Here is a 461,373-nt window from a genome sequence, read left to right as displayed (position 1 = left end):
GACGGCATACTGCTCCCATTCATTACCATGGCGCAATTTGTGAGTAATAATCTCTTTGGCCACGCGCTCTGATTCATCATCATCGTTGCGGCAGTTAATAATACGAATTTTCTCGCCTTGCCCTTTATCCGACCACAGTGCTTTTTCAAACAAATGCTCGTTGTTCATAATGACGGTGTTGGCAGCATTCAAAATACGGTTGGTCGAGCGGTAGTTTTGCTCAAGCTTAATCACTTTAAGCTTAGGGAAATCCTCTTTTAATAGCGCCATGTTCTCGGGACGGGCGCCGCGCCAAGCATAAATAGATTGGTCATCATCACCCACCACAGTAAATTTGCCAGTTGGGCCGACAATCAGTTTAATCAATTCGTACTGAGCAGTATTGGTATCTTGATACTCATCCACCAGCAGATATCTAATACGGTTCTGCCACTTGTCGCGCAGCTGGGGGTTTTCACGTAAGATTTTGGCTGGCAACACAATCAAGTCATCGAAATCAACGGCGTTATAAGCCCGCAGATTGCGCTCATATAAGGCATAAAGTGTAGCAAAAATCATATCCTCAGGATCATCGAGGGTCTCCATTGCTTTATCCGGCTCAATAAGATCATTCTTCCAGTCCGAAATAAACTTAATTGCTTTGCCGACCAATTCACGACTCTCAGCACCCGATAAGTTATCACGCATCATCAACTCCATCAGCAGCCGCTTACTGTCATCGGCATCCATGATAGAGAAGTTGCCTTTGAGAGGCGTGTGCAGCAGCTCATAACGCAAAAACTGTAACCCAAATTGGTGGAACGTAGACACAGTCAGACCGCGGGTCTTCTCTTTTGGCATCAGTGAGGTGACACGCGCCTTCATTTCACGCGCAGCCTTATTGGTAAAGGTCACTGCAGTAATGCGTTCAGCAGGTATATTGCACTGCTCGATGAGATAAGCAATTTTTCGGGTAATAACCGATGTTTTACCTGAGCCTGCACCCGCTAAAACGAGGAGGGGACCGGACACATAAGTCATGGCCTCTTGTTGTTTGGGGTTAAGCTTACTCATGGTGCACCTTTTTATTGTCTTATCACTAGAGGGGACTGCCGACTCAATGGGCAGACTGGTTATTATAGGGGTTCAATATGAAATCACAACTGCTTTGAGACCCGCTACAACAGCTATCCCCCAAATGTAGAGCAAGGATTTCGGCATTAGCAGGCTAAATACCCTTTTATAAGTTTTAGCAACTACTTTATGAATTTTAGCAACCACTATAAATGTCTAAAAAGCGACTATAAAGTCGAAATTTTTATCAAAATAACCTTACTAGTTATGCGGATATGTAATATAATAAAACCATGACGTTAGAGTGGAGAAACAATCTAACGCTTGGATTTCAATGAAGAGACGCATTGATATATTTAATAAATTGAGCATTTTACCCAGTACTTAAACAACATAAGTTGAGGACACGATGATTAAACGTCAAGCATTACTTTTAGCTGCCCTAGCTGCTACTTTAGGCATGAGCTCTGCAATGGCAGAAACAGCAGGCACTTGGACCGTGGGTGTGGGTGCAGCATATGTAGATCCAGAAAGTAATAATGGTACTCTTTTAAATGGTGCTCTTAAAACTGAAGTAGATACAGACGTACGTCCAACCATCACCGGTGAATACTTTGTCGCCGATAACGTGGGTGTTGAGTTATTAGCTGCTATTCCGTTTCATCATGATATCGATCTAAAAAAGGCAGACGGTAGCGTCATTAAAGCCAAAACTCAGCAGTTACCACCCACGTTATCACTACAGTATCACTTTGATAACTTGAACAGCAATGTTAAGCCTTTTATTGGTGTGGGTGCCAACTACACCACCTTCTTTAAAGAAAGAATTAGTCTGCCAAACGCTGATTTAGAAATTAAAGACAGCTGGGGTGTGGCAGGTCATGTCGGTGTTGATTTTAAACTCAATCCTACTGATGCGGTACGTATCGATGCCCGTTATATTGATCTTGAGCCAGACGTAAAACTAAACAATGATGATATCGGTAAAGTGAAGATCAATCCATGGGTATATGGCATCTCTTACGTACAACGTTTCTAATCTAGCCTGTTAATAAAGTTGGCTTAAAATAAGCCGGCTGAAATAAAAACCCCCGTATCCAATCAGATACGGGGGTTTTTTACATCAAATCAAAACTACTTATTTTAAAGCGTTGAGCTGTTTGGCAGCTTCTAGCGCAAAATAAGTTAAGATGCCATCAGCGCCTGCACGTCTAAAGCCCATTAATGACTCTAAAATAACCGAATCGGTAAGCCAGCCGTTTTGAATGGCTGCCATATGCATCGCATATTCACCCGATACTTGATAAGCGAAAGTAGGGACGCCAAAGGTATCTTTTACCTCACGTATCAAATCTAAATATGGCTGACCGGGTTTAATCATTACCATATCAGCGCCCTCATTGATGTCCATTGCTACTTCATGCAAGGCTTCCGCGCGGTTACCAAAGTCCATTTGATACTGCTTCTTATGACCGCCTTTTAGATTGCCAGCACTGCCTACAGCGTCACGGAAAGGGCCATAATAAGCAGACGCGTATTTGGCAGAATAAGCCATAAGTGCTGTATTCACAAAGCCCTCATCTTCCAATGCTTCACGCATAGCCAGTATACGGCCATCCATCATATCACTTGGTGAGATGATATCTGCACCAGCGCGGGCGTGTGCCAGTGTTTGCTCAACCAGAACCTCCACAGTTTCATCATTGACCACATAGCCTGACTCATCTAATAGGCCATCTTGACCGTGGGTGGTATAAGGGTCTAATGCCACATCGGTCATCACCACCATCTCAGGCACTTCTTTTTTTAGTGCCCGTACGGCACGGCAAGTTAAGCCATCTGGATTAGCCGCTTCACGGCCATCTTCTGTCTTCAAGCTGGCATCGATAACAGGGAAGATATCTACGGTAGTGACTCCCTCTGCCAATAACTCTTTGGCATATTGCACCAGCAGATCAATAGATAAACGATCCACACCTGGCATACTGGCCACAGCTTCACGCTGGTTTTCACCTTCTAAGACGAAAACAGGAGCAATGAGATGTTTGGGATGCAGCTCAACTTCACGAATCATGGCACGCACATTGTCATGGACGCGTAAGCGGCGTAAGCGGGTATGAGGAAAAGTGCGATTAAATGTATAACTCATAATAAGTCCTAATAACTTTAACGAATTAAGAAATGGGAGGGTAGGGTAGACATTAAGTGACCCAAAGTAGGTCTTTAGGGATCAAAAGCAGAACAAGGGTGTTATAGATAGTTGTTATATTTCTTAAATTAGCTATCCCAGTCACTATTATAACGCAGCTGTCGGTATATTTTGGGTTCAAGAAATGATACAAGTTATGACCGAACGTTTATCAGACTATATAATGGGCGCAATTTTGTGAAAATTGAGGGTGTCATGAATAAAAACACGATTTTAGTCACTGTCGATCAATCTGTGCAACAGCACACGGCCAAACGACTAAAAAAGCAAGCTGTGCAAGACCAAGCACAGATACCTGCCAAGCTTAAAGCAGTGGATATACATGCTAAATCTGTTCAGACAGCCCCTTTAAATCGCAGACGTTTTTTGGAAATGACCGCGCTGGGCGGCTTAGGGCTGTTCTCGTATCATGCTAAGGCCGCATTAACCCTGCCACAGGGAGCACTAACAACACAGAGTTTGGATATAGAAGATACATCGACACACAACCGCTTGAGCTGTATTACCCCGACTATTAGTACTCGAATTTTTGCCAGCTCTAATACAGGTGTGGATGAGGCCCGTAATGTCTTGGGTTTACAGCGCTTGACTTGTGCTGGATTTGATATCAAAAATCCTGAAATATTAAGGCGCAGGTATTTGCGGTTCGGCGGTACAGACCAGCAGCGCATCAGCGACTTACAGAACATGGCCACTGGCGCCATTGAAGTACCCAAACTGCTATTGGCAGCCCGAGGCGGCTATGGGGCCATGCGTCTTTTGGAGCAGGTGAATTGGCAAAGCCTGGGTGATCAGATGCGTGAAAAAGGTACGATTTTGGCAGGTTTTAGTGATGTGACCGCCGTGCAATGTGCACTGTTGGCTCAAGGCAAAATGAGCAGCTTGGCGGCACCCATGCTATATAGCGAGTTTGGCAAAAAGCAGCCGGATGTGGTCAGTTGCCAAGGCTTTATTGATGCCATTACCCAGCCAAAGCTCAAAATAAGTTTGCCGCAGCAAGACATTTCAATGCTAAAAGCACCTATGACAGGCACGCTATGGGGCGGCAACTTAAGTGTGGTATCGGCGCTGGCAGGTAGCCCTTATATACCTAATCCTGAAGGCGGAATTGTGTTTTTAGAAGATGTGGGGGAGCAGCCCTATCAAGTAGAGCGTATGCTATATAGCTTATATTTATCGGGTGCCTTTAAACGTCAGCAAGCTATTGTGCTTGGCGCCTTTAGTGGGACAGGGCAGGACAGTTATGATGCCCGCTATGACATGAGTTTGGTTGTTAAACAGTTAAAACAGATAACCCACTTACCTGTATTTACCGGCCTTCCATTTGGCCATGTGGCTCGTAAACAAAGCTTCCCACTGGGCGCGCAATGCCAGTTAAGTGCCTCTGATACTGGTATTGAGCTTGAGTTTAGCGGCTACCCAACCATAGCTGGCGAGTTGATTTATCCTGAAGGATTATGGCGCTAGATCACGGCTAAGAAATATTAACGTATTAGGCATAATACTTTACATTAAAGTACTAAAGATCAGTTTTCATTGAGCTATTATTGGAGGTCAATAAATAATTAAATAATAAGGATAATAAATATGTCAAATTCATCTAATAGCTCTAACGACAAGCAAGACAACAGCATCAATAAAGCTTTGGAGTCTCTTGAGAATACAACAGAAACTACCAGCAATGAAGAAGTTGTGGGTGTAGAAGTTGTGAAAGGCGATAAAATTATTTATGAAGAGGGCGATTTTGAAGAATTTAATAAAGCGCAGGATTTAGACTCTGATTCAGATAATTTGGCACAAGATTCAGCCGATTCTGATAAAGATGATGCCAGTCAAGTATCTAAAAAACAACAGGCCTCATCAGCTAATAAAGATCAAGAGTCTAATGATTCTAAAGAGACTGATTCCAAAAAAGATAATTCAGAGGCTGATGAACAAGACAGTGAATCTGACGACGAGCAAGCTAAAGACGAGCAGTCTGAAGATAACCAAAAAGATTCAGAAAGCAATGACTCTGATCAAGAAGGCTCAGGCAAAGATAAATATACCGCTGCTATCGCCAACCTGTATCAGTGGGCGGCTAAGCTAAAAGATGAGTTCATCACAGACAAAAAATCTGGCTTAGCAGACAGCGCTGAGTCTAAACAAGAATCAGACCCAGCAGATAGCGATAAGCAAGCGGAATCTGATAACTCAGATAACAAAGACAGCTCTGAGAAACAGGATTCTGAACAAGAGGATAAGCACAGCGTCTCAATTGCCAATATCTATCAATGGGCTGCAAAGTTAAAAGAAGATTTTGCCTCTGAAGCTTCTAATGTTACCCATGATGTGTCCGAAAAAGCCCTAGCTATGATGCTCACTAAGCTGCTTAATGCTGCACAGAGCGAGCTTAAAGCGTTTGATGCAAAGCTTGATGGGGCAGAATCGCCTACAGAAAATTCAGAAGAGGAGCGTAGCAAGATTGCAGCCAAGAAAGACAAATATCAGGGTATGATTGATTTACTGCAAGGTGAATAATAAATTATATTATCGTAATTGAGCCGCTCAATCTGATTTTTAATAGTTTAATGACAAGGCCTAAGATGATCTTTTTAGATTGTCTTGGGCTTTTTTTATTGAACCTAGATTGGTGAGTTTCTGTGAATTTCGCTTATAACTCAGTACTTATAGCTTACTTATTTTTATCGTAGGTGGTAGTAAGTCACAAGTGTTGAGATAATAGGCAGCTTAACTTAATCAACGTGTGTTGATAGTCCTAACAACACAGTAAATACACCCCATTAATTATTAAGCTACATAGCGGATAATTTCAGCTAGGTAGGGATTAATGGGATAATATTATGACTATAACAAATACTCAGTCAATCACTGAGAGGCTAAGCTCCAATAGACGTAACCCCAAATCCATAAATAATTTGACCTTAGATCCGCCTCAGAAGGGTCTAATAGCAGGAGCTAGTATCGTCGGTTTAGCATTGCTAGTGTATTTGCTACTGACACAACCTGTGGCCCAGCCAATGCTGCTTATCATTGGTCTACTATTGGGCTATACCTTATTTCATGCAAGGTTTGGTTTTACCTCCGCTTTTAGACGCATGACATCGGTAGGGAATGGTCAAGCATTACGCGCGCACATGCTTATGTTAGCGGTTGCGGTTACTTTATTTGCACCTATATTAGCCTATGGCACGACGTTTTTTGGTGGAGATGTCTCAGGCTATGTTCCTCCATTGGGGGTTAGCCTTATTGTCGGCTCATTCATGTTTGGTATTGGTATGCAATTAGGCGGTGGCTGTGCTTCTGGTACACTTTACGCAGTTGGTGGTGGCCGTTCTGTGATGTTTGTTACCTTACTGTTCTTTATTATTGGGTCAACCATTGGTGCTTGTCACCTCCCATTTTGGACCGAGCAAATGCCTTCATTGGCACCGGTGTCATTGGCAACCTCAACAGGATTAGGTTATGGCAGTGCATGGCTTCTATCATTGGCAATATTTGGGGCGATTGCTTGGATTACTATATTAATAGAGAAGAAAAAGCACCCACCTAGAATGGCCCCATTACCAACAGCTCGTGGCTGGAAACGACTATTTAGAGGGTCATGGCAATTATTTGCAGCAGCCATTGCGTTGGCGGTATTGAATGCGTTGACTTTAATCACACGCGGTCAGCCTTGGGGTATTACGTCTGCGTTTGCTTTATGGGGCTCAAAAGCTGCCAGCCTAATGGGCGTAGACGTTGCCAGTTGGGGCTATTGGCAAGGTGCGAATGCAGCCGCTTTGCAATCTTCAGTGTTTGCTGATTCAACAACCGTATTAAACTTGGGTATTATACTTGGTGCCTTTATTGCCTCAGCAGCAGGCGGACTATTTAAATTCACCCAAATTACTGTGGGTAATTTTGCCGCTTCTGTTATTGGTGGTCTGTTAATGGGCTATGGTGCTCGATTAGCATTTGGCTGTAATATCGGTGCTTATTTTGGGGGTATCGCCTCTTTTAGTTTACATGGTTATATTTGGGGCGTGCTAGCATTGGCAGGTACTTTCTTAGCCTTATACTTACGTCCACTATTTGGATTGTCTGTTCCTAAACCAACCGATAGTTTCTGTTAATTGCAATTAGGATTAATCAATAAATTTAACAATTCACACCTAAGAAAGAGCTGAAAATTTCAGCTCTTTTTTTATGCCTATCAGTTTAGATTAAGGCTGTGTTATCTTTAGAAATCACTGAATACTCATAACTTAGATTGAAACCAAAATAATAACTTACTAATTTTTGGAATAGGGGTATTGATACTTTTGCTGTCATTTCCATTAATTCTTAAATTTGTACTGTCTACGGTGAGTCGTTAACTAAGAGTAAAGTTGATAGTTAATACATAAACGGCTGCAACCTCAATTCGAACCTTGAAATTAAGGAGGTTTTAAAATGATAAGAGCCAAAAATGAACATGGCTATGTATATATATATTCTAAATACACTGTTTCAAGGTTTACTGATAACCAAACTGAAACGCTTTATCTTTGTAGCGCTCCCTATCATGTTGGGCTAATAGTATTAAAAGAAGATGAGATTTTTGACATAGTTGTATTAAAAGATAACTATATTCATTTATCTAAAATAGAGAGTGGATATCGTCAGAATGATATTATGCACCCTGTTTTATATGATATATATAGTGATAATTGGGAAAACTACGAATCGATCGTTGAAGGAGTTCATGATACTTGGCTTCTTTTTGAAGAAAAGCTAGGGCATCGTCCTTAGTAGGCTAGGCTTATAACCATAATTTTCGGGCTCAAAATTTAAAACCAACCCACAAAGAAAAAAGGCTTCCAAGTTATTGGAAGCCTTTTTAATATATGGTACCCGGAGCCGGAACCATATATTAAACATAAGTAAATGATTTACAGGTATTTAATTTATTATTTAAAACCTAGTGTACATGATAGTGTACATCATATGAAATGTTTAAGATATTAATTTTCTGATTCAATCTAATCAATTACTTATCTTTAGCTACTTAGTACTTAATAATTTACAATCAGAAATTTGGAATATATTATCAGAAAGCAATACGAAACACGATTCAGATGGAATTTATTGGAATAAATCTTTTAATAGAATGAATTGAGTTTGAATACAGATTATCGTTTTGCCATAGCACTTAATAGAGCATCTCTTAGACTTGTATGTTTATTAATTTTATCTAGTTTTTTTTCTGAGTCTTTGATGATTTTTTCTGTTTCAGCAGACTCTTCGGATTCGGTAACATCAACAGGCTCAACAGGCTCAACAGGCTCAACAGGCTCAACAGGCTCAACAGGCTCAACAGGCTCAACAGGCTCAACAGGCTCAACAGGCTCAACAGGCTCAACAGGCTCAATAGGCTCGCCTATAACAGCCTTTTCTAATGCTTCCTTTGCTTTAGTAGGCCGTCTGCCGCTAATAAGCTCATTTATTTCCGATACCTCATTTTTGTCCTCTAAGTTAATTTTTTTAATGATTGCCTCTACGACTTTTTTAGGAGTGGCATCCAGTTGATTTGATAGCTCAATAATTATGCTATGAGCATTTTTATTAAGAGTAAGGCTACGGTCTTTTTCTATAGCAGATCTAGCCTTTCTATTCTCCCGTGAAATTCTTGCATTTTTTAATAGTTTGATAATTTCGTATGCACTAAGCCCTGCGAACTTTTTCTTAGTTTTTTTATTGGTATCAACATCTGTAGGCTCATTGGAAGAGCGGAATGGTTTACCGGCATTAGAATTAGCATTACTTTTCAGAGATTTTGTGCTCTGTTTGTCCCAGTGATTATATTGCTGTATATCTAAAGAAGCTTTAATTAGTGCAGTTTTGTCTTTTTTGATCACTGGTTCAAATATACCAACAAGTACAAGTATTTCTTCATCTCTAAACCTTTCAAGAATAGCATCGATTTCATCTAAAGGTAGTTTATTAAGCCAATTCAAATGATGATCGGCAATACGGCTTGAAACGTAACTACCTTGATGATAATTAAATGCAGTTCGATGGCTAACCGGTAAATCAAATTCTTTTTGATTTTGGTCGAGTGCTATTTTAATTATCAGAGCCGTATCTCCTCTGCTCCCACACCCATAAATATCTATCACATGTAGTAAGCGGTTAGTAAATTCAGCTTCAGAAGTAGATCGTAGATATTTCAATAGGTGTTTACGATTTGAACGATCGAAGGCGGCCATAAAATAGCTAAGCCATATTGCAGCTCTCAACTCAGTTTTTATCCATAACAAATCGTTATCACTAATAAGTATTTTATGTACATTACTCCCTATTATTTGAGCAATATCGTTAGGGTTTTTCTTCTTTCTTAGAGTATCCATCAAGCATCTATGCACTTCAGTTTTATCTGGTAAATCTAATATACCAAGGTTTCGTGCAATACTTTCAGTTTCATAAAGCGCAAGAGAATAGTAGAAGACATAAGCTTGTCTCAATGTGAGTTTTTTAACTAAGTGATTCCAAAGAGGATCGCCTTTATACCTACTTCCATACAACTCTTCGATAATATCCATAGAATTACTCATCGTAAAAACTCTATAAAATCGGTTTAAGAACCGTAAAAAAAACGTCGGTTTAAAGTATAAAAAAATAATTAAAAGCGTAATAAAAACGTATTAGAAATAAGTCGTTTTCCTATGAAATATATAGGATGAGATAGTAAATAGTGCTTTTTATTAAGATAACTCTATATCGATAATAAACTTAATTCTTATGTGTGACAATATTTAATCGCAAATAGCTCTTTTTTTATTAAATAAAATTGTTTTGACAGTGCAATAAGCTGTTCTGTCTGATTGTTCATATAACATTACATATCAGGTTCGTTACATTGACTTCTTAATAAATTGATTTTTTATCAACCATTTTTTTGGTTCATGATATTAGTCCGGTGACACTGAATATTTATCAAAGCTGGTGATGGCTGATAGATTCAAAATAACAGTCTAATAGATCTATTTGAAAATCTTTATTTGATAACCTTTAGTTTTGAGTATTAGATGTTAGGCGAGAGCTAACTCCATTTTTTATAATCTGTTCTAAACTCTCGTGTTACCAATATATAAACTGTATATACGAGGAAGTAGACCGAACAGTAGCGCGATTTGCTTAGTGGGATATATATATTATTAATTAATAGTTAATATTTTTTAGTAAAAAAAAACACGTTCCATTGATAGTTATGAACAGCAACCTCAACCTTAAAATCAATGGAGCACACTCATGTCACATTCACTCATTAATCAATCACAACTTATTGCTAGTATTGATAGGCTCGTTAGAGACGTCGTATTTCAATCTGTCAATTTTGACGATATTAGAAATCGTTTGAACGCTTTATATTCGCCCTTCATGCAAATTCTAAATGCTGATTTATTTTACTCGCAAACTATCGACTCATTTGTCTACAGTACCGATGCTATTGTTGGTGATTCATACCCATCCGATGTTATTTGGGACCACGGCAAAACACAGCAGTTCATTAATACCATAGCTTGTTATAAACATAACATTGAGACCGAGGATAACGCTTGGATCTATCAAGAGACCCAGAATAGGAAGAATCTTCAAAGATATGTTAGAAACTTGCTGAACCACTACTCAAGGTTATTATTCGTTCGAGTTGACTTGAAGTATCCGAAAGAAACCAGTCATATGGTGACGATCGAAGATTTCAATCTTCATATGACTAAGCTCAGAGAATTCATAGGAAATAAAAAGACATGCTTTGAGCATTTGCAAGGCAATGCATGGGCATTAGAGCAAGGGCATGAGAATGGCGGTCTACATTGCCACCTACTGCTTATCTATGATGGCTCAGAACGACAAAACGATTGGTATTTGGCTGAAGAGGTAGGTAAAAGATGGCAAAAGATAACCAGTGGTATTGGCGCTTACTATAACGGTCATTACACTGAGAATAAGCAGGAATTCGAGAAAAATGGCACATTAGGTATCGGTATGATCCACCGAGATAACTTTAAGCAGGTAGAAAATGCTGTCTGTACAGCCTTGTACTTAACCAAACCTGACAAGAAAGGGCAACAATTAAAAGTGTGGCTTCCCGGTATGCGCACCTTTGGTCACGGCGTATATCGAACATCTAAACGTCGTGGATTACCGCCCATAACAAACTAATTTCAAATACATACTACATTCATGAGATCTAGCGTTAGTCACTTAACGCTTATCCAATAACCAAACTTATGAGCATCATTTAGGTCTGCAATAGCAGGCCTTTTTTATGCCCTAAACTTAAGGAGCACTTATGAAGCAAGTATGTCCACATTGTCAGTCAGTTGACGTATATGAGATGACTGGCTATAGCGACCTATTGAAAGATGGGATTGCATCCCCTGCAATACTTATTCCGTTAAGTATCAGCCTATGTCGGTCACTTAACATTAACCCTGGTATTGGCGTTGTAGTTGGTAGCGCCTTAGTCGCTGTCATTAAGCAAGTTCGACCAGAGCAATCATCAATCCCTTTATTAAACACATCACAATACCGCTGTAATCATTGTTCGTACGTTTTTCATAGATTCAATTAATCAACTATTTAACTAGCGCATTAGTTATCAACTACTTACTTAAGGAAATAATTTTATGGCACATTTATTAGAAAGCATGGCATACGTTGGCGAAACCCCTTGGCATGGCTTAGGTAATCAGTTACCTAAAAACCAGCCACTTGAGGTGTGGGCTAAAAAAGCAGGTATGGACTGGCGTATTGAGTCCTCAGACGTTAGTTACATGGCAACCAACGATAAAGGCCAAAACCTGATCATGCCGTTTGATAGCAATAAGGTATTGTATCGCAGTGATACCTTAGAGGCATTATCAGTGGTCAGCCAAAGGTATCAAGAGGTTCAGCCTGAGGAGATACTAGAGTTTTATCGTGACTTAACTGAGCAAGCAGACTTTGAGCTTGAAACAGCAGGAGTGCTTAAAGGTGGGCGCAAGCTATGGGCATTAGCCCGTACAGGTCAGTCAGCGACACTTAGAGGCGGTGATGTCAGTCATGGCTATCTGTTACTAGCAACCGCCTGTGATGGCACTCTAGCGACCACAGCGCAGTTCACCAATATTCGAGTGGTATGTAACAACACCTTAGCCATTAGTCTAGCTGATGGTAGTGGTGGTGTGGTAAAAGTGCCACACAGTACTGCATTTGATGGTGAGAAGGTAAAACGTCAGTTGGGTGTGTCTGTTAGTCAATGGGATGAGTTTAACTATGAGATGAAGCAGTTAACCAATCGACGAGTTACCCAAGCAGAAGCTGCCAATTACTTTAACCGTGTATTTAATGATACTGATGATGGCATCATTTTATTCAACACAGCCAAGCAACAAAAAGAGGCTGTGCCTAATGCACGAGCCATGAACCAAGTAATGAGCATGTTCAACGGCCAAGGTCGTGGTGCAGAATTAGCTTCAGCTAAAGATACCGCTTATGGACTGCTATCAGCTATAACTGAATATGTGGATCATGAGCGAAGAGCCATGTCGCAAGATCATAGGCTTGATTCAGCTTGGTTTGGTGCAGGAGCCAAATTAAAAGATAAAGCCAAACATGAAGCATTACGCCTAATTGCCTAAATTTACTTAATATACAACAACACTAAACCACGCCTTAGAGCGTGGTTTTTTTATGCCGTTTATTTTAACAACCATTAAGGAGTCTACAATGACAACACTTGCATTAAATAATCAAAATAAGCTAACAAAAACCCATGCTGTTAAAACCAGTACAACTGCCAAGCGATTGGTTAATACTAAAAACTTAAGTCATGATGACTGGCTTAAGATCCGTAAGCAGGGTATAGGCAGTAGTGATGCCGCTGCTGCTTGTGGCATTCACCCTTATCTATCCATGCTTGAGCTGTGGATGATTAAGACAGGTCGCATTGATTCCAATATAGATGAAGGTAGTGATGGCTATTCACCACTTTACTGGGGTAATCAGCTAGAGCCTTTGGTCGCTAAATATTACAGTGAACATACTGGTAATAAGGTGCATCGAGTGAATGCTATCTTGCAACACCCTGATCATGATAAGCACTTTATGTTAGCCAACTTAGACTATGCCGTAGTTGGTACAGATGAGGTGCAAGTACTTGAGTGTAAGACAGCAGGGGAGCATGGCGCTAGGCTTTGGAAAGATGGCGTGCCATTATACGTCGCTTGCCAAGTACAACATCAATTGGCAGTGACAGGTAAACAGGCGGCTCATATCTGTGTTCTGCTATGTGGCCATGAAACAAAGCTATTTAAAGTTGAGCGTGATGAGCGTCTCATTGCCAGCATCATCGAGCATGAGCGTTTATTCTGGCAATACGTTGAATCAGATACACCGCCTAATCCTGATCACAGCGCATCAGCAGCCAAAGCACTAAAGCTACTTTATCCAATACCTGAACCTGCCAGTAAGCTTGATTTGAGTCAGGATGAAGGTGCTAACAAATTGTTTGATGAGTTGCTAAGTTATCGTGACTATATGAGCGAGCTAGAACAGCGTCATGATCAGGTTAAGCATCAACTGCAAGCATTAATCAAAGACAATGAAGTGGCTGTATTCGATAAAGGCAGCATTTCATGGAAGCGATCAAAAGACAGCACAACCCTTGATAGCAAGGCACTGCTGAAAGCTAAGCCTGAGCTGCTCAAGCAATTTAGTAAAACCCGTCAAGGTAGCCGTCGCTTTTTAGTCAACACCAATACTTAATAAACGCATAGCAAGCCCACCATAAAGGTGGGCTTTTTTATGGCGTTAATTTTTAACAACCACTGCATAAATAAACAATAAACAAATCCAAGGAGTACATCATGATTAAAGGTCTAATTATCACCCCACCAGTTTTAGGGCGTATCAGTATAGGCGGCACCATTGAGAAAAATGGCAAACGCCTGCCTACGAAAGATGACCAGTTCACCATAACTAGCCAAGTACAAGGTAAGGAGGGCTGGATCAATCATCCGCTTGATGCCAAGTTCAGAGAGCAAAGTGACGGTAAGCTACGCAAGATACCAGTACGTATGTTGTTTAATGAGCCTGAGCTAAATCTTAGAGCAGAATACACTTTGTTTGATCGTCAAACAGGTCGCCCTGTTTGTGTCGGTGATGGGGAAAGTTGTAAAAGGCGAACCAAACAAGGTGTTGAAACACATCCTTGTCCATCGCCTGAAATGTGTACATTAGCCAAAGGAGGTGCCTGTAAGCCTTATGGCAGGCTCTATGTCAATATTAGCGAAGACGATGAGTTAGGGAGTTTTGTGTTTAGAACCACAGGCTTTAATAGTATTCGCACATTGGCAGCTAGGCTCAATTACTTCTCAGCGGTATCTAACAACAAGCTGTCTTGCTTACCACTACAACTAACACTGCGAGGTAAAAGCACGACCCAAAGCTATCGAACACCAATTTACTATGTGGATCTCACGCTAGAAGATGGGATCACTATCTTACAAGCCGTAGAGCAAGCACAGACGATGGATAATGAGCTTAAAAGCTATGGCTTTAATCAGCAAGCATTGGATATGGCTGCCAAACAAGGCTATGGCAATTCAGAGTTAGGCTTTGCTGATGAAGATACTATTGGTGTCGTCGATGAGTTTTATCCCGAGCCAATTGAGAATAATGATCTTGATCTTAAGGCTCAAAGCAAAGGGCAGGATGTGGTTCAATTTGCTGATATTGCAAGTGGCTTAAGGCAGAGCGTGTCGAGCGTGAATTAAGATCTGTCGCTTTTAAGAGCATAAAAAAGGAGCTGAAGTTCAGCTCCTTTTTTTGTGTCATACGGAAAAGCAGTATGAGATGCAGTAAAAAAATATGGGACTGCGTAACTGTATGAGCGGAGAAGCTCTTAATCAATTACACAGTAACTAATGGAGTACATTATGAACCAATTAAACAGCGCACAACCTACTGCGACTATGAACCGCCCCGGGATTGTCGGAGACTCAATTTTCTGAGAGAATACGACAATGAAAACACGAAACTATACCCCTGAAATGAAAGAGCGAGCCGTCCGTATGCTAATTGAAGCTAAAGACGACTACCCATCCACCTGGTCAGCCATCAAAGCTATAGCACCAAAGATAGGTTGCACACCTGAGACCCTACGATCATGGCATAAAAAGCACGTAGATAAAACCATTCCTGCAAACATTCAAGCTCAAAGCCAAGCGGAGCGTATCAAAGAGCTTGAACGTGAGAACAGAGAGTTAAAGCAAGCCAATGAGATTATAAAGAAAGCAGCCGCTTTTTTCGCCCAGGCGGAGCTCGACCGCAAACCCAAGTAATGGTTGATTTTATTGACGACCACAAACAACAATATGGAGTCGAGCCAATCTGTAGAGTACTACCGATTGCTCCATCCACATACTATCGTGTTAAAGAGCTAGAAGAAAGTCCTGAAAAGCGTTCACAGCGTAGTCAGCATGACGACTTCTATCTTAATGAGATTAAACGTATTTGGAAGGACAGCAAATGCCGATACGGCGCTCGTAAAGTCTGGAAACAGTTGAAGGCAGAGGGTATACATCCTGCACGTTGCACTGTAGAGCGGTTAATGCGTCAGCATGGTATGCAGGGTATTTGGCGAGGTAAGGGTAAGGTAACCACTAAGTCTCGTGATGATCAAAAGCGTGCTGATGATTTAGTTAATCGTAACTTTAATGCCCATCGCCCTAACCAGCTATGGGTTGCTGACTTTACTTACGTTAAAACATTGAGTGGTTGGGTCTATACTGCCTTTATCATTGATGTGTTTGCTCGCGCTATCGTTGGTTGGAAAGTATCAGATCGAATGAACACGGATATGGTGATGGCAGCGTTAAATCAAGCCATTGCAGACAGAAACCATCCTAAAGATGTCATTCATCATAGTGATCGCGGCGTTCAGTACTTATCCATTCGCTATACGGATAAGATGGCTGATTCTGGCGTTATTGCATCTGTTGGTACAACCGGTGATTCATACGATAATGCGTTAGCTGAAACGGTTAACGGGCTTTATAAAACAGAGGTGATTGAATATTTAAAACAGCAGTGGCGGGATGCGTATGATGTTGAATTAGCAACCCTTGAATGGGTCGATTGGTTTAACAAAACTCGCATTCATAGTACGATTGGTTATGTGTCGCCTTTTGAGTTTGAGAGACGATACTATGATAGCCTTAATGAGTCAGACAAAGCTGCCTGACTCAAGCAATCAACTCTCCGATATAGTCGGGGCGGTTCACTACTCATGAATGCAATCACATTCCGCAGTTGTTAAACATTAAGGATGTGACAAAGCACACAGGTTTAAGTCGCTCAAGCATATACGAGATGCTCAATGAGGACTCAGATCGCTACGATCCAACCTTCCCGAAGAAGGTGCAGTTAAGCAAGGTAAGGGTAGCATGGGTAGCACAGGAGATAGCTGAATGGATTAATAGTAAGATTGATCAGCGTATAGTGTAAGTATTAAACCGTCTTGCTTGAGGGTGGGGCGGTTTATTTTTTTTTGTAACTTGGTGGGTTTTTGGCTGATACGTGATATGACAAGATAATTAAAAAAGGTGAAAAACCTGTTTTTTAGGTAATAGTATGTTTTTCATTTTTTTTGAATGTATATTGACCTGATAGTTAATTAATACCATAAAGAATTAGTAGAACTAATTTTATTTGTTCTTATAGTTTATGACATCAAGTATACTTTTTTATATTAATCTATGAGCTATGCTATGTTTTAAAAATTACATCCGTCTTTTGATTCTTAAATGAATCGACTAAAGTAATATAAAACTATCCTTTTCCTTGAACTAACAGGTTAGGTAAAGGTTGTCTAACTTAATTATTACGCATACCCTTATTACATACCTAAGAGATGATCATGTTAAATGCAATTACTCAATTATCTGAGCTGTTAGACTCTAATGAAGATGAGGTTGTTGAATTTAAAGAAGCGAAAACACAGTACGACTTTAAGAAGTTATGTAAATATTTTTCAGCATTAAGTAATGAGGCGAATCTTAAGGCAAAAAAATATGCATGGCTAGTTTTAGGTGTTAATGATGATAAGCATGTCATTGGAACACAAGCATATCCAGAAAGCTCACATTTAGATAAATTAAAAAAAGATGTAGCTGACCGTATGACAGGGCGAGTCACTTTTACAGATATTTATGAAGTCAGCCATCCTAATGGTAGAGTACTCATGTTTCAGATACCACCTGCACCGCAAGGAATGCCTATTGCATCTGATGGACATTATTATGGTCGAGATGGATCCTCGCTTGGTGCGCTAAATATCAATGAGCTTGAGAGTATACGTGCGCCAATAGAGTCTGATTGGAGCCGGCATATTATTCCTAATGCTGATATTGAAGACCTAGACGTTGATGCCATTGCATTTGCCAGACAAAGGTTTACTGAAAAAAACCCAAAGCTTAGAAATGACATAGAGCATTGGGATGATCGTACATTTTTAGATAAGGCTAAGCTTACATTTAAGGGTCAAATCACTCGCACTGCTATTTTGCTAATTGGTAAAAGTGAATCTGAATATTTTATCAATCCTGCTTCTGCGAAAATAACTTGGATACTTAAGGATAAAGACGGTATTGAAAAGGACTATGAACATTTTACTTGTCCTTTACTTCTGGCAGTCGATAAGGTTTATAGCAAGATTCGTAATCTAAAGTACCGTTATATGCAAGCTAATACCTTGTTTCCAGAGGAAGTTGAGCAATATGATCCGTATCTAATTCGTGAATCACTTAATAATGCGATTGCTCATCAAGATTATGAGCGAGGCGGTCGCATTACAATCGTTGAGTTTGAAGATGGTAAGTTAATAGTAAAAAATGAAGGGCGTTTCATCCCTATCAGTGTTGAAGCTGTTGTGAAGCAAGATGCTCCTGAGCATCGCTATCGCAATAAGTTTTTAGCAGAAGCGATGGTTAATCTAAATATGATAGATACTATTGGCAGTGGAATTAAAAAAATGTTTACGATTCAACGTGACAAGTTCTTTCCGTTACCAGAGTATGATTTAACCAACAATAAAGTAGAGGTGACTATATATGGCAAGGTAATGGATTTGGCTTATGCACAAAAGTTGGCGCAAGCACCTGACTTATCGCTTGAAGATATCATCCTACTCGATAAAGTACAAAAAGGGAAAGCTTTGAGTGATAGTGAAGCAAAATATCTTAGAGATCGTCAACTGATTGAAGGTAGGAAGCCAAACTATCATATTAGTAAACATATCGCAGAACAGACCGATGAGATGGCAAGTTATATTAAGCATAAAGGTCTTAATAACCAGTACTATAAGGATGTTATTTTACAATGTCTTGAAGAGTACGGTGCAGTAAAACGTTCGGTATTTGATGAAGTTCTATTTGATAAGTTACCAGCTGTGTTATCTAAACAGCAGAAAAAAGATAAAGTACGTAACTTGTTACAAGATCTAAGGCGGCAAGATAAAATCGCTGTAGAAGGTAAAACATGGAAGCTAAAAGATTAATTAGTTATTTGATATGTGATTTTAGACATTCAAGTTTAACTCTAGACATTTAGCTTATTTTTTTAGACATTCAAGTCTAGTTTTAGACATTTAGCTTATTTTTTTAGACATTCAAGTCTAGTTTTAGACATTTAGCTTATTTTTTTAGACATTCAAGTCTAGTTTTAGACATTTAGCTTATTTTTTTAGACATTCAAGTCTAGTTTTAGACATTTAGCTTGTTTATTTAGACATTCAAGCCTAATTGTAGATTAATCCTAGACCTTAGAATGTAAAATTTCAGTTCATGAAATGAAAACGTGATCTCGATTAAAGTAGTTTAGATTTGTATCTACTCTTGCGTAAAGCTTCTAAAATCTAAGCTATATCTACATTTTTTGTACCCTGGTGTGTACACCAGTAAAAATTGGTAAGGAGCAAGCCTTTATAACGAAAGGCTTGCTCCTTAATTTTACGGCTCCCCTATAGGGAACTAAGCCAGTAAAGACGCCTGATCTATTTCACTAGGATTTGAGCAAAGGGCTTTAAGTTGATATCTTTTACATATTTTCAGACTTGTTCTTGGTTGGTGGTACTGAGTAGGTTCCCACAACATGGGCAACTAATTCGTCAGATCCATCTGAGTATAAAGAAACCTCACCTACGACTAGACTCCTTCCCACTTTTAGCAGTTTGCACTCAGCAATAATACGTGATTTTGCAGTGGGCTTACGTAAAAAGTTGATAGTTAAACTTGTGGTGACTGCTAACGGTACTATGCCAATTCTACCTAAGATAGCTACATAAAGAGCCACATCAGCAATTCCCATCATTACAGGTCCCGATACAGTACCCCCAGGTCTCAACTCATCTATACCAATATCATGGGATAAAATTGACCCACTGCTATTTACTGCCTCAATCTTGTACTTTGCTTGAGGGAACTCAGACTTCATGAACTCAGCTATCTCTTCCTTGATTGCTGACATAGGGCTTCCTTTAATTTAACTGTTATTGGTACTTCTATTCTATCCTAACTTTTTGCCTCAACGCGACAGAAAAGTCATGGAGCTATTTAGGTTGCTTTCTAAGCCTTACCGTTTACCCCTTTAAACTTATTAACAAAAGCCAATTTTTTCTGAAAAACGCTTTATTTTTTTTGGGTCGAATAACGCTGAAAGTGGCATCTACTAGGGTTTCAAAGCCTTAAGTGGTATTGACCTGACTACTAATGATAAGTTATTTCTCTGGCAGTTTGATATCATATCTATTTAAATTAAGGGGTGGTCTTATATTGCTGGTTAAATTCCTAATTAACCTATTGATTAAATCGTAATAATTGCGATTCTCGGTCACTGTGATTAAAACGCCACTCACACTCCTTTAAGTAGAGATGAAAATGCTCTTTTGGAACGGTATTAAAATTACGTAATAGCATGAACAGGATCTTTAATTATAAAAACTCCTGATATTATTATAAAAGCAACTTTCGAAACAAAATAAAGAGTGACGAAACAGTTATTTAAATCAATTCAAGTTTTTAATAATCGGAATCAATGCACCATAGGAGATATAACCATTAAAAACTATAAGATGTCATACACTGCTGCACCGATATTGCCTAGTGAATGTATATCTCTGGCGAGTGAATATATTAAGCTAGGAGATTGGGACTTAGTTAAAAAATCAGCGATAGAGCAAAACTTAATTCAAGCACGGGCATTGGGCTCTCTAAAGAGGATTGTGCATGAGCTTATCTATCGCTTAAAAAGTTTAGATAAAAAAGAGCTAGAGTGGCTTATAGAAGCTAATCAACAAGAGCAGCTGTATATGCTGTGGCTTACTATTTGTAGAAGCTATCGGTTTATTGCTGAGTTCTCAGATGAGGTGCTAAGGGAGCAGTTCATAACCTTTAACTTAGTGCTTAATCATGAAGATTATGATTTGTTCTTTAGGCACAAAGCTGACTGGCATGCTGAGCTTGATGAATTAAGTGACTTAACGAAGCAAAAAGTTCGACAGGTCTTGTTTAAAATGTTAACAGAAGCGAACCTGATAGACTCTAACAATATGATTCAGCAAGCAAATTTAAGTTTAGAGCTTAAGCAGATGATACTAAATAGAAGACCTGATGAGCTGAGATTCTTCCCAATGTTCAGCGATTAGCTGTCGAATTTATTTCGAAATATAGGTACATTAATAAGGCAATACCCCATGTCAATTACAAACAATCTTAACTCTAGTAAGTCAGTATACGATCATCTATTCGGGATTATCTCTGGTGATAGATTTTTAAGCATGCAAAGCATAGGTAATGAGGTTCCATTTTATATATGCCCTTTTTTACCTGAAGATGCAAGCGAGATGAGTAAAATCCAGAAACAGCTTTCAAATCGTTTGAATAACCAGGGTGTTACGGTCCTAACAATTAACCTATATGATTTATCTATAGAGATTTTAAAAGAAATAGACGTTTGGGACAGATTGTTAGAGATTGAGCAAACGGTTGAAAAAGAACAGCTTAAAGAGCTGTTACAGGGTGTATTAGACCCAGAGACTCATTTGGTCCCCGCTATAGCAAAAAAACTAGAAGAGGCTGCTGGATTTGAAGTACTATTTTTAACTGGGGTGGGTGAGGTTTTCCCATACATTCGCTCTCATAATGTACTGAATAATTTACAAAGTACGGCTAAAGAACGACCAACCGTTATATTTTTTCCAGGGGCCTATACCCACTCGATTGAGTCGGGTGCATCATTAGACTTATTTGATAGGCTGCATGATGATAAGTATTACCGAGCATTTAATATTTTCCACTGCGAAGCATAATAAAAGGGATAAAAATGGATAAGCTAAAAAGTATATTTGCAAAAAAAGTTGATAGATCAATTGAAGGGGTTATTAAAGCTGATGATGAGGCCAGCTTAGGTCTAGAGCTTGATGAATATGTCTTAACTAATGAAGTTGAAAAGCGTCTTGAATACTTTTTGAATGCCTATAACAACTATAGCGGCGCTAATGGGGTTTGGATTTCTGGCTTTTTTGGTTCGGGTAAATCTCACTTACTAAAAATGCTTGCCTTGCTACTAGAAAACAGAGAAGTGCAGTTTGAAGGCGCAACTAAGGCAGCACTAGATTTGTTTTTGCCAAAGTGTGATCACAATGTGATTTTACGCGAAGAGCTACGTAAAGCAGTTGATATGCCGTCACAAAGCATCTTATTTAATATTGACCAAAAAGCGGATGTTATTAGTAAGACTCAGTTTGATGCCTTGTTGGCTGTATTTGTTAAAGTTTTTGATGAGATGTGTGGCTATTATGGCAAGCAAGGTCATATTGCACAGTTCGAGAGAGATCTTGATAGCCGCGAGCTTTATGAAGGCTTTAAACAAGCTTATAGTGAAATGGCGGGTAAGAGCTGGGAGAGAGGTAGAGAGCAAGCGTTGCTTGAAGGTGGCAATATTGCAAAGGCGTACAGTCAGGTAACCGGTGAAGATGAGTCTCTAGCAAAAAACATTTTAGATAAATACCGCAGTGAGTATCGTCTTTCGATTGAAGACTTTGCTGAGCAGGTTAATGACTATATTGAGAAGCAAATCAAGGATAATGATTTAAAAGACTTTCGTCTGAACTTCTTTGTAGACGAGGTCGGTCAATATATCGCCGATAACGTTAAGTTAATGACAAACTTGCAGACGGTGTCAGAAAGCCTAGCAACTAAATGTCAGGGTAGAGCTTGGATTATTGTAACCGCTCAAGAAGACATGGATACGGTGGTTGGTGAGACGGGTAGACAGCAAGGCAATGACTTCTCAAAGATTCAAGACAGATTTAAGAACCGTATGAAGCTCACCAGTAAGGACGTAGCAGAAGTCATTCAAAAGCGCCTTCTGGTAAAAAATGAAGCAGGGGAGTCTGTCTTATCAAAAGTATATGACAAAGAGGCGAACAACTTTAAAACCCTTTTTAGTTTTTCTGAGGGTACTCAGAAGTATCAAAACTTCAAGGATAAAGAGCACTTTGTTGATAGCTATCCCTTTATACCTTACCAATTCCCGCTATTTCAAGCTGCCATAACCAATCTGTCACAGCATAATGCCTTTGAGGGCAAGAGTAGCTCAGTGGGTGAGCGCTCCATGTTGGGCGTGTTTCAGCAAGTGGCTATTAAAATCAGTGATAATCAAATAGGTAAACTGGCTACTTTTGATTTGATGTTCGAAGGTGTTCGCCACACTCTTAAATCAAATATTCAGCGCGCTATTATTAATGCAGAGAATCATTTAGATAATGAGTTTGCGGTACAAGTTTTAAAAGCTTTATTCCTAGTGAAATACATCAAGGAGTTCCAGCCAACGCTACATAACCTTTGTGTATTGATGTTAGACAGCTTTGATAAAGACATATCTGAGCTAAGACGTGAAGTGGAAGAGGCCTTAAACTTATTAGAGAGTCAGACGTATATCAGACGTACCGGTGAGCTTTATGAATATCTGACAGATGAAGAAAAGGATATTGAAGAGGAAATCAAAGCGACAGATGTCGATAGGTCAGCTGTAGCTGAAGAGCTATCAAAAATCATATTTGGTTATGCTATTAAAGATACCAAGATTCGTTATGTGTCAGATAAGTCTGGAAGCTCGGGGCAGGATTATGCCTATGCAAACAAGCTGGATGATGAGCTACATAGCCGTCCTCAGGAGCTATCCATTAATGTCATCAGTCCCTTCCATGAGAATTCAGAGAATTTTGAAAACTTAATTGCCAGCTCTACTTTTAGTAGTGATGATCTGTATGTTGTTCTTCCCTCTGATGCCAGAGTGATGAAAGAGATATTAATGTATAAGCAGACAGACAAGTACATCAAACAAAACTATTCAAGTACCCAGCAGCAGTCAGTTCAGCGTATTTTAACTGAGAAGGGGCAGCAGAATAATGAGCGACGTGCAGAGCTACAAAAACGAGTGGCGAACCTAGTTGGGCAGGCGAGGCTACTTGTGGCAGGCAAAGAAGTAACCTCCAAGTCTAGTGACCCTCAGTCTCGTATTAATGAAGGATTTAATGAGCTGATTACACGAGCATATCCTTATTTACAGATGCTCAATGGGGTGAGCTATAGCGAAGCTGATGTTGCCAAAATTATTGATGCGACTCAGAGTGACCTTTTGAGTGAAGGTGCTAATTTGTCAGAGCCTGAAAATGAAATATTGATAAAAATTAAAGGCAATAAAAATGAAGGCACCCGTTCAACGGTTAAGTCTATTGTTGATCTGTTTGAAAAGAAACCTTACGGCTGGCACCACACGGCAATTCTTTGTACTTTAGCTAAGCTTTATGTGCATGGGAAAGTAGAAGTTAGGTTAGATGGTAACTTGCTTGAAGACAAAAAGTTGGCGAGTGCTTTGGTTAATACCAAAAACCAAATTAATCTAGTATTAGAGCCACAGATTGAGTTTACTTCTTCGCAGGTTCGTAACCTAAAAGACTTCTATCAAGACTTTTTTGATAAGCCGCCTAGCAACCATGAAGCGAAAGCTCTGGCTACTGAGACCATTGATGGTATTCAAGAGAAAATAGCAGGATTAGAGCGACACCTAAGCGAGAGTCAAAGATATCCGTTTATCGCGGCTCTAAATCCAGCTGTCAAGCTGCTGAAGCAAATATCCAAACACTCTTATGACTGGTACCTCACAGAGCTGACAAGAGGTACTGGTGATGAGCTGCTAGATATCAAAGAAGCGACTATAGATCCATTAATAAGATTTATAAATGGCCCTCAAAAGGAGATTTATGACGAAGCTAAAGTTTATTTAGCCCGTCAAGACTCTAACTTTAGTTACTTAAAAGGGGCTGAGCATTCGGTGCTTAGTCGACTGCTAGAAGATGACGATATCTATAAGGGAGGCAGAATCCAAAAAGCCAAAACCTTACTGGATAACCTAAAGCAATCTGTTGACGCTGCTCGCAGTCAGGCTGTTGATGAGTCTATTGAATCTATCAAAGCCTTGCAGTCAAGAATGCAGGAGTCAGATGAGTATAAGAGCCTGCCTGATATTAGACAGCAAGAGTTTGATGAGCCTTATACTAAAGTAATAGAAGACATAAAAGAACAGCACTTGATTGCGGTTATCAAAGAGCGCGAACGTATCTTCACCCAGCAAGCGCATCCGCGTAACCTAAGTAGACTTATTGAGCTGGTTAATAAGTCTAAAAAGGTTGAAACGACTCATGAAGACGTACAGCCAGTGATTCATGAAAATATTAGCACTGATAATAAACAGTCGGCTGATGCTGATTACGCATCAGAGGAGTCCAAAGAGGTGTCTGAGCCTGTGGTTGAGTATGTAACGGCAAGTGAGGTTAGTGTAGATTATAGCCGTGCCTGGTTAGATAACGAAAATGATGTAGATGAGTATCTACAGGCTATGCGACAAGCACTACTTAAACAAATCAAAGACGGCAAGAAGGTGTACGTGTAATGGATACAGCAAGTTTAAAGAGATTTGCCCAGCAAGCGCGCAAGGACTTAATTGAGCAGGTATCTACCAAGCTAAGATTTGTACTAGCTGAGGGCAGTCTAGCTCGGCGTGAGTCTGCAAGCTCAGTGGCCAAGATTGAAGAGATTATTCGGTCACATGGTGAGCAGTACCTGATTGAGCGTGTTGCTTACATCTGGTTTAACCGCTTTAGTGCCCTGCGCTTTATGGATGTCAATCACTACACCCGTATCGGCGTTGTTTCACCAGCAGAAGGTCAAACTCAGCCAGAGATACTTGCCGAAGCCAAGATGGGCCATATAGACGATGCACAAATCCCGTCTGACATCCGAACACAAGTACTTGATCTGCTAAACAACCGCGCATCCAGTGCAGACCCACAAACAGAAGCTTATCGTTTACTGCTAGTGGCAACCTGTAACCACTGGTTTAGCATCATGCCGTTCTTATTTCAAAGAATTGATGACTACACCCAGCTACTCATGCCAGAGAACCTACTCTCTAGCAGCTCAATCTTAGTAGAGATGCATAAGGTCATGACCGCCGAGGTCTGTCAGGATGTCGAAGTTATTGGCTGGTTATATCAGTTTTATATCTCAGATAAAAAAGATGATGTCTTCGCCGGTCTTAAGAAAAACAAAAAGGTCACCCCAGAGAATATACCAGCTGCCACACAGCTGTTTACCCCGCACTGGATTGTCCGCTACTTAGTAGAGAACTCACTGGGTCGACTGTGGCTACTCAACAACCCAGACTCGAATTTAGCAGACAGCATGGAATACTACATTAAGCCTGCTGCAGAAAACGACGAAAGCGACTTCTTAAAAATAAACAGCCCAGAAGAGCTGAAGATATGTGATCCAGCCTGTGGTTCAGGTCATATGCTGACCTATGCCTTCGACTTGCTATACAAGATATATGAAGAAGAGGGCTATGACGCCTCAGAGATTCCGTCGCTTATCCTAAACCACAACCTGTACGGTATTGAGCTTGATGAACGAGCAGGGGAGCTGGCTGCTTTCGCCTTAACCATGAAGGCACGTGCCAAACATCGCCGCTTCTTTAGCAAAAAGGTGCGTCCGAACATCTGTGTGCTTGAGCCGATTAAATTTGAACAAGACGAGCTGACGGAGTACATGGACTTTGTGGGCCGTGACTTATTTACCAAAGACTTTGAGAAGACGCTGACTCAGTTTGAAGAGGCGGATAACTTTGGGTCATTGATACGCCCTGAGCTGACTGATGTTGATGAGATAATCGAGCAGTTAGAACAAAAAGATGTGTCAGGACAGCTGTTCTTAAGTGATACGCATAATAATGTGCTGACGGTACTCAAGCAAGCTAAGTATTTAAGCCCTCGCTATCATGTGGTGGTGGCTAACCCGCCTTATATGGGTAGTAAGGGAATGAATGCCAGATTAAGTGCTTGGTCTAGAAAGGAATATCCTGATAGTAAATCTGATTTATTTGCCATGTTTATAGAGAGAGGCTTGGAGCTTGTACCTAAGTATGGCTATAGTGCCATGGTTACCATGCAGAGCTGGATGTTCTTACTATCATATAAAGAGTTTAGAAAAAAACTTGAAAGTATTGCATCAGTCGAAGGCCTATTACATATGGGCAATATGGTTCTGGGAATAGCGTTTGGAACGGCTGCAACTATTTGGCGGCTGAATTCTGTACAGCAGCCTCTAAGACAGGGGGCGTATTGTTATGTCGATTACAGTGATATAGGTGAAAATGGGAAGCCAACAATTTTCCCGCCTGAGAATATTAGAAATAATAAGCTGGATTCACAGAAACGTCTCAAATATTTACCAGCATCTGAATTTAGTAAAGTGCCAGGTTCTCCAATAACATATTGGATTAGTGAAAAATACAGAGATCTTTTCTTAAAAAACGCTTTATCTGATGTAGGCGAAGCAAAGCAAGGTTTAGCAACGGCCGATAATAATAGGTTTGTTAGAAACTGGCAAGAAGTTAGCTATGAGCGAATAGGCTTCAATATAAATAATGAATTAGACTCTATTCAGAGTCTCTGCTTTTGGTTTCCCTATAATAAAGGGGGAGAAAAGCGCAGGTGGTATGGTAACCAAGACTATTTAGTCAATTGGCATGAAGGTGGTTCTGAGATTAGAAACTTTACAGATGCTAATGGTAAAGTAAGATCTAGACCGCAAAATGTCGAGTATTATTTTCAAGAATCAATTTCTTGGGGGTTAATTAATTCAGGAGGATCTTCATTCAGATACTATCCAACAGGTTTTATTTATGATGTTGGTGGGATGAGCTACTTTCCGAAAGGCGATATTTTCCCTATTTTAGGAATGCTTAATACGAAGCTTTACAGCGATTTAACTAAAATCTTAAATCCTACAGTAAACCTGCAAGTTGGTGATGTAGCATCGCTACCCTATAGTGTGCCTGAGAGTAAAACAGAGGAAATTAGAAGTACTGTATCTAAAAATATCGAAATAGCCAAAAAAGACTGGGATTCATACGAAGACTCATGGGACTTTACAACGCTGCCTTTATTAGAAGACAGCTATCGTAAGCCAACGCTTGAAGATACCTACAAACAGCTACGCAGTCATTGGCAACAAATGACCGATGAGATGCAGCAGCTAGAAGAAGAGAACAACCGCATCTTTATCGATGCTTATGGTCTACAAGACGAGCTCACGCCTGACGTCCCTCTAAAAGAGATTACCCTCACCTGTAATCCGCATTATCGCTATGGCGGAGACAAGACAGACGAAGAGCTTGAAGAGCTACTGTTAGCCGACACCATGCGTGAGTTTATCTCCTATGCCGTGGGCTGTATGTTTGGACGTTATAGCCTAGACAAGCCAGGTCTGATACTGGCCAACCAAGGCGATGACATCGACGACTACCATACTCAAATACCCAGCCCGACCTTTGCACCAGACAAAGACAACGTATTGCCTATCTTAGATGGCAACTGGTTTACAGATGACATCGTAGACAACTTCCGAAAGTTTGTAAAAGTAACCTTCGGTGAAGACCATTATGATGAGAACATGCACTTTATCGAAATGGCACTGGGTAAAAACGGCAAACCAAAAGACATCCGTGACTACTTCTTAAAAGACTTCTATAACGATCACATCAGACGTTATAAGAAGCGGCCTATCTACTGGATGTTCTCAAGTGGTAGCTTTAACGTCCTCATCTACATGCACCGCTATCGCCCAGATACCGTAAGTGTGGTGCTAAACAACTACCTACGCGAGTTTAGAACCAAGCTGGATGCTCAAAAGAGCCGCTTAGAAGCAATAAGCATCAGTAGTAATAGCAGTCAAAGTGAGAAGACCAAAGCTGAAAAAGAGATCTACAAGATAGACAAGACGCTGATGGAGATTGATGCTTATGAGCGTGACACCTTATATCCACTAGCGACTAAGCAGGTAGAAATAGACCTAGATGATGGGGTGAAGCAGAACTATCCAAAACTGGGTGATGCATTGAAAAAAGTGACAGGGCTGAGCTGATGAGCAATAGAATCAAAGCAAACTTAACCAAATTGTTCAAAAGTAATCGTATCGTCTTTTGGTACGATGATAATAAAGACTTGCGAGACGAATTCGAGGCACTTGAGCTTGATGATATAGAAAAAATTGTCTTAGACAATAATGAATTTGGGGTTAAATATAGAATACTTCGGGAAGAGCCGAAGCAGCAGTTCCTGCTTTATCACGAAGGTCCTGAGCCAGATTATTTAGATAACTGGCTGCTGGATGTGCAGTTGGCGCATACCCAGTTTAAGACAGACCAGATATCCATATGGCTATCAGAGCTTGCACTGTCTCCTGATTTTGAAGAAGTATTACGTGCTCATGCTAGCTTCTTTGAGTCTGACAGTCGCATGCAAGCTTTAAAAAGCCTCATAGAGCGAGAGGATACCGTTGCCGACTTAGAGCTAAAAATGCTGGCAGTATGCACAAAGTCAGATCCTATTTTGGACTTGATAATAGAGGCGCTACTGAAAGAATTAGCTGAAGATAAGAACGATAAGCTAATCATGCTACAAAAATATGGTCTAGAAGATGTTTTGTGGAAGAAAGTGAGAGGCATCTATGGCTATCAAAATGATGAGCCAAGCATCAGAGACTTTGCCATTGAGCTGTTCCAATCAAGCTATGAGCTCAGTACAAAAGGTACCTCGAGCTTATTGCCAGATGCTTTGGTTTTCTTTAAACGCTGGAAAGACAATCGTAAGCAAAAAGAGGCCTTTGAAGTCTTATCAGATAAGTGTGCAACGATATTAAGCATCGAGAATGATTTAAATGATCGAGATTTAGACAGTGTTTTAGACGTTGATTACTTTAAGTTAATAGATTTACGGATTATCTCCGACCTCATTAATAAAGTATTAAACAGCGATGTGACGTCAGATAAGGTCTCTGTATGGGTGCGTCAACGTAGACAGAGTCACTGGTACTCAAGCTTTGAGCATATGTATCAAGCCATTGATTATGCGGCACAATTTATCCATCAGCTGAACCAAGTAGACTTGACGATGTCGAGCTTGACCGATGGGGTTGAGTGCTACAGAGACTCGTGGTTCCGAGTAGATCAGCTGTATCGTAAGTATGTCTATCACAAAATCAAAGCGGATCAGCCGACACTTCTAGGTCAGTTAACTGAAAAAGTTCAAGGCTTATACTCCAATAACTACCTGCTACAGCTGGGGAATAATTTCTCTGAAACTATTCATAAGGGTGATGAATGGAGGGCTGACTCGATACCCCTACAAAGCAGCTTCTTTGAGCGCTATGTTCGTCCATTTATTACGAGCAATAAAAAGGTGTATGTCATCATCTCAGATGCGCTCCGATACGAGATTGCTGATGAACTCAAACAGAAGATTCGTCAAGAAGATCGCTTTAGTGCCGAGCTTACACCAATGCTTTCGATGCTACCAAGCTATACACAGTTAGGTATGGCTGCATTACTGCCTCATCAAAAGTTAAGCTTAGCAGAAGATGGAAAGGGCAGTGTGATAATTGACGGTACTAGCACTCAAGGTACTGAGCAAAGGCACAAAATATTGAATAACGCCTTAAATGGTAGAGGGCTTGCCATTCAATCTGACAAATTTAAACAAATGGATCGTCCAGAGAGGCGCGAGTTATTTAAAGATAACGATGTTATCTATTTCTACCACAATAGAATTGACCATACTGGTGATAAGCTTAAATCTGAAGGAGAGGCTTTTGTTGCTGCACAGGATACGGTAGAAGAGCTTATCGATATGATTAAAAAGCTAGCTGCTACCAATGCCTACAATATACTTATTACGGCAGACCATGGCTTTATCTACCAGAATAATGAACTTGATGAAAGTGACTTCTCAATGGCATTACCTGATGGCGATATCATGACATCAGCAAGACGATTTATCTTAGGTAAAGGCCTAGCAGAATCTCCTAGTTTGCACCATTTCACCTCAAGCCAATTGGGGCTGGAGGGAGATATAGAAGTACAAGTGCCTACTTCTATTAATAGACTGAGATTAAAAGGCTCTGGTAGTCGATTTGTACATGGGGGTGCCTCTCTGCAAGAGGTTGTTGTTCCAGTCCTTGCTATCAACAAGGCGCGTGAAAGTGATGTGAGATTAGTTGATATTGAGGTGCTTAAACGTCAAAACTCACTGATTACATCAGGACAGCTGGGTATTATGCTTTATCAAAGTGAACCTGTGACTGATAAAGTACAACCTCGAGTAGTAAGACTGGGTCTCTATACTAAGGAAGGTGAGCTAATCTCAGATACCAGAGAGATTAACTTTGACATACGCTCGGATAATGCTAGAGACCGGGAAGAAAGAGTTCAACTGTTACTGTCACATGAAGCAGATAACTATAATGGAATGGATGTATTTCTGAAACTCGAAGAGAAGGTTCCAGGTACGAGCAAATATAAAGAATATCAATCGTTCACCTATACAATACGCCGCTCTTTTACGAGAGACTTCGACTTCTAATAATTTAGATTGCTTATATTGGGATGTTTTATGAGTCAGTTAGATAACAAAATTAACGAAAGCTTTGCAGGACTAGTTGTACGCAAGGATTTGGTTAAAAAGGTTAAGGGTAACGCCATTGTACCCACGTACGTACTAGAGTATTTATTAGGGCAGTATTGTGCGACTGACGATGACGTCACTATTGAGACCGGTATTGAAACTGTCAAAGAGATTCTCAGAAAGCACTATGTACACCGCAATGAAGCAGGCCTTGTCCGATCTAATATTAAAGAAAAAGGTCGCTATAAAGTTATTGATAAAGTGAGTGTCTCATTAAATGATAAAAATGACGTTTATGAGGCTCAGTTTTCTAACTTGGGAATCAATAAGGTCTTAGTAGACTCTAACACTATAAAGCAGCATCCTAAGCTTTTGGTTAGTGGTGTCTGGTGTATCGCTGATGTTGAATATGAGTTTACAGAAGATAGAAATGTTTCACCTTGGATACTGGAGAGCTTAAAGCCTATTCAGCTTTCTCGCTTTGAGTTTGATAGCTACTTGAGTGCTCGAGAGCAATTTAATACAGAAGAGTGGATTGATCTGCTCATTCAGAGTATTGGTTTTGACCCTGAGCTATTTGGGAAAAGAAACAAATTACAGCAGTTGATTCGGTTAATTCCATTTTGTGAGCGTAATTATAATCTCATTGAACTTGGGCCTAAAGGGACAGGTAAGTCACATATCTACTCAGAGTTTTCACCTCACGGCATTTTGATATCTGGTGGTGAGGTTACTGTACCCAAGTTATTCGTTAATAACTCGTCGGGTAAGATAGGCTTAGTGGGCTACTGGGACTGTGTTGCTTTTGATGAGTTTGCAGGTAAAGAAAAGCGTGTAGACAAGTCCTTAGTCGACATCATGAAAAACTATATGGCTAACAAGTCATTTTCGCGTGGTGTAGAGACCTTAGGTGCTGAAGCTTCAATGGTGTTTGTTGGTAATACTCAGCGTACCGTGCCTTATATGCTTAAACACTCCGACTTGTTTTCTGAGTTACCGCCTAGTTTTTACGACTCAGCATTCTTAGATCGAATTCACTTCTATATTCCTGGCTGGGAGGTAGATATTATTAGAAGTGAGATGTTCTCTTTGGGCTATGGATTTGTGGTTGATTATCTGGCTGAGATTTTACGCTCACTACGTAGCCATGATTATTCTGATAGATACCAGCAGTATTTCACTTTATCTCCGTCTATCTCTACTCGAGATAGAGATGGTATTAATAAGACCTTCTCTGGGTTAATGAAGTTAATTTACCCCAATGGTGAGGCTAGCAAAGAAGAAATCGAAACTTTACTGCAATTTGCAATGGAAGGTCGTAAACGGGTTAAAGACCAAATTATGCGTATCGACTCTACCTATAGTGAGGTCGAATTTATCTATGAAAATGAGTCTGGTGAAACCATACAGGTACGAACCCTGGAAGAAGAAGAATATCCACGTTACTACCATCGATCTATATCTGAAGGTGAAAGTGAGCAGGACAGTATAGTAGAGCAAAAAATGCAGCAATCAAATAGTAGCTCTGCTAATGCATATCAAGAAAAGCCTTTATTGCCAGGGCATGAAATATTTAAAGAAGGTAGACGAGGGATAAGCTACGATAATCTCTTTGGTCCATACCTTAAAGGTGCTTCAAATATACGAGTTATAGATCCTTACATTCGTAAGTTTCATCAAATTAAGAACTTTGTCGAGCTGTTAGAAACCATTATAAAAGTAAAAAGGCTTGATGAAGAGGTAAATGTCCAACTTATAACGGTTGAGGATAACATCCCTGAAGTTGCTGAAAATCAAAAAAAAGAATTGGACCAACTTGAAGGTCAAGCATCCAAAGTGGGGATTAATTTAACGGTAGATTATTTAGAGGAGGGTAAGATACATGCCCGCTCTATTTCAATTGATACAGGCTGGAAAATTTCCTTAGATCGAGGTTTGGATATTTTCCAAAGTTATGGTGGTCACTTGTCTTTTGCAGATAGATTGCAAGAAATGAGGGCATGTAAAGGGTTTGATATAACCTACATACAGACAGATTTCAAAAATAGCTCAGAGCTGATCGAGTAATATTTTTTAGATAATAGTATGTTTCTCAATCAGATTAAAAATGTATATATCGCCTATAGCTTACCTTCAAGCATCTTTAATACCTTTTCCTCACCCAAATTATCAATCAAAGCCTGCAGTTCATCTGCAGGCTTTTTTGCTGTGTGATTATGTATAAACTGATCCGTACTCGTACCATCTCTAAGCGCATCTAAGTAGTCAGCCCATTGTTGCATCATTACGGCTCTATCATCGATATACTCAAATCGCCCGTATGCTGCTCCGTTTGGATCTTTAGTAGTATGACCCAAAGCCATCTCAACAAGCAGTAGAGGATACTTTAAATGCTCTTGTAAGATGGTTTTAGCCGTTGCTCTAAAGCCATGCACACAATGTGTGCCTTGATAGCCTAATTTGTTAAGCTGTTTAGTAGCTGTATTTTCAGAAATGATGTTATGCTTTTTAGCAGTAGGACTATAAAACACATACTCAGTATGACCGTTTAACCTCTGCTGTTCACGTAAAATCTCAACTGCTTGTCTAGGCAAAGGTACAACCATATCCTTAACCATATTTACCTTGCCTTGCCCTTTTAACGGCTTAAGCTTCCATCGACCTTCGATTAAGTCCAAATCATTCCAGCGCATTCGTCTAATATCACCATTACGAACGAACAGCATAGCTAATAGCCTAAGTGAGTTCATAGTATTCATATCTGCATCTAAGGTCTCAATATCCCTTAACAGCTTAGCCAACTCTTTAGGTTTAGTGACTGCTGGTCTGTGACCATAACGAGCAGTGGCTAACTGACTTTTAATTAAGTCCGCTGGATTTGAGTCACAAAAACCACGAGCACCAGCATACACAAATATATCGCTGGCAATACCAGCACATCTTTCAGCCTTATCCGTAGGCTGTCCTTGATTATTAAGCGAGTTGTTTTGAATGTCGAGCAGCACCTCTAGCATTTTTGGCGCTGTTATATCTTTGATAGGCTGATCACCAATATAGTGGCATAGAAGCCCTATACGTCCTTTTTTTCGCAATAATGTATTTGGCTTTTGGACTTGCGCTAAATTGTCAAAATATTCCCAAGCAAAGTGCTTAAAAGTATTGTTAGTATTACTTAGAATTGATTGTTCTTTTTCTTCACGATAGTCTTTAGGATCAATATTTTTACTAATCAGATTTTCATACTCATGCCATATCTCATATGCACGAGAAAGCTTCACATTAGGATAAACGCCTAATGAGATTCTCTTACTTTTTTTAGTGATAGGGGAGTTGTAACGATAAACCCATGACTTCGTACCATTGGGTCTGACCATCAAATAAAGCTTGGGGTGGTTCTTAACAGACACAAGGTATTCTTTATCTTCAGCTGTATGGCTGGAGATACTGCGATCAGAAGAGATGGGTTTGCGTTGTGTCATGGCGGTCTAATCCAATGTACATTTAAATCAGTGTACATCAGAGTGTATATTAAATGCAGGGATTAGTGTAGATTCTACAGGACAGTATAATACACCAAATACAACAAAGCCCTTGATAAACAAGGGCTTGAGAATAGTATAAAACTATATGGAACTATGTAATGGTACCCGGAGCCGGACTTGAACCGGCACGCTATTGCTAGCGAGGGATTTTAAATCCCTTGTGTCTACCAATTTCACCACCCGGGCAAAACTTGTGATAATTGAGTCCTTAGTGGAGAACTCTGTAAGTGCGCGTATATTATCATAAAATTAATATTCGTCAACACTTTTTTTCTTTAACTTGTTAAAAGTTTAAGATCAAAATTGGAGGCTGAGGTCGGAATCGAACCGGCGTCCACGGATTTGCAATCCGCTGCATAACCACTCTGCCACCCAGCCATTTGAGGTGACCTATAATACCAAAAAAAATTAAAAATACAAGCTATGTTGGCCGTATTTTGCAAAAATAGTGATTATTCCGGCACATTTTTGCTATTTGACCTAAAAAAATGGCTTTTAACCAAGCGATATAGGCAATCAGCTGTGTTTAAACCATAAAAAGGGATATGTATGAGCTTATTTTTAATGCCAGAAATAAGCATAAAGCTGAGATAAGCCAACTAATTTTTATTAGTGACTTTAAGGGAAAATTTTATAGGGTTTATGGCAAACTGGGCGGATTATTTGACGCTCATAGGTTACAATATTGCAGAAAGCTGCCCCATACAGGGCTGCTTTTAAAATGATTGATTGTGTCCCTTAAACTACCTCTTAAATTTTGAGATGATGGAGCCAAAAATGAATGATGCTACTGCCACACGCCTTGATGGTAAAGCGCTTGCAAAACAAATTGAGACAGAGTTAAGCCAGCGCGTTGCTGCTGTTATCAAAAAAACTGGCCGCACACCTATCTTAGCCACCATTTTAGTTGGTGATGATCCCGCCTCTGCCACTTATGTACGTATGAAGGGCAATGCTTGTAAGCGTGTGGGTATGGAGTCTATCCGTGTTGAGATGCCAGCGAGTACCACTACCGAGCAGCTATTGGCCAAGATTGATGAGCTAAATAACAACCCTGATGTCCATGGTATTTTGCTTCAGCATCCGGTTCCTGAGCAGATTGATGAGCGTGCTTGTTTCGACGCCATTGACTTAAATAAAGATGTGGATGGCGTAACTTCGCTCGGTTTTGGCCGTATGAGCATGGGTGAGCCTGCTTACGGATCATGTACCCCTCAAGGTATTATGTATTTACTTGAGCGCTATTTCTTAAAAAATGGCATCGAATTTGCAGGTAAAAATGCAGTAGTGGTTGGCCGCAGTGCTATTTTGGGTAAACCAATGGCGCAGATGCTATTGAATGCCAATTGCACCGTCACTATCTGTCATTCAAAAACGCAAAACTTAGAAGAGCATGTGGGTCGTGCAGATATCCTGGTTGGTGCCGTTGGCGTACCAGAGCTGATCAAAAAAGACTGGATCAAGCCTGGTGCCATTGTGGTAGATGCTGGTTTTCATCCGACTGAGGATGGTGGCGTAGGTGACATCGAGCTTAAAGGTATTGAGTCAATTGCAGCAGCCTACACCCCAGTTCCAGGTGGGGTAGGTCCAATGACCATTAATACGTTGATTCGTCAGACAGTTGAAGCGGCTGAAAAAGCAGCTCAGGCCTAATAGAGTTCTGTGGTTTAAGAAAGTTAGGTGAATGGGTAATACTGCCCGTTATACTTGCATGAACCCACGCTAATTGCTGGGATATTCTCAGCAGTTAGCGTTTATTGCTCATATTACCCAGGCTGAAATTATTTTAATAAAGATAAAAGGCTTAAGGAGAGTTTGCCGATGAGTTCCCCGCACCCAGATAACAGCTGGCAGCATAAAGTACAGTCAATAGGTATACTTATGATTGATATCAGTCATTATTTGGCACTATTGGTCATCGGTTTTGTGATTATCTGGGCTGCGGGTGCGGAGTTTGTGAGTATTGTTCAAGGCGGTAAAGCCGATTTAAAAGATATCCTAATGCTATTTATTTATCTTGAGCTGTTGGCTATGATTGGCATTTATTTTAAGACCCATCGTTTGCCGGTGCAATTTTTGATTTATATTGCCATCACGGCCTTATCTCGACATTTGGTGGTCGATGTGCAGGCAGTATCAGATACTTTCCACTTATGGTTACTGTTGACCATTACCGTGTCGATTTTTATTCTAAGTACCGCAGTATTTTTATTGACCTGGACGGCCAGTCAGTATGGTAGACCCGAAGACAATGTGTATAAGCTGACGCAGAAGAAGCCGAATAAGCTAAGTGAGTAAACACAGGGCTTAATTGACTTCCTCCCCTCGCTAAACCGAGGGGATTCCTACAGCTAGACGGTCAAGCCCGACCGCAAGGATGTTCTTAGCGGCATTGATATCTCTATCATGCCATGTGCCACACTCAGCACACCTCCATCCTCTTATTCCAAGACCTGCTCTACCTTTTGGACTACTATCACTTATTTTAAGACAGTGCGAACAGGTTTGGGTAGTGTAACTCTCATTCACTATCTCAAGCTGACAACCTGCATACTTGCATTTATAGTCCAGTTGTCTTTTGAGTTCAAACCATCCTGCATCGTATGTCGATTTAGCGAGCTTGGTCTTTTTATTGGTAAATGAGCGTGATTTAACATCACCAACCACAATTAAGGCGTTGCTCTGCACTAACTGGGTGGTAAATTTATGAATTGCATCTAGTCTTGAGTTTTTGATTTTGGCATGGATTGCCTTTACCCGGCTTTTATTGTTTGCACGCTGGGCGACTGCTAATTTATTCGCCCATTTTTGGGTTTGTTTGGTTGTCAGCTTATCACCGTTTGAGGTGGTAGCAGACTGCTTTAAGCCTAAGTCAATACCAACGCTGCCTTTACCACTTGCTTGTCTAGGAAAATCTTTGATGGTAATACAGGCATACCAACGATTACGGCTGTCTTGCACTATCTCAAGCGTATTAATTTGATACAAAGACAAATTGTAGCTATCGAATACGTCTATGATAAGCTTTTGACCTTTACAGAGCGATAGCTGTATGGTTGATTTCAGTGCTTTTTTACCTGTTTGTCTTGTATGTAGATACTTGATAGCAGACTTTTTAAAAGGTATCCAACCAAGCGATTTGCGTTTGGCATCCACACGGTTGGTTCGCCAATTGAGTTTAGTTTTTTTAAACTGTTTACGAGACTTGGCGTGAGTTTCGTTGATGGCTTGCAAAGTTTGCGAGTGCAAGCCTAAATACTCACCACTGCCTTTGGTGTATTGGCTTAAATCATAGGCCTAAAAGTACTTACCTGTGCGTCTTAAATGCTCAAAGCTTAACGCATTAACATAGTTCCACGCATAGTTAACACTCCCAGCTAGTTTGTTTAGCCGGTTTGCATGTTTGTCTTTGATGCGTAGCTTGAGGGTTTTCATAGGGTTAGTATGGCGAGGTTAATTTTAACTTGCAATACTTTAAATACTGATAACGACAGTGTGTGTCGCCTTATATCCACCCCCTGAAGTGGGTGGTTTTACGGCGACCGGTGATAAAAAATTCGCTATGGGCTTTACTACAAAGTCAGCCTCTTAGGTGTATGGCCTTAGCATAGTGTTGTTTTGAATAATCTGCCTAGAGCCAACCGGATTTACGAAACTGGCGATATAACACCACACAGGTGGTTAAAATAACGGCAAGTACTACAAAGTAAGCATATTGATAATGTAGTTCAGGCATAACATCGAAGTTCATACCGTATATTCCTGCCACGGCTGTCGGTACCGCTAAGATACCGGCCCAAGCTGCCAGTTTACGTACCACCTCATTCTGCCCCATATTGACCATGGCCATATAGGTATCCATCGCCACACTGAGCATCTCATTTAGTCCATTGACCGCATCTATCGCGCGCAGTAGATGATCATTGACATCTCTAAAGTAGGGCTTGGCTATACTGGGGAAAACAGAAACCAGCTCATTTTTTTTATGATTAATAAAGAAGTTACAGATGTCTTGCACCGGCAACATAACGGCTCGCATATGTACCAGCTGCGACTTTAAGATGTATAAGCTTTGCAAAATCTCTTTGCTAAATTTGTAAGAAAAGATATTACGCTCTTGCTCACGTAAGTATTCGCCTAAGCTGTCAGTAATCGGCAGGTAGCTGTCCACCACATAATCCAGTACAGCATGTAGCACAAATACCGGTCCCATAGACATCTTCTCAGGGCGGCGATGGCAGTAGGCACGTACCGGTGCGTACGAGTTTGATGCCCCAGTACGTATGGTAATAATGTAATTGCTGCCCATAAACATGGAGGTGGTGCCATAGTGAATGTGGTTATTGGCAAGATACGCGGTACGCACTACCACAAATAGTGATTCATTACCGTAGGTCTCAATTTTTGCACGTTGGTTTTCATTAAACGCATCTTCTAACGCCAGCTCATGAATATCAAAAGCCTTTTGAACCGCTTCAATGGTTTCAATACTGGGATCATATAAGCCCAACCAAATAAACTGACCCTTATTGGCCAGTGTTCTACTGACCTCATCTAAGTCGATTTTCTCGATAAATAGGCCTGTTTTGCGTGAATAGACACAGCAGTTAACAATCTCATTAATCCCTGAGCGTTCAAAATCTTCCACGCGCTCAGCATCAGGGTCATATACCGGCATAGTGGGGGACATAAAGGCGAGAGCTTGTTGCTCTTCTTTAGTTCTCAGATCTGACATACTACAGTCTCATGGCTGGGTTAACAAAAATGCGGTTTTAATACAGCTGTGGTTTTAATACCGGCAATACTTTATAAGGCATATTTTTTTAAGGTATCTATACTCACCAATTCTAGTAAGCTCTCATGACAGGCCTCAAGCTTAATTTTGGGCGCCATATCATGGTCTAAAGCATCCAGCCAACGTAGTGCACAAAGACACCAATAATCTCCCGGTTTTAATCCTGGAAACCCAAATTCAGGTACAGGTGTGATTAAGTCATTGCCTGTTTTGGCCGAAAAGCTTAAAAATTCTGCGGTCATTTTCGCGCATACGGTGTGCTGGCCAATATCTTGAGGGCCGGTATGACAAAAGCCATTGCGATAATAGCCAGTAATGGGGTCAAAGCAGCAGCTGGCAAGCGCTGTGCCCAGCACATTTCTCTGGTTAAGTTTAGGATCGGGGTGATGTGATGACATATAAGAATCTCAGAGTAATCTTGAGTGGGCACATTATGTGCCTACTCATAAGGCGGCTATGGCTGCACAATGACATAAAGGTATGTAGCAGCCTACGACCAAAAATAATACACAAGGTTTAACATAGGGGGGCTATTGCTGATTATGCCGTTATTATGAGCCTATAAATCAGCAGCTTAGCACAATGAAATAGTAACACATTCAGGGGCCTCAAATCTGTTTAAGCCGTCACAAACCAGCTGCATCTGAGTAAAGCATAGCGCCGCAAAATAAAATGCAGTTAAGATGAGCTGATCTTAGTCAAAGCTCTTGTTAGTAACCATGACCTTAAATATTTATGCTCACAAGCTGTCTAAATGGGTCACTTAGCACCGGACAAAAAAAGACCTATTTTGTTGTGGCTATTTGTGACATTAATTAAGGCTTTGTCTAGGCGAAAGCGGTCAGCTATGCTAGACTTAATAACACAAAAAATCGCCTTATTAGATACTTTAAGCGTCCTAATTATCATAAAAACGTGTTAAAATAACCGCTGTAGTCTGCGTTTAGACCTCTAAAGCGCTCGCATGAGAGTGGCAGAAGTATCCTAATCCTAGGCAGGTCGTATTAGACCCACTTAAAAAAGACATCATAAAAAAGATATAATAACTCACAGCAAAACGGTGTACGCCGTTTAATTGTGTGCTCAGTGAAAAAATGTGCTACATTAAAAACAGCCTTAGTAAAAAGCGTCTAGCAAGATTAAGTGCTATGTTTTCAATGGTTTGTGTTCTCAATATCTCGATTACTAATACACTTTAACTAACGATTTGGTAATGGCTAAACTGCTTAAATGATGAGTGTCGCCTCCAAACAAGGATTACTTGTGTCTGACAGTTCTACAACCTCCAATAACGCTCAACGTCAATCTTCAGATAAATTGTCCCATGTGGCAGACATCGATAACATTTGGTTATTACCAGATGGGGTCAGTGATTTATTGTCTGAAGAGGCACAAAAACAAGAATGGCTGCGTTACAAGTTAACTCGGCTGTTGGTCAGCCGTGGTTATGAGCTGATTTGTCCACCTATGATTGAGTTTACCGAGTCCTTACTGGGTAACGCATCAGAGGACTTAAAGCGTCAAACCTTTAAAATCATTGATCAGCTATCGGGCCGATTGATGGGGGTGCGTGCTGATATTACACCGCAGATTTTGCGTATTGATGCTCACTTAAATAAGATGGGCAAAGCCAATAAAATTGCCAGATACTGCTATGCCGGCCACGTTATACGCACTTTACCAGATGGTTTGTTTGGTTCACGTACACCGCTACAATTAGGGGCAGAAATCTTTGGTAGTGACAGCTTAGATGCTGATATTGAGCTGATTGATGTGCTGTATTGCCTCATTAATAATCTCAATCTAAAAAAACACTTACACATAGACATAGGACATGTGGCTATTTTTGCGCGTTTAAAAGAGCTTGCTGGCTTGTCAGAAAATGACGCTTCGGTACTGATGAATTTATATGCCAATAAAGCTCTGCCTGAATTAAAACAGGTCTGTGCTGAGCTGCCGATGGGCAATGACTTTTATCAATTGGCCGTATATGGCCATGATATGAATGCGCTTAAGCAGGCCTTATCGCAGACGGCAACGCAAGATAAAGCGATTATCAAAGCCGTGCAAGAAGTGCAGGCCATGGTCGCTCATATCAAGAATACGTATCAAAGCAATGTCAGCGTAGACATCACAGAGCTTGGATACCATTATCACACTGGGATTGTTTTTAATGCCTACTTTGAAAACGAGTCACAGGCGGTGGTACGTGGTGGTCGTTTTAATGGTGAAGGCTTTGATGCTACGAGTCAGGCGTCTACAGCTATTGCCGAAGAACTGCCCTCACGTAGTGCCACGGGCTTTAGCTTAGAGGTGACCCGTTTGCAGCGCTTTATTAGCTTAAATGAATCTAAGCTAGTTTTAGTAAGCTTCGCAGATATGCAAGGCGTGCGCAGTGATGACAATGAGAAGTTGGCAAAAGATTTAACGACCAAGATTGCAGAGTTACGTGATCTAGGTCACCGAGTGGTGCGTCCTTTAAGCAGTGAAGATGCTCCCAATAATGTGACACACAAACTAATTTTAGAAGATGGTGAGTGGGTTTTACGGGCCGTATAATTTATCTGCTCTTGCAGCGTAGACGCAGCAGGGCGTAGATAGATTTTGGGTTTTAAACTAAGTGCGCCACAATGACGCAATTTAATTTTTACAGTTCAATACGAGTGGTTAAGGATCAGTTATGGGAAAGAATGTTGTAGTACTAGGTAGCCAATGGGGCGATGAAGGTAAAGGCAAGATTGTTGACTTGCTTACCGAAAAAGCTTCTGCTGTAGCCCGCTTCCAAGGCGGTCACAATGCGGGTCACACTTTGGTGGTAGACGGCAAAAAAACAGTTCTACACTTAATTCCATCAGGTATTTTGCGTGATGACGTGACGTGCTTTATCGGTAATGGCGTGGTGTTGTCACCAGAGGCGCTACTTATCGAGATGAAAGAGCTTGAAGACAATAACGTGCCGGTTCGTGAGCGTCTAAAAATCTCACCAAACTGTCCATTAATCATGCCTTACCACATCGCACTTGACCAAGCGCGTGAAGCTAAGCGTGGTTCTGGTAAAATTGGTACGACAGGTCGTGGTATCGGTCCTGCTTATGAGGACAAAGTGGCACGCCGTGCCATCAAGCTGGCTGATTTGTTCCGCCCAGATTTAGAAGAAAAACTACGCAACTTAATTGAATACCACAATTTCCAATTGACTCAGTACTACAAAGTGGATGGCATCGACTTTGATACCACTTTTGCCCTATGCCAGCAGTGGCGTGATGAGCTAAAAGAGCTGGTTTGTGATGTGACTGAAGCCCTAAATCAATTGCGTATGGCTGGCAAAAACCTAATGTTTGAGGGTGCTCAAGGTACGTTACTTGATATCGACCACGGTACTTATCCGTTCGTAACCAGCTCAAGCGTAACTGCCGGTGGTGTATCGACGGGTACGGGTATTGGTCCTTTATACTTAGACTACGTTTTGGGTATTACCAAGGCTTATACCACTCGTGTGGGTAGTGGTCCATTCCCAACTGAATTGTTCGATGATGTGGGTGCGCATTTGGCCAAAGTGGGTCATGAATTTGGTGCAACGACAGGTCGTGCCCGCCGCTGTGGTTGGTTTGATGCCGAAGCCCTGCGCCGTGCTGTCGTATTAAATTCACTATCAGGTATCTGCTTAACCAAGCTTGATGTGTTAGATGGTTTGGATGAAATCCGTATTGGTGTGGGTTATGATATCCCTGAATCTGAGTTTGCTGCTGCCCATGACGGTGAGTTTTATGAGACGGTAACGCCGAAATATGAGACGTTACCAGGCTGGAAGGGCTCAACTGTAGGCATTACTAACTATGATGATCTACCAGAGGAAGCCAAAGCGTATATCAAGCGTATTGAGCAGTTAATTGATTGCCCTGTCGATATTATCTCAACTGGTCCTGACCGTGATGAAACCATCGTGCTACGCGACCCGTATGATGCCTAAGTCTTGTCTTATTGTGCTCAAACGATAAGATTTATCAAAACTGGCACGTCATAGCTTAATAAAAGACCCTATGTTATTTTAAACATGGGGTTTTTTTATCACCCGAACATTTAAGCAATCATAAGTCATTCGTCATCATTTTGGGGGACAGGTCATGGTACAACAGCTGTATTTAGAGGATTTAAAGGTGGGCGACAAATGGATAAGTGGTGAGGTATCCCTCAGCGAGGCTGAGATTAAAGATTTTGCCAAGGATTATGATCCCCAGCCCTATCATTTAGACAATGAGCGGGCTCGGGATACGTTTTTTGGTACTTTGGTCGCCAGTGGGTGGCAGACCGCTGGGGTTACCATGCGTTTAATGGTGCAGACCATTCCTATTGCTACCGGTTTGATTGGCGCTGGGGCACAGATTAGTTGGCCGGCGCCAACTTATCCGAATGATATCTTGCATATTGAAGCGGAGGTTGTTGACATTAAAGCGTCCAAATCTAAACCAGACCGTGGCATGGTGGTGGTACAAATCAATACCTTTAATCAAAATCAGCAAATAGTGCAGCGCTTTACGTGCACCATGCTGGCCTTTAAACGCACCGCTGGCATACCCCCCTTAAATAATGAGCATCTATTAGGGTCGCAGGTATAGGGTTAATCATGCTACAGTTTACCTTCTTGGGCACCTCGGCAGGCATCCCCACAAAAAAGCGTAATGTCACAGCCTTAGCAATTGAATGCCTCAACCCTTACGCCGCAAACAGTGCGCAACAAAGCGGCAGTAAAAAGCCTTGGATCTTGATAGATTGTGGCGAGGCTACCCAGCATCAATTATTACACACTAAGCTGAGTGTTAGGCACTTAGCGGCTATCTGTATCACCCATGTGCATGGTGATCACTGTTATGGCTTGCCTGGGCTGCTTGCAAGTATGGCGATGTCGGGACGCACAGCACCGCTGACCCTTATTGCTCCTAAGGCTATTTTAACCTTGATACAGGCAGTGCAATCCACCACAGATTTGTATTTGCCCTATGATATTGATTTTGTGGCCATAGAAGATAAGGTGTGCACAGATCAGAGCGTAGCTAACCCCGTTGTCTTACAGTTATCTGCAGCGCATAAGCTTGAGATTGAAATCGTTAAGCTATCACATCGGGTTGCCTCATATGGCTTTGTGATAACTCAAGTGGTGCAGAGCCTTAAACTCAATACTCATAAATTAAAACAGCAGGGCATTGCGGCTACTGCTGCCTGGGGTCAGCTGCAGGCAGGGCAGGATGTGATGTTGGAAGATGGTCGCAAGCTGGTCTCTGTAGAGTATACTTACCGTGAGAGTCAGCAGTTAAAAGTGGTTGTTGGGGGGGATAATGACACCCCAGAATTATTGCAACAAGCAGTACAAGGTGCCAATGTGCTCATCCATGAGGCAACCTATACTCAGAGTGTCAGAGACAAAATCATGTCACGACCTGATGGCTTTGATCCGATGCACACCACAGCTAAGTGTATTGCTCAATTTGCGCAGGCGATGCAGTTGCCGGCATTGATTTTGACACATTTTAGTGCCCGTTATCACAGTTATGATGACCCTGAGAGTAAAGCACCTAATATGGCGGATATCCGCTTAGAGGTGGGGCAGTATTATCAAGGCAAACTGTGGCTGGCGCGTGATTTTATGCGTTTTTTGGTGGACAGTGATGGGGTTCGTCAGCTGCCCACGTAAACAGCTTTAGGATAACTTACCTGGATTTAATAACAGCTTTGATTTAATACTTGCCTTGATTTACTCGTTACCTTGATTTACTCGTTGCCTTGATTTACTCGTTGCCTTGATTTAATAACAGCTGACCTATCCAGTGCCGAGAGAATTGATAAGCCACACGTCCTGAGCGACCACCGCGGCTTGAAGACCATAATAGAGCTTGCCCGCGTATCTCATCTGACCACTCAATGCCCTCAGCTTGCAGATAGTGGGCGACGATATTTAAGTAAGTCTCTTGATTCATTGGATAAAATGACAGCCATAGGCCAAAGCGGTCAGACAAAGAGACAGTTTCATCAATGGTCTCGTAAGGGTTAACCTCATCGGTCTGGCCATCATAGATATTAACATTGTCTTTCATCAGCTGAGGCAGCAAATGGCGGCGGTTACTGGTGGCATAAACCAATAGCTTGTCCTGCTCAGAGTCGAGCGCACCATCAAGCACGCTTTTTAAAGTACGGTAGTTCTCGTCTTGCCCATTAAAAGCTAAGTCATCACAATAAACGATGTAACGGCACGAGGTGTCCTCAGGCAGCTCATTAATGGCCTGACGAATTTTGTCCAGTACTTGTAAATCGTCACGAGAGACTTCAATCATGCGCAGACCTTGGTCTTTAAACTCATTTAGTAGTGCGCGAATTATGGAAGACTTGCCTGCGCCTCGAGTACCTGTCATTAGGACATGGTTGGCGGGATAGCCGGCCAAAAACTGCTTGGTATTTTGGATTATTTTTGTTTTTTGAGTGTCAATACCGATTAAATCATCTAAAGACAGCGCGGAGCTAACCTGGATAGGCTCAAGTCGTCCTGTCATACCACCAACCCAGCGATAAGCCAGTTGGTTTGGATCGATTTCAAGCGAGGGGATAATGTGTTGTTTTAAAAATTCAGTCAGTAAGTGAGTTAAAGTATCATCCAAGGTAAGCGTATTTACAGAATTTGCCATGCTGACTCAGCCCTATCCAATTATCATTATAAGTAACAAGCCTAGAGTCAAAAATAGTGCCAGTAAAGGCTAGTGAATGCAAGCCATAACCCATGACACAGTGAACTTAGCCCGTTATCAATTACTCTTTCATTTAACTGCCAAAACCCATGTCAACTCTGCAAGTTATACCCTTTATCAGCGATAATACAGTACCGCTTATACTACAGCGAGTAGATGGTGAGCTTACCCAGCAAGGATATGTCCCGCTTAAAGCGCGACGTTTGGGTTATGAGGCGTCTGCGTCAGATACGCCTTGCTATCAAGGCATGACTCAGGCTGAGTATAAAAATGGCGTTTATATGATTAAATGGCAGTTGCAGCCGCTATCTACAAGTGCTGACTCGAGTCTAGATGTTGAGATGGCTCATATAAAACAGCTACAGCGGCTAAGTGTATTGAATCAAAGCTTTATGCCCTATCAATTTATAAAAGTATGCACCATTCAGATACAAGATGAGTGGTGGCAGCTTAGCGGTTTGGTTATGCCGTATTTTGAGCAGGGCAGTATAAAAGATTATTTAGTCACTCAGTCGCTAACAGAGCTTCAAAAGCTGCAACTGATTTTAAGTGTGGCAAAAAGTATCGCAAGCTTGCATCAGGCCGGATGGATCCATGGGGATATCAAGCCCAGCAATTTTTTGATGGCTATGCCGAAACACAAAAGACCAGATGCTGCCTCTGACTGGCAGGTTGTCATGATAGACTTGGCCTATGCGCAAGCCATTGATCGGCCGCTTTTTGATGATAGCAGCGTTATTAATAATAGCCTTAATAACAGTGTTAATAACAGTATTAATGATAAGGCTGCACTGAGTGTCATGCAAAATCATCCTAGAGGAACCGCTGCCTATTTAGCCCCAGAATGCTGGCAGGGGCAGCCTGCTTCAGTTCAAAGTGATGTCTATGCTTTTGGGATCATGCTATATGAGATGCTGGTCGGCAGTAGGCCTTTTACCGTTGCTAAGGCTCAAGATCTGCGGCATTCATCGAGGCTGTGGGCTGTGGCACACTGTCAAACACCTGTGCCTTTGCTACCGAGCCAATATCAGCATTGGCAATCTTTAATCGATCGGCTACTTACCAAGCACAGCCAGCAAAGGCCTAACAGTATGGATTGTGTGATTGAGGTATTAGAACAAGCGCAACATGCGCTATAATCGAGCAAATAGATATCTTCTGTCCGTTTGAAAATTAACTTTAAAATAAAATGTCATCCTAAAAAAGGCGCTAATTATGTTCTTGGTCGTACAAAGCGATACTATAAATATTCATGATATCAGCAGATTATCTCGTGAAGGCAGTACCATTATTGTTTACTTTATCAGTGGTAATACACCCGCCACTTACCATTATGAGACAGATAGTGATGCCTCTGAAGTTGAGTATAAAATATTTAAGAGTTTAGAGGAAAAGAAGTTGGTGGTTTAGCTTTATGAGCGGGGCGACGACTGTGCGAATAAGACAATACAATAGCGAGGTAGCGTCGCCCTTATCCCCTTAATCCCCTTATATTAGGTTTAAATTTCAGACAATAAAAAACCCGCTTTAAAAGCGGGTCTTTTATTTAATATTTGGTCTAAGAACAACTAACCGGATAAATGGTGGGGCTGGAGAGACTCGAACTCTCACACCTCTCGGCGCCAGAACCTAAATCTGGTGCGTCTACCAATTCCGCCACAGCCCCATTTATCATCACATTAACTTAAATTAATGCTTACTGGGTTAGTGCTTCTCAGTGGTTGTGTATTATATACATTTAAAATCGCTTGGCAAGTATTTTTTATCAGCCGATATTAAAAAATAATCAATTTTAATCAGATTAATCGACTTGGGCCGACTTGGGCGCTGAGGCCTACGTATAGCCAATAAAAACCGTAGCCAATAAAAAACCCACTTTAAGGCGGGTCTTTTATTTAATATTTGGTCTAAGAACAACTAACCGGATAAATGGTGGGGCTGGAGAGACTCGAACTCTCACACCTCTCGGCGCCAGAACCTAAATCTGGTGCGTCTACCAATTCCGCCACAGCCCCATTTATCATCACATTAACTTAAATTAATGCTTACTGGGTTAGTGCTTCTCAGTGGTTGTGTATTATATACATTTAAAATCGCTTGGCAAGTATTTTTTTTAATTTTTCGACGTTTTTTAAGGTTAAATCGCAAAACAGCGTTAGTTTTTATAGCGTTTATGCGATTTTGGCTTTCAATAAACGCTCTATTAATCATCCTCTAACCCAAGCAGCTTTATCTTGCGAGTTAAGGTATTGCGCCCCCATCCGAGTAGGTCAGCAGCTTCACCTTTTCGACCTTTGCTGTATTCAAGCGCCACGCGAATCAATATTTTTTCAAATGTGGGAGTGGCCTGCTGCAAAATTTCGGTTTGTCCTTGCTGCAAAGCGGTATGGGCCCAATTTTGTAGCTGATCTTGCCAGCTATGGGCGCTGTTCACTAAGGCGGGCGGTGTGATTGTGACTGAGGCGGTGCTGGTTTGTCGGTGCTCATCAGACTGAGCGGTTGCCGCAAAGCTTGGAGAATTGCCTTGTGTATAAGACGCCGCAGATGCAGTGGTGCTGGGTGCGGCAAAATCTGGGCTATTATTTGGCAGGTTGCTGAGAGTTTGCAGGCCTTGACCCTCTAGTGCTTGAGGGTTTGCGGCATGAGCCAGATAGTGCTGTGCAAACTCGGTTAAATCAGGAGGCAAATCCTCCACACCGAGCCTCTCTCCTGTGGCCATCACGGTAATCCAGCGGCAAGCATTTTCAAGTTGACGTACATTTCCTGGCCAATCAAAGGCTTGCATAATATGTAGCGCCTCTGTAGTCAGCTGTTTTTTATCGGTTTTCATCTCAGTGGCCGCTTTGCTCATAAAGAACTCAACCAAATCAGGTATGTCATCGGGGCGCGCTCGTAGCGGCGGTAGCGGCAGTCGAATGACATTTAAGCGATAAAATAAATCTTCACGAAACTTGCCTTCTTTCACCAATTGTTCAAGGTTTTGGTGGGTGGCGGCAATGATGCGCACATCGACAGTAATCGGCTTTTGACCGCCCACTCGAAAGAATTCACCATTGGCTAAGACCCGTAGCAGCCGAGTCTGGGTGCTAAAAGGCATGTCACCGATTTCGTCCAAAAACAGTGTCCCACCATTGGCCTGCTCAAAGCGGCCATGTCGCAAGGTGGTGGCTCCGGTAAATGCCCCTTTTTCATGACCGAACAGCTCAGATTCTATTAACTCATGCGGAATAGCGGCCATATTAAGCGCAATAAAGGGCTTTTTTTGACGCGGTGAGTTTTGATGCAGCGCACCGGCCACCAGCTCCTTGCCCGTGCCTGACTCCCCAGTGATTAAGACAGTAATCGGCGAGGAGGCCAAGCGGCCAATGGCACGAAACACAGTTTGCATTGCTGGGGATTGACCGATGATAGGGGTAGATTCGCTTGCCGCTGAGGCTTTAGTCGCTACAGGGGTACCTTTTTTGGTAGCAGGTTGTTTTTTTATCTCTGATGACGGCGCGGTATTAGGGCGCTGCATAGCCTCTTTTTTATCTGAAGCAGCACTTGGCACCTCTGAGTCTTCTGCCACTATGGCGTTGTCTACTAAGGCCACTGCCGGATTGGTGGTAATGGCTTTTTTAACCACACAGATTGCATGATCTAAATCAAAAGGCTTGGGCAGATATTCAAAAGCACCGGTGTCATAGCTGTCAACTGCGGATTTTAAGTCTGAGTGAGCCGTCATGATAATGACAGGTAGGCTGGGGAAGTTGGTGTGCATCCACTGACTAAAAGACAGTCCATCCATCATCGGCATGCGAATGTCAGTTAATATCACATCAGGCAATATGTCTTTTGGCTCACTGCCATTTAATACACTATTTAACCTAGCCCAGGCCCCTTTGGCATTGCTAAAAGCTTGCACTTGCAAGCCGGCATCACTAAAGGAGTCCTCTAAAATAAGTCTTAAAGCAGGATCATCATCGATTAACCATAAGCTGTGTTTTGTTGTCATTGTCTGAGTTTCCATTGTCGTGAATATTTAGCAAGTAATTGGCAGTTTGCAGAGGATAACTTTTGCAGAGGATAACTAAGGGGCAGGGGGCATCCTCTATTTGCAGCTTTGAGTCCAGCTCATCAGTGAGCATCCGGCGCCGCCTTCGGTGTTAATTGCAGCGGCAAATAAATATTAAACTGGGTATCCCCCGGCTGTGAATGCACCTCAATAGCGCCCTCATGACTATGCAAAATCTCTTGTACTAAGGCCAATCCAAGCCCCGTACCATTAGCACGCCCCGTCACTAAAGGAAAAAATATGCGACCAATTAAATCGCTATTAATGCCGGCGCCATTGTCTTCAATACTCACTTTAATCACTTGACGATGATGCACTGTGCCAATGGTGTATTGATGCTCAATGCGGGTGGTAACTTTAAGCTGTGGCTGATAGTCAGCAGCAAGCAGACTGGTGTCTTGCTCAAGCATCGCCTCACACGCATTGTTAACTAAGTTCAAAAACACTTGAATCAGCTGGTTTTTATCAGCAGTAAGCTCCGGTAGCGATAAGTCATAATCCCTCTGGATGCAGACTTTAGGATACTGAGTCTGTGTTAATAGCAGCACATGCTCTAGCGGCTCGTGGATATTTATTTGCTGCAAATCAGGCAATTGATTGGAGCCCAAGAGCTGTTCAATAAGCTGGGTGAGCCGATCGGTTTCGCTGATGACAATATTGGCATAAGTGGTCAGTTTTTTGGCATCCACTTGCGTCATCTCGCCTAACTGATCTGAGGGCAATTTAGTATGCTGAGTTTGCTTAATTAACAGCTGCGCTGCCCCGCGAATACCCGCCAATGGGTTTTTGACCTCGTGCGCCACTGAGCGTAGCATTTCACGAGATACATCGTGCTGCTCTTGTAGCCGCTGCTCTTTATCTAGCCGGCTTTGGCGATCGCCTTGCCATATCTCAATCAAAAAATAAACCCGATCCTCTTGCTCGATAGGCGTCACGCTATAATGCACATATAAAGGATAAATAACGCCTCGAATATGACGGCTGTATTCAATAAAAGGCTGACGATAATCACAAGCATTGTGAAACTGGGTACGCAGCTTGTCTTGAGCCTCTGCTAATTCGGCTATACTTAGCTCTGCACCACTTTCGTTGGCACTGGGCATCAGTAGCTGCAGTACATTAAGCCCGATAAGACGGGTCTTACTGACCGATAACAACTGCTCGATTTGGCCATTTACCCATTCGATAGTCAGATCATCAGCGACCCAGAGCACACCGGTATAGAGGTTTTGCAGTAATAAAAGGGTATTTGAGGGGGTCATAAATATGCTTTTAATAAGAGTTATGATAAAAGGTGCAAGAATAGTACCAAGTCCTATATCAGCTTAATCCACAACTTGCGCCAAATTGGCTCATCTTACTTAGCCAATCCGCTAAGATTGTGCTCATAAATAGTGCAAATAAGGGTGATATTGATTTATTTTAGTGCATAACTAGTCTTGTTAATGTTGTTTTTTGACTATTTTGCTCTAAATCATAACGTTACTATGACCAAGGGGGTAGCAGGCAAGGTGAGAGGTTATATAGGCTGCTTGATGCCATATCCCGCTGGGTCTAGTAGATGAAAAACATATGAATAACGCATTCGTGCTAGTATAGCGGTGTTAAAATTCGTACAATGCACCACAAAATTTTAGTGTTAGCACACTACCTCAATGTCATGTCAGTTATGTCAGCCTATCTTCTTTCAATCCACTATTCTTAAAAGTATTTGTCTATGCCAAGCAAAAACCCAGCCGATACGGTTTCTATCTATGTGCCAGGTGCGTCCATTAATTCTCAAACAGCGTCAGACAGCACTCAATCTGCTGCCAGTGCTTATCATCACAAAGCCAACCACAATCAAAATCGCAGTATAGAACAAAGTGCTCAGCAAGCCACTGAACAGTCGCTGCATACTGACGAAACTGTGGCACCAAAAGTGGGCTTTGTCTCATTGGGCTGTCCTAAGGCCTTAGTCGATAGTGAGCGCATTATCACTGAGCTGACCCGTGATGGGTACCGTGTTGCCTCAGATTATAATGGTGCCGACTTAGTGGTCGTTAATACCTGTGGTTTTATTGAGTCTGCAGTGCAAGAATCACTCGATGCCATTGGTGAGGCACTTAATAAAAATGGCAAAGTGATTGTCACCGGCTGCTTGGGTAAAGATGCGCAAAAAATCCGCGACATGCACCCTGCCGTACTGGCAGTGACTGGTGCTCACGCTTATGACGAGGTCATTACGGCAGTATCAACACATGCCCCCATGCCTCAGGCTATTCAAGATAAAAAAGCTTATGATCCCAAGATTGATTTGATTGACTTAGCTGGCGTGAAGCTCACGCCAAGTCACTATGCTTATCTTAAAATCTCAGAGGGCTGTAACCACCGCTGTACGTTTTGTATCATTCCAAGCCTACGTGGGGACTTAGTATCACGTCCTATTGAGCAGGTAATGGGTGAGGCGATGGCGCTAAAAAAAGCGGGTGTGAAAGAGATTTTAGTCATCTCACAAGACACCTCAGCTTATGGCGTTGATTTAAAATATAAGACCTCTTTTTGGGACGGTATGCCGCTTAAGTCTAAGTTTTTTGACCTGTGTCAAGCATTGGCAAAAGTAGGTATCTGGGTGCGTCTACATTATGTCTATCCTTATCCGCATGTGGATAAGGTGGTCGAGCTTATGGCCAAGCCTGGCGACCGCGGTGGCTTACTGCCGTATTTGGACATTCCTTTGCAGCATGCCAGTCCAAGCGTTCTAAAAGCCATGAAACGCCCTGCGCACAGTGAAAATACGCTGGCTCGTATTCAAAAATGGCGCGAAATTAATCCCGATATTGTGATTCGCTCTACCTTCGTGGTCGGATTCCCAGGAGAGACAGAAGAAGACTTTGAGTACTTACTTGAGTGGTTAAAACAGGCCAAGCTTGATCGAGTGGGCTGCTTTACTTATTCAGAAATTGAAGGTGCGGTGGCCAATGACTTGCCAAATCCAGTGCCTGAAGCAATAAAACAAGAGCGTTACGAGCGCTTTATGGCCGTACAGCAGCAAATCTCTGAGCAAAAACTGCAAGAAAAAGTGGGCAAAACCATGACCGTATTGGTCGATGAGATTGACACAGAAGAGCAAATTGCCATTTGTCGCAGCTATGCTGATGCCCCTGAGATTGACGGCCATGTATATGTCGATAATATCGTGCAGAACGGCATGATGATGGTTAAGGTTGGTGATATGCTGACGGTCACCATCGATGAGGCCAGTGAGTATGATTTATTTGCCTCTTATGATGCGGTGCAAGCTTTGGCTTAAGGCACTTGTTACCTATTTTTTAGCTGCGAAGCTTTGGCAAAATCAAGCTCAGCAGCCGTTTATCGGGCTATGGACTGCCCCAGTATCAAAATAGCGCTATAAGCAGATAGCGTTTTTTGGTAAACTTTACCGAATTTAGCTTAATTTTTCGTTCGTTTTTTATTTGGCTGAATATTTACTCTTCTATTTAGTTTTTATTTGGCTTTGAGACGGCTTTTAGCCAGCCAAAAATGTCGCAAAAAATGCAAGCCTAATCCATAGTAACTAAATTGGTCCAAACAATATAGCAAGGTGCCTTATGTCTGACAAAAACCCGCAGTATTCACGTATTTTACTTAAGCTATCAGGAGAAGCCTTAGCTGGTGGTCTGGGAATGGGAATTGATACGTCCGTTCTGGACAAAATGAGCCTAGCCATTGCTCATTTGTGCGGTTTGGGGGTGCAAGTAGGTATCGTTGTGGGCGGCGGCAACTTATATCGTGGCAGCCAACTTCAAAAAGAGGGGTTGGTAGGGCGTGTTACAGGCGATCAAATGGGTATGTTGGCGACCGTAATGAATGGTCTGGCCATGCGTGATGCTCTAGAGCGCCGCAATATTAATACCCGTTTGATGTCTGCACTGCCTATCGGTGAGGTGACTGAAAGCTACAGTAGCCGCAATGCCATTCGTTATCTAAAAAATGGGGATGTGTGTATCTTTGTGGCTGGCACCGGCAACCCATTTTTTACCACTGATACCGCCGCTTGCTTACGTGGCATTGAGATTGAAGCGGGCGTTATCCTAAAAGCCACTAAGGTGGATGGCGTATACGATAAAGATCCTAGTGAGCATGCAGATGCCAAGAAGTATGATGCGCTGACCTTTGATGAAGTACTTGAGCAAAAACTTGGGGTTATGGATCTAACGGCCATCGCCTTATGCCGTGAGCACAATGTGCCGCTACAAGTATTTGATATGAATAAGCCTAATTCGTTATTGAACGTAATTATGGGTGAAAATGAAGGCACGCGCGTTTTTCACTAAGTCGCTGATAGCCACCCATTGGTTTTACTGAGTTAAATAATAACCCGGCTACTTTGATCGTTAATGGCTCAAAACCGTTAATGGCTCAAAATAGTCGGACAAGCTTGATTGATAACTGTTTAGCTATAAAGGATAGATTATGATTAATGATATTAAAAAAGACGGTGAAGACCGTATGAAAAAAACCCTAGAAGCATTAGAGAATGCTTTTAGCAAAGTACGTACTGGCCGTGCCCATCCCGGCATGCTATCTGGGGTAATGGTGAGCTACTATGGCGCTGATACGCCGCTAAACCAAGTGGCCAGCGTTAACGTTGAAGACTCACGTACGCTATTGGTTCAGCCTTTTGAACGCTCAATGGTACAAGCTGTAGACAAAGCAATTCGTGAGGCAGACTTGGGTCTAAACCCAATGACAGCCGATGTGATTCGCGTGCCTATGCCTGCATTGACGGAAGAGACCCGCCGTGACATGCAAAAGCTTGCCCGTGGTGAAGCCGAAAACAGCCGTGTGTCTATTCGCAACGTACGCCGCGATATGCTTAATGATATTAAAGAGTTGGCTAAAGAAAAAGAAATCAGTGAAGATGACGAGCGCCGCGCCAGTGACGACATCCAAAAAATCACTGACAAATATATCGCAAGCATCGATAGCAAGCTTGAAGCCAAAGAAAAAGAGCTGATGGAAGTATAAGTCAAGCCATAACACGCAAGCTGTGCCAAGCTAATTGGTGAGACGCTAATGAGCACCGCTGTGGTTGATAATGACCCAAAACAGCACAGCCTTGCAGAAAACCTAGCGGACCGGCTCAAGTGAGTGGTTCGCTAGGTTTGCCTTATTAGGTTGTATTGAGCCTATGTCTTAAGGGCTAGCGCTAGGCAGATGTTATTCCTATTGCTCACTTAGATCTAGGCTAATGCAACCCACATTCACCAAGACAATCAGATAAAGATTATTATGACTGAGCCTGTATCTTCAAATCCCCTAAACCCTGATGATTCCCTGACTGTGCCTGCAGTATTGCCCAAGCACATCGCCATTATTATGGATGGTAACAACCGCTATGCAAAAGCGCATGGCATGGCAAAGGGTCAAGGGCATGTGGCGGGCAAGGAGTCTTTAGATCCGCTGGTCGAGTACTGTGTAAAAATCGGTATTGAGGTCCTGACTGTTTTTGCCTTTTCGAGTGAAAACTGGCAGCGTCCGCCCAGTGAAGTGGCATTGTTAATGCGCTTATTGTCGGCTACCATTACCGAACAGATGCCGCGGATGCAAAAGTATAATATTCGTTTAAGATTTATTGGTGATAGAAGTCAATTAAGCGAAGAGCTGCAAGCACAAATGGCGGATGCAGAAGCAAAAACGGCTGCTCATGACGCGATGACTTTGGTGATTGCGATTAGTTATGGTGGGCAGTGGGACATTGCCAATGCAGCGCATCAGTTAGCGCAGCAAGTGGCCCAAGGGACATTGGCGGCTGAAGATATCACTGTGGCCACTTTGGGTCAAAAGGTGCAACTGGCTGATGTTCCCGACGTGGATATGCTCATTCGTACGGGTGGCGAGTATCGAATTTCTAACTTCTTATTGTGGCAATCAGCTTATGCCGAACTGTTCTTCACCGACACACTCTGGCCTGATTTTGCTGCCAAAGAGCTGAATAGCATGTTGTTTGAATTCTCCCGCCGTCAGCGCCGCTTTGGTAAGACCAGTGAGCAGGTAGAGGGTAGCGTACAAAGCTCAGCAGATACACATGCTAAGTGATGCTCTGGTGATTTATGTGGTAAAAGTCATGTATCAAAATTAAGGGGACTTATCTAGAATCCTTACAGCATGATGCAATCATAATTTGAACCCCAATCATAAAATAAAAAAGGTATCTAGTATGTGGACACGCATTAAGACGGCTATCATCTTGGTCATTATTGTGGGTGTCGCAATATTTACTGATCAGCCCAAAGTCTCTGTTCAGCCCTATTTATTTCTAGGGCTTATGGCAGTTGGCGTGACTATTGCTAGCTATGAGTGGACCAAGCTTATGCCTAAGTGGCATGTGCCGGCACTGTTTGTGGTGTTGGTGTTGGCGATAACCATGGCAACTTTGATGTTGCCAAACTCTTGGCCGGCTTGGTGGAGCGCTTCTACTTTGATTTGGCTGATGTCTTTGTCTTGGGTAACTCAGTTTCCAGCCACCACTGGCTGGTATGGTAAGCAGCTATCTATACTGGGCATGGTGCTGTTAACGGCCGCCATTAGCGCCATGTATTATTTATGGCTGCAGTCACCTTGGTGGCTGATGTATGTGTTTTTGCTGGTGTGGTGCGCAGACAGTGGGGCTTATTTTGTGGGCCGCAAACTTGGTAAGCGCAAAATGTCGCCCAATGTCTCTCCAAATAAGAGTATGGAGGGTCTGGCAGGTGGTCTAGCGACAGGCTTCATAGTGGTTATTGCCATCAGCTTCTTTAAGCTGCAATTGACGACCACTCAGCTTGCCTTATTCGTAGGCTTGTCTTTGGTGACCATACTGGCGTCAGTACTGGGTGATTTGTTTGAATCTATGCTCAAGCGCCAAGCTGGGGTGAAAGACTCTGGCAGTATTTTGCCAGGTCATGGCGGCGTATTAGACCGCATTGATTCGCTACTTTCTGCCACCCCCATCTTTGCTTTGGGCTTTTGGGGCCTGCAATACTCAGGCCTGTTGGCGTTTGGCTAATATTTTTATTACCCACCCCATTTATGTGGCCTGTCTTTAAGGCAACTGTTAAGGCTGTTTGAGATCAGCACTGCTTTGAACTCACAGCCTTATTTTTTAGTATTTTATTTCTTCAGACGTATTAAAGGTACCTTATGACCCAACGCATTGCCGTACTCGGGGCAACCGGCTCCATCGGTGACAGCACTTTGTCTATACTAGCGGCTCACCCTGAACATTATCAAGTTTATGCCTTATCCGGTCATGGCCGTTTAGACAAGTTATTTGAATTGTGTCAGCAGTTTCGTCCTAGCCGTGTGGCAGTACCAGAGAATAAGGTAGATGATTTTGCCACACGTTTAGCCGCCGCTCAGGTAGCTTGTGAGGTGGTGGGCGGACAAGCTGGCCTTGATGATATTGCGCTAGACCCTCAAGTGGATACGGTGGTTGCGGCCATTGTAGGCGCAGCAGGGCTTGCCTCAACTTTGAGTGCGGCCAAAGCTGGTAAACGGGTGCTACTGGCCAATAAAGAGGCGCTAGTGATGGCCGGCAGCTTGATGATGCAAGCCGTACGCGACAATGGCGCTACCTTATTGCCGCTAGATTCTGAGCACAATGCGATCTTTCAATGTCTGCCACCTCAAATACAACAAAACAATACCGCCATTCACGATGCCAGTCATGGGGTAAAAAAACTGTGGTTGACTGCCTCAGGGGGACCGTTTTTAAATAAAACTTGGGAGCAGATGCAGGCGGCCAGCGTGAGCGAAGCGGTCAAGCACCCCAACTGGTCTATGGGGCAAAAGATATCCGTTGATTCAGCCACGATGATGAATAAAGGGCTTGAGCTGATTGAAGCTTGTCATTTATTTGATTTGGCAGAATCACAAATCAATGTGGTTATCCATCCGCAAAGCATCATTCACTCTTTGGTGGAGTACTGTGATGGCAGCTTCTTGGCACAGATGGGCAGCCCTGATATGCGTACGCCTATTGCCCATGCTCTGGCTTATCCCAATCGCATAAGCGCCGGTGTTGAATCTTTAGATTTATATCAGTTGTCGTCTTTAGAATTTATTAAACCAGATTTGAAAAAATTTGCTTGTCTAAAACTGGCCCGTGAGGCCATGCAGTCAGGGCAGGCGGCCAGCATCACACTTAACGCTGCCAATGAAGTGGCGGTAGAGGCATTTATAAAACAGCAAGTTTCATTAACCGACATTGCATTGATTAATGCTCAGGTATTAGACAAGATGCTTGGCAAAGATAAGTCCGTTGCGGGCCATGCTGATATCAGCGTTCGCCAAATAACTGAGTTAAATGATATTTTGATGATAGATAAAATTGCTCGTGAGCAAGCCCAACTAGAGGTTATGGCATGTCGCAATTAATGACCATGTTATTGTTCTTTTTGGCCTTTGTGGCCATATTAGGGCCACTGGTCGCTCTGCACGAGTGGGGGCACTATATTGTGGCACGTATGTGCGGCGTAAAAGTGCTGACTTACTCTATCGGCTTTGGGCCAAAGCTTGCCAGCTGGACCAGCAAAAAAACCGGTATTAATTATCGTCTCTCAGCACTGCCGTTAGGCGGCTATGTGAAGATGCTAGATGAGCGCGAAGGGGCAGTGGCTGAGCATGAAAAGCACTTGGCCTTTAATAATCAGCATCCGCTAAAAAAGATTGCTATTGTGGCGGCGGGGCCCGTGATGAATTTTATCATCGCCATTGCGCTGTTCTCAGTGCTGTTTTTGGTACCAAGTGAGCAGCTTAATACCCGAATAGGCTCAATCTTACCGGATACGCCGGCCGCTACCGTTAACTTGCCCAAAGGCGACAAAATTATTGCCGTTGACGGACACAAGGTTCAAACTTGGGAAGAGATTAATTACCGCTTAGCCGATCGTATGGGTGAAAGCGGTGCCGTGGGGGTTACCTTACAACAAGTCGCGCCAAGCACCGATACCCAGACAGCGGCGCTCTCCTCTGCTGCACGCTCTGAGACGATGCAGGTTGAGATACCCATTAAGAACTTTATGCAGGGCGAAGACTCAGGAAAAGACACGTTAACCAGTCTTGGGGTGATGCCTTGGCAGCCGCACATTGAGCCCATCATCGGTCAATTGACTCAGGATGGTGCCGCCATTCGTCAGGGTATGAAGGTCGGCGATAAGATAGTGGCCATCAATGATCAGCCTATTAATGATTGGCTGGATGCGACCCGTGTTATCCGTGCCAATCCAGAAACCTTGCTAAGCTTCAAGGTGCTACGAAAGGATGCGCAAGGACTTGAAAAACCTGTCATGCTTCAAATTATGCCCCAAGGCAAAAAAGCGACCGCCGGTCAGACATATGGTCAAATTGGGGCAGGCGTGAGCCCGGTTGAGATTGTAGTACCCGATGATTATAAAACGATGGTATCCTACGACCCTATCAGTGCAGTAGGTAAAGCCTTTGCTAAGACCGGTCAGCTGGCGACCATGACCTTAAATTCTATGGGTAAAATGATCACAGGTAAGGTGGGACTTGATAATTTATCCGGCCCAATAACCATTGCCGTTATCAGTAAACAAAGCTTTGAAATCAGTTGGGAGCAAGTGCTGGCCAACGCCGGCCTTATCAGCCTAAGCTTGGCTGTGCTAAATCTGCTACCCATTCCGGTATTAGATGGCGGTCACTTATTATATTACTTAATAGAGCTGATTCGAGGTAAGCCGGTGTCAGAAAGAATGCAAATTATTGGCTTTAATATGGGCTTTTTGTTCTTGCTGGCGTTTATGATATTGGCAATTACCAATGACTTTAGTCGTTATTTTTAATCAAAATTACTGGATTTTATTAATTTTATAGCTTTAAATAGTTTGTTATATTGGGTGTTTTGAACTGAATGTTTCATGACAAACTAAAAAAATTACCTTACCTTTAGCACGTTCTTTGAATTACGGATTGTATGTATGCAAACGTCTTTATTTAAAATGTCTCAACTAATAGCAGTCCCTGCCTTTGCAGCAATAATGGCTGTTTCTGCTCAAGCTGCGGATACGGTAATCACCGATATCCAATTTGAGGGCTTACAGCGTTTAACACCTGAAAGCTTATATCCTCTGCTCAATACCAATGTAGGCGACACAATTAGTGACCAAGATTTGGCGCAAAGCATTGAAGCTTTATATGCCACAGGTGACTTTGCTAACATTCAAGCAAAAACAGAAAATGGCCGCTTAACCTATTATGTGGTAGAGCGTCCTATCGTTGCTGAAATTAATTTTGAGGGTAACAAGCTTATCCCAAAACAAGGCTTAGAAGATGGTCTAAAATACGCCGGCATCGCAGTGGGTGAGGTATTAAAGCAGTCCACAGTACAAAACGTAGCCAACGAACTACAGCAACAGTATATCGGTCAAGGCTATTACAACAGTGATATCGAAGTTGATCAGCAGCTATTAGATGGCAACCGCGTCAAATTGACTGTGCGCTTTATCGAAGGTAAAGCGGCCAAAGTGGTCGATATTAACGTGATTGGTAATAAGTACTTTAGTGATGAAGACATCAAAGATGTGTTTGCGGTAAAAGAGTCCTCATGGACGCGTATGCTGTCGAAATCAGACCGTTATGCCAAAGAAAAGCTGGCAGCAAGCTTAGAGAACCTCAAAGCCATGTATATGAACGAAGGCTTTGTTAACTTTAGCGTAGATAATGCCATTTTAAACATCAATGAAAGCAAAGATAAAGTTTTTATTGAGGTCAGTTTGACAGAAGGTGAGCAGTATAAATTTGGTCAAGCTAACTTTTTAGGTAACCCCACTTACAGCAAAGATCAATTAGACGATAAGATTGCCTTTAAACCCGGAGAGCAGTTTTCACAAGCCAAGCTTGAGCAGTCAACCACAGCCTTAAAGAACTATTATGGCGATGATGGCTACTATTTTGCCCAAATTCGACCCATTACCCGTATTAACGACGAAACAAAAACCGTTGATATTGATTACTTCATTGATCCGGCCCGTCCTGTGTACGTTCGCCGTATTAACTTCAACGGCAATATTAAGACCCAAGATGAAGTGCTGCGCCGTGAAATGCGTCAGTTAGAGGGCAGCTTAGCCTCGAGCGAAAAAATTCAAAGCTCAAGAGTGCGCTTGATGCGTACCGGCTTCTTTAAAGGCGTCAATGTGGATGTCAAACCTGTGCCTAACAGCCCTGATCAAGTGGACGTCAACTTTGTGGTAGAAGAGCAGCCTTCTGGTAGCTCAACCATCGCCGCCGGTTACTCACAAAGTGGCGGTGTGACCTTCCAGCTAGACTTCAGTCAGCGTAACTTTATGGGCACAGGTAACCGAGTAAATGCTGCCTTATCACGCTCACAGACGCGCGACTCATATAGCTTAGGTTTTACTGACCCGTACTTCACTGAGAACGGGGTGTCTCAAGGGGTGAGCGGCTATTATAGAAAGACCAAATATGATGATCGCAACGTCAGTAACTATGTGACAGACTCTTACGGTGGTACGTTAAACTACAGCTATCCTATTGATGAAACCAAGCGCATTAGTGCAGGCTTCAACTATGACAATACGGAAGTTCGTGGTGGCCGCTTTATGGGTATCTCCAATGCCTATGACTTGTTAAAAGAGGGCGGTGAAGCTAAGTCTTATAGCGCCGATAGCGAATCTAATACATCAGGTACCAACTTTAAGAATGACTATAACACCTATAGTTTATTGTTAGGCTGGGACTATAGCACCTTAGATAGACCTGTGTTCCCGACGAAGGGTATGAACCACACCGTGAACCTAGATTTAGGCTTTGGTGATCAAACCTACCAAAAAATCGTCTATAAAGGTAACGTTTACTACCCGCTGGCCAAAGACTTCGTCGCCCGTGGTTATGCAAAACTGGGCTACGGTAACGACTTGCCGTTTTATGAGAACTTCTACGCAGGGGGCTATGGCTCAGTGCGCGGTTATGAGTCTTCAAGCTTAGGTCCACGCTCTCCTTACTTTGCACAAATGGATCGTTATGAGCAAGATTTAGAGACCTTTGGTAAAGGGTATGGCGAAGAGGTGGGTGGTAATGCGCTGGCGACTGTGGGTGCTGAGCTGATTTTGCCGATGCCATTTAAGGGCGACTGGGCAGACCAAGTGCGTCCGGTGCTCTTCGTTGAGGGTGGTCAAGTATTTGATACCACTGACAAAGAAGACAAAAAAGTTAAGTTTGTGGATGGCAAATTTGAAGAGTCTGCAGATGGCGTGCCACTGCTAAGACAAGATAACTCTATGCGTTATAGTGCCGGTGCTGGTGTGACTTGGTACACGCCTATTGGTCCCATCTCTTTAAGCTATGCCAAACCTTTTGGTGATAAAGAGGGCGACAAAACAGAAGAAGTCCAATTCCAGATTGGTAGTACTTTCTAAGCCTGCCTTTATCTGTCATCACTTGCTATTCATAAATTAAAAAGCCATTTCAATTTCACTGATTTGGCTTTTTAGTTTAAAATCACCCTCATTTATTTTACCCGGCCACTTGCTGCTTAAAGATAGCCATAAGGATTGATACTGTCGCTATGAGCCATATAGACTCCATAAGCCCCGCTAAGCCGTCTGTCACACTGGCTGATGTCATTGCTGCCATCACCGTGCGTCAGCCTGTCTTGAACCAGTCGCAGCTAACCGCTGAGCAGTTACAAATAACGCTCACAGGTATCGGCAGCTTAGATGAGGCCAGTACAGCACAGATAAGTTTTTTAAATGACAAAGCCTATGCGTCGGCACTGCCCAGCACACAGGCCGCTGTGGTACTGGTGGCGCAAGACAGTGCCAGTGCGGTGCCAGATCATAGTGTGGCTGTGGTGGTCGCCTCTCCTTATGCGGCCTATGCCAGTATCACGCATCTGTTCGAGCATCAGGCTTTAGATGCGAATGCCGCGACCTTTATTCATCCGACAGCGCAAGTGTCGAGCAGTGCGCTACTGGGTGAGGGCGTGTCTATTGGGCCATTTTGTGTGGTGGGTGAGCAGGTAAAAATTGGCTCAGGTACTCGGCTGCATGCCCAAGTACACATTGAGCCGCACGCCATCATAGGCGATAACTGTGAGCTGTATCCGCAGGTATTTATTGGTCATGATACCCAGATGGGCGATCAAGTTCGCATTCATGCAGGCGCCAGTGTGGGCTCAGAAGGCTTTGGCTTCGCCCCTTTAGGCAATACTGCCGTTCAGGGCTGGGAGCGTATTGTGCAATTAGGACGCGTCGTCATCGGCAACAAAGTACGCATTGGCAGTAACACGTGTATCGACCGTGGGGCTATTGGCGATACCCTCATTGAAGATAATGTCATTATAGATAATTTGGTACAAATTGGTCATAATGTGAAGGTTGGTGCGGGTACTGCCATTGCCGGTAATGCCGGTATTGCTGGTAGCGTTATCATAGGCAAAAGCTGTATGATAGGCGGTGGTGTGGGTATTGCCGGCCACCTACAGATAGCTGATGGCGTGGTATTAACAGGCATGACACTGGTAACAAAATCCATTAAAAAGCCTGGCGTCTACTCTTCAGGCGTGGCTGCTATGCCCGCCATGGATTGGCGCCGTGCTATGGTAAAATTGCGCGCGTTAGGAAAAAAAGATAATTAAATCAATTAAAAAAACATCATTATAATTATATTTTAGGCGAGGATGGCCCATGACAATTAACTGTGACACGATAACCCCAACGGCAGCGGCCACCACTCAAAATGAGTGGCAAATGACTGCAGAAGACCACCAAGCTTTAGCCGACCAAGGGGTCAGCTTACCGCTACGATTCGAGGCGCTAAAACGCTACTTACCACATAGATACCCTTTTATGTTGGTCGATAGAGTCACCGATTGTAGCTCTGGTCAGTGGATAAGCGGCTATAAAAATGTCACTATTAACGAGCCATTTTTTCAAGGGCACTTCCCTGAGCAGCCTATTATGCCTGGGGTATTAATTGTTGAAGCTTTAGCACAAGTCTCTGGTGTCTTGGCGTTTATTAGCCGTGGTATCTCTGCTGCAGATGGTCATTTGTTTTTATTTGCAGGTGTTGATAAAGTGCGATTTAGATGCCCTGTGGTGCCCGGTGACAAGCTGATATTAAAATCTCGGCTATTGACTCAAAAGCGTGATGTGTATAAGTTTGAATGTAAAGCTTATGTTGAGGATACGCTAGCGGCCAGTGCTGAGCTGATGATTATGCGTCAAGACAGTCGCTCAAAATAGGTCTATTTAAGCCCAGCTATAGACCAAATCTCTAAGATAAAACTTTAGATATCGGCGGCTGATAAATTTATTTGCCCTTTTTAACACTTGGCCGCTTTTTGCCCCGCTTAAGCTTTAGTGAGGCGATATGAGGTCCTATAGCTGCGGCTACCCCTTACTTATATTCACTTAAATAACAGGTTGCTTTAATGACACAAATCCATCCCACTGCCATCGTCTCGAGCACAGCGGAGATTCACGAAACAGCTTCGATAGGACCTTACTGTATCGTGGGAGATAATGTCAGTATTGGGGCTGGCACGAAGCTATTGCGTCATGTGGTGGTCACCAAAAACACCCGTATTGGTAAAAATAATGAGATTTTTCAGTTTGCCAGTATCGGTGAAGACTGCCAGGATCTAAAATACAATGGTGAGGAGACTTGGCTTGAGATTGGTGACAACAACTCAATACGTGAAGCTTGTAGCTTCCATAGAGGCACCATTCAAGACAATAGCTTAACTAAGATTGGCAGCAATAATTTATTTATGGTAAATACTCACATTGCCCATGACTGCATCGTTGGTGATGGTAATATTTTGGCCAATAACGTGGGCGTAGCTGGGCATGTGCATATTGGTAACAATGTGATTTTGGGCGGCAATGCTGGGGTGCATCAATTTTGTCAAATCGGTGACTACAGCTTAGTGGGTGGCGGTAGCGTTATCCTAAAAGATGTGGCAGCCATGACGTTGGTTTCAGGCAACCCCGCACAAGCGCACGGTTTGAATATCGAAGGCATGCGCCGTAAGGACTGGTCAAAAGAGACCATTAACACCTTGCGTACCGCTTATAAGCTCATCTTTAAATCCGGAAAAACCACCGAAGAGGTGATAGAGGAGCTGACCCAAGACTTCTTACTGCAAGAGCCAAAAGTTCAACTTTTAATTGATTCATTATTAAGCAGTAAGCGGGGAATTATTCGCTAATTTAAATTTAATTTAAGTAAGTAAAATCAAATAGTTTTCAAAGCCATAACCGAAAGTTATGGCTTTTTTGTTTTATAGTCGCTTGACTTTTAAACGCTGATGAAACAGACTACTTTGTAATTAGTTGTAAATACATATTACTAGAAGCCAGTTGGTGTTAACGGGCGTGACAAATGTCTATCACTGAATACTACTAAATTGGCAAAGATTAAGACTAAGCCTTGGATGGCTGGAGAACGAAGATGTCAAACAAACAAAATCATGCCCAGTGGAGCTCGAAAGTGGGTTTTATTATGGCTGCCGTTGGTTCGGCGGTTGGCTTAGGAAATATTTGGAAATTCCCGTATATGGTAGGCGAAAGTGGGGGTTCTGCTTTCGTATTGGCATATTTGTTGTGTATCGCGCTGATAGGTTTTCCTATCTTAGTGGCTGAATGGATGATTGGCCGCCGCGGACAAAAAAACCCGATGGACTCTTTTTCTGATGTGGCCGCAAGCGAAGGCAAAAGCAGAAACTGGGCCATCGTTGGTGTGGTGGGTATTTTAGGTGCCTTTTTAATTCTATCGTTTTATAGTGTGATCGGTGGCTGGGCCTTGAACTATATGGTTAAGCTAGGTTCTGGCACTTTTACTGGCTTAAATGGTGAAGCGGTAGAGGGCGTGTTTAACGGTATGTTGGCCTCTCCTGGCACCTTGACCATTTGGCACACAATATTTATGGGTGTCACTGCAATTATTGTGGCGCTTGGCGTGACCAGTGGTATCGAAAAAGCTTCAAAAATTATGATTCCTATGTTGGCGCTTTTGCTATTCGTCATCGTAGGCTACAACATTATGAATGGTGGTTTTGCAGAAGCGGTAACTTATTTATTCTCACCTGACTTATCTAAGTTGACCGGTCCTGACTCATCAACCATTATCTTATCAGCGTTAGGTCATGCCTTTTTTACCTTATCTTTGGGTATGGGCATCATGGTCACTTATGGCTCTTACTTGGGTAAAAACATCAGCTTATTGAGCATGGCGCGTACTGTGGTTATCTTGGATACCGTGATTGCTCTTGTAGCAGGTTTGGCGATTTTCCCAATTATCTTTAGTCATGGTATGGATCCTGCTGCAGGCCCTGGCCTTATCTTTGTAAGCTTACCGATTGCCTTTGGTAGTATGACAGCAGGCGCACTTTTGGGTACCTTGTTCTTCTTATTGGTGACCTTTGCAGCGCTGACCTCTTCTATTTCATTGATTGAGCCCTCTATTGAGTTCTTAGAAGAGCGTACGTCAATGAGCCGTACGACCTCGGTTATTGTGGCCACTATCGCCATTTGGTTATTGGGTGTGGCGGCATTATTGTCTTTTAACTTATGGTCAGATGTACTTATCTTCGGCAACAATATCTTTGATTTATTAGATAAGTTGACCAGTAAATTTATGTTGCCATTGGCCGGCTTGGCCGCGATTGTATTTGCCGGCTGGGTCATGAGCCAAGACAGCGTACGTCAAGAGCTGGGGCTTTCAGGCGGTGCTTGGACCTTGTGGCAAATAGTGGCTAAGTTTATTGCGCCAATTGGGGTAATTATTGTCTTTATTAATACTTTGATAAGCTAATGGCAGAGTGTCACAATAAACAATTAAACAGTGAATCAAACAAAAACCCCTAGCATTGCTAGGGGTTTTTGTTTGGGATGAAATGTCAATAATCCAGCCAATCTGTAATGTAGTAGGGCTTAGCCTTGCTGCTGAATGATGTTAAGCATACGGCGTAAAGGCTCTGCAGCACCCCACAGTAGTTGGTCACCAACAGTGAAGGCACCTAGGTACTCAGGTCCCATATTAAGCTTACGTAGACGGCCAAGTGCCACGGTTAATGTACCGGTAACGGCGACAGGCGTCAGACGCTGCATGGTCTGCTCTTTGTCATCTTCTACGAAGTCTAACCATTGATTACCGCTGTTCTTTAATGCCGCTTCAATTTCCTCTAGTGGAATATCTTGTTTTAGCTTAATGGTTAAGCCTTGAGCATGACAACGCATTGAGCCAACACGAACGCATAGGCCATCGATTGGGATAATATCCGCACCTTGGTTGTTTAGAATTTTGTTGGTTTCAACGCCGCCTTTCCATTCTTCACGAGATTGCTTGTTTTCAAGCTGGCTGTCGATATAAGGGATTAAGCTGCCGGCGAGTGGAACACCAAAGTACTGGGTAGGGAAACTGTCGCTGCGCTGAGTTTCGGCAATTTTTTTATCAATGGCCAAGATGGCGCTGGCAGGATTGGCCAACTCGTCAGCGACTGAGTCGCGTAATAAGCCCATGCCGCTGATGAGCTCGCGCATGTTGTTGGCACCTGAGCCACTGGCGGCTTGGTAGGTCATGGCTGATACCCACTCCACCCAGCCACGGTTGAATAACTCGCCAATGGCCATCAGCATCAGTGATACTGTACAGTTACCACCGATAAAGTCTTTGGTACCTTGTTGTAGCGCCTCATCGATAACTGAGCGGTTAACCGGATCTAGGATAATGACGCTGTCTTGCTCCATGCGTAGGCTGCTGGCGGCATCGACCCAATAACCTTGCCAACCTGAATCACGCAGTGGGCCATGTACCGCTTTTGTGTAGTCGCCGCCTTGACAAGTGATAATCACGTCACAGCTGCTGAGCGCTTCGATATCATGAGCATCTTTTAGTGTAGCACTGTCTTCGGTGTGCGTGACGCCCTCAAAGCTTGGTGTATCACCACCGGCGTTACTGGTCGAAAAGAAAATGGGGGTGATATTTGCAAAATCATTTTCCTCTACCATACGCTGCATAAGCACAGAACCTACCATGCCACGCCATCCAACAAGACCTACTTTTAATTGACTCATGAAATACCCCTTGTGTATTCGCCTAAAATGATTTATTTAATGAATAACGCTGTGCTCAGATTTGCTCAATAAGCGGCAGAGCTTGGCTACAAAATACAGTAGCCAAGTTACTTGTTTGCCTTTAATTACAAACGAAATAACTTATACGCAACCGATTACATTGCCTTGATATGATATAAAATGCAAGAGCAGCGGCTTAATTTTTATGCTTTTTTTTATCAAGATTGGTTTTGCGCCGCTTAGCTGTTGTATTGGCAGGTGTTTTTAGCCCAATTTGATACAGCGTGATTGTTGATACCTTTGTTTTTGATACCCTTATTGTGAATACCTTGGTTTTTATTCTCTAACTTTCCACCCACTGGATACTTTATGCTCGATATATTACATACTACGTTTCAAATATTGGCAGGTCTGATTATCTTTGCCAGTGCTTGGGGGCTATTGCCGCTGGATAACTGGTGGGTGAGGGGGGTAGATTTTCCTAGGATTCAGTTTTTGGTTATTGGGGTGGTAAGCTTAATAGGCTTGTTGCTACTAACGCCAGACTGGCAGTGGCCTGAGATTGCATTGATAATAGCCTTGGTACTGGCCATAGGCTTTCAGCTGCGTATGGTATTGCCTTATACTCGGCTATGGAAGCAAGAGGTGCTATTGGCTAAGGCGATGGACAATCCGGTACAAGTGAAGCTGATGGTCTCTAATGTGCTCACGCCCAACAACAATACCCAAGCGTTGGTAGATTTAGTGAGTCAAAAACAGCCCGATATTTTAATCACCTTAGAGTCAGATAAGAAGTGGGAGCGGGCACTTGAAGCCATTGAGCCTGAGTATCCTTATACGGTAAAGGTGCCATTAGATAACTTATATGGCATGCATTTGTACTCCAAGCTTGAGCTGATTGACCCTGAAGTGAAGTATCTGCTCATCGACGATATCCCCTCTATTCATACTCAAGTGCGGCTCAGTAATGATGAGGTGATTTGGCTGTATTGTTTGCATCCTATGCCGCCCAGTCCAACTGAGGCCGATAAGTCCACCACGCGAGATGCAGAGTTATTAATAGTGGGCCGTCATATTAAGGCCAATGACCAGACTGCGATTTTGGCGGGAGACTTAAACGATGTGGCTTGGTCAAAAACCACCTTAATGTTCCAGCGTATCTCGGGGCTGTTAGATCCGCGTATCGGGCGCTTTTTTATCAACACCTTTCATGTCAACTATCCGTTTTTGCGCTGGGCCTTAGACCATATTTTTCATAGTCCCTGCTTTACCTTAGTGAATATTGAGCGCTTGCCCTCTATCGGCTCCGATCATTTTCCAGTATTGACCACATTACAATATGAACATTGCGCTCAAGTGGAGCAAGAGCAAAATGCCACCTCTGCCACGCTTAAAGATAAGCAAGAAACCGCAGAGAAAATTGAAGAGGGCAAAAAAGAGGGGGTGCGTTTATCTGAGGAGCATGCCGAGCAGCAAAATGAGGATAATACGGAAGCGGAGATGACGACCACACCACCACCGCAGAGGCCTTAAGCTTGTAAGCAAATGCTTACGCTAAAATGGGCTTTTGCCTGCTATGCAGCCAAGTGAGTTGAGCATACAATGGGCACATCAACACAAGGATGGCACGGATAGCAGTGTTGATTAAATAACTTAACTGTGCTGTTAGAGATTTCAGCAAGTTTTATTGGTTTATTGCCCTGTAAACTCACTAAAACTTCTCATTTAGGTTATTTATTAGACTAAGGAAGAGTCTAAAAAGGAAATAATAATAATAAATCGCGCCCCAAGACCCAAGTCTCTGCCCTAGACTTGGGTTTTTTCTTATCTACCATTTGTAGTCAGCGTGAACTTTAATAAGCATCGGCTTGTTGACTCAACAGACACTCACATTCAAACTAAGTAGCTGTCTACTCTCCTTCTACTATTCTTCTGCTATCCTTGTCATCGTAAGTTTTGCTGCGCCTTTTTTTTCAGCCGCTTTTTTTCAATAAACGTATCACTGTAGCTGAGCTGGTTGGCATCATATAACGTGCTATACACCTCTAAAGTCTCATCAATCATTTGCTGCATGGTGAATTTATCTGTGATAGAGGGGCGCATCACATTCTCTAATTGGCTGCGAATAACTTTACACAGTGCGTAGGCTGTATTTTCTTTGACCAAACCTTGCGGGTATAAAGGACGCAAAATCTCATTAAAAGCGGCTTTGTTCCAGCCCACTACAGGCGTGCCTAAGTGAATGGCTTGTAAGATATTAATACCAATAGATTCAGGTTGATTGGCAAGGCCCAGCACTAAGTTGGCCGCTGCCAGCCACTCACGCATGTCATTGCGTTTAGAGCCAATGAAGGTGAACTTATCTTGAAGCTCTAACGCATTAACCCGCTGTAAAAATTCATCGTGCACCACACCATGACGCGACTCATCATCCATAATAATAATATGAATATTGGGAAAAGCCTCACCCAAATTACCTACCACATCTATCAGCCACTCTTGTCCATACTCTTGCCCTATGATGGTGGGAAACAGTAGCCACTTTTTGTGCTCAAGCTCAGGATATTCAGCAAAAGTGCGGCGTAGCCAGTACACAGAAGGGTTGTAACGGTAAGGAAAGCTGCGGGTATCGACGCCTCGATAGATACGAGTAATAGAGCGGGGTGGGTTTTTGAGCTCTTTGAGTCCCTGCATCAGATAATCACTGACGCTATCAGAGACGGTAATTAAACGGTCGACATTAAGCAGGGCGCGCGAGTAATTATTAAGTGGATAAAAGCCATACATGGTCGCCACAAGCTTAGGTTTTCGCTTAACCTTGGCGCCTTTTAACGCCCAATGCAATATCCAAGCCGGCGTGCGTGAATGGATATGAATAATATCCGGCTGATGCTTCTCAATAAGCCTGCGAAGCGGCAGCACTTGGCGTAGCGCCAGCCAAGACTTTTTTTCTAAAGACAGCTGATTATAGATGTTACCATCACGCTCAAGGCGCTTGACCAAATCGTGCTCTTTGTCAGCTGAGGAGATAATAATCGAGGTGTGTCCCCGTTTTACCAAGGCGCGGCCAAGATGAAAAATCCCTCGTTCGGATTCATCGTGCTTTAAAGAAGAGAGCAGGCGCATCACTTTCATAAGGGCAACTGAGTCAGTGGAGTAATTGAACGATTGAGTAAACCATATAGGGTTTTAAGGCTTTTGATTGGAGCCCCTTATATGGTGTTTAGAACACTGGGCATTTATTAATGGTACTAAATCAATAATACCCTAAAAACCGAGTCAAAATAAGTGGCGGACGCAATTGAAAGCGTCTAATGAATAGCCGGCCACATTGTCAGTCAAAATGCACCAAAAAACAAGGCTGAGACGACCAATAAAACTTATCAGGCTAACGTGATTCGGACAAATGAGCCGCCGTTGGCAACACTTGTTTTTCAGTGAGGTATTTCCAGTAACGCTGCGGCAAATACTGCTTGTGTAGCCGAGGGTTTTTGCGCTCTTTAATGGTCACATTGGCAAAATAGCCTTGCCAAAACCTTTGATAACGCAGCTCTTGTTCACTGTGAATACTGGCAGGATTGTGTATCACTTGATCATCAAGCTCTGAGACAAGCTGTAAGGGTGCGGGGCCCGCTTGCGTCGATTGGCTTTTGTCATAATAAATACCATAACCACGCACCAAATCATAGATGGCCCAGTTTTGATCTTGATAGCGCTGCCGAAAGTGCTCTCCAATCAGTGGTAGGACATTAAAGTCCGGCTCTACGCGCGAAAAATAAATATCTTCTGTCGTATGCTCAAAGCGTACAAACGCCTCCATTCGGTGTTTTTCACGCCCCACAGATTTTACAATTTTGGACAGCTCAAGTACCGCCATATGCCCCAAATCTTGTAGTACTTGCCGAGCAGGAAAATCTAGCGCATATTTAATCACTTGGAACAATACAGCGCCAATATCGGACTGCTCTGATAAAAACCCCCATAAAATTTGGCGCATACCTGAGTGGCCGAATAAAGCATGGAGCTTAACTAACACCCGCTGTGCCTTATCTTCATCGAAATCAACGTAGTGAGCAGTATCAATAAGTGACAGCTGGTAGCTGCGCTGGTCGGCCCACTGCAAATAAGGCTGATTTTGCAGTCGCTGCTCATACACATAAAAAACTGCGCTAAGCCACCCCTCAAAGCTTGAAGGGTACACAATAATAGGCGCGGTGTTGGTGATGAGGGATTGGGTCATAGGTGTCACCTATCTATTTCATCAAGTGGGCTGTCTAAAATAGCGCCAGTTGGCCACTGCGCTGATCGCCAAACTTGGTTTGGGTTTGCCCCAGCACAAATTGACGGAAGTTATCACGAGTTAAGTGCGCTAGGTGTTCGTTTTTACCTGTGGTGGCAATAAAATACTTGGCGCGATTGACCGCGGCTCCCATTTTTTTTAGATGATCCAAGGTAATCTGATTAAAGCGGCGGGCTTTGATGATTTTTTTGGCAGTTTTTACCCCAATACCAGGCACGCGTAAGATAACTTCATAAGGGGCGGTCTGGATATTGACCGGAAAATGCTCACGGTGACGAATGGCCCAGGCAAGCTTTGGGTCGCAGTCTAAATCTAAAAATGGCGACTGCGGTTCTACAATCTCATGAGCAGCAAAGCCATAAAAGCGCATCAACCAGTCGGCTTGATACAAGCGGTTTTCACGTACTAAGGGCACTGGGGTGCCGATCGCGGGCAGGCGGCTATCGGACAACATAGGCACATAGCCTGAGTAATACACCCGCTTAAGATCATACTTTTTATAAAAGTGGTTTGACAGTTGAATGACTTGCAAGTCGGTCTCTTGACTGGCGCCTACTATCATTTGACTGGTTTGGCCAGCTGGGGTGAATTTGGGAGCGGACTTGTGCTTTTTTCGGCTCTCTTTAATGGTAATGATGTTATCTTTTACCGTCTGCATGGGTGCTTGCAGCTCAGCATGATTCTTTTCAGGTGCCAATAGCGCAAGGCCAGACTTGGTGGGTATCTCGATATTGACACTTAGACGATCAGCATATAGGCCGGCTTGATATAACAGCTCTTTGCTGGCACCGGGTATGGTCTTTAGGTGAATATAGCCATTAAAGCCTTCTCGAGTGCGCAACAGCTTGGCCACTGCTACCAAGCGCTCCATAGTATGGTCGCCACTTTTGAAGATGCCTGAGCTTAAAAATAGCCCTTCTATATAATTACGCCGATAAAACTGCATGGTTAACTCAACCACTTCCTCGACCGTAAAAGCGGCACGCACAGTGTCGTTACTGCGCCTTGAGGTACAATACGCGCAGTCATAAATGCAGTGATTGGTGAGTAGGATTTTGAGTAGACTAACGCAGCGGCCATCTTCGGTATAGCTGTGGCAAATGCCACTTTTTGAGGCGTCTCCCAAAGCGCCGCCTTGGTTTTTTCGATTGCCACCTGAGGAGGAGCAAGACACGTCATACTTGGCCGCATCGGCTAAGATATTTAATTTGGCCTGTAATTTGTCGTAATTAATCGAACCCATAAGCCTCTACTTTACTCGCTGTTATCTAAAGAATACCGCCCCTTTATGATAACAAACTTAACCAGAGACTTAAGGGATTATCGGCCAAAACGCAGTTTTATACGACAGCTAGTGTCGTTATAGACCTTTGCATCAGCGCCCAAAAATAAGCCATTTTAATTACTTGGTATTGTGGGTATATACCGACATTAACAGACCGAAACCTGCCATCAAGGTGATAATGGCCGTGCCGCCGTAACTGATCAGCGGCAGCGGTACCCCAACGATTGGCAAGATACCGCCCACCATACCAATATTGACGAACACATACACAAAAAATGACATACCAATGGCGCCGGCAAGCAGTCTGCCGTAAGTATCGACATGCACAGAGGCGATAAACAGTGAGCGCACCAAAATACAGGCATATAAAAACATCAGCACGCTGACGCCAAGCAGCCCAAACTCTTCTGAAAAAGCAGCAATAATAAAATCAGTATGTCCTTCCGGCAAGAAGTGCAGATGTGATTGAGTCCCCTCTAGATAGCCTTTACCTGTCAGCCCGCCAGCACCGATGGCTGTCTTAGACTGAGTGATGTTCCATCCCGCACCCAGCATATCCGCCTCGGGGTTTAACAGGGTCAATACCCGCTGTTTTTGATAGTCGTGCATAAAGAACATCCAACCGGCCCAGACCAGCGGAATCATCAAACCAATGGCTGAGCCAATCATCCACCAAGGTAGACCGGCTAAAAACAGCACAAAAAAGCCACTGGCGGCAACCAATAGCGAGGTGCCCAAATCTGGCTCTTTAGCAATGAGTAATACTGGCACAACAATAATGGCCAATGTCGAGGCCACTGTTATCAAGTTGGGCGGCAAATCGCGGCGTGACAGATACCAAGCACACATCATAGGTAAGCCAAGCTTCATAAACTCTGAAGGCTGCACGCTACCGAAACCAGGAATGGCAATCCAGCGCTGAGCACCCATACGCACCTCGCCGATGAGGTCGACCAATATCAAAGAGAACAGGCCTATCACATAAAAAAACGGCGTGAAATCACGATACATCCCAGGCGGTATCTGCGCCATACCTATCATCACCGAAAAAGCGATTAGATAGCTGACCATCTGACGGGTTACCATCGCCACATCTTGGGTTGAAGCACTGTATAAAATGGCCAGACCAATAAAACAGACGGTCAAAAGCAGCAACATCAACCAAGGGTCAATGTGTATGCGTTGCCAGATACTAATGTTGTCATCTCGGCCAAAATGATGTGTTTGCCGAGAAAATCGATATTGTTGGTTCTTTGACATAGGGCGGTTTTTTTACTGAAGTTAGTAAAGGGGGCGTGCATCGTAGCGATATTGAGTTAAACCACTCAATTAAGCCATCAATTATCTAGTGTTGCTGCGTTTTTGACAAACCTGACAGCTCAATAGCAAATAATCTAAACACGAGCAATAGTTTGGTAAGAAGTGGGACGCTATAGTTTAGCGTGACTATGGCAAATTTGATAGTATCAATGTACCAACTTTATCTCTAATTTTTTGTATGATGAGCAAACCTGCTTCTTATAAGCACAGCTGCCGATGCGCGCTAATCTGACATAACAATTAAGTAACGACAGATCGATTAACCTGCTATAAATTGCAACGTGCTATCAATTAAAACCTTGATTAATTTATCTTAAGTTTGATACAACCTTTACTGGATACCGCACCACTATGAACAGCCCCTTAAAATTCCCGCTAGGTGTAACCGCTGCCGCCCTCTTATTAGCCACCAGCTGTACGAGTATGGCTGAGACCTCAGGCGCAAGCATTAATGAGCAAAGAAAAATCAGGCCCGTGAGTGCTGGTAATACCCAAACCGATGCGCTAGGCAATCTTATTCGCACTAAAGAGCTGACTATTGAGCAAAGCACCACCATTCGTCCAGCCAATACCAATCATTATCCCAATCAGCCTAATTATAATACTGGATTTGGTGAACAAAATTACAGCTTCACCCAGTGGTTAAATAGCGCCTCTTATCGGGCAGGTGATGTGGGGCAATACCAGCGATACTTAGCCGGTTATGTGGGTAGCAATAGTGTGCCACCGCTTGATCAGTTATTGACCACAGCGCGCAGCTGGGAAAAATGTGGATATGAGCAGTATCAGTTACCGCCGCGTGAGCTGTGGTCGAATATGATACCGACCCTACGGCTATATGATCAGCTCAAAAAACAAGGGGTCATTCCAGCCACCGCTGAGATTCGCTCCACTTATCGTTCACCTGGCTTAAATGCTTGTGCTGGCGGAGCAGGGGCCAGTAAACACATGACCAATGGCGCCATTGATATCTGGGTGCCTGAGTATGAGTCGCAGCCTTGGTATAAGAGCGGTATGCAAGATAAACTGTGTCAGTTTTGGTCAAGTCAAGGTGAGGCCTATAACTTTGGTTTGGGGTTATATTCCACAGGCGCCATACATCTAGATACCCAAGGCTATCGTACCTGGGGCGCTCAGTACTCAGACCCTAACTCTTATTGCCGCTATATAAATTAAGTCAACCGGAATATTGATAATATTCTTATTACTTATGTAAAAATGGTGTATAATATGTACGGTCCTGGTCTTAAGCCCTATCTTAACAAATGAGTTAACACTTGTATCAGGGCTTAATATTATCCTCTGTCAATTTCTTGAATACTCTCTACGCCACACTTCTTTGTGTATGATAATTAGCCTCGGTTTGCCGGATGAACTTTAGGTTCATGCTTTTTGCATAATTAACAGCGCTTAGCGCTGGGTGAACGAAAGTAATAATTATTCATGAGCGGTATAGAGGGTAGACACCATTTGAGGCATAAGCATTGAAAATAACATCATCATCGTATCTGGCAGTGTTAAGCTGTTTTATAATGGCAACGCCTATCGTTGCTTGCAAACCGACAGATACTTTGTTTAGTCAGACCAAGGCCGAAGAGTGGCGAGACATTACGGATACCGGCTTGCCTGCTATCACTCCTATTGGTTTGCATTTAGTCAAAAAATTGAATTGATCGGTGACGAGGCAAATCTATCTCATCAAGACAGCTTCTCGCTGCACAATCTGCCTGAGCCTATTGGTGCTGATAGAACCAAGCTTTCTACTAAGTATGGTCAAGGAGAGTATGGTCAAGGAGACAAAGATCTCTGCCCAAAGCTTGTCGAATCTGAACTTGATGCGGTCCAGATTGAGCGAGATTTCAACGCATCAGCCAGCAACTCTTGTGACTACTATTTATATCCTGACAAAGGTCAAACTCTTTCCGTACATACTGAGCCTAGAAGCATCAAAGCCTATTTGATTTCTCCTATGCAGCATGATTTCGATAATGGTGCGGTGCTTGTGGAACAAGCTGACAAATATGTGGTTCGATTGAAGTTTGCAGGCATGGCTTATCCGTTAGATCAGCAGCAAGGTGAGGTGACTATTAATCTTCAGTAGCCATAAACCCTTTACTGGATTGACCGTCTGAACCTAACAATTTAAGCAGCCTCCCCACAAAAAAAGACACCCACGTAAAGCGGGTGTCTTTTTTTTGCGCTTAGACATATAAAGAGCGCCAATAAAAGGCAGTACTTTACTTAAGCTTTTGTAGTTGTGAGTTTTTTGCAATGTCGGGCTTGCCCACAGTGACGATGATAAATTTATCTGGGGTCAGGGTGTCACGTAGGGCAGTATTGACCTGGTCGATACGTGCACCTTCGACTCTATTGATGTAGTCAGTAATATACGAGTCAGGCAGCTTATTAAAATTAAGCACACCCAGCATACCGTTGATACCGGCATTACTGGCAAAGCCCATCGGATAGCTGTTAATCAGACTCTCTTGGGTCAGTTTAAATTCTTGAGCGGTGATGCCTTGTTTTAAGGTGTCATTGACCGTCTGTAATGTGGCGGCGATGGCCTCATCGGCTTTTTCATTGCGGGTTGAGAAACGGATGGTATAAGGGCCTGGTGCTTGCATCGGGGTCATACTGCCATAAATACCATAGGTATAACCAAGCTCCTTGCGCACTTTACCCATGAGGCGTGAGCTAAAGCCACTACCGGCGAGCACTTCATTACCTATACTAAAGTCAGTGCCACGCTGTATGCCCTTGGCACTAGGGTCTATGCGATAGCCTTGTTGACCGATCATCACTGAGGTTTGGTCGCTGTCATAATCGACATGCACCCACTTGCTTTGTTTAATGGGGGTAGGATTGGGTAATTTGGGCGCCGGCTTACCTTGAGGCAGTGCTTGGGTAATGGCTTCTGCTGCCTGTTTTGCCTGCGATAAGCTTAGATCTCCAGTAAGACTTAAAGTGGCGTTTTGCGCCACAAAGTAGGTGTCATGAAACTTCTGTAAATCATTACGGGTCAAAGCAGGAATGCTTTGCTGCGTGCCATAAGGGGAGTGGGCATAAGGATGCGAGCCGTACAGGGTCTGGCTAAAGGTGGTACTGGCTAAATAGGAGGGGTTTTGCATCATTTGTTTGAGCGCCAGTACTTGCTGGGCCTTACTGCGCTCGAGCACTTGCGCATCAAAGCGCGGCTGGGTGATGATACTGCTCATCAAGGACAAGGCAGGGTCTAGATGCTCAGCGTCAGATAAGCTGCGCAAATTTACCACAAATTGGTCTTTGTAAGCGGCGCTGGATAGCTCAATCCCAAGCTGCTCAGTCGCTTCAGCGAATGCCGTCTCATCAAGATCTTTGGTGCCTTTGGTGAGTAAGTCGGCGACCATGCTGGCCAGCCCAAAGCCTTGTTTGCGAATACTCTCATCACGGGCACTGCCTGCGTTAAAGCGCAAATCCACATCGACAATGGGCAGCTGCTTGGTCTGGACGAATATCACAGGGACACCGTTACTGGTGGTGAAGTGCTGAAACTTGGGAATGGATAGGCTAAGCTTTTGCTCGTTTTTTAAGCTCTCAAGCTTATCGATGGCTTTGATTGGCTGCGTGATGTCCACATCAGCGCTGGCATGCTCACCGCTGGGCATCTCTGTGGCAGCTTGAGCAGAAGCGGCGCCCATGGTGAATGTGGCCAACAAGGCGGTGGTAAGTAAAGCCGGTTTAACAGATAAAAAAGGCGGCACATGTGCTTTCATAACAAAATCCGTAATTAGGTTTTATATTTTTAAAAAGGGTGTTTTATTGGTGGTCAATGGCAATTGGTCTGGCATTTATTGGCGCATAATTAGCGGTTTTATGGTTTAGCTGGCATGGGCTGATCTGGCATAGAATTAGAGGCAGGCAGGCCGCTACGTGTCTCAGCAGGCTCTACATACATCACATTTAAGTTATTATTAACTAAATATTTGCTTGCAGCTGCATTGACATCTGCGCTGGTTACTTTGGCCAACTTATCAGGTAAAGTGGTGACCAAACGATCATCCAAACCGCGTACTTGTAAGCTGCCTATCATATTGGCTTGACCGGCCATACTGTCTTGCGAGAACACAAAACCATTTATTGCGTTGTTGCGAGCCCGCTCAAGTTCTTGCTTGCTGATGGTCTGGGTTTTTAATGTATCCATCTCATCTATAATTGCTTTTTGTGCTTGAGCCAAGCTTACTCCCTCACGAGGAGTGGCTTGCACCATAAACAGCCCATCACCCCGTTCATAAGCATCATAATAAGCCACCACTGAGGCCAGTAAACCTTGCTTGCGCACTAAGTTTTTTTCGAAGCGTGCAGCATAGCCGCCATCCATAATATATTGCAGCATTAACAGCTCATAGACCTCTTTATCAGAGCTGTTAGCGGTTATGGCGCTGGGCAGAGTGGGCACATTAAATGCCATAATTAAGGTGGGAACATTGACCGTTTCTTTTACAGTCTGCTGCTGATATCCGCGAAAAGCTTGCTGCTGTACTGAGGGACGCTGAGGAATGGGTTTGTGCTTGATCGACCCAAAATAATGCTCAACTTTTTTTAGGGTCTCTTTAGGATTGACATCACCCACGATAACCAAGGTGGCGTTGTTTGGGGCATACCAGGTGTCATACCACTGTTGTAAGTCTTTGATATCGGTATTGGCAATCTCATCCATCGGGCCAATGACGGACTCGCCTTTGGGGCTATCAGGCAGGGCCATTTTGCGAAACTTTTCAAAGGCGCGCGCCAAAGGATTGTCATCGGTACGTTGGCGGCGCTCCTCCATCACCACGTTGCGCTCTTGGGCAAATTCTTGGACAAATTCATCACTGTCAAAGCGCAGATTCACCATGCGATCAGACTCAAGCTCTAATGCCAAATCAAGGCGATTTACTGGAAACATCTCATAGTAGCCGGTGTAGTCATAGCTGGTAAAGGCATTATGATCGCCGCCAAACTTGGCAATTAAGCGATCAAAGTCGGCACCTGAGACTTTTTTGGTACCTTTAAACATCATGTGTTCAAGCAGATGTGAGATACCGCCTTTGTCCTTAGGCTCATCGGTTGACCCCACACCATACCAAATTTGAGTCATGGCAACCGGCGCTCTGTGGTCCTCTTTAATGATGACTTTTAACCCATTATCTAGTTGATATTCATGACGGCTATCATCATCAGCAAAGTGTGTGTCCGCTGAGGATACAGCGGGACGGGCAGCCTTGTTATCTGTGTCACTTTGGGCTGCCGGTAAGCTACTGCAAGCGGCCAGCGCTGTGATGGTCATTGCCGCCAATACGCTCAGCTTGAGGCGCTTGATACCCGCATGAGGTGAGGCTTGGGGTGATGAGGCAAGGGTTGGGTGTGAATTTGATGAAGTGTGATGGCCGGTTGCTGGGCAATGGGTTAAAAAATCAGTTTTCATGCAGTCCTCAAGTTATCGGTTTAAAAAGGTGTTATAACCTATAGGCTGTTCAATAGAGCAATAAAATCATTAGTATGGGGTTGATTTTAATTATTATAGCTATAGATAGCATAGGGTAGCGTTATTGGCACCGTTGTCATATGCCTATAATGTGAACTTTTATTACCCAATCTTTATTGTTGGCACGCGATGATGGTATTTTGCGCGGTTTTAGCAGATGGATGTTCTGCTGACGCCTATATCAATACAGTATCAATAGTGATAACCCATACCGTCATAACCCTAATTGTATAGTGGCTTTGGTTTCACTACAGCTGGTGGCTGAATTTTGCTATAATTATCCGTTACCCTATTTTTAGTAAGTTTGAGCTTTTGTGGCGACTGCCACCCGAGTGTCTTTCCCGATTAGTGGGTCTTTTGATGAGGGCAGTGTTATAGCGAATCAAAAAGACCCTCCCTTTTAGTAATGTGCTGGTTAAACAGCAGGCGAGGCGTTTATGTCATCTACTTCCACATCGAATACCGCTGGTATCACTTATCCTAAGGCCTATGACGTTGTTGTCATTGGTGGGGGACATGCCGGTACCGAAGCAGCATTGGCGGCTGCGCGTATGGGCGCACAAACGCTATTGCTGACCCATAATATTGAGACATTAGGACAGATGAGCTGTAACCCAGCCATTGGGGGTATTGGCAAATCGCACTTGGTACGTGAGATTGATGCGTTAGGCGGCGCTATGGCTTTGGCCACTGATAAGGCAGGTATCCAGTTTCGGGTATTAAACAGCCGTAAAGGGGCTGCAGTGCGTGCCACCCGAGCTCAAGCCGATCGTATTTTGTACAAAGCCGCCATTCGCCATACGCTAGAAAATCAGCCTAACTTAGATTTATTTCAGCAAGGCGCTGATGATATTTTGGTCGAAAATGGCAAAGCCTGTGCGGTAGTAACGGCGACGGGTATTATCTTTCGAACCAAGACAGTGGTGCTGACGTCAGGCACTTTCTTAGGCGGTGTGATCCACATTGGCTTAGATAACTCTAAAGGCGGACGTGCCGGCGACCAGCCCTCAATCAAATTGGCTGAGCGTTTGCGTGAATTAAAGCTGCCTGTGGGGCGATTAAAGACAGGGACACCTGCGCGTATCGATGCACGCACGGTAGACTTCAGTGTGATGCAGACGCAGCCAGGGGATACGCCGCTACCTGTCATGAGCTTTATGGGTAATGTGGATATGCATCCTGAGCAGGTGAACTGCTTTATCACCCATACCAATGAAAAGACGCACGACATTATCCGTAAGCATCTAGACCGCTCACCTCTGTTTTCAGGTACTATTGAAGGGGTAGGTCCGCGCTATTGTCCCTCCATTGAGGATAAAATCCACCGTTTTGCGGACAAAAATAGCCATCAGATTTTTATTGAGCCAGAAGGCTTGACCACCCATGAGCTATACCCAAATGGTATCTCAACCAGTCTGCCCTTTGACGTGCAGCTTGAGTTTATTCGTACCATGGCCGGTCTAGAGAATGCACATATTACTCGCCCAGGCTATGCCATCGAGTATGATTACTTTAATCCGCAAAATCTTAAGCCCACGTTAGAAACCAAGTCTATTGATAGCTTATACTTTGCCGGTCAAATTAATGGTACCACAGGCTATGAAGAAGCTGGCGTGCAGGGGTTATTGGCCGGGGTCAACGCCGCCTTATCTACCCAAGACAATCCAGTAATGGACAGCTGGACACCACGCCGTGACCAAGCGTATCTGGGCGTGTTGGTCGATGACTTAATTACCCACGGGACAAAAGAGCCGTATCGTATGTTCACCAGCCGCGCCGAATACCGCCTATTGCTGCGTGAAGACAATGCCGATCAGCGTTTGACTGAAATTGGTCGCAAGCTTGGCTTAGTGGATGACACCCGCTGGCAGGCTTATCAGCAAAAAATGGAATCGATGGCCACTGAATCTGCGCGTCTAAAAGACTTGTGGGCCACACCGCACAACGAGCTTGGCAAAAAATTCACTGAGCAAACCGGTGAAGTGTTGTCAAAAGAGGCCACCGCTTATGACTTATTAAAGCGTCCCAATGTGGGCTTTAACGACATCGCTGCGGTCACGGGTGCACAAGTGGCGGCTGATGTGGGTGAACAGATTGAAATCTCAGTCAAATATGCAGGCTATATCGATCGTCAGCAAGAAGACATTGATCAGATGAAGCGCTTAGAGAATACGCAGCTGCCTGCTGATTTTGATTATAAAGCGGTATCAGGTCTGTCCAATGAGATTGTACAAAAGCTCAATGATATTCGTCCGGCAACTTTGGCCCAGGCCAGCCGCATCAGCGGGGTTACCCCAGCTGCCATTCAGCTTTTGGGTATGACGTTGAAAAAACAGAAAAAAGCCAAAGCGGCGTTAGATATCTAGTAGCCTAGTCGCACTGAGCACTGGCGAGGCTCACTTAGCGCCTAGGCTTACTTAGTGCTAAGTGCTAGACAAAAAATTGTGCGGCAATTATGATGAACTCAACCGCTAGCTATAACCAAGCTTTGAGAGAGCCATGATTGACGCCATTGTCTTTGCTTTAAATATTGTACTGCCCAACCTGATACTGATGGGGTTGGGCTTTTTTATGTATAAACAGGGTCAAATTAGTAAAGCCTTTATTGATCAAGCCTCAAAGCTGGTATTTAACTATGCTTTGCCTTGTTTGCTGTTTTTTAGCGTCATAAAAAGTAAGGTGGACTTTGCTGAGCAGTTAAACCTAATTGCGGCAGGTCTGCTGGTGACGTTAGTGTTATTTTTTGGCTCAGAAATTTATGCTAAGTACTTTATTGAGCGTAATGAAGATAAAGGTGTATTCGTCCAAGGCGTCTTTCGCAGTAACATGGCCATTATTGGCTTGGCCACAGTGGCCAACGCTTATGGCAATGAGGGGCTGAGTATCGGTGCTGTTTATATGGGGGTGATTACTCTGGTATTTAACGTGCTTGCAGTGATTACTTTAACCCGTACCCCAACAGGCGAATCAAAGCCGCAAGCCCGTCAGCGTGGCTACGCCCTTATGCTGGGTAAAAAAATAGTTACCAATCCATTAATTCTCTCCTTATTGGCCGCCTTTGCTTACAAAGCTTTGGCTGCCTCTTTAAACCTTCCTCAACTACCCAATGTGGTGACTCAGACCGGCTCACTTCTGGCTGCATTATCTCTGCCTTTGGCACTGATTTGTGCTGGTGCCACTATTGATATGCGCTCTATGCTTGCCTTATCTGGGCTATCTATGCAGGCCAGTGTGGGCCGTATTGTTATCGCACCTGTCTTAGCAGTATTGGTAGGACTTGCGTTTGGGCTCACTGGGGTGCACTTAGGTGTTTTATTTTTGATGGTTGCATCACCGACAGCCGCAGCCAGCTATGTCATGGCCAAGGCTATGGGAGGCAATGAAGTGCTTGCTGCCAATATCCTAGCTTTTACCACTGTCTTCTCCTTGTTTGGGATGGCAATAGGGGCGGCCATTTTACGTGGGCTTGGGTGGATGTAAGGCTAAAAGACGGATGCCATTAATAACAGCTAACGGCTAGCCAACCTTGTCATTGTGCATTGATAATGTTACAGTTTTGCGCCTGTGGCCTACGCGTCAATTGTTTTAATCCGTATACAGTGAATTTGTGATTATGATCAAAAAAATCAGCACTCAAGTGTGCTGGGTGAGTGCTATGTTAATGGCACTGCCTGCTCAAGCGTTGCCCACCAGTGAAGTGATTTTTGCCAAAGGCAGTGATTGTGGACAGTATCAAGGTGATTTAACCACAGGCCGAATGTTTAGTGTTGAAATGACGGCTAACCAGACGCTAGTTGTGAAGACCGATGGTCATGTACAAAGTGTGACCGATAGCAAAGGGCGGCTGCTTAATGATGAAGGCGGTGCCAATTATCGTTACGTTGCTAAGAGCTCTGGTACACATACTATTAAGCTGGTTGGCCGCGTTGAAAGCCAAGTAGAATTTTGTGTGTTGCAATAAAGTACAGCGCCTTTGAAAAAAGACAGTTAACCATTGTGTGCCCCTAACTTGAGTGCTATATTAATTAATATAAAGGACTGAAATTAACTGTTTAAAAAGTTTCACAGCATTTTATCAAACTATAGTGGGCGACAGGGAGTATGGCACTATGAAATCAAAATGGTTTATCAAAGGCAGCGTATTAGCTTTGGCGGTGTCACTGTCTGTGGCCGCGCAAGCATTGCCCACTACTCAGGTGACTTTTGCCAAAGGCAGCTATTGTGGCAGTTATACCGGTAGCTTACAAAATACGCGTTTATTTAAGATCTTTTTGGGCGCCAATCAAGAGTTGGTGATTAATACTGACGCTGATGTTCGCTCAGTTAGAGACAGTAAAGGCAAAATTTTGCCTGATCAAGGCGAGTATGATTATCGCTATGTCACTCACAATAAGGGTGAACATACCATCAGAGTAGTAGGCTCAGGCTTTCATACGGTAGAGTTTTGTGTTTATTAACATGTGCAGTCTTAAGCCTTACCTATTAAAAAAGCCGATATCTGTAGATATCGGCTTTTTTATTTCTTTGCCTATTATGCTTGATGACTTACGCTTAGGGATTTAAATCGAAAATCTCAAGCTCAGGTACCAAGTCCAAAGAGTGCAGGCGCGCCTGCTGATCATAAATATTAGCAGTGACCATCAGCTCATCAGGCTTATGCTCCTCCAAGAAATGCTGTAATAGAGGACGCACGCGTCCAACACTGCCAATAAAAGATACCGCTAAGGCATCATCGACCATGGCTTTTTCAGGGGCGCTCCAGATACTGTCCATCGACTCTACGGGCGCGGGTACTTGACCACGGCCACCACGGCGTAAGCGCACAAAGCTTTGCTGTGCAGAGGTAAAATGATAGCGAGCCGTGGCATCATCATCTGCAAGTAGCATATTGGCCGCAAGCATCACATACGGCTTATCCAAATACTGTGAGGGTTCAAAGTTTTCGCGATACGTGGTAATGGCCTGCGTCATCATACGCGGCGCAAAATGTGAGGCAAATGAATAAGGCAAGCCAAGCTTAGCCGCTAAGGTGGCACCAAACAGTGAGGAGCCTAAAATCCAAACTGGCACCTTGCTATGAGCACCTGGGAAGGACTGAACCGGACTGTTGTCTGAGTCGCTACCCAAAAAGAACATCAGCTCCTGCACATCTTGTGGAAAGCGATCGGCATCGTGCATCTGACGGCGCAGTGCTCGAAAGGTTGCCCCATCTGTGCCAGGCGCACGGCCCAATCCCAAGTCAATACGATCCCCATATAAAGCATGCAGTGTACCGAACTGCTCAGCTATCACCAATGGCGCGTGGTTTGGCAGCATGACACCACCTGAGCCGATACGGATTTTGTTGGTTTTAGCACCAATATGCGAGAGCAGTACTGACGTTGCGGCACTGGCGATACCAGGCATATTGTGATGTTCTGCCATCCAAAAGCGGTTTAGGCCAATGGCTTCTGCCTTTTGTGCCATATCCACGGTATAAGCCACGCCCTGAGCAGTGGTTTGACCCTCAGGGATAGGGGCTAAGTCTAAAAAAGATAAAGGAGTTGCGCTCATAAGTCATCCATTAGCAGAGTCAATAAAGCCTTAAGCAGAAGCAAAAGAGTTTATTTATTGCTTATTAATAAATTTTTTGATGGTGTGCTAATGGTTGATATGAGCCTTGGCTGCTTAAGTTTCAAGTAGACCGGTTGAATATTAATAAACTAATAACAAGGCTACTTAACACATCAGTGCCATCATTAATCTAGGCTTCATCTTGGGGTATTGTAACAGTACGATCCAAAAAAATAAGGCACCCTAGGGCACCTTATTTTTATATCGTTATTAACCAATTAAATTAACCAAGTAACATTAACCAAGTAAATATGTTGATTGAGCAGGTTTATTTGGCCAGTTTATATGCAATCACATAATCACCAATTTTGGTTCCGACTGAGCCGTGACCACCGGCTACCAATACCACCATCTGCTCACCTTTTGAGTTTAAGTAAGTCATAGGTGTGGCTTGGCCACCTGCCGGTATACGCTGGTTCCAAAGCACATCACCGGTTGCTAAGTCATAAGCTCTGAAGTTGTTTTCAGTTGCAGCTGATAAGAAGGCCACGCCGCCTTTAGTGATGATAGGACCACCAATACCCGGTACACCCAGCTCAAACTTCAATGGTAAAGGCGATAGGTCTTGTACGGTACCGTTTTTGCGCTGATAAGCGATGTCGCCTGTGCTTAAGTTGGCGGCAGCAATCGTGCCCCAAGGTGGCTGCTGGCAAGGCACGCCAAGTGGCGATAAGAAAGGCCCCATCTCTACGGCATAATCGGCGCCTTCGTTGGCGTTAACCCCTTGCTCACCTTTGTTGGTCTCCACGTCACCTAAGCTGTGTTTAGGAATAAGCTTGGAGGTGAAGGCCAAATAAGTGGGCATACCAAACATGACACCACTTTCTGGATCAACCGCCAAGCTGCCCCAGTTAAAGGTACCAAAGTTACCTGGATATACCAACGTCCCATTGAGCGAAGGTGGCGTGTAGCGGCCCTCATAGTTCAGCTTATTAAACTCAATACGACACATCATTTGGTCGATTAAGCTTGCCCCCCACATGTCTTTTTCAGTTAAGCGTTTTGGCTCAAAGCTTAGTGCTGAGTAAGGCTGAGTGGGAGCAGCATGTTCCCCTGCTATCAAGTCACCTTGCGGTGCAGGGCGCTCTTTAATCGGTAAGATAGGCTCACCCGTAGCACGGTTTAACACATAAACATCACCTTGCTTAGTCGGAACCACAAGCGCAGGCTGCACGCCTTTATCGGTTTTTAAGTCCAATAATGTCGGCTGAGCAGGGGTGTCCATATCCCACAAGTCATGGTGTACGAACTGCTGTACCCAGCGTGCTTGTCCGGTTTTTAGATCTAAGGCAACCACAGAGGTGGCATACTTTTCTTCTTCAGAGGTGCGATAAACACCTAACTGATCAGGGGTACGGTTACCCATTGGGAAATAAGCCAAGCCTAACTTTTCATCAGCTGTGGCAATAGACCAAGAGTTGGGTGAACTGGTCTTGTACACTTGATTGGGATCGTTGACATCCAGCGGCGCAGTTTGTTGTGGGTTACCAGAGTCCCAGTTCCACTTAAGCTCACCTGTACGCACATCATAAGCACGGATAACACCAGAAGGTGAGTTAATATCATAGTTGTCATTGACTGCACCGGCTACGATAACCAGGTTACCGGCCACAACAGGTGGTGACGTTGAGTAATAAAAACCGGCTTGTTTAAATGGCATATTGTGCATCAAATCAAGCGCGCCGTTATCGCCAAAGTCTGCACAGCGTTGTCCGGTCTCAGGATTTAGTGCATAAAGCTTAGCATCTGAGGTAGGAATAAAGATGCGAGCATCACACTGCACAGGCGCATTATTAAAGGTATTGCCCTCGATTTTTTGCGCTGTAAGTGTCGTATTGTTAGCCGAGGTGGCGGCTGAAGCTTGAATGGCATTCACTGGCGATTGTGAGCCGGCATAAAAAGAGACGCCGCGACACGTTTGGTGCTGGCGCTTTTGGTTTTCACCCACCTTAGGATCAAAGGTCCATAGACTCTCACCCGTATCCGCATCTAGTGCCATTACCCAGTTGTGAGGGGTACATAGATATAGCGCATTGCCAATCTTCAGTGGTGTGGCTTGATATGTGGTTTCACCGATATCTTTAGGGCCTTTGACATCATCGGTTTGGATCTGCCAAGCCACTTCTAGATTTTTGACGTTTTCGGTATTAATTTGACTCAGGGGTGAATAGCGCTGACCATAATCGGTACGGCCATAAGCACTCCAATCTCCTTCAGGGGTCTGTTGACCGTTCGATAAGGCGTCGCCTAAGTTGGCTGTAGTGTCTGACGTACTGGTATTTAGATCTAAGCGGCCCAATTTGTCAGTGGGATTGTTGGCCATACTACCAAAAGATACCGCAGCACCGGCCACTACTGATGCCAATAAGCCCCAATAATAAAGTGGGTTACCCTTATTATCGGTATCGGCTGGCGCAGAAGTCAGCGGCTGGGATACAGGCGGCTGTACTTGAGCGGCACCTGTGCTTGAGGGGGTATGCAGGGTGTTGCCGGCAGGCGCAGTCAAGATTTTGGATTTATGATCTCCCATCTTCTTAGCGACCCAAGGCAGCAGCATGAGTAGACCGAAGATAAGTGGGAAGCCTAGGCGCGTGGCCAACGCCCACCAATAAAAGCCTGCTTCCCATACCGCCCAAATAACTGAGCCAATGATAAACAGGCTATAGAGGGCATAAGCCCCCCAATGTCTTTTTAGCAGTAGCCATGCGGTCAGTAGCATCATTATGCCCGCGATCACATAATAGGGGCTGCCTCCTAAGGATAGCAAGTAGCCGCCGCCAATAAGCAAGGGCAGCGCAAACAATGCCATCAAAATAGCCAGAAATTTTTGCATGAGAGGTTACCTTATGCGTGAATATGATTAACAAAAATCAAAGTCGGCTTATCGCCTAAGTGATCCTTCTGTCCTTGAAGGCTTAAATTACTTATAAAGCATAGATAGAGGGAAGGGATCTAACAATAAAGTATCTAATGTAAAGATAGCTTGCTTAAAGCTGTTGCTAGTTTATCACGGCGGCTATTAGCAGTTACAAAAAGCAAAAAAACTCTTGCGCCATCAAGGTGCAAGAGTAAAAAGCGTGTATCAATGAAAAGAAAATTAAGGTTGTGAGTCAACGCAAGTTTGATATCAACCGAGGGTTTTCAAAGAGCAGTTAGCTGCTAAATTGCTGTTGGCAAAGCTGAATAAATGCCTGCCCAAAGTGGCGAATCTCAGCGTCATCTCGCACCGCAATCCAACTGGTAAAGCGGCCAAAATGATCAACAGGAATGGCAGTCAGATTCTGGTAATGACCAGGCTCAAAGGCCATTTCAGCAATAATACCCACACCAAGGCCTGCCCCAACATAGGTACTAATCACATCGGCATCGAGAGCAGCAAGGACAATTTCAGGCTCAAGACCGGCATCGTGGAAGGTCTTATCAATGGCACTGCGACCTGTGAAGCCGCCGTGATAGGTGACCAAAGGATAGCTGGCAAGAGTCGGCAAATCAATACTGTCTAATTCTGCCAGTTCATGGTCTTTAGGCACGATAACACGGTGAGACCAATCATAATAACGGTAGCAGCGTAGATAAGAGTTTTGTAGCAGTGCTTCAGTAGCAATACCGATATCGGCTTGACCTCGAATGACCATATTGGCAATCGTTTGCGGATCGGCTTGCTGTAGCACCAGCTGCACCTTAGGGAACTGCTGCTTAAACTGCTTGATAATATCTGGCAGTACATAGCGTGCTTGGGTATGGGTGGTGGCTAGGGTTAGTGTACCAGTCTGTGGGTTGTTGTAATCAAGGCTGATATTCTCAATGGTGCGAATTTCGGTAAAAATTGCCTCAATATGGGGCAGTAGCGCTTCACCGACAGGGGTCAGTCCGGTTAAGCGCTTGCCTTGGCGCACGAAGACTTCGGCTTTTAATTGGTTTTCTAAAGCGGAGATGTGCTTTGACAGGCTTGATTGGCTAGTATGTAGCACTTGCGCCGCTTGGCTTAAGTTATAGCCATTAATTACGGTATGCCATACCGTCTCTAACTGTTTAAGCTGAATTTGTAAATGTCTTTGATTGACGATGACATCAATGGCCATAAATTTTTCCTATATCACTTCAGCAACACTTAAAAAGCTCACTCAAAACACGTCAGTGGCCAAAGCAAATTTAGCCTACTAAACATATAAAGAGCCTGCACAATAAGCCAAAGCTATCAGCTGAATTTATTAACTTAATTTATTATAAAGAGGGCACACCATTTAACCCAAACATTATACCGCTATTTGGTAACATATGCCCAGTTTCAGTGCACCAACTGCCGACTGTATTGTACGCGCAATACGATACGGCTAGTCAAGCCTGCCATTCTAAAGTAACATAACGGTTTTCTGATTTTATAACTATAGGTCTGCTATGTCTGTATCGACCCCTACTAAACGCAGCTCAAAAGCTGAGTTGTCCCCTGCCAAAAAATCTTGGATTGACTCTTTAAAGGCTTTTAAAGACCTGCGCGTCCTTATTATGTTCTTTTTAGGGTTCGCCGCCGGCTTGCCCATTATGCTGATTTTCTCAAGCTTGGGGCTTTGGCTGAATGAAGCAGGTGTGGATCTGAGTATCATCACCATGTTTAGTTGGGCAGGTCTTGGCTATGCGTTTAAATTCATCTGGGCGCCGCTTATTGATGCAATCCCTGTACCAATACTGACCAACTGGTTAGGGCGTCGCCGAGCATGGATGGTGGTCGCGCAGTTGCTGATTATTTTGGCCATTTATTTGATGGCCAGCGTCAACCCTGCTGAGGTCAATGTGCTGCATTTAATGGCAGCAGGATCCGTACTTTTAGGATTCTCCGCAGCAACGCAAGATATCGTCATTGATGCGTACCGTATTGAGCTTGCCCCGCCTGAAATGCAGCCGGTATTGTCCTCTATCTATGTTACCGGCTACCGCATCGGTATGATTGTCGCCGGTGCTGGATCTTTATATCTGGCCGTATACTTTGGCTCTACTGAAACGGCATATAGCTATGAGGCATGGCGTAATACTTACTATGTTATGGCGCTGATCATGACCCTACCTTTACTGACGACCTTTGCCGGCTACGAGCCGACCGCTGAGATTTTACAGATCAAAAAACAACAGCTTAACCTCAAGCTGTTCTCTATTTACTCGGCCATTTTATTGGTACCAGGTACTTTAATTGGGCTGCCGTATTTAATAGAAACCTTGTATAACAGACTGTCAGGTAGCAGTATGGTGTTGGTGCCTAAAACGGTTTATCCGCTACTAAATAACTATTTTGCTGTGGCCATCGCGGCTGCACCTTTGTTATTGCTGTTTTTGTTTATCAATCAGCCAAAAATTATTAATAAAGCGCCCACTGTGACCGAGTCCAAAAACGACTATCTCAGATTGGTATTGGTATTTGTACTATCCGTGGTGGTATTCGTGGCCGGTTATAACCTTATTGGTAAAGTACTTCCTGAGTTCGAAGATGCGCTGGCGGCCTTTTTAATCGCCACACTTCGCTTATTGGCAAGCTTAGGATTGGCAATTATCAGCGGTTTATTGTTGGTAAAAGTGGGCCTGGTCAAAAAAGAAGTGGCGATGGCCACTTGGATTAATCCTATCTTAGATTTTTTCCGCCGCTATGGCAAAAAGGCCTTGCTACTTTTGGCACTAATTGGCCTGTATCGTATCTCAGATATCGTCGCTGGCGTCATCTCAAACGTGTTTTATCAAGAGATGGGCTTTGATAAAACCCAAATCGCCGATGCGGTGAAGTTAGTTGGGGTTATTATGGCGATTGTCGGCGGCTTCTTAGGCGGTATGTTGGCTCAAAGAATGCGCATCATGCAGGTGATGATGCTCGGTGCTATCTTGGCGTCCTCTACCAACTTGTTATTCATCTTACTGACTTACCATCAAGGCAGTGTTGAGTATATGTATTTTGCGGTCATTGTCGATAACTTGGCATCAGGCTTTGCCAGTATGGTGTTTATTGCCTTCTTATCGGCGTTAACCTCGATTAAATTTACGGCGGTTCAGTACGCGATTTTTTCATCGATTATGACCCTAATTCCTAAGGTAATGGGTGGCTATTCAGGCTCTATTGTAGAGGCGACCAGCTGGCCGTTCTTCTTTACCTTTACCTTTGTTATTGGTATTCCGATTTTAGTGCTGATCTATTTGGTAGATAAGTATATCGTGATTGGCGGCAATGATGACATTTATGGCGACGATGTAGCAGCCAGTCAGCTGGCGCTTGATGATACTGCCAACACTCAGCCTGAAAGCAAAAAATAACCCAAGGTAGGATAGCAATGACGGCACAGCAGCGGTTGAGCATCAGCCAAATGAAAAAAAATGATTACGGTGATTTGCCTGAACACTGGGTCGCTGACTGGCTACTATATGTGTTACAAAAGCCTGCCTCATTTTTGATTACTGATGCAGAGTATAAGCTTACTGACGCTGAGCAAGCGCATTTTGAGTCTGGTATCGAGCAGATGCACTTTGGCACACCGCTGGCTTATCTGACTGGCAAGCAAGCATTTTGGTCGCTAGACTTCTTCGTTAATGAGCACACACTCATACCAAGACCAGATACGGAGGTGTTGATAGAGCAGGTATTAGCTTGGATTGATACGCATTATGCCCAAGTTCAGAACGATGATGCCGATGATATCAATGATGCCAACAAGTTGCCCAAGCGGTTATTGGACTTAGGCACAGGCTCAGGCTGTATCGCCATTAGTGTTGCGCATGAGCTGCAAATGTTAGCGCCCAATCATACAGCCAGTCAGTGGCAAGTGACCGCGATTGATTACTCTAACCCTGCTTTAGAGGTTGCTAGACGCAATGCGGCTTTAAATAACATCACCAATATTGAGTTTATCCAAAGCGATTGGTTTAGCGCATTAGAGGCAGATAATACAAATAAAGAGTCGCCACGCTTCGATGTCATCGTCTCCAATCCGCCTTATATCGTTGACAATGATGAGCACCTAGACAAGCTTAAAGCTGAGCCGTTATCGGCTTTGGTTGCGCCTGATAATGGGCTGGCTGATATTAGGCAGATAGCTGAGCAGGCGAGAGGCTATTTGGTAAGTGGCGGTCTGTTAGCGGTTGAGCATGGCTATGACCAAGGCGAGGCGTTGCGTCAAATATTCACTGACTTTGGCTATACACAGGTTAAGACCGTTCAAGATTATGGCGGCAATGATAGAGTGACGATGGGGGTTTATCTTTAACTATCGTAACGCTTATACCGAATCTAAAAATTAACATAGCAAGAAAACCGAGTGAGAACTATACATCTCGTATGTTAAATGATTTTGACAGCGCTAAGTTATTTTTAGGAAAGATATTACTTTATTACCTGAACGGCTTGTTTTATATCCCAAAAAGGTAGTTTTCTTGCTTTATTTTCGCCTGTATCGGCATACTTTTTTATAAAGTAACCGCACAGGCGTTAAGTTATGAATATTTTACCTTATGTGATTATCAGTTTATTAGGTGGCGCTATTGTGCCGCTACAACTCGCCATTGTAAATGCTTTTAGAGAAAGCACCCAAGCTTCACAAATTCAAGCTACTTTCTATTTGTATCTTGGTGGTACAGCTGCCTCGTTAATAATGTCGTATCTTATAAGTGGTGGTATTAAACCTCCAGAGGTCGCAAATGCAAGTTGGTGGATGTGGTCTCCAGGGTTTCTTGGTAGTCTTTATATTTTATTTATGTTTATTGCTGCACCAAAGATAGGATCGGGTAATACGCTATTATGGGTATTTCTTGGACAGATGTATTTTGCGATAATTCTAAGCCAAACAGGTCTGTTTGGGCTTGAAATTAGACAAATTGATGTTTATAAATTATCAGGCCTTTTGTTAGTAACGTTAGGTGGGTTAATTATGATTTATGGTGAATCTAAAAAGTAATAATTAGACAAATTAAAACCCATTTGTGCTATGAATTGATACGCATTTTATTAGGCGTTTGATTGTATGTTTGTTTAAATCGTCTTATAAAGGCAGGTACACTACGATAACCACATTGTTCGGCAATAATAGCGATTGGCAAATCTGTATCTAAGATAAGTCCTAGTGCTTTTTGCATACGTTTTTCGGTAATATAATCATTTGGCAAACATCCCAGTTGGTGCTTAAACACAGCCTTAAATTGGCTAGGACTGAGGCAGGCAACCTCTGCCAAAGATGCAATGCAATGAGGGGCTGCAATATCTTGGTCTATTCTGTTAATGACTTTGGTAATCCGAGAGTCTGGACGGTAAGGCCTATCGAGAGAGCTAATGAGTTCAGTTAATAGTTCAAGCATAAGCGCTTCAATTGTAGTATTGCCAGCAGTGGTTAATTGTTTTTCAATAAACTGTATAAACAACAGTGTCTTCTCATCAAGAGGAATGTGTAAATCACTATTTTTATAGTTATTAGCTTGATAGTTGTCATTGATGCCTTGAGAATTATTTCGTAGGAAATGATTCAGATTGAGCGTTTGAGGTAAGTCCATGACCAGAAAACGAAAATCCTCTTGTGCCTTAAACTGATGGAACATGTGGCTAGGTATAATCACTGCTTCACCATAATGAACGTTAAGCACCTCATCGTTCATTATCATGTTGATGGTGCCGGTGAGAGGAATAGTGATTTGCAGATGGCGGTGACTATGCCCCTTTGGCTGCTGACCATAGGTTCGAATAAATAAGCGCTGTGGCGGAGGTGCGTTACTCATAAAAGTATTCCTAGCGAATCATAGCAATGAGCCTAGAATACATTATTATTAAAACAAATATAATCGCATGAATAACAGATATGGTCATCACAAAGCTAAAGAAGCCCCGCTAGCTAACTAACGGGGCTTTATTTATGTGTAAAGTGCTATCACCAATTTTTAAAGCTTATGACGAATCTCAAAACTGTGGTGAATTGGCTTTTTGGGATTAAAGTCAAAACCAATGGTTTCACTGGTAATCTCAGTGACTTCATAACGATCATACAGCGTTTCATCTAACTCAAACTTAGTAAAGTTATTAGAGAAGTAAATCACACCACCATTAGCCAAACGGTTCATGGCACGGTTAATCAGTGCTGTGTGGTCACGTTGCACATCAAATGTCCCTTGGAACTTCTTTGAGTTTGAGAACGTTGGTGGATCGATAAATATCACATCAAACTGATCGGTATTGTCTTTAATCCAGTCAAAGATATCAGAGGCAATAAACTGATAACGGCTGGTGGTCACATCTAGACCATTTAGCGCAAAGTTTTGTTTGCCCCAGTCCAGATAGTTTTGCGATAAATCGACACTGGTCACTGATTTTGCCCCGCCAAGTGCGGCGTGAACACTGGCAGTACAGGTATAAGCAAATAAGTTTAATACATCCGCACCGCGGCTAGCAGAGCGAATCATACTACGCATATTTCTGTGGTCAATAAACAGGCCGGTATCTAGATAATCGGTGAAGTTAACATAAAAGTAAGCGCCGTCTTCTTGCACCACATGCATTTTACGTTTCTTTTGTGCCAGACGCTGAGCTTCTTGGCGCTTGGCCTCTTCACGGGCTTGCTGAAACTTATTGCCTTTATAGCGATTGCGGTTGTCCTTTTTAAGCTCTGGGGCATTTTTTGACTCTTTAGATTGAGCGCTGGCTTCAGGGTTGCCATATTGAGTGTTACCCACTTGTCGAGCACGGGTCTTGATAAAGATTTGCTCTCGGTTGATGCCAAACACTTCACGGATACCCATGAGCGCAAGATTAAAGCGTTTGCGAGCAGTTTCTGGTGGAATACTCTTCGGCGGAGCCCACTCTTGCACATGGACATAGTCGCCATAAACATCAATGGCCACTTTATAGTCGGGCAAATCTGCATCATAAACACGCAAGTTGGTCACATCTTCTTTGGCAGCCAGTTTTTTTAGATGGTTCACATTCTTTTGAAGACGGTTGACGAAATCTTGCGCTTCATCCACTTTAATTTCGGTTTTCTCAAAGCGGGTGATTAGGCTTTCGCCCTCTTTGCGGATCAGCTGACCATGACGGAAATACACGGTAATGGCGCCATTATGACAGCGCAAAGTTTGCGGGTCTTCAATAGGCAGCACGTCAGCTTGTTCGACATGAGCGGCAAGCAGACCCAGAATAGGTTGATATTTTTGTTTGGCAAAAATCTCTTTTAAAGTCAAACCTAGGCCTTGATACAAGGGCTTAATAAAGTCACTTTCGCCCAAACGCTCGCCATAAGGCGGGTTGGTAATCACCAAAGGACGTTTTAGCTTACGGTCTAATAGCGGTTTGGCCAAAGCTATCTTTAGCTGTGACAGCGGACGCTGCTCTAAGGTCAAATGTGGAATAATCTCAATAAGGCCTGCGGCAATTAAGTTTTTGTGGGTGGCTTTAATCGCGCCAGCATCAGCATCGAAGCCCATAATCGTTGGCAATTTACCTGAGGCGGCTTTTTCTAAGCCCGTATGAAAGCGCTGTTGTGCCTCATTGACACACTGCTGCCACAGCTCAGAGTTGTGCTCATGCCAGTGATAAAAACCAAATTGTGATTCTGCTTTATCGATGCCCACCGCATAGTCGCACTGCATCAGTAGCGCTTCGATAATAAAGGTACCTGAGCCACACATCGGGTCAATGAGAGCGCTGTAGCTGTTTTTGGTTTTATGCCAGCCCACGCTGTACAGTAGGCCTGCAGCTAAGTTCTCTTTTAGCGGTGCATCTGTCATGGCGACACGGTAGCCACGGCGGTGCAAGCTGGTACCCGATAAGTCTAAAAAAATCTCTGCCTGTTTGTCATTCACCGTGGCATAAATCGGAAAATCTGGATGATTGCTGTCAACATCAGGGCGGGCATCGAGCTTCTCGGTGAATGTATCGGCAATGGCATCTTTGATACGCAGCATCGCAAACTGCTGGCTCACTTGAACTCTTTTATCAACGCTCATGCGAATCGCAAAGGTATTATCGAGCCCAAACCACTGGGTCCAATCAATGGTCTTTGCAAGGCCATTTAGCTGCTCAGCAACATCGTATTCTTTATTAATATTACGCTTTTTGAGTGGTAGTAATACCCGTGAGGCGACACGTGACCACAGACATATACGATACACCTGCTCTAACGTGGCCGAGACACTCAGACGCCCCGTACTTTTGATGTCACTGACGATATCCATGTGACTCAGCTCTGTTTGCAAAGGTGCTTCTAAGCCGTCGGCACAAGTGATAACAATATCATAGCGTGTGCTGGATGGAGTATCGTCTGTTGCGTTGGTGGTTAAGGGGGTATTTTCGGATGTAGGGGTGGACATAGGTGGCCTTTACGTTTGTGTTGCTTAGTCATGCACCAGCCCATTCAATGATATTGAATTGACGAGAGGATGCAGATTTAAAGTATGAGTTAAGCTAAGAGGTTGTTATAAGGGGTGTGGTGATTTAAACCAGTATTTATGGTCAGTGATTTTAACACAATCGCTGGCAAGGCACTGCAAATTAATCTGTCCGTTGACATACTTTTCACCCATTTGGGCAAAACCTCCCTGCCTTTATTTAGAGGTCATGACACGTTGTTTTGTACTGATGTGCTGTGCTATTTTTTATCGCTGATATGGGTGGTGACCTCGAAGGGCTTGGTATCAATGGGATAATCCACATCTTTGGGCATTAAGATGCGCATATGCGGATAGGGGATAGCAATATCTGCCGCTTGTAGCTGAGTTTTGATTTGCTCATGTAGCGCCTCTTTAATACGCGGAATACGTGGTACTGCTGCTGGCGTGACCCAAAAACGCACAATAAATACCGCACCAAAATCACTAATATGATCAATGGTAGCAGACGGCTCAGGGCGTTTAAGAATGTTATCCATATCACTGATAACATTAAGAATGACTTGGCGTGCCGCTTCTATATCTGCTTCTAGGGCAATGCGAGCTTGAATATCAAAACGAATAAAGTTTTTGGAGGTTAAGTTAGTCACCTCGGATGAGGCGACTGTCGCATTGGGGATGATAATTGTAATGTTATCCCGGGTTAAAATATGAGTCGTACGCAAGGAGATAACAATCACACGTCCTTCTTTATCACCAAGACTAATCCAGTCACCGACCTGAAAGGACTGTTCAAGCAAGATGGTAATACCTGAAATAAAGTTAGCAATCGTAGACTGCGCCGCAAAACCCACTGCCAAACCGACAATACCTAAACCTGCAACCAAGGAGACAATATCGAAACCAAACTGTGCCATGACGCTGGCCAGACCTAATACCACAATAAGCACAGAAAATACATTTTTAAGCAATTGCTCAATAGAGGCATTGAGGCCGTAATGCTTAAGCACACGGCTAATCACCTGCTCAGAGGAGGTCCATAGCACATAATAGATACCGGCCCAAATACTGGCCTTGGCTGTGGCTTTGACAGTGGATGGCTCAATATTAATCTGACTCATTACCGCTATAAGGCAGCTGACCACCCAAATGTAGCGGATGGTGGAGCGGGCAATACTCATACGCTTGTCGCTAAGCTTTAACCGCTCTTTATTGTGTTTAATCATATAGATAAACAGCCAATATAGACAGCCAAGAATAGCCAGTAGGATAATAATCTTAATGGTGGTACTGGCCAGTTCAGCACCACGTGATGCCCAGTCATGGGTCTCTTCTTCTAGATCACCACCGATGGCAAGATATAAGCTCGAATATAAGTCGTGCATAATTTCTTGAAAAAATGCGCTAATCTTTGAGCCGGTCTCTTTTGCCATTGCACTTCCTATAAATCGTGAGTATTTGGAGCAGTTAGGATTCTTGGTTTTAAAGTAGTAATATACAACAAAATGAGATAAGTTGAGACCATCTTGCGATGCGCTTATGCACTATCTATAAAAACATCCTGCTATACAAAATACCCTGCTATAAAAAAACACCCTATAGTTAGAGTGTCTTTATCACCGGTCGCCTTAAAACCACCTACTTCAGGGGGTGGATATAAGGCGACACACACTGTCGTGATTAGTACTTAAAGTATTGCAAGTTAAAATTAACCTCGCCATACTAACCCTATGAAAACCCTCAAGCTACGCATCAAAGACAAACACGTAAACCAGCTAAACAAACTAGCTGGGAGTGTTAACTATGCGTGGAACTATGTTAATGCGTTAAGCTTTGAGCATTTAAGACGCACAGGTAAGTACTTTTCGGCCTATGATTTAAGCCAATACACCAAAGGCAGTGGTGAGTATTTAGGCTTGCACTCGCAAACTTTGCAAGCCATTAACGAGACTCATGCCAAATCTCGTAAACAATTTAAAAAAGCCAAACTTAATTGGCGCACCAACCGACCCGATGCCAAACGCAAATCGCTTGGTTGGATACCTTTTAAAAAGTCTGCTATCAAGTATCTACATACAAGACAGACAGGCAAAAAGGCACTGAAATCAACCATACAGCTATCGCTCTGTAAAGGTCAAAAGGTAATCATAGACGTATTTGATAGCTACAATTTGTCTTTGTATCAAATTAATACGCTTGAGATAGTGCAAGACAGCCGTCATCGTTGGTATGCCTGTATTACCGTCAAAGACTTTCCTAGACAAGCAAGTGGCAAAGGCAGCGTTGGTATTGACTTAGGCTTAAAGGAATCTGCTACCACCTCAAACGGTGACAAGCTGACAACCAAACAAACGCAAAAGTGGGCTAAAAAGCTTGCAATAGCTCAAAGAGCGAAAAACAAACAGCGGGTGAAAGCAATCCACGCCAAAATCAAAAACTCAAGATTAGATGCCATACACAAATTCACCACCCAATTAGTTAAGGATAATACCTTGATTGTGGTTGGTGATGTTAAATCACGCTCATTCACTAGTAAAAAAACCAACCTAGCTAAATCAACATACGATGCAGGATGGTTTGAACTCAAAAGACAACTGGACTATAAATGCAAGTATGCAGGTTGTCAGCTTGAGATAGTAAATGAGAGTTACACTACCCAAACCTGTTCGCACTGTCTTAAAATAAGTGATAGTAGTCCGAAAGGTAGAGCGGGACTTGGAATAAGAGGATGGAGGTGTGCTGAGTGTGGCACATGGCATGATAGAGATATTAATGCTGCTAAGAACATCCTTGCGGTCGGGCTTGACCGTCTAGCTGTAGGAATCCCCTCGGTTTAGCGAGGGGAGGAAGTCAAGAATAGCACAATACGTGTTTATTATACTAGGCTTGGTAGGCTCTTAGCTTAGCGGCGACATTACGCAGTGCAGTGCGTAGGCCTTCAAGTATCGTGGGGTGGTAGAAGGGGCTGTCTAGTAAGCCATCAATATCTACTTTATTAGTAATGGCGGTCGCCAAAATATGGGCAAGATATTCAGCATCAGGCCCTACCATACTTGCGCCTAATACAAGACCGGTGTTGGCAGCGCTATAAATACGTAATAATCCGCAGTTCACGCCCATCACACGGCTACGACCTTGATTGTCAAAGCTTACCTCTCCCACCACATAAGCTTCGCCAGATTTTTCAATCTCATCTATAGTCTGTCCAACCGACATAATTTGAGGCGAGGTAAATATAACCGACATGGGGGTGGTGACAGTTTGTGATTTATCAGGGGCAATATCATTTAAAAGAGTGCTGTTTTTTGAACTGTCAGGGTCGTGTTCAATGGCATCACTCATACTAACTTTATCTGATAGCCCTGAGATCTTTAGCGCTACCTCTTTGCCAGATAAATAACCTTCATTACTTGAGACATGCAATAAGGGCATATAAGCATTGGCATCGCCAACGATATAAACATTGGTATCTTTGATCCTGCCGGTGATGGTGTCCATGTCTTGCGGACGATTTTTATCATCCAAACGCACCCCTAAGTGCTCGACGCCGAAAGTATCTAACGTATTGTGGCGGCCAGTAGCTACTAGAACTTTTTCACCTTGCCAAGTTTGGCTATTACCTTGGGCATCGGTGTAGTTAATGATGGCCTGAGCGCTATTGGCACTGTCATCACGCGATACGCTCTGGATGTTGGTGGCCAGACGCAAATCCAGCTGTTTTGAAAAGCAGTCTATTGCTTTTTGATTGACAATCTCATCTTTGATACCGCCGACATTTTCGCTGCGATTAAAAACAGCCACCTCAACGCCTAATCGGCTCATGGCTTGTGCCAACTCTAGGCCGATAGCACCGGCACCCACGACCGCCATCGACTTTGGCAAATCGGGTAGCTCAAAAATTGTATCTGAGGTGATAAGGGCATCGCCCAAAGTTAGCTTCCAACCTTCTGGCACAAAAGGTTTGGAGCCAGTGGCAATAATAATATGCTCCGCCTTTATGTATAGCGTCTCGCCGGTTGAGGTATGTGCTTCGATCAGGCCATCTTCTAAGAACACAGCTCGGCCATAGATTTTATTATTCTCATCCCAACTCTCGACATTTTTAAGCGCAAAGCTTGAGAAGCGATCTCTTTCTGACTGCACCCGTTTCATGACTTGTTTGCCATTGATGATAGCTTGGCCTTCAATACCGAATTCTTCTGAATGGTTGGCGTGATGCGCTCTATCTGCAGCTGCAATTAACAGCTTGCTGGGCATACAGCCCATGGTGGTACAAGTTGTTGACCAGATACCTTCGTTAATGATGACCACATTGTCTGTTACCTTGCTAATCTGACGATAAGCATTATGGCCTGCCGTACCTGCACCAATCACAGCAGCATCAACATAACGAATGGATTTTTGAGAGTCTATTGCAGGTTTTGTCATGATAATCCTTGTATTAGGTTATAAATAATTTATGGAGGCTATGCCGCAAACACAGGTAATACCTTAGATTTTTATAAAGACTGCATTGTGCTTAAACAAGGTATTTAAGATAACCATTACGATAAGGTGTCAAGAAGTCTATCGGCATAGTCCTTAGCACGCAAATTACGCTGAGCGTGGGTCAGTGTGCCATTTTTATCAAACACAAAAGCAGAGCGCACCAGGCCTAGAGTTTTTTTGCCATACATATTTTTTTCTTTAATCACATCGAAGTGCTGGCAAAGATTTTCATCTGTATCACTGATGAGCGCAATTTGAAGATGGTGTTTTTCGATAAATTTCTTATGCGATTCAATACTGTCTCTAGACACCCCGATAACCTCGTAGCCAAGCGCATCAAATTCACTAAGTTTGGCGGTAAAGTCAGTCGCCTGAGTGGTACATCCGGGCGTATTATCACGTGGATAGAAGTAAATAATTAAGCCTTTCTCCATATTCTCAACAAACTGATCAAGTACTACTTCGCTCTCTACCATGTCATCATCTATGCTTTGTACCATAGGCATTGGGAAGTTAGGTAGGGTAATCATTTCGTCAGTGGGTTTGGCCATTTTGTTTTCCTTATTTACTTAAATGAATTTATTCATCTACATTTATTAATCTAAAAGGCAGTTATTGTTTTTAGAGTAGTTTACCTAAGATTGAGTAATGACTCAAAGCGTCGCGTGTAAGCGTTAAGTAAACCTTTAAGGTATAAAAAAAGGCTGACATAGGTCAGCCTAATTAAAACAGGTCAATAGTCAAAAAATGATCCACAGCTTAGCTGCGCATTAAAGCCCTAAAGGCTATGCCCATAAAGACTTAGCCTTTAAAGACTACGCTTTTGGTTTTTGAGGGGGATTAAGCTTTAAGCCTTTGGTGCACTGTTGTAATTCATTTTGCATGTTTTTGGCATAAGACAACTTTGAGGGGTCTTTACCACTTTGTGCGTAGCTCTCAATTTCCCACATTTGACCCAAAGTCATTTTACTGCGCACATTGACGGTGCAGCTGCATAATTTTTTGGCTGTGGCATTGTCCGCTACTTTATAACTTACTGTACCTTTGACGCACTGATCAATTTGATCTTGCTTGATATCTAAGGCTTGAGCTGGCGTGATAAACATAGCCGCAGAAGCGCCAAGCGCGAACAGAGGCAATACTTTTTTTGTGATAAACATCATAAACGAAAATCCTTTGAGGGCAACAGGTAGTATTAAAAGAAAGCGCAGTTTTAAGAAAGATTAGCCAGTACAACACCCTCTTTGCTTAAATTTTTATAACATAACTGCAGCATAAAGACCGCAATCCGCTTGGTCTTATGCCTAGCTAATCTAACAGCATACCTTACCAAGCTCATAGTGAGATTGATAATGAATTTTGCTATCCAGTTGCAAATAAATGTTACTAGGCCGTTACATAACGGCCAACGCCAATGCGATAAAGCCATTTTATTAGCCGGCATAACGGGTAGGGTCGGCCAATCCGGCATCACTAAAGCCTCTTTTGCGCAGAGTGCAGCTGTCACAGATACCGCAAGCTCGGCCTTCGCTGTCAGCTTTGTAACACGAAATGGTTTGCGAGTAGTCTACACCCAATGAGTTGCCGAGCTGAATGGTCTGTGCTTTGCTAAGCTTTTGTAGTGGTGTCTGGATGTGTAGTTTGTGGCCGGTCACTCCCGCTTTGGTGGCTAAGTTTGCCATCACTTCAAAGGCTTCGATATATTCAGGGCGACAATCTGGATAGCCTGAATAGTCGACTGAGCTTACGCCAATGACGATGTGGTTGGCATCGGTAACCTCTGCGACAGCTAGCGCGTAGGATAAAAATATGGTGTTGCGCGCAGGGACATAGGTGTTCGGGATGGCTTGGTTGTCGATGTCATCGGTATGCGTTGGGAATTTGTCCGCATCGCCATCTGGAACGGTCATATCATGGTCAGTTAATGAAGAGCCGCCTAACTGCGCAATATCGATATCGATGATTTTATGATTGACGCCAGCTTGGCTAGCGATGCTTTTGGCTGCGACCAATTCACTGTTATGACGTTGACCATAGTTAAAACTCACAGCCGTGACTTTGGCATAGCGCGCTTTTGCCCAGTATAAGCAAGTGACAGAGTCTAGCCCGCCTGAGAGAAGTACCACTGCGTTTTGCTGAGAAGTATCTTGGCTTGCGCCACTGTTAGAGGGTGAGGTTAAAGCATCTGCTGAGGCATCAGTCATAAGGGTGTCCTAAAAGGCTTAAACAATTAAAAATGGCAGTTATTAAAATAACAATGGGGCAATAAAAACCGTCTATTTTAACAAAAATGACGCCGCTGGGGGTGTCTTGTCCGGCAGGGTTTAATCAAAACGGTACATATCCATGCCTAAGCTATGATGTGACATGCTTTCATGAATGACCGAGACCCGTTGGCCGCAGCCCAGCGCAAAAAATAGGGGCAGTAAATGCTCAGCACTGGGGTGAACCTGCTCCACTTGAGCGAACTGCTGCCAATCTAAAGCCGACGGAATGTCCGTCTTTAACTGGTGCAGTAGCCAGACTTTAAAGGCTTTGGCACTGGCATCTTCACTAGAAGCGTTCCAACTTAAGGCCGCCAGATTATGGGTGATACTGCCAGAACCAATTACTAAGATTTGCTCATGGCGAAGCTGCTCAAACAAGATGCCCAATTGATAACAGGCATAAGCGTCGAAGTGCTTGGGTAATGACAGCTGCACAATGGGCACATCAGCTTCTGGATATAGATGAAGAAGTGGTACCCATACCCCGTGATCTAAAGGTCGCAGTGGATTAAGACTGTTGATGACGCCCATTTTATTAAGCTGATTTGATAGCGACTCGGCCAGCTCAGGATGGCCTAAAGCAGGGTATTCAATGCGATTAAGCTCATGACTAAACCCTGAGAAATCATGCCAGGTCTGCGGTGTAGGGTTACTGGCAATCTCAAGGGTTTGAGTGACCCAGTGTGCTGACATAATCACAATAGCTTTGGGTTTGGGTAGGTTTTGCCCAGTACGCGCCAGCGCATTTGTGGTGGCGCTTTTTTCAAGCGCAAAGGTAGGCGCCCCATGCGAAATAAATAGCGCCGGCAATGTGGCCAGCGCTTGCATAGAACGCACTTTTGGCTTGTGACTGTTAGTGACTGGCTCAAAGCTTGTGAGCCTTGTGATGGCAGTCACTGGGCTAAAGGTTGAGCTGTGGGTACGATTTGAATGTGTCATAAGCTAATTATGGGGGCGGGCAGCATTTTTTAAAGTTGAGGTGATGTTTGCCATACATTACCTTGATCGTGCGCTCTTTGAGTGCTAATTACCGCGGTGATAAGGGTGATTGTTATTGATACTCATTGCTCGATAAAGCTGCTCCATCAATACCACACGTACCAAGGGATGGGGCAGGGTTAATGGTGATAATGACCACTTAAAGTCCGCTGCGGCCAGTACCTCAGGTGACACCCCATCAGCACCGCCAATCACCAATGCCACATCGTCACCAACTTGCATCGCTTCACTGAGCTTATCGGCTAACTGTTCGGTCGATAGCATCTTACCCTTAACGTCGAGCACCCAAAGCTTCTCACGTGAGTTACTTTGATGGGTGGCCAAAATGGCTTTTCCTTCCTGCTCACGATACTGCGCTAGATTGGCTTCTGAGGGGTTTTTGGCGCGTTTTGCAGCGGCCAAATCGACCATTTCGGTAGTCAACATCGGCTGAATACGTTTGTGATACTCATTAAACCCAGTATCAATCCATTTAGGCATTTTACTGCCGACACTTAGAATTCGTAATTTCATAAAAAAGCCTTAATTAAGCCTTGTGCTAACACTCAAGCTAACTGGGAGTACTAAACTCCAATATCTGCCATACTGATCAAAACATAACAATGCATGCCAATGCATAGCAATACCTAAAGCCAATTGAAATAATAAAACCTACGGTTTTAAAGGTCAGTTAACCCGCTTTTAATAGCGAGTTAATCATCATTAGCCAATAACGCACAAAGCTGATACGCTGAAAAAAGTCAACCGGACAAACGCTAAAATAGCCAGTTATCCACAGAGAAAAAAAGACCCATGGGTCAAGCTGTGAAACATTAACTTATTTTATACATTTTGCGCCCAAAAAATTTGATTAGAACAGCATAAAAACAATTATCTACATAAGTATTTGATTTTTATGTAAAAAATAACTGTATAAAAAATGAACAATTTTACCTAAAGCCCTAATGGCTCTAGGGTATCAGTTGTCAAACACCCAGTTATCCACAGAGTTATCCACAGCATATGGGGAAAAGTCCGCACGCCCTTGTCTGGCATAGCTTACAAGCAACTTATCAAAGTTTGGAAAAAATGGCATGGCGCTACAAAAAATTAATAAATCTGCCAAAAAATATAAAAAACCAGTATTTTCAAGGCTGTTAAGGACTATTTTTGGCAGATGTTTCACGATGATGACAATACTAAAAGTGAATTGTTTTTTTTGTTTATGGGTTAAAAACGATGGCGTATTAGTCTTTAGTGTAGATCAAATCCCATACCCCATGACCTCTATCGATGCCACGTTTTTCAAATTTGGTCAAAGGACGAAAGTCAGGGCGCGGCGTAAAGTTACCTTCGCCTGCCGTATTGGTCAGCCCCTCAAAGTTATCGAGTACCTCTAACATCCAAAACGCATAATGCTCCCAGTCTGTTGCCGTATGGAACCAGCCACCGGTTTTAAGTACTCGGGTGACAATTTGCATGCGCTTGGGGCTTACAAAGCGGCGTTTATAATGGCGCTTTTTTTGCCATGGATCGGGGAAGTACAGCTGAATACGGTCAATATGATTCTCAGGCAGCTGCTGCATTAGGGCGATGGCATCACCGTTGATAATCTTAAGGTTACTTAGACCTTCCTCGTCAGCGGTAAAGGCACATTTACCGATACCCGGCTCATGCACTTCAATGCCCACGAAGTTACGCGTGGGATCAGCTTTGGCCATCTCAATCAGTGATCCCCCCATACCAAACCCAATCTCAAAGGTCAGCGGTGCATCTGGGCCGTTAGGGGTTTGTTGCGTATCAGCAAATAAAGCGCGCAAGTCTGTGATGTCCTCAATAAGGCCTTGGCCTCTGTCATCCATCGTATTGACGATATACTTGGCATAAACAGGATCAGTTAGGGCTTGCTCGGCATTTTTGTTAAGGTGGGTACGGCGCTTCATAAAGGTTTTGATGAGGCGCGGGTAGGCGGCGTCATTGGCTTCAGAGGTTTGTGAGTTGTCTATATTTGGGGTGTTTGGGGTAGTCTCAGCGCTCATATTAAAAAAATCGTCCACTATTGGCGTTATAAGAGTAAAGATATTAGCAGCAGGCAAAGACGGTTGAAAAACCACAGCCTGGCTAAAAAAATCAGTCATTTTGGCGTATTATAACGGTTATCTCCCTATAAAACGATGCGCAAACCTCGATAGTTTGCGTGTACTTAGCATGATAGATGTTTATACAAGGCTTAGCCGGTATGTTGTTTATTGAAGAGACCTCGCCACCGCCATTTTATCAGCCTAAGCTTAGTGCTGAGCAGCGTACTCAGCTGGATAAATGGTTCATTGGTAAGCGATCGCAAGCTTATTATTTAAAACGCTTTGCTCAGTTTGATGAGCAAGGCTATTTGTCGCCCAAATGGAACTGGGCGGCATTTATTGCCACCTTTGGATGGCTGCTGTATCGCAAGCGCTATTTGGATTGTATCGTATATACCGTAGCGGGCTGGTCTTTTATTCAGCTTAATGTGGTTATTGTGTTGGTTGCCTTTGAATATATGTTTATGCCGCTTGTGGCGCATGGCTATCAGATGGGGGTGCGGGCTTTCATTGCGTTGGCGATTTGGATTTTTTGGTCAGTGATGGTCGCACGCTGGGCCGATGCTTATTATTATCGTATGGCGCGCCGAGAGATTGCGGATGTATTAGAGGATTATCCTCGAGCCCCTGAGCAGCAAAAAGCGCATTTAAAAAAGGAGGGCGGCGTTAGTGTGGTTGGTCTGGCGGCCTCTTTTGGGCTGTTTTTATTCCTAATAACCGTTATCCAGCAGCAGTTTTTGCCCTTATATGCCAAGCCTAAAGCCACAGGCATTATTCAAGAAAGCTTTGGGCTTACCCGAGTCGCCACTGCCCAAGTGGAAGCCGCTTATCAAGCCCAAGGCCAGTGCCCGGTCGGGATGTCTGTTGACAGCATGGCACAAAATATCCGTTTTGAAGTAGTCGCGCAGACCCCGGCCTTGGGTAATAAATCCAGTAGCTGCGTATTGATGGCCAGTCTCACTGGGGTGCCATTTCCCAATCGCAATCTTAATGGGCAGCGCTTTATTATGTATCGTCCCTCAGCCGATAAGCAGGGCAAATGGCAATGCATCAGTACTTTAAATGACAAGCAGCGCCCTGCGATATGTCAAAGCAGCTAAATAAACCCAGTTGAAAATCAGACAACCTGGCCTGCTAAGAGCTGGATTTATGAATGCCCACTGCGGTTTCTATTTCATTTAAGTCCAGCTTTTTGCCCTCTGAATGATCAGAGTCAAATAAGCTTTCAAGCTCCATCATAGAGGACTGTACTGAGGCAATCATCTTGGCCTCATCTTCATAAATGGCCTGCTGCTGTGCCAACAGTTTGTCATCATAATCACGAAAGGCGGTGATGGTCTCGCGCGCTTTTTGAGGAGAAATACCAAGCAGCTCAAGCGACTCACGTGACATATCTAGCGAGGATAAGTAGGTTTCGCGCCAAATGTGAGTAATACCAATCTCTCGCAAACGGTAAAAATGGGCCCGGTTACGCGCACGTACTAGGATTTGAAGATGCGGATAATTGGTATGCAAGTAGCGGGCAGTGGCAATAGAGCGCTCGATATCATCAATGGCAATGATAAACAGGCGTGCCTTCTCAATACCGGCAGTACGCAAGATTTGCGGATTTTGCGGGTTACCATAATAAACTTGGTTACCAAACTTACGCACGAAATCCACTTGGTTGGCTGAGCTTTCAATGGCGGTAAATTCGATATTATGCATGCGCAGTACGCGGCCGATAATTTGTCCGACACGGCCAAAGCCTGCGATAATTACCGGATGCTCATGGTCAGGGATGCTGTCATATTCACGGTCTGGCTGACCTTTATCAAATCTGGGCTCACCGAATTTTTCAAGCAGCATAAATCCAATAGGGGTCAGTGCCATAGAGATGGTCACAATCAAAGTCAGTAGATTGGCATGCTCTGGACGCAGTACGTTTGAATTGGCCGCCGTGCTAAATAACACAAAAGCAAACTCACCGCCTTGAGCCAAAGTCACCCCCAGACGAATACTGGTTGGTAAGCGGTTGCCTAATAAGCGGGCAATAATGGTAATCACCCCAAATTTAATCACCATTAAGGCAATGGCCGCGCCAATGATAAAAGCGGGGTGCGCCAAGATAAGTTTGACGTCGGTGAGCATACCAACGGACATAAAAAATAGACCCAGCAGCAAGCCTTTAAAAGGCTCAATACTGGCTTCAAGCTCATGGCGGTATTCAGAGTCGGCCAGTAGTACACCGGTCAAAAAAGCACCCAATGCCATAGATAAGCCAATCTGCCCCATCAAAATAGACACGCCCATGACAATAAATAGCGCCACGGCGGTCAGCAGCTCATTGGCACCACTTAAGGCCACGAACTTGAAAAAAGGGCGTACAACATAACGGCTGACTAAGAATAAGCCGCCAAACACTGCCACCACTTTACCAAAATAAATTAAGTCATAAGTCTGCTCACGCACCCCAGATAAGAAGGGAATGGCAGCCAGCAGAGGAATAACCGCAATGTCTTGGAACAATAAGATGGTAAAGGCTTCGCGTCCATGGGTGCTCGACAGTTGCTCCTTTTCGGTCAATACTTGTAGCACAAAGGCAGTAGAAGACAACGCCAGACCAAAGCCGACAATAAAGGCGGTGTCTAATTTTAAGCTGCTAAATTCATACAGCAGCCCCATTAACAATAAGCCTGTCACCCCAACTTGCAAGCCCCCGAACACAAAAATCGAGTGACGCAGTGCCCAAAGCCGTGAGGGCTGCAGCTCAAGTCCGATGACGAACAACAGCATGACCACCCCAAACTCAGAAAAGTGCATTAAGCTTTCGGCATCACCGGCCACATCAAACACACTCGGACCCAGCAGCAAGCCAGTAATCAGATAACCCAGTACAGTTGAGATATGCAGCCGCTTGCCCAAAGGTACCAATAACAAGGCGGCACCTAAAAAGATGGTCGCTTGTAACATGAGACTGGGTTGAACAAGGGAGGCTGCAATCATGTAGGATCCTTATTTGTAGAGCAGTGGCGGTAAGCTTAGGGCAAGCAAGTGATAAAATAAGTGATAAAAGAGGTATGTCGCAACAGTGATGGTTACTATTCAAAGCCTCTTAAAACGTAAGCGTGCTTCAAAAATTGAAATAATAGCCACAAACAGTGGGCTATTTTTTGCGATATACTTTCCAAACGCCGTTATCGGCTAGGGGATTACTGTAAGCATCATTGCGTTTTTTTCTGGGTTTTTGACGGCTATCGACAACCTTGAAGTCCGGCAGGGCATGGACAATAAGTCCAGTACGATAAAAACGAATACGCTCAGGATCAAGCAGCTCGCCCTTGTCATTGCGACAAAACACATAAGCACGCAGATCAATAAACTCTCGATGTGCAACCAGCCGCGCCGTTTCATCATTGGCCAAGACTTTTTCTAGACGTAGATACTCATTTTCAGTAAACTCACCGCATTTTTCGATAAGTGCGCCCACCGAGCCAAAGTTTTTGGATTCTTTGGCACGAGTTTTGGTCAAATGTAGCCGCTGCACGTGATAGATAAATTGTGGAATCTCTAAACTTGCAGGCAAAGGCAGATTATCAGGCGGCAAATAGGCTGCCGGATAAAACTGCAATGCTCTTTGTATCAGCGGCTTCCATCGTGCATGATACGCGGCAACTTCGTCTTTATTGCCCTGATAAATGGGCATGTCACGCACTTGAGTTATAATATCTGGCGGAAACTGGTCATGACGAAACGCGGCAATATCTGCCTGCAACCCTGAGAGTAATTCTTTAGCAAGTGATTTACCCTCCTTAGATAAAGGATCTGGGATAATATCTTCGGGAGCGACAAAAGGTGCAGAGCGTCTTGACATAATTGATATAGGTTCATTATTAAGAGGGTTAAAACCATGTTATCATAGCCGAGCAATCTAATTGCGTTTAGTCTGTTATATTATTTTGACGACATACGCTAGATAATAAGCTTTTACCCCGGTTATGGGTGGTGGTGATCTCACAGTAGCCTGTCAGTAGTGGCCAGAAAAACAGCACAATACAGACCAATCAATAAAATTCGACTTAAGCGCGAATGATAGGGTCCATATTATTGGCTTTTTTAACAAACTGGAAATTATTTTAAGAACTATGTTGAGATAACTCAACTTTAATTTTTATAAGAGATGATGCCGCTGTGCAGATTGGCGCTAAGGCGCTAGGTGTCATGATAGCAATTGGCATCGAATCAATTGCCCTAACCCCTAATCAACCCCAATTTAATAATCTATCAAGCACTCTGATTTAACCCTCAATCATTAAAGCCTTGTAAAACCAAGTGAGATAAAAGATGTCCATGAAACCTGTCGTTGCCTTAATAGGTCGCCCAAATGTGGGTAAATCGACAATATTTAACCAAATGACCAAAACCCGTCAAGCCTTAGTCGCTGATCTGTCCGGACTCACCCGTGATAGACAGTATGGTGATGCCACGTATAACAATAAGTCTTTTGTTGTGATTGATACCGGCGGTATTGGCGAGGCTGATGATGGCCGCGGTAGTATTGATGACTATATGTCCGCACAATCGCATACCGCCATCCATGAAGCAGATATTCTCGTGTTTGTGGTTGATGCTCGTGCCGGTATGATTGGCGCTGATGCTGAAATTGGTAAAATGCTGCATACCTTAGGCAAGCCGGTATACCTGGTGGCCAACAAAATTGATGGCGTCCATGATGCTGCGCCCGCTGAGTTTTATGCATTAGGATTGGGTGAGCCATACCCTATGACAGCCAGTCATGGCCGAGGTATTGCCAACTTACTTGATGACTTAACTGCCGATATGCCAGAGGATGTGGAAGAAGAAGATCAAGGGGGGCTGAAGCTTGCAATTATCGGTCGCCCGAACGTGGGTAAATCCACGCTGGTTAACCGCATGCTTGGTGAAGAGCGTGTTGTGGTGTATGACATGCCAGGCACCACCCGTGACAGTATTTATATCCCCTTTGAGCGCAATGGCAAAAACTACGTACTTATTGATACTGCCGGTGTACGTCGCCGTGGCCGTATTGATGAAAAAGTTGAAAAATTCTCAGTAATTAAAGCCCTACAAGCCATTAAAGATGCCAACGTGGTCGTCGCTGTCATTGATGCCCAAGAAGGTATTGTCGATCAAGATTTACATATGCTGGGTTATGCGCTAGATGCTGGCCGGGCTATGGTGGTGGCAATTAACAAATGGGATGGGCTATCAGAAGACAAAAAAGAGATGATACGCATCGAGCTTGATCGCCGATTTAACTTCATTCCGTATGTCAAAGTACACTTCATCTCAGCGCTACATGGTACCAACGTCGGTAACCTATATCCATCGATTCATAAAGCTTATGCCTCATCGATGTTCAAAGTATCGACCAATCGTTTGACTCAGATTCTAGAAGATGCTGTGGCCGCAAACCCGCCACCTATGTCAGGTGGGCGCCGTATTAAGCTACGTTATGCGCATTTGGGTGGTCATAATCCACCGATTATCGTTATCCATGGTAATCAGACAGGCTCCCTGCCTAAAAGCTATCAGCGTTATTTAGAAAATGAGTTTCGTAAGGTGTTTAACCTAGAGGGCACGCCATTAAAGGTTGAATTCAAGCTTAATACCAACCCTTATGCTGGCAAGAAGACCACTTCATCTAAGAAGCTAAGACCTGGGGTCTCCGAAGCCCGCCAAAAGCGCCGCAACATGAAGTACAAAAAAGGCTCGCATAAAAAGTAGCACCCTTGAGCTTTAAAGTATAAAAAAAGGGGCGGTCATAGACCGCCCCTTTTTTGTGCGTTACGCTCTATCTCGCGTTAGAATAAGTTGCTAAACCATTTTACCACATGCTGCCAAGCACGCTTAAAGATACCAGCTTGTTCCACATCTTCAGTGGCAACGATAGGCACAGAGGCCACAGACTTTCCATCTACTACTGCCATCATGCGGCCGATCTCTTGGCCTTTTTTGATGGGGGCTTCTACTTTATCTGAGATGTTTACCACAGTGCTGATTTTATCCGTCTGGGTCTTAGCGATTAATACTTTTAATGCTTCACCAGTGGCTGCTTTTACTGAATCTTGCTTGCCAAAATAAACAGGCACTGAGTCTACAAACTGATTGGCAGGTGCAACGACTTTAGTGTCGAAGTGACCAAAGCCCCAGTTTAATAATTCACGTGACTGATCGGCACGTGCCTGCATGCTTTTGCTGCCCATAATGACAGAAATTAGACGCATGTCATTACGCTTACTTGACGCGGCTAAACAGTAGCCAGCAGCATCGGTATGCCCCGTTTTTAGGCCATCAACAGTGGGGTCGGTACGCAATAGGGCGTTACGGTTACCTTGAGTGATGTTGTTATAAGTGAACTCTTTTTCAGAGTAAAGCTTATAGTAATCACCACCTTGCTTGATAATAGCGCGTGATAATATGGCCAAGTCGCGTGCAGAAGCTCTGTGACCTTCATCTGGCATACCGGTGGCGTTGACAAAATGGGTGTTGGTCATGCCTAAGGCTTTGGCTTCTGCGTTCATGATTTGAGCGAACGCACTTTCGCTACCAGCAATGTGCTCAGCCATAGCCTTTGAGGCATCGTTACCTGACTGGATAATAATACCGCGTAGCATATCAATAGCCGGGGCGCTTTTATTGACCGGCACATACATACAAGACTGATCGCTGGTACCGCGACACCAGGCGCTTTCTGTCATTAATACGGGGTCAGTCTCTTTCATTTCACCCGACATCAGCTTCTTTTCAATGATGTGACTGGTCATCATTTTGGTAAGTGACGCTGGAGGAAGTGGCTGGTCGGCATTTTTTTCTGCCAAAATGACTCCCGTATCATAGTCCATCAAGATATAGGCGGTGTTGTCCATTTCAGGTGGGGGTACCGGAGCCGTCGCTGCTAATGAGGCACTAGATAGCAGCAGCATACTAGAGCCTAAAAATAGAGATTTAGCCGTTGATAAACGGGTTACTGATTGAGTTTTATCTAATATAGGTAACAGCTGGGTTACAGGAGCAGTCATATCTAAGACACCATATTTGGTCATAGGTTATTCAGTGGTAGAGTAGGCCTGTCAATGAACCAATAGCAGACGCAGGCAAGATGTGTGGCTTATTTTTTAAAGCAGAGGCACAGTAGGCGAGCTAGCATAGTGGTATCAGAGGCTTTTGACTACATCTGAATGAATCTAAATTGGAGGTAAAGGTTTACTATGTTAAAAATACCACATAACAGAAGAATCAAAGCGTTAGGTTTGGCCACAGATGCTTTATTAATTAAGTGCCGTTGCAAAAACAGCGCCCATTACTAAAGCTTGAGGTCAAACGAGAGTGTATATTAACAAATTGCACAAATGGGTTAAACAAATAAATTAGCAAATAACCTTTAAATTAAAACCCTTAGGATAGCAGCAAGGTTGTTTTTATGATTTATTATCTTTAGAGCCTCTGTGCTCTAATTTTGGATTCATTATCTTATAAAGCGGATATAAAAATAAAAAAGGGCCGATAATTTATCGACCCTTTTTTTATGTGCTATGTAGTGTTATGTGGCTATGTATTTTAGGTGATTGGCTAAAAGCGAGTATTGGCCAAGTCTTTACAAAGTGCTAAGTTCTCATCACGTGAATAACTCAATGTCCAGTCGCGCATACTTGATAAAATGGCTTTGTAATCTTGCTGCGTAGATAAATATTGGATTGCTGCTTTTGGATTTTTAATAGACGGCAGCATTTGTTTTAATTGGTTGTTATAGGTTCTACGAAAGTTAGTTTGCTGCTGGCGATTTAACATAGGCGGGCACACCTCAGACAATACTTGTAAGACGGCAATTTCATGCTTAGTGGCATTAGCACCGGTTAAATCTACAGGGATAGTGGTTTGAGCCGCTTGAACAAGGGCTGAGGCAAAAAAAGTAGCACTGCCTATTAACGTGGTGAAAATCAGTTTGCGTGCACTATGGGTTAATGTCTTAGATAGAGTGGTAGCACTCAAACATTGGGTCATTAGGTTTTTCATAATCTTCATCATCATCTTATTAAGTGATAAGGCATATGTATCAACTTAAGTGTCAAAAATTGATTGTAGAATAAAGTAAACATTGAAAACAATTGGGTCAAATCTAGCGCGCCACTTAACGTTTATTTTGATAGGTCTATTTTATAGTTTTAGTTTTGATCACGTTATCGCTTTAATGACCAACGGGGCGTCAGCCATAAGACTATCTATAGCTATTATCACACGGTTTAAGGGGGGTGATGTTTAACAAGTGTGACCGTATTTTTTTAAAGCGTAATTTGTATTGCTGCACCGCCAGTGGCTGTAATAATTCAGCTGTGGCTGATGAATTCGCCAACTATATTATGGGAGTTTCTAGTTACCCAAGGCTAATCAAGGCGATTTTATGAGTCGGTTTATGTTCCCCACCTTTTAGCTGACCTACTATAAGGCCTTAATTTATTGTAGCAGATTTAACAGCGCTAACCCTAACCTAGCCTTTACGCTATGTAAAGAATCGTTATATCCTTTGCCGGTATATTGACATAAGCAATCAAGTGATTAGGATACTCATTAGTTAGGTATATAATCAGTTATTATGATAGGGTAATGCTCTATCTAAATCATCATCTGTGGGCTTAGTGTTTGTCACAATGAGCAGGCACTTGCTTGTATTGTACACCTTGTTCTAGTTGTCCGCAGCGATAAGCGTCGGCTAATTTATGGCTGTCGCTTGCTGCTGCTATTGTAAATATTTTATAGGGAGGCAGGCATGTCTAATACCACTTTTATAGACACACGAAAAACCACGCAATCACTAAGTGTTAAACCGGCAGTAAGCTCAGTTAAGTTTAAAGGGCTAACCGTGGCAGTGTTGGGCAGCGTATTGATGTTAGCAGGCTGCGCTACTAAGCCTACCTATCAAGCTTCAGGCCCCAGCGTTCAAGTTAATGCGCGCGGTGTACCCAACTACTATCAAGTGAAATCAGGGGATACGGTCAGTCATATTGCTGCGCGCTATGGTCTAAATTATCGTCAAATTGGGGCTTTAAACCGTTTAGACAGTAAATACACCATCTATGCTGGCCAGTGGTTAAAATTGTGGGAAGGTGGTGCTGCAGCACCTGTGGTGACCAATACTCGAAACAATACCCCAGTCTATAACACGCCTGCACCCGTGACTACACCAACTACCCCAAGCTACAATGCAACCGCTACCTCAACCAAAGGCTATGGCTACCCAAGTAGCAACCCAGTGGTTAAAAACTTCAATGCTACAGCAGGCGATATGGGGATGTGGTTTAGTGGCCGTATAGGAGACCCTGTGTTAGCCAGTAAGGGTGGTCAAGTACTCTATGCAGGTAATGGCTTGCCTGAGTATGGTAATCTTATTATGATTCGACATGATGATCGTTATATCACAGTGTATGCTCATAATAATGAGTTACTGGTAAAAGAGGGTGATCAAGTACAAGCCGGCCAGCGTATTGCTACTATGGGGAATTCTGGCCAGACCAATCAGGTCGGTTTGCAGTTCCAAGTTAGAGAAAATGGCACACCAATTGATCCAAGAGCAGTACTGGGGCTATAGTAGCTGTAGCTAGGCATTTTATATGTCATCAGCACCTAATGTTATTTACGAATAATAAGCCCAAAAAAAACACCCCAAGAGTCAGTGGGGTGTTTTTTATTGTGCTATTTACTGGCCGATTACTTTGGATGTCATGGTAATTACATCCAAATTAGCTCATATCAATGCCCATTAGTCAAAGATCTGAATGTAGGCATTGGCACGCAGCTCTTGTAACCAGTCTTCTTGAGCCTGAGGTGCTAAACGTTGATATAAAGCTTCACGGGCAAGATTGCGTTTGATCGTATCGCTCACATCTTTTTCACGCGTATCTTCAACTTTTAGAATATGCCAGCCGAACTGCGACTTGAAAGGAATGGAGTAATCGCCTTTGGGGGTGCGCTTCATCATCTCTTCAAATTCAGGCACCATTTGACCCTCAGCTACCCAGTCTAAGTCCCCACCACGACCGGCTGAGCCAGGGTCATTTGAGTAAGTTGAGGCCAGCGCTGAGAAGTCGGCATCATGGCGCAGCTGCTCGTATAAGTCATTGATTTTTTGTTCTGCCAGCGCGTCACTGTTTTGTTCATCAGTTTTGATTAAGATATGACGTACTTTCCACTGCGGAATAATCATGTTGTCATTATTGCGCTTGTCGACCAGCTTCACCACATCAATACCTTCTGGGGTGATCTGTGGCTCAGTCACTTGACCGACATTTAATGGCGTGATTTGTTTGGCGATATCTGTGGGTAGGCCAGAGGCTTCATGATAGCCCATATCCCCGCCTTGTACTGGCGCTACGTAGTTTTTGGCAATCCCTGCTGATAGCTCATCTAAGACAGACTGAGCATCATCTGTATTCATTAATAAATTTTTGGCTTGTTGAGCGATTTGCAGTGCCGTTTGTTTTTCGCTTTCGGTAATGCGGTTGTAATCATCGCTAAAGGGAATTCGAACGTGGATGGTACGGTACTCTGCGCTTTGTAACCGCTGAGCTTCTGGGGAGGCCAAAAAGGCATCAATGTCTTGCTCAGTGATACGCACACGGTTGGCAACTTGGCTTTGTTGTAGGGCTTTTAAAGATTCCTCTTCAATGACTTGAGCGCGCAAGCTTGCATAGCTGCCAGGCTGTTTGGCATCTAGTGTTTGCTGTAATTGTGATAAGGAGGTTAGGCCTTGAGACTGTGCAAAACGGGCCAAGCTTTGGTTAACCACATCGGCATCAGGACGGATACCTGCTCTTTTGACCATATCTAGCTGCAACTGGCGTAAAATCAAACTGTTTAATACATCATTTTGTAGACGCTGTGCACTGGGAGCAGGCTGTCCACTGGCTTGAATACGGGCTTGCGCTGTGGCCATCGCTGAAACCAGCTGGCTTTTTAAAATAGGGGTGTCGTTAACCAGGGCAATCATGCCATTGGTGCTTTCACGGACTGAGACAGGGGTGTTGGCTGAGGCAGTACTGGTAGCAATGGCAGCCGTATTTGACTCAGTTGTATCGGTTTTAGCATCGGCCGCCTGCGCAGATAAGCTTAAGGTGCCAAGCGTACCTAGTACGGTCGAAACCATTAACGTATGGGTAAGCTTTTTTAGAGCCACTGAATGCGCCGGAGTTGCTGTGATATTGCGAGCATTTTTAATTGCAAGTCGCGAAGTAGTGAGTACTGTCATAAGGAGCCTGTTTTTAGCCTGAGTATGGGTATTTTACTGTAAAAAATGGATTAACTATCAATAAGGGTTGCACTAGGATATCATTAATTTTAAGCACAAAAGTTTCGCTTTTGTCACCGATTAGATTACTTTTTCCAAAGTGTGTCTACCGGCTCATAACCAAGTATTTTATCGTTTAGGTGCTTACTTAATCGACTGCTTCTATCGCCAAAGCCATTGATTCTAAACTCAGCCATGATAGCGCGTGTCGGCTTGTCATCTAAGTTTAAATCATTATAGTAACTGCGGCCATAAATTGAAAATCCATAGCAGCAGTCCTCATAATCTAAGCCTAAAGTGGCATCGATAAACTTGTTGTTACGGCTGTCGTATTGACCTTGGCCGAGTACGCGCCAACTGTCATTAATAGGCACAATAGCAGCGGCCGTTAAGGCAGAAAGCTCAGATTGGTTGGTGAGGCGATCTTCTTTGCGTTCTATCACCCCAAAATTCACCAAACTATTGGGTGTGGGGTTATAACGCACCTGACTGGCGATATAGTTTAGGTTGTTATTTGAGTCCAGTGCGCCGTTGAAGTCAAACCATAGGTTGCGATAAGGCTGTACACTTGAGCGCCATGCAACCCCAGTTGAGTGTGAGTCATAGCCAGCGTCCTCTAAATCTAGCAAGACTTTTGGCTTACTCAAAAAGAACTGATCACCAATACCACCGTCGAAGCGGGTAACCCCCATCGAGTCGATATAGCGATAATTTAGGCCCACAGCGACGTTATTGTTGTCTGAGATACGGTCATGACCTAAAAACCAACTGTCTGCAAATAATTGATCATAATCAATTGAGGCAAAACGAGTATCAAAGTTAGGAATAGCGCTTTGGTCTTCAAAAGGTGAGTAGCTGTATTTCACCCGAGGGGTTAGCAGCTGATAGCCGCCCATGGTGTTATCAAACCAACCAAAGGGGGAGCCTGCCTGATAAAAATTCAAACCTGAATCTATACTAAATTTAGGCACAAAAGCAGATTGATCGTTATCATCTTTAGACACATTGTTCTCTAGGCGGCTTTCTTCATCAAAAGCGGCGTACAAGTGCTGCAAGCTTACCTTGGGTGTCACATAACCCCAAGTTTTTTCGATCGGGTAGCTGGCATTGATCTCGTTATAAACGCGCACACCACTTTTTTCATTCTCTGAGCCGTCATCAATCGATTTTTTGAAGTAGGCGGAGTCATGCACGCCAGTAATGACAAACTTATCTAAGGCATTATTCAAAGTAGGTAAGCGATAATCCACTGTCAATTGCGGCAGACGAGAATAGGGCTTGTCTTTGTCTTGAATGATATTACCGTTGACATCAGTGGCTTCTAAGCTTTGAAAAGTTTCTACCTTGAGCTGCGCATTAATATAGTCATCATAATAATTGACACGGCCACGTCTGGGCAGGTTAAGACGATTTTCTACCAAACCATAATCATCAAAGTCATTGAGATAATCGGGGTCAGATACATAGCTGTAGACGGCATCAGCAGTTAATATAGGAATGGTTTTTGAAGCCCATTGATGCTGATAAAACACGCCAGTACGGTCTTCATCGTCATACTTTTTATCCTTGGGCATATAAGCGGTGGTCAGCTGACCTTGACCATAATCCTCAGTAAGATAACGAAATTCACCGGTTAACATGGGGTTACGGTTACTGTAAATGTCGGTGGTAACCGTCGCATCATAATTGGGCGCTAAGTTTAGGTAATAGGGCACACTAAGCTTTAGGCCGCTGTCACTATCGATGCGGGCATTCGGGGTTAATAAGCCGCTGCTGCGTCTGTCATCAACTGGGAAGTTAAAGTAAGGCAGATACAACACTGGTACTTTACCTAAGCGGAAAGTGGCGTTATAAGCTTCACCGCGGCCGGTTTCGGTGTTGATATCAATGTTTTGTGCTTCAATCTGCCACTTACGGTTGGCAGGGGGGCAGGTTGAGAACATCACCTTTTCAAGCTCGTAATGCGTATTATCCGGCTTATTGAGTCGCTTGGCATAGCCGTGTGCTTGCATGGGGACGCTGGCAAAAGCCACATCATAGGCTGTGGCGGCACTGTTATTGGTGTTATAAGCCAGCTCATCTGCCACCACTATCATGCCTGAACCATCTGTGGCATTTGCATCTTGATTGATGGCCAGTTTTTCAAGACTGGTGGGCTGATTTTTGGGGTTGCTTGGGCCTGATTCCGCTAATAACACCCCACCTTTGGCACCGGCGATACCGGTATTTAAGTCAAGCGCGATTTGGTCGGCGCTGACCATCTTGCCATCTTGCATCACCTCAACGTTACCGGCCAGCTCCACATAAGTGGTGTTGTCATAGTAAGCATAATCGGACTGAGCATATAAGGGTAGGCCGTTGGCTAAAGACAGCCCATCTTGCTGCTGCGATCTTTGAATGGCCTGTTGGTAATTGGCATCGGCGCCAGCACTACTAGGTGTCACCCAGATGCCCTCACAGCGATACGCTGAAGCGCCGTCAGATTGGCTGTTGAAGATTTGCGGAGCAGCAACGGGTGCCATGGCCTGTGCTTCAATAACACTGCCACTTTGGCCTTGCTCGACGCGCTCACGTAGCTCTTCTGCTTGTAATTGATAAAACTGCGCCAAACGCTCTAAGCTTTTTTGTACGCTGTCGTCTTTGAAGCTTGCTGCCAGATTCTTTGATTCATCTACCCGCTTACCGATACTGGAGGCTTGCTTATTTTTATTGATGGCAGCTTGGCCACTGCTTTGCTTGGCACTATTGGGGGTAGCGCCAGCAGGGGTGCTTGGGACAGTTGGTGCCCGTAGATCAGCGTTAGCTTGGGGCACAGGATTAGTTTTAGGCGCAGAATTATTTGTGGCAGTAGGGAGGCCGTCATCAGCGCTTTTTACTTGAATGTAGTCATCTTCAGAGGAGTTGACCTTGGCGATACTGGCGCTGGCGCTTTGGGTCACCCTCGCTTGATTGGCCTTGGCTTGCTTGGCAACAAAGTCTTTATTGGTCAGTGGCGCTTTATTAAAAAAGGCAGGCTGTGGCTCACTCTCAAGCCCCACGGCTTGCAAAGCTTCAGTACTGGCACTGTTCGCTGCGGCAGTAAGCGGAGCTGCTGGCAAATCTACGCTAGCTTCTGTTACAGCTTTATTGACAGTGGTAGGGCGGACTGCTGCAGAGGTTTGCTTGTTAGCTGCAGTGCCTGTTGTCGTATCTGTTTTCGTATCTAGGCGTTTGTAAGTTTTGGTTGAGGCATCAGTTAAAGTCGCCACTTCTACAAAAGTTGACGCTTGAGATACGCTGGCAGTAGGCACCGCTTTAACCGATTGTACAGACGAGTCGGGCTGGGCCTGCGGGCTAATGATAGCACCGTAAGCACTGGGCACGCTAATCAACAGCGGTAAGCTGAAGGCTAAGCGGGTGGTCGTATGCGGACGGCGTGAAAAATCACGGCAAGCACGCAAAATACTGCTATAGAGTTGCGAGTACAGCAAGAGATTACCTTATTATATTGAGTTAAAAAATATATTTTAGCCTAACCGGTATTTACTAAGCTGCAAATAGGCCAGCAGAATCTATCTTACATCAATTTAGCATTAACCATGTTTATGGTGTAATGTACCAAAACCTGTGGCTATTATATAGGCTTGCGCTGCTATAGTGATGATATAAATTTGCAATATCTTATCATAGTCAAAAAAAGGCAAATCAGCTACACTATATGCTTTAAATTTTGCCATTGATTATCAGCACAGGCTCATTGACTGATTATTCTAGTCACAAGGCCCCAAAAAATACCAGTGAAGACGTGTTAGAAGGCAGCGTATTGTGCCGTCCTTCAGTTCCTTTATTATAGCCATATAGATAAAAGTCGCTTAAATTATGACAAATACCACCCCCCAGCCCGTTCAAGCTAACGCGGCAGAGATTTACCATACCCCCAAGCGCTACGAGCAGTTGAGTCAGTTTATTGCAGCGGCGTTTCCGCAGCACACCTTGCGCATCGAAAGCTTACCAGGGGATGCCAGCTTTCGCCGTTATCATAGAGTGTATTTGCAGCAAAAAGAGCAAGATTTTCAAAATGATGCGCAGCTTGATCCAAGTTATATCGTCATGGATGCACCGCCGCAATTAGAGTCTATCGAAAGCTTTGTACGTATCGATAAATTAATGGCGCCAAAAATCAACGTGCCCACCTTACTGGCTCAAGACATTGAGCAAGGCTTTTTGGTGCTACAAGATTTTGGCAGTACAGAATTTGCCCATTTGATTGCCGAGGCCAAAGTAAAGCAGGACACAGGCCGTATCGACGAGCTGTATCGCTGGGCCATTGACAGCTTATTGCAGCTACAGACTTTGGATGTGGCCAAGGCCAAACAAGACTTTAACGTGGCTGATTATGATGCGGCAACTTTAGCGCGTGAAATGACTTTATTTAGTGACTGGTTCTTACCTTATATAGAGGTGACGTTAGATGAGCCTACACACGCTTTATGGCAGCAGTTTACAGATGGGCTGATTGAGCAGTTACTACAGCATCCTAATGTCGTGGTACACAGAGACTATCACAGCCGCAACCTGATGCAAGATCAGTATCACAGCAAGAATCTTGGGGTGATTGACTTTCAAGATGCTTTAATTGGTAGCTATGCTTATGACTTGGTGTCTTTGGTACGTGATGCCTATGTGGATTGGAGCGAAGAGCAGGTAGCGGGCTGGATTGAATATTATTGGCAGCAGTGCCAGCAGATGGGATTGCCCTGTGCCGCTGAGCTTACCTATTTTACCGCACAAGTAAATTTGATGGGCTTACAGCGCCATCTAAAAGTGCTCGGTATCTTTATTCGCTTGGCTCAGCGTGATGGTAAAACGCGTTATTTATCTGATATTCCTAAAGTTTGGCAAGATTTAGTCGTTGAGCTTGACTGGCTGTCTCAACATGCTGATGCTCAAATTCAAGAAATGGTTGCGCCGTTTGCCACGTGGCTACAGCAACATATCGCGCCTAAATTTAAGCAAAAGTTTGGTGAAAAATAAGTCAAGTTGCGGCAATAAAAAAGCCACTTTTAACACTACCCACAAGTATAAGGTTCACAATGAGTACTGTGCAGATGTCTCAAACTCCTCATATTACCCAAGCTATGATCTTGGCTGCAGGTAAAGGCACTCGGCTGCGTCCTTTAACCTTGACCACGCCTAAACCCTTGGTTGAGGTGGGTGGTCAGCCTTTGATTGTATGGCATATTAAGGCTCTAAAAGCGGCAGGTATCACTGATATTGCCATTAATACCTCTTGGTTATCAGACAAGCTGATGTCAGCTTTGGGCAATGGTGAACAATATGGGGTCACCATTCACTGGTCGGTAGAAGAGGGTGAGCCTTTGGAAACAGCCGGCGGTATCGCCAAAGCGCTAAGAGAGGGAGCGTTACGATCTGAGCCTTTTATCTTGATTAATGGTGATGTGTGGAGTGATTATGACTTATCTGGCCTGACTGAGTATCAGTTGACAGCCGATCAACGCGCACACTTATTGATGATTGATAACCCTGTGCATAATCTTAAAGGTGACTTTGCTATTAATAATGGGTTGGCCGGCGAGCACGCGGTTGAAGGTGCTGATAAGTATACCTTTGCGGGTATCAGCGTGGTTTCGCCGACCTTGGTACAAGGTATCGCTGAAGGTCAGGTGGCAGCATTAGCACCTTTATTAAAAAAAGCCATGCTCGGATTTCAAGTGACTGCTGAGGTGATGCAGGCCAATTGGGTAGATGTGGGCACAGCGGAGCGCTTAGACGATATCAACCAAAATCTACAGATACAAGGCACTACTCATCACCCCGGTCGTCCTTAGTCGCGGCTGGATTTTGCTCAGTTGAACTGAGCTGAATATTTCTGGCTCTAAGATAGGCAGCTTTGCTTGCCTGTTGCTGCGCGTCAATCTCTTTTAGTTTTTGTTCTTTTACCTCATCGACCATCCGGCCTAATTTGTCATTGAGCGCCTCTACTTCTTGAGCGGTACTCTTAAATCCTTTTTCCTCAGCCAAGCCATGGGCTTCTGCTTGTGGCAAATCTCGAGACAATAACAGCTGATCGCTGGCGCTACTGGTATTTTTTTCTAGATAGGGTGGCTCAGAGCTTGCACTGCTATATGTCGCAGTGGTATTGGTATTGGCGTTATCCATTTGAGAGGTTTTGTTGGCTTCAGCTTGAAGCGCAGGGCTGGTAGAGTCTGTGTTTGTATTGCTTGACGCCTTGTCAATATTAGAGGCGCTATTGCCTTGACTTGCGCCAGATTGCTGCGTAGCACTGCCCGTATCTTGGTCGGCTTGCTTATTCTGTGCTTGATCGCCTGCCTTATCAGTGCTCTGTGTGGTCTTTTCAATGATTTTTGTGTCACTTAAAGTGGTTAATACCTCAGTATCATTTAACAGCTCATCGTCATTGATTAAAGCTGCCTCCACATTGGTTGTAGGCGTTGATACTAAGCTGTTATCTGCTGTAATGACAGTTTGTTTTTGGCTATTCATGACCACCGCAATGAGTATCAGATGAATGACAACGGCCAAGCTAAGAGCCGGCAGCCATTTTTTAAACTTATCGAACTTTTTAGCGGACATGAATGGTAAATTCCTTGTGTATGCGAGGGTTTATTCTACCGCATCTTAATGATATTTGACTTAATTTGTCATATGGAGCGCTTTGTCAGCCAACATTGTTAGCCAAAAATAGTAGTCTTTTTGATGTGCTTTGCATAAGTTACTCATAAAAAGACATGTTTGATATTTAACCAGAACCTATGCCATATTAAAATGCAATGCCGCATAAAATCCAATCAAACAAGCGCAAAAACCACCAATTTGATATAATCCCACCTTAAATACAGACAGCGAATAGCGATTGATTATGCAAACTAATTTTTCACAGCCACAAACCTTTAATCCTGCTGATATAACCCGTAATGTTATAGATAACAATCAAGATGACATGGTCGATAGCCTCGATAGTGACGAAGAAGACTTAGATTTAGATTTGGATCTTGAGTTATCCGATGAGCAAGAGATAGCCCATAAAGGGGTAAAGTCTGCACGCTTTAAAAAGCTACAAAAGAAGCTGCGTAAACAAGTCTCTCATGCCATCCGTGACTTCAATATGATCGAAGATGGCGATGTGGTGATGGTGTGTGTGTCAGGTGGTAAAGACAGCTATACACTGCTTGATATCTTGCTGTTTTTAAAGCGTATTGCTCCGATTAACTTCGACGTGGTGGCGGTAAACCTGGACCAAAAACAGCCGGGTTACCCCGAAGAGGTGCTACCAAATTATTTGCAGCAGCAGGGCATCCCGCACTATATTTTAGAAAAAGACACCTATAGCGTGGTAAAAAGTGTGGTGCCAGAGGGCAAGACCTATTGCTCAGCTTGCTCACGTCTGCGCCGCGGCTCTTTATACGGATTTGCCAAACAAATTGGCGCAACTAAAATTGCTTTAGGTCATCATCGTGATGATATTTTGGCTACTTTTTTCTTAAACTTATTCCATGGTGGGTCACTTAAGGCCATGCCACCGAAGCTATTAAGTGATGATAAGCAAAATGTATTGATCCGTCCTTTGGCTTATGTAGAAGAAAAAGACATTATTAAGTATGCGCGCTATAAAGAGTTTCCCATTATTCCATGCAACTTATGTGGTTCTCAGGAAAATCTGCAGCGAGCCATGATTAATGACATGCTGCGTCAATGGGATGACGCGCATCCTCAGCGTTTGGCCTCTATCTTTAAAGCGATGCAAAATGTGGCGCCATCACAGCTTGCAGATAGAGAGCTATTTGACTTTGAGAGCCTAACTCTACAAAGAGATGACTCAAAAAGAGACTTTGAGGGCCATAATATTCAAGTGGGTGTGGCCAATGAGTTGGCTGAAATTGGTCTACCCACTCAGCCTGACATCAAGCCTTTTGAGAGTGCAACAGCCGCCAAAAAAATCCCGACCATTAATCCTATTATCGATTAATAAGTGGCCTGTAGTGACAGAGGACAGGTTTTGAGCGGGTATTCATGAATATGAAAAAAGAGAGCTTGGGCTCTCTTTTTTTTGGCTAAGATTTTTGTGAAAAAACAGGGCTTGGTTATTTTTCATCAAAAGAGTGCAGCGGCTGAAAGCTAATCTCAGCTTGGGGTAATTTGCCGACTTCTCTTAAGCGCCAGTTTAATTTGCCCTCGTTACTGACTTGGACATAGTACTTCGACTCTAGACCATCAAGATCAATGTGCGAGGTATATTTGTTGCCTTGAGTGTGGGTTAGTACACCATCTCTGTCTTTGCTAATGTCGGTAGCATGAGAGATGGATAGGTTGAGTTTTTTGGGATAATAAAGTGGGGTGCCATCATGCAGTTTGCCTGACTTTAGGCTATCACTTGGGTAGTGTAGGGTGAAGGTAACCGTACCATCTTTATCAAAAATCATATCACCACTTAAGTCTAAGTCATGAGCCAGCTTATCGCGAGAGACATCCTGATATAAGGTTTTACCATCCATATACCAGTCATCACGAACCACTGTGTCTTTGATTTGTACTGAGTAATACACAAACCACAAACAGGCCACTACGACAAACAATGGCAAGCCAATCACAAAAACGAGGACCATGTAGTTCTTATACCAAGGCTGAGTATCTTGATGCCCAAACTTGACAGGAGACGTGGATTTTTTCATAGCACAACCTTAATCCATATACATAAAAATAAAGTGCCAACCCATAAGCACAAAGCCTATAAAGCTGGCGATTTTTAGCGACTAGCTCAGCTACTGAGAGCTGAGCGGCGCTGTTTTAATTTAACAATGTTATTGGCTGTCTACTTTTGACCTTGAGAGGTAAAGACGTTAGTGCGCGAAGCATGATAATTACCATCTTTACTATCTACATTAAATACCACAGGGATCTCTTTTTGGTCGAGTACTTTAGGATCGGCCACCACACTGACTGGCATATCATAACTTTCACCGGCATCAAGAGGTAAGCTTGCAAATCGGGTAACTAAGCTTAAGCCTTCAGGGGCATCGATAGAGAGCATGTATTCGTGAGACTGCTGGGTTTTGTTAGTCACTTTAATGATATAGCTATTAACAATTTGCCCTTCAGCATTCATTGAGGATAGCTGGTTACGGTCACCACGTACATCAATTTGTAGTGGAACACGGCCAATAAGTGCATAAGCCATAACACCAACGAGTACAGATAATAACAGTAAATAGGCAAATAGTCTTGGGCGTAAATAGCGACTAGGCTCTTTTTCAACCAATTGACGCTCAGTGGTGTAGCGAATAAGCCCACGAGGATAGCCCACTTTATCCATGACCTCATTACAAGCATCGACACAAGCAGCACATTGAATACATTCGACTTGCAGACCATCGCGGATATCAATACCTGTAGGACATACTTGTACACACATCGTACAGTCGATACAGTCACCTAAGTGCTCAGGATGGGTGCCTTTTTTACGGGTTCCACGCGGTTCACCACGGTTATAATCATACGATACGATAAGCGTGTCTTTATCGAACATAACACTTTGGAAGCGGCCGTAAGGGCAGATGTGGATACACATAAACTCGCGCATATAGGCGGCATTAGCATAAGTGGCAAAGGTAAAGATAAACATCGATACCCAAACCCAACCTGGCCAATCAGGAAAAGGAATGCCCCCTAAAGACTGCCAACTGCTGTACATGACAGAAGTACCGGCCACATAACTGACAAAGGTCGTGGCGGTGAGTACTGACATCAAGAACCAAATCAGATAAATCAGCAGTTTTTTAGAGATTTTACTACCAGAGTTAGGCTCTTTATCGAACTTGATACGCTTGTTTCTATCCCCAATAACCCATTTTTCGACATGCTGAAAAAGGTGAACCCAAATGGTCTGAGGACAAGCATAACCACACCAAACGCGGCCAGCATACACAGTGACCATAAACAGGGTAAAGGCGGCAATAATGAAGAAGGCCGCCACAAAGAAGAAATCTTGTGGAAATAAGGTCAAGCCAAAAATATAGTAATGCTGGCTTGGCACGTCGAACCAGATGGCTTGGCGACCATCGTATTTTAGCCACGGTAAAATTAAAAACAATGCTAATAACGCATACATGCTAATAAGACGTATGCGCTGATAAAAACCATCAGTAAATCTGGGGTGGATGCGTTTTTTTGTGGCATCTACATCATGGACTGGGATTTTTTGGGGGGAGGGGGCTGACATAAATGTACCTCTAATATTTAGAATCATTATGCTGGCAAAAGGTAAGCAACGAGAAAGTGGATATCTCTAGAGCCTTAGATACTATTTTAACATTGATTCATAGGTTTCGCTTAAAAGCCAAATTAACTTGTTGATTGTTAATACATATGGATATAACTGATTGGGCTGGTGTGGCCGACCTTTATTGTTCAGGTGACTATTATATAGTTACTCTGTTCTAAAAATACAATCAAAATGTATGTTTAAGTTGAAGGGGCAACCTATTATTTTTAGTGTCAAAGAGTGTATTAAGTTTTAAAGCGCATAAACCAATAAAGGGGGCTGTATTAACAGCCCCCTTTATGTGTTCGTCTCTGACACCAATTTAACAATTAATAAAATTGACAGCTATTTGCTAGTAGCAGCTGCAGGTGCGTTGGCTACCACGTTATTGTGAGACAGTGAATAAACATAAGCGGCCAATAGCATAATACGCTCGTTACCTAGCTTAGTTTCCCATTCAGGCATCACACCACCACGACCGTGACGGATGGTCTCTTGGATGGTCTCGCGATCACCGCCATACAACCAGATACCGTCGGTTAGGTTAGGAGCACCAGCTGCGATGGTACCTTTAGCATCTGCACCGTGACAGATAAAACATTTTTCATCAAAAATTGCTTTACCTTGAGCCACTTTAACCGGATCAAGCTCACCTTTTTCTTGGTTTTTCGAGATTGATAACACATATTCAGCAGCAGCACGAACCCCTTGTTCACCAAGATCAGCACGCTGAGCTGGCATAGGTAGAGGCTGAGCAGGGTCAAGGTTAACATGCCAACCATTATGTAGGGTTAATAGGATGTTTTCAGGTTTGCCACCATGTAACCAATCATTATCTGTTAAGTTTGGATATCCAGGAGCACCTTGCGCTGTAGAACCATGACATACTGCACAGTTCTGTAAGAACAAACGCTCACCTGCCATTAACGCTTTTTGGTTGCCTGAAAGCTCAGTAACATAAGGCGCTAAAGCCACAATACCTGCATCAATCTGATCGTTAAGCTCAGAGGGACGCTCAGACTTAACCGGAGCTTTTACTTGCAATGCCGCAAGGCTGGCTAATTGCTTTTGGGCAGTCGGGTTAGGCAAAAAGTTAGTGTTAAAGTTGTCGGTAAAGATTTTATTGTTGGCTTCTAAATCACTATAAAGCTCGTTACGTGAGCTCCAAGGCACAGTTTTGCCCTCAACTTCTACGGTTGATAAACCGTGGAAATGGCTTGGGAAAATCGCTGGGAATAGTAGCCAATAGGCTAGTGCCCAAACAATACTACCGAAGAAAATTACCAGCCACCACTTAGGTAGCGGCTTGTCGTATTCTTGAATAACATCATCATAAGTGTGACCGGTGGTGCCGTCTTCTGCAAGATCTGGCTTATTGCGCAGAACGAAAAGGAGCACACCAAGAATGAATAGCCAGCAGCCAAAACTTAAGATGGTAATCCATGAACTCCAAAATATGCTCATTTTTTATCCTTATTGCGTGAATTAGCGGCTAAAGAGCTGACCAGCTCATCATCCAACGCAAGCTGTGCATCTTCTTCAAAACGCTTCTTGTTATTAGGTGAATAGGCCCACCATGCAATACTGATGAAGGCAATAAATGCTGTCACAGTTGCAATAATTTGTAGGTCACTGATACTCATTAGCGTTGACCCTCCATTGCAGTACCAAGCTGCTGTAGATAAGCCACAAGAGCATCAAGCTCTGTTGCACCTAAAACTTGGTCAGGCGCATTCTCGATATCCTTTTCAGTGTAAGGTACACCAAATCGGTCACGGAATAAGCGCATTTTATCTTGTACTTTGCTGCCATCCACTTCTTGCTTAGCAAGCCATGGGAAGCCAGGCATAACTGACTCAGGCACCAATGAACGTGGGTCGATTAAGTGTTTTTTCTGCCAATCGTCAGAGTAACGTTGACCCACACGTGCTAAGTCTGGACCTGTACGCTTAGAGCCCCATAAGAATGGATGGTCCCAAGCAGATTCAGCAGCGCGAGAGTAAGGTCCGTAACGTTCCACTTCTGCACGTAAAGGACGAATCATTTGTGTGTGACACACATGACAGCCTTCACGGATATAAATGTCACGCCCCTCAAGCTCCAACGCTGTCCAAGGTTGCATAGTGGGGAGGGGTTGGTTTACCCCACCTTCTTCACCAGACTTGGTATCAAAAATTAGTGGAACGATCTCTACTAGTGTTGCAAAGCTAATTGCAATAACAATAAAGATGACCAGCAAGCCTGTGTTTTTTTCAATTATTTCATGAGCTGTACCCGCCATGATATCTCCTTAAGCGATTGCTGGTTTACACGTTAACAGGCTGAGTGTCTTCGTCATCATTGACGATGGGGCTATGATTTGTTGGATCGGCTTCATCCACAGGACGAGCACTTGGCATTTTGATCGTCTTATAAGCATTATAAGCCATCACAAACATACCACTGACGTATAACAAACCACCAAAGGCACGACCGATGTACGGATAATGTGAGAACGTTACTGTTTCAATAAAGTTGTAAGCAAGCGTTCCATCTGGGTTTGTTTGACGCCACATCATGCCTTGACCAATACCTGAAATCCACATAGAAACGATGTAGAAAATCGTACCAGCAGTTGCAAGCCAGAAGTGAGTATTAATTAAACTAATAGAGTACATTTTAGGCTTATTAAATATGCGTGGGATTAACACATATAAAGAACCCATGGTAATTAAACCTACCCAACCTAGCGCACCTGAGTGTACGTGACCTACTGTCCAGTCAGTGTTATGCGATAAAGCATTCACAGTTTTGATAGACATCATTGGGCCTTCGAAAGTTGACATCGCGTAGAACGATAAAGCAACAATCAAGAAGCGAATGATAGGGTCAGTACGTAATTTGTCCCAGCTACCGGAAAGCGTTAGTACACCGTTAATCATACCACCCCATGACGGTGCGAATAAGATAACAGAGAAAACCATCGCCAAAGACTGAGTCCAGTCAGGAAGTGCTGAATAGTGTAAATGGTGTCCACCAGCCCACATGTACGAGGCGATAAGCGCCCAGAAGTGTACAATAGATAGACGGTATGAATAAATAGGACGGCCAATCTGTACCGGTACGAAGTAGTACATCATACCCAAGAAGGCTGCCGTTAAGTAGAAGCCTACTGCGTTGTGACCATACCACCACTGAACCATAGCATCGGTAGCACCACCAAATAATGAGTACGACTTAAATAAGCCTAGTGGAATGGCCATGCTGTTTACAATATGAAGTAAAGCAATAGTGATAATGAAAGCAGCAAAGAACCAGTTCGCCACATAGATATGTGAGGTCTTACGTTTAATAAGTGTACCGAAGAAAACGATAGCGTAAGAGATCCAAACAACAGCAATTAAGATGTCAATTGGCCACTCAAGTTCCGCATACTCTTTAGTAGAGGTGATACCTAAAGGTAGGGTGATAACCGCAGACACAATAACGGCTTGCCAACCCCAGAAGGTAAACCACGCTAAATAAGGCGCGAAAAGTCTGGTTTTACAAGTACGCTGTACGATGTAGTAGGAAGTTGCAAATAAAGCAGAACCACCAAACGCAAAAATAACCGCGTTAGTGTGCAGCGGTCTTAAACGGCTAAAAGTTAGCCAGGGGATATCAAAGTTAAGGGCAGGCCAAGCTAACTGTGAGGCGATAAACACCCCAAGACTCATGCCTATAATCCCCCAGACGATTGTCATGATAGTAAAATATCTGACAACAGTGATTTCGTAATCACGATCGACTGGAGAGACTGCTGTGTTATTTATACTCATTGGAATATTTCCTTTACAGCCTTAAGTATCAAAGGTTTCAACCAAAAAGAGCCTGAAAAAGAACTTAATTCTGAATAAGGAGGCAGGAGCAAAACCACGCCTGGTGTAGACACTATTGCAGCAATTAAAGTTAATAATGGCTCAACTTATGAGGGGTAAATGTGACAGTAACCCTCTCATTTGTTTGGCTGTTATACCTGATGTTATCTAAATATGAAGCTATTGTAACGCATAGGATACAAAATATCATCTGACGAAACAGTCAAATACAAAAAAACCCGTAAAATTTTTATGGGTAATCTTCAAGAATCTGTGCAGTAGCCAGGGCTTGATATAAAGATTTATCTAAGATTCGCTTAAGATTGGGTGATGCTATCGATATATTTGTAACAATAAAGTGAGCTGTGCATTTAAAAACACACCGTACCTTTTTTATTTTTTGCTACAATTTCGATGGCTACTTACTTAAGCTTATTTCTTCTATAGCTATTAATTGCTATAGTGATTAAAGCGAGCAATGACAAGTTTGCTCTTAAATAACGGGTATCAATGTTACTGTCCTGACTATATAACTTAATAGATAAATAGTTATATAAAAAGGTCCCATAAGTGATATTTTAACTTTATTTTTAGGTTAACTCTATTTTTTATTTGAAAAGGAAGAATTTTATGGCAGTTTTTTTAACAGATGAATGGTTTAACGAAGTTGATCGTCTAACCAAAGAAGCAGGAGAGTTAAATCTTCCGCCAGCTTTAGCAAACATGAAGCTTAATTTAAAGGTCACGAATACCGCCAATGGCGATGTAGATGCCTCTTTGGTGGACGGTGTCTTAAAAAAAGGTGCGTCAGATGCCAATACCACAATTAATATCGATGAAGAGACTTTAAAAGCAATCGCTTTAAAAGGCGATATGAATGAAGCGATGAATGCCTTCATGTCAGGTAAAATCCGTATTGATGGTGATATGGGCCAGGTCATGGCGCTACAGACCACCAAGCCTTCGGCTGAACAAAAAGAGCTGTTCAAAAAAATCTATTCAATGACCGAGCAAGGCTAATAGCTTTTAAATTAACAGCAAAAAAAAGAGCTTAGGATAATTTCTAAGCTCTTTTTTTGTCAGGATTTTTAATGAGCCACTGTGTCATAAAAATCTCAACAATCAGTGCAGCTGTTGAAACGGCTCAATTAAGCAATAACTAGGCTAAATGCACTAAATAAAACATAAGTAGCATGCCTGAGAGTAAAAAGCTTACTGACATGATGCTAATAGAGTCAGCAACTTTGGCACCAAAGATTAGCTTAATGTGTTGATGAAGATTAGGCTGAGTGGCAAAAATACCATGGGCATGAGTAGGGGCTGATAAAGGCGCATCAGGGTTAGAGACTGAGCCAACCTGAACCTCTTTACTAGAAAAAGCAGCTAACGTAGAGGAGGGCTGTTGAGGTGTTGAATCATTAGAAGCTGATTGGTTACTAGAGTATAAATTTTGAGTGGCCAGCAAGTCTGTATCAGGCGTCTTGGCATACAGTTTGGAGGGTTTGATAGTAACGCAAGGCACTGTTTCTAGAGCTGATGTTTTTAAAGGTGAGGTAACATCTTCTTGAGCAGACATCTTGTCTACCGCTTGCAAGGTGTTACTTTGAAGCACAAGGTTATGGCTCACAGTACTATTACCCATAATACTATGCTCCGCCTTAGCTGAATAAGCAGAAAAAGGTAGGGTTGCGGGCGCCGTAGTAAAGGTTTTGTTTGGCGTAGAGACTTTCATAGGCACACAATTATGAAAGGGATAAGACACGATGACTTATTTTCTTTCATTGTAGAGAAGTTGATTAATACTAACCTGAATTTATTAACATTGTAAACAGCGTCTTTGTTGCAATTATTACAAGGGCAATCTTTTTTGTATCAGAATGTGTTATGAGGCTTTTTTTGGCTAAAATTTTCACCTTATGCTTATCTTTTCATAAAAAAAGCCCAGTGTGTCTACTGAGCTATTTTTATTCAATATCTTAAAGCATTTAAGTTAATCAAACATTAAACTGCATTATTTTGATTTTCATAATAAATGGCCGCTTGAAGCCAAATATTGGCCTGAATGTAATCATTGACTTCAATAGCACTAACTTCAGCTGTAGTGGGTGTTGCCATACGTACCACAAAAGGATCGGCGTCTGGCTCACGCAAAATGGCCACATCAAAAACAGTCAGTGGACGATCATATAACGTCTCTTGCTGCTTGCCTAACACTTGGCCTTGGCACCAAGCCTCATCTTCTTGGCCTAAGGTTTCACCAAATAAGTAGGCACACATATTGCCTAGATTAATCTCAACCGGAGCCAAAGCTTCGTCACTATCAGGTTGCCACTGCTCTATTTGTTGGTCTAAATCTTGGGGAATCACACCATTATTGTTAGCGACAATATCATTATAGGCACGGTGGTAGCGGATGGCTTCTGGATCTTCTACCAAAATGATCTCATCTTTGCTGCTTGGCTTAATCGAGTAAGCCCAAGCGCTAAAGTTCACGAAATACTGCTGATCTTGGCGGTATAAAGACTGGTTCACAGTATACATCTGGTCGAAGGCATAAATCACGCTGCCATCTTCGCTAACTAAGCGCAGTACGGCATCTTGAGTATCCTCATTAGCGATGATGCGCTCAATTTTGCAGGTGAGGCCGTAAGGACTATTAACACAAGGATAGGCGTTAATAAAGTTTTGCGGTTTGCCCTGTTTCATGGCCAGTACCTGATTGATATGGCACATGTGATTACACGACAGCAAAAGGTTTGATAAGCTGTCTTTGGTAAGCGAAGCATGTAAACCTGCAGCAATGGTGGCGTCATCAATAGAGCTTTTTAGCCAGTTGGGCACATCATCCTCTACCTTGTCAGTTAAAATGCGCCAGTGATCGCCATGACCGGCTGTCTGTTCAGCTGTTAAGGCAATAGTCACTGGGCGGGTGTCGGGATGTTGGCTATATTTATAAGTTTGAGTGGTCATAATATGTTTATACTTTTGATGGTTGGCTTTAAGGAGTGGCTACATCTTTGCTAAAGGTCTGTTATTACCTAAGGATATGTGATATCGCCTTAGTATATAAGTTAAATAAGCTAACTAAAAAATAAGATATATCGTGAGCCAAGCAACAGGCTCTTATATTAACTAAATAGGGGCAACTTATTTGAATACAAGATCATAGGGTTAATATAGCCAAGCTTAGATAAAAAAATAATATTTTTTTTGTGTCTAAAATTAAAAACACAGACAGTTATAATAAAGTAACTGCAGCAATCAAGCATAGCCAAGTTAGCGCTGTTTGTGTCAAACTATGGGTTTTTGTTGTGTCCTTCACTTCTCATTTTAGTCATCACCTATTATTTATTACCGAATAGGTTAAGAGCCTGTATTATGTTTCGTCCATTAGCCTTATTTTTAGGATTACGTTATACGCGCGCTGAGCGTAGTAACCGCTTTATCTCATTAATTTCATTAATCTCTATGGTGGGATTGACCCTTGGGGTCGCAGTATTGATTACGGTCTTGTCCGTCATGAACGGTTTTGATCGGGAGCTTAAGACCAGGATTTTGGGTATGGTGCCCCAAGCGACCGTCACTTCAGCGGAGATTATCCCTGATTGGAAAAACCTCGCCAATGAAATTAAAAAAGACCCCGAAGTACATGCAGTGGCGCCCTTTATTGAGCTACAAGGCATGTTAACTTCTAATGGTCAGGTGGCCGGCATTATGGTCACTGGGGTTGAGCCTGAGTATGAAAAAAATGTCTCTATCATCAATGAGCACATGGTTGAGGGCAGCATAGACACCCTAAAAGATGGCGACTTTAGTATTGTGCTTGGTGAGAGTATGGTGGAGGCCTTGGGCCTACAAGTGGGTGATAAGGTGACTTTGGTATTGCCAGAAGCGTCGCCATCGCCTGCAGGCGTTATTCCTCGTTTTAAGCGCTTTACCTTAACGGGCGTGTTTAATATTAGCCGTGAAGTAGATAACCTAGTGGCGTTTATTCCTATGGGTGATGCGGCGACGCTTTTGCGCTTACCTGAGGGTGCGCAAGGCATTCGAATGAAGCTTGATAATATTTTCTTAGCGCCTCAAGTGGCTCAGCGTGCTGCTAAAATCAATCCGCAGCAGCTGTTTCCCAATGACTGGACACGTACTCATGGCAATTTATTTGGTGCAATCCAAATGGAGAAGGCCATGGTGGGGTTATTGCTGTTTTTAATCATCATCGTCGCCGCCTTTAATATTGTCTCAAGTTTGGTGATGCTGGTAACTGATAAAAAAGCGGATATTGCAATTTTAAAGACCTTTGGCGCCTCTCCAAAACTCATTACCCAAGTATTTATGGTACAAGGGCTGGTTATCGGTGTCATTGGTACGGTAGCGGGTACTATCTTGGGGGTGATTTTGGCACTGACCATTGGCGATTTGCTAGGCTGGGTCAACCAAGCATTTAACCTACATCTATTTGATGCGTACTTTATCAATTATCTGCCCACAGAGCTGCGCTGGCTAGATGTGCTGATCATTACCAGCACCTCATTCTTATTGAGCTTTTTGGCGACCATTTATCCCGCTCGCCGAGCAGCCAATATTCAGCCGGCCCAAACCTTACGCTACGAATAAATAAAAATAAGCCGCTGCTCATTGGGTTTATATAAACTCAGAGGTGGCCTTAGAAATAGGTATTGAGAAAACAGTATGTCAGAAATTTTAGTCGCAAAAGATATTAATAAAATCTACGATGAGGGCAATATCCGCACTCAGGTGTTGACCGGGCTTAATTTAACCGTTAAAGCCGGTGAGCGCATTGCCATTGTAGGTACCAGTGGCTCAGGCAAAAGTACGTTGCTGCATTTATTGGGCGGGCTTGATGTACCAAGCTCAGGTGAAGTATGGCTACATGGTCAGTGTTTAAATAATATGAACGAAACTGAGCGCGGTGAGATGCGCAATAAGCACTTAGGTTTTATTTATCAGTTTCACCATCTGTTGCCCGAATTTACCGCTATTGAGAACGTGGCCATGCCGCTATTGCTACGTAAAGAGGTGCCTATTAAAGAGGCGCGCCAGCAGGCCGTGGACTTGCTTGAGCGAGTGGGGCTTGGGCACAGATTAGAGCATCGCCCTGGTGAGTTGTCTGGCGGGGAGCGTCAGCGGGTAGCCATTGCTCGAGCCTTGGTCACCAAGCCCTCGCTCGTCTTAGCGGATGAGCCGACAGGTAACTTAGATTATGACAATGCCCAAAGTATCTTTGCGCTGTTGGCTGAGCTTCAAGACACCATGAAAACGGCACTCCTTATGGTCACTCATGACAGAAATCTGGCGGCCATGGCCGATCGTCAAATGCTGCTAAAAAACGGTAAGTGGGAAGCGTTTTCGGATTAGGCTTTTATGTTAGCTGCCTTATGATTGTTGTACGCTTCTGCTAAGAAAGTCACGATAGACAATAATAAGGATAGGTAGTTGATTTGGCTAATGGCACTTGTGGCACTGGTTTTGATGTTGGCCATTTTGCAGATGACGCCTGATCAGCTGTTATTGATGGGGTATCAACTAGCCCCTGACGTCGGAGCAGAACGTTGGCAGTACGCCAGTTATGTGCAGCTTATCGGTTTAGCGCTGGTGTGGCTACTGCGCTATGGATATATGGCTTGGCATAGGCGCCGGTTGTCTCATTCAATCGGCGTAGCTGCCCAGCCGCAGCTTTTGCCTTTTGCGCCTTATACTCAAGTTGCGTCTTATACTAAAGCGCCCTCTTTGGTTGTGAATCACTCAGTTTATCTGCTTGCGCTCGCCACTACCACTAACTCCTCAGCTTTTGCTAAACCCTCAATTTTACCTTCATTTGTTGCGCTGCCTAAGATTTTTAAAAAGCCAACTGTTTCAGGTATTATGCCCGCTTTATTAACCTTAATTGCTGTGGGTCTGTTTTGGTCAGCTACGTTATATCATAGTGTGGCACAGCGTCTGAGCGCCATTGAGCAGGCGCCGACAAGGCCCCTCTATATCAACGCCTTGGTTACGCCTATTGGCTTAAGTGACAAAAGGCTCACCTTTGAGGCTGCTAAAGCAGTGTCACTGTCCTCTGAGGGGCGCGTAAACCCAAAGTTAAACCCTCAAAAAAAGCAGGTGGCGCAAGGCTATCGCCAATTGGTACGCTTAACCAATATACGCCCGTATCACTCTATGGCTGCCACTGCCTCACAGCAAGGCGTTACTCAATTAGACAATCCATTTTATCTGGCCAATCCCACTCAAAAAATACCGAACAAAAACTCTGTCAGTCAAAACACTTCAAAGACCCAAGCGTTAACCCTTAACGCACCTGCCCAAAGCCGCTTACCCAGTAGTATGACAGTGATGTTACAAAGTTATCGCGGTCAGCAGCAGTGGCTCAATGATCTGGCAGCCAATCAGCAGCTGACCATGTCTTTAGCGCTTACTCCTATTGAATTTAAAGCGCATGATGAGGTAGAGGACTTCGATGAGTATCGTTGGCTAAGTAGCCGCCATGCCACTGCAAAGGCAAAGCTTATCCATGCTGATGTTAAAAAAGCATTCATCAACCCTAAGCTTAGTGTGCCCCAGACAATTAATCAGCAGCGTTTTTTATTGCGTGAGCACTTTTTGGCATTAAGGCAGCAGCGCACGGCACGCGATCCTCAGCAAATAAATCCACAGCAAGGGCTGGCGGTGACTTTAAGCCTGCTCACTGGTGACCGCAGTTTAATCAGTCAAGAGATGAGCGGCTTATATCGCTTTGCAGGGATATCCCATTTATTGGCAATCTCCGGTACCCATGTTTTATTCTTGGCCCTGCTGTGTGCAGGGATAGTTACCACGATAATTACTTGCTTTTGGCCTATCTGGTATGCTCGCATACCGCGGTGGCAGTGGGCGTTTGGTATCGCTGTGGTGGTCGCCTTTGGCTATGCATTATTTGCAGGCTTTGATGTCCCAGCAGTGCGTACGGCGTTTATACTACTTATTGTGGGGGTGCTGCGTTATGTGTTGGCAGCGCCGGCTACCTTAAAAGTGCTGCTGTGGCTAGCAGTGGGCATGGCTTGGGTCGATATTTTTGTATTATGGCAAGCTGGGTTTTGGCTATCTTTTATAGCAGTCGCAGCTTTGGTGGCTTATGGTCAGCGCTGGCAGGTGAGCCCCTCTTCTAGACAGGAGGTGGGTCGTGCTACAAACACCGGCGTCTTGCAGCGTTTAAGGGTGACGCTTAAAGCGCACGTTGTGGCCTTATTTAAACTACAAATGTGGATGTCGGTGGCTTTATTACCGCTGAGTTTATGGCTGTTTGGCAAAGTATCTTTGTGGGGCTTTGTCATTAATTTATTTGCCATTGGTCTATTTGGCTGGGTGATTGTGCCGCTAAATTTGTTAGCAGGTGTGCTGTATGCGGCTTGGCCTAGCAGCTCAGTGTTGCCGGATAAAATCTGGTCCTTTTTATTTTGGCTGCTCGATGGTTTGCATCAGCTGCTTTTTCAGCTACAAACCCGTTTTGAGCAAGTAGGCTGGCTTTATACTGAGCTTGATATCTCACTGCTGTTGTTGCTGTTTATGGTGCTACTGCCATTTTTGTTGCCTAAAGGCGTGCTTAACAGATTGCTTGCGCTAGCGCCATTGAGTCTGATCGCGGCCATGAGTGTTGCTTCAACGACGGCTCAACACCGCTTAGCTGAGTCTCAATCAAGTGCTACAAGCCTTGATACGCAAGCAGTAAACATAAAGGTGCTTGATCTAAATAATTTGCAGTATGCCGCCACCATTATTTATAGTCATTCAGATGCTTGGCTGTTGTTATCGGGCTACCCTAAAGCCTATCTACAGTCGAGCCCGCAACTAACTGATGAGCAAACCAAGCAGATATCAACCGCTTTGTACGATCAGATACAGCGCCAAGATATAAAGCAGCTGACCGGAGTGGTGGTGCAAACAAATACCCCTGAGCTGGCGGCTGTGGTGTCTAAATTAGATGAGTATATTCCACTGTCATATTATTGGCAGGCAGGCCTTAACGCTAATAAGACGATGATACAAGCTCAGATGCAGGGCAGTACACTACTGGCACAAAGCTGTGAGGCCAACCAAAGCTGGCAGACGCAGCACCGCTCTGAGGAGGGGGGCGGCTGGTCATTAACTGCTGTTACCGGCTGGCCACAGCTTAATGACAGACAGCTTTTAGATTGCACGCTTAAGCTTAGCAGCATGCAGACATTTTGGCTGCATGACCAACAAGATCTGCGTGCGCTGACAGCCAAGCCTAAAAGGTATGCTCAGCATAAGGCGGGGGCAAGCTTAGCACCAAGCGCACACAATGCAGTGATTTTTTATAGTAGCCGGCAGGCCAAGCTTGGCAAGTTGTGGCCGCTTATGTGTGAGCAAACAGATCAAGTCTTGGCTCAGCACTGGATTACCCCATCTCAAGCGTATCTGGCTCCGGCTTTAATTGACGTATTTCAGCCCTTAACCTGGCATATTGGTGGTCAAGTATTTAGTAGAACCACTGTGAAGTTAAAAGACAGTCATTTGTACTGGCAGCAGCACTATCTTATGAGTGATGAGTAATATTAAATGGCTTAAAATTGGTGAAACAATTGATCATAAATAGTATCAATATCTCATCGTTTAATCTCATCGCTTAGTGAGAACGTAAGTAAACAATGAGTCAATGACAAAAAGCAAATGACGTCATCGACTACTTAGGCCTAACAATAAGATTTGAATTAATATTTTACAGAATTACCGCTGACAGACATAGGCGTTGTAAGGTATGGTGGCAACTGCTAAAAAAGCGGTATGGTGTCTTATTTACGCCATCAAGTGACGCAATAAAAATTACTGCTTTATCAGCAAAATAAACACATTAATCTAAAAGTAGGATTCACATTTTATATGTCAAACTGGCCGCCAGATCCAAATAAAACTCCCGATAACACCCCCACACCCAACAACTCAGACAATCCATCACCGCGAGTGATGCCGGTAAGCTCTGGGGGCCGAGAGTGGCACTTGCTTGAAAAAACCTTATTGGCAAGCATTGAAGAGCAGCGCCGTGCTCGACGCTGGCGCGTGATTTCTAAAGTATTAAGCTTGCTTACCTTACTGCTATTATTTTTTATGCTCAGCCGCAGTTGTAGTACTGCCGAGAGCATTAGCAGCGTTGATGTGACCAAGCCGCATATTGCTGTGGTGGATTTGCAAGGGGTCATTAGTGCCGATAATACCGCTAATGCCTACGATGTTAGCGCTGCTTTATCTGAAGCATTCGAATCAAAAGGCGCCAAGGCTGTCGTGTTGAATATCAACTCGCCCGGTGGCTCTCCGGTGCAGTCAGATGAGATTTGGCAGACCATGATGTCGCTACGTAAAGAGCATCCCAATAAAAAGCTGTACGCGGTGATCGGTGATATGGGCGCTTCAGGGGCATATTATATTGCTTCTGCGGCTGATGAGATTTACGTTAATCCTTCAAGCTTGGTTGGCTCAATTGGTGTTATTATGCCAGGCTATAACCTAAAAGGCTTGATGGATAAGTACGGTGTAAAAGATGCCACACTGACGGCTGGTGAGTACAAAGATATCCTAAGCATGAGCCGTGATTTAACAGACTTTGAAAAGCAGCACATCAAAGGCGTGTTAGACAATACGCATAAGCATTTTATTGATGCTGTGAAAAAAGGCCGCGGCGACAGACTAAAAAATCCAGAAGACAATAAGCTATTTACTGGGCTGTTCTGGACAGGTGAGCAAGCCATTGCTTTGGGTCTGGCCGATAAAAAGGGCAGCTTAATGAGCTTGGAAAAAGAGCTGGATATTGATAATGTAGTAGATTACACCCCAGTTGATCCGATGCAGATGTTCTTAAATAACTTTGCTCTACAATTGGGCTCTGGTATTGGTTCTTCGGTAGAACTAAAGCTATTGCCAGAGGAACAAACTTCAGCTGAGATGAAATAAATGTCAACACTACCTCGTCCTCTTAACTTAGATTTTTCACGCTTACCTGTGTCAAAGCTGACCGGTAAGCCTGTTATTCATTTTGCCCATGCCAATGGTATGCCAAGCCAAGTCTACCAGCCACTCTTTGAGCAGCTACAGGAGCATTTTATGGTGGAGTATATCCCAGTTCTGGGCTTTGATGAGTTGGGCGAGGTCAGTTATCCCATTGATAATCACTGGAAGAGCTTAACAGATCAAGTGATTGATAGTATTCAAAGCGTGGTCAACAAGCACAAGGTGCCGGTGATAGGGCTTGGCCATTCATTAGGGGCTTTGTGTACCCTACAGGCGATGTACCGTAAGCCTAAGCTATTTATGCAATCGGTATTGATGGATCCACCGCTTATTTATGGCCGTGATAACTTGTTGTGGCATGCCGCTAAGCTATTGTCAGCAAAAACCGTGGATAAGATGTCACCTGCCGGTATCTCTAAGCATCGCCGTGATGTGTGGGATAGTCGTGAGCAGGCGCGTCAGCTTTTGCAACCTAAGACTTTTTTTAAAAACTTCGATCCACGCACCTTTGAGGGCTACATTCAGCATGGTTTGCGCAGTCTACCCGATGGTACAGTGACCCTAACCATTCCAAAAGATGCTGAAGTAGCCGTGTTTCGTACGAATCCCTCTTGGTATTGGTTAAAACCCAATAAACCACCCAAAAAGCCGGTGACTTTAATTATCGGTGATGACAGTCAGTTTTATAAACGCAGCTTTCCGCCCAAGATACGTAAGCGGCTGTCTATCCCCTTTAAGCTACATGCTGGCGGACACATGTTCCCGCTAGAGTATCCTGACTCTGTGGTGTCGCTAATTTTGGCAACCATTGCTGAACAAGGCTAAAAATAAACCATGAGCCATCGGCTATACAGATCTACGGATAAAGCTATTTTAGATGCGCCCCCACCCAAGCTATTTTCTAAAGCTGGCGTGGGGGCGTTGTATATTGGCATTGTGGGTCTGTTTTTGGCACTGCAGCTGCTTGGGGTGTATCTGTTCGCCCCTTATGTGTTTAATGAACAGACGCTGACCGCTGCGCAGCGCTTTGGTATGGGCAGTTATAACGGCACAGTGACCAGCTATGCGATGATATTTACTTTGGTGGTATTGCTGTTGGCAATAGCGGCGCTGATTAAAGTACGGCTACGTCAGGTTACCCTAAACAGTAGCGCCTCACCCGGTTTGTCTCATAACCACAGTGTGGCGGATTATTTGGCAATTAAGCCTTTTGCACTGCGCATAGCTCTGGGTATCTTTGGGCTGTGGCTGCTGTTTATGTTTGCGACTGAGGCGGTGACTTATTGGCTTGAAAAAGACCCCACCGCTTTTGTCGATGAGCTGTATGCCAGTGCAGACCCAAAATGGTTGTTGATAGCAGTCATGGTGGTGGCGGCGCCTATTTATGAAGAGGTGATGTTCCGCGGCATTTTATGGACGGCAACAAAAGAGCAGTTTGAGGGCGAGACTGGGGTATGGGTGGCAAGTTTGGTGACCAGTATTTTGTTTGCCATTATCCACTTACAATATGCGTTTTATGAGATGAGCGTGATATTTTTGCTGGCTTTACTGCTCAGTTACGCCCGTGCCAAATCTGGGTCTTTGATGCTGCCGATACTTATTCATATGATGAATAATGGGTTGGCCATGTGGATGTATCTTAGTACCCAGTAATACAGACAAAAAAAGCTCAGTGCCATCAGCACTGAGCTTTTTTTGTCTGTATTATTGGGCGCCATCACCAACAGGCATGATAGGGCTTAATTGAGCGAATTATCAAGCAAATCATCAGTAGCCGCACGCTCAATGATGGCTAGGGTCGCATCAGCTGCTCGGCGAATATCATCGACACTCATTTGCTGCTTACCGCTTAATGCTTGTCGCCATTTGCGGGCACCGGGCAGACCTTGGAACAACCCCAAGAAGTGACGGGCCAAAGAAGGTAGCGGCTCGCCCTTGGCCACTTGCTGCTCTAAGTAGGGGTACAATTTGGTTAATATCTGTGCGCGACTAGGCGCAGCCTCGCCCCAAAGCGACATTGCTTCGGCCAAGATATAGGGATTGTGGTAGGAAGCACGGCCAATCATGACCCCGTCGACTTGCTGAAGATGGGCTTTGATCTGCTCAATGCTATCAATACCGCCATTAATTTCAATATGTAGCTCAGGAAACGCTTGCTTTAAGCGGTAGACATCCTCATAGCGCAGTGGCGGAATCTCACGGTTTTCTTTAGGGCTTAGTCCGTTTAGCCAAGCGATACGGGCATGAACAATAAAACGCTGACAACCGGCTTCAGCACTGGCACTCACGAAGTCTTGCATAAACTCATAACTGTCATGCTCATCTATGCCAATGCGATGCTTGACAGTCACTGGAATATCAACATGCGCTTGCATATTACGCACCAAGGCGGCTACGGTATCAGGCTCAGCCATCAAGCAGGCACCTATTTTATTGTGCTGGACTCTATCAGAGGGACAGCCCACATTAATATTAACCTCATTAAAGCCGCGCTTTTGTGCTTCAACAGCACACTGGGTCATCTCGCTAATATCGGCACCGCCTAGCTGTAACACCAGTGGATGCTCAAGTGTGTCATAGCGCAGTAAGCGATCGGTTTTGCCTTGTAAAATGGCACTGGTCGAAATCATCTCAGTATATAAGTAAGTGTGCGGATTAAACAGACGCGCAAAAAAACGATAATCTGTCGTAGTCCAGTCGATCATAGGGGCAACTGAGAGTCGCTTATTGTGCATGAGATCGGCAGAATGAGGCGCTGCGGTGACAGCTGAGGCAGTATCAGTCATAACAGGATAAGTACTCTTAGAATAAAAAGGGGAAGACGATAGGGTTTGTAGCAGACAGCTTGAGCAGCAAAAGGCTCAAGTGATCATTATATCATGACCTGCTTGAGCCGATTTTTGGCTTTTGTGTTTATATTAGCTATAGCTTAATAGATGCATCGAGCGACTTAAACTTAGGCAAACGGTAAATATATAGCCCGATAATAAAGGTGACGATACTCACAAAGATAATGTATAACGCCGGCGAGATGCTGACCAAGTTGGTGGCATAGACCAGACCAAAGGGTAGGGATACCCCCACTATCGCATACATAAAGTTATAAGTGAGCGAAACGGCGGCGACTCGAACCTCGGTGGGAAATAACTGCACTAAGATGACGGAGCCTAGGCTAATAATACCCGTACAGAACCCTAAAATGGCGTACATAAATAAGATAAACGCGCCACCGCCGTTTTCTAAGTGGTAATAAAAGGCTAAAGCCTGCAAGGTCAAGGCGATTGAGCCAATCATTAAAGCCTTACCGGTGCTGCTTTTATCTGCGACTAACCCAAAAAATATACAACCAATCATTAAAAACAGTAAGCCCAAATTATTTGAGAAGCTAAGCATAGACTCATCAATACTAAACTTCATAGAAATTAGCCGCGGTAATAGCAAGGCCACAACCATTGTCAAGCTACTCATAATAAAGGTCAGTACTAAGGCTAAGAAAATGGCATTAAAGCGCTTAAATGACGGCCCAATCTCAGATATTTTGGGCATAAACTTCTGTTTGCATTTTTGAGCGGTAAAGATAGGCGTCTCAGGTAAAGTGTGCCACAACATCAAAGACACAAAACTGAGCGTAGCGCCCCAAACAAAAGGAATACGCCAACCACTTTCGATAAGCTCAGTGGGCGTATGGGTGTTGGTAATTACTTCAAATAATAAGTTTGAGCCCAGCTCACCAAGCATAAAGCTGGCGGTAACAAAACTTAAGTAAGTGGCCAGATTACGCTTGTCTACATGCTCAGCAATATACACCCAGCCTAAGGGGGTGTGCGCACCAAAGGCCATGCCCTGAAACATGCGTGCGATAAAGAATAAGATGGGTGCCAAAATGCCTACTTGGGAGTATGTCGGCAGGCAAGCAGTAATAAGTGCCGTCGCAGCAATAAATGAGGTGCTGATTAAAAGCGCAGGTTTGCGGCCTTTGACATCGGCATAACGGCCCAGCAGCAGCGCCCCAATGGGCCGAGTTAAATAACCGGCGATAAATATGGTAAGTGCTTGTAGCTTGGCGAGTAACGGATCATCATTGGCCGGAAAAAAAGTGGCGCTAATGATATCTGCCATAAAAAGATAGATTAGAAAATCAAAATAGGCGACCGCATTACCAAAGCAAATAACCATTAATTGCTTTGGGGACACCGAGCTTTGGGAATCTGATAAGGCAACAAAAGGCATAGTAAAGGTATCGAGTGATTAAAAGTAAAATGAGCATCCTAAGCGTAACGAATAGGACGCGTCTGCTAATCAAATAAGGGGTATAAAACTTACAACAGCCAGTCAATGGGCATCGAGGACATGACATTAATCCATAATGAATCTATTAAGTCTATGTGCGGCTCTTGCTCATAAATAACCAGCTCAGTATTTTCCAAAGTTTGCCACTGCAGTTGACCGGTTGAGGTCAAGATGACCTTGTAAGCTTGCGATAATAACTGGTCACTAATAGCAGCATGCAATTTTTTGGCCAACGCATCATCTTCAATGACCACGCCCATCTCAGTATTAATATTGGCTGATCTGGGGTCGACATTATAGGAGCCGATGAACACATTGTGATCATCGACAGCAAAAGCTTTGGCATGTAGGCTCGTAGATGACTGAGAGCGAGCCCGCCACAGCTTATTTTCTCTATCTTCTTCAGACGCTGTGGCCTTTAATTCATAGATTTCAATACCCGCTCTTAATAGGGCCACACGCCACTGAGCATAACCGGCATGAACTGCCGAAACGTCAGTGGCATTAAAAGAGTTGGTGAGTATTCTAACCTTAACGCCCTGTTTAGCAAGCTCAATTAAAGTATTTACCCCATCTTTGGTGGGCACAAAGTACGAAGAAACGATAGACAGCTGCTTAGTGGGCGTGCCCAGCAGATCTCTAAGCTGTACCACTAAATGGCTTTCAGGATCTGCTTTTTGAACCAGTTTTTCAACATCATCACTCAAAAAAGTCATGGGAGCCCAGCGAAAAGGCACTCTTTTATTTATTAAGTCAGTATCAATGGTAGAGTTGGCCAAGGCACGATTATAAGCATTGAGCGCCTCTTCGGCTGTCTCTGGGTTCTGTGGGTTTATTTTCTCCAAACTGCTGAAAAACTGCTCGGAGCTGGTTTGTTTATCATAGTTTATCGGTTTGTTAGCTTTGCCTTTTACTAAGGTCTCAATATCATAAGACAAACCTGAGTCCCAATACTGATCAAAGCTGTGTGTCACATCGTCGACCACATTGCCTATTAACAGCACATCAAGATCCGCAAATTGAGTATTTTTATCATTACTTAAGTACTCATTGCCCACATTGCGGCCACCAATGATACTGAGTTTGCGATCAAAGGTCATGCTTTTATTGTGCATGCGGTGGTTAATTCGCTTTAGACTGACTAAATAGTTCAGGGTCTGAAACTTACGATGGGTGAGCGGATTGATTAAGCGGACTGCGATATTAGGATGGCTGGCAAAGCGCAGTAAGTGCTTATCTAGCGCAGCATTGTTATTAAAATCATCTAATAAAAAGCGTACGATGACGCCGCGATCTGCCGCTTGCCATAATTTTTTTAATAATAATTGCCCAGCTTGATCGTTGTGCCAGATATAGTACTGCACATCGATACTTTTGCTGGCTCTATCGGTCAAAATACTGCGGGCAGCAAAGGCGTTGGCACCTGTGATGATGGTGTGGTAACCCGATAAATGCGGATGGGCTTCGCTTTGCTGGTCAATTGCGCGTGACAATTGTGCTTTTTTGTCCAGCTCTATCTCGGCATCGGTCGCGTTACTGGGCAAGGCTGGCTGTAAGTGTGTATTGTAATTAGCCTGTAAGCGCTGGGTTAATTGAATGCTTTGATTTAAATGTGGCTGTTTTGGTAAGGTATTACAAGCGCTGAGCAATACCGCTAACATCGCCACGCACAGCAGCTTAGCTAGCCCATAGATACTCAAGTTGGGTAGGTGGGTGGTTAACATTCGTGAGTCGGCCAGTAATACGGACTCAAAAGAGTGGATCACAGGCTGGCTGGATGTCTTGGCTAGCGGACGCTGAGTATTCAAATAATCGCTCAAAATAAGGATACCTTTACCTAAAACTGACCTCAAAGCACTCTGCAATAAGAAGCCAAAGCTGACAGCAGATTAAGCGGCATAAAATTAAACTATTTTACACCCAATTAGTAAGGTTTAAAGTATGTTAAATGTTTACTAAAACAAGACAGGAATAAAACAGCAATAGGACGAATGTAACGCCAATCCATCCTATTGAGGTGACGGTCAACAAAGCGCAGCTTAGTGCATTGCAGAAGATTTTAATGGTTATCTTTTAAAATAATGCCGCTCATCAGCTGATAAAACTTAGCAAACTCTGAAAAATCAGCAGAGCCGGGCTCATATTGATTGCTGGCGGCACGCACTAGGCTTGCTACTTGCGCCATAACCGGAGTAGGCACTTGTTTTTCGGTTTGTAAATCAATGGCAATGCCGCAGTCTTTGGCCATTAAGTCGATGGTAAAGGTCTTAGGATAGGTTTGATTAACAATGCGATCTGGCAAAGTGACGAGAGTGGCAAAACTTTGACCACTGGCTTTATTGATGCAGGCTAAGGCATCACTTGGGTTGACGCCATGCGCCTTTAACACCGATAACCCTTCTACAGCCGCCCAAGCATTAATGGCAAATAAGGTGTTATTGACCGCTTTGACCGCAAAACCGGCCCCCGAGTCACCGACATGGACAATCAGACCGGCAAAGCAGTCGATGGCGCTCTTAGCATAAGCCAACGCTTTGGCTGAGCCGCCGACCATCACCGTCAACGTACCGCTGTCAGCCCCTGAGGTTTGGCCAGAGACAGGCGCATCCAAAAACTCACAGCCCGCAGCATTAAGCTTAGCCTGACTGGCCTTGGCGTTCTCAGGTACACCGCTGGTACAGTCTACCCACACACTGCCAGCGTTAAGATGTGGTAAGGCTTGTTCAATAAGGTCATCGACTACTTGACTGGTGGGCAGGCAGGAGAAAATGACATCGGCGCTCACCGCTTGCTCTAGGCTGACGGCTTGGGTGCCAAACTCTGCGGCGTGCGCAGTGGCCTTGTCAAAATTTCGATTATAGACCATCACTGTATCAAACGAACCGACTAAGTGCTTGGCCATGTGGTGCCCCATAGCACCTAGGCCGATGAAGCTTACTGAGGTAGGGGCAGCACTGCGAGGCGCAAACGTATCAGGGGTAGAGCTCATGTCAAAATCCTTTATATCCAAAATAAGAATAGCGTTACACTACATTAGAACACTAAAGTTACTAAAAAATCATCCATATATTGCTAGAATAGCTTATTTAATAAGCCCTTATTTTAATTAATTTCTTTTAAGTTTACTGGCCAATTTAGCTGATAATACTAGGACTGACAACACCATGACTGATAATACTCTAAGCCTTGATCCCTCAAAAACTGCGCCTACCCCTAGTAAGTCAGGCTCTCAGTTAGATAGTAATTGGAACAACGATGCGCTTGATTTGAGCCAAGACTATGGCATGCAGACCATAGCAGTCAGAGCCGGTCAACATCGTACCGATGAGGGTGAGCACAATGAGCCAATTTTCACCACCAGCTCTTATGTGTATGAGTCAGCGGCTGATGCTGCTGCCCACTTTAATGGTAGCAAAAGCGGTAATGTCTATTCACGCCACACCAATCCCACAGTACGTACCTTTGAGCGTCGATTGGCTGCACTAGAGGGTGGTGAGCGTGCGGTGGCCACAGCCTCTGGTATGGGCGCAATCTTGACCATGTGCCTAGCTTATCTTAAGCAAGGAGATCACATTGTAGCAGCCAAGCAGCTGTTTGGCTCAACGGTCGGTCTGTTTAATAACTTTATGGGTAAGTTTGGTGTCAGCGTCACCTATGTGGACTGCTTTGACAATCAAGCTTGGGCTGATGCCATTGAGCCCAATACCCGCCTGCTATTTTGTGAAACCCCAAGCAATCCTTTGGGTCAAATCGCCGACTTACAGGCCATTAGTGAGATCGCTCACGCTCAAGGCGCACTGTTTGTGGTTGATAACTGTTTTGCGACCCCAGCCATTCAAAAGCCCTTGGATTTTGGTGCCGATGTGGTGATTCATTCAGCCACCAAGTATATCGATGGGCAAGGCCGCGTATTGGGCGGTGCTTTAGTGGGTAGCGATGAGCTAATGCAGCAGGCTTTCGTTGTGGTACGATCAGGCGGGATTAGCATGAGCCCGTTTAATGCTTGGATATTTATCAAAGGTCTTGAAACCTTGAATTTGCGCATGCAGGCACATTGTGACAATGCCAATAAGGTTGCCGCCTTTTTGCAGTCGCATCCCCATGTAGAAAAAGTGCATTTTTCAGGATTAACCAGTCATCCTATGCATGAATTAGCGGTCAAGCAGCATCACCGCGCCAATTGCTTTGGTGCCATTATGGGCTTTGAGGTGAAGGCGGTAGGGGCACATACTGCTCAATCTGCCGCGTGGCATGTTATTGATAGCACGCGCATGGTGTCTATTACCAACAACTTGGGCGATGCCAAAACCACAGTGACCCATCCGGCCACCACCACCCACTTTAGGATTTCGGCTGAGGCAAAAGCTGAGGCGGGCGTCACTGACTCATTAATTCGACTGTCTGTGGGCCTTGAAGATGTCGATGATATTATCAAAGACTTAGCACGCGGATTGGACAGTCTGAGCTAAATTTGACGGTGTTTATCCTATAAAGACATCTGCAGCCTAAAAACAAGGTAAATAAGCCAAGTCACAAGCTTAAAACATAACCCCTTAGACAGTCTGTTCAGTTATCAGTATAATGAGACTAATGGTGACTTAGGGCTGTTAAAAACAATAAAACAGTGACTGATACCTAGCACAAAATTCGATACATTGTGATTACTTATTAGAGGTAAATATGAATATTCAAGCACTTATGCAGCAAGCGCAAGCCATGCAAAAGCAAGTGGAAGCCAACGTAGAAAAAGCAAAAAAAGAGCTGGCAGATAAAGAAGTTCAAGCTGAAGCCGGCAATGGCTTGGTAAAAGTGACCATGACCGGTCGCCATGTGGTAAAACGTCTTTCTATTGATCCAAGCTTATTAGAAGATGAGCCAGATTTAATCGAAGATTTAATCGCTGCTGCCATTAATGCTGCTGTTACCAAAGCTGACGAATTGTCAGAGACGACTTTAGCCAAGGCCACCAGTGGCATGGGGCTACCTCCAGGCATGCAAGGCCTATTTGGTTAATGGCGTTTTAATTGACTGATTAAAAGCTAAAATGGGGTGGTAATGAGTCAATTACCCCCCATTTTTGTTTTAACGCTATTTTTTTAACGCTATTGTTGAGCGACCCTAAAATAGGGTGCTTAATCTAGGGCGCTGAATTTAAGGTGCTTGGCTGATTTTATAGATTCATTGACACAAGTAAAAAAGGTGATTGATTGTTAACCGAAAAATTTGATAATTTGGTTAAGCAGCTGCGTGTGCTGCCAGGTGTGGGTCAAAAGACCGCCCAACGTATGGCGCTGCATCTGCTAAATGGTAGAAGAGGGCAAGGCTCAGCTTTGGCGCAGGCGCTAGATATCGCCATGCACGAAATCATTGAATGTCGTCAATGCCATTCTTTTAGTGATGATGACATCTGTCCTATCTGCCTTGATCCTAGACGTGATGATAGCGTGCTGTGTGTGGTGGAGACCGCCGCTGATGTCATGGCCATCGAGCAAGCAGCAGGCTATAGAGGTCGCTATTTTGTGTTGGGGGGGCATTTATCGCCATTAGACGGTATTAATGCCGATGACCTCAATATAGATCAGCTGGTTAACCGAGTCAAAACCGCACCGGTTGATGAGATTATCCTAGCCACCAGTACCACCGTAGAGGGGCAGACCACCGCGCATTTTATCGCTGAAGCTGTGCGTCGCCATGTGGGCAAGGTCACGCGTATAGCACAAGGTATTCCTATGGGCGGTGAGCTTGAGTATTTAGACAGTATGACCTTATCGCAAGCGCTACAAAACCGCTCTTAGCTTTTATATTTTGTGATTTTATTTGTTTAACTTTTTCGCCAATTTTTAAGAAGACCCCAATGACACAGGTAGCATCCGAGACAACCGCAGCAAAAGCGCAATCTACAGACAAAAAAATTGCCTCTATTTATGACAGCAGCAAGCTACTATATGTTGAGGCTATTGCACGTGAGCGACAAGCGTCAGCAGATTTGCCTGTGCACTGGGTGGCAGATTTTGATGCCCTAGAGGCCTGTTTAGATGATTTAGAGACCTGCGATCGGGTGGCACTAGATACCGAATTCATTAAGCGCAATACTTACTTTCCTATTCTAGCGCTGGTGCAGATTAATACCGGTAAAGCCATCTATTTGATTGATGCACCGAAGCTTGATTTGACGGAGTTTTGGGTGGTATTAGAAGAGATGCCATTGATGATTTGGCATGCTTGCGGTGAGGATCTGGGTATTTTTTATCTGCTATCAGAAAGCCCTGCGCTCACCAATGTGTTTGATACTCAAATTGCTTTGTCTTATCTAACCGGACAGCTACAGATGGGGTATCAGCAAGCACTGAGCCAAGAGCTTGATGTGCATGTCGAAAAAGCAGAGAGCCAATCAGATTGGTTGGCACGTCCGTTGAGCCATGAGCAAGAAAATTATGCCATTGATGATGTGCGTTATTTGCTCAATTTATACGATATATTGCAGCAGCAACTGAGCAAGCAGGGCTTAACTGATAAAGTGGTTGAGGACTGTCAGTTGTATGCCAAAGAGCTGTATGAATCGGCCAATATCGAAGATGACGCCACTTATCTGGCTATGGCAGATTTTCGCTATACCCCAGAGCAGTTGGCGGTATTACAAGCAGTATCTAGCTGGCGCGAGGCATTGGCTCGAGCGACCAATCAGCCCAAGACTTTTGTGCTAAAAAAACAAGCCGTACGTGATTTGGTGGTAGAGATGCCAACCAGTATTAAGCAGCTGACTCAAAAGACCACCATGCACCGCAGTATCGTACGCTTATATGGTGATGAGCTGATCCAAGTGATTAATCAGGCCAAGGCGCTAAGCCCAGAGGAGCAGCCACCACGGATTTTTCCACCCTACCGCTCTAAAGATAAGAGTGTCTCAAAAGCGGTCGATCAGGTGATTAAGCAATATGAGGAACAGACTGGCGTGCCTGCCAATGTGCTGATGCGCAAAAAATGGCTGTCAAGCTTATATGAAATTGTGGCCTATGACTTACCACTTGAGCAGCTGCCTGAGGGTCTAAAAGGTTGGCGCAATGAATGGGTGATGAGCACCTTAATTCCACTTATCACGTCGCACAAAGAAGCACTAAAAGCGGGTATGAGCATGCAAGAGGATGACTAGCGGCGTTTAAAATAACCATGGTCTAAGAAGTAGGCCGTTTGCTCAGCTACTTTTGGGTTAATGAGCATACCGGTGTGTGAGACGGGCATAATAATATGATCTGTTGCCTCATTAAGCTGAGTCTCAAACACATAAACGGTGCCATCGTGGGCAGATTGCGGCTGTGATAAGTTAACCTTTTGGTTGTGATAATTTAGCACCAGTTGCCCTAAGCCATAAGGGGCATCGCCGGCTATCACGCCTAAGCTTATGCTTTTAGGCCAAGGGGCACTTTGGCCATCTAATGCATTTTTAAATGAGTGTCCCACTAAAGGTGCCGCCAATGTACTCATGTATTTGGCGGTGGTACTGCCATTATGTGGTGTGCCTAAGGTAACGCAGCGGCCAATTTTCCAGTGTGGATAACGCGCCACAAAATCTCGAATGACCAGGCCGCCCAAGCTGTGTCCGACCAAATGGATGGCGATGGCAGGATTGTGATGCTCAGTGAGCCACTGATTTAAGCGTTTACTGTGCTGATCAATACGCTCACGCAGGCTGTGATAATTATGCTGATGGGTGGCAAAACCACGGTTTTGTAACTGCTTGGCCAATGGCGTCATAATCCAGTCTTTTTGATGCAGTCCATGGATTAACACCACAAAAGGACGCTCTGAGTCGCCATGGGTCATCAGTTTATGGGATGGTTTATGAGGTTTATCAGGTTTTTTTAGAGGCACAATATTAGGCAGGGGTAGCTTTAACATAAGGTAAGCTCGTTAATATAATCTCATGAGTGAGTCTTATCATAATACACTGCATACAAAAAAACCTTCAAGTCTTGGACCTGAAGGTTTTTTTGTTGTTACTCATTAAGTAATAGCAGCGTATCAATAGCAGCTTAGCTTATTGAAGGCTGACATGCCCATCTAAGCTGTCTGCTACATCCTACCTACATATAATTTTCGATACTTGGGCAGCTACACATTAGGTTTTTATCGCCATACACATCATCAATACGGCCCACAGATGGCCAGAATTTGTGCTCACGGATATAGTCTAATGGGAAGGCTGCGGTATCACGGCTGTATGGGTGTGACCACTCAGCACCAGTAATCACAAAGGCAGTGTGCGGTGCATTGACCAGAGGGTTGTCCTCTAACGTCCAGCCGTCTGTGCCCGCTTTTACTTTCATGGCTTCTTGCTTGATAGATTTTAGCGCAGCAATAAAGCGGTCAAGCTCATGCTTAGCTTCAGACTCAGTAGGCTCAATCATCAAGGTGCCAGCCACAGGGAAGCTCATGGTAGGCGCATGGAAGCCGTAGTCCATAAGACGCTTGGCAATGTCTGCTTCAGTGATGCCGGTTTCTTCTTTGAGCGGGCGAATATCAATAATACACTCGTGCGCCACACGGCCGTTTTTGCCAGTATATAACACAGGGTAATCGTCTTTTAACTGACTGGCCACGTAGTTGGCGTTAAGCAGCGCAGTCTTAGTGGCTGACAGTAGACCATCACGGCCCATCATGGTGATATACATCCATGAGATAGGTAAGATACTTGCTGAGCCATAAGGGGCTGCAGAGACCGCTGTGGTGTCTTTTGGTGCATTAAACACAGGGGTTACGCTGTGGTTGGCTTTAAAAGGTGCAAGATGCGACTTCATGCCAATAGGACCCATGCCTGGACCGCCGCCGCCATGAGGGATACAGAAGGTTTTATGTAAGTTCATGTGTAGCACATCCGCGCCCACTTCAGCTGGCTGCATAATGCCCACCTGAGCGTTCATGTTGGCGCCATCCATATACACTTGACCGCCATGGCTGTGAATTAAGCTACAGATATCACGGATACCCGCTTCAAACACCCCATGCGTTGAGGGATAAGTGATCATCAAGGCACCCAAGTTTGCACTGTGCGCCTCACACTTCGCCTTTAGGTCATCCACATCGACGTTACCGTTTTCGTCGGTATCTACTACCACAACTTTCATGCCCATCATTTGAGCAGTCGCAGGGTTGGTGCCATGGGCAGATTTAGGGATTAAACACACATCACGCTCAGTTTGACCCAATGATTCATGGTAACGGCGGATGGCCAATAGACCTGCGTACTCACCAGAGGCGCCTGAGTTTGGCTGCATAGAGATATCATCAAAGCCGGTGATGGCTTTTAACTGCTCTTGCAGGCTTTCAATCATAGCGATGTAACCGGTAACTTGGTCACGAGGGGCGAAAGGATGCACATTGGCAAACTCATTCCAAGTGATGGGCAACATTTCGCTGGTGGCATTGAGCTTCATGGTACAGCTGCCAAGCGAAATCATGCTACGGTTCATGGCCAAGTCTTTGTCTTCAAGCTTTTTCAAGTAGCGTAGCATTTCGTGTTCGGTGTGATGCGAATTAAACACAGGGTGAGTCAAAATAGCATCGGTACGCAATACCGCTGAATCTAAAGAGACACGAGCATCGCTAGGTAAGGCTTCTGCTTTGTTGGTGAACAGCTGAGTTAAGGTTTCAAAGTCTGCTGCATTACTGGTTTCAGAGAAAGACACCGACAACTTGCTGTCGCCTTCACGCCATAAGTTATAACCTAGGTTTTCAGCGTTCTCATAGATTTGAGTGGCCAGTTTTTCTGAGCCGCAATCGATCAATACCGTATCAAAGATTTGATCATGAACCACTTTTAGCTCATCGCCAGCCGCTTTAATGGCATCGCTAAAGGCAGTTGCCATAGCATGGATGCGAGTGGCAATGCGCTTTAGGCCTTCAGGGCCATGGTATACCGCATACATACCAGCCAAGTTGGCCAATAGCACCTGAGAGGTACAGATGTTTGAGTTGGCTTTTTCGCGGCGAATGTGCTGTTCACGAGTTTGTAGCGCCATACGTAGCGCTGTATTGCCTTGGGCGTCTTTTGATACCCCGATAATACGGCCTGGCGCTGATCGTTTGGCTTTATCTGTGAAGGCAAAGTAGGCCGCATGTGGACCACCAAAGCCCATAGGAATACCAAAACGCTGCGTACTACCCAAAGCCACATCGGCGCCCATAGCAGCGGGTGATTTTAGCAGTACCAAGCTCATGATATCGCTGACCACAAGCGCATACGTTTTGTTCTGTTTAACCGCAGCAATAACCTCAGTTAAATCTACCACGTCGCCTTCTTTACCCACATACTGGAATAGGGCACCGAAGAAGTCGCCAGATTTGGCGGTTTCAAAATCACCGACTACAACGTCCCAGCCGAAGTACTTAGCACGGGTTTTGATAACATCTAGGGTCTGCGGATATACGCGCTCATCAACGAAGAATTGGTTTGATTTGCTTTTGCTGACTCGCTTGGCCATGGCCATACCTTCAGCGGCGGCTGTTGCTTCATCTAATAAAGAGGCGCCGGCCATCTCAAGACCTGTCAAATCGATACAGACTTGTTGGAAGTTTAGCAGTGCTTCTAGACGACCTTGTGAGATTTCAGCTTGATAAGGGGTGTAAGCTGTGTACCAGCCTGGATTTTCTAGTACGTTGCGCTGAATGACCGCAGGCATACGCACAGGAGAATAGCCTTGGCCGATATAGCTTTTGTTGACGGTGATATCGTCTGCCATAGCACGCAATTTGGCTAAGGCATTGTGCTCGCTCATGGCCTTAGGTAGGTCTAATTCGCGGTTCATACGCACAGCTTCTGGCACGGTATCAGCGATAAAACTGTCCATATCCTCATAACCGACTGCTTTTAGCATTTCGGCTTGGTCGTTGGCGCCTGAACCTAAGTGTCTAGCGACAAAACGGGCTTCATCAAACAGCCCATCAAAAGATAAGCCATTACTGGTAGTGGTTGAATTTGCTGAAGTCATGGTTGTCCTTTGTATCAAGTTGAAGGTCAAAATTGAGCTTGATTAAATCACCAATCCGCTAACGTAGGGAATGATGAGGCGGTAATAAAAGTAGGATAAAAAAATAGGTTAAACTTCTTTGACGAATTGATCGTAATCGAAACGGAACTGACTGTGGTATATACCATTATCAGCACGCTCTCCGGCACCAATCATCATAACCACATGATGGTGATTGCCAAGTTTGAGCAGTTTTTTTAGGGCAGGCTCATCAAAGCCACCCATAGCACAGCTGTCAAAGCCGTGAGCACGTAAGGCTAAAATCAAGTTTTCTGCAGCAAGAGCCGTGTTATACATCGCCCAGTTTTTGATGTCTTCATAGGTATAATAAGGTGATTTAACAGGGCCTTTAAATTGACGAACGGCCTTTGTCATGCCCCACTTGGCAATCGAAATAATGCCAGCTGGTCCACGCAAAAAATCTAATGGAACAATTCTTTCGTAATAATCACGCACCTTTTTTGGCGCAGCGCCATCTGGGAACTTGCGAATATTTTGTTTGGCGTTATCGCGCCAAGTGTCCGTTCTTGCCACCACAGCAATAAGCCGATTTGCGGTTCTGGCACCGTTTTGGTTCATACAAATTTTATTGGCCTTAGCACGCTTCTTTGGCGTGTTAATGACATAAAACTCCCAAGGCTGTAAGTTGCTTGAGTTCGGGGCGAGCATGGCCAATCGCAAGCAGTCACGTAGCACGTCATCTGAAATGGGCGTGTCAGTAAATCTTCTTACCGAGCGACGCGACTCCACCACGTTTTTAAAAGCTTCCAGATAAGGGGCTTTTGGGCTGAGCGCCTGCTCATTATTCGCCGCCTCAAGGTTAGCAGCATTCGCGTTACTGTCTTGGTGACTGTTGTCGTTGTTCATACCAGCATATCCTTTGCAAATCATAAGGGGGGACAACTGATAAGGTTTTCCCCAGTTTCATCTCTTTAAATTTAGAGAATCAGCTTAAGACTCTATATTTTAAGCACTATAAAATAAGTCTTAAAACTCAGCATTACCTGATGTCAGAGGCAATGCTGATCTAACACACTGATGGACAATAAAGCGTTACTTATAGTTCAGCTTGGTACTCTTCAGCCGATAATAATGACTCAAAGTCATCAGCATTGTCAGGCTTGATACGATACATCCAACCTTCACCGTATGGGTCGGTATTGATAACTTCAGGATCATCTTCAAGCGCTTCGTTAATCGCCACAACTTCACCAGTAAGCGGGGCATAAACGTCAGAGGCGGCTTTTACAGACTCAACGACAGCCACTTCGTCGTCAACGGCCACAGTGTCACCGACGTCTGGTAGCTCAACATAAACGATATCGCCAAGGGCTTCTTGAGCGTGGTCAGTGATACCAACGGTCACGGTACCGTCGTCTTCCAAACGTAGCCACTCATGGCTGGCAACGTACTTTAGCTCTGATGGAACATTACTCATGTTTTTCTCCTGGGGTTAAAAAATCAAACAATAATAAAATATTAAGTAGTTGAATTAAAAGGTTAAATAAATCCGCTACTGGGGCAAATTCGCTCTTACTATAGCAAACAATTGCAGGGTTTATTAGCGCCTATTTTCGATTACCAAAAAAATAAAAATGCGATAGAAATTTGGTCGAAAATAGGCCTTAAATCAGGGCACAGCTTGGCTAGCAGAGCAATAAATGGCTATTAGTCAAATTGCTTAGCGCCATTACGCACAAAGGGCAGCTTTAACACACGGACATCGACAAATTTACCCTTGCCGCGTAAATCGACTTGTACCGTATCTTCATCGGTGACTGACTCTGGAACACGTGCGATGGCGATAGATTGTTTTAGGGTGGGCGAGAAAGTACCGCTGGTGATAATACCGCTACTTTCTTTATCTGTGCCTTGATTGATGGTAACACTCATGCCTTCACGCAGTACGCCGCGGGTCTCAAGCAATAAGCCCACCTGCTTCATGGCGCTACCTTCTTCTTGTGACTGCTTGCGCTTGGCAACTAAAGCTTCACGGCCCACAAAATCACGGTCATCTTTTAATGCCAAGGTCCAGCCCATGTTGCACTCATAAGGGCTCACTGTATCGTCCATGTCATGGCCGTATAAGTTCATGCCAGCTTCCATACGCAAGGTATCTCGTGCGCCTAGACCAGCTGGCTTGATTTCATGCTCTAATAATAACTTGTAAAAGTCAGAGGCGTGATCACCATGCAAAATAACCTCAACACCATCTTCACCAGTATAGCCGGTACGCGCCACAAACCAGTCATTGCCTTCGATATCGGTTAAATCTGCACCAACAAAAGGTTTAAGAGCATCTAAAGTATCCGCCCAAGCAGGTTTGGCTCGTTTTAATTTGGCCACAGCTTTTGGACCTTGAACGGCTAAGATTGCCAATTCAGGACGTTCTGTTAGGCGCACATCGAAATCTTCGGCCACTTTATTAAACTGAGCCAAGTCTTTATCACGGGTAGCGGCGTTTGAGATAATACGGTATTGGGTTTCATCTTCGTTGATCAAATAGACAATCAAATCGTCAATAACACCGCCGTCTGCGTTTAGCATGCCAGAGTACAGCGCTTTGCCGACAGTCTTTAGTTTGGCCACGTCATTTGCCAACAGCTTTTGTAGCCAAGCTTTTGCCTGAGCGCCTTCAACATCAGTAATCACCATATGTGACACATCAAACATACCGGCATCGGTACGGACTGCTTCGTGCTCATCAATTTGAGATCCGTAATGGATGGGTAGCTCCCAGCCAGAAAAATCAACAATCTTACCGTTATTGTCTAAATGCGACTGATAAAAAGGGGTACGTTGTAAGGTGGTCATGACAAATCCTTATGGTTAGTAATAAAAGCAGTTAATAAAACTTAAGTGAATAACTACTGTATCGTAAATGATGCGGATAGCAAATCATCAAAAAAATCATTAATAAAAATGAAAGCCAAAAATAAAAGGCCTAAAAATGGCATAAAAAAAGGCAAATAAGTCGCCGAGTCATTAGCCTTATCAGCAATCACTGATAAAGTCTCTCGATATACTTATTTGCCCCATCTGTCCTGTGACCTGAGATTTTCGATAGTGGCCTATCACCGCTATCTTTTCCCCTTCGGTGGGTACTTATGCTTGAAGTACCACTCTCCAGATTTGTCATTGTTGTCTCAAAACGCAGGCTATGGCTGTGCTTTGAAGCCCACCTCATTGTCAGCATTTTATAACTATTGCCGTAATGAGTCGTCTGGCCATAAGCTTAATAGGTCAGCTGTGGCGGTGGGCTAATGAGTCATTCAGTCCGGTTACCTGAGCGATTGGCAGGGTGCTTACGCCTTCGGTGGCAGTCTTATTTATTAATGCGGTTCACTCACATGAAGTTAACTTGCCTTAAAAAGCTTACTGCGCTCTCCTGAAAAACGCCCTTATTATGAAAGGTGTGCGCCAAATTTACAAGTGACAAATTCTCAGCGAATTATACAGCACCTTGGATGAGTAAACATTTAGCGAAAATCTACGCCGCAACTTAATAAAAGCCTTGGTAAAATCTTAAACTGGCTTATGCGCTTAGCAAGCCTTGTCCGCCTATATGAGATGGCAAGGCTATGCTTGTGTTGCGTTTGTTAGCATATTCGTTATTATAGCCACCCAAAAGGCGCACGTGTTGTATTATGGTAGCGTGACAAAATTTTGCTTATGACAATAAGCTTGGTCTGCCAAAGCTAGCTTTTTTGATTGTATGGCGCCCTAAATGGATCACTCCTTAATTTTTTTAACTGTAAAGGTAGTATGTAATGCATTGTGATATTTATAAATTTCCCAAACGCAGCGAGATGTATGTCTATATTGCACGCCCTGACTATCCCAATGATACCGATGAAATTAAAGATTGGCTGGGCGTGTTACCCAAGGACTTACGTCAAAGCTTGGGCGAGCCAAAATTCTTAATGCATTTGGACTTAGCAGAAACCAAAAAACTGGCCAGAGTCAATAAAGATGACGTGATTGAAAAATTACAATCACAAGGCTATTTTGTACAAACCCCACCCTCAGATGTGCTATTGGCGCAGGCACAGGCGCGTATGAAAGAGGGTCAAGATAAGCGTTATGATTGATAAATGGATTTAATTTTTCATTTGGTGTAGAAAACATTTAAAATAGGGGTTTATTGGCCAAAAGGCACACTTTTTGGCCAAATTTGCCGCTTAATAACGACTTAAAAGTTTATTAATAGCTGCCGATTAGCTATCAGCCATGGATTTATTATTAGTTAACTCATGGTAGAATATGGCAAATGAAAGACAAGATTTGCTTTGGTCTGACTGGCCTTGGCAATAAGTTTAATTTAACGTTAATTACTTGAAGACTGAGCATTGCATGGAATGGTTACGCAATATTGTTATTAATTTACCGCTGGATGACATCAGCGATGCGGCGAGCCGACTGACGATCTGGTGGAGCCATTTTGTGGCCAATGTGCCGCCTGATATGCTGCCCATGTATGCCTATGTTGGGTTTTCAGTGATGGTGCTGTTGTTGTGGCTTTTGGTGGTTAGAGTGCTGCCCAGTCCCTTTGGTGGTATGAGCTGGCTAGCTGTGTTCGCTATTTTGCTGGCACCTGGATCTGCTGCTGGCGAGACCGGCGATATTGCTCCGGCCAGTATCGGGGTGATTTATGGTATCTTAATGAAAGAACCGGGTGCAGCCATGCGCAGCTTGCTACCTATCTTGGTGGTATTTGCGGTTGGGTTGGTTTTAGGCTTTATTTGGCAAATGATTAAAAATGCCGTTGAGTCCAGTGCTGAACAGGCGCGTCAACAAGCCATCGCTGATGAAAAAGCCAATATGCAATTGGCCTCCGCCAACTATGTTGACTTGGTACAGGGGGATACTGAAGCAAGTCAGGCTGAACTGGTAAAAACCCAAAAGTCTGTGCCTATCGCCAAAGACAGCAATAAAGATAAAAGATAACTGATAACTGATAACAAGTCATACACGTATTAGGCACACGCTATTAAACCCTTAAAAGTAAAGCCGGCCTTAATAACAACAGACAATGAGCAAGGCGGGTGGGTAAACAAGGTATTGTTTGCCTATTACCGGTCTTAGCCCCTCACAATTTAGATTGCGCTAATCTCGCTTAGCCATGATACATGACAGACACATGACAATTGCCGCAATCTTCCTCTTATTCGCTATGGTTAGTGAGCAACTATTTATCAGCAAAATCAGTCAATAAAACACGCAGCCTAATTGAGCTTAGTTAAACCTCATTAAATCCAATTAAGCTTGGTTAACATTAGCGACTGATATGATGTTTAAAATATGCATAAACATGCGCTAAGCTCTAAAAATAGTGCTCAAACCTAATGGCTACCCCTTGTTATTTATTACAACATCCACCTTATCTTTAGTGAGAAGAGACTTATTATGACCCAATCTAATCTTAATCAAACAAAAAATACTCAGTTTACCGGCACCCAAAGCTATATCGCCACTGACGACCTACAGTTGGCCGTGAATGCAGCCATTACTTTGCAAAAGCCACTGCTGATTAAAGGCGAGCCGGGCACAGGTAAGACTTTATTGGCAGAAGAGGTGGCCGCAAGCTTGGGCATGCCGCTTATTACTTGGCATATCAAGTCGACCACCAAGGCTGAGCAGGGGCTGTATGAGTACGATGCGGTATCGCGTCTGCGTGATTCGCAATTGGGCGATGATAGAGTGTATGACATCAATAACTACATTAAACCTGGTAAATTATGGGAAGCCTTTACCTCAGATGAGCGCAGTGTGTTATTAATCGATGAGATTGACAAGGCCGATATTGAGTTCCCAAACGACTTGCTGCATGAGCTAGATAAGATGTCTTTTTATGTTTATGAGACAGGAGAAACCATCACCGCTGATAAACGCCCTGTTGTGATTATCACCTCAAACAACGAAAAAGAACTGCCAGATGCTTTTTTACGTCGCTGCTTTTTCCATTATATTGACTTCCCAGAAGAGCAAACCATGCGTCAAATCATCGATGTGCATTTTCCCAATATTCAAGAAAAGCTGGTCAATGATGCATTAGATATCTTCTATAAGCTGCGCAATCTTCAAGGTCTTAAAAAGCCGCCCTCAACGTCTGAGCTGGTGGACTGGTTGACCTTGTTATTGGCTGATGACATGGCACAAGAAGAGCTTGAGGAAAACTTACGCGGCGAAAAATCAATTCCACCTCTGTATGGCGCCTTGTTAAAAAATGAAGCGGACATTACCTTATTACAGCGCTTCGCCAATATGATGCGCCGCTAATGATGGAAGATGGCGGCTTATGTATAAGCTTAAAAGTATCGAATCGGTGTCATAAAAAAAGGTTAGGCTGATATGTTTGTAAAACTGTTTTATACCTTGCGCACTTATGGGGTGCCGGTCAGTACCCGTGAGCTGCTTGACTTAAATGCGGCGCTTGATAAGGGATTAATGCGTCAGCCGCATCCTGAACTATCTAAACAGTTTCCTGAGGATAAAGACCTGTGGTACTTTGCTAGTCGTGAGGATATGTACCGGCTTATTAAGCTGTGTATGGTCAAAGATGAGCGTCATTTTGATAAATTTGACCGTGCCATGGCCGATTATTTCGAGGGCGTTGATAGTCTGGACATCGATGAGCTGATGGCAAAATTGACCGACATTCCTCAAGAGTGGCTTGATCTTAAGCTTGATCCAAAAAACTTGACCGAAGAGCAGCGACGCCTGCTCAAAAAATACGGCTCGCTTGAGGAGCTGATGAAGGCGTTAGAGGAGCGCTTAAAAGAGCAAAAAGAGCGTCATCAAGGTGGCAGCAAATGGGTCGGCACTGGAGGCAGCTCTCCTTTTGGTGCTTATGGCGACCACCCTGAAGGGGTACGGGTTGGCGGTGAGTCTCGTAAGCGTAGCGCTGTTAAAGTATGGGAGCAGCGCAAATACCGCGACCTTGACGATGATAAGCTGCTGGGTACCCGTCAGTTGCAGATGGCGCTGCGCAATCTGCGTCAATTCGCTCGTACCGGCAGTGCCGATGAGCTAGATATCAAAGAGACCATCAAGCGGACGGCCAAAAAAGGAGTGCTTGATATCCATATGCAGCCGGAGCGCCGTAATAGGGTCAAAGTGCTGATGCTATTCGACGTGGGGGGTAGCATGGACATACACATTGAAGCGCTTGAGAAGCTGTTCTCAGCGGCCAAAAACGAGTTTAAAACCTTAGAGTTTTTCTACTTCCACAACTGTCTTTATGACTATGTATGGAAAAACAATCAGCGCCGGCATGCAGAGCGTACCCCAACCATGGAGCTGCTGCAAAAATATGGCCGCGAATACCGAGTTATCTTCGTTGGCGATGCCTCTATGTCGCCTTATGAGCTGTTTTCTGTTGGCGGTAGTGTGGAGTATATGAATGCTGAGCCGGGTGCAGTTTGGCTCAAAAGAGTGACCGATCACTTTGATAAGGTGGCGTGGCTCAATCCTGAAGATGCTGCCTATTGGGACTACACCCACACCATAGGCGAAATTAAAAAGCTGATGCAAGGTCATATGTACCCCATGAGCCTACACGGGGTAGAGGAGATGACCGAGTATTTGGCGCGGTAATTTTTTAGTCTGAGCAACTGGCGTTTATAAGCGAGCTATTTATTTTTAAACTAAATAAACACTAAAACCATTATTCATCTGACAGCGTATGCAGCGGTGTCATTACTTATTGATATTTTAAGGAGATAAATTGATCAAGTTGTCTATAGACCCGCGTAGGCTGTCTATTAAATCTGTTGCGCTGAGTTTAGTGATGATGGCTTTGGCCACAGGATGTACCAAGGCTAAAGACAGTAAACCGGTTGAACACGGTGCTGATGAGATATTCGCAGGGATGTGCTTTAATGATGCCAGCCCTGAGGATACTGAGGTTAATGAGGACGCTGGCTCATCGATTACCAATCTGGCGATTGAGTCATTAGCCTGTGACGCCGCCCATGACAATGAGGTGTATTATATCCATGCTTTGCCCGCCACTGCTCAGGCCCGCTTAGAGACGCCTGAGTTCTTTGAGGACATGCTAGATATCTGTGAAGATGAGTTTAAGGACTATATCGGTAAAGAGTACCAAAAGTCATTTTATGAGATGTCGGTGTTATTTCCCACATCTGAGAGCTGGGAGCAGGGTCACAAACAGGCGATATGCTATGCGTTTCATCCTGAGGCTGATAAATTAGATTATCCGCTAAAAGGCATCAAAAAATAATTAACCGTTTAAGTTTGAATTTGCAAACTTTGACGGCATATAGTCAGCTTAAGTTATTACTGAGGGGCTTCTCCTCATAGGTCTACTTTTTAACTATTTTTACTTTATTTGGGAAAAAATATGCTTAAAACCCCTTACTATCAAATTGATATTGCTGCCTTGAAGCAAAATCTACAAATTGTACAGCGTCTGTGTGATCTGTCGGGTGCTAAGGCTTTATTGGCTTTAAAATGCTTTGCCACTTGGGGGGTGTTCGATGAGATGACGCCTTATCTACATGGCACCACCTCATCATCTTTAAATGAGGTGCGCTTGGGCAAAGAAGAGTTTGGTGAGGATAAAGAGACGCATGCTTATAGTGTCGCTTATAGTGCAGATGAGATTGATGAGGTGTTAACCTATGCCGACAAAATCATCTTTAACTCATTCAATCAGCTGCATGCCTTTAAAGACAAAGCCAAAGCTCAAAGCATTCCTGTGGGTTTGCGTATTAACCCAAAAACCAGCAATTCTTCATTTATTATTGCCGATCCAGCACGTCCTTTTAGCCGTCTGGGTGAGCATGATATCGAAAAAATCAAGCCGGTTATTGACGACATCACTGGGGTTATGATCCATAATAATTGTGAAAATAACAGCTTTGAGGCGTTTAGTGACAGTCTGGCTGATATTGAAGCTAAGTTTGGGGAGCTGTTTTATCAGCTTGAATGGGTCAGTCTAGGCGGTGGTATTCATTTTATTGCCCCAGATTATCCGCTAGAGAAGTTGGCGCAGCGCTTGAAGAGCTTTAGTGAAAAATACGGCGTACAAGTGTATTTAGAGCCAGGCGAGGCCTGTATTCATAATGCTGCTAAATTGGTTACCACCGTGCTAGATACGCTGCATAATGGTAAGCCACTGGCCGTGGTGGATGCATCTATTGAAGCACATATGCTCGACTTATTGATTTATCGTGAGACTGCGCCTTTGGTACAGATTAACGACGAAGCGTGCCAAATTACCTCGCAGCAAAGCGATGACAGCACCATTATTTATGGTAAATCTTGCTTAGCCGGTGATATCTTTGGTGAATATGCGCTAGATAAGCCGTTAACTATTGGCGATAAGGTATCTTTTGGCAATGCAGCGGGCTACACTATGGTTAAGAAAAACTGGTTTAATGGTGTGGCGATGCCAGCCATTGTTATTTGTGATGAGCAAGGTGAGCTTACAGTCCAAAAAACCTTTGGTTATGAAGACTTTAAAGCCAGTCTATCTTAATCTATCAGCTTATCCATTACCCCAAAACTGCGATGGTCATTTTCGTTAAGACAAGCCTAGTAAGTGAGCTTACTTATTTGTCTATAAATGACGTAAATGACTGTCGCAAATTTAGACATTTGACATTATAATGCTCGGTTTTTAGTACCAGAACTTTTTGGACTGATTATCGCGCTGGGTGTCATTGTAGTAAAGCGTGCTAAGCGCACCAAAAAGTTTGACTAAAGTAATTTCGGGTGCGTGGGTTTTCCCAATTCTTCCTTTTTAATTCACGCACAACACTCACGGCGTCAACACATTAATCATTAAGTTGACCCACTAAGGAGGATTTCCAGATTGACTACTAACACTCAAACCCCCAAACGCAACGTTCTAATCATCGGCGCAGGCGGCGTAGCCCAAGTTGTGGCTCACAAATGTGCCATGCATAATGATGTGCTTGGGGAGTTACATATCGCTTCACGCACCAAACAAAAATGTGATGACATCGCAGCCAGCGTGGTAGAAAAGAACAGCTTTAATCAGCCAGCGACACTGCATACACATGCTGTAGATGCCATGGATTCTGAAGCGGTTGCTGAGTTAATTAACCAAACAGGTGCTCAGATTGTGATTAACGTGGGCTCAGCCTTTGTTAACATGACGGTACTTGAAGCTTGTATTAACACCGGTGCAGCTTATATTGACACGGCCATTCATGAAGACCCTCGCAAGATTTGTGAGACCCCGCCATGGTATGGCAACTACGAGTGGAAGCGCAAAGAGCGCTGTGCAGCCAATAACATTACTGCCATCTTAGGGGCAGGCTTCGATCCAGGTGTGGTCAATGCTTATGCCCGTGCCGGCTACGATATGATGGACAAAGGCTCAGTAACTGATATCGATATCATTGATATCAACGCCGGTAGCCATGGCAAATACTTCGCCACCAACTTTGATCCAGAGATTAACTTCCGTGAGTTTACCGGTACGGTGTATTCTTGGCAAAACAGCCAGTGGCAATCAAATAAAATGTTTGAGGTAAAACGTACCGATGACTTGCCTGTGGTGGGTGAGCAAAACAGTTATTTAAGTGGCCATGACGAAATCCACTCTTTATCTGCCAACCTAGATGTGCCAAACATTCGCTTTTGGATGGGCTTTGGTGACCATTACATTAATGTATTCACCGTACTACAAAACCTAGGTTTGTTATCAGAGCAGCCAGTAGTAACGGCTGAGGGTCAAGAAGTGGTGCCACTTAAAGTGGTAAAAGCTGTTCTGCCTGACCCAAGTTCACTGGCACCAAACTATACAGGCAAAACCTGTATTGGTGATAAAGTGAAGGGTAAAATCAATGGTGTAGACACTGAGATCTTTATCTACAACGTCTCTGATCACAAAGAAGCCTACAACGAAGTGGGTAGCCAAGGTATCTCTTACACCGCAGGCGTGCCACCTGTTGCAGCTGCCATGCTAGTGGCCACTGGTGAGTGGGATGTGGGGCACATGGCAAACGTTGAAGAGCTTGATGTTAAACCCTTTATTAATCTATTGAACAATATTGGTCTGCCAACACGCATTCAAGATGATAAAGGCGACCGTGCTTTAGAGTTTGATATTTAAGCTTTAGTTGCTATCTATACCGTGCTATTAACTAAAAACCCGCCTCAACTTGAGGCGGGTTTTTTAGGTTTGTAACGGCATGAGCTGCTCGTCAGTCGTGAGAAATTAGCTTAAAATCAGGCTGTCATCCTCTACCTTTTCGCCCCGAGTTTGCTCAAACATATCTAATAGATCATGCACAGTCATACCTTGTCGTACATCACCGGAGACATCTAATACCACTTGGCCTTGGTGCAGCATCACGGTGCGATCGCCGTGGGTTAAGGCTTGCTGCATGGAGTGGGTGACCATCATGGTGGTCAGATTGTTGTCTGTGACAATCTTATCGGTCAGCTCCAAGACAAAAGCGGCAGTTTTGGGGTCTAAAGCTGCGGTATGTTCATCAAGTAATAAGATTTTTGAGGGCTGTAATGAGGCCATAAGCAGACTGACTGCTTGACGTTGACCCCCTGATAATAACCCCATTCTATCGGTTAAGCGGTTTTCAAGTCCCAGCTTTAGGATAGACAGCTTTTCACGGAACAAATCACGGTTTTTATTATTAAGCGCAAAGCTTAAACCACGTTTACCACCGCGTTTATAGGCTAACGCAAGGTTTTCTTCAATGGTTAGTGCTTCACAAGTACCGGCCATAGGGTCTTGGAATACCCGAGCCACCCAGTGCGCTCTTTGGTGCGCACTTTTTTTGGTGACATCAACACCGTTTAATAAGATTGAGCCGCTATCAACACGGGTGGTGCCGCTTACTGCGTTCAAAAAGGTAGATTTGCCTGCGCCGTTGGTGCCAATTACGGTCACAAACTCGCCTTCAGCGATGTTTAAGCTAATGCCACGCAGCGCAGGGTTTTCTATCGGAGTACCTCGGTTAAAGGTCAGTCGTAGGTCATTGGCTTGCATCATAAGGCGATATCCTTCTTATTTCAGAGGGTCTGAATTAAATGGTTAATAAAGGTTAGCTGCTACGGCGACCGGACAACAGTTTTGACTTAATGGATGGCAGTTGTAGAGCAATGACCACCAATAACGCTGTGATTAAGTTCAAGTCTTGCGAGCCAAAGCCAATACTGCGTAAGGTACTGCTCGATAAAGCCACCTGAATAAATAGCTTATAGATAACCGCACCTAAAATAACCGCAAGGGTAATTAGCCAAATACGCTTAGCGGGGATAATGGTCTCACCAATAATAACCGCAGCCAGACCAATAACAATGGTACCAATACCAATAGAGATATCAGCGCCGCCTTGGGTCTGCACAAATAGTGCGCCGCCCAAAGCAATCAAGGCGTTGGAGATGGCCATACCAATGACCGTCATCCATGAGGTATTAATACCTTGAGCCTGTGCCATACGTAGGTTTGATCCAGTAGCGCGCATCGAAAGACCGGCTTCTGTACTAAAGAACCAGTCTAGAATTAGCTTGGCCACCAATACCACCGCCCCGATAATCAAGCAGCGCATCCAGTATCCATTTTCATTGGTCACCAAAGTGCTAAATACCGTTTGCTCACCCAGCAAAGGTAGGTTAGGGGCACCCATAATACGTAGGTTGACTGAGTACAAAGCGACCATGACCAAAATACTGGCCAAAAGCTGCAAAATTCCCAACTTCACGTGTAAAAAAGCAGTGACCACACCAGCGGCTGCACCAGCGAGCATACCCAAACCACAAGCAATCCAGGGGTCTATACCAGACACAATAGAGATACCAGCAATCGCGCCACCCAGCGGGAAGCTACCATCTGCTGTCAAATCTGGGAAATCTAGGGTTCGAAAAGAAAGTAGGACACCTAAAGCCACTAAGGCATAGATGAGGCCACTTTCAAGAGCACCAAAAAAAGCAATGAGAGACATAAGAGATTAAGCCACCGCTTAGTGTTCAGCTTGCTACTATTGATTGTGTGAGCTGGCAACACTTAAATAAAATAATATACCAGCACAGTCAATAGACAGTTAGCCAAAGTGGATTTAACAGATTAAATAATCTGCAATTAGGGTAAACCGATGAGTCTTAGGGCTGCGTAATTCTTGAATTGTCAGCAAAACACTCACCAGTAATATAAGACCACTACCTAGGCAATAAATAGTCATCTGGCCAAAAAAGATTTATTCTAGCAAATAACGCCAAATTTAAACAATCTAAAAAGCACATGAAGATCATGTGCCTTTTATTTGACTGACTCAATATTTTTGCCCTAAAACGGTCTATTTAACCACTTCTTTGGCTTGGTCCATCACTTCTTTTGACAGCTCAATGCCTTGCTCTTTAGCGTGAGTGGGGCTGACATATAAGTCTAAAGAAGTTGGGGTATACACAGGAATATCACCTGGTTTTTCACCCTTTAAGATACGGCCGACGATTTTACCAGTTTCACGACCTAAGTCATGATAGTTCACGCCTAAGGCGGCAATGGCGCCACGCTCAACCGAGCTGGTATCAGAGGCGATTAATGGTACTTTGCTTTCTTTGGCCACTTGATATAGCGACTCGTAAGCGGATACAACGTTGTTGTCAGTTGAGGTATAGATAACGTCTACTTTGTCAGCAATACTGCGAGCTGCCATAGCGATGTCATTACTTTTTTGTGCTGGTGCTGAGTGCACAGTGATGCCCATAGGCTGTAGCTGTTCTTGTAGATTCTTTAAGATGACCGTAGAGTTGACTTCACCAGGGCTGTATACGTAGCCGACATTTTTTAGGCTAGGAATAATCTGCTTCATCAAGTCAATTTGCGGCGCGTAGGGTAGGGCATCAGAGGCGCCCGTTACGTTAGTGCCAGAGCCATCCATGCTTTTTAATAGCTTGGCTTCTACAGGATCGGTCACCGCCGAGAATACCAAAGGAATGGTATTGGTTGCTGCGGCCACAGACTGGGCAGATGGGGTTGCAATGGCCACGATAACATCGGGGTTGTCGCCGACAAATTGTTTGGCAATCTGACCGGCGGTGGCGGTGTTGCCTTGGGCACTTTGGAAGTTAATCTCAAGATTTTTGCCTTCCACAAATCCTTCTTCGGCAAGCTCCTCAACAACCCCTTGACGCACAGCATCTAGTGCAGGATGCTCAACAATGGCGGTAATGGCCACGTGCTTGACTTCGCTTGAGGTACCAGCTTTGGTGTCATCGCTGCTTTGCGCGGCGGTATCTGTACTCGGCTGCTGGTTACAACCCGCTAAAATAGCGGTAGCAACACCGCCCCACATAAGGGTCTTAACAAAACGATTGGGGTTGAACATGGGTGTATCTCCTAAAATAAAATGCTCTTATAAAGGTCCATTTATAAGACGTGTTTGCTGGTAAATCTGCTGTTTGCTTCAGCATTGCCTAAATAGTTAAGGGCAATTGTTTATTTATTGGGCTCAGTACTGGGTTTGGTCTCATCCACGTTAACTGCCCCTTTTAAGATAGAGGGATCTAAGCTGACCCCTTGCTGTTGGGCATGTTTTGGGCTGACATACAAAGTTAGCTTGTTCATTACCTCAGGCTTGATATCGGTAATCGCTTCACCGTTTAGCACGCGGTATACCATCTTGCCGGTCACGCGGCCAAAATCATAGTCATTAACACCTAAAGCTGCTGTGGCACCGCGGCGCACACTGAACTCATCTGAGGTAATAACTGGGATTTTCATCTCATTAGCAGCGCCGGCCATGGCTTCAAAAGCACTAATGACATTGTTATCAAGTGAGGTATAAATCACATCGACACGGCCTTGTAAGCTACGGGTTGCCATAGCCACATCATTAGGACGGTTGGCAGTCACCTCTAATATTTTTAGACCCCGAGCCGGTGCGGCAGCTTGTAGCTGCTTTAATACCGTGACTGAGTTGGCCTCCCCAGGGCTGTATACATAACCAATGGTCTTAGCCTGTGGCACAATCTTCTGGATTAAATCCAGCGGTGGCTCGATAGGCAGCTGACTGGATAAACCGGTGACATTCGGCTGGGTCGGTACGTTATTTTCATTAATTAGTTTGGCGGCCAAAGGATCAGAGATGGCGGTATAAATAACCGGAATATTCTTAGTAGAGGCCACCACAGTTTGTGCCGATGGGGTAGAAATGGCCACAATGGCATCTGGCATATCACCGGCGAACTGCTTGGCAATCTGACCGGCGGTGGCGGTATTGCCTTGTGCGCTTTGGAAATTCACCGTTAAGTTTTTACCTTCCACATAATCATTGGCGGCCAACTCTTCAGTAATGCCGCGGCGAATCTCATCAAGTGAGGGATGCTCAACGATTTGAGTAATGGCTATGGTCTTGGCTTCTTTGGCAGGCGCATCAGCGACAGGCTCTTGCTGCGCTTGATCGGCATCCGAGCAGCCACTTAGTGCAGCTAAGCTTAAGCCCATACCCAAAGCCAATAAGCCTTGCCAAACTTTGTTGCTTTTTGGTTGAGCATTAAGAGTGGCAGCAGCGCTGCGATAAGGCAAAGAGGAGGAATAATTTGACTGCATAAGTATTTACGAATCCATTGGGGTTTAACAGTGTAAGGCTATATTACAATAATGTAACATAAGTGGGAAATAAAAAAACTAGCTAAATAAAATATAAATAATATAAAAGCCGATGTTAACAACATCGGCTTTTATGATAAAGAGGCACTTATCTTAAAAAGGCTTAAGCCAATTTATCGCCCACTTTACACTCGTCAGGTAGCGTGATGACCACCAGTCCTGTTTTTGGATCACCTGATGATAAGATCATACCTTCTGACACCCCAAATTTCATTTTGCGCGGGGCAAGATTAGTGACACAGATCACTTTTTTGTTGGCCAGTTGCTCAGGTTCATAGAATTTACGAATGCCACTAAAGACATTAATGGGCTGCTCTTTGCCGATGTCTAATGTGAACTGCAGTAGCTTGTCTGCACCCTCAACATGATTACATTCAAGTACTTGAGCCACCGTCATTTCAACTTTCATAAAGTCATCAAACTCTATGTAGTCGCTGTCTTGCTGATCATTAGTTTCTGACGCTTGAGCTGCTTTAGCTACGTTATCGGCCTGAGCAGTTGGTGTTGCCAACAAGTCTTGTTTGGAGTCTGCCACCATAGCATCAATTTGAGCCTGTTCAATACGCTGCATTAACGGCTTAAACTTATTGATTTTATGACCTAGCAATAACTCATGGCGGCTGGCAAAGCTTAAGTCATCAATATTTAAGAAGGCTTTGGCATTGTCTGTAAGCTCTGGTAACACAGGCGCCAAATACACCATCAATTGACGGAAAATATTGATAGCAACCGTACATACATCCTGAACCTCTTGTTCACGGCCTTCTTCTTTGGCCATTGCCCAAGGCTTTTTGCTGTCGATATATTCGTTAGCCTTGTCTGCGCACTGCATGATCAGGCGCATGGCACGGCTAAACTCACGATTTTCATAAGCCGTAGCAATCTCTTCACCAGCGCGCACAATCTCATTTAATAACTCAGGCTCAGCACAGCTGTCTGAGAGCATGCCATCATATTTTTTGGCAATAAAACCGGCGCTACGGCTGGCAATATTCACCACTTTACCGACCATGTCTGAGTTCACCTTTTGCATAAAATCTGCAAAGTCTAGATTAATGTCTTCAACTTTCTCAGACAGTTTGCTGGCGAAATAATAACGTAGATACTCAGGGTTTAAATGTTTGGCAAAGGTTTCGGCTTGGATAAAGGTGCCGCGAGATTTGCTCATTTTATCGCCATTGACCATTAAGAAGCCGTGAGCGAACACCCCCGTTGGGGTACGGTATTCACTGCCGGCCAGCATGGCGGGCCAAAATAAAGCGTGGAAATAAACAATGTCTTTGCCGATGAAATGATACAGCTCAGTTTTATGCTGATTTTCTTGTAACCAATAATCATCGAAGCTCAATTCTGGTTGTTGTGGATCAGTGGAGCCTTGACGCTGTTTGCATAGGTTTTTAAAACTGGCCATATAGCCCACAGGGGCATCTAGCCACACATAAAAGTATTTATCCGGCTCACCCTCTGGCGTGTCTGGGATTTTGAAGCCGAAATAGGGCGCATCACGTGAGATGTCCCAGCTGGCAAGGCCGGCTTCAAACCACTCCTGAAGCTTGTTAGAAACTGAGGGCTGTAAACGTCCCTCATCTTTGGTCCACTGTTTTAAGAAGCTCTCAAATTCAGGCAGGTTAAAGAAGTAGTGTTTTGAGGTTCTTAATACAGGGGTTGCACCCGATAAGGTCGAATACGGGTTTTTAAGTTCAGTGGCATTGTAAGTGGTGCCGCACACTTCACAGTTATCACCATATTGGTCTTGAGCCCCACATTCTGGGCATTCGCCTTTCACGAAACGGTCGGCTAAAAATAAGCCTTTTTCTGGATCAAATAATTGCTCAACATCTTTGGTTGAGATATGACCTTCACCATTTAGACGGCGATAAATTAACTCAGATAGCTCACGGTTTTCTTCAGAGTGAGTAGAGTGGTAGTTGTCAAAACCAATTAAAAATTTACTAAAATCTGCTTCGTGAGAGGCTTTTACAGTGGCGATTTGCTGCTCTGGCGTGACCCCATTGGCTTCAGCTTTTAGCATAATGGCGGTGCCGTGAGCGTCATCGGCACAAACGTAGGTGACTTGATGGCCTTGAGCCTTCATCGCTCGTACCCAAATGTCAGTTTGAATGTATTCCACCAAATGTCCTAAGTGAATAGGGCCATTGGCATAGGGCAGGGCACTGGTTACGAGTATTTGACGCACAAAATCACCTATTTAAGTTTGTTGATTTTAAGAGGATTATCAGAATATAAAATGTGCGCCTATGATACCGCAAATGGCATAAAAATGGGAATTTACCTCGGGATGAATTTTATATTCACTGGTTTTATCACATACGCTGATGCCTCTATAGTGTTTGTGATTCAAGGGCTGGGCAAAAAACAGCCCCAGTTTTAATAAAAATTATTCTCAATATCTAAAATTTGCGCTACCATACGCCGCCTATTTCTCATAACATTAAGTAGGGATGGACCCCACTATAAGTTCTTATCTTTACTTAGCACAAGGAAGTTAGTCATGTTTCAGATGCTTACCAATGCCAGCGTTCAGCTGGTTAATCGCTATTTACCCTCTCCTTTTGTTTTCTCAATTGTATTAACCCTGATTGCCTTTTTGGGTGGTGTCTTATTGACCGGACAAGATGTGCTGACCATGGCGGGACACTGGGGCGGTGGTCTGTGGTCGTTACACAGCTTTGCTATGCAGATGGCACTGGTGTTGGTTACCGGTTACGCTTTTGCCAATGCGCCCATCATTCAACGTTTTTTAGACAGTCTGGCCTCAAAGGTTACCTCACCGACCACAGCCATTGTCATCTCAACGTTGGTGGGACTGGCAGGCTCATGGATTAACTGGGGTTTTGGTCTGGTGGTCGGGGCTATTTTTGCCAAGTCTTTGGCCAGAAAGGTGCCTAATGTGGATTATCCCTTATTGGTGGCAGCGGCTTATTCTGGTTTTGTGATTTGGCATGGCGGCTTCTCAGGATCTATTCCCTTAACCTTAAGTACAGGCGGCGATAACTTGCAGACGCTCTCAGGTGGGGTATTAACCGAAGCAATTCCTTTATCACAGACGATTTTTGCTTCATATAATCTTATTATTTTGGCCGCTTTAATTGTGGTATTGCCAATAGTCAACCGCATGATGCACCCAAAAAATCCGACCACAGTAGATCCGGCGCTCATTAAAATAGAGGCTTATGTAGCCCCTGAAACTAATACACCGGCTCAAAAATTAGATGACAGCCGCGTGGTGGCCATCATCTTACTGCTGCTAGCACTGATGTATTACATCAATTACTTTTCGACCAATGGCTTTAACTTAGGATTAGATATTGTTATCGGTCTGTTTTTATTTATTGGACTGATGGCGCATGGTACCCTTGAGCGTTATTACCGTGCAGTGAAATCAGGTATTGGGGGTATTGCCGGTATCGTTTTGTTGTTCCCATTCTATGGCGGTATTATGGGGATTATGACGGGTGCCAATGCCGATGGGGTGTCTATCAGTAGTGAAGTGACTGAGTTTTTTGTGAATAATGCCACAGCCGATAGCTTTCCTGTCTTTGCCTTTTTAAGTGCAGGCTTGGTAAACATCTTTGTACCCTCAGGCGGCGGTCAGTTTGCGGTACAAGGGCCAGTGATGATGCCAGCAGGCTTGGCGTTGAATGTCAGTCCAAGTGTGACCGCCATGGCGATTGCTTGGGGCGATGCTTGGACCAATATGATTCAGCCCTTTTGGGCACTGCCACTGCTGGGTATCGCAGGATTAGATGCCAGAGCCATTATGGGCTACTGTCTGATTATCCTAGCGGTCTCAGGCGCTATTATTACGGGGGGTTTTTGGTTATTGGTATAAACGGCTTTAGCCATAACTACCCTCACATAACAAAATCCCCACATAGTCGCTATGTGGGGATTTTTTGGTTTGATAGTTTTTTTCATTCATTAAGAGGGCTTAAGCAGATTATCTTAAAAAGAGCCAAACAAAGTACCTAATACAATCACCACTGTGGTAGCGATCAAAGGAATGCCCATGGTTACCATAGCGATATTGAGATAAGACTGTTTGTGAGTTAATCCACAGATGGCCAATAGGGTGATTACCGCACCACTGTGTGGCAAGGTGTCTAGACCGCCGGCGGCCATAACTGCAACGCGGTGCATCAGCTCGGGGTCAATGCCTGTGGCCAAAGCCATTTTGTAGTAACTCTCACCCAAGGTCGACAGTGCAATACTTAGACCGCCTGAAGAAGAGCCCGTAATACCTGCAAGGGTCGTCATCGCCACTGCTTCAGAGATAAGTGGATTGTCAGGCGTTAGATTCAAAATACTATCGCGAATGATAATAAAGCCTGCCAAAGAAGCAATCACTGCCCCATAGCCGACTTCCGAGGCGGTATTAAAAATAGGCAGCATCGAGTCATAAGTGCCGCGGTTGATGGATTTTTTTAGGTTGTGCCAATGTCCTATGCGCAGTATCACTAACGCGGTACAAGCCACAAGCAAAGCAATAATAATAGACCACAGTCCCAGAGATCCTTGGATATTTAAATCCGGATACTGAGCTTGTAGGGCGCTAAAATCTAAGCTTGGAAAGACCACATAAGTTAATAACGCATTTAAAGCGATAACCAATATGAGCGGAATAATTGCTGTTGTAAAAGAAATTTGATGATCTAGGCTGGTTTGGCTGTGATCAATATCGCCTTTTTGTTCCAAATTATCATCATGTGACCCGTACCCTTCACCAGCAAGCTTGGCTTTATTAGCACGCAACTGTAGCCAATACCAACCCGCAAAAAACATAATTGCGGCGCCTATAGTACCTAAGATAGGTGCAGCAAAGACGTTGGTATTGTAGTAGGGAATGGGGATTGCGTTTTGAATGGCAGGGGTACCAGGCAGTGCGGTCATAGTAAAAGTAAATGACCCTAAAGCAATGGCCGCTGGAATCAAGCGCTTAGGAATGTCTGCCGCTTTAAACAAGTTTTTGGCGATGGGATAAATGGCGAAGGCCACCACGAATAAAGAGACGCCCCCATAAGTCAAAATAGCACAGACCATAATGACCGACAAAATGGCTTTGTCGCTACCCATTTTGTTCACCACGGTATTGGCGATGGCAGTAGCAGCGCCAGAGTCTGCAATAAGCCGACCAAATAAAGCGCCTAATAAAAATATTGGGAAAAATTTTAATAAAAATCCACTAAGGGCTGACATAAATACGTCAGTGTAAGCAGGGATACTGCTTAAGAAGTCACCGGATAATAAAACCGCCAAGACGGCCATGATGGGTGCTAAGATTAAAACTGAGTAGCCACGATAGGCAAAAAACATCAGTAATAATAAAGTGACGATAATCGCAAGTGTGCTAAACATAGGCGCCTTCTCCTTGGCTTAAATATGAATAAAAAAACACCAAGCCCATTAAGCTGCTAAATTAAGCAGACTTAATCGGCTGTGCTACTGATAAGTCCCTATATCAAGTAGGTTGCTATATATAAATGGGGCAGTGATGACACATCAAGATGGGTTATCAGTTGTACACTATATACCAAATGCAGTAAACTAATGGGCTTATTAGCGCTTAATGATACAGCGGGCCTTTTGGCAAACAGGCTTGCTATGCAATGGCGCAAATCAGCATCAGTCTACGAGCAAAAAAATATTATATTCGATTTTGCGAATATATACTATTAATGTCTATACTATTAATGTCTATACCATTTATATATGCCACAATGTGTGCAAGCTTCTGTGGGTATTAAAGTCTTTTATAGGCACAAATAATATAGGTACACATCATCATTTACGTTGATTCAACAGGGAGAGAATAATGAGTCAATCAAAGGTATACGCCAGTGCTGAAGCGGCGTTAGAAGACATCATCCAAGACGGACAAACGTTAGCCATTGGCGGCTTTGGATTGTGCGGCATTCCAGAAAATCTTATTTTGGCATTAAGAGACAGTGGGGCCACAGCGCTCACCTGTATTAGTAATAATGCTGGCGTGGATGACTTTGGGTTGGGCCTGTTATTAAAGACCCGTCAAATCAAAAAAATGATCGCCTCTTATGTGGGTGAAAATAAAGAATTTGAACGTCAGTTCTTAGGCGGTGAGCTCGAAGTTGAATTAACCCCTCAAGGCACTTTGGCTGAAAAGCTACGTGCAGGCGGCGCGGGTATTCCTGCTTTTTATACCGCCACAGGCGTGGGCACACAGGTAGCCGAAGGCAAGGAGTCTCGCGACTTTGATGGCCGCACCTATATTCTAGAGCATTCGCTGACCGCTGATGTGTCACTTATTAAAGCCCAAAAAGCCGACAAAGCAGGCAATCTTATCTTTAATAAAACCGCACGCAACTTTAATCCAGATTGTGCCATGGCGGGCAAAATTACAGTGGCTGAAGTGGAAGAGATCGTTGAAATTGGTGAGCTGGATGCCGATCAGATTCATCTGCCTGGTATTTTTGTACAGCGTCTGGTATTAAATAGTACGCCAGAAAAACGCATCGAAAAAATTACCGTAAAAAAATAGCCACTTAAGTATTAACGAATAATAAGGAGTATCACCATGGCATGGACAAGAGAGCAGATGGCGCAGCGTGCGGCCAAAGAACTACAAGATGGTTTTTATGTTAACTTAGGTATCGGCTTGCCGACTATGGTTGCCAACTATATCCCTGAGGGTATGCATGTTTGGCTACAATCTGAGAACGGCCTACTGGGTATTGGCGAGTTTCCCACAGAAGAGAACGTGGATCCTGACTTGATTAATGCCGGCAAGCAAACCGTTACGGCTAAGCCAGGTGCCAGCTTCTTTGGCAGCTCAGAGTCTTTTGCTATGATACGTGGCGGCCATGTGAACCTAGCTATTTTAGGCGCGATGGAAGTCTCTGAGCAGGGCGATTTGGCCAACTGGATGATTCCAGGAAAAATGGTCAAAGGTATGGGCGGCGCTATGGACTTGGTGGCAGGCGTGCAACGAGTGATTGTGCTTATGGAGCAGATCAATAAGCATGGCGAACCCAAAATCTTAGCTGAGTGTCAGCTGCCACTAACCGGCAAAAAAGTAGTCGATCGTATTATCACAGAATTGGCAGTACTGGATGTCACTGACACCGGCCTTAAGCTAGTTGAGCTGGCTGATGGGGTAAGTTTCGATGAGCTACAAAAAAATACCCCAGTGAAGATTAGCCAATAACCCACTGTTTTATACACAATTTAATGGCGCCAGCTGATGGTGCTGTTCTAAGCACTTAGGAGCAGACAAGGATGACTCAACTCAATCAGGACTTAACCGGCAAAGTGGCTTTAGTAACTGGTGCCGCCAGTGGTATCGGCCGAGACATCGCCGAAACTTATGCTAAGGCAGGCGCAGCGGTCGGTGTAGCAGATATTAATCTTGAAGCTGCACAAAATGTCGTCAAAGATATTGAGGCTGCCGGCGGTAAGGCATTGGCCCTTGCCATGGATGTCTCGTCTGAATCTGCGGTCAATGATGGGGTGAAGGCGTTGGTGGATCACTTTGGTGGTATCGATATTTTAGTGTCTAATGCCGGCATTCAAATTATTGACCCCATTCATAAGCTAAGCTTTAGTGATTGGAAAAAGATGCAGTCTATTCATTTAGATGGGGCATTTTTGACCACCAAAGCGGCGCTACAATACATGTATAGCAATGATAAAGTAGGAACAGTGATTTATACCGGCTCGGTACACTCGCATGAAGCTTCCTTATTTAAAGCCCCTTATGTGACGGCCAAGCATGGGCTGTTAGGATTGTGCCGGGTGTTGGCAAAAGAGGGTGCTCAGTACAATGTGCGCTCGCACGTGATTTGCCCAGGCTTTGTCAAGACGCCTTTGGTTGAAAAACAAATTCCTGAGCAGGCGCGTGAAAAGGGCATTAGCGAAGAAGAAGTGGTCAATGACATTATGCTGGTGAATACCGTGGATAAGGAGTTTACCAGTACTGAAGATATCGCTCAGTTAGCATTGTTCTTGGCTGCATTCCCGACCAATGTATTTACCGGTCAGTCTATTGTGGCAAGCCATGGCTGGTTTATGAATTAAGCGTTTGCTTAACTTAACAGTCAAGGCCTTGCTAATCCTAGCCCAATCGCTTAGCATCACCGGTAACATACTTACCGGTGATGCTAAGCTTTTTTGATTGATACTCATACCGCCGCCGAGCTGATATTCCTATTTTTAGCACAGACCTATACCAGCGCTTGAGTTTTATCCTGCTTACGCTTGAGTAATATTTTTAGTCTGAATCATAAGCCAATATGTTTTTATTGGCTTTTTTGCTTATCTAATTTGTTATCCATCTTCTTATTGACGTTGTTATCTATCCTATACCGTTACTTGCGGCATCCAATGAGCTGCAAGGAGTAAAAACCATGACTCATAAAGACATTGCACAGCTGCTGACCACAGCCATTGAACAACAAAAATTCGATACAGCCATTGGCCAAGTGCATGATTTACGCCCCATTGATACGGCTGATATCTTGGCATTAATCCCCCCTAAATTGTCTTGGCAACTGTTAGACCGTCTACCCAATAGGGCGACTGTTTTTTCTTATTTAGAGGCAGAAGACCAAGTGGCTTTGGCCTATCAATTCCCTAGGGCAAATCTGGCCCGACTGGTGGGCGATATGCCCTCTGATGAGCGTACCGACTTATATAAGCGCTTAGATCAAAGCCAGCGTGATGCGTTATTGCCCGCTTTGGCTCAGGCAGAACGTGAGGATATTCGCCTTTTGTCTGCTTATGCTGAGGGCACAGCTGGGGCTTTAATGACCTCTGACTATGCCACGTTAAAAGCGCAGATGACGGTGGCACAAGCTTTAGCCGCACTGCGTTTAGAAGCGCCAGATGCTGAGACCATTTATCATGCTTATGTGATTGATTCTGAGCGCCAATTAATTGGGGTCATTTCACTGCGCAGTCTAATTTTGGCCTCACCTGAGCAGATCATTGGCGATATTATGCTCACCTCAGTGGTGGCTTCAAATGTCAATGAAGACCAAGAAGATGTGGCAAAAAAGGTCGCCCGTTATGATTTAATTGCGCTGCCTATTATTGATGACAGTGGGGCACTGGTTGGTATTGTGACCCATGATGATGCGATGGATGTGGCAAGTGATGAAGCCACCGATGACTTCCACAAGTCAGGGGGCGTCTCAAGCTTAGTAGGCAGCTTTAAAGACACCAGTATTCGTATTTTGTACCGTAAACGGGTATTTTGGTTGGTATTTTTGGTGTTTGGTAACCTAATATCAGGGGTCGGTATTGCTCACTTTGAAGAGGTGATTGCAGCCAATTTAGTGTTGGTATTCTTCTTACCTTTATTGGTGGACAGTGGCGGTAACGCCGGCTCTCAATCAGCAACACTGATGGTGCGGGCCTTGGCCACAGGAGAAGTGGTGATGCGAGATTGGTTCTCACTGCTTGGGCGTGAAGCTTTAGTGGCCTTATTGCTGGGGATAACTATGGCTGCTGCAATTTCAGTGATTGGCTATGTACGTGGTGATGCAGTGGTGTCCTTAGTGCTGGCGCTAAGTATGGTGTCTGTGGTGATGATTGGTTGTGTGATTGGTATGAGTCTACCTTTTGTGCTTAATAAGCTCGGCTTTGATCCGGCCAGCGCCAGTGCACCATTAATTACCTCGGTGTGTGATGCTTCAGGTGTGGCCATTTATTTGTTTATTGCTTCTAAGTTTTTACCGCTTTAAGTCATCGCGCAAAACAAATGATGTAAGGCCATGTGCCGGACTGTTTGATAAAAATGCGGCGTTGTCAGTGTGGTTTTTTTATCCATCAAAGTCAGCTAAACTAGCTAAAATACTTATAATGTGTGTCATACGTGTCATGCCAAAGCGTGCAATATTAAATTTATAGCCGTAAGGCTTAGGGGCAATCATGTTTAATTTTATAAAAAAATCGATGGCTAAAAACGACAAAAACAGTGAAAAAAGCCTGCAAAGCGAACAGCTGTTTGCGGTAGCCAATCAAGTATTACAAGACCATAGTGCCGGTGGTCAAGATAATAAAGTGACAGCTATTAAACAATACGGCGATTCAGTAACGCTAGATTTGCGCTTAAATGCCGATGCTGATCCTGAAGAGGTACATCGCCAGTTAGGACTTGCCCTACAAAATCATGGTATTAATGAAGTAAACTTAAATGTCAGCTTGCCGGCCAAACCTAAGACAAGCCCATCCTCTCATTCCCATACAACCTCTACTCAGGCCCCCTTTATGACAAGTGATGATATGCCTGCCTTTGCGTCTACCAAAGGCGGTGCGAAGACGTTACCAAAAACAGTCAACGCGGCTGCGCCCAAGTCTCAGACAGATGAGCCGCCTATTACCAAGCGTGCGCCCTTACAGTCAAGCTTACAGCCGCATCCACGTATCAAGCATATTTTGGTGGTGGCCTCAGGCAAAGGCGGCGTCGGTAAATCAACCACGACGGTCAATATCGCCTTAGCCCTACAAAAGCTTGGCAATAAAGTAGGCATATTGGATGCTGATATTTATGGGCCTTCTATGCCCAGTATGCTAGGCGTGGAAGGCGTGAAGCCGCAGTTAGAAAATGAGCAGTTTGTGCCGGTAGAGGCGCATGGTCTGGCTATGCTCTCCATAGGCAGCTTACTAGATGGTGATAATACCCCTGTGGCTTGGCGTGGTCCAAAAGCAACGGGTGCGTTAATGCAGTTGTTCAATCAGACCAACTGGCCAATGCTGGATTACTTAGTGATTGATATGCCGCCAGGTACCGGTGATATTCAGCTTACCTTGGCGCAGCGTATTCCAGTGACAGGGGCGGTCATTGTCACCACGCCGCAGCACATTGCCTTAATGGATGCCCAAAAAGGTATTGAAATGTTTAACAAAACCAGCATTCCAGTGATTGGGGTGGTGGAGAATATGGCGCTACACACCTGCTCGAACTGTGGTCATACCGAAGCCATCTTTGGTGCCGGCGGTGGTGAAACCATATCTGAAGCGTATCAGGTGCCGTTACTAGGACAACTGCCTTTGGCCTCTACTATCCGTGCTCAAGCTGATAAAGGTGAGCCGAGTGTGATTGCCAATCAAGGTGACGGCGATGATTACGCACATTTTTATGTGGAAATTGCTCAAAAAATTGAAGCCAATATCGCCAAATTTGCTAAGCAGCGCAATGATGGACGTATCTTTTAGGCTTTAATGAGCCAGTTGCGGCGCACCACTCAAATCACTCAAAAGGATATTGGGGAATATAAGATGGATAGGCAAAACAATACTATTAAAGCACCGACAAAGACTCGGCGGCCGCGACTGGCACATATTGACCAGCTTATCGTAGACGGTCAGCCGCACTTTGGCGTCTTTGCTGAGGTAGAGCGGATTAATTATCTTGATTACCACAGTCACCTGATTTCCCAAAAGGCAGTATCTCAGCGGCGCAAACAGTTTAAAGCCAATCAGTTTGCCTTTGTTCAGATAGTGCAGCCGCCGTATCGTATTTGTATGGCAATTGCGACCATTAAGCTTGCTAGCACTGTGTTTGCTTATATTTATAATGAACATACTGGCGAGTTTGAGGTGGTTGAAGCCTTGCAGCCTCTCACCCATAACAGCGAGTTTAGTGGTGATCATCGGCAAGGGCGTATGAGCCTTAAGCAAGGCAAACTGTCGCTGGTGCTACAGTTTTCTGAGTCAGGGGTGCAGCTTGACTTGGTCAGTAAGCAGTTTGCAGTATCAGCTCAGTTGGGGCGCAGTGATCAGCCGCTGGCAGTGTGCTCACCTTCAGGCAGAAGGGGCTGGAGCTTCACCCAAAAAGAGCCGCTGACTGTAATAGGGGGTACGCTCACATTTTTTGCCGACTCTAAACATTACCCTAAGCTGGCGGATACCGACTCAGACAATAAGACAGACAATAGGGTAGACAATAAGCTAAGTGGTGACAAAGCACAAACGGGCCTAAGCCATAGCCTGCCACTTAAGCCACATGCTTTGGTTAATTTGGATTGGACGCTTGGCTTTATGCGTCATGAGACCAATTGGTTTTGGAGCTGCATCACCACCGAGTTGCCAGATGGACGGACATTTATGCTGAACCTGTCTATGGGTGTCAATGAGACTGGGGTCAGTGAGAATGCATGCTGGATTGATGGACAGATTTATTATCTGCCGCCGGTATTATTTAGCCGACAGTCAGATTTAACTGGTGGCAAGCAGCCTAAGTGCGGCACAAATCCAGATGAGCCGCGTGCCTGTGCTTGGCAGGTTAGTCATCTTAATTTAGGCTGGAGTGATGTGGAGATTGAGTTAAGCTTTACACCAATAAGTGTCTATAAAAAGACGGATAACTATGGGGTAATAGCCAGCGTGTTTGAGCAGCGGATTGGCACATACTGCGGTCATATAAAACTTAGCGCAGCGCAGGGTGGTCATGTGGTGGCGCTTGATAACGTCATGGGGCTTGCAGAAGACCATTTTGCAAAGTGGTAGGGGCGGCGGGCATGTGGCGTGGGCATTGGGTTAATAGCGATTAAAGAGGGCCAAATAATATTTTAGCCTCTTACACTTTGTCACAGCTGTTACCACAAGATATTGACATAGGGGATGGCGTAAAGCCATTAATAAGCGTAAAATAGCGCCGTTAATGACTCTAATAGAGCAAAAAAAAGCCAATTGGGGCTAAATATTGGGGCGCTTAACTATCGGTTGTATTTAATTATAATCGACCTGTTTTTGAAAAAATTGTGATAAATTAACAGTTTATAATCAAAAAACTGTTTAGAACCAAAAAATAAGGGTGTGAAATGTCAATTAAGTCTGACCGCTGGATTCGTAAAATGGCTGAAGAACATGGCATGATTGAGCCATATGAACCAGGTCAAGTACGGTTTAATGAAGCGGGCGATAAGTTGGTCAGTTATGGCACATCAAGCTATGGTTATGATGTACGCTGTGCTCGTGAATTCAAAGTATTCACTAATGTCCACTCTGCCATAGTAGACCCAAAAAACTTTGATGAAAATAGCTTTATCGATATCGTCGGTGATGAGTGTATTATTCCACCCAACTCGTTTGCCCTAGCGCGCACTGTAGAATACTTTAGAATTCCTCGTGATGTATTGACCATTTGTTTGGGCAAGTCAACTTACGCCCGCTGTGGTATAATTGTCAACGTTACCCCACTTGAGCCTGAGTGGGAAGGTCATGTTACTTTAGAGTTTAGCAACACCACCACGTTGCCTGCGCGTATTTATGCGGGTGAAGGGGTAGCGCAAATGCTATTTTTCCAAAGCGATGCCGATGATATTTGCGAAACCAGCTACAAAGATCGTGGTGGTAAATATCAAGGTCAACGAGGGGTAACACTACCTCGTACTTAGTCTGTACGTACTTCGTCTGTCACTGTATAGACACCAAGCGCTTTAAAACACCAAGTGCTCATGTTCAGATATCCAGATTGGCCAACATAGCCAAATGATACAAGTCAGTGCTTATCAGTGCTTAATGGGATAAGCTGCTGATTTTAAAGTAAATTAATAGAAGGTGTTGCCTTAAAAAGTAACAAATGTCAAGAAGTAGAGCGCGACAGTTCATACCGAACTATGACCCTCTAATTCAGTATTAAATTGGCATTTAGTGCTTAAAAAAAGTATAGTAGCACCTCAATTTTGCCAGCCGATGTATCCTATTTCACCGCTGATTTATGCTATTTATTGAAAATCAGTGTCATCGGGTACTTGCCAGTGAGGAGATTTATAGATGACTTCCGCCTTTAATTGGTCAGCATTAGCCTTTATTTTGGCTGCCATTGGTTTGGTTATATTCATGCTGGTAGTACCACGTTTATTAGGTGGACGCTCGCAAGGTACAGAAAAAGAGGAAGTATTTGAATCGGGCGTTGTCGGAGCAGGCAATGCCCGAATTCGTTTGTCTGCAAAATTCTATTTAGTGGCCATCTTCTTCGTGATCTTCGATTTAGAAGCCCTGTATTTATATGCCTATTCGGTATCGGTGCGGGAAGTGGGCTGGATCGGCTATGCGACAGCCCTTATTTTTGTGGTTGATTTATTAATTGGCCTCATCTACGCGCTAAGTTTAGGGGCGCTCAATTGGGCACCTGCTGACAAACGCCGCAAAAAAGAGCGTTTGAGCGCCGCCCCAGCTGGCTTCAACTTAGCCAGTATCACCAAATTTAATGGCATCGATGAGCTACACACTGACCCTACAGGTAAAGTACCGGCTCAATCATCAGGCCAAGTAAACGTCTCAAACGATATCGAAGCCAACAAGCGCCATCTTGCCAATATCGATCGTATCAACGTCACTGGTAATGTTACCAGTGTAGATTTCTCTACCCAATCTACTAATTCTTTATCCAATAAATCGTCTTCTTAAGGGTTATATCATGAAATATACGCTAACCCGTGCAAATCCTGACGCCGATACTTATCCTGCGCAGACACGCCAAACCGTTAATAATCCCATTGAGGATGAGGTAAATCGTAATGTATTTATGGGTAAGCTTGAGGATATGGTGCATGCCTCAGCTAACTGGGGACGTAAAAACTCACTTTGGCCATTTAACTTTGGTACCTCTTGCTGCTATGTGGAGTATGCCACCACGCTAACAGCAGTACATGACTTGTCACGCTTCGGGGCAGAGGTTATTCGTGCTTCCCCCCGTCAAGCGGATGTGATGATTGTGGCGGGTACTTGCTTTGTGAAGATGGCCCCGGTTATCCAGCGTCTTTATGAACAAATGCTTGAGCCAAAATGGGTCATCTCTATGGGCTCTTGTGCCAACTCAGGCGGCATGTACGACATCTACTCGGTGGTACAAGGCGTGGACAAAATCATTCCAGTGGATGTTTATGTGCCCGGTTGCCCGCCACGTCCCGAAGCGATTATTCAAGGCTTGATGCTGTTGCAACAATCCATTACCAAAGAGCGCCGTCCATTAGGGGCTTATGTTAATGATAAAGGCATCTATCAGCCACAAATGCTGCCTGAGCGTGACCGCAAACAGGCCGATCGTATCGCCGTAAAAAATCTGCGTAGTCCGGACAGCATTTAATAAGCTCAGATATTTTAAGGGCTGAATCGCCTAGCCAGCTTGGCAATAAGCCCAGACAAAACAAAGTATTCATCCTTGCGTATTCGCAACAATTGCAATGACTCTGAGGTAAGCGGTAACCATGGTAACGGATAATAGCAAAGCGACTGACAATAGCGCCAATCCTAATATGACACAGCATGCTGTGCTGCGTGAGCTTGGACATAAGTTTGCAGGTAAATTCACTGAGCAGTTCACCTTTGATGGTATCCCTACCATTTGGGTATCGCGCCAGGATTTACTTGACGTATTGATGTACCTACGCACCCTGCCCAAACCTTATGTAATGTTGCTTGACTTATCAGCAATGGATGAGCGTTTGCGTCAGCACCGTGACGGCTTACCTGCCAGTGATTTTACTGTCTTTTATCACTTGATGTCGCTTGAGCGTAACAGTGATATTCGCGTAAAAGTGGCCTTGTCAGAAGACGATCTAAAGGTTCCAACAGCGACCAAGATTTGGCCAAATGCTAACTGGTACGAGCGTGAAGTGTGGGACATGTTCGGTATCGTCTTTGATGGCCATCCCCATTTAACCCGTATTTTATTACCCAAATACTGGGAGGGTCATCCGCTTCGCAAAGAGTACCATGCGCGCGCTACTGAATTTACCCCGTATTTCCTAAACAATGCCAAGCAGCAGTTTGAGCAAGAAAACCTACGCTTTGTTCCTGAAGAGTGGGGGATGAAGCGCAGTGGCCGAGATGAGGACTTTATGTTCTTAAACTTAGGCCCGAACCACCCCTCAGCGCACGGTGCATTCAGATTGGTACTACAGTTAGACGGTGAAGAAGTCATCGACTGTATCCCAGACATCGGCTACCACCACCGCGGTGCAGAGAAGATGGCTGAGCGTCAAACTTGGCACTCTTATATCCCCTATACCGACCGTATTGACTATCTTGGCGGCGTCATGAATGAGCTGCCTTATGTCATGGCGGTTGAGCAGTTGGCGGGCATCACAGTCCCTGAACGTGCTCAGACCATTCGCGTCATGATGAGTGAATTCTTCCGTATTACCAATAATTTATTGTATTTCGGTACGTTTATTCAGGATGCTGGGGGTATGACGCCAGTATTTTATATGTTTACTGACCGTCAAAAAGCCTATGATGTGATTGAAGCGGTTACCGGCTACCGCATGCACCCAGCTTGGTTCCGTATCGGCGGTACTGCAGCGGATCTACCACGTGGCTGGCAGCGTTTGGTACGTGAGTTCTTAGACTGGATGCCACAACGTTTAGATGAGTACGTCAAAGCCGCAATGGAGAACTCGGTACTTAAAGGACGTACCCAAAACGTGGCGCAATACGATGCCAAACAAGCTTTAGCATGGGGGGTTACTGGGGCAGGTCTACGTGCCACAGGTGTTGAGTTTGACCTACGTAAAGCCCGTCCTTACATGGGTTATGAGAACTATGACTTTGAAATTCCAGTAGGTTATAACGGTGACGCTTATGACCGCTGTATGGTGAAGATTGAAGAGATTCGTCAGTCACTACGCATCATAAGACAGTGTATGGACAACATGCCATCTGGTCCTTATAAGGCGGATCACCCACTGGCTGTACCGCCACCAAAAAACCGTACATTGAACGATATTGAGACCTTGATTAATCACTTTATCTCCGTATCATGGGGACCGGTGATGCCAGCGGGCGAAGCATCTATGATGGTAGAGGCGACCAAAGGTATTAACAGCTACTACATTACCTCAGATCGCTCGACCATGAGTTATCGTACCCGTATTCGTACCCCAACATTTGCACATTTGCAGCAGATGCCTTCTGTAATTAACGGAAGCTTGGTATCGGATTTGATTATCTATTTAGCCTCAATTGATATTGTGATGGCCGATACGGACAGATAAAGATAGCGGATAGTTTTCAATTTTCTAGGGTATCAAGCCAGCAGGCCAAAACATCGACCTGGCTAGCAGTTAAAGAGAAAATAATACAATGATTAAGATTGTGACCGACAAAGCCCCAACCGTAGATGTTGCCAGTATTTTGACGGCTCAAGAGATTGAGGGGATACACGAGTATATCCATCATTATCCTCACGCCCGTGCGGCGTCTCTTGATGCGTTAAAATTGGTTCAAAAGCGTAACGGCTGGGTAAATGATGCGCAAGTTAATGCCATTGCAAACCTATTGGATGTTCCTGTAACTGATATCGAAGGGGTTGCTACTTTCTTTAACCGTATCTACCGTTCCCCAGTAGGTCGCCACGTAATTTTGGTGTGTGATTCTATTGCTTGTTATTTGACCGGCTACGAAGAGCTTGCCGCTGAATTAAAGACAACCTTGGGTATTGAGTTTGGACAGACCACAGCAGATGGTCGTTTTACCTTATTACCTATCTGTTGTTTAGGTAACTGTGACAAAGGGCCTTCGGTACTAATTGACGAAGACACCTTTGGTCCGGTATCTCCTTCTGAGGTTGCCGAATTGTTGGAGTATTATCCATGAGTCACAACGAAGACGTGCTAACGGCACAATCTGATCAACCCAAAAAACTAAGCATTGCCGAGCAGTTTGCTCGCCGCAAGCAAGGTCAAGCCCCCAGTCAATTAAATAGCCAACGTGTACCTATCTATGGCGATAAAGCCACAGCGACTATTGAGACCAAGCCGTTAACTTGGCGTTTGGCACACCATGACGCGATTTTGGATTTGGCCACTTATCAGTCGCTGCGCGGCTTTGAGGGCTTAAAGACTGCTTTAGAAAAGGCCCCAAAAGAAGTGGGCGATATGATCAAAGCGGCTAACGTTCGTGGCCGTGGTGGTGCAGGGTTTAACGCCGGTCTGAAATGGACCTTTATGACCCCACCAGATGGCGGGCCTCGTTACTTAATTTGTAACGCTGATGAAATGGAGCCAGGTACTTTCAAAGACCGCCTGCTTATGGAGCGTCTGCCTTTTCAGCTGATTGAAGGTATGTTAATTACCGCGCATGCTATTGGCGCAACTGATGGTTATATCTTTATCCGTGGCGAGTACATTTTAGCAGCAGAGCGCCTAATGGCAGCCATCGATGAGTGTTTGGCCAATAATCTGATGGGCGATAATATTCTAGGCTCAGAGTTTAGTTTTAACTTACACGTGCACACCGGCGCTGGTCGTTATATCTGCGGTGAAGAGACCGCTTTGATTAACTGTTTAGAGGGTCGTCGTGCCAATCCCCGTACTAAGCCGCCATTCCCTCAGGTATCAGGGGCTTGGGGCCGACCCACTGTTGTCAACAACGTGGAAACGCTAAGCAATATGCCAGCCATTATGATTAATGACGTTGAGTGGTATCAGTCTTTACCAAATGAAAAAGGCAACAGCACCACACCAGGTACAAAAATATTTGGTTGCTCAGGTCTGGTCAATGATCCTGGTCTTTGGGAGCTGCCTTTTGGATATACGGCTCGAGAGATCATTGAAGACTTCGCAGGCGGTATGAAAGATGGTAAACGTCTTAAAGCATGGCTACCTGGCGGGGCATCAACTGACTTTTTGACCACAGAGCATTTAGATGTGGCCATGGATTTTGACAGTATTCAAAAAGCGGGCAGCCGTATGGGTACAGGTCTGATTATGGTAGTGGATGAAAGCCAAGATATGGTGCCTTTGCTTAAAAACCTGGAGATTTTCTTCCAGCGTGAATCTTGCGGCTTTTGTACCCCTTGCCGTGACGGCCTGCCTTGGGGCGTGAAGCTGTTAACGGCCATTGATGATGGCCAAGGTCAGCAAGGTGATGTTGAAAAGCTTGAGGGCTTAACCCGCGACTTATGGTTGGGTAAAACTTTTTGTGCGCACGCACCGGGTGCTATGGAGCCGCTTATGAGTGCGCTTAAGTATTTCCGCCATGAGTTTGACAGCAAAATTGTGGTTCCTGCTATTGAGGTAGACGCTGAGACATCACAGTGGGCGGAGTCAGAAATCAAAAAAGTAATGTCATCTATGGGAAGCGGCAGTCCTGCGGCATCGTCTAATTCAAGCGCAGATACCGGTAGTAACGTTAATTCGGATACAACAGCAGGTGCAGAAGCCGGGCATAAAACCCTAACTTCTAACCCTAGTGATGTGAAGTAGAGGAGTAGAAACAGGCATGGCGGTCATACATATTGACGGTAAGCAGGTCGAGGTAAACGGCGCAGACAACCTATTAGAGGCGTGTTTGTCACTGGGTATCGATGTGCCTTATTTCTGCTATCACCCTGCACTTGGTTCAGTCGGCTCATGTCGTCAGTGCGCGGTAAAGCAGTTTAACAACGCAGAAGACGCAGCAGCAGGTAAAGGTCGATTGGTCATGTCGTGTATGGTAGCACCTACCGATGACATGTACATCTCTGTCGATGATGCTGAGGCCAAAGCATTTCGAAAATCTATTGTTGAATTCTTAATGACCAACCACCCTCACGATTGTCCAACGTGTGAAGAGGGTGGACATTGTCACCTGCAAGACATGACTTATATGTCAGGTCACAATAAGCGTCGTTATCGTTTTACTAAGCGTACTCACCACAACCAAGAGTTAGGGCCTTTTATTGCCCATGAGATGAACCGCTGTATCGCGTGTTATCGCTGTGTGCGTTATTACAAAGATTATGCTGGTGGTGAAGATTTGGGCGTTTATGCCTCAAATAACCGAGTTTATTTTGGCCGTGATAAAGATGGTCAGTTCGAAAGCGAATTCTCAGGTAACCTAACTGAAGTATGCCCAACGGGCGTATTTACAGACAAGACCCACTCAGATCGTTACAACCGTAAATGGGACATGCAGTATGCTCCAAGCATCTGTCACGGTTGTTCAGCGGGCTGTAACATCTCAGCCGGTGAGCGTTATGGCGAGCTACGCCGTATCGAAAACCGTTATAACGGTGAAGTAAACCGCTATTTCTTGTGTGACTTAGGCCGCTTTAGTTATGGCTATGTCAATCGTGAAGACCGTCCGGTACAAGCCATTGAGTATATCAATGATAAGCATGTCAAAATTAATATCGACTATGCTTTAGACGAAACGGTTAAACGCCTAAAAGGCAAAAAGGTCATCGGTATTGGCTCACCTAGAGCCAGCTTAGAGACCAACTTTGCCCTAAAAAAACTAGTGGGCTTTGATAACTTCTCAACCGGTCTTAATAATCATCAGCAAGCCTTAGTCGAAAAATGCATTGAAGTGCTAAATACCCAAGGTATTTATAACCCCACCATGGCCGAAATCGAAGACCATGATGCGGTATTTATCCTAGGCGAAGACATCACTCAGACCAGTGCCCGTGTTGCTTTGGCAGTGCGTCAAGCAGCCAAGAATGAACAGCTTAAAATGGCGGCGGCATTAAAAACTGAATCTTGGCTGGCAGAGCCAGTACAACGTATTGGTCAAAAAGCACTAAGCCCTGTATATATCGCAGATACCGTTCAGACCAAGCTTGATGACATCAGTAAAGTCAGCTGCGTGGCGACACCAGAGGACATTGCAAGCCTAGGCTTTGCGGTAGCTGATGCCATTAAACAGTTCGGTAACGATTTGCAGCAAATACTGGCAAGTGCACCAAGTGAAGAGGGCGATGAGCAAGCCGATGCCATGCAAGCTTTGGCGAAGCAAATTGCTTTTGACTTGGTCACTGCCGATCAGCCTTTGGTTATCTCGGGTACTGGTCAATTTAGTGTGGCCATCATTGAAGCTTCGGCACAGATTGCACAGAACTTAACTGATAAGCGTGCCGATATTAAAGCTCATGAGCGTGAGCAAGTAGATGCACACAATGCCAAAGTACAGGCTCAGCAAGCACTTAATCAGCCTGCTGAGGACAAAGAGTTAGATGCCAAGCCAGATCAAGCGGGTCAATCTAAACAAGCTGACAACCTAGAACGTGATCCCAATGCGCCTGTTTTAGAATTAAAACAGATCAATAATCGCTATCGTCAGCAAGCTGGTTTGTACCTTACTGTACCCAATGCCAACAGCGTGGGTGTGTGCTTATTAGGCGGTAAGCCGGTTGAGCAAATTTTAGCGACAGATTTTGATGCGGTGATTGTGGCCGAAAACCAATTAACCGATGCCTTAGATATCGAAAAATTGGCTCAGCTATTAAGCAACAAAACCGTGATTACCTTGGATCATCAAAACTTGCATTGGCATAAATTTGTGGACATTGTATTGCCTGCTGCAAGCTTCGCTGAAGCAGATGGAACCTTGGTATCTGCTGAAGGCCGTGCTCAGCGTTTCTTCCAAGTATATGACCCAAGCTACTATAGCAACAAAAACTGTATTAAAGAGGGCTGGCGCTGGTTGCATGCGGTTGAAACCAGTCTAAATGAGTTGCCATTAGATTGGACTCAGCTCGATGATGTCATCAATGAGCTGATTAAAACGCATCCTAATTTAGCCGGTATCAAACAAGCGGCGCCTGCAGCAGATTTCCGTATTTCAGGACTAAAAATTGCACGTGAGCCAAGACGTTACTCAGGCCGTACTGCGATGCGTGCCAATGTCTCAGTGCATGAGCCGATGCAGCCAAAAGACTTAGACACAGGTTTGACCTTTTCAATGGAAGGCTATAGCGGTACTCAGACCCCAGGCTCTATGATTCCCTTTGCACAAGCACCTGGCTGGAACTCGCCTCAAGCTTGGAATAAGTATCAAGATGAAATTGGCGGTAGCCTAAAACAAGGTGACCCTGGTGTGCGTTTATTTGACTTAGTAGATGCCGATCGCAAATTAGCCAAACGTGAGTACGTGCGTCCTGAGCCCGCTCAGCCTATTAAGACCAGTATTTTCCAAGGTCAAGCCAAGCTGGTACCGGTACACAATATATATGGTAGCTCACCTATGGCTCATCGTAGCCCTGTGGTGGCAGAGCAGATGCAGGCGCCAGCGTTCCAGATCGGTGTAGAGGATGCTGAGCACTGGCAGGTGAAAACCAATGATTGGCTAGCCATCACAGTAGACGGTCAGCGTGTTGAGTTGCCAGTATTGGTAGTGCCTTACTTAGCTGAAGGCTGCATTGGCTATCCGGTCGGTCAAGTGCCTATCTTGCATGGTCATCTGCCAGCATCGGTTGTGAAAATTGATCCCCCAAAATCAGACAAAACTATCGTGACTACCACTAAACCACACCTAGAGGGTCAGGGAGGCTAATATGGAATCTATTCGAATCATCCCTGAGGTGCCCAGCTTTTTAAATCAAGTCTTGTCCGTTGACGCTTGGAATATTTTATTTTTAGTGGGCCAGGCTTTAGTCATCTTCTTAGTGGTCGTGATTGTAGCGGCATTGATGATTATCTATGAGCGCCGTATGTTGGCCTTGTGGCAAGATCGCTACGGTCCAAACCGTGTGGGTCCTTGGGGCTCATTGCAGCTGGTTGCGGATATGCTAAAAATCTTCTTTAAAGAAGATTGGACGCCTAAGTTTGCTGATAAGTTCATGTTTATTCTAGCGCCTGCTGTGGCGATGTTCACGGCTTTGGCGTCATTTGCCATTATTCCAGTCTCGCCCATGCTTGGGGTCGCTGACTGGAACATCGGTATTTTGTTTTTCTTTGCTATGGCGGGTATGGCGGTATATGCCGTTATGTTCGGTGGCTGGGCCTCACAAAACAAATACTCTTTATTGGGTGGCCTACGTTCAGCGGCGCAAACCATTAGCTACGAAGTGTTTTTGGGCTTATCCTTAATGGGTGTGGTCGCCATGACCGGCTCGTTTAATCTTCGTGATATTGTGGTGGCCCAACAAGGCGGCTTTTGGCACTGGAACATCTTTCCACAGTTTTTAGGCTTTTTAACCTTCGTGGTGGCTGGTGTGGCAGTCACTCACCGTCATCCTTTTGATCAGCCAGAAGCTGAGCAAGAATTGGCCGAAGGCTATCATGTCGAATATTCGGGCATGAAATTTGGTATGTTCTTTATTGGCGAATATGTCAACGTGGTACTCATCTCTGCCTTGATGACTTGTTTGTTTTTTGGGGGCTGGGATGCACCGCTGAATTTAGGCTTTACCATTTTGCCACCTGCTTTTTGGTTTATGATTAAAACCTTATTTTTCATGACTATGTTCGTCTTAGCGCGCGGCTCATTAATGCGTCCAAGATATGACCAAGTTATGAACTTTGGCTGGAAAGTATGCTTGCCAGTGACTTTGATTAACTTGATGATTACCGCAGCACTTATCTTAATTTCAGCCGCGTAGTGTGGGCTAAAAGTAGTCCATCAAACTGGCAACAACATAAGCTGACTGCAGGTAAAAAAATTACTGGGTTTTTAAATCTTTTATTTATCGTGAGATATCCAAGCCGCTTTAGATTGTAAAGTTAGCAAGGTCGCTCACCGATAAGCAATAAGAGAAGTTAACATGTTTAAAACGTTGAAAAATACAGTCGTGGGCATGTTTACCATTGTACGCTCCATGTGGATGGTTAACAGTCATGCGTTTAGACCTCGCGATACCATATTGTATCCAGAACAGCCTGTTCCTGTGCCGCCGCGCTTTCGTGGCCGTATTGTGTTGACCCGCGATCCGGACGGTGATGAGCGCTGTGTGGCCTGTAACTTGTGTGCCGTGGCTTGTCCTGTAGCCTGTATCTCATTACAAAAAGCAGAACGTGAAGATGGTCGCTGGTATCCTGAGTTTTTCCGTATTAACTTCTCGCGCTGTATTTTTTGCGGCATGTGTGAAGAGGCTTGTCCCACCACAGCGATTCAGTTGACACCAGACTTTGAGCTTGGTGAATACGTACGTCAAAACTTAGTGTACGAAAAAGAGCACCTATTAATCTCAGGCCCAGGTAAATACCCTGATTATAACTACTACCGTGTTAGTGGTATGGCGATTAAAGACAAACCAAAAGGTGCTGCCCAAAATGAGGCCCAGCCTGTCGATTTAAGGAGTCTATTGCCATGAGTTGGCTACACTGGTTTGATAATACCCCATTGGTAGGATTTTATGCTTTAGGCTTGGTGGCCATTATTGCCAGCCTTCGTGTGATTATGCTGGCAAATCCTGTCCATGCCATTTTGTCGATGATTGTCTCTTTACTTGCTTTGGCAGGTATATTTTTTATCATTGGCGCGCCTTTCGCTGGCGCATTACAAGTTATTGTTTATGCGGGCGCAATTTTAGTATTGTTCGTATTCGTCATTATGATGTTGAACTTGGGTGTCAAAAATGATGCCCGCGAGAGCCTGTGGTTGTCCTCAGATGTGTGGGCTGTGCCGGCAGCATTAAGCTTCGTTATTGCGGTAGTATTGGGCTATATCCTGTCACTAGGCAATGGTGTTCACAATGCTGATGGTACTGTGGCTCAAGCCATGATAGGCGCCCAAACTATTTCTGCTAAGCAAGTAGGTATCGCCTTATTTACCGAGTATCTGTTGTTGGTAGAAGTCGCTGCAATGCTATTGTTGGCTGCTTTGGTTGCCGCTTATCATTTGGGCAAAAAAGCCTTGGATGATGAGAATGAGAGCCATAATAGCCGCATTTCAAGAGAGTATGCTGAGTCGAATGATGCTTATCAATATCAGCAGATTGATGGCGAAAGCTTTAAACAGACTCATGCGCAACAGGGCGTAAGCTCAAAGCTGCACAATAAGGAGGATCGTTAATGGCAACTGCAACCTCTGAATCAGTAACCGCTGTTGATGGCGCTACTGTCGGCACTGCAAACCAAGAGGCATCTGTGCAATCGATGCACCTAAAGCCTGTTGAAACGGTACAAGACACGCCCACATTTGCGACAGCAGATCCCACCATATTGGGCCCAATTCCTATGGAACATGGCCTGATACTGGCCGCCATTATTTTTGCTATTGGCCTATGTGGTGTTATGGTGCGCCGTAACTTCTTATTTATGCTGATGAGCTTAGAGATTATGATGAGCGCTGCAGGTTTGGCGTTTATAGTCGCGGGCAGTCATTGGTTAAGTGCAGACGGTCAAATTATGTTTATCTTTATCTTAACATTAGCGGCTGCTGAGGCGTCATTGGGTCTGGCAATCTTATTGCAGTTCTACCATCGCCGCGGTCATTTAGATGTTGATTCGGCCAACGAGATGAGAGGTTAAAACTATGAGCTTACTCCCTTTAACCTTTATCTTTCCAGCGATCAGCTTTTTGATTTTGGCATTTATGCGTGATCATTTGCCTGAAGTTTCAGCCAAATGGTTGGGCGTAGGCAGCATGGGGCTATCTGCGTTATGTGCACTGATTGCCTCATACACCTATTTATCACAAAACGATCCAAGCACAGTCATTAATATTCCGCTATGGACTTGGCTACAGGTGGGTGATTTTGCGCCAAACTTTGGCTTAAGCTTTGATGGCTTAGCCTTAACCATGACTGGCGTTATTACCGGTGTGGGCTTTTTGATTCATCTATTTGCCTCTTGGTACATGAAAGGTGATCAAGGCTTCGCCCGCTTTTTTAGCTACATGAACCTATTCGTTGCCAGCATGCTGTTATTGGTCTTAGCAGATAACTTATTGCTATTGTATCTAGGCTGGGAAGGCGTGGGTATTTGTTCTTACCTATTAATTGGCTTTTATTTTGACAATAGAGCCAATGGCCGTGCCGCAATGAAAGCCTTTACGGTAACTCGTGTGGGTGACGTGTTCTTGGCCTTTGGTCTGTTTTTATTGTTCCGTGAGTTTGGCACTTTAAACATTCAAGACATTATTACTCAAGCGCCGCAAATGTTCGCCGCCAACAACTCAACTTTAGTACTGGCAACCATGATGTTGGTGGGCGGTGCTATGGGTAAGTCAGCTCAGATTCCACTACACACGTGGCTTGCTGATGCGATGGCTGGTCCGACGCCAGTTTCTGCACTGATCCACGCAGCGACCATGGTAACAGCAGGGGTTTATCTGATTGCCCGTCTACATCCGCTATTTATCTTAACACCAGGCGTGCTGCTATATTGGGTAGGCGCTGTGGGCGCAATCACCTTAGTAGTCGCAGGTTTTTGTGCTTTGGCACAGACTGATATCAAGCGTATCTTGGCTTACTCAACCATGAGTCAGATCGGTTATATGTTCTTAGCGTTGGGCGTAGGTGCTTGGCAAGGGGCTATTTTTCACCTGATGACGCACGCTTTTTTCAAAGCCTTATTGTTCTTGTCAGCCGGTGCGGTAATTACTGCCGTTCACCACGAGCAAAATATCTTTAAGATGGGCGGTCTGCGTAAGAAGATTCCACTGGTATTTTGGTGCTTCATTATTGGTGGCGGCGCTTTGGCAGCTATTCCTTGGGTTACGGTGGGCTTTTATTCAAAAGAGGCCATTTTGTGGGAAAGCTATGCCACAGGTAACCAAGTCTTGTTCTACATGGGAGTATTTGGTGCGCTATTAACCTCACTTTATACTTTCCGTATGATTTGGTTCACCTTCTTTGGTGAAGAAAAGACTCATGCGCACAAGCTATCCGGTCTGTCTTATCAGATTCCACTTATTGTATTACTGGTACTGTCGACCGCAGTGGGTGCGTTAATTACGCCGCCGCTACAAGGCGTATTGCCTGAAAGCGTGGGTCATGTGTTAGAGATGAATGGTGACGCGCATGCCAAGCACACGGCAGAGTTTATTGCCATGGCAGCGATGGCATCAGGCCTTATTCTTGCCGTGCTACTTTATGTGGTTAATGGTGGTAAGCTTCTCGCTAAATTCAAAGCTTCAAGCTTAGGCGGCGCTATTTATTACTGGTGCTACCATGGTTTAGGCTTCGATGCTTTATATGACTTAATATTTGTAAAACCATTTTTATTCATCGGTAAATTACTTAAAGCGGATCCTGTTGATAAAACATGGAACATCCTACCAGCAATTGCTTCTGCAGGTAATAAAGTGATGGCCATGACACAGACAGGGTCACTTCGAGGATATGCCGCAAGCTTTGGACTGGGGATGGCAGTGTTATTGATACTAGTCATGACGACGGTGATTTAAGATGACAGAATTTCAATTAGCTTGGATGTTGCCAGCATTGATTGCAACCCCGTTCATTGCGGGTACGCTGTGCTGGTTAGTAGAGAAAATTAATAATCGTCTGCCACGCTGGATTGCTTTGATCGGCATGATCATCACCTTTGGCTTAAGCTTGGTTTTATGGCGTGAAGGCGCCTTTGCCGGTATGAGCCAGCAAGTGTTGGCACCGACTGCTCAATTGCCTTGGTTTGCAGAGTTTAGTGTGCCTTGGATTGAGTCATTTGGTATCAGCTTCCACTTAGCGCTTGATGGTATGTCACTGCTTATGGTCTCACTGACTGCCTTCCTAGGTATCATGGCCGTCGGCTGTTCATGGGGTGAAATTCAACGCCGCGTGGGCTTTTTTCATCTGAACCTGTTATGGAGCTTGGGCGGGGTAATCGGGGTGTTTTTGGCCATCGACTTATTCTTGTTCTTCTTCTTCTGGGAGATGATGTTAGTTCCTATCTATTTCCTAATTGCCATCTGGGGCCACAATGCCACCAATGGTAAGACCAAAGAATACGCAGCCACCAAGTTCTTTATTTACACCCAAGCTTCTGGTCTCATTATGTTGATTGGTATCTTATTATTGGTACTGATGAACTACCGCAGCTCCGGCGTATTTAGCTTCAACTACAATGACTTGTTGGGGACACCGCTGGGTGGTTGGGAATATCCCATCATGCTGTGCTTCTTTATCGGTTTTGCAGTTAAGCTGCCTGTTATGCCCTTTCATGGCTGGTTGCCCGATGCGCATGCTCAGGCACCGACAGCAGGTTCTGTGGACTTAGCCGGTATCTTAATTAAGACAGCCGCTTATGGTTTGATCCGCTTTGTATTGCCATTATTCCCAGAAGCCTCACAGCAATTTGCACCTATCGCTATGACCTTAGGGGCCATCGGTATCTTCTATGGCGCTTGGCTTGCCTTTATGCAAACTGATATTAAGCGTTTATTGGCTTATACCAGTGTCTCGCACATGGGCTTTGTTATTTTAGCTATTTATGCCGGTACCTTAATCAGCTTACAAGGCTTGATGGTACAGATGTTGGCGCATGGCTTGTCTTCTGCTGCGCTATTTATCATGGCCGGTCAGTTATACGAGCGTTTACATACCCGCGAGCTGCCTTTAATGGGCGGTATGTGGGGACAGTTCCGCTACTACGCGCCGCTGCTGATGTTCTTTTGTGCCTCACTGCTGGGTATTCCAGGTACAGGCAACTTCATCGGTGAGATCCTAATTTTGTTAGGTGCCTTTGAGCAGCATCCTGTATTTGTTGTCTTAGCGACATTTAGTTTGGTATGGGCAGGTTTATATTCACTACTTATCATTTACCGTGCTTTATTTGGTGAAAAAACCGTACCTGAAACCGCTGTAGCAAAAACCGCTCAGTCTGTTGCTGCTAAGGCGCAACTTGCTAAGGCGACTTATGCGACAGCCACGCCTGCAGGCCATAAGATTAATCACAGTTATGAAGAAGAAGTGCCTGTTGACAAATCAGTTAAGCTACATGATTTAAACAAGCGCGAGCTGACTTTGCTGTTGGTACTGGCAATCGGTCTAGTGTGGTTGGGCTTATACCCACAACCTGTTTTGGACACCTCCAGCCATGCCATGCAGTGGATTAATAATGCCTACACTTATCATGAAGTTGTGAATTTTGATGTCATAGATTCAGTCCAATCAGCAGTTGCCACAGGGGAGGTACGTTAATGAATAATCTTGTAGCAGATGCTTGGCCTGTTTTATTGCCCTTTGCCCCTGTGGGTATCGTTGCCACCACCTTATTGGTGGTAATGATCGCCATTGCGGTAAAGCGTTCACACTTTTTGACAGGCACATTAACCGTCCTTGGCCTAAATACAGGTCTGCTGGTGTTAGTGGGCCAAATGATGGGCTGGTTTGGGGTACCTGAGCAAGTTGTGATCAGCGGTATGTTTATGGTTGATCCTTTTGCTCAGTTCAACATGGTGTTTATTTTCCTAGCCTCACTGGCCTGTTGTACCTTAGCTTATCCGTACTTTAGAACCTTTAAAGATCATAAAGAAGAGCTGTACTTATTATTGTTACTATCGACCATCGGTGCCTTATTGATGGTATCTGCGCATAACTTAGCGTCTTTCTTCATGAGTTTGGAGCTATTATCAGTACCTTTATACGGTATGTTGGCTTATGCCTTCATGCGCAGCCGTTCATTAGAGTCGGGCTTGAAGTATTTGGTCTTATCTGCCACGGCTTCAGCCACGCTACTTATGGGTATGGCCTTTATTTATGCCTCAACCGGTACTTTAAACTTCAAAGAGATTGCTCACTCACTAACTTATGTATTTGAGTCACCTTTGATGATTTTAGGTGCGGCAATGATGACCTTTGGTATTGCCTTTAAACTATCAGCCGCACCTTTTCATATCTGGACCTCAGATGTGTATCAAGGCGCACCTGCACCGGTAGCCACTTACTTAGCTTCAGTGACCAAAGTGGCTATGATGGCTTTGGCCATTCGCTTCTTACTAGATGGCGCTATCTTAGCATTGCCAACAGTAAATACGCTGCTGATGGTTATCGCTACGTTGTCTATTTTAATTGGTAACTTATTGGCGGTACGCCAGACCAATCTTAAGCGCTTATTGGGTTATTCCTCTATTGCGCACATGGGTTATGTGTTGGTTGTTGCGGTCAGTATTGGTCCAGGGGCTTACTCGATCACCAATATGTATATGGCCATATATGCGTTGACTTCACTGGGTCTGTTTGGCGTAATTACCCTAATGTCGAGTACTTATAAGGATGCAGGGGAAGCCTCTGAGCTGTATCATTATCAAGGTCTATTCTGGCGTCGTCCGGTACTGACTGGGGTAATGACCGTTATGCTATTATCTATGGCCGGTATTCCATTGACTGCAGGCTTTATCACTAAGTTCTTCGCGATTGTTTCTGCTGTCGATGGTGATCAGTGGTTCTTAGCGGCTATGATTATCTTAGGTAGTGCCATTGGTTTGTTCTACTACTTACGCGTTATGCTCACCTTGTTCAAGCGTCCTAACAAAACTATCGAATTTGATGCGCTGGGCGACTGGGGTATTCAAGTGGGTGGTATTATGGTGATTTTAGTGACCCTAATTGTGTTATATGTGGGTGTTCTACCGAATGACTTTATTGTTTGGGCCACCAAATCTATTATCTGGTAATGGCGCTAGGCTATAATGAAGCAGATAGCCGCTTGCATCAGATGAGTTAATGGCTATGATATGATATGCTTGTAGGGCAAATTTGCTCTACAAGCATTTTTTTGTTCCCATAAAAGGGGTATAACGTCTTAATAATAAGAAGATATTATGAGTGATTCTGATAACATTCAAACCGTAACGGTTCTCTCAAAAACCACTTGGACGCCGACTTTATTTAGCTTCACAGTTACCCGTCCTAACAGCTTTAAATTCACGGCCGGTCAATTTGTACGCTTAGGGGTCAATCCAAGCCGCTTAACCTATCATTTGCAAAATAACAGCAGTGAGAGCGAGGCACCCAATGAAGATATTTACCGTGCCTATTCTATTGTTTCCTCACCTTATGATGAGGTGTTGGAGTTTTTCTCAATTGTCATTCCAGAAGGGGCTTTTACATCGCAGCTTCAGCATTTGCAAGTAGGCGATGAGCTGTTGTTGAACACCACACCTTTTGGTTTTTTAACGTTAGCACGCTATCAAGAACCTTTGCCAAAAGACTTATGGCTACTGGCTACCGGTACTGGGTTGGCGCCGTTTTTGTCTATGCTACAAGATTTAAAAACGTGGGAAGATTATGAGTATATTATCTTAGCCTACAGTGCCCGTAATGAACAAGAATTGGCATACATTGAGCGCATTAAGCAGCTAGAAGAGGACTTCGGAGGATTGGTCAATAATCCTGCCAAGCTGACCTTTGTGCCAATTGTGACTCGTGAAGAGGTAGCAGGGGCTTTGAGCAAACGCCTGCCTGAGCTGCTATTAAACGGTGAGCTTGAAAGCTTTGTGGGGCATAAGCTTAGCGTGGCACACTCGCATGTTATGCTATGCGGTAACCCTGAGATGGTGGAGGATACCAAAGAGACCTTAAAGCAGATGGGGCTGGTGATGAACCGCCGCGGGGTGGGTAACATTGCAGTAGAGAATTATTGGTAGCGATATCAGCTTAGCACTCACCTTAATCAGCAAAGCCCCTTAATTAGGGGCTTTGTTTTGTCTTTATGGCGTATCTGGCACTATCACAGCCACAGTAATGCAAGGGTTAAGCTTACTGTTCTTGACTTGGGCTAATGGCATCACTGATAGGGTTGGTGGGGCCTTTGAGCAGCTCAGGCTCATCATCTGGGGTGATAATGTCCTCAGAGCTGGTGTTAGACAATAAGTCGCGGACGTTAACTTTGGTTTTTAGTACTAACTGTTCTTCTTCTACCAGACCGTAATTGACTTGAACCTTGTGCAAGGTGCTGATGATTTTTTTATTGCGTTTTAGCCAGCGGTTAATATCTAGGTAGATGATATTATCTTTTGGGCGAGCAATATTAATCTTACTTAAAATAAAGCCAAGTGGGTCTTTTTTTAGCACACTGTGATAAAACCAAATCACAAACTTAATGCCTGTACGCTTTAAAAATGACTCGCAGTTTAACTTGATCACATCGGTATTGGTCTTCTGGGCGAACACAAAGCGCTGCACATCGCGGTCGATTTGAACATGTACTAAGCCAAAGTTACTGGCAATCTCCGCATACACACCAGCCACATCAATGGTACAAAACAGACGAAACCAATCATCATGCAGCTCCACCCGTAGCTCAAGAATTTGACTCACATTATCGGTGACGAACTTTTTTAGTGCCGCATTGACCTGATCTTGGCTAACCGGCAAGGAGAACTCATCATCGACAGAGTTTGCCGCCTTGCCATACACAGCCTTCACTTTGCCAGTAAAGGATGACCACATATCGGAGATACTAAACTTTAAACTCTCATCATAATCTGAATAAAGCTCATCGGTCGTATCACTAATAGGTTGCTGAGTATGTTGCACGTAAAATCCTCTTTGTGTGGGCATGGGGTAAGCGAAAATCTACTAAACGCTGAGCGTTAAACCTGCTGTCAAGATTGACTATTAAAACTCGTACATCACCCCGACGGTGGTGGTGAAGTTAAAACGGTCATCTACCATAGGGCTATCACGCTGCTCATCTGCTAGATAGTTGATGCTTTGACCGACAAAAATATCCCAGTCTTTATTTAAATCATAAGTACCGTTAATGCTTACATAAGGACTAATGCTTGAGTCTGGCTTGTAGGGGTTTAGCCCTGATTTAGCAGACTCTTTTTCGCTAATACCGTAGTAGTATTCATTGTAGTTTTTATCTACCCACTCAAGACCTGCGCTGGGGTAAATGGTCCATTTGCCAGGATTTAGGCGGGCAAGGTACGTTAGACGAGCGACTGTACCTTCGCTGCGGCCAGTAACGTCTGTTGCAATTTGACCACGAAAACCGCCGACTGGTGTTTTACGCATATAGCTGGCACCTACCATGCCTGACCATTTTCTCTCATCTAATTGTGCCATTGCACCATCAGCATCATCGGGATCAAACTGACTGCCACCTGGCTGAATAAAACCGGCCACCTCATTGACATCATCATTAATCAAATAACCACCCAACTGACTGCCACGGGCATAGACTTGACCATTGTCATAAAATAGGCTGGGTAGCACAGAGGTGGTGTTGTCCATGTCATAGGCGCTTTTTTCGGCTCGAAGGTTAATACCCACACTCAAGCCCATTTTTTCGCTGGAAGCTGTGGACGTAGTGGTAGGTGCAGCTTGAGCGGCGGCAGTGGCCAGCATCATCATACCGGCACTTAGCACAGCAGTATTCAGGGCGGTTTGTGTCATCTTTGTCATAACAAGGCTCTTTATATAAAGGAAAGTCGTCTAGGAGTACAGAGGGCTATTCAAAAAATTGGCGCGATTGCCATAATAAATTAACTATAGCCCTATCTGTAGATGTAAGTCTAGCCATAACTGATAAAAAATAATGGTAATAATAGCAAAAATCAGCCAAGGTAACGCCTTAAATAACGGTTTATCTCCCAGTATCGAGTAGCGATACCCCACCATGATTCCCACTGCTAATACAGCACCAGTGAGTGCGCCACCAATATGTCCTGCGTTATCAATACCAGGTACCGCAAAACCATACATCAGGTTAATGCCCATAATCAGCGCCAGGCTTCTTAGCTGAGGGTTTTTGCCATGGCTTGGGAATTTGAGTAGGCTTTTTTTGAGCAGCTCAACCATTAGCAGTGCCATGCCTATGCCCATAATGCCGCCTGAAGCACCTGCTGATATACCTGGTGCGCCGTTATTGTAAAATATCTGCCACCAAGTAACATAGCTATTAAGTAAGTTGCCACCCACGGCCGATAGTAAAAACAGTAATAAAAATTTTATCGAGCCAAAGCTGACTTCTGCAGCTTGGCCAAAGTAGTACATGGCAAAGCAGTTAAATAACAAATGCATCAAGCCGATGTGCAAAAAGGCGCTGCTAATTAACCGCCAAGGCTCATAGCCTACGGTATAGGGTAGGGCATTAGCGCCCCACTTCAGCAAAGACGGTAGGCTTGGCTCATTAATATCGACGCCGGAGGCCACCTGAATGACAAATAAGCCAACGAAGCTTATTAACAATAAGGCAGTGACTGGGGCTCGGCTAAATAAGGTTTTTATAGTCATAATCAAGGCTAGTGGTGCATGGTGCGGCTATTTTAGCATAGGTACATATTCAAGGTAGATATGGTTCAGCGCCGCAGGTGCCACCAAGATTTATGGGCAAAAAAATACCAGTCACTGCATTCGATATGCTCGACGCTTTGACTGGTATGTAATTAATGGCGCTTATTTAACGAAGCTAATGACCGCCGCCATTTAGCCCCAACGAATGGGTGCCACTTGCGGAATAGAGGTCTTAAGATACTCATACGTACCTTTGACCAAGATGTCATCTGTGACGTCGCTGATGTTGGTTCTACCACAAAATGCCATAGTGATATCGCACTCTTTGTATAAAATCTCTAATGCGCGGCGCACACCATCTTCACCATAAGCACCCAAGCCATATAAGAAAGCGCGCCCAACCATGGTGCCCTTAGCGCCTAAAGCAATGGCTTTTAGTACGTCTTGACCTGAGCGGATACCGCTGTCTAGCCACACTTCAATATCGCTTTTCTCAGCTTGTACCGCTTGCACCACTTCAGACAAGCAGGCAATAGAGGAGGGCGCACCATCTAATTGGCGGCCACCGTGGTTTGAGATAACCATAGCATCTGCGCCACTGCGGGCAGCCAAAATGGCATCTTCAGGCTCCATGATGCCCTTGATAATCAGCTTGCCGCCCCACATGTCTTTAATACGGGCAACATCATCCCAGCTTAGGCTAGGATCGAACTGCTCAGCGGTCCAAGAAGACAATGACGACAAGTCGCCGACGCCCTTAGCATGGCCTACGATGTTGCCGAATGTACGGCGCTTGGCGCCCAGCATATTAAAGCACCATTCAGGCTTGGTCATTAGGTTTAAGATATTGGCCAAAGTGGGTTTTGGTGGGGCAGATAGACCATTTTTGATGTCTTTGTGACGCTGACCAAGTACCTGTAAGTCCGCAGTCAAGATTAAGGCTGAACAGTTGGCCTCCTTAGCGCGGCGAATCAGATTGGCCATGAAGTCTTTATCACGCATCACATACAGCTGAAACCAAAAAGGATGGTTGGTGTACTCGGCCACATCTTCAATAGAGTTGATACTCATGGTGGACAGTGAAAAAGGCACCCCAAAGTCTTTGGCGGCTTTAGCGGCATGCATCTCACCATTGGCCCACATCATACCGGTAAAGCCGGTAGGGGCAATGGCAATAGGCATTTTTACGTCTTCACCGATCATCTGAGTTGCTAAGCTGCGGTTGTCCATATCGACCAACACGCGCTGGCGTAATTTGATACGGTCAAAGTCGGTTTCGTTATTACGATAAGTGGTCTGCGTCCATGATCCTGAGTCGACATAATCATAAAACATGCGCGGTACTTTGCGCTCAGCGACTCGGCGCAAGTCTTCAATCTCGGTCATTTTGGTTAAGTCTTTCATATCAGCCCTCTTATTAATGACGGTTTTAAAATACAGTAAATTTTAGTGCTTTTTTATTATTAATTAAGTCATGGCTACTAAGGTTTTATGGATAACAATCCAAGATGAGGTTAATGGCTAAGTATCATCATACTGCTCTTCAGCCAATGTACCCACCCCACATCAAGGCGTCTGTTTTTTAATTTTTACTCAAAACATAATAGTTAGGAAGATAAAGTGCTCAAAGTAGAGCGTCCTTGCATTCTATACTTAGTATTTTTGAATTATAAAATAGGCTGACTTACAGATCTTATTGGCACGTAATGGTTCCCAAAGCCATAAAGGGCGGGCTTTGAGTGATAGCATCTATAACACTAATGAATTAAAGAGTTAGGTGTCTAAAATTAAAGTTTGTAAATCAACAATAGAAAAAGGATATTTTAATTGGTGAGTGGGCGTAAGGATAACCGGAATAATCGTGGCAAACTCTTGCATCAATGCCTCATCTAAATCTGCAATATCTACCTTTTGAACCTTTACCGGAGACACACTCGAAAATAGCCTAAGTGTCTCTTCTGCAACGTCGCATAAATGACAGCCAGATGTGCCCAGTAGCCACCAAGCTTGGCCATCTAAAGGCTGCACATCTGGCAGCTTAGCATTTGAGTCATTAGTGGATAAGGTGACTGTGTGAATTTGCTGTGCAATTTTATGCCGAGTAAGGTTAATCTGAGTCAAAATTGTTATCCTATCGTGGGTCATCTTAGGTGCGCTCATCTTGGGTAACAGTAAAAGACAACTACCCGTAAGCCTTAAGTTAGTTTATCATTGTTTTAATTTTAACCGTTAGCCGAGTCAAAAAACTATGACGGCAGTTTCCACATTTTTTAAGCGTTTGTTTGGGGCCCTGGTATTATTGGCAGTGGCCTTTTATATTTCTGTAGCGGGTCTGCTGATGGTCTGGAAAAGTCAGCCCATTAATAACAGCATGTTTATGATTGCCCACCGCTTAGGGGGTGGCAGCGTGACCCAAACTTGGGTAGAGTATGAAGATATCGCCAAGTCTGCTAAGCGAGCCGCTATTGTCAGTGAAGATTCTCGATTTGCCAGCCACAATGGCTTTGATATGGAAGGTATCGAGGCGGCCATGAAAAAAAATGAAAGCTCAGGCACAGTGGCAGCTGGCGGATCAACCATCACTCAGCAGCTTGCCAAAAACTTATTTTTGACCTCGCACCGCTCATATGTGCGTAAAGGACTTGAGGCAAGTATCACCTTAATGATAGAGGGGATGTGGGACAAACAGCGTATCTTAACCGCTTATTTAAATGTGGCCGAATTTGGCAATGGCATCTATGGCATTGAGGCGGCTGCGCATCACTATTTTAATAAGCCGGCAAGCAAGCTCAATCGAGACGAATCGGCGCTGCTGATTAGCATGCTCACCAATCCCAAGTATTATCAAGGACATATGAGCGATAAGCGTCTGCGCAATAAGCAGCGTATTATCATGCGCCGTATGAACAATGCAGTTTTGCCCTAATTAATTTAAGTATTTGATTTTAATAAACTTGTAAAATGAATCTTATATACTAAGTCTGCGCGATTTTTATTTTGGCGCAGACATAAAGGAGGCATATTTGTCATGACCAGACCCGCTCGTAATCCAAAAAATAGTGCAGCCACTACGTCAGATAATGCATCCAATCATGCGCCAAATAATCAAGACTCCTCCCCAAGCCGGCAAACCAAAGCAGAGCAAACTATGACCGATACCGCCTTAACTTCTCAAGACAACTCTCAAAACAGTCATGTCAATAAAACCAATGACACTACCAAATCTAAGTCCTTAACTGAGCTAGATTGGGAACGCTATGAAGATGGCACTTACTCCTCTAATAGTTATATTAACCGTGAGCTGTCTTGGCTACAGTTCCATCTGCGCGTGCTGGCTCAAGCGACGAATCCTCGTCACCCACTGCTTGAGCGTTTGTTCTTTTTGATTATTTTTTCATCCAATTTAGATGAGTTCTTTGAGATTCGTGTGGCAGGCTTAATGCAGCAGCTCAATCATGGCAATATCTCGCATAAGCCTGACAAGATGCGTCCAAGCGAAGTATTACAAGAGATATCTGATGTGGCGCATCAAGCGATTGAAGAGCAGTACCGTATTTTAAATGAAGATATCTTGCCAGCCTTGGCTCAAGAGGACATTCGCTATCTTAAGCGCAATGAGTTAAATGCGGAGCAGGCGCAGTGGATGAAGGAATATTTCATCGAGCAGGTCATGCCAGTACTGACCCCAATCAGTATTGATCCGGCACACCCGTTCCCACGTCTGGTGAACAAGAGCTTAAACTTCATGGTGAGTCTAGAGGGCAAAGATGCCTTTGGCCGAGATATCAATTTGGCTGTGGTACCCGCGCCGCGCAGCCTACCGCGCGTGATTCGTCTGCCCGACGAGCTGACCGACGGCAAAGAGCACCACATCATGCTCTCAGCGGTGATTCATGAGCATGTCGGTAAGCTGTTCCCGGGTATGAGTGTGACAGGCTGCCATCAGTTCCGCTTAACACGCAATGCTGACTTGGAGCTGGCGGATGATGTAGAGGATATCGCTAAAGCTTTAGAGGGTGAGCTTAATAACCGCCGCTTTGGTGACAAGGTGCGCCTAGAGGTGACCACCAATTGTCCTACTGAAGTCAGCGACTATCTGTTGGAAGAGTTTGGGTTGCACGAAAGTCAGCTGTACCGTGTGAATGGTCCGGTGAACCTCACCCGCTTACTTTTTGACTTTGATATCCCAAGCCTGCGCTTTCAGCCATTTTCACACATGATGCCAAAAGCCTTTAGACGTGAGTCATTCGATAAAGGCGAGAGCATGTTTACGGCCATTCGCCGAGGCGATGTGTTGGTGCATCACCCGTATGAGTCGTTTAACCCCGTGGTTAATATGATTTGGCAAGCCGCTTTAGACCCTAAGGTATTGGCGATTAAACAAACCTTATACCGCTCAGGCAAAAACTCCGAGATTGTCAAAGCCTTAGCAGCTGCGGCAAGAAATGGTAAAGAAGTGACCGCCATTATTGAGCTGCGTGCCCGTTTTGATGAGGCCTCAAATATTGAGGTGGCCAATTTGCTGCAAGAAGCAGGCGCAGTGGTGGTGTATGGTATCGTCGGTTATAAGACTCATGCCAAGTTGATGCTTATTGTGCGCCGTGAAGATAATAAGATTCGTCGTTACGTACACTTAGGTACTGGTAACTATCATGAGGGTAATGCCAAGGCCTATACTGATTATGGACTGTTTACCTCTGACCCTGATATATCAGAGGATGTGCATAAGATTTTCCAAGAGCTGACCGGTATGGGCAAAGCGGCTAACGTCAACAAGCTACTACATGCGCCCTTTACGCTGCACACACAGCTCATGTCATTTATTGATGATGAGATTGCCAATGCCAAAGCGGGCAAAAAGGCGCATATTATCGTCAAATGTAACGCCTTAACGGAGCGTCATTTAATCGATAAGCTGTATGATGCTTCACAAGCGGGCGTGAAGATTGAACTTATTTTGCGTTCAATGAGCTGTATTCGCCCTCAAGTTAAAGGCTTATCTGAGAACATCACAGTTCGTTCGGTGGTGGGGCGTTTCTTAGAGCATACTCGGGTTTATTATTTTTATAATGGTGGTGATGAGCGTCTGTACTGTGGCAGTGCAGATTGGATGAGTCGCAACTTGTTCCACCGCGTAGAAGTGGCTTTTCCAGTAGAAGATCCTAAGCTGTTCAAACGTGTTTATGAAGATGGCTTAATGAGCTACTTAACTGACAACGTGCAGGCGTGGGAGTTAAAAGGCGATGGCAGCTGGAATCAAGTACAGCCGGCCAAAGGTGAGGCAGTCTTTATTGCACAAGATTACTTACTACAAAAGATTAACAAAGTTTCTGATCTAACCTCCCAAAGCAACTAGGCGTTGTCTCAAAGCTTATCATTATTTAAAAGACATCTACATTTAAAAGACATCTACCTGACTCAATAAAAAAGCAACTTTGACTTACAAAGTTGCTTTTTTTTCAACATATCTAAACACAAAGCTACGAGTTACTAATAGTTTATCGGCCATAGCAGGTTATATGATAAGACATATGACTTAAATTGCTCGCAAATAAAAAATTGCTCGCAAATAAAAAAAACACCCAACAAAAAAAAGGATAATGTTATGAGTAATTCAAATCCACAAGCTGATAAAGACTCTGACTTGCAACAAGCAGCCAATCAGGTAAAGCCTGATGAGGTAAAAGAAAACTTAAAGCCCTCAGAGCAAAAAGAGCAGCCAGAGCAGCTGACTGAGCAAGAGCAAACCCCTTTTATTGAAGATGATTTGCGTACAGATAAATAACAAGAGCTCGGCTACAAACAGCCAATCATAAATGATAACTAATTTAACAATAACTAAAATACGATAAGGGAATATTATGTCAATCAATGAATCAGTAACTGTCAAATTACCTCAAGATGTACAAGTCGAAAATGATGCGATAGAAGCTGCCAAGGAGTCTACTGTGTCTACTGAGGATGAACAAGTGGGTGCGGTTGATAAAACCGGAGCAACTTCAGATAAGGGCGCTTTAGAAGTGGGGACGTATGGTGGTAATAAGAACTTACCAGAAATCGATGGCCCACAGCAAGCTTCACAAGAGACCGACGATGTCTATGAAGATACCCGTAAAATGAACTCTGGTCTGCCACCTGCAGGCAAGAATGTGGGCGATTTGAATGCTTTTGATTTAGGACGACATGATAACGACTAGCGTTCTGATAGTTTTCTAATAGTTTTATAGATGACTATATAGTGATGGTAATCAAGCCCAACCACCGACCAGACTTATGTCTTAAAGCTGCTGAGCATGTTAAACATTTAGATCTAAATTCAGACCTAAATTCAAGCAAGCCTAAGTTTAAGTCATAACAGGCGTCATAACAGGCATAGGTGGTTAATACACCGGTTCAGTTCGATATATTTATTTAAATAAATTAAGGAAGTATGATGCAAACTCGAGACCCAAATTTAACCAAAACACCAATCGACGCAGCCACGACTGACGACGCAGTTAACGATAAATCGGGCCGATATGCAGAGTCTTCTGACACTAACGGGACCCAAACCCTAAACAATGATTATGTTCAAAGTGAGCATGTTAACGATGGGGACAACCCCGCTCGCCAACCTGACAGACGAGATCAGCAAGGCGGTACTGCGTTTGATGGTAATATTAATGAGAATACTACCGGTACTGAACAGCCACAAAGTGGTGAAATCACAGATCGTAATCGTTATGCCACTATTGATAATGCCCAAGCTCGTGTCTTAAATGAAGACTTAAAGTAGAGGGTGACACTAATATTAATGCATTAAAAAGGCCTACTTAATTTTAGTAGGCCTTTTTGTACAAGCTGAAAACAACGTTGTCATAAATTCGGTAATAATGGCCTCTTAAGCAGGCGTGCCACTGTGAAAACGTAGCTCTTTATCAGAACTGGTAATTAACTCAGCTTCTATTTGTCTAAAAAAAGCAATACGCTGATCAACATCCATGGTCTGTTGGTCTAAATTTATGCTGCCATTGGTGGCTTGCTGCAATGCCTCAAAGTCAAGCTGAGCTTCTGACTGCTGACGTTTGGGTTCAAGCGAGCGGGCTAGGGTAATATAGTCCTCGTAATGACGACTCTCTGACTTTAGTAGATAGCGATAGTATTTTGCTAAGCGCTCATCATCAATCACTTCGCTTAAGGCTGCAAAGCGTTCACAAGAGCGCGCCTCAATAAAGGCACCAATAATTAAAATATCAATCATAGCTGCCGGCTCATAAGTACGCTTGTGCTTGAGCATGCCTTTAGCATAGCGGCTGGCACTCAAATGTTTCCAGGGCTGGCCACGCTCTCTCATTATCCCCACCACCTGTTCATAGTGCAGCATCTCCTCTCGGATCAGCTGCGCAAGCTTAAGCTGTAAGTCTTGATGGAACTCATAACGAAAAATTAAATTCATCGCTGTGCCAGCGGCTTTTTTTTCGCAATTGGCATGGTCTTGTATCAGCGTGGGAATATCTTGTAAGGCAGCATCTAGCCAAGCCTGCGGTGTGGGCGCACCCAAAAACTGATGAATGTGAGAGATGTCAGTACGGGCAGGCGCGTGAACGGTATTGCTGCTGTCATTAAGAAGATCATCATTCATAGTAGGGCTCATTTATCACTGAGGTATTACCGCTCACTTGATAGGTATTATCAAGTCATAAAGTAAGGACAAGGTTTTATAAAATAATCTGTTGGGCGCTATTTTAACAAATATAGCCTGATGCGTCTGCTTAAGTGACCGCGTTAGAGTCGCCTCAGCAGTTGCCATAAGCGTTTTGTCCTCTTTTAACATAGAGGAAGAGGTCGTAGAGACGATATGGACTGTGATTAACACAGCTTTACTTAATAATGAATGGTGGGTCGCTTGTTAATTTTCAATCACAAATGACTGATTTTATTGGCTTTAAGGGGTATTATCAATTGATTAAAGACTAAATATTTATTTAATAAATGGCTGTTTCTTGTTTATTTATCTGATTGATAGTAGTATAAATACAGAATGGTTTAAGTGATATTACTTAAGCGACATAAAGCCATAAATAGGCACAATAAACACTAAGGTACTAAAGGCACCGATAACCCCATTCACCAACAAAGGATCATATGGTATGAGTAACTCTGTTAATAACAACCAGAACCGTGTTCAAAAAGGCATTCTTGCCATTGATAGCGAACTTTATAATTTTATTGAAAATGATGTGTTACCCCGCGTTGGTGTGGACTCACAAGCTTATTGGTCAAATTTCGAAAAAATCGTAAAGCAGTTTACCCCGCGTAATAAAGAGCTATTGGCCAAGCGTGATGAGCTACAAGCCAAAATTGATCAGTGGCATTTAGACAATCCTGCCAAAGACGGGGAGATTGACTATCCAAAATATAAAGAGTTTTTGACCGACATTGGCTACTTATTGCCAGAAGGCGATGACTTTGAAGTATCTACTGAAAATGTCGATGCCGAAATCGCAACTATTCCTGGTCCACAGCTGGTGGTGCCGGTTCGTAATGCTCGTTATGCATTGAATGCGGCCAACGCACGTTGGGGCAGCTTTTATGATGCCTTGTATGGCACAGATGTGATTGATACTGCCGATGGCAAAGACAAGGGTAGCAGCTACAATCCAAAGCGTGGGGCAGAAGTCGTGGCCTATGCCAAAGCCTTCTTAGATGACAACTTTGCCTTATCTGAAGGCAGCTATACCGATGTGACTGGCTTTAGCGTTGAAGATGGCAAGTTAAACATCGCTCAAGGCGACAGCACAACCTCTTTGGCCAACAGCGCTCAGTTCGCAGGATATGTGGGTGAGGCATCAAGCCCTACCGGCATCTTATTAAAGAACAATAACTTACACGTTGAGATTCAGATTGATGCCAGCCATCCAGTAGGTCAAGATGACCCAGCGCACATAAAAGATGTGTTATTAGAATCGGCAATCACCGCCATTCAAGACTGTGAAGACTCAGTAGCCGCTGTAGATGCGGAAGAAAAAGTAGAAGCTTATCGTAACTGGTTTGGTCTGATGAATGGTGACTTGACTGAGAAGTTTATGAAGGGTGGCAAAGAGCTGACCCGTCAACTCAGCCCAGATCGTGAATACACTACACCTGAGGGCGGCAAGCTGGTACTACCTGGACGTGCGGTATTGTTAATCCGTAACGTGGGTCACTTAATGCAAAACCCAGCTATCTTGGTAGACTTAGGTGAGGGTCAAGAAGAGATCTTCGAGGGTATGATGGATGCGCTTATCACGCCACTATTGACCATCAACGATATTAAAGGCAAGAGTACACGCTCAAACTCTCGTGAAGGCTCTATGTATATTGTAAAACCGAAAATGCATGGCCCTGAAGAAGTGAAATTTGCCAATGACCTATTTGCTGCAGTAGAAGATGCCCTTAATCTTCCTCGCAATACCCTAAAAATGGGGGTTATGGATGAAGAGCGCCGCACCACAGTCAACCTAAAAGAAAGTATCCGCCAAGCTAAAGAGCGCGTTATCTTTATTAATACTGGCTTCTTAGACCGTACAGGTGATGAGATTCATACCAGTATGAATGCAGGTCCCTTTGTACGCAAAGGGGATATGAAGTCGCAAGCTTGGCAGCCTGCTTACGAGCAGTGGAACGTGGATATCGGCATTGAGACCGGCTTAATTGGCCGCGCTCAGATTGGTAAAGGCATGTGGGCTAAGCCTGATGAGATGAAAGAGATGGTTGAGACTAAGATGAACCATCCACAAGCTGGTGCCACGACTGCTTGGGTACCTTCGCCCACAGGTGCTACTTTACATAGCATCCATTATCATCAAAACAATGTACAACAGATTCAAGAGGGCTTTAAGGGCCGTGAGCGTGCCAGCTTAGATGATATCTTAACCATTCCATTGGCCAAAAACACCAACTGGACAGATGAAGAGAAGCGTCAAGAGCTTGAGAACAATGCTCAAGGCATCCTAGGTTACGTAGTACGCTGGGTAGATCAAGGCGTGGGCTGTTCAAAAGTGCCAGACATCAATAACGTAGGCCTAATGGAAGACCGTGCTACCTTACGTATCTCAAGTCAGCACATCGCTAACTGGTTACACCATGGTATCGTAACCGAAGAGCAGGTAATGGATGCCATGAAGCGTATGGCAAAAGTGGTCGATGAGCAAAACCTAGGTGATGCAAGCTATATGCCTATGGCGGATAACTTTGATCATTCTATTGCTTTTAAAGCCGCCTGTGATTTGGTGTTCAAAGGACGCGCGCAGCCAAGTGGCTACACTGAGCCATTACTGCATGCGGCGCGCTTAAAACTAAAAGCCAATGGTTAACAGCTGCTTCCGATGGCTAATAGATGCTTCCGATGGCTAATAGATGCTTGCAATGGCTAATAGATGCTTAAGCTCATAGCCTGTTAGATAACCCTACCGTTGACTCTGCCAAATCTTGAGTTTGGCAGAGTTTTTTTTGCAAAAAATAGCTGTCAATATAAAAGCAAATATGCCAGTCAGCTACTCATCTTGCTCATAAAGCGTAATCTATTGAGGGCGTATCTGACTCAGGGGTCATAAAAAATCATGTAAATGGCTGATTTTTAGATTATTACAGCTTTACTTATATATGTAAATTTATTACATTATTTTCTGTCCAAACTATTGCAGTATGGCTCAGAACACTCGTAATTAGATGACTTATTGGTTAATTTTTTTAAAGTTTCTGGGGTTTGGTATATATAGTACGCAATACACAGCGGTAATAGGTGACCCTAGGCAGATATAATGCTGAGTATGAAAGATAACTAGTAACCTGAGTCAACATACTTAGCCAGTATCATTAGTCTTAATTTATCTAATACAAAAGTAGTCATATTTGTTTTTATCTATACTATATATCACGCTATACTCGGCATAAGCTGGTCATATTTAGAGACATACTTTGTTTATTTATCCTAAAAAATAGTAACCAATAAGTTGTTCAACCCTAAAATAGAACATTTGTAAACCCATATTATGTACAGCTTTAGGCTTATATGACCTGAATTTTAGTCAAAAACTGACCGATTAGAGGTAAAAATAAACCTATACCTAGCTTATAAATACCTGCTTAACAAATTATTTAGGGTTATTATTGTTTTTTATTTCAACAACTTAATTTAATTAGTAGCTAAATTGTGTCAATAAAATCCACAAATAAATGTTGCAAATTATTTCAAAGTTGATATGCTTATAAATGAGGTATGAGTTTGGTGAGTGATGTAACAGAAGCTTATCCGTTGTTAGCTTCTTGAATAGGGAAGTTGCTTAAATAATTAGGACTTAAGTTACTTACTTTAACAGTTTTGTCACACTTTGTTGCCATACTGATATTTAATCCAGTTCTAAACAATGCATTTCCAAATATTGGATACTGTAATTAAGTTAGAAATCTTTGAACATATTGGGCGTTAGCTGACTAGGGCAGCCCATAACTAAAATTGTAAAGTGGAGATTTACCCCATGAAAAAACTACTTTTAGCATCAGCTGTTGCTGCTCTATCTGTATCTGTGGCTAACGCTGCTCCTACCGTTTACGGAAAAATCTTTTTAACAGCTGACTACGTTGATGAAGAACTTAAAGGTGGTAACGAGAAGTATGATGAGAATGGTGTTGAGATCAGCTCGCAAGGTTCACGCGTAGGTTTCAAAGGCTTAGAGCCATTATCTGCTAATACTGACGTGGTATACCAATTAGAATACGGTATTGATGTAGACGGTGATGACCATCAGTCTTTCCAAAACCGTGACACTTACTTAGGTTTAAAAAACAACTCATTTGGTGAGTTCCGTGCCGGTAAAAACCAGTCAACTACTGACTACATCAACAACGTAGTAGTAAACGAAGGTTATTGGGATAACTTAGGTTCTACTAAACTAGGAGAAGAGCAAAAAGTTGCTGCCTTAAATATGGCAGATAGTGGCCGTATCTCAAACTCTATCGTTTGGATGGCACCGAAATTTGATGGCGTACCAGTACAATTTGCTGCTATGTATGCCAATGACGACGACTATGCTGGTGAGAAAAACACTGGTTGGGGTGCTTCATTAATGTTTGACCAAGGTGCTGGTTATACTTTCGGTCTTGCCTATGAAAAAGATTTAAACCTTCGTAGTGATGTTGAGCTGCAAGTATTCAATACTGATGGATCACCTAAAGTGGATGATGAAGGTAATGATGTATACGTAACTAAATTTAACGGTGGTGATTTAATCCGTGGTACCGCTACTTTAGACCTAGCTACTTTCAACTCAGGCTTCCCTGTAACCCTAGGTGCTTTATATCAAGAAGCTGACTATGATTACGGCGATAAGAAAGAAAAAGGTTATGTTGTTAGTGCTCAAATGGGTCTAACCAACTTTGCTAAGCCAGCAACTATCTATGCACAGTATAACAACACCTCTAACCTTTACGGTCAAAACGGATTTGATTCAGATCAAATCGTTGTGGGTGGTAAATACTACTATCAGAAAAACATGATTGCTCATGCTTATATCGGTCAAAACGATGCCGATTATGACAATGTAGATGGTAAAGTATTCGCAGTTGGTGGCGGTCTAGAATACAAATTCTAATGTAAATTAGAATCTTATTCTCAAAAAGCTCATCCTTTCGGGGGTGAGTTTTTTTGTTGTGTGGTGTTGAGCTTAGTGGCCAGAGCTTATCATCAAAGGCGACGTCTTATGAGAGATTCAGCATTATAAATAGATAAAGCTGAGCTGTCCCATTGTGCTATAACAATAAGCCCCCATATAGACAGCTGCTTCTATTTGAATAATAAAAAGCTGATGCTGGATAGGGTCAAATCGCTCTAAGCGTAAACTAAATACAAAGTCAACCCTATAAATTCGCCCTCAAATTTAGTAAAATCTCCTTTTACCAACTGCCGACTGATTCTTATGACTAAATTTATATTTGTGACTGGTGGGGTTGTGTCCTCACTAGGTAAAGGTATTACCGCAGCCTCTTTAGCGGCCGTTTTGGAAGCACGTGGTTTAAAAGTAACCATGACCAAAATGGATCCGTACATCAACGTTGATCCAGGCACCATGAGCCCGTTTCAGCACGGTGAAGTATTCGTTACTGAAGATGGGGCTGAGACTGATTTAGACCTAGGGTATTACGAGCGCTTTTTACGCCACTCAAAAATGAGTAAAACCAATAACTTTACCAGTGGCCGTATCTACCAAACCGTATTAAATAAAGAACGCCGTGGTGACTACCTAGGCGGTACTGTACAGGTTATTCCGCATATTACTGATGAGATTAAACACCGCATTCATGCCAGTGGTGAAGGCCATGATATTGCCATTATCGAGATTGGCGGTACTGTGGGTGATATTGAGTCGCTACCTTTCATGGAAGCGGTACGTCAGATGCAAGTAGAGTTAGGTCGCAACCGTGCTATGCTTATGCACCTAACGTTAGTGCCTTATATCTCAAGTGCTGGTGAAACCAAGACTAAGCCCACTCAGCATTCAGTAAAAGAGCTGCGTTCAATTGGCTTGCAGCCTGATGTGTTGATTTGCCGCTCTGAACATGCGATTGGTGAAGAAAACCGTCGCAAGATTGCACTATTTACCAATGTAGAAGAGCGCGCGGTCATTACTTGTGAAGATGCCGACACCATTTATCAGATTCCTCGCACCTTATATGAGCAAGATTTAGATGACATCATTTGTGAGCGCTTTGGTATTGATGCGCCAGAAGCTGATTTGTCAGATTGGGATAAGGTAGTAGATGGTCTGCTAAATGCCCAAGGCAAAGTGACGGTTGCCATCGTTGGTAAATATGTTGAATTACCAGATGCTTATAAGTCAATTAACGAAGCTTTATTGCATGCAGGTATCACTCACAAAACCCAAGTTGAGATTGATTATGTAGATGCCGAAGCCTTAGAGACGGATGACAGCCTGTTAGCACGTTTGGAGCAAGCAGATTCTATCTTAGTACCAGGCGGCTTTGGTGAGCGTGGCAAATTGGGTAAAATGCGCGCTATTAAATTTGCTCGTGAGAACAAAGTGCCTTATTTGGGCATCTGTCTGGGTATGCAGTTGGCGGTTATCGAATATGCCACCAATGTGCTTGGTCTAGCGGCGGATTCTACAGAGTTTAATCGTAAAGCGGCTGAGCCTATTATTGGTTTAATCACTGAGTGGTTGGATGAAAAAGGTGAGTTGCAAGTTCGCACTGATGATTCAGACTTAGGGGGTACCATGCGTTTGGGTAGCCAAAAAGCTGAGTTGGTAGAGGGTTCAAAGCTACATCAAATCTATGGTGCTAAGTTAATTACTGAGCGTCATCGCCATCGCTATGAGATGAATAATCGATATATTGAGCCGTTAGAGCAGGCAGGTATGAGCATCTCAGGTTATTCTGCCAAGCAGCATTTGGTCGAGTCGGTAGAGATTGCGGATCATCCTTGGTTTATCGGGGTGCAATTCCACCCAGAATTTACCAGCTCGCCACGCGAAGGTCATCCTTTGTTTGCAAGCTTTGTAAAAGCAGCCATTGACCATCAAAATATCTAAGGTAGCGCCAAGCTGGCTATAGCTGACAGTGAGGCTCTAAGCGTTATATAAAAAAAGAGGTTTGGTTATCCCGACCTCTTTTTTATTGGCAGGTATTTTATCACCGGTCGCCGTAAAACCACCCACTTCAGGGGGTGGATATAAGGCGACACACACTGTCGTGATCAGTATTTAAAGTATTGCAAGTTAAAATTAACCTCGCCATACTAACCCTATGAAAACACTCAAGCTACGCATCAAAGACAAACATGCAAACCAGCTAAACAAACTAGCTGGGAGTGTTAACTATGCGTGGAACTATGTTAATGCGTTAAGCTTTGAGCATTTAAGACGCACAGGTAAGTACTTTTCAGCCTATGATTTAAGCCAATACACCAAAGGCAGTGGTGAGTATTTAGGATTGCACTCGCAAACTTTGCAAGCCATCAACGAAACTCATGCCAAATCTCGTAAACAGTTTAAAAAAGCCAAACTTAATTGGCGAACCAATCGTCCTGATGCCAAACGAAAAAGCTTAGGTTGGATACCCTTTAAAAAGTCTGCTATCAAATACCTAAGTACAAGGCAAACAGGTAAAAAAGCACTGAAATCAACCATACAGCTATCGCTCTGTAAAGGTCAAAAGCTTATCATAGACGTATTCGATAGCTACAATTTGTCTTTGTATCAAATCAATACGCTTGAGATAGTGCAAGACAGCCGTAATCGTTGGTATGCCTGTATTACCGTCAAAGATTTTCCTAGACAAGCAAGTGGCAAAGGCAGCGTTGGTATTGACTTAGGCTTAAAGGAATCTGCTACCACATCAAACGGTGATAAGCTGACAACTAAACAAACTCAAAAATGGGCGAATAAATTAGCAGTCGCCCAGCGTGCAAACAATAAAAGCCGGGTAAAGGCAATACACGCCAAAATTAAAAACTCAAGATTAGATGCAATACACAAATTCACCACCCAATTAGTTAAGGATAATGCCTTAATTGTGGTTGGTGATATTAAATCACGCTCATTTACCAATTCGATGACCAACCTAGCTAAATCAACATACGATGCAGGATGGTTTGAACTCAAAAGACAACTGGAATACAAATGCAAGCATGCAGGTTGTCAGCTTGAGATGGTAAATGAGAGTTACACTACCCAGACCTGCTCGTGCTGCCACAAAATAAGTGACAGTAGTCCAAAAGGTAGAGCAGGTCTTGGAATAAGAGGATGGAGGTGTGCTGAGTGTGGCACATGGCATGATAGAGATATCAATGCTGCTAAGAACATCCTTGCGGTCGGGCTTGACCGTCTAGCTGTAGGAATCCCCTCGGTTGAGCGAGGGGAGGAAGTCAAACTTAATTTTATCACCCTTTTTGTATTCAAGGTTTGTATTTGCTACGCTATGGGTAACCTACGCTATGGGGATACCATGCAGCTTGGTAACAACCCTTTATTCGTCCCTTTCATAAAATAAAAAGAGTCCCTTATGACGGCATTAACTCAAGCACAATCGCATCTTCAGTTAAACGACATGACCATTGGCAATGATCAGCCTTTTGTGTTGTTCGGTGGTATGAACGTATTAGAATCCAAGGAGCTGGCCTTTGAAATTGCAGAAGGTTATATCGATATCTGTAATCGTTTGGGTATCGGTTATGTATTCAAAGCCAGCTTCGATAAGGCCAACCGCTCAAGCTTAAACTCTTACCGTGGACCCGGCTTAGAAAAAGGGGTGGACTGGCTGAGTCAAATCAAAGAAAAATACAATGTGCCCATCATCACAGATGTACATGAGCCGTATCAAGCCGAGCCTGTGGCAGAGGTGGCAGATGTTATTCAATTGCCAGCGTTTTTGAGTCGTCAGACTGATTTGGTACAAGCTATGGCCAAAACAGGGGCAATTATTAATATCAAAAAGGCACAGTTCTTAGCCCCTCACGAAATGCGCCATATCATTAATAAGTGTCTAGAAGCAGGTAACGATAAGATTATCTTATGCGAGCGAGGCACAGCTTTTGGTTACAATAACCTAGTAGTAGATATGCTTGGCTTTGATACTATGAAACAGATGGATGTGCCGGTGTTCTTTGATGTGACACACAGCTTACAACAGCCAGGTGCGCGCAGTGACAGTGCCGGTGGACGCCGCGAGCAGATTACCACGCTGGCACGTGCAGGTATGGCCACTGGGCTTGCAGGGCTATTCTTAGAGGCGCATCCTGAGCCTGAAGTGGCCAAATGTGATGGCCCTTGTGCGCTGAGAATGAGCCAATTAGAAGCCTTTTTATCACAGTTAAAACAGATTGATGACTTGGTGAAAGGCTTTAGTGTGTTAGACACTCATTAATCAAACCTATAGCTTTAGGGCGATGTAAAAAAGGATACCGGTTATGGCAAGACAACAGGTGCAGTTTAGTATAAAAAACATCGATGATGACTATGGCATCGACAGTTTGATGACCGCATTAAAAAATATTGATGGGGTAGTGGCCGCTGAGCTATTGCCGGATAGCCAGAGTGGTAGGGTTGAGTTTGAAGATACTAAAACATCCAGTCATGCCATTGAAGCAGCGCTTTCTATGGTAGATTACGTCACTCAGCCTTTCCCCGAAGGGGCGCCGCAAAATCCTGATACCTGATAACAGTTAACTGCTGATAGCCATTAACTAACGATTGGGGTAAAGATAACCATAAAAGGAGTATAAAATGAGTCTAGAGACAACGACTATTCATATCGAGGGCATGACCTGTGGTGGCTGTGTAAAAAGTGTCGAGGGCGCCGTCAGTCAGTTATCGGCTGTGCAAAGCATTGATGTGGATTTGGCAGCCAATCAAGCAGTGGTGAGCTTCGATAATGATGTCACCTCAATTGAGTCGGTGCTAGAAGCCATCGAAGATGCCGGTTTTGATGCCACAGTGGCTAGATAATCCTTGTCATACTTGCTTGCGCCAGATTTTGTTTTGACTGATGCTCGTTACCTAAAAAGTCAGCAGTGATGCTGGCTTTTTTTAATCTCTTATATGATAGTACTGTACGTTATAATCTATATACTAAGGCCATACTAAGATTAAGTGATACCAAACCTCCTTCAGGCTTTAGATAACTGTTTTTAACCAAAATGTGGTACCCCTTATGTCTACTCCGCACGTCCTCGATACGTCTAAATCTACCTCTTCTGTCAATACCGATACCACCCAGAGCCCTATGAATGAGCCGCCAAGGGATGACTTGGCGAAAACACAGTTTCAAATTGAGGGCATGTCATGTCAGGCCTGTGCCACTCGAATTGAAAAGGTGCTAAATAAGAAGCCTGCCATTGAGTCTGCCAGTGTCAGTTTTGCCGGAGAGACTTTAAACGTAGCGTATCACCCCAATCAGGCCAGTATTGATCAAATCACTGAGTGGGTCGGTAAGACCGGATTTACAGCGCGGCCTATGATTGACAATCAGATACCACAGCCCATTGAACAAGCGATGGACTGGCGCTTGCTACTGATTTGGTTGTGCATGATTCCATTTTTGATTGGTATGGCCGGTATGCTAGTAGGTCAAGGCATGCACTGGATGCCGCCTTTGTGGCTGCAATTTGTGCTGGCCACTTTGGTGCAATTTGGGCTGGCAGGGCCGTTTTATCGCAGTGCTTGGGCGTCTATAAAAGGCGGATTGGCCAATATGGATGTGCTGGTAGTGATAGGCACCTTTACCATTTGGGCATATTCGACTTATATCTGGTTTGATAGCTTAGGGGTAAATCTGGCAGATAGCAGCAGCTTTACGCTAAGCTGGGCGGATATTTTGCATTCACATACCGCCCATATTCCCGTGTATTTTGAAGCGGGAGTGATGATTATTGCCTTTGTAAAATTGGGCAAATACTTAGAGCAGCGTACCAAAAAGCACAGCTTAAATAGTATTAATATGCTGCTTGAGCTGACCCCCACCACCGTTGAAAGACGGGTTGGATCAAAGTCACCTGACACAGACACCACTTTTGAGCAAGTAAGCTTAGCGCAGGTGCACAAAGGGGATGTGCTGCGCGCTAAGCAAGGCGCTCGTGTGGCCACCGATGGCATCGTGATATCTGGTGAAGGCTGGTGTGATGAGAGCCATTTAACTGGTGAGTCGGTACCTGTGAGTAAAAAAGTGGGCGATAAGGTGCTGGCAGGTGCCATGATAGATAATGGTAGCTTAAATTATCAGGTGACTGCTACCGGTAGCGAGACCCAATTGAGCGATATGGTCAAGGCATTAAGTGAGGCGCAAGGCAGTAAAGCGGACTTGGCACGTCTTGCCGATAAAGTGGCTGCGGTATTCGTCCCTGTGGTGGTGATGATTGCGCTGGTGACCTTTGGGCTGACTTGGTGGCTGACTGGGGCAATGGATAAGGCAGTTTTGCACGCAGTCTCTGTGCTTGTGATTGCTTGCCCTTGTGCGTTAGGGCTTGCTACACCAGCAGCGATTATGGCGGGTATGGGCGTGGCCGCGCGCAATGGGGTATGGTTCAAAGATGCGCAAAGCTTGGAGGTGGCCGGTAGTATTGACACCGTCGTCTTTGATAAAACGGGGACTTTAACCAAAGGCAAGCCGCATATTGTCGCCTCTATGATGGTTAACAATCAGATTAATAGTGATGATGTGCTGCAACTGGCGGCCAGTGTCGAGGCCCACGCCAGCCACCCCCTTGCGACCGCCGTGGTCAATGCTGCAGCTGAGAGGGGTATCACGCTTTTGGCGGCCAGCCAAGTCGATGTGGTGGCCGGTATGGGTATTCAGGCCAATGTAGAAGGTTTTGGCTTGGTTAAAGTAGGTACGGCTGGATTTACGGGACTAAAACTACCTAAGCAACTGCCCAAAGCGTGGGTGATTGCCAGTACCATAGCAGTAAGTGTGGAGGATATGCCGCTGGGTATATTCGCTTTAGCCGATGAGTTAAAACCTGAGAGCTTAGAGGCGGTACAGACGCTAAAAGCTGATGGGCTAGAGGTGGTGCTATTAAGTGGCGATAAGCCTACTGTTGTCAGTCATGTGGCTGAGCAGCTGGGCATTATGGTGGCACATGGCGATCTTAAACCCCGTGATAAGTCTCAGTGGATTGAGAATTACCAACAGCTTGGTTATAAAGTGGCGATGGTCGGAGATGGGGTAAATGATGCGCCTGCTATGGCCACCGCTTATGCCAGCTTCGCCATGCTGGATGGCACAGAGGTGGCCAAACACAGTGCCTCTGCGCGCTTGATGGGCCACTCTATTATGCAGGTGCATTCTGGGGTAGATATTGCCCAAGCCACCGTGCGTAATATCAAGCAAAATCTGTTTTTTGCCTTTATTTATAATTGTCTAGGTATTCCCTTAGCCGCCTTTGGATTGTTAAACCCTATGATAGCGGCTGCAGCCATGGCGCTCAGCTCAATCTCGGTGCTAATGAATGCGTTACGTTTGACCCGATATAAAGTATAATGAGCGCTGGATAGGCTTTGGCATCCAAGAATTTGCCATTTTATGCTATGATGGCGCAACTTATTTGTTGCAAAAATTGACGTTAAAAATATTGGTGTTTTTAACTGTTTTTGAGACTAGGTTTTGATTCTAAGCGCAGGCAAGTTTGAAGCTATGATGGCTTTTTCTTGCTTATAATTGCCCCGTAATCGGCTCAAAACCTATCTTTTATAACTCAATCAAAGAGGCTTGTAGACGCTATGTACGCAGAAAATATTACTAACGCAGTTGAAATTCAAGACATTCGTGCTCGTGAGATTTTGGATTCACGCGGCAACCCAACTATTGAAGCGGATGTTATTTTGGCAGATGGCTCTATGGGCCGTGCTGCAGCGCCCAGTGGTGCCTCTACAGGCTCTCGTGAAGCTTTAGAATTACGTGATGGTGATAAATCACGTTACTTAGGTAAAGGCGTGACCAAAGCTGTTGCTAATGTGAATAGCCAAATCAGAAGCGCATTACTTGAAAGCGACGCCACAGACCAGCAAGGCATTGATAACATATTAATCGAGCTTGATGGCACAGCCAATAAAGATCATCTAGGCGCTAACGCGATGCTGGCAGTTTCTTTAGCGACAGCGAAAGCGGCGGCCATCTCACAAAACCTACCGCTACATCAGTACATCGCAAACCTTCGTGGCCAAACTTCATTGACCATGCCGGTACCTATGATGAATATCTTAAACGGCGGTGAGCACGCAGACAACACTGTAGATATCCAAGAGTTTATGATTGAGCCGACAGGTTTTAGCAGCTTCTCAGAGGCGCTACGTGCAGGTGTTGAGATTTTCCATAGTCTAAAGTCTGTTCTAAAATCACAAGGCCTAAACACAGCTGTGGGTGATGAAGGTGGCTTTGCACCTAACCTACGCACCAATGAAGAGGCCATCACCGTTATCATGCAGGCCATTGAGCAAGCAGGCTACAAAGCGGGCAAAGACATCCATTTAGCGCTTGACTGTGCTGCCAGTGAGTTTTACAAAAATGGTCAGTACATCTTAGCCGGTGAGGGCAACAAAACCTTTGACAGCCAAGGCTTCTCAGATTACTTAGTAAAATTAACTGAGCAATATCCTATCATCTCAATTGAAGATGGCTTAGATGAGTCAGATTGGGAAGGTTGGGCGTATTTAACCAGCAAGCTTGGCAAAAAAGTACAGCTGGTAGGTGATGATTTATTTGTAACCAACCCAGCCATCTTGCAAGAAGGTATCGATAAACAAATCGCCAATGCCATTTTGATTAAATTCAACCAGATCGGTACGTTGTCAGAAACCTTAGATGCCATCTACCTAGCTAAGAAAAATGGTTATGCGACCGTTATTTCACACCGCTCTGGTGAAACTGAAGACAGCACCATTGCTGATTTAGCAGTCGGTACCGCAGCAGGTCAAATCAAAACCGGTTCACTGTGCCGCTCAGACCGCGTCGCTAAATATAACCAGTTACTGCGTATTGAGCAGCAAGTTCGTGCCAGCTATCGTGGCGGTGAAGAGTTCATCGGCCTACGTGGCTAGTTGCTATCTACCCAGATAACTCAACCAGACTGCTTGGCCTATGATTTAAGGCTGGGCAGTCTGGTTGTTTGGTGTTTTTCAATTATTGCTGGGATGGTTTTTTTTATTAACCTTAGCCCTCTTTTCTTTATTTTTTAGCCAATAGTCGCTATCTTAATGCGTACTATTTTGGAATTAACATAAGTCGTCCTATGAAATATTTTAGCCAATTCATGTTGTTTTTAATTGCAGTGGCCGTATTGCTGGGTTTGCAATATCAATATTGGCTGGGTAAAAGTGGACGCGCTGAATTAGACAAACTGCATGCAGATATACAAGTACAGCAGCAGCTTAATGATCAAAAAGTGGATGAGAACAAGGTACTACTGGCCGATGTAAATGACCTAAAAAATGGTCTTGAAGCCGTAGAAGAGCATGCACGATTAGACTTAGGCCTGATTAAGCCTGGCGAAACCTTCGTGCAGTTATCTACCGCACCCGTGACCCATACCACTCAGCCCACACCGCCTATCAACCCTGATGACGCCATTGAAAGTATTCCTTAGGCAGCTCGATAATGACCGCATCTGACGCTTATCTCGATACCCCCTTAACTGATTCAACCAGCGCTTACTGTGACGCTACACTTAAGAAGCCTAAAGTGTATGGCCTTATTGTGGCTGCGGGAAAGGGGAGCCGGTTTGGCTCTACAATAGCCAAGCAATATACGCCGGTGCATGGCAAGACCATTCTTCAACAAAGCGTATTGGCGCTTAGTCGCAGTGAGCATATAACAGAGGTGTTTTTGGTGATAGCCGCCGATGACACTGTGGCACAAACCCTATCTTTTAGTCTACCCATCACCTTTGCTACAGGGGGCGCTGAGCGTTGGCAATCTGTCCAATCTGGGGTGGAGGCCATTTTTGAAGCAGGCGCTGATTGTGAAGATTTGATCTTAATTCATGATGCGGCTCGCCCTTGTGTCATGGCGCAGCACATAGATGCTGTGATTGCCGCTGCACATAATCACTCTTCTGGCGCTATCTTAGGCGTACCTGTGGCTGATACCATCAAAAAAGTGGGTTTAAACGGCCGTATTGAGGCCACAGTGGACCGCAGTCAGCTATGGCAGGTTCAGACCCCCCAAGTGTTCCGTGCCGGCAAATTACGCGAGGTATTAACGCAGGTGGCCAAACGTGATTTGATGATTACCGATGAAGCCAGTGCTTTTGAGCTGATGGGGCATGCTATCCAGATTGTACAGGGTAACCATCAAAATATAAAACTGACTTATCCTGAAGATTTAAGCTTAATTGAGCGTATATTGGCCAGTCATTAGGCCAATAAAGCGATGAGTCAACCGCTTAAAAACCATTAAAATAACAGCCATAAAAAAAGCCAAACTCTTTCGAGTTTGGCTTTTTGGTGTAAGTATTATCAATCGGATAATGCTTACTAGATATCACAAAATAGTGGTATCCCGTAGGGGATTCGAACCCCTGTTACCGCCGTGAAAGGGCGGGGTCCTAGGCCTCTAGACGAACGGGACACAGACCACTTCGACCGCTTTCACCATTAATGTCGAAGTGGGGCGTATTTTAATGATATCAACTCGATGTGTCAACATGTTTTTTTGAAAATAGCAAAAAAAACCAAAACCAATCACAGGTTATCAAAATGAGCCAACTGGATGGCACAATAACAGCCATAAAAAAAGCCAAACCCTTGCGAGTTTGGCTTTTTGGTGTCAGCATTTATCAACCGGATAATGCTTACTAGATATCACAAAATAGTGGTATCCCGTAGGGGATTCGAACCCCTGTTACCGCCGTGAAAGGGCGGGGTCCTAGGCCTCTAGACGAACGGGACACAGACCACTTCGACCGCTTTCACCGTTAATGTCGAAGTGGAGCGTATTCTAATGATATCACCTCGATGTGTCAACATGTTTTTTAAAAAAAGTATGATTATTTATCGGGTCTTTCTGAAAGCAGACAAAAAGAGCGCACAATCGGCTTATCGGTTAGTAAGCAATAGGTGCTGCGCACCGGTCTGTCTGTCAATAAGCAGTGTGGAAACACGGTGGGACGTCTTAAATGATATCTTATCCATAAACTGGTGATGAACGATATCGTCACTGCTAAGAGCATGTAGCTGACAATAGTTACCCAGATAATTTGAGTTGATTGCATAGTCATTCCTTAACTGTAATCGCCTTAAAGTAAGACAGTCGTTACAGCCACTGTCTTCACATGACAGTTATAGAATTGAATCAGTTACCCTCATTCTAACCATCATCTTTATTAACCAACTCTACTCCTGATTGCTCATCGGTTGTGTTGTCTTCAGGTAAGCTAATGGGCATCATCGAATAATGGTTTAAGATTTTGCAAAAAAGCTCTGCAGTTTTTTGAGTGTCATACAGTGCTGAGTGAGCTTCAGAGCCATCAAATTCAATACCAGCCGCTCTACAGGCGCGCGCCAATACTGTTTGACCAAAGGCAAGCGCTGATAGAGTCACCGTATCGAGTACAGAGAACTGGTGAAAAGGGTTGTGGTTTTTGCTGTTGGTACGCTCAATGGCGGCGTTTAAAAAGGACAGATCAAAGTGAGCATTATGACCCACCAAAATACATTTTAAACAGTCGTTGTCTTTTCGTACCGCTTTTAGCTCTTTAAAAATACGGCGCAGCGCAGGCTGCTCTTCTTCCGCAATGGCTTTACGCATCGGATTATTAGGATCAATACCGGTAAAATCTAATGCCCGCTGCTCTAAGTTTGCACCCTCAAAAGGATTTAGGTGGGCGCTTAGCGGCTCACCTGGGACAAATTTGCCTTCATCATCCATCACAATAGGGATACAGGCAATCTCTAATAACGCATCCGTTGCCGCATTAAAGCCGGCGGTTTCGACATCCACCACCACGGGTAAAAATTTGCGAAAACGCTCCACCATCTTTAATACCGGCTGCTTTGCTAGACCATTGCCATGATCTGAGGTGGCATCCGAGCTGTTTTCATTGGTGGAGGTATTGCTACACGTTCTGGGCTCTGCTTGATTATCGTTCAACCCATTTTGCTCATCATCTGCCAGTACAGTTAAATCAGTCATAAATCAAAAATCACATATTAAGTAAATAAAAAATTAAGCAACTCAAAAATAAGGCCATCTACTCTCTTATCTATTAGCTTTTGATAGACCAAGGTAGGGTCTCACCGGCCATTAAGGGCGTCAGGCTTTGCGTGTCAAGATATGGGTAGCTTTGTGGCACAGTCATGGGCTCATTGACTAAGGTAATGGTGCTGTTATTGAGGGGTAGGCCATAAAACTGGGCACCAAAATGGCAGGCAAATCCCTCTAAACGATCAATTTTGCCAACACTATCAAAGGCGGTCGCATACAAAGGCAGTGCAATAGATGCCGAATAGCAGCCTGCGCAGCCACAAGCATTTTCTTTGGCATTGGTGGCATGCGGCGCTGAGTCTGTACCTAAGAAGAATTTAGGGTTACCACTGGTCGCCACATCAAGCAGTACTTGCTGATGCTGCTGACGCTTTAAGATTGGCAGACAATAAAAATGCGGCTTTACCCCGCCTACCAGCAGATGGTTTCGGTTAAATAACAAATGTTGAGGGGTAATGGTGGCAGCCACCAGTGCACTTTGTGACAGCACAAAGTCTGCTGCATCGCCTGTGGTAATGTGTTCAACCACAATTTTTAATTCAGGAAATTGACGCACCAAGTTGCTCAAAGTGGTATCGACAAACTGCTTTTCACGATCAAAGATGTCGACGTGTGCATCGGTAACCTCGCCATGGATTAATAAAGGCAGTTTGTACTTTTGCATCGCTTCAAATACTGCACTGCGCCCGCCTAAGTTGGTGACACCATCGGCTGAGTTAGTCGTAGCACCTGCAGGATATAACTTAACGGCCTGAATCATGCCTGACTCTGAGGCCTGCTTGATGTCTTCGGCAGTGGTGCTGTCGGTTAAATATAAGGTCATACGTGGATCAAAAGCGCGTTTGGCAGTGTCATCGATATCCGCGTGGGCCAATGCCTGCATGATACGGCTGCGATAAGCCAAGGCTTGCTCAGTATTTTTTACGGGTGGCACAAGGTTTGGCATACAAATAACTCGGCTAAAATTAGCCGCCGCATGGGCCACTGTGGTACTCAGTGATAGTCCATCACGCAGGTGGATGTGCCAATCATCTGGGCGAGTTAGCGTAATGTGACGGACCTCTTGTGTCGCAGCCGCAGTGTCAGAGGTATCCGCAGTGGTGGGGGCAGTATTATGAGTCATAAGTTATCGCCGTCGTTATTTAATAGGGTAGGTAAGCATGCGGCCTGACTTGGCTTTGTCGCCATCATTGGGCTTTTGATAGGCCTAAGCGAATCAGTAAGGTTTTTATACGCCAGTTTTCAAGCCGCATCTGATAGGCTAATGATAACAGGTTTTGCTGATAAATTCGGCCATCAGCACATTTATCCATGACCAAATATGTGCAATATTGCCCCCAAGCTGTTTGAATTAAGTGGTAAATACGGGCCACTCAGCTTTTGTTGCTCAATTAAATAGTGTAAACTGAAATGTTGAATGGGCGCAGTGGTTTAAGGCAGTTTGCGTTGTAGAGCTGCTGATTTAAAATCGGTCATTTAAACAGATATAAAAGCAATAAGCTGCCAGATTTAAGCCTGACCACGCTTTACGGGCTTAGATGATAAGGGCAAATTTGGCTTATACCAAGGTTGGCGATTAGATTTAGCGTTATAAGTGCTAGAGGCACTTAATATTTAATCAATACTCACTTAAAACGTACTCAATAAAGGATGCATTATGTCGATAGAAAACAAAGACAATATTAATAAAATTGTTTTGGCATACTCAGGCGGTCTAGATACTTCGATCATCGCCAAGTGGTTACAAGATACTTATGATGCAGAAGTAATCACATTTACCGCAGACATTGGCCAGGGTGAAGAGGTAGAGCCTGCTCGTGCTAAGGCTGAAGCCATGGGTATTAAGCACATACATATCGAAGATCTGCGAGCTGAGTTTGCGCGTGACTATGTGTTCCCTATGTTTCGTGCCAATGCCATTTATGAAGGCGAATATCTGCTAGGTACTTCTATCGCACGTCCTTTAATTGCCAAGCGCTTGGTTGAGATTGCCAAAGAGCACAATGCCGATGCCATCAGCCATGGTGCTACCGGTAAAGGTAATGATCAGGTGAGATTTGAGCTGGGTGCCATTGCACTGGCGCCTGATGTAAAAACGATTGCCCCTTGGCGTGAGTGGGATTTATCTAGCCGTGAAAGCTTAATGGCCTATGCCAAAGAGCATAACATTCCTATCGACTTTGCCGCCAATAAGAAAAAATCTCCTTATTCAATGGATGCCAACTTACTGCACATCTCTTATGAAGGCGATATCTTAGAAGACCCTTATGCGGAAGCTGAAGAGGATATGTGGCGCTGGTCAGTAAGCCCAGAGCAAGCACCAGATACACCAGAATATCTAGAGCTTGAGTACGAAAAAGGCGACATCGTGGCCATCAATGGCGAAAAATTAGAGCCTTATGAGGTAATGATTAAGTTAAATGAGCTGGGTGGTAAGCATGGTATTGGCCGCCTAGATATCGTAGAAAACCGTTACGTGGGTATGAAGTCTCGCGGCTGTTATGAGACGCCAGCAGGTACCATTATGCTAAAAGCGCACCGTGGTATGGAATCATTGACCCTAGACCGTGAAGCGGCACATTTAAAAGATGAGCTTATGCCTCGTTATGCAAAAATCATTTATAACGGTTACTGGTTTAGCCCAGAGCGTCAAATGCTACAAGCCTTGATCGATAAGTCGCAAGAATATGTGACCGGTACAGTGCGCGTTAAGCTATATAAAGGTAATGTCAGCGTTGTGGGCCGCAAGTCTCCTTATTCTTTATTCGATGAGAAGATTGCGACTTTTGAAGATGATGCAGGCGCGTATGATCAAAAAGATGCAGAGGGCTTCATCCGCCTAAATGGTCTGCGTCTGTCTATCGAAGCCAGCCGTGGTCGTGACTTGTCTTAATCGATTAGTGACGGTTAACACCAAAAAAGCAGAAGTGATATCACTTCTGCTTTTTTTATGGTTATATCATTAATATAAGTAACCAAACAGCCTATGTTGTGCTATTCAGCCTTTGGCATTAATAGACATTTTTCTAAATAATGAATATTTTGGGCACGTGAGGCAAAATCGGGATCTTTTAAAATCAGATCACGGTGCATAGGAATGTTGGTCTTGATGCCTTCGATGATTAGCTCATCAAGGGCATGAAGCGTCTTAGCAATGGCCTGTTCTCGAGTCTGACCATGGCAGATAAGCTTGCCAATAAGTGAGTCATAGTACGAGGGAATCTCATAATTGGGGTACAAATGAGAGTCAAAGCGCACACCGGCCCCACTAGGCGTGAAATACTGAGTAATCTTACCAGGTGAGGGGGCAAAGGTCTTGGGGTCCTCGGCATTTATACGGCATTCAATAGCATGACCATGAACGCTGATATCGCTTTGACGATACGATAGGCCATAGCCTGCAGCAATTCTTAGCTGTTCTACCACCACATCCACACCGGTGACCATTTCAGTAATTGGGTGCTCTACCTGAACCCTGGTGTTCATCTCGATAAAGAAGAATTCACCGTCCTCAAACAAGAATTCAAACGTGCCTGCACCGCGATAGCCAATGGTTTCACACGCCTTAACACACGCCTGTAAAATGGGTTCACGAATGTCATCTGGGATATCTGGAGCAGGGGCTTCCTCTAACACTTTTTGATGACGACGCTGCAGTGAGCAGTCACGGTCATATAAGTGAATAGCATTACCATTGCCATCCCCCAAGACTTGAACTTCGATGTGGCGTGGATTTTGCAGATAACGCTCCATATAGACGCTGTCATCACCAAACCACAGTTCTGCCTCTTGCTTGGCAGCTTGTACTTGTTCATTAAGCTGATCGAAGCGCTCAACAATGCGCATGCCTCGACCACCACCACCGGCAGCTGCTTTAATTAACAATGGAAAGCCGATATTTTTCGCCTGCTCTTCAGCGTTATTTAAAGTGACTGTGCCCACTGAACCTGGCACCGTCGGTACCCCAGCCTGTTTCATGGCATTAATGGCGGAGACTTTATTGCCCATTAAGCGGATGTGATCGGGATGGGGGCCGACAAATATAATGCCCGCATCCTCAATGCTCTCTGCAAATTCAGCATTTTCTGCCAAGAAGCCGTAGCCGGGATGAATGGCATCGCTGCCTGTAATCTCTGCGGCAGTAATAATCGCATTGATATTCAAGTAGCTTTGGTTGGCATTGGGTTTTCCAATACAGATGGCCTCATCCACAAACCGTAAGTGCATCAAATCCTCATCGGCAGTAGAATAAACCCCTACCGTTTTAATGCCCAGCTGTTTGCAGGCACGGACGATGCGTAAAGCAATTTCGCCACGGTTGGCGATAAGCAATTTTTTTATCATCAAGGTGCCTATATATTAGTTTCTATAACGGATTACGGGTTGGCCAAACTGAACCACATCACCATTTTCCACCAAGATGGCATCCACGATACCACTTTGAGTGGCCTCAAGTGGGTTCATAATTTTCATTGCTTCAATGATGCCCAAGGTGTCCCCAGCTTGAACTTTTTGACCAGGGGTCACAAAAGGTGGATCATTTGGGCTTGGTGCGGCATAAAACACGCCTACCATAGGTGAGGTTTCAATACTACCTGAATGCACCACCTCAGGCTGCGATTCTGGCATAAAAGTTGGACTGGCCGCCATCATAGAGGGCATTGGAGTATTATAGTGTCGAGTTAAGCTAACACTGTCATCGCCTGTTTTAATCTCAAGATTAACAAGGTCTTTTTCTTCCATTAGCTCGATGAGCGTACGAATTTTCTGAATTTCCATACGGTTCCCTACCGGTTTTCTTATAATGTAAACTATATTGTAACAAATTTTTTCATGCCTGAAGAGTCACAAATCGTTTATTTCTGCAAAAATTAACAAATTGTGACCAATCTTGTGAATTTTCAGACATATTTTTGTCTATAAGTATTTAAAGCGGGTTGATACAGCCCTTATATTTAAAGGGCTAGCGCGCAGGTATGCTTAAAACTTGGCGCTGACGATAAATTAGCCTTAATGTCAATAACACCGAAGATAGACTCAGGCCAGTGACCAATGCCATCCAAAATCCTTGTGCACCTGTGTCGGTATAACGAACCAAATAGGTTCCTAATGGTAAAGCCACCAGCCAATAACAAAATAAAGTGATCCACATCGGCACTTGTGTGTCTTGCATACCGCGTAAGATACCCGCTATGTTGACCTGCCATCCATCTACCAATTGATAGGCAATGGCAAATAGCAATAAATACATCGCTTGTGCTTTTACGGCCGGATTATCGGTAAAGGCATCGGCTAAGTTCTCACGGAACAACCATACCCCAAGCATACTCACCAACGCGATACCCACGGTCCAAATCAGTCCCGTACGCTGCACCTGCTGTAAGGCCAGCCAGTTTTTCTCGCCATAGCGATTAGAGACCATAATGGTAAGACCCATCGCCACTGACATTGGAATCATAAACAGCTGTGAGGTCACCGCCAGTGCTACTTGGTGAGAGGCCACAGCCACTGCACCCAAGGGGCTAATTACGATAGAGGCCAGACTAAATAAACTTGCCTCAAAAAATATCGAGATGCCAATGGGGACACCTAAGCGAAACAGCTTACCGATTTGCTGACGATCAGGTTTGGCGAAGTTGTAAAAGAAGCGGGTCTCATCAAAGGTTGTGTGCTTAGAGAAAAACAAATAAATAGATAGTAAGATGACATTAATCCACAGCACACAAGCGGTAGCCAGACCACAGCCTGCGCCACCAAGCTCTGGCATGCCAAATAAACCGTGGATAAAGATGTAGTTAATTGGAATATTAATAAATAAGCCAATTAAGCTGATAATAGTGACCGGCTCAGGTCTACCGAGCGCCTCACAATAGCTGCGCAGTACCGCATAGCAGGCAATAGCAGGAAAGCCCCAAGCTACGAAGCGTAGATATTGCGCTGCCTTAGGCTGAATATCGGCCGGCACGCCCATAGGGCCTAGAATATTAGGCGTAAAGGACACCACTACTAGGCCAATGGCCCCAATAAATAATGCTGCCCACAAGGACTGCTGAGTGATATGCGGTACGTGATGGGGCAGTTTTTCCCCCATCTTTTCGCCAATCAGTGGTGTGGTAGCAATCAAAGTCCCTGTGGCTAACAAGAACAAAGGCAGCCAAATACCTGAGCCAATGGACACTGCTGCCAAGTCTAGAGCAGAAACGCCGCCGGCCATCAGCGCATCGACCACGCCTAACGCTGCCTGACAAAACTGAGTAATTAAGATGGGAAGAACTAAGGTGCCTAAGCGTAAACTGTGCTGTTTAAACTCAGAAAAAGATAAATTAGACAACATAACATAACTTCTAAATATAAGGGTGACAGCCCAAAGAGTGAGACAAAAAGAAGACGCTTTTATAGCGATAGCAATGCAGCGCCGCCTTTTATATAGAGTTTTAACATCAGGCAAATAAATAACCTGCCAAAAGGCAGGTCATCTTGGATAATACTTTGAGTCAGTAAAGTGGCTTGAGTGGGGTACTATTTTACCACTGAGTACTTCATTATCAAGACAGCCACTCAATCACTGTATCATCTGCTCAAGGAGCACGTATAATAAGAGTCTTATGGCTAACTGCCTTTATTGGAAGCTCAGCTGCATTTTATGGCCCAAAGCGTGAGTTATAGAATGAGACTTGTTGACAACAATAAAGGCGTGACTATACCACTATCTGCCTGCGAGTATAAGACCTTATCTTTATGTCCTCTTTAATTCATGTTCCTGATATCCCACTAGCTTTATACATTCATATTCCTTGGTGTGTCAAAAAGTGTCCTTACTGCGACTTTAATTCACATACTCTGCCAAGCGTTGACACCAAAGCTTTAGACCGTCAAGGTAATTTAATAGACAGTGATTTATTTGCGCTTTATGTTGATGCGCTGATCAAGGATATCGATGCGCAGCTGCCTTTGCTGCAAAATCGAATCATTCGCTCTATCTTTATTGGGGGCGGGACACCATCTTTGCTGCCCATCACTCAGTATCGGCGCCTATTTGATCACCTTAAGCAGGTGCTGCCTATGAGTGATGATATTGAAGTCACTATGGAGGCCAATCCAGGCACCTTGGAGCATGCTCCCTTTGAGCAGTATTTAGAAGTGGGGATTAATCGGCTGTCTATGGGGGTACAAAGCTTCTCGGATAGTAAGCTTGCGGCTTTAGGACGCATTCACAGTGCCAATCAAGCTCAAAGTGCCACGCAAGCGGCAAAAAAAGCCGGTTTTAAACGCATTAATATCGATCTTATGCATGGTTTACCAGAACAAACCCTTGAGGAAGCTTTGTACGATATTAAAATGGCGCATCAAGCAGGGGCGACACACATCTCATGGTATCAGTTGACCATTGAGCCTAATACTGTGTTTTATCGAGATACCCCGATATTGCCTGATGATGATAGATTGGCAGATATCGAAGAGCAGGGTAGTGCACTGCTCACTGAGCTTGGCTATCGCAATTATGAGGTGTCGGCTTGGGTCAGTGAGGCGGATAGTGGCTCACGTCATAATATCAATTATTGGCAATTCGGAGATTATTTGGCGATTGGGGCCGGTGCTCATGGCAAAGTGACTGTCGGGCAACAAAGCTTTGATCAGCCGGATATCAAGGAGGATATTGAGGTCTTGGGGATCACGCAGCCAGGCATCTACCGCTTTAGTAAGACTCGGCTGCCCAAAGACTATCTAAGTTATGAGGAATATCCCAAAATGGTAGGCTGTGCCCCTATCGCCGCAGATGAGCTCAGCGGCGAGTTTATGCTCAATGTACTGCGCTTAAGCTTAGGTGTGCCTTTAACGCTGTATACAGCCAGAACAGGCTTGGCCGCTATGGATATTGAGCCGATTATCCGCCAGTTAAAGCAACAAGGCTTACTGGTATCCAAAGCCGATTGGATCGAACCGACGGCTTTGGGGCGCCGTTATCTTAACCAGGTTTTACAAGCGTTTTTGTAGCGGTATGTATGAGATAGTGCCTTTCGCTTTACCATTTATATAAAATGATGAGCAAGACACATGTGTTGCGTCTGGCGGATAACAGTTAGACATCCAGTATTATACTTAGGAGAGAGCCCATGGCAGGTTACATTTTAGCATTGGATCAAGGTACCACCTCGAGTCGTGCCATTATATATGATGACCAGGCGCGGCCCATTAAGATATCACAAAAGCCGACCACCCTGCTTACCCCAAAGCTTGGGTATGTCGAGCAAGATGCTATGCAAATTTGGCACACTCAAATTAGCTGTGCTCATGATGCCATCAACCAAGCCGGCTTACTGGCGACAGACATCAGCAGTTTGGCGATTACCAATCAGCGCGAAACCATCGTGATCTGGGACAAGCGTACCGGCAATCCATTGGCCCCAGCCATTGTTTGGCAAGACAGGCGCTCTGATGCTTGGTGTCAGCAGATGCAGCAGCAGCGTGTAGCTAAGCAGGATATGACCATGCAGCAGTACGTGCAGTCAATCACCGGCCTGCGTCTCGATCCTTATTTTAGCGCCAGTAAAATTATATGGATGCTTGATAATCACCCCAATCTAAAAGATAGAGCACAGCGCGGTGAAGTGGCTGTTGGCACCATCGACAGTTGGCTTATGTTTAAATTAACGGGTGGTGAGCATGTGATAGATATTACCAACGCTTCTCGCACCTTGATGTACGATATCAATAAGCTTGAGTGGTCCAATGAGCTACTCTCCAAATTTGGTATTAACAAAAACATCTTACCCAAAGTGCTGCCCTCAGATGGTGACTTTGGCAAGACAAAAAAAGGACTGTTTGCCAAGCAAATCCCAATTCAAGCGGTATTGGGAGATCAGCAGGCAGCGCTGTTTGGTCAAGGCTGTATCTCAACAGGTATGGCCAAAAATACTTATGGTACCGGCTGCTTTATGCTAATGAATATTGGTAGTGAGGTGCAGCTGAGCCAGCATCAGTTGTTGACCACAGTGGGCTGGCAGCGCCGAGTCGATACTGCCGCGCTGCGTACCAATCAAATGGAGCATCCTTCATTATCTAAGCTGGTTAAGTCCGGTCAGCGTATCTTAACCCCTGCCAAGCGTGAGGTAACTTATGCGCTAGAGGGCGGGGTATTTATGGCTGGTGCCATTGTGCAGTGGCTGCGCGACAACTTAGGTTTATTTAACAAGTCAGAAGATGTTGAGCGGTTGGCAAAAGAGGTTGCGAGCAGTGAAGAGGTGGTCTTAGTGCCTGCTTTTACCGGCCTTGGCGCCCCTTATTGGCGATCAGATATTACCGCCAGTATCTCAGGGATGAGCCGTGGTACCACTAAGGCACATATTGCCCGAGCTGCTTTAGAATCCATTGCTTTTCAAACGTATGACGTGCTTAGTGCCATGCAAAAAGACAGCCCCAGTCCATTGACTGAGTTAAGGGTAGATGGCGGTGCTGCTAATAATAATTTGTTGATGCAGTTTCAGTCAGATATGCTTGGGGTGCCAGTATTACGGCCCAAAGATACTGAGATTACCGCCAAAGGGGTGGCGCTGCTGGCAGGTATTACAGCCGGTCTTTATGATGAGACCACCATTGATGACTCTTGGGACTTAGACCATAGCTTTGAGCCGATGATGTCTGCTGATGAGCGTGAGGCGCATCTGGATAAATGGCATAAAGCAATTACCAAGACTCTACAATAATCTGCAACTTATATTACAGGGCACCACAAGACGGCTTACACCCTGTTATGTTATAAAAGAGGAGGGCCACAACCCATAATAAAGCTCGCTTACGACAAGTGACGCAGTGAAATAATAAAAAAAGGATAAAATAAGTATGGCGCCGCATCAAACCCAAAAAGTAGACAAAAGTTTTTATATTGCCACCAGCAATCTGCTTAATTTTGCCCTGCCCAATCGCACTTATTACGCTAATATGGGCGCCTATAGTCAGAGTGAGTATCAGCGTAAGCTTAATGGATTGCATCAGTTATTACGAAATGCCAAAGCAGATATTTATGCATTTCAAGAAGTGTGGGACGAAAAGGCATTACAAGACTTGGCAGTAAAATTAGGATTTGAGCCGTCACAAGTGCTGGCGCCCATGGCAAGTAATGAGCCCTCGAGCCAATTAACCCAAGGCAAAGGGGCACAGGACACACCTGCACTGGGTATTATTTCCAAATTCAACGTGATTGACTGGCAATTGCTCACCGATTTTGATCCTTTGGCTGTGGTGGATATTCCTGACCAAGGCTTGTATAAAAGCTTCAATCGTCCACCTTTGGTCGTGACTTTAGACGTCTACGGTCAACCGATTACGGTCATTACTGCTCATCTAAAAAGTAAGCGTCCACAGTATATCCGTGATGAAGCGGGCGGGCGAGTTGAGGATTACAATGACCCCTTGCTGCGAGTACGGGCTAAGCTTAGAAGCTTATGCATGCGTGCAGCAGAGGCAGCCGCACTTAGATTATTTATGATTGATAAGCTGCACAATACTCGTCATCCCCTCATTTTGTTGGGTGATATGAATGATGTGACTGATAGTGTGACTACTCAGCTACTGGCTGAGACCAGCGAAGTGATTTATGATAAGAGTATGCGTGATGTGGCTTTGTTTGATGCGGCACGCGTACAGACCAGTTATGGCTGGATGCGGGATGTGGCTTATACACATCTATACCAAGGCATGCCAGAGGTAATCGACCAGCTGTTTGTCTCAGAGGAGTTTTTGGTCGATGGTAAGTTTTCACTGGGTGAGGTGGAGCGAGTTGATTACTTTAATGATCATCTCAAGCAAGACTATCAAGACAGGTATTCTGACCACGGTATTGTACGTGCAAAAATAAAACTGCTTTAACAACAATAAATAGCTGTAAATAGTTAGCAACAGTGGAATAGATCCTCATGTCGTATTATTAACGTTATGCTTAATAAGTCATAGTAGGCATTTGTGTGAGTATAAATAGCATAACCCTATATTTACTGGGGTGTTACAATAAAATACACAATGAGAGATTAGTGGTCTTATTCACCTACCAAGAGACTTAGAGCGTGTTATGACAGAAAGAAGTAGCGACTTGATTAAAGATGTCCTCGTTGACTCTGAATTGGCAAAAAATATCGTGCCAAATAAATTTAAGCACACCAGCAAGCAAGGTCGGGCACGCCGGCAAAAACTGCTAATGGCAGCAAAAAAATTGAGTGAAACACGTGATATTCAGGACATCAGCTTAGCCGATGTTTGTGAAAAAGCCGGCATCCCTCGTGCTTCGGCTTACCACTTTTTTCCGAATGTAGAATCTATCTTTTTGGCCCTAAGGTTCTTAAGCTATATAGAAACCTTCAAGGCCTTAGAAAAAATAGAAGTGCATGATTTCAAGCGCTGGGAAGACTATTTGGCTCAAGTTATTAGACAGTCAGGGCAAGTGTTTAATAACGATGTGACTAAGAACAAACTGATGTACGGAGCAAATGCCCCTGAGTTTCAGGACCATGATTATGATGAACGAATCGATATCAACATGGTCGGTATGATTGTGGGCAAATTATCAGACTATTATGATATGTCTAGTTTTGAGGATATAGATGACTTGTTCTTAATCGTTTATGGCATTATTCATAGCATATTTTCCTTATCATTTAAGCAATTTGATGAAATCACGGCTGAGATGTGTGAGGAAACGATAAAGGCTTCAGTGGCTTATTTACGCTGTTACTTACCTGAGCATTTGCCACGCAGATAGCTGTCTTGATTGATATAATGCTTTGACTTCCTCCCCTCGCTAAAGTGAGGGGATTCCTACAACTAGACGGTCAAGCCCGACCGCAAGGATGTTCTTAGCAGCATTGATATCTCTATCATGCCATGTGCCACACTCAGCACACCTCCATCCTCTTATTCCAAGACCTGCTCTACCTTTTGGACTACTATCACTTATTTTAAGGCAGTGCGAACAGGTTTGGGTAGTGTAACTCTCATTCACTATCTCAAACTGACAACCTGCATACTTGCATTTATATTCCAGTTGTCTTTTGAGTTCAAACCATCCTGCATCGTATGTTGATTTAGCTAGGTTGGTCATCGAATTAGTGAATGAGCGTGATTTAACATCACCAACCACAATTAAAGCATTGCTCTGCACTAACTTGGTGGTGAATTTATGAATTAAGTCTAATCTTGTGTTTTTGATTTTGGCGTGGATTGCCTTTACCCGGCTTTTATTGTTTGCTCGTTGAGCAACAGCGAGCTTTTTCGCCCACTTTTGCGTTTGCTTGATTGTCAGCTTGTCACCGTTTGAGGTGGTAGCAGACTGCTTTAAGCCTAAGTCAATACCAACGCTGCCTTTGCCACTTGCTTGTCTAGGATAGTCTTTGACGGTAATACAGGCATACCAGCGATTACGGCTGTCTTGCACTATCTCAAGCGTATTGATTTGATACAAAGACAAATTGTAGCTATCGAATACGTCTATGATTACCTTTTGACCTTTACAGAGCGATAGCTGTATGGTTGATTTCAGTGCCTTTTTGCCTGTCTGTCTTGTATGTAGATACTTGATAGCAGACTTTTTAAAAGGTATCCAACCTAAGCTTTTTCGTTTGGCATCGGGTTGGTTGGTTCGCCAATTAAGTTTGGCTTTTTTAAACTGCTTACGAGATTTGGCATGAGTTTCGTTGATGGCTTGCAAAGTTTGCGAGTGCAAGCCTAAATACTCTCCACTGCCTTTGGTGTATTGGCTTAAATCATAGGCCCAAAAGTACTTACCTGTGCGTCTTAAATGCTCAAAGCTTAACGCATTAACATAGTTCCACGCATAGTTAACACTCCCAGCTAGTTTGTTTAGCTGGTTTGCATGTTTGTCTTTGATGCGTAGCTTGAGGGTTTTCATAGGGTTAGTATGGCGAGGTTAATTTTAACTTGCAATACTTTAAGTACTAATCACGACAGTGTGTGTCGCATTATATCCACCCCCTGAAGTGGGTGGTTTTACGGCGACCGGTGATAAAAAAACCACCCGCTTAAGCGAGTGGTTTTTTTGATAAAAGGGTAACGAGGTGAAAGGGATTATTTCCAGGTGTAGGTTAGTGAGGTAAAGAAGTTGGTGCCGTCTTCATTATAACGAGTCCCATAGGTATCAATTGACGTATACTCTTTATTAAATAAGTTATTAATCTGTGAGTTAATGGTCAAATTAGGGGATACATAATAGTTTGCGCTTAAGTTAACAAGATTAGCATGTTGCATTTTAGTCCCTAGTCTGGTTGGGCCATACCACTCACCATCAAGCGCATAGCGCTTACCAATATGCTGCACTTCTGCACGAACATCAAATTCTGAATTTCTGTAGCCTGCGTATACCAACCCCTTATGCTTTGGGCGAAACTTAATTTGTTCACCTTTGTAATCACCAGAAAGGTTCTTAGCATCTTGGTAGTCGTAGTTCATTCCAAAGATATACTGATTTACGATCCAGTCAGAAACCAGAGTTATGCCTTTAATACGTGCCTTATCAATGTTACCCATTCTCCAGTTATTGCCACCATCATAGTCAATTAGGTCTTCTACATCTGAGTAATAGCCTGTCAAACGAGTTTTGTGATGGTCATCACTCTTCTCAATAAAAACTTCGTAGTTATCAGAGGTCTCTGGCTTTAAGTTAGGGTTACCGCTAAAGTTATCGTACATTGTATCTAAGGACGGCGCTCTAAAACCCGTTGAAAAAGAAGCACCAGCGCGAAGCTCAGGGCTAAATTTATATGCGCCTCCAACATTATAGGTGGTCTCTGACCCAAACTGAGAGTTATCATCATAGCGCACATTAGCTTGTGCATCAAACTGATCGGTATTTAGCAAATAGCCTGTAAAAATACTCTTTATTTTACGTTCATGTGACCCAGCATATAAGCTAGTATCTGCTTCCTGTCTTAACCATTCTGCACCACCAGTCAAAGTGCCCATATTAGTAGGGTAAGTTAACTGCAAGTTAGCTTGTTTATCTTTTGTGTCAAAGAAACTGCCATTAGGTGAGTTTTTATCGAAATTGACTCTTTTGTCCGTACTTTCACCATATTGAAGTTTGGTATTTAAACCCTTATTTTCTATATCTACAAAAGTATTAAATACATAATTTTTATTGTCTTGGTTTGCATCTATAAAAGTAGAACCAGAGTCGTATTCTGTATTTGATTTAGCATATATGCCATTTGCACCAATAGTCACAGCATCGTTAAGCTTATGCTGCATAGATAAGCTGAAATTGTTAGAATTAAAACCATCATCATCTTTATAAGCATCACCGCCTGATTTTATAGCATCAATCCCTTTAGTTTGATTACGGCTAGCTGCTAAGCTTAAGCTACTGCCTTTTTCATTACGCATCTGAGCTGAAGCGCCATACAGATAGTGGTCATTACTACCAGCACCAGCGGTTACCGAGAATTGATTTTGATCAACATTTTGACCTTTGGTAAAGATCTGAATAACACCGCCAACAGCATCCGCACCATAGATACTAGAACCAGAAGCACCATACAAAATCTCTATACGATCGATTTGGTCTACAGGAAATACTTCAAGAGCAGCACGCCCTGTAGAAGCTGCATTGTAGCGAATGCCATCAATCAGTACTAAAATACTTTGGCTATCATAGCCACGCAGATAAAAACTGCTTTTTGTTCCCATGCCACCACTTTGATAGTAACTAAAGCCCGGCTGACGCTTTAAAACATCAAGCACTGTTTGGCCTTTATAAGTACTTAACTCTTGGCTATCAATAACACGAGTTTGGGCAATGGTGTTATTCACAGCAGTCGGTGTGCGGGTTGCAGTAACCGTAATCGCTGGAAAATTTATTCTAGGCTGCTCAGCATCCACATCCCCTTGATTTTGAGCGGCCATAGCAGGCATACAAACTGCAAGAGCAGACACTATAGTCAAAGCTTTTGGGGTCAAGTTAGAAGATGCCAAAGCGGTAACAACACTGCGATACAAAGGGCTGTAAGAGGTTTTCATGTCTGGTTCCAATCGTTTAAATAAAATAACACTTAAGAAATAATGTGGCTATTATCCCGTATCTAATTAAAAAATAAACAACAATTAAGCGATTTTTACTCATGTTTTGATTAGTAATACTCAACTTGTCATTAAAATAGGCGTGTTTACCCGTCATACGGTCTTAATACATTGTCTTTTTTAGTGTTGTTGCCACCTAATTTTATTTAGAAGACACTGACCGTTACTTATCACTGGTTCAGGTCATGTTAAAATTGCCCAAACAATTTTTTATACCTCTATAACTGAGGCCCAAGTATTAGGCTATAAACCATGCTTTTTTTTGAGAAACGTGATATTTCCAGCTCAGCTAACTCAGTCAGCCTGCAGCCTATGAAGCTGCTCAGTGTAACCCTGGGGATAATATTGGCACTTATCCTATCCCTACTGTCGGTGACTGCGACAGCAGCTGATGAAGCCAGTGATACGGCCCCGAGCGCAGAAGAAGTCGTTGACCCTTTTGGTCGACAGACGCCGCGCAGCACAGTGCAAGGCTTCATTAAGTCATTAGCCGAAAACAATGCGTCATTAGCCGCTAATTATCTAAGCTTAGATGCCGGAGAGAACTCGGTAGAGGCCGTGCGTCAGGTAAAGCTTGCATTAGACATGGGGGGACGCCTAGACGCTGAGCTGCAGATTAATAACACCCCTTCGGGTAATTTTGCCGATCAGTTGCCACCGACCTTAGAGAAGGTGGGCACCATTACCGCTCAAGATCAGGTGATTGATATTGTACTGGCAAGAAAGACTTCAGAGCATGGCAATCAGTACTGGCAGATCTCTAATGAGACGTTGCAGGCCATAAAAAAATCAGATATTTCAGCCAATCCCTCAATCATTGATAAGTACACGCTCAAGCCGCTGCAAGATAAAATGATTGGTGGTTATAACTTGGCCGATATCTTTGCGGTGTTTTTGTTGGCGTTATTCTGTATAGCCGCCTCATATGTGTTCTTCGCTGTGTTGTATTTTATTTTTAAAGTTTTCTATCCCAAAGTACGTAATAAGCCACTACCGATAGATATTAAGTTTGTGTTACCACTGGCCTTGGTCATGACCTCGCTGATTTTATATGAGGTGATGGTGTATGCTGGGGTTTCGGTAACAGTGCGAGAGCCGGTGAACCGTATTAAGGATATTGTGGGCTGGTTTGCCTCAACGTGGCTACTGCTCAGAGTGGTCGATGCCATTTTCAGTCGTGCAGAGCGTCAAAGTTATAAGCGCAATCAGACTGAACGCGTATCGATTTTAAGCTTACTGCACAAAATTATTAAGACAGTGCTGTTAATATTAGCCTGTATCTTCATTTTTGGTAATTTAGGTTTTGATTTAACCACTGGGATTGCAGCACTGGGGGTCGGTGGTTTGGCCTTGGCCCTAGGTGCGCAAAAGATGATTGAAAACTTGGTCGGTAGTGTGGTGGTGGTAGCAGACCAGCCAGTGCGTGTCGGTGACTATTGTAAGTTTGGTTCGCTAGAAGGCACGGTCGTAGACATCGGTATTCGCTCCACTCGACTGCGCACCTTAAACCGTACCATTGTGACAGTGCCCAACGGCGAGTTTTCCTCTATGTCGATTGAAAACTTTGCCTCCCGTGATATGTTTCACTTTTTGCATAATATTTATATTAAACGCGATGTGGCGGCCTCCACGTTGGAGAAGTTTTTAAAAGAGATGGAGGAGTTCTTAGTTAACCATGAGGTCACCAACTCTGAATGGACCCAGGTAAGAATTTCAGAGCTGCGTCAGGACTCTATGGTGATAGAATTCCGTGCCTATATTTATGCCAGCGGCGCTGATGAGTTTTATGACAAACAGACTCAGTTGCTAATTGAAATCTTAAAAGAGATAGAAACGTATCCTGTTGAGCATGCGTTAGCCACGCAAAAAATGATTGTAGAGTCCTCTGATGCTAATAAAGATAACGCATCATCTAAAGACAGCCCCACTGCTGCTCTTCAAAGTCATCATGATACAGAAGAGTAGTTGCCAACCACATGGCACAAAAAAAGCCACGATTGTAGATAGTGGCTTTTTTAATGCTTAACATTTGTAGCGTAAAGCGCTAAGGCTGTATGACAAAAAATAGCTTGTTGCTAGAGCGTTAGTCTTGTGATTTATTTTTCTTTAATAACACCAGTACAGCGCCATTGCCACCATCTTTTGGCGGAGCTGAGCAAAAGCCTAGAACTTCGGGTAATTGGCGTAGCCAGCCGTTAACGCAAGTTTTTAGAACCGCATCAGTACCTTTACCATGGACGATTTTTACTACAGATTCATTATTGCTACGTGCCTGCGTAATCAAGGTAGTCATGGCTTCACGCGCCTCATCAATAGTACAGCCGTGCACGTCTACAGCATCATACCAGCGTAATTTGCCTTGTTTTAACTGAGTGAAGACTTTGTTTTGTAGCGTTGGGGTTTTATAAATAAGATAAGAGTCGCTGCTCACAGGGTTTAATAGTGCCTGCATGTCTGACAATCCCGCTTCTAACTTTTCAGAGTCAGCGCCTTGAGCCGCTGCACGCTTTGATAACGTGGCTGCGTCAGGTTTGGTTGATTTGGGCTTGGCCACATCCGATAAGGTGTTGTTGTCTTTGATGGGCTGAACACCTGCCATGGCCTGCATAAACAGCACTTTGTCATCATCGACATGAGCGCTGTCTAATTGCTTAACGGTTTTTTCGACCTGTTTTTTGGTCGGTAGGGTCACAGGATCAGTGGGTTTTTCATTCTCAGGATCGCTAGGAGAGGTAGCACGGCCTTTGCTAAGTTCGCTTTTTAGCTCTTTGAGCTGGTCTTGCATCTCTTTTGAAAATAATGAATTTGCCATAGTAATAGGTACCACTTATATTAAATGAATTTAGAAGGTTATCGCTCTTATAGTGAGCTGAGTAGGGCGGCTAGGGTGTCGCCCGGATGCTCAGTTTTCATAAACTGCTCGCCAATTAAAAAGCAGTTTATGTGATGAGTGAGCATTAGCTGCATATCCTCAGTGCTATGAATGCCACTTTCGGTCACCAACAGCTGAGGTTTGGCTGACTGATTATCAAGGAATTCTTTGAGTTTTATGGAGGTTTGTAGATCAGTATTAAAGGTGTTTAAATCGCGGTTATTGATGCCATAAATATTGTGCTCAGACGCCGGTAGCTTTAGGGCGCGCTCTAGCTCATGAAGGGTATGCACTTCGATAAGGACATCCATGCTAAGCTTGCAGGCCAACTCATGTAGATGATGTAATTGCTTGTCATCTAAGCAGGCAACAATTAACAAAATACAGTCAGCGCCCAGTAGGTAGGACTGATAAATCTGATACTCATCAATCATAAAGTCTTTGCGAAGTACGGGTAAGCCACAAGCGGCTTTGGCCTGTTGTAAGTAGCTGTTATGGCCTTGAAAATACTGCTCATCAGTCAGTACAGACAGACAGGCAGCGCCAGCTTGCTCATATTGCTTAGCGACTCGGCTAGGATCAAAGTTAGGTGAGATAATCCCCTTTGATGGTGACGCCTTTTTGACCTCAGCAATGATGCCTGGCACGCCAGCGCTTTGCTTGGCCAATAACGCTTGGGCAAAACCGCGGCGAGGGGCCTCTTGAGAGGCAGCAAGCTGCTCAGCCTCAGCTCTAATCGCAGGCAGCGCTTGTTGTGCTTTGGCACTGGCCACTTCAGACTCTTTGGTCAGCACAATTTTTTTTAGGATTGAGGGGATGGCATCATGCGTCATATTGGGCTCGTAGGGTTATCAATAATGAATTTAGCAAAAACTAGCGATCAAAGGTTTGGGTATATTCAGCCAATGCCTGCATTTTTTGCAGGGCTTTACCGCTTTGGAGGATGTTTTGGGCTTGATTTACCCCATTAGGGAAGTTACTGGCCAATCCGGCGACATAGATAGCAGCGCCTGCGTTTAAGGCAATCATGTCACGCGCTTTATTGACCTTGTTTTGGGCAATACCAAAGTCATTGGTCTCTTTACCAGATAGCGCGGCTTGTATCAGTTGCAGGCTTTGTTCAGAAGAGTTGACGTCAAGTCCGACTAAGGTCTGAGAGTCAATACCGGCATCTTCTGGGAAGATGTCATACACGGTAACCTCACCGTCTTTTAATTCGGCCACTTTGGTACTGGTTGCCAGGCTGATTTCATCCAGTCTATCTTTTGAGCCGACCACCATCACATGCTTGGCGCCTAAGTTTTTGAATACGTGTGCTAAAGGCTCACACATATTATCAGTAAATACCCCAACCACTAAGTTTTTGACCCCAGCTGGGTTGGTCAGCGGGCCTAGAATATTAAATATGGTTCGTACTTTTAAAGCTCGGCGTACGGGAATGGCATGCTTCATCGCCGTATGGTGATTGGGTGCAAACAAAAAGCCGATGCCTTGAGTCTCAATACATTCGCGCGTTTGCTCTGGGGTGATGTTCAGATTAAGACCTACCTGCTCCAGTAAATCTGAGCTACCAGATTTTGATGATACTCCGCGGTTACCATGTTTGGCGACAGTCGCACCTGCAGCAGCGGCCACGAATGCTGAGGCAGTAGAGACGTTAAATAAGTTACTGCCATCGCCTCCCGTACCAACAATATCGACCATATTTGTGCGGTTTTTTGGTTCAATTTTTTTGGCAAAATCAAGCATCACACTGGCAGAGGCAGTAATCTCATCAATAGACTCACTCTTCATATTAAGCCCTGTAAGTAGGGCGCCTAGCATGGCATCAGGGCAACGACCATCCATAATAATGGTCATAATTTGACGCATCTCTTGTTGCGTTAGATCAATACGTCTGAGTATGCGGGCTAAGGCTGTGGTGAGAATGTCATGAACTTGATCATCAGTCAGCTCAGCGGTAGATAAGGCGGTATTTGGCATAAGTTCGAACACTATGTTGGGATAAGGAATAAAGGGGTGGGTGTTATTTATTATACACAATCAAGCTTATGATGTTAGCTTGGTAATAAATTGTGCTGCATCAAAAAGTTATTAAACAGCTGCAGTCCGGCTTCACTTAAGATAGACTCAGGGTGAAACTGTACCCCCTCGATGGGCAGCTGCGTATGACGAATGGCCATAATCTCACTGATTGGCTCATTAGGGTGTATGCTTTGTGTCCAAGCGCTGACCTTAAGAGTATCAGGCAAGCTGCTTTTGTCAACAATCAGTGAATGATATCGGGTAAAGATGCTAGGATTATCCAAGCCTTCAAATACCCCTTTTTGATCATGATGTACCTGTGAGATACGGCCATGCATCACTTGTGGCGCGTGTATGACACGGGCACCAAAGGCTTGCGCGATGGCCTGATGTCCTAGGCACACCCCAAGTAGGGGCAGCTTATCGGCGAAGTGTTTGATAGACGGCAGTGTAATACCGGCATCATCTGGTGTGCCAGGGCCAGGTCCAAAGACAATTGCTTGCGGCTGTAAAGCATGAATATCAGCCAAACTTACCTGATCGTTTTTACAAACCCTAACCTTGGCGCCTAATTGCTGTAAATACTGAACAATATTATAAGTAAAGCTATCGTAGTTATCTAAAAGCAAAATCATAAATTATTATCACAAAAGTTATCGCGCCTATGAATAACAGATAGGACTGGCAATGATAAACGGAAAAAAGCAGCTGCTTAAGCTAACTGCCTTATACATAGTGCCCAATTATACCCAAACATCACGCCGTGATAAGGGCTTATGTTGCAAATATAAAAGCAAGCTTTAACGCTGGCGTCAATCGGTAATTAAACCTTGAGCTATCGGGTGTGCCCATAAACCTAGATATTGCACCAAAATTATAAAATTTAATATATTATGCACAATAAAGGTGCGTTAATATGCCATATTTTGCCCCAATTTGGTTTATGAATGTTTTTAGACGCACATTTTATGGCGTAAATGCGCTAAACTTGCTTTAAATATAGCGGTTTTTGGGGCATTTTGAGCCAGAACAAAAATATTGCGCCACTTTTTAACCTTTTTTTGAAAATCTGGCATGTCAGTTGCAACAGTTCAGGTGCAACAGTTAGGTCATGAAAGCAGCAATGCTAAAAATGCCAAAATAAAGTGAACACACCAAAAACCAGTTGATCTTTAAATTTTGGCTATGATTTTAAATTACTGTCACCTATACTGAATTTTGATAAAATGAAAATGATGTGCCGCTTGCCTAACTAACTAAAAAAGCTAAGTACAGCATAATAAGTTCAAATCAAGTGCAGCTAATATCACTACCACAACCGAGTTCTTAGTAACCAATTAATGGAGAGACATATAATGTCAAACAAACTATTCGATCTAATCAAAGAGTCTAATGCCAAGTGGGTAGACTTCCGTTTTACTGATACGATCGGTAAAGAGCAGCACATCAGCTATCCTGCCTCAAGCATCGATGAAGATGTTCTTGAAGATGGTAAAATGTTTGATGGATCATCTGTTGCTGGCTGGAAAGGCATTGAAGCTTCTGACATGATTTTGCGTCCTGATCCAGAGACCGCATTTATCGACCCATTCTTTGATGCGACAACCGTTGTGGTAACTTGTGACATCATTGAGCCTACCACCATGCAAGGCTATGACCGTGACCCTCGTTCAATCGCTCGCCGTGCTGAAGAGTATCTAAAATCAACTGGCATCGGTGATACGGCTTTCTTTGGTCCTGAGCCAGAGTTTTTCGTATTTGATGACGTTAAATGGTCTATTGATATGTCAGGCGCGCGCCACCGTATCACAGCAGAAGAAGCAGCTTGGTCAACGGATAATGAATACGATTGGGGCAACATGGGTCACCGTCCACGTGTAAAAGGCGGTTATTTCCCAGTACCTCCAGTAGATAGCTCACAAGACTTGCGCTCAGTGATGTGTCAACGTTTAGAAGACATTATGGGCCCAGACCGTGTTGAGGTTCATCACCATGAAGTGGCCTCTTGCCAATCAGAAATCGGTGTGTCATTTAACACCATGGTTCGTAAAGCGGACGAAGTACAGCAATTCAAATATGTGGTACATAACGTAGCGCACCAGTTTGGTAAAACAGCGACCTTTATGCCAAAACCAATCGTTGGTGATAACGGCTCAGGTATGCACGTGCATATGTCAATCTCTAAAGATGGCGTAAATACTTTTGCTGGTGACGAGTATGCCGGTCTTTCAGAAACAGCGCTTTATTATATCGGTGGTATCATTAAGCATGCTCGCGCCCTTAACGCGATTGTTAACCCATCGACTAACAGCTATAAGCGTCTAGTACCTCATTACGAAGCGCCAATCATGCTTGCTTACTCAGCGCGTAACCGTTCAGCGTCTATCCGTATCCCATACGTCAGCTCACCAAAAGGTGTGCGTGTAGAAGCTCGCTTCCCTGATCCAACCGCTAACCCATATTTAGCATTTGCTGCTTTATTAATGGCCGGCCTTGATGGTATCCAAAATAAAATCCATCCTGGCGATGCTGCGGATAAAAACTTGTATGATTTACCTCCAGAAGAAGAAGGTTCAATCCCAACTGTGGCCGAAAACTTAGAAGTCGCGCTACAAGCACTAAAAGATGACCATGACTTCTTACTAAAAGGTGATGTGTTCACTAAAGATATGCTAGATGCGTTTATCGAGTTAAAGACTGAAGAAGTACGTCGTCTAAATACCACTGTGCATCCAGTAGAATTTGATATGTACTACAGCCTATAATCTTCAAAGATTTAGGTTAAAATAAAAAATCCCAGCACATGTGCTGGGATTTTTTTTGATAAATAAAGCGTCTTAAATATTTATCTCATAAATGGGATAAGCTCAATGGTACCATTGGCAGTAACAGCCACACGTGAGTTGCCGCCCTCAAAGCTTTGAGCAGGCACGCCCGCTTTAGCAGACGCATCACGCATCATCATCATCGGACGCGGGTTATAGCCACTGTTGGTATTAATAGATACGTTAATAACTTGATAGCCACTCATGCCCCACGTTTCTGCCAATGATTTGGCTTGCTCTTTAAATTGTAAAGAAGCTTTTTTGATCAGCTCTTTTTCAAGCTCCTTTTGTTTTTTCTCAGAGACACCAAATTGAAGGTTTTGTACCACTAAGTTTTCTTGTAAGTTAGCCACAAGCTCACTGGTCTTAGCAAAGTCATTGCTCTTTAAATCAACGCTTACAGTGCCTGTCCAGCCAACAATTTTACCGTCATCATTGTACTTTGGATAAGTGTTTTGTTGACCGGTAGTGGCTGTCACTGTGGGGTAGCGCTTAGCAATACTTAGTGCCTGATTGATGGCTGTATTTAGCTGGGTTGCCAATTGCTTAGGGGTGCTTGCTTGAGCCTGTTTATATAAAGTGGCGGTTACTTCATCATTTTCTACTTCTTGATTGGCTTCTACATTAAAGCTAATTTGGTTGTAACCTGTCGGCTCTGCTTGTGCGCCTTGAGCAAAAGCTGCAGCACAGCCAATAATTGATAGTAGGCCTACTTTAGATAATGATTTTGATAGTAAATTAGACATGAATTTATCCTTTTAATTGTGTTTGTTAGTGTTGTTAATATAATTAAGTTTTGATAGGATTTAACAAAGGCTTAGCGCTTTAAATAAGCTTATAGTAGCTAAGATAACTGGATAATATCATGTTACATGTTTGCAGTAAGTGCAATCGATGTGAAAATTGTTACGCAATACTTTGGGTTTAGATAGAGGTGTAAATGCTTTTTTAGCGTCCTTTCGACCTAGATTTCAAATGACAATCTCTTGGGCGAACAATCTGTATTAACAGCAAAGTTTGCTGCGCATAAATTTGTGAATATACTTGAAAATATTGAAAGTTTAGGTATAATACGTGCTTGGTGGCTCCATTGGTAGCCTCGCAACTTTGTACTACGAACCCCGCCAGGACCGGAAGGTAGCAACGGTAGTAGATACAGGGTGTGCCGAGGATGTGCTAGTGGGGCCATCTTTTTTTTGTTCAAAATTTGATAAAGCTTACCAATATTACTAATTGCTTTATACCATAAGGCCTGACACGGTGACGTGTCAGGCTTTTTTTTTATTTTTTATACCGTTTTAGACAAGTGCTCGGGTTTCTTATGCAGTAAGGTAGGCCATAAAAAGCAACCAAGTTTTTCACCCTTGCACGTTATAATACCAACAACAGCTTATGGCGCTCCATTCAACTAAAAATTATAAGGATATCTTTTATGAAAGCAGAAATTATTGCAGTAGGCACAGAGATATTACTTGGCCAAATAGTCAATACCAATGCTCAGTATATGGCTGAAGTACTGGCCGATTTAGGTGTCGATGTATATTTTCAAGGGGTCGTAGGCGATAATATGGCGCGGATCCAAGAGGCGCTAAAAATTGCCAGTGAGCGCTCAGACTTAGTGGTATGCTGCGGTGGTCTAGGTCCCACAGAAGATGATTTAACCAAAGATGCCGTGGCTGAATTTACTGGTGCTAAGCTTGTGATAGATAAAGAGGCTGAAGCAAAAATCATGCAGCTGTTCAAAGACGGCAGTGAGTCGCTCATCACCGCTAATAAAAGACAGGCTAATACCATTGAGGGTAGTCATTTATTAAAAAATGAAGTGGGTCTGGCCGTGGGTTTTGTGCATCAGTACAACGCAACCTATTATGCAGTGATACCAGGGCCACCTCGAGAGATGGCGTATATGTTTGAGCATGAGCTGAAGCCATGGCTCGATCAGTTACTGGGTGAGCGCCGTAAACTGTATTCAAAGTACTTGAAATTTGGCGGTATCGGCGAGTCGGCTGTAGAGGATAGACTCAAGGACTTAATTAGTAGCCAAGGCAAAGTGTCTTTGGCGCCTTATGCGGGCATTGGTGAGATAACCGTGCGTTTGAGTGTGAAGGCTAATAGTGCAGAGGAGGCCGAGCATGACTTTGCGCCTACCGTGCAACGTATAAAACAGCGCTTAGCTGAGCACTTATATAGTGAGCAAAATGAAAGCTTAGAGCAGACATTAAGCCGTCATAACCTCAAAGATTTTGGTGTTTTGGAGGTGAATACCAATGCTTATCTGAGTCATAGGCTACTTAGCTGCGATGATGAGCATGATAATGTGACACTAAGTGTGACCAAGTTTGCTGCACCGCCGTTAACTGAGCCTATGGTAAATGAGCAGTTCATGCAGTTTATTGAGGATCATCAGCTGGCTAATGCCATCGGTTTATTCCACTGCCATGACTTGCCGGCCACGCAAGTTGCCTCAGGTAGAAGTGCTAAGAGGTTTTATATCGCTTTGTGCATTGATGGCAACATATCTATTATTGAACGTGAGCTTATTGGGGACAGACAAGCGGTACATATTAGAGCCGCGAAAACGGCCATATATCTGTTTTTAAAGCACTGGCTATAAATAACTATTATTAAATTAAAATGGCTTGTTTAAATAGTCAGGCAATACCAACCGTGGGTTTTTATACCAACAATAATACCAACATTTATTTTTGAAATCGGCTTACTTTAAATAGGCTCAAAAAAAGCTTGTCACAAATTGGTGGCAAGCTTTTTTATTTAGGGAGCTTATATTTATTAGCCTAATTGAGTTACTATGAAATAAACTATAGTTCCTAAGTAGTTGCCAATAACATAGCCTACAGTTCCTATTACCATGATAGGTCCAACTAGCTTAGTCCATCCTCGGCTTATTGCTAAAGCGGCAGCTGTAGTAGGACCTCCGATATTAGCGTTACAAGCTAAAACTACTTCTTCAATATTAAATTTAAAGATTTTACCAACACCCATAGTTATTATCAGGTTGACTAAAGCAACGATAAGCACGAATACAAATAATAAAGGAGCATTAGTTATAATTAATCCTATAGATGCAGGGATACCAATCACTATAAAAAATAGGTAAATACAGTAAGTCCCCAGCTCCTGACTACCATTTAATTTTTCAAATGAACTTTTACATAAAGATACAATAATAAATGTAATTGTGGTAAGTAATAAGTATTTATCTGTAATTAAGTTTATGATTAAATCCATAAAAATATTATCACTATCTCCTAATAGGACCTTCAAAAAAGCAGAAAATTTAAAAGAAATCAAAACTATTACCATGGATGCAGCCAAGTTAATTGCTATGTCTTTTAAAGAAATTAAGTTGGGTTTCCAATAAGCTTCAGATAGGGTTTGAGATTTTGATGTGCTAAGATCATTTTCTACAGCATCAGTATGGGGGGAACCCCAAACACGCCTTACAAATGGCATACTTGCTATAGCAATTAACACTAAGAAATAGGTAGCCATCATCATGTTATCTGCAACAATCGTTGCAGCATTTATACTTTCTGTTGGCGCTAGTTTAGCAGACATAGCTGCATAGTTGACACCACCTCCACTATAAGAAGCTGAGATCATGCCGCTAATCTTATCTAACTCGGGTATATAATTACGTAATACCAGAAACCCCAATACGGCGCCGACCATTGTCGCCATGGAAGATACTAGAAAAAGTAATAAAAGCTTCCAACTTTCCTTTACTAAGGATTGTAGGTTAGTATTAAATAAGAGAAGAGGAATGGCTAGTGGAACTATATAACCCCAAACGATATCATAAGTGGGGGCATCAGTAGGTATAATATTAAGGTTCGACGCAGCTATCGCGATTAATAGTGCTATAACTGCTCCAGGCACTTTACTAGCCCATTTAAAACGCTGCTCGATGAAAATTGCTGATGTAGCAGCTACCATAACGAATGTCCATAATGCTAAGTGGTCATTCGGATCAATTAAAGTTTGCATATTGTTCCTCCTTAAACATAATCAAACTATCTTAATGTACGGTTTTTAAAATATTTAAATGTTAGCTTTGCTTACACTAGCATAAAAGGCGCTTTTCTGTTTATTGTAACGGGCCCATAATTGGTTACCATAATCAAAGTGCCACCATTCAGAAGGCAGGTTGCTAAATCCAGAGTTAATCATTGCCCAAAAAAGCAGTCGACGATAATAGCAAGCAGGATGGTCAGGTAATTTTTCATAAAAACTAGTATAGGAACGTTCGCTTGGCTCATCAAAACCAGAGCCCATATTAATCCAACTCCCTGTTTCTATATCAAATAAAGTAACATCTATAGAGCCACCAGTTGAATGAGGGCTTATAAAGTCCGGATTTGCAGGAGCCACAAATTTTAGCAAAAGTTCATTACGTTCACTCAAGCTAAGTTGCGGATATTGAAGATCAATAATATTACCAACTTGTCGTTGAAGCTCTAGCTGTACTGCTTTTGGTCTCCAAGCATCCAATACTATAATTCCTAGGTTTTCTGGAAGCAATTGAGCTGCTTGATGTAGTTTTTTTATTACGGAAAAACGTGCAGCACAGAAGTCTATGGAGTTAGGCACTTCTTGATGAAAATAAAAAGGGTAAGTTTTAATCTTTTCATCATTGGAAATAATATGTAAATCCTCGGAACAGTCAATTACATCTACAGACTGTAAATCTTGCCATTCATACTCAGCCATTAAAGGTATAACATCTAACATCATAGCCATTATCCAATGTATATTTGATGAGGAATTAAAACAGTGTAGTTGATATACAGATCCAATTCAATTATCACCGCTATATGGTTTAATTTAGAGCATCATATTAACTTCTTATATTAAATATATTAATGAGCATGTAGTAGGCTTTGCTAGAAGAATATATTTAAATAGGCTCAAAAAAAGCTTGTCACAAATTGGTGGCAAGCTTTTTTTGGGTGCAGATTAATGAGACCACATTTATTGTGATAAGCGGGTTAGCAAGACAGCTTTGTTATTTTAAAGCTTCACAAGCAATGCCATCTTTATCGCGATCCAAGGATTGATAGCCGGGCTTTTTGGCATCAAAATAAGCCTGTGCTTCTCTTTGCGATTTGAAGTCAGAACACTTAACCCGAGCGGCTTGAGCAGGAAGACTGCTGGCAATCAAAACCAGCGAAATAGTGGTCAATAACAATTTTTTCATGATGATCTCCTCATGATAAGAGTAGGTATCTATGTCTATGAGCTCATTTTATCAAAGATAAAAAAATAGGGCATTACTGGTAAGTTATAACCCTATTCCTAAAATGGATATATAAGCTTTAGGCATAAAAAAAACTTGCCACAATGAATGTGACAAGCTTTTCTAGTGTTTGGTGGAGATGGCGGGAGTTGAACCCGCTACGAGCTTATACAGTCTGACGCAATCCGACAAGAAGCCTTGAAACATAAGGCTTTTGATTTTTGGTTGTCAGATTACATCGGACTGTTTGACGTGATAGCACGTCAAAAATCACGTCACAGACTAATCCGTCCTAAGCTTACTCATCTCAATCTTATTTTTATCACCATGAATCCAGCGGCCGTATCTTTTCATAAGCATCTGAATACTGTGGCCTAGTTGATTAGCAACAAACACTGGATTCACTCCGTCCATCAACAGCATAGTAGCATAGGTGTGCCTGGCGTTATATGCTGGGCGCTTTCTAATGCGACACGCTTCCATAGCTCTACTGATTCTTAGTCGTGGCGGTTTCTCGTTAAAGAAAGGCTGGCTAGTTTCCGGACATATCATCACATAGTCATCATCAAGCCTTAATGCCTGTAGTGCTTCAAACGCTGCCTTGCTTCTGTCATTCAGATATACTTCGCGCACAGTATGAGTTTTAGTAACGCTTTTCTCAACACCACGAACCCTCGTTTTATTGATGATAATAGACCCATTAAACCAGTCTATATCTGACCACCTCAGAGCAAGCAATTCACTGGGTCGGCACCCCGTCCAAAACGCTACTTCAAAATACCAATAATAAAAATGATCTTTGCCTTCCAGATTCTTGTCAAGCCAAGTTAATAAAGCATTCATCTCATCTCTGTTGAATGGGTCCGGCAACCCCGTCTGCACTTTCTTGTTATTGATGTCAGACATAGGGTTGTAGCTTTGGTCAATCAACTTCATTTCAACCGCTTTATCAAAAACTCCGCGAAGTGGTACCAAGCAATTATTTAAGGTCTTATCAGTTTTAAAACCCCTGTCGGCAATAGCATCTTTAATCTGGTCACTGGTGATTTCATCAATACGAGACAAGGCAAAGTAGGGCATCCAGTGCTTATTGAGAGCTGATAAGTAATCTTTCTTAGAGTCAGTATTGGCTTCGCAGTGCTTAAGATACTTTTGTGCGACTTCTTGGAAAAGAACGCCGCTAGTAACTATCGATTCAGCTTGATAACCCTTGGCGGCATTGATGTCGGCATCGGTTAAGATGCCCCATTCGGCTTTTGTTGCTAATTCAGCTCTAATTTTAGAGGCTGCAGCGATACCTTCCGCAGTCGGCGGGTGTGGGAGCGTGATGTTGTACCGCTGTTTGCGTCGCTCAAAGTAGATTTGGATACTGCCGGTGCGGATTCGCACTCCTGTTGGCAGTTTTTTGCTTGTTGATTTAGCCATTTGTTAAATCCAGTTACTGAGTAATAGATTCGATTGTCAACTTTAACCCAGACTTCACCTTGCTTCCAACTATCTTTTCGTAAATCATAAAACCGACTTCTGGGTATGCCGGTCAACTCTTCGAACTTTGGGGCGCTTACCCAGTCAATCTCGACTACAGCGACATTATCATCTGACATCTTTAGATCCTCCGTTTATTTCATCAATTGAATAAACCCACGGTGCCATGTTGTCTTCATAGTGTTCGTTAACAAATTCTTTGGCGCTATCAATACAAGTAAATCCACCGCAATGATCAGTGTGGTTATCTGCTAAGCGGGTTTTTTTAACTAAATACTTGCCATTAACGTCATCCAATATCACATATAAGTGAGTAGGGCCTTTGGCAACAATGCGAGTATCGTCAAAGGGGTTTGCATTCTGATAACGCCACTGTAGAGGCCTGACTGGCAGTTCATCTCGCTGGCGTCTATTGAGCACACCAGCTGTTTGAATCATCGATTCTCTAATTAAGTTCATGCTAATACTCCAAACATATCTAATTGATAATCTGCTTTTGCAGGTTTGGCACTTCGCTTAACCGGTGCCAGGTCCTTGCAGAAATGCTCTCTGCAATACTCAAACACGTCAGCAACCGTTGTACTGCTATCCATGATTTCAGCGATTTGATCTCCGCTTAAATGAGTCAAATCTTTCAGGCATCGACCATTTTTGTAGATAGTTACAAATGAAAACCGACTACCTAAAAACACCATTATTTTTTCTTGCATTAAGTGCCTGTCGTCTTCATGAGTAAACCAAACAGCCTTTTCCCATTGTTGGCCAATATTAGAGTAGCGGCTTTTTTCTACTTCGCATCTGTATCTATTCACAACTATCTCCTCGTGGTGGTTCAGGTAGTGGTTGCCAGTGGGTTATCATGTGAGCATCAATCCAAAAGTCACTGACAATAGACCAGTACCAATCACCTTTTATGCCCCAGTCGTCGTTTTGATTGCTTGTCGGTGCTCTGCCTGCTACATAAGTAGCATCACCTTTGATTAATACTCTTTTGTGCATATCAGGCAACCTGTCTTTGACACTAATCCAGTTGTTCATCACGAGCTCCTAAAATCCAGCCACTATCAGTGTTATTTGCCATCCACTCTTTATACTCAGCGTCTAGCCACACTTCAAAATCGTCATAATCACTAAAATCACCGTCTTGGTAGCCAAGCTCCTCAAGCGTAAATTTTTCTTCGACTTCTGACTGCGCTATATTTGTTGCTATAAAAAAAGAAACTACCATGTCGCCTGTTATGCTCTTAAGTTCACTCATCACTACCTCCCACAAAGACACTAATCCAATTTCTCATCTTTCACCTCAATTTTGATCTAAGTTGCTGTTAACTTAAGTGAGCCAATTGGTCGACTGTGCGCGATTATGCGCCCAATTGGCTCACTTAAGCAGACTGCTTACGGCAGTCACTCGGATTTAGAATTTACTCGCATACGAGATTCGCCTTCGGCTTTTCTGCCTCTTACTATTACGGTATGCCGGAGGGTCGTTATCCGTCCTCATTCCCTCAATGGCTTCTTAGCTACAAACCAGCTAGTGCGGAGCCAGAATCTTAATTATGGGGCTTAACATGAGAGCTCTAACTTCCGCCTCTCCCGTCTTGCAATTCTTGCCAATTCATCGCTTATACGCTTGTCACGCTCAATGGCTTTGCGCTGATTATTGATAGCCCTTTCCGGATCAATAGAGCCGTAGTTTTTTCTTGAAACTTTACCTGTTAAGCTTTCAGCTTGTTTTTCTGGGTGCTCAGCAAGCCAGGCTTCGACAAGTTCAACTGGTATGCTGGGCTTGCGTGGCAGTGATTGATTTGTTTGTATTAGCATGACTCAATCTCCGTTATCTCGTTGCCGTTATTGTCAACTGGTACGGCGAACTCAGCAACGGATTCGTCAGCTAATCTAAACCAGTCACTAATTACACCAGAGACTACACCTACTTTAGGTGGGTCATTTCTTCTAGCTTTATCTTCATTAATGTTGCTTACTAAACAAAGCACGTACTTCTGCTTTTCTAACAGCTTCCTAGTCAATTCGCTGCCTCGTAACGGCAATTCAGGTACTGCATCTTCTCCGTACAGTGTAACTAAGGCTTGACGGTTCTCAGGGGTGGCATAAAATACACTTGGAAGCTTAGACTCAACACTATTTCTACCGTAACTCGCATAACTGTTATTTTTCGTCTCAATTGCAAGTGAATCACCGGCATCTGGATCTACCCTGATAACGGAAGCAAGTTTTATTTCCGAATAATACTCGTCGACCTCAAAAACCAAATCACCTGCTTTGAATTCATCCTTCATATCAATCTTCCTTAAACAAAGCCAAGCTGCTGTTAACAGCTCGGCTGGCTCGACTAACTAGTTCCTTTAGACGCTCTTCGTTGTCAGCCATACTCGCAAGTTCTTGTTCGAGCGCACAAACCCTAAACTCTAGCTCATCTATCTCATAAGATAGATCATGATTTTCATCTTGTAATTTTCTGAGTTGTCCGGACTCTTCAGGATTTAAGTTACGCTCCAGCCGGCAGGCTAAAGCGTAAGCTAGTGAGTCATAACCTTCATCTAATGCGAGTGCTATCAATTCAAATTCAGATGCATTAGCGAATCGGCGGTTCATTAACAGATCCATGATTAACCCTCAGCACCAATTTCTTCAGCGATCATGTCTAGCGTGTCGCTAAGTAGCTGTAAATCAGGCTGTGCAAAGTCACCAGACTTGTCTTCAATTACACCGCGCATACGCTCAACATCATCTAACGACTGGCATGATTTGATGTTATTCATAAGATTGGCGTACTCAAGCTCCAGCTTTTTATCTTTCCAAGTTTTACGTAGAGCTGCCAAGTCATCATTTTTGATGTTGATATCTGCATCTTCAGACATGGCTTTAATTTCTTTGCCGATACCATTAATTTGCTCTAAGTCCTCAGCTTGGCCAATGAGGTTGATTAATTGAGTGGTATCAAAGTACTCAATAGCCGGTGCTTCAACTATTGCCGCCTTTGCTTTGACACGCTCAAGTAGGGCAGAGGCACCGGCGTTTTTGGTCTTAACCGGCTTGGCTGGAGTAACGTCAATCGCACGATCTTTCTCTTCTTCAGTGATGCCAAAGCCACTTAGCACGTCAGCGAACTTGTCACGTAGAGCGTAAGCACGTGCACGGTTTTTCATCATGCGCTTGGGGTACTGAGTCCAGGGACCTTGTTTCCCAGCCAACCCTGCTTTTTTAGCGTCTTGCATACTAAAAGTTACGCTGTGTGGCTCTTGGCCAATTCGCTTAACAGTGACCGTTGCATATTCATCGGTGACTTCTTCAGTGATATCTTCAAGCATTCCTGAGCTTTGGCAGATGGCCACAACAGCATCACCCCAGATGGTAGGACGGCCATTAACTACAGCGATGTTTTGAAGTGATTGCAGGGGTTTTAAGCCAATCTCGCTACCCATCTGCATGGCGATTAAAATATCAGCCGGTTTACCTTTGAAGTTCTTGGGCACCATTTCAGATGCTGCTAACATTTCGCTAAACTGCCAGGCTTCTTGATAGTTTTGAGGATTGATAAAACCAGATGATTGAGTTTGTTGAGGTAAGTTATTCATTGTTTTGTTCCTTATTTAATTGGCTTTCTAGTTTTGTTAATTCTTGATATTCGGTTTCTGTAATTGCATCGCCCAGAGCCATTCTTGCGCCCTTAGCCATGTCAATTGCATCAACGTCTAAACACCAAATATCTTGATTGTCATATATTTCATAAAACTTATTTAAGGCTTGACGGGCTGCGTCTTTATTTTCTAAAAACACTTGGCCTGCCAACGTCCCAACGAATGACAATGGACGGTATCTATCGGCCCATTGCTGTGAAACTCTTTTGTTTTCTACTTCAAGCTCTTTTATTCGTGCAAGCATACAGTTGGCTATAATGATTAAATCTTCTTTGGGCATGGCTCCAAAATTATTCATCACTTAACCCTCATCACACGGCTGGCTGACTGTTTGACGTACTTGGCAGCAAGTTCAGGCATATCTTTTTTAAAGCTATTGCTATCAAATCGATTACTGACCTGAGCCTTATATGTCACTGCAATATCACCATCGATTGCCAAGGCTTCATTGTCACCAATCGTGCAAATAAGCTTGGTTTGAGCGGCTTCAATCTGCTTTTTAAGTAGCTTTTCAGCTTCTTTAAGCTCAACGTATTCGTTAAAGACTTTGGCTCCTTCGCTATCAATATTCACATCAACCACAGTATCAGGGTTGTGAGTGGGGTACTTATTCTTAGCGTTCTGTAGAGTAGTCGCTTCAGGTGCCACCCCAGCCAAAACATTGTTAACCCAAAAGTCTTCGGCCACTTCAAACAGCACATCGATTAACTCTTGATTGCGCTCGATGCGATACTGACGGTACTTGTTACCACCGATTAACACGGCCATGTAGCAAACTTGGGTATCAGTCACGCCCATATACCACTGTGCTTGACACATATACTGATCAGGTACTTGATCAGACTCTTCATCACCCCAGTCTTTAGCGACGTACTCAGATGCTGTCTTAATCTCTAAGATAGTATCGGTAGTAAGCTTGCCGTCTTTAAACCTAACGTTGCCGCTAATCTCTGGATTGATAACAGCGCGGTCAATGTTGGCAACTGCAAATTTATGGACCGGATGACGCATCATGAAGTTAACGTTTTGGGTTTTAAGGTCGTTACGCTTGGCGAATTCGGTAGCGACTACTGGTTCTAAGGTGGTGCCCCAGTAAGCAGGTTCGCCGGCGGTATCTTCAACCGGCTGCGTTTTGCTGACATAAACATCGTAAGCGGTAGCGTAGGGGTTAACACCCATGATTGCGCTGATATCAGAGCCACCGATACCGGTTTGACGAGCCGTTAGCCATTCTTCACGGCTCATGTTTTTGGTGCTAAGCGCAAGGTTTGATGCGTACTTTTTAAAGCTTTCTAAGATTGCTAAATTACTCATAATCTTTTGCCTCCATTAAGGACATTTCGTAGTCGTAGTTATCGATGTACTCTTCCTGACTGCTTTGTTCTTTGTCTAGCGCAAGCAGCGCTACATGGGTTGAGCAGCCGCCTATAACGGCTGCCAATAAGACTGTAGCTAATGCTTTCATCATGCTGACACCTCTTCAATAACCTTTACATCAAACTTAATTTGTCGCTTTAAGCGTCTAGTAACAAAGCTTCTGGCTTCCATTTCAGTTGATGCTTGATAGCGTTCAACTACGTAATGGCCGTTGTCGTAATAACCTAATTCGTAAGTTTTCATAGCCACCCTTAACCGTACAAAAAATCAGAATTTGTGAAACCAAGTAAGCTCATACTGTCGCGCTCATCTTGTGGCTCTTCACCCCATAGCATTGGCTCGATTTGGTCACGCATGATGTTGAAGATCTCGTCAGTGATTTCGAACTGCATTGGCTCTTCACCATCTTTTAATGCTTCAATAACTTCCAGCTTTTGGATATTGCCGTGTTCATCTGAGACGAAGGCCACCTTGATAAGGTCCCAGCCTTGCTCAAAATGAAAGTTGCCGGTTTTTTTGCGATAACCTTCGTTAATTTCATAGTCATAACCCGTGTCCAACTTGAGTTTTTCTAAAATTGCTGTCATAATGTCCTCGCTTATAGTAAGTAGCCCCTTTTGATGTAGTAGTCGGAGGGGCTTTTTTGTGGGTGTTATTTAGTGATTTATTCCCATTACTTCATAGCAATTCCTGCAAAAAACAGATTCCTCGGTTTTATCTTCTGGATTGCAAAATGTGTATTCCAAAATTCCGCAGTGGGGACATTTGAAAAAATAAGCTGTCCTTTCTGTAAATTCATTTAGGTTCAGTTTTAATTTCTCACTCATATCTATCTCCTTTGATAATCTCTAGCAGCTCTTTTAACTCTTCTCTTCTCTTGCTGTTAAGTTGAGTTACGTCCGGCTCTGTTGGGAGCTTTAAGACAAGGCCTAATAGGTCTATCTCATCTTCAATTGCAGTAAGAACTAGACTTCTAACTCTTCGGTACGCGAGTAATGCCTTCTCGTCTTGGTTGTTCATATCTTTCTCCTTTGGTTAACACACAATAGCCACCTACTCGAAGTGGCTATAATTTGCTAGCCGTTTAATCTATGTTTTTAAGTAGTCACCGGCTTTATCGTCTAAAGCCTGTTTGTCTTGCTGATGTGTATAATTTAGCACATGCTAATAATTTAGCAAGTGCTAATTTAAATAAATGGCAAAATAATTGTAATCAGTTTGTTACAGGCAATAAAAAACCCCATCAAAGATGGGGCTTGCAGTCATTTTTTAAGCTGAGTTATTTTTCTACCTAAGTCGCTGCTTTCTCTCAACAGCCACCCCGCAAATAGTAAAATCGACAAACCGACTGTCTATAATTGGGTAGTCGGGGTTAGACGGAATTAGTTGCACATACTCTTTACCGGTGCTTTCATCAAAACCACGTGGGCGCCATTTTTTAAAAGTGGTTTCTTTTTCGCCAGCCCTCATGGCTAGTACGTAGTCAGCAGGGTTGGGCTGCAAGTCCGGATCAATCAGCACTAACTCTCCAGACTCAAAGTCAGGCTGCATGCTATCACCCTCTAACACCACCCAGTAAGCATTTTTACCAAATCCCTCGCCAATAATAGGTTCAAACTCGTCAGCGATAGCATCATCGTGATATTGGCAAAACAAACCAGCTTGCACAAAATTAAGAACGGGGGCGTAGCGAATAGGCTTGTCAGTAACACGCCTCGCATTAGCAAACCCATCATTACTTGCCTTCATGGCTTGAGTTGGGTCGCTAGGTTCAAAGTAAAATTTAGGTAATTCTAGCGCTACCTCTAGCTTTCTAGCAGCGTCCTCTCCAAACCCTCTGTGGCCTGACTTAATTTGAGATATGTAGCTAGCATCAACAGGGTAATGTCTGCATACAGCTGCCACTGAGCTAAATTTACCGCTATCTTTCCATTCCTTAAGCAACGCAATTAACTTTTCTTTGCGAAGCCCTTGTATTGTATCGCTCATAAAAACCTCCTTAACAGTTAATTGCATACTGACTTAATTTAGCAAATTGTAAATTACATCATGCTAAATATTGTTTGCTATAATATTTAGCATGTGCTAAATTATCCTTACTTTAAGGAGCAAACATCATGAATATCCATATCGAAAGCTTAAAAAGATATGTAAGTGAGCTTGGTAGCGAGACGGAGCGCGAAGAATTTGCAGAGCGCTGCGGCACTACGCTTGGTCACTTACGACAAATCTATTACGGCAATCGCACTTGCGATGCAGGACTAGCAATTGAAATTGAAAAAAACACAAATCAGGCAGTTATGTGCGAAGAGCTTAGAAGTGATATTGACTTTGCTTATCTTCGTAACTTATCGCCACAACCAGAGGAGGCTTAACCATGTGCCATACCCCGATATATGCATTATCAGGTGAATTGCGTGAAACCGCACGAGAGAACCACCGCATTTTATTGCAGCGACTTGCAGATGTTGGACAAAAAACAGTTGCTGAGATTGTTGGTGTTACTGAAAGCAAGATGAGCCGTATTAAAGATACGACAGAAGGGAAGGGTGATCTTGAACTCTTTGCTTCAATTGCTGCCGTGCTCGGTATAAAACTGACAGATAGGGACGCCGTTTACTGTGACCGAGACATGGACCAGGCAATGGCCACTATGCTACGCACGAGCGTAAATAGCCCTGATTTTATCGACATTATTTTTAGTGGGGGAGATAAGAAGTAATGGCTATGAAAATCACTCATCCGCTGGAAGCCAAGGTTGATCAGATTATCGAAGATGAGCTAGGCACAGAGTTGGTGGCAGGCGTGCAGATATCGCTGGCAAGTTTTGAGCATATTCGAAACAAAGAATACGTGCGCAGACGACTAGAGCAGAAGGGGTTTAAACAGATAAAAGGTTCAACTATCAGATACTCGTATCAGATAGTGATCGATGAACGCCCGCCAAGTTGCCGCAAGTACAGCAAAGAAGATGTGCTTAATAGATTTAAACATGAGGCTGGGATTATCTCGAACGAAGGATTAAAGCTGTCTGAAAGAAACAAACTATCCAGGACTATTACTTATCTTAGACGGACTGGATATGTGATTGAGTCCAAAAGAGACTGGTCAAAGGTGGTCGGAACATCTGTAACGACTTACAAACTAAAAACCTCTGATAACTGCGAATTATCAGAGGCGTGTTAATTAACCATCAAAAAGTAACTAACAAGGATATTTAATCATGAATACGGTTTATAGGCAATCACCAATGAGAGAAGCAGGCTATACGCAGATTGATAACAAGATTTTTGACGCACAGCCATTCTTGTCGCCCGCTGCATTTGGGGTTCTTCTACGCATGGTGAGAATGATAGACGGTTATGGAAACACCGATAAATCTCTATCGAATAGCTTTTTACAAGAAACCTGCAATATCAGCAAAAATACGGTTTCAAAAGTAGTAAATGAGCTGGTTGATTTTGGCTTTTTAACTGCCAAAAGACAGCAAAGAAAGACAACAATTTACAGTCTAAATTATGAAAATATCGCCAATTTCGACCCCAAAAAACTAGGTCAAAATTTAGCATCCCAAAATTTAGCATCCCAAAATTTGACCATTAGATTCCCAAAATTTGACCAAGTTGGCTCCCAAAATTTGGGAAGTAATAAAGAAAAAGAAAGAAAAGTAATTAAAGAAAAGTATAAAGAAAAAAATAATAAAAAAGAAAAGCCAGCCGAGCCTGACAAATCCAAAAAAACAAATCAGTTTGTTAAGCCTAGTGTTAATCAGATTAAAAGTTATTTTTCTGAACTAGGTCGTAGTGATTCACAAGCAATTGCTGAAAGGTTTTTTGATTACTACGAATCGAACGGCTGGAAGGTTGGTAGATCATCGATGAAAAACTGGCAAGCAACTTGTCGCAACTGGAATCGAAATAACAAGCAGACCGCAGCTAAGCAAAACACAGGAAATCAGAACACAGGACTTAATCATGCAATCAATCAACCAGCTAACAACCAAGCTAACGAACAGCCAAAGAAATCAAGCGCAGACATCTACGCAGAGAACCTTGCCAGAGACCTTGCACAGCAGTACCCAGACGAATTCGCAAACGTGCCTTTCTAAGCAGCAGATAGCCAGTTTGTTTGCAGGGTGGAAAAAGTTATTTAGATCAAAAATCAAAGATGAGGACTGGGGTGTCGACACACTGACCGTTTGGTATATCGCATTAACCGACCTAGGCATGACACAAGACGAGTTTAATCAAGCTAAGCGTAAATCGTTAAGTCTTTCATGGCCACCAACAGCCCCAGCTGATTTTTTAGAGTTAGCAAGAGCTGGCAAGCAAAGTGAATACCTAGACACACAAACCGCATTTGAAACAGCCTGTAGATGCTCAGGAATGCGCGGAGACGTCGAAAGAGACTGGAGGCACCCAACTGTACTAGAAACTGCAAATCGCATCGGGTGGGGCAAATTAGCGAGTGCTGGTAACAGATTTATTAAATACTTTGCCACGGTCTATGAGCGGGTGCTTATCGAACACAAGAATGGGGCTAATTTTGAGATACCCAAAACCCATCGTGTTGAAGCGCCAAAACCTGCCCGCTTAGACAACGACAGCCCAGTTGCCCAAGACTGGGAAAAGATGAGGGCTAGATTTGGGCTCAAGAAAAAAAACAAGGAGGCGGTCTGTGGGGAAGAGTTTTAACTTAAACCGTAGCACCAAATCACCGCTTGATAATTTCTACACTATTTTTGCGGCCGTACGTGATTCAAATGGAATAACAACCGCAGGGATTGAGTCCCTAACTAAGTTAAACCGCCGAACGATTGAACGCCATGTTAAACGGATGGCGCAAGAGGGGCTTATTAGCTGCACACCTCGCCGGCCAAGCGGCTATATCTATCAAATTAAATCAGAGGAATAATATGAAAAAACACATCGGTACAGGCAAGGAAGTCAAGAAATCCGAATGGCTAGGAGCCAATAAGGTGAAAGTCACTTATACGGATTTAAGCAGCGAAGAGTTAACGCGCCAAGCCTATGATCAAGTTATTCGAGAGGTGAAAGATGCGTAAAGCTAGGGGGTTAACAGAAGACCAAGTGCAACAAGTAGTGCTCAATTGGTCAAGACGGCAAACATACAAATCACGTCCCTTGTTTGATTATCTGCATCATTCCCCCAATGGGGGCAGCCGTCATTCTTTAGAGGCTGCTAAATTCAAACGTATGGGGGTTAAGGCGGGTTACCCAGACTTAATACTTGATATTGCTAAGGGTGGTTATCACGGGCTCAGAGTTGAGCTTAAACGAGACAAAAGAAGCTACCTAACAAAGATGCAAAAAGAGCGCATACAGATGCTCAATGATGAGGGGTATCTAGCGGTAGTAGCCAAAGGCGTAGATGAAGCCATCGAGACAATTCAGACGTATTTAAATCTTAAAGACAAAGGCGAGGGGCTGGCATGAAGCATACAGGCATTAAAAAAGGTCAGATTTGGAGAAGCAAACCAGTGGACAGTCCTTTGGCGTATTCGGTAGAGGTTATAGGTGTCTATGGTAATTTTGTCGAGTTTATTGTTGAGAGTAACAATCGAACAGAACCCCTCAGAACATTTAGAGAAAAGTTTGATTTTTATGCGCACAAGGAGTTTGTTGTTAACAGAGATAGTGCTCAGTTTTGGGTTAAAGACGAAGACGATAGTTTGGCGGCTGGATTAAAAGTTGAAACACGGGAGTGCCCTAAGTGCGGTATCGAGTATAACGGGCTTGAATGGCTACTGATGCAAACCAGCAAGATGTGTCAAATATGCCGATATCAGGAGAAGATAAAAAATGAAACAAAAAACCACTTTGCGCAGGCGCTTCGCCAAACTGTGAATGAATCTATACAGAAGAAACCCATAAGTTGGAGTGAGCGTTGGCCTGAATATTTTTGGACTGAAAAAGGAGATAAGGCGAAAGGCGTGAAGTCTGACAACAACAAAAGACGTTATAGCTTATTACCAGCCGGCACGATCAATGAAGTGGTTGATGTGCTCGAATTTGGTAGCGCCAAGTACGCTGATGACAACTGGCAGAAAGTGGATAATGCACGTACTAGATATTATAACGCTGCGTTACGTCATATCGACTCATGGTGGAGTGGCGAAGTTAAAGATGATGAGACTGGAAAACATCATTTGGCCCACGCTATTTGCTGCTTAATGTTTTTAATGTGGTTTGACTTGTCCGCACACAAGAATACAGAAAAGGGGAAGTAGCTTGAACAAGGTACTGCTAAATAGATTTGGTACCAGTCCTAGGTTGCAGTTGTCCTGCGGTGATTGGCTGCAGCATGGCATGCATGCTAAGACTGTTAAGTTTGATATTGGCCAAGGTGGTGAGGCGCCGCAAGTTAACTGGGAGGATAGGAGTGCAGCTATCGCTCTAATAAAACATGGTCCAGCCAAGGCGCTGGCAAGCTTATTGCTTTGGGGTAGTAACGAGCATTGGAATTGGTCAGATGACTTTGACGAAGTTGTACGTTATTTGACTAGCGGGATGCTACAGCGCTGTGATGCAGACGATAGGCAGGCGCCAAAGGGTTGCAGTCATAGCCGTGCGGAGTTGGCTTGTCTCATGGCCCGCATGACATTGCATTTCGAGTTGTATAATCTGTGGGGCTTGTACTCGCTTGAGGGGCAGCTACTGTTCAGTGGCGTTAAGGTGCCGGCCAATACTTATCGTCAAGTGTGGAAAAAATATCAAGATGGGATGCTGGATGATATCCAATCTTTAGTTTGGGATATTGAGAAAGCAGTAATTGGCTACAGGGAATGGCTATGCGATTAAATTTAACAAAAAAGCAGTACAATATATTGTTAGATGAATTCTTATCAGACCCTGTTCTTGCGCACGCTGTAAGGCGGTGGCCAAATAGCCATAGGCATGATTTTAGGCGCCGCTGTTTTGATTATGCTTTAAGTGGCCAACCTGTTGGGTTGATCAGCAACCAATCAGAATATGCTATAACTCTTATGGCGAAATATTTTCTAACTGGCTATCAGTTAGGTGTGGATATTGATAGCGGAGTAAGTCAGCGTTACAAAGACCCCAGAAAAGGCGCTTGATATAATAGAGCGAAGTATAGGTTGACCCTCTATGACAGATAAGGTAGTATTTATATAAAGTGGTCTTACGTATAAGTAAGGCGTTATTAAAAGCGATTGATTTAATTATCAGTCGCTTTTTTGTGCCTGTAATTTAATAGCATCATCTGGATGAATGCTGTTTATAACCTTATAGGTTCTACGTTCCTCATATATGAGGAACGGTCCAATGAGGGCATCACACTCTTTTACTTCTCCCACGTTGGCAACAGCGTGGGTTTTTTTATATCTGGAGCTTGTGTTGGCTACACCATGCAGGGCGCCACGCTGTCCCAATCTAACAACACGCAAAGACAAAGGTTATTGTGATGAGCACAAAGATAGACGCAGCAACTGGGCTAGGCATCAACAACGACACGGGAGCACAACACAGCGTGGTTACGGACACGTATGGCGCAAACTTCGCACGCAGATACTTCAGCGCGATGATTATCTTTGCGTATCTTGTCGAGCAGCGGGCAGGCTTGTACCGGCCACTGACGTTGACCACATAGCGCCTAAGTCACAAGGTGGTACAGATACACCAGATAACCTGCAGTCGTTGTGTAAGCCGTGCCACAGACGCAAAACGGCCAATGAATAATAAGGAAAGATAATGGATAATCAACACAAGAAGATAAAAGGCTACCGTGATTTAACAGCAACAGAAATCGCAGAGATGAATCAAGCCAAAGCTTTAGCGCAACAAGTCGGTGATTTTATCAATAATTTGGAAGCTCAAGATATTGAACATATGATTGATAAGCGTTGGTTGAACATAGCGCGTACAGATTTGCAAAAAGGTTTTATGTCATTAGTTAGAAGTATTGCTAAACCAGATGGCTTTTAGTTGCGCCTTATAATCGAGGATGGATCTGGATTATAAAAGGGGAGGGTGGGTCAATTGTTCAGAGGGCTTGCCGAAATGACCGACCCCTCCCTGAAAAAAAAATCCCCGCGTTTTGAAAAGTCTAGGTGACTCTAAAAAACTAAATTATTAATTAATAATATTTAAAATATATAAATACTAAAATTTCATAATATGAAAAGCAAAAGGCCGAGCTACTGGTAATAGCCCGACCTTTCTAATCAATCTGATAATGGGAGTATCAAGATGACTGAAATGAATTGTACTACTCAAAACCCGCAAAGACAAACTAAAAAATATGGCGGGAACAGAAAGCCAATGACTCAAGAGCAGTACTTGGCTAAAGCCATTAAAAAGCATGATAGTAAGTTTGATTACAGTAAGACCGTGTACCGCCATAGCAAGGATAAAATAAAAATAACCTGCCCTACGCATGGCGACTTCGAGCAAACCGCTGAAAGTCACCTACGCTCAAAGCACGGTTGCCAAGAGTGTGCGAAAGAGGCGACGGTAAAAAACAACACACTAACGGGAAAAGATTTTGTAGAAAAAGCTAGGGTTAAACATAAAGCAAAATATGACTACTCAAAAGTTAAATACATTGACAGCACCACAGAGGTAGAGATTATCTGCCCTGAACACGGTTCATTCTTCAGAACACCCAACAGCCACATACATGGCGGCTATGGCTGTAATAAATGTGCAGGAATACCGGTATACGATACCAAGCACTTTATAGAAAGAGCAAAAGAAGTTCATGCAGATTCTAACTACGATTACTCTAATACTGAGTATAAAGGTGCGCACGAGCTAGTTGAGATCATCTGTAAAAAACACGGATCTTTTTATCAAACTCCTAATCAGCACTTAAAACCTTATGGTTGCCCAAAATGCGGTATTAAAAAAGCATCAGGCTGGAAGAGAAGCGACTTTATCAGTCGATGTGATAGGAATAACGATGGCAAAGGAACTTTGTATGTTATTCATTGCCAAAAAGATAATGAATCATTTTATAAAATAGGTGTCACAGCTCAAGATATTAGGCGCCGTTTTAGAAATTCCCGAGAAATGCCTTACACTTGGGAAGTCATATTTGAAGTAGAAGGCGCTGGCGACTTTATTTACGATATCGAGTATCGGTTGCACAGTCTGGTTAAAGGGTATAGATACAATCCTAAAATACAATTTAGGGGTTATACTGAATGTTTTTCGACCATTAAACCAATAGAGTCGTTACTTAAAGAGCTTGCAGAAACAGACCAATTACAACTAATAGCGTAAACACGCACCCCGCCATAAACGGCGGGTTTTTTTATAGGTGAAGTTATGGCAGGCAGACGCCCTAAGCCAACTAGATTAAAAGAACTTGCTGGCAATCCAGGAAAGCGAGCGTTAAATAAAAGCGAGCCAAAGTTCAGTGAGCTAAAAAGCGTGGACCCACCCGAATGGCTAGGAGACTTGGCTGTCACAATGTGGGAAACATTAATGCCTGAGTTACTGGGAGCAAGACTGTTAACAGTAGCGGACTTGCATAATGTAGAGGCATTTTGCATGGCCTATCAACGTTGGCGTGAAGCAGAGCAAGATATCAATGAGAATGGATTAGTTATCCATACTGAAAAATCAGTAATTAAAAATCCAGCAGTAACCATAGTAAATGAAGCTAAAAGACAAATGACGCAGTTTGGAAGTCTGTTGGGGCTAGACCCTAGTAGCAGAACAAGGTTGACCGGCGGCGCTAAAAATGAAGACAAAGGAAACCCCTTTGATGACTTTTAAATAACAAATAACTAGATAGAGTTAACGATGAAATGTCCCGTAAATACCCTAATGTCGCAAAAGCTGAAAAGTACGCTCGCGACGTGGTTGCGGGAAAAATCATTGCATGCAAATGGATTAAGCTTGCATGTAAACGTCATTTAGACGAAAAAAAACTAAGCAGAAGTAAAGACTTCCTATACAGGTTTGACCCTGAGAGAGCTGAGCGAGTAGCTAAGTTTATCCAGTTGCTACCACATACGAAGGGCAAGTGGGCTAGAGAGCGTCTGCCAATAACGCTTGAACCATGGCAACTATTTAGTATTTGCATACCATTTGGCTGGATAATTAAGAAAACAAAAACGCGCCGGTTCCGGCGCTTACTTGTTTTTGTGCCTCGTAAAAATGGTAAATCAGTGATTGCTGCAGGTATTGGCCTATATATGTTCGTGGCCGATAACGAGTTCGGGGCTGAAGTCTACTCAGGCGCCACAACAGAGAAGCAGGCATGGGAGGTGTTTAGACCGGCCAAGCAGATGGTTGACCGTACGCCGGCATTAAAAGCACGCTTTGGTATTGAGTCAAATGCATCAAACATGAACGTACCGTCCGATGGTAGTCGTTTTGAGCCGGTTATTGGTAAGCCTGGCGATGGCTCGAGTCCATCATGTGCTTTGGTTGATGAATACCACGAGCATAAAGATTCGGACCTGTACGACACGATGGAAACCGGTATGGGTGCCCGCGACCAGCCAATGATGGTAGTTATTACCACCGCAGGCGCGAATATTGGTGGTCCTTGCTACACGTTAGTACGTGACGCACAAAAGATGCTCGATGGTGCGTTAGACATGCCCGATATGTGGGCCATGATCTACACAAAAGACGAGGAAGATGAGTGGTTTAGTGAGCTAGCACTGCGTAAAGCAAACCCGAATTACGACATATCAGTAAGCGGTGAGTTTTTAAGAGCAAGATGCCGCGATGCAATGCAGTCAGCCCACAAGCAAAACACGTTCAGAACCAAGCACGTCAACGAGTTTGTGGGCGCCAAATCTGCTTGGATGAATATGTCCAAGTGGCAAATGGCGCCAGAGCGTAAATCACTTGAGGAGCTACAAGGCAGACCGTGCTATATCGGCCTTGATTTAGCAACCAAGATTGATATTGTCGCCAAAGTGATGGTGTTTCCGCCAACGCTTGATGACCCTAACTATCATGTGCACTGCAAGTTTTACATACCCGAAGCCCGGTTAATGGAAGAGGGCGAGGTTAATAGCGAGCGTTACCAAGAATATGATCACCTTGGTTTATTGACTGTAACGGCTGGCGAGGTTATAGACTTTAGCGCTATTGAGGATGATCTAAAATATGATCTGGCTACTCACGATGTACAAGAAATAGCCTACGATCCATGGCAAGCAGCTCAGTTGGCCCAGAACATGGAAAACGAGGGAGCAGTGATGGTAGAGATTCGTCACACTGTTCAAAACATGTCAGAACCCATGAAAGAAGTTGAAGCACTGGTGTTGTCACAGCGCTTAGCACACGGCAACTGCCCTGTGATGACTTGGATGATGTCTAACGTGGTGGCCACGCTGGATAAAAAAGACAACATCTATCCGAACAAAGAGCGAGCCGAAAGTAAGATTGATGGGCCAGTGGCACTAATTATGGCACTGGCGCGTGCGATAGTGCATGACCAAAGCAATGGCTTAGATGATTTTGCAAGCAACCCAATTATGGTAGGGATATGATAAAAAAACAGGTAGGCCCTATCAGAGCGGCCATTTTAGAGTTTATGGGCGTTCCGGCTGAGATAACGCAGTTGGACGCCAATCAAGTGTTGTCCTTGTTGGGCAACGGAACTCAAACATCAAGCGGCAAAAACGTCACTGTAGATAGTGCATTGCAATTATCTACAGTGTGGGCTTGTGTGCGATTGATTAGTGAAACGGTTTCAACGCTACCGCTTAGAGTCTATCAAAACAATGACGATGGTAGCCGCACCTTGGCTAAGTCGCACCACTTATACAAGCTACTTTGTAAGAAACCCAATGCGGAGTTTACGCCTAGCCGCTTTCGCTTGATGATTGTGGCTAGCATTTGCCTGTGGGGTAATGCATATGTCGAAAAGATTTATATTGGCAAGCGCTTAGTATCATTAGAGCCGCTATTGCCGCAGTGCATCACAGTGAAGCGGTTAAAAAACGGCAGCCTTGAGTATAAAGAAGTTAAAAATGGCAAAGATCGGGTTATCCCAGAGAACCGAATTATGCATATTCGTGGCTTTGGGATAGATGGCATCAATGGTTTGGCAACAATATATCAAGGCCGTGAGACAGTTGGGAGTGCAACTGCAGCTGACCAAAGTGCTGGCAAGTTCTTCAAAAAAGGTATGCAGCCATCAGGGTTTCTGACAACTGACGTGCAGTTGAATGATAAACAAAGAGGTCAGATTGGTGACAACGTTACTAAATATGCGATGAGTGAAAATGCTGGACGCATTATGGTGTTAGAAGCTGGCATGAAGTACCAGAACATCACAATGAATCCAGAAGCTGCTCAGTTACTACAAACTCGCAGCTATAACGTTGAGGAGTTGTGCCGGTTGTGGCGTGTACCACCCTTTATGATTGGCCACATGGACAAAGCATCAAGCTGGGCTTCATCAACTGAAGCTCAAATGCTGCACTTTTTAACCAATACCTTACGCCCTTTATTAGTCAATATTGAGCAAGAGCTTGCAGCCAGTCTATTGGACCCGAGAGAAAGCGACGATATTACAATCGAGTTTTCTGTTGAGGGATTGCTAAGGGCTGACAGCAAGGGCCGGGCGGAATATTACAATAGCGCTCTTAATAATGGCTGGATGAATCGTAACGAAGTAAGGCGACTTGAAAACCTACCACCAGTGCCTGGCGGCGATGTCTATACGGTGCAGTCTGCGCTAATCAATCTTGAGCATGTTGGCAAAAATTACGGAGCTATAAACGATGAACCGACGCAGCAAACTACCTAAAGCACCAGAAGCTAAAGAACGCCCACAGCTGCACAGCGATGTGACGCCCAAAGCGCGTGAAATGTGGGATGGTGCTATTAAAGCAGCTGATGTGAGTGAAGATGACAATGTCATTAATATCTTAGATGCTATTGGCTACGATTGGTGGACTGATAGTGGCACCACAGCGAAGCGAATAAATGCAGCGCTAAAATATATTGGCCGTGACAACGATGTGATTGTAAATATTAACAGCCCGGGCGGTGATGTATTCGAAGGTTTGGCCATCTATAACCTCTTGCGTGAGCATAAAGGCAAAGTGACTGTACGCATTTTGGGCATTGCTGCAAGTGCCGCATCATTTATTGCCATGGCTGCCGATGAACTACAAATTGCTAGAGCTGGCTTTCTTATGATTCATAATAGCTGGACGATTGCAGCGGGTGATCGCAATGATTTACGGGATGTGGCTGACTTCTTAGAGCAAATCGACGGCACTATCGCTGATGTTTACCATGTTCGTAGCGGTATTGATGCTGGCGAGTTGGCCACCCAGATGGACACAGAAACATGGATTAGCGGCAAGACTGCTGTAGAAACCGGCATGGCTGACGGCTTTCTTGACTCCGATATTATTACAAAAGACGAAGACACTAAAAATACATCTAACGCGGTGCGCAAGATTGACAAATTGATGGCGATGCAAGGCATTCCACGTAGTGAGCGCCGCGAACTAATTGCAGAAATTAAACAGGGTACGCAAGACGCTGCCCAGCCAGGTATGCATGACGCTACCGAAATACCGCAGGATCTGATCAATGATTTGCGTGCTGTAGCCGCTAAATTTGAGCAGTTAAACGCTTAACCCTTAATCAAATTAAACATTAGAAATCCGCCATTTGGTGGGTTTTCGCATTTATGGAGATAGACATTATGTCTGACCTTGAAATCAAAAATACGCTTGATGCTGTAAACAAGCAATTGAAAAAAGCTAATGAAGAGTTGTTGCCAAAAGCAGAGAATGCGCTCAAAAAAGCTGAGAAGTCTGAAGAGTTGTCTACTCAAACAAAAAATGAGTTAGATAAGCTAATGACAACCACCAACGCTTTGGAGGTCGCTAAAAATGATCTTGAAGTGCGTATTGGCGAAGCTGAGCAATTATTCGCGCGCCATAAGGGCGATGCTGGTAACAAAACTTACCAAACCGCTGGCCAGATTGTAGCCAATCACGAGGGTTTGCCACAGTTTGTAGAGGGCATCCAGGCTGGTCAGAAAATCCGAATCCCTGTTGGCAATGCAATTACGTCGCCTGATATTCCAGATGGTATTATCGCACCAACACGCCTCCCTGGTATTGATCAGAAGCCTAAGCAGCGTTTGTTTATCCGCGACTTAATCGCACCAGGTCAAACAGACAGTAATGCTATTTTTTGGGTGCAAGAGGGCGGCTTTACTAACAATGCAGCTGCGGTCTCTGAAAACACGCAAAAGCCGTACTCTACAATGACTTTTGATACCAAGATTACACCAGTGGCCACAATCGCTCATATGTTCAAAGCGTCTAAGCAAGTATTAGATGACTTCAAACAGCTGATGTCTACTATCGATGCTGAAATGCGCTTTGGTTTAAAGCAGAAAGAAGAAGAGCAAATCTTGTTTGGCAATGGTTCTGGTGCAAACTTGCATGGCATCATGCCACAAGCTGAAGATTTTAACGCCCTTATTAAGCCTGAAGGTACATCAACCAATATTGATGTTGTGCGTTTAGCAATGCTGCAGTGTCGTCTTGCACGTATGCCTGCCACTGGTACCGTCATGGACTTCTTGGAGTGGGCGAAGATTGAGCTGACCAAAAACAGCCTTGGCAACTATATCATCGCCAATCCAATGGGCTTCTTAGAAAAAACTCTATGGGGCCTACCAGTTGTCGATACTGATGAGCCAAACTTCAAAGGCAAGTTCTTAACAGGCGCGTTTGCAAGTGGCGCTCAAATTTTTGACCGTGAAGAAGCCAACGTGGTTATTTCTACTGAAAACGTAGATGACTTTGAGAAGAACATGATCTCTGTCCGCTGCGAAGAACGTTTAGCATTAGCGCTTAAGCGTCCTGAAGCGTTCGTTAAAGGTGAGTTTGCTACAGCGGTTGCAGGTTTAAACGCAGGAGCCTAACTCACACTCACAGCATTCCACGAATAATAAAAGGCAGCTATTAACCGTAGCTGTCTTTTTTATGGAGATAACAATATGTTTGTACGAGTAAATACCGACATTATGGTCGGAAACAAGACGATTATGAAGGGTCGCACTGCAGAAACAACAAAGAGCGAGGGTCGCGATCTCGTCACTAAAGGCTATGCAGAGGAAGTTGATGCCTTAGATACTGCTGATGCAAGAGGTGCTGATTCTAATACTGAAAAATGGCAAACCGTAATTGCCATTAATGATGATGAAAGCGTGGTCACTGTCAATGATATGACGGGTCCAGAGCTTAAAAAATTCCTAACCGATAATGAAGTCGATTTTAAATCGAGCGCTAAAGTCAACGAGTTAAAAGACTTGGTGGAAGATTTAATTAAATCAAAAAATGAAGGTTAGCCATGATCACACTTGAGCAAGTCAAATTCCAATGCCGTATCGAGCAAGATTTTCATTATGAGGACGGCTTGCTCAATGGCTATATTGCAGCGGCTCGTAATCATGTGCAGATGCATATTGACCGCACGATTTATCCTGATGCGGTGCCAAGCGATGACCCGGATGGCTTGGTAGACAACGCAAGTATTGACCAAGCAATGCTATTACTGGTAGCTCATTGGTACGCAAATCGTGAAGCAGTATCTGAGTCAGCAATGACTGAAGTGCCGCTTGGTGTGCGTCACTTACTGCAACCCTATAGACGCATGGGGGTTTAAATGAATGCTGGCAAGTTAAGACACCGCATTAAGCTTTATAAGGGCAAAACAAAATCATCGCCTATGGGTGGGGGCGGAGCATTAATATGGGAGCATGTACTGACACTCTCCGCCGCGTTTGAGCCACTATCTGTAAAAGATATGTTGGCAGCTCAAGCGGCCAGTAGTGAGGCTAAAGTACGTTGTACCTTACGGTACCGGCATGATGTGGATAGCAAAATGCGAGTTGGCCATAGAGGCCGGATGTACGAGATTGATGGCGACCCACTGCCAGATGCGAACAGTGGCCTCGAATACATGACTCTAATGTTAAAAGAGGTGACAAATGGCTGATGATTTTGGCAGCATGGAGATACACGGGCTTGAGGAGCTAGAAGCTAAGCTTGCTGAAATGGACAATGACATGGCGGGCAAAGCTCTGTATGGAGCACTTAACTTTGCTTCATCGCCAATGGTTAAGGAAGCAAAACAACGAGCACCAGCTACAGAACAGGCTTATAGAAGGTACATGTCTTCCGGACAAGGTGAAGCCACTTATACGACGACTTTACTTGGTAAAAAACGTAAAGGTAAGTCTAAAAAAGCTAAGCGGGGTGAAGGTAAGTTCGAAGTACAGCAACCTGGCACTTTAAGACGTAGTATCAGAAGGCAGCGATTAAGAAAAATCCGAGAGTTTAACGAAGGAGGCGCTGCAGTCGGGATTTTTATCAAAAATAAACGCTCAGATTTACCGCCTTACTATTGGTATTTTGTGGAATATGGGACCTCTAAAATGCCAGCTGTACCATTTTTAAGACCTGCTTTTGATAACAATGTTGATTTAGCGGTAGATAGGTTTAAGACCAAACTAGCCGCCAACATAGAAAAATATACGGAGTAAACCATGATAGCAGGTGTGTTTATATATAACGTGTTGTCAGCTCTGGTTGAAGGCAGGGTTTATCCGGATGAGGTTAGCGAGTCTGATAATCAAACCACTCCGTATATTGTTTATCAAGATATCAGTAATAACCCCGAAATAACCATGGATGGGGTCACAGGTCATGAATGGGTCCGCATGCAAATAGATGTTTATCATCATGATAAATACGCAGGCGTTTTGCTGGCTAATAAAGCTATCCAGTTAATTAATGATAATTCAATATCTGCAATATATGGCGGCAAAGTGTCCAGTAAAGATGGCGCTTTGTACCGTCAGATGATCGAGTATGAATTTTGGCAAACAGCCGATACCGAGTAACACCTTACCTTTAATGAAATGGAGTATGACATTATGTCAGTAGAAAATTTAGTAGATAGCATCTACCGCTTGTTTGTGAAAACCGCTGATGAAGCACCATCTTATACCAAGTTGCCGCACCTACTTAAATGTGAGCCGCCAGTCAAAGATCCGGTGCTTGATGATGTAACAGCAACTGACGATAGACGCACTGTAAAAGTACCAGTAGATTTTACTGAAGACAGTGAAATCGAATTTGAGTATGCGCTTGATGCAACAAATCCTGTGCACATGGCCATCCAAGATGCGTTTGATAATCGCACTGAGCTTGATTTTAAGTATGTGTATGTAACAGCGCCTAAAATGAGCCGCGGCTTCAAAGCCATGGTTGTGAAGCTGACACCAGATGCGGAAGATAAAAAGAAAAAAATGCGCATGAAAGGCACACTATCCATTACCAGCGACCCAACTGTACTAGAAACAAGCGACCCCGTTGTTGCTGGTTAGCTATAAGAAATAAACATCCATCAAGGCTCGCAATAATCTTGTGGGCCTTTTTTAACACTAATATTTATTTAAGAGAATCAAAATGGCTACTAAAACCAAAGCGTATAACAAATCATTACTATTAGCAGCTGTTGCTAAGTCTAAGTTACTTTCACCAGAGGCGGCGGATATTGAAGAGCTTGGCGGTGTAATCTATGCTCGTAGAATGTCAGTAGGCGAACGCGAAGAATATTTTGAAGCAATGAAAAAGGTCGAAGGCACCGGCAACGCTGAAGCCTTTGTGCGAGCAGCAGTAGATGAAAACGGCGAAGCTTTATTTGATGACAGCGATGAAGACTTAGAAATTGTCAAAAGCCTACCACCATCTATCACTCAAGCGGTACTAGCGAAATTCAATGAAATCAATCATTTGGTAAGACTATCGCCCAAGCAGGATGAAGAAGATATTAAAAAAAACTCTTAACAAAACCTGATAGATTCTTCCTGTTTAAGCTGGCAGGACACTTGGGTAAGACTGTGGCTGAGCTATTAGACACACTATCAATCAGAGAGTTAAAAGAGTGGCAGGTGTTTGATAGGTTAGACCCCATAGGCGGACATCGAGGTGACCTGCAAGCAGCCATGATAGCGTTAATGCAGTCTTCCAATCCAGACGCCAAACTGACTGACTTTTTAGTCGTTGACCCAAATCCGATGACTGACGAGCAGCGCGAAGTTTATGAAGAGCAAATGCTGATGATAGAACTGCAGCAATCGGCCCAGCGTACTATCTCAATGTTTGAGCAGTTGGATTCAAAAAATCGCCATTGATTGCACAAATTCAGTTTATTATAGTTGATAAACATGCATTTACTTGGATTATAAGATGAAGACTCTAACAGTATTAAAAGCTGTCTGTCTGGCTTTTGCGATGTCCTTACCTGTTACTTTGGCTATTGCAGATATTAGCTACAAAGATTTACCAAAAGAAGTAACGCCCGAAAACTATAAACAAGTGGGAGAAGCCTTAGATCAGTGGATCATACTTGAAGACAATCGTTTGGGGAAAGTCTCTATGTTACCATCATCGATTGTTGAGGATGAACTCTCCAATCCTACAATATGGATGAAGATGGAGTTTATTAAGCCAGAAAAAGGCGTGAAGGTGCAAAAAATAATGTATGTGTTTAATTGCAGTATTCATAAATATGGCATTAGTAATTTAATAGCTTATGATAAAAAAGGCAACGTTGTGAAAAATATATCAAGACCTACGGTTTTATCTGTTGACACCGTGGCTATTCCCCAGACTTTTCAGTACGGTTTAATGCAAGCTTTATGTGATTGATATATGAACAACCCGTAACTAAACAAAAAGGCCTCAATCGTTTGATTGGGGCTTTTTTATGCCCAAATTAAAGTAAAGGAGCTGTAGAGTGGCCACTAAAGTATTATCCCGCTTAGATATCATCTTGTTTGCCAACACAGCACAATATCGCCGTGAGATCCGTGAAACAGGTGAGTCAACCAAGACTGCTATGCAAGCAATGGCAGATGATGCAAAGAATATGGCCAAAGTGGGTGCTGCTGCGTTTGCTTCTATGGCAGCAGCTGGCGCTACGGCTGTTGGAGTGATGGTTAAAGAGCAAATTGAATTAGGTAATGAGATTGCGCGAACAGCAAAAATAGCTAACTCATCAGTACAAGGTATCCAAAAGCAAGCCATAGCAGCTAAGGCCGCTGGCGTCGAAATGGATAAACTAGGTGATATCTATAAAGATACCCAAGATAAGGTTGGTGACTTTTTGACCACCGGCGGTGGCGAAATGGCCGACTTCTTTGAAAATATCGCTCCTAAAGTGGGTGTAACCGCTGAAGAGTTCAGGAGGCTATCAGGGCCAGATGCCCTGCAGTTGTATTATGACAGCTTGCAAAAAGCCAACCTATCTCAGTCAGAGCTTGTTTTTTACATGGAGTCTGTGGCTGACGAAGCTAGTTTGTTGATACCTTATTTGCATGATGGGGGCGCTGGGTTTGACATATGGTACCAGGCAGCTAAAAACGCGGGCGCTATAATGACCGATGAGACAATTGTGGCAACAGAGCAATTGCGAGCATCCACTGGACTATTGACGCTATCTTATGAAGGCGCTAAAAATCAGTTTACTCAAGGTATTATGCCTGTCCTAAGCGACATGGCTGGCATGCTGGTTGAAGATGCGTCTGCAGCAGATATAGCGCGCAAGGCTGGCGATTTACTAGCAAAAGGCTTTAAGGTGCTGGCCGCAACGGGTGTTGGAGTCGTCACAATTGTTAAGGCAATTGGCAAGAGCGTATGGGCTCTTGGTGAATCTTTTGCCCAATGGGGGCATGTTATGGATGGCGTGGACTTGACCAGCCCCTTTGCCTTCTTTCAGATTGCTAAAAATATTGCTTGGGATGTGCCGGCTGCACAGATGAAGGTGCTTGGCAATGCCATAACAGACATCAAGTCTGATTTTGCTGAAGCTTATGATCTGATGGGCAAAATCATGCATCTTGGAGAGAATGGTACAAACAAAACGGTGGCGGCTGTTGTCGAGCCCAACAAAGCTCAAGACCAGCTTGGAAAAACCCTAGGCCAAACCGGTAAGGAGTATCAAGACCAGAAAAAGCAGGCTGAAGAGGCAGCCAAAGCAGCTGAGAAAGCGGCTAAAAAGACAGCAAACAGTAAATCATTAATCCCTAAAGCTACAGCTGATGCAATCCTTGAGGGCGCTAAGCGCTTGGGAATTAACCCTAATGACTTGGCTGCAGTTATATCATTTGAGACATCCGGAACATTTAGTACAAATGCTCGTAACCCTGGCTCGTCAGCGACTGGATTAATCCAGTTTATGGAAGCCAGTGATGGCGTAAAAGATGGCAAGTATTATGGCCACACACGTAACCAGTTCGGCGCATTACTGCCCTTGCAACAAATGGAGTATGTCGTTAAATACCTCCAAGGCCGCGGCATTGGTCCAGGCTCGGATGTGGGTGCAATATACGATGCTGTAGCGGGCTATGGTTACAAACGTGGCTCAAAAGCATATGAGCAAAATAAAGTTTGGGATGTCAACGGCGATGGTGTCGTCGCAAAAGGTGAGGCGGTCAAGGGTAGTCGATTTAGGCAACATATTAAACCTTACTTTAGTGATGGCGACGCAATAGCGCAAAACAACATTGTCGAGCAAGCCAGAGAGGCTGCACGTATTGCTGAGCAGCAAGCAAAACAGCGCGAATCAATACGACGTGAGTACGCCGATAAGATCACTCAAATTGAAATGGATTTAGCTGAGAAGTTAAAGACAATTGAAGAGTCGAACTTCGGCGCTGAAGAAAAACAGCAGTTAACAGCTAAAGCCAAAGAACGCGCTGATATTGAGATTAAGCAATATCAGCGTGCGCAAGATGAAAAAATTGCAGCGCTGACTAAATTTGGTAAAACTGAAGCCGAATTAATTAAACAAGATGCTGATCAGCGCATTGCAGCATTAACGCTTGACCAAGAATTAACTGATACGCAAAAGCAAGCAGGTATTGCAAACATCGAAGCTGAGCGAGACTACAAGCTAAGTCAGCTTGCATACATTCATGACGTTGAAATGAATCAAGCTCGAAGTCTTGAGTACACTGAATCTGAGCGAATTAAAGCACAGTATGCACTCGAGCGTCGTGAGCTTGAACTTACTCTAGGTATGGACGCAGATCTACGTGCTGCTAAGAGTAAGGCGATTAATCAGGCAGAACAGCTTGCACTTGATGAGCTACGTTATGCGCATGAAGATGAGTTAAGACAACTTGGCAGCTATGGCTTAACACAGCTGCAAAGTATAAAAGCGGACTATGAGCAGCAAATACGAGAGCTTGACCGCCGTCGTGATATTGACGACAACCAAAAAGGAGAACTGCGTAATGCGATAACTGGTGCTAAGAGGTATGCCCTTAACGAACACGCGCAAACAGCATCAGATGCTTTTAGGCAGTTGAAATCGGAATTGGGCGGTACCTCAGAAAACTTGGCTTTGGCTCAAGAATATAAAGCCAGACTTGAAATTGTTAAAGAGTTTGAAGAGTCGCATACTGACCAAGTGAGAGAAGCTGAAGAACTACGAGGACAAATTAGACTTGAATTTGAGCGTAAAGCTACCCAGTTGTCTTTAACTAGCTCACAAACGATCGCAGGCAATCTTGCGGAGTCATTTAAAACTGTACTTGGCGAGCAAAACGCAGCTTATCAAACCATGTTTGCTGCACAGCAGGTATTTGTTATGGCCTCTGCGGGCTTAAACATGTATGACGCATGGGGCGATATGATGGCCACAGGTGCAGGTTTATCTGAAAAATTAGCTGGAGCAGCTACTATCACCGCGGAATTTGGCAAGATTATCTCTGCTGCAAGCTCTATAAAGCTTGAGTTGCCCGGATTTGAAGTAGGCGGATTTACTGGTACTGGCCGTACAAATGAAATTGCGGGTCTTGTCCATAAAGAAGAGTTTGTCGCCAACGCTGGTGTGACTCGTAAGTATAGACCTGAGTTGGAGGCTATGCATAATGGCACTTACAAGCGCAACAGTGGCAACACTAATATCAATGTGAGCGTCACAGTTGCAGGAGGCAGTAGTAAAGACTCGGTTGAATCGAATCATCAAGCGGGTAAAGCGCTTGGCGATATTATCTCAGCGCATATAACAAGATGGGCACAAGACCAGTCACGCCCAGGAGGGATTTTAAGTGCGTAAATTTGATTGGCGTTTTGACATGGGTGCAAGCGCCCAGACTGTTAACAAAGTTAACAAGGTGCAAATGGGTGATGGTTATGTGCAGCGCCCCAAAGCCAAAATCAATAATAAATTGACAAACTGGTCAGGTACTAAAACGGGAGATTTAGAAACAGTAATAAACCCGATATTAAATTTCTTAGACAGCCAGCAAGGGATGCCTTTTTTGTGGGTCAACCCATGGGGCGAGGAATGCAAATATACTTGCGAAGAATATAGCACGACTCAACGCAGGGGGAATTTATGGCAAATATCATTAAAATTTGAGCAAACAATTTGAGCACTAACCACAAACAATCATGTCAAATATTGGAGAAATTATGAGTGATTCTAAAACCACATCTAAAACATTAACCCTTGACGAATTATCAGTCTTGATGAACTTTCATTACGCTAAAGAAGCATGGAATAAAGAAGACACAGCGCAAGTCAGCATTGAATATGATAATGAATACAAGGATTTTTTAATTACGACAAGCGAAAAAGAAGTGCGAGAGGGTCGTATTTCGAAGTTACAAGCTGAAATTACCGCGTGGGCAGACGGTCAAATCAAGTCTTTGTATTACGCAAATAAGAATGTCAACGCATTTGTACTGACATTTGCAGATGATGTGTTGAGCATTGAGCTCGGATTTGAATCCGAAGATGTGGCATCTTAAAAACATTTAAAGAGTCCAGTATGAGAGAGTTAACACCCGAGCAAAACAAAGCAATCACTCAGCTTGAGCAGGATGTGTTGCTTGAGCTGTTTGATATCGACTTTACCAAATTTGGTGGCGACGTCTATCACTTTTGCAACCAAACTAACGAATTGGGTCAGCCGATTGTCTGGCAAGGCGTGACTTATCTTCCGTACCCTATCAGCGCAGATGGCTTTGAGCTTAAAAACACGGGGGCCAGTAACCGCCCTAATATCACCCTATCAAACTTATATGGTTTGGTTACTGCAGTAGTTGAAGACTACCAAGGGGGCGTAGGTGCAGTTGTCACCCGTCGCCAAGTCTATGCCCAGCATTTAGATGCAGCTAACTTTGCCAAGGGCAATCCAAATGCTGATCCAAACCAGCAGCTTGTATCACGCTATGTCATTGAGCGCTACTCATCTCTAAACAGTCAAAGTGCTACGTTTGAGCTTGCAGTACCGAGTGAGACAGATGGGGTTATGTTGCCCCGTCGTATTATCGTTGCAAATACGTGTGGCTGGACGTATAGAGGTGATGGCTGTGGCTACACGGGGCATGCCGTCGCTGATGAATTTGATCAGCCTACTGATGACCCTGAAAAAGACAAATGCAGCAAGTGCTTACAGGGGTGTCGTGCCAGATTTGGCCGTAAAGCAGTCCTGCCGTTTGGCGGATTTGTAGGGGTTGATAAGTTATGACATTAGATGAGCAAATAATTTGCCACGCTAAAAACGAATATCCCAAAGAAAGCTGTGGCATGATTTTTGATGGTGCTTACATAGCTTGTGACAATGTCGCAGACAATCCAACCCAGACATTTAGAATCAGCCGTGACGACTGGCAACCAGCAGACGTAATTGTGCACTCACACCCCCAAGGACAACGTTATCTAAGCGGTGCAGATCGTAAGACACAACATAAGACACGTTGTGATTGGTGGTTAGCAGTTACTAATGATATTAAAAGTTGGGAAATTATCAAATACCGCTATGCCCCTTTATTACGTGGTCGTACTTTTGAGTATGGCAAGCATGATTGTTACTCATTAGTTGAGGATGCTTATATGCTATGCGGCATCAAGTTGATGTCGTATAAGCGTAAAGGTGAAGCTCAGGAGATAGCTGACAATGCTTTTATTGTTAACTTCCCCAAGACTGGTTTTTATCAGGTTAATTTGACTGATATGCAGCCCGGCGACGTCATCTTAACGTCAATCCGTGGTAATGCTAACCATGCAAGCATCTATCTGGGTGATGAGCAAGTGCTACACCACCCATACGGCGGACTATCCAGACGTGAGGGCTTCTGTAATGTTTGGCATAAATCAATGCACAGCGTGTGGCGACATAAAGATTGGCAATCAGACATGATGACCGCTATTTTTAATGATTTAGAGGCAACAAAATAATGGCAATCGTAAGACTATACGGTGATTTAACTGATTTTGGCACCCGCTTTGACTTGCATGTCAAGACTGCGGGCGAAGCCATGCGTGCTTTATTTACTCAACTTGATGGATTGCAAAAGCGCATAGCTGAAGGCGGTTATTTTGTACGTGTTGCTCGCAAAGACGTAACAGATAAGACTATCAGCACAGATTTTAGCCGTGACTTGACAGCAAATGATGTTATACACATTGTGCCAGAGATTGCTGGCGCTGGTAAATATGGGCAGATTATCTTAGGTACAGCCATGATCGGTGCAGCATTTTTTACAGGAGGCACATCACTGGCAGCAATGGGCGCTATGTCAACTGCCATGTTTAGTGCTGGTATCGGTTTGGTGTTGGGCGGTGTCGCTCAGATGCTGACTAAGCAACCTAAATTTGGCGATACCAGCAACACTGATCAATCACGCTCATCATCATTCAGTAGCCTAGGCAACAGCACAGCACAAGGTTCATGTGTACCTTTAGCGTATGGCGAAATTATGATTGGCAGTAAAGTCATATCGCAATCGATTGAGAGCTATAAAGTGAGTGGCGATGTTGTCGCAAAAGATGCTGCCGAGCTGGTGCAAACTCGTGATTATCATGTGCCAGCAGCATTCCAAAACTACAACTTGGATAAAGATGATGACTCTGTAAGAGCGGTTAATTATACAGTGAGGGTAGATTGATGGGTGGTCGAGGAAAAGGTGGCGGTGGCGGACATACGCCCATCGAGCAACCAAATACATTAGAGTCAGCACAAAAGCTGAAAATTATTGATTTGTTATGCGAAGGCGTGGCAGGCCAAGATGTCACGTTTAAAAATATCTATTTAGACAATACGCCTGTGCAAAATGAAGATGGTAGTTATAATTTCACCGGCATACGTGTATCTGCTCTTCCGGGAACGCACAATCAAGACTATCTAGCTGGCTTTGATAGCACCGATAAGATCGTATCAGTGGGCGCTGAAGTTAAAGCATCTAAGCCTATTACTCGTACTATCACAGACCCATTGGTTGATAGCGTCAGAGTCACTCTTGCTCTTGGTTCACTTGTAACCCTTAAAGACAACGGTGACCGTGTTGGTGGCTCTGTATCTTTAACTGTTAAGTGTGGTAATAAAAATTATCCGGTCACTATTACAGGCAAAACCACTTCAGCCTACCATCAAGACGTTGTACTGACAGATTTACCAGATACACCCTTCAACATTAGTGTGCATCGCAACACCCCAGACAGCAATACAGATAGCGTTAGTAATGCTACGCATTGGGTAAGCTATGTAGAATCAATAGACGCTAAATTTAACTATCCAAATTCAGTTGTAGTTGGGCTTGAGATTGACTCAGCCCAATTTGGGGGCAAAATCCCCACACGCACGTATCTGAACAAATGGACTCAGATAAAAGTACCAAATAACTACGACCCTATCACTCGCACCTATGATGGTATCTGGTTAGGTGAATTTAAGACCGCATGGTCAAATAACCCTGCGTGGGTATTTTATGATCTAGCAACTGATAAGCGCTATGGTTTGGGTGACCGTCTGGGCGAGTTTGGTTGTGATAAATGGTCACTGTATCAGATTGCTAAATTCTGTGATCAGATAGTTCCTGACGGCTTTGGCGGCGAAGAGCCACGCTTTACTTGTAATGCGTATATCAGCGAGCCTAGTGATGCTAAAGCTTTATTAGATGACTTAGCTAGTGTGTTCCGTGGAATTGCCGTTTGGGATGGTCAACAAGTGATGGCATTGCAAGATGCCAAAAAAGACCCTGTAGCTACTTATACTAATGCAAACGTGGCAGATGGGTTGTTTGGCTACCAAGGTGCTGGGCAAAAGACCATCTTTACTGCTGCACATGTTAAATATAACGACAAAACCGATGGCTATGCGACAAAGACTGAGTATGTCGCTAATGATGACGCGATTAAACGCTATGGTCTAAACGTTAAACAAATCACCGCTTTTGGTTGTACAAGCCGTGGTCAAGCTGCTCGTGTCGGTAAATGGTTGATTGAAACCTCTATCCGTGAGCAACAAATGGTTAGCTTTAAAGTGGGCCGTGAGGGTATCCGTCATTTGCCGTTTGACATCATAGAGATTGCAGACAACGACTACGCTGGCGATATGATCGCTGGGCGTGTGTTATCAGTTGCAGGCAATACAATTACTGCTGACCGTGCTATGGGCGATATTAAAAATATCCGTTACTATGCTAATGGTCAAAGCAAAACTGTGTCTGTGCAATCAGTAAATGGCACCAAAATTACTCTAACAGATACGCCCGTTGGTATCGAGCAATTGGGTGTATTTAGCGCCACTAAAACAGACGTTAAACCAAGATTGTTCCGTGCTTTAAGCATCAAAGAAGACGGTGACACGTATACAATTAGTGCTGTTCAACATGACGAAAATAAAGAAGCGGTAGTTGATCAAGGCGTAACTTTTGAGCAAGATGATACAGCGACCAAGCACACACCACAAGTCAGCTACGGCCGTGTCTCTAAAGACGGGGATGAGCTACTAATTGCGTGGGAAGGTACTAACACTACAGAGTATCTGATCAAAGTCTATAAAGACGGAGAGCTATACCGCAGCTACAGCCAAGACAGCGCCGAAATCAAGCTTAAAGGCCTGCCAAACGGCGAATACAAAGCTGAAATCCGTGGCAAATCTGCCAACGGCCAACTGACAGAGCCAGTCATCAAAGAGTGGTCTATTGACTATGATATCAAAGGACTAAAAGCCACACCTGAGCTATTTGCTATCAAATTAGACTGGACTAATCCAACAACGGTTATCAATAAGGCTAAGATTGAGATATACCGTAGCTTAAGCAATAACAGAGCTACTGCAACTAAAGTTGCTACTTTGTCTTACCCCACCGATACCTTTACTCAAAACGGCGTTAAGCTGTCAGAGACTCACTATTTTTGGTTAAGACTGATTGATGATCAGGGCAACACAGGTAATTGGGTAGCTATGAGTGGTCAATGCAGTGATGATGCGTCGCAAATCGTCGCCAGCATCAATGGTAAAATCACCCAAACCGAGCTGTCAAAAACACTGATTGACAGCTTACAGTCTGATATTGATACCGCTAAGACCCAAGCTGTCAGCAGTGCCAATGCTGACGCTGCTAGTAAAGTAGCTGCGGAAGCCCAAGCACGTGCTCAAGCCCTTCAAGCAGAAGCTCAAGCACGTGCTCAAGCGCTCCAAGCTGAGGTAACAGCACGACAACAAGCACTGGCAGCACAAGATAAAAAACAAACAGATGCTTTGACTGCTAAAGCTCAAGAGCTTAGTACGCAAATCAGTGAGGTTGAAGAGGTTAATGATGCTCAAGCTAAACAGTTAACAACGTTGACTGCTAAAAAAGATGAGCTGGTAGCTGGACTCGAAGAAGAGCGCACAGCAAGGATAGAAGGCGATCAAGCTGAAGCAAGTGCCCGTCAAACGCTTGTTAGTAAAGTAAACAACGCTGAAAGCAGCATCACTAATTTACAGTCTATAAAGGCATCTAAGACTGAAGTAGCCAGTCTCGCACGTACTGGGCTACAAAGTGAGTGGCAAAGTGCAGCAAACACAGCTAAGCAGCAAGCAATAGATGCTGCAAAGGCTGATGCTGAGGCTAAAGCTAATGCGGCTAAATCAGCAGCCCAAGAGTATGCAAATGCTCAGGTTAATGCTAAAAGCGTATCTGATAAAGCTTATGCAGACGGTCTTATCAGTGCTGAAGAACGGCGTGCTATTGATGATGCCAATGCTAAATTAGCGGCTGCCAAAGCTGATGCAAAAGCCAAGGCAGATGCGGCTGAGTCTGCTGCCAAAGCTCATGCAAATGCTCAGGTTGATGCTATTGAAATTGGCGGACGGAACCACTTTCAATATAAATACTTATCAGACGACAGTAACTGGGAGGGTGGCTCATATAAAACACCAAAACAGCCAATTAAACTAGAACCAAATACCGAATACACTATACATATTAAAAAGGTTGACTTAACAGCTGGATGGGGTGTTTTACTGCTCTATACAGGTGAAAAAGACAATAAAGTCGGTATAGGTGGCTCTGTTTATAATAATGGTGGCAACAGTAAAATTTATCACAATGTAGAAAAAACATTCACAGTTGATGAAACTGGGAACTTGTGGCTTTCTGTATATGGTCCAAACATAACAACCTATGTAGAGGAAGCTCAAATATTTAGAGGTACTAAATTACTTGACTGGACACCAGCCCCTGAAGACGTGGCTGAGGAGATCAACAACACAAAAGCCAGTCTTGATGAGTTTAAGCAAACCCAAGCGAGTAAAGACCAAGCGCAGACCATTGCTACCAATCAAGCTTTGTCTCGTATTGGTGATGCAGAGAGCAGTATCACTAACTTACAAAGTACCAAAGCTAGTAAGACTGAAGTAGCCAGTCTCGCACGTACTGGGCTACAAAGTGAGTGGCAAAGTGCAGCAAACACAGCTAAGCAGCAAGCAATAGATGCTGCAAAGGCTGATGCTGAGGCTAAAGCTAATGCGGCTAAATCAGCAGCCCAAGAGTATGCAAATGCTCAGGTTAATGCTAAAAGCGTATCTGATAAAGCTTATGCAGACGGTCTTATCAGTGCTGAAGAACGGCGTGCTATTGATGATGCCAATGCTAAATTAGCGGCTGCCAAAGCTGATGCAAAAGCCAAGGCAGATGCGGCTGAGTCTGCTGCCAAAGCTCATGCAAATGCTCAGGTTGATGCTATTGAAATTGGCGGACGGAACCACTTTCAATATAAATACTTATCAGACGACAGTAACTGGGAGGGTGGCTCATATAAAACACCAAAACAGCCAATTAAACTAGAACCAAATACCGAATACACTATACATATTAAAAAGGTTGACTTAACAGCTGGATGGGGTGTTTTACTGCTCTATACAGGTGAAAAAGACAATAAAGTCGGTATAGGTGGCTCTGTTTATAATAATGGTGGCAACAGTAAAATTTATCACAATGTAGAAAAAACATTCACAGTTGATGAAACTGGGAACTTGTGGCTTTCTGTATATGGTCCAAACATAACAACCTATGTAGAGGAAGCTCAAATATTTAGAGGTACTAAATTACTTGACTGGACACCAGCCCCTGAAGACGTGGCTGAGGAGATCAACAACACAAAAGCCAGTCTTGATGAGTTTAAGCAAACCCAAGCGAGTAAAGACCAAGCGCAGACCATTGCTACCAATCAAGCTTTGTCTCGTATTGGTGATGCAGAGAGCAGTATCACTAACTTACAAAGTACCAAAGCTAGTAAGACTGAAGTAGCCAGTCTCGCACGTACTGGGCTACAAAGTGAGTGGCAAAGTGCAGCAAACACAGCTAAGCAGCAAGCAATAGATGCTGCAAAGGCTGATGCTGAGGCTAAAGCTAATGCGGCTAAATCAGCAGCCCAAGAGTATGCAAATGCTCAGGTTAATGCTAAAAGCGTATCTGATAAAGCTTATGCAGACGGTCTTATCAGTGCTGAAGAACGGCGTGCTATTGATGATGCCAATGCTAAATTAGCGGCTGCCAAAGCTGATGCAAAAGCCAAGGCAGATGCGGCTGAGTCTGCTGCCAAAGCTCATGCAAATGCTCAGGTTGATGCTATTGAAATTGGCGGACGGAACCACTTTCAATATAAATACTTATCAGACGACAGTAACTGGGAGGGTGGCTCATATAAAACACCAAAACAGCCAATTAAACTAGAACCAAATACCGAATACACTATACATATTAAAAAGGTTGACTTAACAGCTGGATGGGGTGTTTTACTGCTCTATACAGGTGAAAAAGACAATAAAGTCGGTATAGATGGCTCTGTTTATAATAATGATGGCAACAGTAAAATTTATCACAATGTAGAAAAAACATTCACAGTTGATGAAACTGGGAACTTGTGGCTTTCTGTATATGGTCCAAACATAACAACCTATGTAGAGGAAGCTCAAATATTTAGAGGTACTAAATTACTTGACTGGACACCAGCCCCTGAAGACGTGGCTGAGGAGATCAACAACACAAAAGCCAGTCTTGATGAGTTCAAGCAAACTCAAGCGAGCAAAGATCAAGCGCAGACTGTTGCTACCAATCAAGCCGTGGCTCGTATCGGAACTGCCGAAGGTAAGATCACAACGCTGCAAAATACGTCAGTAACAAAAGACAAAGCACAGTCAACTCACACCATCAAAACTCAAGCAATAGCTGGAGGCAAGCGAGCTATTGCGGGCATCGCAGTGGGAGCAATGGCAAGCGAGCAAACAGCAGAGTCTCAAGTCATCGTTATGGCTGACAAATTCGGTGTTGTTAGAGATGCTGGTGATGGTGTCGTCAAGCCCATGTTTAGTCTAGTCAATAATCAGGCAGTATTTAATGGCGACCTGATTGCTGACGGCACAATTCTGGGTAAGCATATCAAAGCCAATCAAACGATATCAGCACCGATAATCAATGGTGGTGAGTTGAATATCAATAACCGCTTCATCGTTGATAGGTACGGTAATCTAACTGCACTTAGCGGTCGGTTTGAGGGCACTGTATTAGCCGACAAAATTAGCGGTACTATTGATATTGAGTCGATGAAGCGGTCGGCATGGACGCCTAGTTACCTTGTTAAAATGTCGAATTACTACGCGACTAACGGGTACCTTTTATACAACCCTGATGAACCGATGAAAGATAAAACGTTACGTTTACCGTCCTTCGGAGGGTTTACGTTCATAGCTCCGGAATATGGCGGCGGTGGGCAGGTGCAAACCGTAGAATTCAGCATAGCGGTTAGGGCTGGAAAGAAAACGAATGTCAGTCAATATCTGGTAAATTTAAATGACATTTTATATGTAAAAGTCTTTAGCCCTGGCGGGGTTTACGAGAAGAAGTACACGCAAGGGCAGTCCGAAATCAATTTTGAACTACAAGAAGGCTACAATACGGTTGTGTTCGTTCTTGCAAACAGCGGAGGGTCGACTGCAATGACGGTACTAGGCGACTTTATCGACAATGTAAACGTAAAATTTGCATAACCACACCACCTTCGGGTGGTTTTTTTATATTTAGAATAAGGGGGCGATATGCTCAAAAAGATTTTAACTCAAGGCATACGTCTTAAAAAACGTATGCTGTGGGTAATTGCAATTATATTGCTAATAACAACAGCAGCAGTCGCAAGTACAGCAGAACCGATTCGCACAATCGCAGCCAATACGTGGGGCTTTGGCGTACCTTTTCTTAAATCGTGGCTGCCAATCTGGATTTTTGCATTTGCGGGCGGTGTCGGATCGCTATTTTTTAAAATTGAGCAAATTGATAAGCATTTCAGATATCTGTTGGTGGCAAAACCATTTTTAGGGGTTTTTGGTGCTCTATCGCTGTGTTTGATTTTAGCGTCAGCAGTTGAGCCGCAGCCCCCAATTATGTCTGCTTACGCTTTTATTGCAGCTCTGTTGTCAGCACCAATATTACAAGGGCTGTTAGCAGCAGCATCAATATCACGTAATCATGCAGCATTTATCAATGCAGTTAACCCTTTTAAATTCAAGGTTGTTGTGGATGATAAAGGAGATCGAGATGACAATACTAAATCTTAATTTTAACTTAAGTGCAGTGTTATGCATTATTGCTGCCGGTTACGGATTTTACATATTAATAAGACATATGCACATCACAAGTAGACGCAAGCCAACACTTGCATGTGATGCACTTGCGGTCATGCTGGGCACTTTAGCATGGGGTACGGCTGCACTTGAGTTTTTAGAGCTATCAGCAAGCTATCATTCGCCAATTGAGGTTCAAAGGATAATGATGGTGGTGGCTTGGTGCTGGTTGTTAACACGATATCGATATCGCCAATAATCAATTCAACAAACACCCCGCAATGCGGGGTTTATTTTTTTGAGGTACAGGTATGAGCAAATATTTAACAGAGCAACAAATCAAAGATGCAGCAAATAAACATGGCTACACTTACGCTCAAGTTAAAGCAGTGTTGGAGGTTGAGAGCCGTGGCACAGGGTTTAACGCGGACGGCACACCAAAAATTCTGTTTGAGCGCCATAAATTTTGGAAACTGCTGGGTGATATTCGCTGGTTTACGATGCGACTTAAAATAATGGCTAAACACCCGCGCATTTGCAATCCGAGGGCTGGCGGTTATGGTAAGTACTCAGAGCAAAACCACAAACTAGCAATTGCAGCAAGTTATAATAGAGATGCAGCATTGCAGTCTTGCAGCTGGGGACTTGGTCAAGTAATGGGCTATCACTGGTCAAAACTGGGCTATAAATCTCTACAGTCATTTATCAATGCAATGTATGCGAGTGAAGCAGAACAACTAGAAGCAATGTTGCGATACGTTGAAAGATTCGGGCTTAAAGATGAATTACAAAATAACCAGTGGGCATCATTTGCGCGCGGCTACAACGGCAAGGAGTACCGTAAGAATCGCTATGATGAGAAATTGGCCGCAGCACATAAAAAGTTTGCAGCGTGATATCATCTTGACATGCTTTTAAGTAAAATCACGTCAAAAGCCTGTCATAAAAAAAGCCCCTCTGGTGAGGGGCTTGATTTTATTACTAATATTTGGTGGAGATGGCGGGAGTTGAACCCGCGTCCGCCAGCACTACGCTCATGAATCTACATGTTTAGGGTCTGTCTTTGGCTTTAACCCGCACCGAACCGACAGTCAGGTTGGATAGGGCGATCCTTTAAGTTTGAACCTAAATGATTAAGGCAATCATTTAAGCGAACCCATATGCGTGCGCTTCAACTCGTCTAACCCACTATGGGTAAAGGGCAGAGGAGTAAGCAGGGTTTAAGCTGCTAGAGCGTAAGTTTCGTCGTTTGCGACTATAACAATATATGTTTGATTAACGAGAGGACATATACTCTCGACATGCATCATTGAGTTTCATCACCAGCGTCGAAGCCAGAACATCCCCAATTGAACGAGTAATTATATAGACATTTTTCATCGAGCACAAGCCAAGTAAGCCGGCTCTTACATTAGGTAACATATTAATATAGATAACTAATTTTACCAAACCCCTTACCCATAAAAAAAGACAGCCTAAGCTGTCTTTTTTTGATCTCTACAACCAAAAGCGGTAGATAACTATCAAAGTAAGAATAGGTGAGGGCGCTTGGCTCTCAGCTATAAATTACTCTGCGTCTTCTTCAGCTTCTTGTTGTGCTGCTTCTACATCACCATCTTCAGAAAGAATAGTAACTAGGATGCTAGCAAAGATATCGTGGTGTAGTTGGATGTCAACGTTGTATTCACCTACTTGACGTAAAGTACCTTCAGGTAGCTTAACTTCAGCGCGATCCACTTCAAGACCAGATTTGGTAAGGGCATCAGCGATATCGCGAGTACCGATAGAACCAAATAGTTTACCATCTTCACCAGATTTAGCGCGCATGATAACGTTAACGTCAGTTAAAGCTTCAGCACGTTTGTTAGCAGCTGCTAACTCTTCAGCTTCAATTGCTTCAAGCTCAGCACGACGTGCTTCGAACTTCTCAACGTTAGCTGGTGTGGCAGGTAGAGCTTTACCTTGTGGGATAAGATAGTTACGACCGTAACCTGATTTTACATCCACAGTTTCGCCAAGTTTACCAAGGTTGACGATACGCTGTAATAAAATAACTTGCATGAGTCACTCCTAAGTTGGCTTACTGATGATTGTCAGTGTATGGTAGCAATGCTAAGTAACGAGCTTGTTTGATAGCAGTGGCTAATTGACGCTGATATTTGTTAGACGTACCAGTGATACGGCTAGGAACAATTTTACCATTGTCACTGATGTATTGTTTTAGTAGCTCAACATCTTTATAGTCGATGTGAGTAATACCTTCAGCGGTAAAACGGCAAAATTTGCGACGGCGATAAAAACGTGCCATGGATCTTCTCCTTAAATGAGCTTAAATTATTCGTCAGAATCGTCGTTAGACTCATCATCCTGATCGTTGTCAAAGTTTTCGCTACGTGGAGCTTTACGGGCACGCTTCTCATCAGCACTTTTTGCTAATTGTGAAGGTTCAGTAATAGCGTCGTCACGACGAACAACTAAGCTACGGATGATAGCGTCGTTGTAACGGAATAGCTCTTCAAGCTCTTCTAGAGTTGCACCATCACACTCGATGTTGAATAAAACATAGTGTGCTTTATGGATTTTGTTAATTGGGTAAGCCAATTGACGACGGCCCCAATCTTCAAGACGATGAACCATACCATTGTTGTCTTGAACTAATTTGATATATCGCTCAACCATTCCGACTACTTGGTCGCTTTGGTCAGGGTGTACGATAAGCACCACTTCGTAATGTCGCATTTAAGACTCCTTACGGATTAGTAGCCATTGACCCCATGTCAACAGCAAGGAGATTTATAGCAAAGACAGATAATAAAAATAAAAGTAACCATCTACAATAAAATAATTTTTAGGATAAAGGCTGTATAATTAAAGCCCTTTCAAAATTACTTGTTGCTATAAAGCGGCGGATTATAACAGTTATTGGCGATATTAACAAGCTTTGTATCAAATGGTTTCAATCCTCAATAACTGATTGAGCGAAGGGGTAAAAATGTTTAGAGTAGCCTGCTACTATGATTACCTTTGAAAAACTTTATAAAATCAGCAAAAGCTGTGCGCGTTACAAGAAGCGTTATCAAATAGGTACTAAGTTATGAAACGTAAAGCCATAATTATAGGCGCAACTGGACTGGTTGGTAAGCAACTGGTAAACCACCTAAGTTTAATGTATGACAGCTTGATCATCGTGGCCAGAAAGCCACCAAAGCGCATGTCTGCAGAAATGCAGTTTTATCAATTGGGCGATTTTACCAACTTACAAGAAATCATGGCCAGTATCGCCATTGGCTCAGATACAGATGCTTTTACCTGTTTGGGCAGCACCAAAAAACAGGCCGGTGGTGAAGAGGCCTTTAGACGCATTGATTATGAATACAATTTCGAATTTGCCAAAGTGTGCCGCGAAAAAGGAGTACAGCGCTTCTTTTTATTGTCCGCTCTTGGAGCAGATGTCAAAAGCCGCTTTTTTTATAACCGTGTTAAAGGCGAGCTTGAGCAAGCAGTAAGCGAGCTGGGTTTTAATGAATTGGTCATCTTCCAGCCGTCTTTACTACTTGGCAAACACAAAGGGCGCGTACTTGAAAATACCGCTCAAAGTATTTATAAGGTATTCTCGCCTTTGGTGCCTAAGACCATGAAGGCTCGTCCTATTGAGGCACAAAGAGTCGCCGCTGCTATGGCGGTAACCGCTCAAAACTTATATGAGCGCCATAGATTTATGGATGCCCAGACAGAGTCGCAAGTACATAAAGTAACCATTATAGACAATAAACAACTGCTTGCGATGACCCAATTAAAGTCTTAAGCTAAACACAAGGCTGTTTTTAGCTTAAAATCAAACTGGCTGATGTCTTAAGCCAAAAAGATGTGCAACCATAATACTATTTGAGGGAACAACCATGACTGAGATGACCAAAACCAACTTTGTGACCTGTGATTTGTTGGATGCCAATCCTGAAAGCCAGGTGTGCTTGCCTAATATTGAAGGCAAGTCTTTTTATAGTTTTGGGGGTAAGGACAGATTTTGTGGTGAGATTGTTACGGTTAAATGCTTTGAGGACAACAGCCGTGTTAAAGAGCTGCTAAATACGGATGGCCGAGATGCCAAGGGTGAGGGCAAAGTATTGGTGGTTGATGGCGGTGGCTCAATGCGCTGTGCACTACTTGGTGATATGATTGCCCAATCAGCCATTGATAATGGCTGGGCTGGCGTGATTGTTTATGGCTGCGTGCGTGATGTGGATGACATGGCACAAATGGATATCGGTGTCATGGCGCTTGGCTGTATTCCTCGTAAGTCCAACCGCCGCGGCGAAGGTCAGACGGATATCGAAATTCGTTTTGGTGATTTGACCTTAAATTCAGGCATGATTATCTACGCTGATAATAACGGCATTATTGCCAGTGATAAACCACTGATTGCCTAGTGTGCCTAGCCGCTTATTGTTTTATTTTTATTATCAGCGGTCTGAGCGCTGTTTAAGATGTCAGCTATCAAGTATCTACATATAAGACAGACCGGATATAAGACAGACCGGTAAATGATCGCTGAAATTGACCATTCAACTTTCACTATCTAAAGCTTAGAAGCTTGTCACAGATGTCGTTGATAACCTATCGCCATATCAAATCAATACGCTTTAGATAGTGCAAGACAATCGTAACCGGTGGTACGCCTGTATCACTGTTAAAGACTATATGGATTGGGTATCAAAAATTGGTTGTTGCCATTTTTGTTCGTATAATAACGGCCTTCCTACTTAGTTTTAGCACACTGGCCTTTGATAAGGATACATACTACACCGTTATGCCTAAATTTATTGAGCACCCTTTAACCGATATTTTTACCCCCACCAACGAGCAGTTATTTCCTATCGATAAGGCGCAAAAGCGCTGGCTTTATCCGGCTTATGCAGCAGCAGGCAGCTTATGGCTGGCCAGTTTAAGTGATTGTCCTGTGGCCAATGTCGCCAATAGACTCAAGGTGGTCGTCACCAAAGATCAAAACCAGCTCAACCAGATCGAGACAGAATTGGCGTTTTGCGGTGTCGATGCTTATGTGTTTCCTGATTGGGAGACACTGACCTATGATGAGCTGTCACCGCATCAAGATATTGTCAGTGAGCGTATCAATCTATTAACCGATATGCCAAAGCAGGGCATTTTACTGATTAGTATTCAGACGCTGATGCAGCGTATGGCGCCGCCAAGCTGGCTGATTGGTCAGCATTTTGATTTAAGCGTTGGTGATATTTTTGACATCAATCAACAACGAGAGATGCTCGCCGCAGCCGGCTATCGGGCGGTGGATAATGTGTTTGAACCCGGTGAATTTGCGGTGCGCGGTAGTGTGATTGATATCTTCGCCATGGGTCAGCCGTTTCCTCTACGCTTGGATTTGTTTGATAATGAAATTGAGACCATTCGATTTTTTAACCCGCAGACTCAGCGCACACTGTCTACTCAGACCTTGATGGATCTGGTTGCAGGCCGTGCCGATGCCAATAGTGCCAATCAGCATGATTTAACGGTTGAATCCTTATCTCTACTGCATAAGCTGCCTGATGTGTCTAAGCCAATCACTCAGTTTCAGATCTTGCCGGCCAAAGAGTTTCCGCTAGATGAGGGCAAAGAGACCTTCCGTAATAACTTTGCAGCCATGTTCCCCAATGTCAGTAGCCGCAGGTTTGAGCTACACAAAGACGTAATGGCAGGCATTGCCAGTAGTGGTCTGGAGTACTACCAGCCATTATTTTTTGAAATAGAGGATTGGTCACAAAATGGCCATTTATTCTCCTATTTTCCCAAAGATACCCTGTTTATTATCGATGAAAATACGGCTGAGGCGCAGGCTGACTATTGGTCACAGATTCAGCGCCGTTATGAAGAGCGCCGTCATGATATCGATAAGCCAATTGTAGACCCTACATTGCTTTATTTACCAAGCAATAGCTTAAATGAGATGCTCAATGCGTATCCACGCGTTATCTTAAGCCAAAGTGACTTAGCAGCTGCCGATAATACTCAAAGCGGTAAGGTAAAACTGCCGGCACTGATGCCGCCTGAGCTGCCGGTCAGTCATCAAAAAGCTGAGCCTTTATTAGAGCTTTTAAATTATGCCAGTGCCGGGTGGGATGACAACACCACTGAGGCGGCTTTAGCGCGCCCAATCCTAGTGGTGGCCGAGACTGCTGGCCGACGTGAGATTTTACTTGAGCTATTTCGCGGCAAGCTTAATGTGCAGACCTTTGATAGCTTACAGCAGTTTTTAGGCAGTGAGTTGTATCAGCAATCATTGATTAAAAACACCGCATCCGCTAGCAACACTAAGCCAACGGTGGGTCTGACCATTGCGCCTATTGAGCGCGGCGCAGTGATTGATCAGCATTTATCCATTATCAGTGAAACTCAACTGTTTGGTCGTCAAGTGCTACAAACCCGTCGTCGCCGCCAAAGCGATGTGTCCGAAGAGTTCTTAGTAAAAAGTGTCACCGAATTAACGGAAGGCAGTCCGGTGGTGCACATTGACCAAGGTATTGGTCGTTATCATGGTCTAATCACTCTAGACATCGGTGAAGGTGAGCAAGAATTTATTCATCTAAAATATGCCGATGATGCCAGTATCTATGTGCCCGTGGCCAATCTACAGCTGATTAGTCGTTATAGTGGCGGTGATCCAGCACTTGCGCCTTTGCATAAGATTGGTAGCGGTAAATGGGATAAGGCCAAACAAAAAGCACTGGAGCAAATCCACGATGTGGCGGCTGAGCTGCTTAATATGCAGGCGCGCCGTCAGGCCAAAGAGGGTATCCACTTCAAGGTGGAAACGGCTCAGTATGAGCTGTTCGCCAGCCAGTTTGCCTTTGAAGAGACCCCCGATCAGGCCAATGCCATCGATGCGGTGATGCATGATATGAAGCAGAACAAGCCGATGGATCGCCTGATTTGCGGTGATGTGGGCTTTGGTAAAACAGAGGTGGCCATGCGCGCGGCCTTTATTGCGGTAAATAGTGGCTATCAAGTGGCGGTACTGGTGCCGACTACCTTGCTGGCAGGACAGCATGAAGACAACTTTAAAGACCGCTTTGCTGATTGGCCCATTCGAGTGGAGACGCTTTCTCGCTTTGGTGGCAAAAAATACCAAGATCAAGTGCTAGAGGATCTAGCAGCAGGCAAAGTAGATATTGTTATTGGCACCCATAAGCTGCTACAAAAAGACGTGAAATTTGCCAATTTAGGCTTAATGATTGTCGATGAAGAGCACCGCTTTGGGGTACGTCACAAGGAGCGAATTAAAGCCATTCAAAGCGATGTTGATAGCTTGTCTATGACTGCCACGCCTATTCCGCGTACGCTCAATATGGCATTGACCGGTATGCGTGACATGTCGATTATTGCCACTCCGCCGGCGCGCCGCTTGTCGATTAAGACCTTCGTGATGCAAAAGACAAATCAGCTCATGAAAGAGGCTATTTTGCGTGAACTGCTGCGTGGCGGTCAGGTGTACCTGCTGCATAATGATGTCGCTAGCATCGAGCGTATGGCAGAAAATATCCGGGAGCTTGTACCAGAGGCTCGAGTCGGTGTTGCGCATGGTCAGATGAATGAGCGTGGTCTTGAGCAGGTGATGCAGCAGTTTTATCACAAAAAATTCAACGTGCTGGTCTGCACCACCATTATTGAGACTGGTATTGACGTGCCCAATGCCAATACCATTATCATCGAGCGCGCCGATAAATTTGGTTTAGCGCAGCTGCATCAGCTACGTGGCCGAGTAGGGCGTAGTCACCATCAGGCTTACTGTTATCTTCTAGTGCCTTCGGTAAAAGGCCTAAAAGGCGATGCCAAAAAGCGCTTAACTGCCATTGAGCGTGCCAATACCTTGGGCGCAGGCTTTATGCTGGCCAGTGAGGACTTGGAGATTCGCGGCGCTGGCGAGATACTGGGTAAACAGCAAAGCGGTAACATGCAGGCCATTGGTTTTAGTCTGTACATGGACATGCTAGAGCGGGCAACCAAAGCCATTAAAGCGGGCAAAGAGCCGGATTTAAACACGCCGCTGTCGTTGACCAGTGATATTAATCTTCACAGCTCCGCGCTGATACCTGAAGATTACGTCAATGATGTGCCGCAGCGTTTGTTGTTTTATAAACGTATCAGTAATGCCGAAGACAAAGAGGTGCTTACTGACATTCGTACCGAAATGATTGATCGCTTTGGTGCGCTGCCTGATCAGACCAAGCAGCTGTTTGCGATTCATCAGCTGCGGGTATTGGCTGAGCCTTTGGCGATTTATAAGATTGATGCGACCAGCAACAGCGTTATCCTAGAGTTTGCCCCAGACACACCAGTTGAAGCACTAGCGATTATTCAGCTTATTCAGTCTGATGGTAATCGCTACCGTATGAATGGTGCCTCAGGTATCCGCTATACCAACCCGGATAAGCTTGACACGCCAGCCAAGCGAGTAGAAGTAGTGCGTGAACTGCTCAATCACTTTACCCGTCATGTTAAGGACAAAGCGGCTCAGTAGTCGCTATTTTGCTAAGTGCGCTTAATTGTGCTTAAGTGCGCGCTGGTAAACAGTAGCCGTTATCACCGGTTGTGCTTATACAATGGGTGACAAAATAGCGGGGTCATAAAATCGTCATCATTGCTTAATGAGTTTGTCATCTAGGGCGGGTATCTTGTAGTTATTGAACAGATAACAACAAACTAAATGACAAACCACCCAAGAAACTAAATGACAAACCACCCAAGCTTAGGAGGACGAGAATGACCTTATTTAATGTTTTATCAAACAATCTGTCAAACGCTGCAACCGTGTGCTTAGCAGCAGATTTAGAAGAGCTTCAGGTACCCGACTGGTTCGATGATGACGTTGAAGATGCTATGGAGATGTAATCGGCTGTAGCGCGGCATAGTAAGCTTACGATAATAACAACGGCACAATAACAATAATAAGATTTTAGGGATGAATGCTTTTTTAGCAGGATGCTGATTATAAAAATAACAGCAAGTAGCGACTTGTGTATCTCGCTCAAGGTCGATGGGTTGGTTGGTTTTGCTGGCTTGAGTCAGTCAGCTGGTAAACAGTAGGTGACCCCATCTTGATGCATAAAACAGTCTTGAGCTCTCAAGGCTTTTTTTTTGGTTAAAGATTAATGGTTATGCACTAAGCATCAAGTGAATCATCAAGTGAATCATCAAGTCATGATGCACCGGCATTGGCTAATGAAATCTAAGCAAAGTTGGCAAAAATATTAAACATGGTGTTGCATCTATAATATCGGGGCAATACCTGATAAAATATCGAACTGCAGAATCATTAAAATAAATAAGAGAGCCAATATGTTTCAACTTCATCCAACGCTTGCTAAAGATTCGTTTTTAGTTGGAGATTTCCCGCTATCAACTTGTCGTCTAATTAATGACTGCCAGTTTCCTTGGTTGATTTTGGTACCTAGAGTGGCGGGCGTACAAGAGATTTATGAATTATCTCCAGCCGACCAAGCACAATTTTTGCGTGAGTCCAGCTGGTTATCTAGTCAAATGGCCAAAACCTTTAATGCGGACAAAATGAATGTGGCTGCTTTAGGCAACCAAGTCCCACAGCTGCACTTTCATCACATTGTACGTTATCAAAATGATTTGGCTTGGCCAAACCCAGTTTGGGGGACGCCAGCAGTACCTTATACCCAAGAGGTGTATTTGGCCATGCAGCAGACACTTATGATGGCGCTCAGAGGCCACAATCAGATGCCCTTTGATTGGCAAATGCAGTAAGCTTTTATAAATTTATCGTGATAAAAAAAGACACCACATTTAATGCGGTGTCTTTTTTTATGGCGATAGTTTTAGATGACACAGTTCGCTGTAATGGATGGCTTAATGGTTCTCTTTTGCGTGGTTTAGCGTGTATTTTGGAATTTCCACTACCAGGTCGGTATCATCAACCTGTACCTGACAAGACAAGCGAGAGTCAGGCTCTAAGCCCCAAGCTCTATCTAGCAAGTCAGCTTCGATATCATCCATCTCCTCTAAGCTGTTAAAGCCTTTGCGTACAATAACGTGGCAAGTGGTACATGCCTTAGACATCTCACACGCATGCTCAATTTTGAAGCCTTTTTCAAGAAGACCCTTACAAAGGTTCACACCGCTTTCTAATTCAACTTCCGCACCCTCAGGGCAGATTTCGTGATGCGGCAGTAAGGTAATTTTTGGCATAAGATTTTCCAATAGGTATTTTTAATAAAGTCAGATTTGTATCGATTAGAATATGAATCACTGGGCCTAGGGTCTAGCAGCTGTTACCAAGATTCTGTGCTGGTGCCAGCAAGTGATTGCTTAACACTTTGATCCATAATTCGGGCGGCAAAGGTATCACTTAAAGGCTTTAACACGGCCTGTTTTGCCTCTACATCGGCTTTAAGTTGCTGCAGCTGTTCTGGCTCAGCATTCAAGCTAGAGGACACCTGATTTAGAGAGTCACTTAGTGCGCTCATGGCTTGTTGTAAGTCAGTCACCTCAGTGTCAGACAATAAAGCCCCAAACTCTTGTAGAGCAGACTGTAACGCCAACACTTCACGCTCAGCTTCTACTTTGGCTTCAATAAGACTGCGAGATAACTTATCTTGAGCGGCATTTTCAAAGCCTGCACGCAGCAGTTGTTCTTGCTGCTCATCGCTTAAACCATACGATGGGGTGATTTTGATATCGCTCTTAACCCCAGAGGTCGCTTCAAAAGCGCTGACTGATAGTTGTCCGTTGGCATCGATGTCAAAGGTGACTTCAATGCGGGCAAGCCCTGCTTTCATGGGCGGTATACCATATAATTCAAAGCGGCCCAATGAGCGGCAGTGCTCAACCGTATCACGCTCGCCTTGTACCACATGTACTACCATGCCAGTTTGGCCATCTTGATAGGTAGTGAAGGTCTGTTTTTTGGCCACAGGAATGGGGGTATTACGTGGAATAACCACCTCTACCAAGCCGCCCATGGTCTCAAGGCCTAAAGACAGTGGGGTGACATCAAGCAATAACACGTTGTTTGACTTGTCTTTTTTAATCAGCTGATCGGCCACTTGCGCCGCACCCAATGCCACTACTTCATCAGGGTTGAGATGAGATAAAGGGGTTTTGTTAAAAAATTGCTCAACCGCTTGCTGTACTACTGGCATACGCGTCGAGCCACCGACCAAGATAATCTCATCTAGTTGCTCAATGCTTACGCCGGCATCACGCATAACTTGCTCACAAGTGGCCAACGTACGGCGAGTGATGGGCTCGACGATTTGGATCAAGTCTACAGCGGTTAATGTGCCTGACCAATCGATGTCAGCGATATCAATACTCACATCAACACGATCACGATGCGTAAGCGCTTGTTTAAAGCCTTCTGCCTGACGTGCAATATGGGTGCGCTGCTGGGCGGTTAAGTCTTTTGGGTTTAGATTGGCCTGTTTTAACAGCCAGCCCATAATTTGGCGATCCATATCATCGCCGCCCAAGGCGCTGTTACCGCCTGTGGCCAGCACCTCAAACACGCCCTCATTCATCTTAAGCAAAGACACATCAAATGTGCCACCGCCAAGATCATAAATCAAAAACAGACGCTCTTGTTGGGCCTCATCGTTTGAGCCGGCAGCACGGTCTAAGCCGTAAGCTACGGCAGCAGCGGTAGGCTCATTTAATAATCTAAGCACCTTCAGACCGGCCAATTGAGCAGCATCTTTTGTCGCTTGGCGCTGAGCTTCATCGAAGTAGGCAGGCACGGTAATCACTGCACCTTGAATACTATCGTCTGGTAGAGCACGCTGAGCCCGATCTTTTAGGGTGCGAAGGATGTCGGCCGAAACTTCAACAGGGGACACATTGCCCTGCTCAGTCACAAACGAGGGCATAGCATCTGCGCTAGTCTCGCTTGATTTGAGCTGATACGGATGTGAGAACTTAATGTCTTTAACACTACGGCCCATAAAGCGCTTGGCTGAGATGATGGTGTTAACGGGATCGGTCTCAAAATAAGACAGCGCCTCGCTACCGACGATAGGGGCGTTAGTATCATTAGCAGTACCGTAATAAACCACCGAAGGCAGTAAGTTGTCTTTGGTCTTAGCATCAGCGGTTTCAAGAAGTGCTGCCTTACCTGAGCGTACCACAGCGACCATAGAACGCGTTGTGCCTAAGTCGATACCTAGAGCATATTTATGTTCATGCGGCTTTGCGCTTTGGTTGGGTTCAGCAATTTGTAATAAGGACATAACACACTCAATTTATTTATAGCAAATGATAAAAGAATTTAAAATAACACAGTCGGTACGATCATGATAAAAAAATAAGACGCTCAGTAAATACGTAGATGATGTTACAGATATAAGTCATCATCATCTGGCTGACGCTGGCTGTTATCTACCGCTGTGTCCATATCTTTTTTTAGCTTGACCAAAAACTTAAGCTTTTGAGTCGCATCCATCGCCATTGGCCAGTCATGATGGTCATAAGCTTGGATAAAACGCTGAGATTGGGTAGCAATGCGATCATCTGCGGTAACTTTGAGCTGCTCAATACGTAGCAAATCTGTGTTAGCTTCGGAATCATCTAAGGCCATACGCATGTCCATCGCGTCATCTAAAAAATCCAAATCAGCAATAGAATGATCGGTATTAAGCTCTTGACCGGACAGCTCTAATAGATAATTGGCTCGGCTATCAGGGTGTAGCAGGATGTCATAAGCATGGTTGATAACCGCAGAGTTTTGCTCTGATGAGGCTTTATCTAAAGCGCTAAGCTTGTCAGGATGGAACTGGCTTTGTAGTTGCCTTAAGCGTTCACTAAGCTTGTTAGTATCGATGTCAAAAGCAACAGGCAGCTCAAATAAAGCGAAGAAGTTGGCAAAAGTAGGGGCAGTATCAGACATAGGATTAGGATGCTTACTGTGGGTTGAGGCGAATTATACTGGTTTAAAAGCTCAAAGCTGACGAGCAAGGTCGTCAGCAAGGGCTCAAACTCAGTCACTAACTATAAGATAAGTGCTGGTACTATAAGACAGTGATTAATCAGTATAAAGTAATCAATCAACAATCAATATAAGCATGAAGACTTAAAGGTATTCATACTAAACGGTAAAGGACTCACCACAGCCACATTCGCCTTTTTGATTAGGGTTGGTGAATTTGAAGCCCTCGTTTAGACCTTCAGTCACATAATCCATTAATAGTCCATCTAGATATACCATGCTCTTTGGATCAACAAAGATATTAACTCCGTTGCTTTCAAACTTCTCATCGCTTGAATCGGGATCATCAACAAATTCTAACACGTAGGCCAGTCCTGAGCATCCAGCGGTGCGAATAGCCACACGAATGCCTTCACCATGACCACGGTTATCTAGATAATCTTTTACGTGTTTGGCAGCACGTTCGGTCAGTTCAATCATTAAGACTTTCCTAATGTTAAAAATTTTATTATTGGTTCTCAACGTTAATGGGGATAATCCATCAAGCTTCAAGCCATCACCTTGTCACAGCATTGTGCCTAACAAGGTGATGAATGATACGCTTTAAGTGGTCGCTAACTTAAGCTTCCACTGTGCCGCTTTTGGCGCGATAATCTTCAATCGCCGCTTTAATAGCGTCTTCTGCCAGTACTGAGCAGTGAACTTTTACTGGGGGTAGGGCAAGCTCTTCTGCGATGTGCTTGTTTTTGATCTCAGAGGCTTGGTCTAACGTTTTACCTTTAAGCCATTCAGTGACCAATGAGCTTGAGGCAATTGCTGAGCCGCAACCATAAGTTTTAAAGCGAGCATCTTCAATGATACCGTCATCACCAACTTGGATTTGTAGACGCATAACGTCACCACAAGCTGGGGCACCAACCATACCAGTACCTACGTTCTTAGCGTCTTTGTCCAAATTACCAACGTTACGCGGATTTTCATAATGGTCAATTACTTGATTACTATAAGCCATGGTGTTTCTCCTGGGGTTTAACCTAGATAAATAAGGGAACAGTATTCAATCAATACTGTCTAAAAGGGTCGTACATAGCACATTTACTGTCCTAAAGCGGACTCAGTAAAATGGCGGTTATGCTTAGTGTTCAGTCCACTCTACAGAGGTTAGATCCACACCGTCTTTATACATATCCCATAAGGGTGATAAATCTCTTAGCTTATCTACGGCTTCATGAATCTGAGCTAGGATGATATCGATGTCTTCTTCGGTGGTGTAGCGGCCGAAGCTAAAGCGAATTGAGCTGTGTGCCAACTCATCAGGACGACCGATAGCTCGTAGTACATAAGAGGGTTCTAACGTCGCTGATGTACAAGCAGAGCCTGAAGAGACAGCCATATCTTTTAGGGACATCATTAATGACTCACCTTCAACGAAGTTAAAGCTGATATTGACAATGTTTGGTACGCTGTTATCAGAGTCACCGTTTAAATAAATCTCTTCGATGTCTTGGACGCCTGCCCATAATTTGTCACGCAGCTTTTGTGCATGTGCGCGATCTTGCTCTAAGCGCTCAGCGGCAATAGCAAAGGCTTCACCCATACCAACGATTTGATGCGTCGCCAACGTACCTGAACGCATACCACGCTCATGGCCACCGCCATGCTGCTCAGCACGTAAACGAATGCGTGGCTTACGGCGAACATATAAAGCGCCGATACCTTTAGGACCATAAATTTTGTGACCTGAGAAGCTCATTAGATCAATTTTTAGCGCTTCAAGATCAATTTCAACTTTACCTGCAGCTTGTGCCGCATCCACGTGGAATACTACGCCAGCTTCACGAGTGATCTCACCGATGGCCTTGACATCAGTGACCGTGCCAAGCTCATTATTCACCATCATAAGAGATACTAAAATAGTATCTTCACGAAGCGCATCTTTTACCTGCTCAGGCAAAATAAGACCAGTGCTAGGCTGAGGCTCGATATAAGTAATTTCATAGCCTTCTTGCTCAAGCTGACGGCACGTATCTAGTACCGCTTTGTGCTCAATTTTACTGGTGATAATGTGTTTACCGCGGCCTTCATAGAAATGAGCGGCGCCTTTAATGGCCAAGTTGTCTGATTCAGTAGCCCCTGAGGTGAATACGATTTCACGAGGATCAGCATTAACCAGATCAGCGATTTGCTGACGCGCATTTTCTACAGCTTCCTCTGCTTGCCAACCATAACCATGTGATCGAGAAGCGGGGTTACCGAACATGCCATCAAAGGTCATATACTCGGTCATTTTTTTGGCCACTTGCGGATCTACAGGGGTAGTTGCTGCATAGTCAAGATAGATAGGGCGGTTCAAGTTACTCATGCTGGATTAACCTCACTGGCTGAGAATATCATATTAGGATTTGAATGAGATGTGGTGCTTTCTGTCGCCACATCATAAATAAGTTGTTGACGGTCTGAGACGTCTTTTACATTTTCCATCTGTAGTAATTGTTCTAATGAGATGTTTTTTAGATACTGTTCAATATGCTTAGATAAGGCACACCATAAATCATGGGTGAGACACATAGCGCCGCCCTGACAGTTGCCTTGGCCACCACACTGCATGGCATTCACAGACTCATCTACCGCGGTAATGATGGTCATTACGTCGATATCGGCCAATGGCTTTGCTAGATGATAGCCTCCAGAGGCGCCTCGAGTACTGGTCACTAATCCTGCTTTTCTTAACTTAGAGAATAACTGCTCCAAATAAGAAATGGATATAGATTGGCGCTTTGCTATGTCTGATAAAGAGACAGCATTTGTTGAGTCGCCATCTTGAATAGCCAGATCTAGTAGCGCGGTAACGGCGTATCTACCTCGAGTTGTTAAACGCATTCAATGCCTCCACGATGTCGCTATAAGTTGATATGATGCCTATTATAGTTAATCCCGAGTAAACTAGTCAAGATTAATCGGTGAGTAATTTGTAAGGCAAACTCTCAGCCTTATACACTGAGAGCCACATCCACCATAAAATAGCGTCCTCAAAGCCAAGCCTTATGAAGGTCGAAGCCAAGCATTACCACAGAGCATTGGCCGATAGGGCATGGGTATAGCCTACTGTCACAAAGCGCCTTGATAGCAACAAGCGATTAGCGCAAACAAAAAGTCATGATAACAACATACAGCGTAGTGGCTTCACATACCGACATGGTAAAGCCTTATTAGATACTAGGGGCAAAGCTTATAAAAACAAGGCCATAGCTTTAATAAAAGCGGGCAAAACCGTCATAAAAAATGCGTGCATAGTATAGCAAAGATAGGCCATGAAACGGCTAATAAAATACAGGTATAAAGCAGATGATGACAGAGGCTATAAACTTAGGGAGGTGGCGGCGTAGGCTCTAAACATATCGGTTATCAATACACCAAAAAAAACCCTTAAATGAAGACATTTAAAGGTTTAAATATACCAATAAGTGATAATACGGTGACTTGGGTATGAGTCAATTATTGAGTCAGCCAGCCAATGACTGAGGCAACTGCAATTAATGACGCCACAATTAACGCAATTAATGTGGTTTTTTGTTTGCTATGAGCCTCTTTTAAGCTGACTTCAAGTTCGCGGTTGCGCATGCTTAATATATTTAGCTGCTGCTGCTGCTCTTCAATGCGCGCTTTATAATCAGGCTTATTAGCATTGTCCGCATCGTCTTTTTTGCCGCGGCCCTTGTCTTTGCCTTTCACCGTTTTAATAATGCCTTGGAATAAGCTGGCCACACCCAGTTGTAATAGGAAGTGACGTACTTCGGTCACTGTCTCAGTACCGCCGCGCATAGTCAGCTTATTGATTTGAGTGGCATCATTGCTAATGAATGAATTGATCAGTTGGTGAGAGTAGGCATTAATAACCACATCTGGCTCTGAGACAGAGGCGGGTAGGTTGCTATCTAACAAAACGCCTTTGGTAGTAAAGGTGGCATAGAATTGGGTGTGGGGTAAATAGCTGCGCACACACACCACAGTGTTTTTTTGAGCCAAAGGATAAACAGCTTTGCGTAGGTTCGGGTCGAATCTTAATACCAGAGTAATGGCGGACTCTGCCAGTACCAGTACGACATTAAGTAAAGAGTTTGATATTGAATTTTGACTCATACTAAACCTATTTAAGTGTTAAAAAGTAAGCGCTTTATCTAAGCTGTTAACCCTAGTGTACTTATTATGGAGAGCCCTCGCTATTAAAATACTTGGAATTTTAATGACTAAAAGGGTTAAATGAAGTAAATAATAGCATAATGCGGCCAATGCGCCATAGGCATCCCTTATTTATGTCATTTAAATCTGTAACTGCTGTGTGGTTTTTGCAAAAGCAAAGTGGTGATATTAGCGCTCTTGGTTTATTTGTGTAAAATAGAGGCGCAAACGGGGCTAAAATATACGATAGCACTTGAAAACACAGTGGTTTGCAGGTATAAAGTCACTAGAAAGTGGTGTCACAAGGTGTATTAAGTGGGTTATTGGCCAATTATATGTAAATTTACTTGCACATTTTTAAACCCCTTGTTATAACTGCATTTAACAACCACCACGTCAAAAAATACTAGCAGTAAAAACGGTGCATTTTTTTGCGCTATGGTGTAGTATTTAAGGGCTTGGTTATTGCTTATTTAGTTTTTAAGCGATAGAATTTACCCCCGAATTTAAATCTATTTTAAAGGAATTCTCTATGAATAAATCAGAATTAGTAGATAGCATTGCTGAGAAAAGCGGTCTTAACAAAACTCAAGCTGCTGACGCTCTAAATGCTATGATGGAAAGTGTTGGTGAAGCGCTAGAAAACAATGACACTATTTCATTGGTTGGTTTTGGTACATTCAGTGTGAAAGACCGCAAAGCACGCACTGGCCGCAATCCTAAGACAGGTGATGAGCTACAAATTCCAGCAAGCCGTGTACCACACTTTAAAGCAGGTAAAGGCCTTAAAGATCGTTTAAACTAAGCCGAATGAGCGCTAAGTTAAGCGAGCACGATGTCTCTTTGTAGACAATAACGCACCTTAGGGTGCGTTTTTTTTGTGTCAGCTGTTATTTTCACGTATGATATTGCGTTAAACTTTTATTAACCTATGACTGATATGTACTATGGAATCGATACGTAATTTTCTCCAAAGTTGGCCCGGAAGAATCTTCTTAATGCTGTGTTTATCACCATTGGTGATATTGGGGCTAGAGAGCTACTTTAGTGGGGCATCGAGTGTCAATGAAGTGGCTAAAGTGGGCGATCAAACCATTAGCCGTGCAGAATACCAAGATGGCCTAAATGGGCGCAGAAATGAGCTATTGCAAGGCGGGGTAGAGGCCAGTGCTATTAATACCCAAGCCTTAAATAGCGAAGTGCTCAAAGGCTTGATTAACCGTGCGCTGTTAAGAAACCAAACCGATCATTTGGGGATGCACGTATCCGATGCTGCGATTAATAATCTGTTATTACAAGATCCGCAGTATTTAGATGAAAATGGCCAGTTCTCAAACGACCGCTTTGCTTTTGCATTGCAGCAGCAGGGCATCACCAAAGATCAGCTGTTTGCCCAGTACCGTCAGCAGTTAAACCTAATGCAGCTTTATGCCAGTGTCGCTCAGACGGCTGTGTATCCTGAGTCGCAAATCCATGATCTACTGGCGCTGCAACTTGAGACGCGCGATGTGTGGGTGTATCGCCTACCTTGGGAGCAGTTCAAAGATAAGGTGAGCGTATCTGACAAAGAAATCTCTGATTATTATAACGAGAATAAAAGCAAGCTAAATAGCCGAGCTATGGTAGATTTGGCTTATGTGAGCCTAGATCCGAGCAAGCTGCCTGTCGAAAAAGTCACTCAAGCTGAGCTACAAGCGCAATATGATGATTATAAAGCACGTTTTGTGGGTAACTCCAAGCAAAAGGTAAGCCAGATTCTAGTGACTGGCAGTAAGGCTGAGGCGACCATGCAGCAAATTGAGCAACGTCTGAAAAAAGGCGAAAGCTTTGCAGCTATTGCCAAAGAGCTGTCAGAGGATCCGGTGAGTGCTGCCAAAGGGGGTGATATTGGCACCTTTAATGCAGACGCCTTCGGTGCAGATGGTCAAAAAGTAGCTCAAGCTTTATCAGGTCTAGAAAAAGGTGAGGTATCGGCTCCAGTAAAAACCAGCTTCGGTTATCAGCTGTTTAAAGTGACCGATAAAAGCGGTGAGAGCGTACCGAGTTTAGACAGTATGCGTGACGAGCTGACCGCACAAGCTCAACGTCAAAAGCGCGAGCAATTGATTGCTGATAAAATCACCAGTATTAATGACATGGCCACAGATGGTGTGGGTATTGAAGATATCGCCCAGCAAGAGGGCTTGACTGTCCACAAAATCAAAAACTACACCAAGCTTAATAACAATACTGAGCTTAACCAGCCTGTGGTTATTGAAGCGGCCTTTGATGACTTTGCTTTACAAGAAGAGTCGGTCAGCCCAGGTATTAAAGTTAATACTGGCACAGTGTGGGTACAGCCTACCAATTACCGTCCTATTAAGCCGTTAACTTTGGCTCAAGCGAGTGCTCAGATTAAAGATACTTTGGTAAAACAAAAGGCAGCTCAGCAGGCGATGGCACAGGCCAAGCGTCTGAGCGAAACGGTAAATAACAGTGGTATGTCAGCGGCAAAAGTGCCCTTTAAAGCCTTAGGCACTATAAACCGCCAAAACCCACAGCTAAGTATGGATGAAAAAGCCATTGCCTTTAGTAAAAACACGCCTGCTGGCAAACAAGTGGCTGTTGCTGAAAAAACCAGCAGTGGGGCAACTGTACTGGTGATGGGGCCAATCAGTAAAGCCTCTATCAAGGACGTGCCTGCTGCTGAGCTGTCGCAGGCCATGTTCGATATGAGAAGTATCCGTGGTCAAGAACACTTTAGTGATTACTTAGAGTACTTACGCGGCGCCACTAAGATTGAGAAAAATGAGGCAGTGATTAAAGAGATTGGTGGAATTTAACGTCTTATCTGCTATCACATCACTGCTCAGCTTATACCCAATCTTAAACGACGCATAAAAAAAGACCGCCTCACTGAGGCGGTCTTTTTTTATGGGCATCTATCAGATACACAAAGCTTGTTGCTTAGTGGCGGAAATGACGCATACCGGTGAAGACCATAGCGATACCATGCTCGTTCGCCGCAGCAATGGTTTCGTCATCACGAATAGAACCACCGGGTTGAATAATGGCTTTAATGCCTACTTCAGCAGCGTTATCGATACCATCACGGAATGGGAAGAAGGCATCTGAGGCCATAACCGCGCCTTGCGTTGCTAGGTTGGCATGCTCAGCTTTGATGGCTGCGATACGTGCTGAGTTCACACGGCTCATTTGGCCGGCACCAATACCGATGGTGCGCTGATCTTTACCATAAACAATGGCATTTGACTTAACATACTTGGCCACAGTCCAAGTGAACAATAAGTCATTTAACTGCTCAGCAGTAGGTTTTAGATCAGTCACCACTTGTAGGTCATCGGCAGTGATAAGACCCAAGTCTTGGTTTTGGATTAATAGACCGCCTGTGACACGTTTATAGTCAAATTGCGCGGCACGTTGATCAGGGCTTGGTAGCTCACCACAGGTTAAGACGCGTACGTTCTTTTTGGCGGCAGTAATGTCAAGCACACCTTGCTCAAGGCTTGGGGCAATGATCACTTCAGCGAACTGCGTATCTACAATCGCTTGCGCCGTTTGCTTAGTTAGGGGACGGTTAAAGGCAATGATACCGCCAAAAGATGACTCAGGATCTGTGCTAAACGCTGTTTTGTATGCTTGAGTCTGGTCAGCATTGATGGCCACACCGCAAGGGTTCGCGTGCTTCACAATCACACAGGCCGACTCGCTAAATGATTTGACACACTCTAAAGCGGCATCAGTATCAGCGATGTTGTTGTATGACAGCTCTTTGCCTTGATGCTGCTGAGCGGTAGAGATGCTGCCTTCACCTGAGCCATTGGCTTCTACATAAAATGCCGCTTTTTGATGTGGGTTTTCACCATAGCGCAAATCTTGAGCTTTTTGTAGTTGTACGTTGAACGTGCGAGCGAAGCTATCTGGCGCTTCAAATGACTCTAGGCGACTGCCTAAGAAGTTGGCAATCATGCCATCATAATGAGCGGTATGCTCAAACGCTTTTACTGCCAAATCAAAACGGGTTTTTTGAGAGATGCTGCCCGTGTCTTTTAGCTCTTGTAGCACCACATCATAGTCTGCAGGATTGGTTACGATGGCTACATGTTCGTGGTTTTTGGCCGCTGAGCGCACCATGGTTGGGCCACCGATATCGATGTTTTCAATCGCATCAGCTTTGGTCACATCAGGCTTTGCCACAGTTTGCGCAAAAGGATAAAGGTTGACCACGACTAAGTCGATAGGGCGAATACCATGTTCGCTCATAACCGCATCGTCTTGACCACGGCGACCAAGAATACCACCATGAATTTTTGGGTGTAAGGTTTTGACGCGGCCATCCATCATTTCGGCGAAGCCGGTATAGTCGGCCACTTCAGTCACAGCAATGCCGTTGTCAGACAGTAGGCGATACGTACCACCGGTAGATAATAGATCGTATCCTGCTTCGATGAGGCCTTTTGCAAAGCTTTCAATTTGTGATTTATCAGAAACAGAAATAAGAGCGTACGGCTTATCAGACATAGTTTTTCCCATAGTGTGGACAGTAAAAAGGGTGATGATATTCTGAGATTATCGTCAGGGTTTAGTAAAACACTTAATCTTTGCAAATTAAGCGAGGAAGTATATTAGAGCAATTTATTCAGTATGACAAAAAATTTGGCCTTAAAAGACAACGTTTGATAGGTTTTTATCACATCAAATCATACTGCTGCATTTTTTTTCTTAATGTGCCTCGATTGAGCCCCAAGATTTTTGCTGTTTTTGACTGATTGCCTTGGGTTTGTTTGAGGACCACTTGCAGTAAAGGTTTTTCTACTTCTTGCAAAATGGTTTGGTACAAGTTGGTCGTAGACTCGCCCTCTAATTCCACAAAATACTGCTCAACGGCTTGCTGAACATGATGACGTAGAGGAGCACGGTCTTGGGGGGCGTGAGAGTCAACGCCTTGTGGCTCAGGTGCTATCGAGCTCTGATTGTAATACTTGGCAGCATGGGCAGCACCACTACCAAAAGCGGGGGATGAGTTACTCATAGTTAAGTCTGTACAATGAAGGTTAAAAAGCGTGAGAGTGGTTAAATTTGCACAGCTGCTTACTTTTGCAGCTGTGCTTTTGATAGCTACTGGGCTGTGTTTTTAGCCTGTAAAGGTGCCTGATAAACGGTGCCAGTGCGAGTCATCATGATCATCACTTTTCTCATAAGAGTGGCGGGTATCTAGATTGAACCAAGGCTCATACGCGCGGACCATATCCTCAAGCTGCTCTGAGATAAGTCCGGCCAGCACGATACCCCCTTTCGGCTTAATTAAAGTGGCTAAATAGGGTGCCAATTCCATTAAAGGCTTGGCTAAGATATTGGCGGTAATGATATCCGCTTTGGGGATATCACCGGCAGCAAAGGCTTTGGCAAAATCCTCTGGCAGATACACCTCAAGAGCATGGGTGACATCATTACGCTCAGCGTTCTGCTTAGTGGCCAGTACCGCTTGTGGATCAATGTCTACGCTGTACACTTGCTTGGCGCCCAGTAATAAGGCGGCAATGCCTAAGATACCTGAGCCGCAGCCATAGTCGATAATGACTTTATCGCTTAAGTCTTGATCAGTGAGCCAATCTAAGCAAAGACGTGTGGTGGCGTGATAGCCAGTACCAAAAGCTAAGCCTGGATCCATCATGATATTTACCGCATCTGGATTGGGCGGGGTCATCCACTTGGGCACAATCCACAAGTTGTTGGTGCACTCAATAGGCACGTAATGCGACATCCATTCACGCTCCCAGTCTGTGTCTGCCAGTGCCGTGGTCCAAACACGTCGAGCGTTGACTTGAGCGGCCAAAGTCTGTGCCATAGACTCAATGTCTTGTGCCGTGTCGGCGGTAAATAGGCCGGTCAAAATAACTTCATCCCACAAAGGCGACTGACCTGGAAGTGGCTCAAATAACGGCTGGTCACCAGCATCTTCTAGGCTAATTGAAAGCGCACCTTCTTCTAATAATAAGCTCTCTGCCAAGTCAACGTCTTGTTTTGCACATTGTAGGTGCAGTTGTTGCCAATCCATAAGTGTCCTTAGATAAATCGGTTTAATAAAACGCTCTATTTTAGCTTGATAGCGTCTGTGTTGATAGGGGTTATCTTGAAAGAGCCGCTTTTGCCTCGTTTATAACCCGAGTATTGCCTTGGGCTTGGCCGGCGCGTAACACCACTTGCCACAAAGCCTGCTTTTGAGAAGCCGTTTTTGCCACGACCAGACCTCGGCGTGCCATCGCTTCTGCCTTTAGCGGTTGGTGTTGCTTAAGAGCAACTTGGCCTAAATAAAAATAAACTGCAGAAGATTGAGGCGCTAAGCGCTGAGCACGGGTGAAGGTGCTTTGGGCAGCAGACACTTGGCCTTGTCGCAATTGGGCCACACCGGTATCCATCAGCCTTTTAAATGCAGGAATGGTACTGCCATCTTGAGTAGAGGTGTTACTGCGCGCTGTATTTTGTGAGTTTTGGCGGGCCTGATCTAGTAATATTTGCTGCGTGGTTCGTGTCTCAGGCGGACGAACAATCACGACCGGCTCTCGCACTTGTACCGGTGTGCGCGGTGCCGGAGTCGGCTCGATGGGCGCCTCCAATACAGGCGCAGTTGTCTGCGCCTCCTGGGTTTCAGCAGTGCTTTGTACAGAAGATGATGGAGTGGTGTCTTCAGCTATGCGCTGATGATCAAAGTTGTTAGAGCCATCAGGATAGTCTGCGCTGTCCTCTGGCTCAAAGTCTTGTTCGTCTATCACCTCATAATCTTCTGCTTGTTGAGCGCTAGATGAGGCCGGATATTTATTTGCTGGATGGTTGATAGTCGATGTACGAATAGTTGAGGTAGTAGGTGGTACACCTTGAGCGCTATCTGTCATTGAAGGCGGCGTCTGACAGCCACTTAGGCCACCTGCTGCCAGACCAAGACCCATAACAGCTGCCATAAAAAAGCTGTGACGCTTAGCGCAAACGGTTGAGGTAGGAGCGGGCATAAGCATAAAGCACATCCAAATTATGAGATAAAATTTTTAGGCCAATTAAAACCATTGTAACGCTTTATCATACCAAGTATCACCATTATTGGCAGGCTCTGAGCCTTCTTGCTCAGGAGCATTGCCTGCAGAGGCATCATCATTAGCGCTTGAATCAGTATTGGCGGGCATACCTTCTTGAACACTATCGAGCTGACGGCTTTGATCCAGCAAAGCCTTGCGCTGATCATTGAACCACTGCTGTCTTTGGCGTGCCTGCTCTTGCTCATAGATGGCAAGGGCGCAGTCACTGGCCTCTTCAGGCAAATATCTGCTAAGTACGGGCAAGTAGCGGGCATTGTCACAGCTTTCATGCGACAGTTTTCCGGTGCCATTTTCTAGCCATAACCACTCTACACTGTCAGGCTGCACCAGCTCGACAGGGGTCAAGCGCAGACGACCCATAAAGTCCTTCCACACAGGTAATGCACCGCTGCCACCACTTAAACCAATGGGCTTATTGTCATCACGGCCCACCCATACTACGCTGACATAGTTGCCACTATAGCCGGCAAACCAAGAGTCGCGGTAGTCGTTGGTGGTGCCTGTTTTCCCGGCCAGATTTAGATCACTGCCTAAGGATTTTAGCGAGCTTGCCGTTCCACTGCGCACCACTTCTTGTAGCGCATAGTTGGTTAGATAGTTGACATCAGGTGGCACGCTGCGCTTGGTATCTAGGCCTGAGCGCTGCAGAATTTGACCTCGGTCATCAACCACAGAGCGGATACTAATAATGGGCGTGCGAAACCCACCTGCGGCCATGACCTGATACATACCAAGCATATCCATAGGACTAAGCTCAACTGAGCCTAAGAACAACGAAGGATAGGTTGGTATCTTCTCCTTAATACCTAAGCGGTGAAGCTGATCGACGAACGTGCCCACACCAAATTCTATACCCGTATTTACCGCAGCTTGGTTATAAGATTTGGCCAGCGCTGTGGTTAAGGGCACGTAACCATGGTCTCGGCCATCGTAGTTTTTTGGGGTCCAAGTGGTGTTGTCTGGTAACGTTAGCGTAACTGGGTTGTCGCTCACAGGGCTGGCCAGATTGTACTTGCCACTTTGTAGCGCCGTCATATAAATAAAGGGTTTTAACAGTGAGCCCACTTGACGTTTGGCATCTATCGCTCGGTTGAAGCCTGTAAATTCGCTACCACTACCCACAGCAGCAATCAGCTCACCTGAAGCTGGATTGGCACTGACCAAGGCCGCTTGTAAATCCTTGGTTTTGCTGCTGCTTTTTCGTAAGCCTGATAATTGCTTTTGTACCGCTGCATCAGCCGACATCTGAGCGATAGGGTCTAAGGTACTAAAGACGCGTAGGCCTTCATTTTTTAGATCATCGGGATGATAATTATCATGCAGTTCACGCTTTACGATGTCCAAAAAGTCGGGGAATCGGCTTTTGCCTACGCTTGGTTTAGGCACCACATCAAGCTTTTGAGCAATGGCGTCATCATAAGTGGCTTGATCAATTTTGCCCGTTTCAAGCATATTGGCCAGCACTGTATTGCGGCGATTGAGGGCACGCTCTGGATTGCGGCGTGGATTGTAATAGCTTGTGCCTTTGGCTAAGCCCACCAGCATGGCTTGCTGATCAATACGCAGCTCTTTTAACGGTTTATTAAAATAAAACTGCGCAGCCAATCCAAAGCCGTTAATAGAACGGTTGCCATTTTGACCTAGGTTAATCTCATTTAAATAAGTTTGTAAAATTTGGTCTTTGCTGTAGTGCATCTCGAGTAGCAAGGCCATCACCGCCTCATTGGCTTTACGCTTAAAGGTGCGATCTGAGCTTAGATAAAAGTTTTTAATCAGCTGCTGAGTGATGGTCGAGCCACCTTGCATCGAGCCGCCTTTTAAGTTGTTATACAGTGCTCGGCCGATACCCTTGAGCGACACGCCTTTGTGCTCATAAAAGCCGCGGTCTTCGGTGGCGATAAGCGCATCAATCAACGGCTGCGGAATCTCATCAATAGGCAACACGATGCGGTCTTCATTGTTATCTGGATAAATACCACCGATGGTAACCGGCTCAATACGCACGATACCAGTATCATTGGGTTCGGTACTTTGAATGCTGGTGACTTTAGAGTCTTGGATTTTAATCTTAATCACTTGCTCAGGGTCAACATCATTGGCGCTGTACTGAAAGCCACGGGTATGAATGACATACTGGCCGGAGGACTTGTTATAGGTGCCAGTATTGTTGTAATTAGAGCTGGATTTGTAATTGAGCATCTCAAGCCAAGCATCTAAGTTCTTGTTGGTGAGGGCTGCCCCTTGATACAGCTCTAAAGGCTGCGAGTACACCTTGGCTGGCAAGTTCCAGCGTTTGCCCTCAAATTTGGCAGTAATAACGCGGTCTTGCTTGATCAAATACATGGCCAGCATCAACATACCGACAATGATGATAATCAGTAAAAAAAAGCCAATCACTGAGCCGCGTTGCTGCTGCGGGTTGGGAAGTTTGCCTTCGCTAAACGAGGACTTGGAGAATTGTGCAGATGATTGGTCAAAATGAGAAGAAGCGCGAGAGGGTTTGTGATGCACGATAGTTTTACCAACATAAAAAAAGACCCGATTATAATGACTGAAAACCGCCTTTTTTTCAATGTAATTGCCATCTAATAGCCGATATATGCCCATTAAAAGTGGCTTTTCATCGCTTTTTCACGAGTTAGGGCATCCTGCATAAGCGCCTGATTTATTCAAGCGTAAACTTTCAAAAATATACTTCGCCCTCATAATGGTTAAAGCGCTATTGCGGACGGCGACCCTTAATCACGTTTGTGACGATGTAAGGCATGCAGACCTGATACAATAGGCGCATCTTTTTGTGCGACAATGTGTAGTGACGACAGCTATGACCCATCTTAATGAGCGTTCAAACCCTTCTTCCTCCCCTTTAGCAGCGCCTGAAGCTGCCTCCTCTGAGTACGGCTATTTGTCTGAGGACATCAATGAGCTGATTTTACCGCCTGAAGGCTGCTGTTTTCATTGTGCTGAGCCGGTACCAACACCCCCCTTTACTGCGGTAGTGCTGGGCGAATCACGCCTTATGTGCTGTATGGGCTGTCAATTGGCGGCTGAAAGTATCGTAGAGGCGGGGCTTGAGCAGTATTATTTGGATCGCTCTGAGATTAACCGTACTGCAAGCTTGCCCACTGAGCTTGAGCGTCTGCGAGCTTATGATCATGAAGAGGTTCAAGCGCAATTTGTGTATGCCGCAGAGGGCAAATCGGTGGCAGAGTTGTCGGTGAGTAATTTGCGCTGCGCTGCCTGTACTTGGCTGATTGAAACGCGGTTATATGAGCTTGAAGGCGTAGATAAGTGTCAGGTGAACCTGACCAATCAGCGCATGCGGGTGATTTGGGATGAAACCAAGCTGCCTATCAGTGATATTTTGGTCACCATCAATCAGATTGGTTATGATGCCAAGCCTTATCGACAAGACACCCATGAGGCGATGCTGGCGCGCAATAATAAGCAGATGATGATAAGACTGGGCATTGCGGCATTAGGTGCTATGCAGGCCATGATGTTCGCGGTGGGTATGTACTTTGGCAATTACACCAGTTATAGCGGTATGCTCATAGAACAGCGTGATTTTTTGCGCTGGGTATCGCTGTTTGTTAGCATTCCTGTGTTCTTTTATTGTGCCGTGCCATTTTTTGCCTCTGCGTGGTCGGCCATAAAAGTGCGTCAGGTGAATATGGATGTGCCGGTAAGTATCGCCTTAACCGTTACCTTTTTTGCCAGCTTGTACGCCACCATTTCAGGACATGGTGAGACCTATTATGACTCAGTGAGCATGTTTGTGTTCTTTTTACTCGCTGGGCGTTATATCGAGCACAATGCACGTCTTAAAGCGGCAAACATGGCCAATGACTTGGTGGTGGTTGAACCCACCTTAGTACAAAAAATCGGTCATGAGCCGCAGCTGGTCGATGCCCTCATGCCGAGCATGGAGGCTGAAAAACAAGGCATACAAACCAAGCTGGATGAAGCCAATGCGCCAATTGATTTAACCATTGAACAAAATAAACAATTACAGCAGCTTGGTAACCTCATCCATTTGGCTCAGCGCAATAAGCCGGCACTTGCTGCAGATACGCTCTCAAGTGGCCAACACCCTGTTGTTGACGCCATATCAGCAGACACTGAGATTGACGAGAGACGCTACCTGAGTGACGCTGCTCATAGCGATACTGTGACCGCCCACTCACTTAAAATCGGTGATGTTATCTTGATTGAAGCGGGCAGTGAAGTAGTGGCAGATGGTCTGCTGTGTAGTGAGACGGCGACCGTCTCCCAAAGTCTGCTTACTGGTGAGAGTTTATTGATTGTCAAACATCGAGGTGAAAAGGTCATCGGCGGCTCACAAAACGATAGCCAGCCTTTTATTATGCTGGTCACCGCCTTGCCTGAGAACAGTCAAATTGCCTTAATTGACCGTTTAATGAACCGAGCCCTGAGTGAAAAGCCTAAAGTGGCAGAGCAAGCAGATAAGTGGGCGCGCTGGTTTGTGGCACGGATTTTAGTGTTGTCTGTGTTTGTATTCATCGGCTGGTACTTGGTCGACCCCTCTGAAGCGCTGTGGGCCACCGTGGCCGTCTTGGTTGCCACTTGTCCTTGTGCGTTGTCATTGGCCACGCCTATTGCATTAACGGTATCGACCAATAGACTGGCAAGCTATGGGTTCTTAACCACTCGTGGTCATACCATTCAGACCTTAGCTGAAATTACTCATGTGGCCTTCGATAAGACCGGGACACTCACTTATGGTAAGCCTAACTTGCTGTATATCGAGCCTTTGAGCCATGAGCCTCAATTAGATGCTGGTCTACAGACTGATGCCATTCAAGATAAAGATGACTTATTGGCCATCGCAGCAGCGCTAGAGGTGGGCAGTCGTCATCCGATAGCCACCGCTTTGTTGGATGCCGCGTATCAGCTACATTTACCGGTGGTCAATCAATTGGTGCATCACACTGCAGGCGGGGTGGAGGCACAGGTAGGTGATATCGGCGGCGGCCATACTTATCGGCTCGGTCATGTGGACTTTGCTTTAAATCGTGATGACAGTAAGGCAGGCAGCAATGTGCCTTATGAGATTGACTTGCAGCGCCATCGTGCCAGCACGGTGGTCATGTTGACCCGCTGTGAGCGTCAAGCTGATGCTGCTGGGGGCTCACCAGATATCTGGCAACCACTGGCGCTGTATTACTTCAATGACAGTGTGCGAGATGGTGTGGCGCAGATGATCCATCAGCTGCAAGCTCAAAACATTGAAACTGTAATATTAACGGGAGATCCAAGCTCACATGCGCAGACTGTGGCTCAAGAGCTTGGCGTAGATAAGGTCTATTTTGGCTTATCACCTTCAGATAAGGTGGCGCACATTAAGCAGCTGCAAGATGCCGGTCATGTGGTCATGATGGTCGGAGATGGTATTAATGATGCTCCAGTTTTGGCGGCAGCCAATATTTCTACCGCTATCGCTGGGGCGGCTGACTTAGCTCAAGTCTCAAGCGATAGTGTGATTTTAAATGGTAAAGTGGCAGCTGTGTCCGATGCCAAGCGCATCGCTGATAAGGCGCAAAATATTATCAAACAAAACCTGCGCTGGGCCTTAACTTATAACTCTGTGGTTCTACTACCGGCCGCCTTTGGCTATGTTCCTCCTTGGCTGGCAGCCATTGGTATGTCACTAAGCTCCTTGGTAGTGGTGCTTAATGCACTGCGTTTGAAACGAGCCTAAATGTGCTGATCGCTTATACCGCTAAGCGTAAAATGGCCTGCATAAAAAAAGGTCGCCTCAAGTGAGGCGACCTTTTTGATTTTATTGATTAAAAAAAAGCGTAAGCAGGCTACTTTGTTTACCGCTTAATCTTGGAAGTGGCTTAACAGACGCATAAATTCAAAGTACATCCATACTAGGGTGGCTAATATACCGATACCAAAAATCCATTCGTACTCTTCTGATACGCCCGCTGCCACACCGCGCTCAATGTTATCAAAATCCAGCAGCAAGCTAAATGAGGCCACCACCACCACGAATAAGCTAAAGCCGATAGCCACAAGACCGCCAGTTTGGAACAAGAAAGGCAGGGTTGAGCCAAATAATACAAAGCCCCACTGAACGATGTAGATCAGCATGATGGCAAAAATAGCCGACATCATGATTGAGCGGAATTTTTCATTGACCTTAATCATGCCTGAGCGATACAAGCCCAGCATAACAGCAGCTGTGACAAAGGTAGCGGCCAATGCGTTAGCGGGAATACTTGGATCAATACCCATGAACATGATAGAGACACCGCCTAAAAATAGACCTTCTAAAATGGCGTAAGGGGCGGCCAAAGCTTTGGCTTTTTGGGGTCTAAATGTAATAAACAAGGCTAGACCAAAGGCGGCAAACATACTGCCAAAGGTAATCATTTGTGCCATGCCACCGCTAATACCGCCACGGATGATAAAGAAGAAAAAGCCCAAAGCGGCAATAGCGCTCAGTCCCAATAAAAAGCTGGTTTTTTGTACCACGCCTTGGACGGTCATGGTTTTACCACCCACCGCAAGTTCGGTACGGCTGACAATAGGGTTTGCCATAATCATTGAATCCTTTAATTAATGAGGTTGATTAATAATTTATTTAATAAGATGCTGTAAATTTTAGTCAGTCTTAGCTGTTTTTTACAGCCAGTTATCGACCATAATAGCTTATTTCGGTAAGGGTGGCAAAAACTGACCGCTGTAGTGTGAAGGCACAATGAGCCTATGGAGAAATCAAAAGGCCAACTGAGTTAAATGATGATTATCTATTATGATTGTTGGATGGATAACTCAGATTGGATAGCCTGCTAAATGACATAACATGATAGCGGATAAGGGCGGTTAATGACTGTGAATAATTGTGGCAGCTAGTAGAGACGATAAAAGCGGTATGTATACTGTATATGGGGGTAAATCGCGGCGGTTGCAAGATGGCTATGTGAGCGACAAGAGATGACAATCAGCACAAAACTCACCGGGCGACTAATGCAGTAAAATGGATAATGTGGTACGCTTACGCTTGTTATAATCTTGAACGATAAAGTCCCTTAAATGATGTGAGAGCTGCTGCTTAGGGCTCTTTAATTTAATCTTAATGACCTATTTATTGAAGCTGAAGCCTATGGAACGCTCTGAGCAGTCCGATAAGCTGCCGAACTTATCCGACTCTTCTCTTTTTCATTCTATCAAAAACCCAGCGTTTAGACGCATTGGCTTGATGGGTCGTGCCCGCAAACGTGGGGTCATTACCACCATTCATGAGATTGGGCAAAGAATTAATGAGATGGGATTGAGTCTTTATGTGGACTCTGAGACCGCCACCTTGCCTGACCTTGAGCTTGAAAAATTAAATAAACTGCAAATTGTAAAACGTAGCCTACTGGGCGAGATTTGTGACTTAGTCATTGTGGTGGGTGGCGATGGCTCCATCTTACACGCCGCGCAGGCGCTGGCGCGATATCGTGTCCCAGTATTGGGCGTTAACCGAGGTCGCCTTGGCTTTTTGACCGATGTTAATCCTGATGAGGTGGGTGAGAAGCTGCGCCAAGTATTAATGGGCGACTATCAGCTTGATCAGCGCTTTTTATTGACCATGGAAATCCGAGAAGGGCGCAAAATTGTGCATCAGGACATGGCGCTCAATGATGTGGTTTTGCATGCCGGTAAGTCGGTGCATATGATAGACTTTCAGCTTACCATCGATGAGCTAGATGTGTATCGTCAGCACAGTGATGGATTGATTGTGGCCACTCCGACAGGCTCCACCGCCTATGCCTTATCTGGGGGTGGTCCTATTATTCACCCAAGCTTAGATGCTATTTGTCTGGTGCCCATGCATCCGCATACCCTGTCTAGTCGCCCTATTGTGGTCAGTGACAAAAGCGAGATTATCATTCGTATTCACAAAGACAATCGTACTCAGCCCATGGTCAGTGCCGATGGCAAGCCAAGTGTGGCATTAGATCAGCACCAGCGGCTATATATTCGCAAGCACCCCGATAAGCTAACCTTATTACACCCACCTGGATTTGATTTTTATGAAGCCTGTCGCACCAAGCTTAATTGGAATGTTCATGCTGAAGAATTTGCTCTAGATGGCGAAGATGACGAGTTATAAAGAGAGGTCATCAATTAACTATTTGTTTGTATTCAATGAGGTAGGATAATGAATAAAGAAGAAATTTTAGCGGTCATGACCCCTGAGTTGGTCGCCTCTTTTCGCCAAGCCATTGAGCTTGGTAAATGGCCTGATGGCAGAAAGCTGAGCCCAGAGCAGCGCGAGACGTGCATGCAAGCGGTTATGGTGTGGGAACATGAGCATTTACCGCCACAAGAGCGTGTGGGCTATATCCACAAGCCAGTAAAAAAAGATGGCACTGTTGTGGGTGAGGAGTGTGATGTTGAGCATGAACATCACTATCCTAACTTGCCCAATCCTAAAGGCGCTATTCAGCCCGTTAAATTCCGCTCATAAGCCTTAATACTGATCGCTACTCATAAAAAAAGACCAACTTGCAAGTTGGTCTTTTTTATCACTTATCTGATTTTTATCATTTATCTAAGCTTTAGATGTTTTTTACATCGACGCTCGGGCGGGCGGTTAATGGATTGTGTTCCATCAAAAAACCCTGCCAACCCCAATGAATAAAGTTACGGATATTCGGGTGGTCTGTGCCTTTAGGCGCTGCAACAACAGCATCATAATGCTCTGCAAACAGCTTTAGGGTATCTAATTGATTTAAACCATGGTGCTTGGCAAAGCCAAATACCTTTGCGCTACCTTCGTTTTGACCCACAGCATTGACCAAGTCACCATTACTAAATTTGACTGGGGTATAGCGATAAAAGTCATCAATAAAGTTAAGCACATCATTAAAGCCAATGGCTTTTTTGTTTAGTCCGTTTAGCAGTGCAGACACGTCAGAATGTCGGATACTCATAATGGCCTCATTATCAATTAAAAAACGATCTGTTAAAAGCGCAGTGTTATACGCAATAAAAACCGTAAGCTTGGGCGCTTTGTCAGCTAAAAAAATAGCTGACAAAGATAATACGCTAAAAGCTATAGGCTATCTATTAAAAAAATCGTCATCATCGAATGAGGTAGGGAAGTTACCTTGTTCTAAATGCTGCATTTGAGATTGCATAGCACGCTCATGTTGAATGCGCTGATAAATCTCTTCACGGTGCACCGCGATATCTTTGGGTGCATTAACCCCAATACGAACTTGATTGCCCTTAACGCCCAATACAGTGACACTTACCTCGTCACCAACCATTAAAGTTTCACCCACACGGCGAGTTAAAATTAACATGCGTCACACTCCTTATGTCGCAGTAAAAAAAATTGGCAAATGCCAAATGATGAAATAGTCATAATGTTGCCCATTCAGTTTGCCCTCAATAGAGGCGACCTGTGTTTGACTGAGATATTTGCCCTAAGCTAAAGCGTGGTACGCTGTTATCTTAAATAATCTCACATAGGCCGTATTCGAACAGAGTATTATAAGGCTTTATGGGCTATATGTCATTAGCAATCCCCCTTTTTAGCGTTTTATCGGCTAACAGGGGCAAGATATTTAGTCTGACAGCTCTAATCTACCGCAGATTAGGCCTGATATGCCAGTTATTTCCTGTTGAACTTAAGTCACATATATTCAAAATATAAATGACATCAGATACAAAGCCGGCTTTAACTGTTAAGTTAAAGCCGGCTTTGGTGTATAAAAAACAGCAGTATCACTAGATAGTCAGCAATGACAAGCTAGTCATGACATATTAGCAATTACAGACCCGCAACTTTGCTTTCGCCATCTGCACGATCTAGGCCAAAGGCGGTGTGTAATGATTTAACCGCTTTTTCTAGATGCTGCTCTTTAATCAATACAGAGATCTTGATCTCACTGGTAGAGATCATCTGGATATTGATGTTGTTTTCGGCCAATACTTGGAACATCTTACTGGCCACACCGGCATGAGAGCGCATGCCAACACCCACAAGTGAGACTTTGACCACATCGGTATTGCCATGGATTTCTTTGGCCTCGATGTCCCCTTTAATGCTCTCTAAGATAGTAATGGCCTTGTCAAAATCAGGACGATTGACAGTAAAACTAAAGTCAGTTAAGCCTTGATCGGATAGGTTCTGCAAAATCATATCGATTTCGATATTGGCATTACTAATGGGGGTTAAGATACCAGAGGCAATGCCTGGATGATCTGGCACACCGCGCACCACAATTTTTGCTTCATCTCTGTTAAATGCGATGCCTGAAATGACCGGCTGTTCCATGTCGTCTCCTTCGTCTACTGTAATCAGTGTGCCAACGTTTTGGCGGAATTCTTCATCAAAGCTACCGTCTTGACCTTCATCGAAGCTCGACAGTACTCTTAAAGGTACTTGGTATTTACCAGCAAACTCAACGGCACGAATTTGCAGAACTTTTGAGCCCAGACTCGCCATCTCTAGCATTTCTTCAAACGTAATCTTATCAAGCTTACGTGCTTTTGAGGTGACGCGAGGATCGGTGGTATACACCCCATCTACATCCGTATAAATCTGGCATTCATCAGCGCCTAACGCTGCCGCTAGGGCAACACCTGTGGTGTCTGAGCCGCCACGACCTAAAGTGGTGATATTGCCTTCGGCATCTATGCCCTGAAATCCTGCTACCACGACCACATTGCCGTCATCGAGCTGTGCTTGAATTTTTTCGGCATCAATGGATTCAATGCGTGCTTTATTGTGCTTATTGTCAGTTTTAATCGCCACTTGACCGCCGGTAAAGGAGCGTGCACCGATACCCAGCTCTTTGATTGCCATAGACAATAAGGAGATGGATACCTGCTCGCCCGTTGAGACCATTTGGTCATATTCACGCGGATCAGGGTACTTACTAATTTGAGTGGCCAGGTCGATTAAACGGTTCGTCTCACCGCTCATGGCTGATACGACAACAATTACTTGATGCCCATGGTCATGCCAGCGTTTAACCCGCTTTGCAACATTCTTGATACGGTCGATACTGCCCATCGACGTACCACCATATTTTTGTACAATCAATGCCATGTGAAACCCTTTGAATTGAAAGTTTGGTTTTGCCCATTATCTCTACTACTATCGCGCCAACTTATATCGACTCTATCTGGCCAAAGTGTACCGCATGCCTTGAGTACATAAGTTATTTTAGAGAGTAATAATAAAAAACGGTCATTGCCTAGTTTATGGAAACCTGCCTTTGACGGTGCTGTGTTGGCTTAAGTGGCTGATCACTGATAGTCACTTATCCCAGCATTCGCCTTAGACAAACGTACTTTATAACACAACCGCACAGTGCCATCAAAGCATGCAACAGACTTTAATGATGGTAAATAGTTATTAATCACTAAACTTATCGCAATAGTTAATAACCGATGGCTTAAAGCAGCGCTGAGGACTGACCTAACTTAAGCCACAGCGCTGCAATTTTTATATAAATCCGTTATATGACCCATTTATATACAGGATTTATGTTGGGTCAATGGTTAGCTCAGTTGACTTGCCACCCAGTTTGGCAGCGCTTGCATCACACCGGTCAGTTTATCGCTACTTGGCGCGCCGCCTTGAGCATAGTCTGGTTTACCACCGCCTTTACCCTCAAGCTCACCAGCTAAATGACGGATAATATCACCGGCTTTGATGTCGCCAGTTAAAGACTTGCTTACGGAGGCTGCAAGTGCCAATTGGCCATCTTTTTCACCGACTAAGATGATAATGGTATCTTGTAGCTTGGATTTGATATCATCAATAAGCCCGCGCATTGCTTTGCCATCGATACCAGCCACTTGAGCAATCAGCACTTTTTTATCAGCGATGGTCTGTACATTATCCACCAAGGTTGCTGCTTGCGCACTGGCGATTTTTTGATTCAAACGCTCAATCTGTTTTTCAAGTTCACGCTGTTTGTCTGCCATGGTCTGTACACGGTCAGCCACTTCAGGGCGTTTGGCTTTTAATTGATTAGCAAGGGCTGTCAACTGGCTATCTGCTTGCTGTATATAACGCAGAGCGCCCATACCCGTTAAGGCTTCGATACGGCGGATACCGGCAGCGATACCAGACTCTGAGGTGATTTTAAACAGGCCAATATCGCCGGTACGCTTCACATGCAGACCACCACAAAGCTCAATAGAGAAGGGCTTTTGTATGCCATCTTCAATCTCAGTGGTACCCATGGTCAATACGCGTACTGTCTCACCGTATTTTTCACCGAATAAAGCAGCAGCCCCTTTGGCCATCGCATCATCAATATTCATCAGCTCAATATGGGTCTCAACGTTGGCTTGGATTTGCTCGTTGACCAAGCGCTCAATGGTGGCCAGATCTTTTTGAGAGACCGCATTGTCGTATGAGAAGTCAAAGCGTAACATTTCGCTTGATACCAGTGAGCCTTTTTGCGATACGCTATCTCCCAATACTTTACGCAGTGCTGCGTGCAACAGGTGAGTGGCTGAATGGTTACGGGCACTGGCTGAGCGAATTGCTGAGACAACTTGAGCGTCAGCAGTTTGGCTCTTTTGTAGCGATCCCATATTCACCACACCGTGATGAATAAAGGCTTGGCCAGATTTTTTGGTGTCCTCAACATTGAACACCCCTGATGACGTGCGAATCTCGCCCATTTCACCCACTTGACCACCCCCTTCTGCGTAGAATGGGGTGCGGTCTAAGACAATAACGCCTTCGTCACCTTCGTTTAATACCTCAACCTCTTTGCCGTCTTGATACAGACCGATGATGTTTACCTCTTTTTCATCAAGCTGCTCGTAGCCTACAAATTCAGTAGGGGTCTCAACTTTAATGGCCGCTGAGTAATCCACATCGAATTTGCCTGCATCACGCGCACGCTGACGCTGAATGTTCATTTGCTCATCAAAGCCGGCCTCATCGATACCAATGCCGCGCTCACGGGTGATGTCTGCGGTCAAGTCAACAGGGAAGCCATAAGTGTCATACAGTTTAAAAGCCGCCTCGCCTGAGAGCACATCACCTGACTTTAAGCTTTCAAGTTCACTGTCTAATAAGCGCAGACCTTGAGCTAAGGTTTTGGCAAATTGCACTTCTTCTTTTTCGATTGCTTTTTCGATAAAGGCTTGTTTTTCAACCAGCTGTGGATAAGCGTCGCCCATCTCTTTAACTAAAGGCGCAACCATTTTGTAGAAGAAGCTGTCTTCTGCGCCCAGTTTGTTGCCATGACGCACAGCGCGGCGGATAATACGGCGCAATACATAACCACGGCCTTCATTACTTGGCAATACGCCATCAGCAATTAAGAAGCTGACCGCACGGATGTGATCGGCCACCACTTTTAAAGACGCTTGGTTGTCATTTTTGATACCAATGATGTCTGCAGCGCTGTTGATTAAGTTAACAAATAAGTCGATTTCGTAGTTGCTGTGAACGCCTTGCAAGATAGCGCTGATACGCTCAAGACCCATACCGGTATCGACACTAGGTGCAGGCAGTGGCTCCATGGTGCCATCTGGCTGACGGTTGAACTGCATAAATACACAGTTCCAAACCTCAATATAGCGGTCGCCATCTTCTTCAGGCGTGCCAGGTAGGCCGCCTTCTACATGCTCGCCGTGGTCATAGAATACTTCAGAGCAAGGACCACAAGGGCCAGTATCACCCATGGCCCAGAAGTTGTCTGAGGCATATGGGGCGCCCTTGTTATCCCCAATACGAATGATGCGCTCGGCAGCTAAGCCAATGTCTTGGTGCCAGATATCAAAGGCTTCATCATCGCTTTCATAAATGGTCACGTAAAGTTTATCAGCGTCTAGGCCCAACCACTGTTTTGAGGTCAAAAACTCCCAAGCATAAGCGATGGCTGATTTTTTGAAATAATCACCAAATGAGAAGTTGCCCAACATTTCAAAGAAGGTGTGGTGACGTGCTGTATAACCGACGTTATCTAAGTCATTGTGTTTACCGCCAGCGCGCACACATTTTTGTGAGGTGACCGCTCGAGTGTAGTCACGTTTATCGATGCCCAAAAAGCAGTCTTTGAACTGGTTCATACCCGCATTGGTAAATAATAAAGTGGGGTCGTTGTACGGCACAAGGCTTGAGGAGGGCACATGGGTATGCTGCTTGCTAACGAAGAAGTCTATAAACGCTTTACGAACATCGGCTGTGCGTAAGAATTTATCAGAAGGTAGTTGAGTAGGGTTTGAGGGCGCAGAGTGAGTCACATGAACTCCTTAAAGAATGGCTAGTAGGCTAAAGGTTTAGTGAGATTAATATAAAAACTCATTCAAAAGTGGTTATCGCTGCCGGTATTGACGTGCAAATAAGGTCTAAAAATTGGCGACCAGAGCCGTTGACCGGGCAGCTATAAATAATAGCGACAAAGTTTAGCATATTTAACGCCAAAACATGACTATTGGCATAAATTGCGATTAAGGCATATGACTCAAGTGTCTGTATCGGTTATTCATTGGCCAAAATAGCCGCATCGGTCTTATCTAGCTCCTCACCGTGGCCGGGGCTAGAGTCAATGACCACCACTGGCATATAACGCAGCTGGATACGCACAGGAGACTGCTTGGGATAAGCTGGCATGAGGTTGTCATTAATCTGGCGCTCTAATTGCTGAGCATCTCTAGGCGAGGGGCGAGTCTCACCGCGTACCACAGCACGTACCATTTGATAGCCATCTCGATTAACAAACTGGGTAGCTGTTAGCGAGTTGCCTTGGTCGATAAAATAATCATTGATGCTTTCTTTGACCTGAGTTTCAAAGTTTTGCTTTTTGGTAATGGCATTAAAGTTATAGGTCAAATACACACCGATACTGGTCAACAGTAATAAAGGCACCGCATTACGACGTAAGAAGGCCAAAGTTGGATTGCTTTTGTAATCGTCTTCCATCAGCCTACGAAATCCAGTAAACCACAATACCAAGGCATTGGTAAATTGAATGGCAATGATGTTGGTCAGGGCCAATAACAGGGCACCTAAGCCAAGCGTACCTTCTCCATGCGCAAACAATATACCACTGGCGGCTAACGGCGGTACCAAAGCGGTTGCCACAGCGACACCGACCACAGCCACAGATAGGTGCGGAGAGATCATGGCGTATGCGCCTGCAGTCCCACCAGCCAAGGCAATCATTAAGTCCATTGACGTGGGCTGAGTACGCGACAAAATCTCATTGGTTAAAGGGGTATCTTGGTGTATAAAACCCACCACAAAGCCGATGACTACCACCATAGCGCCACCAGCAAGTACCGTCAAAAGTGATTTTCGTAAAAAAGGCATACGGTAATCAATAATCGCCAAGGCCACACCACTTATCGGGCCTAGCATCATGGCCACCAGCATAGCGCCAATGACCACTGCTGCTGAGTTAATCACCAAGCCGTAGCTGGCAATAATGGCAGACAAAGCATTCATAATAAAATACATGCGACTGGGGAGAGCATTGGCCTCGATATTGACCCGTATGCCTTGATAGTCGATATCTACCTGACTTTGCTGCTCAGCAACGAACTGCTTATAAGACTCAAGCTTGGCTTCTTTATCCTTTTTTAATTGATCCTCTTCACTGATCTCTTCTGACGGCTTATCCTCTTCAGGTAACTCAGGCTCATCAGCTTCAACGGCCGCCATGCTCTGAGTATCAAGATGTTGAGTCTCCGGATTTTGAGTATCCAGAACATCGCTATCAGAATCTGGGGCGCTTAACCCTGCTTCCTCAACATCTTCAGCTTCAGTGATCAGTTGCTTAGCTGCCAACACGGCTTGCTGAGTCTTATTACTCGGATCGGCTTTTTGGCTTGCCAGATAGTCCAAGCGCTCTTTTTCTTTGGCCGCTATTTGCTGCTCTGCTGCTGCCTCTTCTTCCTCCAAGCTTGCCACCGCCACATCCATCATAGGCTCATTTATCCAATTTGCCTCAATGATAATAAGGGGGCAGTGGCAATGAATTTTTTTATTGGGCACCGCTTTATAGCTTACCTTGTCAAAAGCATAGCTTGCCGCATTGGGCACAAATTGAAAGTACGGTACCGTAATCATGCCTAGGTTGTCGCTGTCTTTTTTGGGGGTAGAAGACAAGGGTGAGCTCATATAAGCGCCTGTGATTATCAAGTTAGGTGGGTTATATCAAAGCACGCTAAGCTATTTTAAATAAAAATAATGTCGCTTTGACTCAGAACCGTTAATTTAAAGTCAATTGGCTTCAAAATCTATCGGTGTTTGCAAAAATAACACACACGCAATGCTTGTTTAGGTCAATAAGTGTCGTGATAACGTAGAACTGGGCCATAAATATCAAAAGAGGGGGGCTGTGAAAAACAGCTGACATGAAGGGAGGATTTAAAAATTATTGATAAAACAAAGCCTTACTGATGCAGTGGTTTTACTGATAACTATTGTTTTTTGATTGGGTGAATTGTCGAACTTAAATCTATGTGTTTTTATGAGCGGTCGTGGATTTTATTATAGCATTTAGTTGGGCTTAGGTCTTTAAAAATAAGAGACCCAGCCGGTTATGAAAATAATCGTAAAAAACCTTAAAAAAAATAAGGATATGGTGTATAACTATACCTATAGACAATAAATCATAAACTAAGGTTATTAATTAAAGGTGAGATTATGAACTGGCAATTATTAAGTATGATCTGGGGAATGGCAGCGACAGTTATTATTGGCGTATTTATGGTGGCCGCCTTGGTAACTGGCTTCGATGACATTCCACATATTATTAGTACCGCTGTGGTGGGTGCTTTAGTGGCCATTCCTATTGCTTTGATAGTGACCAAAAAAATCAACCGTATTGAGTCATAATGACGGTATAAAATAAGACCGAAATAAAAAAGCCAACCTTTATTGTTAAAGGTTGGCTTTTTTATGGTTTACCACGTCAAAGCAGCGACTCGCTTAAATCTCTAATGTGTGTGGTTGTGAACGCTTTGTGCGTTTAGATAAGCGCGTCTTCTTGAATACTCAGGGTGCCTTGATATTTTTTTAATTTAAAATATAGCATTATCCCAAATAAGATATTTAAGATACCCGTCACTAAGAACAGCTGCGGCAAAGGCATTTTTAATAGATTTAAAATCACGATAGAAAAGATGGCGGAGCTGACCATAAAAATGGCATTAAAGATATTGTTGGCGCCAATGACTCGCGCTCTGTGACTAATAGGTGAGTAAGCCTGCATTGCCGCATACAAAGGCACAATATAAATACCGCCACTAAAGCCTAAGAAAAATAGATCTGCAAATACCCGAAAGCTACCGCTCACCTCAGACAACTCTGCAATACCTAATAAGCTGCCAGTACTGATAGTAAGTGCAGATAACGAAAAATATAAATCTATGGCAAATAGGCTGAGCCCTGCGATACCAAAGGGAAGTAACTTAAAGCTCACCTGATTTTTGGTCAATGTTTTACATAACAAAGACCCTGAAGCGACCCCCACTGAGAATAAGGTGAGTAAAAAGATAACCACAGATTCATTGCCTTGTAAAATAACCTTACTAAACTCAGGAGTCTGGGTCAAAAAGGTAGCGCCATAGAACCAAAACCAGCTGTTACCTAAGATGATAAAAAACAACAATGGCAGCGAATACAGATACTTAATGGTGTCCATACTGGTGCTAAAGATATTCCAGTTCACTTTTAAGTCAGGCTGTACGGCAGGCATTCTTGGAATAAATTTGGCGGCCAACAAGCCCAAAGCGGCAATCAGTAACGCCATGGCACTGACCCAATACAAATGGTTTTCCATTTGGGTAAATAAGCCGGCAAACATCATACCGGTTAGGATCGACAGGGACGTGCCGGTTTGAAACAGGCCATTGGCTCCGACCAGCTCATCTTTTTGCATCGCTTGAGGCAAATAAGCGTATTTAATGGGGCCAAAGAAAGTGGACTGGGCACCTAATAAAAATAGCGCCAAAAATAGCAGCCAATAAATTTCAAAAATCAGCCCAAAAGCGGCCAGTAGCATAATGACCACTTCTAACACTTTGATATACCAAGTTAGGCGTGACTTTTCATATTTATCGGCCAATTGTCCTGCTAGGGCAGAAAATAAGAAAAAAGGCAAAATAAACAACATGGCGGCCAAATTGTTCAGTAAACTAACTGAGGCACCTAACTTGGCCGCTGCACTATAGGTTAGAACCAAAAGCAGCGCTTGTTTAAAAAAGTTATCATTAAAAGCACCCAAAAATTGGGTAAAAAACATCGGCGTAAAGCGGCGACTGCGAAACAGGGTAAATTGTGATGCCATATGCGGCTTCCTAATATAAGTACAAAATAGTGGCTATCTCAAATAGCTCATAGTATTCATCAAGATTTGAGCGATAATTTTTCACTGATAATTATGTTCAGTCAAGGTATCATAGCGACAATTTATCACAACTAAATTAAATTTGTTTTTCGATTTATAAAAATCCGATTTGCATAGACTTGGTTCAGGCGGTAGTCTTTGCGGTAGGAATTTACTATAGAAAGTTATTCTAGATAAGAGATTGGTAATGCGTAATACACACCAGCCCCTGTTCGTGGTAAACCAACGAGCCGATAGCCTTTTTAGCTCTACTATGAGCCCTACAGCGCACAGTCGATTCAAAGTGCTGCTGCCCTTTCGCTATTCTAAAATGGCGTGTGCTCTATCTGCGTGCCTATTGCTGCAAGCTTATACCCCTATATCAGCGTATGCCGCTGCTAGTGGCACAGCCAAAGTAGATCAACCAAGTCGTGCTACTGATTCACAGCTTGAAGAAGCACTGATTGCACTAAAGCTCAAGCAAGCAGTTGAGCAGGGGCTGATTGACCCGAGTGTATTAGAAGACTATCAGCGCGAAACGCTCAGCTCTGCTGGAACGCAGCCATCCAATTCAAATACAGCCAGTGCTGTGAGCAGTGCGACAAAAACGGCCAATAATAACGGCGCCGACCCAAATTCTGACCCCATAGCCACCTTTGATCGTGTATTTGCTGACAACAGCTTAACGACTAAGCCTCAAGCAGGCACGGATTTGGCCAATGCGGCCGTCATGCAGACCCCGCAGCAAATAGAGCAGGTGCTGGCAAAGATTGGTAGTCAAGTACCCTCTGACTTTACCCAGCCTATCGCCCGTCTAGATGCCACTTCGCCGCCGCTAGGCTTTGACAATAGCTTAGATCAAAGTGCCCAAATCAATCCCAGCAACCAGCAGACGCTTGGTATAGTCGATGACTCAGAGCCAAATGCTGCCACAGAGCCTGTATATCAAGCCACAGATGTGGTGGTCAATCCTGACAGCACAAAAGCCAAAGCGGCCGAAAAGTCGGCGGAGCAAGCGGTAAAAAACACCAGTATTGGTAAAGTAGATGCTCAGATTAAGCAGCAATCAGGTGAGATTACGGATGATGTGGTAGATAACTCGCAGCAAAATGCTGCCGAGGTTGGCATTAATCCAGATGATTATTTGCCGCAGTATGAAGGCGGCCCCACTAAAGCACCAGTAGGCTCTGTTGTGACTGAAACGGCTGATGAAGATAGCAGCAAAGCAAAGCCTGGCTTTATTAAGGGGTTATATAACCGCTTTTTTAATGATGGCTATGCAGGCTTACCGCGTATTAGTGCCAAGATATATTTGCAGCAGCCTGCAGCCTCAGGCAAAAAAAATGCCCCGCCTCAGCTTGTTAAGGCAGACAAAGACACCCAGCCGGCTGCCAACATCAAAGCGGCTATGGAGAACATCACCGTCGAGTCCATTTCAGACTTTGTGGCCGTGACGCCTAGGCTGCATCAAGAGGCCATCGATGCGGCGCAAGCGGTAGGTTATTACGATATTAAGCTGAGCTTTAAGCGGGTTGCCTCAGATGAGATTGCGGTGATTATTGAGCATCTTGGTGAGCCTGTAAAAGTGAGCAGCCGCATTGTTGATATTCGCGGTGAGGGATCACAGTTGCCAGAGTTTCAACAAATTGCTGAAAAAACAGCACCCTTAGAGGGCGATATCTTTAACCATGGGGTATATAAAACTGCCAAAAGTCAGATTGAGACCACCAAAGAGCAATTTGGCTTTTTTGATGGGCAGTGGCTGAACAAATCCGTGGATGTGATTTTGCCTGATAATACCGCAGATGTAGATTTAATCTATGACACAGGTCAGCGCTATCATTTTGATGAGGTGATTTTCTTTACCATTGACAAAGACACAGGTGAGCTCACCACAGATCCAGATAAGCTGCCTGTTAAGCCTGAATTGCTGCATCAGTTACATGAATTTAGAGCCGGAGATAATTTTTATGCGCCGGAAGTGACTAAGTTTACCAATGACTTGTCTGCCACCCGTTACTTCAACTCAGTCAACGTTGAGACCATACGTCCTAGCCGCAGCACGGGCACTTTAGGTTTTGATAACTCATCTGAGCGAGCTGCTCAAGAGCAAGATACGGCCGAGAACAATACGGATGGCTTATATGATGAGCAAGGCAATCTACTGGCTGATAATAACTCAGATAAAACGGCCGAAAACGGTGCCAATGATGCCTTTAAGCCCCTTGAGTATTCTGTGGATCAAGAAACCACTGAGAAGCTACAAGAAATCACCGCCAAAGCACAGCGATTATCCAGACTACCTGATGACCGAGTGCTAGATGAAACCGAAGAGCAGGCCAAAAGCTTATTGGGTAAAATCTCCAATGCCATTAGTGGCACAGTCAAAAAGATATTTCCCGATGAGGAAGACCCTTTGGCCGATACCGACTCATTACCCAGCGACTTGGGTAAAACCTTCTTGGCGAATCGCAAAACGCCGCAGCAAGTGGCTGAGACCAAGTCGGTACCTTTGTATGTGTTTGTGACGGCGGATAAACCAAAAGATGTGGATTTAGGTATTGGATATGGTACCGATACCGGCGTGCGCGCAGTGGCACGTCTTGAGAATAACCTCATCAACCGAGATGGCTATCAGGCGGGTATCAGTGTGGGCGCCTCAAAAATTAACAAGTCCATTAATCTGCACGCAAGCCGCCCGTGGAAGCACCCTTTAAATGATACTCTAAGTGCCAATATCAGCTATGAGCAAGAAAACATCAACCAAGGTGATGGTAACTTAGATCTAGAGACCAATACCATTAAAGCTGGTATCGCGCGTAACATTCGTCGTGATGAGGGCTGGAATCGTACGTACTCTTTAAGATATCGCTTGGATGAGCTAGAAAGTGGGGTGACTGGCACTGATCGTGAGAACTTACCGGTGCCCTTTAACCGCGAAGGCGCTCAATTTGACCAAGAGGCGCTGCTGCTGGGTTATCAACTGGATAAAACCAAAACCGACAGTGTCACCAATCCAAGTAAGGGCTGGCGTCAATACTATTCTATAGAAGCTGGGTCAGATAGTGCATTGACCGATACCAATATGGCCATTGCGCGGGCGGGGGTAAGTGGTGTCTATAGTTTTGGTGAGATGAATAAGCATCAGGTCGTGGCCAGCTTAGATGGGGGGTACATCTGGGCGGATGAATTTGAAAACGTGCCTTATAAGCTCAGATTCTTTGCTGGGGGTGACCGCAGTATTCGAGGTTATGACTACAACAGCTTATCGACACTAGAAAAAGGCTATCTGGTGGGTGGGCAAGTCTTGGCAGTGGGTAGTACAGAGTACAACTATGAATTTAAACCGGGTCTGCGTGGCGCGGTATTTGCCGACTTTGGTAATGCTTATGACACCAATTTTGAGACTGAAACCAAGCTTGGGGTTGGCTTTGGTGTCCGCTGGGCTTCACCTGTGGGCATGGTACGCTTAGACTTAGCAGCAGGCGTGTTAGAGGACAGTGTGCCTATTCGATTGCACTTCTTTATTGGGTCGCCTTTGCAGTAGTGGCTATTGAATATAAAGCAGTTACCAGGCAGCCGTTATGGCGCTTAGCTGTGATCGAAATGATCAGCGTCACTGCAGTGTCATTGCCAAGCACTCGGTGCCTGCTATAAGGTTTTCGTTAAGGCTTTCATTAGCCTGCTATGAAGGTTGCTGTGATAGTGAATATCATTTACTATGACAGCATTTTGATTATCTTGTGAAAACAGGCCATTTTAACCGTAAATGGCACAAGCGTGATGGCTGTCAAAGGCGATTATTCGCCGCCTTGGGGCACCAAAGCTTGTGTTATTTCTAACAAAATTACTTAACTCATGACCACTTCGCAAACCCCGCCACCTAATCAAGAGCAAGATCCTGCCCAGCGTGATGCTGCGCGGCTCAAATACCACTATCCGCTGTCTTTTTTACTAAAGCTATTGGCGCTGTTGTTGGTGCTGTTCTTAATGATGTGCATCATTTTGTATGTCATGGCGGGTACTGAGCGAGGCACTAAGTTTATATTAGAGAAGATTGTCTCAGAAACTGGCGTAAAGCTGCAGTATGCTGAGGGCAACTTGCGCGATGGCATGTTGGTCAAAGACATCAGCATGAAAGCGTCTGAAGATGTTGATGTTCACTTCGTAAATACCTATGTCAAAATTGGCTGGCGCGCCATGTTTGCCAGAGAAGTGCACCTGCGTGATGCCGATATCGAATCTATCGTGATAGAAAATCGCAAGCCGGCCACCGGTGAGCCTTTTGACTATAGAACCTTTGAGCTGCCTGTTGACTTACGCTTTGATAAAGCGCACATCAAGAGCATCATTTACAATCAAGCTAGCAAAGATCCTATTCAAGTGACTGATATTAGTGCCTCCGACTTAAAGTGGGTAGACACGCATCTTGCTGTGGACAAAGCCGCTTTGCAGTACAGTGATGTGGTGCACATTGCCAATTTAAATGGCTTTGTGGATCTAACGGGCAACTATCCGCTAGATCTGTCCGCTCAAGTGACGGTGAATAGTTTACAAAAAATTTATGTGGATCCGATTTATGTTGATGCCACAGGCAGCTTAAAGCGTACTTATGGCACCTTACGCAGTAAATATAATGACAGCAATGTCAAGGGTAACTTTACGGTTCAAGGTTTAGATGACAATGCCCCCTTCGATGCTAAGCTGACTTGGGATGAGATTACCTTGCCTTATGCTGAAGGCCAAAATATTAAATTACAGGCAGGTTTGGCCATCGCTTCAGGGGTGTTATCAGATATTGAGCTGCGTATTAACAGTCAGTTGTCAGCTAAGGACATCCCAAGTGGTCGCTATCAAGCGCGTGCCAATATCATAGACACCAAACAGATGCATGTCCATCAGCTTACCGCTAAGACGCCAGAAGGTGACTTATTGGCCAAAGGCGTGCTTGACTGGGAAGACAGTTTCACCACCCAAGCTTTAATTTACAGCAGTAATTATAAAGTACGTACTTTATTACCTAAAGCGGCAGCACCTTACGCACCTGAGCGCTTAGATGGCCGATTGGCTGTGGTATATAATCTAAAAAATAAAGACGGCTTAATGCAAATTAATGCCAGCCTGCGTCAACGTGACGGCGAGATTCTAAAAGCCAAAGTCGTACAAGGCGCCACACCTAAGAACCCAAGATTCGCTGCGCCTTGGTATGTGGATGCCAATTGGCAACATTTACGCCGCCGTAATGTGCCTCAAGTGGGCGATATTGACAGTCCTATTGGTAAGGCCAATGTGCAGCTGCGTGATGAGCATCTGTGGGTTGATGCCGATGCCCAGATTAATAAATTAAATGCCGCACCTGCGGGCGATTACAAAGTCAAGCTCGATAAGCTGGGTGATCGCATTAATATCAATGCCTTTGATTATGATGGGGTGATGGGTGATTTGGTGGGTAATGGCAGTATTGTACTGGCCAACCAAAACAATCCGTTAACCTGGGCGATTAATGCCAAAACCCAGCAGCTTAAACCGAAAGTGTTTAATAACAGCTTACCGGTCAGCAATCTTGTGGGTAGCATCAATGCATCAGGAAAAATGATCGACATACGTCGCCGTGTCAATGGCAAGCTGGTGACCGGTCAGCGCCATGTCTTTACCATCAATTCTAGTGACTTAGACTCACTATTAACCGCACAAGTTACCCGCACTGATCCTGCAACTCAAAAAACCATTACTGAAAATCGCCATGTGGCCATCCAAGGCAAGGGCGATGGGTCAGTAGAGCTGATTGCAGGCGATTTGCAGCAGTTTGATGCGCGCTTTAACGGCCAACTCACCACCCAAGGGCTGCCTCAAGGTAACCTTATCGTTGATGCCAATGGCACACCCACTAATATCAATATTAAATCTTTTAGTCACAAGGGTGAGGCGGGCAGCATCAGTGCTGCCGGAAATGTCAACTTAGCAGATGGTATTAAGTGGGATGTAAAAGCCAACACGCAGAACTTTAATTTTGGCTCATTCACACCACAAACCGAGGGCGTCGTCTCAGGCAGTCTAGTAACCTCCGGTCAGTGGCGAGATAACAACACCAAATTCGGGGATTTACGCGCGTTAGATGTCAAGTTTGATGGCTCTATTGATACGCCGCAATTGCCCAAAGGTCGGCTTAAGCTGGATGCTTTTGGTAATGCTAAGGCCATTACCATCAGAAACCTAAGCCATGTGGGTGAAGCAGGCAGTATCAATGCGACAGGTAATGTAGGCCTAAGCGATGGCATTAAATGGGATATCAAAGCGCATACTGAGAACTTCAATGTTGGCTTTTTTGCGCCGCAAACCGAAGGGATTGTCTCAGGCGATTTGGTCACCTCCGGTCAATGGCGTGATAACCAGACTAAGCTTGGCGATCTGCGTGCTTTTGATGTTAAATTCGGTGGCTTTATCGATACGCCGCAGTTGCCCAAAGGGCGCTTGCAGCTTGATGCCAATGGTAATGCTCAGGTCATTAATATTAAAAACCTAAGCCATGTGGGCGAAGCAGGTAGCTTGATTGCTAAAGGTAGCGTGGATGTCAAAAATGGTGTCGCTTGGAATATCAATGCGGCAATGGAGGACTTCAATTTAGGCTACTTTGTTAAAGATGTGCCCAGCAATATTACCGGACGCATCTCTAGCACTGGGCTTTGGAAAGATACCGTACAGCGTATCAATATCAGCCAGATGGCGCTACGTGGCCAAATTAACGGTGAACCGTTATTGGCGCAAGGCAGCTTAAATAGCACCTTGCATTTGCCCAAAGATATGGCTCAATATTTACAAGTGCTCAAAGCTGCCGATAGCAATACCCAGCTCCAAAAAGTCAAAAGTGTGATTGAGACGCTCAACGCTGATAATCTCATGGTGCAGTGGGGGGATAACCAAGTTGTTGCTAATGGCGATGCACAAAACTTAGATGCCAAAGTCAATATTCGCAACTTAAGTCAAATCAGCAGAGACTTCGCCGGTAGTGTGATTGGTGGATTAACCCTTGTGCAGTCTGCAGGTCAGGCACTGCCCACCATTTATGTGGATTTGAGTGGGGAGAAGCTGGCTTTACCGGGGATATTGTTACAAAAAGGCGTTATTAAAGGCAAGATTGTCGATTTCGCTAAGAGTCCCAGTAATCTGGTGATCCTTGCTGATGGTCTTCAAGCCTCCGGCAGTCAGTTTGAAAATATCTATGCGGTATTTAATGGTACCGAGCTTGATCATACCTTGACGCTTAAAGCACAGACCAGTCGTGCCAATAATGAGGTAAGCATTGCTGCCACAATAAAAGGTGCCTTTGATCGTAAAAATATGGGCTGGCGCGGTGTGGTCGGTAACGGTGAGGTTTCAACCGAATACGTGACCTTGGCACAAAGCCAGCCGGCACAGCTGATTGCCTCATTTGGCGGTAGTACACCTAAGATACAACTGGCAGCGCACTGCTGGGCTGCTACCGATGAGTCAGGTAAGGTGTGTCTGCGGGAGAATTTGGTGGCCTCTAGTGAACAAGGTCAGGTCAATTTAGCCATACAGCAAATTGACACCACTTTATTTGCGCCTTTTTTACCAAAAGATTTAAGTTGGAACGCCGCTTTAAATGGTAAAGCAGTGATGGAATGGGGCAAAGGCGTTAAGCCCACCATCAATGCCACGTTGTACTCGGACAATGGCAACATAGGCATGATACAAGATGGCTATAGCGACCCCATTACCTTACCTTATAAGCGCATATCGTTAATTGTTCGCTCCTTTGAGGAAGGCTTAAAGGTACGTACCGATATCGATAGTGGTAATGGTGCTAAAGGTTATGCTGATGTGGTGGTAGACCCGTATAAAGAGGGCAAGCCATTATCGGGTGCCTTGGTATTAAACGAGTTTAATTTAGCGATTTTAAAACCTTTCTTTCCAGGCATGCGTAAGCTTGGCGGCAATATAACGCTGGCAGGTGGTTTGGGTGGCACTTTATCTAGCCCAGTCTTTTATGGTGACGTCAACTTAAAAGATGCCACGGTTGCCATGCTTGATTTGCCAGTGAACCTCACCAATATTAATGCCAAAGCAAAAATACGCGGCCAAAGCGCCACTTTAAATGGCACCTTTATGAGTGGTGAAGGTCAGGGCGACTTAAGCGGTACCATAGATTGGCAGCAAGAGTTACAAGCTAAAATTCGAGTTACCGGTGAGCGGTTGGTGCTTACTCAGCCGCCGTTATTGTTCGCTGAGGTTAATCCTGACTTTAATATCATCATTAAGCCGCAGCAGCAATACGTTAATATCGTGGGTGCAGTCTCAGTACCCACAGCCACCATCAGACCGCCTGAGGCCAACCAAGAAGTGGTGACCAAATCAGAAGATGTGGTGGTGTTAGATCGTCAGCTTATCGGCAATATCGATGAGGTACTGGCCATCTCTAAGCCGTGGTCTATTAATGCTGATATAGGGGTAGACTTAGGCAGCAATGTTAACTTCCGCGGCTTTGGCGCCGTTCTACCGCTGGCAGGCGCAGTACATATCACCCAGCAAGGTCAAGGGGTGATGAATGCGCTGGGTGTGGTGCAGGTGAGTCGCCGTAGTACCATTGATGCCTTCGGTCAAAATCTCGAGCTTAACTATGCCCAAATACGCTTTAATGGCGATGTGACCAATCCACGCTTGAGCATCGAGGCGGCCAAAGATATCGAGAGCAGCACTGTGGGTGTGCGTGTCAAGGGACGTGTCTCTGATCCAAACATTGTGGTATTTAACGATGCCGGCTTAACGCAGCAGCAAGCAATGAATGCACTGGTGACTGGCCGTATTTCAAACTCAGGCGCCACTCAGATTAGTGAAGAGGGCTTTAAGTCGGAGGTAACCAATAACTTAGCCGCCGCCGGGTTAAGCTTAGGCTTAAGCGGTACCCGTAGCCTGACCAATACCATAGGCGATGCCTTTGGCTTTGAGCGCTTGACCATCGATGCTTCAGGCACCGATAGCGACACCAACGTTAACGTAACCGGCTATATTACCCCAGACTTATATATCCGATATGGGGTAGGCGTATTTAATGCACAAAGCAGCTTGTCGCTGCGTTATCAGTTGACGCGGCGTATTTATGTAGAGGCGACCTCCGCATTAGAAAATGCAGTGGATGTGGTGTATAGCTTTAGGTTTTAAATAAATCACAGACAAAAAAAGAAGGGACAATTAATTTGTCCCTTCTTTTTTATCACCTGTCTTGTGCCAATATTAGACGATACTCTCATTATGAGCTAAGCCCCTATGCAGGGGCTTAATGGAATAAATTATTTGGTCAAAATCAACCGATTATTGCGGGTAAGTCGTAAACGGTATTCTTCACCCTCATGTTGAATTCGCACCTCTTTGGTGAGTGCAAATAGATGCTCTGATTGCAGCATAGGCAGCTGGTTGTCACGAAGGCGTAGTGCACGAGAGATAATAGTAGCCATGGGGTCATCCTTTATATTATGGTTAACAAAAATTGTATTTTAAATAACACTTAACAAAATGATACCTAAATTAAGTTTTGAGGTACGGTGTAAAATCATCATCAAAAAATAGATCAAATGTCTATTTGATAATGATTATCATTAACTTCATTATTATTTATTATAAACGTCATTGCAAGCACTTTTTTATTTAAAATTATTGAGTGACAAATAATGTGTCAACAGCATCCGGAGAGCGCATGAAGTATATCGATGTGGCCGTGGCCGTCATCCATTATCAAGAAAAGTATTTGCTGGGCTATCGCGGCAGCCATCAGCACCAAGGGGATCGCTATGAATTTGTGGGGGGTAAAATAGAAGCCAGTGAGCAACCTAAGCAAGCACTGATACGTGAGGTGTATGAAGAGATTGGTCTTGATATTACAAGCGATGGCTGTATCAATCCGCTTGGGGTACTGCGTCATGAGTATCTGGATATATCAGATACTGATCGTTCAAAAACGGTATGCCTGCATGTGTTTCGAGTACAGCTTAGCCCTGATCAATTCGCTGTCTTTAGGGACAAAACACAAGGCTGTGAGGGACAGCGCTTGCACTGGGTCAGTAAACAACGTCTACTGGACAATCAGTATGTGCTACCTGAAGCCAATCAAAGTATCTTGCAGTGGTTACGCCTAGATGATGTGATCTGTATTACCAATCAGTTGTCCTTTAATGACACCCAAGGGTTAGATGCAGTCACCGAACAAAGCCTAGTACAGTGGCTTGAGTATCACCATCAAAGCCTACCGCAGTCAGCGACGGTCTATGTGCGTTTGGCGTCCAGCAGCTTAAAGCAGCAGGGACGTGTTGTACTTAAGCTGTGTGCTAGGCGTACAGACTTAAACGTAATCATCCAGCAGCCTTTAGCAGATTATCTATCACAGACCAATAAGCTGCCTGTGCAAGTTATCGCCCAGCACCTAACACAAGCCATGCTAGAGCACCAACTACAGCAACTACAGCACGGCAAAAACACCTCGATATCACAGCTAAGCTTACCCATCACCGTAAGCTGTCACAGTCAGTATCAGATACAGGCAGTCAATATACTGGCGCAATATCAGCTCAATCATAAGCTGGCGCCTGTGATTGGTGCGTATTTATCTCCTGTTCAGCCCACACAGACCCACCCAGAGCAACCCTGTTTGGGCTGGGAGCAGTTTGCAATATTGGCTGAGCACTGTGAAGTACCTGTGATTGCTCTAGGCGGACTGGCGCCCCAAGATTTGGCGACAGTAAGGCGCAATAATGGAGATAAAGTAGCAGGAATACGCCAATTTTTAACGCAAGAACACCAAAAGATTTAAAACAGTATAGGCAGTTTACAAACCGTAGCGTATTACTACATTTTGGGGATAGTAAAGCACAAGGGGCAACCCTAGAATGTTGTTATGGCAAAGAGCGGCACTGTAGATGAAGATGAATAAATCAGCCAAGTTAAAGACAAGTGCTGAACTGAAGTAAAAGACAAGTTAAACGTAAAAACAGTGGATGGCTTGCCAAAATAATAGAAGATTATTATGACATTTTTAAGTCAAAAACCCTCATTTTTCAAATTAATAGACAACAGATACCCTTATGAATAAATATCATCATGACGTCTCAGAAAGAGCCTTTATGAAGGCGTTACTCAAGCATACAGGTATAGCTTTGGCATTGTTGGTTCCCTTAGCGGCCTATTCTACGTTTTCACATGCCGAAACAGGCAATATGGTCACGCCAGCGACGGCCGCGACCACCCCGCACTCTGTGCCCAGTGTTGATTTAAATAAATACGCAGGTCAGTGGTATGAGATCGCACGCCTGCCTATGTATTTTCAGCGCAACTGTGCCTCAGATGTGACCGCCACTTATAATCTTAATCAAACAGACGCTGGCAAGATTGAGTCTGTGGATGTGATTAATCAGTGTAAAAAAGCAGATGGCTCAATGATGAGTGCTACGGGAATTGCTAAGCCAGCCAATGAATCCGGTAGCCAGCTCAAGGTGACTTTTTTACCCAGCTGGCTTAGATGGCTGCCGGTGGGTAAAGCGGATTATTGGGTATTAGCACTTGATGCAGATTATAAGAGTGCGTTAGTGGGCACGCCAGATAATAAGTATCTGTGGATCTTGTCACGTACACCCACCTTATCGCAAAGCACTTATGATAAGTATGTAAATACGGCAAAAATCCAAGGCTATGATGTTAGTAAACTTGAAATTACCTCACACAGTGGAGCGGCACAAACGGTAACACAGTAGTCCTCTTTTTGGCCATTGCTGCTGTCAGTGATGGCCTTGTGCTAAGCTATTGGCTACTCCTCATGTTGTCATCAACACGCTGCTTGTGGCTAAAAGCCACTGCAAATCTTACTAAGCTGGTATGAATTGACGGTATCTGACTGGCTAAAATCGGCAAGATGATTTAAAATTACCCAGAATAATAAAGCTGCTGCTCATTTTAAGGATATTTGTCGTTAAGACTCAGACAAAGCCATCAAAATCTTATATTTGGTTACTAAGCTCCGAGGCTAAGTCGTAACTTAAAATGGCGAGCAGCGCAGATCGATAAATACCCATTTTCACTTCATTTACCCCTTCACTTCATTTACCCAAAGGATGACTATTGTGAGTAATGCTAATACGCGCCGTGAGTTACACCAAGTTCATTTAGCCACCTACCAACAACAACAAACTCAAGCTTATGAGCTGGCCCAACAATTACATAACCTTTATATTAATAAAGATGTAAAAGTTAATTTATTTGGTGAAACACTTAACGGTTTATCAACAGCGGACTTATTAACTAAAGTTCAACAGACCGCTACCCGCAATGACGGTACTGCGCTTAGTATTGATGACATCGTTACTACTGTAAAAGAAGTGGCAGACAGTCAAGACATTACGACGGCAGTAGTTGATGCTGGTCAATTGGTAAAAAATAAAGTCAGTGTGGCCGATGCCTTTGCAAAAGCGGACAAATCGACCCCTGCTGCCAGTGAAGCTACTGACGTTGTGTTATATGGCTTTGGCCGTATTGGTCGTATCCTAACTCGCTTATTGCTTGAAGAGGCCGCCACTGATAAAGGCTTACAGCTAAAAGCTTTCGTTGTACGTCCTGGCAAAGAGGGTGACTTAGCGAAGCGTGCGTCATTACTTGAGCGCGACTCAGTACATGGCACTTTCGCAGGCTCAGTGGTAGTAGATGAAGCCAACCAAGGCCTTATCGTCAATGGCCGTTTTGTACAGGTTATCTATGCCAATGATCCAAGCGAAATTGATTACACCAGCTATGGTATCAATGACGCTATCGTAATTGACAACACCGGTATCTGGAAAGATGAAGCAGGTCTTGGTAAGCATCTTCAGGCCAAAGGCGTGAAAAAAGTATTGCTAACGGCCCCTTCAAAAGGCGATATCAAAAACGTCGTCTATGGTGTGAACAACAACACGATTGGCGATGACACTATCGTCAGTGCCGCCAGTTGTACCACCAACGCGATTACCCCATCACTAAAAGTACTTAACGATGAGTATGGTATCGTAAATGGTCACGTAGAAACTATCCACGCCTTTACTAATGATCAAAACCTAATTGATAACTACCACAAAGCCGATCGCCGTGGCCGCAGTGCGGTATTAAACATGGTTATCACCAGTACAGGTGCGGCTAAGGCAGTAGGTAAAGCACTACCTGAGTTAAACGGTAAGCTGACAGGTAATGCTATTCGTGTACCAACGCCAAACGTAAGTATGGCTATTTTAAACCTAAACTTAGAAAAAGCACCAGAGAGCGCTGAAGCATTAAATGCTTTCTTCAAGCAAGTTTCTCAAAGCGATGCTTGGCAGTCTCAAATTGCTTATACCGACTCAACTGAAGCCGTGTCTTCAGATTTTGTGGGCACCAAGCAAGTGGGTATTGTTGATGCGCAAGCCACTATCGTGACCGACAACCATGCCACAGTATATATCTGGTATGACAACGAAGTAGGCTACAGCACTCAAGTACTAAGAGTAGCCGCACAGATGGCAGGCGTGCATTACACCAACATCAGCGCTTAATGGCCTAGTATCTGTTAAGTTTGTTGTAAAGCATTGGATGTATAAAAGTCAACTAAACTAGTGACTGGCACGATTTGCAACGGTACCCGATAATCGTTAAGGTTATCGGGTATCTTTTTTATTATTCGTTTTGATTGATAATGCTGTAGAATACGGCGTTATGATTTTCAACTTTATTTTTTAGAAAACCGTTCTATAAGATATTATTATTCTGCTAAGCAGGCCATTGACATATTTTGACGCGACGTCAAACTAAGTTAAGCGGCCTGTCGTTAGTCCATTAAGATACACCAATTTAAGAGAAGTTAAGGGAGCAAGACCAATGCGATTTATTGATGAAGCAATTGTTACTGTCAAAGCAGGGGATGGTGGTAACGGCATTGTGAGCTTTCGCCGGGAGAAATATGTACCCCGCGGCGGGCCAGATGGCGGTGACGGCGGTAAAGGCGGCGACGTATTTGTTGTGGCCGATGATAACACCAATACCTTAGTAGATTATCGTTACACCCGCCGCTATGATGCAGGCCGTGGTGAAAATGGTCACAGCAAAAACTGCTCTGGTAAGGGGGCGGATAATATCTATCTGCGGGTGCCTATTGGTACCACCATTGTGAATAATGAGACCGGTGAGGTGATCGGTGACTTAACAGAAATCGGTCAAGAGCTGCTAATTGCTAAAGGCGGTGATGGCGGTCTGGGTAACACCCATTTTAAAAGCTCAACCAACCAAGCACCTCGTAAGGCCACCTCTGGCTTCGAGGGTGAGCTAAAAGAGCTAAAGTTTGAGCTAAAAGTTGTGGCAGATGTCGGCCTAATTGGCCTACCCAACGCTGGTAAATCTACTTTTATCCGTCAAGTCTCCTCAGCCAAGCCAAAAGTAGCCGATTATCCCTTTACCACCTTAGTACCGAACTTAGGGGTGGTGGATGTGGGTGTGCACCGCTCATTTGTGATGGCGGACATTCCAGGTCTTATTGAGGGTGCCTCAGAAGGGGCCGGCTTAGGAATTCGCTTCTTAAAGCATGTGGCACGTACCCGCCGCTTACTGCACATTTTAGATATCAAGCCCATTGATGGTAGTGACCCGGTTGAGAATGGTAGAGTTATTCTTAATGAGCTTGAGCGCTTCTCACCTGAGCTTGCTAACTTACCGCAAATCTTGATTTTGAATAAGATCGATCAGGTACCGGACGCAGATGAGTTAAATGAGCTGTGTCTGCATATTGTCGCTGAACTTGGTTGGACAGGCGCGGTATTTAGAACCTCTACCTTAACCGGTGCAGGCGTCGATGATGTCAAATATCACTTAATGAATGAAATTGAGCGTGAGCAAGAGCGTGAAGAAGAAGATCCGATGTTTGCTCAAGCCCAAAAAGAGAGATTTGAGCGTCTAGAAGCGGAAGTTCGCCTCAACACAGAAGAACAAAAAGAGGCTTATCGAGCTGCGCGTCGTGCAGCGCGTGAAGCGGCCTTTAATAATGAGCTAGATGACGATGATGATGATGGCGTGGAAGTGGTATACGCGCCTTAATTAATCCTTTAGTGGTGAGCTAAGCTTGCGCCTATAAAGCCTTGCTTAGTATCGCCAACACCAAGGATATCGTATCGACCATCAATCAATGATAGATCACTGTGTTAACCAGCATATAACTATTCTATTCATCAATTTTGGGAAGAATTATGAGTGCTAAGAAGAAACCGAAAAATTTACACACCGTAAAGCCAAGTATCCCTAAGCCCACCGCTTTAGATGACGACCGGTTTGCTACAGAAGATCGATCATTTGATTTGCAGCGGATTATTGTAAAAATTGGCTCTTCACTGCTTACCAATAATGGTAAAGGACTTGACCGCACCGCCATTTATGAGTGGGCCAGTCAAATTGCCAAGCTACACAATCAAGGCAAAGAGGTAATTTTGGTTTCCTCGGGTGCTGTGGCAGAAGGTTTGGTAAGAATGGGTCTTGATGAGCGTCCCAAAAAGCTTGAGGCGCTACAAGCATGTGCTGCTATTGGTCAAATGGGGCTGATTGAAACTTGGTCTTCAGCCTTGATTCAAAGTGGGGTACGTAGTGCTCAAATTCTATTGACCCATGATGATTTATCCAACCGGCAGCGTTATCTAAATACCGCCAATACTTTAGATAAGCTGCTGTCTTGGCGAGTGATCCCTGTTATTAACGAAAATGACACCATTACTGTCGATGAAATTAAGTTTGGTGATAATGATACCCTAGGCGCTATGGCAGCGGCTATGGTCAGCGCCGATTTGTACATCATCTTAACCGATCAAGATGGGGTGTTTACCGATAATCCACGCGAAAATCCCGATGCCAAAATGATTCGTCAAGAGCGAGCAATGGCAGATTACTTGTTTGACATTGCAGGAGAGGGCGGCAAACTCGGTAGTGGTGGTATGCTCACCAAAATTCGGGCGGGTCGATTGGCTGCGATGGGCGGTTGCCCGACTGTGATTGCCAATGGCAGTATCGATAAAGTCATTACCCGAGTGGTTGAGGGTGAGTCGGTGGGCACTTTATTAAAAACCAATCAGGCTGATAAGATTATTGCCCGTAAGCAGTGGCTTGCTGCGCATTTGCGTATGGCAGGCACGTTGTATATCGATGCCGGTGCGGTACATGCCATTACCGTACAAGGCAAGAGCTTATTGCCTGTAGGCGTGGTAGATATCCAAGGCGACTTTGATGAAGGCGACGTGGTGGCTGTGGTGGATGAGACGACCAAAGAGCGTATTGCCGTGGGTCAAGTCAACTTCTCCTCAGAGGATGCGCAGCGTGTGGCGCGTAATAGAACCCATAACTTTGATAAAATATTAGGGGGTTCAGAGGAGCGCGTGGTTATGATTCATCGCGATGACATGGCCATATTAAATAAATAGTGGCCAATGAGCTAAAACACATGGCGTAATAAATAAAAGCGCCTAAAAGGTGCCGAGGGTGGCATAACCTGCTACCATTGTAAGGCAGTACGTCCGTTAACATGGCCATTTTGATTATAATTTAGGACTTTAAAGAGATACTAATGTCTATAATGAATTCTGATTCTGTTGAAAATACTCACAATTTTGCTCCTTTAAAAAACGATCGCTTATTAAAAGCTTTACGCTTTGAGCCCATCGACACCACGCCAGTATGGATGATGCGCCAAGCGGGTCGTTATTTACCTGAGTATAAAGCCACGCGAGCGGAAGCCGGCGACTTCATGAGCTTGTGCAAAGACACAGCGCGTGCCACAGAAGTCACCATGCAGCCTTTAAGACGTTATGAGTTAGATGCCGCCATTTTGTTCAGCGATATCTTGACCATTCCTGATGCTATGGGTCTAGGTTTATATTTTGAAACAGGTGAGGGACCGAAGTTTAAGCGCACGTTACGCACAGAGGCCGACTTTAATCAGTTAGAAGCCTTTAATGCAGCAGACTCACTAAGCTATGTTATGGATGCGGTAACCAGTATTCGTAAAGAGCTTAATGGCAAAGTGCCTTTGTTTGGTTTTTCAGGCAGTGCTTGGACCTTGGCCACTTACATGATTGAAGGCGGCAGCTCTAAAGATTATCGCTATACCAAAGGCTTGCTGTACAGCAAACCTGAATTTTTGCATCAAATTCTAGACCATATCACCACAGCGATTATCGATTATTTAGACGCCCAAATTGTGGCTGGTGCCCAAATTGTTCAGCTATTCGATAGCTGGGGTGGTGCGCTTGCACACCGTCAATTTGCTGAGTTCTCACATAAGTATAATAAGCGTGTGGTGGCCGAGCTAAAACAGCGTCATCCTGAAGTGCCTGTGGTGGTCTTCACCAAGGGCGGCGGCTTATGGCTTGATGTTCAGATGGACAGCGAAGCGGACTGCTTGGGCTTAGATTGGAGTATGCCACTAGATAAAGCCCGTGCTATTTTAGCTACTGGCAAACGCAAGATTGCTGTCCAAGGTAACCTAGATCCGGCCACTTTATACGGTTCACCTGAGTTAATCAGACAGTCAGTCAATGCCATGCTAGATGATGCCTATGCCGGTGGTGAGAAGACAGGCTATATTGCGAACTTAGGCCATGGCATTACTCAGTGGGTAGACCCAAAAAATGCAGGGGTCTTTGTGGATGCCGTGCATGAGTACAAGCTGTAACATCATAGCATTACAGTGATAAATTAAAACATTTACACTAAAAATAGGCTTACTTAGATAAGCCTATTTTACACTCAGTACTCAGTGGCTATGCTAAAACCAACACGGACAGCCCAGCGTCTAGTTTATAAATATAGATCTCAAAGTGAGATTGATTAAGCATAAGATGGATTTTATTTAATTGACTTTCAAAACAGTAGGATAGGATATGTTACAAATAGCCATAGTGGGAGGTACCGGATATACCGGCGTTGAGCTTATTAGATTGTTATCTTCGCACCCGAAAGTGAACATCAAATGGTTAACTTCACGATCAGAGGCCGGAAAACCTGTGGCAAGCATTTTTCCAAGCTTAAGAGGCATCTCTGAGCTCACCTACAGTGATTTGGGTGAAGATACGTTATCTGCACTGACACAATGTGATGTGGTGTTTTTTGCTACCCCCCATGGTGTGGCTATGCAGCAAGCTGAAGCTCTAGTAGCGGCTGGGGTCAAAGTGATTGACTTGGCAGCTGACTTTAGGTTGCAGTCGTTACAAGACTTCGAGCACTGGTACAAGCATAAGCATGCTTGCCCAGATTTGCTCAAGCAGGCGGCTTATGGTTTGCCTGAAATTAACCGTGAAGCGATCAAGTCTGCCAGTGTGATTGGCAACCCTGGCTGTTACCCAACCACAGCTATTTTGGGTCTAAAGCCAGTTATCGAGGCCCAAAACTTAGCGAGTGACGCTTTAATTGAGCCGCGCATTATTATTGATGCCAAATCGGGGGTATCAGGGGCTGGCCGTCAAGCCAAGCTGTCACTAAATTATGCAGAAACCACAGATAACTTTAGTGCCTATGGCGTAGCAGGGCATCGTCATTTGCCAGAGATTGAGCAGGGCGTGCATGTGTTATTACAAAGCAAGTTCACCCAAAATATTCGATTTGTACCGCATCTGGTGCCTATGATTCGTGGTATGTTTAGTACAATTCATCTGGGATTAACCGAGGCCGGCTGTCAGCTTGATTTGCAAGCAATTTATGAGCAGGCCTATAAAGATGAGCCCTTTATCGATGTGTTGCCGGCGGGTGAATTTCCCGATACCCGTAGCGTAAGAGCCAGTAACCGTCTACGTATCGCCGTACATCAAAACAACAGTAACAAAGAAGCCACAATTTTAGTGGTACAAGATAACTTGGTCAAAGGTGCAGCAGGACAAGCAGTTCAGTGTATGAACGTGATGTTTGGCTTCGAGGAGTCGTTAGGACTTAATCATGTGCCCGTCGTGCCTTAGGTGATACTTTATAGGATAAGGGTTGTCTTAAACGTATGTTTTTTAAATAGATATTGCAGCATTCGGTCTGTTACTTAGGGTTTTTTGAGTCAGACCGCTTACGATAATCTCTTGATTAGTCGTCAGTTATGTATAAACTAAACCCATTTGGTACAGATTTGATAGCGATATATTTGCCGAATAGTTTATGCTTTATAACAGATTGATGATAGAAATATGTTATTGAAGCTAATCTGATGTTAGTTATTGCTTTAAGAGTTAGGTATAATACCTTGCCTTAAAATGGCCTTTAACTTTGGCTGCTTAACTAATTGCCGATTCATAAGATACGAGCCTAGAACACATGCCCACCGAAATCAGCAAATCCACTCCAAAAATTGTGAAGCGATCATCCTCTGGTGTGATGAGTCCGCTGATATTGGTCTTATTTGCGAGTGCAGTCTTGTTAACAGGCGTGATTGCCACTGCTTTTGGCCATAAATTTGGTTATTACCGAGGTTATCAGGCTTCGCAAAATGAAGCCAAGCTTAAAGGTGATGCTCAGCAGCTGACCGCTGAGGATATTAAAAAACTTAAGCTGAATGTAGAGTCGTTAACCAAACAGGTCAATACCGCCAAGCAAGAGCGTGACATCAGCCTAAATAACTTAGGTCAGATGCGCCAAGACATCCAAGATTTGGAAGTCAAAAATATGCAGCTTATCCAAGTAAACGATGTCTATGCTCAAAGCTTGGTTCAGCAAGGTGGCTTGCCGCTACAAGTAGTTGGCGCCAAGATGGAGCCGTTACCTGAGAATGCCTTTGAATACCGCTTTGATGTTGCTATGTTGGCCAAAGATGGCCTGCAGCACCGCTTAAAGCCCACTTTAACCTTGTTAGACGAAGACAGTTTGGTGGAAGTGCCACTAGAGCCTAGTACCTATGATATTAAAGGCATTTCGCGTATCAGAGGTCGTTTTGTGATGCCAAGTGGCTTTAAACCTAAGCAAGCCAAGTTAAATCTAGAATCCAACGGTCAAAAAGTAGAACAAATCTACAATTGGCAGTTGTCAGCCCCGGTAGAAAAAATGCCTATGTCGTTATCTGAAGTGCCAGAAACCGACCAACGCCCTGTTAATGAAGGCAAAGGCAACACCCAGGCAAGTAAATAGGTTTTATTTGCCGCAAACTCAAAGATTATCAAGCCACTATGAAACAAAATAAGACGTTTATGGTCGTAAGTCATAAGGGTGGGTCAGCAGACTGGCATCACCCAGCAACGCTGCCAATTGCTCGTCCTTTGAAGCTTATCGATGAGCATACAGAAGAAGAGGGTGAAGTTGAGGTTTTGGTAGCAGAACCTGAGATTACTGAGCCGCCCATGTATGCGGTAGTCATGTATAACGATGACTATACGCCTATGGAATTTGTGGTGTATGTGTTGCAGTCTGAATTTCGCCATAATATGGACAAAGCGGTTGAGATTATGCTCAATATCCACAATCAAGGCCGTGGTATTGCCGGTATTTATCCAAAAGATATTGCAGAGACTAAAGCCAAAAAGGTCAACCAGACCGCTCGAAAAGAAGGCTACCCTTTGTTAACTCAGATTGAACCACATCAAAGCAGCTAATAATTAGCTGCTTTTTTTTGTGCGTGTTCTGGCCTATTTCTATTGTGGCCAACTATGTTGTCTATTTTGCTCCGTTCTCTATTTTGCTCCATGTTTTACAGGTTGTATCTTCTATAGCAGCTGATGTTGAGTAGGGCATTTTCAGCTTCAGCTGTGATTTTAAAGATGTGATGAGCGGTGCTTCTAAAAGCTTGTTACGCCATGACGATCTAATATCTCACCAAATGGCTCAAGTGCTTCTGCTTCAAAATGCTCAACAAATTTATCAAAATCAGCAATCACATCTGGCTCACCAGAGCGGCGGTGCGGGAACTGTTCAACAGGCAGTAATCGCTCATTGGTGATTTTTATATCTACCAGTACCGGTTTGCCGCTGCGGGTGACTTGCTGAGCTTGTTGTAACACAGATTCAAGCTCTTCAGCTTTGTGTACGGTAAAGCCAGTCACTTGGAAGCCTTCTGCGACTTTTGCAAAGTCAACATTTTGTAGTTTAATACCCGAATGCGGCTGATGGGTATCATCTTGTTCTGCCTCGATATATCCTAAAGACTCATTGGTAAATACCAAGTTCATAATGGGTAGCTCATGCTCTGCTTGGGTGATTAAATCGGGTACCACCATCGCCAAGCCGCCATCTCCTGATAAGCTCCAGACCTCACGATCAGGGTACTCTAGCGCTGCTGCAATGGCGGCTGGCATACCAAAGCCCATGGTGGCATACAGCGGGGAAGTCACCTGACGACGTCCGCCACCTAAGCTGAGTAGACGAGCAACGGCAATATTAACATTACCCACATCCACACCAAACAGTGCATCTTTCGCCGCCATTTTGTTAATGACTTTGTATACGCTTTCAAAGCCAACAGGATTGGTGTTGCGCTCAGCACGTTTTGCAAGCCATGCATCCCATTGTTTTTTGTCTTCTACTGCCGCGGCGTACCAAGCCTGATAATCACTATCTTGCTGACGGGCTCGGGCAGACGCATAGTTTGCGCCGTCTTTGCCATAACGTTTTTTTGCGGCGTTAAGCAATTGACGCAAAAATGTCGGGACGTCGGCTAAGATACCAAGCTTAGTCTGGTGTCTGGCGCCAATGACAGAAGGGTTGAGGTTGACATCCACAAAGGTTGCCTCCTCTGAGAACATGGGGAATTCAAAATTGGTACCAGTAAAGAGCACAAAGTCTGCAGCACGGGCGACATCGACGCCAGGCTTAGTCGCCACGCGTCCAGTAGAGAGCATATAAAACTCTTCGTCACCCTCTAAGATGCCTTTGGCTAAATAACTAGATACCATCGGCAGTTTCAATAAAGCAGCAAGCTCACGCAGCTCATCGGCGGCACCCTGCGCGCCGCGGCCAAAATAGACAATAGGGCGACTTGACTGCTCAAGTAAATCCAATACCTTTTCGACATCCTCCTCATTGGCAGGCAGTTGCCACTGCGGCGTGCTGTATTTTTGGGCAGAAGAGACGTAATTATCCTCAATCTCCACCCAGCCAAAATCTTTAGGAATAACAATCACTGCCGGACCTTTGAGCTCATAAGCTTTGCGAATGGCAGTGTCGATGACTTCTGGTAGCTGTTCGGGTGTCATTACCGTACGGTTATAGACAGCAGAACTTGCAAACATTGGGTTTTCGGGCATCTCTTGGAAGTAGTCGGTATTCATCTTATCACTTGGTACCTGACCGACAATGGCCAATACTGGAATATGATCCAAAGCGGCATCATGCAGCGGATTTAATAAATGGGCAGCACCTGGGCCTGCAGAGCCTAGCATAACCGCAATTTTACCGGTCCACTTTGCCTCAGCCACCGCGGCCAGACCACCGACCTCTTCGTGACGAACACCGATATATTTAATCTTATCTCGCCAGTTATAAATGGCATTCATGGTTGAGTCAAGAGAGCCGCCAGGTAAGCCATATACCCGCTTAATTCCCCAATCGTTCAATACCTTCATCATAGCATCCGCACTTAGTATTTTATTCATGATTATCTCCTTATTTTATGGTTATTGATTATGGTCTTTGGTTATCTTAGGGATAAAAGTAGCATCCCACTGTTACTAACCATATAGACATACTTTAAAAAATTGTAACCAAGGTGAGGGTTGAGGGCTATCAGAGTTTCTGACATTGCTCTTCGTCATCAATGCTTTAAAAACGCTGTCTGTGTAGACCATCTGCTTATTTTAGCTTATTACCGTTTATTGATTATTGTTAAGTAAATATTACATTAAAAAATAAAATAGTCGGTAACGAAAATTACTTTTTAATTACAAAAAATGTCATCCAGTTTTTTACAGATTGTTGTATAGTTTTCATCACTAAGATGCGGCAGTGCCTATCAACAGCGGTTTTATATTGATTTAGTAAGAAACTGACGCACCTGAAGTGACGCATAAGAGTTTTCAGATCCCACCATTTATTTTTTTAATAAAATCTAAACATAAAGTTAAAATAACTAATAGGATAAATTTATGTCATCTAATCAATTAACAGTTCGAGATGTTGTTATTCAGGTATTACGTGATTTAGGGGTTAAGACGGTATTTGGTAACCCTGGATCAACAGAACTTGCCTTTTTGGGCGATTGGCCAGAAGATTTTGAATATGTGCTGGGTCTGCAAGAAGCGTCCGCCGTTGGTATGGCTGATGGTATGGCACGGGCCACAGGTCGTCCGACATTCGTTAACGTGCATTCAGCCGCAGGTCTTGGTAATAGTTTAGGTAACTTATTTACCGCCTATAAAAACCAAGTGCCTATGGTGGTGATGGCAGGGCAACAAGGCCGCTCATTATTATCATCAGAAGCGTATCTTGCTCAAGCTTCCCTAAGCCTTATGTTAAGTGGTCCGTAGAGCCGGCCACTGCACAAGATGTACCAGCAGCATTGGCACGCTGCTTTGAGATTGCGATGCAGCCTCCTTATGGTCCCACCTTTATCTCTGTACCTAATGATGATTGGGACAAGCCTTGTGACCCTGTTAAAGTCGTCGATGCCATTGGCTTTGGTCCAGCACGTCAACAGGGTCTTGAACGCGTTGCAGAGGCACTCTCTAAAGCAAAACGTCCGGCGTTAGTCGTAGGTACTGAAATCGATATTTTTGATGCGTATGATAATGCAGTGACGCTTGCCGAGCGCACAGGCGCAACGGCATATGTTGCACCAGTAGTAGCAGCAGCAGCTTTCCCTGAAGATCATCCGCAATTTGGTGGCTTCTTACCGGCTATTCCAGAAAATCTATCAAAAATGCTTGAGCGTCACGACTTGGTTGTCGTGGCTGGTGCACCAGTATTTACCTTCCACGTTGAAGGAGAGGCCGCCGTATTAACCAATCCAGATATTAAGGTGATGCAGCTAACCTCAGATCCAAATGCGGCTGCCCGTGCAAAAGCAGATCTAAGCTTGGTGGGTGAGCTTAACGAATCCCTTGAAAAACTGATTGAGCTATTACCAGAAAAACCTGCCGCTGATGTGGCTAAGCCTTTCGCCATTGAGCGCAGCACGCCAGAAAAAGGGGACGGTAAACCTTCAGCTGCTTATGTGCTATCTAGACTCAGCGAGCTTATGCCAAAAGATGCGATTTTGGTAGAGGAAGCCCCGTCTCACCGTCCTGCACTGCAAAAGAACTTGCCAGTGACTCAAAAAGGCGGTTTTTATACCATGTCAAGTGGCGGTCTGGGTTATGGCTTACCCGCATCAGTGGGGATCGAGCTTGCGCAAGATGAGCGCAAAGTGGTCGCAGTGATTGGTGATGGCTCAATGCAGTACTCAATTCAAGCATTGTGGACCGCAGCTCAGCATGGCTTACCGTTAACCATCATCGTGCTTAATAACAGTGGTTATGGTGCACTAAAAGCGTTCTCAGACATTATGGGTACTTCTAATACCCCAGGTATGGACTTGCCAGAAATTGATATTACCCAAATTGCTCTCGGTTATGGTTGTCATGCCTCTAAGGTGGACAATGTGGATGAGTTAGATGAGGCGCTAAGCGCAGCATTAAATGACCCACGCCCTCATGTGATTGATGTCATTGTTGATCCTAATCAAGGTAACGTTTACTAAACCTAAAACCGGAGAAGCCACATGTTTAATATCATCGTTGGCGCCTTATTGCCCATCTATGTCGGCTTACTAATTGGTTACGTTGCCGGTAAGCGGGGTATGGTCGACAATCAAAACGTCAAAACCATCAATGTCATGTTAATGACCTTTATGGTACCGTTGACCATGTTTATTGCTATTGCACGAACCCCTCGGGATGTCATCATCCCGAACCTCACACTGATCTTAGTGATTGGGGTGTCGATGCTTATTTTATATTTGGCATCGTTATGGATTCAGCAAAAAGTATTTAAACTAAGCTTAGCTGAAGGGGTTGTGCAGTCGTTAACTATTGCGTTCCCGAACTATGCGTCAATTGGTATCCCGCTAACACTTCCGCTATTTGGTGATCAAGCAGCGTTATTGGTAGCGATAGCTATTGCGGCAGGTTCTATCTTTGTGACCCCCATAGCCTTGGCACAGTTAGCAATGGGCACCTCTGCTCCTGATGAAGAAGTGTCGGTCAAAAAAGAGTTTATTAAAGGCTTAATCGGAGCGGTGAAAACGCCTGTATTTTTCTTACCGGTTATTGGTTTGATATGGGCAATTATCGGTATTCCTATGCCTAAACTTGCTGCAACAGCCTTCCAGCCCATTACGATGGCGACGGGTGGCGTTGGCTTATTCTTAACAGGCTTATTACTATCTGCTCAAAAAATTAAAATAAATACCAACGTCTCAGTCAGTACCTTATTGAGTAACGTCATTCAGCCCTTATTGACATTTGGTATTGCGGTATTAATTGGTATTAACCATGAAGCAGTGGTACAAGCGGTTATCCTAATGGCCATTCCATCTGCGTTCTTTGGGTTGGTATTTGGTGCAACCGTTAATGTACGCCCAGCAGTTTCAGGGGCGACGTTACTGGTATCGTCACTGATTGGTATTATCACCATATCAGTATTTTTGGGCTGGCTGGTACCTTAAGGGCTAACACGCTGCTTAAAGCCTTAAAAAAGTAGGCACTAAGCAGACAGCTTAAGCTAAAAAAATCTCTTAGTACTCACGTGGGCGCTAAGAGATTTTTTTTATTTTTGCTGTCAGCATTATTTTTAATCATAATAAAAAAGCGCCCTATAACTGTCTGAAATGATAGCCAAAAATTACGTATGTTTTGCGTATCTGATAAGTACAAAGTTTGGCGATAGGCTTGATTTTTATACTCAACAACCCTACCTAATGAGTATGTGCGTAAGATCATTGTGTCGCAGTTCATGGTGTGATCCATATTAATGGTCATTAAATAACCCCAACTTGGTGTTAACTTGCTATAGTTAGTTAACTGTCTATCAAACGTATATTTGTAATGATCTTACCTATTAAAAAATAACAATTATCAGGATACCTCTATGTTAAGTCGTCACCTCGAAGTTTCCTTGCGTCTAGCCATGACGCTGGCCCGACAAAAGTCACATGAGTATTTAACCGTTGAACATTTGTTGCTGGCTTTATTAGAAAACAATAATGCAGTTACCACCCTTAAATCTTGCGGCGCTGATATCAGCAGCTTGCGCTCGGATTTAGAAGCCTATATTGACAAACATACACCAAAGCTTGATGCTGATCTTGAGCAAACACCGCAAGCAACCCAAAGCTTTGATCGTATTTTGCAGCGCGCTATTTTCCATGTGCAATCTATTGGCTCAGGCCGCCTAGTACAAGGCTCGGATATCTTAGTCTCTATGTTCTCAGAGCATGATACCTATGCGGTATATTTGCTTAAAAAACAAGGTGTGAGCCGTCTTGAGCTGACTCAATATTTGTCACATGGCAATGAGAGTGATGAGACTCGTGAAGGTCCGTCAGACAATGAAGGCGCAGACCCTAAAGCCGCTCGTGCCAAAAAAGACCCATTGACTGAATTTGCGGTTAACTTAAATAAACGGGCTGCAGAAGGCAAAACGGATCCACTTATTGGCCGCTCAAGTGAAATCGAGCGTACCGCACAGGTACTTTGTCGTCGCCGCAAAAATAACCCGCTGTTAGTCGGTGATCCTGGTGTGGGTAAAACCTCTATTGCAGAGGGTTTGGCTTGGTTAATTATTAACAATAAAGCACCCAAACCTTTACAGGGCTGCGTGATTTATAGCCTAGATATTGGCTCATTAATTGCTGGTACCAAATATCGGGGTGACTTTGAAAAGCGCATGAAAGCTTTGCTTGATGAGCTTAAGAAAAAGCCCAATGCCATTTTGTTTATTGATGAAGTGCACATGATTATTGGTGCTGGCTCATCCATGAGCAGTAATATGGATGTGTCCAACTTAATCAAGCCTGCATTGGCCAATGGTGAGCTTAGATGTATCGGATCAACCACCTTTACAGAGTATCGTCAGGTGTTTGAAAAAGATCATGCGTTATCACGTCGCTTCCAAAAAATCGATGTCAATGAGCCGAGTGTGGATGACAGCATTGAAATCTTGCGTGGCCTAAAATCACGTTATGAAGAGTTTCATAATGTGAAGTACACAGATGCCGCTTTAGTGAGCGCAGTTCAGCTATCAGCCAAACACATTCATGAGCGCTTTTTGCCAGATAAAGCCATTGACGTGATTGATGAGGCAGGTGCTTATAAGCGTTTGGGCGTGACGCCAGATGCCGCTCAGGTTGAAGAGGAAAATCAGTTAATTGATGAGCTCAACAGCACAGATGTCAATGCGGTAGACTTAAACGATGACGTTTTGGGTAACAAGACCGATTATGATGCCCAAATTGATGCTGATGAGAGCGGTTTAGACGCCGAAGCTGATGGTGATAATGACGATGACGCTTTAGAGTCGGTAGAGTCTGACTTTGAAGATACGGATGAGGCATTGGATGATGAGACGCAAGCGGCACCTACAGTTATTGATGTAGAGGATATCGAAGCGATTATCTCCAAGCTTGCTCGTATTCCGCCAAAATCAGTGTCTAATGATGACAAGTCGTTGTTACAGCATCTAGAGCGTGATTTAAATCGCTTGGTATTTGGCCAAGATGAAGCCATAAAAACCTTGTCAGATGCGATTAAATTGTCTCGTGCGGGTCTAAAATCTGCAGATAAGCCGATTGGCTCGTTTATGTTTGCTGGCCCTACCGGTGTGGGTAAAACCGAGGTGTCTAAGCAGCTGGCCAATCTGATGGGCATCGAGCTGATACGCTTTGATATGTCTGAGTATATGGAAGCGCATACCGCCTCTCGTTTAATTGGTGCGCCTCCAGGCTATGTGGGCTTTGATCAAGGTGGCTTGCTGACTGAAAAAATCAATCAGCATCCGCATTGTGTCTTGCTACTCGATGAGATTGAAAAAGCGCATCCCGATGTGTTCAACTTGCTACTGCAAGTGATGGATCATGGCTCGCTTACGGATAATAATGGCCGCGTTGCAAGCTTTAAGCAAGTCATCTTGATTATGACTACCAACGTGGGCGCCGAGAACATCAGCCGTTCATCAATGGGCTTTACTAAGCAAGATCACAGTAAAGACAACACTGAGGCGATGAATCGTGTGTTTACGCCAGAGTTCCGTAACCGTCTCGATGCCATTATTCAGTTCAACCCTCTAGATCCCTCTATCGTAGTATCGGTAGTAGATAAGTTCTTAGTTGAATTGCAAGCTCAGCTAGATGATAAGCAAGTGATGCTAGAGATTGATGATGAGGTACGTGAATACTTGGCTGAAAAAGGCTATGATCGCTTAATGGGAGCGCGTCCAATGCAGCGCTTGATCCAAAATGAGATTAAAAAGCCACTGGCCAATATGGTACTGTTCGGAGATTTAGCAGAAGGTGGTGCGGTGCATGTGACCTTAAGCGAGGACGTTTTTGACAGTGCTCTAGATGATGGCAGTAAGGCCGCTGCAGAAGGCAGTCGTATCTTACTTACAGTGGTCGAGAAGCATGGTCAGCGCGGCGTTGAATACGAAGAAGGCTAAATTTCAAATAGCCTAAAAGCGTTGTCATTGTTATAAATTGCAAAAAAGGGGCTAACCACTGAGTTAGCCCCTTTTTTATTTATTCACCGGTCGCCGTAAAACCACCCACTTCAGGGGTGGATATAAGGCGACACACACTGTCGTAAGCAGTACTTAAAGTATTGCAAGTTAAAATTAACCTCGCCATACTAACCCTATGAAAACCCTCAAGCTACGCATCAAAGACAAACATGCAAACCAGCTAAACAAACTAGCTGGGAGTGTTAACTATGCGTGGAACTATGTTAATGCGTTAAGCTTTGAGCATTTAAGACGCACAGGTAAGTACTTTTCGGCCTATGATTTAAGCCAATACACCAAAGGCAGTGGAGAGTATTTAGGCTTACACTCGCAAACTTTGCAAGCCATCAACGAAACTCACGCCAAATCTCGTAAGCAGTTTAAAAAAGCCAAACTTAATTGGCGAACCAACCGACCCGATGCCAAACGCAAAAGCCTAGGTTGGATACCTTTTAAAAAGTCTGCCATAAAGTATCTACATACCAGACAAACAGGTAAAAAAGCACTTAAATCAACCATACAGCTATCGCTCTGTAAAGGTCGAAAGCTTATCATAGACGTATTCGATAGCTACAATTTGTCTTTGTATCAAATCAATACGCTTGAGATAGTGCAAGACAGCCGTAACCGTTGGTATGCCTGTATTACCGTCAAAGATTTTCCTAGACAAGCAAGTGGCAAAGGCAGCGTTGGTATTGACTTAGGCTTAAAGCAGTCTGCTACCACATCAAACGGTGACAAGCTGACAACCAAACAAACTCAAAAGTGGGCTAAAAAGCTTGCAATAGCTCAAAGAGCGAAAAACAAACAGCGAGTCAAAGCAATCCATGCCAAGATCAAAAACTCAAGATTAGACTTAATTCATAAATTCACCACCAAGTTAGTGCAGAGCAATGCTTTAATTGTGGTTGGTGATGTTAAATCCCGATCATTCACAAGTAAGAGAACCAAACTGGCTAAATCGACATACGATGCAGGATGGTTTGAACTCAAAAGACAACTGGAATATAAATGCAAGTATGCAGGTTGTCAGCTTGAGGTAGTGAATGAGAGTTACACTACCCAAACCTGTTCGCACTGCCTTAAAATAAGTGATAGTAGTCCAAAAGGTAGAGCAGGTCTTGGAATAAGAGGATGGAGGTGTGCTGAGTGTGGCACATGGCATGATAGAGATATCAATGCTGCTAAGAACATCCTTGCGGTCGGGCTTGACCGTCTAGTTGTAGGAATCCCTTCGGTTTAGCGAGGGGAGGAAGTCAATTTCAATAGAAAGTGGCTTCGCAGTGTGACAGGCGATGTTATACAATGGGCGCTATGATACATTTGATTGCCCATACCTAAAACAAATTAAAAAAGAGTCTACTATGTCATTAGTGAATGAGCCCAAAGGCCAAAAAAGTGCAGCCGAGAAGCAGGCCATTTTAGCCAAAGTTAAGATGCCAGAGGACTGGAAACAGGCCTTAGCAGATGAGTTGACCTCAGATAATATGGACAATCTGCGTGACTTTTTACGTCAAGAGTATGGCTCTGGCAAAAGTATATATCCCAAAGCCAGCCAAATGTTTAATGCCTTTAATTTAACCCCGCTATCGCAAGTTAAGGTAGTGATATTAGGTCAAGATCCTTACCATGGCCCAGGTCAGGCAATGGGCCTGTCGTTTTCGGTGCCTAAGATGATTCCGATGCCGCCCTCCTTACGTAATATTGTAAAAGAAATGGCCGATGATATTGGTACAGTCCCGCCCAAGCATGGGGATTTAACCTCATGGGCTGAGCAGGGCGTTTTACTACTAAATGCCTCGTTGACCGTAGAAGAGGGCATGGCAGGCAGTCATCAGGGTAAAGGTTGGGAGCAGTTTACCGATGCGGTCATTGATGTGGTCAATCAGCAGACCAATAATACGGTCTTTATCTTGTGGGGCAGCAAAGCCAAACTTAAAGGAAAGTTCGTTGACACTGATAAGCATTTGGTGCTCTCTGCGGTGCACCCTTCACCACTCGCGGCCAATAGAGGTGGTTTTTTTGGCAGCAAGCCTTTTTCAAAAACCAATGATTATTTGCAGCAGCATGGCAAGACTCCCATTGATTGGCAATTACCGCAATAAGTTTAAAAATAGCCTAAGCATTTAATGGCTAATATAAGGCTCAATGCGCGTGGCTATCTTTGTGCTTTGATTGGTCTAAGTTTTATCTATTGACCATTTATTTTATTTGTAACTTATGACGGTGACTGCTGTGAATTTATTGACGCCTCATAGCGCTTTACTAAGTGAGGCCTACCCTGGTGATCTAACCGCTGCTAACTATTGGCTACTCTCTGATGTGGGCTTTATGCGCCGAGCTTTAGCCTTGGCGCAGCAAGGCGCAAGTCAAGAAGAGGTGCCGGTGGGCGCGGTTTTGGTGTGTGACAATAAGATTATAGGCGAGGGGTTTAATCAGCCCATTACCACAAGCGACCCAACAGCTCATGCAGAGGTGGTGGCTTTGCGCTGTGCCTGTCAGACGCTGCAAAATTATAGATTGCCGCCCAACACCACCTTGTATGTCACCTTAGAGCCATGCACCATGTGCCTTGGGGCACTGATACATGCTCGGCTAGCAAGGCTGGTCTTTGCAACTTTTGAGCCGCGGGCAGGTATGGTAGGCAGTCAACTGAATTTAACTGAAATGGACTTTTACAATCATAAAATGCAGGCGTATTCAGGGCTACTGCAGCAGCAGAGCCAAACCCAGCTGCGCTCATTTTTTCGGGCCAGGCGTGGCAAAAAAAAGCCTCAAAAGCAGTCCGATTAAAACCGCAATGATAAAAATTGCAATGATAAAAAGCCTTAGTGCATTAACAGTAGGGATGCATCTGTTAGTTTAAGGTATTGGTCATTGCACATAAATGAACTCAGGCTGCTTGCCTATACTTTACTCATGCTCTGATCCATACTCTTGACCAGACCTTTAACTAAACTCTTGCCCATACTAAGTTAAATGCGCAAAAAATTCTAAAAATTAACTAGTGATGCTTACTATATTTTGTTATAATCTTGCACTATTTGCGTTTGGCTGCTGAATAAAGCGGGTAGATGGCGGCAAATAAGCGCAAGAAAAGAGCTTATTTTGCGGACTTGCTTAAAAAATAATTTAAGCCCAAGCCATTCATTTGATAAAATAAAAAGTAGTAGGTGATACCTCATGAGCTTTCCTGTTATTACCATTGATGGCCCAAGCGGCGCAGGAAAGGGCACAGTTTGTCTAAGACTGGCACAAGCTTTAGGGTATCGACTATTAGACTCAGGCGCCCTGTACCGTATTGTCGGTCTCAAGGCATTTGAGGCAGGTCTATTAAATGAGTTATCCTTGACTGAGCAAGTGGTGGCCGATATTACTGAGCTTACTCAAAGCTTGGATATTCAGTTTTTACCACGTGACACAGGTGACGTAGATATTGTGGTCAATGGCGTTAATGTCGCCGGTGAAATCCGCAATGAAACGGTCGGAGGCTATGCCTCAAAAGTTGCCGCTTTGCCTAGCGTGCGAGAAGCGCTACTGGCCTTGCAAAAGAACATGGCCAATGAGTCAGGCTTAATCGCTGACGGCCGTGATATGGGAACCGTGGTGTTTCCTAATGCGGATGCCAAAGTTTATTTGACAGCCAGCGCCGAAGCCCGAGCTGATCGCCGAGTGGCTCAGTTACAACAAGCGGGTGAACGTGCAGATTATGCCGCCATATTAACAAGCATCCAAGAAAGAGATGAGCGCGATGAGAATCGCAGTGTTGCTCCGTCCAAGCCCGCTAAAGATGCTTTGGTATTGGACAGCTCAAGCATGAATGCGGACGATGTGTTTGCCCAGATTAAAAAGTTTTGTCAGCAAAAAGGCATAAGCTTTTAAGATAAAAATTGCTCTATAAGCGATTTTTTGCAGTACAATTGACTTATAAGCAGTCACTTATAGGTTATTTGCAGTACCCATTAGCTTTTAAGGCTTTGGCTTAATACATACCGTGTTTGGCTTAAGGCGCTTAAAATAACATTTTTTTTAAATGAAGATAAAAAGAGCAAAACCAGCGTCAATCTTTTATCCTCATTAACTTGAACCGTACTGTGCTGGACAGGATACGGCTATATTAAGGTAATCATAATGGAATCATTTGCTGAACTATTTGAAGCGAGTCTAGAAGAGCAAGGTCTTGATATTGAGCGTGGCTCAGTAATCAGCGGTGCTGTTGTAGCAATCGATAGCGATTGGATTACAGTTGACACTGGTTTGAAGTCTGAGGGTGTTGTTGCTCGTGAAGAGTTCTTAGACGACAATGGCGAGCTTGAAGTAGCAGTGGGCGATAGCGTTGATGTTGTTGTTGAAGCTGTTGACAACGGTATGGGTCAAACCCTACTGTCACGTGAAAAAGCAAAACGTGTAGAAACTTGGAACGCGCTTGAGAAACTATTTGAAGGCGATGAAATTGTAAAAGGTATCATCTCAAGCAAAGTTAAAGGCGGTTTTACTGTTGATGTAGGTTCAGTACGCGCTTTCTTACCAGGTTCATTAGTTGACGTTCGTCCTATCCGTGACACAACGCACCTTGAAGGCAAAGAGCTAGAATTCAAAATTATTAAACTAGATCAAAAACGTAACAACGTTGTTGTTAGCCGTAAAGCGGTTATGGAAGCTGAAAACTCAGCTGAGCGTGAAGAGCTACTTAATAAGCTTGAAGAAGGTATCGAAGTTGAAGGTATCGTTAAGAACCTAACTGACTACGGTGCATTCGTAGACTTAGGTGGTATCGACGGTCTACTACACATCACTGATATGGCATGGCGCCGCATCAAGCACCCATCAGAAGTGGTTGAAGTGGGTCAAGACCTTAAAGTTAAAGTACTTAAGTTTGACCGTGAGCGCAACCGCGTAAGCCTAGGTCTTAAGCAGCTAGGTACTGATCCTTGGGATAACGTTGGCGGTACTTACCCAGTAGGTAGCATCGTTAAAGCTCGCGTAACTAATCTAACTGATTATGGTTGTTTCGCTGAGATCTCTGACGGTATCGAAGGTCTGGTACACGTATCAGAAATGGATCACACCAACAAAAACATCCACCCATCTAAAGTTGTTCAGATTGGTGACGAAGTTGACGTTATGATCCTAGATATCGATGAAGAGCGTCGTCGTATCAGCCTAGGTATCAAACAAACTCTACCAAACCCATGGGAAGAGTTTGATAAGAAATATGACCGTGGCGATAAGCTAACGGGTACTATCAAGTCAATCACTGACTTTGGTATCTTCATCGGTCTTGACGGTGGTATCGATGGTCTAGTTCACCTATCTGATATCTCTTGGAACGAAGCTGGCGAAGAAGCTATCCGTAACTACAACAAAGGCGACACTGTTGAAGCTATGGTTCTATCAGTTGACGCTGAAGCCAACCGCATCAGCCTAGGTATCAAGCAGTTAAGCTCTGATCCATTCAACGAGTACCTAGTAGGTAACGACCGTGGTTCAATCGTAACTGGTACCGTTAAAGACGTTGACGCTAAAGGCGCTACAATTACTTTAGCAGACGAAGTTGAAGGTTACTTACGCGCATCAGAAATCCAGCGTGACAAAGTTGAAGATGCAACTAAGCATCTAAACGTAGGCGATAGCGTTGAAGCGAAAATCATCAGCGTTGATCGTAAATCACGTGGCATCAGCTTATCAATCAAAGCAAAAGATGAAGCTGAAGAGCGTCAAGCGATTAAAGAGCTTGGTAGCACTCAAGCTGCTCCTGAAGCACAGCCAAAAACAATTGGTGACTTGATCAAAGAGCAAATGCAAGACTAATATTAGAGTGCTATTTAGCTAAGCTAAATAGCTTCTAAGGTACACGTTATTGATAACGTAAAAGTCTAAAGAAAAGGAGTGGCCAAAAGGCTGCTCCTTTTTTAATGCAAAAACTTAATAGATTGCCTCAATATTTGGCCTAAATCGTTAAAAAGTCTAATATTAGTTCCACAGCAGCCAAAACTTATGATTTAATATCAATATAGACTATGAAAGTTAGAATATTCATAGTTAAATCATAAGTCTATTTAAGGCATATGATATTTGGTGAGTAAAATAGCCTTTACTGCGCGTAAGGCATTTGCTTAAAATTTGTTAAAGGACTAGCGATTTAAAGCAGTTTAATACAATTGTTTTTCATACTATTATTTATTAAGGTCACATGGATATGACAGAAGTTATAAATAAATCAGATTTAATACAAGATGTTGCCGCTCGATGCGACTATATGGCAGATTCAGATGTAGACAATGCCGTCCGTGAGATATTAGAACTGCTCTCAGAGAAGCTCATCTCAAATAATAGAATAGAAGTGCGCGGCTTTGGTACCTTCTGTTTGCATCACAGAGAGGCGCGTCAAGGTCGTAATCCTAAGACCGGCGAGATGGTCTTGGTTCCCCAAAAAGCCATTCCTCACTTTAAACCCGGTAAGGCGTTACGTGAAGGGGTTAATCATAAATGGATGTAAACTAGTTAAGTTTAGTGATATCCTGTTACTTTTCTTCTTTATGTTTAACGACATTTGGTTCAACTACATTAGGTGTTTGACTTGAAAGCTCGATTTAGAACATCACCACGCTTTACCCGTAACACTGTATTTTTAATCGCTCTTATTACCTCAATACCACTAGTGGCTTATGCTGCTGGTGGTGCCATAGATGCACCCGTGCAGACTTCTGCTTATGGGGTGCATTTGGTGCTACTTATTGCCTTTATGGTATTGTCGGTGTTTGTGTCCTTTATCTGCTCGGTTTCTGAGGCAGCTTTATTGACCATGACACCCTCTTATGTGGCTTCTATTGCAGAAGAAAACCCCACAAAATCAGCGATGTTAAAAGAAGTTAAAGTCGATAAGATTGATCAGTCTATCGCGGCTATTTTGACCTTAAATACAGTGGCACATACGGTCGGTTCTTTGGGAGCAGGGGCTCAGGCCACTATCGTTTTTGGTAGTGAGTGGTTTGGCGTGTTCTCAGCCTTTATGACCTTGCTGATATTGGTCGGTTCTGAGATTATTCCTAAAACCATTGGTACGGTCTATTGGCGTCAACTTTCAGGTCCAGTGGCGTATTTTGTTAAAGCCATTATATTCTTGCTGTATCCGCTTATTTGGTTCTCCGAAAAAATCACCACTTTATTGACCCGTGGCAAAAAGGCCAATACCTTTAGTCGTAATGAGTTTGCTGCGCTTGCTAGTGTGGGTGAACAGTCGGGTCAAATTGATCCATTAGAGTCAAGAATTATCCGTAACCTGTTGGCATTCGGTGCGATTAAGGTTGAGGATATCATGACGCCGCGCTCAGTCATGCATGCGTTTAATCAGTCGATTACGGTTGCTGAACTATTGGCCAATCGTCCTAAGCTGATGTTCTCAAGATTGCCCATTTATGATGAGGACTTAGATAAGGTGACCGGCTTTGTTCTAAAGTCGGATATTTTATTGGCCAAAGCTAACAATCATATGGATAAGCCTTTAGAGAGCTATAAGCGCGAGATTACCTTTGTATTCTCCAAAATGAAGCTGTTTGATTTATTAGATCTAATGCTCAATAGCCGCATTCATATTGCAGTGACTGTGGGCGAGTATGGTGAGGTCAAAGGCTTGGTTACTTTAGAAGATGTGCTGGAGACCTTATTGGGTCTTGAAATCGTCGATGAAGTCGACCGCGTTGAGGACATGCAGGTACTGGCGCGTCAGATGATGCAGCGCCGTTCAGCGAGGTTAGGGATGTTGGTAGAAGATGATGATACGCCGATAGACCCTTAAAGCTAAGTGGTATCTTAGAGCCTATGTTTTATTGACCCAATAAACATTAATCGACGTCATCAAGCAAAGCTGATTTTTGTGACCAAATATTACAAGCCGTTAATATTTACCTAGGATGGGGTTAACTTAAGTATAGTACCATAAGGGTGCATTACAATTTATAGGCATAAAATTCATCCAGATGGATACATAAATATCAGCCAGTTAAGCTCATTTAGCCGAAAAATTGAAGCTATGAACTCACAAAGTTAAGCAGGTTTTTATAACTGTTTACAACAATAAGGAAGTCTCTATGCTAAAGGGTCTATTTAGCTCAAAAAAATCAATGTCAGCCGTGCTTGCACCTGCAGCTATGGTCACCGCGGTCAGTATGGTAGCCACTGCTGCCCAAGCCGCCCCATTAACTGAGGCAGCCGTGCAAAGCTATGCGGCACAGATGAAGCAAGCGGCCAATAGCGAAAACCTAAGCTTGGTCTCAAGTTTAGTGGCAGATGAAGCCTTAATTTCATTGTCTCGCCGTGGTAAGACCACAAGCCTTGATAAAGCGGCCTATTTAAAGCTGTTACAAGACAGTTGGTCAAAATCAAGCAGCTATACCTATGATATTAATATATCTAATGTGGTCATCAGTGGAGATCAAGCAAAAGCCGATGTTAAAACGATAGAAACTTGGGTCAGAGATGGTCAAAAAAGAGTATTGACCACCACCTCAAGAGCGACGCTCAAATCAGGTGCTAATAATGCGGTACTGTTAAGAGCTGTCTCACAAGTGACTATTGAATAGCTGCTCAATTCATACTAGATAGCTATGAAATAGCAGTAATGAAAAAGTTTGTATTTTGTGCAAGCTTTTTCGCATTATATTGTATACCTAATTGTCTTAATAAAATTTCACTTCTTACACTGGGTTGTTATTGTCATGAACTTTAGAAAAACCTCCATTCGATTTTGTAAGCTGCCGTTAGTAGTGGCGATAGGCTCTGTTATTTTGGCAGGGTGTAATAACACAGCGCCTCTACAAAGTGGTACGGCACAGGGAACTCGTATCCCTGTGGCACAAAACGAAGCGGTGTCTAATGTGCCAGCTACCGATGGCTACAGCACAGCACTATTGGACGATGACAGCTTAGATGAGCTTGAAAACCTATTAGAAGCCACCGATATGAAAATGGTGGAAGATGACAAGTTGGCCATTCAGCAGTATGGTAACTTGTGGGACCGTATGCGTGCCGGTTTCCGTATCGATCAAAGCCAATATGGCTATGGCCAACAGCAGCGTATTGATGCACAAAAGAACTGGTTTATTACCCGTCAAGACTATATCAACCGTTTAACCGCCCGTGCCAGTCGCTACTTATACCACACGGTACGTGAAGCTGAGCGCCGCAATATCCCAACTGAGCTAGCGCTACTTCCGGTCATTGAGAGCTCCTACGATCCAACCGGTACTTCTAACGCGGCGGCTGCAGGCTTGTGGCAGTTTATCCCAAGCACAGGCCGTATCTATGGCCTAACCCAGACGCCTACTTATGACGGCCGACGTGACGTTATTGAATCCACCCGAGCTGCGTATGACTTCTTGACCTCGCTGCATAACCAATTTGGCAGCTGGGAGCTGGCCTTAGCCTCTTATAATGCGGGCCCAGGCCGAGTTCAAAAGGCGATTGATGCCAACCGTGCCCGCGGTCTGCCCACTGACTTTTGGTCGTTGTCACTACCGACTGAGACCATGCACTATGTCCCTCGTTTTATGGCCGTGGCTCAGATCGTGAAAGACACGGGTCAATATAGTATTTATTTGCCTGCCATTGCCAACCGTCAGCATTTTAGAAGTGTGCCGGTCAACTATGGGGTCAGTCTAAATGAAATCTCACAAATCACAGGGGTGAGCTATGATGAGTTAAAAGCTCTTAACCCTTCATTGACCAGCGGCCGTGTAGATACCTCAGGTCCAAACCGAGTGATCATTCCAAACCAAGTGAATATCTTGGTTGACTCAAAAATCAGTAATCTCAATGGGAATGGTGGCACTATTTTAGCCAGTAACAGCGGCAGTAGCAGCTCCCCTTATAGTATTCCAGATTCACAATATCAGGTATTGGCCAAATCGCCTGAAGGCTTGGCTGAGTTCGCCAATAAAGCACGTGCGCCCACCCAAAACAGCAGCTATATTGCGCCAAACCCTACCGTTTCATCAAGCTCAACCTTTAAAGAGCCGCCCATTAGTGAAAGTGAGAAAAAGCGCATTGAGTCAGAGTTTGCTCGTTCAAATACACTGCCCACGACTTCTGCTCAGTTAACCCGTAACGATACCATCGTTCAAGAGCCGCCTTTATCTGCTGAAGAGAAGAAGTTTATCTCTCAGCAAATTCGCCAGCAGTCACCTGATGTGGGCGAGGTGGTAAGCTCAGTGGATGGTAATATTAAGCTTGAAGCCATTCAGACTCAGCAGTCTATTTTAGAGGCACGCGGTGAAGAGAAGAAAATTAGCTTTGATCGTCCAACTGCCTCGCAGCAGCAAGTAACACCACCAAAGCCAACCGGAACTCGAACCGTTTATACCGTAAAACGTGGTGATACCTTGGTAAATATCGCCTCACGTGCAGGTCTAAATTGGCGTGATATTGCTGATTGGAACCAAATTAACCCCAACTCTACATTACTTGCGGGCACCAATTTATATTTATACAATGCCAAGCCGATTGCGCCTTTAGATTCTGCCTCTGCCAAGCCGGATACCACGCAAAGTGGCGCGCAGCCTAACACTTATATTGTGCGCCCAGGCGACACTTTAATTGGTACGGCCAACCGTGTGGGCTTAAACGTATCCCGTCTGGCAAGCTATAACGGTCTATCGACCAATGCTCAGCTACGCGCAGGTCAGAAGCTCTGGCTAATCCCTGGCATGGTCAAAACCACTGACACCAGTCCTGCTGCCTCAAGCAGCTCAGATGCCGTTTATAAAGGCAAAACAGAGACGTATACGGTGAAGCGTGGTGAGGGATTAATTGGTCTTGCTTCTCGCTTTAATATTCCAGTCACAACTTTAGCAGCAATGAATGACTTAAGTCCAACAGAGCAGTTGCTAGTCGGTCAGCGTCTGACAGTTCCTACAGGCACAGCGAGCAGTAGCAGCTCAAGCTCATCGAGCAAGCCGGCCACCTCTAGCTCAAGCAGTAGCTATACGGGTGAGACTACCCGCTACACCGTACAATCTGGTGATAGCTTAATTGGTATCGCGAGTAAGCTTGGTGTGGCCCATACTCAAATTGCGGATATAAATAACTTCTCAGCCACCACTCAGCTACAGCGTGGTCAAGTGATTAAGCTGCCTGTGACCAAAGAACAAGTCGCGCGTGGCTTAAATAATCAAAGTATCAAATACAAAGTACAGTCTGGTGATTCGCTCACAGCACTGGCTAATAAATACAATATGTCTATCGCTGATTTGGCCAAAGCCAATAACTTGGGGGTAACCTCAAACCTATTTGTCGGTCAAGTTATTACCATCCCAGGCAGTGGAGCAGGCTCATCGTCATCAAGTAGTGCAAGCTCATCGGCAAGTAGTTCAAGCAGCAGTTCGAGCTCAAGCAGTAGTTCGAGCTCGGGATCAAAGCCTAACTATACCGGTACCTATAAGGTGCAGGCTGGTGATGGCTTAATCAACTTAGCGCGTGACTACGGGGTATCGACTGCAGATCTAGCTGCGGCTAATAATATCAGCGCCACCGCAGGTTTATTTGTAGGCCAAACGCTCAAAGTACCTAATACCAAGGCCAACAACTCAAGCGCTGCGTCAAGCTCAAGCCGTGCTTCAAGCGCCAGCAGCTCGGCGACTTCGGCAGCTGCAGTCTCTAGTAAAGGTGGCAACTATACGGTTAAATCAGGTGATTCTTTAATTGGCTTGGCCAACCAAAATGGCTTGAGTGTGAGTCAATTGGCCAGCGCCAATGGCTTAAGTTCAAATGCACAGTTACGTATCGGTCAAAAAATCACCATTCCGGCGACCACCACCACGTATAAAGTGAAGTCAGGAGATAGCTTGATTGGTCTGGCCAAAAAATATGGCATGACCCCAGAAAAATTCGCTGAGCTAAACGGTATCAGTAGCACAGCTATGCTACAGCTGGGTCAGACTCTAAAAGTACCCGTTCAATAAAATGGCTTGGTGAATAAAAGCAGAATAAAAAAAGAGCTCAATGTGAGCTCTTTTTTTTGGTGAACCTTTTAATGTGATGCCGACAAGCAGTTAAGCGGTGCGCATTTTTAGTGACTCTAAGTAGCTGCGAATGTTGGTCACATAGTGCATGCACTGGGTATAGCGTGAGTTGCTTGCGGCATGGTCGGACATATAAGCATACACATTGGTCCAGCTTTTGGGGTCTTGTCCGGCCTTAGCCACTTTGCTTTGGATGCTCTTAACCGCATTGGGACCCATGTTGTAAGAGGCGAGGGCGAACCACAGTCTATCTGGGTTTGGTACATCCCTAAATTCGGCCTTCATTTGTTCTAAGTAGCGTGCACCACCGCCGATGCTCTGATAGGGGTCGATGCGGTCAGAGACGCCCATGGCTTTGGCGGTGTTATTGGTCAGCATCATAAGCCCGCGTACCCCTGTGGGTGAGGTGGCATTAGCATCCAGATGCGACTCTTGATAGCCCATGGCGACAAGCAGCTGCCAATCATGGTCATAAGTGTCGGCTTGCTGCTGGAAGGAGGACTTATAATGAGGCAAATTGGCAGTGAGCGCTTGCTCAAAGTGCTCGCGATTGTAATCGTCTTTTAATAACGTCTGATCATAAAAATTGGCAATTTTGGCGGTGTTGATTAACTGGCCATTTTCGCACAAAAAATCACTGGCTTTAATGGCAAGCGGGTCGTTGCTACTACGAAAAGCCCAATTGGTCTTAGGATGTAGCCCATTAGTGGCCAAAGTGGTGTCAAAGCCGCAACTGATGTTAATGGCGCTAAGTCCGGTATCTTCGGTTAGCTTTGTACTGGCTGTCGTCAGCGCCATATCTGCTTTGCCTTGACGCACAGCTTGCAGTGCTTGTGCTTCATTGGGGTAATCTTGCACCTGCAGCGTCACCCCTAATTGATTGGCATAACTGCGCGCAATGTCATAGCCAAAGCCATGCTGAAAGCCATCTGTCGCAAAATAAGTGCTATCACCTTTGACTGAGGCTAAGGTGAGAGTATTTGACGCCATAACCTTATCGTATGCTACAGAATCTGTGCTAAATAAGGAGGTGGTCAAACTTTTGGCCGGCAAAGACAGTAGCGCAATACTGGAGATTTGCACCAGCATCTTGGTCTTTGCAAACTTCTTGCTCGCAAGGGGTTTTTTAGTACCGAAAGCGGTATAAAACAGGGTAGGTACAAAGCGGTTAACGCGTTTGAAGCTTTGAGAGGGTAGGTGTGATACAACTGGATTTGAATGGGATTTGTCTTTGCGTTTTAACCTATAGGCGATGCGTTGCATGGATGTCTCCTTCGTCCAACCATCCATACTGTGTAGAGGTTAATACACCATTGTATTAAGGTCTCGTTAAAGCCACAGCTATGAGCAGCGAGCGTTATAGTGACTCAATAGACATCTGTATGTACCAATATATCCTGCACAATAGCGCTATCTTTGATGTCTATTAAGCGTTTGATTAAGGGTGCAAAAACACAAATAACCACTTAATAAGACCTATAACGATTTAACTTCGCTTCGCCCTAAGGGGGCGGTTGTTTGGTGCGATGGCATAAGACCACATTCAAAAAACAACAAAACAAGCTTGGTTAAATAGGCTGCTAGCAAGACGAATTAAAAACAGCAAGAATAAATATCATAGCCTGACCAAAACACAAAACCGCCTGTACAATTTACCAAGTACAGGCTTATTATGGCTAGACGATGACAAAGCCGGCTTTAGCCTAAAGCTTACCTAATAAGGGCAGGCGATAGTAAAAACCCACTTGTGGCAAATTACAACTTGTCCCGCATCTGGCATAGTGAGTCAATGCCTATCAAGCCGGACTGATTCGGACCTAAAAACTTAACCTTTAGGCCTGATCGTTTTAAGTCGTGTAATTAAGCCACTTATCTCAAGCTGATTTTTAACCGAGTATAATCAAATGGGCAGGACTGAGCGTCAAAGCGCTATAGCTGCCTTGATAGTCAGTCCTTTACTTTTAGAAATATACTGGCCACTGACGAGCGGCTCTAAGGAGGCTAATAGCACCCTTAGTGCCACTTATCAAAATCCGCACTTGCGATGATTTGTAAAATTTGGCAGTTCACTGCAGAGCATTCCCCGTCTTTGTGCCGCTGAGCCAAAACCACTAAGATCATATGGCAACGAGGTTTGCTAAATAACTAAAAAAAACTACTGTTCTTTGAAAAAAACAGTAAGTGAAACGGATAAGCAGATAGATGGGGGCTATTAGTCATAACTCAATAGGTAATGATATTTGACAGCCACTGTCATGGATTGCTGTCACATATCAGAACCAAAATCACTAAAAACCCAGCTTATGTTGGCTTATTATACTAAAAAATATTTTATTGATGTGAATTATAAAATGAATGGTTAGGTTTGATGATATCAAAGCAGCAATTTAACTAAGAATTTTAAGTGAGTCACTATGCAGGATTAGGATCGTCGATAAAGCGTACTTGTACACCGTGCGTTTGTGCAATAAGCTCGCCTAATGCCTTAATGCCTCCTCGCTCTGTGGCATGATGACCGCAGGCTAGATAATCAATGCCCAGCTCACGGGCAGCATGAGTGGTACGCTCTGATATCTCTCCTGATATATAAAGCTGACAGCCCATCTTCGCTGCTTGTTCAATCATATCTTGAGCACCACCAGTACACAGCCCTACTTTAGTAATCAGCTTATTGCCCGCTGCAATGTGGGTTGGGGTACGCTGTAACTGGGTGGTGACTCGCGCTATAAAGTCCTCAATAGAGGTAGGCTCACACTGTGCGATATTGCCCACAGGATAGTTATCTTCAGGATACAGTGCACCGGTAATCTCAAGCGATAATAGCTGGGCTAAAGTGGCGTTATTACCGATCACAGGGTGCGCATCTAACGGCAAATGATAGGCAAGTAGTGAGATATTGTTTTGTAGTAAGCTACGAATACGCTTGCCCTTCATGCCCACTAACGGCTGATCTTCACCTTTCCAAAAATAACCATGATGTACCAAGATGGCATCAGCTTGCTCACTAATGGCTGCGTCGATAAGGTTTTGAGTGGCGGTCACTCCGGTGACAATCTTATGGATGGGGGCATCCGCATCGACTTGTAGTCCATTTGGGCAGTAATCTTTAAAGGCATCTGCTTGTAGATAGTTATCACACCACTGCGCCAAAGCTGATGGGGTCATCGTAGCCGTTTGAGGGATATTAGCCGCTGTTTGAGGGTCATAGGATTGAGTCATAGTAAGTCTCCTAAATAAAGATACATAAGCGATAGCAATAAGAGGTGGCCAGTGTATAAGATATGGCCGGCAAGTAACAGGAACTGAACAATATATGTTGCAAAATAGCAGAGAGGTTTCCCAGTAATAGCCTAACAAATGTTAAACTAATAGCTATTTATTGGTATGCAATTAAATAATTAAACTATAGCAACGCCAACATATGCGGTAAACCTACTGAGTTCAGACATTTTTTACTGCTCATCTAAAGTAGGGGGTAGGATAAACAGGTTTGCCGGCTGTGCCAAGTTGAGAGCATCGAGGAGTGACATGTCTGCATCATCAAAAACAAATATTATTTGGAAAGTTCTACCCTGGTTATTACTAATAGCAGTTCTAGCGGCTTTTATTTGGGTGTATATTGACCAAAAAACCCGCCAACAAAGTGCTTGGGAGCCGCCTCGTAGCGAGACCACCTCTATTCCGCTCAATAATGGCCGCGTGTCAGATAGACCGGAGCCGGTCACCTCTTATCACAATGCCGTGGCAAGAGCCTCTCGCTCTGTGGTGAATATCTATACGACCCAAATTGTACAAAATCCTTATATGAACGACCCCGTATTGCGTCGTTTTTACGAGTTTCATGGCCAAACGCCACAAGCCGGCCAAGAGACCAATCTAGGTTCAGGGGTTATCGTCTCAACCGATGGCTATATTGTCACCAATGCCCACGTGATTGCCCAAGCCGATGAGATTGTGGTGGCATTGAATGACGGCCGCAAAGCGGTGGCCAAGGTTGTGGGCACTGATCCTGACAGTGATTTGGCAGTGATTAAAGTCGACATGAGTGGTCTTGAGCCATTAGCGTTTAGAGAGCTGCCTATTGAAGTGGGCGATGTGGCTTTGGCCATTGGTAACCCCTTTGGTGTGGGTCAGACCGTTACCCAAGGCATTATCTCAGCCACAGGTCGTACCGGTCTTGGCGTCAATACTTATGAAGACTTCATTCAGACGGATGCTGCTATTAACCCAGGTAACTCCGGCGGGGCATTGGTAGATGCTCGAGGCGAATTAGTGGGTATTAACACCCTTATCTTCTCGCGCTCAGGCGGCTCAATGGGGATTGGCTTTGCTATTCCAACGGCTTTGGTTGAGCAGGTGATGAATGCCATTATCAAAGATGGTAAGGTCAGTCGTGGCTGGCTGGGTATAGAAGTATTATCTCAGCTGCGTGATCCTTCACAAATTGATAATACCACAGGGGTGGTGGTGCGTAATATCATTGCCGGTAGCCCTGCCGCCAAAAGTGGCCTAAAAGTTGGGGATGTGATTTTATCTATCGATGGCGTTGAGATGACTGACTCTAATCGCCTTATTCAGCATGTGGCCAGAAAGATGCCGCATGATACCCTTAAGGTACAAGTGCTGCGTAATTCAAAGAATATGAACATCGATATCACCCTCGCGGAGCGTCCAACTCAGACTGAAGTTGTGCCACCTCAGATGCCCATGTCCAATGACGACCCTGAGCTTTATTTAGAGTCACCAGAAGGCAATGCCAATCCTTTAAGTGATGAGCAGCGTGCTCAGCTAAGAGAGGAGCTCATTGAGCTGTTTGAAAATGGCGCAAGACCCAAAGTAGACCCGCTGCCTCATCAGTAGTAGCGATATAGCTAATAATAAGTGATAAAAAACCCGCGATGTTTCTCGCGGGTTTTTTGTGCTGACAATCCAAATACTGCTGAATATCTAAAGATAATAGGCGCTGACTTATGGCGTAATTAACTAACGTTTTTGAGACGGATCATGCCTTTAACCTGACAGCAGCAGGCGAGTATCTCTCCTTTTTCTAGCATGGCCAAAGGCGGCTTAGCATAGCTGATAGGAAAAGAGGAAGCGGTTAGCTTAACACGGCAACTGCCACAGTACCCTTCACGGCATTGATAGTTAATATCGTGTCCGGTACGTAGTAGACCATCGAGCAACGTCTCATCATCGTGTAGATAAAAGCGTGTCTTTGAGGTAAATACCCAAGTCATAGCAAAAAACCACAGTCAGTAAGTTTAAAATAGTCAGTAAGTTTAAATAAGCCAGTGTCTAATAAGTTTATACGCTTATAGTATTACAACTCGAAGTCATCAAAGTCACTGTCTGATAAGTCAGAGTCAATTTGGCCGACAAGGTAGGAGCTGATTTCAGTCTCTTGCGGTGCGACCTGTACGTTATCTGATGACAACCAAGTATTAATCCAAGGAATAGGGTTGCTCTTAGATTCAGGGAAGATACCCGGTAAGCCGACCGCTTCCATACGTAAGTTAGTAATATACTCGACATACTGGCATAGGATATCTTTGTTTAGGCCAATCATAGAGCCGTCTTTAAACAGATAACCTGCCCATTCTTTTTCTTGTTCAGCCGCTTTTCGGAAAATCTCAATACTCTCGTTATGACATTGTGCAGCAATCTCTGCCATTTCGGGATCATCTTTGCCTGACGCCATAATATTAATCATGTGCTGGGTACTGGTTAAATGCAGCGCTTCATCACGGGCGATAAGCTTAATGATCTTGGCGTTACCTTCCATCAGTTTGCGCTCAGCAAAGGCAAACGAGCAGGCGAATGATACGTAGAAGCGAATGGCCTCTAATACGTTAACGGCCATCAAGCACAGATAAAGCTGTTTTTTTAGTTTGCGTAAGTCGACATACTTTTCTTCACCATTGACGATGTGTGTACCTGGGCCAAATAGGCTATATAGCTGTGAATGTTGGTACAAGTCATCATAATAATAAGCAATGTCTGAAGCACGCTGTAGAATGTGCTCGTTTTCCATAATGTCATCGAATACCACAGCAGGGTCGTTGACGATATTACGAATAATATGGGTATAGCTGCGTGAGTGGATGGTCTCGGAGAATGACCATGTTTCAATCCAAGTCTCAAGCTCAGGGATAGATACCAACGGTAATAGCACCACGTTTGGGCTACGACCTTGAATGGAGTCTAGCAAGGTTTGGTATTTTAGGTTGCTGATAAAAATATGCTGCTCATGCGTGGATAAGTTGCCGTAGTCGATACGGTCTTTTGATACATCAACCTCTTCTGGACGCCAGAAAAATGACAACTGCTTTTCGATAAGTTGTTCAAAGATGGGGTGCTTTTGTTGGTCATAGCGTGCTACGTTAACGGGCTGACCAAAAAACATCGGCTCTTTAAGCGCGTCATTTTTTGTTTGGCTAAAGATTGAGTACGTCATGATTCTACCTTTTTATTCGTCATTGGTTTACAGTTGGGTTTGTTAAACTTTTGTCTTTGTCATCTGTTTTGCAGCTACTCCTGCCATATGCTTGTATCTACTCGCATGAGCGAGGCGAGAGCACGGTTTGAGCGGTTCCTGTTGTCTCGATATCCTCTCAATACCTAGCTCTCGCAGCTCGCTCAAACCAGTAGTATACCGCTTCTGTCAGGGCTAAACCGCACCTTCGAGTAAGGCTTGCGATGCTTAGTTGGTTTGGCTGGGGTTTTGGGTTTTTAATCCATTCCCTGTCCTTCCTTTACAAAGGAAGGGGGCAGTTCTTTTTGAGCCGATCTTAAGTAGGTTGGCGTCGAGGAATGAGCGCTAGCCTACGATAATAGTAAATTTTAGAAGCAGGTTTTAGCTTAGGGTATTAAGTTACGTAATACTCTCAGTCCAATTTTTTACAATCTTTTTAATAATTAGGCTATCGTTTTAACGGATATTGAAATTTGGAATATTTCTGGTTCTAAATACTCCTCACAAATTATCTTTACTGTTACGTCAGCATTTCCACTTCTCAGCGGTATTAACACATAGTTATCATAGTTGGCGTTTAGATTATGTAGCAATTCAGACTTTGTTATAGAAATTGTATTATCTTTTACCATATTACTATTTATGTTATTACCCAAAGACATCGCCTTTAAGTTATTAATATATCTATTGTCTCGAAGGATCAAATCTTCATGGCTATTAAGAGGTATTCTGTTTAAAAAACTTAGAGCATTTGGCTTAATATGAGCGGTGATATCTTCGTCATACTTATTCTGAGCTTCTTCTATTAAATCATGAAAATATGATTTAGGAAGAACGTCTTTAGATTCATTATTTAATTTATCTAAGTTATCATTAATTAAATCTTTATCAGTTTTATCTGCAATTGAGACAATATCAGGAAAAGTTATGTAGATATGAATATTATTAGCTTTGATATTGCCATCGTTCAATAAGTTTATATTTAGAGGGTGTCTTAAAGTCATTAATTCATAAATATTGGCTTGGATTGAGTTATATTCTTCTATGCTCTCTTTAGTAATTGAACTTAATGAGCGATTGTAACTATCCTTCTCCCTTTCAGAAATATATTTTTTTAAGTGATTTGGAATAGAGTCTATGAGGGGTTTTTCTTTAAACAGTATATCTATAGACTCGTCAAGGTCAGAGTTGAAAGTTGGATTATCGGTATTATTAATTGATAGTTTCAGTTTAGGCTTTCTTTCCTGTTGAGATTTTTTTAGTGTTTCATTCTCTTTTCTAAGCGCTCTAATTTCATCATTCAATAAAACAATTTCATCTGCAATTTCACTATTTTTATTATTACCTCTAATCCAACCGGTTAATTCGTAATCCTGATTAATCTGTCCAAGGCTCTCATGGATAGCTAATTTAATATCCTTAGTATCAGTAAAAAACCTACACATATAGCTAAGAACTTTATTTCTAAAGCTTAAAAGCTTATCTGGGTTGTCTTTTTCGGTTCTATTGACAGGCAAATTTTCTAACTTAGAATCATCAATAACTACAGCGAATAGTGGTTTATTTTTAGACTGAGCATATTCGTACTCTAAATGAGTATAGCTTTTACCAGTTTCTTTATCTATTGAACCGTATCTACCACCAAGTATTAACATATATACATCAGATTCATCAATCCATCTTTTTATTATTTCCCACTGACTTTGATTGGATGCAGTAAAAAGCTCCATACCTGCAGGTATATGACCTGCTTTTAGTATTGCTTCAACAGCGGATTGACGCTCATCCAATAAATCTTTGTATGTTGAGCTAATAAAGATTTGGAGTTTTTTTCGATTATCCATAATCATCTCTAATTATATAATTTATATAGGCTAAAGTTTGCCGAGACACGGCCATAGCCTTTAAAGATAGACTGTGACGCGCATATCATAAAATTCTATTTAAAGAATTTTAACTTACGAACCTAACAAAGCAGTGCTTTGTTTTAACAGTTCTCATCACTATCTAAAGAACCCCGATGCCAAGGCCAGTCTTTTAAGTTTGGGTGTCGTAAACTCCACCCAACCTACAAATTAAGCAAATCAAGACGCACCACTCTAAGTCTCCCCTCAAAAAGGGGAGACTTTAAAGCAAGCATATATATAACGGTTTGTTTGTAGAGGAGATGCTTTACAGATTACAGCTTACAAGCACCGCTGGCACAGCCGTCATCGATATCGGCTTGAGCATCATTAGCACCATCACGAGTGTTGTGATAGTAAAGTGTCTTAACGCCCAGTTTATAAGCAGTTAGCAAGTCTTTTAGCAATACCTTCATAGGTACACGATTGCCCTCGAAGCGGGTTGGATCGTAGTTGGTGTTGGCGGAGATGCTTTGGTCAATGAACTTTTGCATCACGGCCACCAGCTTTAGATAGCCATCATTATTTGGCATTTGCCACAATAGCTCGTAGTTGCCTTTTAAGTTTAAGATATCGGGCACCACTTGCTTTAAGATACCATCTTTTGACGCTTTTACTGATACCAGACCACGAGGTGGCTCAATACCGTTGGTGGCGTTAGCAATCTGGCTTGAGGTCTCAGAAGGCATCAAGGCTGATAAAGTAGAGTTGCGTAGGCCATGGGTTTTAATCTCCTGACGTAACGCTTCCCAATCAAGGCGCAATGGCTCATTGCACACCTTATCTAAGTCCGCTTTGTAAGTATCAATCGGCAAAATACCTTGTGAGTAAGTGGTCTCATTAAAGGCGGGGCAAGCGCCTTTTTCTTTGGCCAGTTTGTTCGAGGCTTTTAGTAAATAGTACTGCAATGCCTCAAAAGTCTGGTGCGTCAGACCAAGCGCTGAGCCGTCCGAGTAGCGGGTACCATTTTTGGCCAAGTAATAAGCATAGTTAATCACACCCACACCCAGCGTACGGCGATTCATGCTGCCATTTTCAGCGGCTTTTACTGGGTAGTCTTGGTAATCAAGTAGCGCATCTAAGGCGCGCACGATTAATTCTGCAGGCTCTTCGATATCCTCTAAGCTATCGACTTCGCCAAGGTTCACCGCAGATAGGGTGCACAGTGCAATTTCGCCTTCTTCGTCATTAATGTTATCCAGCGGCTTAGTTGGTAGCGCAATTTCCATACATAGGTTTGACTGACGGATAGGGGCGACAGTTGGGTCAAATGGGCTGTGCGTGTTGCAGTGGTCCACGTTTTGGATGTAGATACGACCAGTACTGGCACGCTCTTGCATCAATAAGCTAAATAGGTCGGCTGCAGGCACATGACGTTTGCGGATGTTGTCGTCTTTTTCGTACTTGGTGTATAGCGCTTCAAACTTGTCTTGGTCAGCGAAGAAGGCTTCATATAGACCAGGCACATCTGAAGGTGAGAATAAAGCGATGTCTTCACCTTTAATCAAACGGGTATATAAGGTGCGGTTAATTTGTACGCCATAGTCCATGTGGCGCACACGGTTGTCTTCTACGCCGCGGTTATTTTTTAGAACCAATAGCGACTCTACTTCTAAGTGCCACAGTGGGTAGAATAAGGTCGCTGCGCCGCCACGTACCCCGCCTTGCGAGCAGCATTTAACTGCGGTTTGGAACAGCTTATAAAAAGGGATACAGCCGGTGTGCTGAGCTTCACCGCCTCGGATAGGGCTGCCTAGCGCACGGATGTTACCGGCATTGATACCAATACCAGCACGCTGCGATACATAGCGTACAATGGCGCTGGTTGTGGCGTTGATTGAGTCTAAGCTATCACCACATTCAATCAGTACGCACGAGCTAAATTGACGTGAAGGGGTGCGCACACCGGACATAATGGGTGTGGGTAATGAGATTTTGAACGTAGAGGCGGCATCATAAAAACGCTTCACATAGTGCATGCGCTCAGACTTATCGTATGAGGCGAACAGACACATACCCACCAGTACATATAAGAACTGCGGACTTTCGTAAACGGTTTTGGTCACACGGTCTTGTACTAAGTATTTACCGGCCATTTGTTCGGCAGCGGCATAAGCAAGATTCATATCGCGCCAGTGGTCGATGTAGTCATTTAACTCATCAAACTCTTCACGTGAGTAGTCTTGTAAAATGTGCTGATCGTATTTACCCGCCTCGGTTAATTTGGTTACATGGTCAAATAGGTGAGGTGGCTCAAATTGATTGTAGGCAATTTTACGCAAGTGGAAGATTGCCAAACGTGCCGCAAGATATTGATAATCTGGCGTATCCTCAGAGATTAGGTCAGCAGCAGCCTTAATGATGGTCTCGTGAATGTCACGGGTTTTGATGCCATCATAAAACTGAATGTGCGACTTTAACTCAACCTGAGATACAGAAACATTGTCTAATCCTTCGGCTGCCCAAGTAATGACCTTATGGATTTTATCTAAATCGATGGGCTCTAGACGGCCGTCTCGTTTCATTACTTTAATATTATCCATATGTGTCATTGCTCTCTCCGCTCGTTGTCACCAGATTGCCGGTCAAAAACCTGACAATCAGAAAAATAATACCCCAATATATAGTGTGTGTCTTAAAATATTAAACACAATATATGGGGTGGTTTTTATGTTGTAGGCACAATATAAAGGAAAAAAAGAATTTTTGCTATCTTGACAAACTACGGCTTAGCAGTTCAAGTAGGTGATTTATGATGAATAATCAGACATCAAAAAAACTTGCAAATTGGCAACCGTTGAAACGCTGCCGGTTAGCGCATGTGTCAAGTAAAAAATACGGCTAAAAACGATTAAAAAAACTTTTTTAATTAAATTGTAAACCACAAAGTCAGGCTCAAAGTTTATTCAGCCAAATCAAATCGGCTAAAATTAAATTCATTGTGTCACTATTGACTTCTGGTAACTTACACTTAAAACATGCCCTTTTTATTACAGCCATTTGCTCAAAACAGTGAATACCGCGTTAAATTTCACCCATAAAAAAAAGCAGCTAACACTGCTTTTTTGGGTAAAATAAGGGCGATACAGTGGCCAATTGCTATTTAGATGGCCTGCTTATACGACAGTACGGACAGTTTTTGCCTGATCAAGGGCTGCGTATAAGTCATTGACTTGAGCTGCTTCAGTAAAGTGTAATTTGGCACGTACTGAAGTAAAGCGGCCGGTGCTGGATTGTTTGACGACTAAAGTTTCCATATCGAAGTCCGCAAACTGAGTTCCTAAAATAAGCTTAACTTCATTTAAAAGGGTGTCATGCTCACCTTCATGACCAATAATGCTCATCGGATAATCCATTGGAAATGCCCAAAGACCTGGGTTTTGGATGTCCGTTTTTTTGGCCAGTGGATCGGTATGTAAGGTTAATTCACGGCTTAAATCGATGTTTTTGTTAGACATAATGTCTCCGTTTATATTTTGTTAAATCGCTTTTTGTATGAATACTATATGGAGGTATTGTTCAGTTTTTCAAGGGGTAAAGCAGAGCGCTAAGACCTGCTTTAGACTGAGGTATGCATAGGCTTTAAACACAAAAAAGCTGAGAGATTCTCAGCTTTTTTGCTACAACAGGTTATGGGCGTTGACTCAACCTTGGCTTAGTCGTTTTCTAAGAACGAACGTAAATGCTCAGAGCGAGAAGGGTGACGCAGTTTACGTAACGCTTTGGCTTCAATTTGACGAATACGCTCACGCGTCACATCGAACTGCTTACCAACCTCTTCTAGGGTGTGATCGGTTGGCATATCAATACCAAAACGCATGCGTAGCACCTTGGCTTCACGTTCTGTTAAGTTGCTCAGCACATCTCGAGTCGCTTCTTGTAGACCTGCTGAGGTGGCATCTTCTACAGGGCTTGAGATGGTCTGGTCCTCAATGAAATCACCTAGGTGTGAATCTTCATCATCACCGATGGGGGTCTCCATAGAGATAGGCTCTTTGGCAATTTTTAATACCTTACGAACCTTAACCTCATCCATCTCTAAACGTTCGCCTAATTCCTCAGGTGTGGGCTCACGACCCATCTCTTGCAACAATTGACGAGACACACGGTTGATTTTGTTGATGGTCTCAATCATATGCACTGGAATACGAATGGTGCGGGCTTGGTCAGCAATAGAGCGGGTAATGGCCTGACGAATCCACCAAGTGGCATAAGTTGAGAACTTATAACCACGGCGATATTCAAATTTATCTACCGCTTTCATCAAGCCAATATTGCCTTCTTGAATCAAGTCTAAGAACTGTAGGCCACGGTTGGTATATTTCTTAGCAATAGAGATTACCAAACGTAAGTTGGCTTCGACCATCTCTTTTTTGGCACGGCGGGCTTTTGCCTCACCGATGGCCATACGGCGCGCCACTTCTTTCATTTCGGTAATTTGCATGTCCAGCTTGTCTTCATGGTCGCGGATACGGCGCTGTAAAACCACCACATCGTCGACCACTTTGGCTAAGCTATCTGCAAATTTAGGGTTGCCTTTTAGGCGATCAGTTAGCCAATCTACGTTGGTCTCGTTACTTGGGAAAGTCTTACGGAACTCGCTACGAGGCATTTTACCGCGGCGAATGACCAAGCGCATGATTTGACGCTCTTGCTTACGCACATCGTCATAAACATCATGCATAATAGCCATAACATTATCCGCCATGCGGTTGTTAAGCTTTAATAGCATAAAGCGTTCGGCCAGCTGAGCATAGGCTTCTTCAGCTTGCGCACTGCCACGACCATACTGCTCTAGGGCTTGTTTTGCCACCGCAAATAATTCACGGATCTCCTCGACACGTTGACGAACCAGCTCAGGATCTAGGCCACCGCTTTCTTCAGCTTCTTCCTCTTCCTCAGCTTCTTCTTCATCATCTTCGTCATCGACATCTTTAGCTTTAGATTTGGTGGTGATAACGGGGATTTTTTCTTCGTCTTCTTCCACAACTGCCGGTTCAATCTCTTCAGGATCTAAAAAACCAGTGATGACGTCAGAGAGTTTTTTCTCGCCCGCTTCTACTAAGTCATATTCATCTAGGATAAACTGCACAGTACCTGGCCAGTAAGCCATGGCATGCTGGACATCACGGATACCCTCTTCGATACGCTTGGCGATAACGATTTCACCTTCACGCGTCAATAAGTCAACCGTACCCATTTCACGCATATACATACGCACAGGGTCGGTGGTGCGACCAGGCTCAGTTTCTACCGCAGCCAATACAGCAGCAGCTTCATCTGTGGCCATGTCGTCATCGTTAGCACCATCGTTCATCAAGATATCATCAGCATCTGGCGCTGATTCAAAGATTTTAATACCAACATCCGTAAGCATTTGAACGATGTCTTCAATTTGGTCGCTTTCGGTGATTGAGGCGGGAAGTTGGTCGTTAACCTCAGCATAAGTCAAATAGCCTTGCTCTTTACCCATCTGGATAAGTGTGGCTAGTTGAGAGGTAGATTGAGAGGCTGCCTTATCGGTCATAATATCTCGCTTGCAATAGAAGATGTGGGTTAAAGGTAGAGTGAGGGGTGCACATGGTTTTTAGATGGCCAGATGGTTGTCTTATTGTTTTAGTTTTTGCCAAAGCTATTTACGTAAATTTGAGCAACTAAATCTGTAGCCAAAAATCAAAAATGAGTCCGATATTATAACATAATATCCAAAACAGCACCGCAAATACAGCGCAAGCTATAAAAACTAACTTGCCAAACCTGAGTCTAAACTTAGGGGGTATTTACTTGGGTACTACCCGGCGATATTAATGATATGGGGGCATAACCCTTTTTTTAAAGCCACGGCTAGTTTTTGGTCTAAAAAGGTTGATAAATGCCAGATTAAAGCACAATTTAAAACCAGTTATCAGTGTAGGGGCGCTGTTAGACCCTCAAGATTGTTAGACCCTCAGGATTATATCTTAGAGGACTGCTCAGCTTGCTGCTTTTTAAGCCAGTTCATTAAGGTCTGACGCTGCCGGTTCAGATGGCTGGTAATCACCAGCCCTGGTGACTGACTCATTTGTTTTGATAAGGCTTGTAGCATCAGCTGAGTTAACAAGTCATCTACCAAATCATCTACGTCAATAATCCCGCGCTGGTTGAGATTGGACCAAAATGGATGCCAGCGGGTGGCAAGATTTTGTTGTAGGCCACTTGGCAAATTGGCCAAAATAAAGTGAGCGGCCGCATTGGTGTCCTCAGGCAAATAAGGGGTAAGACCAATGATGGTCTGAGTCAGCTGGGTAAGACTTGGGCTATTAAAATCCTCCCAGCTTGGCAAAGGTGGGGTCGCTACGGGTGCTTGCTGTGTGCCTATCGATTTTTCAGGTATCTTAATATCTGCCACACCAGACACCTCCCACAGTCGCTTGATGGGGTCTTCTGCCAATAAGTGCGGGGCAAACAGCAAACACAACTCGAGCTGTCGGCTCACCGTCATATCGCTGTCGAAGTCTAATAAGACATCATGGGCGGAGTTTTTTTGATTTTTGCGCCCGCCAAGCTTTTGATAAATATCGTTATTAAGCAGATACTTAAAGCTTGAACCCTTGGGCAGATTATTGGTCAACTGACGTACTTGTGACATCAGCTTGGCTTTACCTTCGGCTAAGCTTAAGTCATAGCGCTCGCTGAGATAAGCAAAAATGTATTGCGATAACGGCATGGCGCGCTTAATCTGCTCTCGCATCGCCTCCACACCCTGCATGGCAATGTAAGTGTCTGGGTCATGCCCACCTGGTAGGGTTAAAAAGCGCAGCTCTTTGTCATCGCTTAGCACAGGTAAGGCCACCTCAAGCGTACGCCAAGCGGCCTTTTGACCGGCACTGTCACCATCAAAACATAAGGTTAAGGTGGGGTTCATTTGCAATAAGCGGGCGATTTGGGTTTCGTTAATCGAGGTACCCATTGAGGCTACTGCGCCATAGATACCCGCTTGATATAAGGCAATGACATCCATATAGCCTTCAACCACCAGCCAATCGTTCGCTCGCTGTTGACGTGACTCGTAATAGCCGTAGAGTACATGCTGCTTATGAAAGACAGGGGAGTCACTGGAGTTGATGTATTTGGGCTTAACTTCGTTGTCTAATGCCCGACCGGCAAAGCCAATAATCCGGCCTTGATTGTCGCGAATAGGAAAAATAACCCGATCACGCAGCAGATCATAGTCGCGACCCTTTTCAGATTGACGCACCAGACCCAAAGCTTTTAGACCTGCAATATCCTGCGGAAAGGCCTCTTCTAAATGCTGCCAACCGGTGGGTGCATAACCCAGACCAAATTCATTAATGGTGGCATCGGTTAATCCCCGCTCTGTAAAATACGCCATGGCGTGCAGGTTATTACGCAGATTGTTTTGATAGAATTGGCCAATTTGAATCAGTAGCTCATATAAGTTGCCGTCTTGCTCTATGGTGGCTTGACCACCAAAGTTAGAGGAAGACATATCTGTAAAGCCGCTGTCATAACCAAGGTTATCACCAGGTGTGTCGCCCATATCCCAATCACTGGGCGGCGCTGAATCTAAATTAAAATAGCTGTCTTCATCGAAATAAGCAGGGGGCGCGTCAGCCACTGATGTCGTATTAGTGGCTAAGCCATTAGTTTGGCCCGAATGCGGTGTCGTCGCCGCAGTGTGCGTGTCATTTAAGCCTTTGCCATTGCCACTCCACGAGGGCGCAGGGGCCGTGGGTGTGGGTTTGGCGCTGCGTTTATAACGCAAGTCTTTGTTGTCTTCTTTGGGAATCTCTATACCCGTCTGGCGTGACAGCTCTTGTACTGCCTCCATAAAGGTTTGGTTTTCGTATTCCCGCAAAAACTTAATGGCATTACCACTCACACCGCAGCCAAAGCAGTTATAGACATTTTTTTGGGGATTAACATAAAAAGAGGGCGTTTTTTCGCCATGAAAAGGACAATTGCCCTTAAACTCTTTTCCCGCGCGCTTAAGCGTGGTGTGTTTGCCAATAATCCCTACCAGGTCGGCTTGGCTATTGAGCTGATCAAGAATGTGGTTAGGGATGCTCATAACGGCGCTTTATCTGACAAAGTGGGTTGTGAGGAAGATGAGGTCAATCACTTAAATTCACAAGAGACAAGTGACATGATAGAGCATTACAGCGCAATAACCCCTGGCGCCTAGATAGGGTCAGGGGTCAGGGCCAACTCTACATCGCCGACCTTTTAGTATTTATACTATAATCATTTATAGGTTGATATCTAAAAGGTATCGATGGCTTATTGTGGATCCATTTGTTCAGGGTACATCTGGCTTGGGCTTGTAATGCGAGTTTGTGGCTGCGGGCTTGGAACAGGCTGTGCACTTGCATCATCTGGCAGGCCAAGGCCTAAGTTGACACCGCGGCGATTGCTATTAATGGTTGGTAAGTCAGCTTGCGAAGTTGCCGCATTATCGCTAGGCAATTGCATTTGCGCAGCTTGCTGGATAACCTGCTGCTTAGTAGGACCTGTGTATTCACCTGTAGCTGCAGGGCTATCATCGCCATTATTAGATCGGCCTAATTTACCATAAGTGATTTTGTTTAATAAGCTGGCAGTGCGGTTGCTGTTAATACGCACGCCACCATCACGGGTCAGCCACTCAGGATAGTTAATTTGTAATAGGGTTTTGTACTGATTGGCAAGGTCAGTTAAGCCCAACTGCTCATTACTGTACGCCAAAATAGCGATAGACTCAGGGATTTGTTGGCTTAAAGGATAGTACTGGAATACCCATTTGGCACGGTTGGCTGCAGCGACATAAGCTTCACGCTTGATGTACCAACGAGCAGCGCTCAGCTCACTTTCTGCAAACTGATTGTAGATATATGTCATACGCTGAGCGGCGTCTGGGGCGTAGCTGCTGTTTGGAAAGCGCGATAAAAGATCTTGGAAGTTGCTAAATGCCAAACGATAATAAGAGGTATCACGGTCCGCTTGTTGCATACGAGCAATGCTCAAGAGGCTGCTGGTACCGGCATGCATGTTGGCCACACCGCGCACATAGTAAGCATAATCAACCTGAGGGTTGCGTGGATAGAGTTTGATAAACTGCTCAGCACTGGTGGCAGCAAGCTCATAATCTTTAGTCTGGAATTGGCTGTACATCAAGTCAAGTAAAGCCTGCTCAGCATAAGCGCCTGTCGGATAGAAGGTGCGAAGTTCAGTGAGCTGTTCAGAGGCATAAATGTAACGGCCTTTGTCCATAGCTTTTACAGCTTCTTGGTAGTACTGTGCATCAGTCTTCTCTGCGGTGGCCACTGTGTCACTGTCTTTACCGGTGATATTCTTTAGTGTCTGACAGCCAGTTAAGCTTAATAGGCCTGCTGTCAGCACGGCAAAAGCCAGTTTATTTTTGGCAGGTGAGTGAGATGGTTTTTGATTTGATGCCGTAAAAAAAGGAGTTGAAGCACGCTGCATGGAAATCTCCGCAGAATATTTTAGTCAAATTTTAGTCGCCCTAGTGTAGCACGCTACAATCATATTTTGGTATAGGATTGTTAGTGATTACAACGATAATGTTTTTGTGGTCACCGGTTGTAAATGATCTAAGCTAAAACTATCTAAGCTAAAGGGGTATTGTGCTTAATTAGGACAATAATAGCACTATATTGTCCCGACAGCTGCGGGTAAAGCGCTGAGATTTGGTCAAATCATGCTACACTTAGCACATTAAATAGCAACTCAAATTGGTCACACTTATTATGTCTTCAGCATCAAATCTGCAAAATAACCCAAATTACCCTAATCACCCACAAGGCCAAGATTGTCATGCCTCCGATGTCCCCAAAACTCAGCAAAACCAGAGGGATGATACGGACCATGATGCCTCACTAGAGCATGAGCCAATTGAGACGCAGACCAGCAGTACTCAAGATGAGGGCCTATATGATGATGCTGAGTATGACGATGAGCTAGATGACGAGGAGGTGTTGGCTTTTGATGATGAAGCCGCCACTGTAGCCCATAGCGGCGCTCAAGGTGATGCGTTAGAGGTGTCTGAGCTGCATACCGTCACTCAAGAGCAAGCAGGACAGCGTATTGATAAGCTGGCCGCTGATATGTTTACTGAGCATTCGCGTGCTCAGTTACAAGACTGGCTAAAATCTGGCAACTTGACAGTCAATGACCATAATGAGAAGGCCAAATATCGGGTCAAAGTCGGAGATATTGTTCGTCTAGAGGCCAAGCTTGAGCAACACGGCAGCGATCAGCCAGAAGATATTAAGCTTGATATCATCTATGAAGATGACAGCGTGATAGTGATTAATAAGCCGGTCGGTATGGTGGTGCATCCAGGTGCGGGCAACTGGAGTGGCACCTTGGTGAATGGTTTGCTGTATCATTACCCCAATCAAGCACATTTGCCCCGAGCTGGTCTGGTACACCGTATTGACAAAAACACCTCTGGCTTATTGGTCATTGGCAAAACCAAAGCGGCGCAGCTAGAGCTGCAAGAGCAGCTAAAAGATAAAAGCGTCTATCGTCACTATCAGTGTGTGGTGGCTGGTGATGCCCCAAGCCTAGCCCGTCAGCGTACCATTGATGCGCCCATTGGCCGTCATCGCACCCAGCGTACAAAAATGACGGTGACCAGTACCGGCAAAACCGCCATTACTCATATTATGAAAATCACGCCGCTGAGTGACACTTATAGCCTGCTCGATGTGCGCCTCGAAACGGGACGTACCCATCAAATTCGGGTACATCTAAGCCACATCGGCCATCCTATTATCGGTGATGATATCTATGGCAATCGTCAACAGCTCAGAGCAGGGCTTACCCCTGAGCAGCGCCAAGCCATTCAAAGCTTCCCGCGCCAAGCGCTGCATGCTTACAAGCTGGGCTTTATTCATCCTGAGACGGGTGAGTCAATAGAGCTAACCGCGCCACTACCACAGGATATTGTTGAGCTGGCACACACCCTAAGTGATGGCAGCTTTACGATATAACTCTAGGCTTACCGCCTGACACAGTGTGGCCTAAAGACGATAACGGAGTCTAATTAATAGCAGCTTATAATCACTAAAAAGCGGTGTGGTCAGTGACTGGCCAAAGCGTAAGTGCTGGTCTGCGATGGGATAAATATACAAGCAAAAGGGTAATGGGTCATGAGCCTTGAGAATACACCTAAGTGTGAGACGACGCCTGATGTGCAGCTCAGTGATGAGCACAACATTGTTGCACCTTATCAGGTATTGGCGCATACCAAAGCGGTTTTGGTATTGCAAACCGATGCCGGTGATATTTTGACGCCCAATCCAGAGGGAGTAAGCTTTGGTAACTTCAATTTAGGCCTGCATGTGCAAGATGATCCGCGCCAAGTACTACACAACCGGGCGCAGTTGCTACAGTATATCAATGCCTATTTGCAGCAAAATAGCTTGCAAGAAGATAACGTTGATAAGAGCCAACAGGCAATAAAAAGTATCCATTGGCTCAATCAGATTCACAGCAATAAAGTGTGCCGCATTGGCGATAAGCATGTAGATTCAAGTGCCGCCTCGCTATCATTAGTACCGGCTTCAGCCGATGCCTTGGTAACAGATTTGCCGCAGCAAGCCTTGGCGATTATGACGGCAGACTGCGTACCCATTGTCTTGCATGATCCTACTACAGGGCAGATCGCAGCGATTCATGCCGGCTGGCAGGGTCTGGCCAATGGTGTCATTGCCAAGACCTATGCCGCTTTATCACAACATGCCCTGCAGCATAAGGGTGAGGCGACACAGGTTAGTGAAGCAAGTGGTCGCTTAACGATTCAAAAACCGGCCATTGAGGCCTGGATAGGTGCTTGTATTGGTCAGTCTTGTTATGAAGTCTCCTCTGAGGTGGTGGATAAATTGCTTTTAGGCTGTGCTGAGCGCGGTATGGATGCCAAGCAGCTTGAGGTTATCAAAGCACAAATTGTGGCGCCGCATGATGATCCGGACAAAGCTTGGCTGGACTTACCAAAGCTTGCCCAATTGCAATTGGCAGAGTTGGGTATTGCGCTGACCTCTGCCACCAACCAGCAAACTAATTTAGACATTAAGCCTGTCATCGAAGCTGAGCGACATATGTCTAAGGATGAGCAAAGCTATACACCGATTGCTTATGCGTGTAGTTATGCTAATCGTCAGTATTACTCTTATCGGCGCAAGACCCATTTAAATGAGACGCATACTGGGCGTATGGCGCTGGTTATTGTGCGTCTGCATTAGCATGCTAAGATGTTGTAGTTTGTTAGCAATATTTGCAAATTTGGTCTAGGTTAGGTTAAATAGGCCCTTTATAAAATTAGGATAGTTTTAGCTCATGACCGTATCCAATGTCCCTACTGATTCTCATGTTGCGTCCAAGCCGGCGCTAAAGATGGCCATTATCTACCATAGCAATTATGGCCATACTCGCAAAGTTGCTAAGGCTATCGAGGCGGGCGCACAGGCCTATGTGCAGTCGACCGCGAAGCGGCATGTGGAAGTTAGAGCGCTGGATGTGGATGAGATGGATTGGGAGTTTGCTGATGCCGCTCAAATGATGGTGTTCGGTAGTGCGGTTTATATGGGCAGCATTACCGCCGAGTTTAAGACTTTTATGGACAGCACCTCAAAGCGCTGGTTCCATCGTAAATGGCATGGCAAGTGGGCAGCAGGATTTGCCAACTCAGGTGGATTAAGTGGGGATAAGCTGGCCGCATTGCAGCAGATTTGTGGCTTTAGCATGCAGCATGGTATGAACTGGGCCGGCTTTCCGATTATGCCGACAGGCCATACTGAGCAAGATATTAACCGTCTGTCGAGCTTTTTGGGGCTGATGACGCAGTCAGGAGATGCCTCACCTGAGGTGACCCCAGGCGAGGGCGATATCAAGTCAGCTAAGCTGTTCGGCGAGCATCTGGTGCAGACTTTAATCAGTCAGCCGCCTTATTTACCGCAGCTGTCTGAGCCGCAGGCATAGGCGTTTTGGATAGACTAGGCAGCGGATGCGATAAGGGAGATGATGAGCCAGGTCCTGAGGTGACTGGTATCGGGCTTCCTGCCATCTGAATGTGTTGACAAGCGCTAAGCGTCGATAGCATAACCGTGACGCTTGCTACGGTGATAAATTTTCGGACAAAGAGGATAGGGGTAGATAACATAGCTTCAATCTTCAAGGTAGTAGCGATAACTGATAAGGGCAGCCAGGCGGATAACAGGCCAAATATGCGGTGTTTATATCTTGGTATATTGAACTGAACCCCATAAGTTGGACACAACTTATGGGGTATTTTTATGCTTGTTTTTTGTGGGTTATAGCGTAACGACGCACCCCCATCAGATTACTGGGCGCTGGGTACCCAAACTGGGAATTTGGCGACACCTTCTGTGGGTAGCGTTATGGTCTTACCGCCATCGACGTAGCGAATAACCAGATTGCTGTTTTTGGTACCTTGTGAATATACCACACGCTCACCGGTGGGTGAGAACTTAGGGGCAGCATCGATGCCAGTGGCACCGTAGTTGGCAACATTTGAACCATTACTGCTCATAATGGCGGCACTACGACCACTTAGATAGCCAATTTTTGTACCGTCCGGGCTTATGCTTGGGTTTGCAGCATATCCACCGCGTGATATTTGTACCGGTGATCCTGAGAAGCTATAGCGATAAATATTGGGGCGATTGGGGCTGGCATGATCGGAGACGAACACAAAGCTGCCATTTGAAGCGTAGCTTGGACTTAGCTGATCATAAGGCAGACTGATGATTTGTTCTGCTTTACCGCCTTGGCTACTGACTCGGTAGATATCAGAGTCACCATTGACTGTGCTTGAGAATAAAATCTTGCTGCCATCTGGTGAGAAGCTAGGGCTAAGATTACTGCCTTTCATGTCGACCAAGCGGGTTAATTGGCGAGTCTGTAAGTCCTGCTTCCACAAGTTGGCACTGTTGTCTTTTAACTGTACTGAGTAAGCCACAAAGCGCCCGTCAGGAGAGATGGCTGGGCTATAGATAGCCGCATCGATCACTTGTGCCAATAGGCGTTTGTTACTGCCATCGGCATCACTTAATATCAGCGATGAGGTTTTTGATTTGCCACTGCCTTTTTCTTCAACATAGACCAGTCGAGCGTTTAAGTCGATTTGTTTACCGGTTAGCAGCTCATAGATCCGACCTGCCGCCTTATTGGCAGCCGTTTTTTTATCGACACCCTGAACCATTTGAGTGCCTTTAATAATGCGGCCTTGGGCCACCTCAATGACTTCAAAGGTAATGCTGGTATTGCCGCCTTGTTGCTTGCTGCTGCCAATAACCAGATAAGGAATGCCCAGTTGCTGCCAAGCTGGCAAGGTGACAGCCAGATCATCACGGCTGTGTGGCTGACCGATTAAGCCTTGGCTGGTAATCTTTAAAGGAGTGGCTTGTAAGTTGTTTTCAATCAAGCTTGAGACAGTACTGTCACCAGCAAAGGGGACAAAAGCCACCTGGTTTTGATTGGTTTCCCCTTTTTTGGTAATGGTGGCCTCAAGGTCATACTCTTCTTCAGCTGCCTGAGCACTCACGCTCATCAAAGCAGCACTGGCACCAAGTAAGGATATCAGCAGTGTGGTAGTCATTGCCGCAAAGCTGCGGCGAGCGGCGGTATGACCAAAAAGGTTAGGCTGTTGTTGTAAGGGTGTCAAAGTCATGAGTACACAAGTCCTATCTTTGTTATTTTAATGAAATAAAGCATATTAAGACGTGATTGGGATGTAAAGGGCAGCCGTGTAACTAGCGCTGCTTGCTAGGCTATTCAACCACGAAGTTGAGCTTAATTCTACGGGTATTGGTGCCGACCACAGGGGTTAGGGGACTGGCTTGACGGATCGCCGACTCAAGTGATTGTTTTAGCGCCTCATCTGAGGTGTTGGCATTAACGCTCTGAACGCTGCCATTGGCATCGACGGTCACTGAGACGGATACCCGAGTACCTACACGTCCTACAGGAGGGTTCCACAAGGGCTTAATCATACCGACTAAAGCCCCACTGATATCGCCACTGCTGGCTTTATTGCTACTGCCTGTGGCCGAACCACTTGCGGCAGTTGACTTAGTGCTTGAGCCTTCAGCCCCTGAGGCAAAGGTGGCGGCCACTTGACCTGAATCTTGGCTATTGGCTTTTACTTTGGGGGGGGTACTTGTAGGCTGAGAGCTTAGTGGATTTTGCTCGCCAGCAAAGTCGGTTAAATCATCAGGCTGCGTGATATCAGGTGCCTCTAATGGCTCGCTTAGCTCAGGCTCCGAGCTCACGCTGCTTTGAGGCACAGGCTCAGGGAGTGGCTCATTGCGAAAAAATGAGGACATCTTAGAGAAAGTTGACTCATGGCTTAGCTCTGCGGTGTGCGTAGACTCTGGCACTGACTGGGGGCTAAACTCGGGGGTAACCGGCACGCCTGAGGCCATCATGTTGTCACGATTGGCGCGCACTTCTGCTTGCATGGCCGCCAACTCTTCGGGGGTGACAATACTGGTCTCTATGCTAGGTGTCGTCTCTAGCTGAGGAATGCGGTGCAAAAAGATAATAAGGGCCAATATCGAGCCATGCACGATTAGGCTCAAGATGGCCGGCAATAAGATGCCGTTATCTTCAGGCTCTACAGGGATATAAACACTGGGCGCACGATTTAGCACGGATATCATCTCAAATTAAATAAAAATAAAGCGGATAGGGATTATTGGCTCGCAAGCTTAAAACTTATAAAGGCTTTATCTGAGCCTTAAGGTCTAGAGGGCAGCGGCTGAGCGGTTAATAGGCCCACTTTTTCGACCCCCGCTTGTTGCAAATTGGCCATCAGCTGCATGATCATACCGTATTGATTGTTTTGATCGGCATTAATCATTACTTTTACTTGATCGCCGCCCGCTTGAGCTTGCAGACGCACCAAGGTATCAATCAGTTCTTGCTCTGAGACGGGCATATCAATGTCGTTTTCAAAGCTCATAAAAATCTCCCCATTGCTTTTTAGGGAGACGATCACCGGCATTTGAGCGCCAGTCGCGATATTCTCAGTACTGGCTTTTGGCAAGTCCACATCGACGCCGGTGGTAAGCATGGGCGTGGTCACCATAAATATAACCAAAAGCACCAGCATCACATCGATATAAGGCACGACGTTCATGCTGGCATTGAGCTCTTTTTTATGGCGAGAAAAGGGGCTGGCTTTCATAAAATGCTCCTTTTATACCAAAGGGGATTGAATATTTTGGGCCGCTGTGGGTACGTCGTTTGAGCTTGCGACAGGCGCTGCGCCCGTCTCATAGGTTTCACGCTGTAACATACCGGTCATCTCATCACAAAATAAGGCACGGCTGTCATAGATGCCCGCAGCTTTGGCAGTAAAATGGTTGTAAGCCAATACCGCAGGGATGGCAGCAAATAATCCCATCGCGGTGGCAATGAGGGCCTCAGCGATACCTGGTGCGACAGCCGATAAGCTGACTTGTTCTACCTGAGCCAGACCCAAAAAAGCATTCATGATCCCCCAGACCGTACCAAATAGTCCAATATAAGGGGAGACTGAGCCGATGCTGGCAAGTACCGCAAGGCCTGACTCTAATGACTGCTGCTGACGACCTAAGCCGACACGTAGCTTACGCTCAACACCGTCAATAATGTGGTCTTTAGGCTGACGCTTTTTATTCATACGCAAAAATTCAGAGAAACCCACATAAAAGATATTGGCCAAACCATGTCTGTCTGGTGAATTTTGGATCCCCTGATACAGCTTAGAGAGGTCTTCACCGGACCAAAACCAGTTTTCAAAATGCTGGTCTTGACGCTTAGCAGTCCCCAATCGGGCACTTAAGCGAAAAATTAATACCCAGCAGATAACGGACGCCAACAGCAAAATAGCCATGACGATTTGAACCAGTAAACTGGCCTCGGTAATGAGGGCAATAAGATTGATAGACTCTGGCATGAATGAAATACTCGCTGTAATAAAAAACTCAAGATAAAAGGGGGTTAGCATCGACATAACCCAATATTGCAGATTATGCAGTATAGTGTCGCATACTTAAAGGTATTGTTAATAGATTTTATGGTGCCGGCATAAATTGCAGCTCAAAGCTTGATTGACCAATAAAGCTTTAAAAATAAAGCGTGATAACAACAACTGATATTAAATATAAAGTAAAAAATATAAGATATAGCTGCTAAAAGTTATAAAAGCACATCCATCGGCTAAAAAAGGTAGACTAATAGACAGACTCATTCAAGGATTAGGCAAACTCAATCGCTGTGCAATTGGGTGCTACTTGAGGTTTATTATACCTGAATCTAACAGTGCCTCCTTATTTTAGTGGCCCATTATGCTCGCTAAAACAGTCAAGATAAACATCATTACAGCCAACACAAGGCCAAGATGACGTCAGTCAAAACAACCTATAAAGCAGTTATGGCTGAACTGAGCTCATTAAAAATAGTGATTATTGACAAATTTGCGTGTATTTTTTTAGCAAAATTAGTAAAGGTGTACTAGTTTTGGCATGAATCCTTTATAATTCCACCTTTTTTATTTATCTTAATGCTTTATTTCTCTTTGTCTGTTTTCAGTTAAACTGTTAAAAACAGGCGCTATCCTTTGGTTTTTCAACCCAAATAAACTCAGGCTACTATCTGTGCAGGCTATTATTTATGAATGCAATTGAGCGCTATTTTGGCATTGACGGTCAAAACACCACGATAAAAACAGAAATCCTAGCAGGATTGACCACGTTTTTAACGATGGCATACATTATCTTTGTGAACCCCAATATTTTATCCGATGCAGGAATGGATAGAGGGGCTGTGTTTGTGGCAACTTGTTTGGCCGCTGCGGTGGGCTGTTTTATCATGGGTATTTATGCCCGCCTGCCTGTGGCTTTAGCACCGGGTATGGGATTAAACGCCTTTTTTACTTATGGCGTAGTGTTAGGCATGGGATATAGCTGGCAAACGGCGCTAGGTGCTGTGTTTTTATCTGGCTGTATTTTTATCTGTTTAAGCTTATTTAAAATCCGTGAATGGGTGATTGATGCCATCCCTAATAGCTTAAAGCAAGGCATTGTGGCTGGTATCGGTGCGTTCTTAGCGTTTATCGCATTAAAAAGCTCAGGCGTTATTGTGGCCAATGAAGCGACCTTTGTAAGCTTAGGAGATTTACAGCAGTTCTCTCCTGTGATGGCGGCTTTGGGCTTTTTCTTGATTATCGGTCTGGCTTATCGCAACATTCCAGGGGCGGTGACCATTGGTATTTTGGCAGTGACTATCATCGCTTTGCTAAGCGGTCAAGTTGAGTTCCAAGGCATCATGTCTTTGCCACCGGCTATCGCGCCAACCTTTTTACAGTTAGACATCGCTGGTGCCTTTGATATTGGTATGATCAGTGTCATTTTTGCTTTCTTATTTGTCGATTTGTTTGACACCTCAGGCACATTAATTGGGGTAACCAATAAAGCGGGCTTGGTGGACAAAGATGGCAGAATTCCAAACCTTGACAAGGCACTACTGGCTGACTCTACAGCGACAGTGGCGGGCTCATTACTGGGTACGTCATCGACCACAAGCTTCGTGGAGAGTACTGCAGGTGTGGCAGCAGGCGGCCGTACAGGCTTGATGGCTGTGACTGTGGGTGTGCTGTTTTTACTTAGTATCTTCTTTGCTCCTTTAGCCGGTATGATTCCTGCGTACGCCACAGCAGGTGCTATTTTTTACGTTTCTGTATTGATGCTATACACTCTAAAAGATATTGATTGGGAAGATTTGACGGAAGCTGCGCCTGTGGCCGTGGTGTTATTATTAACGCCCCTGACTTATTCTATTGCCGATGGTATTTCGTTAGGTTTTATCACTTACACTGTAGTAAAAGTGTTGACCGGTAAGTTTGAACAAGTTGGCCCTGCGGTGTGGGTATTGACGATTATCTTATTGGCTAAAATCGTATTTTTATAATCTCTAGCATTGGGCTTGATAGGTATGATAATATTCGGCCATCAAGCTCATAACCTCAATCAACGCCGTAGAGGTTTTTCTTTATCAGGTCATAAGTAGGCATTCTGCGCCTCTTATGGCCTGATTCAATAAAGAAGAAGGCATTAGTGAGTTTGTTTTACCGATACTGCCTATAACTTAGGTGGCTAAAAAGTAATACAGCTTGTGTTCACTAAGCCAAACATTCTTCAACTCATTACTTTGTTAGCCTTACTTTGCCCAAAGTTAACGTCGACTGCCTGTTCGCCAATGGTCTGTTCATAGGTGCGCTAGCGGGTGCTTGTGGTATGGGCTTTATCTTTTAAATTTAGACTTTGATTTTTTTGTGTTTTTATTCTTTTATCCTATTTTTAGACCATTTTAGTGTCACCTGAGTATCAATGGAGTTGATATGAATTTCCCCAATCCGTTTTATCCGCAAAACCCCATCTCTTTTTCGCCAGAACAGGTGCTGGACCCCGCTTTTATTAATAGGCCACCAAGCGAGCTATTTAAGCTAATCTCGCCCTTATATAGTGCCGATGAGGACCAATGGCTTGGGGCTTTATTACCCCTAGCTGAGCCTAGGCTTAAAGAAGGCGTTGACGAGCGTTTGGCCATTAGCGATCAGACCAAAAGCTTAGTGGAGCATGTGCGTAGCAATGACAAAGCGGTCAAAATGGTGGACTCGCTGTTATTAGAGTACAGCCTAGATACCCAAGAGGGTATTTTGCTCATGAGCTTGGCCGAAGCTTTGATTCGAGTGCCAGACAATGCCACAGCCGATGCGCTTATCCGTGACAAAATGAGCGTTGCCGATTGGAAAAAACACTTAAAAGATGACAATGGCTTTATCGTTAATGCCTCAACTTGGGGGCTGATGATGACTGGCCGTGTGGTCAGCGTGGATTCTTCAACCACGGCAGCAGGCTTCTTAGATCGCATGACCAAGAAGATGGGTGAGCCTGTGATTCGTAGCGCCATGCAGCGTGCGATGAAGATTATGGGCCATCAGTTTGTGCTGGGTGAGACCATTGAGGATGCCAATCGCAACAGTCAGCCTTATCGTAATAAAGGATATACTTACTCCTTTGATATGCTTGGTGAGGCGGCGGTTACTCATAAAGATGCCGAAAAGTACTTCAGTGATTATCTGCATGCCATTCGCTCAGCGGCGCATGTGCAAGTCAAAGAGGGTATGCCTAAGCCTTCGGTTTCTATTAAGTTATCTGCGCTGCATCCACGTTATGAAGCGACCCAAATTGATCAGGTGCTAGGCTTGCTGCGTCAGCGTTGTATCTTACTGATTGAAGCGGCGCGTGAGGTAGATGTCGATATCAGTATTGATGCAGAAGAGGCCGACCGCTTAGAGGTGTCGTTAAAATTATTTGAGTCTTTATACCGAGACAACATGACTCAAGACTGGGATGGTTTGGGGCTTGTGGTACAAGGCTACTCGAAACGTGCTTTGGCGGTGCTGGCGTGGCTGGCAAGCTTATCAAAAGAGGTGGGCGACCGTATCCCTGTACGCTTGGTAAAAGGCGCATATTGGGATTATGAAATTAAATTGGCTCAGCAAAAAGGCATTACCGGCTATCCGGTCTGGACCCGCAAAGAGGGTACCGACGTGGCATATCTGGCGTGTGCCCGCTTCTTATTAACAGAGCAAATTCGTGGTGTGTTGTGGCCACAGTTCGCCACACATAATGCCCACACTTTATCGTCTGTGATGACCATGAGTGATCATAGAGACTTTGAGTTTCAGCGTCTACACGGTATGGGCGATGCGCTGTATGATCATATTTTGCAAGCGTACAATATTCCGGTCCGTATCTATGCGCCTGTGGGTGCCCACAAAGATTTGCTGCCGTATTTGGTGCGCCGCTTATTAGAAAACGGTGCCAACAGCTCATTTGTGCATCAGCTACTCGATAAGAGTCATCCTGTTGAGAAGCTGACCGTACATCCTTACGATAAATTGACGGCACATGAAACCCTGCATAACCCTCGTATTCCGATGCCGCTTGATATCTATGGTGGCCGCTTGGCAAGCTTTGGGCCTAATATCTTCGTTGAATCGCAGTGGCAGCCCTTTAAAGCGGCCGTTGATGCGCACCTAGCGCAGACTTGGCAAGCCAATCCGATTATCAGTGGTCAACAAATCACTCAAGACAGCCATCAACATTTAACGCTTAATAACGTGGTGGCGCCTTGGAACCATCAAGTGGCTGTTGGTGAGGTGGTGTTTGCTGATGCCAAACTGGCTGCACAGGCCGTTGAAGCGGCGCATCAAGGCCAAGATAAGTGGCAGCAAGTCTCTGCCAGCGAGCGTGCGGCCATATTGAAGCGTACCGCTGACTTGTATGAAGACAACTATGCTCAGCTTGTGGCCATGTGTCACAAAGAGGCTGGCAAGACCTTACAAGACAGCATTGATGAGGTGCGAGAGGCGGTTGATTTTTGTCGTTATTATGCCGAAGAAGCTGAGCGTTTAGAGCAACAGACTCACAGCTTTACTGATATCAATGGTAAGCAAGTCACCCAAAAAAGAGCGCCTCGCGGCACCATGGTATGTATCAGTCCTTGGAACTTCCCTCTGGCCATTTATACCGGTCAGATCATGGGCGCCTTGGCAGCTGGCAATACTGTGGTGGCCAAACCAGCTGAGCAAACCAGCTTAATTGCTTACTTTGCGGCGCAATTGATGTATCAAGCCGGCGTACCTGAGTATGCGCTACAATTGGTGACCGGTGCCGGTGAAGTGGGCGGTGCCTTGACCTCATCAGCGCACATTGATGGGGTGGTATTTACCGGATCAACTCAGACCGCACAGCTGATTAACCGTGCGCTACACTCTGAGGAGCGCTTGCAGCAAGTGGCTGAGCTGTTTGGTGATAAAAAACCACTGCCTATTTTGATTGCAGAAACTGGTGGTCAGAACGCCATGATTGTCGACTCGACTGCCTTGCCTGAACAGGTGGTAAAAGATGCAGTAATGTCAGCCTTTGGTTCTGCCGGCCAGCGCTGCTCGGCATGCCGTATCTTGTGCTTGCAAGAAGATGTGGCCGATAGTGTCATTGAGCTGCTAAAAGGCAATATGGCTCAGCTTATCGTGGGTAACCCAACCCAAGTATCGACTGATGTGGGCCCAGTTATCGACCAAGACGCTCAAAAAGGTCTGCGTGCCCATATAGAGCAAATGCGTAAAGATGACCGAGCACGCATTATTGCCCAGACACCGATCAGTGCAGACGCCGCTCATAACCTCAGTAACAGCACCTTTGTATTGCCGACAGCCGTTGAAGTGGCCAGCATTGATGTGATTGGTGGTGAGCACTTCGGTCCTATTTTGCATGTGCTACGTTACAAAGCGGGCAAGTTAGATGAGCTGATTGATGAAATTAATGCCACCGGTTATGGCTTAACCTTGGGTATTCACAGCCGTATTGAGACTGTGGCCAATCACATTGAGCGCCGTACCAAAGTGGGTAATACCTACATTAACCGCAACCAGATTGGTGCGGTGGTAGATGAGCAGCCGTTTGGTGGTAGTGGCTTGTCGGGTACCGGTCCCAAAGCCGGTGGCCCTCGCTATGTGGCCAGATTGACCCAGTGGCAGACGCTATAAGCGCCATTATTGCACTCAATCTCACTCAATACAGGGGAGCTTACGCTCCCTCAATAAGGATATTAAGGAACGCTCATGAGTAAAGTATTTAAACAAGATCAAGCCAAGCAGTGTGAAGCTTGGGCACAGCTTGGTGCGGTCAAACGCAGTCAAATTCTGGCCGCTGCCTGTGACAAATTAGCCGCGCTTAGTGAAGATAGTGTTAAGGCCACTTATTTATTTAATCATCTATTAGCGCAAGCGGCGTCGCTTGATACGGTAAATCGCTTAAGCGGTGCTACTGGTGAGTCGAATGATCTGTATTTGGCTCCACGTGGCAAATCTATGGTGCTTGGCACCGAATCAGCCTCAGCCACTGCTGTCTTGGGACAGCTTGTGGCTGTATTGCTGACGGGTAACGAGGTGATTTTACGTTTTCAGCAGCAGCAGGTATGCGAGCAAGCAATTGCTGCCTTGCAAGAGGCCGGTGTCTATCCTGGGGTAATGAGTATTGCCAATGACTCAGAGCTGACCACGTTGCTACACATTAGCCGTCTGGCGGTAATTGCTGCTGCAGGGTCGCTACCACAGCTGGCGCAAATCGGCCAAAACCTTGCCGAAACGGATGGCATACTAACCCAGTTGGTGCCGGTCACTGATCTTGAAGGGCTTAGCCAAATGTTTGCGCCAGATTATCTGGAGCGCTTTTGCAGTGAGCGTGTGAAGACAGTAAACACCACCGCCATCGGTGGTAATGCCAGCTTAATTGAGCTTGGTATGGGCTAGTTTGCTGGTGGTGATTTAGCAAGGTTAAGTCGATAAATTATGCGTTAATACGCTGTGATTGAGCTTAACGCTAAGGCCGTGCAATACCTATTTGAGTATTGCACGGCCTTATTTTTTTAAGGCATCGCGTCAGGCATTATCTAATTTGGTCAAGGCAGTCAAACTGAGCCGTAAAGCCAAAAAAGTGTTTGTGTTACTATGAGAAGCTGGCCATAAGCGATGGCGTGTATGTGATGATGAATAAGGATGTTTTATGAGTTTGCCGAATATTATTCAGCTAGATGGGCACATTCAAACCTTGTATTTGGCCGTCTATCCGGACAAGTTGCTGCTGTTAGATGGTGGCTGCCGCTGTGATGTGTCTTTGGTATTAAGTTATATAACAAATGAGCTCAAGCGGCCCATTACTGATTTAAAAATGGTGGTGGTTACCCACATGCATGTGGATCATGCAGGTGGGGCATTAAGCTTTAAGCAAAAGACCGGCTGCGTTATTGTCTCCTCAGACAATAATACCCAGTGGTATCAGGGTATTCATGGGCGTGCGATGCATGTGATTGATATCGGCCTGGCTTATTATGTGGCCAGACGCTTAGGTAAGCCGCTTAAATACTTGTGGTATCCGGCATATTTGACCCCAGACATTCAGGTAAAACAGGGCGATAGGCTACCAGGCTTTGAGGATTGGCAAGTGATGTCTACCCCAGGACATACCGACCGCGACTTATCCCTTTATCATCCTGAGCTTGAAGTGGTATATACCGCAGATTTAATTGTCAAGCTGCGTCATAAATTCGTCGCACCAATGCCCGTTTATTGGCCGAAGCGTTACCGGCAGTCGCTCGAGATGATTAAACAACTTCGACCAAAGCAAGTGATGATGGCCCATGGTGGTGCAAGATATATCGAGCCGGAGCTGTTTGATCAATTAATTGCAAAAGCTCCCAAGCAGCCATTCACTGTCAAGCGCACCATAAAGCATAAGCTGTCTTGGTGGTCTACTAAAAAATAGCCTAAGCAAAAATAAATCAAAGCTGCTTGATGCAACATTTACAAAATCATTCAATGAGTACCTTGACCGCTCAATTGACCCCTCAGATATCAATCATCTCGACATCAAAAACGACATTAACTGACGTATAAAAACCAAAGTTAACGATTGTTGCCTTGTTATGCGCTTAAAAATTGCTTAATCTGAAAGCACATATTAAAAAGGATATAACTCAAATATGGAATCACTATCTTTCATACCGTTAACTGTGGCTTCGGTTTTGTCATCATTTACTGGAACCAACGGAACTGTAGAAGAAGCCGTAATTAGTACCCATACCAGTCCTGAGATTGCGGGCTTATGGGAGCTTGATTTGCAAGCTACCCCTGACTTTGCTGACACAAAAGACAGTGCGGTAAAACCAGTACAAAGCAAAGAGATGCAAGACTTACTTGCTGCCATTAAGGAATCTAGCCGCGCCAGCCAAGCGGCCGATGATGCCTTAGCAAAGGCTCAAAGCCAAGCGGCCGCCGCCGGTGATGTACAAGCTCGTCAGGATTTATTGGCTAAAGACAGCTGCCGAGAGCGCTATAACTTTGGCGCTGATAGTGCCCTAATCACCACCAGTGGGGCTGAGTGGACATATGGCAAGTATGTGTATCAGCATCAAGAAGAGGGGCTACCAATTATTGCCATTACCACCACTTATGACAACAATGAGCCAGACTGCTCTGGCAGACAAGTGGATCAAAAAGGTGAGGCGATTATTGCGTTTGTCGATTATCAGCCTGAGCAAAGCAAGATGCGTTGGTGTATCGACAAAGACGGCGACAACTGCTTTATGACTTTTCACCAATTACGGCCTTAATTGGGCTGTTATTTAGGTCATCAGATGCTATGATAAAAAGCCACACACCCTTGTTGTGGCTTTGTTATATTTAGCCTTTGACCATTTTTTCTTATTTAATTGATACATAAAAGACAGCATACATGAAACAAGCGACCGCACTGGATATTTTAAAAACGGGCAAGAATGTATTTTTGACCGGCTCTGCAGGCTCAGGAAAGACCTATACGCTAAATGAGTATATCCATTATCTACGGGCGCGCCGTGTGCCAGTAGCCACCACAGCCAGTACCGGCATTGCTGCGACCCATATGAACGGTATCACCATCCATAGCTGGTCAGGGATTGGCATCAAAGATGAGCTAACTGAGCGTGATTTGGTGAATTTATCTCGCAAAAAAGTGCTCAAAGATAGACTGCAAGAAACGGCGGTACTGATTATTGATGAAATCTCTATGCTGCATGCCAAGCAGTTGAACTTAGTCAACCAAGTCCTAAAGCACATGCGCCAAAACGATAAGCCCTTTGGGGGAATTCAGGTGGTGGTGGCCGGTGACTTTTTTCAGCTGCCGCCTGTGGGCAGCCGAGGTGAGAGTAACCGCGATAAGTTTGCATTTATGTCGCAAGCTTGGCTAGATGCCGGCTTTAAGATTTGTTATCTGAGCGAACAGCATCGTCAACAAAGCGGTGAAGGAGAAGATGCTCAAATCACACTGGATAATATTCTCAATCAAATTCGAGGTGAAAACGGGGTATCCGCTGCGGCCATTGCAGCCTTGCAAAACACCTTTTACCAAGATGTCGATGTCAATCGTACTCGGCTATATACTCATAACGTCAACGTTAATAAAATCAATGAGCATGAGCTGGCATTGTTAGAGGGCGAAACCGTCACCTACAATGCCATTGCTCATGGTGATAATAAACTGGTAGAAACCCTAAAGAAATCAGTGCGTACCAGTGATGAGCTGACCCTAAAGACGGGTGCTAAAGTGATGTTCATCAAAAATAATAGCGAGCTTGGGGTGTCAAACGGCACCATGGGCGAATTGATTGGATTTACCACCATCAAACCGCTCAAGTCGAGCATAGCGACCATTGATGATGGCAGCGCAGATGAGGATGGCTCGGCAGAAGCCCTAGATGAGGCTCTAGAAACGTTAGAGGATGCTGAGGCGTTGGCGCACAATGAATCTGATAAGCCCTTAGTCTCTACTGATCGCTATCCTATTGTCCGACTTAATAGTGGCCGGCAGGTGATCGCTGAGGGCGAGGAGTGGATAGTTGAAGATGAGAGCGGCGAGATTTTAGCCAGTTATACTCAGATCCCCCTGACGCTGGCTTGGGCCATTACCATCCATAAATCACAAGGCATGACACTAGATGCTGCCGAAATCGATTTATCCAAGACTTTTGAGCTGGGTCAAGGCTATGTGGCCTTATCTCGCTTAAAATCGCTTGAGGGTCTAAAGCTATTGGGTATGAATGATTTAAGTTTACGCTTAGACCCCTTAGCACGTGGGGCGGATTCACGCTTTAAGGATCTGTCTTTAGAGGCGCAGCAAGCCTTTGAAGATATCGAGCGTGAGGTACTACAAGAGTCGCATGAAAGATTTGTGATTGCCTCAGGCGGCACGTTAAATAAGGCCAATATTGCCGCCTTTGAAAAAGAGTATAAAAACCGCAAAAAAAAGCAGGCGCAAAAGCTGGCTCAAAAAGACAAGCTAAGCAATCAATTAAGCGATCACTCTGAGAGTACCTTAATGGCCACTCGTATCTTGCTAGAGGAGAGCTTAAGCATTGCTGAGATTGCTCAAAGTCGAGGGCTGGCTCAGTCGACCATTATGGGGCATGTGGCGCGTCTTCGACGCCAAGATCCAAGCTTAAACTGTGAGCATTTGCGCCCAGATGAGGCAATCTTAAATAAAGTCAGTAAAGCGGTGGATGCCATTGTTGCTGCTGGCGATCCTAATGATTTTAATGCAGCTGATGACAGCACTCAAAGCGTGAAGGGCGGGGATGACTTTGATAAACAGCGTATCAAACTGCGTCCTATCTATGAGTATTTAAAACAGCAAATAGATTATAATACCATCCGCTTAGCGCTTGTCTTTATTGATTGATTCATGGAGGGATCAGCGTATTTATTCATCAAGTCCTGTCTGCTCTGATGGGTCTGAGCTTGGCGTGATCCCTCCTTATTGTGTATTTAATATTAAGTGGTTGTTATGTCTTCTTTTGCCGCACCAAGCTTAGAGCTGTCCGCTTCAAGCGCTTCTTTGTATCCTCTTACCCAGCCATCGCAGGATGATACCGGCGAGTATCGACCGCTGCGTGTTGCGATTAATGGGTTTGGTCGTATTGGCCGTAATGTACTGCGCGCTTTACTTGAGCGCTTTGAGGTACTGGGCAAATTGGTACACATTGTGGCCATCAATGATGTGGCCGATGTCGATACATTGCTGCACTTATTACAATTTGACAGCACCCATGGCCGATTAAGCCGATTGGGGGTGAGTGCCAGTATCAAATCAATTGATAAAAATATTGATGTAAGCGGTGAGGTACTGAGCGCTGAGGCCAATCATCACGCCACTAATATCAATAGCGCCCATTTAGCCAATCAGTTGTGTTTATCCAAAAACAACACCACGTATTGTATTGACCTATTAAGTACCGAACAGCCGGAGCACTTGCCGTGGAGCGCACTGAGTGTGGACGTGGTATTAGAGTGTACCGGTCATTTTCGGTCGTATGAAGATGCCAGTCGCCATTTAACTGCTGGCGCCAAGCAGGTCATTGTGGGCGCTGCACCTTTTGATAAGGTCGATGCCAGTATCGTGATGGGTGTCAATGATGCTGAGCTGACGCGTGATTTGCCCATTATCTCCAGTGTCTCTTGCACCACCCAGGCGTTGGTACCGCTAATTTATGTGCTAGATAAAGCCTTTGGTACGCAGTCGGTAATGATGACTGAAATCCATGCGGTCACGGCCGATCAAAACGTATTAGATCAGCCACATCGAGACAAGCGTAGGGCGCGCGCTTCAGGGCACAATATTATTCCTACTACCTCAAGCAGCATTGCTGCCACCGAGCGCACTTTACCGCATATGTTGGGCAAAATTAATGGTCATTCGATACGGGTTCCAACCATTGATGTCGCCGCTATTGATGTCAATTTAGTCTTTGATACAAGTGTCAGCTTAGAGGAGGTGAGAGCGGTGCTAAAAGCTGCGTGTGAGCCAGGCAGTAGCCTATATGGCATTATGGGCTATACTGACCTACCCTTAGTCTCCAGCGACTTTATACATCAGGCTGAGTCACTGATCATAGATGGCCAGCAGCTAATGCAAGTGGGGAGTCAGGTTAAGGTCTTTGCCTGGTACGACAATGAGTGGGGTTATGCCAATCGCTTGTTAGACATGTGTTTGCATTTGCAGCAAGCACGCCCGTAAACGATAAATGACATAAGCAACAAGAGTAGAGGATACAACACATAAAAAAAGCCCACTTATTAAGTGGGCTTTTTAGTATCTGGCGGAGTCGGAGAGATTCGAACTCTCGAAGGGCTATGAACCCTTGCCGGTTTTCAAGACCGGTGCATTCAACCGCTCTGCCACGACTCCAGTAGGTCGCCTATTATAATGAATTTTTTTTTGAATGCAAGGGTGTAATGGCAGATTATTGATTTATTGAGCAATTATTTTTGTATGGGGCGTCTATACAGTTTGCTTTCTTATTTTGGACATCGCATTTTAGGTATAAGTTATGGCCATAAAAAAAAAGCCCACTTAATTAAGTGGGCTTTTTGGTATCTGGCGGAGTCGGAGAGATTCGAACTCTCGAAGGGCTATGAACCCTTGCCGGTTTTCAAGACCGGTGCATTCAACCGCTCTGCCACGACTCCGTAGGTGCAGTATTATAGAGTGTTTTGGCGGTATTGCAAGCACTATTTTTTAATTTCTACAAAAAAAGTTCAAGACGCTACTGATTTTAGGTCTCAAAAGGTATCAAGGCTATTTTTTTGGCTCTAATTGCTCTTCGAGTAAGCCTTTGGTCTTGAAGCTGCTGTGAGTGTCAATAATGGCTTTTTCGATGATAGAGGCGCTCACGCCATTAGCGCGTAATTTTTCGATAAATACCTCATCATCAGCCAAGGTATAACCATCATTATCTCTATCTAGGCCTTGACGGATATAGAGTCGAATTAAACCCTGAATACGTTTAAAACCATGCTCTTGAGCCGTCTCAGTTAGCAAGGTAATCATCTCTTCTGAAAGACGAATGCTAATAGGGCGGGTGATCTTTTGTGGATGGTCAGAGAATTTATTGCGAATATGTGGAGGGATCATAGCCATATCAGTTCTTTTTGGTTAAATAAGTCTATTTATTATAGGGGAATTACAAGCTAACACAAACTTATGTGCTAACTTGGCAGTTTTGCCGTTCTATAACTTATCTTAAGCCAAAACTTAAATTATCAAGCTTTAGACAAGATAGCCTACAAAACAACACCTTAAGGCAATAAATAGCATAAGATGGGCAATATATTAAACAGCTATCCATACGCCTGATAGTCAGAAGCAGGGGTAACCCGTCAGCATCAAGCTGGAATAAATATAAACGCCATAAAAAAAGTCCTAATCAAAGATTAGGACTTCCTGAAGGCTTTAACATGTGGTGCTATAAAGAGGTAAAGCCTTTTAAAATTTGGCTCCCTAACCTGGGCTCGAACCAGGGACACACGGATTAACAGTCCGATGCTCTACCAACTGAGCTATTAGGGAAGAACTTAATTGATACTTCTTTTTAAGAAGTGGTCTTAACTAAGTGATGCGTATTTTAGACAATGTCGGGGTGGGTGTCAAGCACTAAATCAAAAAAAAGTGAATAAATTGATAAATATAGCGCAAATTTATTACTTTGTTTTAAAAAGATGCTTTTTTTTACCCTGACGGTCAACTGGCATCCAGCAGCGAGCATTAAATGACAAAGCCTACTGCAATATATTGAAAACTTAAACCGCAAAATTTACAAGCGTCGTTAGCCAATGCTAATTACCATACCTGCCACTTCGGCTAAAAAAAAGTCCCTATCATTTAAGATAAGGACTTTGGCATATTGCCATAAATGTATTGCTAGAATTTGGCTCCCTAACCTGGGCTCGAACCAGGGACACACGGATTAACAGTCCGATGCTCTACCAACTGAGCTATTAGGGAATAGCTGGGTTAACGTGCTTATGTGTTAAGCTGTTTGCGTTAAGTGGGGCGTATTCTAGCAGATAAAATTTAGGCGTCAACCCTTTTTGCAAAAAAAATTCAAGTTTTTGTCATTTTTTTATATTTTGGCTGCTTTTTGACACAAATTGACTAAAAAGTAACCGATGAGTGTTAAGTTAAGACCTGTTTTGATGTCAGAATTGACGGTAAGCTAGAGTAGAGAGCTTTGCTTGTTATCATTAACAAAAAAAGGCTGATTTGTTTGTCCATCTATTTTGAAAAAAGGAATCCTATGTCACAAATTAATACCTCAAGTACAGCAGTAAGCGCTCCGCTTAAACATGAATTGTATATGTCGGTGCTAATGACCCCCGATATGGCAAACTTTATTGGTAATGTACATGGTGGCGATTTGCTAAAAATGCTCGATCAGGTGGCTTATGCCTGCGCCAGTCGCTATAGTGGTAGTTATGTGGTGACCTTATCGGTGGATCAGGTGATGTTCTTAGAGCCAATTTATGTGGGCGAGCTGGTCACTTTTGCTGCCAATATTAATCATGTGGGCAGAACCTCGATGGAGGTTGGAATACGTGTAGAGGCTGAAAACATCCAGCAGCGAACAGTACGCCACACCAACAGTTGTTATTTTACGATGGTGGCAGTGGATGAAAATGGTAAGCCCACACCTGTGCCGCCTCTAGATATTAAGAACCATTTGCAGCAGTGCCGCTTTGATGCTGCGATTGAGCGCAAAAAAATGCGTCTAGAGCAGGCCAATCGTCCTGGCTGCGGCGTAGAGTCTGCGGGCAATTTATCGGGCGCAGCTAAGCCCAGTGATCAATACAATGAGCCAAAATAACTTTAAATGGATAGACTCAACTTATAAAACCAAAGCGTAAAGGGATACTTAATGAAAAAAATATTGGCTCAAAGCTTAGTGTCAGTGACCAGTGTGGTGCTGATGGTAGTGACGCCAGCATATGCTGAATTAACCATCAATAGCTCAGCGAGCAAGACGGCGCCAAGCTCAATAAAGACGCTTAGTCATGCTCAACAGGTGCCCTCAGAAGCCTCATTGATTAAGCTGCTTGAAGTGACTCGTATGGCAGATATGATGCAATCTATGTCGAGCACTCAAAGTGAGATGATGTCGCCTATTATTGAGTCTGCATTAAAGCAAAAAGACTTAGCACAAATGACCGATCAGCAGCGCCAAGAGGTGAGCCGGGTGTTGACCCAGTATTCTCAGCAGCTGCTTGCTGATACCAATCAGGTTTTGCTAGATGTGGCTCAAAAACAGTTTGTTGGTGTGGCAAAAAAGCACTACACGCAAGCAGAGGTTGATGCGCAAATCGCTTTTTATAGTACAGAGGTCGGTCAAAGCATACTCGATAAGCAGCCTAAACTGATGCAAGAGTATATGAAAGTGCTTGTGCCGGAGGTGATGCAGGTGACCAATGCCACGAGTGAAAAATTAATGCCAAAGCTGATAAAAGACTTGGACGCTATCTTAAAATAGCCGCCATCTGTGAGCGGTAATGAGCGGTAAGATGCTGTAACGCACTGTCAGTAGTACGCTGGGCAGCCGACACATAAAATGGGGCTTGGATGTTGTAATAATTAGAATTTGTAATAAAAATTAGGTGACTATTTATGTCAATTTTTCATCCTTTTTTAACATCGGCATCTAAGCCGCTACTGAGGGTAGTGCTGGTGTCCGCTATGGCAGCCGCTTCAGTGATACCTGCTCAAGCTGAGCTGATTATTAGTAGTACAGGTAGCAGTGCGGCCAATCAAGGGGTCGCCACTCAGCCCGTTGACTCACAAGCGCCGCATGACGTGCAGCTTCAAAAGGCTCAGAGCAATCAGGTACCCTCTGAGGCTTTAGTTATTAAATTGATGCAAGTGATGCACATTGATGATCAAATCGATGCCATTGTGAATGGTCAGCAAGCTGCGAGAGATATCCTAAATAGCCAAGAAGATAAAGCGGCCAATGACACAGCTGGTCTTAATAAGCGTCAACGGGAATTGGCTGAAGGCTTACAAGGGATATTGGCTCAGTATGGCAAAGTCTTAGGGACACGGATGAGCAGTACAGCCAGTCGTGAAGAGCTGACGGCTGCTTATATCAGCGCTGCACGAGCCCATTACACCCAGCAAGAAGTACAGGCGCAAATTGGCTTTTATGACACCCCAGTGGGTCAAAGCATCTTGGCAAAAAATCCTAAGGTGAGTGCTGATTTTCTGCAAGCTGCCCTACCCAGTGAGGAAGAGATGCAGCAAACGCGCGGTGAGCTAGAGCAGATGCTACCGCAGATCAAACAGATCTTTAAAGATGTCTTTTAACTAAAATTATTGTTTATCAATAAAAGAGCGGCTTGATTAAGTGGCTCTTTTTTTTGGTTCAGCATATCCATTTTATGAGAATAAATAGATCAGGGTAATGGGCCTATGGCGGATAATTTGCTGAAGCGCAGGGCTTTAAAACGCACACTTTTGTCCCCATATTAGAGGCAACAAACACCGATATCAAAAAAGACAATTATTATGCGAATGCCTGAACCTAGATCTTCACGTCAATTAAATCAATTGGCCACTCAATTGCAAGACGAAGCTGAGATTACAGGGGTTAATGCCTCCGGTACCCTGATTTCCAGCCGCGCTTTTGAAATGGTAACGGACTTTGAGCCTGCTGGCGATCAACCACAAGCCATCGAAAAGCTGGTAAAAGGGGTTGAGGCTGGCATGGATGCCCAGTTATTGCTTGGGGTGACTGGCTCTGGTAAAACCTATACCATGGCCAAAGTGATTAGTGAAACACAGCGTCCAACCATTATTATGGCGCATAATAAGACATTGGCCGCCCAGTTGTATGGAGAATTTAAGTCCTTTTTCCCTAATAATGCCGTAGAGTATTTCGTCAGTTACTATGATTACTATCAGCCTGAGGCGTATGTCGCAGCCAGTGATACCTTCATTGAAAAAGACAGTGCCATTAATGATCACATTGACCAAATGCGACTGTCTGCGACTCGCGCTTTACTAGAGCGCCGTGATGCGATAATTATCTCTTCAGTGTCCTCCATTTATGGTTTGGGTGACCCAGAGAGTTATTTAAAAATGCTGTTGCACATTGTTGTGGGTGATGTGGTAGACCGCAATGCCTTAATTAAGCGATTGGTTGCGCTGCAATATACCCGTAATGAGCTTGATTTTGAGCGGGGTACTTACCGCTTACGTGGCGAGCTTTTGGATATCTATCCTGCAGAATCTGAGCAATTGGCAGTGCGTATTAGTATGTTCGATGATGAGGTTGAAAAAATCAGTTGGTTTGATCCATTAACGGGTAAGACTGTACGTAGTGTGCCGCGCATTACCATTTATCCAAAATCTCACTATGTGACGCCGCGTGAAAAACTAGAGGCCGCCAGTAAGACCATTCGAGCCGAGCTTGATGACAGATTGGAATATTTTAGAGCCAATGACAAGTTAATTGAAGCTCAGCGGATTAAAGAGCGCACCCAGTACGATCTAGAGATGATACAGCAGCTGGGCTACTGTAACGGCATTGAGAACTACTCGCAGCATCTATCGGGTCGTCCTGCCGGCGAAGCGCCACCTACCTTGTTTGATTATATTCCTCCAGATGCGCTACTTTTCATCGATGAATCACATGTCACTGTGCCCCAAATCGGAGCCATGTATAAAGGTGACCGTTCTCGTAAAGAGAACTTGGTGAATTATGGTTTTCGCTTGCCCAGTGCCATGGACAATCGTCCAATGAAATTTGAAGAGTGGGAAAGAATTAAACCGGCAACAATTTTTGTGTCAGCAACGCCTGCGCAATATGAGCTTGAACACAGTGAACAAATTGTAGAGCAGGTAGTGCGTCCAACCGGTCTTATTGATCCTGAGATTGAGATTCGACCTGTATTAACCCAAGTTGATGATGTGTTATCAGAGATTACCAAGCGCCGTGACGTCAATGAGCGGGTGCTAATTACCACCTTGACCAAGCGTATGTCAGAAGATTTAACCGATTATCTAAAAGAGTATGATGTCAAAGTGGCTTATCTGCATTCTGATATTGATACTGTGGAGCGGATGCAAATTATCCATGAGCTGCGTACCGGTGTGCATGATGTGTTGGTCGGTATTAACCTGCTACGCGAGGGTCTAGATATGCCTGAGGTGTCACTGGTGGCCATATTTGATGCCGATAAAGAGGGGTTTTTGCGTTCAGAGCGCTCGTTGATTCAGACCATTGGCCGGGCAGCTCGTAATTTAAACGGTAAGGCTATTTTATATGCCGATAAAATTACGCCCAGTATGCAAAAGGCGATTGAAGAGACAGATCGTCGCCGCGAAAAACAAATTGCCTTTAACAAAGAGCATGGCATTACGCCTAAATCTGCCACCCGTAGTATTACCGATAAGATTGATACTGGTGAGGTAGAGGAGGATGTAAATGACAATCAGCCAATTCCAAGTAGCAGTGGCTTGCCGGATGTGGATATTGAAATCTTACGTAGTCCAGACTTGCTGGCCAAAGAGATTAATCGGTTAGAGAAGCAGATGAAACAATTCTCCCGTGAGCTTAAGTTTGAGGATGCTGCAAAAGTACGTGATAAGGTGCTGGCGCTTCGGGCTTATATTGTTCAGTAAGTATATTTAAGTTAGGCTCAGTCATAGGGTTTTTATCATAAACGCCCTAAAATAAAAAAGGATAAAAGCCTGTCTTTTATCCTTTTTTGTTAGATTAAATGGTCATGTTTTGGACAAAATTAGGCCGCCATGGCATTTTTTAGACTGACCATAACCTGATCGCCATCAAGGCTGACTTCGTATGAGTCTAATTTTACGGTTTCATCGTCTAAGCATTGTCCCGTGGCCAAATCAAATCGTTGCTTATAGATGGGTGAGGCGATATAGATGACCTCGTCTTCTGACACGCTACCATCTTCAAGCTCAGTCTTGACAACAGTGCCCCCAATCAGACCACGAGAGAGGACATTGGCATTACTAAAAGGGTCAAGATTATCAATGGCAAATAATTGATTGTCCTTGGTGCGAAAAATAGCCACTTGTTTGCCCTCTATGAGCGCACAAACGCCGCCTTCAGGGATAATATCGTTCAAAGTACAGATAAGTTGAATGGTCATAATGACGTCCTTTTTTAGTCGGGTGAGCGTAACAGTTGGATAAAAAGCTGGATAAAAGCTGGATAAAAAATAGTGGCTTGGGTGTAATTAGGATGATTAAACCACGGCCTCTACCGCTTCTTTTTCGAGCTCAGTCGCAGGGCGAATTTGTTCACGTTCAGTCACAAATACCACATTGTCATCACCTAGCTCGCTGTTAACAAAATGACGGAAGCGTTTTAACTTCTCTTTGTCAGTAATGGTTTCTTTCCATTCGCAGACATAATTATCAACCAACAACTGCATTTGATCTTCAAGCTCTTGAGCAATACCTAAGCTATCTTCGATAATAACTTGTTGTAAATACTCTAATCCGCCTTCTAAGCTTTCACGCCATTTTGAGGTGCGCTGTAACTTATCCGCGGTTTTGATGTAAAACATCGTGATACGGTCGATATATTTGATTAAGGTCTCAGTGTCTAAATCGGTGGCGAATAGCTCTCCATGACGAGGTACCATGCCACCATTACCGGCCACGTATAAATTCCAGCCATTTTCGGTAGCAATAACCCCAAAGTCTTTTGATTGGGCTTCGGCACACTCTCGGGTACAACCGGAAACCCCCATTTTGATTTTATGCGGTGAGCGCACCCCCTTGTATCGGTTCTCTAAAGTTAAGGCTAAGCCGACGCTATCGGCCACACCATAACGACACCAGTTCTCACCAACACATGACTTAACAGTACGCAGTGATTTACCATAAGCATGGCCAGTTTCGAAGCCTGCCTCTACTAAGCACTCCCAAATATCAGGCAATTGTTCTAACCGTGCCCCAAATAAATCAACCCGTTGACCACCGGTAATTTTGGTATAAAGGTTAAAGTCTTTGGCCACTTGACCCAATACGATAAGTTTATCAGCGGTAATTTCGCCGCCAGCCACACGCGGCACAACAGAGTAGGTGCCATCCTTTTGGATATTGCCTAAGTAGTAATCGTTGGTTTCTTGCAGCGGCGCAAGCTCTGTTTTAAGGACATAGTCATTCCAACAAGACGATAAAATGGAAGCCACTGCAGGTTTGCAAATCTCACAACCACGGCCTGTGCCGTGCTGTGTTAATAAATCATCAAAGGTTTTGATGCCTTTAACACGTACTAAGCCATATAACTCTTGGCGAGAATAAGAAAAATGCTCACACAGATCATTATTGACCTCAAAGCCAAGGTCGGTTAATTGATAAGCCAGCACGTCTTTCACCATAGGGGCACAGCCGCCACAGCCTGTACCTGCTTTGGTGCAGCTTTTGACATCTGCCAGTGAATAAGCCCCGTCTTCAACCGCACCACAAATGGCACCTTTAGATACATTAAAACAAGAGCAAATGGTAGCTGTATCAGGAAGGTTTTCAATGCCCATTGAGGGTTTTTCAACATTGGGTAAAATCAAGCTCTCTGGATGAGCGGGAAGGTCGATGTCATTTAAGAATAACTGCAATAAATTATTGTAGTCTTCGGTATCACCCACCATGACAGCGCCCAGCAGCTTTTTATTATCGCCACTGGTAACCAGCTTTTTATAGATGCCTTCATTGGGATTTTGATAAATGTAGCTTAGGCTGCCCTCAGTTGTGGCATGAGCGTCGCCAATACTGCCCACATCAACACCCATTAATTTAAGCTTGGTGCTCATATCTGCGCCAGTAAAGGTTTGCTCAGTGTCACCCGCTATTTGAGCGGCACATATACTGGCCATGGCATAACCAGGGGCGACCAGACCAAAGACTTTATTGTCCCAAACTGCACATTCACCGATAGCATAGATATCTTCATTATTGGTCTGACAATGATCATTGATTAAGATGCCACCACGGCCTCCTAAAGTGACTCCGCACTCAGGATTACTTCTCATAATGCCATCTTGCGGACGGATGCCGGCACTAAATAAGATTAAATCGGTATCTAGTTCGGTATCATCTGTAAACTTCATGGTTAAGAAAGTATCTTTTTCTAGATGCACCTCATTTTGACTGTCTTTTTGATGGATGTCATGGTGTAAGGAAACACTGCGGTTATGAACAATTTCTTTGGTGTTTTTTCCCGTTAATACGGTAACGCCCAATGCTTCAATCTTCTTCTTTAGGATTTCACCACCAGCAGGGTCTAACTGAACACCCATCAACTGAGGGGCAAATTCAACCACGTAAGTATCAAGCCCCAAGGTTACCAATGCTTTGGCAGCCTCTAGCCCTAACAACCCGCCACCGACGACCACCCCTTTTTTAGCACTGGGTTTTTGGGCGGTTTCAAGAATATCATCCAAATCAGCAATGGTACGATAGACATGACAATGAGCATGATCACCACCTTCAATAGGGGGCACAAACGGGTATGAGCCGGTTGCTAAAACTAGCTTTTTATACTCAACACTTTCGCCGCCTTCTACGGTCAGGGTATGAGCCTCGCTGTCAATATCTACAATTTTCTTATTTAGATGCAGATGAATCCCAGTGGCATCATAGTCAGCCATATCCACTAGGTTTAGCTTGGTGGCATCTTTATGTTCAAAATAGCTTGATAAATAGACACGATCATAAGCTGGGCGATCTTCTTCAGCAAAGACATGAATGTCATAGGTGGTGTTTAAGCCAAGTTCAATGGCCTTCTCTACAAAGTGATGCCCCACCATGCCGTTACCGACCACAACAAGGTTAGGTTTGTTTTTTTGTTTACTATTTATATTACTCATATTTGCCTTAATCATGAATGTGTCCTTTAGTGGGTGTCTAGTAGCTATTTTTAATCACTTATTAAAGTGAAAGCCACTTAGTGCCTACCGTAATACATTCAATAATCATGCCAGAGCTGACACTTTATGAATTTAAAATACAAATCGAGTGAATAACATCTATAAGAGTGTGGGGAATAAGAGCGGTGTATGCGCACAGATGCACATGCTTTGGGGAATTAAATCAGTACCTGGCACAGAGCTTGCAACCAATTACATTAAGTAACTGTTAATTTGTTTTTTATTTTTATTTTATTTGAATTAATAAATTAATGTAAAGCCGTCTGCAACTAAAGCGTTAACTACAGACTATTATTCATACAAGGAAGCAAAGCATGTCGTCCGCAACCCCTGTGCCACCTAGCAAGGAAAAACTCAATGTCTTATCCTTCGCTGGTAAAAATAAAATCCTTCATTTAGGTTGGATGGCATTTTTCCTCACTTTTTTCGTATGGTTTAACCATGCTCCTTTTCTCTCCGCGATTGGAGAGACCTTGGATCTAACCAAACAACAAGTTAAAACCTTACTTATTTTAAACGTGGCTTTAACCATTCCAGCACGAGTCATTATAGGAATGCTTACTGATAAGTTTGGGCCCAGAATCGTTTACACCTGCATTTTAGCGCTTGGTGCGATACCTTGTTTTACTTTCGCATTTGCTCAAGACTATACAACACTTGCCTTATCGCGCTTTATTCTAGGGTTCGTGGGGGCAGGCTTCGTCGTCGGGATTCGTCTCATCAGCGATTGGTTCCCTGCCAATGAGCTAGGTGCTGCAGAAGGTATCTATGGCGGTTGGGGTAACTTTGGTTCTGCCGCAGCAGCCATGTTATTACCGACAATAGCCATCGGTTTTGCTGCTTGGTTTGGCGGTGATGAAGGCTGGCGTTATGCGTGTGCCACATCTGGCGTCGTCATGGCTTTGTATAGCATATTATTTTATAAATTCGTACGCGATACCCCAAAAGGCTCAACCTATTTCAAACCAAAAAAATCTGGTGCCATGGCAGTAACCTCAAAGGGTGACTTCTGGTTAATGATGATTTTTAAATTGCCTATGTATTTGGCTCTAGCACTTCTAGCCTGGAAGCTGTCTCCCGCTGGCGTAAGCTTACTTAGCCAAAGCGCAGTAAACTTTATCTATATCGGTCTGGCTTTACTGTATGTTTATGAGTTTGTGAGTAGCTATCGCTTTAATAAAGAGGTATTCACCACCGAAGTACCAGAGTCACAGCGTTATGATTTTAAACAAGTAGGCGTGTTAAACATTCTTTATTTTGCAACCTTTGGTTCAGAACTGGCAGTGGTGTCTATGTTGCCCCTTTTCTACTTAGAAACCTTTGAGGTATCTGTGGTTGCTGCAGGTCTATTGGCGTCATCATATGCCTTTATGAACTTAATGTCTCGTCCTGGTGGTGGTTGGTTAAGTGATAGATTTGGTCGTAAAAGTACCTTACTTATTTTAACGGCAGGTCTGGCAGTGGGGTATTTCTTAATGGGTATTGTTGACTCAACTTGGCCCATTGCTTTAGCCCTTTTAATTACTATGTTCTGCTCATTCTTTGTGCAAGCGGGTGAAGGCGCTGTATTTGCGGTCATTCCTTTGATCAAACGCAGCATGACAGGGCAGTTTGCGGGTATGACCGGCGCTTATGGTAACGTAGGGTCAGTGGTTTATCTTACTGTACTAAGCCTAGTTTCTTATCAGACCTTCTTTATGGTTATCGCAGTCACCGCCGTGATTGGATTTTTGGCTTTATTCTTATTAAAAGAGCCTTCAGGTGTTATCGTAGAAGAGATGCCAGATGGCACCTTTGCTGAAATTAGTGTGACCTAATGGAGACATCTATTAGATTTTGAGTGGAAAATATCAGCTGATATCAAGTGAGAGCATTGATTTAAAACGTTAAGCTGTATTTTAATGAGATTTAAAATGAGGTATAAAGCCGGCGTATAGGTTTTATACCTCAACTTGCTTCTATAAGCCACTTGCTTCGATAGCTATCAGGTTAAACACGTAAGCGCTAAGCCTTAAATGAATGAGCAATAAATAAAAAACTTAGCAACATAAACACTAACTGCTCAAAACTTAATAAAGGATGACCAGTGGCTACCCTTAAGACAGTATCTGCCAAACCTATCCATAAGATCAAAGCCCAAGCTGCTACCTGCACCGCTGAGGGTAGGCCTAATCAATCCGCAGGATGGTGGTTTGATTTTTATAGCATGGCTGGGCGCAAGTTGGAAAATCAAGACAGTCTACTGATCAGTACGTGTTTATTAAATCATCTAGATGAAATCAAGCTGCAAAATAAAAATCAAGCGCACAAATTAAGCCTCAAGCCAGAGCATTTGCCTGTGCTGTGCGTATTGGCTGATGGGGTTAGTGCCTGTCAATTCCCTAAGCAAGCCAGCCGATTGGCGGTTGAGATCATGACTGACTATGTCATAAAAGGCCTAAATCATATTTACAATCAAGCGTTAGCTGAAAAACAGCAGCTTAATCAACACCTATCCAAACAGATTTTTGATGACGAAAGTGTGGCTGGTATTATTAAGTCAGCCGTCATTAAAGCCAATGATTCAATGTATTTTTCACAGTCCTATCAACGTGTTGCACCATTATTGTCCACATTATCAGGGGTGTTGTGCATTGGTGATAGAGTGCATCTATTCCATACAGGCGATTCACGAATTTATCGTCTCAGTAAAGACAGTATGGTGGTTTTGAGCGAAGATCATCGCATTCATCATGGGCAGGACAAAGGTGCATTATCAGCAGCTCTTGGTGCAGATACCGGCGTAGATTTACAGCAAACGGTGTTTACCATGCACCAAAATGAATATTTGGCGTTGATGACAGATGGGGTTTATGAACATATTGACCCGATAGAGATGCAATTTGAGTTTAGTGCAGCGGCCACTCAATTAGAAAATACACCTAATTGGCATGACTTAAAGCATTGGCATTTAAGCCATCAGCTTTGTCAACATGCGTATGCTGAAGGCAGCAATGATAATCTAAGTATCATTATGCTTGGCATGGGACTCGCATCAGCGATTAAGATTAACAGCAATACACAAGGGATGAATAATGACGGCGAAATATTCATGGATGCTCGCAACAAAAAAAGTCATATACCCATTCAATATAAGTTACCAACTGGCCTGCGGGTTGGGGACAGTATCGACGGCTTTGAGGTAACCTCTATCATCGCTAGAACCGCCCGCAGTGAAGTGTATTTGGTAGAAGATAGCTTAGGTCATGAGTATGTTTTAAAGTCACCCAGCCTAAGAGCTGTGGATGACGGAGAGTATCTGCGCAGCTTTTTAAAAGAGCGTAAAATTGGGCTGAGTTTATCAAAGCATCGGCGCGCTGGAGAAGCTGCTTACAATCAGACCAATCCCAACCTAATCCAACAAGTCATGCCGCCATTAAAGACGAAAGGTGCGACCACAACTTCTGTTGAAGTGACCACAACAGCCCTAGGTGGCTCAGCTCTTGGGGAGTCAGGATTATTACGTTACTATCCGGTACCTGCCAGCTCCATATATCTATATCATTTGACTGAGTACATAGAAGGGGAGAGCCTACGAGCGTTTATGGAGCGCAATGGTCCTTGTGATGTGTGGCAGACCCATGATTTGTTGACCAAAATTGGTATGGCTGTACGGGCCATGCACCGTAACTATCTATTGCATCAAGATATTAAACCCGAAAATATTTTATTGACCAAGTCAGGCGCGGTGAAGCTGATTGACTTTGGGTCGGTCGCTTCTTCAATTCTTAAAGACAACACTAGACCTCCGGTAGGCGACCTGCATTATGCTGCACCAGAATATTACACAGATGCCCCTAAAGGGGTGCATTCAGATTTGTTTTCAATTGCTGTCATCGGCTTTGAGCTGCTTACTGGTCATCGTCCCTTCACCTCACAAATGCTCATGTCAGCCTCTGCTGTCTTAGTGGTACCTGCCAATTTACTGCGTCAAAAACAAGTACCAGCCACCAGTCAGCAAGCATTACTGCGTGCTCTTCATCGCAATACCAACGTTCGTCACCAAGCAATTGGTGAATTCTTACAAGATTTTAATCCAGATAACAGCGCCTCATTATCTGATCCTGAACCGCTTATCAAAAGAAACCCTTTATTGGTGTGGCATAGTATTTGCTTGTTACAAGGCATAGTCATCCTTTTTTTACTGATTAAATTCCTGCCTAGTCTCTAGTTCGATGCGTCTACATGAGCCATCTAAGCACTTAGGTTGAGAACATAATGGGTAATAATTATCTCAACTGCCGCTTAAGTGGCTAAGGTCTCTCATGCCAGCTCCCGAAACTGCCAGCCCCACGATACGCTCATCAGCCATAAATGCTCAGGAGCATAACGACTCAGCTAATGGTGTGGTTATTATCGGGGCCGGTATGGCAGGCAGTCGCTTAGCCATTAAATTAGCCACTGTTTGGCAGCAAAATGACAGTAACACGCACAGCAATGGCCATCACAGCAACAACACTCAGGAAAATAAAGCGCCTAAAATCACTTTAATTAGTAAAGAGTCTGAGGTGGGTTATAACCGTATCATGCTATCTCCAGTCTTGGCAGGCGAGACCTCATTTGAAGACACCTATTTGTATGATAAAGGGGACTATGAAAGACTAGGTATTCATGTTCTAGCGGCAGTGGGTGTCGATAAAATTGATACCAACAATCAACAGTTGTCCTTAGACAATGGTGACTGCTTCAGTTATGGCAAGCTGGTCATTGCAACGGGCTCAACTGCTCGGGTTATCCCTTTTCCAAATCACCAAGCCAAAGGCGTTCACGTATTTCGGGACGTGGCAGATGTTGATTTGCTAAGTGAGTATGCCAAACAAGGTAAGACAGGCTTAGTGATTGGCGGCGGCGTGCTGGGCCTAGAGGCAGCTTGTGCCTTATCTTCGCAGGGGGCTGCTATGACGGTGATCCATGTCGATGATTATGTACTAAACCGTCAGTTAGACTTGCCGGCTGCACTGATGCTGCAAGAAGAGCTGGTCAGACGTGGTGTTGGGCTTGAGGTGTCTGCTGCATCGACCACCATTGAGGTAAACGACGCTGATGAAGTCGTGGGTCTAAGTCTAAAAGATGGCCGTACTTTGGCCGCTGATTTTATAGTCATGGCCGTCGGTATTATTCCGAATACTCAGTTGGCAGCTGATAGTGGTATTGAGGTGAATCGAGCCATAGTGGTAGATGAGAACATGCACACCTGTTGTCCGAACATCTATGCCATTGGCGAATGTGTCGAAATTAATGACGAGCTTTTTGGCATGGTATCGTCTGTCAATCAACACGTAGATAGCCTAATTCAAGTACTAACGCACCCTGCGATAGAATCAAATTGGTCTCCTTTTGTCAGCGTACCATTGGCATTAAAACTTAAGGTCTCAGGCATTGCTGTATTCTCATCAGGTCAAATTGAATTTGATGACGAAGAGCTGGCTGTCGTAGAGCAGATTGTTTATAGACACATTGAGGATAATCAGTACCACTGCCTATTTGTGAAGGCGGACCATTTAATTGGGGCTGTGTTGTATGGAGAAACTGGCGATGGCACTTTTTATAGTAAGCTGATTAATGAGCAAATTGATATTTCAAGCGTTAAACAAGATTTGATATTTGGGGCAGCTTATTGTCAATCAAAGCTTGAAAATCAAGACAGTGATAATGCTGCCATCAGCCCAGTGAGCACAGGTGAACAGACAGCTGTCACACAGCAAGAGACTGCCGCATTACAGACAATCGCCTGTGCCTAAAGAGTAGACGTTTTCTCTGCACACGACAAAAAAAACAAAAAAGTCTGTTAAAGCAAAGGCATAATAGTGATTTTTAAGACGAATCAGACCATGCCAAACTTTAACAGACTTAGTGAAACTTTAACCCAAAACCTGAGTATGAACAAGGCAAGAATCACATGTTTGAGCCTAATGATAATAGCCCTGATTACTGCTCAAAGCAGTAATCTTAAAAAAAATAGCAAGACACCTCCCTAAGGGTGGCAAGACCGACAGCCACTATCGCAGACTACAGCGATTTTTTGCCGAAGCGAGGATAGACTACGATCAATTAGCTTTAATGATATATCGACTATTTGGGCTAGGCAAAGTCACCTTAACCATTGACCGCACCAACTGGAAATGGGGTAAAAGTAACCTCAACATCTTTATGCTAGGGGTGGTATATAAAGGGATAGCCATCCCCTTATACTGGCAAATGCTAGATAAGCGAGGTAATACAAACCATCTTGAACGCTGTGAACTTATTGAGCGGTTTATCAAACAATTTGGCAAAGATAACCTTGAGATGATAGTAGCGGACAGAGAGTTTGTTGGCGAAAAATGGTTTAACTGGCTCACCAATAATCACATACCCTTTGCCATACGGATTAAGAAGAACAGTAAAGTTAAGAATCATCATGGCAAGTTGGTACAGATTAAAGAGTTATTGCGCCATGTTAGCCATCAAGAAACATATCGACATGGGCGAATACTGACTGTCGATGGTTGTTTGGTTCGAGTATTTGCCAAGCGTGATAAAGACTATGGTTTAGTGATTGTCGCAACCAATCAACTAGAAACAGTGGATGCGATGACAAGCTATGCTAAGCGTTGGGAGATTGAGACTTTATTTGCTTGTTTAAAGGGGCGTGGCTTTAATCTTGAAGATACCCACTTAACCCATCTTGATCGGGTCAGTAAATTAGTCGCAGTGAACGCCTTAGCATTTTGTTGGGCTTATCATGTCGGTATTTATAAAGACAAAGATAAGCCGTTAAAACGCAAGTTGAAGTCAAACGCTCGACCTCAAGCCAGTTTGTTTGTGCTTGGCCTGGATGTGTTGATTGAGGGCCTGCGCTTGGTGTTTTTTAACAATGATAAGACTGTACTTCGACAGTTAGTTAGCTTTTTAACCCCTAAACCTATGAAAATTGGGTGGGGATAATTTTTTTGTCGTGTGCAGAGAGACGTTTTATACAAAAGATATCAAAGCAAAATAGTGAGAATATTATCAAAAACAGTCAAACCAATTTCGTTGAAGTGACCCCCAGTGTGAATAAGATTAAGACCTTATTTCTCGACAATGACGCCCATGTTGCACCCGCCAGTCATGATTCTATACGTACGGTTCGCACGACTTGTCCTTACTGCGGCGTAGGCTGTGGGGTATTGGCCAGCGTAGATAACTCAACAGCTAAAGTCACGGTTAAAGGTGATCCACAGCATCCGGCCAATTTCGGTAAACTGTGCTCTAAGGGCAGCAATCTGGCTGAAACCTTGGGCGTAGAACGTCGCTTGACCCATCCTTATTATCAAGACAAACTGGCGGCTATGAATGGCCTATCTCCTAGCCCATCCCTAACAACCTTATCGACATTAGTAGATAACGATACGGTAATAAAAGCCGTAGATTGGGAGACGGTGCTTGATGATGTGGCCCATCGTTTAAGCCGTACCATCACAGAACATGGCCCCCAAAGCGTAATGTTTTATGTGTCGGGGCAACTACTAACTGAGGATTATTATGTCGCCAATAAGCTAATGAAAGGCTTTATTGGGAGCAATAATATCGACTCAAATTCTAGATTGTGTATGTCATCGGCGGTGGCCGGGCATAAAAGAGCGTTCGGAGCAGATTTGGTTCCGGGCAGTTATACCGACTTTGAAGATTGTGATTTGTTGGTATTGGTAGGCTCTAATATGGCTTGGTGTCACCCCATATTATTTGGCCGATTTTTAAAAGCCAAACAAGAAAATCCTAATAAAAAGCTGGTGGTGATAGACCCTAGGCGCACAGACTCATGTGAGTTTGCAGATTTACACCTGCCTTTAGCACCGGGGACTGATACCCATTTATATAACGGTTTGCTTAAATACTTAACAGACAATGGCCATAAAGATGCCAGTTACGCCGCAAAGTGCGAAGGCTTAGAGGCAGCATTGGCTGCTGCTGAAGCTTGGACACTGCAAGCCGTGGCCAGTGCTACCAAGCTGACGGTCGAGCAAGTTGAACAGTTTTATCAGCTGGTTGCCGCCAACAGCAAGACCGTCTCTGCATTTAGTATGGGGGTGAACCAGTCCAGTAGTGGGACGGATAAGGTGAATGCCATAATCAATAGCCATTTATTAACGGGACGTGTTGGCAAGCCTGGTGCCGGTCCTTTTTCATTAACTGGTCAGCCCAATGCCATGGGCGGGCGTGAAGTAGGCGCCTTAGCTAATCTATTGGCGGGGCATTTAGAGCTGGACAATGCTGAGCATCGCCAAGCGGTTGCTGAGTTTTGGCAGTCGCCTGAGTCGATTAGAGCCAATACCGGTATCAAAGCCTGTGATGCTGCCGATGCCATATTATCAGGTAACATAAAAGCCATTTGGATTGTGGCCACCAACCCAGTGGTAAGCTTGCCAGAAGCAGATAAATTTAAAAAGGCTTTGGCCGAGTGCGACCTAGTTATCGTCTCAGAGTGTTCAAAAGACAGTGATACCATACGCTGCGCAGATATAGTTTTGCCCGCGCAAGGATGGAGTGAAAAATCTGGGAGTGTGACCAATTCTGAACGCCGAATCTCTCGTCAACGCAGCCTTATGCCAGCTGTGGGTGAGTCAAAACCGGACTGGTGGATTTTTGCTCAAGTGGCAAAACGCATGGGATTTAAAGGGTTTGAATACAATGATCCTAGTGAAATTTTTTTGGAGCATGCCGCCTTAACCAGCTATCAACAGCATAACTATCCTCGCCAGCTGGATTTATTGGCCGAGATAGCCGCTCATGGCCAGCCTTATGAATCTATGCAGCCGCTACAATGGGGGGGAAAACATATTGATGTTGTCCATGCTAATTTTAAGCATAAAGCACCGAGTCTTATCGCCATTACACCGCCCAAACAAGCCGGTGCTGTTAATAAGTTTCTGTCCGCAGATGGTGTACATATAGTGCCCAGTGATAATACCAGCCTTCCTTTGCGATTAATTACAGGCAGACTGCGTGATCAATGGCACACCATGACGCGAACAGCTTTAGCGCCTAAGTTGAACCAGCAGCAATCTGTACCTACGTTAACGCTCCATCCTAAGGCCGCTAAAAATCTAGGCGTCCTTGATAATGACTTTGTCTGTATTGGTGCACAGACAGACTTTAAGACCCAAGCTTCAAAAGTAATGGCACAAGTTGCAGTCAGTGATGAGGTGCGTATGGGGGATGCCTTTATGCCCATGCACTGGAGTGATGCTTTTGCAAACTTGGCCAGAGTAGGGACGGTAATACCCACGAAAGTTGATCCAATATCGTCACAGCCTGAGCTGAAAAACTCAGCAATAATGGTCACACCCGTCAACATAACTACTTTTGGCCGTATTTTAGTGCATTTAGATTGGCTAGAGGCTGTATTGGTGCAATTACGTCAACTGTCATCGCAACAAGATAAAGCAGGGGTGCCAAAACTCATTTGGAGTATCAGTCGTCAACAAGACAGCGTGTTAATTCATTTAGCGACAGGTAGTGAGTCTGTCGGCAGTGAGTGGTTAACCTTAGCATATTGGCAAGATTTTGTAGCACGGATTGCTAAAAGTACCAAACATAAGCCTATGGCAGCTACAAACTCACTAAACAGCAGTATGATGATGAGTGAGTCTGATAAACAGTTACGCTTTGTGGTTCGTCAAAATGCAGATACAAAAAATCCTACTGTTGACACTGCTAAACAGCATTTAATCATGACGATTTATATCGCTCCTAAGCGAGAGCAACTGCCCAGTATTCATTGGTTAAACAGCTGTTTTGCAGATATGAGCAAAGTGCCTTCGGTTAAATGGTTGCTAGCAGGAAGGCCGGCAAGCGGCTATGTGGATCCAGGCCGTTTAGTCTGTGCGTGTATGGGGGTGGGCGAAAATACCATCATTGATGCCATTACCTCTCATGGGTGTAACGATGCCAGTGACGTTGGCAAATTATGTCAAGCGGGAACCAACTGTGGCTCATGTGTGGGCCAGATCAACGAGTTGATTAAAGCGCACAGCCCCATTAAAGAAGCGGCTTTGGCTTAAGGTTTTGCTTAAGGGGATTATAAGCGCTCTTAGCTTAGCGAGCGTATATCAATGAACCTGGCATGTTAGTTGCAGCATACTTAGTATGAGTCACACTACATTTTAAGATGCCAGGAGCATACCCAGCATGACCAAGGCGATACAGCTAGATCCTACCCTGTCACAATCTGCTTTAAAAAATAAGTTAACAAGACCTGACGATGTCTCAAATCCCGCAACAAAAGGTGCCGTATATTTGGTAGGGGCAGGGTCTGGTGATCCTGAATTACTCACTCTAAAAGCTTATCGTGTCATGCAGCAAGCGGATGTCGTTCTTTATGATAGCTTGGTATCACAGGACGTTTTAGACTTGTGTCATCCTAGCGCAACTAAGGTTTTTGTTGGTAAACGCTGTAATAATCATGCGATGCCACAAGCGGATATTAATCAGCTGTTAGTGCGTTATGCTCAAGCTGGTAATTGCGTGGTTCGTTTAAAAGGCGGCGATCCTTTTATCTTTGGCCGAGGCGGTGAAGAGTTGCAGGCTGTGGTTGATAATGGGGTGTATTTTGAGTCGATACCTGGGGTTACCGCTGCTAGTGCTGCTGCGAGTAGTACGGGTATTCCCTTAACTCACAGACAATGTGCGCAGTCCGTCAAATTTGTGACGGCTTTTAAAAAAACCAATTGTCCAAATCAAGACTATAGTGAGATGCTAGAACCTTCTCAAACAGTCGTGCTGTATATGGGGTTGAATCGTCTGGCCGGACTTACGGAGGGCTTGATGCAAGCAGGGCGAGACCAACTGACACCGTTTGCTGTAGTCAGTCACGCAAGCTTACCGACGCAGCAAGTGTTAATTGGCACCTTACAAGATATCGCTTCAAAGCAAGCCATGGCCAAGCTACCGACGCCGGCCTTACTGATTATGGGTGATGTGGTAAATTTATATCAACAGTTAAGCCACTTTAATTTGGCAGATCAACGAGCTCAAAGCAGATTTATCACTGAGCAATATAAGGGGCACGGTCGTAAAGGCTTGGAAACGGGCAGTGATGAGACTGTGATTGAAGGCGACTTGGTGGTTTAATATAGGACAGGGATTAAAAACTAACGTTTAAAGAAAAAAACAGAGAAAAACAAAAGAGAGGCGTGTTGACGTCTCTCTTTTTTATTTCGGCTATAAGAGCAGTGCTGTATAACGCCTTATTTAGTCAGGTTGGTATAGCAAGTTTGTAAGGATTTGGCGACCACTTTTGTCACCAACTGCGCACGATAGGTAGGGTCTAAAGCGGCATTGGTCATATCAACCACAGTCACTTGCTGCGGGGCTTGCTCACTGACGCAGCCACAGATTTTGGTTTCAGCGGCTTGTTCTTGCTCAGGTGTCATTGCCACACGGGCCAAGCGCCAAGCGCTTTGTTTTTCAAGCTCGCTACGGCACTGAGCATCTACTGCGGATTTAAAAATATTCATGCCCACGTTAGTAGCTGTACCCACGGCATTGCCTGCATTGGTTGTGCTACTTGTACCTGTTGAAGCGCAGCCTGATAGTGCCAAAGTTGCCATCATAGCTGAAGCTGCCAGAATCTTTTTCATAGACCAAGTCCTTGAAGGTTATTAAAGTAAAATAGGCTACTTAAAAAAAGGCAGATTATCAATAGATAATCTGCCTTTTTGTGCCTGTTGTTGCAGAATCGATTTAAGCTTTATTTTTTAGCAGCGGATACACCATGTTTTCAGGTGAGATAATCTTATCAAGTGTGGACTGATCTAACAGTTTTTCTTCTAGTACTATGTTGTACACACTGCCGCCACTTTCTTGCGCCTTTTTGGCAATTCTTGTCGAAACTTCATAGCCCAAATGCGGGTTAAGCGCTGTGACCAGACCAATATTGCTCAGCACTTGCTGACGACAATAATCTTCATTCATCTCAATACCATCGATACAGCGAGTCGCAAAGGTTTCACAGATATTACCCATCATAGATAGGCCGGTGAATAAGTTGAACGCCATCACAGGTTCAAACACGTTCAACTGCAATTGTCCCGCCTCTGATGCCATAGCAATGGTGTGGTCAATACCCATCACATGAAAACACGCTTGGTTGACCACTTCTGGAATGACAGGGTTAACCTTACCAGGCATGATAGAGCTACCAGGCTGCATTTGCGGAATGCGGTATTGTCCTAGGCCGGCGCGCGGTCCAGAAGATTGCAAGCGAATGTCATTGGCAATCTTTGATAACCGGGTAGCGAGTAGGCGCAAGTTACCTGATAGTGCGACATAGACACTGGTATCTTGGGTGGCTTGTACCAAGTCATCTGAGGTGTAATAGGGTTTACCCGTAAGCTGCCTTAGAACCTCAGCACAGGTTTCAGGATAATTAGATGGCGCATTAATGCCGGTACCGATGGCAGTGGCACCCATGTTAATCTCATACAACAGCTCCCGCACTTGCTCAATGCGCTTTTTTTCAGCCTTAATCATGGTGGCAAAGGCATTGAACTCTTGTCCCGCTGTCATTGGCACAGCATCTTGTAAGTGAGTGCGTCCCATCTTTAAGCGATCGCCTAAGGCTTGCTTTTTATTTAAGAAGCTCTCAAGCAGGATGTCCATCTTAGCAAGTAAGCGTTCACAGTAGTGATCTAGTGCCAGCTTTAAGGCGGTGGGGTAGGAGTCGTTGGTCGATTGTGACAGGTTTACGTGGTTATTCGGATGTAAATACTGATACTCGCCTTTGTTGTGACCCATAATCTCTAACGCACGGTTGGCAATTACCTCATTAACGTTCATGTTGGTTGAGGTACCAGCCCCACCTTGGAACATATCAATAATAAATTGATCGTGGTATTTGTCTGCAATTAAGTCATCACAAGCGGCGCAGATGGCATCTTTAATTTTCTCATCCAATACGCCTACTTTATGGTTGGTAATGGCTGCCGCTTTTTTTACGGTAGCAAAGGCTCTGATAAATGGGGCAAATTGGTGCAAGCGCACACCACTGATGGGGAAGTTTTCAAAGGCACGTAGGGTTTGAATGCCATAATAAGCATCAGCGGGAATATCACGATTGCCCAGAAGGTCGCTTTCTTGACGAGTAGAGACAGTCATACGTATATCATCCTAAAAAGAGGTCTTAAACAAGTTAAGCCTTATACCATAGCACAGTTAAAAAAATAATTAAGCTGAATAAAAGGTTTTGATTACCATGATAGATAAAGGTTATGTATCAATGGCTTATATAGAAAATAGATAACTTATAATTGGCTATGGCGACAGATTGTATGAGGCCAAATAAGAGCCGAATTAGGGACAAATAAACGCTAACAGTTGACCTAAAAAGCTTTGGAATATGGCCAAATATTAGCTTAAAAGGTGTGCAAATAACCGCAGCAGCCCATTGACAGCAGCGATGCCTACCACCATGCTCACCAACAATTGACGACTGATGTGATATACCAGCAGCACCAATATTAATGCACCAATTTGTGCCAAAAGTAGGTGCAGCTCGCCACTGTGCAGCCCAGTTTTGGCTGAAATATCCTGATAAGATAAGCTGGTTAAAATCAGCAATACCATCACCGATAGCGGTAAGCTTTCATTGAGTCTATGCAGCCAAGGTGTGTCCAGCAGCCGTCTAGGAATTAATGCAGGCAGCGCCCGAGTGATAAAGGTCACCCCGGCCATCGCTAACGTGGCAAAAATCAGATAGCTACTGCTCATGGCCATCTCCTTTTTTATGGGTTATTTCGGGGGGATGCTGCGCTGCCCAAAATCCACGTACTAAGATAAATAACATACACAGCGTAATGGCCATTAACAGTACCCAGCTGCTGGTAAATTGCGAGGCAATGATTAAAGATAAGATGGCAATGCCAATAGGAAAATAGCGTTTGATGCTTTGAAACTGTTCATAGGCCAAGATGGCAAATAAGCACACCAACGCAAAATCCAAATTGGGGATTAAGTCGCTTAGGGTGCCGCCGAGTATGAAGCCGATGCCACCTGCTACTACCCACCAGCTTTGGTTAAAAAGGCTAATAGGTAGCATTAAAGTCTTGCGCAAGGGTTGAGGCAAGCTGGTCATGACGGAGAAGGTCTCGTCGGTAAGCGCAAACAGACAGTAAGTCTTGGCCAGCTTGTTATCGGGCAAAGATTGTAATAGGGGCATGCCATAAAAGACGTGACGCAAATTAATGGCGGCAATGTTGGTGGCCATACTACCAATGGGCATACCGGCACTGAGCATAGGCAGGCAAGCATATTGAGCGGCACCGGCATAAAGCAGCACACTTAACATGATGGTGGCCCAAAAAGGAAGGCCGGCCACTTGAGCTAATACCCCAAAGGCTATACCGGCAGGTAAGTACCCCATGGCGACAGGTATGCTTTTTTTGAATCCTTGTGCCCAGTCATGTTGGGACTGGTGTTCGATAGATGAGGTGTTGGAATGAGAGGTCACAGGGCATCCTAATATTGACTATATTTTAAGCTTATGAAATCCAAGTAGCCTGTCCTTAATGGGCAAATTAACCTGCGCTTTTTGTTATAACAAAGCCGTTAATCGTCAAGCCTATATAAATTTTTTTTCAATTCTTATACACTTAGCTATAATAGTAGCTATATAGAAATATTTAGCAACAATTAACCTATTATTTTTTGTTATGAGTGCCTTGTTTTTTTATAGCCGCTTATTTTTGCCTACGCCATTTAACTGTTGTATTTTTGATATTTGAGTGATTTATTACCACGATTACTCTTTTGCCCGTAATGACACATTTGGGCTTACATTTATAAGGAGATTTTATGTCCGATCCGAATATTACGCCCAAAGGGCCCAACGATCCCTTAGATGGGCATCTGCCCCATGATGGCAATGAGTATCTATTTACCGATACCTTTCCTAAAGGCACCGTAAAGGGACTGGTTATCACAGCGATTGCTGCTCTTATTAGCGTGATGCTATTTAATGTATTGCCTTTTGAAGCCAACGTTAATAAGGGTCTGAGCCTATTGGTATTTATTGGTATTTTATGGTTAACCGAAGCGCTGCATGTGACCATCACAGCCATTTTAGTAGTGATCGTTGGGGTCGCCATTGGTATTCCTGAGTTTGATACCAAAACTGCTTTATCAAGCTTTGCTAATCCCACCATTTATCTGTTCTTTGGTGGCTTTGCATTGGCTGCGGCACTGCATGTACAAAAGCTGGATGAAAAAATTGCTTTGGGTTTAATCTCAATGTCCGGTGGGCGTTTAGGCAACGCAGTAGTGCTTATATTCATTGCTACAGCGATGCTATCTATGTGGATTTCAAATACCGCAACTGCGGCGATGATGTTACCGCTGGCCATTGGTATGCTATCCCAAGTTGATCGTCAAAAAGACCGTGGCACCTTCGTGTTTGTCCTGTTAGGTATCGCTTATTCGGCAAGTTTGGGTGGTCTAGGAACCATTGTGGGGTCACCGCCGAACGCCATTGCGGCCAAAGCTTTAGACATCTCTTTTGTAGATTGGATGAAGTTTGGTTTACCCATTACCTTTATTTTGACGCCTCTGTTATTGGGCGCTATGTATCTGGTGTTAAAGCCCAATCTTAATGTGCGTATCAGTAGCGTAGATCAGCCTGATATTCCTTGGACTAAGCCTAGAGTCATTACTATTATTGTATTCTTAGTCACCGCTTTATCATGGATATTTGGTAATAAGTTAGGTGAGATGCTAGATATTAGTGACATGGATTCTATTATTGCCTTGTCGGCAGCGGTGGCTGTGGTCAGCTTAGGGTTGGTATCTTGGAAACAAGTATCCGATAATACCGACTGGGGCGTGCTCATGCTATTTGGGGGCGGTATTGCGTTATCTAACGTTTTAAAAACTTCAGGCGCCTCACTAGTCATGGGGGAAACCGTCGCACAGGCACTAATGACCACACCTTTATTCCTAGTGCTGCTGGCGGTTTCTGCCTTTATTATCTTTTTAACGGAGTTTGCTTCGAACACCGCTTCGGCGGCACTACTGGTCCCTGTGTTTGTGGCCATTGCTGAGCAAATGGGTCTGCCAAAAGAAGTGCTCGTCCTTATTATCGGTATTGGTGCCTCGTGTGCCTTTATGTTGCCTGTTGCCACACCGCCAAACGCCATTGTATTTGGTACCGGCCTGATCAAGCAATCTGAGATGGTGCGGGTTGGTCTGGTTTTAAATATCGTTGCCTCTATTGTCGTGGCCTGCTGGGCCTACTTCTTCTTAATGTAAGGCCTGTTAACAAGAAGATTATTGTCATTAGATAACAAAAATCCCCGCTCAGTGAGCGGGGATTTTGGTGTTAGTAAAACTGGCTTGTCACTAAGTGACACACTAGCTTAGTCTAGACAGTGGGTTAGCCTAAGAAAGCGTTATACATCCAAACCAGTTTTTCTTGCTGCTGTACATACTCATCCACTAAATCAGCGGTACCTTGGTCTTCAGCTTCTTCTGCTACTGCAGATACTTGGCGCTGCTCTTCAATAAGCTCTTGTAAACCACTTACCAGACCTTTAACGCATTCTTTGCCGTTAAAGACGTTTTTGTGCTCTTTGATGCTGCTGTGCTGAGCAAAGTCGCTATAGGCATGTAGTGGCGTGCCGCCTAGAGTTAATACACGTTCAGCGATTTCGTCGATTTGAAGTTGTAAGCTGGTATATAGCTCTTCAAATTTTTGATGTAGTGAGAAGAAGTGCTCGCCTTTTACGTTCCAGTGGTAGCCACGCACATTAATATAAAATACATGGTAGCTTGACAATAGATTGTTTAGTTTATCGATGACAGCTGACATGTCTTTTTTTTCTAGGCCGATTTGATTGGTAGTCATAGTTATTATCCTTTTTTTTGTGAGTGTTAAGTGATTAAATTTTAATTGTTGAAAGACTGCTCTAAGCTATCTCAGCTTTGAGGTGACTTTCTATAAACGACTTGCTATAAACAACGACAGCGAAGTCCAAATGAAAGAGGCTAGAAGCGCTCCTATTCCGTACTGTTAATAGTAGCAAAGTTAACTGTATTAGTTAAATGAAACGTTTTAATAGTGTTGATAGGTTTTATAAAACTATAGCGGTGTGGTGTTATATCCTTAATAGTTATAGTGAATAAACGTTTATAGCATAATCAAAAATCTAGATTAAGTTAAGGGTTTTTTACAAATATAAACTTAGACATGACCTAAAAAATGAACCAGGCAATGCGCTATAAATGGCTGCTAAAAATGGCAATAAAAAAGGCAGCCAGAAGGCCGCCTTAAGGCATTAATTAGTCCATGACCAATAGAGGCTAATTTAGCTATGATTAACGATAATAGACGTTATCTGCTGTTGCTACTGCTGACCTAAAGCCACAGGATTTAACCCTTTTTGAGGAATGACTTCTAGTAGGTGCGTGCGCACAGTGTCAATCGGGAACTTTTGTGCTTGCAGACGTTTTGGGATAATCTGGCTGCCTTGCTGCCCCTGCATTTCAAATAACATAAAGATATAATCATCCGTCTCCTCCCAGCTCTTGACAGCACTCCAAGGAATGACAGCTTGCTGAGTGGATGCTGTACGCATTTGCATGCCGCGCATTGCCTTTGACATATTGGGCTGAATACCGGCATTAGGTGCTGGCATTGCCATAACCAGACCGTGTTTTTGCACGCCCAATTTTAACTGCTTCATTTCCTCTGGCATTTCTTGTTCGGCCATTTGTTTTTCAAACTCGCGTTTGACATACCATTTCATACCGACAGTGCGCACCAGCAGATATACCACGACCAGTACTAACATCAGATAGAAGATAAATGTTGAGTAGCCTTTCACAAAAACCAAGCCGGCAACGGCTGCGATGACCACCAGTGCCATCACAATCCACTCTTTGAGTTTGATGCTATTTAGGCCAAATGAGGGATTACTTTTTTCAAACAACTCAAATTGTGCTTGTTGAAATTCATCTTCAGTCAAATTAATGTCAACAGGTTGCAGCGTGTAAGGGTAGAGAGCCATATAATTACTCGAATAGGATGTTAATTGGGCAAAATAATAATAAAAGGAGTATGACTTTTTTTAGACCAAAGCCTAGCTGTCATAGATACCCTGCTATCTTACCGAAAACTGGGGGCAATTGAAACTTTTAACCCAAGCTGTGCTTGTAATTTTTATTCAAAGATTAAGTACGTAATCGGCGGATTTAAGTACTCAAAAAATAGCCTAAGACGAAAAGAGGGATGTTATAGATTGAAGCGTGGTCAAAATCAGTGGGCGAAAAATAGGCTAGGGTGGGTCAAAAAAACCAAAAAAGCAGATTTTTATCGGTTAATTGGGTGCATAGAGCGCTTTAAACGTGGTCAAAAATGCTCGGTCTTGGTATGATAGTCACCTTACTCTCTTAATCTCCTAAAAAAGGTGTTGCATGATTGATCCTAAGTTATTACGCCAAGATTTAACTGAGCTAAAACAGAAGCTTGCCAAGCGTGGCTATGAGCTGGATGTGGATTTTTGGCAACAGATGGAGTCGCAGCGCAAATCGCTTCAGGTGATCACCGAAGATTTACAGGCCAAGCGTAATGCTGGGGCTAAGCAAGTGGGTGTGCTCAAGAAAAATGGGGAAGATGCCACTGAGCTACTGGCTGAGATGCAAAATATCAGCAGCGAGATGAAACAAGCTGAAGAGTCGCTAAAAGCGCTACAAGACAAGATTAATCAAGCGGCATTACAAATCCCAAATATTCCAGCCGATGACGTGCCAGAGGGCAGCTCTGAAGAAGATAACGTTGAAGTGCGTAAATGGGGCACGCCGCGTCAGTTCGACTTTAAGGTCCAAGAACACAGCGACTTAGGCGAGGCTTTGGGTCAATTAGACTTCGCTGCTGCTGCTAAGCTAACGGGTAGCCGCTTTAGCGTATTAAAGGGTCAATTGGCACAATTACACCGCGCCCTTATCCAGTTTATGCTCAACACGCATACCGTAAAATACGGTTATACCGAGTGTTATGTCCCATATATCGTCAACTCAGATAGCTTAGAGGGTACTGGCCAGCTGCCAAAATTTGAAGAAGATTTATTTAAGCTGACCAACCACACCAACAATGAAGCAATGGGATTTTATCTGATCCCAACCGCTGAAGTGCCTATGACCAACTTGGTACGTGGTGAGCGTCTAGATGCCAGTGAGCTGCCGCTAAAATTTACCGCACATACCCCTTGCTTTAGAAGTGAGGCCGGCTCGCATGGTCGTGACACCCGTGGCCTTATCCGTCAGCATCAGTTTGAAAAGGTGGAAATGGTCAATATCGCTACCGCTGCACAATCTGATGAGCTGCTTGAGCAAATGACTGGCCAAGCTGAGTATATCTTGCAGCAATTACAGCTGCCGTATCGGGTGGTTAAGTTGTGTACTGGCGATATGGGGTTTAGCGCCCTGCGTACTTATGACATCGAAGTGTGGGTACCTAGCCAAGATACTTACCGTGAAATCTCAAGCTGTTCAAACTGTGGTGACTTCCAAGCCCGCCGCATGGGTACCCGTGTAAAAGAAGGCAAAAAAACTGAACTTGTACACACCCTAAATGGCTCTGGGCTTGCTGTGGGCCGCACCTTATTGGCGATTATGGAAAACCATCAAAACGCGGATGGCAGCATCACCATTCCAGAAGTACTGCGTCCTTATATGGGCGGTGCTGAGATTATTTCAGCCTAAGACAACTTTATTGGTATAATTTGAGACATCCTGCCATTCATAGGAGTGACAGGATGCTAAGTCATTTGTTTTTTATTGCTTATTTTTAGTCGTTTTTCCTCTCACTATTAACCTTTCGTTTTAATAGACCACCAAAACCTAGGATTTTTTATGTCAACACCTATATCTGAACGCAAACTAGCTAACGCCATTCGTGTGCTTTCTTTTGATGCGGTTCAAAAAGCCAACTCAGGGCATCCGGGCGCACCGATGGGCATGGCAGATATTGCAGAAGTATTGTGGCGTAAATTTTTAAAGCACAACCCAACCGATCCAAATTGGCCAAACCGTGACCGCTTCGTGTTATCAAATGGTCATGGCTCAATGTTGATTTACTCGCTACTGCATTTAACGGGTTATGACGTTAGCATTGATGATTTAAAAAACTTCCGTCAGTTGCATTCAAAAACCCCAGGTCACCCAGAGTTTGGCTATACGCCAGGTGTTGAAACCACGACCGGTCCATTGGGTCAAGGTATTGCCAATGCTGTGGGCTTTGCTATTGCCGAAAAAACATTGGCCGCTCAGTTCAACCGTGACGGTCACAACATCATTGATCACCACACCTATGCGTTCTTAGGCGATGGCTGTCTGATGGAAGGCATTAGCCATGAAGTGGCCTCACTTGCTGGCACTTTGGGCTTGGGCAAGTTGGTATTCTTCTATGATGACAACGGCATCTCAATTGATGGTAACGTAGAAGGCTGGTTCACTGACGACACGCAAATGCGCTTTGAAAGCTATGGCTGGCAAGTGATTAAGGTTGATGGCCATGACGCGGATGCTATTACCAAAGCCACGGAACAAGCGATTGCTGAAACCAGTAAACCCAGCTTAATCATCTGTAAAACCATTATTGGTGTGGGTAGCCCCAACAAACAAGGCAAAGCTTCAAGCCATGGCGCGCCACTGGGCGATGATGAAATCGTATTGGCTCGTGGCGAGCTTGCTTGGGCACACGCTCCTTTTGAAATCGATGAAGAAGTGTATCAAGCTTGGGATGCTAAAGCCAAAGGTGAGGCCCAGCAGAAAAACTGGGAAGCGGATTTTGAAGCCTATAAAAAAGCCTATCCAGAGCTTGCTGAGGAGCTACAGCGTCGTCTAAGCGGTGAATTGCCTGCTGACTTTGAGCAAAAAGCCAAAGCATACATCCAGCAGTGCCAAGATCAGGGTGAAAACGTCGCCAGCCGTAAAGCCAGCTTCAATGCTATTAATGCTTTCCAGCCACTACTGCCAGAGATTATGGGGGGGTCAGCAGACTTAGCAGGGTCTAACTTGACCTTGTTCAAAGATGCTAAAGGTATTGAAACTGATGCTGATGGTAACTACATCTATTACGGCGTGCGTGAATTTGGTATGACCGCGATTGCTAACGGTATTGCGTTACACGGCGGCTTTATTCCTTACGTCGCTACTTTCTTAATGTTTATGGAATATGCCCGCAATGCGGTACGTATGGGCGCGTTAATGAAACAGCGTGTTATCCATGTGTATACGCATGACTCAATCGGTCTGGGTGAAGATGGTCCTACGCATCAACCTGTGGAGCAGTTGACCAGCCTGCGCACCACACCAAATCTGCATACATGGCGTCCTTGTGATACCGCAGAGTCGGCCACGGCCTGGGCAGAAGCACTAAAAGCTAAGAACAACCCATCTGCGCTGATCTTTAGCCGCCAAAACTTGCCGCACCAAGCACGCGATAGCGAGCAAGTGGCCAATATTGCTAAAGGGGGTTACGTGCTGGCCAAAGAGCAGTCTGAGCTTCAGGCCATTATCATTGCGACAGGCTCAGAGGTGAGCTTAGCGATGGACGCATACCAGACATTAACGGCAAATGGTGTGGGTGTGCGCGTGGTGTCTATGCCTTGTGCTGAAGTATTCACTGCGCAAGACAGCGACTATCGTGAGGCAGTATTACCATCAAGCATTCGTGCTCGCGTTGCGGTAGAAGCTGCACACGTGGACTATTGGTTTAAGTTTGTGGGTCTTGATGGTAAAGTGATTGGCATGATCACTTATGGTGAGTCAGCTCCTGCAGGCGAGCTGTACAAAGAGTTCGGTATCACTACTGAAGCTGTGGTAGAGGCGGTAAACAGCTTAGTTAAATAAGCTTTTACTGACTGAATAAAAAAGAGTTGTCAGACATGTCTGGCAACTCTTTTTTTATGTTTAATCTCTTTTCTTAACATCAATAAGGTAAAGCCCTTTTGTTTACAATGACTCAATCTGTTTGGCCAAAGCCTGTAGGTGCGGCACAATATAACTGATATAGCTGTCGGCCTCCCACAGTGCCCTTGGAACACTGGCATTTAAGGCGTGAGTGTATTTACCCTGAATGCTGTCGTATAGCGGCATTGCCACTGCCAAGATATCGGGTGAGTACTCCCCATCGGACAAGCTGTAGCCGTGCTGATGATAAAAATCAGCTGCCTGATTAAGCCTATTTATTGCCACAAGTTTTTGCTCAGAGTCATCAGCATAGGGCAGAGTATCTATCACTTGCTGCTGCATAGATGGCGTCATCGCAGCATAATAAGCCCGCCCTAAAGCCGTCTTCTCAAGTGGCACCGTTGACCCCACTGACAGATTCACCGCCAATCGTGCTGGACTGCGATAACACGCCACATAACGCATCTCGCCCTCATCTTCGGTCGCAATATTGACCGATACCTGATGATTGAGTGCAAACTCTCGCAGTAACGGCATCGCCTCTTCAACGATATCTTGCCCTTGCCAGACACTGCTGCTTAATTTGAGCAGGTTTTTGCCAAGCTTATAGCTGTCATTGCTATTGCGCTTGATAAAGTTTAACTGCTGCAACGTATGCAATAGGCGGCTGACAGTGGCTTTAGGCAAAGCAGTCTTATCACACAGCCTCTGATGGGTCAGCTCTTGCTCATCTTCAAAGGCACTTAGCAACAGCAGTCCTCGTCCAAGTGCTGTAATAAAAGCCTTGTCATCCGTTATTTTGGCATGCTCTAAACTGCGGCTGAGGCTGTCAAGTAGACCAATATTTGCTGATGGTTTTAGGGTCGGCAAAGATGCCATGTCTTTATTAGATACTGTTTCTTTATAAAAGCGTGGGTCATGATCGCTGCCAGACTGATCTGATACAGCAGCTATATTTAAGCCATTTGGTTGCTTTTTGGGGTGTGTCATAAGGTAGTCATCGCCGCTTATATTTATTTTAAATAGCAGTTAAACCATTGATAATAAACCACATAATTTGTTGTTTAGTCGATGGCTGTCAAAACTGCTTTACTTACTCAATCAATTCTGTTTTAATTAATCCATTAAATGAAACACAGTTTCACTATGCGGAACATATTAAGTTTAGCAGCTTTAAGTAAAGTAATCTAGCTTTTTTATTTCGCACTCTTAATAAGCCCATTTGTATAAATGACAGTTGATAAAAACAAGGAGTTCGTTATGTCAAGTAATGCCCACGCCACCCACAGACCTACTTTTGAATGGTCAGATCCTTTTTTATTACATGACCAACTCACAGAAGAAGAGCAGATGGTGCAAAGATCGGCGCATGATTTTTGTCAAAGCGAGCTTATGCCAGGAATTTTACAGGCCAACCGTCATGAGAATTTTGACCGCAATATCATGCGTCAAATGGGCGAGCTGGGTCTGCTTGGCGTTACCATTGACGGGTATGGTTGTGCCGGACTATCGAGTGTGGCTTATGGTGTTATTGCCAAGGAAGTAGAGGCAGTCGACTCAGGCTACCGCTCCGCCATGAGTGTGCAGTCAAGCCTAGTGATGCATCCCATCTGGGCATACGGCACAGAGGCACAAAAAGAAAAGTACCTGCCCAAACTGGCAACAGGTGAGTATGTGGGCTGCTTTGGCTTAACCGAACCTGACGCTGGCTCAGATCCTGGCTCAATGAAAACTCGTGCCAAAAAAGTAGATGGTGGCTATCAACTTAAAGGCAGCAAAATGTGGATTACCAACAGTCCAATTGCCGATGTCTTCGTGGTATGGGCCAAAGATGATGAGGGTGAAATCCGCGGCTTTGTATTAGAAAAAGGCATGAAAGGCTTATCAGCACCTAAAATTGAAGGCAAATTCTCGCTGCGCGCCTCTATCACTGGTGAAATCGTGATGGATGATGTGTTTGTCCCTGAAGAAAATGCTTTTCCAGACATTCGTGGTCTAAAAGGGCCGTTTGGTTGCCTAAACAAAGCACGTTATGGCATTGCTTGGGGCTCAATGGGCGCAGCTGAGTTTTGCTGGAAAGCGGCCCGCCAATATACCCTAGATCGCAAACAGTTTAACCGTCCGTTAGCCGCCACTCAATTGGTACAGCTAAAGCTTGCCGATATGCAAACTGAAATTGCTCTAGGCTTACAAGCTGCGCTGCGAGTAGGGCGCTTGATGGATGAGCATAATGCGGCGCCTGAGATGATTTCTCTGATTAAGCGCAACAACTGTGGTAAGGCGCTCAATATTGCTCGTGTGGCACGTGATATGCACGGCGGTAATGGTATCAGTGATGAATTCCATGTGATTCGCCATGTTATGAACTTAGAGGCCGTGAATACTTATGAAGGCACTCATGACGTACATGCCCTTATTCTAGGCCGTGCTCAGACGGGTATTCAAGCTTTTGGTTAGATAGTTTTATAGCAGTAGACATGGAAGGCAATGGCCGCCATAAGCAGGGTTTTGTTTCGGCTGTCATTAGCGGAGCACTCTCCACTTAGGGCGGCTTTTTTTATCGCCAAAACAGACATAAGGGATGATATGTTACATAATGAATCAACTGAGTCAGGACGCACAGAGCAAAACATACAGGCCTTAAGCGGTATTAAGGTTTTGGATTTATCTCGAGTGCTGGCAGGGCCGTCTAGTACCCAAATTCTTGCAGACTTAGGTGCTGAGGTTATCAAGGTAGAGCGCCCTGTGGTTGGGGATGAAACTCGGCACTGGAATCCGCCAAGCTTCACTGATGAGCAGACAGGGGAGCAGACCGCCGCCTACTTTGCCACTGTCAACCGCAATAAGAAGTCAATCACCGTGGACATCACCACAGCAGAGGGGCAGCAGCTGATTAAAGCGCTGGCAAAAGACAGTGATGTGCTGGTGGAGAACTTCAAAGTGGGTGGGTTAAAAAAATACGGGCTAGATTATGAGTCATTAAAAGCGCTCAATCATCGACTGATTTATGCCTCCTTGACCGGCTTTGGGCAGACAGGGCCTGAGGCACATAAACCTGGATATGACTATATCATTCAAGGCTTATCAGGGCTGATGAGCATCACAGGCCCAAGCGATGGAGAGCCGCACAAAGTGGGCGTGGCTGTGGTGGATTTGTTCGCAGGCTTGCAGCTGACTGTGGGCATTCAAGCAGCGCTTTTGGCGCGCGCCAATACAGGTGAAGGACAGCATGTGGATGTCGCCTTGCTCGATAGTGCCATTGCGATGCTGGCCAATATCGGTATGAATCACTTGGCTTCAGGCAAGACGCCGCCTAGATTGGGAAATGCCCATCCTAATATTACGCCTTACCAAGTATATGCTACAGGTGATGACAGTCACTTTATCTTGGCGTGTGGCAATGACAGCCAATTTGCCAAAGTGTGTGATGTCATTGGAATAGCACTGCATGAAGACCACCGATATAGTACTAACCCTGCTCGAGTGCAAAACCGCGAAAGCTTACAGCAAGTACTCACAGCGGTATTTAAGACCAAAACCCGTGAGCAGTGGCTACAGCTGCTGCAGCAAGCCGGCGTGCCTTGCGGTCCTATTCATAATGTCACTGAGGCATTAGCAATGCCGCAGGTGCAGGCTCGCGATATGATTGTCAGCTTCGAGGGTAGTCCGGTGCGCGCTTTAGGCAGTCCGATAAAGCTCTCTGGGACGCCGGTGAGCTACCATAGTGCTCCGCCGGCGCTAGGCGCAGATACTGAGGCGGTATTACATAGCATGGGACTTAGCGATGAGAAGATACAGCAGCTGCGGGCTCAGAATATCGTGTAGACAAAATATCTGCGTCCATGCCTGTCAACACATAAGCGCTGGCTATTGGCGCAATGAATTAGTGGCTGCTGACGCCAAGGCGCTGGGAGATGTCTTTGGCCAAGGCCAGTAAGGCTTGGCTGACGCCCTCGCGCTGTTTTTCATACTCCTCTTTAACGAAGCTGATGGCCATACCAGCAATCGGCTGTCCTTCCGTATCGACCACACAGGTTCCCAGACAATACATACCCTCTCGCAGCTGACCATCATCAAGTGAGATGCCGGTATCACGCACCTGCTGCAACTCTTTAAGTAGCACATCTAATTGCTGCACACTTCTTGAGGTATATGGCGCCGGCATCTGCTGCTCAAACAGCTGAGTTATGGTGCTATTGTCATAAGTGGATAACATGGCTTTGCCAGTGGCAGAAAAAGGCGCAGGTACTCGCACCCCTGAGCGAAAGGTAAAACCTAGTGGGGCGGGCGACTCATGGCAGGCTAAAAATACCACCTCCTTGCCATCAATCTTCGATAAGGTCACCGTGTGCTGCAATAGCGTGGGGTGATTGACAATGACCTCGTGAAAGACATCAATAATACTGTGCTGCTTTTCATACTTGCCAGCCCAGTACAACAGATAAGACCCCAAATGAAAACGGTTGTCACGGTCTTTAAACACCAAATGCTTGGCCAATAGACTTTGCAAGATATTGTGGGTGCTACTTTTGGGAAGTGACAATTGCGACGCGATTTCAGCTGAGGTAAGTGGGTAATTGGCTTCTGTAATCAGATCCAAAATAAGGCACATTTTATCTATGGCAGGTACGCTAACAGAGGGCTTAGAGGTATTGTCTTTCAAGTCGAATTTTCCTATTTAATACTCAAGTAATCCAAGCTTACTCGGCTCAATGAGCGGAATGACAATATGTCATTGAAAGTGTGTAACGATGAGTCGTTATTTAATTTGAAAGGGATACGGATGGCAATAACTCACCAATAAAAATAGGGCTAATTATATGTAATTTTTGGTTGCAATTTAAAGGAAACTAAACCTATAATAAACCATCCTGTATATGAAATACAAATTCAATATACTGAACCAAGAAGAGTAGGGAAATTCTCATACACTGTGTCTTGAAGGCATAGGTATTCACTTGATGAAGTAGATATTTAATTAAGTAGCCAGTTTGCCCTCACAAGCATCTAGCTTGGCTACCCAAAGCGACAAGGAAGGTCTTTATGTTAAGTTTAAAAAATCCTGCATTATTAAAATCACATTGTCTACTGGGCGAAGGCTGGGTAGATGCCCAAGATGGTAGCCAAATTGCGGTGACCAATCCCTTTAATAACCAACAAATCGGCACTGTGCCAAGTCTAACTCAAGCTCAAGTTGAGCAAGCTGTCACTGATGCTGAAGCTGCTCAAGTGGCTTGGGCTGCTCTTACCGCAGCTGAGCGGGGCAAGTTATTACATAAATGGGCCGATCTGATTGATGACAATCACGAAGACTTGGCGGTATTAATGACCGCTGAGCAGGGTAAGCCCTTAAAAGAGTCTCGTGGCGAGATTACCTATGCCAACAGCTTTATTCGCTGGTTTGCTGAAGAAGGCAAGCGTGTGTATGGCGATGTCATTCCCTCTACCAAAAGCACTCAGCGTATTACGGTTCTAAAGCAGCCGGTGGGTGTCTGCGCAGCCATCACGCCTTGGAACTTCCCCTCAGCCATGATTACCCGCAAAGCGGCACCTGCCTTAGCGGCCGGCTGTACCATGATTGTCAAGCCTGCCACTGAGACCCCGTTATCTGCACTGGCATTAGGCGAGCTTGCGCTGCAAGCGGGTATTCCAAAAGGTGTGCTACAAATTGTCACTGGCAAGTCCTCTGTTGTGGGCGGGGTATTAACGCAAGACCACCGCGTGCACAAATTGTCTTTTACCGGCTCAACAGAGGTGGGCCGTACCTTAATGGCACAATGTGCGCCCACCATCAAAAAGCTGTCTTTGGAACTGGGCGGTAACGCACCCTTTATCGTCTTTGATGATGCCGATCTTGAAAAAGCGGCCGATGGCTTAATCGCAGCCAAATACCGCAATGCCGGTCAGACCTGTGTCTGTGCCAACCGCATTTATGTACAAGACAGTATCAAAGAGCAGTTTTTGGCCATTTATCTACAAAAAGTCGCCCAGTTATCGATAGGTGATGGTCTAAAAGAGGGGGTAGATATCGGTCCTTTAATCAACCAAGGCGCCCTAGATAAGGTCACCGCTTTATTACAAGATGCGTTAGATAAAGGCGCAAGCTTACTGGCTGGGGGTGATGTGAATGACATCTCACCCTTGACCATGAATCCGACGGTAATTAGTGACATCACAGCAGATATGGACATTGCTCACGAAGAGATTTTTGGGCCAATCAGTACCATCTTTACTTTCAGTGATGAAGCAGAAGTTATCAAGCATGCCAATGACACTATTTATGGCTTGGCTGCCTATTTTTATAGCAATGACCTGGCCCGTTCATGGCGCGTCTGTGAAGGGCTAGATTATGGCATGGTGGGCCAAAACACAGGCATCTTATCGACAGAGGTTGCGCCCTTTGGTGGCGTCAAGCAATCTGGATTTGGTCGTGAAGGCTCTAAATACGGCATAGATGAATATGTCGTCACTAAATACTGGGCCCAAGAGCTGGGCTAACTATCTTTGATTTAAAAAACGGTCAACTATTGATCATAACAGGGGATATCTCCCCAGCTATAAGTTGGTAACCTAAGTGGGATAATCCACTTAATATTTTCCCAAATGCACAGGCATTAAATTTGATACAAAGGATGTAGATATGAGCAAGCTAACCAATCAGTCATTACTAGAGCGCCGTACCAAAGTATTACCTAAAGGCTTAGGCGTGGCTTTCCCAGTCTTTGCCGAGACGGCCAAAAATTCAGAGGTATGGGATGTTGAAGGCAATCGTTATATCGACTTTATCGGTGGTATATCGGTACTAAACACTGGCCATAATCATCCAAAAATCACTGAGCGTGTGCGTGAGCAGTTGGATAAATTCACTCATACCGCTGCCCAAATCATGAACTATGAAAGCTATGTGAGTCTGGCTGAGAAGTTGTGTGAACTTGCCCCTATCAGCGGTGATAAAAAGGCTGTGTTTTTTACCACGGGCGCTGAAGCGGTTGAGAACACCATGAAAATTGCCCGTGCTCACACCGGTCGTCACGGCGTTATCTCCTTTGTCGGTGGCTGGCATGGCCGCACTCATATGTGTATGGGGCTTACCGGTAAGGTGGTACCTTACAAAAACAACTTTGGTCCTATGCCAGCCTCCATTCACCATGCGTTATTTCCAGCACCTGAGCTTGGAGTGACAGAGGCACAAGCGCTTGAAAGCATTGAGATGATTTTCCAGGCTTCTATTCACCCAAGCGATGTGGCAGCCATGATTATAGAGCCGGTCCAAGGCGAAGGCGGCTTCCATCAAGTTACCCCCTCATTTGCTAAGGCGCTACGTAAGATCTGTGATGAGCACGGTATTGTGCTGATCTTTGATGAAGTACAGACCTGTTTTGGTCGTACTGGCACTTTATTTGCAACGGAGCAACTAGGTGTTGAGCCTGACTTAATGACCAGCGCTAAGAGCTTGGCTGGTGGGTATCCTATTTCAGCTGTGATTGGCCGTGCGGACATTATGGATACACCACAGCCTGGTGGGTTGGGTGGTACTTATTCGGGTAACCCATTGGCTTGTGTGGCTGCTTTGGCAGTCATCGAAGTGATTGAAGAAGAAGGTTTGCTTGAGCGCAGTAAAGTGATTGGCGATACCATTGCCAGCTTCTTAGCGGCACTAGATAATCCAAAAATTGCCAATATCCGCCATAAGGGCGCCATGCTGGCCTTTGATATAGTGGATGCTCAAGGTAAGCCAGACGCTGAAGCCACCGCCAAGCTGCGTGCCAATGCCTTTGAAAAAGGTCTTCTATTGGCGTCATGTGGCCGTCATGGTAACGCCATTCGTGTGATGGTGCCTTTGACTGTCTCTGATGACGTGTTGCAAGAGGGTCTTGAGATTATTAAAGCGGCTTTGTAATGTAGTAGACGGCTGAAGAAGGGACAGGCCGTTTTATAATTTAGCATCAAAGGTTTAAAGTCTTTGATGCTAAATACTAAAGTTATATTATCTATATTGTGCATAATATCGGAATCAGGAATTAAAAATGAAATTCAATCAACCTTTAAGTGGCAATGATATGCCAAGATTTGGCGGCTTTGCCTCTATGATGCGCTTACCGACTCAAGCTAATGCTGAGGGTTTAGACGCTGCCTTTGTTGGTGTACCTATGGATATTGGAGCATCAAATCGTTCAGGTGCACGTTTAGGTCCACGTCAGATTCGAGATGAGTCTCGTATGATTCGTCCTTATAACGTGGCAACACGCGCAGCACCTTTTGAGTCATTGCAAGTAGCGGATATTGGTGACGTTCCAATCAATACATTTAACCTATTAAAAAGTGTTGATATTATTGAAAAATTCTACACTGAAAACATCTTAAAATATGATGCTATTCCGTTAACACTTGGTGGCGACCATACTATTGCACTGCCTATTTTAAGAGCACTAGCTAAAAAATATGGTCCAGTGGGTATGGTTCATATTGATGCACACGCAGATATCAATGATGAGATGTTTGGTGAAAAGATTGCGCATGGGACACCGTTCCGCCGAGCAGTGGAAGAGAACCTATTAGATGGCAATCGTGTAGTTCAAATTGGATTGCGTGGGACTGGTTATAGCGCGGAAGAGTTTGACTGGTCAACTGATCAGGGGTTTAGAGTAGTTCCAGCTGAAGAGTGCTGGTATAAGTCACTGACGCCATTAATGGCTGAGGTACGTGAAAAGCTAGGAGAGGGACCTGTTTATTTAAGCTTTGATATTGATGGTATTGACCCTGCATTTGCACCAGGTACAGGTACTGCAGAAATTGGTGGTCTGACATCAACCCAAGGCATTGAAATTGTACGAGGTATGCGTGGTCTAGATGTTGTCGGCTGTGACTTGGTTGAAGTGTCTCCACCGTATGATCCGTTTGGTAATACCTCGGTACTTGCAGCAAACTTGCTGTTTGAAATGTTATGTATTTTGCCAGGTGTTCGTTACGACGAAAAACCTTAAAGCATTCAGCACAGGTATGTAATCGGCCTTACGAAGCTTATATGGTATTCACTAATAACTTTGTGACAGGGGATGAGTGGAAATAAGCTAAGCTGATTACATAGAATCGTGATGAAGGTGTCGCGACAGTTCAGGATATTTAATCTCGTGTTGGTATGGCGAGCAAGATATTGCACTAAACTTGTCCACCATTTTTTTTGAAAATCAAAGACTAAATTATCAGTATTATCAGTTGTAAACGTGCCTCGCTAGGATTAGCAATAAGGCCTTAAAAGGAATTAATTATGTCAGTTTCAAATATCCCAGCTCAACTGACCTGCGGAGAGCTACTTGTTGAGTGGCTTGAATATTATGGTGTCGATACCGTATTTGGTATTCCAGGTGTTCATACCGTTGAGCTATATCGGGGCCTGCCCAATACAAACATCACTCACGTTACACCGCGCCATGAGCAGGGAGCTGGATTTATGGCTGATGGCTACTTTAGAGCCTCCGGTAAAATTGCAGCCTGCTTTATTATTACTGGTCCTGGTATGACTAATATCATGACAGCCATGGCCCAAGCCTTGGCAGATTCTATACCTATGCTAGTTATTTCTAGTGTCAACAAAGTAGGGGATACCGGTAGTGGTGAAGGACATCTACATGAGCTTCACGATCAACAAGGTATGGTAGATAAAGTAGCACTTTATAGCAAAACAATTTGGAAGCCAGAATCGTTACCAAAAGTTATTTCTGAAGCTTTTAGCACCATGAAAGGGGCACGTTCTGGCCCAGTACATATTCAGCTGCCTATTGATGTTATTACTGCAGATGCCAGTCATGTCGCTAAGCCACCAACAAATAAACAGCCATTAGAACACTCATCTGTGCTAAGTATTGGTGCCAATCCAGACCAGCTAGATAAAGTAGTAATAGCTTTAAAACAAGCCAAAAATCCAGTGCTGCTCTACGGTGGTGGCTGTGTAGATGTAAATGAAGATGCTCAAAAGTTGGCTGAACTCATTGATGCACCAACTTTGCTCACCATTAATGCTAAAGGGGTGCTCCCACCCTCTCATCCGCTGAGCCTTGGTAGTACGCAGTCACTACCAGCATCAAGAGCTTTGATTGGTAACGCAGATGTGGTGTTAGCGATTGGTACAGAGCTAGGCGAAACCGATTACGATATCGTATTTAATGATGAGTTTGATATAACCGGTACCCTAATTCGAGTCGACTGTGATCCTCGCCAATTAAATCTACC

369 protein-coding genes, 10 tRNA genes, 2 other RNA genes, 5 pseudogenes, 2 riboswitches and 1 other annotated feature (2 of these 389 only partly in view) are annotated in these 461,373 nt (G+C 44.3%); of the genes and pseudogenes, 224 read left to right on the top strand and 162 right to left on the bottom strand.

Translation table 11 applies throughout. The features are described from left to right. A protein-coding gene (locus MN210_RS09930; RefSeq protein WP_011961041.1) for a UvrD-helicase domain-containing protein crosses the window boundary here: on the bottom strand, positions 1-1,053 show its 5' portion. 987 nt of this gene lie to the left of the window's left edge; only the first 1,053 of its 2,040 coding nucleotides appear in the window; it begins with the start codon at positions 1,051-1,053; the stop codon falls past the left edge of the window. A gap of 409 nt (positions 1,054-1,462) precedes the next feature. Here MN210_RS09930 and MN210_RS09925 point away from each other — a divergent pair, with 409 nt between their 5' ends. Next, on the top strand, positions 1,463-2,092 hold the full coding sequence (locus tag MN210_RS09925; protein WP_241878439.1) for an OmpW/AlkL family protein: 630 nt from the start codon (positions 1,463-1,465) through the stop codon (positions 2,090-2,092). Positions 2,093-2,191: 99 nt separating this feature from the next. On the opposite strand, the gene hemB is transcribed toward MN210_RS09925, so the two are convergent. Then, positions 2,192-3,202, bottom strand: coding sequence for a porphobilinogen synthase (gene hemB, locus MN210_RS09920; RefSeq protein ID WP_011961039.1), 1,011 nt, complete (start codon positions 3,200-3,202; stop codon positions 2,192-2,194). A gap of 255 nt (positions 3,203-3,457) precedes the next feature. Here hemB and MN210_RS09915 point away from each other — a divergent pair, with 255 nt between their 5' ends. The 4 genes from MN210_RS09915 to MN210_RS09900 all read left to right on the top strand — a co-directional run bounded on the left by MN210_RS09915 (position 3,458) and on the right by MN210_RS09900 (position 8,035). After that, positions 3,458-4,729, top strand: coding sequence for an LD-carboxypeptidase (locus MN210_RS09915; protein ID WP_338412140.1), 1,272 nt, complete (start codon positions 3,458-3,460; stop codon positions 4,727-4,729). 120 nt (positions 4,730-4,849) lie between these two features. Continuing rightward, positions 4,850-5,782 carry a hypothetical protein gene (locus MN210_RS09910; RefSeq protein WP_338412139.1) on the top strand — a complete coding sequence of 311 codons (933 nt, stop codon included), beginning with the start codon at positions 4,850-4,852 and terminating at the stop codon, positions 5,780-5,782. A gap of 323 nt (positions 5,783-6,105) precedes the next feature. Further along, entirely contained in the window at positions 6,106-7,377 is a 1,272-nt protein-coding gene (locus MN210_RS09905; protein ID WP_338412138.1) for a YeeE/YedE family protein, read from the top strand. A 319-nt stretch (positions 7,378-7,696) separates the two neighbouring features. Next, on the top strand, positions 7,697-8,035 hold the full coding sequence (locus MN210_RS09900; protein ID WP_110816867.1) for a hypothetical protein: 339 nt from the start codon (positions 7,697-7,699) through the stop codon (positions 8,033-8,035). Between the two features lie 380 nt (positions 8,036-8,415). On the opposite strand, the gene MN210_RS09895 is transcribed toward MN210_RS09900, so the two are convergent. Continuing rightward, complete coding sequence (locus MN210_RS09895; protein ID WP_338412137.1) at positions 8,416-9,837, bottom strand: hypothetical protein; 1,422 nt, start codon at positions 9,835-9,837, stop codon at positions 8,416-8,418. A 697-nt stretch (positions 9,838-10,534) separates the two neighbouring features. On the opposite strand from MN210_RS09895, the gene MN210_RS09890 reads away from it, so the two are divergent. The 7 genes from MN210_RS09890 to MN210_RS09860 all read left to right on the top strand — a co-directional run bounded on the left by MN210_RS09890 (position 10,535) and on the right by MN210_RS09860 (position 18,827). Then, entirely contained in the window at positions 10,535-11,449 is a 915-nt protein-coding gene (locus tag MN210_RS09890; protein WP_241878433.1) for a YagK/YfjJ domain-containing protein, read from the top strand. 467 nt (positions 11,450-11,916) lie between these two features. After that, entirely contained in the window at positions 11,917-12,909 is a 993-nt protein-coding gene (locus tag MN210_RS09885) for a DUF932 domain-containing protein (RefSeq protein ID WP_338412136.1), read from the top strand. An 88-nt stretch (positions 12,910-12,997) separates the two neighbouring features. After that, positions 12,998-14,035, top strand: a complete 1,038-nt coding sequence (locus MN210_RS09880) for a YqaJ viral recombinase family nuclease (RefSeq protein ID WP_241878432.1) — start codon at positions 12,998-13,000, stop codon at positions 14,033-14,035. Positions 14,036-14,136: 101 nt separating this feature from the next. After that, positions 14,137-15,045 (top strand): recombination directionality factor, encoded by a 909-nt coding sequence (locus MN210_RS09875; protein ID WP_241878431.1) that lies wholly within the window; start codon positions 14,137-14,139, stop codon positions 15,043-15,045. A 249-nt stretch (positions 15,046-15,294) separates the two neighbouring features. Beyond that, positions 15,295-16,514 (top strand): IS3 family transposase gene (locus tag MN210_RS09870; protein WP_406947902.1). Its coding sequence is split into 2 segments (ribosomal slippage): positions 15,295-15,571 and positions 15,571-16,514, totalling 1,221 coding nucleotides; the frame shifts between segments, so codons are not numbered across the junction. Further along, positions 15,570-15,686, top strand: a sequence feature (AL1L pseudoknot). (Overlaps the previous gene by 117 nt.) 68 nt (positions 16,515-16,582) lie before the next feature. Then, complete coding sequence (locus MN210_RS09865) at positions 16,583-16,777, top strand: helix-turn-helix transcriptional regulator (RefSeq protein ID WP_425605601.1); 195 nt, start codon at positions 16,583-16,585, stop codon at positions 16,775-16,777. 412 nt (positions 16,778-17,189) lie between these two features. Beyond that, positions 17,190-18,827: an RNA-binding domain-containing protein gene (locus tag MN210_RS09860; RefSeq protein ID WP_338412135.1), complete on the top strand. Its 1,638-nt coding sequence runs from the start codon at positions 17,190-17,192 to the stop codon at positions 18,825-18,827. A gap of 539 nt (positions 18,828-19,366) precedes the next feature. Here MN210_RS09860 and MN210_RS09855 read toward each other — a convergent pair. Both MN210_RS09855 and MN210_RS09850 read right to left on the bottom strand, forming a co-directional pair. Continuing rightward, positions 19,367-19,795 (bottom strand): PaaI family thioesterase, encoded by a 429-nt coding sequence (locus MN210_RS09855; protein WP_241878426.1) that lies wholly within the window; start codon positions 19,793-19,795, stop codon positions 19,367-19,369. Between the two features lie 329 nt (positions 19,796-20,124). After that, positions 20,125-20,238: pseudogene (locus tag MN210_RS09850) on the bottom strand (IS1595 family transposase); the annotation flags it as partial. A 74-nt stretch (positions 20,239-20,312) separates the two neighbouring features. Here MN210_RS09850 and MN210_RS09845 point away from each other — a divergent pair. Genes MN210_RS09845 through brxL form a run of 6 tightly spaced genes read left to right on the top strand, consistent with a single transcriptional unit; the run spans position 20,313 to position 33,416 of the window. After that, the gene (locus MN210_RS09845) at positions 20,313-20,972 is read left to right on the top strand and encodes a DUF1819 family protein (RefSeq protein ID WP_241878425.1); all 660 of its coding nucleotides are present in this window, start codon (positions 20,313-20,315) and stop codon (positions 20,970-20,972) included. 48 nt (positions 20,973-21,020) lie between these two features. Beyond that, positions 21,021-21,635, top strand: coding sequence for a BREX protein BrxB domain-containing protein (locus MN210_RS09840; protein ID WP_241878424.1), 615 nt, complete (start codon positions 21,021-21,023; stop codon positions 21,633-21,635). 14 nt (positions 21,636-21,649) lie between these two features. Further along, positions 21,650-25,282: a BREX system P-loop protein BrxC gene (gene brxC, locus MN210_RS09835; RefSeq protein WP_338412134.1), complete on the top strand. Its 3,633-nt coding sequence runs from the start codon at positions 21,650-21,652 to the stop codon at positions 25,280-25,282. Then, positions 25,282-28,812 carry a BREX-1 system adenine-specific DNA-methyltransferase PglX gene (gene pglX / locus MN210_RS09830; protein WP_338412133.1) on the top strand — a complete coding sequence of 1,177 codons (3,531 nt, stop codon included), beginning with the start codon at positions 25,282-25,284 and terminating at the stop codon, positions 28,810-28,812. Before brxC ends, pglX begins: the two co-directional genes overlap by 1 nt. Then, a complete protein-coding gene (gene pglZ / locus MN210_RS09825; RefSeq protein ID WP_338412132.1) occupies positions 28,812-31,307 on the top strand; it encodes a BREX-1 system phosphatase PglZ type A in 2,496 nt (831 codons plus the stop codon). Before pglX ends, pglZ begins: the two co-directional genes overlap by 1 nt. Before the next feature lie 30 nt (positions 31,308-31,337). Further along, positions 31,338-33,416: a BREX system Lon protease-like protein BrxL gene (gene brxL / locus MN210_RS09820; protein ID WP_338412131.1), complete on the top strand. Its 2,079-nt coding sequence runs from the start codon at positions 31,338-31,340 to the stop codon at positions 33,414-33,416. A gap of 53 nt (positions 33,417-33,469) precedes the next feature. Here the strand turns inward: brxL and MN210_RS09815 are convergent, their stop codons facing one another. The 3 genes from MN210_RS09815 to MN210_RS09805 form a co-directional block, all read right to left on the bottom strand. Continuing rightward, positions 33,470-34,828: a tyrosine-type recombinase/integrase gene (locus MN210_RS09815; RefSeq protein ID WP_338412130.1), complete on the bottom strand. Its 1,359-nt coding sequence runs from the start codon at positions 34,826-34,828 to the stop codon at positions 33,470-33,472. A gap of 162 nt (positions 34,829-34,990) precedes the next feature. After that, positions 34,991-35,077, bottom strand: a tRNA-Leu gene (locus MN210_RS09810). Between the two features lie 118 nt (positions 35,078-35,195). Further along, a tRNA-Cys gene (locus MN210_RS09805) sits at positions 35,196-35,269 on the bottom strand. A 399-nt stretch (positions 35,270-35,668) separates the two neighbouring features. On the opposite strand from MN210_RS09805, the gene folD reads away from it, so the two are divergent. Both folD and MN210_RS09795 read left to right on the top strand, forming a co-directional pair. Then, complete coding sequence (gene folD / locus MN210_RS09800; RefSeq protein WP_011961032.1) at positions 35,669-36,544, top strand: bifunctional methylenetetrahydrofolate dehydrogenase/methenyltetrahydrofolate cyclohydrolase FolD; 876 nt, start codon at positions 35,669-35,671, stop codon at positions 36,542-36,544. 168 nt (positions 36,545-36,712) lie between these two features. Further along, a complete protein-coding gene (locus MN210_RS09795) occupies positions 36,713-37,189 on the top strand; it encodes a phosphate-starvation-inducible protein PsiE (RefSeq protein ID WP_011961031.1) in 477 nt (158 codons plus the stop codon). Between the two features lie 30 nt (positions 37,190-37,219). Here MN210_RS09795 and MN210_RS09790 read toward each other — a convergent pair. From MN210_RS09790 to MN210_RS09780, 3 genes and pseudogenes are all read right to left on the bottom strand, one after another. Further along, a pseudogene (locus MN210_RS09790) lies at positions 37,220-38,326 on the bottom strand (RNA-guided endonuclease InsQ/TnpB family protein). Positions 38,327-38,522: 196 nt separating this feature from the next. Continuing rightward, positions 38,523-39,626, bottom strand: a complete 1,104-nt coding sequence (corA, locus tag MN210_RS09785; protein ID WP_011961030.1) for a magnesium/cobalt transporter CorA — start codon at positions 39,624-39,626, stop codon at positions 38,523-38,525. Positions 39,627-39,697: 71 nt separating this feature from the next. Then, positions 39,698-40,084, bottom strand: a complete 387-nt coding sequence (locus MN210_RS09780; RefSeq protein WP_110816865.1) for a DUF2237 family protein — start codon at positions 40,082-40,084, stop codon at positions 39,698-39,700. Positions 40,085-40,919: 835 nt separating this feature from the next. Here MN210_RS09780 and MN210_RS09775 point away from each other — a divergent pair. From MN210_RS09775 to MN210_RS09760, 4 genes are all read left to right on the top strand, one after another. Next, positions 40,920-42,245, top strand: a complete 1,326-nt coding sequence (locus tag MN210_RS09775; RefSeq protein WP_425605652.1) for an ATP phosphoribosyltransferase regulatory subunit — start codon at positions 40,920-40,922, stop codon at positions 42,243-42,245. A 121-nt stretch (positions 42,246-42,366) separates the two neighbouring features. Beyond that, positions 42,367-43,656: an adenylosuccinate synthase gene (locus tag MN210_RS09770; protein WP_338412128.1), complete on the top strand. Its 1,290-nt coding sequence runs from the start codon at positions 42,367-42,369 to the stop codon at positions 43,654-43,656. Between the two features lie 154 nt (positions 43,657-43,810). After that, the gene (locus MN210_RS09765; protein WP_338412127.1) at positions 43,811-44,302 is read left to right on the top strand and encodes a MaoC family dehydratase; all 492 of its coding nucleotides are present in this window, start codon (positions 43,811-43,813) and stop codon (positions 44,300-44,302) included. 8 nt (positions 44,303-44,310) lie between these two features. After that, positions 44,311-45,375, top strand: a complete 1,065-nt coding sequence (locus tag MN210_RS09760) for a ribonuclease Z (RefSeq protein ID WP_338412126.1) — start codon at positions 44,311-44,313, stop codon at positions 45,373-45,375. A gap of 94 nt (positions 45,376-45,469) precedes the next feature. Here the strand turns inward: MN210_RS09760 and MN210_RS09755 are convergent, their stop codons facing one another. Further along, positions 45,470-46,360: an ATP-binding protein gene (locus MN210_RS09755; RefSeq protein ID WP_155587636.1), complete on the bottom strand. Its 891-nt coding sequence runs from the start codon at positions 46,358-46,360 to the stop codon at positions 45,470-45,472. Positions 46,361-46,509: 149 nt separating this feature from the next. Here MN210_RS09755 and MN210_RS09750 point away from each other — a divergent pair, with 149 nt between their 5' ends. Together MN210_RS09750 and MN210_RS09745 are read left to right on the top strand one after the other, a co-directional pair. Then, positions 46,510-47,559, top strand: coding sequence for a protein kinase domain-containing protein (locus MN210_RS09750; protein WP_241878404.1), 1,050 nt, complete (start codon positions 46,510-46,512; stop codon positions 47,557-47,559). 76 nt (positions 47,560-47,635) lie between these two features. Further along, on the top strand, positions 47,636-47,830 hold the full coding sequence (locus MN210_RS09745) for a hypothetical protein (protein ID WP_241878403.1): 195 nt from the start codon (positions 47,636-47,638) through the stop codon (positions 47,828-47,830). Positions 47,831-48,001: 171 nt separating this feature from the next. Here MN210_RS09745 and MN210_RS09740 read toward each other — a convergent pair. The 4 genes from MN210_RS09740 to MN210_RS09725 all read right to left on the bottom strand — a co-directional run bounded on the left by MN210_RS09740 (position 48,002) and on the right by MN210_RS09725 (position 51,736). Next, positions 48,002-48,086: transfer RNA gene (locus MN210_RS09740), tRNA-Leu, on the bottom strand. Positions 48,087-48,350: 264 nt separating this feature from the next. Then, positions 48,351-48,435, bottom strand: a tRNA-Leu gene (locus tag MN210_RS09735). A 188-nt stretch (positions 48,436-48,623) separates the two neighbouring features. Further along, a complete protein-coding gene (locus MN210_RS09730) occupies positions 48,624-50,414 on the bottom strand; it encodes a sigma 54-interacting transcriptional regulator (RefSeq protein WP_338412125.1) in 1,791 nt (596 codons plus the stop codon). A 122-nt stretch (positions 50,415-50,536) separates the two neighbouring features. Continuing rightward, positions 50,537-51,736, bottom strand: a complete 1,200-nt coding sequence (locus MN210_RS09725) for a two-component system sensor histidine kinase NtrB (protein WP_110816857.1) — start codon at positions 51,734-51,736, stop codon at positions 50,537-50,539. 455 nt (positions 51,737-52,191) lie between these two features. Between MN210_RS09725 and rimO the strand changes: the two genes are divergently transcribed. The 12 genes from rimO (at position 52,192) to MN210_RS09665 (ending at position 67,292) form a co-directional block, all read left to right on the top strand. Continuing rightward, on the top strand, positions 52,192-53,766 hold the full coding sequence (gene rimO / locus MN210_RS09720) for a 30S ribosomal protein S12 methylthiotransferase RimO (protein WP_110816856.1): 1,575 nt from the start codon (positions 52,192-52,194) through the stop codon (positions 53,764-53,766). Positions 53,767-54,064: 298 nt separating this feature from the next. Next, a complete protein-coding gene (gene pyrH / locus MN210_RS09715) occupies positions 54,065-54,790 on the top strand; it encodes a UMP kinase (protein WP_011961019.1) in 726 nt (241 codons plus the stop codon). Between the two features lie 139 nt (positions 54,791-54,929). After that, complete coding sequence (frr, locus tag MN210_RS09710) at positions 54,930-55,484, top strand: ribosome recycling factor (RefSeq protein ID WP_110816855.1); 555 nt, start codon at positions 54,930-54,932, stop codon at positions 55,482-55,484. Between the two features lie 264 nt (positions 55,485-55,748). Next, positions 55,749-56,555 carry a polyprenyl diphosphate synthase gene (uppS, locus tag MN210_RS09705; RefSeq protein WP_255016676.1) on the top strand — a complete coding sequence of 269 codons (807 nt, stop codon included), beginning with the start codon at positions 55,749-55,751 and terminating at the stop codon, positions 56,553-56,555. A 121-nt stretch (positions 56,556-56,676) separates the two neighbouring features. Further along, positions 56,677-57,504 (top strand): phosphatidate cytidylyltransferase, encoded by an 828-nt coding sequence (locus MN210_RS09700; RefSeq protein WP_338412124.1) that lies wholly within the window; start codon positions 56,677-56,679, stop codon positions 57,502-57,504. Positions 57,505-57,638: 134 nt separating this feature from the next. Further along, positions 57,639-58,874, top strand: coding sequence for a 1-deoxy-D-xylulose-5-phosphate reductoisomerase (ispC, locus tag MN210_RS09695; RefSeq protein WP_338412123.1), 1,236 nt, complete (start codon positions 57,639-57,641; stop codon positions 58,872-58,874). Then, positions 58,874-60,301 (top strand): RIP metalloprotease RseP, encoded by a 1,428-nt coding sequence (gene rseP / locus MN210_RS09690; protein WP_338412841.1) that lies wholly within the window; start codon positions 58,874-58,876, stop codon positions 60,299-60,301. The genes ispC and rseP overlap by 1 nt, the downstream gene beginning before the upstream one ends. Before the next feature lie 135 nt (positions 60,302-60,436). Further along, positions 60,437-62,893 (top strand): outer membrane protein assembly factor BamA, encoded by a 2,457-nt coding sequence (gene bamA, locus MN210_RS09685; protein WP_011961013.1) that lies wholly within the window; start codon positions 60,437-60,439, stop codon positions 62,891-62,893. A 149-nt stretch (positions 62,894-63,042) separates the two neighbouring features. Beyond that, positions 63,043-64,113, top strand: a complete 1,071-nt coding sequence (gene lpxD / locus MN210_RS09680; RefSeq protein ID WP_110816852.1) for a UDP-3-O-(3-hydroxymyristoyl)glucosamine N-acyltransferase — start codon at positions 63,043-63,045, stop codon at positions 64,111-64,113. Positions 64,114-64,225: 112 nt separating this feature from the next. After that, positions 64,226-64,720 carry a 3-hydroxyacyl-ACP dehydratase FabZ gene (gene fabZ, locus MN210_RS09675; protein WP_041773760.1) on the top strand — a complete coding sequence of 165 codons (495 nt, stop codon included), beginning with the start codon at positions 64,226-64,228 and terminating at the stop codon, positions 64,718-64,720. A 188-nt stretch (positions 64,721-64,908) separates the two neighbouring features. Further along, on the top strand, positions 64,909-65,688 hold the full coding sequence (lpxA, locus tag MN210_RS09670; protein WP_110816851.1) for an acyl-ACP--UDP-N-acetylglucosamine O-acyltransferase: 780 nt from the start codon (positions 64,909-64,911) through the stop codon (positions 65,686-65,688). Positions 65,689-65,930: 242 nt separating this feature from the next. Further along, positions 65,931-67,292 carry a sodium-dependent transporter gene (locus MN210_RS09665; RefSeq protein WP_011961009.1) on the top strand — a complete coding sequence of 454 codons (1,362 nt, stop codon included), beginning with the start codon at positions 65,931-65,933 and terminating at the stop codon, positions 67,290-67,292. A gap of 119 nt (positions 67,293-67,411) precedes the next feature. Here the strand turns inward: MN210_RS09665 and asd are convergent, their stop codons facing one another. After that, a complete protein-coding gene (asd, locus tag MN210_RS09660) occupies positions 67,412-68,554 on the bottom strand; it encodes an aspartate-semialdehyde dehydrogenase (protein ID WP_241878399.1) in 1,143 nt (380 codons plus the stop codon). A 369-nt stretch (positions 68,555-68,923) separates the two neighbouring features. On the opposite strand from asd, the gene MN210_RS09655 reads away from it, so the two are divergent. Further along, on the top strand, positions 68,924-70,087 hold the full coding sequence (locus MN210_RS09655) for an endonuclease/exonuclease/phosphatase family protein (protein WP_110816849.1): 1,164 nt from the start codon (positions 68,924-68,926) through the stop codon (positions 70,085-70,087). A gap of 411 nt (positions 70,088-70,498) precedes the next feature. Here MN210_RS09655 and MN210_RS09650 read toward each other — a convergent pair whose 3' ends face one another. The 4 genes from MN210_RS09650 to rodA all read right to left on the bottom strand — a co-directional run bounded on the left by MN210_RS09650 (position 70,499) and on the right by rodA (position 75,399). Next, the gene (locus MN210_RS09650; RefSeq protein ID WP_011961006.1) at positions 70,499-71,689 is read right to left on the bottom strand and encodes a glycosyltransferase; all 1,191 of its coding nucleotides are present in this window, start codon (positions 71,687-71,689) and stop codon (positions 70,499-70,501) included. Positions 71,690-71,942: 253 nt separating this feature from the next. Then, a complete protein-coding gene (locus MN210_RS09645) occupies positions 71,943-72,794 on the bottom strand; it encodes a TIGR03915 family putative DNA repair protein (RefSeq protein WP_338412122.1) in 852 nt (283 codons plus the stop codon). A 34-nt stretch (positions 72,795-72,828) separates the two neighbouring features. Further along, a complete protein-coding gene (locus tag MN210_RS09640; protein ID WP_155587092.1) occupies positions 72,829-74,097 on the bottom strand; it encodes a putative DNA modification/repair radical SAM protein in 1,269 nt (422 codons plus the stop codon). A gap of 159 nt (positions 74,098-74,256) precedes the next feature. Next, complete coding sequence (gene rodA / locus MN210_RS09635; RefSeq protein ID WP_011961003.1) at positions 74,257-75,399, bottom strand: rod shape-determining protein RodA; 1,143 nt, start codon at positions 75,397-75,399, stop codon at positions 74,257-74,259. Between the two features lie 411 nt (positions 75,400-75,810). Between rodA and MN210_RS09630 the strand changes: the two genes are divergently transcribed. Together MN210_RS09630 and MN210_RS09625 are read left to right on the top strand one after the other, a co-directional pair. Next, the gene (locus MN210_RS09630) at positions 75,811-76,635 is read left to right on the top strand and encodes a D-Ala-D-Ala carboxypeptidase family metallohydrolase (protein WP_241878394.1); all 825 of its coding nucleotides are present in this window, start codon (positions 75,811-75,813) and stop codon (positions 76,633-76,635) included. Positions 76,636-77,056: 421 nt separating this feature from the next. Continuing rightward, positions 77,057-77,560, top strand: coding sequence for a hypothetical protein (locus MN210_RS09625; protein ID WP_338412121.1), 504 nt, complete (start codon positions 77,057-77,059; stop codon positions 77,558-77,560). A gap of 136 nt (positions 77,561-77,696) precedes the next feature. Here the strand turns inward: MN210_RS09625 and MN210_RS09620 are convergent, their stop codons facing one another. Both MN210_RS09620 and MN210_RS09615 read right to left on the bottom strand, forming a co-directional pair. After that, a complete protein-coding gene (locus MN210_RS09620) occupies positions 77,697-79,211 on the bottom strand; it encodes a M16 family metallopeptidase (protein ID WP_338412120.1) in 1,515 nt (504 codons plus the stop codon). A gap of 98 nt (positions 79,212-79,309) precedes the next feature. Beyond that, on the bottom strand, positions 79,310-80,902 hold the full coding sequence (locus MN210_RS09615; protein ID WP_338412119.1) for a M16 family metallopeptidase: 1,593 nt from the start codon (positions 80,900-80,902) through the stop codon (positions 79,310-79,312). Positions 80,903-81,399: 497 nt separating this feature from the next. Here MN210_RS09615 and mnmG point away from each other — a divergent pair, with 497 nt between their 5' ends. The 4 genes from mnmG to MN210_RS09595 all read left to right on the top strand — a co-directional run bounded on the left by mnmG (position 81,400) and on the right by MN210_RS09595 (position 85,419). Then, the gene (gene mnmG / locus MN210_RS09610; RefSeq protein WP_011960998.1) at positions 81,400-83,328 is read left to right on the top strand and encodes a tRNA uridine-5-carboxymethylaminomethyl(34) synthesis enzyme MnmG; all 1,929 of its coding nucleotides are present in this window, start codon (positions 81,400-81,402) and stop codon (positions 83,326-83,328) included. 133 nt (positions 83,329-83,461) lie between these two features. After that, a complete protein-coding gene (locus MN210_RS09605; RefSeq protein WP_110816842.1) occupies positions 83,462-84,442 on the top strand; it encodes an AEC family transporter in 981 nt (326 codons plus the stop codon). A gap of 133 nt (positions 84,443-84,575) precedes the next feature. Continuing rightward, positions 84,576-84,923 carry a hypothetical protein gene (locus MN210_RS09600; RefSeq protein ID WP_041773343.1) on the top strand — a complete coding sequence of 116 codons (348 nt, stop codon included), beginning with the start codon at positions 84,576-84,578 and terminating at the stop codon, positions 84,921-84,923. A gap of 148 nt (positions 84,924-85,071) precedes the next feature. Further along, positions 85,072-85,419 (top strand): hypothetical protein, encoded by a 348-nt coding sequence (locus MN210_RS09595; RefSeq protein WP_110816841.1) that lies wholly within the window; start codon positions 85,072-85,074, stop codon positions 85,417-85,419. A 94-nt stretch (positions 85,420-85,513) separates the two neighbouring features. Here MN210_RS09595 and MN210_RS09590 read toward each other — a convergent pair whose 3' ends face one another. The 3 genes from MN210_RS09590 to MN210_RS09580 all read right to left on the bottom strand — a co-directional run bounded on the left by MN210_RS09590 (position 85,514) and on the right by MN210_RS09580 (position 90,657). Continuing rightward, entirely contained in the window at positions 85,514-86,515 is a 1,002-nt protein-coding gene (locus MN210_RS09590; protein ID WP_011960993.1) for an LLM class flavin-dependent oxidoreductase, read from the bottom strand. 328 nt (positions 86,516-86,843) lie between these two features. Further along, the gene (locus tag MN210_RS09585; RefSeq protein ID WP_338412118.1) at positions 86,844-89,408 is read right to left on the bottom strand and encodes a membrane-bound PQQ-dependent dehydrogenase, glucose/quinate/shikimate family; all 2,565 of its coding nucleotides are present in this window, start codon (positions 89,406-89,408) and stop codon (positions 86,844-86,846) included. Between the two features lie 319 nt (positions 89,409-89,727). Then, on the bottom strand, positions 89,728-90,657 hold the full coding sequence (locus MN210_RS09580) for a LysR substrate-binding domain-containing protein (RefSeq protein ID WP_110816837.1): 930 nt from the start codon (positions 90,655-90,657) through the stop codon (positions 89,728-89,730). 316 nt (positions 90,658-90,973) lie between these two features. Between MN210_RS09580 and MN210_RS09575 the strand changes: the two genes are divergently transcribed. From MN210_RS09575 to MN210_RS09565, 3 genes are all read left to right on the top strand, one after another. Continuing rightward, positions 90,974-92,866, top strand: a complete 1,893-nt coding sequence (locus MN210_RS09575; RefSeq protein WP_338412117.1) for an AmpG family muropeptide MFS transporter — start codon at positions 90,974-90,976, stop codon at positions 92,864-92,866. A gap of 17 nt (positions 92,867-92,883) precedes the next feature. Beyond that, positions 92,884-93,813, top strand: coding sequence for a peptide chain release factor N(5)-glutamine methyltransferase (gene prmC / locus MN210_RS09570; RefSeq protein WP_338412116.1), 930 nt, complete (start codon positions 92,884-92,886; stop codon positions 93,811-93,813). A 228-nt stretch (positions 93,814-94,041) separates the two neighbouring features. Further along, positions 94,042-94,500, top strand: coding sequence for a DMT family transporter (locus MN210_RS09565; protein ID WP_110816835.1), 459 nt, complete (start codon positions 94,042-94,044; stop codon positions 94,498-94,500). A 28-nt stretch (positions 94,501-94,528) separates the two neighbouring features. Here MN210_RS09565 and MN210_RS09560 read toward each other — a convergent pair whose 3' ends face one another. The 3 genes from MN210_RS09560 to MN210_RS09550 form a co-directional block, all read right to left on the bottom strand. Next, the gene (locus MN210_RS09560; protein WP_338412115.1) at positions 94,529-95,311 is read right to left on the bottom strand and encodes an AraC family transcriptional regulator; all 783 of its coding nucleotides are present in this window, start codon (positions 95,309-95,311) and stop codon (positions 94,529-94,531) included. Positions 95,312-95,470: 159 nt separating this feature from the next. Then, complete coding sequence (rlmKL, locus tag MN210_RS09555) at positions 95,471-97,891, bottom strand: bifunctional 23S rRNA (guanine(2069)-N(7))-methyltransferase RlmK/23S rRNA (guanine(2445)-N(2))-methyltransferase RlmL (protein WP_338412114.1); 2,421 nt, start codon at positions 97,889-97,891, stop codon at positions 95,471-95,473. Positions 97,892-98,169: 278 nt separating this feature from the next. Next, a complete protein-coding gene (locus tag MN210_RS09550; RefSeq protein ID WP_110816832.1) occupies positions 98,170-99,342 on the bottom strand; it encodes a mechanosensitive ion channel family protein in 1,173 nt (390 codons plus the stop codon). A gap of 297 nt (positions 99,343-99,639) precedes the next feature. Between MN210_RS09550 and MN210_RS09545 the strand changes: the two genes are divergently transcribed. Then, positions 99,640-100,746: an RNA-guided endonuclease InsQ/TnpB family protein gene (locus tag MN210_RS09545; protein ID WP_338412113.1), complete on the top strand. Its 1,107-nt coding sequence runs from the start codon at positions 99,640-99,642 to the stop codon at positions 100,744-100,746. 43 nt (positions 100,747-100,789) lie between these two features. Here the strand turns inward: MN210_RS09545 and MN210_RS09540 are convergent, their stop codons facing one another. The 7 genes from MN210_RS09540 to trmB form a co-directional block, all read right to left on the bottom strand. Beyond that, positions 100,790-102,337, bottom strand: a complete 1,548-nt coding sequence (locus tag MN210_RS09540) for a dihydrolipoyl dehydrogenase (protein WP_241878380.1) — start codon at positions 102,335-102,337, stop codon at positions 100,790-100,792. Positions 102,338-102,453: 116 nt separating this feature from the next. After that, on the bottom strand, positions 102,454-102,948 hold the full coding sequence (locus tag MN210_RS09535) for a peroxiredoxin (protein ID WP_338412112.1): 495 nt from the start codon (positions 102,946-102,948) through the stop codon (positions 102,454-102,456). A gap of 264 nt (positions 102,949-103,212) precedes the next feature. Then, positions 103,213-103,560, bottom strand: coding sequence for a hypothetical protein (locus MN210_RS09530; protein WP_011960984.1), 348 nt, complete (start codon positions 103,558-103,560; stop codon positions 103,213-103,215). A gap of 270 nt (positions 103,561-103,830) precedes the next feature. Further along, complete coding sequence (gene queC / locus MN210_RS09525) at positions 103,831-104,601, bottom strand: 7-cyano-7-deazaguanine synthase QueC (RefSeq protein WP_241878377.1); 771 nt, start codon at positions 104,599-104,601, stop codon at positions 103,831-103,833. 120 nt (positions 104,602-104,721) lie between these two features. After that, complete coding sequence (locus MN210_RS09520; protein WP_425605651.1) at positions 104,722-105,492, bottom strand: DODA-type extradiol aromatic ring-opening family dioxygenase; 771 nt, start codon at positions 105,490-105,492, stop codon at positions 104,722-104,724. Between the two features lie 195 nt (positions 105,493-105,687). Then, entirely contained in the window at positions 105,688-106,176 is a 489-nt protein-coding gene (rlmH, locus tag MN210_RS09515; protein WP_011960981.1) for a 23S rRNA (pseudouridine(1915)-N(3))-methyltransferase RlmH, read from the bottom strand. A 713-nt stretch (positions 106,177-106,889) separates the two neighbouring features. Beyond that, positions 106,890-107,681 (bottom strand): tRNA (guanosine(46)-N7)-methyltransferase TrmB, encoded by a 792-nt coding sequence (gene trmB, locus MN210_RS09510; protein WP_338412110.1) that lies wholly within the window; start codon positions 107,679-107,681, stop codon positions 106,890-106,892. A gap of 176 nt (positions 107,682-107,857) precedes the next feature. Here trmB and MN210_RS09505 point away from each other — a divergent pair, with 176 nt between their 5' ends. After that, positions 107,858-108,823, top strand: a complete 966-nt coding sequence (locus tag MN210_RS09505; protein ID WP_338412109.1) for a DUF2628 domain-containing protein — start codon at positions 107,858-107,860, stop codon at positions 108,821-108,823. 34 nt (positions 108,824-108,857) lie between these two features. Here the strand turns inward: MN210_RS09505 and MN210_RS09500 are convergent, their stop codons facing one another. Continuing rightward, positions 108,858-110,708 carry a monovalent cation:proton antiporter-2 (CPA2) family protein gene (locus tag MN210_RS09500; protein ID WP_011960978.1) on the bottom strand — a complete coding sequence of 617 codons (1,851 nt, stop codon included), beginning with the start codon at positions 110,706-110,708 and terminating at the stop codon, positions 108,858-108,860. 160 nt (positions 110,709-110,868) lie between these two features. Further along, positions 110,869-111,576, bottom strand: a complete 708-nt coding sequence (locus tag MN210_RS09495; RefSeq protein ID WP_011960977.1) for a hypothetical protein — start codon at positions 111,574-111,576, stop codon at positions 110,869-110,871. Positions 111,577-112,046: 470 nt separating this feature from the next. On the opposite strand from MN210_RS09495, the gene der reads away from it, so the two are divergent. Then, positions 112,047-113,468, top strand: a complete 1,422-nt coding sequence (der, locus tag MN210_RS09490; RefSeq protein WP_011960976.1) for a ribosome biogenesis GTPase Der — start codon at positions 112,047-112,049, stop codon at positions 113,466-113,468. Between the two features lie 77 nt (positions 113,469-113,545). Here the strand turns inward: der and MN210_RS09485 are convergent, their stop codons facing one another. Continuing rightward, a complete protein-coding gene (locus MN210_RS09485; RefSeq protein WP_041773756.1) occupies positions 113,546-114,667 on the bottom strand; it encodes a D-alanyl-D-alanine carboxypeptidase family protein in 1,122 nt (373 codons plus the stop codon). Between the two features lie 646 nt (positions 114,668-115,313). After that, positions 115,314-115,757 carry an MCR_0457 family protein gene (locus MN210_RS09480; RefSeq protein WP_041773755.1) on the bottom strand — a complete coding sequence of 148 codons (444 nt, stop codon included), beginning with the start codon at positions 115,755-115,757 and terminating at the stop codon, positions 115,314-115,316. 751 nt (positions 115,758-116,508) lie between these two features. Here MN210_RS09480 and MN210_RS09475 point away from each other — a divergent pair. Next, positions 116,509-117,327 carry a M23 family metallopeptidase gene (locus tag MN210_RS09475; protein ID WP_241878370.1) on the top strand — a complete coding sequence of 273 codons (819 nt, stop codon included), beginning with the start codon at positions 116,509-116,511 and terminating at the stop codon, positions 117,325-117,327. Positions 117,328-117,498: 171 nt separating this feature from the next. Here the strand turns inward: MN210_RS09475 and MN210_RS09470 are convergent, their stop codons facing one another. Both MN210_RS09470 and MN210_RS09465 read right to left on the bottom strand, forming a co-directional pair. Continuing rightward, positions 117,499-118,983: a peptidylprolyl isomerase gene (locus MN210_RS09470; protein ID WP_338412108.1), complete on the bottom strand. Its 1,485-nt coding sequence runs from the start codon at positions 118,981-118,983 to the stop codon at positions 117,499-117,501. Between the two features lie 125 nt (positions 118,984-119,108). After that, on the bottom strand, positions 119,109-122,492 hold the full coding sequence (locus MN210_RS09465; protein ID WP_338412107.1) for an LPS assembly protein LptD: 3,384 nt from the start codon (positions 122,490-122,492) through the stop codon (positions 119,109-119,111). Between the two features lie 388 nt (positions 122,493-122,880). On the opposite strand from MN210_RS09465, the gene MN210_RS09460 reads away from it, so the two are divergent. Together MN210_RS09460 and murU are read left to right on the top strand one after the other, a co-directional pair. Further along, positions 122,881-124,035 carry an aminoglycoside phosphotransferase family protein gene (locus tag MN210_RS09460; RefSeq protein WP_338412106.1) on the top strand — a complete coding sequence of 385 codons (1,155 nt, stop codon included), beginning with the start codon at positions 122,881-122,883 and terminating at the stop codon, positions 124,033-124,035. Positions 124,036-124,109: 74 nt separating this feature from the next. After that, positions 124,110-124,850, top strand: a complete 741-nt coding sequence (gene murU / locus MN210_RS09455; protein WP_227675246.1) for an N-acetylmuramate alpha-1-phosphate uridylyltransferase MurU — start codon at positions 124,110-124,112, stop codon at positions 124,848-124,850. Here the strand turns inward: murU and MN210_RS09450 are convergent. Then, positions 124,825-125,616 (bottom strand): hypothetical protein, encoded by a 792-nt coding sequence (locus MN210_RS09450; RefSeq protein ID WP_338412105.1) that lies wholly within the window; start codon positions 125,614-125,616, stop codon positions 124,825-124,827. The genes murU and MN210_RS09450 overlap by 26 nt on opposite strands. Before the next feature lie 367 nt (positions 125,617-125,983). On the opposite strand from MN210_RS09450, the gene ttcA reads away from it, so the two are divergent. Next, entirely contained in the window at positions 125,984-127,009 is a 1,026-nt protein-coding gene (gene ttcA / locus MN210_RS09445; RefSeq protein WP_413786855.1) for a tRNA 2-thiocytidine(32) synthetase TtcA, read from the top strand. Positions 127,010-127,124: 115 nt separating this feature from the next. Here ttcA and MN210_RS09440 read toward each other — a convergent pair whose 3' ends face one another. The 6 genes from MN210_RS09440 to ccoN all read right to left on the bottom strand — a co-directional run bounded on the left by MN210_RS09440 (position 127,125) and on the right by ccoN (position 133,098). Next, a complete protein-coding gene (locus MN210_RS09440; protein ID WP_011960966.1) occupies positions 127,125-127,712 on the bottom strand; it encodes a FixH family protein in 588 nt (195 codons plus the stop codon). 140 nt (positions 127,713-127,852) lie between these two features. Beyond that, positions 127,853-129,259 carry a cytochrome c oxidase accessory protein CcoG gene (gene ccoG, locus MN210_RS09435; protein WP_011960965.1) on the bottom strand — a complete coding sequence of 469 codons (1,407 nt, stop codon included), beginning with the start codon at positions 129,257-129,259 and terminating at the stop codon, positions 127,853-127,855. A 387-nt stretch (positions 129,260-129,646) separates the two neighbouring features. Next, positions 129,647-130,765, bottom strand: a complete 1,119-nt coding sequence (gene ccoP / locus MN210_RS09430; RefSeq protein ID WP_110816820.1) for a cytochrome-c oxidase, cbb3-type subunit III — start codon at positions 130,763-130,765, stop codon at positions 129,647-129,649. Further along, complete coding sequence (locus tag MN210_RS09425) at positions 130,762-130,944, bottom strand: cbb3-type cytochrome oxidase subunit 3 (protein WP_110816819.1); 183 nt, start codon at positions 130,942-130,944, stop codon at positions 130,762-130,764. The genes ccoP and MN210_RS09425 overlap by 4 nt, the downstream gene beginning before the upstream one ends. Beyond that, positions 130,944-131,582 (bottom strand): cytochrome-c oxidase, cbb3-type subunit II, encoded by a 639-nt coding sequence (gene ccoO, locus MN210_RS09420; protein ID WP_011960962.1) that lies wholly within the window; start codon positions 131,580-131,582, stop codon positions 130,944-130,946. Before ccoO ends, MN210_RS09425 begins: the two co-directional genes overlap by 1 nt. Before the next feature lie 25 nt (positions 131,583-131,607). After that, positions 131,608-133,098: a cytochrome-c oxidase, cbb3-type subunit I gene (ccoN, locus tag MN210_RS09415; protein WP_110816818.1), complete on the bottom strand. Its 1,491-nt coding sequence runs from the start codon at positions 133,096-133,098 to the stop codon at positions 131,608-131,610. Between the two features lie 669 nt (positions 133,099-133,767). Between ccoN and MN210_RS09410 the strand changes: the two genes are divergently transcribed. Continuing rightward, positions 133,768-134,157: an SCP2 sterol-binding domain-containing protein gene (locus MN210_RS09410; RefSeq protein ID WP_011960960.1), complete on the top strand. Its 390-nt coding sequence runs from the start codon at positions 133,768-133,770 to the stop codon at positions 134,155-134,157. Between the two features lie 139 nt (positions 134,158-134,296). Here the strand turns inward: MN210_RS09410 and MN210_RS09405 are convergent, their stop codons facing one another. Together MN210_RS09405 and MN210_RS09400 are read right to left on the bottom strand one after the other, a co-directional pair. Then, entirely contained in the window at positions 134,297-134,869 is a 573-nt protein-coding gene (locus MN210_RS09405) for a hypothetical protein (RefSeq protein ID WP_241878357.1), read from the bottom strand. Between the two features lie 269 nt (positions 134,870-135,138). Then, positions 135,139-136,107 carry a hypothetical protein gene (locus tag MN210_RS09400; RefSeq protein WP_011960958.1) on the bottom strand — a complete coding sequence of 323 codons (969 nt, stop codon included), beginning with the start codon at positions 136,105-136,107 and terminating at the stop codon, positions 135,139-135,141. Between the two features lie 408 nt (positions 136,108-136,515). Between MN210_RS09400 and MN210_RS09395 the strand changes: the two genes are divergently transcribed. The 6 genes from MN210_RS09395 to MN210_RS09370 all read left to right on the top strand — a co-directional run bounded on the left by MN210_RS09395 (position 136,516) and on the right by MN210_RS09370 (position 144,807). Then, on the top strand, positions 136,516-137,751 hold the full coding sequence (locus tag MN210_RS09395) for a lipoprotein-releasing ABC transporter permease subunit (protein WP_011960957.1): 1,236 nt from the start codon (positions 136,516-136,518) through the stop codon (positions 137,749-137,751). 75 nt (positions 137,752-137,826) lie between these two features. Continuing rightward, a complete protein-coding gene (lolD, locus tag MN210_RS09390; RefSeq protein ID WP_011960956.1) occupies positions 137,827-138,513 on the top strand; it encodes a lipoprotein-releasing ABC transporter ATP-binding protein LolD in 687 nt (228 codons plus the stop codon). Positions 138,514-138,591: 78 nt separating this feature from the next. Then, positions 138,592-141,705 (top strand): ComEC/Rec2 family competence protein, encoded by a 3,114-nt coding sequence (locus tag MN210_RS09385; RefSeq protein ID WP_338412104.1) that lies wholly within the window; start codon positions 138,592-138,594, stop codon positions 141,703-141,705. 327 nt (positions 141,706-142,032) lie between these two features. Then, positions 142,033-143,097 carry a signal peptide peptidase SppA gene (gene sppA / locus MN210_RS09380; RefSeq protein ID WP_155587072.1) on the top strand — a complete coding sequence of 355 codons (1,065 nt, stop codon included), beginning with the start codon at positions 142,033-142,035 and terminating at the stop codon, positions 143,095-143,097. Then, the gene (locus tag MN210_RS09375; RefSeq protein ID WP_338412103.1) at positions 143,098-143,979 is read left to right on the top strand and encodes an alpha/beta fold hydrolase; all 882 of its coding nucleotides are present in this window, start codon (positions 143,098-143,100) and stop codon (positions 143,977-143,979) included. A gap of 9 nt (positions 143,980-143,988) precedes the next feature. Next, entirely contained in the window at positions 143,989-144,807 is an 819-nt protein-coding gene (locus MN210_RS09370) for a CPBP family intramembrane glutamic endopeptidase (protein ID WP_241878348.1), read from the top strand. A gap of 86 nt (positions 144,808-144,893) precedes the next feature. Here MN210_RS09370 and dusA read toward each other — a convergent pair whose 3' ends face one another. From dusA to MN210_RS09350, 4 genes are all read right to left on the bottom strand, one after another. Further along, positions 144,894-145,940, bottom strand: a complete 1,047-nt coding sequence (gene dusA, locus MN210_RS09365) for a tRNA dihydrouridine(20/20a) synthase DusA (RefSeq protein WP_241878347.1) — start codon at positions 145,938-145,940, stop codon at positions 144,894-144,896. A 136-nt stretch (positions 145,941-146,076) separates the two neighbouring features. Then, a complete protein-coding gene (locus MN210_RS09360) occupies positions 146,077-147,330 on the bottom strand; it encodes an MFS transporter (protein ID WP_227535679.1) in 1,254 nt (417 codons plus the stop codon). Positions 147,331-147,473: 143 nt separating this feature from the next. Next, the gene (locus tag MN210_RS09355) at positions 147,474-149,105 is read right to left on the bottom strand and encodes a phospholipase D family protein (RefSeq protein ID WP_338412840.1); all 1,632 of its coding nucleotides are present in this window, start codon (positions 149,103-149,105) and stop codon (positions 147,474-147,476) included. Between the two features lie 398 nt (positions 149,106-149,503). Next, complete coding sequence (locus MN210_RS09350; protein WP_338412102.1) at positions 149,504-150,433, bottom strand: NAD(P)-dependent oxidoreductase; 930 nt, start codon at positions 150,431-150,433, stop codon at positions 149,504-149,506. Between the two features lie 175 nt (positions 150,434-150,608). On the opposite strand from MN210_RS09350, the gene MN210_RS09345 reads away from it, so the two are divergent. From MN210_RS09345 to MN210_RS09330, 4 genes are all read left to right on the top strand, one after another. Then, positions 150,609-151,913 (top strand): O-succinylhomoserine sulfhydrylase, encoded by a 1,305-nt coding sequence (locus tag MN210_RS09345; protein ID WP_255016645.1) that lies wholly within the window; start codon positions 150,609-150,611, stop codon positions 151,911-151,913. 211 nt (positions 151,914-152,124) lie between these two features. Continuing rightward, the gene (locus MN210_RS09340; RefSeq protein WP_011960946.1) at positions 152,125-152,457 is read left to right on the top strand and encodes a YbaB/EbfC family nucleoid-associated protein; all 333 of its coding nucleotides are present in this window, start codon (positions 152,125-152,127) and stop codon (positions 152,455-152,457) included. 194 nt (positions 152,458-152,651) lie between these two features. After that, complete coding sequence (gene recR, locus MN210_RS09335) at positions 152,652-153,239, top strand: recombination mediator RecR (RefSeq protein WP_338412101.1); 588 nt, start codon at positions 152,652-152,654, stop codon at positions 153,237-153,239. A gap of 59 nt (positions 153,240-153,298) precedes the next feature. Next, positions 153,299-154,594: a ribonuclease D gene (locus MN210_RS09330; RefSeq protein WP_338412100.1), complete on the top strand. Its 1,296-nt coding sequence runs from the start codon at positions 153,299-153,301 to the stop codon at positions 154,592-154,594. On the opposite strand, the gene MN210_RS09325 is transcribed toward MN210_RS09330, so the two are convergent. From MN210_RS09325 to gcvT, 5 genes are all read right to left on the bottom strand, one after another. Beyond that, complete coding sequence (locus MN210_RS09325; protein ID WP_041773746.1) at positions 154,591-155,265, bottom strand: serine aminopeptidase domain-containing protein; 675 nt, start codon at positions 155,263-155,265, stop codon at positions 154,591-154,593. The two genes, MN210_RS09330 and MN210_RS09325, sit on opposite strands and share 4 nt — an antisense overlap. 260 nt (positions 155,266-155,525) lie before the next feature. Next, positions 155,526-158,429, bottom strand: coding sequence for an aminomethyl-transferring glycine dehydrogenase (gene gcvP, locus MN210_RS09320; protein WP_155587065.1), 2,904 nt, complete (start codon positions 158,427-158,429; stop codon positions 155,526-155,528). Positions 158,430-158,537: 108 nt separating this feature from the next. Beyond that, a complete protein-coding gene (locus MN210_RS09315; protein ID WP_241878343.1) occupies positions 158,538-159,335 on the bottom strand; it encodes a nitroreductase family protein in 798 nt (265 codons plus the stop codon). A 190-nt stretch (positions 159,336-159,525) separates the two neighbouring features. Beyond that, positions 159,526-159,906: a glycine cleavage system protein GcvH gene (gene gcvH, locus MN210_RS09310; RefSeq protein WP_011960940.1), complete on the bottom strand. Its 381-nt coding sequence runs from the start codon at positions 159,904-159,906 to the stop codon at positions 159,526-159,528. 230 nt (positions 159,907-160,136) lie between these two features. After that, a complete protein-coding gene (gene gcvT / locus MN210_RS09305; RefSeq protein WP_011960939.1) occupies positions 160,137-161,282 on the bottom strand; it encodes a glycine cleavage system aminomethyltransferase GcvT in 1,146 nt (381 codons plus the stop codon). Between the two features lie 215 nt (positions 161,283-161,497). Further along, positions 161,498-161,608: riboswitch (glycine riboswitch) on the bottom strand. A gap of 123 nt (positions 161,609-161,731) precedes the next feature. Then, a riboswitch (glycine riboswitch) is annotated at positions 161,732-161,869 on the bottom strand. Between the two features lie 369 nt (positions 161,870-162,238). Between gcvT and MN210_RS09300 the strand changes: the two genes are divergently transcribed. The 7 genes from MN210_RS09300 to MN210_RS09270 all read left to right on the top strand — a co-directional run bounded on the left by MN210_RS09300 (position 162,239) and on the right by MN210_RS09270 (position 169,575). Then, positions 162,239-162,559, top strand: coding sequence for a YcgL domain-containing protein (locus tag MN210_RS09300; RefSeq protein WP_011960938.1), 321 nt, complete (start codon positions 162,239-162,241; stop codon positions 162,557-162,559). 262 nt (positions 162,560-162,821) lie between these two features. After that, a complete protein-coding gene (locus MN210_RS09295; RefSeq protein WP_338412099.1) occupies positions 162,822-163,415 on the top strand; it encodes a hypothetical protein in 594 nt (197 codons plus the stop codon). 459 nt (positions 163,416-163,874) lie between these two features. After that, positions 163,875-164,747 (top strand): AAA family ATPase, encoded by an 873-nt coding sequence (locus MN210_RS09290; protein ID WP_011960936.1) that lies wholly within the window; start codon positions 163,875-163,877, stop codon positions 164,745-164,747. A gap of 72 nt (positions 164,748-164,819) precedes the next feature. After that, positions 164,820-166,064: a vWA domain-containing protein gene (locus MN210_RS09285; RefSeq protein WP_110816803.1), complete on the top strand. Its 1,245-nt coding sequence runs from the start codon at positions 164,820-164,822 to the stop codon at positions 166,062-166,064. A 130-nt stretch (positions 166,065-166,194) separates the two neighbouring features. Beyond that, positions 166,195-166,710 (top strand): septum formation family protein, encoded by a 516-nt coding sequence (locus MN210_RS09280; protein ID WP_241878341.1) that lies wholly within the window; start codon positions 166,195-166,197, stop codon positions 166,708-166,710. 120 nt (positions 166,711-166,830) lie between these two features. Then, positions 166,831-167,970, top strand: a complete 1,140-nt coding sequence (gene nspC / locus MN210_RS09275; protein ID WP_338412098.1) for a carboxynorspermidine decarboxylase — start codon at positions 166,831-166,833, stop codon at positions 167,968-167,970. 336 nt (positions 167,971-168,306) lie between these two features. Further along, positions 168,307-169,575 (top strand): saccharopine dehydrogenase family protein, encoded by a 1,269-nt coding sequence (locus tag MN210_RS09270; RefSeq protein WP_011960932.1) that lies wholly within the window; start codon positions 168,307-168,309, stop codon positions 169,573-169,575. 105 nt (positions 169,576-169,680) lie between these two features. On the opposite strand, the gene MN210_RS09265 is transcribed toward MN210_RS09270, so the two are convergent. The 5 genes from MN210_RS09265 to metG all read right to left on the bottom strand — a co-directional run bounded on the left by MN210_RS09265 (position 169,681) and on the right by metG (position 176,290). Next, complete coding sequence (locus MN210_RS09265; RefSeq protein ID WP_011960931.1) at positions 169,681-170,475, bottom strand: ABC transporter ATP-binding protein; 795 nt, start codon at positions 170,473-170,475, stop codon at positions 169,681-169,683. A 52-nt stretch (positions 170,476-170,527) separates the two neighbouring features. Next, entirely contained in the window at positions 170,528-171,427 is a 900-nt protein-coding gene (locus MN210_RS09260) for an ABC transporter permease (protein WP_011960930.1), read from the bottom strand. Positions 171,428-171,778: 351 nt separating this feature from the next. Continuing rightward, positions 171,779-172,810: an ABC transporter substrate-binding protein gene (locus MN210_RS09255; protein WP_011960929.1), complete on the bottom strand. Its 1,032-nt coding sequence runs from the start codon at positions 172,808-172,810 to the stop codon at positions 171,779-171,781. A 110-nt stretch (positions 172,811-172,920) separates the two neighbouring features. Continuing rightward, positions 172,921-173,928, bottom strand: coding sequence for an ABC transporter substrate-binding protein (locus MN210_RS09250; protein ID WP_110817360.1), 1,008 nt, complete (start codon positions 173,926-173,928; stop codon positions 172,921-172,923). Between the two features lie 268 nt (positions 173,929-174,196). After that, positions 174,197-176,290 (bottom strand): methionine--tRNA ligase, encoded by a 2,094-nt coding sequence (gene metG / locus MN210_RS09245; RefSeq protein WP_162522594.1) that lies wholly within the window; start codon positions 176,288-176,290, stop codon positions 174,197-174,199. A 315-nt stretch (positions 176,291-176,605) separates the two neighbouring features. Between metG and MN210_RS09240 the strand changes: the two genes are divergently transcribed. Beyond that, positions 176,606-177,946 (top strand): short-chain fatty acid transporter, encoded by a 1,341-nt coding sequence (locus tag MN210_RS09240; protein ID WP_155587061.1) that lies wholly within the window; start codon positions 176,606-176,608, stop codon positions 177,944-177,946. A 113-nt stretch (positions 177,947-178,059) separates the two neighbouring features. Here the strand turns inward: MN210_RS09240 and MN210_RS09235 are convergent, their stop codons facing one another. Then, entirely contained in the window at positions 178,060-179,469 is a 1,410-nt protein-coding gene (locus MN210_RS09235; RefSeq protein ID WP_338412097.1) for a GntP family permease, read from the bottom strand. A 457-nt stretch (positions 179,470-179,926) separates the two neighbouring features. On the opposite strand from MN210_RS09235, the gene MN210_RS09230 reads away from it, so the two are divergent. The 21 genes from MN210_RS09230 (at position 179,927) to MN210_RS09130 (ending at position 205,329) form a co-directional block, all read left to right on the top strand. Next, positions 179,927-180,628 (top strand): CoA transferase subunit A, encoded by a 702-nt coding sequence (locus tag MN210_RS09230; protein ID WP_338412096.1) that lies wholly within the window; start codon positions 179,927-179,929, stop codon positions 180,626-180,628. 36 nt (positions 180,629-180,664) lie between these two features. Continuing rightward, complete coding sequence (locus MN210_RS09225) at positions 180,665-181,294, top strand: CoA transferase subunit B (protein WP_011960922.1); 630 nt, start codon at positions 180,665-180,667, stop codon at positions 181,292-181,294. Positions 181,295-181,365: 71 nt separating this feature from the next. After that, positions 181,366-182,163: a 3-hydroxybutyrate dehydrogenase gene (locus MN210_RS09220; protein WP_110816797.1), complete on the top strand. Its 798-nt coding sequence runs from the start codon at positions 181,366-181,368 to the stop codon at positions 182,161-182,163. Positions 182,164-182,492: 329 nt separating this feature from the next. Then, positions 182,493-183,830, top strand: a complete 1,338-nt coding sequence (gene mgtE / locus MN210_RS09215) for a magnesium transporter (RefSeq protein WP_011960920.1) — start codon at positions 182,493-182,495, stop codon at positions 183,828-183,830. 187 nt (positions 183,831-184,017) lie between these two features. After that, entirely contained in the window at positions 184,018-185,304 is a 1,287-nt protein-coding gene (gene apbC / locus MN210_RS09210; RefSeq protein WP_338412095.1) for an iron-sulfur cluster carrier protein ApbC, read from the top strand. Between the two features lie 6 nt (positions 185,305-185,310). Then, on the top strand, positions 185,311-186,597 hold the full coding sequence (locus tag MN210_RS09205) for a DUF2804 family protein (protein ID WP_241878339.1): 1,287 nt from the start codon (positions 185,311-185,313) through the stop codon (positions 186,595-186,597). Between the two features lie 314 nt (positions 186,598-186,911). Next, positions 186,912-187,487 carry a dCTP deaminase gene (gene dcd / locus MN210_RS09200; protein WP_011960917.1) on the top strand — a complete coding sequence of 192 codons (576 nt, stop codon included), beginning with the start codon at positions 186,912-186,914 and terminating at the stop codon, positions 187,485-187,487. Positions 187,488-187,866: 379 nt separating this feature from the next. Then, positions 187,867-188,502, top strand: coding sequence for an NADH-quinone oxidoreductase subunit A (ndhC, locus tag MN210_RS09195; protein ID WP_011960916.1), 636 nt, complete (start codon positions 187,867-187,869; stop codon positions 188,500-188,502). Positions 188,503-188,512: 10 nt separating this feature from the next. After that, on the top strand, positions 188,513-189,181 hold the full coding sequence (locus MN210_RS09190; protein WP_338412094.1) for a NuoB/complex I 20 kDa subunit family protein: 669 nt from the start codon (positions 188,513-188,515) through the stop codon (positions 189,179-189,181). A gap of 121 nt (positions 189,182-189,302) precedes the next feature. Then, a complete protein-coding gene (gene nuoC, locus MN210_RS09185) occupies positions 189,303-191,090 on the top strand; it encodes an NADH-quinone oxidoreductase subunit C/D (protein WP_011960914.1) in 1,788 nt (595 codons plus the stop codon). Positions 191,091-191,181: 91 nt separating this feature from the next. Next, positions 191,182-191,691, top strand: coding sequence for an NADH-quinone oxidoreductase subunit NuoE (gene nuoE / locus MN210_RS09180; RefSeq protein WP_041773743.1), 510 nt, complete (start codon positions 191,182-191,184; stop codon positions 191,689-191,691). Further along, a complete protein-coding gene (gene nuoF / locus MN210_RS09175) occupies positions 191,688-193,301 on the top strand; it encodes an NADH-quinone oxidoreductase subunit NuoF (protein ID WP_338412093.1) in 1,614 nt (537 codons plus the stop codon). The genes nuoE and nuoF overlap by 4 nt, the downstream gene beginning before the upstream one ends. A gap of 16 nt (positions 193,302-193,317) precedes the next feature. After that, the gene (gene nuoG, locus MN210_RS09170; RefSeq protein WP_338412092.1) at positions 193,318-196,350 is read left to right on the top strand and encodes an NADH-quinone oxidoreductase subunit NuoG; all 3,033 of its coding nucleotides are present in this window, start codon (positions 193,318-193,320) and stop codon (positions 196,348-196,350) included. A gap of 1 nt (position 196,351) precedes the next feature. Then, positions 196,352-197,398, top strand: a complete 1,047-nt coding sequence (gene nuoH / locus MN210_RS09165) for an NADH-quinone oxidoreductase subunit NuoH (protein ID WP_011960910.1) — start codon at positions 196,352-196,354, stop codon at positions 197,396-197,398. Between the two features lie 162 nt (positions 197,399-197,560). After that, the gene (gene nuoI / locus MN210_RS09160; protein WP_011960909.1) at positions 197,561-198,109 is read left to right on the top strand and encodes an NADH-quinone oxidoreductase subunit NuoI; all 549 of its coding nucleotides are present in this window, start codon (positions 197,561-197,563) and stop codon (positions 198,107-198,109) included. Then, a complete protein-coding gene (gene nuoJ / locus MN210_RS09155; RefSeq protein WP_011960908.1) occupies positions 198,106-198,810 on the top strand; it encodes an NADH-quinone oxidoreductase subunit J in 705 nt (234 codons plus the stop codon). Before nuoI ends, nuoJ begins: the two co-directional genes overlap by 4 nt. A gap of 149 nt (positions 198,811-198,959) precedes the next feature. Beyond that, positions 198,960-199,268 (top strand): NADH-quinone oxidoreductase subunit NuoK, encoded by a 309-nt coding sequence (nuoK, locus tag MN210_RS09150; RefSeq protein WP_041773740.1) that lies wholly within the window; start codon positions 198,960-198,962, stop codon positions 199,266-199,268. Positions 199,269-199,272: 4 nt separating this feature from the next. Beyond that, positions 199,273-201,147, top strand: a complete 1,875-nt coding sequence (nuoL, locus tag MN210_RS09145; RefSeq protein ID WP_110816793.1) for an NADH-quinone oxidoreductase subunit L — start codon at positions 199,273-199,275, stop codon at positions 201,145-201,147. 1 nt (position 201,148) lies between these two features. Beyond that, positions 201,149-202,882, top strand: coding sequence for an NADH-quinone oxidoreductase subunit M (gene nuoM, locus MN210_RS09140; RefSeq protein ID WP_338412091.1), 1,734 nt, complete (start codon positions 201,149-201,151; stop codon positions 202,880-202,882). Beyond that, on the top strand, positions 202,882-204,357 hold the full coding sequence (locus MN210_RS09135) for an NADH-quinone oxidoreductase subunit N (protein WP_011960904.1): 1,476 nt from the start codon (positions 202,882-202,884) through the stop codon (positions 204,355-204,357). Before nuoM ends, MN210_RS09135 begins: the two co-directional genes overlap by 1 nt. Before the next feature lie 147 nt (positions 204,358-204,504). Then, the gene (locus MN210_RS09130) at positions 204,505-205,329 is read left to right on the top strand and encodes a ferredoxin--NADP reductase (RefSeq protein ID WP_011960903.1); all 825 of its coding nucleotides are present in this window, start codon (positions 204,505-204,507) and stop codon (positions 205,327-205,329) included. Positions 205,330-205,441: 112 nt separating this feature from the next. Here the strand turns inward: MN210_RS09130 and MN210_RS09125 are convergent, their stop codons facing one another. From MN210_RS09125 to MN210_RS09105, 5 genes are all read right to left on the bottom strand, one after another. After that, the gene (locus MN210_RS09125) at positions 205,442-206,221 is read right to left on the bottom strand and encodes a hypothetical protein (protein ID WP_338412090.1); all 780 of its coding nucleotides are present in this window, start codon (positions 206,219-206,221) and stop codon (positions 205,442-205,444) included. Positions 206,222-206,302: 81 nt separating this feature from the next. Beyond that, on the bottom strand, positions 206,303-207,094 hold the full coding sequence (locus tag MN210_RS09120) for a MipA/OmpV family protein (protein ID WP_241878335.1): 792 nt from the start codon (positions 207,092-207,094) through the stop codon (positions 206,303-206,305). Between the two features lie 84 nt (positions 207,095-207,178). Continuing rightward, complete coding sequence (locus MN210_RS09115) at positions 207,179-207,925, bottom strand: rhomboid family intramembrane serine protease (RefSeq protein WP_011960900.1); 747 nt, start codon at positions 207,923-207,925, stop codon at positions 207,179-207,181. Between the two features lie 192 nt (positions 207,926-208,117). Continuing rightward, positions 208,118-209,329: an alpha-hydroxy acid oxidase gene (locus MN210_RS09110; protein ID WP_011960899.1), complete on the bottom strand. Its 1,212-nt coding sequence runs from the start codon at positions 209,327-209,329 to the stop codon at positions 208,118-208,120. A gap of 369 nt (positions 209,330-209,698) precedes the next feature. After that, positions 209,699-210,046, bottom strand: a complete 348-nt coding sequence (locus MN210_RS09105; RefSeq protein WP_241878332.1) for a glutaredoxin family protein — start codon at positions 210,044-210,046, stop codon at positions 209,699-209,701. Positions 210,047-210,173: 127 nt separating this feature from the next. Here MN210_RS09105 and mtgA point away from each other — a divergent pair, with 127 nt between their 5' ends. From mtgA to MN210_RS09080, 5 genes are all read left to right on the top strand, one after another. Beyond that, positions 210,174-210,851 carry a monofunctional biosynthetic peptidoglycan transglycosylase gene (mtgA, locus tag MN210_RS09100; protein ID WP_011960896.1) on the top strand — a complete coding sequence of 226 codons (678 nt, stop codon included), beginning with the start codon at positions 210,174-210,176 and terminating at the stop codon, positions 210,849-210,851. A 102-nt stretch (positions 210,852-210,953) separates the two neighbouring features. Beyond that, on the top strand, positions 210,954-213,281 hold the full coding sequence (gene ppk1 / locus MN210_RS09095; RefSeq protein ID WP_011960895.1) for a polyphosphate kinase 1: 2,328 nt from the start codon (positions 210,954-210,956) through the stop codon (positions 213,279-213,281). A gap of 249 nt (positions 213,282-213,530) precedes the next feature. Next, positions 213,531-213,710 carry a hypothetical protein gene (locus MN210_RS09090; RefSeq protein WP_011960894.1) on the top strand — a complete coding sequence of 60 codons (180 nt, stop codon included), beginning with the start codon at positions 213,531-213,533 and terminating at the stop codon, positions 213,708-213,710. Between the two features lie 76 nt (positions 213,711-213,786). Continuing rightward, positions 213,787-214,122 carry a hypothetical protein gene (locus tag MN210_RS09085; RefSeq protein WP_241878328.1) on the top strand — a complete coding sequence of 112 codons (336 nt, stop codon included), beginning with the start codon at positions 213,787-213,789 and terminating at the stop codon, positions 214,120-214,122. A 236-nt stretch (positions 214,123-214,358) separates the two neighbouring features. Next, a complete protein-coding gene (locus tag MN210_RS09080; RefSeq protein ID WP_338412089.1) occupies positions 214,359-214,700 on the top strand; it encodes a hypothetical protein in 342 nt (113 codons plus the stop codon). Between the two features lie 105 nt (positions 214,701-214,805). Here MN210_RS09080 and MN210_RS09075 read toward each other — a convergent pair whose 3' ends face one another. Next, positions 214,806-215,546: a MiaE family protein gene (locus MN210_RS09075; protein WP_264765392.1), complete on the bottom strand. Its 741-nt coding sequence runs from the start codon at positions 215,544-215,546 to the stop codon at positions 214,806-214,808. 508 nt (positions 215,547-216,054) lie between these two features. Here MN210_RS09075 and MN210_RS09070 point away from each other — a divergent pair. The 11 genes and pseudogenes from MN210_RS09070 to ispD all read left to right on the top strand — a co-directional run bounded on the left by MN210_RS09070 (position 216,055) and on the right by ispD (position 230,809). Next, the gene (locus MN210_RS09070) at positions 216,055-218,259 is read left to right on the top strand and encodes a malate synthase G (protein ID WP_241878326.1); all 2,205 of its coding nucleotides are present in this window, start codon (positions 216,055-216,057) and stop codon (positions 218,257-218,259) included. 1,164 nt (positions 218,260-219,423) lie between these two features. Then, positions 219,424-220,536 carry a porin gene (locus MN210_RS09065; protein ID WP_338412088.1) on the top strand — a complete coding sequence of 371 codons (1,113 nt, stop codon included), beginning with the start codon at positions 219,424-219,426 and terminating at the stop codon, positions 220,534-220,536. Between the two features lie 324 nt (positions 220,537-220,860). Beyond that, positions 220,861-222,492, top strand: coding sequence for a CTP synthase (pyrG, locus tag MN210_RS09060; RefSeq protein WP_338412087.1), 1,632 nt, complete (start codon positions 220,861-220,863; stop codon positions 222,490-222,492). A 214-nt stretch (positions 222,493-222,706) separates the two neighbouring features. Further along, positions 222,707-223,810: pseudogene (locus MN210_RS09055) on the top strand (RNA-guided endonuclease InsQ/TnpB family protein); the annotation flags it as partial. Positions 223,811-223,963: 153 nt separating this feature from the next. Then, the gene (gene kdsA, locus MN210_RS09050) at positions 223,964-224,824 is read left to right on the top strand and encodes a 3-deoxy-8-phosphooctulonate synthase (RefSeq protein WP_011960886.1); all 861 of its coding nucleotides are present in this window, start codon (positions 223,964-223,966) and stop codon (positions 224,822-224,824) included. 43 nt (positions 224,825-224,867) lie between these two features. Then, positions 224,868-225,116, top strand: a complete 249-nt coding sequence (locus MN210_RS09045; protein WP_011960885.1) for a heavy-metal-associated domain-containing protein — start codon at positions 224,868-224,870, stop codon at positions 225,114-225,116. A gap of 67 nt (positions 225,117-225,183) precedes the next feature. Beyond that, the gene (locus MN210_RS09040; protein ID WP_011960884.1) at positions 225,184-225,405 is read left to right on the top strand and encodes a heavy-metal-associated domain-containing protein; all 222 of its coding nucleotides are present in this window, start codon (positions 225,184-225,186) and stop codon (positions 225,403-225,405) included. Positions 225,406-225,610: 205 nt separating this feature from the next. Then, the gene (locus MN210_RS09035; RefSeq protein ID WP_425605599.1) at positions 225,611-227,935 is read left to right on the top strand and encodes a heavy metal translocating P-type ATPase; all 2,325 of its coding nucleotides are present in this window, start codon (positions 225,611-225,613) and stop codon (positions 227,933-227,935) included. Between the two features lie 239 nt (positions 227,936-228,174). Next, positions 228,175-229,491 (top strand): phosphopyruvate hydratase, encoded by a 1,317-nt coding sequence (eno, locus tag MN210_RS09030; protein WP_011960882.1) that lies wholly within the window; start codon positions 228,175-228,177, stop codon positions 229,489-229,491. 191 nt (positions 229,492-229,682) lie between these two features. After that, complete coding sequence (locus tag MN210_RS09025; RefSeq protein ID WP_011960881.1) at positions 229,683-230,036, top strand: septum formation initiator family protein; 354 nt, start codon at positions 229,683-229,685, stop codon at positions 230,034-230,036. Positions 230,037-230,047: 11 nt separating this feature from the next. Next, on the top strand, positions 230,048-230,809 hold the full coding sequence (gene ispD / locus MN210_RS09020) for a 2-C-methyl-D-erythritol 4-phosphate cytidylyltransferase (RefSeq protein ID WP_338412086.1): 762 nt from the start codon (positions 230,048-230,050) through the stop codon (positions 230,807-230,809). Between the two features lie 134 nt (positions 230,810-230,943). Here the strand turns inward: ispD and MN210_RS09015 are convergent. The 5 genes from MN210_RS09015 to pyrC form a co-directional block, all read right to left on the bottom strand. Further along, positions 230,944-231,019, bottom strand: a tRNA-Glu gene (locus MN210_RS09015). 244 nt (positions 231,020-231,263) lie between these two features. Further along, positions 231,264-231,339 (bottom strand) — tRNA-Glu (locus MN210_RS09010). 98 nt (positions 231,340-231,437) lie between these two features. After that, on the bottom strand, positions 231,438-231,662 hold the full coding sequence (locus MN210_RS09005; RefSeq protein WP_150097896.1) for a hypothetical protein: 225 nt from the start codon (positions 231,660-231,662) through the stop codon (positions 231,438-231,440). Positions 231,663-231,757: 95 nt separating this feature from the next. Beyond that, positions 231,758-232,426 (bottom strand): ribonuclease T, encoded by a 669-nt coding sequence (rnt, locus tag MN210_RS09000; protein WP_049751092.1) that lies wholly within the window; start codon positions 232,424-232,426, stop codon positions 231,758-231,760. A gap of 229 nt (positions 232,427-232,655) precedes the next feature. Beyond that, a complete protein-coding gene (gene pyrC / locus MN210_RS08995; protein WP_241878323.1) occupies positions 232,656-233,777 on the bottom strand; it encodes a dihydroorotase in 1,122 nt (373 codons plus the stop codon). A 534-nt stretch (positions 233,778-234,311) separates the two neighbouring features. Between pyrC and MN210_RS08990 the strand changes: the two genes are divergently transcribed. Then, on the top strand, positions 234,312-235,547 hold the full coding sequence (locus MN210_RS08990) for an argininosuccinate synthase (RefSeq protein ID WP_241878322.1): 1,236 nt from the start codon (positions 234,312-234,314) through the stop codon (positions 235,545-235,547). A gap of 101 nt (positions 235,548-235,648) precedes the next feature. Here MN210_RS08990 and accC read toward each other — a convergent pair whose 3' ends face one another. The 3 genes from accC to MN210_RS08975 all read right to left on the bottom strand — a co-directional run bounded on the left by accC (position 235,649) and on the right by MN210_RS08975 (position 238,988). Continuing rightward, positions 235,649-236,998, bottom strand: coding sequence for an acetyl-CoA carboxylase biotin carboxylase subunit (gene accC / locus MN210_RS08985; RefSeq protein ID WP_110816777.1), 1,350 nt, complete (start codon positions 236,996-236,998; stop codon positions 235,649-235,651). Positions 236,999-237,013: 15 nt separating this feature from the next. Continuing rightward, positions 237,014-237,433 carry an acetyl-CoA carboxylase biotin carboxyl carrier protein gene (gene accB / locus MN210_RS08980; RefSeq protein ID WP_011960875.1) on the bottom strand — a complete coding sequence of 140 codons (420 nt, stop codon included), beginning with the start codon at positions 237,431-237,433 and terminating at the stop codon, positions 237,014-237,016. A 184-nt stretch (positions 237,434-237,617) separates the two neighbouring features. After that, on the bottom strand, positions 237,618-238,988 hold the full coding sequence (locus MN210_RS08975; protein WP_011960874.1) for an MATE family efflux transporter: 1,371 nt from the start codon (positions 238,986-238,988) through the stop codon (positions 237,618-237,620). A 404-nt stretch (positions 238,989-239,392) separates the two neighbouring features. On the opposite strand from MN210_RS08975, the gene hemW reads away from it, so the two are divergent. The 4 genes from hemW to MN210_RS08955 all read left to right on the top strand — a co-directional run bounded on the left by hemW (position 239,393) and on the right by MN210_RS08955 (position 244,406). Next, on the top strand, positions 239,393-240,649 hold the full coding sequence (hemW, locus tag MN210_RS08970) for a radical SAM family heme chaperone HemW (protein ID WP_338412085.1): 1,257 nt from the start codon (positions 239,393-239,395) through the stop codon (positions 240,647-240,649). Positions 240,650-240,768: 119 nt separating this feature from the next. Continuing rightward, complete coding sequence (glpK, locus tag MN210_RS08965) at positions 240,769-242,358, top strand: glycerol kinase GlpK (protein ID WP_011960872.1); 1,590 nt, start codon at positions 240,769-240,771, stop codon at positions 242,356-242,358. A 136-nt stretch (positions 242,359-242,494) separates the two neighbouring features. After that, positions 242,495-243,520, top strand: a complete 1,026-nt coding sequence (locus MN210_RS08960) for an endonuclease/exonuclease/phosphatase family protein (RefSeq protein WP_338412084.1) — start codon at positions 242,495-242,497, stop codon at positions 243,518-243,520. A gap of 199 nt (positions 243,521-243,719) precedes the next feature. Further along, on the top strand, positions 243,720-244,406 hold the full coding sequence (locus tag MN210_RS08955) for a TetR/AcrR family transcriptional regulator (protein ID WP_155587044.1): 687 nt from the start codon (positions 243,720-243,722) through the stop codon (positions 244,404-244,406). Between the two features lie 39 nt (positions 244,407-244,445). Here MN210_RS08955 and MN210_RS08950 read toward each other — a convergent pair whose 3' ends face one another. Then, complete coding sequence (locus MN210_RS08950; protein ID WP_338412083.1) at positions 244,446-245,552, bottom strand: RNA-guided endonuclease InsQ/TnpB family protein; 1,107 nt, start codon at positions 245,550-245,552, stop codon at positions 244,446-244,448. Positions 245,553-245,728: 176 nt separating this feature from the next. After that, positions 245,729-247,537, bottom strand: coding sequence for a TonB-dependent receptor domain-containing protein (locus MN210_RS08945; protein ID WP_338412082.1), 1,809 nt, complete (start codon positions 247,535-247,537; stop codon positions 245,729-245,731). Between the two features lie 450 nt (positions 247,538-247,987). Here MN210_RS08945 and MN210_RS08940 point away from each other — a divergent pair, with 450 nt between their 5' ends. Beyond that, on the top strand, positions 247,988-249,700 hold the full coding sequence (locus MN210_RS08940) for a mechanosensitive ion channel family protein (RefSeq protein WP_201543442.1): 1,713 nt from the start codon (positions 247,988-247,990) through the stop codon (positions 249,698-249,700). Between the two features lie 118 nt (positions 249,701-249,818). Here the strand turns inward: MN210_RS08940 and MN210_RS08935 are convergent, their stop codons facing one another. The 4 genes from MN210_RS08935 to MN210_RS08920 form a co-directional block, all read right to left on the bottom strand. After that, the gene (locus MN210_RS08935; protein WP_241878313.1) at positions 249,819-250,547 is read right to left on the bottom strand and encodes a Smr/MutS family protein; all 729 of its coding nucleotides are present in this window, start codon (positions 250,545-250,547) and stop codon (positions 249,819-249,821) included. A gap of 47 nt (positions 250,548-250,594) precedes the next feature. Continuing rightward, a complete protein-coding gene (trpC, locus tag MN210_RS08930; protein WP_155587041.1) occupies positions 250,595-251,440 on the bottom strand; it encodes an indole-3-glycerol phosphate synthase TrpC in 846 nt (281 codons plus the stop codon). A 40-nt stretch (positions 251,441-251,480) separates the two neighbouring features. After that, positions 251,481-252,590, bottom strand: a complete 1,110-nt coding sequence (gene trpD / locus MN210_RS08925) for an anthranilate phosphoribosyltransferase (protein ID WP_338412081.1) — start codon at positions 252,588-252,590, stop codon at positions 251,481-251,483. A 74-nt stretch (positions 252,591-252,664) separates the two neighbouring features. Next, complete coding sequence (locus MN210_RS08920; protein WP_011960864.1) at positions 252,665-253,267, bottom strand: glutamine amidotransferase-related protein; 603 nt, start codon at positions 253,265-253,267, stop codon at positions 252,665-252,667. A 720-nt stretch (positions 253,268-253,987) separates the two neighbouring features. Between MN210_RS08920 and glnA the strand changes: the two genes are divergently transcribed. Beyond that, complete coding sequence (gene glnA / locus MN210_RS08915) at positions 253,988-255,397, top strand: type I glutamate--ammonia ligase (protein WP_011960863.1); 1,410 nt, start codon at positions 253,988-253,990, stop codon at positions 255,395-255,397. Positions 255,398-255,477: 80 nt separating this feature from the next. On the opposite strand, the gene MN210_RS08910 is transcribed toward glnA, so the two are convergent. After that, a complete protein-coding gene (locus MN210_RS08910) occupies positions 255,478-256,203 on the bottom strand; it encodes an SIMPL domain-containing protein (protein ID WP_011960862.1) in 726 nt (241 codons plus the stop codon). Positions 256,204-256,545: 342 nt separating this feature from the next. On the opposite strand from MN210_RS08910, the gene ffs reads away from it, so the two are divergent. Further along, positions 256,546-256,642, top strand: an RNA gene (gene ffs, locus MN210_RS08905) — signal recognition particle sRNA small type. Between the two features lie 247 nt (positions 256,643-256,889). Further along, positions 256,890-258,071, top strand: coding sequence for a CinA family nicotinamide mononucleotide deamidase-related protein (locus MN210_RS08900; protein WP_155587038.1), 1,182 nt, complete (start codon positions 256,890-256,892; stop codon positions 258,069-258,071). A 176-nt stretch (positions 258,072-258,247) separates the two neighbouring features. On the opposite strand, the gene MN210_RS08895 is transcribed toward MN210_RS08900, so the two are convergent. The 20 genes and pseudogenes from MN210_RS08895 to MN210_RS08805 form a co-directional block, all read right to left on the bottom strand. Further along, the gene (locus tag MN210_RS08895; protein WP_338412080.1) at positions 258,248-259,465 is read right to left on the bottom strand and encodes a DUF819 family protein; all 1,218 of its coding nucleotides are present in this window, start codon (positions 259,463-259,465) and stop codon (positions 258,248-258,250) included. 54 nt (positions 259,466-259,519) lie between these two features. Continuing rightward, on the bottom strand, positions 259,520-260,212 hold the full coding sequence (locus MN210_RS08890; RefSeq protein ID WP_338412079.1) for a M15 family metallopeptidase: 693 nt from the start codon (positions 260,210-260,212) through the stop codon (positions 259,520-259,522). A 271-nt stretch (positions 260,213-260,483) separates the two neighbouring features. Next, positions 260,484-260,675: an excalibur calcium-binding domain-containing protein gene (locus MN210_RS08885; protein ID WP_110816765.1), complete on the bottom strand. Its 192-nt coding sequence runs from the start codon at positions 260,673-260,675 to the stop codon at positions 260,484-260,486. 321 nt (positions 260,676-260,996) lie between these two features. Further along, positions 260,997-262,139, bottom strand: coding sequence for a site-specific integrase (locus MN210_RS08880; protein ID WP_241878305.1), 1,143 nt, complete (start codon positions 262,137-262,139; stop codon positions 260,997-260,999). A gap of 44 nt (positions 262,140-262,183) precedes the next feature. Continuing rightward, positions 262,184-262,318 (bottom strand): annotated as a pseudogene (locus tag MN210_RS13335) (hypothetical protein); the annotation flags it as partial. Further along, positions 262,308-262,658 (bottom strand): hypothetical protein, encoded by a 351-nt coding sequence (locus MN210_RS08875; RefSeq protein ID WP_338412078.1) that lies wholly within the window; start codon positions 262,656-262,658, stop codon positions 262,308-262,310. The gene MN210_RS08875 and the pseudogene MN210_RS13335, both read right to left, overlap by 11 nt. Beyond that, positions 262,655-263,011 (bottom strand): hypothetical protein, encoded by a 357-nt coding sequence (locus tag MN210_RS08870; RefSeq protein ID WP_241878303.1) that lies wholly within the window; start codon positions 263,009-263,011, stop codon positions 262,655-262,657. Before MN210_RS08870 ends, MN210_RS08875 begins: the two co-directional genes overlap by 4 nt. Then, positions 263,004-263,237, bottom strand: a complete 234-nt coding sequence (locus tag MN210_RS08865; protein ID WP_241878302.1) for a DUF551 domain-containing protein — start codon at positions 263,235-263,237, stop codon at positions 263,004-263,006. The genes MN210_RS08870 and MN210_RS08865 overlap by 8 nt, the downstream gene beginning before the upstream one ends. Further along, positions 263,221-263,457 carry a hypothetical protein gene (locus tag MN210_RS08860; protein WP_338412077.1) on the bottom strand — a complete coding sequence of 79 codons (237 nt, stop codon included), beginning with the start codon at positions 263,455-263,457 and terminating at the stop codon, positions 263,221-263,223. The genes MN210_RS08865 and MN210_RS08860 overlap by 17 nt, the downstream gene beginning before the upstream one ends. 305 nt (positions 263,458-263,762) lie before the next feature. Beyond that, the gene (locus MN210_RS08855) at positions 263,763-264,020 is read right to left on the bottom strand and encodes a hypothetical protein (RefSeq protein WP_241878301.1); all 258 of its coding nucleotides are present in this window, start codon (positions 264,018-264,020) and stop codon (positions 263,763-263,765) included. After that, positions 264,014-264,496 carry a hypothetical protein gene (locus MN210_RS08850; protein WP_338412076.1) on the bottom strand — a complete coding sequence of 161 codons (483 nt, stop codon included), beginning with the start codon at positions 264,494-264,496 and terminating at the stop codon, positions 264,014-264,016. The genes MN210_RS08855 and MN210_RS08850 overlap by 7 nt, the downstream gene beginning before the upstream one ends. Position 264,497: 1 nt before the next feature. Beyond that, a complete protein-coding gene (locus MN210_RS08845; RefSeq protein ID WP_241878299.1) occupies positions 264,498-264,812 on the bottom strand; it encodes a hypothetical protein in 315 nt (104 codons plus the stop codon). A 14-nt stretch (positions 264,813-264,826) separates the two neighbouring features. After that, complete coding sequence (locus tag MN210_RS08840) at positions 264,827-265,795, bottom strand: transcriptional regulator (RefSeq protein WP_338412075.1); 969 nt, start codon at positions 265,793-265,795, stop codon at positions 264,827-264,829. Next, a complete protein-coding gene (locus MN210_RS08835) occupies positions 265,788-266,156 on the bottom strand; it encodes a hypothetical protein (RefSeq protein ID WP_338412074.1) in 369 nt (122 codons plus the stop codon). Before MN210_RS08835 ends, MN210_RS08840 begins: the two co-directional genes overlap by 8 nt. Further along, complete coding sequence (locus MN210_RS08830) at positions 266,156-267,172, bottom strand: YqaJ viral recombinase family nuclease (RefSeq protein ID WP_338412073.1); 1,017 nt, start codon at positions 267,170-267,172, stop codon at positions 266,156-266,158. The genes MN210_RS08835 and MN210_RS08830 overlap by 1 nt, the downstream gene beginning before the upstream one ends. After that, on the bottom strand, positions 267,165-267,326 hold the full coding sequence (locus MN210_RS08825) for a hypothetical protein (protein ID WP_241878295.1): 162 nt from the start codon (positions 267,324-267,326) through the stop codon (positions 267,165-267,167). Before MN210_RS08825 ends, MN210_RS08830 begins: the two co-directional genes overlap by 8 nt. Beyond that, positions 267,323-267,478 (bottom strand): hypothetical protein, encoded by a 156-nt coding sequence (locus MN210_RS08820; protein ID WP_201529643.1) that lies wholly within the window; start codon positions 267,476-267,478, stop codon positions 267,323-267,325. Before MN210_RS08820 ends, MN210_RS08825 begins: the two co-directional genes overlap by 4 nt. A gap of 8 nt (positions 267,479-267,486) precedes the next feature. Beyond that, on the bottom strand, positions 267,487-267,822 hold the full coding sequence (locus tag MN210_RS08815) for a hypothetical protein (RefSeq protein WP_338412072.1): 336 nt from the start codon (positions 267,820-267,822) through the stop codon (positions 267,487-267,489). 232 nt (positions 267,823-268,054) lie between these two features. Beyond that, entirely contained in the window at positions 268,055-268,255 is a 201-nt protein-coding gene (locus MN210_RS08810) for a hypothetical protein (protein WP_241878293.1), read from the bottom strand. Between the two features lie 267 nt (positions 268,256-268,522). After that, a complete protein-coding gene (locus MN210_RS08805) occupies positions 268,523-269,224 on the bottom strand; it encodes a LexA family protein (protein WP_338412071.1) in 702 nt (233 codons plus the stop codon). Positions 269,225-269,352: 128 nt separating this feature from the next. Here MN210_RS08805 and MN210_RS08800 point away from each other — a divergent pair, with 128 nt between their 5' ends. From MN210_RS08800 to MN210_RS08615, 38 genes are all read left to right on the top strand, one after another. Continuing rightward, on the top strand, positions 269,353-269,610 hold the full coding sequence (locus tag MN210_RS08800) for a transcriptional regulator (RefSeq protein ID WP_338412070.1): 258 nt from the start codon (positions 269,353-269,355) through the stop codon (positions 269,608-269,610). Positions 269,611-269,612: 2 nt separating this feature from the next. After that, the gene (locus MN210_RS08795) at positions 269,613-269,957 is read left to right on the top strand and encodes a CII family transcriptional regulator (RefSeq protein ID WP_338412069.1); all 345 of its coding nucleotides are present in this window, start codon (positions 269,613-269,615) and stop codon (positions 269,955-269,957) included. A 5-nt stretch (positions 269,958-269,962) separates the two neighbouring features. Further along, positions 269,963-270,421: a hypothetical protein gene (locus tag MN210_RS08790; RefSeq protein WP_338412068.1), complete on the top strand. Its 459-nt coding sequence runs from the start codon at positions 269,963-269,965 to the stop codon at positions 270,419-270,421. Positions 270,422-270,458: 37 nt separating this feature from the next. Further along, positions 270,459-271,343, top strand: a complete 885-nt coding sequence (locus tag MN210_RS08785) for a replication protein (protein WP_338411903.1) — start codon at positions 270,459-270,461, stop codon at positions 271,341-271,343. A 16-nt stretch (positions 271,344-271,359) separates the two neighbouring features. Next, on the top strand, positions 271,360-271,929 hold the full coding sequence (locus MN210_RS08780) for a hypothetical protein (protein ID WP_425605597.1): 570 nt from the start codon (positions 271,360-271,362) through the stop codon (positions 271,927-271,929). Continuing rightward, positions 271,913-272,149, top strand: a complete 237-nt coding sequence (locus MN210_RS08775; RefSeq protein ID WP_338412066.1) for a helix-turn-helix domain-containing protein — start codon at positions 271,913-271,915, stop codon at positions 272,147-272,149. The genes MN210_RS08780 and MN210_RS08775 overlap by 17 nt, the downstream gene beginning before the upstream one ends. 1 nt (position 272,150) lies before the next feature. Further along, a complete protein-coding gene (locus MN210_RS08770; RefSeq protein ID WP_338412065.1) occupies positions 272,151-272,300 on the top strand; it encodes a hypothetical protein in 150 nt (49 codons plus the stop codon). Next, positions 272,293-272,691: a VRR-NUC domain-containing protein gene (locus MN210_RS08765; protein ID WP_338412064.1), complete on the top strand. Its 399-nt coding sequence runs from the start codon at positions 272,293-272,295 to the stop codon at positions 272,689-272,691. The genes MN210_RS08770 and MN210_RS08765 overlap by 8 nt, the downstream gene beginning before the upstream one ends. Next, positions 272,688-273,485 carry a dATP/dGTP diphosphohydrolase domain-containing protein gene (locus MN210_RS08760; protein ID WP_338412063.1) on the top strand — a complete coding sequence of 266 codons (798 nt, stop codon included), beginning with the start codon at positions 272,688-272,690 and terminating at the stop codon, positions 273,483-273,485. Before MN210_RS08765 ends, MN210_RS08760 begins: the two co-directional genes overlap by 4 nt. Before the next feature lies 1 nt (position 273,486). Next, the gene (locus MN210_RS08755; RefSeq protein WP_241878284.1) at positions 273,487-274,056 is read left to right on the top strand and encodes a hypothetical protein; all 570 of its coding nucleotides are present in this window, start codon (positions 273,487-273,489) and stop codon (positions 274,054-274,056) included. After that, positions 274,047-274,334, top strand: a complete 288-nt coding sequence (locus MN210_RS08750) for a hypothetical protein (protein WP_338412062.1) — start codon at positions 274,047-274,049, stop codon at positions 274,332-274,334. The genes MN210_RS08755 and MN210_RS08750 overlap by 10 nt, the downstream gene beginning before the upstream one ends. Positions 274,335-274,527: 193 nt before the next feature. Then, positions 274,528-274,956: an HNH endonuclease gene (locus MN210_RS08745; protein ID WP_425605596.1), complete on the top strand. Its 429-nt coding sequence runs from the start codon at positions 274,528-274,530 to the stop codon at positions 274,954-274,956. A 12-nt stretch (positions 274,957-274,968) separates the two neighbouring features. Continuing rightward, positions 274,969-275,202 carry an Acb2/Tad1 domain-containing protein gene (locus MN210_RS08740; protein ID WP_241878282.1) on the top strand — a complete coding sequence of 78 codons (234 nt, stop codon included), beginning with the start codon at positions 274,969-274,971 and terminating at the stop codon, positions 275,200-275,202. A gap of 264 nt (positions 275,203-275,466) precedes the next feature. Then, positions 275,467-276,501 (top strand): GIY-YIG nuclease family protein, encoded by a 1,035-nt coding sequence (locus tag MN210_RS08735; protein WP_338412061.1) that lies wholly within the window; start codon positions 275,467-275,469, stop codon positions 276,499-276,501. A gap of 45 nt (positions 276,502-276,546) precedes the next feature. After that, entirely contained in the window at positions 276,547-276,999 is a 453-nt protein-coding gene (locus tag MN210_RS08730) for a phage terminase small subunit P27 family (RefSeq protein ID WP_338412060.1), read from the top strand. Between the two features lie 32 nt (positions 277,000-277,031). Further along, positions 277,032-278,735: a terminase large subunit gene (locus tag MN210_RS08725; protein WP_338412059.1), complete on the top strand. Its 1,704-nt coding sequence runs from the start codon at positions 277,032-277,034 to the stop codon at positions 278,733-278,735. Then, positions 278,732-280,000 (top strand): phage portal protein, encoded by a 1,269-nt coding sequence (locus MN210_RS08720; protein ID WP_338412058.1) that lies wholly within the window; start codon positions 278,732-278,734, stop codon positions 279,998-280,000. The genes MN210_RS08725 and MN210_RS08720 overlap by 4 nt, the downstream gene beginning before the upstream one ends. Continuing rightward, the gene (locus MN210_RS08715) at positions 279,975-280,844 is read left to right on the top strand and encodes a head maturation protease, ClpP-related (protein WP_095532731.1); all 870 of its coding nucleotides are present in this window, start codon (positions 279,975-279,977) and stop codon (positions 280,842-280,844) included. The genes MN210_RS08720 and MN210_RS08715 overlap by 26 nt, the downstream gene beginning before the upstream one ends. Positions 280,845-280,912: 68 nt before the next feature. Further along, positions 280,913-282,148, top strand: a complete 1,236-nt coding sequence (locus tag MN210_RS08710; protein ID WP_338412057.1) for a phage major capsid protein — start codon at positions 280,913-280,915, stop codon at positions 282,146-282,148. A gap of 75 nt (positions 282,149-282,223) precedes the next feature. Continuing rightward, the gene (locus tag MN210_RS08705) at positions 282,224-282,574 is read left to right on the top strand and encodes a hypothetical protein (protein WP_241878274.1); all 351 of its coding nucleotides are present in this window, start codon (positions 282,224-282,226) and stop codon (positions 282,572-282,574) included. 2 nt (positions 282,575-282,576) lie between these two features. Continuing rightward, positions 282,577-282,891, top strand: coding sequence for a head-tail connector protein (locus MN210_RS08700; protein WP_241878273.1), 315 nt, complete (start codon positions 282,577-282,579; stop codon positions 282,889-282,891). Next, positions 282,892-283,224, top strand: a complete 333-nt coding sequence (locus MN210_RS08695) for a phage head closure protein (RefSeq protein WP_241878272.1) — start codon at positions 282,892-282,894, stop codon at positions 283,222-283,224. Then, positions 283,217-283,771: an HK97-gp10 family putative phage morphogenesis protein gene (locus MN210_RS08690; RefSeq protein ID WP_241878271.1), complete on the top strand. Its 555-nt coding sequence runs from the start codon at positions 283,217-283,219 to the stop codon at positions 283,769-283,771. Before MN210_RS08695 ends, MN210_RS08690 begins: the two co-directional genes overlap by 8 nt. 3 nt (positions 283,772-283,774) lie before the next feature. Further along, positions 283,775-284,131: a tail completion protein gp17 gene (gene gp17, locus MN210_RS08685; RefSeq protein ID WP_241878270.1), complete on the top strand. Its 357-nt coding sequence runs from the start codon at positions 283,775-283,777 to the stop codon at positions 284,129-284,131. Between the two features lie 33 nt (positions 284,132-284,164). Beyond that, positions 284,165-284,617: a hypothetical protein gene (locus MN210_RS08680; RefSeq protein WP_338412056.1), complete on the top strand. Its 453-nt coding sequence runs from the start codon at positions 284,165-284,167 to the stop codon at positions 284,615-284,617. A gap of 82 nt (positions 284,618-284,699) precedes the next feature. Next, positions 284,700-285,080 carry a phage tail assembly chaperone family protein, TAC gene (locus tag MN210_RS08675; RefSeq protein WP_338412055.1) on the top strand — a complete coding sequence of 127 codons (381 nt, stop codon included), beginning with the start codon at positions 284,700-284,702 and terminating at the stop codon, positions 285,078-285,080. A gap of 41 nt (positions 285,081-285,121) precedes the next feature. Beyond that, positions 285,122-285,427 (top strand): phage tail assembly protein T, encoded by a 306-nt coding sequence (locus MN210_RS08670; protein WP_241878267.1) that lies wholly within the window; start codon positions 285,122-285,124, stop codon positions 285,425-285,427. Between the two features lie 55 nt (positions 285,428-285,482). Next, a complete protein-coding gene (locus MN210_RS08665; protein WP_241878266.1) occupies positions 285,483-285,944 on the top strand; it encodes a hypothetical protein in 462 nt (153 codons plus the stop codon). Positions 285,945-286,032: 88 nt separating this feature from the next. Then, positions 286,033-289,359, top strand: coding sequence for a hypothetical protein (locus MN210_RS08660; RefSeq protein WP_338412054.1), 3,327 nt, complete (start codon positions 286,033-286,035; stop codon positions 289,357-289,359). Beyond that, positions 289,352-289,678: a phage tail protein gene (locus MN210_RS08655; protein ID WP_338412053.1), complete on the top strand. Its 327-nt coding sequence runs from the start codon at positions 289,352-289,354 to the stop codon at positions 289,676-289,678. The genes MN210_RS08660 and MN210_RS08655 overlap by 8 nt, the downstream gene beginning before the upstream one ends. Positions 289,679-289,718: 40 nt before the next feature. Further along, positions 289,719-290,057: a hypothetical protein gene (locus MN210_RS08650; protein ID WP_241878261.1), complete on the top strand. Its 339-nt coding sequence runs from the start codon at positions 289,719-289,721 to the stop codon at positions 290,055-290,057. Between the two features lie 20 nt (positions 290,058-290,077). Next, positions 290,078-290,779, top strand: coding sequence for a phage minor tail protein L (locus tag MN210_RS08645; RefSeq protein WP_241878260.1), 702 nt, complete (start codon positions 290,078-290,080; stop codon positions 290,777-290,779). Beyond that, on the top strand, positions 290,776-291,489 hold the full coding sequence (locus tag MN210_RS08640; RefSeq protein WP_241878259.1) for an NlpC/P60 family protein: 714 nt from the start codon (positions 290,776-290,778) through the stop codon (positions 291,487-291,489). Before MN210_RS08645 ends, MN210_RS08640 begins: the two co-directional genes overlap by 4 nt. Further along, on the top strand, positions 291,489-292,199 hold the full coding sequence (locus MN210_RS08635; protein WP_241878258.1) for a tail assembly protein: 711 nt from the start codon (positions 291,489-291,491) through the stop codon (positions 292,197-292,199). Before MN210_RS08640 ends, MN210_RS08635 begins: the two co-directional genes overlap by 1 nt. Next, the gene (locus tag MN210_RS08630) at positions 292,199-298,567 is read left to right on the top strand and encodes a TipJ family phage tail tip protein (RefSeq protein WP_338412052.1); all 6,369 of its coding nucleotides are present in this window, start codon (positions 292,199-292,201) and stop codon (positions 298,565-298,567) included. The genes MN210_RS08635 and MN210_RS08630 overlap by 1 nt, the downstream gene beginning before the upstream one ends. 48 nt (positions 298,568-298,615) lie before the next feature. Then, the gene (locus MN210_RS08625; RefSeq protein WP_241878257.1) at positions 298,616-299,131 is read left to right on the top strand and encodes a hypothetical protein; all 516 of its coding nucleotides are present in this window, start codon (positions 298,616-298,618) and stop codon (positions 299,129-299,131) included. After that, positions 299,112-299,396: a hypothetical protein gene (locus MN210_RS08620; protein WP_241878256.1), complete on the top strand. Its 285-nt coding sequence runs from the start codon at positions 299,112-299,114 to the stop codon at positions 299,394-299,396. The genes MN210_RS08625 and MN210_RS08620 overlap by 20 nt, the downstream gene beginning before the upstream one ends. Before the next feature lie 52 nt (positions 299,397-299,448). Continuing rightward, positions 299,449-300,033: an N-acetylmuramidase family protein gene (locus tag MN210_RS08615; protein WP_241878255.1), complete on the top strand. Its 585-nt coding sequence runs from the start codon at positions 299,449-299,451 to the stop codon at positions 300,031-300,033. A gap of 93 nt (positions 300,034-300,126) precedes the next feature. Here MN210_RS08615 and ssrA read toward each other — a convergent pair. From ssrA to rpsF, 4 genes are all read right to left on the bottom strand, one after another. Then, positions 300,127-300,484: a transfer-messenger RNA gene (gene ssrA, locus MN210_RS08610) on the bottom strand. 219 nt (positions 300,485-300,703) lie between these two features. Continuing rightward, the gene (gene rplI / locus MN210_RS08605) at positions 300,704-301,198 is read right to left on the bottom strand and encodes a 50S ribosomal protein L9 (protein ID WP_011960860.1); all 495 of its coding nucleotides are present in this window, start codon (positions 301,196-301,198) and stop codon (positions 300,704-300,706) included. 19 nt (positions 301,199-301,217) lie between these two features. After that, the gene (gene rpsR / locus MN210_RS08600) at positions 301,218-301,445 is read right to left on the bottom strand and encodes a 30S ribosomal protein S18 (RefSeq protein WP_007395263.1); all 228 of its coding nucleotides are present in this window, start codon (positions 301,443-301,445) and stop codon (positions 301,218-301,220) included. A 26-nt stretch (positions 301,446-301,471) separates the two neighbouring features. Continuing rightward, positions 301,472-301,876: a 30S ribosomal protein S6 gene (rpsF, locus tag MN210_RS08595; RefSeq protein WP_011960859.1), complete on the bottom strand. Its 405-nt coding sequence runs from the start codon at positions 301,874-301,876 to the stop codon at positions 301,472-301,474. A gap of 355 nt (positions 301,877-302,231) precedes the next feature. On the opposite strand from rpsF, the gene MN210_RS08590 reads away from it, so the two are divergent. The 6 genes and pseudogenes from MN210_RS08590 (at position 302,232) to MN210_RS08570 (ending at position 308,923) form a co-directional block, all read left to right on the top strand. Next, positions 302,232-302,942, top strand: a complete 711-nt coding sequence (locus tag MN210_RS08590; RefSeq protein WP_011960858.1) for an NAD(P)H-binding protein — start codon at positions 302,232-302,234, stop codon at positions 302,940-302,942. Positions 302,943-303,045: 103 nt separating this feature from the next. Then, positions 303,046-303,564, top strand: coding sequence for a ribonuclease E activity regulator RraA (rraA, locus tag MN210_RS08585; protein ID WP_110817357.1), 519 nt, complete (start codon positions 303,046-303,048; stop codon positions 303,562-303,564). Between the two features lie 51 nt (positions 303,565-303,615). Continuing rightward, positions 303,616-303,859 (top strand): annotated as a pseudogene (locus tag MN210_RS13320) (RNA-guided endonuclease InsQ/TnpB family protein); the annotation flags it as partial. Positions 303,860-303,944: 85 nt separating this feature from the next. Then, positions 303,945-307,670 carry a transcription-repair coupling factor gene (gene mfd, locus MN210_RS08580; protein WP_338412051.1) on the top strand — a complete coding sequence of 1,242 codons (3,726 nt, stop codon included), beginning with the start codon at positions 303,945-303,947 and terminating at the stop codon, positions 307,668-307,670. A gap of 242 nt (positions 307,671-307,912) precedes the next feature. Further along, a complete protein-coding gene (locus tag MN210_RS08575) occupies positions 307,913-308,041 on the top strand; it encodes a hypothetical protein (protein ID WP_255016507.1) in 129 nt (42 codons plus the stop codon). Positions 308,042-308,488: 447 nt separating this feature from the next. Beyond that, positions 308,489-308,923 (top strand): HIT domain-containing protein, encoded by a 435-nt coding sequence (locus MN210_RS08570; protein ID WP_007395256.1) that lies wholly within the window; start codon positions 308,489-308,491, stop codon positions 308,921-308,923. Positions 308,924-309,025: 102 nt separating this feature from the next. Here MN210_RS08570 and fdx read toward each other — a convergent pair whose 3' ends face one another. The 8 genes from fdx to MN210_RS08530 form a co-directional block, all read right to left on the bottom strand. After that, positions 309,026-309,364 carry an ISC system 2Fe-2S type ferredoxin gene (gene fdx / locus MN210_RS08565; protein ID WP_011960855.1) on the bottom strand — a complete coding sequence of 113 codons (339 nt, stop codon included), beginning with the start codon at positions 309,362-309,364 and terminating at the stop codon, positions 309,026-309,028. A gap of 83 nt (positions 309,365-309,447) precedes the next feature. Continuing rightward, a complete protein-coding gene (gene hscA, locus MN210_RS08560) occupies positions 309,448-311,400 on the bottom strand; it encodes a Fe-S protein assembly chaperone HscA (RefSeq protein ID WP_338412050.1) in 1,953 nt (650 codons plus the stop codon). A 104-nt stretch (positions 311,401-311,504) separates the two neighbouring features. Continuing rightward, positions 311,505-312,056, bottom strand: a complete 552-nt coding sequence (gene hscB / locus MN210_RS08555) for a Fe-S protein assembly co-chaperone HscB (protein WP_241878254.1) — start codon at positions 312,054-312,056, stop codon at positions 311,505-311,507. A 198-nt stretch (positions 312,057-312,254) separates the two neighbouring features. Then, the gene (gene iscA, locus MN210_RS08550; protein WP_011960852.1) at positions 312,255-312,575 is read right to left on the bottom strand and encodes an iron-sulfur cluster assembly protein IscA; all 321 of its coding nucleotides are present in this window, start codon (positions 312,573-312,575) and stop codon (positions 312,255-312,257) included. Between the two features lie 139 nt (positions 312,576-312,714). Continuing rightward, positions 312,715-313,107, bottom strand: coding sequence for a Fe-S cluster assembly scaffold IscU (gene iscU / locus MN210_RS08545; RefSeq protein ID WP_011960851.1), 393 nt, complete (start codon positions 313,105-313,107; stop codon positions 312,715-312,717). A 123-nt stretch (positions 313,108-313,230) separates the two neighbouring features. Then, complete coding sequence (locus MN210_RS08540; protein WP_110817356.1) at positions 313,231-314,448, bottom strand: IscS subfamily cysteine desulfurase; 1,218 nt, start codon at positions 314,446-314,448, stop codon at positions 313,231-313,233. Positions 314,449-314,453: 5 nt separating this feature from the next. Then, on the bottom strand, positions 314,454-314,975 hold the full coding sequence (locus MN210_RS08535; RefSeq protein WP_011960849.1) for an Rrf2 family transcriptional regulator: 522 nt from the start codon (positions 314,973-314,975) through the stop codon (positions 314,454-314,456). Between the two features lie 615 nt (positions 314,976-315,590). Beyond that, entirely contained in the window at positions 315,591-316,235 is a 645-nt protein-coding gene (locus tag MN210_RS08530; protein ID WP_011960848.1) for a hypothetical protein, read from the bottom strand. 571 nt (positions 316,236-316,806) lie between these two features. Between MN210_RS08530 and MN210_RS08525 the strand changes: the two genes are divergently transcribed. Further along, positions 316,807-317,079 carry an HU family DNA-binding protein gene (locus tag MN210_RS08525; RefSeq protein WP_007395246.1) on the top strand — a complete coding sequence of 91 codons (273 nt, stop codon included), beginning with the start codon at positions 316,807-316,809 and terminating at the stop codon, positions 317,077-317,079. Positions 317,080-317,221: 142 nt separating this feature from the next. Further along, on the top strand, positions 317,222-319,096 hold the full coding sequence (locus MN210_RS08520; RefSeq protein ID WP_425605595.1) for a SurA N-terminal domain-containing protein: 1,875 nt from the start codon (positions 317,222-317,224) through the stop codon (positions 319,094-319,096). A 124-nt stretch (positions 319,097-319,220) separates the two neighbouring features. On the opposite strand, the gene purH is transcribed toward MN210_RS08520, so the two are convergent. From purH to mrcB, 5 genes are all read right to left on the bottom strand, one after another. Next, entirely contained in the window at positions 319,221-320,795 is a 1,575-nt protein-coding gene (purH, locus tag MN210_RS08515) for a bifunctional phosphoribosylaminoimidazolecarboxamide formyltransferase/IMP cyclohydrolase (protein ID WP_011960845.1), read from the bottom strand. Positions 320,796-320,964: 169 nt separating this feature from the next. After that, positions 320,965-321,306, bottom strand: coding sequence for a DNA-binding transcriptional regulator Fis (gene fis / locus MN210_RS08510; protein WP_011960844.1), 342 nt, complete (start codon positions 321,304-321,306; stop codon positions 320,965-320,967). A 102-nt stretch (positions 321,307-321,408) separates the two neighbouring features. After that, on the bottom strand, positions 321,409-322,332 hold the full coding sequence (prmA, locus tag MN210_RS08505) for a 50S ribosomal protein L11 methyltransferase (RefSeq protein ID WP_011960843.1): 924 nt from the start codon (positions 322,330-322,332) through the stop codon (positions 321,409-321,411). A gap of 70 nt (positions 322,333-322,402) precedes the next feature. Beyond that, the gene (locus tag MN210_RS08500; RefSeq protein WP_338412048.1) at positions 322,403-323,287 is read right to left on the bottom strand and encodes a tetratricopeptide repeat protein; all 885 of its coding nucleotides are present in this window, start codon (positions 323,285-323,287) and stop codon (positions 322,403-322,405) included. 39 nt (positions 323,288-323,326) lie between these two features. Next, on the bottom strand, positions 323,327-325,723 hold the full coding sequence (gene mrcB / locus MN210_RS08495) for a penicillin-binding protein 1B (protein WP_425605650.1): 2,397 nt from the start codon (positions 325,721-325,723) through the stop codon (positions 323,327-323,329). A gap of 466 nt (positions 325,724-326,189) precedes the next feature. On the opposite strand from mrcB, the gene MN210_RS08490 reads away from it, so the two are divergent. Then, complete coding sequence (locus MN210_RS08490; protein ID WP_338412046.1) at positions 326,190-329,087, top strand: heavy metal translocating P-type ATPase; 2,898 nt, start codon at positions 326,190-326,192, stop codon at positions 329,085-329,087. Between the two features lie 125 nt (positions 329,088-329,212). Here MN210_RS08490 and MN210_RS08485 read toward each other — a convergent pair whose 3' ends face one another. Beyond that, positions 329,213-329,935 (bottom strand): Bax inhibitor-1/YccA family protein, encoded by a 723-nt coding sequence (locus MN210_RS08485; protein WP_155587028.1) that lies wholly within the window; start codon positions 329,933-329,935, stop codon positions 329,213-329,215. Between the two features lie 538 nt (positions 329,936-330,473). Here MN210_RS08485 and MN210_RS08480 point away from each other — a divergent pair. Together MN210_RS08480 and MN210_RS08475 are read left to right on the top strand one after the other, a co-directional pair. Further along, entirely contained in the window at positions 330,474-331,496 is a 1,023-nt protein-coding gene (locus MN210_RS08480) for an NAD(+) kinase (RefSeq protein ID WP_011960838.1), read from the top strand. Positions 331,497-331,544: 48 nt separating this feature from the next. Beyond that, on the top strand, positions 331,545-331,853 hold the full coding sequence (locus tag MN210_RS08475) for a YeaC family protein (RefSeq protein ID WP_011960837.1): 309 nt from the start codon (positions 331,545-331,547) through the stop codon (positions 331,851-331,853). 91 nt (positions 331,854-331,944) lie between these two features. Here MN210_RS08475 and MN210_RS08470 read toward each other — a convergent pair whose 3' ends face one another. The 5 genes from MN210_RS08470 to MN210_RS08450 form a co-directional block, all read right to left on the bottom strand. After that, positions 331,945-332,319 carry a HopJ type III effector protein gene (locus MN210_RS08470; protein ID WP_011960836.1) on the bottom strand — a complete coding sequence of 125 codons (375 nt, stop codon included), beginning with the start codon at positions 332,317-332,319 and terminating at the stop codon, positions 331,945-331,947. Positions 332,320-332,448: 129 nt separating this feature from the next. After that, the gene (gene csrA / locus MN210_RS08465; RefSeq protein WP_011960835.1) at positions 332,449-332,694 is read right to left on the bottom strand and encodes a carbon storage regulator CsrA; all 246 of its coding nucleotides are present in this window, start codon (positions 332,692-332,694) and stop codon (positions 332,449-332,451) included. Positions 332,695-333,164: 470 nt separating this feature from the next. Further along, positions 333,165-334,448, bottom strand: coding sequence for an aspartate kinase (locus MN210_RS08460; RefSeq protein ID WP_011960834.1), 1,284 nt, complete (start codon positions 334,446-334,448; stop codon positions 333,165-333,167). Between the two features lie 455 nt (positions 334,449-334,903). Next, complete coding sequence (alaS, locus tag MN210_RS08455; RefSeq protein WP_338412045.1) at positions 334,904-337,615, bottom strand: alanine--tRNA ligase; 2,712 nt, start codon at positions 337,613-337,615, stop codon at positions 334,904-334,906. A gap of 238 nt (positions 337,616-337,853) precedes the next feature. After that, positions 337,854-339,494 carry a DUF389 domain-containing protein gene (locus MN210_RS08450; protein ID WP_155587027.1) on the bottom strand — a complete coding sequence of 547 codons (1,641 nt, stop codon included), beginning with the start codon at positions 339,492-339,494 and terminating at the stop codon, positions 337,854-337,856. Between the two features lie 528 nt (positions 339,495-340,022). On the opposite strand from MN210_RS08450, the gene MN210_RS08445 reads away from it, so the two are divergent. Then, positions 340,023-340,214, top strand: a complete 192-nt coding sequence (locus MN210_RS08445; protein WP_011960831.1) for a hypothetical protein — start codon at positions 340,023-340,025, stop codon at positions 340,212-340,214. Between the two features lie 133 nt (positions 340,215-340,347). On the opposite strand, the gene MN210_RS08440 is transcribed toward MN210_RS08445, so the two are convergent. Beyond that, the gene (locus MN210_RS08440; protein WP_011960830.1) at positions 340,348-341,667 is read right to left on the bottom strand and encodes an MFS transporter; all 1,320 of its coding nucleotides are present in this window, start codon (positions 341,665-341,667) and stop codon (positions 340,348-340,350) included. 247 nt (positions 341,668-341,914) lie between these two features. On the opposite strand from MN210_RS08440, the gene MN210_RS08435 reads away from it, so the two are divergent. Beyond that, positions 341,915-345,253, top strand: a complete 3,339-nt coding sequence (locus MN210_RS08435; RefSeq protein WP_338412044.1) for a BamA/TamA family outer membrane protein — start codon at positions 341,915-341,917, stop codon at positions 345,251-345,253. Between the two features lie 311 nt (positions 345,254-345,564). Continuing rightward, positions 345,565-350,886: a translocation/assembly module TamB domain-containing protein gene (locus MN210_RS08430; protein WP_338412043.1), complete on the top strand. Its 5,322-nt coding sequence runs from the start codon at positions 345,565-345,567 to the stop codon at positions 350,884-350,886. A 128-nt stretch (positions 350,887-351,014) separates the two neighbouring features. On the opposite strand, the gene hemP is transcribed toward MN210_RS08430, so the two are convergent. Beyond that, the gene (gene hemP / locus MN210_RS08425) at positions 351,015-351,179 is read right to left on the bottom strand and encodes a hemin uptake protein HemP (RefSeq protein WP_011960827.1); all 165 of its coding nucleotides are present in this window, start codon (positions 351,177-351,179) and stop codon (positions 351,015-351,017) included. 215 nt (positions 351,180-351,394) lie between these two features. Between hemP and MN210_RS08420 the strand changes: the two genes are divergently transcribed. The 9 genes from MN210_RS08420 to clpS all read left to right on the top strand — a co-directional run bounded on the left by MN210_RS08420 (position 351,395) and on the right by clpS (position 362,300). Then, on the top strand, positions 351,395-352,528 hold the full coding sequence (locus MN210_RS08420; protein ID WP_338412042.1) for an NUDIX domain-containing protein: 1,134 nt from the start codon (positions 351,395-351,397) through the stop codon (positions 352,526-352,528). Between the two features lie 310 nt (positions 352,529-352,838). Continuing rightward, complete coding sequence (locus tag MN210_RS08415) at positions 352,839-353,465, top strand: lipocalin family protein (RefSeq protein ID WP_338412838.1); 627 nt, start codon at positions 352,839-352,841, stop codon at positions 353,463-353,465. A 357-nt stretch (positions 353,466-353,822) separates the two neighbouring features. Continuing rightward, the gene (locus MN210_RS08410) at positions 353,823-355,265 is read left to right on the top strand and encodes a glyceraldehyde-3-phosphate dehydrogenase (RefSeq protein ID WP_011960824.1); all 1,443 of its coding nucleotides are present in this window, start codon (positions 353,823-353,825) and stop codon (positions 355,263-355,265) included. Between the two features lie 322 nt (positions 355,266-355,587). Continuing rightward, the gene (obgE, locus tag MN210_RS08405; RefSeq protein WP_011960823.1) at positions 355,588-356,796 is read left to right on the top strand and encodes a GTPase ObgE; all 1,209 of its coding nucleotides are present in this window, start codon (positions 355,588-355,590) and stop codon (positions 356,794-356,796) included. Between the two features lie 149 nt (positions 356,797-356,945). Next, on the top strand, positions 356,946-358,163 hold the full coding sequence (proB, locus tag MN210_RS08400; RefSeq protein ID WP_011960822.1) for a glutamate 5-kinase: 1,218 nt from the start codon (positions 356,946-356,948) through the stop codon (positions 358,161-358,163). Positions 358,164-358,306: 143 nt separating this feature from the next. Beyond that, a complete protein-coding gene (gene hemE / locus MN210_RS08395; RefSeq protein WP_011960821.1) occupies positions 358,307-359,413 on the top strand; it encodes a uroporphyrinogen decarboxylase in 1,107 nt (368 codons plus the stop codon). A gap of 208 nt (positions 359,414-359,621) precedes the next feature. Further along, positions 359,622-360,689 carry an N-acetyl-gamma-glutamyl-phosphate reductase gene (argC, locus tag MN210_RS08390; protein WP_338412041.1) on the top strand — a complete coding sequence of 356 codons (1,068 nt, stop codon included), beginning with the start codon at positions 359,622-359,624 and terminating at the stop codon, positions 360,687-360,689. 343 nt (positions 360,690-361,032) lie between these two features. Further along, positions 361,033-361,839 (top strand): hypothetical protein, encoded by an 807-nt coding sequence (locus tag MN210_RS08385; protein ID WP_110816748.1) that lies wholly within the window; start codon positions 361,033-361,035, stop codon positions 361,837-361,839. Between the two features lie 38 nt (positions 361,840-361,877). Further along, positions 361,878-362,300 (top strand): ATP-dependent Clp protease adapter ClpS, encoded by a 423-nt coding sequence (gene clpS / locus MN210_RS08380; protein ID WP_011960818.1) that lies wholly within the window; start codon positions 361,878-361,880, stop codon positions 362,298-362,300. Positions 362,301-362,483: 183 nt separating this feature from the next. Here clpS and spxB read toward each other — a convergent pair whose 3' ends face one another. Further along, complete coding sequence (spxB, locus tag MN210_RS08375; RefSeq protein ID WP_338412040.1) at positions 362,484-364,295, bottom strand: pyruvate oxidase; 1,812 nt, start codon at positions 364,293-364,295, stop codon at positions 362,484-362,486. 489 nt (positions 364,296-364,784) lie between these two features. Between spxB and MN210_RS08370 the strand changes: the two genes are divergently transcribed. From MN210_RS08370 to MN210_RS08310, 13 genes are all read left to right on the top strand, one after another. Continuing rightward, positions 364,785-365,165 (top strand): thiamine pyrophosphate-binding protein, encoded by a 381-nt coding sequence (locus tag MN210_RS08370; RefSeq protein WP_255016479.1) that lies wholly within the window; start codon positions 364,785-364,787, stop codon positions 365,163-365,165. Continuing rightward, on the top strand, positions 365,102-366,376 hold the full coding sequence (mdlC, locus tag MN210_RS08365; protein ID WP_338412837.1) for a benzoylformate decarboxylase: 1,275 nt from the start codon (positions 365,102-365,104) through the stop codon (positions 366,374-366,376). Before MN210_RS08370 ends, mdlC begins: the two co-directional genes overlap by 64 nt. Positions 366,377-366,397: 21 nt before the next feature. Continuing rightward, the gene (locus tag MN210_RS08360; protein WP_110816744.1) at positions 366,398-367,342 is read left to right on the top strand and encodes an AEC family transporter; all 945 of its coding nucleotides are present in this window, start codon (positions 366,398-366,400) and stop codon (positions 367,340-367,342) included. A gap of 422 nt (positions 367,343-367,764) precedes the next feature. Beyond that, positions 367,765-370,329: an AAA family ATPase gene (locus MN210_RS08355; RefSeq protein ID WP_338412039.1), complete on the top strand. Its 2,565-nt coding sequence runs from the start codon at positions 367,765-367,767 to the stop codon at positions 370,327-370,329. A 196-nt stretch (positions 370,330-370,525) separates the two neighbouring features. Continuing rightward, positions 370,526-371,632 carry an RNA-guided endonuclease InsQ/TnpB family protein gene (locus MN210_RS08350; protein ID WP_338412038.1) on the top strand — a complete coding sequence of 369 codons (1,107 nt, stop codon included), beginning with the start codon at positions 370,526-370,528 and terminating at the stop codon, positions 371,630-371,632. A gap of 121 nt (positions 371,633-371,753) precedes the next feature. Beyond that, a complete protein-coding gene (locus tag MN210_RS08345; RefSeq protein ID WP_110816741.1) occupies positions 371,754-372,494 on the top strand; it encodes a uracil-DNA glycosylase in 741 nt (246 codons plus the stop codon). Between the two features lie 115 nt (positions 372,495-372,609). Then, on the top strand, positions 372,610-373,182 hold the full coding sequence (gene tadA / locus MN210_RS08340; RefSeq protein ID WP_011960811.1) for a tRNA adenosine(34) deaminase TadA: 573 nt from the start codon (positions 372,610-372,612) through the stop codon (positions 373,180-373,182). Between the two features lie 390 nt (positions 373,183-373,572). Beyond that, positions 373,573-374,271: a (d)CMP kinase gene (cmk, locus tag MN210_RS08335; protein WP_241878227.1), complete on the top strand. Its 699-nt coding sequence runs from the start codon at positions 373,573-373,575 to the stop codon at positions 374,269-374,271. Between the two features lie 249 nt (positions 374,272-374,520). Next, entirely contained in the window at positions 374,521-376,200 is a 1,680-nt protein-coding gene (rpsA, locus tag MN210_RS08330; protein WP_011960809.1) for a 30S ribosomal protein S1, read from the top strand. Between the two features lie 388 nt (positions 376,201-376,588). Then, positions 376,589-376,888 carry an integration host factor subunit beta gene (locus MN210_RS08325; protein ID WP_011960808.1) on the top strand — a complete coding sequence of 100 codons (300 nt, stop codon included), beginning with the start codon at positions 376,589-376,591 and terminating at the stop codon, positions 376,886-376,888. Positions 376,889-376,969: 81 nt separating this feature from the next. Continuing rightward, positions 376,970-378,187 carry a CNNM domain-containing protein gene (locus MN210_RS08320; protein ID WP_227675222.1) on the top strand — a complete coding sequence of 406 codons (1,218 nt, stop codon included), beginning with the start codon at positions 376,970-376,972 and terminating at the stop codon, positions 378,185-378,187. 292 nt (positions 378,188-378,479) lie between these two features. Next, the gene (locus tag MN210_RS08315) at positions 378,480-378,971 is read left to right on the top strand and encodes a hypothetical protein (protein WP_011960806.1); all 492 of its coding nucleotides are present in this window, start codon (positions 378,480-378,482) and stop codon (positions 378,969-378,971) included. Positions 378,972-379,106: 135 nt separating this feature from the next. Next, a complete protein-coding gene (locus tag MN210_RS08310) occupies positions 379,107-382,346 on the top strand; it encodes a lytic transglycosylase (RefSeq protein ID WP_338412037.1) in 3,240 nt (1,079 codons plus the stop codon). A gap of 90 nt (positions 382,347-382,436) precedes the next feature. Here MN210_RS08310 and MN210_RS08305 read toward each other — a convergent pair whose 3' ends face one another. Continuing rightward, on the bottom strand, positions 382,437-383,669 hold the full coding sequence (locus tag MN210_RS08305) for a transglycosylase SLT domain-containing protein (protein ID WP_338412036.1): 1,233 nt from the start codon (positions 383,667-383,669) through the stop codon (positions 382,437-382,439). A 1,149-nt stretch (positions 383,670-384,818) separates the two neighbouring features. Beyond that, on the bottom strand, positions 384,819-385,571 hold the full coding sequence (locus MN210_RS08300) for a Nif3-like dinuclear metal center hexameric protein (protein ID WP_241879721.1): 753 nt from the start codon (positions 385,569-385,571) through the stop codon (positions 384,819-384,821). Positions 385,572-385,934: 363 nt separating this feature from the next. Here MN210_RS08300 and MN210_RS08295 point away from each other — a divergent pair, with 363 nt between their 5' ends. Then, entirely contained in the window at positions 385,935-387,266 is a 1,332-nt protein-coding gene (locus MN210_RS08295) for a S1C family serine protease (protein WP_011960802.1), read from the top strand. Positions 387,267-387,385: 119 nt separating this feature from the next. Here MN210_RS08295 and yfaE read toward each other — a convergent pair whose 3' ends face one another. The 8 genes from yfaE to MN210_RS08255 form a co-directional block, all read right to left on the bottom strand. Then, positions 387,386-387,643, bottom strand: a complete 258-nt coding sequence (gene yfaE, locus MN210_RS08290; protein WP_011960801.1) for a class I ribonucleotide reductase maintenance protein YfaE — start codon at positions 387,641-387,643, stop codon at positions 387,386-387,388. An 83-nt stretch (positions 387,644-387,726) separates the two neighbouring features. Further along, positions 387,727-388,860: a class Ia ribonucleoside-diphosphate reductase subunit beta gene (gene nrdB / locus MN210_RS08285; RefSeq protein WP_110816735.1), complete on the bottom strand. Its 1,134-nt coding sequence runs from the start codon at positions 388,858-388,860 to the stop codon at positions 387,727-387,729. A gap of 461 nt (positions 388,861-389,321) precedes the next feature. Further along, a complete protein-coding gene (locus MN210_RS08280; RefSeq protein ID WP_338412035.1) occupies positions 389,322-390,722 on the bottom strand; it encodes a DUF4062 domain-containing protein in 1,401 nt (466 codons plus the stop codon). 335 nt (positions 390,723-391,057) lie between these two features. Continuing rightward, positions 391,058-393,334: a class 1a ribonucleoside-diphosphate reductase subunit alpha gene (gene nrdA, locus MN210_RS08275; RefSeq protein WP_155587012.1), complete on the bottom strand. Its 2,277-nt coding sequence runs from the start codon at positions 393,332-393,334 to the stop codon at positions 391,058-391,060. 564 nt (positions 393,335-393,898) lie between these two features. After that, positions 393,899-394,240 (bottom strand): DUF493 domain-containing protein, encoded by a 342-nt coding sequence (locus tag MN210_RS08270; protein WP_241878217.1) that lies wholly within the window; start codon positions 394,238-394,240, stop codon positions 393,899-393,901. Positions 394,241-394,437: 197 nt separating this feature from the next. Continuing rightward, entirely contained in the window at positions 394,438-396,309 is a 1,872-nt protein-coding gene (gene rpoD / locus MN210_RS08265; RefSeq protein WP_011960797.1) for an RNA polymerase sigma factor RpoD, read from the bottom strand. 426 nt (positions 396,310-396,735) lie between these two features. Further along, positions 396,736-398,853, bottom strand: coding sequence for a DNA primase (locus MN210_RS08260; protein WP_338412034.1), 2,118 nt, complete (start codon positions 398,851-398,853; stop codon positions 396,736-396,738). Between the two features lie 209 nt (positions 398,854-399,062). Then, entirely contained in the window at positions 399,063-400,244 is a 1,182-nt protein-coding gene (locus MN210_RS08255) for an outer membrane protein assembly factor BamD (RefSeq protein ID WP_155587009.1), read from the bottom strand. A 284-nt stretch (positions 400,245-400,528) separates the two neighbouring features. On the opposite strand from MN210_RS08255, the gene MN210_RS08250 reads away from it, so the two are divergent. The 3 genes from MN210_RS08250 (at position 400,529) to MN210_RS08240 (ending at position 403,763) form a co-directional block, all read left to right on the top strand. After that, on the top strand, positions 400,529-401,776 hold the full coding sequence (locus MN210_RS08250; RefSeq protein ID WP_338412033.1) for an RluA family pseudouridine synthase: 1,248 nt from the start codon (positions 400,529-400,531) through the stop codon (positions 401,774-401,776). Positions 401,777-401,935: 159 nt separating this feature from the next. Further along, positions 401,936-403,027, top strand: coding sequence for a purine nucleoside phosphorylase YfiH/LACC1 family protein (locus tag MN210_RS08245; protein ID WP_241878214.1), 1,092 nt, complete (start codon positions 401,936-401,938; stop codon positions 403,025-403,027). Between the two features lie 94 nt (positions 403,028-403,121). Continuing rightward, positions 403,122-403,763 carry a flavodoxin family protein gene (locus MN210_RS08240; RefSeq protein ID WP_110816729.1) on the top strand — a complete coding sequence of 214 codons (642 nt, stop codon included), beginning with the start codon at positions 403,122-403,124 and terminating at the stop codon, positions 403,761-403,763. Positions 403,764-404,124: 361 nt separating this feature from the next. Here the strand turns inward: MN210_RS08240 and MN210_RS08235 are convergent, their stop codons facing one another. The 4 genes from MN210_RS08235 to tolQ form a co-directional block, all read right to left on the bottom strand. Beyond that, positions 404,125-405,474, bottom strand: a complete 1,350-nt coding sequence (locus MN210_RS08235) for a PD40 domain-containing protein (protein ID WP_110816728.1) — start codon at positions 405,472-405,474, stop codon at positions 404,125-404,127. Positions 405,475-405,574: 100 nt separating this feature from the next. Then, positions 405,575-406,465 carry a cell envelope integrity TolA family protein gene (locus tag MN210_RS08230; protein ID WP_338412032.1) on the bottom strand — a complete coding sequence of 297 codons (891 nt, stop codon included), beginning with the start codon at positions 406,463-406,465 and terminating at the stop codon, positions 405,575-405,577. 77 nt (positions 406,466-406,542) lie between these two features. Next, a complete protein-coding gene (tolR, locus tag MN210_RS08225) occupies positions 406,543-406,992 on the bottom strand; it encodes a protein TolR (protein WP_011960789.1) in 450 nt (149 codons plus the stop codon). Positions 406,993-407,004: 12 nt separating this feature from the next. Then, entirely contained in the window at positions 407,005-407,745 is a 741-nt protein-coding gene (gene tolQ, locus MN210_RS08220; protein ID WP_041773711.1) for a protein TolQ, read from the bottom strand. Between the two features lie 716 nt (positions 407,746-408,461). Here tolQ and MN210_RS08215 point away from each other — a divergent pair. The 7 genes from MN210_RS08215 to MN210_RS08185 all read left to right on the top strand — a co-directional run bounded on the left by MN210_RS08215 (position 408,462) and on the right by MN210_RS08185 (position 419,464). After that, complete coding sequence (locus MN210_RS08215) at positions 408,462-409,757, top strand: NCS2 family permease (RefSeq protein ID WP_011960787.1); 1,296 nt, start codon at positions 408,462-408,464, stop codon at positions 409,755-409,757. Between the two features lie 430 nt (positions 409,758-410,187). Then, positions 410,188-413,403, top strand: coding sequence for a bifunctional proline dehydrogenase/L-glutamate gamma-semialdehyde dehydrogenase PutA (gene putA / locus MN210_RS08210; RefSeq protein WP_338412031.1), 3,216 nt, complete (start codon positions 410,188-410,190; stop codon positions 413,401-413,403). A 75-nt stretch (positions 413,404-413,478) separates the two neighbouring features. After that, positions 413,479-414,168 carry a 1-pyrroline-5-carboxylate dehydrogenase gene (locus MN210_RS08205; protein ID WP_241878208.1) on the top strand — a complete coding sequence of 230 codons (690 nt, stop codon included), beginning with the start codon at positions 413,479-413,481 and terminating at the stop codon, positions 414,166-414,168. Positions 414,169-414,421: 253 nt separating this feature from the next. Further along, the gene (locus tag MN210_RS08200; protein ID WP_011960784.1) at positions 414,422-415,180 is read left to right on the top strand and encodes an MBL fold metallo-hydrolase; all 759 of its coding nucleotides are present in this window, start codon (positions 414,422-414,424) and stop codon (positions 415,178-415,180) included. 217 nt (positions 415,181-415,397) lie between these two features. Beyond that, on the top strand, positions 415,398-416,027 hold the full coding sequence (locus MN210_RS08195) for a hypothetical protein (protein ID WP_338412030.1): 630 nt from the start codon (positions 415,398-415,400) through the stop codon (positions 416,025-416,027). A 122-nt stretch (positions 416,028-416,149) separates the two neighbouring features. Continuing rightward, the gene (pif1, locus tag MN210_RS08190; RefSeq protein WP_338412029.1) at positions 416,150-418,129 is read left to right on the top strand and encodes an ATP-dependent DNA helicase Pif1; all 1,980 of its coding nucleotides are present in this window, start codon (positions 416,150-416,152) and stop codon (positions 418,127-418,129) included. 105 nt (positions 418,130-418,234) lie between these two features. After that, the gene (locus MN210_RS08185) at positions 418,235-419,464 is read left to right on the top strand and encodes a type I glyceraldehyde-3-phosphate dehydrogenase (RefSeq protein WP_338412028.1); all 1,230 of its coding nucleotides are present in this window, start codon (positions 418,235-418,237) and stop codon (positions 419,462-419,464) included. An 80-nt stretch (positions 419,465-419,544) separates the two neighbouring features. Here MN210_RS08185 and MN210_RS08180 read toward each other — a convergent pair. The 5 genes from MN210_RS08180 to MN210_RS08160 form a co-directional block, all read right to left on the bottom strand. Beyond that, positions 419,545-419,635 (bottom strand) — tRNA-Ser (locus MN210_RS08180). Positions 419,636-419,825: 190 nt separating this feature from the next. Continuing rightward, a tRNA-Ser gene (locus MN210_RS08175) sits at positions 419,826-419,916 on the bottom strand. 109 nt (positions 419,917-420,025) lie between these two features. Beyond that, entirely contained in the window at positions 420,026-420,361 is a 336-nt protein-coding gene (locus tag MN210_RS08170; RefSeq protein ID WP_041773710.1) for a CopG family transcriptional regulator, read from the bottom strand. Positions 420,362-420,720: 359 nt separating this feature from the next. Beyond that, positions 420,721-420,796, bottom strand: a tRNA-Asn gene (locus tag MN210_RS08165). Between the two features lie 359 nt (positions 420,797-421,155). Continuing rightward, positions 421,156-421,231: transfer RNA gene (locus MN210_RS08160), tRNA-Asn, on the bottom strand. A 292-nt stretch (positions 421,232-421,523) separates the two neighbouring features. On the opposite strand from MN210_RS08160, the gene MN210_RS08155 reads away from it, so the two are divergent. The 4 genes from MN210_RS08155 (at position 421,524) to uvrB (ending at position 425,899) form a co-directional block, all read left to right on the top strand. Next, complete coding sequence (locus MN210_RS08155) at positions 421,524-422,090, top strand: acyl-CoA thioesterase (RefSeq protein WP_011960779.1); 567 nt, start codon at positions 421,524-421,526, stop codon at positions 422,088-422,090. Positions 422,091-422,141: 51 nt separating this feature from the next. Then, positions 422,142-422,750 (top strand): DUF2059 domain-containing protein, encoded by a 609-nt coding sequence (locus MN210_RS08150; protein WP_338412027.1) that lies wholly within the window; start codon positions 422,142-422,144, stop codon positions 422,748-422,750. Between the two features lie 134 nt (positions 422,751-422,884). Beyond that, positions 422,885-423,580 carry a DUF2059 domain-containing protein gene (locus MN210_RS08145; RefSeq protein WP_155587625.1) on the top strand — a complete coding sequence of 232 codons (696 nt, stop codon included), beginning with the start codon at positions 422,885-422,887 and terminating at the stop codon, positions 423,578-423,580. Positions 423,581-423,781: 201 nt separating this feature from the next. Beyond that, positions 423,782-425,899 (top strand): excinuclease ABC subunit UvrB, encoded by a 2,118-nt coding sequence (gene uvrB, locus MN210_RS08140; RefSeq protein WP_155587624.1) that lies wholly within the window; start codon positions 423,782-423,784, stop codon positions 425,897-425,899. A 119-nt stretch (positions 425,900-426,018) separates the two neighbouring features. Here uvrB and nirD read toward each other — a convergent pair whose 3' ends face one another. Together nirD and nirB are read right to left on the bottom strand one after the other, a co-directional pair. Beyond that, positions 426,019-426,396 carry a nitrite reductase small subunit NirD gene (gene nirD / locus MN210_RS08135; protein ID WP_155587623.1) on the bottom strand — a complete coding sequence of 126 codons (378 nt, stop codon included), beginning with the start codon at positions 426,394-426,396 and terminating at the stop codon, positions 426,019-426,021. Between the two features lie 96 nt (positions 426,397-426,492). After that, complete coding sequence (gene nirB / locus MN210_RS08130; protein ID WP_338412026.1) at positions 426,493-429,135, bottom strand: nitrite reductase large subunit NirB; 2,643 nt, start codon at positions 429,133-429,135, stop codon at positions 426,493-426,495. 359 nt (positions 429,136-429,494) lie between these two features. Between nirB and MN210_RS08125 the strand changes: the two genes are divergently transcribed. The 6 genes from MN210_RS08125 (at position 429,495) to cobA (ending at position 440,313) form a co-directional block, all read left to right on the top strand. Then, complete coding sequence (locus tag MN210_RS08125) at positions 429,495-430,997, top strand: NarK family nitrate/nitrite MFS transporter (protein ID WP_110816715.1); 1,503 nt, start codon at positions 429,495-429,497, stop codon at positions 430,995-430,997. 389 nt (positions 430,998-431,386) lie between these two features. Continuing rightward, positions 431,387-433,390, top strand: a complete 2,004-nt coding sequence (locus MN210_RS08120) for a bifunctional protein-serine/threonine kinase/phosphatase (protein WP_425605649.1) — start codon at positions 431,387-431,389, stop codon at positions 433,388-433,390. A gap of 94 nt (positions 433,391-433,484) precedes the next feature. Continuing rightward, the gene (locus MN210_RS08115; RefSeq protein ID WP_338412024.1) at positions 433,485-434,960 is read left to right on the top strand and encodes an NAD(P)/FAD-dependent oxidoreductase; all 1,476 of its coding nucleotides are present in this window, start codon (positions 433,485-433,487) and stop codon (positions 434,958-434,960) included. Between the two features lie 190 nt (positions 434,961-435,150). After that, positions 435,151-436,146 (top strand): IS4 family transposase, encoded by a 996-nt coding sequence (locus tag MN210_RS08110; RefSeq protein WP_338412830.1) that lies wholly within the window; start codon positions 435,151-435,153, stop codon positions 436,144-436,146. Positions 436,147-436,253: 107 nt separating this feature from the next. Continuing rightward, entirely contained in the window at positions 436,254-439,244 is a 2,991-nt protein-coding gene (locus MN210_RS08105; protein ID WP_338412023.1) for a molybdopterin-dependent oxidoreductase, read from the top strand. A gap of 127 nt (positions 439,245-439,371) precedes the next feature. Beyond that, positions 439,372-440,313, top strand: a complete 942-nt coding sequence (gene cobA, locus MN210_RS08100) for a uroporphyrinogen-III C-methyltransferase (RefSeq protein ID WP_338412022.1) — start codon at positions 439,372-439,374, stop codon at positions 440,311-440,313. Positions 440,314-440,429: 116 nt separating this feature from the next. Here the strand turns inward: cobA and MN210_RS08095 are convergent, their stop codons facing one another. From MN210_RS08095 to MN210_RS08080, 4 genes are all read right to left on the bottom strand, one after another. Then, a complete protein-coding gene (locus MN210_RS08095; RefSeq protein WP_241878187.1) occupies positions 440,430-440,822 on the bottom strand; it encodes a hypothetical protein in 393 nt (130 codons plus the stop codon). A gap of 103 nt (positions 440,823-440,925) precedes the next feature. Further along, the gene (locus MN210_RS08090) at positions 440,926-442,338 is read right to left on the bottom strand and encodes an aspartate ammonia-lyase (protein ID WP_338412021.1); all 1,413 of its coding nucleotides are present in this window, start codon (positions 442,336-442,338) and stop codon (positions 440,926-440,928) included. A 252-nt stretch (positions 442,339-442,590) separates the two neighbouring features. After that, positions 442,591-442,950, bottom strand: coding sequence for an AzlD domain-containing protein (locus MN210_RS08085; protein WP_011960766.1), 360 nt, complete (start codon positions 442,948-442,950; stop codon positions 442,591-442,593). Continuing rightward, the gene (locus tag MN210_RS08080) at positions 442,940-443,689 is read right to left on the bottom strand and encodes an AzlC family ABC transporter permease (protein ID WP_162522637.1); all 750 of its coding nucleotides are present in this window, start codon (positions 443,687-443,689) and stop codon (positions 442,940-442,942) included. Before MN210_RS08080 ends, MN210_RS08085 begins: the two co-directional genes overlap by 11 nt. Positions 443,690-444,033: 344 nt before the next feature. Here MN210_RS08080 and MN210_RS08075 point away from each other — a divergent pair, with 344 nt between their 5' ends. Further along, positions 444,034-445,482 carry an SLC13 family permease gene (locus tag MN210_RS08075; RefSeq protein WP_338412020.1) on the top strand — a complete coding sequence of 483 codons (1,449 nt, stop codon included), beginning with the start codon at positions 444,034-444,036 and terminating at the stop codon, positions 445,480-445,482. A 124-nt stretch (positions 445,483-445,606) separates the two neighbouring features. Here the strand turns inward: MN210_RS08075 and MN210_RS08070 are convergent, their stop codons facing one another. Continuing rightward, entirely contained in the window at positions 445,607-446,077 is a 471-nt protein-coding gene (locus MN210_RS08070; protein ID WP_011960763.1) for a Dps family protein, read from the bottom strand. Between the two features lie 499 nt (positions 446,078-446,576). Continuing rightward, on the bottom strand, positions 446,577-447,239 hold the full coding sequence (locus MN210_RS08065) for a YcxB family protein (protein WP_241878182.1): 663 nt from the start codon (positions 447,237-447,239) through the stop codon (positions 446,577-446,579). 406 nt (positions 447,240-447,645) lie between these two features. Between MN210_RS08065 and serS the strand changes: the two genes are divergently transcribed. Together serS and tkt are read left to right on the top strand one after the other, a co-directional pair. After that, positions 447,646-448,932: a serine--tRNA ligase gene (serS, locus tag MN210_RS08060; protein WP_110816708.1), complete on the top strand. Its 1,287-nt coding sequence runs from the start codon at positions 447,646-447,648 to the stop codon at positions 448,930-448,932. 150 nt (positions 448,933-449,082) lie between these two features. Continuing rightward, complete coding sequence (gene tkt / locus MN210_RS08055; protein WP_338412019.1) at positions 449,083-451,083, top strand: transketolase; 2,001 nt, start codon at positions 449,083-449,085, stop codon at positions 451,081-451,083. 102 nt (positions 451,084-451,185) lie between these two features. Here tkt and MN210_RS08050 read toward each other — a convergent pair whose 3' ends face one another. After that, positions 451,186-452,133 carry an IclR family transcriptional regulator gene (locus tag MN210_RS08050; protein WP_338412018.1) on the bottom strand — a complete coding sequence of 316 codons (948 nt, stop codon included), beginning with the start codon at positions 452,131-452,133 and terminating at the stop codon, positions 451,186-451,188. Positions 452,134-452,403: 270 nt separating this feature from the next. Here MN210_RS08050 and MN210_RS08045 point away from each other — a divergent pair, with 270 nt between their 5' ends. Both MN210_RS08045 and MN210_RS08040 read left to right on the top strand, forming a co-directional pair. Further along, positions 452,404-453,600, top strand: a complete 1,197-nt coding sequence (locus MN210_RS08045; protein WP_110816705.1) for an acyl-CoA dehydrogenase — start codon at positions 452,404-452,406, stop codon at positions 453,598-453,600. 129 nt (positions 453,601-453,729) lie between these two features. Further along, positions 453,730-454,968 (top strand): CaiB/BaiF CoA transferase family protein, encoded by a 1,239-nt coding sequence (locus MN210_RS08040; protein ID WP_338412017.1) that lies wholly within the window; start codon positions 453,730-453,732, stop codon positions 454,966-454,968. Between the two features lie 58 nt (positions 454,969-455,026). Here MN210_RS08040 and MN210_RS08035 read toward each other — a convergent pair whose 3' ends face one another. After that, positions 455,027-455,806 carry an IclR family transcriptional regulator domain-containing protein gene (locus tag MN210_RS08035; protein ID WP_011960756.1) on the bottom strand — a complete coding sequence of 260 codons (780 nt, stop codon included), beginning with the start codon at positions 455,804-455,806 and terminating at the stop codon, positions 455,027-455,029. A 380-nt stretch (positions 455,807-456,186) separates the two neighbouring features. Between MN210_RS08035 and MN210_RS08030 the strand changes: the two genes are divergently transcribed. The 4 genes from MN210_RS08030 to MN210_RS08015 all read left to right on the top strand — a co-directional run. Next, entirely contained in the window at positions 456,187-457,641 is a 1,455-nt protein-coding gene (locus tag MN210_RS08030; protein ID WP_011960755.1) for an NAD-dependent succinate-semialdehyde dehydrogenase, read from the top strand. 142 nt (positions 457,642-457,783) lie between these two features. Further along, positions 457,784-459,043 (top strand): 4-aminobutyrate--2-oxoglutarate transaminase, encoded by a 1,260-nt coding sequence (gene gabT / locus MN210_RS08025; protein ID WP_011960754.1) that lies wholly within the window; start codon positions 457,784-457,786, stop codon positions 459,041-459,043. Positions 459,044-459,170: 127 nt separating this feature from the next. Beyond that, entirely contained in the window at positions 459,171-460,127 is a 957-nt protein-coding gene (gene speB / locus MN210_RS08020; protein WP_155587615.1) for an agmatinase, read from the top strand. Between the two features lie 284 nt (positions 460,128-460,411). After that, positions 460,412-461,373: the 5' portion of a 5-guanidino-2-oxopentanoate decarboxylase gene (locus MN210_RS08015; protein WP_155587614.1), read on the top strand. Its footprint extends 712 nt past the window's final position; only the first 962 of its 1,674 coding nucleotides appear in the window; it begins with the start codon at positions 460,412-460,414; its stop codon lies beyond the right edge, outside the window.

This window comes from Psychrobacter raelei, from assembly GCF_022631235.3.
GTDB classification, from domain to species: Bacteria; Pseudomonadota; Gammaproteobacteria; order Pseudomonadales; family Moraxellaceae; genus Psychrobacter; species Psychrobacter raelei.
Note: the sequence above shows the minus strand (reverse complement) of the source record. Positions and strands in the feature narration are given on the sequence as shown.

Coding starts and splice junctions, on each gene's coding strand:
- MN210_RS09925 (WP_241878439.1), top strand. CDS start 1,463: ATGATTAAACGTCAAGCATTACTTTTAGCTGCCCTAGCTGCTACTTTA.
- hemB (WP_011961039.1), bottom strand. CDS start 3,202: ATGAGTTATACATTTAATCGCACTTTTCCTCATACCCGCTTACGCCGC.
- MN210_RS09915 (WP_338412140.1), top strand. CDS start 3,458: ATGAATAAAAACACGATTTTAGTCACTGTCGATCAATCTGTGCAACAG.
- MN210_RS09910 (WP_338412139.1), top strand. CDS start 4,850: ATGTCAAATTCATCTAATAGCTCTAACGACAAGCAAGACAACAGCATC.
- MN210_RS09905 (WP_338412138.1), top strand. CDS start 6,106: ATGACTATAACAAATACTCAGTCAATCACTGAGAGGCTAAGCTCCAAT.
- MN210_RS09900 (WP_110816867.1), top strand. CDS start 7,697: ATGATAAGAGCCAAAAATGAACATGGCTATGTATATATATATTCTAAA.
- MN210_RS09895 (WP_338412137.1), bottom strand. CDS start 9,837: ATGAGTAATTCTATGGATATTATCGAAGAGTTGTATGGAAGTAGGTAT.
- MN210_RS09890 (WP_241878433.1), top strand. CDS start 10,535: ATGTCACATTCACTCATTAATCAATCACAACTTATTGCTAGTATTGAT.
- MN210_RS09885 (WP_338412136.1), top strand. CDS start 11,917: ATGGCACATTTATTAGAAAGCATGGCATACGTTGGCGAAACCCCTTGG.
- MN210_RS09880 (WP_241878432.1), top strand. CDS start 12,998: ATGACAACACTTGCATTAAATAATCAAAATAAGCTAACAAAAACCCAT.
- MN210_RS09875 (WP_241878431.1), top strand. CDS start 14,137: ATGATTAAAGGTCTAATTATCACCCCACCAGTTTTAGGGCGTATCAGT.
- MN210_RS09860 (WP_338412135.1), top strand. CDS start 17,190: ATGTTAAATGCAATTACTCAATTATCTGAGCTGTTAGACTCTAATGAA.
- MN210_RS09855 (WP_241878426.1), bottom strand. CDS start 19,795: ATGTCAGCAATCAAGGAAGAGATAGCTGAGTTCATGAAGTCTGAGTTC.
- MN210_RS09840 (WP_241878424.1), top strand. CDS start 21,021: ATGTCAATTACAAACAATCTTAACTCTAGTAAGTCAGTATACGATCAT.
- brxC (WP_338412134.1), top strand. CDS start 21,650: ATGGATAAGCTAAAAAGTATATTTGCAAAAAAAGTTGATAGATCAATT.
- pglX (WP_338412133.1), top strand. CDS start 25,282: ATGGATACAGCAAGTTTAAAGAGATTTGCCCAGCAAGCGCGCAAGGAC.
- pglZ (WP_338412132.1), top strand. CDS start 28,812: ATGAGCAATAGAATCAAAGCAAACTTAACCAAATTGTTCAAAAGTAAT.
- brxL (WP_338412131.1), top strand. CDS start 31,338: ATGAGTCAGTTAGATAACAAAATTAACGAAAGCTTTGCAGGACTAGTT.
- MN210_RS09815 (WP_338412130.1), bottom strand. CDS start 34,828: ATGACACAACGCAAACCCATCTCTTCTGATCGCAGTATCTCCAGCCAT.
- folD (WP_011961032.1), top strand. CDS start 35,669: ATGAATGATGCTACTGCCACACGCCTTGATGGTAAAGCGCTTGCAAAA.
- MN210_RS09795 (WP_011961031.1), top strand. CDS start 36,713: ATGAGTTCCCCGCACCCAGATAACAGCTGGCAGCATAAAGTACAGTCA.
- corA (WP_011961030.1), bottom strand. CDS start 39,626: ATGTCAGATCTGAGAACTAAAGAAGAGCAACAAGCTCTCGCCTTTATG.
- MN210_RS09780 (WP_110816865.1), bottom strand. CDS start 40,084: ATGTCATCACATCACCCCGATCCTAAACTTAACCAGAGAAATGTGCTG.
- MN210_RS09775 (WP_425605652.1), top strand. CDS start 40,920: ATGAGTGTCGCCTCCAAACAAGGATTACTTGTGTCTGACAGTTCTACA.
- MN210_RS09770 (WP_338412128.1), top strand. CDS start 42,367: ATGGGAAAGAATGTTGTAGTACTAGGTAGCCAATGGGGCGATGAAGGT.
- MN210_RS09765 (WP_338412127.1), top strand. CDS start 43,811: ATGGTACAACAGCTGTATTTAGAGGATTTAAAGGTGGGCGACAAATGG.
- MN210_RS09760 (WP_338412126.1), top strand. CDS start 44,311: ATGCTACAGTTTACCTTCTTGGGCACCTCGGCAGGCATCCCCACAAAA.
- MN210_RS09755 (WP_155587636.1), bottom strand. CDS start 46,360: ATGGCAAATTCTGTAAATACGCTTACCTTGGATGATACTTTAACTCAC.
- MN210_RS09750 (WP_241878404.1), top strand. CDS start 46,510: ATGTCAACTCTGCAAGTTATACCCTTTATCAGCGATAATACAGTACCG.
- MN210_RS09745 (WP_241878403.1), top strand. CDS start 47,636: ATGTTCTTGGTCGTACAAAGCGATACTATAAATATTCATGATATCAGC.
- MN210_RS09730 (WP_338412125.1), bottom strand. CDS start 50,414: ATGACAACAAAACACAGCTTATGGTTAATCGATGATGATCCTGCTTTA.
- MN210_RS09725 (WP_110816857.1), bottom strand. CDS start 51,736: ATGACCCCCTCAAATACCCTTTTATTACTGCAAAACCTCTATACCGGT.
- rimO (WP_110816856.1), top strand. CDS start 52,192: ATGCCAAGCAAAAACCCAGCCGATACGGTTTCTATCTATGTGCCAGGT.
- pyrH (WP_011961019.1), top strand. CDS start 54,065: ATGTCTGACAAAAACCCGCAGTATTCACGTATTTTACTTAAGCTATCA.
- frr (WP_110816855.1), top strand. CDS start 54,930: ATGATTAATGATATTAAAAAAGACGGTGAAGACCGTATGAAAAAAACC.
- uppS (WP_255016676.1), top strand. CDS start 55,749: ATGACTGAGCCTGTATCTTCAAATCCCCTAAACCCTGATGATTCCCTG.
- MN210_RS09700 (WP_338412124.1), top strand. CDS start 56,677: ATGTGGACACGCATTAAGACGGCTATCATCTTGGTCATTATTGTGGGT.
- ispC (WP_338412123.1), top strand. CDS start 57,639: ATGACCCAACGCATTGCCGTACTCGGGGCAACCGGCTCCATCGGTGAC.
- rseP (WP_338412841.1), top strand. CDS start 58,874: ATGACCATGTTATTGTTCTTTTTGGCCTTTGTGGCCATATTAGGGCCA.
- bamA (WP_011961013.1), top strand. CDS start 60,437: ATGCAAACGTCTTTATTTAAAATGTCTCAACTAATAGCAGTCCCTGCC.
- lpxD (WP_110816852.1), top strand. CDS start 63,043: ATGAGCCATATAGACTCCATAAGCCCCGCTAAGCCGTCTGTCACACTG.
- fabZ (WP_041773760.1), top strand. CDS start 64,226: ATGACTGCAGAAGACCACCAAGCTTTAGCCGACCAAGGGGTCAGCTTA.
- lpxA (WP_110816851.1), top strand. CDS start 64,909: ATGACACAAATCCATCCCACTGCCATCGTCTCGAGCACAGCGGAGATT.
- MN210_RS09665 (WP_011961009.1), top strand. CDS start 65,931: ATGTCAAACAAACAAAATCATGCCCAGTGGAGCTCGAAAGTGGGTTTT.
- asd (WP_241878399.1), bottom strand. CDS start 68,554: ATGAGTCAATTAAAAGTAGGTCTTGTTGGATGGCGTGGCATGGTAGGT.
- MN210_RS09655 (WP_110816849.1), top strand. CDS start 68,924: ATGCTCGATATATTACATACTACGTTTCAAATATTGGCAGGTCTGATT.
- MN210_RS09650 (WP_011961006.1), bottom strand. CDS start 71,689: ATGAAAGTGATGCGCCTGCTCTCTTCTTTAAAGCACGATGAATCCGAA.
- MN210_RS09645 (WP_338412122.1), bottom strand. CDS start 72,794: ATGACCCAATCCCTCATCACCAACACCGCGCCTATTATTGTGTACCCT.
- MN210_RS09640 (WP_155587092.1), bottom strand. CDS start 74,097: ATGGGTTCGATTAATTACGACAAATTACAGGCCAAATTAAATATCTTA.
- rodA (WP_011961003.1), bottom strand. CDS start 75,399: ATGTCAAAGAACCAACAATATCGATTTTCTCGGCAAACACATCATTTT.
- MN210_RS09630 (WP_241878394.1), top strand. CDS start 75,811: ATGAACAGCCCCTTAAAATTCCCGCTAGGTGTAACCGCTGCCGCCCTC.
- MN210_RS09620 (WP_338412120.1), bottom strand. CDS start 79,211: ATGAAAGCACATGTGCCGCCTTTTTTATCTGTTAAACCGGCTTTACTT.
- MN210_RS09615 (WP_338412119.1), bottom strand. CDS start 80,902: ATGAAAACTGATTTTTTAACCCATTGCCCAGCAACCGGCCATCACACT.
- mnmG (WP_011960998.1), top strand. CDS start 81,400: ATGTCATCTACTTCCACATCGAATACCGCTGGTATCACTTATCCTAAG.
- MN210_RS09605 (WP_110816842.1), top strand. CDS start 83,462: ATGATTGACGCCATTGTCTTTGCTTTAAATATTGTACTGCCCAACCTG.
- MN210_RS09600 (WP_041773343.1), top strand. CDS start 84,576: ATGATCAAAAAAATCAGCACTCAAGTGTGCTGGGTGAGTGCTATGTTA.
- MN210_RS09595 (WP_110816841.1), top strand. CDS start 85,072: ATGAAATCAAAATGGTTTATCAAAGGCAGCGTATTAGCTTTGGCGGTG.
- MN210_RS09590 (WP_011960993.1), bottom strand. CDS start 86,515: ATGAGCGCAACTCCTTTATCTTTTTTAGACTTAGCCCCTATCCCTGAG.
- MN210_RS09585 (WP_338412118.1), bottom strand. CDS start 89,408: ATGCAAAAATTTCTGGCTATTTTGATGGCATTGTTTGCGCTGCCCTTG.
- MN210_RS09580 (WP_110816837.1), bottom strand. CDS start 90,657: ATGGCCATTGATGTCATCGTCAATCAAAGACATTTACAAATTCAGCTT.
- MN210_RS09575 (WP_338412117.1), top strand. CDS start 90,974: ATGTCTGTATCGACCCCTACTAAACGCAGCTCAAAAGCTGAGTTGTCC.
- prmC (WP_338412116.1), top strand. CDS start 92,884: ATGACGGCACAGCAGCGGTTGAGCATCAGCCAAATGAAAAAAAATGAT.
- MN210_RS09565 (WP_110816835.1), top strand. CDS start 94,042: ATGAATATTTTACCTTATGTGATTATCAGTTTATTAGGTGGCGCTATT.
- MN210_RS09560 (WP_338412115.1), bottom strand. CDS start 95,311: ATGAGTAACGCACCTCCGCCACAGCGCTTATTTATTCGAACCTATGGT.
- rlmKL (WP_338412114.1), bottom strand. CDS start 97,891: ATGTCCACCCCTACATCCGAAAATACCCCCTTAACCACCAACGCAACA.
- MN210_RS09550 (WP_110816832.1), bottom strand. CDS start 99,342: ATGGCAAAAGAGACCGGCTCAAAGATTAGCGCATTTTTTCAAGAAATT.
- MN210_RS09545 (WP_338412113.1), top strand. CDS start 99,640: ATGAAAACCCTCAAGCTACGCATCAAAGACAAACACGTAAACCAGCTA.
- MN210_RS09540 (WP_241878380.1), bottom strand. CDS start 102,337: ATGACAAAACCTGCAATAGACTCTCAAAAATCCATTCGTTATGTTGAT.
- MN210_RS09535 (WP_338412112.1), bottom strand. CDS start 102,948: ATGGCCAAACCCACTGACGAAATGATTACCCTACCTAACTTCCCAATG.
- MN210_RS09530 (WP_011960984.1), bottom strand. CDS start 103,560: ATGATGTTTATCACAAAAAAAGTATTGCCTCTGTTCGCGCTTGGCGCT.
- queC (WP_241878377.1), bottom strand. CDS start 104,601: ATGACTGATGCCTCAGCAGATGCTTTAACCTCACCCTCTAACAGTGGC.
- MN210_RS09520 (WP_425605651.1), bottom strand. CDS start 105,492: ATGCAAGCGCTGGCCACATTGCCGGCGCTATTTATTTCGCATGGGGCG.
- rlmH (WP_011960981.1), bottom strand. CDS start 106,176: ATGAAATTACGAATTCTAAGTGTCGGCAGTAAAATGCCTAAATGGATT.
- trmB (WP_338412110.1), bottom strand. CDS start 107,681: ATGAGCGCTGAGACTACCCCAAACACCCCAAATATAGACAACTCACAA.
- MN210_RS09505 (WP_338412109.1), top strand. CDS start 107,858: ATGTTTATACAAGGCTTAGCCGGTATGTTGTTTATTGAAGAGACCTCG.
- MN210_RS09500 (WP_011960978.1), bottom strand. CDS start 110,708: ATGATTGCAGCCTCCCTTGTTCAACCCAGTCTCATGTTACAAGCGACC.
- MN210_RS09495 (WP_011960977.1), bottom strand. CDS start 111,576: ATGTCAAGACGCTCTGCACCTTTTGTCGCTCCCGAAGATATTATCCCA.
- der (WP_011960976.1), top strand. CDS start 112,047: ATGTCCATGAAACCTGTCGTTGCCTTAATAGGTCGCCCAAATGTGGGT.
- MN210_RS09485 (WP_041773756.1), bottom strand. CDS start 114,667: ATGCTGCTGCTATCTAGTGCCTCATTAGCAGCGACGGCTCCGGTACCC.
- MN210_RS09480 (WP_041773755.1), bottom strand. CDS start 115,757: ATGAAAAACCTAATGACCCAATGTTTGAGTGCTACCACTCTATCTAAG.
- MN210_RS09475 (WP_241878370.1), top strand. CDS start 116,509: ATGTCTAATACCACTTTTATAGACACACGAAAAACCACGCAATCACTA.
- MN210_RS09470 (WP_338412108.1), bottom strand. CDS start 118,983: ATGACAGTACTCACTACTTCGCGACTTGCAATTAAAAATGCTCGCAAT.
- MN210_RS09460 (WP_338412106.1), top strand. CDS start 122,881: ATGACAAATACCACCCCCCAGCCCGTTCAAGCTAACGCGGCAGAGATT.
- murU (WP_227675246.1), top strand. CDS start 124,110: ATGTCTCAAACTCCTCATATTACCCAAGCTATGATCTTGGCTGCAGGT.
- MN210_RS09450 (WP_338412105.1), bottom strand. CDS start 125,616: ATGTCCGCTAAAAAGTTCGATAAGTTTAAAAAATGGCTGCCGGCTCTT.
- ttcA (WP_413786855.1), top strand. CDS start 125,984: ATGGTCGATAGCCTCGATAGTGACGAAGAAGACTTAGATTTAGATTTG.
- MN210_RS09440 (WP_011960966.1), bottom strand. CDS start 127,712: ATGAAAAAATCCACGTCTCCTGTCAAGTTTGGGCATCAAGATACTCAG.
- ccoG (WP_011960965.1), bottom strand. CDS start 129,259: ATGTCAGCCCCCTCCCCCCAAAAAATCCCAGTCCATGATGTAGATGCC.
- ccoP (WP_110816820.1), bottom strand. CDS start 130,765: ATGAGCATATTTTGGAGTTCATGGATTACCATCTTAAGTTTTGGCTGC.
- MN210_RS09425 (WP_110816819.1), bottom strand. CDS start 130,944: ATGAGTATCAGTGACCTACAAATTATTGCAACTGTGACAGCATTTATT.
- ccoO (WP_011960962.1), bottom strand. CDS start 131,582: ATGGCGGGTACAGCTCATGAAATAATTGAAAAAAACACAGGCTTGCTG.
- ccoN (WP_110816818.1), bottom strand. CDS start 133,098: ATGAGTATAAATAACACAGCAGTCTCTCCAGTCGATCGTGATTACGAA.
- MN210_RS09410 (WP_011960960.1), top strand. CDS start 133,768: ATGGCAGTTTTTTTAACAGATGAATGGTTTAACGAAGTTGATCGTCTA.
- MN210_RS09405 (WP_241878357.1), bottom strand. CDS start 134,869: ATGAAAGTCTCTACGCCAAACAAAACCTTTACTACGGCGCCCGCAACC.
- MN210_RS09400 (WP_011960958.1), bottom strand. CDS start 136,107: ATGACCACTCAAACTTATAAATATAGCCAACATCCCGACACCCGCCCA.
- MN210_RS09395 (WP_011960957.1), top strand. CDS start 136,516: ATGTTTCGTCCATTAGCCTTATTTTTAGGATTACGTTATACGCGCGCT.
- lolD (WP_011960956.1), top strand. CDS start 137,827: ATGTCAGAAATTTTAGTCGCAAAAGATATTAATAAAATCTACGATGAG.
- sppA (WP_155587072.1), top strand. CDS start 142,033: ATGTCAAACTGGCCGCCAGATCCAAATAAAACTCCCGATAACACCCCC.
- MN210_RS09375 (WP_338412103.1), top strand. CDS start 143,098: ATGTCAACACTACCTCGTCCTCTTAACTTAGATTTTTCACGCTTACCT.
- MN210_RS09370 (WP_241878348.1), top strand. CDS start 143,989: ATGAGCCATCGGCTATACAGATCTACGGATAAAGCTATTTTAGATGCG.
- dusA (WP_241878347.1), bottom strand. CDS start 145,940: ATGACTGATACTGCCTCAGCTGTCACCGCAGCGCCTCATTCTGCCGAT.
- MN210_RS09360 (WP_227535679.1), bottom strand. CDS start 147,330: ATGGTTATTTGCTTTGGTAATGCGGTCGCCTATTTTGATTTTCTAATC.
- MN210_RS09355 (WP_338412840.1), bottom strand. CDS start 149,105: ATGTTAGCGGTATTGCTCAGCGCTTGTAATACCTTACCAAAACAGCCA.
- MN210_RS09350 (WP_338412102.1), bottom strand. CDS start 150,433: ATGAGCTCTACCCCTGATACGTTTGCGCCTCGCAGTGCTGCCCCTACC.
- MN210_RS09345 (WP_255016645.1), top strand. CDS start 150,609: ATGACTGATAATACTCTAAGCCTTGATCCCTCAAAAACTGCGCCTACC.
- MN210_RS09340 (WP_011960946.1), top strand. CDS start 152,125: ATGAATATTCAAGCACTTATGCAGCAAGCGCAAGCCATGCAAAAGCAA.
- MN210_RS09330 (WP_338412100.1), top strand. CDS start 153,299: ATGACACAGGTAGCATCCGAGACAACCGCAGCAAAAGCGCAATCTACA.
- MN210_RS09325 (WP_041773746.1), bottom strand. CDS start 155,265: ATGACCCATGGCGACTCAGAGCGTCCTTTTGTGGTGTTAATCCATGGA.
- gcvP (WP_155587065.1), bottom strand. CDS start 158,429: ATGACTTCAGCAAATTCAACCACTACCAGTAATGGCTTATCTTTTGAT.
- MN210_RS09315 (WP_241878343.1), bottom strand. CDS start 159,335: ATGAACAACGACAACAGTCACCAAGACAGTAACGCGAATGCTGCTAAC.
- gcvH (WP_011960940.1), bottom strand. CDS start 159,906: ATGAGTAATGTTCCATCAGAGCTAAAGTACGTTGCCAGCCATGAGTGG.
- gcvT (WP_011960939.1), bottom strand. CDS start 161,282: ATGACCACCTTACAACGTACCCCTTTTTATCAGTCGCATTTAGACAAT.
- MN210_RS09300 (WP_011960938.1), top strand. CDS start 162,239: ATGCATTGTGATATTTATAAATTTCCCAAACGCAGCGAGATGTATGTC.
- MN210_RS09295 (WP_338412099.1), top strand. CDS start 162,822: ATGGAATGGTTACGCAATATTGTTATTAATTTACCGCTGGATGACATC.
- MN210_RS09290 (WP_011960936.1), top strand. CDS start 163,875: ATGACCCAATCTAATCTTAATCAAACAAAAAATACTCAGTTTACCGGC.
- MN210_RS09285 (WP_110816803.1), top strand. CDS start 164,820: ATGTTTGTAAAACTGTTTTATACCTTGCGCACTTATGGGGTGCCGGTC.
- nspC (WP_338412098.1), top strand. CDS start 166,831: ATGCTTAAAACCCCTTACTATCAAATTGATATTGCTGCCTTGAAGCAA.
- MN210_RS09265 (WP_011960931.1), bottom strand. CDS start 170,475: ATGATGCAAGCCAATGACCTACGACTGACCTTTAACCGAGGTACTCCG.
- MN210_RS09260 (WP_011960930.1), bottom strand. CDS start 171,427: ATGTCTCTCATTGCTTTTTTTGGTGCTCTTGAAAGTGGCCTCATCTAT.
- MN210_RS09255 (WP_011960929.1), bottom strand. CDS start 172,810: ATGTTCAACCCCAATCGTTTTGTTAAGACCCTTATGTGGGGCGGTGTT.
- MN210_RS09250 (WP_110817360.1), bottom strand. CDS start 173,928: ATGGGCTTAAGCTTAGCTGCACTAAGTGGCTGCTCGGATGCCGATCAA.
- MN210_RS09240 (WP_155587061.1), top strand. CDS start 176,606: ATGTTTCAGATGCTTACCAATGCCAGCGTTCAGCTGGTTAATCGCTAT.
- MN210_RS09235 (WP_338412097.1), bottom strand. CDS start 179,469: ATGTTTAGCACACTTGCGATTATCGTCACTTTATTATTACTGATGTTT.
- MN210_RS09230 (WP_338412096.1), top strand. CDS start 179,927: ATGAGTCAATCAAAGGTATACGCCAGTGCTGAAGCGGCGTTAGAAGAC.
- MN210_RS09225 (WP_011960922.1), top strand. CDS start 180,665: ATGGCATGGACAAGAGAGCAGATGGCGCAGCGTGCGGCCAAAGAACTA.
- MN210_RS09220 (WP_110816797.1), top strand. CDS start 181,366: ATGACTCAACTCAATCAGGACTTAACCGGCAAAGTGGCTTTAGTAACT.
- mgtE (WP_011960920.1), top strand. CDS start 182,493: ATGACTCATAAAGACATTGCACAGCTGCTGACCACAGCCATTGAACAA.
- apbC (WP_338412095.1), top strand. CDS start 184,018: ATGTTTAATTTTATAAAAAAATCGATGGCTAAAAACGACAAAAACAGT.
- MN210_RS09205 (WP_241878339.1), top strand. CDS start 185,311: ATGAGCCAGTTGCGGCGCACCACTCAAATCACTCAAAAGGATATTGGG.
- dcd (WP_011960917.1), top strand. CDS start 186,912: ATGTCAATTAAGTCTGACCGCTGGATTCGTAAAATGGCTGAAGAACAT.
- ndhC (WP_011960916.1), top strand. CDS start 187,867: ATGACTTCCGCCTTTAATTGGTCAGCATTAGCCTTTATTTTGGCTGCC.
- MN210_RS09190 (WP_338412094.1), top strand. CDS start 188,513: ATGAAATATACGCTAACCCGTGCAAATCCTGACGCCGATACTTATCCT.
- nuoC (WP_011960914.1), top strand. CDS start 189,303: ATGGTAACGGATAATAGCAAAGCGACTGACAATAGCGCCAATCCTAAT.
- nuoF (WP_338412093.1), top strand. CDS start 191,688: ATGAGTCACAACGAAGACGTGCTAACGGCACAATCTGATCAACCCAAA.
- nuoG (WP_338412092.1), top strand. CDS start 193,318: ATGGCGGTCATACATATTGACGGTAAGCAGGTCGAGGTAAACGGCGCA.
- nuoH (WP_011960910.1), top strand. CDS start 196,352: ATGGAATCTATTCGAATCATCCCTGAGGTGCCCAGCTTTTTAAATCAA.
- nuoI (WP_011960909.1), top strand. CDS start 197,561: ATGTTTAAAACGTTGAAAAATACAGTCGTGGGCATGTTTACCATTGTA.
- nuoJ (WP_011960908.1), top strand. CDS start 198,106: ATGAGTTGGCTACACTGGTTTGATAATACCCCATTGGTAGGATTTTAT.
- nuoL (WP_110816793.1), top strand. CDS start 199,273: ATGAGCTTACTCCCTTTAACCTTTATCTTTCCAGCGATCAGCTTTTTG.
- nuoM (WP_338412091.1), top strand. CDS start 201,149: ATGACAGAATTTCAATTAGCTTGGATGTTGCCAGCATTGATTGCAACC.
- MN210_RS09135 (WP_011960904.1), top strand. CDS start 202,882: ATGAATAATCTTGTAGCAGATGCTTGGCCTGTTTTATTGCCCTTTGCC.
- MN210_RS09130 (WP_011960903.1), top strand. CDS start 204,505: ATGAGTGATTCTGATAACATTCAAACCGTAACGGTTCTCTCAAAAACC.
- MN210_RS09120 (WP_241878335.1), bottom strand. CDS start 207,094: ATGACAAAGATGACACAAACCGCCCTGAATACTGCTGTGCTAAGTGCC.
- MN210_RS09115 (WP_011960900.1), bottom strand. CDS start 207,925: ATGACTATAAAAACCTTATTTAGCCGAGCCCCAGTCACTGCCTTATTG.
- MN210_RS09110 (WP_011960899.1), bottom strand. CDS start 209,329: ATGAAAGACTTAACCAAAATGACCGAGATTGAAGACTTGCGCCGAGTC.
- mtgA (WP_011960896.1), top strand. CDS start 210,174: ATGACGGCAGTTTCCACATTTTTTAAGCGTTTGTTTGGGGCCCTGGTA.
- ppk1 (WP_011960895.1), top strand. CDS start 210,954: ATGACCAGACCCGCTCGTAATCCAAAAAATAGTGCAGCCACTACGTCA.
- MN210_RS09090 (WP_011960894.1), top strand. CDS start 213,531: ATGAGTAATTCAAATCCACAAGCTGATAAAGACTCTGACTTGCAACAA.
- MN210_RS09085 (WP_241878328.1), top strand. CDS start 213,787: ATGTCAATCAATGAATCAGTAACTGTCAAATTACCTCAAGATGTACAA.
- MN210_RS09080 (WP_338412089.1), top strand. CDS start 214,359: ATGCAAACTCGAGACCCAAATTTAACCAAAACACCAATCGACGCAGCC.
- MN210_RS09075 (WP_264765392.1), bottom strand. CDS start 215,546: ATGAATGATGATCTTCTTAATGACAGCAGCAATACCGTTCACGCGCCT.
- MN210_RS09070 (WP_241878326.1), top strand. CDS start 216,055: ATGAGTAACTCTGTTAATAACAACCAGAACCGTGTTCAAAAAGGCATT.
- MN210_RS09065 (WP_338412088.1), top strand. CDS start 219,424: ATGAAAAAACTACTTTTAGCATCAGCTGTTGCTGCTCTATCTGTATCT.
- pyrG (WP_338412087.1), top strand. CDS start 220,861: ATGACTAAATTTATATTTGTGACTGGTGGGGTTGTGTCCTCACTAGGT.
- kdsA (WP_011960886.1), top strand. CDS start 223,964: ATGACGGCATTAACTCAAGCACAATCGCATCTTCAGTTAAACGACATG.
- MN210_RS09045 (WP_011960885.1), top strand. CDS start 224,868: ATGGCAAGACAACAGGTGCAGTTTAGTATAAAAAACATCGATGATGAC.
- MN210_RS09040 (WP_011960884.1), top strand. CDS start 225,184: ATGAGTCTAGAGACAACGACTATTCATATCGAGGGCATGACCTGTGGT.
- MN210_RS09035 (WP_425605599.1), top strand. CDS start 225,611: ATGTCTACTCCGCACGTCCTCGATACGTCTAAATCTACCTCTTCTGTC.
- eno (WP_011960882.1), top strand. CDS start 228,175: ATGTACGCAGAAAATATTACTAACGCAGTTGAAATTCAAGACATTCGT.
- MN210_RS09025 (WP_011960881.1), top strand. CDS start 229,683: ATGAAATATTTTAGCCAATTCATGTTGTTTTTAATTGCAGTGGCCGTA.
- ispD (WP_338412086.1), top strand. CDS start 230,048: ATGACCGCATCTGACGCTTATCTCGATACCCCCTTAACTGATTCAACC.
- MN210_RS09005 (WP_150097896.1), bottom strand. CDS start 231,662: ATGCAATCAACTCAAATTATCTGGGTAACTATTGTCAGCTACATGCTC.
- rnt (WP_049751092.1), bottom strand. CDS start 232,426: ATGGTGGAGCGTTTTCGCAAATTTTTACCCGTGGTGGTGGATGTCGAA.
- pyrC (WP_241878323.1), bottom strand. CDS start 233,777: ATGACTCATAATACTGCCCCCACCACTGCGGATACCTCTGACACTGCG.
- MN210_RS08990 (WP_241878322.1), top strand. CDS start 234,312: ATGTCGATAGAAAACAAAGACAATATTAATAAAATTGTTTTGGCATAC.
- accC (WP_110816777.1), bottom strand. CDS start 236,998: ATGATAAAAAAATTGCTTATCGCCAACCGTGGCGAAATTGCTTTACGC.
- accB (WP_011960875.1), bottom strand. CDS start 237,433: ATGGAAATTCAGAAAATTCGTACGCTCATCGAGCTAATGGAAGAAAAA.
- MN210_RS08975 (WP_011960874.1), bottom strand. CDS start 238,988: ATGTTGTCTAATTTATCTTTTTCTGAGTTTAAACAGCACAGTTTACGC.
- hemW (WP_338412085.1), top strand. CDS start 239,393: ATGTCCTCTTTAATTCATGTTCCTGATATCCCACTAGCTTTATACATT.
- glpK (WP_011960872.1), top strand. CDS start 240,769: ATGGCAGGTTACATTTTAGCATTGGATCAAGGTACCACCTCGAGTCGT.
- MN210_RS08960 (WP_338412084.1), top strand. CDS start 242,495: ATGGCGCCGCATCAAACCCAAAAAGTAGACAAAAGTTTTTATATTGCC.
- MN210_RS08955 (WP_155587044.1), top strand. CDS start 243,720: ATGACAGAAAGAAGTAGCGACTTGATTAAAGATGTCCTCGTTGACTCT.
- MN210_RS08950 (WP_338412083.1), bottom strand. CDS start 245,552: ATGAAAACCCTCAAGCTACGCATCAAAGACAAACATGCAAACCAGCTA.
- MN210_RS08940 (WP_201543442.1), top strand. CDS start 247,988: ATGCTTTTTTTTGAGAAACGTGATATTTCCAGCTCAGCTAACTCAGTC.
- MN210_RS08935 (WP_241878313.1), bottom strand. CDS start 250,547: ATGGCAAATTCATTATTTTCAAAAGAGATGCAAGACCAGCTCAAAGAG.
- trpC (WP_155587041.1), bottom strand. CDS start 251,440: ATGACGCATGATGCCATCCCCTCAATCCTAAAAAAAATTGTGCTGACC.
- trpD (WP_338412081.1), bottom strand. CDS start 252,590: ATGCCAAATACCGCCTTATCTACCGCTGAGCTGACTGATGATCAAGTT.
- MN210_RS08920 (WP_011960864.1), bottom strand. CDS start 253,267: ATGATTTTGCTTTTAGATAACTACGATAGCTTTACTTATAATATTGTT.
- glnA (WP_011960863.1), top strand. CDS start 253,988: ATGTCAAACAAACTATTCGATCTAATCAAAGAGTCTAATGCCAAGTGG.
- MN210_RS08910 (WP_011960862.1), bottom strand. CDS start 256,203: ATGTCTAATTTACTATCAAAATCATTATCTAAAGTAGGCCTACTATCA.
- MN210_RS08900 (WP_155587038.1), top strand. CDS start 256,890: ATGAAAGCAGAAATTATTGCAGTAGGCACAGAGATATTACTTGGCCAA.
- MN210_RS08895 (WP_338412080.1), bottom strand. CDS start 259,465: ATGCAAACTTTAATTGATCCGAATGACCACTTAGCATTATGGACATTC.
- MN210_RS08890 (WP_338412079.1), bottom strand. CDS start 260,212: ATGATGTTAGATGTTATACCTTTAATGGCTGAGTATGAATGGCAAGAT.
- MN210_RS08885 (WP_110816765.1), bottom strand. CDS start 260,675: ATGAAAAAATTGTTATTGACCACTATTTCGCTGGTTTTGATTGCCAGC.
- MN210_RS08880 (WP_241878305.1), bottom strand. CDS start 262,139: ATGGCTAAATCAACAAGCAAAAAACTGCCAACAGGAGTGCGAATCCGC.
- MN210_RS08875 (WP_338412078.1), bottom strand. CDS start 262,658: ATGAACTTAATTAGAGAATCGATGATTCAAACAGCTGGTGTGCTCAAT.
- MN210_RS08865 (WP_241878302.1), bottom strand. CDS start 263,237: ATGAACAACTGGATTAGTGTCAAAGACAGGTTGCCTGATATGCACAAA.
- MN210_RS08860 (WP_338412077.1), bottom strand. CDS start 263,457: ATGAGTGAACTTAAGAGCATAACAGGCGACATGGTAGTTTCTTTTTTT.
- MN210_RS08855 (WP_241878301.1), bottom strand. CDS start 264,020: ATGCTAATACAAACAAATCAATCACTGCCACGCAAGCCCAGCATACCA.
- MN210_RS08850 (WP_338412076.1), bottom strand. CDS start 264,496: ATGAAGGATGAATTCAAAGCAGGTGATTTGGTTTTTGAGGTCGACGAG.
- MN210_RS08845 (WP_241878299.1), bottom strand. CDS start 264,812: ATGAACCGCCGATTCGCTAATGCATCTGAATTTGAATTGATAGCACTC.
- MN210_RS08840 (WP_338412075.1), bottom strand. CDS start 265,795: ATGAATAACTTACCTCAACAAACTCAATCATCTGGTTTTATCAATCCT.
- MN210_RS08835 (WP_338412074.1), bottom strand. CDS start 266,156: ATGAATAATTTTGGAGCCATGCCCAAAGAAGATTTAATCATTATAGCC.
- MN210_RS08830 (WP_338412073.1), bottom strand. CDS start 267,172: ATGAGTAATTTAGCAATCTTAGAAAGCTTTAAAAAGTACGCATCAAAC.
- MN210_RS08825 (WP_241878295.1), bottom strand. CDS start 267,326: ATGATGAAAGCATTAGCTACAGTCTTATTGGCAGCCGTTATAGGCGGC.
- MN210_RS08820 (WP_201529643.1), bottom strand. CDS start 267,478: ATGAAAACTTACGAATTAGGTTATTACGACAACGGCCATTACGTAGTT.
- MN210_RS08815 (WP_338412072.1), bottom strand. CDS start 267,822: ATGACAGCAATTTTAGAAAAACTCAAGTTGGACACGGGTTATGACTAT.
- MN210_RS08810 (WP_241878293.1), bottom strand. CDS start 268,255: ATGAACAACCAAGACGAGAAGGCATTACTCGCGTACCGAAGAGTTAGA.
- MN210_RS08805 (WP_338412071.1), bottom strand. CDS start 269,224: ATGAGCGATACAATACAAGGGCTTCGCAAAGAAAAGTTAATTGCGTTG.
- MN210_RS08800 (WP_338412070.1), top strand. CDS start 269,353: ATGAATATCCATATCGAAAGCTTAAAAAGATATGTAAGTGAGCTTGGT.
- MN210_RS08795 (WP_338412069.1), top strand. CDS start 269,613: ATGTGCCATACCCCGATATATGCATTATCAGGTGAATTGCGTGAAACC.
- MN210_RS08790 (WP_338412068.1), top strand. CDS start 269,963: ATGAAAATCACTCATCCGCTGGAAGCCAAGGTTGATCAGATTATCGAA.
- MN210_RS08785 (WP_338411903.1), top strand. CDS start 270,459: ATGAATACGGTTTATAGGCAATCACCAATGAGAGAAGCAGGCTATACG.
- MN210_RS08770 (WP_338412065.1), top strand. CDS start 272,151: ATGAAAAAACACATCGGTACAGGCAAGGAAGTCAAGAAATCCGAATGG.
- MN210_RS08765 (WP_338412064.1), top strand. CDS start 272,293: ATGCGTAAAGCTAGGGGGTTAACAGAAGACCAAGTGCAACAAGTAGTG.
- MN210_RS08760 (WP_338412063.1), top strand. CDS start 272,688: ATGAAGCATACAGGCATTAAAAAAGGTCAGATTTGGAGAAGCAAACCA.
- MN210_RS08750 (WP_338412062.1), top strand. CDS start 274,047: ATGCGATTAAATTTAACAAAAAAGCAGTACAATATATTGTTAGATGAA.
- MN210_RS08745 (WP_425605596.1), top strand. CDS start 274,528: ATGAGGAACGGTCCAATGAGGGCATCACACTCTTTTACTTCTCCCACG.
- MN210_RS08740 (WP_241878282.1), top strand. CDS start 274,969: ATGGATAATCAACACAAGAAGATAAAAGGCTACCGTGATTTAACAGCA.
- MN210_RS08735 (WP_338412061.1), top strand. CDS start 275,467: ATGACTGAAATGAATTGTACTACTCAAAACCCGCAAAGACAAACTAAA.
- MN210_RS08730 (WP_338412060.1), top strand. CDS start 276,547: ATGGCAGGCAGACGCCCTAAGCCAACTAGATTAAAAGAACTTGCTGGC.
- MN210_RS08725 (WP_338412059.1), top strand. CDS start 277,032: ATGTCCCGTAAATACCCTAATGTCGCAAAAGCTGAAAAGTACGCTCGC.
- MN210_RS08720 (WP_338412058.1), top strand. CDS start 278,732: ATGATAAAAAAACAGGTAGGCCCTATCAGAGCGGCCATTTTAGAGTTT.
- MN210_RS08715 (WP_095532731.1), top strand. CDS start 279,975: ATGAACCGACGCAGCAAACTACCTAAAGCACCAGAAGCTAAAGAACGC.
- MN210_RS08710 (WP_338412057.1), top strand. CDS start 280,913: ATGTCTGACCTTGAAATCAAAAATACGCTTGATGCTGTAAACAAGCAA.
- MN210_RS08705 (WP_241878274.1), top strand. CDS start 282,224: ATGTTTGTACGAGTAAATACCGACATTATGGTCGGAAACAAGACGATT.
- MN210_RS08700 (WP_241878273.1), top strand. CDS start 282,577: ATGATCACACTTGAGCAAGTCAAATTCCAATGCCGTATCGAGCAAGAT.
- MN210_RS08695 (WP_241878272.1), top strand. CDS start 282,892: ATGAATGCTGGCAAGTTAAGACACCGCATTAAGCTTTATAAGGGCAAA.
- MN210_RS08690 (WP_241878271.1), top strand. CDS start 283,217: ATGGCTGATGATTTTGGCAGCATGGAGATACACGGGCTTGAGGAGCTA.
- gp17 (WP_241878270.1), top strand. CDS start 283,775: ATGATAGCAGGTGTGTTTATATATAACGTGTTGTCAGCTCTGGTTGAA.
- MN210_RS08680 (WP_338412056.1), top strand. CDS start 284,165: ATGTCAGTAGAAAATTTAGTAGATAGCATCTACCGCTTGTTTGTGAAA.
- MN210_RS08675 (WP_338412055.1), top strand. CDS start 284,700: ATGGCTACTAAAACCAAAGCGTATAACAAATCATTACTATTAGCAGCT.
- MN210_RS08665 (WP_241878266.1), top strand. CDS start 285,483: ATGAAGACTCTAACAGTATTAAAAGCTGTCTGTCTGGCTTTTGCGATG.
- MN210_RS08650 (WP_241878261.1), top strand. CDS start 289,719: ATGAGTGATTCTAAAACCACATCTAAAACATTAACCCTTGACGAATTA.
- MN210_RS08645 (WP_241878260.1), top strand. CDS start 290,078: ATGAGAGAGTTAACACCCGAGCAAAACAAAGCAATCACTCAGCTTGAG.
- MN210_RS08640 (WP_241878259.1), top strand. CDS start 290,776: ATGACATTAGATGAGCAAATAATTTGCCACGCTAAAAACGAATATCCC.
- MN210_RS08635 (WP_241878258.1), top strand. CDS start 291,489: ATGGCAATCGTAAGACTATACGGTGATTTAACTGATTTTGGCACCCGC.
- MN210_RS08630 (WP_338412052.1), top strand. CDS start 292,199: ATGGGTGGTCGAGGAAAAGGTGGCGGTGGCGGACATACGCCCATCGAG.
- MN210_RS08625 (WP_241878257.1), top strand. CDS start 298,616: ATGCTCAAAAAGATTTTAACTCAAGGCATACGTCTTAAAAAACGTATG.
- MN210_RS08620 (WP_241878256.1), top strand. CDS start 299,112: ATGACAATACTAAATCTTAATTTTAACTTAAGTGCAGTGTTATGCATT.
- MN210_RS08615 (WP_241878255.1), top strand. CDS start 299,449: ATGAGCAAATATTTAACAGAGCAACAAATCAAAGATGCAGCAAATAAA.
- rplI (WP_011960860.1), bottom strand. CDS start 301,198: ATGCAAGTTATTTTATTACAGCGTATCGTCAACCTTGGTAAACTTGGC.
- rpsR (WP_007395263.1), bottom strand. CDS start 301,445: ATGGCACGTTTTTATCGCCGTCGCAAATTTTGCCGTTTTACCGCTGAA.
- rpsF (WP_011960859.1), bottom strand. CDS start 301,876: ATGCGACATTACGAAGTGGTGCTTATCGTACACCCTGACCAAAGCGAC.
- MN210_RS08590 (WP_011960858.1), top strand. CDS start 302,232: ATGAAACGTAAAGCCATAATTATAGGCGCAACTGGACTGGTTGGTAAG.
- rraA (WP_110817357.1), top strand. CDS start 303,046: ATGACCAAAACCAACTTTGTGACCTGTGATTTGTTGGATGCCAATCCT.
- mfd (WP_338412051.1), top strand. CDS start 303,945: ATGCCTAAATTTATTGAGCACCCTTTAACCGATATTTTTACCCCCACC.
- MN210_RS08575 (WP_255016507.1), top strand. CDS start 307,913: ATGACCTTATTTAATGTTTTATCAAACAATCTGTCAAACGCTGCAACC.
- MN210_RS08570 (WP_007395256.1), top strand. CDS start 308,489: ATGTTTCAACTTCATCCAACGCTTGCTAAAGATTCGTTTTTAGTTGGA.
- fdx (WP_011960855.1), bottom strand. CDS start 309,364: ATGCCAAAAATTACCTTACTGCCGCATCACGAAATCTGCCCTGAGGGT.
- hscA (WP_338412050.1), bottom strand. CDS start 311,400: ATGTCCTTATTACAAATTGCTGAACCCAACCAAAGCGCAAAGCCGCAT.
- hscB (WP_241878254.1), bottom strand. CDS start 312,056: ATGTCTGATACTGCCCCTACTTTTGCCAACTTCTTCGCTTTATTTGAG.
- iscA (WP_011960852.1), bottom strand. CDS start 312,575: ATGATTGAACTGACCGAACGTGCTGCCAAACACGTAAAAGATTATCTA.
- iscU (WP_011960851.1), bottom strand. CDS start 313,107: ATGGCTTATAGTAATCAAGTAATTGACCATTATGAAAATCCGCGTAAC.
- MN210_RS08535 (WP_011960849.1), bottom strand. CDS start 314,975: ATGCGTTTAACAACTCGAGGTAGATACGCCGTTACCGCGCTACTAGAT.
- MN210_RS08530 (WP_011960848.1), bottom strand. CDS start 316,235: ATGAGTCAAAATTCAATATCAAACTCTTTACTTAATGTCGTACTGGTA.
- MN210_RS08525 (WP_007395246.1), top strand. CDS start 316,807: ATGAATAAATCAGAATTAGTAGATAGCATTGCTGAGAAAAGCGGTCTT.
- MN210_RS08520 (WP_425605595.1), top strand. CDS start 317,222: ATGGAATCGATACGTAATTTTCTCCAAAGTTGGCCCGGAAGAATCTTC.
- purH (WP_011960845.1), bottom strand. CDS start 320,795: ATGTCTGATAAGCCGTACGCTCTTATTTCTGTTTCTGATAAATCACAA.
- fis (WP_011960844.1), bottom strand. CDS start 321,306: ATGAGTAACTCATCCCCCGCTTTTGGTAGTGGTGCTGCCCATGCTGCC.
- prmA (WP_011960843.1), bottom strand. CDS start 322,332: ATGGATTGGCAACAACTGCACCTACAATGTGCAAAACAAGACGTTGAC.
- MN210_RS08500 (WP_338412048.1), bottom strand. CDS start 323,287: ATGCTTATGCCCGCTCCTACCTCAACCGTTTGCGCTAAGCGTCACAGC.
- mrcB (WP_425605650.1), bottom strand. CDS start 325,723: ATGTTGATGCTGGCCATGTATTTGATCAAGCAAGACCGCGTTATTACT.
- MN210_RS08490 (WP_338412046.1), top strand. CDS start 326,190: ATGACCCATCTTAATGAGCGTTCAAACCCTTCTTCCTCCCCTTTAGCA.
- MN210_RS08485 (WP_155587028.1), bottom strand. CDS start 329,935: ATGGCAAACCCTATTGTCAGCCGTACCGAACTTGCGGTGGGTGGTAAA.
- MN210_RS08480 (WP_011960838.1), top strand. CDS start 330,474: ATGACCTATTTATTGAAGCTGAAGCCTATGGAACGCTCTGAGCAGTCC.
- MN210_RS08475 (WP_011960837.1), top strand. CDS start 331,545: ATGAATAAAGAAGAAATTTTAGCGGTCATGACCCCTGAGTTGGTCGCC.
- MN210_RS08470 (WP_011960836.1), bottom strand. CDS start 332,319: ATGAGTATCCGACATTCTGACGTGTCTGCACTGCTAAACGGACTAAAC.
- csrA (WP_011960835.1), bottom strand. CDS start 332,694: ATGTTAATTTTAACTCGCCGTGTGGGTGAAACTTTAATGGTTGGTGAC.
- MN210_RS08460 (WP_011960834.1), bottom strand. CDS start 334,448: ATGGCATTGATTGTACAAAAATATGGTGGTACGTCGATGGGCAGTATC.
- MN210_RS08450 (WP_155587027.1), bottom strand. CDS start 339,494: ATGAGCTCACCCTTGTCTTCTACCCCCAAAAAAGACAGCGACAACCTA.
- MN210_RS08445 (WP_011960831.1), top strand. CDS start 340,023: ATGAACTGGCAATTATTAAGTATGATCTGGGGAATGGCAGCGACAGTT.
- MN210_RS08440 (WP_011960830.1), bottom strand. CDS start 341,667: ATGGCATCACAATTTACCCTGTTTCGCAGTCGCCGCTTTACGCCGATG.
- MN210_RS08435 (WP_338412044.1), top strand. CDS start 341,915: ATGCGTAATACACACCAGCCCCTGTTCGTGGTAAACCAACGAGCCGAT.
- MN210_RS08430 (WP_338412043.1), top strand. CDS start 345,565: ATGACCACTTCGCAAACCCCGCCACCTAATCAAGAGCAAGATCCTGCC.
- hemP (WP_011960827.1), bottom strand. CDS start 351,179: ATGGCTACTATTATCTCTCGTGCACTACGCCTTCGTGACAACCAGCTG.
- MN210_RS08415 (WP_338412838.1), top strand. CDS start 352,839: ATGAAGGCGTTACTCAAGCATACAGGTATAGCTTTGGCATTGTTGGTT.
- MN210_RS08410 (WP_011960824.1), top strand. CDS start 353,823: ATGACTATTGTGAGTAATGCTAATACGCGCCGTGAGTTACACCAAGTT.
- obgE (WP_011960823.1), top strand. CDS start 355,588: ATGCGATTTATTGATGAAGCAATTGTTACTGTCAAAGCAGGGGATGGT.
- proB (WP_011960822.1), top strand. CDS start 356,946: ATGAGTGCTAAGAAGAAACCGAAAAATTTACACACCGTAAAGCCAAGT.
- hemE (WP_011960821.1), top strand. CDS start 358,307: ATGTCTATAATGAATTCTGATTCTGTTGAAAATACTCACAATTTTGCT.
- argC (WP_338412041.1), top strand. CDS start 359,622: ATGTTACAAATAGCCATAGTGGGAGGTACCGGATATACCGGCGTTGAG.
- MN210_RS08385 (WP_110816748.1), top strand. CDS start 361,033: ATGCCCACCGAAATCAGCAAATCCACTCCAAAAATTGTGAAGCGATCA.
- clpS (WP_011960818.1), top strand. CDS start 361,878: ATGAAACAAAATAAGACGTTTATGGTCGTAAGTCATAAGGGTGGGTCA.
- spxB (WP_338412040.1), bottom strand. CDS start 364,295: ATGAATAAAATACTAAGTGCGGATGCTATGATGAAGGTATTGAACGAT.
- MN210_RS08370 (WP_255016479.1), top strand. CDS start 364,785: ATGTCATCTAATCAATTAACAGTTCGAGATGTTGTTATTCAGGTATTA.
- MN210_RS08360 (WP_110816744.1), top strand. CDS start 366,398: ATGTTTAATATCATCGTTGGCGCCTTATTGCCCATCTATGTCGGCTTA.
- MN210_RS08355 (WP_338412039.1), top strand. CDS start 367,765: ATGTTAAGTCGTCACCTCGAAGTTTCCTTGCGTCTAGCCATGACGCTG.
- MN210_RS08350 (WP_338412038.1), top strand. CDS start 370,526: ATGAAAACCCTCAAGCTACGCATCAAAGACAAACATGCAAACCAGCTA.
- MN210_RS08345 (WP_110816741.1), top strand. CDS start 371,754: ATGTCATTAGTGAATGAGCCCAAAGGCCAAAAAAGTGCAGCCGAGAAG.
- tadA (WP_011960811.1), top strand. CDS start 372,610: ATGACGGTGACTGCTGTGAATTTATTGACGCCTCATAGCGCTTTACTA.
- cmk (WP_241878227.1), top strand. CDS start 373,573: ATGAGCTTTCCTGTTATTACCATTGATGGCCCAAGCGGCGCAGGAAAG.
- rpsA (WP_011960809.1), top strand. CDS start 374,521: ATGGAATCATTTGCTGAACTATTTGAAGCGAGTCTAGAAGAGCAAGGT.
- MN210_RS08325 (WP_011960808.1), top strand. CDS start 376,589: ATGACAGAAGTTATAAATAAATCAGATTTAATACAAGATGTTGCCGCT.
- MN210_RS08315 (WP_011960806.1), top strand. CDS start 378,480: ATGCTAAAGGGTCTATTTAGCTCAAAAAAATCAATGTCAGCCGTGCTT.
- MN210_RS08310 (WP_338412037.1), top strand. CDS start 379,107: ATGAACTTTAGAAAAACCTCCATTCGATTTTGTAAGCTGCCGTTAGTA.
- MN210_RS08305 (WP_338412036.1), bottom strand. CDS start 383,669: ATGCAACGCATCGCCTATAGGTTAAAACGCAAAGACAAATCCCATTCA.
- MN210_RS08300 (WP_241879721.1), bottom strand. CDS start 385,571: ATGACCCCATCAGCTTTGGCGCAGTGGTGTGATAACTATCTACAAGCA.
- MN210_RS08295 (WP_011960802.1), top strand. CDS start 385,935: ATGTCTGCATCATCAAAAACAAATATTATTTGGAAAGTTCTACCCTGG.
- yfaE (WP_011960801.1), bottom strand. CDS start 387,643: ATGACTTGGGTATTTACCTCAAAGACACGCTTTTATCTACACGATGAT.
- nrdB (WP_110816735.1), bottom strand. CDS start 388,860: ATGACGTACTCAATCTTTAGCCAAACAAAAAATGACGCGCTTAAAGAG.
- MN210_RS08280 (WP_338412035.1), bottom strand. CDS start 390,722: ATGGATAATCGAAAAAAACTCCAAATCTTTATTAGCTCAACATACAAA.
- nrdA (WP_155587012.1), bottom strand. CDS start 393,334: ATGACACATATGGATAATATTAAAGTAATGAAACGAGACGGCCGTCTA.
- MN210_RS08270 (WP_241878217.1), bottom strand. CDS start 394,240: ATGTCTAACAAAAACATCGATTTAAGCCGTGAATTAACCTTACATACC.
- rpoD (WP_011960797.1), bottom strand. CDS start 396,309: ATGACCGATAAGGCAGCCTCTCAATCTACCTCTCAACTAGCCACACTT.
- MN210_RS08260 (WP_338412034.1), bottom strand. CDS start 398,853: ATGAGCATCCCTAACCACATTCTTGATCAGCTCAATAGCCAAGCCGAC.
- MN210_RS08255 (WP_155587009.1), bottom strand. CDS start 400,244: ATGCAGCGTGCTTCAACTCCTTTTTTTACGGCATCAAATCAAAAACCA.
- MN210_RS08250 (WP_338412033.1), top strand. CDS start 400,529: ATGTCTTCAGCATCAAATCTGCAAAATAACCCAAATTACCCTAATCAC.
- MN210_RS08245 (WP_241878214.1), top strand. CDS start 401,936: ATGAGCCTTGAGAATACACCTAAGTGTGAGACGACGCCTGATGTGCAG.
- MN210_RS08240 (WP_110816729.1), top strand. CDS start 403,122: ATGACCGTATCCAATGTCCCTACTGATTCTCATGTTGCGTCCAAGCCG.
- MN210_RS08235 (WP_110816728.1), bottom strand. CDS start 405,474: ATGACTTTGACACCCTTACAACAACAGCCTAACCTTTTTGGTCATACC.
- MN210_RS08230 (WP_338412032.1), bottom strand. CDS start 406,465: ATGATATCCGTGCTAAATCGTGCGCCCAGTGTTTATATCCCTGTAGAG.
- tolR (WP_011960789.1), bottom strand. CDS start 406,992: ATGAAAGCCAGCCCCTTTTCTCGCCATAAAAAAGAGCTCAATGCCAGC.
- tolQ (WP_041773711.1), bottom strand. CDS start 407,745: ATGCCAGAGTCTATCAATCTTATTGCCCTCATTACCGAGGCCAGTTTA.
- MN210_RS08215 (WP_011960787.1), top strand. CDS start 408,462: ATGAATGCAATTGAGCGCTATTTTGGCATTGACGGTCAAAACACCACG.
- putA (WP_338412031.1), top strand. CDS start 410,188: ATGAATTTCCCCAATCCGTTTTATCCGCAAAACCCCATCTCTTTTTCG.
- MN210_RS08205 (WP_241878208.1), top strand. CDS start 413,479: ATGAGTAAAGTATTTAAACAAGATCAAGCCAAGCAGTGTGAAGCTTGG.
- MN210_RS08200 (WP_011960784.1), top strand. CDS start 414,422: ATGAGTTTGCCGAATATTATTCAGCTAGATGGGCACATTCAAACCTTG.
- MN210_RS08195 (WP_338412030.1), top strand. CDS start 415,398: ATGGAATCACTATCTTTCATACCGTTAACTGTGGCTTCGGTTTTGTCA.
- pif1 (WP_338412029.1), top strand. CDS start 416,150: ATGAAACAAGCGACCGCACTGGATATTTTAAAAACGGGCAAGAATGTA.
- MN210_RS08185 (WP_338412028.1), top strand. CDS start 418,235: ATGTCTTCTTTTGCCGCACCAAGCTTAGAGCTGTCCGCTTCAAGCGCT.
- MN210_RS08170 (WP_041773710.1), bottom strand. CDS start 420,361: ATGATCCCTCCACATATTCGCAATAAATTCTCTGACCATCCACAAAAG.
- MN210_RS08155 (WP_011960779.1), top strand. CDS start 421,524: ATGTCACAAATTAATACCTCAAGTACAGCAGTAAGCGCTCCGCTTAAA.
- MN210_RS08150 (WP_338412027.1), top strand. CDS start 422,142: ATGAAAAAAATATTGGCTCAAAGCTTAGTGTCAGTGACCAGTGTGGTG.
- MN210_RS08145 (WP_155587625.1), top strand. CDS start 422,885: ATGTCAATTTTTCATCCTTTTTTAACATCGGCATCTAAGCCGCTACTG.
- uvrB (WP_155587624.1), top strand. CDS start 423,782: ATGCGAATGCCTGAACCTAGATCTTCACGTCAATTAAATCAATTGGCC.
- nirD (WP_155587623.1), bottom strand. CDS start 426,396: ATGACCATTCAACTTATCTGTACTTTGAACGATATTATCCCTGAAGGC.
- nirB (WP_338412026.1), bottom strand. CDS start 429,135: ATGATTAAGGCAAATATGAGTAATATAAATAGTAAACAAAAAAACAAA.
- MN210_RS08125 (WP_110816715.1), top strand. CDS start 429,495: ATGTCGTCCGCAACCCCTGTGCCACCTAGCAAGGAAAAACTCAATGTC.
- MN210_RS08120 (WP_425605649.1), top strand. CDS start 431,387: ATGGCTGGGCGCAAGTTGGAAAATCAAGACAGTCTACTGATCAGTACG.
- MN210_RS08115 (WP_338412024.1), top strand. CDS start 433,485: ATGCCAGCTCCCGAAACTGCCAGCCCCACGATACGCTCATCAGCCATA.
- cobA (WP_338412022.1), top strand. CDS start 439,372: ATGACCAAGGCGATACAGCTAGATCCTACCCTGTCACAATCTGCTTTA.
- MN210_RS08095 (WP_241878187.1), bottom strand. CDS start 440,822: ATGAAAAAGATTCTGGCAGCTTCAGCTATGATGGCAACTTTGGCACTA.
- MN210_RS08090 (WP_338412021.1), bottom strand. CDS start 442,338: ATGACTGTCTCTACTCGTCAAGAAAGCGACCTTCTGGGCAATCGTGAT.
- MN210_RS08085 (WP_011960766.1), bottom strand. CDS start 442,950: ATGAGCAGTAGCTATCTGATTTTTGCCACGTTAGCGATGGCCGGGGTG.
- MN210_RS08075 (WP_338412020.1), top strand. CDS start 444,034: ATGTCCGATCCGAATATTACGCCCAAAGGGCCCAACGATCCCTTAGAT.
- MN210_RS08070 (WP_011960763.1), bottom strand. CDS start 446,077: ATGACTACCAATCAAATCGGCCTAGAAAAAAAAGACATGTCAGCTGTC.
- MN210_RS08065 (WP_241878182.1), bottom strand. CDS start 447,239: ATGGCTCTCTACCCTTACACGCTGCAACCTGTTGACATTAATTTGACT.
- serS (WP_110816708.1), top strand. CDS start 447,646: ATGATTGATCCTAAGTTATTACGCCAAGATTTAACTGAGCTAAAACAG.
- tkt (WP_338412019.1), top strand. CDS start 449,083: ATGTCAACACCTATATCTGAACGCAAACTAGCTAACGCCATTCGTGTG.
- MN210_RS08050 (WP_338412018.1), bottom strand. CDS start 452,133: ATGACACACCCCAAAAAGCAACCAAATGGCTTAAATATAGCTGCTGTA.
- MN210_RS08045 (WP_110816705.1), top strand. CDS start 452,404: ATGTCAAGTAATGCCCACGCCACCCACAGACCTACTTTTGAATGGTCA.
- MN210_RS08040 (WP_338412017.1), top strand. CDS start 453,730: ATGTTACATAATGAATCAACTGAGTCAGGACGCACAGAGCAAAACATA.
- MN210_RS08030 (WP_011960755.1), top strand. CDS start 456,187: ATGTTAAGTTTAAAAAATCCTGCATTATTAAAATCACATTGTCTACTG.
- gabT (WP_011960754.1), top strand. CDS start 457,784: ATGAGCAAGCTAACCAATCAGTCATTACTAGAGCGCCGTACCAAAGTA.
- speB (WP_155587615.1), top strand. CDS start 459,171: ATGAAATTCAATCAACCTTTAAGTGGCAATGATATGCCAAGATTTGGC.